Here is a 346,469-nt window from a genome sequence, read left to right as displayed (position 1 = left end):
TCCGTATGCATATCTAAAGGACGTTCTGACTCGTTTGCCGACGCAGCGGGCGAGTGAAATTACGGAATTGCTCCCGTACAAGTGGGCGCCCGTTTAACTACGCAAGGAGTGTTCGCCGGACGCTTACAGTAAACACGCGTTATCGTTAACGACCATCGCGAGCGAGCTCGCTCCTACAAGGTCAATTCGGTTGAGACTCGGCGATCGCTCCGGTGCGGGCGATCAGGGTCAGGATCGACAGTGCGGCGACCACCAACCCCGGTGAAGTTGCCAGTAGCACGCCAGTAGTGCCGGCCCCGGCGGCGAGGATCTGGCCGGCGGCCAGGGGACCTGCCACCGAACCGAGCCGGCCGATGGCCACAGCCGCGCCGACACCGGTGGCACGCACCGAAGTCGGGTAGGAAGGGGGCGCCAGTGCATAAAGTACAAGCTGTGCAGCCATGACGAACAGCCCGACGGCAAACCCGGCGATTGCCATCGGCACGATACCCACTGACAGGCCGACCCCGGCCAGTGCCGCCAACACTCCTGCATACACGAACAGGACTACTTTCAGGCCGTTGCAACGGTCCAGCATCACCCCGCCGAGCAGCGAACCAATGGCGCCGCCCAGGTTGAACAGCATCTGCACCATGCCTGCCTGAGGCTTGGTGAAACCCTGTTCCAGCAACAGCGAGGGCAGCCAGTTGAGCAGCATGTACATCACGGTCAGGGTAAAGAAGTAGCTCAACCACAAGGCCAGCGTGCTACGTGCGCGTCCTTCGCCGAACAGCGCCTGGGCGGTTGACGACCGTGGGCTGGCGGTCGTGACGTGTTGCTGGCGGAACGCAGTGGACTCGGGCAACAGCAGGGCCATCAGTGGCACCACCAGCAAAGGCGTCAGGCCTCCGATGATAAAGGTGGTTTGCCAGTGCTCACTGGAAAACATCGCCACTATTGCCGCCAGCGCGCCACCCAGGGGCACGCCACAGTACATGATGCTGATAGCGGTGCCGCGATGGCGCTCGTTCACGGCCTCGGCACACAGGGCAATCAGGTTGGGCAGAGCGGCCCCCAGGCCCAGACCGGTCATGAAGCGCACCAGCAGCAGGCTGGAATAGCTCTCGACATAGGCGGTGCAGAGCGAGAAGACACCGAACAGCAACACGGCGCCGACGAGGATTTTCTTGCGGCCGATACGATCGGCTACCCAGCCGCCAAAAAATGCGCCTGGCAACAGGCCAATGATTCCGGCGCTGAACACCCAGCCCATCATCTTCGGGTCCAGGGCAAAGCTCTGGCGCAATCCTGCGGCAGCGGTGCCGGCAGCCTGCAGATCGAACCCCTCGATCAGCGCAACGATAAAGCACAAAGCGATTGTCAGCGTCGAGCGACGCGATGGACTGTCCATGGGTGAACCTCATTGTTGTTTTTGTTATGCAGTCGAGCCCTCCGTACGTTGGGAGCGCCGTCAATGACCACTGGCAATTAAGATAACAAAGATAACTAAAAAAAGATTGGTGTCTTAAAAGTCGCCTAAGCCACAAATAAATATATAAAAAACAGTTTGTTACGGATGAATTAGAGAGATTCTTGAAAAATAGATAACAATATTAATGTTCGATTATCGGTTATTCCCGATTGACGACGCCGCTTGGCTGTTTCCATTCTCTGATCGTGAAGCCGACGGTCCCGTGCGGGTCCGGCACCAGAAAAACAATAAAAAGTGGACATCGAACATGCCAAAGCGCCCCATGCACACCGCTTCAGTAGCGTCGCTCTCCTGTGTCTGCAGTACCCATCCCGGGTGGGTCGTGGCGCTGCTTGGCGTCAGCGTTCTGCCCTCTCAGTTGCGGGCCGAAGGATTTATCGAGGACAGTCACGCGAACTTGACCCTGCGCAATTACTACCTGGACCGTGAATACCAGGACGGCGGTGCCAAGACGGCCGCGCGGGAATGGGCTCAGGGTTTCATCCTGGGCATGGAGTCGGGGTTTACCGAAGGAGCTGTGGGCTTTGGTCTGGACGTACGGGGGCTGCTGGGGGTCAAGCTTGACTCCGCTCCGGATCGCAGCGGCACTGAACTGCTGCCGGTGTCGGCAAGCGACAAGCGCGCGGCGGATGACTATTCACGGCTCGCCCCGACGGCCAAACTAAGATTTGCCCAATCCACGGTGAAGAGCGGCGATGTCTCGATTTTCCTGCCGTTCGCCTTCGCCAGCCCATCGCGACTGTTGCCACAGACTTTCCGCGGCACGACCCTCAGTTCCAAAGATATCGATGGCCTGACTCTCAACACTGGCTACATCGACCGCATCAACAAGCGCGATTCCACGGACTATCAGGCCATGAGCATCGCCACGCCAAACCGGCGATTCAACGGCGCCGCCACCACCTCGCATCTGGCGTACGCAGGGGGCGATTATCAGGTCAACAAAGAACTCAGTCTGCGCGCCTACCATGCCGAGGTGGCCGACCTGTACCAACAGGACACCCTGGCATTGCTGCACAACCTGCCGCTCGGCGACGGTGTGTTCACCAGCGACTTGCGCAGTTTTTTCAGCCGCGAGGAGGGCCGCGCCAAGGCGGGCAGGGTGGACAATCGCAACCTCTCGGCATTGTTCGGCTACCGTTTCGGCGGGCATCGAGTGAGCCTTGGCTACATGCATTCCAGTGGCGATACGGCGACGCCGTACATTTCTGGCACTGAGTTGATGGGTATGAGCGAACAGACCATGGCTTCGGATTTTCTCAACGCCAGGGAGCGCACCTGGCAAGCGATCTATGACTATGACTTCGTCGCATCCGGGGTGCCCGGTTTGAAGGGAAGGTTGCGTTACGTGCGCGGCGACCATATCGAACTGGCCGCCTTCAACGCCGAGGACCGCAAGGAGCGCGAATTCCAGATGGAACTGGGTTATGTGATTCAGAGCGGCCCGCTGAAAAACCTCGGGCTGTTGGCGCGCAAGGCGATCTATCGCAATGACTTCCCGAGCGGTACGGCGTTTCGTGATGAAAACCAGACCCGGTTCCAGGTGCTTTACACCTTGCCGATCTGGTAGTGCCGGGTTGCTCGATGTTCCTTGCCGGCCACCCTTTGGGGGTGTGCCGGCATTACGCGTTCAGTCCTGGTAAACCTTTCTCAGCAAGCGCAGCAACTCCTCGCGCTCTTCGCCAGTCAGCGATGAGGTGGAGTCGAAATCGCTTTGCGCGGCGATCTGCTTGAGCTCCTTGAGCAACGTTTCGCCAATCTTGCTCAGGAAAATTCCGTAGGAGCGTTTGTCCGGCTTGCAGCGCACCCGCACCGCCAGCGCGCGGCTTTCCAGCTTATTGAGCAGCGGCACCACCTGCGGCGGCTCGATGGCCAGGGCCCGGGCCAGGTCGGCCTGCATCAGCCCCGGATTCTGCTCGATGATCGCCAGGGCCGAAAACTGCGCGGGGCGCAGGTCGTGGGCTGACAGGCGGCCGATCAGGTTCTGGAAAAGTTTGAGCTGGGCGCGCCGCATCGCGTAGCCGATCAGGTCATCCAGTGCCGAATCCAGCGGTGCCTGCATCTCGGCGGTGGCGGACGGGGACTCGTTCTGATCGGCGAGGGGAGAAGGCTTGGCCATTGCGGGTGAATCCTGAACAGGTGGAGGTTAACAAACGTATCCAGTTTGCCGGGGTTGGCCGCTGATGGCTATGCCCGTCGTTCATGGCGATGGGATCGGAGGATATTTCAGGGTGGGTAAAAAATGGTTAATTCGATTAATAGTTAATTGACATAACTAAATACGTCCTTTAATTTCCAGTCATCTTCAAGCCAAGAACAAGAGAGCACCGCCATGAGCAACTACGAAGGTCGCTGGACAACCGTCAAGGTCGAGATCGAAGAAGGCATCGCCTGGGTTATTCTCAATCGCCCGGAAAAACGCAACGCCATGAGCCCGACACTCAATCGGGAAATGATCGATGTACTGGAAACCCTGGAGCAGGATCCGGCGGCCGGTGTGCTGGTGCTGACCGGTGCCGGCGATGCCTGGACCGCGGGCATGGACCTCAAGGAGTATTTCCGCGAAGTGGACGCCGGCCCGGAGATCCTCCAGGAAAAAATCCGCCGCGAAGCGTCGCAATGGCAATGGAAACTGCTGCGCATGTACGCCAAGCCAACCATCGCCATGGTCAACGGCTGGTGTTTCGGTGGCGGCTTCAGCCCGCTGGTGGCTTGTGACCTGGCGATCTGCGCCGACGAAGCGACCTTCGGCCTCTCGGAAATCAATTGGGGCATCCCGCCAGGCAACCTGGTGAGCAAAGCCATGGCCGATACCGTCGGCCATCGTCAGTCGCTGTACTACATCATGACCGGCAAGACCTTCGGAGGGCAGAAGGCCGCCGAGATGGGCCTGGTCAACGAAAGCGTGCCACTGGCGCAACTGCGCGAAGTCACCGTGGATCTGGCGCGCAACCTGCTGGAGAAAAACCCGGTGGTGCTGCGTGCGGCCAAGCATGGCTTCAAGCGCTGCCGCGAGCTGACCTGGGAGCAGAACGAGGACTACCTGTACGCCAAGCTTGACCAGTCGCGCCTGCTCGACACCGAAGGTGGCCGCGAGCAGGGCATGAAGCAATTCCTCGACGACAAGAGCATCAAGCCCGGTCTGCAGACCTACAAACGCTGAGTCTGATCGCCGGGTGCATGTCCGCCCCGGCGCTTCATATCGCTCGAATGCATTCCCGATAAAGACAATAAAGAGGAATCACCATGCTGGACGTGCCCCTGCTGATCGGCGGCCAGTCGCTGCCTGCCCGCGACGGTCGGACCTTCGAACGCCGCAACCCGGTGACCGGTGAAGTGGTATCGCGGGTTGCCGCCGCCACCCTGGAAGATGCCGACGCCGCAGTGGCTGCGGCCCAGGCAGCGTTTCCCGCCTGGGCCGCCCTGGCGCCCAATGAACGTCGCAGCCGTTTGCTCAAGGCCGCCGAACAGTTGCAGGCGCGCAGTGCCGAGTTCATTGCAGCGGCTGGCGAAACCGGGGCCATGGCCAATTGGTACGGATTCAACGTGCGACTGGCGGCCAACATGCTGCGTGAAGCGGCATCGATGACCACCCAGATCAATGGCGAAGTCATCCCCTCGGATGTGCCGGGCAGTTTTGCCATGGCCCTGCGCCAACCCTGCGGTGTGGTGCTGGGGATCGCCCCGTGGAATGCTCCGGTGATTCTCGCCACCCGCGCCATCGCCATGCCGCTGGCGTGCGGCAACACCGTGGTGCTCAAGGCCTCCGAACTGAGCCCGGCGGTGCACCGGCTGATCGGCCAGGTCTTGCAGGATGCCGGCTTGGGGGATGGCGTGGTCAACGTCATCAGCAATGCCCCGGCGGATGCCCCGGCGATTGTCGAGCGGCTGATCGCCAACCCGGCGGTGCGACGGGTCAACTTCACCGGTTCAACCCATGTCGGGCGCATCGTCGGCGAGCTCTCGGCACGCCATCTCAAGCCGGCCTTGCTGGAGCTGGGCGGCAAGGCGCCGTTGCTGGTGCTCGATGATGCCGACCTGGATGCGGCGGTCGAGGCAGCCGCTTTCGGTGCGTACTTCAATCAGGGGCAGATCTGCATGTCCACCGAGCGGCTGATCGTCGATGCCAAGGTCGCCGATGCTTTTGTCACCAGGCTGGCCGCCAAGGTCGAGACCCTGCGCGCCGGTGATCCCGCGCTGGCGGATTCGGTACTCGGTTCGCTGGTGGACGCCAGTGCCGGAACACGCATCAAGGGGTTGATCGACGATGCCCTGGGCAAGGGCGCGCGGCTGGTGGTCGGCGGACAACTGGACGGCAGCATTTTGCAGCCGACCCTGCTCGATGGCGTCAACGAAACCATGCGCCTGTACCGTGAGGAGTCTTTTGGCCCGGTGGCGGTGTTGTTGCGCGGGGAGGGTGACGAAGCGCTGCTGCGTCTGGCCAACGATTCCGAGTTCGGTCTGTCGGCGGCGATTTTCAGTCGCGATACCGGGCGCGCCCTGGCACTGGCCCAACGGGTCGAGTCGGGCATCTGCCATATCAATGGCCCGACCGTGCACGACGAAGCGCAAATGCCCTTCGGCGGGGTCAAGTCCAGCGGCTACGGCAGCTTTGGCGGCAAGGCGTCCATCGAGCATTTTACCCAGTTGCGCTGGGTCACCTTGCAGCATGGGCTGCGGCATTACCCGATCTGAACCGCAGAAATAACAATAAAAAGGCTGCAGCCACCACCATGTCCATTCGAGCGGCCTGGTGGTAGCGTGCCTTGATGGAGTACAAGCACGTGAGTTCCGAATTCAGATCGCAACCCCACACCGAGGCCGGCGCGCCGCGCTACCGTCACCTGTCCGTCGGTCGCGCAGCGGTCGAGGTGACAGAACAGCAGGGCGCACTGCACATGCGCTCCCTGGAACCATTGGCCGAGTATCCGCCGCGACTGCTTGACCGCCTGGTGCATTGGGCCCAAGTGCGTCCCGAGCAGACCTTCATCGCCGCCCGCCAGGCCGACGGTGAGTGGCGCCGGGTCAGTTACGCCCAGATGCTCGACAGTGTCCGGGCCATCGCCCAAAGCCTGTTGAGCTACGGCCTGTCGGCAGACAAACCCCTGGTCCTGCTCTCGGGCAATGACATCGAGCATTTGCAAATCGCTTTCGGCGCCCTGTACGCGGGCATCCCCTACTGCCCGGTGTCGCCGGCCTATTCGCTGCTGTCCCAGGATTTCGCCAAGCTGCGTCACGTCTGCGACCTGCTGCAACCCGGCCTGGTATTTGTCAGTGATGCCTCGGCCTACCAGCGTGCCATCGATGCCGTGCTGCCGGCCCAAACGCCACTGATCACCGTGCGTGGCCAGGTCGCGGGGCGCCACCAGGTCAGCTTTTCCAGCCTGCTTGAGCAGCCGGGCGGGGCCGCCGCCGAAGCCGCGTTTGCCAGCACGGGGCCGGACAGCATCGCCAAGTTCCTGTTCACCTCCGGCTCGACCAAGCTGCCCAAGGCGGTGATCACCACCCAACGCATGCTGTGCGCTAACCAGCAGATGCTGTTGCAGACGTTTCCGGTGTTCGGCGAACAACCGCCGGTGCTGGTGGACTGGCTGCCGTGGAACCACACTTTCGGCGGCAGCCATAACGTCGGCATCGTGCTCTACAACGGTGGCAGCTTTTACCTGGACGACGGCAAACCCACGGCGCAGGGGTTCGCGCAGACCCTGCGCAACCTCAAGGAAGTGTCACCCACCGCCTACCTGACTGTGCCCAAGGGCTGGGAAGAGCTGGCCTCGGCACTGGAGCAGGACGCGGAGCTGCGGGAGGTTTTTTTCAAACGCATCAGTCTGTTCTTCTTTGCCGCTGCCGGTCTGTCGCAAAGTGTCTGGGACCGACTCGACCGGATCAGCGAACAGCACTGCGGCGAGCGTATCCGCATGATGGCCGGGCTCGGCATGACCGAGGCTTCGCCGTCTTGCACCTTCACCACCGGGCCGCTGTCCATGGCCGGTTATGTCGGTTTGCCGGCGCCCGGTTGCGAGGTGCGCCTGGTGCCGGTGGACGGCAAACTGGAAGGGCGTTTCCGTGGACCGCACATCATGCCCGGCTACTGGCGCTCACCGCAGCAGACGCTTGATGCGTTCGACCCTCAGGGCTTCTACTGCTCCGGTGATGCGCTCAAGCTCGCCGACCCGCGCGACCCGCAATTGGGGCTGATGTTCGACGGGCGCATCGCCGAAGATTTCAAGTTGTCATCCGGGGTGTTCGTCAGCGTCGGGCCTTTACGCAGCCGTGCGGTGCTCGAAGGGTCGCCCTATGTCCAGGACCTGGTGGTGACCGCGCCGGATCGTGAATGCCTGGGCGCGCTGGTATTTCCACGGATGATTGAATGTCGGCGGCTGTCAGGGCTGGCGGCCAGTGCCAGCGACACCGAGGTGTTGGCCAGCGCGCCGGTGCGCGAATGGTTCGCCGCCTGGTTGCAGCGACTCAATCGCGACGCCACGGGCAACGCCAGTCGCCTGGAGTGGATCGCCTTGCTCGCTGAGCCGGCGTCCATCGACCGGGGTGAAATCACCGACAAGGGCTCGATCAATCAGCGTGCGGTATTGCAGTGGCGTGCGGAGCAGGTCGAGGCGCTGTATCGCGGGCTCGATCCGGCGATCCTGCGCGCCGATCGACCTGGGCATCAAGGTCGGGCGCAAAGTACTGGCTCGGGCGGGAGTCGATCCGCTGGCGGTTGACAGCGTGCTGACGGGTTCCGGCACTGATTCTGCGTCGACGACGGTGAGTTGAACCGTCGATGTGACAGACTGGTGGAGTTCTTCAGCCGCGGGGCGTGGTTGAGCATTGCCCTGTGGCGATTCTCTGACTGCCTCGCAACTCCACAGCTGTATAAAAGGCTGGCTGCTGGTGGGCGGTCCGACCCAGCGGCTAATGAATTGGCACGTCCCGTCAACGCACAGCTGGTAGTCGCCAGCCTCAGGGGTTCGCCCCAGTTTCAGGGGTTGCAGGGGCGGTAAACGGCGCTGGAAGTGCCAACTGCCGTTTTCCAGTCGGGCATCGTCAGGTATCTCCATTCCCGCACCGTTACCTCGGACCCTGGCTTCTTCCAGAACCAGGCCTTTGCGGGTGACGCGATAGTCTTCTTCCCAGCGAGTCTTTTCGATGCTGTGATTCCACGCCAGCGTGAAATGGGACACCGGCAATTGGGCCCAGACACCGCCGGCCAGGCCCAGGCACAAGCCGATCATGCATTGGCCATCCCTGCGTGCCTGGACCGCCAGACGTGCTGAAGTATCACCAGAATCCCAAGTGCGAAGCCGATTTCATCGGTCAGCGGCAGCGCCACGACCAACAGGCCCCCTGCACCAAGACTCAACAAGCGCTCCCAGACGGCCATTTTCTGTTGCAGATAACCGGTGGACGCCACTCCCCACAGGCCGACCGCCAGAATGGTCTTGATCAGCATGTAGGCAGTCATCCACAAATTGTCACCTTGCAGCATCAGCGCCGGGTTATAGACAGCCATGAACGGAATGACGAAACCGGCCAGCGCAATGCGTACTGCCCACAGGCTGATCTTGAATCCGCTTTCTTTGGCGATCGGGGCTGCGGCAAAGCAGGCGAGGGCGACCGGTGGTGTCAGGTCGGCGAGGATGCCGAAATAGAACACGAACATGTGCGACACGATCAGTGGCACACCCAGTTCCAACAGGGCAGGTGCTGCGATCGAACTGGTGATGATGTAGTTGGGTATGGTCGGAATGCCCATGCCCAGCACCAGGCAGGTGACCATCGTCAGTATCAGTGACAACAGCAGGTTGTCCCGGCCAATGGCCAATATGTAACCGGCAAACGTCGAGGCAACGCCTGTGAGCGTAACCATACCGATGATCACGCCCACCAGCGCACAGGCGATCCCTACCGGAACTGCATGGCGTGCGCCTTCGACCAGTGCGTGCAGGCAGATAATCAGCGTTTCCCGACCGCCCTTGATGAACCAGCACATCAACATCAGCACCGCAATGACCGCAAAAATCACCGCGATTCCGAGTTGAAAAAAGCCTGTGCACAGCACGCCCAGTGCAATCCAGAACGCACAACGCAGGCCGAAGTTTTGCACCCTGAGAATGATCGCCGAGCCGAGAATCACGATGGCGGTCAATGCCAATCCGACCATGCCGGAGAACAGCGGGGTGCGCCCGGAAAACAGCAGGTAAACCAACACCAGCAGGGGAATCAGCAGATACCAGCGTTCCTTTACCGCGCCTGATGCGCTGGGGCACTGGTCCTTGGGCAATCCCTTGAGGTTGGAGCGCTTGGCTTCCAGATGGACCATCCAGAACACTGAGCCGAAATAAAGGATGGCGGGTATCACTGCAGCCTTGGCAATTTCCACGTACGGCACATTGATGGTTTCGGCCATGATGAAGGCTACCGCGCCCATCACCGGCGGCATTATCTGGCTGCCCATGCTGGAGGTGGCTTCCACTCCGCCGGCAAACGCGGGCCGATAGCCAAAGCGCTTCATCAGTGGAATGGTGAATTGGCCCGTTGTCACGACGTTGGCAATCCCCGAGCCGGTAATGGTCCCCATCAACGCCGACGAGGCGACGGCGACCTTGGCCGGCCCCCCGAGCTTGTGGCCGAACAATCCCATGGCGAAGTCGGTAAACAGCTTGATCATGCCGGCTTCTTCCAGGAAAGCGCCGAACAGGACAAACAAAAAGATGTAGGTGGCCGATACATAGGTCGGTGTCCCATACAACCCTTCGGTACCAAAAGACAGTTGATTGATGATCTGGTCGAAACCATAGCCCCGATGAGCCAGTTCACCGGGTAGATACTCACCGAACAAGCCGTAGGCCAGGAACAGGCCACAGACGATCGGCAATGCAATCCCCATCACCCGTCGGGCGGCTTCGAAGACCAGGGCGATCAGCAGGACACCCATCACGGTGTCTGCCGGCGTCAGGTCGCCGGAGCGCTGGATCAGGTCCGCCTCGAACACCCATTGATACAAGGCGGTGACGATGCCTGCCAGGCTGAGCAGCCAGGCCAGCGGTTGCCAGGGACGGGCCTTGCCATGGGCGGGGTAACTGAGAAAGACCACCCAGAGCAGGAAACCGACGTGCACTGCGCGTAGCACCTGGCTTGAGATGGGTGAAAAGGCCGCGGTGACGATCTGAAAAATCGAAAACAGCAACGCTACGTAAAACAGGGCTTTTGGCCAGTCCCGCGGGTTCGCGTAAATGCCGTGATGCTCGTCAATCATTGGTTGCCTGCCTCATGACCGCACTGGATAGGGAGATTCGATGGCGCAGTGGCAACCCGGCCCACTGCGCCTCGCGCGGTTACAGCGCGCCCTTTTCCCTGTAGTAGCGTTCGGCGCCTGGATGCAGCGCGATCGGCAGGTTTTTTGCTGCTGTTTCCAGCTTGATGTCCTTGGCTGCCGAATGTGAGTTACCCAGACGTGTCAGGTTTTCGAACAACAGTCTGGTCATTTCATAGACTACTTCATCGGGCATGTCGGCGCGGGTCACCAGAATGTTGGTGATAGCAACCGTGGGCACGGCTTCGGTTTGTCCGTCATAAGTGTTGGCCGGAATCATGGCGCTCTGATAGGCCGGGTTGCCGATTTTCGCTACCACCTCAGTCGGGATGGCGATGTAGTTCAGTGGCATGACAGAGGACAGGTCGCGAATGGCCGCCATGCCCAACCCGGAAGATTGCAATGTCGCATCCAGTTGTCGGTTCTTGATCAGCTCGACCGACTCGGCAAAGGGCAGGTATTGCACTTTACCCATGTCTTCATAGGTCAGCCCCGCAGCTTTGAAGATCGCTCGCGCGTTCAGTTCGGTACCCGACTTGGGCGCCCCGACCGAGATGGTCTTGCCTTTGAGATCCGCGAGGGTCTTGATCCCCGATTCCTTGCTGGCCACGATCTGAATGTAATTGGGGTAGGCCCCGCCAATGGCACGCAACTTGGTCAGCGGTGTCTTGAAACCAGCGTCTTGCACGCCGTTTTTGGCATCGGCAACCGAGTCACCCAGCGCCAGCGCCAACTCGCCTCGACCGGCTTGCAGCAGGTTCAGGTTCTCCACCGAGGCCTTGGTGGCCTGGACCGAGATCTTCGAGCCGGGAATGCCATCACTGTAGATCTGCGACAAACCGACACCAATCGGGTAGTAAACCCCGCTGGTTCCGCCGGTCAGGATGTTGATGAACACCGGCGCGGCCTGAGCGGGGGTGCTGATGGCCAAGGTGGCGGCGACCAGCAGGGCGAAGCGTCTTGTTACTCGCATGGGGAGCTTCTCCGTCTTGTTATGGCTTTATGCAGAGTTATTCCACTCTAGTCGATTCCGGCGCAGCGGGTGGCGGGCGGCGATATCAGCTCATGCCCAGCCAGGCAGGCAGCACCAGCGAAATCCAGGGCACATAGGTAATCAGCACCAGGAACAGCAGCAAAATCATCAACCAGGGCATCGCCGCTTTGATGGTGGCGGGTAATGACATACCGGTCACTGCCGAGGTGACGAACAGGTTCAGGCCCACCGGCGGCGTGATCAGGCCGATTTCGAGGTTGACCACCATGATGATGCCGAGGTGAATCGGGTCGATGCCCAGTTTCATGGCGATGGGGAAGAGGATCGGCGCCAGGATCAGAATGATGGCCGACGGTTCCATGAACGCGCCGGCAACCAGCAGCACAATGTTGACCACCAGCAGAAAAGTCATGGGTGTCAGGCCTGCGTCAATCACCCAGGCGGTAATCTGCTGCGGGAGCTGTTCGGTGGTCAGCACGTGCGCGAAAAGCATGGCGTTGGCGATGATGAACATCAGCATGATGCTCAGCTTGGCGGACTCCAGCAGGACTTTTGGCGTATCACGAAACGTCAGGTCCTTGTAGACGAACAAGGCGATGAACGCCGAATAAACGGCCGCTACGGCCGCCGCCTCGGTCGGGGTGAACATCCCGGAATAGATGCCGCCCAGGATGATGATCATCAGCAACAGGCCCCATATCGCCTGGCGTGCCGTACCCAGCAGCTCCCGGCATGTCGCGCGCGGCAAGGCGGGCAGGTTTTTCTTGATGGCGACGATATAGATCGCCACCATCAGCGCTGTTCCCAGCAACAGACCTGGCACCACACCGGCCATGAACAGCTTGCCGACGGAGGTTTCGGTGGCGGCGGCATAGACCACCATCACGATCGAAGGCGGGATCAGGATACCCAGCGTCCCGGCGTTGCAGATGATCCCTGCGCCAAAGGCTTGCGGATAACCGGAGCGGACCATGCCGGCAATGGCGATTGAACCGACGGCAGCCACCGTCGCGGGACTGGAGCCGGAGAGGGCGGCGAACAGCATGCAGGCCAACACCGCGGCGATGGCCAGGCCGCCGCGAATATGCCCGACACAGGCATTGGCGAAGTCGATCAACCGGCGAGCAACGCCACCGGTGGTCATGAAGGCGCCGGCGAGCAGGAAAAACGGAATGGCCAGCAGCGTGTAGTGCTCCGAGGTCTCGAACAGCTTGATCGCCAGCGAGCGTACCGAGTCGGGACTGAAGAACATGATGGTCAAGGAACCGGCCAGACCGAGGGAAATGGCGATGGGAACGCCGATGAACATCAGGACGAACAGGGCCGCGAACAAGAAAGCAATGGTCATGACTTGTCATCCTCGTGCTCGGCGAGTTTCAACGCGTCAGCGGCTTCGTCGGCCAGGCCCAGGCCGGTCTGGCGGTTGTGCAGGATGCGCAGGAGAATTTCAGCGAAGCGGATGAAAATCAGGGCAAAACCCAAAGGTACGATCAGCCCGATATGCCATTGCATGATACCGAAATGGCCCAGATCCTCGGCACCGATCCCTGCATTCATCAGGGTCTCGATCCATTCGAAGCTGGCTACGCTGAGCAGTCCTGCATAAGCCAGGCAGCACAGGCAGGCCACAATACCGATGTACTTTTGCACCGATCGGCTGGTCAGCCTGACGAGCGCGTCAACACCGATATGCCCGGCCGTGCGCACGCCATAGGCCAGTCCGAAAAAAATCAGCCAGCCAAACAGGGCCTTGGTCAGGGCTGTGCTCCAGGTCATCGCCTGAGCCATCCCCATGATTTCGTCGCCAATGGCGAACAGCGGGGCGCTTGCACCTGGCCAGCGATCGGCAAGCCAGTAGAAAAGGCTGTAGAAATTGTTGAGGATCACGTAAACGAATGTGACCAGGGTCATGGCGGCTAGAAGGAAGACGATAAAGCCCTCCTCGAAGTGTTCCCAGATTCGCCGAAGCGCTTTCATGGATGGCATCTCACGTCGAGTGACGACTGGCAGGCGCCGCCCCCGGCAGCACCTGCCTCGCGATCATTGAGCCTTGTTGGCGGCTTCGGCTACGGAGATCAGTTCAGGGCCGATTTCGCCTTCGAACATCTTCCATACCGGTTTCATCGCTTCTCGCCATTGCTCGCGTTCTTGCGGTGTCAGGATGATGATTTCAGTCGTTTTGGCTGCAATTATGCGTTGCTTGTCACTCTCATTGAGAAGCTCCGCTTCCTTGTTCACTTGAGCTGTGACTTCCACGACAATCTTGTCCAGTTCGCTGCGAATGTCTGGTGGCAGGCCGTTCCAGAATTTGGTGTTGGTGATCAGCATGTAATCCAGTACACCGTGGTTCGATTCAGTGATGTACTTCTGCACTTCGTGCATTTTCTGGCTGTAGATATTCGAGTATGGGTTCTCCGCACCGTTGACCACTCCGGTCTGCAGCCCCTGATAAACCTCGGCAAAACTCATCTTGCGCGGATTGGCGTGCACAGCCTTGAACTGTTCTTCGAGCACGGCAGACGCCTGCACCCGGAACTTCAGGCCACGGGCATCGGCGGGGACGCGCAGTGGCTTGTTGGCCGACAGTTGCTTCATCCCGTTGTGCCAGTAGGCCAGGCCGGTGATGTTTTTACTTTCCATGGACTTGAGCAGCCCCTGGCCCTGCGGGCTCAACTGGAAGCGGTTGACCGCGGCGATGTCATTGAACAGGAAGGGCAGATCGAACAGCTGGAGGGTCTTTGTGTATTGTTCGAACTTGGCCAGGGACGGCGCAATCATCTGCACATCTCCCAGCAGCAGGGCTTCCATTTCCTTGCCGTCCCCAAATAGCGAGGAGTTGGGATAGACCTCGACCTTGACCTTGCCAGGCAAGCGCTCTTCTACCAGTTTCTTGAACAGCAAGGCGCCTTGGCCCTTGGGCGTCTGTTCCGCGACGACGTGCGAGAACTTGATAATCACCGGATCTGCTGCTATGGCCGCGTTCGTTGTGCTTAACGCAAGAGCGCAGGCGAGCACTGCGTATAGAGATCTGAACATCGGGGGGGCTCCTCTTGTTTTTGTTTTTCACATGGCTCGATGCCTTGAGCGCATTTGTATGTCGGGACAAGAACAAGTCTAGGCAGAAAACCATCCGTTGGAGGGCGATAACCGGGAAGGTAAAAAGCTGCCGGGAGATGGCCAGATTCTCAAACCTGACGTCATTGGCTTTTTTTGCCGCTGACTGGAGGCTTGAATGGATGACTGCTTTTGGCTGCGGATCCAGCCAATCATTGCCCTTCGACACAGGCCTTGAGTTCGTGACTGTCCTTTTCAAAATCCCGTTGAGAGCGTTTGTTTAAAGGCGTTTAAGGTTACTTCATGCAAGCTACAAGACCTTGCGCCGTTGCCTACGGTTACGCCAGAATCCGCCGGCTTGTGCGCCCTGGAGGCCATCGGTAACTTGATTCGTGTCACTGCCCATCAGTGATCGGGTTTAGTCGCCCGGTGGTTTCACGAAGCGTATTTGTATCCAGACAGTCAGGTCATTTCATGCCTGCACTTCATGGTAGCTGTGCGCAGGGCGCCTTCGGGCGCGCCGGTTTCGTGTCTCCCCGGTCGACTAACCTGCGTACAGCTGCCACCCACCTTGTTTAGTCGCAAGTCGGTGATGGCTCCATTTTTTGGAGACAGAAATATGTTCAAGGTAACGCCAAACCCGCCGGACGCCGATCCGGTCTCCCCACATGAGCCCGACTCAACCTGCCTCAACGAAGCCGCCCTCGATTATCACATCCCCTCGATTGCCGATATCAAAGCCACACCGCGCACACCCAGCAGTTTGTTCACCGTGGACCCGCAGGCGAGTCCCGAAACCTTGATGGTTTATCTGGTCGAGACCCTCGCGTCGGTCGATGTGATGGTCCATCAGTTGGTGGATCGCCTGGACGGTGGGTCGCGCAATGCGTTGCTGGGCATTTCCAACAGCGTGATGCTGGCGGAGATCACGGCGAACCGGGTGCTGGATCAAATCGACCCGCCTGGGTGAGGGTAAAAAAGATCAAAAGATCGCAGCCTGCGGCAGTTCCTACGGGGATCGCGTAATGCGTAGGAGCTGCCGCAGGCTGCGATCTTCCGGGGTTTCACTGCCGTTCTGGAAGTAGACCCGCCAGTAGGGCGGGCCCGATAGAGCATCAAAGCTTCGGCAATTGCCCGATGCGGCCCATCATCTCGGTCACGATCTGCAGGTCCAGCAGGAACTGCTCGGCGGTCTTGAACTCGTTGTCGTTGTGGCCGGTGTATTTGACGTCCGGCATGGCCAGGCCGAATTGCACGCCGTTGGGCAGTTCATGCACCGACGTGGCACCGGCGGAGGTGCCGAACTTGTGTTCCATGCCGAGGTTGTCGCTGGCCACCGCGAGCAGGGCCTTGACCCATTCACCCTCGGGGTTGCGGTACATCGGTTCGGCAATCGACAGGTCGAAGGTTGGTGTGATGCCGGTTTTCCTGCTCCAGGCGTCCAGCTTTGCGGCGATTTCGGCCTTGAGCACTTCCGGGGATTTTCCCTTCGGCACGCGCAGGTTGACCGCAAGCTTGAAGGCTTTGTCATCCATCCCGACATAGGTCGGGGAAGTGGTCAGCGGGCCCATGAACTCGTCGGCAAAACCGACCCCCAACTTGCCACCCAGGTAATCCAGCCCCCAGTTGTCGGCGGCGTAGCGGGCGGCGTCCGTGATCTGGTTGTGCTTGAGCGCGACCTTGCCGTCGAGGCTATTGATGAAGTCGAGCATCCTCGCCACCGGGTAGCCGCCATCCAGCGCCAGATTGTAGTTGGGGGTCGGGTTGCGTTCGAAGTAGTAGGGGATGGCGTCACCCGAGGTATCTTCGGTGACTACCATCACGAACGTGTGAAACGGGAGTCCCTGAAGTAGGATCTGTCGCACAGAAACGCAAAAGCGGCGCAGAAACGAAAAACCGCTCTATCAATGTTTACATTCCGACATCACCACGTGGCAGGTATTCGGCGTGCCGCCGGATCGGCCCGCATAGCGGATGCAATTATCCAGGGATTTCTGGCGAGCCATGTCCAGGGTCTCCGCCCAGGCGAGGCCGCCTTCGCCGACAGTGGGGAGGGCTTTTGCATAGTAGGTTGAACCCGTGTTTGGGGCGGAATAGCGAGCCGTGGCGGTTTTGCCTGAGCATCCCGCTGTCAGTGCCAGGTCGATGGCGAGCAGGGAAAGCAGGATCCATGGCGAGCATTGGCGCACAGTTTTTCCCGTCATCCCGGTTCCCCTGTAGCAAGAGGCGTATTCGAGATCGTACCTGGCCACATCAGGGCCGGGGCACACTCTTTCTTTGAGCCTATCCTTGCGGCACCGATCCTGCCGCACCTTTCGTCTACTTCCCAATGATCAGCTGAGTCCGTGCGCCAGGCGTGAGGGCCGCCTGGCCTGAACGGGAGAACCCATCCGGATTGGCACAGGCCGCCATCACGCTCCCGATGGTCAATCAAACGGCTGACGCTAGCGCTTGATCTGAGAAATCTTCGTTCCCTCGATGCTGACCCCTGCCATCAGCCCTTGCTGGTCGAAGATGAACGCGTAAGCGTCGTCTTTGAGCGTCGAGCTGGACAGGTTCTTCGCAACCCCTGCATTCACTAAAACAACCGTTGGTCCTACACCGATTTCCCAGCCCTTGGTGTCGGCCAGATATTTCACGGCTTTATCGGTCATCAGGAAAACCACATAGCCATACGACTGGGCACCGGCCTGCAGCCCCCATGAACCGCTGACAGAGTTGTAGTAACTCTCTACTTTCGAGCCTTTCATCAGTACGCCTTCGCCATAGCTGCCGCCGAACACAAGACCGGCCTTGATGATGTTCGGGAAAACCAGCGCCGCTTTGGCTTTTTGCGAGATGGTTTCGGAAAAAGGATTGGTCTTGTAGAGCGTTTGCAACGCTTGTCGAGAGTCGGCATTCAGATCCTCGGCGGTGGCTGCTGCGGCATTGTTCAGGAGTCCGGCCGATGCCAATGTTGCAATCGCGAGGAAGAACGAGAGGAAGAACCGCATTGATCGAGTCATTTGCGTACTCCGCTGAGGGAGCATGGGATGAGAGCAGCAAACGCCTGCGTCAGGCAGGAACCGAATCCGCTGAGGTTATCCGGCGCACCCTGAAGTGTGTCAATTGCAGGCAACGCTCGTGTATGAAGTTGGTTTGCGACCTTGGTCTGCGGCCACTGAACATTTGCGCTGCCATCATCTGTTGTGACCACCGCGTAATGGCCGGGTTCGCTGTCAGTTCTGCTTCTGGCCGCCAGTTTCATCTTGTGAAGGATTGAAATCGGTTTCTCACATGCTCAATGCAGGCAGCAAAAGGCCCGCGCAATCACGGGCCTTCTGTTTGGGGTCAAATCCTTTTGTGCTTTCAATCTGCGCCCCATCTTGTGAGCGTTTCGTGAAAAACATGTCGTAGCAATGAAAAAAGCCCGGCGTCGGCCGGGCTCTCTGTAGATGGGCCAAATCCTTTTGGCTGATCCCATTGTGTCTGGTGGATGTGACGATGACATGACAGGGCTGACAGGAAAAGCAGATCGCTGCCGGAAACAGGCTTGAGTTCTAACGTGCTGTGGAATCGAACTGTCATCGCCTCTCGTGCACGCTGGATCTTGCCTCAGGTCATAGTCGAATATAGCCCGCCAGCGTACCGGAATTAACCGCCTTGTATGTCAGTGCGCCAAGTATAATGAAAAATCTTGCATTGTCTTTGCCGTTTCCGCAGAGTCGAGGTAATCATGAAGGATAATGAGCACATAACATGGATAGTCAATTCAAATACTCTGATCTCGTCCCGGCCGACGAGAGTCATTCAAGCGTCTGTTTACAATCCGAACTTGAAAACCTGTTGGGGAACCTTCAGGGATTAAGCTATGCCTACTTTGCTGTTCCTCGAAATCGTGAAGCGGCCCCCCTTATTGTTTCAAATTATCCATCGCCCTGGCTGAAAGCCTATAAGGGAGCCAACTATCATTTGATCGATCCGATCATTCATCACGGTCTTAAAAGTTGCGCGCCATTTTCCTGGAGTGATGCGCTCCAGACCGTTTCCTGTGACAAGAGTCGGGAGTTGTTTCGACGTTCCAGCCAATACCGGATCTGCTCCGGCGCCACCTTTATCCTGCATGACCCCTGTGGAGTGTTCAGTTCGTTGAGTCTTTGCAACGGCGGGCAGCAAGCCGACTTCGATCGCCGCATGGCCGACCAGCAGGGGCAGATACAGATGGCACTGATCCGCTTTCATAGCCGACTGTTGAGCCTGCGGACGGTGGATGAACTGTTTTCCCAACTTCAGAGTGGGCCGCTTTCGGGCAAGGAGATGAGGGTGCTCAAGTGGGTGATGATGGGCAAGTCCTACCGGGAAATCGCGCTGATCTGCGCGATTTCCGAGCGTACGGTCAAATTTCACATGTCCAACATTTCCGGAAAACTGCAGGTCTGCAATGCCAAGCAGGCGGTTTATGAGGCTCGGCGCCAAGGCATCCTCTGATTCAGACGCTGATCCGCTTGGGCTAACCGAGCGGTGTGTCGCGGATGTGCAGACGATGCGGCCACTGGCTTGCCTGCGTGGATGACAAGGGTTGCTTGCGCGCAATACTGGACATCAGCCGCTGACGATTGCACTCGGTTACCGGCATGTTCAGCAGCAGCACCTTTTCCCCCGGAGAGGCTTCGCCGGTATCCAGCACTTCGTAGTGCCAGCCGGCGTTGCGTACGACCCGTCCCATGGCATTGCTGACCACGGTGATGATCGATTCCAGGCCACTGCCTGCGGCATAGTTGTGCATGCAAAAAAGCAGCATTTCGGTCAGCGGTACCTGGGTCAGGCCGTGTTGGCGTGATCGGATCTTGTCGACGAAGAAGCGACTGGACTCGGCCATCAGCGCGTGCTTGGGCGGCTCGCAGCGGAAAAAATCACGGAACGGCCCTTCGACCATATAGGGATCCAGAGTGCTGATCAGGCGCAGGCCGGCCAAGGGGACACCCTCCCAGGTACCGATCAGGTAGGTCGTCCGCTCGCTGTCGTATTCATCGAACTCGATGCCGTTGTTTATATTGACCTTCCAACTTAAACGATCAGCGAATACTTCCTTGCGCAGGCGATACAAGTCGGCGACCCAGGCGTGGGGCGTTGCACTATAGTCAAGCGCGTGAAACTCGATAGCTTTCATGTTATTAACGTTCTTCCATGGGAACTGGTACTTAAGTACTAAGTGGTGCGGCTTGTGCAGGTCGCGGGGAATGAACTTTCAGGTACGAAAAATCAATCGTGCGACCATTGTTAGTTTATCAATGTCCGCCCAGCGGCAACCTGTACTTAGGTGCAGTTGCAGGTTGCATGATTTGATTTTCATCGCGCTATCTGTACCTAGTTACAGTTGTTCTCTCTGGGTAACTACGGCAACTTATGCCGGGCAGTGGTTAAGCCCCCTATATCGCCGAACATGCCAATGACAGTCTGAGCGTCTGGATCAGGCTTGCTCACGCTGTGCGGCATTCCAGTCAAGACATCGAAACAGGGAAGATCATGGAAAAGTCCGCTTCTTCAGAGCCGCGCCGGGTCGTTGTAACCGGTTATGGCGCCATCTGCTCGCTCGGCGAGAATGCCGACGCCATCTGGGACGCAATGATGGATTACCAGGTCGGTTACCGTCAGCACAGGTTCGACGATCCGAGCATCCATGCGCGTTACTTTGGCTTTATCGATGACTTCGGTCGTGAAGCGATGCGTCCGTTTTCGAAGAAAATCTCCAAGATGTTGCCGTTGTTCGCCAAATACAGCCTGGTGGCCACCCACGAGGCGATCCGCATGGCGTTCGGTGATACACCCCTGGATGAGATCGTCTCGCCTTTTGATCGCGGCGTGATCCTGGGCACCGGTTGGGGTGGGCTCGACACCGCCAACTGCAATAACAACGAATACCGTAAGCACGGCATCTCCACTTCCTTCGCCACCGTCATGTCGATGTGCAATGCCGCGACCGCCGGTATCACCATGAACTGGAACATGCGTGGTATCCAGAACAGCCCGGTTGCAGCCTGCGCCACGGGCACCATCGCCATTGGTGAGGCTTACGAAGCGATTCGCAGCGGCCGCGCCAAGGTGATGATCGCTGGTGGCAGTGAGTCCTTGAAAGAGCAGTTCAACGTCTGGTCGGTGGATGTCATCCAGGCCCTGAGCAAAGAGCAGGAAAACACGCGCCTGGCCTGCTGCCCGTTCAGCAAGGGACGCAGCGGCTTCGTGCTCTCCGAGGGCGCGGCCGTGCTATGCCTGGAGGACTATGAGTCGGCCCGGGCACGGGGCGTGAAGATTCTCGGCGAGATCACCGGCTACGCTAACTATTCGGACGCCTACGACATGACAGCCCCGGCCGAAGACATGCAGGCCCGGGTACGGGTGATCAATGACGTCTGCAAGCAGGCAGGCGTGCAGGCATCGCAGATCGACTACGTCAACCTGCACGGCACCTCGACACCGCTCAACGATGTCAACGAAACCCGCTCGATCAAGCTGGCCCTGGGGGACGCCGCCTACGGCATTCCGATGTCCAGCACCAAGTCCTACACCGGCCACCTGATCGGTGCCGCCGGTTCCATGGAGGCGGTCTTCTGCCTCAAGGCCATGGCCCGCGGCACCATCCCGGCGACGATCCACATGGATGAGGCCGATCCTGACTGCGACCTCAACTACGTGCCCAACGAGCATCTGCATGGGCAGACCCTGAATAACGTGCTGAACCTGAGCTTCGGCTTCGGTGGTGCCAACGCCGGCATCATGCTGCGCAAGGTGGTCTGATCATGCAGATGCAGTTTGGAGCCGAGCAGATCGAGGCCTGGGCCGGCCTCTCCGGTGATCGCAACCCGATCCACTTCGACCGTGAGGCGGCGCGCCGCATGGACGCAGCCGATGTGGTGGTGCATGGCATGCTCGCGCTACTGCCGGTCAAGCATCGCATGGGGCGCGTCAATCAGGTGCTGCCCCAGGACTGGATGCAGTTCAAGGCGCTGCTCAAGGCTCCGGTGCTGCGCGACAGCCCGGTAGCCCTGTCGACCCGCGAGCGCAGCGACAGCACGGGGTTCAAGCTGCACTCGAGCGGCGGCGACAGTGAACACATGATCGGCCATGTACGTATCGTCGAAGCGCCGGTCTGGTCATCCACAACCCCGGGCTTCCTGCTGGCACGCGAGGAGGTCGCGGCCTGGCTCGCACAGTTTCGTGATGACCTGGGCCGGGGGGTCGATGATTGGGTCGCGCTCGATGCACTGATCTTTTCCCACTTCATTCGTAACCATCTGGGAGTGATCTTCGATTGCCTGTCCCCGCAGTTCCGTCAACGACAGCGGCCGGACCGGCTTGAGGATCTGTCTCATCACCTGGTGGTGCAGACCAGCCACCAGATCACCTTCTGCACGTCGCTGCGTTCGCTGGGCAAGTTGCAGACCGATATTCGCTGTGAGATCGACAACATCCACCTGATTGAAAGCCCTGGCAAGGCCGTGGGCACCCTCGATCTTGGGGTGCATGTCAGCGATCGCCACGTAATGACCATCACTCTCGGGCTGATGGCAAAGACACTTTCAACCCACCAAGGAGCTGTGCAATGACCACTGTAGAGAAAGTATTTGCTGTTGTTCGCGACCTCATTCTGGAACTCAAGGATGTCGACGAAAACGATGTGACCCTCGATACCAACATCGAATCGATGGCGTTCGATAGCCTGGACTTCGTCGAGATGCAGCTAGTGGTGCAGAAGAAGATCGGCGTGGCGCTGGATCCCGATTCGTTCGCCAGCCGCAAGATTTCCACGCTGCGCCAGCTGTGCGAGTTCGTGGTCGAGTTCAAGGAATCGGCCGCCGTCCCTGCCTGACTGGCAGGTCTACCGTTACGGATAGGAGCAAGGGAATGTCCGCGCAGACCAATAGTGTATTCACCATTTCAGAAGCAAGGGAATCGAAGGTCCGCAAGCTGAGCGAGGTCTCGCACCTCAAGACCATGGACCACGCGACCGTATTGCCCTGGGACCAGGAGGTTGATCGCAGCCTGTACCCGAAGGACCCCGATCATCTGTGGATCAACGGCACTCGTTTCTGTGAAGGCCTGAGCGAGGCACAGAAGCTGGAACTGGCCTGGCTGGAAACCGGCCGTGACATCTCCATGTTCATCTGGCTGGAGCAGACTATTCCGCCGCTGTACATGGGTTATGTCACCCAATTCCACGATCGCATCTCCCAGGACCTGCAGGAGTACCTGATGATCTTCTCCAAGGAGGAGATCGTTCACACCCTGACCTTCAAGCGCTTCATGGGCAAGGCCGGCCTGCAATTGTGGAACCCGCCGGTGGGTCTCTACGAATTGCTGACCCAGACACTGCCGAAAATGGAGCCCGCGGTGGGCGTGCTGTTCACTCTGCTGATCGAGTGGGTCGCGGAAATGGGTGCGATGCACACGTCCCAGGGCCCGGGCATCGAACCTATGACCCGTACCATGTTCCGTGAGCATCATCATGACGAGGCCCGGCACATCGCCTTCGGTCGCTGGATCAGCGAGTCGTTCTTTGAAACGGCCAGCCCGGAGTCCATCGCCCAGGTGAAGGCCATGAGCCGCAGAATCATTCCGGCGTTGATCGACATGTTCACCTATAACCCGGAAATCGCCCGGCACACCTCGTTTGAGTTTCCGATCGCGGTGGATGACAAGGCGAAGATCGAGGAGGTCTGGCGCTCGGCCCACAATGCCCGGCTCAATGCCATGCGCTTTGCCGAGATCTACGCCTGGGTCGACAAGTTGGGGCTGCGCCAATGAGCCAGCCGTCCTGGGACGCGATCTTCGTCGGTGCCGGGATCACCAGCCTGGCCTGTGCGGCCATGCTGGTCAAACGTGACCCCGGGGTGCGCTTGCTGGTAGTCGACAAGCATATTGTTGTCGGCGGGTATGCCTCCACGTTCAGTCGGCCGAAACAGGACGCGGTGTTCGACTGCAGTCTGCATAAGCTCAGTGGCATGGCCGAGGGCGGCAACCTGATCCGTATCCTGCGTAATCTGGAGCTGGAAGAAACACTGGAGCTGGTCTATCCCCAGGACTACTTCTGCGCCTACCAGGACGGCATGGCGCTGCCGCTGGCCAATGACGCGGACGGTGTGCAACAGCTGTTGGTCGAGCGTTTTCCCCATCAGGCCGAGGCCATCGCGACCTTCTTCGAGCACGTTCGAACTTACGGGCGCAACGGCTACTACCAGTTCCAGATGCTGGACGGCACCTTTGAGCCGGACATGGCCCAGTTGCGTTTCGCGCATCGCAACCTGAAGCACAAGACCGTGCGTCAGGCGCTGCACGAGCTGTTCGACGATCCGTACCTGATCGAGATCCTGGCGGCACCGGGAATCTACGTCGGTGGCTACTCGGAAGACCTGGGCTACCTGTACTACCTGCATGTGGTGTACGCCACGCTCAACCGTGGCAACGCCTATGTCATGGGCTCCTCCCAGCACCTGTCCAATCTGCTGGCGCAGCGGATTGAACAGGCCGGTGGGCAGATCCTGCTCAGCACAGCTGTCGATAGGGTGCTCACCGATGGGCAAGGCAATGCCACGGGCGTCAGCACCAATCGTGGCGTATTCCATTCTTCGCGGGTGTACATCAACGCTTCACCGCACTACGCGGTGCAGTCGCTGTTCGCGGCGGATGTGGAGCTGGCGGCCACTCGGGAGAAGCTCACCGCGCTGAAACCGGCACGCTCGACCACCACGGTGTACCTGGTGACGGACCTGCCACCGGCGCAACTTGGCCTGCTGCATAGCGAATCGATGCTGTTCGCCGGTGATCCGGCGGCAGGCGCCGAGCTGCGCATGGCCGCCGAACGCAGCGGTTATGAGGCGGCGCTCAGTGAGCGGGCATTCTGGGAGATGTCGCCGATCGAGGTCACCAACTATCACGCTCTGGACCCGGCTGCGGGCCTGGTGGTGTGTATCAACGTGCTCGACTCGATCGCCCATTGGCCGCAGCGCCGCACAGCGCAATACCGCGCCAAGAAACAACGGGCCAGCGACACCCTGGTGGAGCGTCTGTTGAGCCAGGTGCCGGGGCTGCGCGGACATGTGCTGCATACCGAGGTTGCCACGCCCCACACCTATGTGCGCTTCACCAACAACACCGACGGTTCAGGTTATGGGGCGATGGTGGGTACCGATCTCAGCGGCCATGTATTCCATCACGGCTTCCCGGTGCAGGGCGTGCAGTTCCTCAGCGCCTGGGTGGCGGGTCCCAGTTACGAAGCGGCATTCGGTTATGCCGAGATGAAGGCCAGACAATGGAAGCGAGCATGAGCAAAAACGAGCAATCGACCGGTTGGCTGGGTGTCGCCATTTCCAGGTTGTTCATCCGGACAATGTTCCGCCAGGTACAAGGCTGGACGCGCGACGTGCCAAGTCGTGCGGCAGGCTTTGTCGAAGTCGCACGCGACGGCAGCCGGCTCGAGGGGGCGTCCCTGCGCACCACCGCCATGCACCCTCGGGGCGTGGTGCTCTTGTGCCATCCGTTCCTCAAGTACGGCATGCATTACTTTTTCGAGAACAAACTGGATCAGGCGTTTCTCGACCAGGGTTATCACGTGGTCGCCTTCAACTTCAAAGGCTTCGGCCGCAGCACCATCGGCGGCCACGCGTTTGCCGACGATGTGCTGGCGATTGCCCGGCGAGTGATCCGGGACAACCCCGGCCTGCCCATCCACCTGGTGGGCTGTTCGTTTGGCGGCTATCACCTGTCCCATGCCCTGGCGCGCGATACCACGCCCTTTACCTCGGCGGTGCTGGACAGTGTGCCGGTTTCGGTGCGCAGCTACTTCACCCGCGGACCGCTGCGACTCGCTATGCGCTGGATCAGCGGCAGCCGTCTGGCGGTCCCCACGGGGACCTGTGCCATTGATCACTCGTTGCAGGGCGTGCGCGATCTACCGATCGCCTATTTCTACGGGCTCAACGACCGGTTTATCCCGGCTGCCAGCGTGGCGGGGCTCAGCCTGGATTGCGAGGCGCTACATATGGTCGGTTTCGAGGGCTGTCGTCACTTGGAAATCCACAAGAAGCATCGGGACCGCTACTTCGAGGAAATCTTCGATTTCTTCAATCGTGCAGAAGCTCAAACACCCGTCGTGCCCGCGTAACAACGGCAAGGACCATCAGGCTAAAGGATGTAGATCATGGATGTTCAGCAGTCTTCAAACGGCAAATGGGTGCTGGTCAGTGGCGGCAGTCGTGGCATTGGACGCGCACTGGTCTCGGCCCTGGCACGGGAAGGGTATCAGGTCGCTTTCACCTACCAGTCCTCGGCCGACGCGGCTTTGCAACTGGAGCGGGAAGTGGCGGCCAGCGGTGGCTTGGCCCTTGGGCATGCCTGTGACGGGCGGAGCCACGGTTCGGTCGAGGCGGTGTGTGCACAGTTGGTGGAGACCCTCGGCGAGCCCTACGGCTTGATCAACAACATGGGGGTGACCGGCGATCAGCTGTTGCTGAAGTTCGATATCGAGCGTTACCGCGATGTGGTCGCGACCAACCTCGATTCGGCGGTGTATTTCAGTAAATGCCTGGCGCCGGCGATGGCCGCCGAGCGTCGCGGCAAGATCTTGCACATGTCCTCCGTCAGTGGGTTCAAGGGTAACAAGGGACAGTTGAGTTATTCAGCGACCAAGGCGGCGATGATCGGCATTACCAAGACCATGGCCCTGGAATTGGCGCGGTTCAAGATCAACGTCAACGCCATCGCCCCAGGTTTCATTGCCACGGAGATGGTCGAGCAGATCGCCGATCCGGTGCGCAAGTCGATCACCGACACCATCCCCCTCAAGCGCTTCGGTGAAGTGCGTGAAGTGGCGGCCTTGGCCAGCTTTCTGCTGTCGACCCAGGCCGACTACATCACCGGTCAGACATTCGTAATCGACGGCGGCCTGACGGTCTGATTCAGCTGTCCGGATCTGGCCGCAGAGCCTGGAGATGTAATGAGTCAAGAATACGATACCGTTTTCGTCGGCGCGGGCCTTGGCGCGCTGGCGAGTGCCAGCCTTATGGCGCAGCGCGGCCAGAAGGTACTGGTGGTGGAAAAGCACAATGTACCCGGTGGTTATGCCAGCAATTTTCGGCGCAAGGATTTCAACTTCGATGTTTCGCTGCATTCGTTCGACGGCGTGGTACGTGGCGCCGAGTCGTTCAATGTCATCGAGGCCTGTGGCGTGGCGGACAAAGTCGAGTTTCTTCATCACCCGACCCTGTATCGCTATCGCTCTCATGACATCGACATAACGGTTGGACACCGAGACCTGGAAGGTTACAAACGCGAGTTGTTCCGTTTCTTTCCCGAGGAAGTCGACAACATCAATCGCCTGTTTGCCGAGTCTCGGCGCAACTACAAGGACCTGTGCGGCTTTCTGTATTCGCGCAAACCTTTCTGGATGAGGTTGGTGGCCACGCCCATGATCTATCCGCGGGTGCTCAAGTATGGCCATGAAACGGTGGATCACTACTTCTCGCGTTTCACCTCCAACGAACGCTTGAAGGAAGTGCTGTCGGCGCAATGGAGCTACTACGGTCTACCGGCCAAGGACCTGGCGTTCGGGTACTTTTCCTATCCCTTTATCGACTATCTGGAGAACGGCGGCTATTCGATCAAGGGCGGCTCCCAGGCATTGTCCAATGCCCTGGTCGAAGTGATCGAGCAACATGGCGGCCGGGTCGAACTGGAGTCAGCGGTCAACCGGATCGTGATTGAACGCGGGCGAATCGGCGGCGTGGTAACGCGCAAGTCGGGCAGGGTCAAGGCGCGCAATGTCGTGGCCAATATTTCGCCCCATGCGGTCGTGGCACTGGCTGGCGAGCAGCACTTCGACGCCAGGTACCGTTCGCGACTGCGTCGGCTCAAGTTGTCGGTGTCCGGGTTTCAAGTCTACCTGGGGCTCGATTGCCCGCTGAGCGAGTTGGGAGTGGGCCCCGAGGAGTACATCCACTTCTTCGCCCCGCAGAAAACCCAGCGCGAACAGTTCGAGCATATCCAGGCCGGGGAGCTGCATGGCGACAACACCAGCTGGTCGATCAACTACTTCTCCAACGTCGATGCTTCGATGGTACCGGCCGGAAAGTCCAGCCTGGGCCTGTTCACGCTGACGGGCGCCAGCGAGTGGCACTCGCTGGGCAAGCTCGACTACAGGCGCAAGAAGCTTGAACTCACCGAGCTGCTGATCGCCAACGCCGAACGAGTCATTCCAGGCCTGAGTCGGCACATAGAGGTCTGCGAGAGCGGCTCGCCACGCACCATGACCAAGTTCACCCATAACCCGGAGGGCGCGATCTACGGCTTCGAGCAGAACACCCGACAATCCGGCCTGTTCAACCGTTTTCCGCAGAAATACCCGGTCAAGGGGCTGTACCAGGTCGGGGCCTGGACATTCCCGGGCGCAGGTTTCATCGGAACGATGTTGTCGGCGCGTTTGTTGGTCGACCGCTACTTCTGAGTGGCGACTTCCCCGTCAAACCAGATTTTTACGAGACGCACCATGACCTACGTAGTGACTGACAACTGCATTCAATGCCGCCACACCAGCTGCGTCGATATCTGCCCCACGGATGCTTTCCACCTGGGGCCCAACTTTATCGCCATCAACCCTCAGGAGTGCGTCGACTGTGGCCTGTGTCTGCCCGAGTGTCCGGAGGAGGCGATTCAGCCGGAGAACCAGCTCGATGACAGCAACCGGCATTTCATCGAACTCAACGCCGAGCTGGTCAAGCACTGGCCGGTGATCCTGCAGCGGATTGCGCCATTGGCGAACCATGAACACTGGAGCCGCAAGCCGAACAAGCTGCCCCACCTGATACGTGAGGCCGAGGCGGTCGATCCGACCCGCGACCACCACCTGGCCCATGCCTGATGCGCGACTGGAACCTTATCCATGCAAAGTTTTGATCGATTCAAGACCCTCGAAAGCGACACCTTTGACGTGATCGTGGTTGGCGCCGGCATCGGTGGCCTGACGGCTGCCGCGACCCTGGCCAATCGCGGCAAGCAGGTACTGGTGCTCGACATGCACTATGAAATGGGCGGCTGTGCCACGGTGTTCCACCGCAAGGGCAAGGACTATGAGTTCGACGTCGGCCTGCACTACATCGGTGACTGTGGCAAGCACGGTCTGATTCCGCGGATATTGCGGGGTGCAGGTATCAATGATGGTGAAATCAAATTCATCGAGCAGGACCCGGAGGGGTTCGAAACCCTGTGTTTTCCCGACTTCCAGTTCGCGGTTCCCCGTGGCTATGAACGCTTTCGCGAGAAGCTGCTGGAGGCGTTTCCCAAGGAGCGAGCGGGAATCAACCGCTACTTCAAGATGCTGCAGCAGGTCTGGGATTTCATGGGCATCCACTCGCGGCCGCTGACCGCGCTGTGGGTGCTGCCACGCTCCTGGATGCTGATGCGGCATGCCAAATCGACGGTGGCGCAGTTCCTCGACACCTGTACGCAGAATCAACGCCTTCGGGCCATCCTGACCGGGCAGCTGGGGGTCTATCACCAGCCGCCGAGCCGCGCGACCATGGCTGGCCATGCCGCGGTGGTCAACCACTTCCTGCAGGGTTCCTATTACCCCTCGGGTGGCGGCCAGATGTTCTCCGACAAGTTAGGCGAGGTGGTCGAGCGCAAGGGCGGCAAGATCCTCCTGCGATCCAGGGTCGAACGTATCCTGATCGAGAACGGTCGTGCCGTGGGCGTCGAGTTCAGCAACAAGCACTTGGGCAAGCGGGTGGTCAAGGCGGACGCGGTGATCTGCAACGCCGATATCAAGCAGGCCCTGCTTGGCCTGATTGGCCGTGAACACCTCAAACCACAGACCGTGCGTCGTGCCGAACAGTTCGAGATGTCACCGGCCATGGGCGTGGTCTATCTCGGCATCGACATGGACCTCAAGGCCATGGGCCTGAAGAACACCAACTACCGCATCTACCCTGGCTGCGATTATGAGAAGGCCTACCGCGAGGTGTTCGCTGGAGAGTTTCCCGAGGAGCCCCATCTGTTCATCGGTAACGCAACGATGAAAGACCCGGATAACCCGGCCATCGCCCCGCCAGGCATCTATAACCTGCAGCTTATGTCGGCGGTGCCTTCCACCCCGCAAAGCTGGGGCGTGACCCAGGCCGAACTGACGGATGGCAGCTACCGGACCAACCCTGTGTACCTGGCGAAGAAAGAGTGGTACGCCCGTCAGCTGATTGCCCTGGCTGAACGGGTGATTCCGGGAATGTCGGGCCACATCGTGTACCAGGAAGTCTCGACCCCATTTTCAGTGACGCGCTTTATCGGCTCCGAAGGGGGCACGTCCTACGGTCTGGCCTTTACCCCGAAGTACTTCCTGCACAACAGGCCAGGGGCCAAGACTGAAATCCGCAACCTGTACCTGTGCGGCGCATCGACCCGTACCGGGCATGGTATTTTTGGCGCCATGACTGGCGGGGTGGAAGCGGCCGCTGCGGTCTGCGGTCGTCACGTGCGCTACCAGGTGATGGACGTCGGCACCCGCGCCGAAGCGGCAACCAGCTGAGTACGCGGTCAAGGCGGGCCCTGCCGACGCGCCACGACGTCTATGGGGCTCACCGTGGCGCATTTGCATCAAGGAGCGATGGAATGGCAAACGAATACAACGTGGCGCTGATGATCGGTGCCGGGCTCAGTCTGCTGGCGGCCCTGATGCATGTCGGGGTGATCATGGGAGGGCCTTCCTGGTATCGCTTGTTTGGCGCTGGCGACCGCTTTGTGCGTGCGGCCCAGGCCGGTCGCCGGTTTCCCGCGGTGGTCACGACGGGGATTGCCCTGGTGCTCGCCGCATGGGCGGCGTATGCACTGTCCGGTGCCGGGGTGATCGATCCCTTGCCCCTGTTGCGCCCGGCATTGTGCGCGATCACCCTGGTCTACCTGCTGCGCGGCCTGTTGGGACCGTTCATGCTGGCAGGCACCGGGCGTAGTATTCGCTTCATCGTGATCAGCTCGGCGGTTTGCCTGGTCTATGGGCTGGTGCATCTGTTCGGCCTGGTGCAAGTATGGGATTCCCTTGCCTGAGCTATGCTTCTGTGGTCAGTCAGTGCCTGGAGTGATCACATGAACTCTCAGGGCATCGCGCTCAGTGAAGACGAACAAATTGAACTGAGTCGACGCATAAGGTCGGCCACGATCAGTCAGCGCGACGGTCGTCGGGCGTGGGTGATTCTACTGGCGGCTCAAGGCCGTTCGCGCAACGAGATTGCCCGGTTGACCGGTCTCTGCGTTGTGTCAGTCACGCGCTGGTGCAAGCGTTTTCGATGCGTGGCTGCACCACGCACTTGAGCGCCTGCCGACGGCTTCTTCGGTTGAGGATTACGAAGCTTTACTGCCCTGGAACTGCTAGCCGGTATCGCGTAGTCAAACGCGCCATCCATCTTGATGGCTGGCGGGGTTTACAGTGAGCTTAAAGAGTACGAACGGAGCGACGATCATGGAATACGACGACAAACTGATTGAAGAAGCCGTGCTGGCCCTGTTGGCAACCTTCAGTTTCGATAACGGCAATACTTGGAAAGGATTCGACTTCGAGACCATGAACCGATTGCATGAACAGGGTTTCATCAGTAATCCGGTGAACAAGAACAAATCGATTTGGTTAACGGCTGAAGGGCAGGAGCGAGGTCGGCAGATAGCCGACCGGTTGTTTGGGGTAAGAACTCAAGTGGAGCATGTATCTTGACCAGTAGGCACCATCGATAGACGGTACGTTCATGAATTCGCTGAACATTGTCATGTTGGCGAGATATTGAGTGAATGTAGCCGAAAAGAGTAATGGAAGAACATGACGCCAATTGCCGCGAGGAACCGAAGTAAATCGATTTCGTTTAGGCGGTTTTTAGTCATGGTGACAGCCAATTGGATGACCCTGATGCGTGATGAATATTTTGTTGTCAGGCGCGCATCCTACCGCCAGACCCAATGAAAGCGACGCCAAGTCTGCCTCTGCCGTAGACCGGTCATCGAGCGGTCACTTTTCCCGGAGAGAAACGATGGCCGAGACCGAGAAAGACTGCAACATCCCCGAATGCATTCTGTAGAGCGAGGCCTGCGGCGAACCCCGGGTCGACCGTCTGTGATGGGTACCAGGGGGGGGCGGCAACTGATAAGCCATTTCAATAGGGCTAAGGAAAAGTTCAAATTGCACAGCGGGGAAGGGGGTAGGTCGGAGTTGGCATCGAGAATCCTTCGTAGAGATCTACGATAGGGGCTGCTTCCTCCACCATCGTCACATGGTCGTCACGTGAGCCGAAATTCCTGCGATATTCCCTGAAAGCGCCAAAATCCGGCCTCGATTGGCATATTTACCAGGACAACAATCCGGTGCTCGCCAAACTCCCTGCCAACTCGTCATCACTTGCCATATGCAGCCGCGAAGAGCCGCAGCCCGTGCAGCCTCGACCAGCGTCTGTTCGACATGCTGGCAGCCAGGATCCTGTAAGCATGTGCCGTGCTCGACATCCATGTTTACGCAAGGTCGTAAGAATGGCCTTGTCTGGATTACTTGATTGACGTCAACCGCATGTGTCGACCTGCTCTGTATTCTGCGCTGAAACCGACTGTTGGTAGCCCAGCCCCGACAACTGATTGCCAGCGGTGCTCACCCTGAAGGCGATGTATTTGCGGTAGCGCGGATCGCTGGCATTCAGGCGGCAAAACACACGAGCGAGTTGATGCCCATGCTCTATCCGCTGTTTCTGACGTTGCATCTGTTTGCCGCGCTGATTTTCATCGGCACGGTGTTCTTCGAAGTCCTGTTCCTTGAAAGTATCCGCAAACAGCTGCCCGTCAAAGTCATGTTGCTGGTCGAGCAGGCTATCGGTCGACGCGCCCGCACCCTGATTCCATGGGTCTTGCTGGTGTTGTTCGGTGCCGGGTCGGGGATGGTCTGGCTGCGCTATTTACCGACCCTTGCCACACCAATGGCCTCATCGTTTGGCACATTGCTGATGGTGAAGATCGTAGTGGCCGTCAGCGTACTGCTGCATTTCCTGGTCGCCATGTTTTTGTTCAAAAGTGGCCGGATGAATGCTCGATACCTGCATTTCATCCATGGCAGCCTGTTCTGGCACATGGTTGTCATCGTGTTGTTGGCCAAGTGGATGTTCTACCTGACGTGGTGACTGGGCTTGCCTTAATGCCAGTCAGTTAAGACACGGAACCCTGTAGGAGCGAGCTTGCTCGCGAAAGCGGTATATCACGCGACATCAATGTTGACTGTGCTGCCGTCTTCGCGAGCAAGCTCGCTCCTACAAGGTTGCGCTTTGCGCGACTAGTACTTGGCTCGCGCTTGATGCAAATCAAGGAGCATTGATCGCCAGACTCCGACACTGGCGGTCCGCAGCCAGTCTCGGAGACTCGTTATGCTCAATTTATTTCACAGCCCCGGTGAGCCGAACGTCCGGTGCGATCAAGGCGTGCTCGACCCCAATTGCCATGTCGACACTGAAAAATTTCATGGCGGCATCGGCTCTCTGGATTTGCTTCGCGCATTGCGCGTCAGCCGTCAGAAGTGCCGTCCGCTATCGCTGAATGTGCAACTGCCTTCCAACCTCAAACCTGCCTTGTGGTCCCCTGCTCAGACTTCATGCGAGCACAGTGTTGTCGAACACTATCTTGAGCGCCTGCAACATGAGATCGACCTTGTCGGTTGTCATCTGGGAACCGGGCAGCGGATCGAGCAGTTCCATCTGGGGGGTGGAACACCCGCCATCGCCCACTTGAAGCGGCTGATGAATCACCTTCGTGGCCGATTCAACTTTCTTGGACATGAATGCGGTGACTACAGCATAGAAGTGGACCTTCACCATACGGATTGGTCGACCATGGGCATGCTGCGGGACCTGGAGTTCAATCATGTCAGCATCGGCGTTCCGGACATCGGTGCCGACAGTGCGATATCGGTGGCCTGCTACCAGAATCCGGCACCGATCCATTCGCTTATCGATGCCGCTCGTACCTTCGGTTATCGATCCGTCAATGTCGATCTGGGTTATGGCCATGCCTGGCAGACGCCAGAAAGTTTTGCGTTGAAACTGGCAACCATCATCGAACTGGAGCCGGATCGGCTGCTGGTATTTGATTATGCCCGGCCACCTCAACGCTATCGACCAAAGGCTGCGGACAACATCGGGGCGTTTTGCAGCGAGGAAAATAAAAGCGCCATGCGCCGGATCTGCTTTGAACAGTTGATCGGCGCCGGTTATCACTACATTGGCCTGGGGCAGTTTGTCCGGCCCGATGACGATTTGGCGATTGCTCAGGAGCGCGGCCGATTGTGTCGCAATTGTGAGGGGTTTACCCGTCACGGGCATTGCGACCATATCGGGTTCGGTTTGGGCGCTATCAGTCAGATCGACGGTTTGTATGCGCAAAACACCGACGAGCTGGAACGGTACCAGCAGCAACTGGACATGGGCCAATTGCCGACGAGTCGTGGCTGGCGCCGTGAGGCAGGGAACCAGGTCAGGCACAGGGTCATGGAACGCCTGGCGTGTGATCTGGAACTGGATATCCAGGCAATCGAGACGCGTCATGGACTCATTTTTCGCCAGTACTTTTTCACCGCCTGGCCTGTGCTGGAACAATTGAGCCGTGACGGATTGATTGAACTGTCTGACCGTTTCCTCAGTATTCTTCCGGCCGGTCGGCCGCACGTGGATGCCGTCTGCAAGCTGTTTGAAAAGGATTTTGGCATTGCAGGGCATGAACCCCATCGCGAATGGATCGATCATGACAACTTCATTTGATTTCAATCGCGCCCTGGTCGAAAAGTATGACCTCCCAGGGCCGCGCTATACCTCTTACCCGACCGCACCGCAGTTTCATCAGGCGTTCGCCGTCGATGACTATCAGCGTGCGGCCTCGGACAGCAACCAGGCGACAACGCCGAAATCGCTGTCGGTGTACATCCACATCCCGTTCTGCAAGAGCCTTTGTTACTACTGTGCCTGCAATAAAATCATTACGCAGAAAACCCATCGGGCCGTCGAATACCTGACGTACCTCAAGCGCGAAATCGTGATGCAGGCCGCGTTATTCGACAGCACGCGCAAACTCACGCAACTGCACCTGGGAGGTGGCACGCCGACCTATTTGACTGGCGAGCAACTGGCTGACCTGATGGACTGCCTGCACCAGGCGTTCGACATGGACGACAGCGATGATCATGAGTTTTCCATCGAGGTCGATCCGCGCACCATCAACACCGAGCAGATCCAGTCGCTGCGCCAACTGGGGTTCAATCGTCTGAGCTTCGGCGTGCAGGACTTCGATCCTGACGTGCAAGCCGCGGTCAATCGGCAACAAAGCGAAGAGCAGATCCATGCGCTGGTCGCGGCGGCGCGCGAGGCGCATTTCAAGTCGATCAGCGTCGATCTGATTTACGGCCTGCCACTGCAAACCGTGAACAGTTTCGACGTCACCCTCGGCAAGATCATCGCCCTGCGCCCGGACCGGATTGCCGCTTACAGCTACGCCCATTTACCCGAGCTGGTGCGCGCGCAACGGCTGATTCGTCCGGCGGACATGCCGCCACCGGAGCGCAAGCTGGAGTTGCTTGAATTGACCATCCGCCGGCTGACCGAGGCCGGTTATGTTTATATCGGCATGGATCACTTCGCCTTGCCGGACGACGAACTGGCGCTGGCCCGCACCCAGGGCACTCTGCAACGCAATTTCCAGGGCTACTCGACCCATGCCGATTGCGACTTGATCGGCCTGGGAGTGTCTTCGATCGGCAAGGTCGGCGACAGCTACAGCCAAAGCGTCAAGGAGCTTTCGCAGTACTACGCCCGTATCGATCAAGGGTTGCTGCCGGTGCATCGTGGTTATCGCTTGAGCGCCGATGATTTGCTGCGCCGCGAAGTGATCAGCGACCTGATGTGCCACGGCAGGATCGATTTCGCCAAGTTCGAAGCAGGTCATGGCATTTGCTTCACCGAGTATTTTGCCGATGCGCTGGCGCAACTGGACGAGCAGGTGCGTGACGGCCTCCTGCAGATTCACAGCGACGAGTTGGTGCTGTTGCCGCAAGGACATTTGATGATGCGCAGTGCCGCGATGGCTTTTGACGCTTACCTGGGCGAACAGCAAAAAGGCCGGTTTTCCCGCACCGTTTGAGGCTTCGGGCGCTCTGGCGCAAGGAATGTTATCGAGTTGATTTCAATCAAGGGCAGGGCGCGCAACGCTCCTTAACATGGCCGCAAGCCCCTTTGAAATCAGCGACTTCATGACAATCCATCAACCTTCGACACACGGCAACCTGCGCATCTGGGGCGTTGGGCTGGTGGTGATGGTCTTGCTGATGATCGCAGCGTTCGCGACGGTGCAGGCCAGGTCATACGGCGACATCGAGCAGCAGCGCATCGAGAAGGTCTTCCCGCAAACCGATTCGGTCTCCGCAGCCGAAGGCAAGTTCAAGGTACGCACGCTGTCCGCGGCCGGCAAGGTCATCGGTTATGTGTTCCAGAGCCTGGATGTGGTGGACATTCCGGCCTACTCGGGCAAACCCGTCAACACCCAGGTGATTCTCGACACTGCCGGGGTGATTCAGGACGCCTATGTGCTGGAGCACCACGAACCGATTCTGCTGATCGGCATCCCCGAAGAAAAACTCTACGGTTTCAGCGCCCGATACAAAGGGATCAAGGTCAGCCAACGGGTGGTCGTCGGCCATTCCAGCGACCCGAGCGCGGTCACCGTGGATGCCATCGCCGGCGCAACCGTCACCGCCATGGTGGTCAATGAGGTCATCATGCGTGCCGCCCATGAAGTGGCCGTATCGCTGAAACTGATCGAGGACAGGGGTGGGGTGGTGAACAGGCCCGCCATCGTGCGCCAGGACTTTTTCGAGCCCGCCACCTGGGAGCAACTGATGGGCAACGGCGCCATTCGCCGGTTGAACCTGACTCGTGGGCAGGTTGATGCAGCCTTCAAGGGCACCGAAGCCGAAGGCGTCGACAACGCCGGCCCGGATCAAGTCGATGACACCTTTATCGAGCTGTACACCGCTGACTTGAACCCTCCGACCATTGGCCGCGCGCTGCTGGGCGACAATCAATATCGCTTCCTCATGCAGGAACTCAAACCCGGCGAGCAGGCCATCGTGGTGCTGGGTCGTGGGCTGTTTTCCTATAAAGGCTCGGGTTATGTGCGCGGCGGGATTTTCGATCGGGTGCAATTGCGCCAGTTCGGCAACGTCATCAGCTTTCGCGACATGGACCATCAGCGGCTCTCCGACGTGTTTGCCAAGGGCATGCCCGAGTTCACTGAAATGTCGGTGTTCATTGTGCGCAAGCCGGCGGGGTTCGACCCGGGATCGCCCTGGAACCTGGAGCTCCTGGTGCGGCGTCAGACGGGACCGGTCAGCGGCACCTTCAGCAGTTTCGAACTGCCTTATCAACTGCCCGAGGCCTACCTTGAGCGACCCGCGCCCAGTGCCGAAGAACAAGCGGCCATCGAGGAAGCCAGCCGGCCGATGTGGCTGACCATCTGGTACCAGAAACACTTCCAGATCGCCGTCCTCGCGAGTGCGTTGTTGCTGCTGACGGCCATCCTGTTCCTGCAAGACAAACTCGCCCGCCGGCCACGCTTTCTGCACTGGCTGCGTCGTGGTTACCTGCTCTTTACCGTGGTCTTTCTGGGCTGGTATGCCTTGGGGCAATTGTCGGTGGTCAATGTCCTGACCTTTGTGCATGCGCTGTTCGAGCACTTTCGCTGGGAGCTGTTTCTCACCGATCCGCTGATCTTCATGCTCTGGGTTTTCACCGCCGCGAGCATCCTGCTGTGGGGCCGTGGCGTGTTCTGCGGCTGGCTGTGCCCGTTTGGCGCCTTGCAAGAGTTGATCAACGAAGCCGCGCGCAAATTGAAAATTCCCCAGTACGAATTGCCGTTCGCGGTGCATGAGCGGCTGTGGGCGATCAAATACATCATTTTGCTGCTGCTTTTCGGCATCTCCCTGGAATCGATGTCCACCGCCGAGCTGTTCGCCGAGGTGGAACCCTTCAAAACCGCCATCACCCTCAAGTTCGACCGCCAGTGGTGGTTCGTGCTCTACGCGGTAGCGCTGCTGGTCATCAATATTTTCACGCGCAAAGTCTATTGCCGCTACATCTGCCCCTTGGGCGCGGCACTGGCAATCCCGACCAAATTGCGCCTGTTCGACTGGCTCAAACGCCGCAAGGAATGCGGCAGCCCCTGCCGGTTGTGCGCCAAGGAATGCGAGATCCAGGCTATTCATCCAGATGGCCGGATCAATGCCAACGAGTGTCACTACTGCCTCGATTGCCAGATGACCTACCACAACGAAGACAAATGCCCGCCGCTGATCAACAAGCGCAAGAAGCGCGGCAAATCGGCACCCGTGGCGGTGCAACTGATACCTGTCGTGCAAGTGCCGGCGGCTGAATGAAGCTCGCGAGCGCATGTGCGCAGTGACCGTTTTATCCCTTCAAGGAGTACGCGACATGACTGACACAGAATCCACTAAACCGGTGCCGGAAGAAGAACGGACGGGGCTCAGCCGTCGCGGTTTTCTGGGCAGCAGCGCCGTCACCGGTGCGGTGCTGGCGGGTGCCACGACGTTGGGCGGCACAGTGTTCAGCCGCGAGTCCTGGGCGGCAGCGGTCAAGGATGCGCAGGCGAAAATCCACGTCGGCCCCGGTGAGCTGGACGAATACTACGGCTTCTGGAGCGGTGGCCATCAGGGCGAAGTGCGGGTGCTGGGTGTGCCGTCGATGCGCGAGTTGATGCGTATTCCGGTGTTCAACGTCGACTCGGCCACCGGTTGGGGCCTGACCAACGAAAGCAAGCGGATCCTGGGCGACAGTGCAAAGTTTCAGAATGGCGATTGCCATCACCCGCATATCTCCATGACCGATGGCAAGTACGACGGCAAGTACCTGTTCATCAACGACAAGGCCAACTCTCGGGTCGCGCGCATCCGCCTGGACATCATGAAGTGCGACAAGATACTCACGGTGCCGAACGTGCAGGCCATTCACGGCCTGCGTCTGCAAAAAGTGCCTTACACCAGGTACGTGTTCGCCAATGCCGAATTCGTCATCCCGCACCCCAATGACGGTCGCACGTTCGATCTGCAAGACAAGAACAGCTTCACAATGTTCAACGCCATCGATGCCGAAAAAATGGAGATGGCCTTCCAGGTGATTGTCGACGGCAACCTGGACAACTCCGACGCCGATTACACCGGCAAGTACGCCGCGTCCACCTGCTACAACTCGGAGAAGGCTTACGACCTTGGCGGCATGATGCGCAACGAGCGCGACTGGGTCGTGGTGTTCAACATCCCGCGCATCGAGGCCGCGATCAAGGCCGGCAGGTTCATCACCCTGGAAGACTCGAAAGTGCCGGTGGTCGACGGTCGTAGAACCGATGGCAAGGACTCCGAATTCACTCGCTATATCCCGGTGCCGAAGAACCCCCATGGCCTCAACACCTCATCCGATGGCAAGTACTTCATTGCCAACGGCAAGCTGTCGCCAACGGTATCGATGATTGCCATCGACCGGCTGGACGACTTGTTCGCCGATAAATTCAAGGACCCGCGCGAGGTCATCGTCGCCGAGCCGGAACTGGGCCTGGGGCCTTTGCACACCACCTTCGACGGTCGCGGAAATGCCTACACCACGCTGTTCATCGACAGTCAGGTGGTGAAGTGGAACATGGAGGAAGCGATACGTGCCTACAAGGGCGAGAAGGTCAATTACATCAAGCAGAAGCTCGACGTGCAGTACCAGCCTGGCCATAACCACGCCTCGCTGACCGAAACCAGTGAAGCGGATGGCAAGTGGCTGGTGGTGTTGTGCAAATTCTCCAAGGACCGCTTCCTGCCGACCGGGCCGCTGCACCCGGAAAATGACCAGTTGATCGATATTTCCGGCGAAGAGATGAAGCTGGTGCATGACGGCCCTGCCTTTGCCGAACCTCACGATTGCATCCTCGCGCGCCGGGACCAGATCAAGACCCAGAAGATCTGGAACCGCAACGACCCGTTCTTTGCCGCCACCGTGGAGCAGGCCAAGAAAGACGGGATCAACCTGGAGACCGACAACAAGGTCATCCGCGACGGCAATCATGTGCGGGTCTACATGACCTCCATGGCGCCGGCCTATGGTTTGACCGAGTTCACCGTCAAGCAGGGCAACGAGGTCACCGTGACCATCACCAACATCGACCAGATTGAAGACGTGACCCACGGTTTTGTCATGACCAATCATGGCGCCAGTATGGAAATCAGCCCACAACAAACCTCGTCCATCACCTTTACCGCCGACAAGGCCGGCCTGCATTGGTACTACTGCAGCTGGTTCTGCCATGCGCTGCACATGGAAATGGTCGGCCGCATGAAGGTCGAGCGGGCCTGACAGTTGGCATTCGACAGGAGCGGACCGATGACCGATATCAAGCGCTATCCGATCAAGGTAATCGCGTTTGCGCTCCTGCTGATGTCCGGCAGTGCGCTGGCGGTGCAACCCATCACCGCGTTGCCGTTGCGGGTTGACGCTGAACAACGCTGGCACCTGCCGGCGGGCGAGTACCGTGGCTCGTTCAGCGTCGATCGACCGATGCAGATTGTCTGCGAGCCCGGCGCGGTGTTTCAGGCGCAAGGGCAGGGCAACGGCGTGATTGTCAGCGCCCCCGATGTCCGGATCGAGGGCTGTACCTTTCTGGATTGGGGGCACGACCTCACGGCCATGAATGCGGCGGTGTTCCTCCAGCCACAGGCCCGTGGCGCGGTGATCAAAGGCAATCGCCTGCAGGGCCAGGGTTTCGGTATCTGGGTCGACGGTACGCAGGATGCGAGCCTGATCGACAACCACATCCAGGGGGATCCGGCGCTGCGCTCCCAGGATCGTGGCAACGGTATTCATCTGTATGCGGTGCAGGGTGCCCGGGTCATCGGCAATCAGGTGCGCGACACCCGCGATGGCATCTACATCGACACTTCCAACGGCAACTTGCTGCAGGGCAACACCCTGGAAGACCTGCGTTACGGCGTGCATTACATGTTCGCCAACGACAACCGGCTGATCGGCAACACCACCCGCCGCACCCGCACCGGCTACGCCTTGATGCAAAGCCGCAAGCTCACGGTGATCGGCAACCGCTCCGAACAGGATCAGAACTACGGCATCCTGATGAACTACATCACGTATTCAACCTTGCGCGACAACTTCGTCACGGACGTGCGCGACGGCTCGACCGGCGACAGCATGATCAGCGGCGCCGAGGGCAAGGCGTTGTTCATCTACAACTCGCTGTTCAACAGCATCGAACACAACCACTTCGAGCACAGCGCCGTGGGCATTCACCTCACCGCCGGCTCCGAAGACAACCGCATCGCCGACAACGCCTTTGTCGGCAACCAACGGCAGGTCAAGTACGTCGCCACCCGCTTGCAGGAATGGTCAGCGGATGGCCGGGGCAATTACTGGAGCGATTACCTGGGCTGGGATCGCAACAACGATGGCCTGGGCGATATCGCCTACGAACCCAACGACAACGTCGACCGCTTGCTGTGGCTGTACCCGCAAGTGCGGCTGTTGATGAACAGCCCCGGGATCGAATTGCTGCGCTGGGTGCAACGGGCCTTTGCGGTGATGAAATCGCCGGGTGTCCTGGACAGCCATCCGCTGATGAATCCCACCACACGACCCCTGACCCAGGAGCCCACCGCATGAACGTCATCGACATGGAAGGCGTCAGCCAACGCTATGGGCACACCACCGTGTTGCATCAATTGAACCTGAGCCTGGGCGAAGGTGAAGTGCTGGGCTTGTTCGGGCACAACGGCGCGGGCAAGACTACCAGCATGAAACTGGTGCTCGGTCTGCTCCAGGCCAGTGAAGGGCTGGTCAAGGTGTTCGGCCGATTGCCCAGTGATCCGCAGGTTCGGCGTCTGCTCGGCTATTTGCCGGAGAACGTGACCTTCTATCCGCAGATGAGCGGCCTGGAGACCTTGCGTCATTTCGCCCGACTCAAAGGTGCAGCGCCCGCGCAGGTGGACCTGCTGCTGGAGGAAGTCGGCCTGGCGAACGCGGCGCATCGACGGGTCAAGACCTATTCCAAAGGCATGCGCCAGCGCCTGGGACTGGCGCAAGCCTTGCTCGGCGAGCCGCGTTTGTTACTGCTCGACGAGCCGACCGTCGGCCTCGACCCCATCGCCACTCAAGACCTCTATCGGTTACTCGACCGGCTGCGCAGCCAGGGCACCAGCATCATTCTCTGTTCCCACGTATTGCCGGGGGTCGAGGCGCATATCAACCGTGCTGCGATTCTGACCCAGGGGCGCCTGCTGGCCCTCGGCAGTCTGCGCAGATTGCGCGAGGACGCCGGGTTGCCGACGCTGATTCGCGCCAACGGCCTCAAGCACGCCGGGTCTTTGCGGCAATCCTGGAGCAACGCCGGGCACGTCACCCAGCACTGGGGCGTGGAGGGCGTTGAAGTGGCTGCGCTCAATGGCAACAAATTGGACCTGTTGCGCCAATTGCTCAATGAACACCAGCCGGCCGACGTGGAAATCGACCCACCGTCCCTGGAGGACATCTACCGCTATTACATGGGCCGGGCCGGTGCTACCCCCAGTGGAGAGACCGTATGAGCCCGATCTGGCACATGGCCCGCAAGGAATTCAATGACGGTTTGCGCAACCGCTGGTTGTTGGCGATCAGCCTGTTGTTCGCGGTGTTGGCGACCGGCATCGCCTGGTTGGGTGCGGCGGCTTCCGGGCAATTGGGCTTCACCTCGGTGCCCGCCACCATCGCCAGCCTGGCCAGCCTGGCGACGTTCCTGATGCCGTTGATTGCTTTGCTGCTGGCCTATGACGCCATCGTCGGCGAAGACGAAAGCGGCACGTTGTTGCTGTTGCTGACCTATCCGCTGGGGCGCGGGCACATCCTGCTCGGCAAGTTCGTCGGCCATGGATTGATCCTGGCGCTGGCGACCCTCATCGGTTTCGGCTGCGCGATGCTCGCCATTGCGGTGCTGGTGGAGGACGTCGAACTGAACCTGCTGCTCTGGGCTTTTGGACGATTCATGCTGTCGTCGACGTTACTGGGCTGGGGCTTTCTTGGGCTGGCCTATGTGCTGAGCAGTGTGTCTGCCGAGAAATCCACCGCTGCCGGGCTGGCGCTGGGTGTGTGGTTCTTCTTCGTGCTGGTGTTCGACCTGGCGCTGCTGGCACTGCTGGTGCTGAGCGAAGGGCAGTTCAACCCGAAGGTGCTGCCCTGGTTACTGCTGCTCAATCCCGCCGACATTTATCGCCTGATCAATCTCTGCGGTTTCGAACCCGGCGCCGGTAGCACTGGCGTGCTGACCCTGGGCAGCGATTTGCCTGTGCCGGGCTCGGTGCTCTGGTGGTGCCTGTTGCTGTGGGTGGCGGTGCCTTTGGGCTTGGCCTGGTTGCTGTTCCGTCGACGGGCGACATGAATTCATACCTTGGTTTTTGGAGCATCTGACGATGAGTAATCTGTATTCGACGACGGCACGCGCCGTGGCGGGCCTGATGGTCTGCCTGCTGCTGGCGGCCTGTGACAAACCGGTGCAAGCCACCTATAGCGACGCTCCCAGTGCTTTTCATCCCAGTGATGAATGCCATGTTTGCGGCATGATCATCGACGGCTTCCCCGGGCCCAAGGGTGAAGTGGTCGAGCGCAGCGGCATCAGGAAATTCTGCTCCACGGCGGAGATGATCGGTTGGTGGCTGCAACCGGAAAATCATCATGGCGAGGCCCGGTTGTATGTCCACGACATGGGCCGCAGTCCGTGGAACGTCCCCAATGATGCCCATCTGATCGATGCCAAGGATGCGTTTTACGTGGTCGGCATCCAACTCAAGGGAGCAATGGGTGTGGTATTGGCGTCTTTCTCCAGCCAGCAGGCTGCGGAAAAACTGGCCGCTGACCAGGGTGGTCGTGTGCTGCGGTTCAGCGAGATCGATCAGGCGGTGCTTCAGCAGCAGCCAGCGATGTCGCACTTGACTCATTGATCGGAGAGCCATCGAGAAAAGTGATCGCCGTCAAGTCGGTATTTTTGCGTCTGTTCAAAGATAGGGGCTCACAACGTCCCCAGTGCTTGGCATTAACGATGCCCAGGAGAACATGATGCAAACCGAGTTTCAGGATCGTCTGGCGGTGATCACCGGTGCCAGCTCCGGGATTGGCCTGGCGTTGTGCGCCGCGCTGTTGCCGCGTGGGGTCAAGGTACTGGCGATGTCACGCACCGTCGGTGAATTGCCGGCCTTGCAACAGATCTACGGTGAACGGCTGCAATGGTGCAGCGGGGACGTCACGCGCGAGGAAGACTTGCAGGGGCTGGCCCGGCGGGCGGCGGCACTGGGGCGGGTGGATTATCTGGTGCCCAACGTGGGTATCGCCGAAATGGCCGACAGCCTGGACATGCCGGCCTTCCAGCGCCAATGGGCGGTCAACGGTGCCGGGGCGTTGAACACCCTGGCGGCGTTGCGCGGTGAGTTGGCGAACCCGGCTTCGGTGGTGTTTGTCGGTAGTTTTCTGACCGGTTCGAGCTTTCCCGGTCTGGCTGCCTGCATCGCCAGCAAGGCCGCGCTGGCGGCTCAGGCGCGCACATTGGCGGTGGAGTTTGCGCGTTTTGACGTGCGCATCAACCTTGTTTCGCCGGGGCCGACCGCGACCTCGATGTGGGACCACCTGGGGTTGAGCGATGGGGAGCTCGATGACGTCGCCGACACCCTCGGCAAGCGTCTGCTGCCCGGTCATTTTCTCGATGCGTCGGCGGTGGCCAATGTGATTGTTTTTCAACTGTCCCAAGGCGCCCGGGGTGTCTATGGGCAGGATTGGAAGGTTGATAACGGGTACACGTTGGGCTGAAGAAGTGAACACAAACCCCTGTGGCGAGGGAGCTTGCTCCCGCTCGGCTGCGAAGCAGTCGTAAAATCAGCACATGCGTTTAATCTGAATGTACGCAGTGACTGCTTTTAGGGCCGCTTCGCGCCCCAGCGGGAGCAAGCTCCCTCGCCACAAGTGCGATGTGTATTTCGATATTTGGGCACAAAACCTAGTGCGAAGTGCCCTCCACAAACTCAATCTTGTTGCCCACGTTGTACTTGCCCGACGGCTTGTTCATCGGAATACGCTTGATCTCCTCGAGCGTATTGCTGTCATACACAATCAACGCGCCATCAGTGGCCCAGACGCTCAGCAACAAGTAGCGACCATCGCGAGTGAACTCGACATGGGCGGCCGTCTTGCCAGGCATCGGTCGCAAGGTGTGGGCGATTTCCAGAGTCTGTTTGTCAATCAAGTGGATCGCGTCGTTATCCGGTCCGAAGAACACATCGGTCCAGGCATACCGCGAAGTCACATGACTGCGCATAAAGAAGCCCGGCCCCAGGGTCGGAATTTCCTTGATCAGTTTCCAGGTCTTGAAGTCGATGACCGAGATCAGTCCCTTGCTGATGTTCGGCGTGGCGAACACCCATTCACCGTTACGTTTCCAGTAGGTCCCGGACCCAAGGTGCGGCATGCCCGGCAGCGGTATGTCGGTGACCACCTTGCCACTGTCGAGGTCGATCACCTGGCCGCCCCTGGCCTTGCGCGACGTGGCCAGCAGTTGCTTGTAGTCCGGTGAAAAGGAAAAGTCGTCCAGCCTATCCTCGGCCTGGATCCGTCGTGGTTCGAAGTCCGGTGTGCCGGCGCTCGACAACTCCCAGACTTCCTTCACGTCCTTGAGCGCCACGATGAAACTGTCCCGTGGCGGGGCGGTGTAGACCGCGCTGACCCGTGACGCGGTGCCGTCCTGGCCGATTGCCGGGATGGTTTTGACCAGCGACAGATCTCGGGCATCGAGTATTACCAGATTGCCCGGCAGATAGTTGCCCACCAGCACCCAGCGGCCATCTTTGCTCACCGCCAGGTTGCGGGTATTGAGCCCGGCGCGGACCTCGGCGATCAGCTTCAGGTTGTGCAAGTCGTACAGGCTGATCCAGCCATCGCGAGAGGCCACATAGACGAAGCGTCCATCAGGCGAGAACTTCGGTCCGCCATGCACCGCAAAGTGCGAAGCAAACCGCGCCAGCACTTCGAAACGATCGCCGTCGAGGATGTCGATGTGATGGTCGCCGGCTTCCACCACCACAAACAGGTTCAGCGGATCGGCGCCATGCTGGGGCGTGTCGGGCAGTTTGCTGATATCGGCGAGAATGGAATGACTGCCGCGAATGTCGTCGTTACTCCAGGTGGGTGGGGTGGCGGGTGATTGCTGGAGGTAGTCCACCAGCGCATCGATCTGCGTGGCGTTGAACACGTTGGCATACCCGATCATCTGGCTCGCGGGGCGACCGTTGTGAATGACGCTGCGGATTTCGTCGGGTCTGATCCGGCTCAGGCTCTCCGGCAGCAAGGCCGGCCCCGTACCGCCGAAACGGTTGACGCCATGGCAGCGCTGACAATGTTGTTGGTAGAGGTCGGCAGCCGCCTCGGAGGATGGAAGCGTTGCGCCGGCATGGGCCGCACCGACCCATAATAATGGGGCAAGCAGCATGCGCCTCATATCGCCACCTTATCGTGGCGTTGCAACACGGGAGCGGGGTAGAAGCGCGCCGGGTATTTGTGCTGTTGGGTCGCGAACAGATCGACCACTTTGCCGATCACTGTCAGCGTCGGAATGCCCGGTGGGCACGCCAGCGCCAGCGCCGGCAGCTGGTGCAGCCTGCCTCGCGCGACGTGCTGGTCGGGACGCGTGCCATTGCTGATCAGCGCCGCCGGTGTGTCGGCGGCCATTCCGGCTTCGATCAAGCGCTGGGCGATCATTCCGAGGTTCGATAACCCCATGTAAAACACCAGGGTCTGGCTGCTGTCGGCGAGGCTGCTCCAGGGCAATTGCAACTCGCCATCGCGCTGCAAATGCCCGGTAATGAAGCGGCAGGAGTTGACCAGATCCCGGTGGGTCAGCGGAATGCCCGCGTAAGCACTGCACCCCGAAGCGGCGGTAATGCCCGGAACTACCTGGCAGTCAATGTTGCGTTGCAGCAGATACTCCAGCTCCTCGGCGCCACGGCCGAAGATGAACGGGTCACCCCCCTTGAGCCGGACCACGCGTTGCCCCAGATCGGCGAGGTCGGCGAGCAGTTCGTTGATCTGTTCCTGGGGCAGGCTATGGCAGCCGCTGGCCTTGCCGACGTAATGCCGGGCGCAGGTGAGGGGGATCAACGTCAGCAGCTCGGGGCTGATCAGGCGGTCATAAACCACGGCGTCGGCCTGCATCAACAGGCTCCAGGCACGCAGGGTCAGCAGGCGTGGATCACCGGGGCCGGCGCCGACCAGGGCCACCTCGCCCGGTCTGAACGGGGACGCAAGTGCGGCCGGTAAAACAATCGATGGGTGCATGGGACATCCTTGGTTCTTCATCAGGTGGGCCGGCCCCATCCTTTGCCAGATGGCTCGCCAGGCGGGTGTTTCAGTGCATGACGCAAGGGATGGTCATTAATGGCGGCATACCGATTTCTTCATCGCTGAGGTGACAACCGGGGTCCTGGCCCCAGAGGTCTCCCTCGGCCCAGGCGCGGGTGCGGGTATTGCCGTTGCAGATGTTCAACCAGCGGCATTGGCCACAACGGCCACCGACGGCGCGCGGATGCACACGTAGCTGCTGCAGCAAGGCGTCCGGCTGGTCCAGCCAGAGCGTGCGAAACGGCGTTTGCCGGACATTGCCCACCGAGTGCTGCCACCAATAGGTGTCGGGGTGCACTTCGCCGGTGTTGTCGATGTTGGCGATGCCACTGCCCGAGGCGTTGCCGCCCCAAGCGCGGAGCATATGTTCCAGGCGCGGGTAATGTTCGGGGAGATGCAGGTTCACCCATTGCAGCAAGAGAATCGCGTCGGCATCGTTGTTGCCGCTGACAAAATCGCTGTCGCGGCCCTGCTGGATATCTTCCCAGGCCTGTTCGAAGATCAGCGTCATTGCCTCGCGGCTCATGTGCTGCCGGGCATCGAGCTTGCGGCTGCGTTTGCCGCGCCCGCTGTAGTTGAGGTGTGACAGATAAAACTTCTGCACGTCGTACTCGCGCATCAGCGCCAGTAATTGGGGCAGTTGTTGATGGTTCTCTTGGGTCAGGGTAGTGCGCAGGCCGACGCGAATACCCTGTTCGCGACAGAGGCGGATCGCCCGCATGGAACTGGCGAAACTGCCCTTGAGTTGGCGGAAGGCATCGTGGGTAGCTTGCAGACCATCGATGCTGATCCCGACATAGTCGAAATTCGCTGCGCGGATTTGTGTGATGTTCTGCTCTGTGATCAGCGTGCCATTGGTGGACAACGCGACAAAGAAACCCTTGGTGCGGGCGTAGGCGCTGAGCTCAAACAGATCGTCACGCAGCAGCGGTTCACCGCCGGAAAGAATCAATACCTTCACGCCGGCATCCTGCAGATCGTCTATCACAGTCAGTGCGGCGCGCGTATCCAGTTCATCGCGAAAGACACTGTCGGCGGACGTGGCGTAGCAGTGTTTGCAGGTCAGGTTGCAGCGCCTGAGCAGATTCCAGATCACCACCGGCGGCCGGTTGCTGCCCGGTGGGCTGGTTCTGGGGGCAGGTGCCTGGCCGGTCAGGGCACGCAGGTATTGGCTGATCCTCAACATGCAAATCTCCTTGAGCAAACGCGTGTTCAGCGTGGCATTGGCGGCAGCCGCAAACCGGTTTTCTTCAGGATGCGGCTGCTCACCAGCATCTCGTCGGCGGCGCAGGCGTCGCCCAGCAGGTAGCGCAGGTGTTCGCGGTAGCTGTCGATTTCCTCGCGGCTGCGGCCATGGACCATGGCGAACAGGTTGTAGCGCCACGCGGTTCGCCGTGGGCGTCGATAACAGTGGCTGACGAAGGGCTGCGCACCGATCAGCGTGCCAAGGCGCGGCATGTCGGTATCGCGCACATCCCAGACCGTCATGCCGTTGTAGCGATAGCCCAGGCGATAGTGGTTGGGGACGGCGGCGATTCGCCGGATCGCGCCCTCGGCCTGCAAGCGCTTGAGCAAGTCCAGGGTGGATTCGATGCTCAGCTTGAGCTGTTCGGCGAGCCAGGCCCACGGGTCGTCCAGCAATGGCAGGCCGGCCTGGGTCAGTTCGATCAGACGGTGCGCCAGGGTGTCTTCAGACCGGGAAGTACAGACCGACATGGTAAGTCTCCTCTTTGGGCAAGTTAAGCAGCGGCAGGCCGGTCAGGGTTTCGATGTGCTGCAGGGTTTCAGCGATACCTTGTTCGGTCGTGCAACCGAGCACGAACCACATGTTCCAGGTGTGTTCGCGACGGTAGTTGTGCGCCACTTCAGGCAGGGCGTGCAGTTGCTCGGCAACCGCTTCGAACCGTTCTTCCGGCACCGCCAGCGCCGCCAGGGTGAAGGCGCCGCCCAGGCGTTCGATGTCGAACATCGGGCCGAAGCGCGTGAGCATGCCGTCTTCCAGTAGTTGATGAAGACGATCGAGCAATTCGGCGCTGCTGCTGTCCAGTTCGGCGGCCAGTGCCTGCCACGGGTAGCGCACCAGCGGCAGGCCCAGTTGCAGACGGTTGATCAGTCGACGGTCGAGGTCATCCATGGGTGGGGGCTCCTGTTGGCGAGGGGGCGAAGCGTGCGCCGCATTGTTTGAACGCGTGAGTGCTGAACAGCAGTTGGTGGGGCAGGTCGCTCAGCAGGTGTTCTTCCAGCAACGCCTGGATCTGCGCCTCGACCTGCGCCCGTTGGCGCCCGTGAACCATGCAGAACAGGTTGTAGCGCCACAGCGGCAAACGCCGCGGCCGTTGATAACAGAGGTTGATGCCGTGCGCTCGCCCCAGGCGCTGGCCGACTTCGTCGATCAGCGCGTCCGGAACATCCAGCACCAGCATGGCGTTGGCGGTAAAACCCAGCGCGCGGTGGTTGAGCACCAGGCCGACCCGGCGAAACAGCCCTTGCTCGTGCCATAGGCGCATTTGCGCGAGCACCTGGTTTTCATCGGCGTCTATCCGTTCGGCGAGGGCCTGATAGGGACGCGATACCCGCGGCAACCCGGCTTCCAGATGCCGACGCAACGCCAGTGCCTGTCTGGGACTCAACCCCGGCTTCATGAGCTTCCTCCCAGGGCAAAACCGAGGTCGATGCGGTAAGCGGTCAACATCGGCAGATCCAGCGGCATGAGGCCGGTGTCTTTCTCGAGTTGTTCAAGAACGCGTTCGATGTGTTGGCGATCAGGACCGGTCAGCACAAACCACAGGTTGTAGAAGTGCTCCCGCGCGTAGTTATGGTTGACCTCGGGATACTGGCTGACGTGCTCGGCGACCTGTTGCAAGCGTTCGGCGGGCACGGCGAGGGCGGCGAGGGTGCTGGCCCCGGCGCGACTGTGTTCGAACACCGGGCCGATCCGGGAAAGGGTGCCGGCCTGATCCATTTCTTCCAGGCAGGCCATCACCTGGGCCTCGCGGCAACCGAGAATCCGCGCCATTTCCTTGTAAGGTTCCGCGCACAGCGGCATCCCGTGCTGGAAGCGGTCGATCAATTGGCGGCTGAGCAGGTCGAGGTTCATTTCAATAGCCCATTTTTTGCGCGCGACTGCTGAAGAAGATGCCGCTCGGCGCGGTGGCGGGAAGGGTGCTCAACTGCTTCAGGCTGTACGGGTCCCAGACTTGAACCTGATCGCCATCGCGTAACGACAGCCACAACTGGTCGCCACGGGCGGTGAATTCCATGTGCAGCACCGCCGGCCCTGGTCGCAGATCGGCGACCACGGCGTGGGTTTCAGTGTCGATGACCTGTACCCGATCGTTGTCCGGGTAGGCGAAATTGACCCACAGCTGCCGACCGTCCGGCCGCGACGTGACGAACACCGGTTGGCCTGCCACCGGGATGGCAGCGGTCTGCTGCCACGTGCGCGAATCCATCACCAGCACCTGGTGACGGCCGACAGCGGGCACGAAGGCCTGATTGTCGGCAACGGCCCAGCCCTCCAGATGCGGCATCTTGTAGACGGGCAGTTTCGCCTGGCCGCGTCCGTAGTCACCGAGCACTCGCTGCACCCCGCGCTCTGGATGCCAGAGGTCGAGTTGCGCCATGCCGTCTTCGCCGAACAGTCCCGCCATGTAATAGCGACCATCCGGGGTCACCAACGCGTCGTAGGGTTGCTGGCCGATGTCGGTGAATCGGCTGATCCGAGGCGTGTTGCCTTGACTGAAATCGGCGGTCCAGATCTCGCCGGTATCGAACAGGCTGAACACAAAACGCTGCCCGGGCGCATCGACCAGGCCGACCACCCGTGAGCGCCTGGTGCGATCGGCCAGGGGCGTGGCCGGAATATCGGCCAACAGTTGCAGGTTTTCGGCATCGAACACCTTGACCCCGCCGGGCACGTAATTGGATACGGCGATGAGTTTGCCGTCCTGACTGATCGCGCCGCCGATGCTGTTGCCGCCCTGTATCACCCGTTGATCGATGCGTTGGGTCAGCAGGTCGATCTTGCTCAGCCCGCCGTCGCGGCCGAACACATAGGCATAGCGCTGGTCGCGGGAAAACACCACCGAGGCATGGGACAGATCGCCCAGACCCTCGAGTCGGGCCAGTGCCGTGCGGGTGTTGCTTTCAATGATTTGCACGCTGCCGGTGGCGCGCTCCACCACCACGCCCAGATCGCCGGTACCACGCAAGGGGGACTGCGCGCAGGCGGATAACAACAGCCCGGTCGCTGCTAAAAGCAGGGTTGAACGGATCATGGCGCGGGATATCCCTGGAGAAGAAGATCGACCAGCCAACGGATGTCGTCCGGGGTGAGTAACGGAGCCCAGCCGGGCATCGCGGTGCCGGGCCGGCCTTGGCTGACGGTGGCTATCAGGCTGTCCCTGGACTTGCCCGCCAGCGTTGCGCGGGTCAGGTCGGGACCCAGCCCGCCGGTCATGTGCAGTCCATGGCAGGCGCCGCAGTCCTGGGCCAGCAAATGTTCGAGTTGTGCCTGACGCTTGGCGTCCGGCGCGGCAACCGCAGTTGCGCAAATGAGGAGGAGGGCCGCCAGAATCGCAGCGTGTCGATAAACCTTCATGACGCCCTCCAGTTGGCTATTTGAGACTCAGGACCCAGGTTGCAAGTGTCTTCGCTTCTTCATCCGTCACCGGGTTGGCGGGCATTGGCATCGGGCCCCAATTGCCTTGCGTACCGTTCTTGATGTGGCTGGCCAGGGTGTCCACGGCCCCGGCCACGCCAGCGTTCTTGGCCGCGACATCCTTGAGCGCCGGGCCGACCAACTTGGTGTCGATGGAATGGCAGGCGGCGCAGGGTTTGCTCTTGAACAGTTCCTGGCCGTCTTGGGCAATGGCCGGCTGCACACTCAGCGCAGCGGTCAGGGCGAACAGTGAAAACAGAGTATTTTTCATGGTTGTTCCTTACATTGATGGAGCTCAATAAATGTCGTGTTGGGTGTTGTAGACGTTGAATTTTCCGGTGGGGGTGATCAGTCGTTTGTCCTTGATAACCGATTTGAGCTTCAGCGTTTTATCGTCGATCACCACCAGTGCCGACTCCTCTGACTGACCGCTCCACACGGAAAACCAGACCTCATCGCCGGCCTTGTTGTATTCCGGCTGCACCACCCGCAGCGCGCCTTGCTTGATGCCGGCGTACTCGGCGATGGGCAGCACGGTGTAGCCGGCATCGAGTTTGTCGATGTTGAACACCGCCACCGACTGGCTCAGCCTGGCGTCCGGGTTGAGGGTGGTGTCGACATACAGATGACGGGAGTCAGGGTGGGTTTTGATGAACAGCGATCCGCCGCCCTGGCCCTTGAGCGAGGCGACCTGTTTCCAGGCGAACTGCGGGTGATTGACCGGGTCGGTACCGATCAAGGAGATGCCGTCATCGCCCAGGTGGCTGGTGGCCCAGACGGGGCCGTAGGTCGGGTGGTTGAAATTGGCGCCGCGCCCCGGGTGAGGGGTTTTGCCGACCTCCACCAAAGCCGCCAACTTGCGATCTTTGGAGTCGATCACCGCGACTTTGTTGGAGTTGTTGGCGGCGGTCATGAAGTAGCGGTGTGTGCTGTCCCAACCGCCGTCATGCAGGAAGGGCGCGGCATCGATGTAGGTGATGGTGAGGTTTTTGATGTCCTGGTAATTGACCAGCATGACCTTGCCGGTTTCCTTGACGTTGACGATGAACTCCGGCCATTCGTGGGAGGCGATGATCGCCGCGACTCGGGGTTCGGGGTGGTATTCCTGTTTGTCGACAGTCATGCCGCGGGTCGAGACGATTTGTTTTGGCTCCAGGGTTTCGCCATCCATGATGGTGAATTGCGGCGGCCAATAGGAGCCGGCGACGGTGTATTTGTCTTCGTAGCCTTTGAACTTGGAAGTCTCCACCGAGCGTGCCTCGATGCCCACTTTGACTTCGGCGACCTTGGTCGGCTCCACCGGCCACAGGTCGATCATGTCGATCCGCGCGTCTCGACCAATCACCAAGAGGTAGCGACCGGAGGCAGAAATGCGTGAGATGTGCACCGCATAACCGGTCTCGATCAGCTTGACGATTTTCTTGCTGTCACCGTCGATCAAGGCAATCTTGCCGTCATCGCGCAACGTCACCGAAAACAGGTTCGGCAGGTTGAGTTTGCTCAGTTGCTTCTTCGGACGATCCTCAGGCTTGACCAGTACTTTCCAGGTTTTCAGCGTCTCGGCCATGCCCCATTCCGGTGGCGTCGGCGGCGTGTGCTGCACGAACTTGGCCATTGACGTGATCTGATCCTTGGTCAGCGCATTCGACGTTCCCCAGTTCGGCATGCCCGCCGGTGAGCCGTAGGTAATCAACGCTTCCAGAAACGGTTGCCCGCGGGACTGGGTGATGTCCGGTGTCAGTGGTTTGCCGGTGGCGCCTTTGCGCAGGACGCCGTGACAGCCGGCGCAACGCTGAAAGTAAATCTCCTTGGACGAGTCGAACTCGGCCTGACTCATGTCGGGCGCTCCGGCGGACTTGACCATGAGCGGGCTGGCCGCAGCGGCAGCGGGCTCGTCGGCGTTGGCCGCGTGAGTCACCGCAAGGGCCAGCGCCGAACACAATGTGGCGACAGTCAGAGCAAACGTTTTTCTATTGCTGATCAGCATTCCATTTCTCCTCAGGCAAGACCTTTGCGATGTGCTGAAACGGCAGCGCAGAACGCAGGTTCTTAGTGCCGTGCAAGGCTATGCCCGAGCAGGCCAATGCTCGCTTGACCGCGATCAAGTTTGCCGGCCATGTCACTTGCCAGGTTGTCGCAGGGGCCCGTAGCGTGTGGCTTGAATCCGCTTTTGGAACAGACAGCCCATGGACCGAATCCAGTCTTGCGAACCCTTCTATCAACCGCTCAACAATGAGCAGGCGCTGTTCGAGCAGGCCTGGCGACACGGCATGCCGGTGCTGATCAAAGGTCCGACGGGGTGCGGCAAGACCCGTTTCGTCCAGCACATGGCCCATCGGTTGAAACTGCCGCTGTACACCGTGGCTTGCCATGATGACTTGAGCGCCGCCGACCTGATCGGCCGTCATTTGATCGGTGCCCAAGGCACCTGGTGGCAGGACGGGCCACTGACCCGCGCGGTGCGTGAAGGCGGCATTTGTTATCTGGACGAAGTGGTCGAGGCGCGCCAGGACACGGTGGTGGTATTGCATCCGCTGGCTGATGATCGTCGTGAGTTGTTCCTGGAGCGCACCGGCGAAGTGCTGCAGGCACCGTCGTCATTCATGCTGGTGGTGTCGTACAACCCCGGCTACCAGAACCTGCTCAAAGGCATGAAACCCAGCACCCGACAACGCTTCGTGGCGATGCGATTCGGCTATCCGCCGGTGGTCGAGGAAGAGCGTATTGTCGCCCGGGAAGCACAGGTGGACAGCGCGCTGGCGGCGCAAGTGGTCAGGCTGGGGCAGGCGCTACGAAGGCTGGATCAACATGACCTGGAGGAAGTCGCCTCGACGCGGCTGCTGATTTTTACCGCGCGAATGATCCGCGCCGGCATGAGCCCGCGCGAGGCGTGCATGGCCTGCCTGGCCGAGCCGCTGAGCGATGATCCATTGACGGTAGCGGCGCTGATGGGCGTGGTTGATGTCCACTTCGGCTGAGGCCAGACGCGTTGCGCCGGGTCACTTGCCGGGCGATCTGGCGATGTGGTTTTTCATTCTGGCCGAGCTGTCGGTGTTCGCCGTCCTGATTCTGGCGTTCGCCGTGACCCAGGCACTCAAACCGCAGTTGTTCGCTGAAAGCCGTCAGTTGCTCAACACCTCAACCGGCCTGGCGATGACCCTGAGCCTGCTCACCGCCGGGCTGTTCGCCGCGCTGGCTCAGGAGCAAGTCAGGCGTTCCCGGTCTCGCCATGGCGCCGTGCTTCTGCTGGCTGCGTTGCTTGCCGGCAGCGTCTACGTGGTGTTGAAGATCACGGAATACCGGCACTTGTTGGCCTCGGGGCTGGGCATGGAGCACAACACGTTTTTCACCCTCTACTGGATCCTCACCGGTTTTCATTTTCTTCATGTACTGCTCGGCATGGTCATCCTCGGATGGCTGGCCGAGCGCTGCCGTCGTGGCTTACACAACGCGGTCAACCGCAGCGGGCTTGAATCGGGTGTGCTGTATTGGCACATGGTCGATCTGATCTGGGTCGTGCTGTTTCCGCTGGTGTACGTGCTGAATTGACGGAGGTTCTCATGTCGGTTTCCAGGTTTTTGCTGATCTGCTGGACAGCGTTGGCCACATTGAGCGTGTGCACGGTGGTGCTGGCACAGACGGGCGCTACCTGGCTGCTGTCTGTGGCCATATTGCTGGTGGCGGTCGGCAAGGCCTGGGTGATTGCCGATGGCTTTATGGAGATGCGTCACGCCCCGCGATTGTGGCGCCGGTTGATGGTGGGCTGGGCAGTGGTGTTGGCAGTCGTTGTAGGGCTGACGCTGGTATCGATCGGCTAGCCAACCTGTGGCGAGGGAGCTTGCTCCCGCTCGGTTGCGAAGCAGCCGTAAAACCTGTGCCTGCTTTCTATCTGAATATTCGCGGTGACTGTTTTAGGGCCGCTGCGCGCCCCAGCGGGAGCAAGCTCCCTCGCCACAGGTTGGTGCCTGGCGTCCTGGTGCCTATACCCGACCCAAACCATCTGCCTTTCTTGATCGCCATCAAGCAGCTTTCAGACCTTGGCTTTCTATCATGGGCACGCCAAGCAAAGAGGAAGCGACCATGTCAGAGACCTTCACCAAAGGCATGGCCAGGAATATCTACTTCGGGGGAAGCATCTTCTTCTTCCTGATATTCCTGGCCTTGACCTATCACACCGAACAGACCTTTCCAGTGCGCAGCAACGAAGCGCAGTTAACCGAATCAGTGATTCGCGGCAAGACCGTCTGGGAGCAAAACAACTGCATCGGCTGCCACACGTTGCTGGGCGAGGGCGCCTACTTTGCGCCTGAGCTGGGCAACGTGTTCCAGCGGCGCGGCGGGGAGGCGGGCTTCAAACCCTTTCTGCATGCCTGGATGAAAATGCAGCCGCTGGGCGTACCGGGCCGACGAGCGATGCCGCAGTTCAAGTTGAGCGAGCAGGAGGTGGATGACATCGCCGAGTTCCTCAAATGGAGTTCGAACATCAACACCAATGGCTGGCCGCCAAACAAGGAGGGCTAAGCGATGAGCATCGCTAATCCGCATCTGAAATTCGCCTCGCAAGCCGTGGCCAAACCGTACTTCGTGTTTGCCCTGATGCTATTTCTCGGTCAGGTGCTGTTCGGTTTGATCATGGGTGTGCAATACGTGATCGGAGACTTTCTGTTCCCGATCATTCCCTTCAACGTGGCGCGGATGGTACACACCAATCTGCTGATCGTCTGGCTGCTGTTCGGCTTCATGGGCGCCGCCTATTACCTGATTCCGGAAGAGGCCGACCGCGAACTGCACAGCCCGAAGCTGGCGATCATTCTGTTCTGGGTATTCGCCGCCGCTGGCGTGCTGACGATTCTCGGCTATCTGCTGGTGCCTTATGCGGGCCTGGCCAGACTGACCCACAACGAACTGCTGCCGACCATGGGCCGGGAGTTCCTGGAGCAGCCGACCATCACCAAGATGGGCATTGTGGTGGTGTGCCTGGGCTTCCTCTACAACATCGGCATGACCCTGCTCAAAGGTCGCAAGACCACCGTCAGCATGGTGATGATGACCGGGCTGATCGGCCTTGCGGTGTTCTTCCTGTTCTCCTTCTACAACCCCGGCAACCTGGCCCGCGACAAGTTCTACTGGTGGTGGGTGGTGCATCTTTGGGTGGAAGGCGTTTGGGAGCTGATCATGGGTTCGATGCTCGCCTTCGTGCTGATCAAAATCACCGGTGTCGACCGCGAAGTCGTGGAGAAATGGTTGTACGTGATCATCGCCATGGCGCTGATTACCGGGATCATCGGCACCGGTCACCACTTCTTCTGGATCGGTGCGCCCGAGGTCTGGCTGTGGGTGGGCTCGATCTTCTCGGCCATGGAGCCGCTACCGTTCCTGGCCATGGTGATCTTCGCCTTCAGCATGGTGAAGAACCGTCGCAGGAAGCACCCGAACCGCGCCGCCACACTGTGGGCCAAGGGCACTACGGTCACCGCGTTTTTCGGTGCGGGTGTCTGGGGCTTCCTGCATACCCTGGCGCCAGTCAACTTCTACACCCATGGTTCGCAACTGACGGCAGCGCACGGTCACCTGGCCTTCTATGGTGCTTACGCGATGATCGTGATGACCTTGATCAGCTACGCCATGCCGCGTTTGCGCGGATTGGGTGAAGCGGCTGACGAGCGTTCGCAGTCCCTCGAAATCTGGGGCTTCTGGTTGATGACCCTGTCGATGGTGATGATCACGCTGTTCCTCACCGCTGCCGGTGTCGTCCAGGTTTACCTGCAACGCTGGCAGGCCGACGGGATCGCCTTGCCATTCATGGCCACGGTCGAACATCTGCAGGTGCTGTTCTGGGCGCGTCTGGGCGCCGGTCTTGGGTTCTTCGCAGGCTTGCTCTGCTACCTGCTCAGTTTCAAGCAGCGTGGCCGCGCTGCGTTGCGCGCCCCGGCTGCGGTTGTACCTTCATGAACGGGTGCAATGGCTAGAAAAGGTCGGCCCGGCTGATACAGCGGGCCGTTTTTTTGGTTTCCAGCAAGGGCAAGCATCATGGCATTTACCGTCGAACTGGAAGAGTGGGTAGGCAGTGTCTGGCATCGTTTCATCACCCGGCGTGCCAGCCCGGACTTCCCCGAAGCACGGGTTGAACTGGCCAGCCAGCAACGCCCGCTGGCGCTGTTGTTCCGCGCCATGGGCGGTGCCAATGGCGTCGGTGTGGAAGCGGCCAGCGATCGCGATCTGCTGCTGCGCCGCAACCTGTTGCAGCAAATCGCCGGCACCTGCAAACAAGTACCGTTGGCGTGGTGCGACGCGAGTAATCTGCGGCTGCCATCGAGCCTGGCGGTGTTTCCTGAAGTGGCACTCAATGAGGAGCTCTATCGCTGGCTCGCGTTGCTGGCGGCACAGGCCGGGCAGATGCGCCACTGGGGCCGGGACAATCAACGCTGGACGCAGCAGTTGCTGCGACGCTATCCCGCGCTGCGTGTTCGTTACCAACGACTGGTCGAGGCCCATCTGCAATTGCGCCCCGATCCGGCCTCGTTGAATGCCAGCGAAGCGGCACTGGAACGGGCGTTACGCCAGGCGTTGCGCGAGCCCGGCAGTGTCGAGCATTTTCCCCGTAGCGAACGGGCCGCGTGGCCGCTGCCGCTGTGGTTGTACCCTCCGCAAAACCTCGCCAGCCCGCAGGCTGCGGATCTGGGCGATGAGTCCGAAGAGTCGTTGAGCACGCCGCCTGGCGAACAGAAAAGCGGGCGTAAACGCGCGACGCGGATCGATGAAAGTACCCGTGAAGGCGGGCTGCTGGTGGTGCGTCTGGAAAACCTGTTCAGCTGGACCGAGCACGTCGACCTGGATCGCTGGTCGGACGACAGCGAAGACCCGGACGCCGCCCGAGTCGCCGACGACCTGGATGAGTTGACGCTGTCGCGTACCCGTCTGCGCAAGGGCGGCGGTCTCAAGCTGCATCTGGATTTGCCACCGGCCGATGTCGACGATATTCCCCTCGGCGAGGGCATCAAGTTGCCAGAGTGGGACTATCGCAAACAACAAATGCAGGACAGCTTCGTCAACCTGCAAATGCTGGTGCCCCGCGACTGTGAGGCGCAGCCGCTGCCATTGCGGTTGAAGGCCTCGGCGCACCGCTTGCGGCGCCAGTTCGAGCATCTGCGCAATGATCGACAATGGTTACGCCAACAACCTCAGGGATCAGAGCTGGACATGCAGGCCTGGCTGGATTTTCACGTTGAGCGCGAGCATGGCCAGTGCGTCGAACGCGGTCTGTTCATGGAGCTGCGCCAGACTCGTCGCGACCTGGCGTGCCTGTTGCTGGCCGACGTGTCGATGTCCACCGATGCCCATCTCAACGATGAGCATCGTGTCATCGACGTCATCCGCGACAGCCTGCTGCTGTTCGGCGAAACCCTGTCGGTGCTGGGCGATGATTTCGCCCTGTACGGGTTTTCCTCGTTGCGTCGTCAGCAGGTGCGCATGCAGGAACTCAAGGCGTTCACCCAGCGTTATGACGACACCACCCGAGGTCGTATTCAAGGCCTCAAGCCGGGGTATTACACACGCATGGGCGCCGCCATTCGCCAGGCCACGCAACTATTGGGCACGAGCAAGCGGCGCAGCAAACTGTTGCTGCTGCTCACGGATGGCAAACCCAATGATCTGGACCTGTATGAGGGGCGCTATGGTGTTGAAGATACTCGCGAGGCGGTGCTGGAGGCACGGCGTCAGGGGCTGACGCCGTTCTGTATCACCATCGATCGCGAGGCCGGTGATTACCTGCCGTACATGTTCGGCGCCAATGGCTACACCTTGATCCGCCAGCCCGAACAACTCCCCCTGCGCTTACCGCAGTTGTACCGCCAGCTGACCCAACCTTGAGCCCCGGGTTGATCAACGCAGCATCAGCTGATGCTGCGCGGCAGCCAGAAAAACATCACCACGCAAAAGACCGTCAGGCCAACGCAGAACCACATGAATCGACGCTGCCGACGTTCTCCGGCGCGTTCAGCCAGTGCCGGCAGGGGCATGCCGCATTGGTGGCACTCGGTTGCTTGTGAAGGGGTGGCATGTTGACAATACAGGCAGACGGGCATGCTACTCACTCGAACTGTTCCAGGCGCAAGCGATCAAGAATGGCGATCTGACGGCCGTCCTGGGTAATGATGTTTTCATCGATCAAGCGGCGGATGATCCGCGAAAAGGTTTCCGGCTGGATCGACAGATGTCCGGCAATCAGCTGCTTGGCCATCGGCAGTTCGAATTGGCTGCCAACGTTTTGCTGGCGCACCAGTTGCGTCAGCAGATAACGCACGACCCGGTGGGTGGCGTTTTTCAGCGACAGGGTTTCGATTTCGTTGACCCGTTGATGCAAGCGAACACAGAGCTTGCCCAGCAGCGCAAAAGTCAGCCGGCTGTTGCTCTGCAGCAGGTGCATGTAGGTGCTGTTGGATATCCGGTAGAGCTGGGTGGGGCAGATGGCTTCGGCCGAGGCCACATAGTTTGGGGTGTCCATCAGCATCATCGCCTCGGCGAAGGTTTGCCGATCGCTGATGACCTCGAACACTTTCTCCTGCCCATCGGGTGTCAGCCGGAAGATTTTCACTGCACCGGCAATGATGAAATAGAACGAATCGGCCGGCTCACCCTGACGGAACAACGGCTCGCCTTTGTCGATGCTCAGCAAGTGACTGGTACTCATCAGTTCATCCAGCTGTTCTTCGTTCAACGGCTCGAACAAGTGATGACTGCGCAGAATCTGGTGATGGACGCGATGAAGCACCATGAGAATTCATCCTGAAGATTGAGAAGGAGGACCCGGTCAGACGAGACCCAGGGAGACGCCGCTGGCCATGGCCAGGATTGAGCTCAACACAACAAACCAGGCCAGTGGCTGGATGACTTTTTTCATGACGGCTCCGGGTAATCGAGAGGGATCCAGGGTTTCTAAAAGGCTGCCCATGCAGAGCAAGACGCGGGCCAGGCTTGGAGGGCCTTGTTTATTGGGGGTGTCAGCGATCAGGGTAAAAAATACCGTTATGCGTAGGGTTTAAATGACCATTAAAGGGTCATTTGTACCCTGATCGGGAGTACCTTGTGGCGAGGGAGCTTGCTCCCGCTGGAGTGCGAAGCACTCCCAATACCGGCCATTGAAATTCTTCAGATACAACGCATCAGCAGGTTTACGGCTGCTGCGCACCCGAGCGGGAGCAAGCTCCCTCGCCACAAAGGGCGCGCGCTCGGCATCCGGGGCACGTCCCTTGCACACTTGATCTGCGACAAAGGCAATGGATCGGTAATACCCGATGATTGCCCCAGGATTTACCTCGGCGCCTGCGGGTTGGCGCAAGGTCGGCAACAAGTTAGAGGAGTGGTTTCATGCAAGTACTTGACCGCCGTAAAGCGATGGCAATCGCGCCGCTGTTACGTCTGGCCTTTCGGCCGTTTTTCCTCGCCGGCTGTCTCTTGGCAGTACTGGCCATTCCGCTGTGGCTGGCGGCTTTTGCTGGTTCGATTTCCAACTGGCAGCCGGCGGGCGGTTGGCTGGGCTGGCATCGGCATGAATTGCTGTTCGGGTTCGGCTTGGCGATTATCGCAGGCTTTCTGCTGACTGCCGTGCAGACCTGGACCGGTCGCCCTGGCCTCAGCGGCAAACCGTTGGCCGCGCTGGCGCTGCTGTGGTTATTGGCGCGAACGGCCTGGCTGGCCAATGTGCCGTGGCCGTTGCTCGCGGCGCTGGAACTGGCGTTCCCGTTGGCGGTGGCGGTGCTCATGGGCTTCACCCTGTGGAAGGTGCGGCAGAAACGTAACTACCCGATTGTGCTGGTTTTGCTGTTGTTGGCCTTGGCTGACGGGTTGTCTCTGTACGGCCTGGTGGAAGGGCATGAAGGCTGGCAGCGCCGCGGCGTGCTGACTGGCATCTGGCTGGTGGCGGCGATGATGGGGTTGATCGGCGGGCGGGTGATTCCATTCTTCACCCAGCGCGGTCTTGGTCGGGTGGAAGGCGTTGCCGCCTGGCCTTGGCTGGATCGACTGCTGTTGGTGGGCTCGCCGCTGGTGGCGTTGTTATATGCCGCAGGACCTGCGCTCAACCCCAATGTCTGGGTGGGCCTGCTGTTCGCAGTGCTGGCAGCGGGACATCTGGTGCGCCTGGTGCGCTGGCATGACCGGGCACTCTGGCACGTGCCGCTGCTGTGGTCGCTGCACCTGGCTTATGGCTGGTTGGCGGTGGCGTGCCTCGGGATGGCGCTATGGCATTTCGGTGTGCCGGTCAACCCGAGTCTGGCGGTGCATTGCCTGACCATAGGAGCCATGGCCGGCCTGGTGCTGGCGATGATCGCGCGGGTCAGCCTCGGCCACACCGGTCGCCCCCTGGAACCGCCATCGGGCATGACCCTGGCGTTTATCTTGCTCAACCTGGCGTGCCTGAGCCGGGTCGTGTTGATCGAGTTCTTTCCCTTGCCGGCATTGTGGCTTGCCGGTCTGTGCTGGGCGCTGGCGTTTGCGCTGTATGCCTGGCGTTATGGGCCGATGCTGCTGCGGGCCCGGGTCGACGGTCATCCGGGATGAGCATGCGAACTGACAGAGGCTGGCGCTGATGTATCCCTTTTTACTGGTCACGCATTTGCTGGCAGCGATTGCCTTCATCGGCACACTGTTTTTCGAGGTGGTCATCTGGCATCGTGCGCGCCAGCCGTTGACGGATATTGCGCAAGCGACGGCGGATCAGGCGATTGCCCTGCGTTCGCGTAAAGTCCTGCACGGCGTGGTGTTGCTGTTGTATGGCGCTGGCATCGGTTTGGCGTGGCAGTACCGGGGCGCATTGAGTCAGCCACTGGCCAGCAGCTTTGGTACCTTGCTGAGCCTGAAGATCATCCTGGCCATGAGCATCATCGGTCATTACTTGCTGCTGGCCTATTGGCTGATCCACGGGCGACTGACTGCAACGCGTGCAAGCTGGATTCGCCGCAGCATCCTCGGGCACATGGTGTTGATCGTGATCCTGGCCAAGGCGATGTTCTATTGGCACGGTTGATCGCAAGACGCCCCTTAGAAACAAAACCCGCGTCAACCGGTGGGCTGGCGCGGGTTGGGTGTGACAGGCAATCGATCAGTGACGAGGGTTAAGGGCGTTGATGAACAGCACGTTGTTTTCCAGGTGGATGTGTTGCATCAAGTCATCCTTGAACTCCAGCAGCCCGCGGTAGAGGGCACGCCAGGTGTTACAGGCATCGGCGGGCGCAATGATGTGATTGGTCAGGGCGAGCATCTTCTCCAGCGCTTCACCATGTTGATCATGTTCGAAGCGCAGTACCTGAATCGGCGGAGCAGCCTGAGGACCGATGCCTTGTTGCAGCATCGGGAACAGCACCTGTTCTTCCTTGAGCATGTGGCCTTCAAGTTCCTGCTGCATGTCGGTCAGAAGATCGGCCAGGCCGTTGGGGCAACTGCTGCGTGCGCCATGGACCTGTTCGACGCGGCGGGCCAGTCGGATCAGTTCCGGCAGTTGCTCGCGGTGGCGGGCGTGGTAGCGTGCCAGGAGATGGGCGATCAGCAGTTCCGACGGTTCGTTGCGCCAGTCGTGCTGGGTTTCGCCGGCGTCTTGCAGAATCTGCAGGGCATCGGCAATGAGGACCGGATCGAGTTTTTTGCCAAGGGCCGCTTCACGCAGGCTTGTATGCCCGCCGCAACAGAAGTCCAGTTTGAAGGTGTGAAAGATCCGGGTGGCACCGGGAATGTCGCAGGCCAGTTGGCCGAGGCTTTGTTCCAATAGGGTCTGGCTCATCAGGGTTCCTTGTTTGGGTTTCAACGGTTTCCCTGATCCATTGCATTCGGTATGCCATATTTAAGCGATTGAAAAGCATCGATTATTTTTTAGTTGTGGTGATAGTCACCCTGACGCTTCAGGGTGAATTCAACCATAGAGGGTGATTACTACCATGCTGCGAGAAAGCCTGGCAGCCGACCTGATTGTCGAGTTGCCCAATGCCGTACGGTTGCAACGACTGGTCCAGACCCTGCGCGAATACTTCAACAGTGGCGCCGTGGGCTTGCTGCGTCTGGATGACGACAGCCTCAGGCCCGTTGCGACGGTGGGGCTGGTTCATGAAGCGTTGGGGCGCCGGTTCGTCATTGCCCAGCATCCTCGGCTGGCGGCGATCATGGCATCGCGCGAGCCGACCTGGTTCGAACCCGACAGCCGCCTGCCGGACCCCTACGACGGCTTGCTCGACAACCACATCGGCGAACCGCTGCCGGTACACGACTGCATGGGTGTGAGCCTCTATGTCGAAGGGCGGATCTGGGGGGCGATCACCCTCGATGCGCTGCACGCCGGGACCTTTGACAACCGGGCGCGGGAAGAACTCAAACGCTGCACTTTGCAGATCGAAGCCGCCGTGCGGGTCACCCGCCTGGAGCAGGAAAACCGCAGCTTGCGCCTGTCCCGCAGCGATCCCCAGGACTTGCGCATGCCCGTCGAGGAGGGCGAGATCCTCGGGCAGAGTGAGGTGTTGCATCAATTGCTCAATGAGCTGGATGTACTGGCCGATTCCGATCTGCCGGTATTGCTGCTGGGCGAGACCGGCGTCGGCAAAGAGCTGTTCGCCCGGCGCTTGCATCGTCTTTCAAGGCGCCACCACAAACCGTTGATACACGTTAACTGCGCCGCCTTGCCGGAATCCCTGGCAGAGAGTGAGCTGTTCGGGCATGTCAAAGGCGCCTTTTCCGGCGCCACCAGTGACCGTGCCGGACGTTTCGATGCCGCCAACGGTGGCACGCTGTTTCTCGATGAAGTCGGGGAGCTGCCCTTGAGCGTGCAAGCGAAATTGCTGCGCACCCTGCAGAACGGCGAGATCCAGCGCCTGGGCGCCGACAAGCCGCTGCACGTGGATGTGCGCATCATCGCCGCCACCAACCGACACCTGCCGGACAGCATCCGCGACGGCTTGTTTCGGGCCGATCTGTATCACCGCCTCTCGGTATACCCGGTGCCGATTCCGCCCCTGCGCGAGCGCGGTCACGATGTGTTGCTGCTGGCCGGGCATTTCCTTGAACTCAATCGGGCGCGGCTCGGCCTGCGCGGCTTGCGCTTGTCACCGGCGGCCGAACGCGCGCTGCTGCTTTATACCTGGCCGGGCAATGTGCGCGAACTGGAACACGTGATCAGTCGGGCCGCGTTGAAGCAGCTCAGTCGTGGGACGAGTCGTGCGTTGATCATGACGCTTGCGCCTGAGATTCTCGATCTCGACAGCGCGATGGCGGCCCCGGGGTCGGTGGTCGAGCCATCCCCGGACATTACGGCTGATCTGCCGTTCCAGCCTTTGGGCGAAGCCGTCGACGATTACCAGCGCAAGAAAATCCTCGAGGCCCTGAGCCTGTCCGGGGAAAACTGGGCCAGCGCCGCACGAATCCTGGAAGTCGACCCCAGCAACCTGCACAAACTGGCACGGCGACTGCGTCTGAAGTAGGCGACTGTGTTGATGGTGGTCAAGGTGGCTTTGCGCAGTGCCTCGCACACTGCATAAAACCTTCCGGAGATCACCGTCATGCCGCTTTCCCTGGCCCAAATGCGCCGCAACTACACCCTCAATGGTTTGCAAGATGAGGCAGCACTGGACGATCCGCTGGCGATGTTCCGGCAGTGGCTGCAACAGGCCCGCGAAACCGAGTGCGCACCTGTCGAGGCCAATAGCACGGTGCTGGCGACGGTCGACCCTGAGGGGCGGCCACACTGTCGGGTTCTGCTGCTCAAGGGGTTGAGCGATGAAGGTTTTACTTTTTTCGGCAATTACCAGAGCGACAAGGGGCAGCAATTGGCCGCCAATCCCTTTGCTGCCATGACGTTTTTCTGGCCGGGGCTGGAACGTCAGGTGCGTATCGAAGGCAAAGTGTCCAGACTCGACCCAGCGTTGTCGGATGCGTACTTCGATTCTCGCTCCATGGCCAGTCGCCTGGGTGCCTGGGCTTCACCGCAAAGCCGCCCGCTGGCCAGTCGTGCAGCGCTGGAATCCATCCTGGCTGAAACCATCAAACGCTTCGTTGGCCAAACCATGACGCGTCCCGAGCATTGGGGCGGCTACTGCTTGTGCCCTGAACGTCTGGAGTTCTGGCAGGGGCGGGCTGATCGCTTGCATGATCGACTCGATTACCGGTTGTGCGATGGATTGTGGAAGCGAAGCCGGTTGGCGCCTTGAACACTTTTCAACGGCTCACGAAATGATGCGCCGAGCACAAAACCTGTGGCGAGGGAGCTTGCTCCCGTTCGGCTGCGAAGCAGTCGTAAAACGGCGGATGCGGTCTACCTGAAGAGTTGCGGGGGCAGGTTTTGGGGCCGCTCCGCAGCCCAGCGGGAGCAAGCTCCCTCGCCACAGGTCTGTGTGCTACTTGTCATCACCGCCGGCTGGTATTCCCCTATGTCCCCGTCGAGGTACCTCCTTGGAGGAATAGGCTCGCTCCTCATTCCGGTTCAGGCTTCGGGCCATACCCTCATCTACGGGAAGACCTGGATATGGCCCATCTGGCGCAACGCACGTTTGAACCCCTGAACATTGCCGTGCTGACCATCAGCGATACGCGCACCTTTGATACCGACACTTCGGGACAGACCCTGACGGATTTGCTGCAAGCGGCCGGGCATGTATTGATCGATCGCGATCTGGTCAAGGACGATATTTATCAGATCCGCGCCACCGTTTCCCGGTGGATCGCCGACCCCAAGGTGCAAGTGGTATTGATGACCGGCGGCACCGGTTTCACCGCTCGTGACAACACACCGCAAGCGGTCTTGCCACTGCTGGACAAACATGTGGAAGGCTTCGGTGAACTGTTCCGCCAGGTGTCGCTGGAGGAGATCGGCATGTCCAGCCTGCAGTCCCGGGCACTGGCCGGCATGAGTAACGGCGTGCTGGTGTGCTGCGTTCCAGGCTCGCCGGGTGCCTGCCGCACCGCCTGGAACAAGATCCTGCTCGAACAATTGGACAGTCGCACCGGCCCGTGCAATTTCGCCCCGCATTTGAAACCGCAAGCCCAGCGGGTCATCGACGCCTGCGAGACACGCTCGTGACCGGCCGGGTATGCGACATCGGCCACCTGATGCCGGTGGACGAGGCCATCAGCCGTCTGCTGGCCCAGGCACCGCCGCCACCACAGGCGCAAATGGTCCGTCTGGACCAGGCCATGGGACGGGTGCTGGCGGCGGACATTCATTCCCCGGTAAACCTGCCGGCCTGGGACAACAGTGCCATGGACGGTTATGCCCTCAGGGCGGCTGACTTGCCCCAGGCGGGTGGCTGTTTGTCGATTGGCGGGCGCATTGCGGCGGGGGATCAAGCATGTTCGCCCTTGCTCGCGCAGAGCGCGGTGCAGATATTTACCGGCGCGCCATTGCCACTGGGTGCCGATACCGTCGTGCCGCAAGAGCGCTGTCGGGTCGAGGGCGAGCGCGTCTGGTTCCCGTCAGTGTCCGTTGGTGATCATGTGCGTAAGGAGGGTGAGGAAGTTCGCCGCGGGCATCTGTTGCTCAAGGCCGGTAAACGCCTGCGCGCACAAGAGTTGGGGTTGCTGGCCGGCGCCGGGATCGCGCGGGTCGAGGTCTATCGGCCGTTGCAGGTGTGCCTGCTCAGCAGCGGTAATGAACTGCGTGAGCCGGGCGATCCCTTGGCGCCGGGGCAGATTTACAACAGCAACCGGTATTGCCTCGCTGCATTGTTGCGCGGCTGGGGCGTCGAGGTGCATGACTATGGCGTCATGGCCGATGAGCTGGTGGCCAGCCGGCATGCCTTGAGCCTGGCGTCGTCGGAGTGCGACCTGCTATTGAGCTCCGGTGGCGTGTCGGTGGGCGAGGAAGATCACCTCAAACAGGCGATCGAGGAACTGGGCAATGTCGATTTCTGGCGACTGGCCATCCAGCCAGGCAAGCCACTGGCCTTTGGTGAAGTGGCCGGCAAACCCTGGATCGGCATGCCGGGAAATCCGTCGGCAGCGCTGATTACCGCGTTGGTGGTGGTGCGTCCGTTCCTGCTCAGGGCCCAAGGCGTGACTGACGTGCTGTCGGTGCCATTGGCCGTGCCCGCCGGGTTCGACTGGTTGCAGCGTAACAAGCGTCGGCAGTACCTGCGGGCCAGATTGACGCCCGGCGGCGACGGCCAGTTGAGCGTGGAACTGCACCCCCAGCAAAGCTCGGCGATGTTGACCGCCGCGTGCTGGGCCGATGGGTTGGTGGTGATCGAGTGCGAGCAGCAAGTGCTCAAGCACGACAACGTGATGTTCCTGTCCTTCGCCGACCTGATGCAGTGATGGCAATTGATTGCCGTCAAGGCCGTGCCTGCCGGTTTGACTAGACTGGCAGCGCCTTTTTCGAACGGTGCGCCACAGACACCGGGCGATGCCCCGGACGCGTAATTTCATGAGGACTACCCATGCAACTGGTCTGCCCGGCAGGGAACCTGCCTGCGCTTAAAGCGGCGGTGCGCCAAGGCGCCGATGCCGTGTATGTCGGTTTTCGCGATGACACCAACGCCCGGCACTTCGCGGGGCTGAACATGGACGACAAACAGTTCGACGCCGCCGTTGCCCACATTCGCCAGCACCAACGCAAACTCTACGTCGCGGTCAACACGTACCCACAACCCAAGGGATGGGAGCGCTGGCAACGGGCGGTGGATCGTGCCGCCGATTTCGGCGTCGATGCGCTGATCGCCGCCGACCCCGGGGTGCTCAACTATGCCAGTCAACGTCACCCGCAACTGGCCTTGCACCTGTCGGTCCAGGGCTCGGCGACCCATGCCGCCGCGCTGGAATTTTATGCGCAGCGCTATGGCATTCGACGTGCGGTGCTGCCGAGGGTGTTGTCGTTGGCGCAGGTACGTCAGGTCGCCGCCAGCAGCCCGGTGCCCATCGAAGTCTTTGGCTTCGGCAGCTTGTGCATCATGGCTGAAGGGCGCTGCCATCTGTCTTCCTACATTACCGGCGAGTCGCCGAACCTGTGCGGTGTCTGTTCGCCGGCCAAAGCGGTGCGCTGGAGCGAGGACGCCGAAGGCTTGAGCGCGCGCCTGAGCGAAGTGCTGATCGATCGCTACACCCCTGACGAGCCAGCCGGTTACCCGACCTTGTGCAAAGGCCGCTTCCTGGTCGGCGGCAAGCGCTTTCATGCGCTGGAAGAACCCACCAGTCTCGACACCCTGGACTTGCTGCCGGAACTGACGGCCATCGGCGTCGAAGCGGTGAAAATCGAGGGCCGCCAACGCAGCCCGGCCTATGTCGAGCAAGTCACCCGTGTCTGGCGCGCGGCGCTGGACGCCCATCGTGGCGCGCCGGGCAGTTTTCGGGTCAAGGAGCAATGGCGTCAGGTGCTGGCCGGTTTGTCCGAAGGCAGCCAGACCACCCTGGGCGCTTATCATCGATCATGGCAATGAGGGATTCGACATGAAGCTCAGCCTGGGACCGGTCCTGTTTTATTGGGACAAAGAGCAACTCAGAAACTTTTACGCCGAGATGTCGGCGTTGCCCCTGGATGTGATTTATCTGGGGGAAACCGTATGCTCCAAGCGCCGGGCTTTTTCACTGGATCAATGGCTGGGACTGGGGCGCGAGTTACAGGAGTGCAGCCAGGCGCAGTTGGTGCTTTCCAGCCTGACGCTGATCGAGGCGGCGTCTGAGCTCTCCAGCCTGCGCCGACTGTGCGACAACGGCCAATTGCTGGTGGAAGCCAACGACATGGGCGCGGTGCAATTGCTGGCCGAACGCAAGTTGCCGTTCGTGGGTGGCCCGGCTCTCAATCTGTACAACGGCCACTCATTGGCACAATTACTCGACAGCGGCATGACTCGCTGGGTGCCGCCCGTGGAGTGTTCGGCGGCGCTGATTGGTGACGTGATCGGGCAGGTGCGCGAACTGGGCCGTGCAGTGCCGGAAGTTGAAATCTTTGCCTATGGGCATTTGCCGTTGGCGTATTCCGCCCGCTGCTTCACGGCCCGTGCGGAAAACCGGCCCAAGGACGACTGCCAGTTTTGTTGCATCAACTACCCCGACGGCCTGGCGCTGACCAGTCAGGAAGGGCAGGTGCTATTCACCATCAACGGTATTCAAACGATGTCGGCCGAGGTGACCAATCTGCTGGCCGATTATTCCGGGCTGGTGGCCTGCGGTGCCGATCTGTTGCGCTTGAGTCCTCGTGCCCAGGGCATGGCCGAAGTGGTCGAGGCGTATCAACGGGTTCGTCTGGGCGAGGCACCGCCGCTGTTCGTCGAAGGGTGCAATGGTTATTGGCATGGCCAGGCCGGCATGCTGCGTGTCGAGGAGGTCGGCCTGTGTTGAATCGTAAAAAGTGGCTGTTGAAAGGTGCTGACCGGTTGTTGCCGTTGGTGCGCCGGGTGCCATTTGCCGTACAGCGCCTGGCGTTGCAACAGGCGCTGAATCGGTGCCTCGCCGGGCCATTGCGCGAGGGCGAGTTCGAAGTGCTGCGCGGGCGTTGGCTGTGCTTGCGGATTCCGGATCTGGGGTTGTCCTGGTATTTGACCCTCAGCCGTGAAGGGTTGCGGATTGCCCGGTACGCCACGGCGCATGTGACGATCAGTGGCAACTGGCGGGAGTTTTTACTGCTGGCGAGCCGTCAGGAGGATCCGGATACGCTGTTTTTTCGCAGGCGTTTGGTGATCGAGGGTGATACCGAACTGGGGCTGGCGCTGAAGAATCTGATCGACAGTCTTGACCCTGATGTTCTGCCTGTGTGGTTGTGGCGCAATCTGGAGCGGGCGGGGAAGGGGTTGGCGGCGGGGTAATCCGCCATCGCGGGCAAGCCCTAATGCCAGTCAGTTAAGCGAAGCCCCCTCGCCACAGGTTCTGCACTTGGCATGTCCTTTTCTTAACTGACTGGCATTAGGGCAAGCCCGCCCCCACAGGGTTTTTGTTGTTCTTCAGGCCATCGTTTCCCGGCGGTTTTGATGCTGACGAGCATCACTGGCAATCAACTGGCTGATCCCTTCAAACAACTCATCACTCTGCGCCTGCGTGCAATCCTCACCATAGCGTTTACGCAGCCCGTACTGACTCAGAATCAGATGCACATCAGCCCGCAGCCCATGCTGCTTGAGGCAGTTTTCGACGCATTGCAGCGGGCAGCCGTCCAGCGCGAAGATCCGGCGCCCCGAGCGCGCTTTGTTGACGAGCGCTGCCACATGCCCGCCGACACCGACGATGCAGGACATTTCCGCGAGGCCGCTGCGGTCCAGGCGCACGGCCAGGGTGTTGGCCAGTTGGGCGACGTTGGAGCAGCCTGAGCAGGAGTAAACCAAAGGCAGGGTTGAACGGGGCATTTGCACTCTCCGTGGATGGACTCTGTCAGTGTGCAAGAGGTGTGGCGTGGCGCCTTGATGACGGTCAATTCTGACTATTGGAAAGCAGCCAGTTCCTCTTCGGCGAGGATGCTGATGTGGCGTCGTTGCACGGCAATCAGGCCGCTTTCCACCAGGCGATGCAGTATCCGCGAGAAGGTTTCCGGCTGCATTCCCAGCTTTGACGCCACCAGCCGTTTGGACACCTGCAAGACAATCTGGCCGGTCACCGGGTGGCGTTCCTGGAACAGGAAATTGATCACCCGACGGCTCGCACTGGCCATGGTCAAGGTGTCGATGTCGCGCAGACGCAGGTGCAGGTGAACGCTCATGCTCGCCAGGATGGCCAGGCAGACTTTTGGCTGGTCCTCCAGGGCATCGCGGTAATGGTTGCCATCGACGCTCACCAGCACGCTGTCCTTCAGCGCGGTGGCGCTCACCGGATACAGACGAGCCTGGCTGAACAGCAAGGCTTCGGCAAATGTCTGGCCCGGCTGAATGATCTCCACCAGGTTCTCCTGGCCTTCGCCTGTGAGCCGGTACAACTTGACCTGGCCGCTGATCAACAGGAAAAAGCGCCTGGCCGGATCCCCTTGATGCATCAGGGTGCTGTGACAACTCAGGCGCTTGAGCATGGCCAGGCCGCAGACTTGTTCGAAGACTTTCTCCGGCAGTTGGCTGAACAGATGATGACGGCGCAACGTTAAAACGATGGAAGGGTGAGTCAGCATGGCGTACCTCCGCTGACCGTCATAGTAGAGAGCACAGGCTCGATGACCTATGCCTCTACAGGACTACCTCCAAAGAGGAAGGCTCGTCAGCCCGCGCCGCGCAGATGTTCCATGGCCCATACCGCCGCCTCGACCCGCGAACGCAAGCCGAGCTTGTGCAGCAGATTCTTGACGTGAACCTTGACCGTCCCTTCGGTGATGCCCAGCTTATGCCCGATGACCTTGTTGCTGAAGCCGCCGGCGATGGTTTTCAGCACCTGACGCTCACGCTCGGTCAGTTCCACCACGGCCTGACGCGCAGGAGCGCGCAGCGCTTGCGCCATGACCTGGGTCAGTCCCGGGCTGATCACCAGCGCGCCGTTCAGCGCATCCCGGATGTACTGAATCAACAGTTCGGGCTCCATGTCCTTGAGCAGATAGCCGTCGGCATCCAGGCGCAGTGCATCGCGAATATCGTCTTCGGCGTCCGATACCGTAAACAGCAGCACTTTGCCGGTGTAGTGCATGGCCCGCAGTCGGCGCAGGGTTTCGATGCCATTCATTTGCGGCATGTTGTTATCGAGCAGGACCAGATCCGGTTGAAGCGGCTCAATGAGACTGAGTGCTTCGTGACCCTGGCTGGCTTCGCCGACGATCAGGAAATCATCTTCGAGTTCGAGCATCTGGCGAATGCCGTGACGCATCATCGGGTGATCGTCTACCAGCAGGATTTTGTGTTGTGGGAACGGGGTCATGGGGTGCTACCTTCTGTTTGCCGCCCGAGAAACTCCGGGTGGAATTCCAGTTGGACACGGGTGCCTTGGGGCTCCCTGGACAATATCCGCAGTTGGCCGCGCAAGCCGCGAGCCCGCTCATCCATGATGTTCAGGCCGTGGTGTTCGCGTTGATCGACGTTGCCACTGAACCCACACCCGTCGTCTTCGACCGACAACCTGACGGTCTCGCCGTCCTGGCGCAGTTGTAGCCAGGCGTTTTGCGCATGGGCGTGGCGCAGGCAGTTGGAGAGCGCTTCGCGGGTGATCTGCAAAATGTGGATCTGTTCGCTGGCCGATAGCTCAAAGGCCAGCGCGTCGATGTGCAGGTGCACCTGAAACTCGCCGCGACGGGAGAACTCCTCGGCGGTATCCTTGAGCTCCTGTACCAGTCCCGCGTCGTGAATCTGCAAGCGAAAAGTGGTCAGCAACTCGCGTAACTGGCGGTAGGCATTGTTCAGTCCCTCGCGCAATTCGGCGGTTACGGTTTCCAGGGTCTGGGCCGGTTCGCCCCGGCGCATCAGGGTCTGCATGCGGCTGACTTGCAGTTTCATGTAGGACAGGGCCTGGGCCAGCGAATCATGCAGCTCGCGGGCGATGATCGTGCGTTCTTCGAGCAGTAGCAGGCGATGGTCCTGTTCCCGTTGACGCTTGAGCGAGAGCGAGGTGCCGATCAGGTTGGCCAGGGCCTGGATCAGCCGGGTTTCCCAGGCTTGCATGAGGTGCCCGTCGACAAAGTGCGCCTTGAGCTCACCCAGTTCACTGCCCTGGTTGCTGATGCTGAAGATTTGCGGGTTGGTTTTAGGGTGCCGCTGGCAAGTGGCGCAGTCGCTACTGGCGCAGACTTCCCGGATGTTCGCGCCATGCAGGGCGAGCAACTGTTGGGCTGGCGCCTGCAGCTGTCCCTGCAGACACAGCGACAGACGCAAGCCGGGCAGGCGTTGCTGGAAGCGACGGATCAGTTCATCCAGCCCTTCGGCATTGGCCAGGCGTGTGGCCAGGCTTCGGCTGCTTTGATAGAGCAATTCCAGGGCCGCGTTGGCTTGCTGCAAGTTCAGGGTTTTTTGCCGGACCTGACTTTCCAGGGTGCGATGCGATTCTTCGATCGTCTCGGCCATGGCGTTGAAACTTGTGGCCAACTGGCCCAGTTCGTCCTCGGACTGATGGTTGACGCGCACCTTGAAGTCGCCACGACGAAAGCGCTGGGTTGCATCCACCAACTCTTTCAATGGGGTGATAACGCCGCACTGCAGTTCGTATAGCCCAAGCAGCAGGACAATCATGGTGGTGAACAGGGCCAGGCCCTGGATCGCCTGTTGCCAGCCTTGCTTTTGTTCGCTTTGGCGCTGCAACAGATCGACGAACTGGTTCAGTTGCTCAACGAAGGACTGGGCCTGGGCCTCAAAGGCCGCCGCGTCGCCGCGCTCCAGTGCCGGACGCAAATCCTCATTCCAGTGTTGCTGGATTTGCCCATAACTGAGTTGCAATGCGGTGGTCGGGCCATCTTCCAGCACGGCTTTGAGTGACTGGCTGGTGAGACGGGTTTGCAGACTGTCGGTGATGGCGGCGATTTCTTCGTCGGCGGCGCCAGCGGCGAGTTTCCAGCTCAGGTGATAGGTCTCCATGCGCACCGAGCCTGCGGTGTTGATGGCGGCGGCATCGCCCTGGCTGAACCAGGCGATCAGCCCGGCGCTCAACGAACTGGCGAGCGCCAGCACGGCGATCAGGATTACCGCCAGCCCGGCGCGAGCGGGCAGGGAGCTGCGCAACCAGCGCATCATTGGCTCAGGTCCGCGCAAAAGGTAAGAAAACAGAGCATGCAAAGTTCCAGCGTGGGGTTTTGTCGCCGATCCAGGACGGCTACCTCCAAAGAGTTATCGACCGTTCCGTGTCAGAAAAAACGTTGGTTAGACCCCTTAACAAGCTGATAAATAAAGGGTTTTAAGGTTTTATTGGGCTACCTCCTAAGAGGTAGGCAGTGCAAGCATAGGCTTGGGTCCCCTAGGCGTTCGTTGACCTGGGTCAAGTTTTTGCGGGGTTGGCCTCTCTAGTCTGCCGGCATGGCTGACTGACTGGAGAGCATTTGTGAACCTACCGCGTGTACGACAAGGCTTGGTGCTGGGCATGAGCACGCTGGCCTTCACTGTGTGCTTCATGGTCTGGATGATGTTCGCCGTGCTCGGAGTGCCGATCAAGGAACTGCTCCAGCTCAACGAAACCCAATTCGGCCTGCTGGCCGCGACCCCGGTACTGACTGGCTCGTTGGTGCGTTTGCCGCTGGGTTTGCTGACCGACCGTTTTGGCGGGCGCAGTGTGTTCTTCCTGCTGATGCTGGCCTGCGTCGCACCGCTGTATCTGATCAGCCATGCCACCGCCTACTGGCAGTTCCTGGTGCTGGGTTTGTTCGTCGGCCTGGCCGGCGGCTCGTTTTCCGTGGGAATTGCCTACGTCGCCAAATGGTTCGACAAGGAGAACCAAGGCTTCGCCATGGGCATTTTCGGTGCCGGTAACGCCGGGGCCGCGGTGACCAAGTTCCTCGCGCCAGCACTGATTGCGGCCGGCAGTTGGCAACTGGTGCCGAAAGTCTTCAGCGCGATCCTCTTTATCACCGCGCTTTCATTCTGGTTACTCAGTGCCGAAAACAAGGACCACCGCAGTGCCTCGGGTGCCAGTTTGCGTGAGCAACTGCGCTCGCTGAAAGACCCTGCGGTGTGGCGCTACTGCCAGTACTACTCGATCGTCTTCGGCGGCTACGTCGCCCTGGCACTGTGGATGACCAAGTACTACGTGCAGGAATACGGTTTCAGCCTGCAAAGCGCGGCGCTGCTGGCGGCCTGTTTTTCCCTGCCCGGTGGCGTGCTGCGCGCCGTCGGTGGCTGGATGTCGGATCGCTGGGGCGCGCAAAGCGTGACCTGGTGGGTGTTGTGGGTCAGCTGGATCTGCCTGTTCCTGCTCTCGTATCCCCAGACCCAACTGCAAGTGCAGACCATCAATGGCCCGCTGGATTTCCATATTGGCCTGAGCCCCACGCTGTTCACCGTACTGCTGTTCGTCATGGGCGTCGCCTTCGCGTTCGGCAAGGCTTCGGTCTTCAAATACATCGCCAATGACTACCCGAAAAACATGGGCGCGGTGTCCGGCATCGTCGGCCTGGCGGGTGGCCTGGGCGGTTTTGTGCTGCCGATCCTGTTCGGCGCCCTGGTGGATCTCACCGGCGTGCGCTCTTCCTGCTTCATGTTGATGTACGGCGTGGTCTGGGTCTCCCTCACCTGGATGTACTTCAGCGAAATACGCAAAAGCCCGGTGCTGGGTAAAGCGCCGCTGCTGACTCCGTCCCCGATTTCCAGCATTGCCCAAGGAGAAGAACATGTCCGTTCTGCAAACGCCTGACAAAGGCCCGGTCATTCATGACTGGCGCCCCGAGGACCCCGCGTTCTGGGGAAGCAGCGGCAAACAGACCGCCACTCGCAACTTGTGGATTTCCATTCCTGCGCTGTTGTTGGCCTTTGCGGTGTGGATGGTCTGGAGCACGGTAATTGTGCGATTGAATGCCATCGGCTTCAGCTTCACCACCGACCAACTGTTCTGGCTGGCGGCGTTGCCGGGGCTGTCCGGTGCGACCTTGCGGGTCTTCTATTCCTTTATGGTGCCGATCTTCGGCGGCCGGCGCTGGACCGCCCTGAGCACCGCGTCGCTGCTGTTGCCATCGATCTGGATGGGCTTCGCCGTGCAGGATCCGAGCACCTCGTACAGCGTTTTCGTGTTGATTGCCTTGCTATGCGGTTTCGGTGGCGGCAACTTCGCCTCGAGCATGTCCAACATCAGCTTCTTTTATCCCAAGTCCCAGCAGGGCACGGCCCTTGGCCTCAACGCCGGGCTGGGTAACCTGGGCGTCTCGGTGATGCAGTTCTGTGTGCCGCTGGTGATTACCTTCAGTGTGTTCGGCTTCATGGGCGGCTCGCCGCAAGCGTTGCCGGACGGTGGTCAGTTATGGCTGCAGAACGCCGGGTTCATCTGGGTGCCGTTTATTGTCCTGGTGACGGTACTGGCCTGGTTCTGCATGAATGACCTGTCCAGTGCCCGGGCCTCTTTCAGCGAACAGGCCGTCATCTTCAAACGCAAGCACAACTGGCTGATGTGCTGGTTGTACCTGGCGACCTTCGGTTCATTCATCGGTTTTTCCGCGGCGTTTCCGCTGCTGATCAAAACCTCCTTTCCTGACGTCATCGCCTTGAAGTTCGCCTTCCTCGGCCCGCTGGTGGGTGCGCTGGTACGGCCATTGGGCGGCTGGTTGGCGGACAAGCTCGGTGGCGCGAAAGTGACCCTGTGGAACTTCGTGCTAATGATCGCGATGGTCTTCGGCGTGATGCACTTTTTGCCGCAGAACGGTACCGGCGGCAACTTCTACGGCTTCCTCGGCCTGTTCATGCTGCTGTTCATTACCACTGGCGTGGGCAACGGCTCCACCTTCCGGATGATCCCGGTGATCTTCCGCACGCAGCACGAAAAAGCCTCGGCCGGGAAATCGCCAGCCGTACGCGAACAGGCACTCAAGGATGCCGGCAAGGAATCGGCCGCGGTCTTGGGCTTCAGTTCGGCGATGGGCGCCTTCGGTGCGTTCTTCATTCCCAAATCATTTGGCTCTTCGATGGCCCTGACCGGCGGCCCGGAGATGGCCTTCTACATGTTCGTCGGCTTTTACCTGAGCTGCATCGTGGTGACCTGGTGGTGGTACGCGCGCAAAGGCGCTGCAACTCCCTGCTAAGCCGACCCGAATCCAACCATTGCGTGGGCGGGGCACAGAACCCCGCAGCAAAGCCTGAGAGGACTACACCGTGAGTCATTTACTGGATCAATTGCGGTTTTTCAACCGTAAGCAAAACGAGTTTTCCGATGGACATGGAGAGACCCGCAAAGAGTCTCGCGACTGGGAGAACGTCTACCGTTCGCGCTGGCAGTACGACAAGATCGTGCGCTCCACCCACGGGGTGAACTGTACCGGCTCGTGCTCGTGGAAAATCTACGTCAAAAACGGCCTGATCACCTGGGAAACCCAGCAGACCGATTACCCGCGCACCCGCAATGATCTGCCCAACCACGAACCGCGCGGTTGCCCGCGTGGCGCCAGTTACAGCTGGTACATCTACAGCGCCAACCGGCTCAAGTACCCGAAAATCCGCAAGCCATTGCTCAAGCTCTGGCGTGAGGCACGGCAGACCCTGGCACCGGTGCAAGCCTGGGCGAGTATCGTCGAGGACAAGGTCAAGGCCGATTCTTATAAAAGCAAGCGCGGCATGGGTGGTTTCATTCGCTCCAGCTGGGAGGAAGTCAACGAGATCATTGCCGCGTCCAACGTCTACACCATCAAGCAATACGGCCCGGACCGGATCGTCGGTTTCTCGCCGATTCCGGCCATGTCGATGGTCAGCTACGCCGCAGGTGCGCGTTACCTGTCGCTGATCGGTGGCGCGTGCCTGAGTTTCTACGACTGGTACTGCGACCTGCCACCGGCCTCGCCGATGGTCTGGGGCGAGCAGACTGACGTGCCGGAATCGGCCGACTGGTACAACTCCAACTACATCATTGCCTGGGGTTCCAACGTCCCGCAGACCCGCACCCCCGACGCGCACTTCTTTACCGAAGTCCGCTACAAGGGCACCAAAACGGTGGCGATCACCCCGGACTACTCGGAAGTCGCCAAGCTCACCGACCTGTGGCTGAACCCCAAGCAGGGCACCGACGCGGCACTGGCCCAGGCGTTCAATCATGTGATCTTCAAAGAATTCCACCTGGACAAACCAAGCGCTTATTTCACTGACTACGCCAAGCGCTACACCGATTTGCCGGTGCTGGTGCTGCTCAAGCAAATGGTCGATATGGCGCCAGGCGCCGGTTACCAGCCCGATCGCTTCCTGCGCGCCAGCGACCTGACCGACAACCTCGGCCAGGAAAACAACCCGGAATGGAAAACCATCGCCCTGGACGTCAGCGGTGAACTGGTTTCTCCTCAGGGCTCCATCGGCTATCGCTGGGGCGAGAAGGGCAAGTGGAACATCCTGCCTCGTGAAGGTGGCGAAGGCCGTGAGATCGATCTGAAGCTGAGCCTGATCGGCGATGACGTCGCCGAAGTGGCGTTCCCGTATTTCGCCGGCGAGTCCCACGAGCACTTTCAGCACGTCGCTGGCGATGCCGTGCAATACCGCCGCGTGCCGGTGCACAACGTAGTGCTGGCAGACGGCAGCGTGGCCAAGGTCGCCACCGTGTTCGACCTGTCGGCTGCCAACCTGGCGATCGATCGTGGCCTGGGTGGCGCTAACGTTGCCAGGGATTACAACGACGCCTCGGTGCCGGGCACTCCAGCCTGGCAGGAGCAGATCACCGGCGTCAGCCGTGAGAAAGCGATCCAGATCGCCCGTGAGTTCGCTGACAACGCCGACAAGACCCGTGGTCGCTCGATGATCATCGTCGGTGCGGCGATGAACCACTGGTACCACATGGACATGAACTACCGCGGGCTGATCAACATGCTCATGCTCTGCGGGTGTGTCGGCCAGACCGGTGGCGGTTGGGCGCACTATGTCGGTCAGGAAAAACTGCGTCCGCAATGCGGCTGGCTACCCCTGGCATTCGGCCTGGACTGGAACCGTCCGCCACGGCAGATGAACGGCACCAGCTTCTTCTACGCCCACAGTTCGCAATGGCGCCACGAGAAGATGAGCATGCACGACGTGCTCTCGCCTTTGGCCGATAAATCACAATTTCCCGAGCATGCCCTGGACTACAACATCCGCGCCGAACGCGCCGGTTGGTTGCCCAGCGCACCGCAACTCAACACTAACCCTTTGCACATTTGCCGTGATGCGGCTGCGGCCGGCATGGACCCCAAAGACTACGTGGTCAAGTCGCTGCAGGATGGTTCGCTGCGTTTTTCCTGTGAACAGCCGGACAGCCCGGTGAACTTCCCGCGCAACATGTTCATCTGGCGTTCCAACCTGCTGGGCTCCTCGGGCAAGGGCCACGAGTACATGCTCAAGTACCTGCTCGGCACCAGGAACGGGGTGATGAACGAGGACATCGGCCAGGTCGGCGATTGCAAACCCGAAGAAGCCGAATGGGTGGACGAGGGCGCTATCGGCAAGCTCGATCTGGTCACCACGCTGGACTTCCGCATGTCGTCGACCTGCGTCTATTCCGACATCGTCTTGCCGACCGCCACCTGGTACGAAAAAGACGACATGAACACCTCGGACATGCACCCGTTCATTCACCCGTTGTCGGCCGCCATCGACCCGGCGTGGGAATCGCGTTCCGACTGGGAAATCTACAAAGGCATCGCCAAGGCGTTTTCCAGCATGGCCGAAGGGCATCTGGGCGTTGAGAAGGACCTGGTGACCATCCCGCTGATGCACGACAGCGTCGGCGAACTGGCCCAACCGTTTGGCGGCACCGACTGGAAAAGTGCCGGCGTGGCCCCGGAGCCAGGCAAGAACGCGCCGAACCTGCATGTGGTGGAGCGTGATTACCCGAACATTTACAAGCAGTTCTCGTCCCTCGGGCCATTGCTGGAAAAACACGGCAACGGTGGCAAGGGCATTAACTGGAACACCGAAACCGAAGTGAAATTCCTCGGTGAACTCAATCACAAAGAAGGCAATGCCGGTATCAGCCAGGGTCGGCCGAAAATCGACACGGCGATCGATGCCGCTGAAGTGATTCTGTCCCTGGCGCCGGAAACCAATGGCCATGTTGCGGTCAAGGCCTGGGCTGCGTTGTCGGAATTTACCGGCATCGATCACAGCCATCTGGCGGTATCCAAGGAGCACGAGGCGATTCGGTTCCGCGACATTCAGGCGCAGCCGCGCAAGATCATTTCCAGCCCTACCTGGTCGGGTCTCGAAGACGATCACGTCAGTTACAACGCCGGCTACACCAACGTTCACGAAGCCATCCCATGGCGCACCATCACCGGTCGCCAGCAGTTCTACCAGGATCACCCGTGGATGCAGGCGTTCGGCGAGCAACTGATGAGTTATCGCCCGCCGGTCAACACCCGCACCATCGAAGGGGTGAAAGGCAAGCGCAGCAACGGCGAGACCGAAATCGTCCTGAACTGGATCACTCCGCACCAGAAATGGGGCATCCACAGCACTTACAGCGACAACCTGTTGATGCTGACCCTCAGCCGCGGCGGGCCGATTGTCTGGCTCTCGGAGAACGACGCGAAACGCGCCGGCATCGAGGACAACGACTGGATCGAATGCTTCAACGCCAACGGCGCGCTGACCGCCCGGGCGGTGGTCAGCCAGCGGGTCAAGGACGGCATGGTGATCATGTACCACGCCCAGGAACGGATCGTGAACGTGCCTGGTTCGGAAACCACCAAGACCCGTGGCGGTCACCACAACTCGGTCACCCGCGTGGTGCTCAAGCCGACCCACATGATCGGTGGCTATGCCCAGCAAGCCTACGGTTTCAACTATTACGGCACGGTCGGTTGCAACCGCGATGAATTCGTCGTGGTACGCAAGATGGCCAAAGTCGACTGGCTCGATGGCTCAAGCGGCGATGACCTGCCGCGTCCTCTGCCGACCGATATCGAGGAGAACTGAGATGAAGATTCGCTCACAAATCGGCATGGTGCTGAACCTGGACAAGTGCATCGGTTGCCACACCTGTTCGATCACCTGCAAAAACGTCTGGACCAGCCGTGAAGGCATGGAATACGCCTGGTTCAACAACGTCGAATCGAAACCCGGCATCGGCTACCCGAAAGAATGGGAAAACCAGGACAAGTGGAAGGGCGGCTGGATCCGCAATGCCAACGGCACGATCAACCCGCGCATCGGCGGTAAATTCCGCGTGTTGGCGAATATTTTCGCCAACCCGGACCTGCCGAGCCTCGACGACTACTACGAACCGTTCGACTTCGATTACCAGCACCTGCACACCGCGCCGCTGGGCGAGCACCAGCCAACGGCACGTCCGCGTTCGCTGATCTCCGGCAAGCGTATGGAGAAAATCGAGTGGGGCCCGAACTGGGAAGAGATCCTCGGCACCGAGTTCGCCAAGCGTCGCAAGGACAAGAACTTCGACAAGATTCAGGCGGACATTTACGGCGAGTACGAAAACACTTTCATGATGTATTTGCCGCGCCTGTGCGAGCACTGCCTGAACCCGGCGTGCGCAGCGTCGTGCCCGAGCGGGGCGATTTACAAGCGTGAAGAAGACGGGATTGTCCTGATCGACCAGGAAAAGTGCCGTGGCTGGCGGATGTGCATCAGCGGCTGCCCGTACAAGAAAATCTATTTCAACTGGAAGAGCGGCAAGTCCGAGAAGTGCATCTTCTGCTACCCGCGTATCGAAGCCGGGATGCCGACTGTTTGCGCCGAAACCTGTGTCGGACGTATCCGTTACCTCGGTGTGCTGCTGTATGACGCCGACCGCATCAGCGAAGTGGCGAGCACCGCCAATGAGCAGGATCTGTACGAGAAACAACTGGAGATCTTCCTCGATCCGAACGACCCGGCAGTGATTCGCCAGGCCCTGGCCGATGGTGTGCCGCAGTCGGTGATCGATTCCGCCCAGCGTTCGCCGGTCTACAAAATGGCCGTGGACTGGAAACTCGCACTGCCGCTGCACCCGGAATACCGTACCTTGCCAATGGTCTGGTACGTGCCGCCGCTGTCGCCGATCCAGAACGCCGCCGCTGCCGGAACCGTGGGTATGAACGGCGTGATTCCGGATGTCGACAGCCTGCGTATTCCACTCAAGTACCTGGCCAACCTGCTGACGGCGGGCGATGAAAAACCGGTCAAGCGTGCGCTTAAACGCTTGCTGGCGATGCGCGCCTACAAACGTTCCGAGCAAGTCGATGGCGTTCAGGACCTGCAAGTGCTCAAGGATGTCGGCTTGAGCGTGGCGCAGGTCGAGGAGATGTATCGCTACCTGGCGATTGCCAACTATGAAGACCGCTTTGTGGTACCGAGCGCCCACCGTGAAGACGCCATGAGCGACGCCTTTGCCGAGCGCTCCGGTTGCGGCTTCAGTTTCGGCAGCGGCTGCAGCGGCAGTTCCGACACCAACATGTTCGGTGCGAAGAAAGCCAACCGCCGCGACGTCCTGAAAACCGTGCAGTTGTGGGAGGAATGAGCATGCAGATTCTCAAAGTGATTTCGCTGCTGCTCGATTACCCGACCGAGACGCTGATTGGCGGTCGCGACGAACTGGAGCGGGCGATCATCCAGTCACGGGAAATCAGCCCTAAACAGCGCGGCGCGTTGTTCGAATTGCTCGAGCTGATCTGTGCCAATGACCTGATGGATGGGCAGGAGCACTACGGTGCGCTGTTCGGTCGAGGTCGTTCGCTGTCGCTGCTGTTGTTCGAACATGTGCACGGCGAATCCCGTGACCGTGGCCAGGCGATGGTCGACATGATGGCGCAATACGAAGCCGCCGGTTTTGCCATCGGTGTCAAGGAGCTGCCGGACTATATCCCGCTGTACCTGGAGTTCCTGTCCACCCGCGAAGACCTCGAGGCCCGCGAGGGCCTGGCGGACATTTCGCATTTGCTGGCGTTGCTCGCGGCGCGTCTGGAGGAGCGCGAAAGTGCTTATGCCAGCTGCTTCCGGGCGCTGCTGCAAATCGCCGGGGCCGAGCCCCATCAGGCAGTGGCCGACCTGCGGGCGCAGGTGGCGGCGGAACCGCGCGACGACTCCCTCGAAGCCCTCGACAAAATCTGGGAAGAGGAGGCCGTGGACTTTCTCCAGGCCGAACAGCAGGACCGTTGCAGTGGACTGCCAAGCGCACCGGGCAAGGCTCGGGAGGAAAGCGCGGTGCCGTTGCACTGGGTGGATTTTCAGCATGAAGGGTTGGCGACCGTGCCGGCCAAGGAGGTAGGCAATGTCTAAATGGAACCTGTTGTTGTTCGGGATCTATCCCTACGTCGCTTTGGCGATTTGCCTGATTGGCAGTTGGGCCCGTTTCGATCTGTCGCAGTACACCTGGAAGGCTGGGTCCAGCCAGATGCTCAACCAGCGCGGCATGCGCATGGCGAGCAACCTCTTCCACATCGGTGTGCTGTTTGTGCTGGCCGGGCATTTCGTTGGCCTGCTGACGCCAGCATCGGTTTATCACCATGTGATCAGCACCGAGAACAAGCAGTTGCTGGCGATGGTCTCCGGCGGGTTCTTCGGCCTGCTGTGCCTGATCGGCTTGCTGATGCTGGTCAATCGGCGGCTCACCGATCCTCGGGTACGTGCCGCCTCCAGCCCTTCGGACATCCTGATTCTGCTGGTGCTCCTGGCGCAATTGTTGCTCGGTCTGCTGACGATCGCCGCGTCCACCGCGCATATGGATGGCTCGGTAATGGTCATGCTCGCCAACTGGGCGCAGAACACCGTGCTGTTGCGGCCGATGGAGGCGGCGGCGTCCATCGCGCCGGTCGGGCTGACCTATAAACTGCACGTGTTTCTCGGCTTGACCCTGTTCGTGCTGTTTCCCTTCACCCGACTCGTCCACATGATCAGTGCACCGGTCTGGTACCTGGGTCGTCGTTATCAAATCGTTCGGCAGAAAGTCTGAGGAGAACATCATGTCAGGTGGATGTGGATGTGGCGGCGGTAGTGGCGGCAGCGGTGGCTGCGGCTCTTCCAGAAATGCAGAGTCCTCGGGGCCGGATGTTGTCGACATCGCGCCGTTTGAAGCACTGCCGGTTGAGCCCGCGGCGGCCGAAGACGCCCCGGCGCAGTTGATCGCCAGCAGCGAACAGGAGTGGCCGATCATCAGCGTCAACGAGGTGTCGATCACCCCGGAAGCCATGGCCCGGGAGCTGCAATATCACCCGGCCGAAAGCCGTGAAGAGGCGGTCTATCTGGCCGCCAGGGCGCTGGTGATCCGCGAGTTGTTGCAGCAGCGCATTGCCGAACTCGGCTTGTCGCTGGAGATCGGCGCCGGTGAGAACGAAGAAGAAGCGGCTACGCGTTTGTTGCTCGAGCGGGAGGTGCATGTGCCGCAGTGCGACGAAGAAACCAGTCTGCGCTACTACGAAAACAATCGCGGGCGTTTTCACAGCGCGCCATTGCTGGCGGTGCGACATATCCTTCTCGAATGCGCGCCGGACGACGCCGAGGCCCGCGCCCTTGCGCATGTCCAGGCTGAAATCCTGCTGCAACGGCTGGAGAATTCCCCAGGCAGTTTCGCCGAGCTGGCGGTGAAATACTCGGCCTGCCCGTCGAAAGCGCAAGGGGGGGCTCTGGGGCAGATCAGCAAGGGCCAGACCGTGCCGGAACTGGAACGTCAGCTGTTCACCCTGGCGCCGGGTCTGGCCAGCAAACCTCTGGAAAGTCGTTATGGCTGGCATGTGGTCAGTGTCGATCAGCGGATCGAAGGCATGCCGTTGCCCTATGAAGTGGTGTCGACGGCGATTCGCACGCAGTTGCAGCAAGGCGTCTGGCAAAAAGCCCTGGTGCAGTATCTGCAAACCCTGATCGGAGCGGCGGATATTCGCGGCATCCACTTGCAGGGCGCCGATTCACCGCTGGTGCAGTGAGCATCGCGACAAACCGGGAGATGTGATGAACGCTGTCATGCAGGATGGTTTTGGACGGCAGATCGATTATCTGCGGATGTCGGTGACGGACCGTTGTGATTTTCGCTGTGTGTATTGCATGGCGAAAAACATGACCTTCCTGCCGCGTCAGCAGGTGCTCACGCTGGAGGAGTTGCAGCGTCTGGCGACGCTGTTCGTCGGGTTGGGCGTGCGTAAGATCCGCCTCACCGGCGGCGAACCACTGATTCGTCCAGGCATTGTCGAACTGTGCCGCAGCATCGCCGCGCTGCCCGGTTTGCGCGAACTGGTGATGACCAGCAACGGCTCGCAATTGAGCCGTCTGGCCCGGCCATTGGCGCAGGCGGGGGTCAAACGGATGAACATCAGCCTCGATAGCCTGGACGGGCAGAAGTTTCGCGCGATCACCCGCATCGGCGATCTCGATCAGGTGCTTAACGGCATTGAAGCTGCGCGGGACGCGGGGTTCGAGCGGATCAAACTCAACTGCGTGGTAATGAAAGGGCGCAACTTTGATGAAGTGCCAGCGTTGGTGCAATACGCCATCGACCGGCGCATCGATATCAGTTTCATCGAAGAAATGCCCTTGGGCGAGGTCGGTCGTTCCCGGGGTGAATCGTTTTGTTCCAGTGATGAGGTACGCACGCTGATCGCCAGCCAGTATCGGTTATTCGACAGCACTGAAAACAGTGGCGGACCGGCGCGCTACGTGCGCCTGGAACGCCATCCCGATACCCGGATCGGTTTCATTTCACCCAACAGTCACAACTTCTGTGGCAGCTGTAATCGGGTACGGATGACCGTTGAAGGGAAGCTGTTGCTTTGTCTGGGGCAGGAGGACGCGCTGGATTTAAGAGGATTGTTGCGGCGATATCCGTTGGATGATCAACCCGTGATCAATGCCGTGCAGAAGGCGTTGCGCGGCAAGCCGTTGCGCCATGACTTCAGTCCGGAAGGGGAGGTGCAGATTGTGCGGTTCATGAACATGAGTGGCGGTTGAGCTGATCGGTACGGTTTGTAAGAACACGCTGGATCCTCACTTGCCACAGGATCCAAGCCGTCATCGGACGATTTTTTCACCGCCAAATCTTGATATCGATCAATTGCAGATCAGCCCTTTGTCCGTAGCCTTCACTGCATGTTGTGTTTATTTAAGTTTAAACATCTATATGTTGTATCTGGAGGCCGAATGCAGAGCACGCTGATCTCAGTAGGATGTAACCGCTTGCACAAACGCGATGGCAGTCTGGTCGCCTTTGATGCGGACAAGATCCGTCAGGCGTTGATCGCCGCCGGCAAGGCAACCGGGGAGTACACCGAGTTTGAGGTTGAAGGCTTGCTTGAGGCGGTACTCGCCCGACTGGAAGGTCTGCCAAGGCTGCACGTCGAGCAGATCCAGGATCGGGTCGAACGGGTATTGATGGATGCCGGTTACTTCTTCGCCATGCGCGCCTACATCGTCTACCGCGAACAGCACGGGCGTTTGCGCCGCGATCGCCGGACCCTGGTCGAGGTGGCGACATCGATGAACGAGTACCTGGACCGTGAGGACTGGCGGGTCCAGGCCAACGCGAATCAGGGCTACTCCCTGGGCGGGCTGGTGTTGAACGTGTCGGGCAAGGTCACCGCCAACTACTGGCTGGACGAGGTGTACAGCGAGGCCATCGGCCAGGCCCACCGCGAAGCGGATTTGCATGTGCACGACCTTGACATGCTCGCCGGCTACTGTGCCGGTTGGTCGCTGCGCACCCTGTTGCACGAGGGGCTCAACGGTGTGCCGGGGCGTATCGAAGCCGGTCCGCCAAAGCACTTGAGCAGTGCCCTGGGGCAAATGGTGAATTTCCTCGGCACCCTGCAAAACGAATGGGCCGGCGCTCAGGCGTTCAGCTCGTTCGACACCTACCTGGCGCCCTATGTGCGCAAGGACCAGCTGAGTTACCAAGAGGTGCGTCAGGCGATCCAGGAGTTCATCTACAACCTCAATGTGCCATCGCGTTGGGGCACTCAGACGCCATTCACCAACCTGACCTTCGACTGGGTTTGCCCGCAGGATTTGCGTGAACAGATACCCGTCATCGACGGGGAGGAAATGTCGTTTTCCTATGGCGACCTGCAAGTCGAAATGGACCTGCTCAACCGCGCCTACATCGAGGTGATGCAGGCTGGCGACGCGAAAGGGCGGGTGTTCACCTTTCCAATCCCGACCTACAACATCACCCATGATTTTCCGTGGGACAGTGAAAACGCCGACCGTCTGTTCGAGATGACGGCGCGTTACGGTTTGCCGTACTTCCAGAACTTCCTCAATTCGGACATGCAGCCCAATCAGGTGCGTTCGATGTGCTGCCGGTTGCAGCTCGATGTCCGCGAGTTGCTCAAGCGTGGCGGCGGTTTGTTCGGTTCGGCGGAGCAGACCGGATCACTCGGTGTGGTGACGATCAACTGCGCACGTCTGGGGTATGTGTTCAAGGGCAACACCAGTGGTTTGTTGCAGCGCCTGGACACGCTGATGGAGCTGGCGATGGAGAGTCTGGAGGTCAAGCGCAAAGTCATTGCGCACCACATGGATGCCGGTTTGTACCCTTACACCAAGCGTTACCTGGGCACCTTGCGCAACCATTTCTCCACCATCGGTCTGAACGGCGTGCATGAAATGCTGCGCAATTTCACCGGTGACGAAGAGGGCATGCACACCGAACATGGCCGGCAGTTTGCCCTGAATCTGCTGGACCATGTGCGCGCCACGTTGCTGCGCTTTCAGGACGAAACCGGTCATCTCTACAACCTGGAAGCAACACCGGCGGAGGGCACCACCTACCGCTTCGCCAAGGAAGACCTCAAGCGCTATCCGGACATTCTCCAGGCGGGCAGTACGCAGGCGCCGTATTACACCAACTCTTCGCAACTGCCCGTAGGCTACACCGAAGACCCCTTCGAGGCCCTGGAACTTCAAGACGAGCTGCAATGCAAATACACCGGCGGCACGGTCTTGCACCTGTACATGGCCGAGCGGATTTCCTCGAGCCAGGCCTGCAAGCAACTGGTGCGCAAGGCCCTTGGCCGTTTCCGCCTGCCGTACCTGACCGTGACCCCGACTTTCTCCATCTGCCCGGTGCACGGCTACCTCGATGGCGAGCATGAGTTCTGCCCCAAATGCGACGAGGCTCTGTTGCTGCAAGAACAGAAAGCCGGCGTTGTTCATTGATTTCGATCCACTCAACTGCAAGGAGCTTCACCATGACTGCATCGCAACCACTGCCTCAGGCTCAACGTCAACGCTGCGAAGTCTGGACCCGCGTGATGGGCTATCACCGTCCTGTGTCAGCCTTCAATCCGGGCAAACAGTCGGAGCACCGCGAGCGGGTGCACTTCACTGAAAGCGCGGCACTGGCCGGGCGTCAATGAGTCGAATACTTCGGGTCGGGGGCATGGTGCCCCTGACCACTATCGACTATCCGGGACAGCTCGCCTGCGTGCTGTTTTGCCAGGGGTGCGCCTGGCGTTGTCGTTACTGTCATAACCCGCAGCTGATTCCCCCTCGAGGCAGTGAGGAAGTGGATTGGCGGCGGGTGTTGGCGTTTCTGCAACGTCGTCAGGACCTGCTCGATGCGGTGGTGTTCAGCGGCGGTGAACCCACTTTGCAGGACGGCTTGCCCGGCGCCATGGATGAAGTGCGGGACATGGGATTTCGCATCGGCTTGCACAGCGCCGGGATCAAACCTGCTGCCTTCGCAAAGGCACTGTCTGGTGCGGATTGGGTCGGTTTCGACGTCAAGGCGTTGCCCGAGGATTGCCAGGCCATCACCCGGGTCGAGGGCAGTGGAACGGCTAACTGGCGCAGCCTCGAGCATCTGCTGGCCAGTGGTGTGGACTACGAATGTCGCACCACCGTGCATTGGCATCTGTTCAAGCCGGCGCGTCTGTTGACGCAGGCAAAACGCTTGAATGCACTCGGCGTCAAACGCTTTGCCGTGCAACTGGTTCGCACCGAGCGGATGTTCGATCCGCTGTTGCCGAGCGTTTCGGCGCAAGCCTTGCTGCCAGAGTTGTGGGAGGCCATGCGCGAGTTGTTCCCAGTCTTCGTGTTAAGAAATGGAACCCTGTAGGAGCGAGCTTCAGTGAACGCCAATCCCACGGCCGGCCACAATCCCTTGTAGGAGCGGGCTTGCCCGCGAAGAGGCCGGCACATCCAACAGAAATATTGGCTGACCCGCCGCCATCGCAAGCTCGCTCCTACAGGGGGTTCAAGCCCAGCCCCAGAACTGCAACCACCAGCCAAACCCGATCAGGCCGTTGGCGAGGAACAGGCAAACGCCACCCGACACACACCGCGCCAGGGAAATACCTTCGCGTCTCAGCCGCTTCCAACCCAGTAGCAGGCTCCACCCCATGGCGGCCAGTAACAGGCAGGCCCTGGCGGGCTGTACCCACTCCAGCAGCAGACCTTCATAACGCAGTAATTTGACGGTGGTGGCCGACAGCCCGAGAAACAGTCCGGCACCCCCCAGAGGCGTGAGTGTCAGCGCCAGAGGCCAATACAGTGCGTGATCTCGCGCCAGTCGGGCCGTCAGTCGCAGGAGCAGTATCAATGCTGTGCCGAGCACGATCGAACTCAAACTCAAGTAAGCGACGATGCTGAAACCGTCGAGCCAACTGAAGCTGTCGTTGAGTTGCGGGTAATGGGTCAGCAACCACCAGGGGGCGTTGTCCCGTAAGGCCCAGAGCTGATTGTGTTCCACCAGCCACTGGGCCAGGTTTTGTTTGAGGGTGATAAACCATGGGCTGACTGTCCACTGAAACGCGCCCATGGCCAAGCCGATCACACCGAACAGCAGCAAGCGTGTATCCCAAGGGGACAGCGTCTGCGCGGTTGCGTGAAGAATCTCCTGATTGCTGGAGCGGGCAATCAGTTGAACTGCACCGCGTTGCCCGCTGCAGCGTCCGCAGGCGTGGCAATCACTGGCGCCTTGCAGGCGGCGGATATCGAGCAGGGGGGCGCAGTTGGGTGGCGGCAGGCGTGGCGCGGGATTCTCTATCCAGCGTTGTTCATCGACGTGAAAGTGCACAGGGGCCAACCGGGCAAGCAGGGCGAAAACGCCGCTGACCGGGCACAGGTAACGGCACCAGACCCGCTTGCCCCGGGCGAACAACAACCCGACGATGACCGCTGCGACGGTCGAGCCACCCAGAATCAACAGTGCGGCCTGGGCATAGTCATAGACGCTGATCAACTGGCCGTAGAGGGTCGTCAGGCAGAACGCCAGTGTGGGCCAGCCGCCCCAGCGTAACCAGCGCGGCACACCCAGGCCTTTACCGTAATGGCTGGCCCATTCGCTGAGCGAACCTTCCGGGCACAGAACGCCACACCAGAGTCGGCCGAAGCACACCATCGACAGCAACACGAACGGCCACCAGATTCCCCAGAATAGAAACTGCGCGAGCAAGGTCAGGTTGTCGAGTATCCGTGCCTGGCTGTCCGGCAACGGCAGCAGCGCCGGAGTCACCAACAGCACTGTGTAAAACAGTACGACAGCCCACTGCACCGTACGGATGACGGGCGCATGGCGACGCATCCCGTCACCCAGGCGCTGGAGCCATCGATTGTGCCGGCTCAGTTCAGGCATGGGACTTTTTCCGGTGCGCGTTGGCGTAGCCAGGCGCTGGCGACCAGCCAGTAACCGACCCATACCAGTAAAGTCATGCCGCTGGGCGTTGCGCGATAACCGACCAAGCCGGCTAAAAAACCACCCAATCCATGGCTGTCGCTCAGCAACAGGCTGCTGTTCCAAAGCGATTCGCCTGCGAGGCTGTAAATCACCTCCGGCAAATCCAGGGCGAGCAGTTGGCCGCCGATTCGTTCGGTGCCGCTGACCAGCAACCCCGCGCCGAGCATGAGCAAGATGACTTCGCTGATGGCAAAGAATCGTTGCCATGAAATGAAGCGGCGACTGCTGTGCAGCAGCGTCACGGTCAGCGCGGACAACACCAGCCCCGACACGCCGCCGACGGCAAACAAACCAAGCTGCGGACCTCGCAACCGGGCGCCGGCGCCATAGAGAAATACCACCGTTTCGCTGCCTTCGCGGCTGATCGCGAGCATGGCCAGCAGTAGTAGACCTGCGCCTCCTTGGCGGGCCAGGTGGCTATCGGCGTGCCGTCGCAAATCGTGGTTGAGGGTGCGCCCGTGGCGGTGCATCCAGCCGACCATCTGCACCATCAACAGGCTGGCAAACAGTGCGAGTGCAGCCTGGAACCATTCACTGGCCGACCCGCTCATGGCCTCACCGGCAAACAGGATCAACACCGCCAGCAAGCCCGAGAGCAGCAACCCCAGCACCACCCCCGTCCAGAGGTATTTGACCAGACGATTGCCTTGGCTTTGCTGGCTGGCCCAGGCCTGGAGAATACCGATCACCAGCAACGCCTCGACGCTTTCGCGCCAGACGATGAACATTGATTGATTCATGGAAGCTCCGTGCGCTAACAGGTTATTTCGCGAGGATGCCGCCCTCGGGCAATTGCGGGTTGAACTCGTCGAAAAATGGATAGTGACCGGGCTTGAGCGGATGAATGACGACGAAGGTCGTCACGCCCGGCGACAGTACTTTTTCAACCCGCAATGGCGTGCTCTCGAACTCGGCCGGCCCCTGACCGCTATTTTTCAGGACGATCTTGAAGCGCTGTCCGGCGGGAACCTCGAGCAAGGCAGGGGCGAAGTGACCATCGCGCAGGGTCAGTTCGTAGCTCGGCAACTCGGCATGGGCCGTCAACGGCGCCGCTGCTGCGGCCACGATCAGCCAGGCAAGATGCAGACGCTTCATTCAATAGCCGCCTTTTTTACCGATGCCGGCGTAGATGAACTCGTAGTGCAGTTCGCAGCGTTCGAACCAGGGCGCTACACCGGTTTCCTTATCGGTATGACGCCCGAGGGAGCCGTGACCGGTGGGTGGCAGCACGGTGAAAGTCAACCGATATTGGCCCGGCCCCAGCAGCTTCACATTGTCGCCATAGTGCGGGCCGTCATTGGCGACCATGGCATGGAAGTCACCCTTGATTTCGTCCGGGTTACCCACTCTGCTCAAGTTGAACGAGACATTGAGGTAAGGCACGAAACTGCCTTCCTGAAAGCCCTGTCGATTGTCCGCGGTGGCCCGAATGTCGGCTTCCAGGTGAACATCGGAATCGACAGTAGCCCGCATCATGCCGGCCGGGGCCATCTCGATCGGTTGCAGATACACCGCCCCGACTTCCAGCCCCTGACACAGCTGTGGTTCCCCGATCGGGTATTCCTTTGCGTGAGCCAGCGGTACGAGCAAGAGCAGGGCGAGTGAGAGGTGGGTACGCATAATGTCTTCCTGAGCACTGAGGAGTAGGAACCCGAGTCTAGGAAGCTTTGCTGCGAACAATAATGATTGTTGTCAAGTTTTGAGCAATTAAACCGATGGCTCGGGCTTGATATCCATCAAGGAGGGTTTTGCACAAAGGTTGTAGGTTGCAAGAGCGCCTCTCAATGATCGGAGATCGAAATGGCCAAGAATTTCCCCGTCAACCCCAAGCACCCCGAGCGCATCTGTTGGGGATGCGACCGGTATTGTCCGGCCAAGTCCCTGGCATGCGGCAATGGCTCGGAGCGTACGATGCATCCGGCCGAGATGTTCGGAGAAGATTGGCATTCGCCTGGCGACTGGGGCATCGAGCCCTTCATCGCCACAGACAGGGCAGCGGACGATGGTAGTGAATAACCCTGCGTCGCTGCCTGAGAAGTACAGGGACAAGGGACCATTCGAAAAACTGGCCGCTGGTCGAAAAGCAAGACTTCATCCAGGGTGTGGGCTGAAGTGTCGGCCGGCAGGTTTTTCCAAACCCCGGAAACGACAAAGCCCTGAATAATCAGGGCTTTGTCGTATAAAGATGGCGGAGGCGATGGGATTCGAACTCATGGACCTGTTACAGTCGACGGTTTTCAAGACCGTTGCCTTAAACCACTCGGCCACACCTCCGTTTGCGTTGCGGGCGCCATAATACCTGAATGAAACACACTGTCAAACTCTCTGCGTAGCTTGTTACAGAGCGTCTGTTATGATCTTTGCGACTGAACGTTTCAAACCAACAGGAGTGTCGCCATGCGCGAACAGGATTACGCAGTTAATAACAGCGTGCAGGCTGAGCAGCTAGAGGTTAGCCGCGTCCTGCGCAACACATACGGCTTGCTCGCCCTGACCCTGGCATTCAGCGGTGTGACGGCCTACGTTGCCCAGCAGATGCGTGTTGGCTACCCGAACATTTTCGTGGTGCTGATCGGCTTCTACGGTCTTTTCTTCCTCACCAACAAACTCCGTGATTCGGCCTGGGGCCTGGTGTCGGCATTTGCCCTGACCGGTTTCATGGGTTTCCTGCTGGGCCCGATCCTCAACCGTTACCTGGGTATGCAGGGCGGCGCTGAAGTGGTCAGCTCGGCGTTCGCGATGACGGCGCTGGTGTTTGGCGGTCTGTCGGCGTATGTGCTGATCACCCGCAAGGACATGAGCTTCCTCGGCGGCTTCATCACGGCAGGCTTCTTCGTGCTGCTGGGTGCGACGCTGGCGGGCATGTTCTTCCAGATCAGCGGCCTGCAACTGGCGATCAGCGCAGGTTTCGTGCTGTTCTCCTCGGTCTGCATTCTGTTCCAGACCAGCGCCATCATTCATGGCGGCGAGCGTAACTACATCATGGCCACCATCAGCCTGTATGTATCGATCTACAACCTGTTCATCAGCCTGTTGCAGCTGTTCGGCATCATGGGCCGCGATGATTGATCGTCGGCATTAAATGAAAAACCCGCTTCGGCGGGTTTTTTATGATCTGGAATTCAGGGTCACTCCACAATGACGATGCTGCCGTCGGCTTGCTGGCGGTAGATGGTGTAGGGCAGCAACAAGGTGTCGAGCGCGCCGGAGATGACCACGTCGATCAGCACAATGGCGGGGGCACTATCATGCACCTGCGCATCGCGGCCTTTTTCCAGGGGGGCATTCAGCGTGCAGAAGTCGTAGGTCACGCCGCTGTAGATTCGCGGTACCGCGCCGCAATAACTCTTGTGGTCCCTGAGGCTTTTTGCAGCCACTTCGTCACCGCGCACAACCGTTTGAATCGTGCCGCAACCCGCCAGCAGCATCGCCACGAGTAGCATCGCCTGAATTTTCATACCGTCAATCCTTCGCCGGAAACCGCCAATCTACTTAAGTCTGAAGCAGATATCACTCACGCCATGGGTGGCAACCGGCGCTTGACCGGGGTTTTCTTGACGATCGCCGTATTGGTTTCAGCGTGGGTGTTGAGGCGGTCGAGCAGGGTGTCCAGTTGTTCCATCGAGCGCACATGCAGGCGCGCGATGAAGCAGTCGTCGCCGGTGACCTTGTCGCACTCGGTGAATTCGGGAATGGCCATGATTTGCCGTTCCACTTCCTGCAATTGACCCGGCAACGGGCGAATTCGCACGATGGCCTGGAGCTGATAGCCAAAGCATTTCGGGTCGATTTCAACGGTGTAGCCCTTGAGCACGCCACGCTCTTCCAGGCGGCGCAGACGCTCGGCGACGCTGGGGGAGGACAGGCCGCTGATTTGCGCCAGGGCCTTGAGCGAGCGTCGCGAGTCTTCCATCAGCGCCGTGATCAGCACCTGGTCGATGTCATCGGTCATGGCGAAATCCTCTGTTAGGCATTTTTTCGAAATGGCCTTTATAAAAAAGGCAGATCTCGAGTTTAGCCTGCTTTTTGCTCTGGAGTAGCCCCTGGGTGCATTGGCATACTTTGGCCACAAACACAGGAGTCTGATGATGGACAAATCCCTACGCCGCGGTTCGTTCGAAATGACGGCCGCCATGCTGATCTCCGGCACCATCGGCTGGTTCGTGCTGGTGTCCGGGCAACCGGTGCTGGATGTGGTGTTCTGGCGCTGCCTGTTCGGTGCCGGCACCTTGCTGTTGATTTGTGCGGCCTTCGGCTTTCTGCGCCCCGGCATTCTGACCCGCACGACCTTCCTGCTGGCGGTGCTCAGCGGTGTGGCGATTGTCGGCAACTGGGTGCTGTTGTTCGCGTCCTATTCCCGGGCGTCGATTGCCATCGGCACTGCCGTCTATAACGTCCAGCCGTTCATGCTGGTCGGGCTGGCGGCGTTGTTCCTCAACGAAAAGATCACCGCGCAGAAGCTGGCCTGGCTGGGCGTGTCGTTTCTCGGGATGCTGGCGATTGTCAGCGCCCATGGCAGCCAGGGCGAGAGCGGCAGCGATTACTTGTTGGGCATTGCCCTGGCCTTGGGTGCGGCGTTTCTCTATGCGATTGCCGCGTTGATCATCAAGCGTCTGACCGGTACCCCGCCGCATTTGATCGCGCTGATCCAGGTCAGCACGGGCGTGTTGTTGCTCGCGCCATTCGCGCATTTTTCCGCACTGCCCCAGGCACCGAGCGCGTGGGCCAGCCTGGTGACGCTGGGCATGCTGCACACCGGTGTGATGTACGTGTTGCTGTACGGTGCGATTCAAAAGCTGCCGACTGCGCTGACGGGGGCGCTGTCCTTCATTTACCCGATCGCGGCGATTTTCGTCGACTGGTTTGCCTTTGGCCATCGCCTGGAGCCGCTGCAATGGATCGGCGTCGCGGCGATTCTGCTGGCCGCTGCCGGCATGCAACAAGGCTGGTCGCTGAAGTTTCGGCGCATGGTGACGCCGTAACCCGCTGGCCAGGCGTCAGATGTTCCAGCGCGGCGCATTACCGGCCAGTCGCTGGCGCATCTGGCCGATGTTGGCGGCCAGTTGTTGAGTCAGCAGGCGATAACCGTCCAGTGTGTTGTAGACCGGCGCATCGAGGCTGACCAGCGGTACATCCACAGGGCGACTGAGCCGCTGGACCGCACCGGATTTCAACGCCCGGGCCATGCCGATCAATTGCACGCGAATCTGTCGATGCTCGGCTTTCAATGCCGTTTGCATCAGCGACATCGCCTCGAGGTCATTGGCATCCGGGCGGGTGTTGCCGAGGATTTCCAGGGTACTGACGCACATGCGCAGATTGCGCTGGATGGCATCCAGCTCGGTCATGGAAATCTTCACCTCCTTGGACACCGATGGCATCAACGAGCGAAGTTGCACCATCACCGCGTTCAGGCGGGTCATGAGCTTGAGGTGTTCGTCGGCAGTGATGGCCTGGCCGTCAATGATGCGCCCGTAGATTTTCGCGCAATCACGCAGCGCATCGGCCAGGTTGTAGCGCCAGGAATACACCGCGTACAGCGGCAGGGCGAAGGAAAACGCCAGGGCCAGGGCAATGCCGATCAGGATATCCACCCCGCGCCACAAGCCATCGGTGACCGGGTTGTCGCCGTGCCCGGCGACGATGAACACGGTGATCGCCGACAGCAGCGCGGTGTAACCACCCTTGCCGATGGCGTGATACGAGAAAAAACCGCAGACCACCGACATCGCGAAATAGGTCAGCCACAGCATCCCGAGCCAGGCCTGTTGTGCCACCAACGCCAGGCCGACACCGGCGCCAATCAAGGTGCCAATGGCACGCTCGGCGGCTTTTTTGCCGATGTTGCCGTGATGCTGCAAGCCGCCGATCACCACCAGCATCGTCACCGACGCCCATTCACCGTGGGGCAGATGGATACCGGTGGTCAGCAGGATGGTCGCCAGCAACCCGAGCGACACCCGCACCGCGTGGATCACCCGGGCATGGCGGTAGCGCCGGTACGGGTCCAGCAACGGACGCAGCAGTCGGCGCAGCAGCGGTGGCAGTCGATGGGTTCTGGATGTATTCAGGCCGGCTCTCCTCAGAAGATGTAGTCGGTGGTCAGGAAGCTCGAACTGCGGCCGCTGATGATCTCGCTGATCAGGTCCTTGTTGGTCTCCTGGAATTTGGTGGCCACCAGGGTACGGATCGAAAACACCCGCAGTGCGTCATGGACTGACAAGGTGCCTTCGGCGGAGTTCTTGCGACCATTGAAGGGGTAGGTATCCGGGCCGCGCTGGCATTGGGCGTTGAGGTTGATGCGCCCGACCTGATTGGCGAAGGTGTCCACCAGCCGGCCGACCGCCACCGGGTTGGTGCCGAAGATGCTCAACTGTTGGCCGAAGTCCGACTCCAGCACGTAGTCGATCACGGTATCCAGATGACGGTACGGCACGATGGGGATGACCGGGCCGAACTGCTCTTCCTGATAAACGCGCATCTGCGGCGTGACCGGGTACAACACCGCCGGGTAGAAGAACGACGCACGAGCCTCACCACCGTTGGGGTTGACCACTTTGGCGCCTTTGCTTTCGGCGTCAGCTACTAGAGAATGCAGATAGTCGACCTTGCCCGATTCCGGCAGGGGTGTCAGGGATACGCCACTTTCCCAGGGCATGCCGGGTTTGAGGTTGGCGAGCCTGGCATTGAATTTGTCGATGAAGGACTCGACCACGTCTTCGTGGACAAACAGGATCTTCAGCGCGGTGCAGCGTTGGCCATTGAATGACAGCGAGCCGGTCACCGCTTCACTGACCGCGTTGTCCAGATCCACTTCCGGCAGGACGATGCCTGGGTTTTTCGCATCCAGGCCCAGCGCCGCGCGCAAACGGTGGGGTCTCGGATGGAGTTTTTTCAGGTCGCTGGCGGCTTTGTTGGTGCCAATGAAGGCAAAGATGTCGATCTTGCCGCTGGCCATCAACGCACTGACCGTCTCGCGGCCGCTGCCGTAGATGACGTTGATCACCCCGGCCGGAAAGCTGTCGCGGAAGGCTTCCAGTAGCGGGCGAATCAGCAGCACGCCGAGCTTGGCCGGCTTGAACACCACGGTATTGCCCATGATCAGCGCCGGGATCAGCGTGGTGAAGGTTTCGTTCAACGGGTAGTTGTAAGGCCCCATGCACAGGGCCACGCCCATCGGCACGCGACGGATCTGGCCGAGGGTGTCCTGTTCCAGTTCGAAACGGCTGGAGCGGCGGTCGAGTTCCTTCAGCGCGTTGATGGTGTCGACGATGTAGTCGCAGGTGCGGTCGAACTCCTTTTCCGAATCCTTGAGGTTCTTGCCGATTTCCCACATCAGCAGCTTGACCACGGCGTCGCGCTGCTCGCGCATGCGCCCCAGGAAGGTTTCGACGTGCTGGATGCGTTCGGCCACGCGCATGGTCGGCCACAATCCCTGGCCCCGGTCATAAGCACGGACGGCAGCGTCGAGGGCGGTCAATGCGGTCTCGGCATCGAGCAGCGGCGTGCTGCCGAGGATCACTTGTTCGTCGCCATTGGCGCCGGTCAGGTACACCGGGCTGCGGACCTGGGCCAGTGGCCCGTTCCAGGTTCTCAGTACGCCATCAACCAGGTACTCACGCTGCTCGGACTGGCCGTCAAGGCGGTACTTTTCCGGGATGTCGGCGGGGCTCGGGAACAGGTTCTGGAGAATATTGGCTGTGGTCATGTCGCTACCCCTCTGGATTGGATAATGCACTGATGAATCGTTTTAGCAGACCTCAGCAACCCTTGTCATGACTCATTTCAGCGTTTGCCGCACAGCGTGAAGGATCGCGGATTCATCGACCCCAGCAGTCATGGTCTCGGAAGTGCTGCTTGTTGGCCCCCGATGCCCTCAACCCGATCAACTGAAAAGCCTAGCCTTTGTTTGGCCTTGGTGGGGTGCGTCTTTGCGGCGTTGCTGGCCTCTGACGGCACACAAATCCTCGTACTGCGGTTAAACTCCATGCTCTTTTTCAAGGAGTTCATATGAGCTATTACCAGCCGGGCATTCTCGCCGCCCCCGTTCCGCCTCAAGCCCGCCATATGTTCTTCGTCCTCGAATCCATCGAGGCATTGCCGGTCGCGCTCGACAACTTGATGCAACTGGTGGACGGGAAATCGGCTGTCGTCGGCTTCGGTGAATCGCTGGTCAATGCGCTGCACGCTCAGATCGATGGCCTGCGAACCTTTCCGGCGTTGACCGGTGTGGGCGTCGACAATCCGTCGACCCAGCACGCGCTCTGGTGCTGGCTGCACGGTGAAGACCGTGGTGAGCTGCTCAATCGCAGTAACGCCATCGAAGCGGCAGTGGCCCCGGCGTTGCGTCTGGTGCAGATGAACGAAACCTTCCGCCACATGACCGGTCATGACCTGACCGGCTACGAAGATGGCACCGAGAATCCCCAAGACGAAGCCGCTGTCGCCGCCGCCCTGGTGGGTGAAGGTGCCGAGGGGCTGGTCGGTGGCAGCTTTGCCGCGATCCAGCAGTGGCAGCATGACTTGAAAGGTTTCCATGGGCTGTCGGCGGATGAAAAGGACAACATCATAGGTCGGCGTTTGAGCGATAACGAAGAGATCGACGACGCGCCGGTTTGCGCCCACGTCAAACGCACCGCCCAGGAAAGCTTTGCGCCTGAAGCCTTCGTGGTGCGCCGTTCGATGCCGTGGATCGAAGGCGACCGTGCCGGGCTGATGTTCCTGGCCTTCGGTTTTTCCCTCGACGCCTTCGAAGCCCAACTGCGCCGCATGAGTGGCCTGGAAGACGGCATCACCGACGGTTTGTACCGCATCAGCCGTCCGGTCACCGGTGGCTACTACTGGTGCCCGCCGCTCAAGGACGGTCGACTGGACTTGCGCGCTTTGCGCATTGGCTGATCCCTCAGACCACAGCCCCTGTGGGAGCAAGCTCGCTCCCACAGGGGCTGTGGTGAATCTAACCTTATGCGCATTCGGTATTTCTCAAGCGTGTCATAGCCTCTCTAAGATCACGTCATAACTCGTTATAACAAGTGATCTGCCATGACCGATAACGTTCTATCCCTGAGCAGCGTTCCGTTGCACACTCAGCTGCGAGACGTGCTGCGTACCCGCATCCTCGACGGTAAATATCCGCAAGACAGCCAGATGCCTTCCGAAAGCGAGCTTGGCGCGTTGTTCAAGGTCAGCCGCATCACCGTGCGCCAGGCCTTGGGTGACCTGCAGAAGGAAGGGCTGATCTTCAAGATTCACGGCAAAGGCACCTTCGTCGCCAAACCGAAAACCTTCCAGAACGTCAGCACCCTGCAAGGCCTGGCCGAGTCCATGACCGGTCGCGGCTATGAGGTGATCAACCGCCTGCGCAGCTTCAAGTTCATTGCCGCCAACAAGCTCGTCGCCGAGCGTCTGCAGGTGGCCGAAGGCGAGGTCGTGGCGCAGATCAAACGGGTGCGCCTGATCAATCGAGAGCCGATTTCCCTGGAAATCACTTACCTGCCCAAGGCCATTGGCGAGCGCCTGGAAAAAGCCGACCTGGTCACCCGCGACATTTTCCAGATTCTGGAAAACGACTGCGGTCTGACCCTGGGGCACGCCGACCTGGCCATCGATGCAGTACTGGCCAACAGCGACCTGACCCGGGCGCTGAACGTCGAACCCGGCTCGCCGATCATGCACATCGAACGCTTGACCCACGATGCCGAAGGTTGGCCGCTGGACTTCGAACACCTTTACTACCGTGGCGATGCCTTCCAGTACCGCCTGCGGATCGACCGGCAAAAAGGGGAGCAGGCATGACGCGCAGTACGTTGGAGCAGGAATACGACATCGTCGTGATCGGCGGCGGCACTGCCGGCCCCATGGCGGCGATCAAGGCCAAGGAACGCAACCGCGACCTGCGGGTGTTGTTGATCGACAAGGCCAACGTCAAGCGCAGCGGCGCGATCAGCATGGGCATGGACGGCCTGAACAACGCGATCATTCCCGGCCACTCGACGCCGGAGCAATACACCAAGGAAATCACCATCGCCAACGACGGCATCGTCAATCAGGCTGCGGTGTACGCCTATGCCACCCACAGCTTCGAAACCATCGAGCAACTGGACCGCTGGGGTGTGAAATTCGAGAAGGACGAAACCGGCGACTATGCAGTGAAAAAGGTTCACCACATGGGCGCCTACGTGTTGCCGATGCCGGAAGGGCACGACATCAAGAAAGTCCTGTATCGGCAGTTGAAGCGCGCGCGGGTGAGCATCACCAATCGCCTGGTCTGCACCCGATTGCTGACGGACGAAGAGGGCGCAGTCAACGGCGTGATGGGCTTCGACTGCCGCACCGCGGACTTCCATGTGATCAAGGCCAAGGCGGTGATCCTCGCCTGCGGTGCCGCTGGACGCTTGGGGTTGCCATCCTCGGGCTACCTGATGGGCACCTACGAGAATCCGACCAATGCCGGCGACGGCTTCTCGATGGCCTACCACGCCGGAGCCGAGCTGGCGAACCTGGAATGCTTCCAGATCAACCCGCTGATCAAGGATTACAACGGTCCGGCCTGCGCCTACGTCACTGGTCCCTTGGGCGGCTACACCGCCAACAACAAGGGTGAGCGCTTCATCGAGTGCGACTACTGGAGCGGGCAGATGATGTGGGAATTCCACCAGGAGCTGGAAAGCGGCAATGGCCCGGTGTTCCTCAAACTCGATCACCTGGCCGAGGAAACCATCCAGAACATCGAGCAGATCCTGCACAGCAACGAGCGTCCGAGTCGCGGCCAGTTCCATGCCAATCGCGGCACTGACTACCGCACGCAGATGGTCGAGATGCACATCTCCGAAATCGGTTTTTGCAGCGGGCATTCGGCATCGGGGGTGTGGGTCAACGAGAAGGCCGAGACCTCGGTCAAGGGCTTGTACTCGGCCGGTGACATGGCCGCCGTGCCGCACAACTACATGCTCGGCGCGTTCACCTACGGCTGGTTCGCCGGCCACAACGCAGCGGATTTTGTCGCCGGGCGTGAGTTCTCTGCGCTGGATGCTGCGCAGATCGAAACCGAAAAACAACGGGTCTACGCGCCGCTGGACCGCGAACACGGCCTGCCACCGGCCCAGGTCGAGTACAAGCTGCGGCGCTTCGTCAACGACTACCTGCAACCGCCGAAAGGGACCAGGAAGATGCAAATCGGCCTGCAACGCTTCAGCGACATCCAGCGCGATCTCGACCAGATCAAGGCCCACAACGCCCACGAGCTGATGCGCGCCATGGAAGTCAGCATGATCCGCGACTGCGCCGAAATGGCCGCCCGCGCTTCATTGTTCCGCGCCGAAAGCCGCTGGGGGCTTTACCACTATCGCGTCGATCACCCGCAACGCAACGACCGCGACTGGTTCTGTCATTGCCACCTGAAGAAAGACCCAAACGGTTTGATGAGCAGTTTCAAGAAAGCCGTCGAGCCTTACATCATCGCGCTGGATGCCGACGAGATGCAGGCCTACGACCGGTTGCGGGTCGGTGCCGACGCGGCTTGATGCGACTACAAAAGAGAGACCGAACATGGCTTACCAACCCCAGGAAATCTTCTTTCGCTCCAACGCACCAGTCACGGTCGATGAAGACAAATGCATCGCCCACAAAGGCTGCACAGTGTGCGTCGACGTCTGCCCGATGGACCTGCTGGCGATCAACCCGGCCACGCAAAAGGCCTACATGGCCTTCGATGAGTGCTGGTACTGCATGCCCTGTGAAAAGGACTGCCCGACGGGCGCTGTGAAAGTCGAGATTCCGTACTTATTGCGGTAACCGCTTTTGTAGGCGCTGGCTTGCCAGCGAAGACAATTTCAAATTCAACCTTGTTGTACCTGACACACCGCTTTCGCCGGCAAGCCGGCTCCTACAGTGGTTTGTTCAGGGCTTTAAATCCAGAAAACACCCAGAAACCTAATGTAGGAGCTGGCTTGCCAGCGAAGACGCCAGAACAGACAACCCAAAACGCCATCCGGCCACCACCGGACGCCTGATTCACAACACCCCTCGTTTCCCACCACGCCCTGATCGTGGCGGAGACGAACATCCTATAAATGATTCGAGGGGAAACACTCATGATGTTGCGTGCAGCTTTGGCCGGTCTGGTACTGGCTTCATTCACCCTGTCGGCCTCGGCCGAAACCATCCGCATTGCCATCGGCACCCAGGACACCACCATCAACTGCGCCGCCGGCGGATTGTTGATTCGCGAACTCGGGTTGCTGGACAAATACCTGCCCCACGATGGCCCCTACAAAGATGCCCAATACGAGGTGCAGTGGAAAAACTTCACCAGCGGCGCGCCCCTGACCAATGAGATGGTGGCCGGCAAACTCGACTTCGGCGCCATGGCCGATTTCCCCGGCGCGTTCAACGGCGTGGCGTTCGAAACGGCAGGCAAGCACAGCCTGTTCATCAGCGTGCTGTCGGGCAGCATCAAGGGCAGCGGCAACGGCATCGTGGTGCCAAGCGCATCGGGCGTGCAGTCGCTGGCAGAGCTCAAGGGCAAGACCATCTCCGTACCGTTCGCTTCCACCGCCCATGGCATGCTGCTGCGCGCCGTGGCGGCCCAGGGCTGGGACCCGCTCAAGGATGTGAACATCATCGCCCAGCCGCCGGAAGTCGCCGGCTCCGCGTTGCAGGCCGGCAAGATTGATGCTCACGCCGACTTCGTGCCCTTCGCCGAACTGTTCCCCAGCCGGGGTTTCGCCCGCAAGATTTATGACGGCGCCCAGGCCAGTGCGCCGACCTTCCACGGCACGCTGGTCGATCAGGCCTACGCGAAAAAGTACCCGGAAATCGTCGTCGCTTACCTGCGGGCGAGTATCGAAGCCAACCAGCTGTTGGCGGCTGAGCCGGAGAAATACAGCGAGTTGATCGCCAAGGTCACCGGGGTCGATGCCGAGGTCAATTACCTGTTCCATGGCCCTCTCGGTGTGCAGACCCGCGACCTGAGCTGGAAGCCGGAATACCGTCAGGCCGTGGGCACCGCCATCGATACCCTCAAGTTGTTGAAGAAGGCCGATCGCGGTCTGGATCTCAACACCTTCATCGACGACCAATACATCCGCGCCGCCTTCAAGGCCTCGAACCTGGACTACAGCGCGCAGCTTGCGAATTACCGGCAGGCGCCGCTCAAGGCCGTCGATGCCGCCAGCGGCCAAACCATCAGCGACTTCAGCCACGTGGCGGAAATCTGGGTGCGTGGCGAGCCGAAAATCCGCCAGTACGCCTCGGCGCAAGCGGCGTTTGCCGCGCTGGCAGCCCTGAAGCAGGAAGGCAAGAACATCCGCGCGGTGTACGCCCAGGCCAGCGACAGCGGGATCAAGCTGCTGGCGGACCAGGCGTGGTTTGCCACCGATGGGAAAGGGCAGCTGAGTGCGTTCCTGCTCAAAGGCCAGGCCCAGCAGTTCGCCACGGCCCAGGGCGGCAAAGTCTTTGACTTTACCGATGCCACGGCCCAGGCCGTGGCCGTTCGCTAATCCCCAGAACACCACAATCCCCTGTGGGAGCGGGCTTGCCCGCGATGAGGCCAGACCAGTCGACATCGATGTCGTTTGACCCACCGCCATCGCGAGCAAGCTCGCTCCCACAGGATTCACGGGTTGAGAGGAATAATTGTGTACCGATCCTATTCACGCTGGATTCCAAGAGCCGCCTCCTTGCTGCTCTGTCTCATATTCTGGCAACTCGCCGCCAGCCACCACTGGAACCTTGGCCTCGTGACCTTCGCCAACGTCCCGACCCCCGTGGCGGTCATTGAAGCGGCCCACGGCCTCGGCGACTCCGGCAAACTCGGTCAACACCTGGGCAGCAGTCTCGGCCGGGTGTTCGCCGGCTACCTCGCGGCACTGTTCATCGGTGTGGCCCTGGGCCTGGCCATCGGTCGCTCGAAATGGGCCGAAGATCTGTTGCTGCCACCCCTGGAAGTGCTGCGTCCGATCCCGGCGGTGGCGTGGATTCCCCTGGCGATCCTGATGTTTCCCTCCTCGGAGCTGTCGATGGTGTTCATCACCTTCACCGGCGCCCTGTTCCCGATCCTGCTCAACACCGTGCACGGCGTCGAAGGCGTCGACCCACGGCTGATCGCCTCGGCGAAAAGCCTCGGGGCAGGGCGCCGGGCCATCCTGCTGGAGGTGATTCTTCCGGGCGCCGCGCCGAGCATCATCACCGGCCTGGCCATCGGCATGGGCACCTCGTGGTTCTGCCTGGTGACGGCGGAGATGATCTCCGGCCAATTCGGCATCGGCTATTACACCTGGGAGTCCTACACCATCCAGAACTACGCCGACATCGTGGTCGGCATGTTGCTGATCGGCGTGCTCGGCATGGGCAGCAGTCTGTTGATCAAGCGTCTGGGCGGGCTGTTCACACCCTGGCATCGACCGCGAGGAAAAGCCTGATGAGCGTTTTTCAACACATGGAAGGGCGTATCGATATTTACGGGCTGTCGATCAGCCTGGGCGAGGGCGACACTGCCTTCGAAGCGGTGCAGGGTCTCGACTGCCAGATCGAGCCGGGGCAGTTCGTGTGCATTCTCGGGCCGTCCGGTTGCGGCAAATCGACCTTGCTCGGCGCCCTGGCCGGTCACCTGCAACCGCGCACCGGCACGCTGAATGTCGATGGCGCGGCAGTGTCGAGCCCATCGCCCCAGCGCGGCATGGTGTTCCAGCAGCACACACTGTTTCCGTGGCGCACGGTGCGTGACAACGTGGCGTTCGGCTTGAAAATGCGGGGCGTCGGCAGGGCTGAACGGCACAAAGCAGCGGATGAAATCCTCGCCCTGGTGGGCCTCGAAGGTTTTGCCGGGCGCTGGCCCGACCAGCTCTCCGGCGGCATGCAGCAACGGGTGGAAATTGCCCGGGTGCTGATCAACCGTCCGCGCCTGCTGCTGATGGACGAACCCTTCGGTGCCCTCGATGCCCTGACCCGATTGAACATGCAGGAACTGCTGCTGGACATCTGGACGCGCATCCGCACCACCGTGGTGTTTGTCACCCATGACATCGACGAAGCGCTGTTCCTCGCCGATCGCTTGCTGGTCATGAGCTCGCGCCCCGGGCGGATCATCGAAGACCTGCGCCTGGATTTCCCTCGGCCGCGCAGCACCGATCTGGTGACCCGCCCTGAATTCTCACACCTCAAGCGTCATTGCCTCGAACTCCTGCGGCACGAAGACGGTCGGCAACTGCCGCGCCTGAACCCGCTCGGACTTCCTCCTGAAAACAAACTGCCGCGGTTTGCCCTATGACCTCACTATTCGATGTAACCGATAACGACGACATTCTGGCCCTGCAACCGCGCCTGACCGATGACGACCCCGGCGTGCGCCGGATCGCACTGATCGAACTGGCCGATCTCGAGGAGCCGGACGGCCTTCAGTGGTTGATCAATCGACTGGGCGAAGACCCGATTGCAGAGGTTCGCGCCGAAGCCGCGCGGTTGCTGGAAGCCTGGGAGGACGCGCCCGTGGTCGAAGCGCTGTGCCAGGCGCTGACCGATCCATCCCCGGCGGTGCAGGCGGCCGCTGCGCAAAGCCTCAGCCTGCTCAAGAGTGAAGCGGCGGGCCAGGTCATTCTGCCGTGGACCGGGCACGCCGACAGCGGTGTACGCGTCGCCGCGTTCAGGGCGTTGCGCGAGTTGCGTTGCCCCGATGCCGCCGAAGCGGCTGCCCGGGCACTGATTGATGAAAGCGCCAGCGTGCGCCGCGAGGCGGTGGGCGTGCTCGGCTGGCTCAAGCAACTCGATGCCTTGCCGGCACTGGCACGGCTGGCCAGCGCTGACCCGGACACTGAAGTTCGGCGTGCCGCCACCGGGGCGCTGGGCCTGGCGTCCGACGCACAGGTGCTGCCGGCCCTGCGCCAGGCCTTGCGGGACGCTGCCTGGCAAGTCCGCGAAGAAGCCGCCACCACCCTGGGCAAGGTCGGCCACCCCGACGCCGGCCCGGCCCTGATCGACGCCCTGGACGACGATTACTGGCAGGTGCGCCTGCGCGCCACCCGCAGCCTCGGGCGCTTGCGTTTTGCACCTGCGCTCCAAGCGCTGATCGACACCCTCGGCCACCGCATCAGCAACCTGCGCAAGGAAGCCGCGTTGGCCCTGGGCGAATTGAACGACCCAGGGGCCATTGCGGCATTGCAGGCCGCGCAGGACGACGGCGACCCTGAAGTGCGCAAGGCCGTGCGCATTGCCTTGAGCCAACTGCAATGAACCCGGTGGCGATTGGCAATTCCCGCAGCAAACAGCAGTTGCGCCTGAACTGGCCGGATGGTCGCGAGCAACTGCTGGATCATGCCGAATTGCGCCGGCAGTGTCCGTGCTCGCAGTGCCGGGCGTTTCGGTTGCGGGGGATGGCGCCGATGGTGGATGTGCGGGTTCAGGTGATCGAATTGCACTCGCAGGGATATGGCCTGCAACTGGTCTTCAGCGATGGGCATGAGCGGGGGATTTATCCGTGGGCGTATCTTGCCGGGCTTATCGACTGAATCGAATTCCATTCCTCATCGGGAGCTGTCGCGGTCTGCGGCAACTCCCCGTGTGCGCTTCCAGTTGATCATGTTGCGAATACAGGTTCAGTAGCAGCTCGGATAAACGCATCGTCCACAGTATTTACGCCATACCGACGCATGAACTCACTACCATTGGCAAAGCGATTGAAGCGTTGCTGGCTAATCATGTAAAAATAATCACAGTGGTTAATTACCTCATCAACATTGTGCGAGGAAACCAGAATAGCGGTGCCCTCCCTGGCTGCGCCGTGAAGGCATTGCCAAATATAGCTACGAAACTCTGGATCTACACCAGCAGTAGGCTCGTCAAGAATCACGAAGTCTGCAGAAATTGAAAGAAGAGACAGAGTAAAGAACCAGCGTGTCTCTCCGTAGCTGCATAGCGATGATTTTTTGTTCCATATGTCTTGGTATCGGTCAACTATCGAAGGACTCCACGCACTTAGTTTTTTCAGGGTTTTATCTTGTGTCATGGGCTCGCTTGATGACAGCGCAGTCACCATTTTAAAAATGTCACGCATGCGCAACGGTGGGGGAGTGGAGATGATTTGTGAAAGGTATAAAAAGTGATTGAAGTCGTTTTTTATGAACCCGGATTTTGCTTTTTTCAGGTCACAGACGATATCGAAAAAAGTTGTTTTTCCAGATCCATTGGGCCCCAGAATTCCGACAATGTCGCCTTGAGCAATCTCAAGAGATGCCTGGGTCAAGAGGGGCTTGTCTGTATAGGAGAAGTCAATGCTTTGCGCCGTGAATTTTTTCATCAGTATCGGCTCCATACGGGATTGATCCTTAGGTGCTTGAACGTTCTGTGCAGTACTGAAATAAATAGAATAGTGATTGCTGTCGTGATGAGTTTGTTGGATTCAAGGCCTTGCTCCATTATCTGGCTTGCAAGTGTCAGTGGGTTTGCGAGGTTCAAAGCGTCGGTGATGGGGTTTGATCTGCTGGCACTCATTGCTCCGAGGATCAACATGCAGAACGAAAAAATGGAAAGCAGAGTGTTCGAGTTCTGAAAATTGATCGGTAATAATGAAAAAACAGCTCCGATCGTGCAAAACATCATAAAGCAGATGTAAAAGCGTAGTGCGATATTCAGTAGTTCATTGATGGCATAGTTTCCAAATGGGAATCTGGTCGTTAAGTAAAAGGTTGCACAGTAAGATATCGATATTAACGAGTAGGCAATGAGATGTGATAAAAGAAAAATCAGTTTCGATTCCTTGGAGTAAATAAAGGATCGAGTGAATCCGCTTTCCCTTCTTCCGATTATGTAAAAGGCGAATCCGAATAATGCGACACTTGAAGAGATGTAGGCATAAAACCATGCCGAAATCGTAATGTAGTTGCTCGAAAAATAGTTTGGGTCTTGTCTGGTTGTTGCAAAAAAATAGAACATCGCACAAGGCGATATCATGATCCAGAATAAGGCGATGGGTTCTTTTAATTGTTCTTTTATGAATATTGATGTCAGGGAGAAAATTCTGGGTAGGATATTTTTACTCATCGAGTTGAACCTTTTAAGGTTTGTTGTTTTTATTTTGCTTTTATTTGCGGGAAGTGCCGCTTGGCATGAAGTGGTGCTGCAAGGATTAGTTGATTTTACAGTGGGATGCAAGCGAGAGAATTCTGTGTTGTAGGATGATTCCTGCATGTTTTTAAGATGCGTCCTGCATGATGTTAGGAACCTTAGTGGCTTGGTCTTGTTTTGGTGTGGATGGTTTTTAGCGCGGAACTGTGAAATTCCTTTTTGAAACTGTGTTTTAGTCTTCGGCAAGCAGAAATGATTTTCCTATGTTGAGTAGAATATTTCTGTAAGAGTAAATGTGCGTTTTGTACTTTTTTATGGATTTTTATTTTCTTGAAAGACTGATTTTTCTAGAAAGCCGACGAACGGTAGGGCATGTTTTTTGATCGTCCGTTCTGTTCGAGTAAGGAGCACTGGATGTTACGTTTGAACCTGCCTCCTGTAGCTGCCGCAGGCTGCGATCTTTTTGCTCTGGTCTCAAGAGATCGTAGCCTCGTTTCACTCGACAGCTCCTACAAGCCCTTGCCAGGAAAAAACCAAAAGAGTACAAATGTACTCCATGACGACTCTGACTCCCCGCCGTACCGCCATCCTGACCTTTATCCGCGATCGCATCGCCGAGCATGGCCAGCCTCCGAGCCTCGCTGAAATCAGCGAGGCGTTCGGTTTTGCCTCCCGCAGCGTGGCGCGCAAGCATGTGCTGGCGCTGAGCGAAGCCGGGTTTATCGAGGTCAACCCAAATCAGGCCCGGGGCATTCGCCTGCTCGGGCAGCCGCCGCGTCCCGAGTTGCTGGATATCCCGGTGCTCGGCCGGGTGGCGGCCGGTGCGCCGATCGGGGCCGATGCGGAGGTCCATAGCCGTCTGCTGCTCGATCCGTCGATGTTCTCGCGGGTGCCGGACTACATGTTGCGGGTGCGGGGTGACTCGATGATCGGGGACGGCATTCTCGACGGCGATCTGGTGGGCGTGCACCGCAGCCCCGAGGCCGTTAATGGCCAGATCGTCGTGGCGCGGCTCGACGGTGAAGTCACCATCAAGCGCTTCGAGCGGGTCGGCGATGTGGTTCGCCTGCTGCCACGCAACCCGGCCTACCAGCCGATCATTGTCGAGGCTGACCGGGACCTGGCCATTGAAGGCGTGTTCTGTGGCCTGGTGAGGCAAGGCTGATGGGTGCCGTCGTTGCGCTGGACACGTTGTTCAATGGCGGCCAGGTCTGGAAGGGCCGGCCTGCGCCACCGGCTGCCAGCCCGCAACCCACCGGGCATGCCGCGCTGGACGCCGCATTGCCCAGTGGTGGCTGGCCGGAGGCGGCGCTGACGGAAATCCTGTTGGCCGGGCAGGGCGTGGGCGAGTTGCAACTGGTGTGGCCGACGCTGGCACGGCTGTCGGCGGCGGGAGAGCGCATCGTGCTGGTGGCGCCGCCTTATGTGCCGTATCCCCTGGCGTGGCAGGGCGCCGGAGTGGATCTGCGTCAGTTGTCGATCATCCAGGCCAGTGAGCGCGATGCGCTGTGGGCGGCGGAACAATGCCTGCGTTCGGGCAGTTGCGGCGCGGTGCTGTGCTGGCCGCACAAAGCCGATGACCGCGCCTTGCGCCGCTTGCAGGTGGCGGCGGAAACCGGCCAGACCCTGGCCTTCGCCTATCGCCCCCTCGGTGAAGCGATCAACCCTTCGCCGGCGGCCCTGCGCATTGCCATCGATGCCCGGCCGGCACAACTGCGCGTGCTCAAGTGCCGCGGCGGCCTGGCCCGTTCGGCGCCGATTGCCTTCGCCGTGGGGCATTGAGGTTGCCATGCGCTGGGTCTGCATTGTTTTCCCGCAATTGGCGCTGGACGCGGTACTGCGCCAGCGCGCCGATCCCGATGAACCCCTGGCGTTGCTGACCGGCCCGGCCCAGCGCCGGGTGCTGCAGGCCGTCAACGACGCGGCGCGGGCGCTGGGTTTGCGTCCCGGCCAGTCCATGAGCGCGGCCCAGGCCTTGAGCAAAGGCTTTGTCACGGCCGAATACGACGCCGCTGAAATCGAACACTGGCAGCAATTTCTCGCCGCCTGGGCCTATCGCTTCAGTTCCCAGGTCAGCGTGCATTACCCCCGGGCCGTGGTGTTCGAGATCGAATCCAGCCTCGGCCTGTTCGGCGCCTGGCCACAATTCGAAGCGCTTTTGCGCCGTGAGCTCGGGGAGCTGGGGTTTCGGCACCGCATCGTGGCCGCGCCCAACCCGGTGGCGGCGCGGGTGCTGGCCAACGCCTATGACGGTCTGGTGGTCCCGAACGATCAAGCCTTGCAGCATCACCTGGGGCAAATGCCCGTCGACCGGATCGGCCTCGAAGCACCGGTCGCCACGGCCTTGTCGCGCATGGGCCTGCGCACCTTGAGCCAGGTGCAGGCGTTGCCCAGGCATAGCCTGGCCCGGCGCTTTGAAGCCCAGGTGCTCAAACATCTGGATACCTTGTTCGGCCAGCGGCGGCTGGCGCTGGCGTTTTACCTGCCGCCGGACCGCTTCGATGTGCGTATCGAACTCAACTTCGATGTGCAGTCCCATCAAGCCTTGCTGTTCCCGTTACGTCGGTTGACCGGCGACCTGTCGGCGTTCCTCTGCGGTCGCGACAGCGGCGTACAACGTTTCGACCTGCATCTGGAGCACGCCGGGTTACCGGACACCGTCATCAAGGTCGGCCTGCTCAGCGCCGAGCGGGATGCGGCGATGCTCTTCGAACTGGCCCGGGGGCGGCTGGAGCAGATCCAGGTCGAGGCACCGGTACGCGGTTTTCGCCTGCGTGCCGAAGACCTGCCGAGCTTTGTGCCCCAGCATCAGGAACTGTTCGACGACCGTCCGCAGCAGTCCTTGCCCTGGGAGCAACTGCGCGAACGCCTGCGTGCGCGGCTGGGGGATGACGCGGTGCATGGCCTGCGCTTCCAGGCCGATCACCGCCCCGAGTGCACGTGGCAGGCCAGTGCCGACAGCCAGCCTTGCGCGGTGCCGGCCGCCGTGAAACGGCCGGGTTGGCTGTTGACTGAGCCGCTGGCCGTGCATCAGGGCTCGGCGCGCATCCTCATGGGGCCGGAGCGTATCGAGTCCGGCTGGTGGGACGGCGGCGACGTGCGCCGCGACTATTACCTGATCGAAACCCGTGCCGGCCAACAGGGCTGGGCCTTCCGGGCGGTCGGTGAGGACGGCCCGTTGTGGTTGCAGGGCTGGTTCGCATGAGCATCGACTATGCCGAATTGCACTGCCTGTCGAACTTCAGTTTCCAGCGCGGTGCCTCCAGTGCCCTCGAACTGTTCCAGTGCGCGAAAAAGCAGGGTTATCAAGCCCTGGCGATCACCGACGAATGCACCCTGGCGGGCATCGTTCGCGCCTGGCAAGCGGCGAAGTCCGTGGAGTTGCCGCTGATCATCGGCAGTGAAATACGCATCGAGAACGGTCCGAAACTGGTGCTGCTGGTGGAGAACCTCGAGGGCTATCAGACGCTGTGTCGATTGATCACCCGCGCCCGGCGCCGCACGCACAAAGGCCAGTATCAGGTGCTGCGCGAAGACTTCAGCGAACCCTTGCCGGGGCTGTTGGCGTTGTGGGTGCCGGACGCTGTCGATGCCTTTGCACAGGGTCACTGGCTCAAGCAGGTCTTCGCCGAGCGCCTGTGGCTGGCCGTGCAGTTGCATCGCGGTCAGGACGATGCCCGGCGCCTGGACGGTCTGCTGACCCTGGCCAGGGCGTTGCGTATTCCTGCGGCCGCTTGCGGCGACGTGCACATGCACGTGCGCGGCCGGCGCGCCCTGCAGGACACCATGACCGCGATCCGTTATCACCTGCCCGTGGCCGATGCCGGGTTGCGCCTGCACCCCAACGGCGAACGCCATCTGCGCAGCCTCGACGTGCTGCAGGCGCTTTATCCGCCCGGCTTGCTGGCCGAAACGCTGAACATCGCCCGGCGCTGCATCTTTGATCTTGGTCAGTTGCGTTACCAGTACCCCCGCGAACTGGTGCCGCAAGGGCACTCGGCCACCTCGTGGCTGCGTCATTTGACCGAGGAGGGCATCCAGTGGCGCTGGCCAAAAGGGCCGAAAAGCGAAGTGCTGGGGCAGATCGACAAGGAGCTGCAACTGATCGCGGAGCTGGGCTATGAAAGCTATTTCCTGACGGTCCACGACATTGTCCGCTTTGCCCGCACCCAGCACATTCTGTGTCAGGGGCGCGGCTCGGCCGCCAACTCGGCGGTGTGTTTTGCCCTGGGCATTACCGAAATCGACCCGGATCGCACCACGCTGTTGTTCGAGCGCTTTCTCTCCAAAGAGCGCAACGAGCCGCCGGACATCGACGTCGATTTCGAGCATGAACGCCGCGAGGAAGTCTTGCAGTACGTGTTCCAGCGTTATGGCCGTGCCCGGGCCGCGTTGACGGCGGTGGTCAGCACTTACCACGCCGCCGGTGCGGTACGGGATGTGGCCAAGGCACTGGGCTTGCCGCCGGACCAGATCAATGCCCTGGCCGATTGCTGCGGTCACTGGAGCGATGAAACGCCCCCCGTTGAACGCCTGCGTGAAGGCGGTTTCGACCCTGAAAGCCCGGTGTTGCGTCGGGTGCTCAGCCTGACAGGGCAACTGATCGGCTTCCCCCGGCATTTGTCCCAGCACCCCGGCGGTTTCGTGATTTCCGAGCAGCCGCTGGACACTCTGGTGCCGGTGGAAAACGCCGCCATGGCCGAGCGCACCATCATCCAGTGGGACAAGGATGACCTCGATGCGGTCGGTTTGCTCAAGGTCGATATCCTGGCGCTGGGCATGCTCAGCGCGATTCGCCGATGTTTCGATCTGCTGCGCCGGCACCGGGGTCTGGACCTGAGCCTGGCGAGCATCCCGTCCGAAGATGCGGCCACCTACGAAATGATCGGTCGGGCCGACACCATCGGCGTGTTCCAGATCGAGTCCCGGGCGCAGATGTCGATGCTGCCCAGGCTCAGGCCGAAGACGTTTTACGATCTGGTGATCGAGGTCGCCATCGTTCGGCCGGGGCCGATCCAGGGCGGCATGGTGCATCCGTACCTGCGGCGACGGAACAAGGAAGAACCGGAGGCCTATCCGTCGCCGGAACTGGAAGTGGTGCTCAAGCGCACCCTCGGCGTGCCGCTGTTTCAGGAACAGGTGATGCAGATCGCCATCGTCGCCGCCGACTACAGCCCCGGCGAGGCCGACCAGCTACGCCGCTCCATGGCCGCCTGGAAACGCCACGGCGGGCTCGAGCCGCACAAGGAACGGCTGGCCGTCGGGATGAAAAAAAATGGCTACACCACCGAGTTTGCCGCGCAGATTTTCGAGCAGATCAAGGGTTTTGGCAGCTACGGTTTTCCCGAATCCCACGCGGCCAGTTTTGCCTTGCTGACCTACGCCAGTTGCTGGTTGAAATGCCACGAGCCAGCGGCCTTCGCCTGTGCGCTGATCAACAGCTGGCCCATGGGGTTCTACAGCCCGGACCAGATTCTGCAGGATGTCCGGCGTCATCATTTGCAGGTTCGCCCGGTGGACGTGCGCGCCAGTGACTGGGATTGCAGCCTGGAACCGATCAGCGATGCGCAACCGGCGATTCGCCTGGGCCTGCGCATGATCAAGGGCTTTCGTGAGGACGATGCCCGACGCATCGAGGCGGCCCGCTCCAAAGGCGCGTTTGTCGATATCGCGGACCTCGGCGAACGGGCGCGACTCGATGCCCGCGCCCAGGAGCAACTGGCCGATGCCGGTGCGTTGCGTGGTCTGGCTGGCGACCGGCATCGGGCACGCTGGGAAGTGGCCGGCGTACAAAAGCAGTTGGGTTTGTTCGCCGGCCTGCCGAGCCAGGAGGAGGACGTGGTGGCGTTGCCCAAGCCCACCGTGGGCGAGGACCTGCAAGCCGATTACGCCAGTGTCGGCACCACCCTCGGGCCGCATCCGCTGGCCCTGTTACGCGCTGAATTGAAGGCGCGGCGCTGCCGCAGTTCGAAGGAGTTGCTGGACGTCGAGCACGGTCGGCCAGTCAGCGTTGCCGGGCTGGTCACCGGTCGACAGCGCCCGGCCACCGCCAGCGGCGTGACGTTCGTCACCCTTGAGGACGAGTTCGGCAACGTCAACGTGGTGGTGTGGCGCGACCTGGCCGAGCGACAGCGCCAGGTGTTGGTCGGCTCGCAGCTGCTCAAGGTCGATGGACGCTGGGAAAAGGAGGGCCAGGTGCGGCATCTGATTGCCGGACGTTTGAGTGATTTGAGTGCGTTGCTCGATGGCATCACTGTGCGCAGCCGGGATTTTCACTGAAACACGCATTTCCCTGTAGGAGGCGGTGCATACTATGAAAGCCCAGAGGTTATTTGAATCAGCTATACCTCTATGAAACGAATAGCCTCCAGAATGCTCGAAACAGACGGGTGCAATTTACCGGGATAGAGCCAGCCGATGCAGTTTCTAGCGGATAGCCACGGGTGTGCCGGATGGAACGGTGAAATGGCCGGGCGCATTCGTGCGTTCGACTGGAGCCAGACCGAACTTGGCCCACTCGACTCATGGTCCAGGAGCCTGAGCAGTGCGGTGCAGTTGATGCTTGCCTCGCCGCTGCCGATGGTGATGCTCTGGGGGCAGTCCGGGTACATGATTTACAACGACGCCTACTCGAAATTCGCCGGTGGGCGTCATCCCTATCTGCTGGGTTCCACGGTGGAGCTGGGCTGGCCCGAAGTCGCCGATTTCAATCGCCACGTACTGGATACCTGCCTGGCGGGCGGCACCTTGTCCTATCGCAACAAAGAAATGGTGCTGCTGCGTGACGGGGTTCCGGAAGATGTCTGGATGGACCTCTACTACAGCCCGGTGGCTGACGATGACGGACGTCCGGCCGGGGTCATGTCCATGGTGGTGGAAACCACGGAGCGGGTGATATCCGAGCGCCGGCGACAAGTGGCTGAAGACGCTTATCGTGCGGATAACGAGCGGGTGCGCCTGGCATTGAATGCCGGCGCCTTGCTCGGTTCCTTTGTCTGGGACATCAAGACCGACGTGTTGTCGGGTGATGAGCGATTCGCTCGCACGCTCTCTTATCCAGCCGGGCATGACCTGAGCCACCTGTCACAGGAAATCGCCAAAGAACGGATCCATCCGGACGACCGCAGCTGGGTCCGGGAACGGCTCACACTGTCGGTCGAGACGGGCGAACCCTACAACGTCGAGTACCGGATCCAGCGCCCCGACGGCAGTTACTTCTGGGTGCTCGCCAGCGGTTGTTGCGAATTCGATGAGCACGGCGAGGCGTTTCGTTTCCCCGGTGTGCTGATCGATATTCACGAACGCAAGATCGCCGAAGAGTCCCTGCTCAAGTTCACCCGCAACCTGGAACAGCGGGTGGCTGATGAGGTCGAGGCGCGTCTGGTGGCGGAAGAACAATTGCGCCAGTCACAGAAACTCGAAGCCATCGGCGGCCTCACTGGAGGTGTGGCCCATGACTTCAACAACCTGTTGCAAGTGATCGCCGGCAACCTGCACCTGCTCGCGCGGCATGAGCCGGGTAACGCCAATGTGCAGCGCCGGGTCGCGGCGTCGATTGCCGCCGTCGAGCGCGGTGCCAAGCTGTCCTCGCAATTGCTCGCATTCGCCCGTCGCCAACCGTTGTCGCCTGCGGTCTTCACACTGCGGCAGATTTTCGATGGCCTGGCAGAGTTGTTGCTGCGCGCCTTGGGTGAAACCCTTCAGGTGCACATGACGGCCCCCGAAGATTCGTGGAATGTGTTTGTCGATCGCAATCAACTGGAAAACGCCATTCTCAATCTGGCGATCAATGCCCGTGATGCCCTTCAAGGCGAGGGCAGGATTGATATTTGCGCGGAAAACATCGTCCTTGATCGCGAATTTTGCACGGGAAAAGGCATTGCCGCCGGGGACTATGTGCGGGTGTCCGTAGCGGATACCGGCGTCGGCATGCCGCCGCAGGTGCTGGCCCAGGTGTTCGAGCCGTTCTTCACCACCAAGGCCGACGGTCAGGGCACCGGATTGGGCTTGAGCATGGTGTTTGGTTTCGTCAAACAGAGTGGCGGGCATATCGAAATCGCCAGCAGCCCGGGGCAAGGGACTCGGGTGCAGTTGTACTTCCCGCGCACCTTGCGCGCGCCACCCAGTGAAACGCCGGGCCCTGATGTGCCGCAACGGGGCGGGCACGAACGCATCCTGGTGGTCGAAGACAATGAGTCTGTGCGGGGGGCGGTGGTGGAGTTGTTGCGCGAAGAGGGCTATCAGATCCTCACGGCCACCAATGGTGACGTCGCCATGCAAATGTTGCTGGAAGGGTTGGCGGTGGACCTGATATTCACCGACGTGGTCATGCCCGGCCTGATCAAGAGCGCGGACCTGGCGGCCTGGGCGAAAGTGCAGGAACCACCGGTGGCCGTGCTGTTCACCTCGGGGCATACCCGCGACATCATCTCGCGCAATCACCAGCTCAGCCCCGACACCCACCTGCTGAGCAAACCCTACAATCCCGAAGCACTCAGGCAGATGGTGCGCACGGTGCTCAACGGCTGAAACCGGTGAAGGCACGGGCGCAGGCAAAGGGTTTATCGCGTTTGCGACACGACGACGAACGGACACCGCTGGTCTGACAGGTGGTCGACAGAACGGGCTAACCGAGGCCATTCTGATAGTTGTGAACGCAATTGATCGCGTTTCGCTGCCGATCAACAAACGGAGGTGTTCCATGCCGGTGCCCCATGACCTTTATCAGGATCTGAAACGCTCAAAGGAAGAAATCCAGCAGAAACGCACCAAGGATCCGTTACTGGATTCACTGCTTAACAAGTATTCCCAGGCGGATGCCGAAGTGGTGAAAGCAGAGGAGGCCAAGTCCAGCGATGACACGGTAAGGAAGCTCAAGGAGGTGCGTTTGAAGGTCAAGGACAAGATCGTCAAGCAACTTGGCTCGTCGTCCTGAGCCACCAGCCTGCCACCAATGACCGGTGGCCGAACGGTTGGAACGGCAACCAGAACCGGCACCTCGAATGCTCAGAGACCGACGTTACGGCTCTCAACGAGGTGCCTCATGACCCAGCCCAAATACCCTGTGAACTGAACTCCGCTCCCTGTAGGAGCGAGCTCGCGATGGACGTCAACGATAACGCTGGTTGGCAGGTACCCCGCGGGGTTCTCGGGTTTATCGCGAGCAAGCACGCTCCTACAAGGGGGCTTGAGTGAAATCAGATGCGGGGACTGTTCATTGCAATGCCTTGCTTAACGGCAGCCGCACCATGTTCTGCGCTTTCAGCGAACCGAAATACAACCAGTCCCCATACTCGCGTACGGTGGTGATGGGGGAGTAATTGTTTTTGCTGCCGTCCTGCAGGTTGGCAATCACCTTGCCATCAAGGTCCAGGCCCAGGGCAAACCCGCGTTTTTCCACGGGCCTGGGCAATACGGTCATGGCTCGCACGATCATCTTGCGCACGAACGGATGGGCCGCCGTGCCATCGAGCAACGCGTTTCGGGGGGCATACAGCGCCACCCAGAACCGGTCGTGGCCATTGAACGACAGGTTGTCCGGCAGCCCCGGCAGGTTGTCGATGAACAGGTCATGGGTGCCGGCCTTGGGGCCGCTGAGCCAGTAACGGCTGATGCGGTAGGCGCCGGTTTCATTGACCAGTACATAAGCATCGTCCGGCCCCAGGGTCACGCCGTTGGCAAACTCCAGCTTATCCAGCACAACCGACGTTTTGCCGGTCTGGAAGTCGTAACGCAGCAGGCGACCGTCACCACTATGTTCGATGACGGCCTCACCGTCGTGGCCATAGCCAAAGCGGCTTGAAGCATCGCTGAAGTAGGCGTAGTGACCGGGTTTGTCGATGGTCACATCGTCGGTAAAGCCGAAGGGAACGCCGTCGGCCTCTGTGCTCAAGGCCACCAGGCGCCCCTGGGCGTCGAGGGACAACAAGCCTTTGACGGCATCGGCGATCACCAGCAGCCCATTGGGATGACGGGCCAGACCCAATGGCCGGCCTCCGGTATCGGCCAGGACTTTGGTGGTCTTGCCATCCAGGCTCGTGAGGATCAGGCGACCGTCGTGCAGACCGGTGATGAGTGTGTCGCTTTCCAGCAACAGGGCTTCCGGCCCGTCGATGTCGACGGCACCGACGGGTTCCACCCCCTTGAGCCGATGATTGTCCGCGTAGATTCCGCTGGAGAGGGATGGCGCAAGTTGTGGCGCCCAGGCCACCGGCCGCACCTTGGTCGGCATCAGCAGCAGGAAGGCGCCGATGACGACGATGATCAGCAACAGGCATTTGAAGGCTCTGCTCATGCGCTGAGCCCTGTCGCCGTCAGGTGTTTGTGCGCCATGTCGCGCAATGCCAGCAGCGACGCCGCCGATTCCCGATCGATGCGCCGCTTGAGCAGCAACCGGTTGGCAATCCGCATCGTCAGGCCGCTGAATTGATATTCCAGGGTCCGGACAAAACGTGTGTCGTTGCCCTCGGCATCGCATTCATAGGTCACCACCAGCGACAGGCCATGATCCCCCTGTGCGCATGCACTCCAGCGCCGTCCGGGCAGGTACTCCGCTACCTCCCAGCGCAAGTGCCCGTCGCGGCCGCCGGCGCGGATGTCCTCTTCGAAACGTGCTCCGGCATGCAACGGGCCTTTCGGCCCATCGATATGCAGCGACGACGGATGCCATTGCGGCCAGAAGGACACGGTGCAGGCATAGGCCAGTACATTGATCGGGTTTGCGGCGATGACAATCTGATGCTGCATGCGGGTCATGGGCGTTCTCGTCAGGTTCAACGGCGCAGGTTCCGGCTCCCAATAGAGGGTGCCGAACAGATAGTCCATCAGCGGGAAAACGATGTTGAAATTACGCTCCTGCATCAGTTCGCGGCGGTGATGCAGCTCGTGCAGCCGGCGCATCTGGCGGATCCACGGCAGTCGTGTGAGCGGGTTGCGCAACGGCAGGTGCTCGCAGGCATGAAACACTTCATAAGCCAGGTAACCGAGGACAAGAAGGCCGCCAACCAATCCGGCGACGTTGGTATTGATGTGCTTGAGCAGCCACCAGAGGGGCAGGGCGACGGCGAGGGTGTGCAGCACGATCAGCCACGCCGGAAACAGGATTACCCGCCAGTCGCGGGCGCTGTCGTAGGTCATGTGACCGGGGGTGAAAAAGCTGTGGTGGTCGACTGCGTGACGGGCATAAAACAGCCGGGCGAAGGTCTTTTTATGATGGCCCAAGTGGCGATGCACCACGTACACACCGAGGTTGAACAACAGCAGCGTGACGGGCACCACCAGCCATTCCGCCGGCCGCACTTGATGCACGGTGCTCCAGAAAGCGCTGATCGCCAACGCCCCGAACAACAGGACAAAAGCGCCGTGCAGCCAGGGATTGTAGAGCGGATGAATGTCGGCGCGGTAACGGCTGCGGAATCCTTCGGTGGTCTGCCTCACTGCAATCACCTGTCGTTATTGCCAGATCTTTTCAGATTAGCCGGTCCCGGTGATTTGACGGGCCGAACCTTGAGGCCACAACGGCCATGATCCGGTGCAAACCGGTCTCAGGTCAGCGGGTCCCAGCGTTGCGACCAGTCTTCGTCGGAATCGATAACCTCGCGCAGCAGGTCGAAGGCGCGTTGCAGTGTCGGTGAGTCACGATCGCGCGAATAGACCAGATAGGTCGGGTAGTTGAACTCCGGCGCCTTGGGCACCCGTTCCAGGGCACCGCTATCCAGATAACTTTGCACGACACGGGTGCGGAAGTAGCCGCTGCCGCCGTTTTCGAGTAGGTACTGCAGGCCCAGAGGGCCAAGATTGAAACTCAGCGCAGCCTTGGCTTTTTCCGGCAGGGCGGCGTCGTGCTGGCGCCGGAAATCAATGCCCCAATCGATGTACACATAAGGATCAGGCTTGCCGGCCAGGCGCACGAGAATCAGTTTTTCTTCGAGAATCTGCTCAACCTGCAAACGCGGCCAATACTCGGGCTGATACACCAGCGCGGCATCCAGAACGCCCAGCTCCAGTTGACGCAGCAGGTTTTCGCCGTCGCGGATTTCCATACGCAAGGCGTGGCTGGGGATGTTCTTGCGGATTTCGCCGGCCCAACCGAGCATCAGCGGGTTACACAGACTCACCTCGCCACCGATGTGCAGCACATCGCGATAACCCTCGGGCAATGGCAGATCACGCCGCGCGGCTTCCCAGGTTTGCACCAGTTGATTGGCATACACCACGAAGGCTTCACCGTTGGGTGTCAGGCGGGCTCCAGCGCGGTTGCGCACGAACAGGGTACTGCCCAGTTGGCTTTCGAGTTTTTGTACCCGCGCGGTGATCGCGGTCTGGGTGACATGGAGTTTTTCCGCGGCGGCAGCCAGGCTGCCATGGCGGACGATTTCGAGGAAGGTGCGGGCGAGGTCGATGTCCATGGGGCGGCCGGTGTGGGGAGTGCGGACATTGTAAGAGCACCACCGAACCTGTGGCGAGGGGGCTTGTCGGGTCGCCCCCTCGCCACAGGGCAGGCCAAAACGACGAATCCCGCCACCAAGGGCGGGATTCGTTTGCAGCCTGGCACGCTCCCGAAGCTCGGGAGCCAGGTGCTTACGCCGGGAACAGCTCGGACAGTTTCATCGCCAGCATCATGTCGCCTTCAGCGCGCAGTTTGCCGCCCATGAACGCCTGCATGCCGTCAGTCGAACCGTCGACGATGCCTTCCAGGGTTTCGCCGTCCATCACCAGGGTCACCTGGGCGTCCGGGTTCTCGCCTTCCTGCAGCTCGCAAGTGCTGTCCTTGACGATCAGCGAGAAGTTCTTGGTGTCGTCGATGCGGAAACCGAAGACCAGGTCCAGACCGGCAGCAGCCGCTGGGTTGAACTTGGCTTTCATTGCTTGTACGGCGTCTGCTACGGAGGTCATGGTTCGATCCTTTCTTGGGTAATAAGAGCTGGGTGATTACAGCCAGGGTCACAGTAGTCCGGACTCAGCGAAACGTGATGAGTTCCGGGACCTTCAACAGTTGCAGGTGCGCATGAGCGTTGAAGGAAGCCAGAGCCACCTCGCGACCACGAAACTTAAGCTGGTTGAGCGAGGTGTTGACGATTTGCCAGTTCAATTCAAAGGCCTGCCGGGCAGGCATTTGCGTAATCAGGTGGAGCAGGGCGGTGATGGTGCCGCCGGACGTGAACACGGCGATTTTCTGGGTGTTGTCGGCCTGGTCGAGGATGCGGTGCAAGCCGGCCTGGACCCGCTCGACAAAGCCCAGCCAGCTTTCCAGACCCGGTGTATCGTAGGTGCCGGCCAGCCAGCGTTCGATGATCAGGGCGAAGATACGCTGGAACTCACCACGGTTTTGCGCGGCGTTGCGCAGGATGTTCAGGGCTTCGGGTTCGTCCGGCAGCATGGCCGGCAACAGCGCGCGGATCACCGCATCGGCGTCGAACTCGTTGAAAGCACAGTCGGTTTCCAGGAGTGGCACCGGCAGGCCTACCGCGGCGAATTGTTCCAGCGCGCTGTTGGCCGTGTGCTGCTGGCGGCGCAGGTCGCCCGCCAGGCAACGGTCGAAGCTGATGCCGAGTTCGGCCAGGTGCCGGCCAAGGATTTCAGCCTGTCGAATGCCGGTCGGCGACAGGACGTCGTAGTCGTGCGCACCAAAAGAGGCCTGGCCATGTCGAATCAAATAGATGCTGCCCACGTCCGCGTCATCCCGGTGCGTTGAAGGTTTGGCGAGGTTATGAGGATGGCGGTGTACTGTCAATGAAAAAACATACGCTTGTTTGAAATGACCGTTACAGGCCTGCTGCCAGAGGTTTCACGGCTGGTCGCAAGGTCGGCGCATGGGTATGCTGGAGGTATCCCGCGCGCGTTCGAGTCGCGCATTGTTTGAGGAGTCCCCGTGGAGTTTTTTTCCGAGTACGCCATTTTCCTGGCCAAGACCGTGACCCTGGTGATCGCCATTCTGGTGGTCCTGGCCAGTTTTGCGGCCTTGCGCAGCAAAGGGCGGCGCAAATCGTCCGGCCAGTTGCAGGTCAGCAAACTCAATGATTTCTACAAAGAGCTGCGCGAGCGCCTGGAGCAAACCTTGCTCGACAAGGACCAGCTCAAGGCCCTGCGCAAGACCCAGGCTAAAACCGACAAGAAACAGAAGAAAAAAATCGAGGCCAAACCCCGGGTGTTCGTGCTGGATTTCAACGGCGATATCAAGGCTTCGGCCACCGAAAGCCTGCGCCACGAAATCACCGCCTTGCTGACCCTCGCCACACCGAAGGACGAAGTGGTGCTGCGCCTGGAAAGCGGCGGCGGCATGGTTCACAGCTACGGCCTGGCTTCTTCGCAACTGGCGCGCATCCGCGAAGCCGGCGTGCCCTTGACCGTGTGCATCGACAAGGTCGCGGCCAGTGGCGGCTACATGATGGCGTGCATCGGTCAGAAGATCATCAGCGCACCCTTCGCGATCCTCGGCTCGATTGGCGTGGTGGCACAGTTGCCCAACGTCAATCGCCTACTGAAAAAGCACGACATCGATTTCGAAGTGCTGACCGCCGGTGAATACAAGCGCACCCTGACCGTGTTTGGCGAAAACACCGAGAAGGGGCGCGAGAAGTTCCAGCAGGATCTGGACATCACCCATCAACTGTTCAAGAACTTCGTGTCGCGCTATCGCCCGCAGCTGGCAATCGATGAAGTGGCCACCGGCGAAATCTGGCTCGGCGTCGCAGCGCTGGAAAAGCACCTGGTCGACGAACTCAAGACCAGCGATGAATACCTCGCCGAGCGCGCCAGGCAGTCCGAGCTCTATCACTTGCATTACACCGAACGCAAAAGCCTGCCAGAGCGCATTGGCATGGCCGCCAGCGGCTCGGTCGATCGCGTGCTGCTGAGCTGGTGGAGCCGCTTGACCGAGCAACGCTTCTGGTAAGCCTTTAGCGGGCGTCTGCAAAAAAATCAAACCGCGGATTTTCCGCGGTTTTTTTTTCGCCCGGAATTTCCGGTTTGTCATTTTCCCGTGGCCGCCGCGAAATGTCCTAACCGATCAGCAGACCGTTCCGACTTACGCTTGCGTCGCCGCTGGTTATTCTGGTGATTCCCAATAGCTTGCAATGGAATGCACATGAATGATCACGCCCATGGCGATGCCCCAACACCCAATGTCCTGATGCGCAACGAACTGAAGGCCGCGGTGGAGACCGCACTACCGCAAACTCCCGCTCAGTTTGGCGAGCGCTTGATCAAGGAAAAGTGGGGAGCCGATATTGATCCGCAGACAGCCCTGCTGGTGACACTCGACTATAACTATCATGGGCATCCTCCAGAGAACGGTATCCATCAGGGGCGGGTGGGGAGTTCCCGCACCCTGATCCAGGCCCTGCTTGGCAATTATCAGACGGTGGGCGACGGGCGCTTCGGCGAAACGGTGTTTGGTCTGTACACACCGCCCGACATCGGGCCGTCGGTGCGCATTGTCGAGAAGGTCGATGAGTTTGCTTATGTGGGCAGCGGCAACCACGACACCTATGAAGGCATTTACCGCGCAACGGTTCCGCAATCCTATGGCCCGCCCACGCAAATCAATCTACGGCCTGCCGATTTCAAGCAGTGGGTGTGGGGGTTGTCTCTTTCTGATCGATACCAGGCTTATCTCGATCAGGCCTGGCCGTCGGACGCGGTCATCACTGCTCCCGGTCCTTATGCCCTGAGGACATCGGTCAAGAGCGCTTTCGTGATGGCGGCCCGACTGCAATATCAAGAACGGTGCCTGTCGCGAAAAGGACTGGAGCTTGCCATGCAAGCCGCCGGGTTGCCCGCCGCGCAGACCTGGGAAGCGCTGACGATCCAGCAATTGCAAGCGCCGACAAAAATGCCCCCGGGTGTCGAGGCGAGCCGGTTGAAACTGTACCGTTATACAGCGACGGATATCTGGTGCTTTCAAGAGCGATCAGGCTCCAGGGTGTTGCTGTACATCCCTGGCAATTCTTCGCCATTACACGAATTCACCGACAGTCGGCAGTTGCGCCAATGGATCGTGACTCAGGGCGGGAGCGTCGATACGAAACATGCATTGGCGGCTCACTTCACCGAAGAGGATCGCGAGGACGGCACCTTTCATGCGGGTGTACTGACCGCGCTGGACGGCATGGCGATTTATCCAAAAGTGCATAGGCTGACGAAAAATGCCGGGTTCTTCAACGATGATGGTTATTGGGATCCGGACGACTACATCGAGTTTGATCGTTCACCCGGCGCAACCGACCCTTTTGCGCAGTTGGTGAGTTCCATGAAGCAGGCTGCCCGGGAGAGCATCAAGACCATCCGCGACGATGCTCAGGTCAACCGTGACAATCTGAGTGCCTTCGTCGAGCCGATCGTGCAATGGATCAACCGGTTCGGGCCACTGGCGTTGTTTGTGCCTGGAGGTGAGGGGTTATTGGTGCTGGCCGGGCTTATTGATGCCGGTTACGGTCTGGATGAGGCCGTCGAAGGACAAACAGCCCGTGAGCGTTCCGAAGGCGTGACGCGAACGGTGTTCGGCTTGCTCAATGCATTGCCGCTGGTCGGGGCTGGCGCCTCATTAGAACGCGAAGGCGCCGATGTCGCCGTGCTGACCAGGACCGGGCACGAGACTGGCGAGCCCGATGTGCAACCCGGCGGCAGACCGGCTGGTGATCCGTCCGTTCATATCGCTCCCCCGGAACCGATCGCGCCGATACCGAGCCGTCTGAGCCTGCTGCGAGGGATAGGCGCCCCGGTGGACGCTTTCAGCGATGAGGTCCTGATGCAGATTGGCAAGGTCTGCGACGTCGATGACGACATGCTGCGGATGATCCAGGCCGGTCGTCGACCTACTCCCGTGCTGGCCGACACCATCAGTCGGTTCAGGATCGATCAGGAAGTCGTGGACGTCATCGATAAAACCCAGGCTGGCGCGGCACCTGCAGTCGAAGGCAGTGATTTGCACGAGGCGTTGCAGGCCAGGCGAGTGGAGTTGTTCAACAATCGTTATCAGGCACTTCAGGATTCGGAGCATCAATGGGTCCGATTGTTTCAACAGCAATATCCCGGCTTGCCGAAAAGTGCGGTAGAGCAGATGCTCGATCGCTATGGAGTAGAACTGACGGCGACGCCGGATGAGATCCAGGCCAGGGAACTATTCAGGCAGTTGGATAGCAAAGCTCGCCAGTACCAGCGGCATGTGCGCCTCACTCGTGCTTACGAAGGCCTTTATCTGCGGTCGGTGGCTCATTCCGATTCGGACACGCTGGCTTTGCACTCACTGAGGAACCTGCCCGGATGGCCGAAAAACCTGCGAGTCGAGGTGCTCGACGGCTCGCCGCAAGGCCGGCTGCTGGATCGTTGCGGTTCCCTCGATGCCGCTAATTGTCGACGCTTGATCAAAGTCGGCAATCATTATCAATACTTCGACGTACCCACTCAAAGCATCGTGCACACAGATTTTTACGGGGCTGTCATCGGTGCATTGTCTAGGGACGAGCGTGCAGCGCTGCAATTGCAGTCGCTGAACCCGGCCAACGAACTGAAGCTCAATCTCCGTGACCGTGTGCTATCACGCCCCGAGTTCGGCCTGGGCCTGGGCAGAATGGACGGGGGGCTACCCTTCGAAATGCAAGGCTTGAGGGGCGGCGGCTTCCCAACGACTCCGCAGGCCGCAGTGCTGACCCACGAAATGCTGAGGCTGCAAGTCAGGGACCTCTATCCCGAATTCGGCAACGCGCAGGCCGATGAATGGCTGCAACAGGCCGGAGAAAGCGTTCAGTCGCAGCTCGATGGATTGAGACAACAATTTGAGCAATTGAGTACGGATTTGACGGGTTGGATCGACCAGGCCCTGCAGGATCTCGATGACATGGACATCGACTTTCTGGACGCTGACGACGAGGACGCCGCGGGCATGAGTCATGCGCAAATCGCGGCGCATAACGTAGCGCTGCTGCAGCACACGCTGGAGTACGAGCGCGAGACCCGGATGGAGCTGGCCGACGAGTTGGTGTCAATCTGGCGAAAGCGCCCGCCGCAGGCCAATCGTCTTTATTCCGGGGAGACGCTAACGGGATACAAACTGGATCTGGACTTCGAGGACTTTCACCGCTTGCCGGTCATGAGCATCAGGTTCAACGAGGTGATCGAATTGTCGATGCGCGGATTCCATCTGATTGAACGTGAGAGCTTGAACAGCTTCCTTGCGTCTTTCCCCAATCTGCGCGTCTTGAATCTGGAAAAAGTCGATCTGCGGCTGCCTGATGCAGCAGGGGGGCTGGAGGGTGGTGTTCTGCCTCCGGCGATTGCGCGAATGCACCATCTCACGACGTTGAATCTGAAAGCCACGTTTCTGCAATTCAGGGAGAACACAGCGTCGCAACTGTGTGACTTGATCAACTTGCAATCACTGGATCTAAGTGAAAACCCCTTGGGTGTTTCGCCAATGTTGCTAGGGATGAACGAACTGCGCCAGGTGAACTTGAGGCGCACAGGGATCGCCACATGTCCGATCGGAATTCGGGACGAGCCCTACCTGATGCTGCTGGACCTGAGCGATAACCGAATCACCCGGGTTCCGCCAGCGGTGCTGAGCCAGGCCGTTGCACGGGACCGGGTGAGGCTCTGGGGCAACCCGCTGACGGACGAGGACACGTTGCGGCGCTTGATCGATCATCGGCAACGCACCGGGATCAACCTGTGGTTGAGTGCGCCAAGAGCCGACTATGGCAATCCGGTTGCGTGGTTGCGCGAGGGTGACGAAGCACTGCGGCAAGCCAGGCGAACGATCTGGCAGCAATTGGCGGCCAAACCGTCAGGCGGTCGTTTCCTGAGTGTCATCGACGGGCTCAGCCTGACGGCGGACTTTCAGGTCGATTATCTGGAATTGCAAGCGAGGGTCTGGCGACTGTTGAGCGAGGCGCAGGCGTCGGACGAATTGTGGCGTTGGCTGAACCGGTTTGTCGAAGGCGCAGCGATCGATGCTGAAAATCCGCTGGGAATTTTCACCTCGCTGGAAGATCGGGCCAGGCTTTACCGCGATTGGGTAGCGATGGGGCGGCCGTTTCCGGTGATCACCGAACAGGCCTAGAGGATGGCCTTGAACCCCGTGAAGGGTTCAAGGCCTGGACATCAACGGCGACGGAACAGCGGCAGCGGTTCGTCGGTGGCGGCCTGGTAGGTCACCGAGAAGTCCTTGAGACCTTCAAGGGCTTCATACGGGTCTTTATCGGCGCGGATCGCGAACGCATCGAAACCACAGCGGTGCATGTAGAACAACTGATCGCGCAGCACATCACCAATTGCCCGTAGTTCGCCTTTGAAACCATAACGGTCACGCAGCAGGCGAGCGTTGGAGTAGCTGCGGCCATCGGTGAAGGCCGGGAAGTTCAGGGCGATCACCTGGAACTGCGCAACGTCGTCACCGATTTCTTCGGCTTCTTCATCGGCATCCAGCCACACGCCCAGGCCGCCGTCACGGGCTTTGAGCATACGGCTGTGTTCGCGCCACAGCTGCAACGGCACGATGAGGTCGTCACAGTTACTGATCTCGTCGATGTTGAAATCCTTGGGCAGCAGGTGCCAGGTCTCGTCGACGACCTCGTTGTTCTTAATGATTCGCTGCATAGACACGCTCCTTGAAGAGGTCGATACCAATACGCTGATAGGTGTCGATGAAGCGTTCGTCTTCGGTACGTTGTTCGATGTACACGTCGATCAGCTTTTCGATCACGTCAGGCATGGCTTCCTGGGCAAAGGACGGGCCGAGGATCTTGCCCAGGCTGGCGTCACGGCTGGCGCTGCCGCCGAGGGAAACCTGATAGAACTCTTCGCCTTTCTTGTCCACCCCCAGGATGCCGATGTGGCCGACGTGGTGGTGACCACAGGCGTTCATGCAGCCGGAGATGTTCAGGTCCAGTTCGCCGATGTCGAACAGGTAGTCCAGGTCGTCGAAACGGCGCTGGATCGATTCGGCGATCGGGATCGACTTGGCGTTGGCCAGGGAGCAGAAATCGCCGCCCGGGCAGCAGATGATGTCGGTCAGCAAACCGATGTTCGGCGTGGCGAAACCTTGCTCGCGCAACTCGCCCCACAGGGTGAACAACTGGCTCTGCTCGACATCGGCCAAAATGATGTTCTGTTCGTGGGAGGTGCGCAGTTGACCGAAGCTGTAACGGTCGGCCAGGTCGGCCACGGCGTCGAGCTGTTTGTCGGTGATGTCGCCCGGTGCAACGCCGGTAGGCTTCAGGGACAAGGTCACGGCCACGTAGCCCGGCTTCTTGTGGGCCAGGGTGTTGCGCACGCGCCAGCGGGCGAAGCCCGGGTGCTGCTGGTCGAGCTCGGCCAGGGCGCCGGTCTGGTTGTCCAGTGCCTTGTAGTGCGGGTCGACGAAGTGTTTTGCGACGCGCTGGACTTCGGCTTCGGTCAACGTGGTCTGGCCACCGCGCAGGTGCTCCATTTCCGCATCGACTTTCTGTGCGAAGACTTCAGGCGTCAGCGCTTTCACCAGAATCTTGATCCGCGCCTTGTACTTGTTGTCGCGACGGCCATAGCGGTTGTAGACCCGCAGGATGGCGTCGAGGTAGCTCAACAGGTCTTGCCACGGCAGGAATTCATTGATGAACGCACCCACCACCGGCGTACGGCCCAGGCCACCGCCGACCAGCACGCGGAAACCCAGTTCGCCAGCGGCGTTGTGCACCGGCTCAAGGCCGATGTCATGGACTTCGATGGCGGCACGGTCGGAAGTCGAACCGTTGACGGCAATCTTGAATTTGCGCGGCAGGTAGGCGAATTCCGGGTGGAACGTGGTCCACTGGCGCACGATCTCGCACCATGGGCGCGGGTCGATCAGTTCGTCGGCGGCGACACCGGCGAACTGGTCGGTGGTGACGTTGCGCAGGCAGTTGCCGCTGGTCTGGATCGCGTGCATCTGCACAGTGGCCAGTTCAGCGAGAATGTCCGGAATGTCTTCCACGGCCGGCCAGTTGAACTGCACGTTCTGCCGGGTACTGATGTGGGCGTAGCCCTTGTCGTAGTCGCGGGCAATTTTGGCCATCATTCGCACTTGGCGCGAAGTCAGTTGGCCGTAAGGCACGGCGACTCGCAACATCGGTGCGAAGCGCTGGATATAGAGGCCATTTTGCAGGCGCAGGGGGCGGAATTCTTCTTCGCTCAGCTCGCCTGCCAGATAGCGTCGGGTCTGATCACGGAACTGCTTGACGCGGTCCTCGATGATCCGCTGATCGTATTCGTCGTATACGTACATATAAGTCCTGTTCTCAGGCTTGGGCCGGTCGGAAACAGCGGCGTTTTTTGGCTTGCTGGCGTCCGATGAAACCTCGGCAATTCTGCGCGCACGGCCGCGCACTCCATTAGGAGCCGGGGCAAGATAACAGTTTGCAGTTATGCGTAAAAGTGATGTTTGAGCATATGTAAAGAACCAAATCGCCTAATGAGAATCGTTGTTGCAAAGGCCCTGTTTGTGGTGCGGGCAATCGTCGTCTTTACTCTGCTCGAGTCTTTATGCAATCACCGATAAAACCGACAAGAGGCGATGCAATGAGCAACCCGACCAAAGCACGGAAAAGCGACAGCACCGTTGATGCCTGGGCCATTTTGTTCCTGATCATTCTGGTCGTGGGGACGGCGGTTTTCTGGGTCAGCCATCAGTAAACGACCCCGTCCGGGCCCGGTTCCGACGATTGTCTGACAAAAACCGGAAAAATCGCCGTTTTACGAAGGTTCGCTGCCTATAATGCGCGGCGAATTTTCGGGGGCTCGGACGATCAATGTTGAAGTTCTTCTGTGGCGCAGTGCTGGCGCTGGGTATGGTCTGGGGACCGTGTGTCCAGGCGGCGTCCGTATTGTTCCTCAATCCAGGGACCACCCAGGAGACATTCTGGGTCAGTTACTCGCAATTCATGCAGGCCGCGGCCAAGGACCTGGGCATGGATTTGCACATCCAGTATTCCGAGCGAAACGCTGAAACCACACTCAAGCAGGCCCGCGAAGCCCTGCAAGGGCCCAATCGACCGGACTATCTGGTGTTCGTCAACGAACTGTACGTTGCGCCTGAAATCCTGCGTCTGGCTCAAGGCAGCGGTGTGAAGCTGTTTATGGTCAACAACGGCCTGACCGCAGACCAGATGCGCCTGCTCGGCACTCAGCCGGACAAGTATTCCGACTGGTTGGGCAGCCTGGTGCCCAACAATGAGGAGGGCGGCTACTTGATGCTCAAGCAGCTGATTCGCCTGCATCGCCCGGTCGCGCCCGGCCAGGTCATCGATCTGGTGGCCTTTTCCGGCCTGAAGATCACGCCAGCCGCGCAACAGCGTGAGAAGGGCATGATGCGAGCATTGGCCGAACACCCTGAAGTGCGGTTGCGCCAGTTGGTCTATGGCAGCTGGACCCGCGAGCGCGCCTATGAACAGGCCAGGTTATTGTTCAAGCGTTATCCGCAAACGTCGCTGGTCTGGTCGGCCAACGATGAAATGGCCTTTGGCGCCATGCAGGCTTATGCCGAAACCGGAGGCCAGCCCGGCAAGGACGTGCTGTTCAGCGCCATCAACAATTCACCGGCCGCGTTACAGGCGCTGTTGGACGGGCGGTTGAGTGTGCTGTTGGGCGGGCACTTCACTCTGGGCGGTTGGGCACTGGTGCAGTTGCATGACTACGACCAGGGGGTGGATGTCAGCCAGTACGGTGGGCGCGACCGGCAGATTCCGTTGTTGCAACTGATCGACCACGCACAAGCCAAGCGACTGCTGGCGTTGACCACCACTCAGGATTACGGTGTGGATTTCCAGAAACTCTCGGCCAAGGGGCGGCCGACGTCCTGGCGCTACCCGTTCAGCCTGCAAGCCCTGATGCACTGAGTCGGTTCAGATACCCGCCAGGTGCAACACCAGTTTGACGATGCCAAACAGTGTCAGCGCGAACACTGCCGTGAACAGAATCCCCAGAATCACGAAATGACTCGGCTTACCGTGAGTGAAGTCGCGCGCCCGGTTCTTGCCGCTCTGTACCCCGAACGCGGCAGCCAGCACACTGTGCAGCATCTGCCAGAAGGTCGGCGGTTTGTTGTTGTCGGCTGGATCGTCCATAAATCCCTCGTCACGCATGTGTGAGACGTAAGCATAGACAATACACCCGAAACCTGTGGGAGCGTGGCTTGCCCGCGATGAACGATGACGCGTTTTCCCTGTGAGACCGCGGCGCGTCCATCGCGGGCAAGCCACGCTCCCACAGGGGATGAGGGTTAGTTGTCGTAACCCAGGTTCGGCGCCAGCCAACGCTCGGTCACGCTCAACTCCTGACCTTTACGCGAGGTGTAGCTCTGCACCTGATCCTTGTCGATCTTGCCCACGGCGAAATACTGCGCCTGCGGGTGGGCGAAGTACCAGCCGCTGACCGCTGCCGCCGGGAACATCGCGTAGTGCTCGGTGAGGAATACGCCGCTGCGGCCTGCGCGCATTTCCTGGGCCTCTGGATCGAGCAGGGCGAACAGTTGGGCCTTTTCAGTGTGATCCGGGCAGGCCGGGTAGCCCGGAGCCGGGCGGATGCCGGTGTATTGCTCCTTGATCAGCGCCTCGTTGTCCAGCGTCTCATCCTTGGCGTAACCCCAGTAGTTTTTACGCACCTGCTGGTGCAGCCACTCGGCACAGGCCTCGGCCAGACGATCGGCCAGGGCCTTGACCATGATCGAGTTGTAATCGTCGCCAGCGTCCTGGTAGGCCTTGGCGACCTCTTCGGCACCGATCCCCGCGGTGGTAATGAAGCCACCCACGTAGTCGGTCACTTCACTGTCTTTGGGCGCAACGAAGTCGGCCAGGGAGAAGTTCGGCTTGCCGTCGGTCTTGATGATCTGTTGACGCAAGTGGTGCAACTTGGCCATTGGCTTGCCGTCATCGTCATAGAGCTCGATGTCGTCGTCATGCACCTGGTTGGCCGGCCAGAAGCCAAACACTGCGCGGGCGCTGATCAGTTTCTCGTCGATCAGTTTGCTGAGCATTTCCCGGGCATCTTTGTACAGTGAGGTGGCGGCTTCACCGACCACTTCGTCCTGGAGGATGCGCGGGAACTTGCCGGCCAGGTCCCAGGATATGAAAAACGGCGTCCAGTCGATGTATTCGGCCAGAACGTTGAGGTCGATGTTGTCCAGCACCCGCGTTCCGGTGAAAGTCGGTTTGACCGGCGTGTAGCTCGCCCAGTCGAATTGCGGCTTCTTGGCGATGGCCGCGCCGTAGCTCAGGCGTTCGGTGCGGGCGCTGCGGTTGGCGGTACGCTCGCGAACCTCGATGTAGTCCTGGCGGGTTTTCTCGACGAAACCGGCCTTGAGTTCCTTGGACAGCAACTGGGTCGCCACGCCCACGGCGCGGGAGGCGTCGGTGACGTAGATCACCGCGTCGTTGCTGTACTTGGGCTCGATCTTCACCGCCGTGTGCGCCTTGGAGGTAGTCGCGCCACCGATCATCAACGGCAGATGGAAGTCCTGACGCTGCATTTCGCGGGCGACGTGAACCATTTCATCCAGCGACGGGGTGATCAGGCCGGACAGGCCGATGATGTCGCACTTCTGTTCCTTGGCCACTTGCAGGATTTTCTCCGCCGGCACCATCACGCCGAGGTCGACGATGTCATAGCCGTTGCAGCCCAGCACCACGCCAACGATGTTCTTGCCGATGTCGTGCACGTCGCCTTTGACGGTCGCCATCAGGATCTTGCCCTTGGCTTCGGGTTTGTCGCCTTTTTCCAGTTCGATGAACGGGATCAGATGCGCTACGGCCTGCTTCATCACCCGAGCGGATTTGACCACCTGCGGCAGGAACATTTTACCTGCGCCGAACAGGTCGCCGACGATGTTCATGCCGGCCATCAGCGGGCCCTCGATCACTTCGATCGGGCGGGCGAAGGACAGGCGCGACTCTTCGGTGTCTTCGACGATGTGGGTGGTGATGCCCTTGACCAGTGCGTGCTCCAGACGTTTGTTGACGTCCCAGTTGCGCCACTCTTCGGTCTCGGCTTCCTTGACGCTGCCGTCGCCCTTGTACTTGTCGGCGATGGCGAGGAGGGCGTCGGTGCCTTCCGGGGTGCGGTTGAGGATCACGTCTTCGACGGCGTCGCGCAGCTCCACCGGGATCTGGTCGTAGATCTCCAGTTGTCCGGCGTTGACGATACCCATGGTCAGGCCATTACGGATCGCATACAGCAGGAACACCGAGTGGATCGCCTCACGCACCGGGTTGTTGCCGCGGAACGAGAACGACACGTTGGACACGCCACCGGAGGTCAGCGCATACGGCAGTTCGTCACGGATGTAGGCACAGGCATTGATGAAATCGACGGCGTAGTTGTTGTGTTCTTCGATACCGGTGGCTACCGCGAAGATGTTCGGGTCGAAGATGATGTCTTCCGGCGGGAAGTCCACTTCGTTGACCAGAATGTCGTAGGAGCGTTTGCAGATTTCTTTCTTGCGCGCTTCGGTGTCGGCCTGGCCGGCTTCGTCGAAGGCCATCACCACCACCGCGGCACCGTAGCGCTTGCACAGTCTGGCGTGGTGAATGAACTGCTCGACGCCTTCCTTCATGCTGATCGAGTTGACGATGCCCTTGCCCTGGATGCACTTGAGGCCGGCTTCGATCACTTCCCACTTGGAGGAGTCGATCATGATCGGGACGCGGGAGATGTCCGGTTCGCCGGCAATCAGATTGAGGAAGGTCACCATGGCCTTCTTCGAATCGAGCATCCCTTCGTCCATGTTGATGTCGATCACCTGGGCGCCGGCTTCGACCTGTTGCAGGGCGACTTCCAGAGCTTCGGTGTAGTTGTCTTCACGGATCAGGCGCGCGAACTTGGCGGAACCGGTGATATTGGTGCGCTCGCCGACGTTGACGAACAGCGAGCTGCGATCGATGGTGAACGGCTCGAGGCCCGAGAGGCGGCACGCCTTGGGAATGTCTGGAATCTCGCGCGGCGCATAACCGGCCACAGCCTTGGCGATGGCTTCGATGTGGCCCGGGGTGGTGCCGCAGCAACCGCCGACGATGTTGAGGAAGCCGCTTTGGGCGAATTCTTCGATGACCTTGGCGGTTTCCGATGGCAGTTCGTCGTACTCGCCGAATTCGTTCGGCAGGCCGGCGTTCGGGTGCGCGGAAACGTGGGTGCCTGCCTTGTTCGACAGCTCCTCGAGGTACGGGCGCAATTCGCGGGCGCCGAGGGCGCAGTTCAGGCCAACGGAAATCGGCCTGGCGTGGGCCACGGAGTTCCAGAAGGCTTCGGTGGTCTGGCCGGACAGGGTGCGACCCGAGGCGTCGGTGATGGTGCCGGAAATCATGATCGGCAGCTCGACGCCCAGTTCTTCGAACACGCCTTGCACGGCGAAGATCGCGGCCTTGGCGTTCAGGGTGTCGAAAATGGTTTCGATCAGGATCAGGTCGGCGCCGCCTTCGATCAGGCCCTTGGTGGATTCGGTGTAGTTCTCCACCAGCTCATCGAAGGTCACATTGCGGTAGCCGGGGTTGTTCACGTCCGGGGACAACGAGCAGGTGCGACTTGTAGGGCCGAGCACGCCGGCGACGAAGCGCGGCTTGTCCGGCGTTTCCAGGGTCTTGGCGTCGGCGACCTTGCGCGCCAGGCGTGCGCCTTCTACGTTTAACTCGTACGCCAGGCCTTGCATGCCATAGTCAGCCAGGGAGATCTGGGTGGCGTTGAAGGTATTGGTTTCCAGAATGTCGGCGCCGGCGTCCAGGTAGGCTTTTTCAATGCCGCCAATCACGTCCGGGCGAGTCAGTACCAGCAGATCGTTGTTACCTTTGACATCGCTTGGCCAGTCAGCGAAGCGTTTGCCACGGTAATCCTGCTCTTCGAGCTTGTAGCTCTGGATCATCGTGCCCATACCGCCATCGAGAATCAGGATGCGCTCTTTGAGGGCGTGCTTGAGAGCTTGAAGGCGAACGCTGCGATCGGACATTTGGACTACTCGGTAAGACCATGACGAAGGGCCGGGATGATAGCAAACCTGTGCGCTTTTGGAGCATGACTCGATTTTGCATGAATATCGTTCATGTTGGTAAGGATGACAGAGACCGGTAGAATCGCGGCGTTTTTTTCAGGATTCAGGACCAGGGACATGTCGTATCGCTTCGTCATCGGTACATTGCTGTTGTTTTCAAGCTGGAGCGCTGTGGCGCAAAGTCCGGCGATTTCCCCTGCCATTTCCTACAGCCGTGATATTCAACCGATCTTCACTGAAAAGTGCGTGGCCTGCCATGCCTGCAACGACGCCGCCTGTCAGCTCAACCTGGGCAGCGGCGAGGGCGCGGCACGGGGCGCGACGAAAGTCCCGGTCTACGACGGGGAGCGCCGCCAGGCCGTTGCGCCGACCCGACTGTTTTATGACGCCTCCGGCAAACAGGCCTGGCAGCAAAAGGGCTTCTATTCGGTGCTCGATGCCCGGGGCAGCCAGGCCGCACTGATGGCGCGGATGCTGGAACTGGGCCACAAAACCCCATTGCAGCCCAACGCCAGGCTGCCGGAAGACATCGTCCTGGGCCTGAACCGGGAAAACATGTGTGCCATGCCCGGCGAGTTCGACGGCTACTCCGCCAAGCATCCGAAGGAGGGTATGCCGCTGGCAGTGACCGGCCTGACCGACCAGCAGTACCAGACGCTACAACGCTGGCTGGTGGCAGGCGCGCCGATCGATCAGCAGGCGCTGGCGCCCAGCGCCAAGGAAGCCTTGGAGGTGGTGCAATGGGAAAACCTGCTCAACTCCCCGGGCGCCCGGGAAAGCCTGGTGGGGCGCTGGCTGTACGAGCACTGGTTCCTCGCCCATCTCTACTTCAAGGATGGCGAGCCCGGGCATTTCTTCCAGTGGGTGCGTTCGCGCACCCCGACCGGCCAGCCGATCGACCTGATCAACACCCGTCGCCCGAACGATGATCCGGGCACGCAGTTTTACTATCGCTTGTGGCCGGTGCAGGGCGTGATCGTGCACAAGACCCACATCACCTATCCGTTGAGTGCGCCGAAGCTGGCGCGGGTCAAGAGCCTGTTCTACAGCGGCAACTGGCAGGTCGATGCATTGCCGGGCTACGGGCCGCAGAGCCGGGCCAACCCGTTTGCCACCTTCGAAGCGATCCCGGCCCAGGCGCGCTATCAGTTCATGCTCGATAACGCCGAGTACTTTGTACGCACGTTTATCCGCGGCCCGGTGTGCCGCGGGCAGATCGCCACCGACGTGATCCGCGATAATTTCTGGGCACTGTTCCAGGCGCCCGAGCACGATCTCTATGTCACCGATCCGAACTATCGCGGGCAGGCCACGCCGTTGCTGGCGATGCCGGGGCAGAACGACGACGTCGGAAGTGTCCTCAGCCTGTGGCATGACTATCGCGACAAACGTAATGAATACGAAGCCTTGCGCCGGGACAGCTACGCTGACCTGCCTGCGCCAAGCTGGTCGACCCTGTGGGCGGGCAATGACAATGCGTTGCTGAGCATTTTCCGCCATTTCGACAGTGCTTCGGTGACCAAAGGCCTGATCGGCGATGTGCCGCAAACGATGTGGCTGTTCGACTATCCGCTGCTGGAGCGCACCTATTATCAACTGGCAGTGAACTTCGATGTATTCGGCAACGTATCCCACCAGGCCCAGACGCGGCTGTATTTCGACCTGATCCGCAACGGTGCCGAGCAGAATTTCCTGCGCCTGATGCCTGCCGATTCCCGGGAAGGCTACCTCGACGACTGGTATCAGAACAGTGGCAAATTCAAGATGTGGCTGGACTATGAGTCCATCGACGATGACAAACCGACTGCGCTGAGTCTTGATTCGCAGGATCCCAAGCGGGACTTCGCCCGGCAATTGCTGGCCCGCTACGGCGACCTCAATGCCCGCCCCGACCCGATCAACCGCTGCGACGGCGCCTACTGCTCGCGGCCGAACATCGATCCGGACCTGCAAAGTGCCGAACAGACGCTAAGCCGCCTGACTTCGCGTCCGGCGGCCGGGTTGAAAGTGATTGATCAACTGCCGGAAGCGACCCTGCTGCGCATCGAAACCGGCAGCGGCAAGCGTGAGGTCTACAGCCTGCTGCGCAACCGTGCCCACAGCAACGTAGCGTTCCTGCTCGGTGAGTCGCTGCGCTATCAGCCGGGGCTCGACACCCTGACGATTTTCCCGGGTGTGCTCAGCAGCTATCCAAACTTCATGTTCAACATCCCGGCCGGGCAAGTGCCGGCGTTCGTGGATGCGATGGAAAGCGCCAAGGATACCGACAGCTTCGAGAAAATCGTCGAACGTTGGGGAATACGCCGCAGTCATCCGCAATTCTGGGCTTATTTCCATGACCTGAGCCGCTACATCCACGAAACCGATCCGGTGGAAGAAGGCGTGCTGGACATGAACCGCTACGAGAACCTGTGACCATACCACCCTGTAGGAGCTGGCTTGCCAGCAAGAGGCCACGACATTCAACACAAATGTCGACTGATCTGGCGCCTTCGCTGGCAAGCCAGCTCCTACAGGGCATCGAAGAATCTTTCCTGACAAAAATACTAGGACTTTGTCCGGCGCGTTGATTGGCGTAAACTGCGCTCAAGCCTGCGAGGAGTTTCCATGACCGCTATTACCATCACTGACGCCGCCCACGATTATCTGGCTGATCTGCTGTCCAAGCAGAACACCCCGGGCATCGGCATTCGCATCTTCATCACCCAGCCTGGCACCCAGTACGCCGAAACCTGCATTGCCTACTGCAAGCCGGGCGAAGAAAAACCCGAAGACACCGCGCTGGGGCTCAAAAGCTTCACCGCGTACATCGACCACTTCAGCGAAGCTTTCCTGGACGACGCGGTTGTCGACTACGCCACCGACCGCATGGGCGGTCAGCTGACCATCAAGGCACCAAACGCCAAAGTACCGATGGTCAACGCCGACAGTCCAGTCAACGAGCGCATCAACTATTACCTGCAAACCGAGATCAACCCGGGGCTGGCCAGCCACGGCGGTCAGGTCAGCCTGATCGACGTGGTCGAAGATGGCATCGCCGTCCTGCAGTTCGGCGGTGGTTGCCAGGGCTGCGGCCAGGCTGATGTGACGCTGAAGGAAGGCATCGAACGCACCTTGCTCGAGCGCATTCCCGAGCTCAAGGGCGTTCGCGACGTGACCGACCACACGCAGAAAGAAAACGCCTACTACTAAGGCGTTCGCTGCGAAACGAAAAAACGGCGCTGTGGCGAGGGAGCTTGCTCCCGCTTGATGGCATAGCCATCACAAAATCAGTCAATGCATTTTCCCGTGATGAATGCGTTGGCTGATATTGGGACCGCTTCGCGGTCCAGCGGGAGCAAGCTCCCTCGCCACAGTTGCTTCAGGGCCTGTAGAGATGCGCATGCCCAGCGCGATACAACGATGACTCACTGAAGTGGTCACTGCCCAGCACCCGACCCACCAGAATCAACGCCGTACGGCGAAAGCCCTTGGCTTCAACCTTCCCGGCAATATCCTCGAGCGTGCCCACCACCCAGTCCTGATCCGGCCAGCTCGCGCGGTGCACCACCGCAATCGGGCAATCGGCGCCGTAATGGGGCAGCAGTTCCTCAACGATCTTCGCCAGGTGATTGACCCCTAAATGAATCGCCATGGTCGCGCCGTGTTGCGCCAGGCTGGAAAATTCCTCTCCCGGCGGCATGGCGGTTTTGTCGGCGTAGCGAGTCAGGATCACGCTCTGCGAAATGTCCGGCAGGGTCAGCTCCGCGCCCAAGAGCGCCGCGCAAGCGGCTGTGGCGGTCACGCCTGGGACGATTTCGAACGCAATGTCCAGTTCACGCAGATAGCGAATCTGCTCGCCAATTGCACCATAAAGACTCGGATCGCCGGAGTGCACTCGGGCAACATCCTGACCGTTGGCGTGGGCGGTCCTGATCAGGTCGATGATCTGTTCCAGGTGCAGTTCGGCGCTATTGACCACCTGTTCGGCACAGTGACCCTCCAGTACGGCAGCAGGCACCAGGGAGCCGGCATAAATGATCACCGGGCAGCTGCGAATCAGCCGCTGGCCCTTGACGGTAATCAGTTCGGGGTCGCCGGGACCTGCGCCAATGAAGTAGACGGTCATGGTCGGTTCCTGTAGGGAAATAGAGGCTGAACAGGGCTTCAGATGAAGAATGTTCATGATTAAAGGCGGGGATTATCGGTTTTTTACGCAGCGCCAGCCAATGCCAGGGTCGCCTGCGCGTATTTTTGCCGCGGAATCAACAGTTTTGCCGGGGCCTGGGCCAGTTGTTCCGCCAGGGCCAGGGCGGCGCTTTCCGCCACGCCGTAGCAGCCGGTGCGTTCAAACGCTATTTGCGATTGATGGCTGAGTTGCGGTTCATAAGCGGCCAGTTGTTCACTGCTGAAATACATCAATTCCAGGCCAAGCTGCTGAGCCAGTTCGATCAGCGCAGGTTCGTCACGCTTGGAGTCGATGCTGGCCAGGGCCTTGATTTCATGACGAGCAATCTGGTGCGCCTCCAGTGCCTGGTCGAGCAGCGCCAGCAACGTGCTGACGGGGCAGCCCCGTTGGCAGCCCAGGCCGACCGCCAGGGTCGGCGCTGTGCTGACGTCAGTCATGCGTGGTATTGGCCATCGCTTTTGCGACGGAACAACCAGGCGCTGATCAGGCCCAGGGCCAGCCAGAACACCACGTTGGTCAGCTGCGAAGCGATTTTGAATTGGGTTTCCAGCACCTCTGGAGCGAGCATCGAATGCACTTGCGGTTGCGGTGCGCCAATCACATGGGGAACGGCAAGGATTGCCACGCCGAGGACTTTCATCAGCCAGTGACGGCTGAATACGATCAGGGCGATACCGACGGCAGTGGAGGCGGCCGTGCCGATCCACCACAGTTGCCGTTGTGCCAGATCGGCGGCGGCAGTGCCGGGCAATTCCGGTGGCAGGCCGAGCGTCGGCGCGAGCACGAACGTCGCATAACCGGCCAGGCCCCAGAGCAGGCCCTGGGAGGTTTTGGTCGGCGCACGCAAGGTATACAGGCCGGCCAGCATCAGGGCGAAACCGACCGCTACCACCAGATTGCCGCCGGTGGTCGACAGCACGCGTTGCCAGCCGTCTTCCGGCTCCCAGGCTTCGCCATCGTGAGTGTGGGCGGCCATCGCACCGTCGGCGTGCTCATGCATTTCAACCGCGGCCGGTTCGGCTTTTTCGTAGGTCTCGGCCTGCAATATCAGCGGAGCGACCCAGAAGCTTTGCAGCAGGGTCAGCAGCAGGGCGGCCAGCAGCCCGGTGAAACCTGCGGTTTGCGCAATACGCTTGATCATGTCGACAGCTCTCAATGGCACGGGAACGCGGAGCTGTGACGGGTATCGTGGGCCGCGTTGTGCACCGCTTCGATGTGCGAGAAACCGGCGAAATACACAAGGCTCGCACCCAGGATCGACGCGAAGACGGCGGCGGTCAGACGTTGGGTCAGGGTTGTGGTGGTGCTCGCGGATGTGTGTTCGGCGCTGCTGATGATCGACATGGCGTATCCCTCTGGTCTGTCAGCGGGGAATAAGAGCGCATGCAAACCTCCGCAGGACCAGGCGCGCAGAGGTTCAAACAGCGCCCGCCCACCGCGGGTTTGTTGGTTCGGTGACCGTATTGGTCACTTTGTGTTGCGGGCCGGTCTCCGGGCTCACGAGGGGCGCAGGCGTTCGCCTGATCCTGCAAGCGCCACCTTCCCATGCCGTAGTGGCACAGTGGATCTGACGCTTCGCTCGCTTACCGTTGCGGGGGCAGCACCGGACTGACATGGCTTTAGAGTAAAGCACATGATTCACCGGTTTCCCGTTTCACCCTGTGAAGGGCACCCGTAACAAGGTGCGTAGGAGAGCATGGGCAGGGGTTGGGCGTCAATTGGCAAGGGTTCTCAACTCGGAACCGCGTCGCCTGAATCGCGAGCAAGCTCGCTCCCACATTGGAGCGCGATCCCCTGTGGGAGCGAGCTTGCTCGCGATGAGGCCAGTGAGGGCACCACAAGATATTGACCCACCCCAATACCATGCGTAGCCTTGCGCTTTCGAGGTTCTTCGGCGTTTGTCGAAGCTAAGAAGGGAACGCGGTCGATGCCGCGGCTGCCCCCGCAACTGTGAACGGTGATGTTCGTTGCCACGCCACTGCTGACTCAATCCATGAGGCCGGCGGGAAGGCGCAGCGAATGCCAGGCTCAAGGCCGGCGCACCGTCAGCCAGGAGACCTGCCTCGTTACAGATTCTCACCTTCAACCGGGCGGGGTGATCCGGTGGCGAACTCTTCAGGCACGCGCGCGCGTGTTGCCGGTTGTCGTCCCGTATGCCCGCCACCTAAGCCATAGGGCATCCGATGAAAACACTGGCCAAACTACCCGTCACCATCGTCACCGGCTTTCTCGGCTCGGGTAAAACCACGCTGCTGCGCCACATGCTCGACAACGCCCAGGGTCGCCGCATCGCGGTGATCGTCAACGAATTTGGCGAGTTGGGTATCGACGGCGAAATCCTCAAGCAGTGCTCAATCGGTTGCACCGAAGAAGAAGCCAACGGCCGTGTCTATGAACTGGCCAACGGCTGCCTGTGCTGCACCGTCCAGGAAGAATTCTTTCCGGTGATGCGCGAACTGGTGGCCCGTCGCGGCGATCTGGACCACATTCTCATCGAAACCTCCGGCCTGGCCCTGCCCAAGCCGCTGGTGCAAGCCTTCCAGTGGCCGGAAATCCGCAGCGCCTGCACGGTGGATGCGGTAATCACCGTGGTCGACAGCCCGGCCGTCGCCGCCGGCACCTTCGCGGCCTTCCCGGATCAGGTCGACGCACAGCGCAAACTCGACCCGAATCTGGACCACGAATCGCCGCTGCACGAGCTGTTCGCCGACCAACTGGCCAGCGCCGACCTGGTGATCCTCAACAAAACCGACCTGATCAACCCGGCCGACCTGGCCCGTGTGCGCCTGGAAGTCTCCGAAGAGTTGCCGCCAGCGGTGAAAGTCGTCGAAGCCAGTAGCGGTCGCCTGCCGCTGGACGTGCTGATCGGCCTGGGTGCCGGCTCCGAAGAACACATCGACAGCCGGCATAGTCACCATGACCATCATCATGATGGCGACGACGATCACGATGACCACGATCACGACGCCTTCGATTCGATCTCCATCCAACTGCCGCAAGCCGACGAAAGCCTGCTGATGGACGCGCTGACCCAACTGGTGGTCCAGCACGGCATCTTGCGAGTCAAGGGTTTCGCGGCAGTCCCGAACAAGCCGATGCGCCTGCTGATCCAGGGCGTGGGCACGCGTTTCGACAAACACTTCGACCGCCAGTGGGGCGCCGAAGAAGCGCGCATCACCCGCCTGGTGCTGATCGGCCAGGAACTGGATGCCACGGTTCTCGAAGCGCAACTGCGCGCCGCGCTCAGCGTGTAAGCCATGCACCTGCTCAGGACCCAGCCCGGCGGTTTCGTGTCGGATGACAACATTGCCGACCTTGGACAAACCCCCGCCGAACTGGTGGTCCTGTGCAGCGGCGATTCCAGCCTGGCGCTGCTCGCCGAAGCGGCGCAGCAATTGCCCGACGATTACCCGAGCGTGCGCCTGGCCAACCCGATGCAGGTGCAGAACCATGCCTCGGTCGATTTGTACGTCGATGAAGTGCTGCGTCACGCCAAGGTGATCCTGATTTCGCTGCACGGTGGCATCGCCTATTGGCGTTACGGCATCGAACGCCTGGTCGAACTGTCCCAGCGCGGCGTGCAGGTGATTCTGGTGCCGGGCGATGATCGTCCGGACCCGGAGCTCAGTGACCTGAGCACCGTCGGCGCCGAGGATCGTGACCGGCTCTGGCAGTTTCTGCGTCAGGGTGGCATGGGTAACGCCCTGGACTTCTTCCGCTGCCTGGCCAACCGTTGGCTGGCCCGTGATTACACCTGGGGCGAGCCGCAAACCCTGCCGCGCACGGCGATTTACCATCCGCACCGACACTGCGCCGCACTGAGCGACTGGCAGGCCGACTGGCACGCGGGTCAACCGGTGGCGGCGGTGCTGTTTTACCGCTCGCATTTGCAGGCGGCGAACACCGCTTTCATTGATGTTTTTTGCCAGCGTTTACAGGCGGCGGGGTTGAATCCATTGCCGATTGCGCTGGCCAGCCTGAAAGAGCCAGCTTGCCTTTCCAGGGTCGAAGACTGGCTGGACGAGGCCAGCGTCTCGGTGATCCTGAACACCACCGGCTTCGCTCAGTCCAGCCCCGAAGCGCCGCACCTGCGCCCGTTTCGCCGCAACATTCCTGTGATCCAGGCGATTTGCGCCCAGGACAACGAACCGGGTTGGCGCGCCAGCGAACAGGGGCTTGGCCCTCGCGACCTGGCGATGCACATTGCCTTGCCGGAACTGGACGGGCGCATCATCAGCCGCCCGATCAGCTTCAAGGACCTGGCGTGGCGCAGTGAGCGCAGTCAGTCGGATGTGGTCTGCTACCGGGCCCAACCTGAGCGCATGGATTTCGTTGCCGAACTGGCGCGGCGCTGGGTCGATCTGGCGCGGGTGCCCAATGCACAGAAGCGCATTGCCTTGATTCTCGCCAATTATCCGACTCGCGACGGTCGCATCGGTAATGGCGTCGGCCTCGACACCCCGGCCGCCGCACTGAATATCCTGCGGGCGCTGCATGCCGAAGGTTATCCGCTGCCGGCCGGGTTGCCGGACAGTGGCACCGCGCTGATCCAGCAGCTGCTCGGCGGCGTCAGCAATGATCTGGACACGATCGACCAGCGTCCGTGCCAGCAAAGTCTGGCAATGGATGAGTATTTGAAGATGTTCGACGCGTTGCCCGAAGCGAACCGCGCAGCGGTGCTCGAACGTTGGGGCGCACCGGAAAACGATCCCATGTGCCGCAACGCACGGATGATGATCGCCGGCTTGCGATTTGGCCTGACCTTCGTCGGCATTCAGCCGGCGCGGGGTTATCAGGTCGACCCGAGCGCGGTGTATCACGACCCGGACCTGGTGCCGCCCCACGGTTACCTGGCATTTTACTTCTGGCTGCGCAACACCTACGGCGCCCACGGCGTGATCCACGTCGGCAAGCACGGCAACCTCGAATGGCTGCCGGGCAAAGGCGTGGGGCTCTCGGAAAATTGCTGGCCGGATGCACTGCTCGGGCCGCTGCCGAACATCTATCCATTCATCGTCAACGACCCGGGCGAGGGCGCCCAGGCCAAGCGGCGCACCCAGGCGGTGATCATCGATCACTTGATGCCCCCGCTGACCCGCGCCGAAACCTACGGCCCACTGCGCAACCTCGAACTGTTGGCCGACGAATATTACGACGCGCAATTGCTCGATCCACGCCGCGCCCGGGAGTTGCAGCGCGACATCCTGCAACTGGTGCGCGACTCGCACATCGACCGCGAACTGCAACTGGACGAGCAGCTCGACAGCGATGCCGATGCGGCGATCTGGTTGCCGCGACTCGACACCTATCTGTGCGACTTGAAAGAGTCGCAGATCCGCGATGGCCTGCATGTGTTCGGCGAATCGCCCACCGGGCGTTTGCGTATCGATACCTTGCTGGCGTTGTTGCGCATTCCACGGGGCGATGGCCGTGGTGCGCAGTCGAGTCTGCTGCGGGCGTTGGCCAAGGCCTTTGCGTTGGGCTTCGATCCGCTCGATTGTGCGCTGGCCGAACCGTGGACAGGGCCGCGCCCCGAGGCTCTTGAGAACATCAGCGACGAGACCTGGCGCTCGGCGGGCGATACCCGCGAACGCCTGGAGTTGTTCGCCGCGCAGTTGATTTCGGACGCGTTGAACAGCCCCCGTGGGAGCGAGCTTGCTCGCGATGGTGTGTCAGCCACATTGATGTCAACTGATACACCATCGCGAGCAAGCTCGCTCCTACAAGGGGTGGGCTGGTCTGAAGTGCAAGCCATCATCGACAACCTGCGCGAGGTGGTTGCCCCGCGCCTGGACGCCTGCGGCCCCGCAGAAATGCGCGGCTTGCTCGATGCCCTGAGCGGTCGCTTCGTCCCGGCCGGCCCGAGTGGCGCGCCGAGTCGTGGGCGTCTGGACGTGCTGCCCACCGGGCGCAACTTTTATTCGGTGGACGTGCGCAACCTGCCGACCACCACGGCGTGGCGCATCGGGTTCCAGTCGGCCAACCTGATTCTCGAACGGCACCTGCAAGACCACGGCGATCATTTGCGCCAGCTCGGTCTGTCGGTGTGGGGCACCGCGACCATGCGTACCGGCGGCGATGACATCGCCCAGGCGATGGCGCTGATGGGTGTGCGTCCGGTCTGGGCCACAGGCAGCCAGCGGGTCGATGACTTCGAGATTCTGCCGCTGAGTTTGCTTGACCGTCCGCGGGTGGATGTGACCTTGCGTGTGTCGGGGTTCTTCCGCGATGCCTTTGCCAATCTGATTCGCTTGTTCGACGCGGCGGTGCAAGCGGTGGCCGACCTCGATGAGCCGGACGACCTCAATCCACTGGCGGCCAAGGTGCGCGCCGAGCGTGCAGCCTTGCTGCAGACGGGGCTCGATGAAGACGCGGCGCGACGTCAGGCCGGCTGGCGGATTTTCGGGGCCAAACCCGGTGCCTACGGCGCAGGGGTGCAGGGCGCCATCGACGGTCGGCTGTGGCAAACCCGCGAGGACCTGGCCGAGGTTTACCTCAACTGGGGCGGCTACGCTTACGGCGGATCTGATGAGGGTACCGCCGCCCGTGAACAGTTCAGTCAGCGCCTGAGCCAGGTACAGGCAGTGCTGCAAAACCAGGATAACCGCGAGCACGATCTGCTCGACTCCAACGATTACTACCAGTTCCAGGGCGGTATGCTCGCAGCGGTGGAAAGCCTGAAAGGCGAGGCGGCGGCCAGTTATCATGGCGACCACAGTCAGCCGGACTTGCCGAAGATTCGCACCTTGAAGGAAGAGCTGAACCGGGTGATCCGTTCCCGGGCCGCCAATCCGAAGTGGCTTGAAGGCGTCAAGCGTCATGGCTACAAAGGCGCGTTCGAAATGGCCGCGACGGTTGATAACCTGTTCGCCTTCGATTCCACCACGCAGCTGATCGACGATCACCAGTATGCATTGCTGGCCGATGCCTATTTGCTCGACCCGGACACCCGGGATTTTGTTCGCGAACACAATCCCCATGCCTTGCGCGACATGACCGAGCGCATGCTCGAGGCGCAACAGCGGGGGATGTGGAAGGAGCCAGGCGAGTACCGTGAGGCACTGGAAAACTTGTTGCTGGATATAGAAGAAGACAACTGACACAGAAGCCCGGGGCCAACGCTAACCTGTGGCGAGGGAGCTTGCTCCCGCTGGGTCGCGAAGCGGCCCTCGCATTCCCGGGGAAATCGAGTTGCCTGGTTTTGCGGCCGCTCCGCAGCCGAGCGGGAGCAAGCTCCCTCGCCACAGGGACCAAGTTTGTCCTTTGAATTGTTGATCGACACAACCGACCATGATGAGACGCCTGACATGACCGACACCCCCCATTTCCCGCTCTCCGCCGTGGTCGGCGCCGACGATTTGAAGCTGGCCCTTTACCTGACCGCCATCGACCCGAAAATCGGCGGCGTGCTGATCGAAGGTCCGCGGGGCATGGCCAAGTCGACCCTGGCCCGCGGTCTGGCGGACCTGCTGGCCAGCGGTCAGTTCGTCACCTTGCCGCTGGGCGCCACCGAGGAACGCCTGGTAGGCACCCTTGATCTGGATGCCGCGTTGGGCGAAGGGCGCGCACAGTTTTCCCCCGGCGTACTGGCCAAGGCCGATGGTGGCGTGCTCTACGTCGACGAGGTCAATCTGTTGCCCGATCACCTCGTTGATCTGTTGCTCGATGTGGCTGCCAGCGGCACCAATCTGGTCGAGCGTGATGGCATTTCCCATCAGCACTCGGCGAAATTCGTGCTGATTGGCACCATGAACCCGGAAGAGGGTGAACTGCGCCCGCAACTGCTGGACCGTTTCGGCTTGAACGTCGCCCTCGCAGGCCACACCGCGCCTGTCGAGCGCGGCCAGATCATCCGTCGTCGCCTGGATTTCGACAGCGATCCGCAAGGTTTCTGCGCCGAATGGGAGTCGGCGCAGGCGTCTCTGCGCGAACGTTGCCAGAACGCACGCAATGCACTGGCAAGCATTCCCCTCGACGACCAGGCGCTGGCACAGATTACCGAGCGTTGCTTCGCTGCCGGGGTCGATGGCTTGCGCGCCGATCTGGTCTGGCTGCGGGCCGCCCGGGCGCACGCCGCCTGGCGGGGAGCGAAGGCCATTGCCGAGGAAGATATCGACGCCGTCGCCGAGTTCGCCTTGCGCCATCGTCGTCGCGAACATTCGCCACCGATGTCGCACCAATCACCCGCAGCACAGCCGCCCTCCAGTCAGAACCCCGACCCGAGCGAAGGTCAGGGCCAGTGGGGCGAAATGCCCGCTCAAGCGCTGCCGGTCGGCGCACGACGTGAAGTGCCGAGCTGGCCAAAAAAGCCCTAGGCATTCGCCCTCGCTCAGACGCGGGGGCGAATGCCAGACCCCGTGCCGGGCGGCTGGACCACGGCAAACAGGGCAAGCGCCATGCAGCACGCAGCGGCTCGGTCAACTGGCCCGGCACCTTGCTTAATGGTCGGCCCCGTCAGCGTGCTGATCTGTTGTATCAACTGCGCACCCGTTCGCCCCATGAACTGTGGCTGGTGATTGTCGATGCGTCGGCTTCGACCCGCCGTCATCAGGCATTGAGTGATGCCAAAGGCTTGCTGGCGCAGTTGTTCGATGATGCCTATCGCCAACGTGCGCGCCTGGCGTTGCTGACTGCCAGCGGCTCGGTGCCGAAGTGGCAGGTGCAAGGGTTGAAGGCTTCCAACGGTTTGCGCCATTGGCTCGATGGGCTCGGCGCAGGCGGCGGAACGCCATTGCTGGCGGCGCTGGGTGAGGCAGGGCACTGGTTGATGGCGCGGCAAAAACGCTTTCCGGCGGAACAGCAACGGCTATTGTTGGTGACCGATGGACGGCTGAAGGACTGGTCCATGCTGCCGGCAATCGAATGCCCGGGGCTGGTGATCGACATCGAGCGCGGGCCGATTCGCCTCGGACGGGCTAAAGTGCTGGCGGATCAACTGCAAACGCATTATCAGCATATCGATGATTTGTAGCCGAAAAGATCTTCACAGGAGTGACCCATGCGCGTTCTAGCCCGCAATGATCAGGACGATTTTCGCGTCAAGGCTTACGCCGGCACCAATGGCGTACTGTTGGCCATGGACCTGGCCGAATCCCGTCGCATTGGCCTGTTGGGTTTTGCCATTGAAAAACAGCAGGGCAGCAAGCCCTGGATGTTTCTGTTCAATAGCCTGACATTCCCGGACAAGGACCATACCTTCCCCCAGTTCCACGCTACGCCCAGCGATATCGCGCCGTTACAGAAATTCCGCTGGGCCGATTACGCGGCCAATCCGGGGATGACGATTCATTATCGGGTCTACCCGGTCTACGGCAGCCACAATGCGCCACAACCGGGTGAGTTTCTGGAGGTGACGGTCACCTGCGACGATGGTCATCCCGGCAACCAAAGTGTCAACTTCAACCGCGCAGTAGCCGCCAGTCAGGCGTTCGAGCGCAAGTTTCCCGATCTCGATGCGCTCATTGGCAAAAAGAACAAGCTGCCCATCGAAGCCTGGCCCGATGCCCCGCGTAGATGGTTGGAGAACGGTTTGCTCGGGCGCTTGTTGGGGTTTATCGAGCGAGCTGTCGATGGCCAGTGGGCCCTGGATATCGCCATCTATGAGTACCAGTTACAGGTGATTGTCGACGCAGTGGAGGCTGCGCTGGAACGCGGCGTGAAAGTTCGCGTCCTTTATCACGCGCAACCGGGCCAAGACACTACCACCTTGAACGAGCTCAGCCTGAAAAATATCCCCCAGGCGAACAAATGCGGGCGGGTTACCCACAATATCTTTCACAACAAGTTCATGGTCTTGAGTCGGCTCGACGCAGCGGGGCGGCATCAGCCCGAAGCGGTACTCTGCGGCAGTACCAACTTCACCCCCAACGGCGTCTACCGTCAGGCCAACGTGGTGCATGTGCTGGACGATACGCGGCTCGGTACCCGTTATCTGCAAACCTTCGAGCAGGTCTGGAGCACGCCGGCAGATGTCGGCGCCACGCGGAAATGGATCACGCAGCACAACCCGATGGATCCGACGCAGGCGCTTTTCGCCGGGTTCTCGCCGCGCTCGGGCGGGGGGGACCTGGATGAGTTCGTCTCGATCATCAATGCCGCGAAAAAGGATGTGCTGTTCGTCACTGCGTTCACCTTGCCCGACGCCATCCTCAACGCCTTGCTCGGCTTGCCCCATGACGACATCCTGCGCTATGGCCTGCAAAACACCGCCAGCGAAATCACCGGGTTTCACGCCGACCGCACCGCTGAATTCACCACCGTTGCCCTGCTCGACAAAGGGCTGGAAGGCTGGCTCCAGGAAAGCAGGGAGGGGCAGAAGGGCAATATCCTGGTGCACACCAAAGCCATCGTCACTGACTTCACCAGTGATACGCCGACGATCATAAGCGGTAGCCACAACCTCAGCGCCGCAGCCAGCAACGGCAATGACGAAAACTATCTGATCATTCGCGGCGATACCGATCTGGCAGACCGTTATGGCCTGGAGTTGCTGCGGTTCTACGAGCATTACCGCTTTCGCTATTTCGCGAAAAAACTGGCGCTCAAGCAGGTCCAGCCGTTGGCGACGGATAACAGCTGGACTGATCAGTATTACCGCGCGGGGGATCTACGGATGTTGTCGCGATTGCGGTTTACCGGCCAATAGCGATCCATCAGTCCGCGTTCATGGCTCGGCTATCCAGTTGTCTTTTTTTCAGAGACTTCGCTTTTTCATTCTTGTTTTTTATTGGCAAGAACTGTTTGTGACACGGGTTAGGCAAACGACTCGTTGTTTTGGTTCTCCGCATAAGCACGGGGTTCATCCCCAGGTTGTAACAGAGCGACGGACAATTGATATGCAATGGTTCTGTCTGGTTTCCAATTAATAAAGCCCCCCAGCCCCATTGACGGCGGGTGAAGCGTTGCGCCCCCAAAAGTGTCTCCGGGGTGAAGCGAGAATATCGTGGTGGTAGACGTTTTTATCGGGAAGAAAATGGCGCCAGGGTAAGTGCCGCACATTGAAAATCCAGGGAGGTCTTCGCTGCACTTCACAGAGGGTTCTTGTCCAACGACCAGTTTGGTGGGGGGCGAACTGACACCGTTCACGAAAACCGAGAATGAAATCCCCTTGCCAGGCAGGTTCTGCAGGTTTAGCGGGGTCATCGTGAAGTCACCATTGGCGAGGGTGGTGACCTGTTTAAGGATGGTTCCATCACTGGTTAATGCAGTCACCATGAACGGCCCCAAAGTTCCTGTACCGACGATAGTCCCCGTAATCGATGTCGCGTTTTTTGACAGCGGTGTCGTGACGCAAACTTCCGGACCGTTTTGGCCGATCAATTGTTTGTTGACCAGATCTTTGCACTCTTCGAGCACAGAGGTCACAGATGTGTCCTGTTGAACGTTACAGCCTGTTAAACCAACTCCCAGTACTGCACAGAAAAATAATCCCTTTGGCGTCTTCATCTCAAATTCCCTTGATTGGCGCTGTGTATGAATCAGATGAGACTCCAGTATTTCTACATGCCTTGCGGGGGTCTACTGTCAAAGTTGACAGTAGTGACAGCAGGCTTGGACGCAGATGGACCAGTGACATGTTGTGGTCATGTGCGCACTGAATGAGCGTTATCAATCCAGCCTGTAGCCATCGGTAGCACTTGCTTGACGGGATGATGAGTAACGCCCTTTGCCGGTTTTAGCGCATGCCGTTGATTCAATTCGAGTTTCAAACCGACCAGGTTTTCTGCCTCGGTGTGTGGCACACTTTCTGCTGTCTATTCCGTTGTTACATACCAAGTTCCGGTATAGCGGAATAAACATCACCCAGGAGTGCTTGCCATGCATCGCCGACCTTCCTTGTTCACAGCATGTGTTTTTCTGTTAGCAGCCTCTGCTGCTGCCATGGGCGTGGCCCAGGCGGCGGACAGCAAGCTCGACAGCGTTCTGGCCCGCGGCAAACTGATTGTAGGCACTGGCAGCACTAACGCGCCGTGGCACTTCCAGGGCGCCGACGGCAAGTTGCAAGGCTTTGATATCGATATCGCGCGCATGGTGGCCAAGGGGTTGTTCAACGACCCGAGCAAGGTCGAGTTCGTGGTGCAGTCGTCCGACGCGCGAATCCCCAACCTGCTGACCGACAAGGTCGACATGAGCTGCCAGTTCATCACCGTGACGGCCAGCCGTGCCCAGCAAGTGGCGTTCACCCTGCCGTATTACCGAGAAGGTGTCGGCCTGCTGCTGCCGGCGAACAGCAAGTACAAGGAAATCGATGACATGAAAGCCGCCGGTGACAGTCTCACCGTGGCGGTGCTGCAAAACGTCTACGCCGAAGAACTGGTGCACCAGGCGCTGCCCAAGGCCAAGGTCGATCAGTACGACAGCGTGGACCTGATGTACCAGGCCGTGAACTCCGGCCGCGCCGACGCGGCGGCCACCGATCAGTCTTCGGTGAAATACCTGATGGTGCAGAACCCCGGCCGATATCGCAGCCCGGCCTATGCCTGGAGCCCGCAGACCTATGCGTGCGCGGTCAAGCGCGGCGATCAGGACTGGCTGAACTTCGTCAACACCACCCTGCATGAAGCCATGACCGGCGTTGAGTTCCCGACTTACGCGGCATCGTTCAAACAGTGGTTCGGTGTGGATCTGCCAACGCCGGCGATTGGCTTTCCAGTCGAATTCAAATGACTCCGTGAGAGCGGGGCGATTTGAGTCACCCCGCTCAAGGTACTGCTGACCATGAACTATCAGTTGAACTTTGCCGCCGTCTGGCGCGATTTCGACACCTTGCTGGCGGGGCTCGGCATGGGCCTTGAACTGGCACTGGTGTCGATCGCCATCGGCTGCGTGATCGGCCTGATGATGGCGTTTGCCTTGCTGTCGAAGTACCGCGCATTGCGGGTGCTGGCGTCGGTGTATGTCACGGTGATTCGTAACACGCCGATCCTGGTGTTGATTCTGTCGATCTACTTTGCGTTGCCGAGCCTGGGGATCCGGCTGGACAAGATTCCCTCGTTCATCATCACCCTGTCGCTGTACGCCGGGGCCTACCTGACCGAAGTGTTCCGCGGCGGTTTGCTGAGCATTCCCAAGGGCCTGCGCGAAGCCGGGCTGGCCATCGGCCTGGGCGAGTGGCAGGTCAAGGCCTACGTCACTGTGCCGGTAATGCTGCGCAATGTGTTGCCGGCCCTGTCGAACAACTTCATTTCGCTGTTCAAGGACACCTCGCTGGCGGCCGCGATTGCCGTACCGGAGCTGACCTATTACGCGCGCAAGATCAATGTCGAGAGCTACCGGGTGATTGAAACCTGGCTGGTGACCACGGCGCTATATGTGGCGGCCTGTTACCTCATTGCCATGATGCTGCGTTACCTCGAACAGCGTCTGGCGATTCGCCGATAGGAGGCTCCATGTACGAATCCCCCAGTTGGTTGCATGAGTTGTGGGTGGCGCGGGAAGTGCTGTGGCAAGGCTTTCTGACCAGCGTCCAGGTGTCGGTGCTGGCGATTTCGCTCGGCACGCTGGTCGGCGTCGTCGCCGGGCTGGTGCTGACCTACGGAAAATTCTGGATGCGCGCACCGTTTCGTTTTTATGTCGATGTGATTCGCGGCACGCCCGTGTTCGTGCTGGTGCTGGCGTGCTTTTACATGGCGCCGGCGCTGGGCTGGCAGATCAGCGCGTTCCAGGCCGGTGCGCTGGGGCTGACGCTGTTCTGCGGCTCCCACGTCGCCGAGATCGTACGCGGTGCCTTGCAGGCCTTGCCGCTTGGGCAGATGGAGGCTAGCAAGGCCATCGGCCTGACGTTCTACCAGGCCCTCGGTTACGTGCTGTTGCCCCAGGCGCTGCGGCAAATCCTGCCGACCTGGGTCAACTCATCCACCGAGATCGTCAAGGCTTCGACCCTGTTGTCGGTGATCGGCGTCGCCGAATTGCTGCTCAGCACCCAGCAGATCATCGCCCGGACCTTCATGACCCTGGAGTTTTATCTGTTCGCCGGATTCCTGTTCTTCGTCATCAACTACGGCATCGAGTTACTCGGCCGGCACATTGAAAAGCGGGTGGCTTTGCCATGACTCAGACTCAATCCAATGCACAAAACGGCCAACCGCTGCTGGACATTCGCGGCCTGCACAAGCGTTACGACCAGCTCGAGGTGCTCAAGGGCGTCGATCTGACGATGCAGCGCGGCAACGTAGTGACGTTGATCGGTTCCAGCGGCTCGGGCAAGACCACGCTGCTGCGCTGCGTGAACATGCTCGAAGAGTTCCAGGGCGGGCAGATCCTGCTCGACGGCGAGTCCATCGGTTATGACGAGGTCAACGGCAAACGCATCCGCCATCCGGAAAAAGTCATTGCCCGTCATCGTGCCATGACCGGCATGGCGTTCCAGCAGTTCAACCTGTTCCCGCACCTGACTGCATTGCAGAACGTCACCCTGGGTCTGCTCAAGGTCAAGAAACTGCACAAGGACGAGGCCGTGGCCCTGGCCGAGAAATGGCTCGAGCGCGTCGGCCTGCTGGAGCGTCGCGATCACTTTCCCGGTCAGTTGTCTGGCGGGCAGCAGCAGCGCGTGGCGATCGCCCGCGCCATCGCCATGAACCCGAGCCTGATGCTGTTCGACGAAGTGACCTCAGCCCTGGACCCGGAACTGGTGGGCGAAGTGCTGAGCGTGATCAAGGGCCTGGCCGAAGACGGAATGACCATGCTGCTGGTGACCCACGAAATGCGCTTTGCTTTCGAGGTTTCGGACAAGATCGTTTTCATGAATCAGGGGCGTATCGAAGAGCAGGGGCCGCCCAAGGACCTGTTCGAGCGCCCGCAATCGCCACGACTGGCGGAATTTCTCAAAAACACTCGCTTTTAACGTCATTTTCAAAGCAGGAGACACGCCCATGAGCATTACTCGTTACGGCACCGGCAGCACCGCCGGCGGCGGTCAGCCCCGTCCTTTTGCCCGTGCTGTCGAAGCCGATGGCTGGCTGCACGTGTCTGGCCAGGTGCCGGCGCTGGATGGCGAGATCATTGTCGGAGGCATCGTCGAGCAGACTCATCAGACCATGAAGAACCTGATCGCCATCCTTGAAGAGGCCGGTTATGGCCTCGAAGACGTGGTGCGCACTGGCGTGTGGCTGGAAGACCCGCGGGATTTCTGGAGCTTCAACAAGGTGTTCTCCGAATACTTCAAACCCGAACACGCCCCGGCGCGGGCCTGCGTGCAGGCGAGCATGATGGTCGACTGCAAGGTCGAGATCGACTGCATTGCGTACAAGAAAAAGGCTTGATCGGCGGTTGCTCTTGTAGGAGCTGCCGAAGGCTGCGATCTTCTGGCGTTTTTTGATGGGTGCTGCCAAGGCAAGATCAAAAGATCGCAGCCTGCGGCAGCTCCTACGGGCGACTTTGAATGGGAACCACTGAAATGACCGAAGACATCATCAAGCGCCGGGCTCGCGGTCTGGACCGGGCGTTCGATATCCTCGATTTCCTCAAGGAGATCGGCCAGCCTCTGCGCCCGAACGACATTGCCAACGGCATCGGCAGCCCCAAATCCACGGTCTACGAACTGGTGGCTTCGCTGCTGGAACGACGGATCCTGGAGCCGGTGGGCAAGGATGGTCATGTCTACCTCGGTCGTCAGTTGTACTTTCTCGGCCAGGCCCATTTGCGCCATTTCGACCTGGCCCGTGAAGCCGATCACGCCTTGCAGGAAATCGTCAGCCAGACCCGTGAAACGGCGCAGATGTGTCTGCTCAACGGGCGCAAATACACCGTTGCGCTGATGAAGGAGGGGGAACGGCATTTCCGCATTTCCTCGGACATCGGCGAAAACGCACCCATTCCCTGGACCGCCTCCGGGCGTTTGTTGCTGGCGCACCTGAGCGACCAGGAAATCGTCGACCTGATCGACCACGACGACTTCATTCTGCCCGACGGCGAGCGCTTGCCGCTGGAACAGTTTCTCAAGGAAATCCGTCAGGCCGGGATCGATGGATTTTTTTCTTTCGATAGCGTCGCCGACACCTTTACCCATTGCTTCGCCGCCCCGGTCAAAGACCCAGGCGGCGTGGCCATCGCGACTCTGTGTATCGTCGCTCCACGAGCCGATGCCAGGAAAAACTACAATGACTACCGCCGGGTGCTGATCGACAGCGCCAACAGCCTGGCCCGTCGCATCAACGAATAACAGCGGCTGCCCGCGGCCGCTTGAACGAGGAGTTCGACCATGTCTTCTGCCCCCCATACTGCCAACGTGGACAAAGGCGCTGCCCCGATCGGTGCCAGCCTGGTGCGTGACGTCAGCCTGCCCGCGCTGGTGCTGCACCGCGAGGCGCTGGAGCACAACATTCGCTGGATGCAGGACTTCGTCAGCAACAGCGGCGCGCAACTGGCACCCCACGGCAAAACCAGCATGACCCCGGCGCTGTTCCGTCGCCAACTGGACGCCGGTGCCTGGGGCATCACCCTGGCCAGCGCCACGCAAACCCGTGCCGCTTACGCCCATGGTGTGCGCCGGGTGCTGATGGCCAACCAGTTGGTCGGCACGCCGAACATGGCGCTGATCGCGGACCTGTTGGCCGACCCGACGTTCGATTTCTATTGCATGGTCGATCACCCGGACAACGTTGCCGACCTCGGCGCCTATTTCGCCTCCCGTGGCGTGCGCCTGAACGTGATGATCGAGTACGGCGTGGTCGGCGGTCGTTGCGGTTGCCGCAGCGAACAGCAAGTGCTCGATCTGGCCAAGGCCATCGCCGCGCAACCGGCCCTGGCCCTGACCGGGATCGAAGGCTACGAAGGTGTGATCCATGGCGATCACGCCGTGACCGGTATCCGCGATTTCGCCGCGTCACTGGTGCGCCTGGCGGTGCAGTTGCAGGACAGCGGCGCCTTCGCCATTGCCAAGCCGATCATCACCGCGTCGGGCTCGGCCTGGTATGACCTGATTGCCGAATCCTTCGAAGCGCAGAACGCCGGTGGACGTTTCCTCAGCGTACTGCGTCCAGGCAGTTACGTGGCTCATGACCATGGCATCTACAAGCAAGCGCAGTGCTGCGTTCTCGACCGTCGCAGCGATCTGCACGAAGGCCTGCGTCCGGCGCTGGAAGTGTGGGCGCATGTGCAGTCGTTGCCGGAGCCAGGGTTTGCGGTGATTGCCCTGGGCAAGCGCGACGTGGCCTACGACGCCGGCTTGCCGGTGCCGTTGTTGCGGTACAAGGCGGGTGTGGTGCCGGCCCAAGGCGATGATGTGAGTGCGTGCAAGGTGACCGCGGTGATGGATCAGCACGCGTTCATGACCGTGGCGCCAGGGGTTGAACTGCGGGTGGGCGACATCATTTCGTTCGGCACTTCGCATCCGTGCCTGACGTTCGACAAATGGCGAGTCGGCTGTCTGGTGGACGAACAACTGAACGTCATCGAGACCATGGAAACCTGTTTCTAAAGGATTGAGACCGAGTTGCGGCCATCGCGAGCAAGCTCGCTCCCACAGGGGAACGCATTCCAATGTGGGAGCGAGCTTGCTCGCGATGAGGCCCAACCAGACAATACCGAAACACCAGAGCCCCCACAATAATGAACACCATCAACACCCTGGGCCCCAACCCTCCACGCATCGCCCTGATCGGCGAATGCATGATCGAGTTGCAGCATCGCGCCGACGGCAGCCTGCAACAGAGTTTCGGTGGCGACACCCTGAACACGGCGGTGTACCTGTCCCGGGAACTGGGCGAGAACGGCACCGTGGATTACGTCACGGCCTTGGGCGATGACAGTTTCAGCGACGCGATGTGCCGGAGTTGGGCGGCGGAAAATATCGGGCTCGGCATGGTTCAGCGCCTGCCCGGACGTCTGCCGGGTTTGTATTGTATCCAGACCGACGCGGCCGGCGAGCGGCGCTTTCTGTACTGGCGCAATGAAGCGGCGGTACGCGATTGCTTCACCACCCCGGCCGCCGCACCGATCCTCGCGGCGCTGCCGGATTACGACGTGCTGTACTTCAGTGGCATCACCCTGGCGGTCATCGGCGTGCAAGGCCGGGAAAAGTTGCTGGACACCCTGATCGAAGCCCGCCAGCGCGATGCGCGGATTGTGTTCGACAACAACTACCGGCCACGGCTGTGGGCGTCGGTCGAGGACGCCCGGGCGGCGTATCGCCGTGTGCTGGCGCAGGTCGATCTGGCGTTGCTGACAGTGGATGACGAGCAGGCGTTGTTTGGTTATGCCGATTGTGACGCGGTGTTTGCCGCGTATGAGCAGATGGGTACGCCGGAAGTGGTGCTCAAGCGCGGCGCCCAAGCGTGCCTGATTCGTTGTGATGGCGAGTCGTTCGAGGTGCCGGCGCTGAAAGTCGAGCGGGTGGTGGACACCACGGCGGCGGGGGATTCGTTCAGTGCTGCGTATCTGGCCTCGCGGCTCAAGGGCGGCAGCCCGGTGGATGCCGCCGAGGCCGGGCATCGGTTGGCGAGCCGGGTGATTCAGGTACCGGGGGCGTTGATCCCAAGGTAAACGGTGAATGGCCGGTGGCTGCGCCATCGGATCGTGAGCAGGCTCGCCACACGGGTTCATCGGACTGATGGCTTTTTGCTTATTTTGTGGGTGCGTTCTCATTTGGAATCAGTACAATCGCCGCATTTGCCCCCCGGCCAGAATCGATACCATAGACGGGGGCATGCGCGAGAAGTCCCCATGCTCATCGGTAGCTATTCCCCCACCCTGGTCATCATTTCACTCTGTGTAGCGATTCTCGCCTCATACACCGCACTTGACCTGACCGGACGCATTGCCACCGCCAAAGGCCGCGCCGTGCATTTGTGGACCGCGGGCGGGGCCATTGCCATGGGCATCGGCATCTGGTCGATGCACTTTATCGGCATGCTCGCGTTCAAGTTGCCGGTCGACCTGGGCTACGACGGCACGATCACCCTGTTGTCGCTGCTGATTGGCGTGCTCTCCAGCGGTTTTGCGCTGTGGCTGGTCAGCCAACCGCAATTGCCGGCCTGGCAGTTGGCCTTTGGCGCGTTGGTCATGGGTGCCGGCATTAGCGCTATGCACTACACCGGCATGGCCGCCATGCGCATGCAACCGGGCATCGACTACGATCCGACGCTGTTCGGCGCTTCGCTTCTGATCGCGGTCGGTGCATCGGGCGCGGCACTGTGGATTGCTTTCCGCCTGCGCCGGCACACGCCTTATGTCCGTCTGATCCGTGGTGGTGCCGCGGTGATCATGGGCATTGCCATCGTCGGCATGCACTACACCGGCATGGCCGCCGCACGCTTTGCCGATGGCAGTTTTTGCGGGGCGGCGGTCAATGGTCTGAGCGACAAGGGCCTGGACAATCTGGTGCTGGTCACCACGCTGGCGGTGCTGAGCATCGCTTTGCTGACCTCGATCCTCGATGCGCGCCTGGAGGCCCGCACCGCGAGCCTGGCCGAGTCGCTGACCGAGGCTAACCGTGAACTGACCCAACTGGCTCTGCACGACACCCTCACCGGGTTGCCGAACCGGATGTTGCTTGCCGATCGTATCGATCAGGCCATGTCGCGGGTCCGGGAAGAGGGTGGCTGCTTTGCCCTGATGTTCATCGATCTGGACGGCTTCAAACCGGTCAACGATGCCTTTGGTCACCATATGGGTGATCTGCTGTTGCGCGAAGTGGCCGTGCGCCTGCGCGAAGACTTGCGTAGCCACGATACCCTGGCGCGGATCGGCGGCGATGAGTTTGTGTTGCTGGTGCAATTGAGCGAGCAGATCGACGCCTTGAACCTCGCGGCCCGCCAGGTCGGGCTGATCGCGCGGGCGTTCCGGGTTGCCGAACATGATTTGCACATTTCCGCCAGCGTCGGCATCGCGCTCTACCCGGGTAACGGGCAGTCCGCCCACGAATTGCTGATGAACGCCGACGCGGCGATGTATCACGCCAAGGGCGCGGGTAAAAACGGCTACAGTTTTTTCGATGCCTCGATGAACAGTAATGCCCGCAAACAGCTGCAATTGCTGCAGGACTTGCGCAATGCCGTGGAACAGCAGGAATTCAGCCTGTATTACCAACCCAAGTTCGACGCCGCCAATGGTCGCCCGGTGGGCGCCGAGGCCTTGTTGCGCTGGGAGCACCCGACGCAAGGGATACTGTTGCCGGATACATTCATCGAGCTGGCAGAAAAAACCGGGCTGATCATTCCGATCGGCGAATGGGTGCTCAACGAAGCCTGTCGCCAGATGCGCGAGTGGTACGTGTCGGGCTATACCGATTGGCGCATTGCGGTGAACCTTTCGGCCATCCAGTTCTGTCATCCCGGGCTGGTCCAGAGCGTCGCCAGAGCGCTGGCGACACACCATCTGCCGGCCAACAGCCTGACCCTGGAAATCACCGAAACCACCGCCATGAGCGATGCCGATGCGAGCATGACGGTGCTTCAGGAACTGTCGGAAATGGGCGTCGACCTGTCCATCGACGATTTTGGTACTGGCTATTCGAGCTTGATGTACCTCAAGCGCCTGCCGGCCAACGAACTGAAGATCGACCGCGGTTTTGTCCGCGACCTGGAGCACGACAGCGATGACGCCGCCATCGTTTCAGCCATCGTCGCCCTCGGTCAGGCGCTGGGGCTGCGCATTGTCGCCGAAGGTGTGGAGACGGGTGTGCAGCAGGACTTCCTGACTCAACTGGGCTGCGATTCGTTGCAGGGGTACCTGCTGGGGCATCCGCTGCCGGCCGCAGGTTTCATGGTGGAAATCCATCGTGGGGAGCAATTGGTCGAGCAGTTGAAAGCCAGTGCCGAGCGCGAAATGTCGATGACATGACAGCTGACGTGAAGCCATGCAAAAAACGTCAATGGCGGTTATTCTTGCCCCCGACCGCTTAAGCTTCGATTTGGGGGAAAGCTCGCATGGACAAAGTCATCATCATTACCGGCGGTAGCCGCGGCATTGGTGCTGCCACCGCTCTGTTGGCCGCCGCGCAGGGCTATCGGATTTGCATCAACTACCAGGCCGACGAACAGGCTGCACTCGGCGTGCTCGAGCAAGTCCGCGCCCTGGGTGCGCATGCCATTGCGGTGCGGGCCGACGTCAGCATCGAAGACGAAGTCATCGCGCTGTTCAATCGGGTAGACAGCGAACTGGGCCGGGTCACCGCGCTGGTGAACAACGCCGGCACCGTCGGGCAAAAGTCCCGCGTCGACGAGATGTCCGAGTTCCGCATTCTCAAAATCATGAAAACCAACGTCCTGGCGCCGATCCTCTGCGCCAAGCACGCGATCCTGCGCATGTCGCCCAAACACGGCGGGCAGGGCGGCAGCATCGTCAACGTGTCTTCGGTGGCCTCGCGTTTGGGCTCGCCCAACGAGTACGTCGACTACGCCGCCTCCAAAGGTGCGCTGGACACCTTCACCATCGGCCTGTCCAAGGAAGTGGCGGGCGAGGGGATTCGGGTCAACGCCGTTCGCCCGGGCTACATCTACACCGATTTCCATGCCTTGAGCGGCGATCCGGACCGGGTCAGCAAACTCGAATCGGGGATTCCGATGGCCCGGGGTGGGCGTCCGGATGAAGTGGCGGAGGCGATTGTCTGGTTGCTGTCGGACAAGGCTTCCTATGCGACGGGGACTTTCGTTGATCTTGGTGGTGGGCGTTAATTGCTGAAACAGGCGTTGTCTGCGCCGGCCTCATCGCGAGCAAGCTCGCTCCCACAGTAGATCTCCATTGCTCACACATTTTGTGTGTACTGAGGAACCTGTGGGAGCGAGCTTGCTCGCGATAGCCATTTATAAAACCACATGGCGCTGTCAGAACGACCGCACAATCCGCCCCAACGTCTCCATCGCCTTCTCCGCAGCCTCGTCCCACGGGCTGCCATAATTCAACCGAATACAATTCCTGAACCGCTGCGCCGGCGAAAAGATCGGCCCCGGTGCAATGCTGATGCCTTGGGCCAGCGCCATCTGAAACAACTTCAGCGAATCCATCTGTTCCGGCAATTCCAGCCACAAAAAGTACCCGCCCGCCGGTTGGCTGACCCGAGTCTGCGCCGGGAAATAGCGGGCGATGGCGGCGAGCATGGCGCTTTGCTGGTCTTCCAGCGCGTGGCGCAATTTACGCAGGTGCCGGTCGTAGCCGCCGTGTTGCAGGTAATCGGCGATGGCGGCCTGGGCTGGCATCGATGCGCACAGTGAGGTCATGAGTTTCAGTCGTTCGATTTTCTGCGCATAGCGCCCGGCGGCGACCCAGCCGATGCGATAGCCGGGGGCCAGGCTTTTGGCGAACGAGCCGCAGTGCATCACCAGGCCTTCGGTATCAAAGGCCTTGGCCGGTTTCGGTGCTTGCTGGCCGTAATACAGTTCGGCGTAGACATCGTCTTCGATCAGCGGCACCTGGTGGCGGCGCAGCAATTCCACAAGCTGCTGTTTCTTTGCCTCGGGCACGGTTGCGCCCATGGGGTTCTGGAAGCTGGTCATACACCAGCAGGCCTTGATCGGATGGCGCTCCAGGGTTTGCTCGAGCACACCGAGGTCGATGCCGTCGCGCGGGTGCACGGGAATTTCCACGGCCTTGAGCTTCAGGCGTTCGAGCACTTGCAGGCAGGCATAGAACGCCGGGGCTTCGATGGCCACCAGGTCGCCAGGCTCCGTCACCGCTTGCAGGCACAGGTTGAGGGCTTCCAGCGCGCCGTTGGTGATCAGCAGTTCTTCCATGGGCAGCATCAGCCCGCCGACCATGTAGCGCAAGGCGATTTGCCGGCGCAGCTGCGGGTTGCCCGGCGACATGTCGGTGACCACCATGCGCGGGTCCATCTCGCGGCTGGCGCTGGCCAGGGAGCGGGACAAGCGTTGCAGGGGAAACAGCGTGGGGCTGGGGAACGCCGAGCCGAAGGGCACGGTGTTCGGGTCCTTGATCGAGTCGAGCACAGAGAACACCAGTTCGCTGACGTCGACCTCGGTGGACTCGTTGACCTGGCTGCTGATCACCGGTTCGCAAAACGGCCGGGGTGCATGGGCGTTGACGAAATAGCCGGAGCGCGGACGGGCGCGGATCAGGCCGCGGCGTTCCAGCAGGTAATAGGCCTGGAACACCGTGGACGGGCTGACGCCGTAGGTCTGGCTCGCGTAGCGCACCGAGGGTACACGCTGGCCCGGGCCGAGGACGCCGGAGCGGATCAGTTCTGCGATGTCGTCGGCGAATTTTTCGTAGCGTTTCATCGGTATCCCGTCATGGAACTCATTCAATCAGTTTTTGTGGCGAGGGGGCTTGCCCCCGTTGGGCTGCGTAGCAGCCCTGTTTGAGTTCCTGCAAATGAATCTGGCTCACTGGTTTGGCGACTGCTGCGCAGTCGAACGGGGTGGTGCGGCATTCCGACAAGCCCCCTCGCCACAGGGGACCGCATTTCACAAGCACCGCAGTGTAAAGGTTCAGCGATTCATCGGTGCAACAAACCGGCTCTTCGCCACGCTGTAGACGTCGGGCTCATCGTTGTCGACCACCATGAAGCCGATGCCCTGTGAGCTGCTGGCCGCACGCTCGGTAAACATCACCACCGACACCGGCACATCGACAATCTCGCCCGGCGCCAGGCTCAATCCGGTCTTGCCCCGCAACTCGAAACCATCGGCATCGACCAGGCGCAATTGGTAGTCCTGATGCTGCTGGGTCTTGTTGATCACCTTCAGACTGTAGATGTTTTCGATCTGTCCCTGGCTGTTCTCACGGAACAGGCCACGGTCCTTGCTGACGTCGAGCGACACCATCGGCCGTTCCACCAGCGCCACCACCAGGGCGGCGATCATCACCAGCAGCACAGCGGTGTAGCCGATCAGGCGCGGACGCAGCAGGTGGGTCTTGCCACCCTGCAACTGGTGCTCGGACGTATAGCTGATCAATCCTGGGGCGTAGCCCATCTTGTCCATGATCGAATCACAGGCGTCGATGCACGCGGCGCACCCGATGCATTCCATCTGCAAGCCATCGCGAATGTCGATACCGGTCGGGCAGACCTGTACGCAAAGCTGGCAATCGATGCAATCGCCCAGGCCGACTTCGGCGGGATTGACCTCCCGTTTGCGCGGGCCACGGTTTTCGCCCCGGGCCACGTCGTAGGAAATGGTCAGGGTGTCCTTGTCGAACATCACGCTCTGGAACCGCGCGTAGGGGCACATGTGCATGCACACCGCTTCACGCAGCCAACCGGCATTGATGTAGGTGGCGCCGGTAAAAAACAGCACCCAGAACAGGCTGACACCGCTGATTTGCAAGGTCAGCAGCTCTTCGGCCAGTGGCCGGATCGGCGTGAAGTAGCCAACGAAGGTCAGGCCGGTCAGCAGGCTGATGGCCAGCCACAAGGTGTGCTTGGCCGCGCGCCGCATCAGTTTGTTCAGGCCCCACGGCGCAGCTTGCAACTTGATCCGCTGGTTGCGCTCGCCCTCGGTAATCTTTTCGCACCACATGAAGATCCACGTCCACGAACTTTGCGGACAGGTGTAGCCGCACCAGACCCGTCCCGCGAATACGGTGATCGCAAACAGGCCGAAGGCGGCGATGATCAAAAGCGCCGACAGCAGGATGAAATCCTGCGGCCAGAAAGTCGCGCCGAAGATATGGAATTTGCTTTCGGAAAGATCCCAGAGCACCGCCTGGCGGCCGCTCCAGTTCAACCACACGGTACCGAAAAACAGCAAAAACAGAAAACCTGCGCCACTGATGCGCAGGTTGCGGAACAGCCCGGTAAAGCTGCGGGTATGGATGTGGTTGTCGCTGGATCTGGCCTTCATCTTCGGACGCGAAGGCTCGAAGGTTTCTACGGTTCGGACGGGGATTCTCTCGCTCATGGTCTTTCGCTCATCAGCCTCCATCAGGCATGAGCACTATGAGCGGCGATCTGTTTGCATAACAGACTCAGGTATTGCATAAAAAAGCGAATCAGATGGTGTCGGGCGCACGGCCTGCGACAACTTGAAGCACCTGCCGCAGAACGGAGCAAACGCCTGTCCACAACAGCTGAGGTGGATGTCGATCAACGTCAGTCAAATCACCGAATCACTGTCGGCAGCTCCTACGTGTAAGGGATTCACGATCACCGGCGAAATCGTCGTTGGCGGTGGGATCGTGCCAGGAATGGATTGTTCATTGTTCAAGCCTGCAGTGGCACATGGCGTGAGTCGTGCTTAAGTAGGTGGACTGGTGGGTTGACCACTGCCCGAAAGACTTGATTGCGCAAATTGCTGATGAAACTTTCCCGGCGACTGTCGCTCGGAACCTAAGTGAGTGCATCCCGGGGCGGACAGTCCAGCGGGATGGTGACCAGACACACGCGCGTCCATGGGGCGTCAGGAGAGAGGCTCGATGACGGCTGAAAAACCGACTGAGTTGAGCTACAACCCGCACATGCCGCTGTCGCAGGCGTTGTTGCAGCCGCGTATCGTCATGGAAAACATCATGCCAACCCTTGAAGGCGGGCAGTTTGCGGTCAAGGCCGTGGTGGGGCAGGACGTGGTGGTGACCGCCAAGGTGTTTGCCGACGGGCATGACAAACTGGCGGTTCGCGTACGCTGGCGGGCCGAGGACGAGGACGTCTGGCAAAGCGCGGCCATGCACGATCTGGGCAACGACGCTTGGCAAGGGCAGTTCCGTGTCGACAGCCAGAGCCGTTATCTGTTCTGTATCGAAGCCTGGATCGATCAGTTCGCCAGTTTTTGCTACGAACTGGAAAAGAAACATGCGGCGGCGGTGCCCGTCAGCCTGGAGCTGCAGGAAGGGCGGATTCAAGTGCAACAAGCCGCCGAACGCAGCGAAGGACCACTCAGCGAGCAACTGGCGGCCTTGCACCATGAACTCTCAGGACTGCTCGAAGCCGAGCAGGTTGCGCTGTTTTTGCACCCGCGTAGTGCCGACCTCATGGCTCGCGCCAATCATCGTGCTTTCCTGAGCCTGAGTCCGGAGTACCCGGTGGATGTGGAGCGCGAACTGGCGCAGTTCGCCAGTTGGTATGAATTGTTCCCGCGCTCGATCACCGACAATCCGGCGCGCCATGGCACCTTCAATGACGTGCATTCACGGCTGGCGATGATTCAGGACATGGGCTTCGACGTGCTGTATTTCCCGCCGATCCACCCGATCGGGCGCAGCTACCGCAAAGGCCCGAACAACTCGCTGACGGCGGGCCCCGATGATCCGGGCAGCCCTTATGCAATCGGCAGCGAAGAGGGCGGGCACGAGGCGATTCACAAGCAGTTGGGCACCCGTGAAGATTTCCGGCGACTGGTGGCGGCCGCCGCGGCCCACGGCCTGGAAATCGCCCTCGACTTCGCCATCCAGTGTTCCCAGGACCACCCTTGGCTCAAGCAACACCCCGGCTGGTTCAACTGGCGGCCGGACGGCACGATCAAATACGCCGAGAACCCGCCGAAGAAATACCAGGACATCGTCAACGTCGACTTCTATGCCCCAGAGGCGATTCCGAGCCTGTGGGTGGAGCTGCGCGACATCGTGGTGGGCTGGGTCGAGGAGGGCGTGAAGATCTTCCGCGTCGATAACCCGCACACCAAGCCTCTGCCGTTCTGGCAGTGGCTGATCGCCGATGTACGGGCGTTGTACCCCGAGGTGATCTTCCTCGCCGAAGCCTTTACCACTCCGGCAATGATGGCGCGTCTGGGCAAGGTCGGGTATTCCCAGAGCTATACCTATTTCACCTGGCGCAACACCAAGGCCGAACTGGCGAGCTACTTCACTGAACTCAACGAATCGCCGTGGCGCGAATGCTACCGGCCGAACTTTTTCGTCAATACACCGGACATCAACCCGGCGTTCCTCCATGATTCAGGGCGCCCCGGGTTCCTCATCCGCGCCGTGCTGGCGACCATGGGCTCAGGCTTGTGGGGCATGTATTCGGGTTTCGAATTGTGCGAGTCGGCGCCGGTGCCGGGCAAGGAGGAGTACCTCGACTCCGAGAAGTACGAGATCCGCCCCAGGGACTTCAACGCGCCGGGCAACATCATTGCCGAGATCGCCCAGCTCAACCGCATCCGCAGGCAGAACCCGGCGCTGCACACGCATCTGGGCCTGAAGGTCTACAACGCCTGGAACGACAATATCCTGTACTTCGGCAAACGCAGCGTTGACGGCAGCAATTTCATTCTGGTGGCGGTCAACCTCGATCCGCACAACGTGCAGGAAGCGAGCTTCGAGCTGCCGTTGTGGGAAATGGGCCTGCCTGATGATGCCAGCACCCAGGGCGAAGACCTGATGAGTGGTCATCGCTGGACCTGGCACGGCAAGCAGCAGTTCATGCGGATCGATCCAGCGTACCAGCCGTTCGGGATTTGGAGGATTACCGCCTCTTGAGAACACCACAATTTCTGTGGCGAGGGAGCTTGCTCCCGCTCGGCTGCGAAGCAGTCGTAATCCCTTTGAACACGGTGCACCTGTCAAATGGCATAGGGTTGCTCCGCAACCCAGCGGGAGCAAGCTCCCTCGCCACAGAAGTCTCAGCCTGTGGCCAAGTCGAATTCACCAGGAGTTTCACATGGCGAAGAAACCCACGGCAGCCACGTTCATCAAGGACCCGCTCTGGTACAAGGACGCGGTGATCTATCAAGTTCATGTCAAATCGTATTTCGACTCCAACAACGACGGGATTGGCGATTTTCCCGGCCTGATCGCCAAGCTCGACTACATCGCCGACCTTGGGGTCAACACCATCTGGCTGTTGCCGTTCTACCCCTCGCCACGGCGCGATGACGGTTACGACATCGCCGAGTACCGTGGCGTGCACAGTGACTACGGCACCATGGCCGATGCCAGGCGGTTCATTGCCGAGGCACACAAACGCGGCCTGCGAGTGATCACCGAACTGGTCATCAACCACACCTCCGACCAACACCCATGGTTCCAGCGCGCACGCAAGGCCAAAAAGGGTTCAGCCGCCCGGGACTTCTACGTGTGGTCCGATGACGATCAGAAATACGACGGCACCCGCATCATTTTCCTCGACACCGAAAAGTCCAACTGGACCTGGGACCCGGTCGCCGGCCAATACTTCTGGCACCGTTTCTACTCCCACCAGCCGGACCTGAACTTCGATAACCCGCAAGTCATGAAAGCCGTGCTGTCGGTCATGCGTTACTGGCTCGACATGGGCATCGACGGCTTGCGCCTGGACGCCATTCCCTACCTGATCGAACGCGATGGCACCAACAACGAGAACCTGCCGGAAACCCACGACGTCCTGAAAAAGATCCGCGCCGAAATCGACGCCAACTACCCTGACCGCATGCTGCTGGCCGAGGCCAATCAATGGCCGGAAGATACCCGGTTGTATTTCGGCGACACCGATAAAAAAGGCCTGAACGGCGACGAATGCCACATGGCCTTTCACTTCCCGTTGATGCCGCGCATGTACATGGCGCTGGCCCAGGAAGATCGCTTCCCGATCACCGACATTCTGCGCCAGACCCCGGATATTCCCGCCAACTGCCAATGGGCAATCTTCCTGCGCAACCACGATGAGCTGACCCTGGAGATGGTCACCGACAAGGAGCGCGACTATCTGTGGAATTACTACGCTTCTGACCGCCGCGCACGGATCAATCTGGGGATTCGCCGCCGTCTGGCGCCTTTGGTGGAGCGCGACCGCCGTCGGGTCGAGTTGCTCAACAGCCTGCTACTGTCGATGCCCGGCACGCCGACGCTGTACTACGGCGATGAAATCGGCATGGGCGACAACATCTACCTCGGTGATCGCGATGGCGTGCGCACACCGATGCAATGGTCCATCGACCGCAACGGCGGTTTCTCCCGCGCCGACCCGGCCAGCCTGGTGCTGCCGCCGATCATGGACCCGCTATATGGCTACCTGTCGGTCAACGTCGAAACCCAGGCCGGCGATCCGCATTCGCTGTTGAACTGGAACCGGCGCATGCTTGCCGTGCGTAAGCAATCCAAGGCCTTCGGGCGCGGTACGTTGAAGATGCTGTCGCCCACCAACCGACGGATTCTGGCCTACACCCGTGAATACACCGGGGTGGATGGCAAGCACGAAGTCATTCTGTGCGTGGCCAATGTGTCGCGCAGTGCCCAGGCCGCCGAGCTGGATTTGTCGGCCTACGTCGGCATGGTGCCGGTGGAAATGCTCGGGGGTAACGCGTTCCCGCCCATCGGCCAGCTGAATTTCCTTCTGACGCTGGCACCCTACGGCTTTTACTGGTTTGGCCTCGCCGCGGAAAACCAGATGCCGAGCTGGCACGTGGAACCTGCACAAAGCCTGCCGGACTTCACCACGCTGGTGCTGAAAAAACGCATGGAAGAGCTGCTCGAAGCGCCGTCACGCACCACGCTTGTGCAAAGCATTCTGCCGAACTGGTTGCAGAACCGCCGCTGGTTCGCCGGCAAGGACGCCGCCATTGAACAGGTCGATCTGGCCTATGGCGTGCGTTTCGGCGATCCGCAGCATCCGGTGCTGCTCAGTGAGATCAATGTCACCAGCGCTGGCCAGGTCAGTCGCTACCAGTTGCCGTTCGGCTTTATTTCCGAGGATCAGGTCGGTACTCCGTTGCCCCAGCAGTTGGCGTTGTCGCGGGTTCGGCGTGGACGTCAGGTCGGCCTGATCACCGATGCCTTCAGCCTGGACACCTTTGTGCATGCCGTATTACAGGGCATTCAGGCCAGCATCGTGTTGGCATCCAGTGATGGCGACATTCGCTTCGAGTCCACCGCGGAGCTTGAAAAGCTCGGCCTCAATGCCGAATCTCCGGTGCGCTACCTGTCGGCCGAGCAGTCCAACAGCTCGGTGGTGATCGGCAACAGCCTGGTGCTGAAGCTGATCCGCAAGGTTGCCTCTGGCGTGCATCCGGAACTGGAGATGAGCGCGTATCTGACCAACGCCGGCTTCAGCAATATTTCGCCATTGCTGGGGGCCGTAATACGTCGGAATGCGGCGGGTGAAGACAACCTGCTGATGATCGCCCAAGGCTATCTGAGCAATCAGGGCGACGCCTGGGAGTGGACGCAGAACAACCTCGAACGAGCGTTGCGCGATGAGCTGGCCGACGCCGTGTCCGAACAGGAGCAACACTACAACGCGCTCGGCGAACTGAAAGATTTTGCCGCTATGCTGGGTCGGCGCCTGGGGGAAATGCATCAGGTGCTGGCGGCGCCGAATAGCAACCCGGACTTCCTGCCGCAGGTCACCACGCAGAAAGAGGCCCAGGCCACGGCCAGGGATGTCGCGGCGCAAATCGAGCACGCGCTTAACTTGCTCAAGCAGCATGGAAATCAATTGAACCCGGCGGACCAGACTCTGGTCGGCCATTTACTGGACAACAAAAAAGCCATCCTCAGCCATGTGCAGGAGTTGGGTAAAAAGACCGCAGGCGGCCTGCGCATTCGTGTGCACGGCGATCTGCATCTGGGGCAGGTGCTGGTGATCAAGGGCGATGCCTACCTGATCGACTTTGAAGGAGAACCGGCGCGACCATTGCATGAACGACGGGGCAAACACAGCCCGTACAAGGATGTCAGCGGTGTGCTGCGTTCCTTCGACTATGCGGCGGCGATGGCGATCAACGTGCAGAGCGTCAACAACACCCCGACAGCCGCTGCCGCGCGCTTGCGGGTCACCGATCGCTACTTGAGCGAAGCGCGGCAAGCATTTGTCGACGCTTATCGGCTGGCGGCAGCTAGTCTTGCCCATGCATGGCAAGATCCGGAAGGCGAGGATGCCGCACTGGCGTTGTACGGTCTGGAGAAGGCGGCGTACGAGGTGGCCTATGAGGCGGAAAACCGCCCCGCCTGGTTGCCCGTGCCGTTGCACGGTTTATATGGATTATTGAGTGGGCTTAAACCCTTTTCCGATCTTGGTGGAGAGTAGTCATGAGTGTCTCGAACAAGGAACAGGGTCATCACAAAGAAGCGCTGCTGCCCAGCGCGCGGGATATCGATGCATTGGTGCGTGCCGAGCATATCGACCCTTTTGCGATTCTCGGCCCTCACGCCGATGGCGTCGGCGGGCAGTTCATTCGCGCATATCTGCCGGGCGCCCTGAGTGTGGAAGTGCTGGCCAGGGACTCGGGCGAAGGGCTTGGGAATCTTGAAGCCACAGCGACACCGGGGTTGTTTGTCGGACATTTCCAGCGTGCGCAAGCGTATCTGCTGCGCACCCGTTGGGCCGGCGGCGAGCAAACGGCCGAAGATCCTTACAGCTTCGGCCCGTTGCTGGGCGAAATGGACTTGTATCTGTTCGCCGAAGGCAATCACCGCGACCTCAGCGCGTGCCTGGGTGCGCAACTCACGACCGTGGACGGCGTCGACGGCGTACGGTTCGCCGTATGGGCGCCGAATGCCCGGCGGGTGTCGGTGGTCGGTGATTTCAACGTCTGGGACGGGCGCCGGCATCCGATGCGCCTGCGCCATCCCACCGGTGTCTGGGAGTTGTTCATCCCGCGCCTGCAAGCCGGGGACGCCTACAAATACGAGGTTCTCGGCGCCCACGGCATTCTGCCGTTGAAGGCTGATCCCGTGGCACTGGCCACCAGTCTGCCGCCAGACACTGCCTCGAAAGTCGCTTCCCCCTTGAGCGTCGACTGGCAGGATCAGGACTGGATGCTGGCCCGGGGCGACCGCCACCGGGTGACTGCGCCCTTGTCGATCTACGAATTGCACGCCGGCTCATGGCAATGCGAGTTGGACGACCTGGGCGAAGTGGCCCGCCAGTACACCTGGCCGGAACTGACCGAGCGGCTGATTCCCTATGTCAAAGACCTGGGTTTTACCCACATCGAACTGATGCCGATCATGGAACACCCGTTCGGCGGTTCGTGGGGCTATCAGTTGCTGTCGCAATTCGCGCCGAGTGCCCGGTATGGCACGCCGGACGAGTTCGCCGCATTCGTCAACGCCTGCCATGTGGCCGGGCTCGGGGTGATCCTCGATTGGGTGCCGGCGCATTTCCCCACCGATATCCACGGCCTGGCCCAGTTCGATGGCACGGCACTGTACGAGTACGGCAACCCGCAGGAAGGTTTCCACCAGGACTGGGACACGCTGATCTACAACCTGGGGCGCACCGAAGTGCATGGCTATATGCTGGCGTCGGCGCTGCACTGGCTCAAGCATTTCCATGTCGACGGCCTGCGGGTCGACGCGGTGGCCTCGATGCTGTACCGCGACTACTCGCGCAAGGCCGGCGAATGGGTGCCGAACCGCCATGGCGGGCGGGAGAACCTCGAAGCCATCGACTTCCTGCGCCACCTCAATGACGTAGTGGCTCTGGAAGCGCCTGGTGCACTGGTGATCGCCGAAGAGTCCACTGCCTGGCCGGGCGTCAGCCAGGGCACGCAACAGGGCGGCCTGGGCTTCGCCTACAAATGGAACATGGGCTGGATGCATGATTCGCTGCACTACATTCAGCAAGACCCGGTCTATCGCGCCCATCACCATAACGAGCTGAGTTTCGGCCTGGTGTATGCCTGGTCCGAGCGCTTCATTCTGCCGATCTCCCACGACGAAGTGGTGCACGGCAAGCACTCGCTGATCGACAAGATGCCCGGCGACCGCTGGCAGAAATTCGCCAACCTGCGGGCCTACCTGAGCTTCATGTGGGCGCATCCGGGCAAGAAACTGCTGTTCATGGGCTGCGAGTTCGGCCAATGGCGCGAGTGGAACCACGACCAGCAACTGGACTGGTACCTGTTGCAATACCCCGAGCACAAGGGCGTGCAGAAACTGGTGTCTGACCTCAATCGCTTGTACCGCGAAGAGCCGGCGCTGCACGAGCAGGACGATGTGCCCCAGGGGTTCCAATGGCTGATCGGCGATGACGCGATCAACAGCGTTTATGCGTGGCTGCGCTGGAGCAAGGACGGCCGGCCTGTGCTGGTGGTGGCCAACTTTACGCCGGTGCCGCGCGAGGCTTATCGCGTCGGGGTGCCGTTTGCCGGGCAGTGGAGTGAGGTACTCAACAGCGATTCGTCGATCTATGCCGGCTCCAACTACGGCAATAGTGGTGGGGCGGCGGCCGAGGAATACTCGAGCCATGGGCAGGCATTGTCGTTGGTGTTGAATTTGCCGCCGTTGGCGGTGTTGATGTTAACGCCGCAGGGCTGATCCGAAGGCGGCCGGTGCAGTGAACGCCTACATTTGACGCCTGGCAATGAAGGGCGGTGGTTCAGAGATGCACTTCCACCGCCAACGGCAAATGGTCGGACAGGTGCGTCCACGGCTTGTGCCCGAGTATTTGCGGCTCGTGGCTGCTGGCGTTGCGCAGGTAGACGCGGTCCAGGCGCAACAATGGGAACCGCGCGGGGTAGGTTTTGGCCGGGCGGCCATGGTGGCGTTCGAAGGCTTCGTGCAGATAAACGCGACGGGCCAAGGCGGCATTACCCAGCAGCTTCCAGTCGTTGAAGTCACCGGCGATGATAACCGGTGCCTGGTCAGGCAGGGCCTCAAGGAGTTGGCAGAGCAACTGCAACTGCAGCTGACGATGACTTTCCAGCAGGCTGAGGTGCACGCAAATGGCATGCACTTCGTTATGCCCCGGCACGTCCAGCACGCAGTGCAGCAAGCCGCGACGTTCCGGGCCAGTAATGGAAACATCCAGGTTTCGGTACTCGCGGATCGGGTATTTCGACAGCAGGGCGTTGCCATGATGACCGTCGGGATAGACCGCATTGCGTCCATAGGCGAAGTCGCCCCACATGCTGTCGGCGAGAAATTCATACTGCGAGGTTTGTGGCCAATCGTTGTAGCGCGAAGAGTGGCGATCGTGCTCGCCGACGACTTCTTGCAAAAACACCAGGTCTGCTGACGTACTGCGCACCGCTTCACGCAATTCCGGGAGGATGAAGCGCCGGTTGAGTGCAGTAAACCCTTTATGGGTGTTGACCGTCAGCACGCGAAGCCGATGAATCGCCGGGGGGGTGTTCAATGGCGTTGATTGGGCTACCTGCCGTTTTGAATGACTGGCCACATCCACTCCTCTGATTCAGGGCTGCCTATGTATGCGACTGATGCGTCGGCAGGCAGTTCAGTCTGAAGGGTTGCGCTTTCAAACCAACACGATTTCATAAGGCAGGCGGATACGCTCGAGCAGCGCCCGCGGCAGCAATGGCGCGAGGCCGATGGCCGGTTCGCCGTCGAGTTGGCTCGCGTAAGCGTGGATGGCGTGGCTCTTGCGGGCGACGGTCCAGGTATCGAGGCGCACCTTGCGTGCACGATGCCAGGGAATCAGCTCCCGGTCCCGTGCCGGCCAGTGCCAGGCCCAGAGCGGTACGTCGTTGTAGGATGCCCCCGCGTTGGCCGCGGCCCTGGCGCTGGCCCGGCCGACCGTGTCGTGGTCGACGTTGCCGTCCTGGCGCCAGGTGCTGAATACCACATCACCGGGACGCAGGTAGCGCGTGATGAATCGGGCGATCTGTTCTTCGTATTCCACCAGGGCGTTGTCGGTAAACCCGCCACGAATCCACTTCAGGCTGTGCATCGGCAAACCGAGTCGGCGGATGGCTTCCACGCTTTCCTGGGGACGAAATACGCTGAGGCGTTTTTCCGACCACTGCCGAGAGCCTGGATGGCTGGCACTGCCGTCGGTGATCGAGATCAATTGCAGCGGGTGGCCCAGGTTGCTGAGCAATTGCAGCAGGCCGCCGCAGGTCACGACTTCATCGCCGGGGTGCGGGGCAATGATCACCGCGCGTGCGCCGCTGGGTACCAGGGATTGGGTGCTGATGACCGGGATGCTGTCCAGTTGCGGGGCACTGTTCCAGATGTGTGATGGCAGGCTGGTTTCGCTGACGGAAACGGATTTCATGGGGATTACGTCCTTGTTCTGCTGCGCCTTCAGTCGTGCGCGAGTCAAGCCCGGCCGACCCGTGAGGGCTGGTGGATAGCGTGGTGCGACAATCCCGACCCTGGATGACCGCGAATCGAGTATTGCTCATGTAACGCTATTCGTCGCATCGCGAACGCAACCAATATGATTTTTCCGCTCTACGGCAGTGGCGCCGTGACTTTTCAACCTCCTCGTTACTCTTCTTCCTCATGCTGCAACTCGAACAGCAGCAACGAGCGGCCGGTGACCGAATACTCGTGGCCAAACTCGAAGCGCTCCTGACCGCGGATCGACGGCTGGTTGGTGTCGATCATGCATGTCCAGAAACCACCGTCAGGCACTTGCGGCAGGCGGAAATTGACGATGTCGTGATGGGCGTTGACCACCAGCATCAACGTAGCGTCGGCGCCTTTGCGGCGAATGCCGGTTTCCTGGGCGCGGCCATCGAGCAGCATGCCCAGGCAACGATTGTGCGCATCGTGCCAATGCCTGGTGTTCATTTCCGTGCCGTCCGGCGCCAGCCAGGTCACGTCCTTGACGCCGATGTCCTCGTTGTAATTACCCACCAGGAAACGCCCGCGCCGCAGGATCGGGTAGGTCAGGCGCAACTTGATCAGGCGTTTGACGAACTTGAACAGGGCCTTGCCGTCTTCGCTGAGGTCCCAGTTGACCCAGCCGATCTCGCTGTCCTGGCAGTACGCATTGTTGTTGCCATTCTGGGTGCGGGCGAATTCGTCGCCGGCCACCAGCATCGGCGTGCCCTGGGCCAGCAGCAGGGTGGCGAAGAAATTGCGCATCTGCCGATGGCGCAAGGCATTGATGTCGGGATCGTCGGTGGGGCCTTCGACGCCGTGGTTCCACGACAGGTTGTTGTTGGTGCCATCCTGATTGTCTTCGTCGTTGGCCTCGTTGTGCTTGTCGTTGTACGACACCAGGTCGTTGAGGGTGAAGCCGTCATGGGCTGTGACGAAGTTCACCGATGAATAGGGGCGGCGGCCGCGCTGATTGAACATATCGCCCGAAGCGGTCAGGCGGCTGGCGAAATCCGCCAGTTGCCCATCGTCGCCTTTCCAGAAGGCGCGTACGGTGTCGCGGAATTTGTCGTTCCACTCGACCCAGCCCGGCGGGAAATTGCCGACCTGATAACCACCGGGGCCGCAGTCCCAGGGTTCGGCGATCAGTTTGACCTGGCGCAGCACCGGGTCCTGGCGGCAGGCCACGAGGAAACTGTGGCGTTCGTCGAAACCGTCGTGGTAACGCCCCAGAATGGTCGCCAGGTCGAAGCGGAAACCGTCCACGTGCATTTCCGAGGCCCAGTAGCGCAAGGAGTCGGTGACCATTTGCAGTACGCACGGGTGGCTCAGGTCCAGGGTGTTGCCGGTGCCGGAATCGTTGATATAGAAGCGTTTGTCGTCGGCCTTGAGGCGGTAGTAGGACGCGTTGTCGATACCGCGCATGGACAGGGTCGGGCCTTGCTCGTTGCCCTCGGCGGTGTGGTTGTAGACCACGTCGAGGATCACCTCCAGATTGGCTTCGTGCAGGTGCGCGACCATTTCCTTGAATTCGGCGATCTTGCCACTGGCCAGGTAGCGCGGGTCGGGGGCGAAGAACGCAATGCTGTTGTAGCCCCAGTAATTGGTCATGCCCTTGTGCAGCAAGTGCTGGTCGTTGACGAACGCATGGATCGGCAGCAGTTCCACGGACGACACGCCGAGCTTGCGGATGTGCTCAACCACGTCATCGATCATCAACCCGGCGAAGGTGCCGCGCAGATTTTCGGGGACGCCAGGGTGACGCATGCTGAAGCCACGCACATGGGCTTCATAGATGATTGTCTTGTCCCACGGCACACTGACGCGGTGGTCGTGGCCCCAGGTGTGCGCCGGGTCGATGACCTTGCATTTGGGCACGAAGGGCGCGCTGTCCCGTTCATCGAAGCTGAGGTCGGCGTCGGGGTGGCCGATGGTGTAGCCGAACAGCGCTTCGGACCATTTCAACTTGCCGACCAGTTGTTTGGCGTAGGGGTCGATCAGCAGCTTGTTGGCGTTGAAGCGATGGCCGTTGGCCGGATCGTAAGGGCCGTAGACACGATAGCCGTAGATCAGCCCCGGATGGGCGTCGGGCAAGTAGCCGTGGTAGATCTCGTCGGTGTATTCGGGCAGTTCGATGCGTTCGAGTTCCACCTCGCCGGTGTCGTCGAACAGGCACAGTTCAACTTTGGTGGCGTGGGCGGAAAACAGCGCGAAGTTGACGCCCAGTCCGTCCCAGGTAGCACCCAGCGGGAAGGGCAGGCCTTCGCGGATTCGCGTGGCTTCGGCACGCGGGGGGGGCGCTGTGGCTTTCTTTGGGCTGGTCATAAGTGCTCCTGCAAAGGCTTGTCAGTACTGCAACCTGTGGGAGCGAGCTTGCTCGCGATGACGGTTCAACATTCAAGACCTATGTTGGCTGACACTCCGCTATCGCGAGCAAGCTCGCTCCCACTAGTGCTTTTTCGGGTGAACGCGCCCGCGGTGGCGAGCAGGTGTGCCACGCAGACAGTCAGGGCAAACGCTGTGTGGATCAAACCGCTGGCGGTTTTCGCGCCGCCCGGGGCTTTTTCTCGGCGGTCTTTTCTCCCGGCGGGATTACTTTCGAGGCCGCTGCAGGCTTGGCTTTGGTTTTAGGCGCAGCGACCTTGCTCTCACCAGCCTTGCCATTGGCCGTTTTGCTGACCGGGGTTTTAATCGCCGCTGCCTTGGCTGGTTTTTTCGGTGCCAGGGCTTCAGCGTCTGCCAGTTTGCGCGCCATCTCCCAGTGGCGGGCTTCCTGGCCCTCGGGTTTTCCTTCGGATTCCCAGATCTGATAGGCGAATTCGCGGATGCGTTTATCGTCGGTACTCATCGCAATGCTCCTGAACTGAACTCAAGTGTGGGTAGTTTGAATAAAGAGATTGACCGGGAAATCCCCCAGCGCGGCGCTGACGAGCAGCTCCCTGTGTTGTGTGACTGCGACGCCGGAAAAAAGTCCCTTCAGATTTTCGTCAGGGATGGTGAACGGCAATTTGACCCGGGTATCGCCCCACAGCAGCGCGCGGACCTGTGGCACGGCACCGTTTTCCAGCAGCCCGGCACAACGTATCGGCACAATCACGATGGCGCGTTTTCCCTCCCGTTCACGGACAAAAGCCAGCACTCGATGGGCCTCGCTGCCCACCACTTCCAGAGCCTGGTAAGTCCCACGCCGAAACAGTTCGGCATGCTCGGCACGCAAACCCAGAGTGCGGGCAATCAAGGCCTGCTTGATGCGCCCGTCACGCCAGTTCAGCAGCAAGTCTGGAAGGTCCAGCGCTTGCTGCAGTGCCTGCTGGCGGCTGGCGTAATCCACCGGGCGACGGTTGTCCGGATCGACCAGGCTGAAGTCCCAGAAGTCGTTGCCCTGATACAGATCCGGCACGCCGGGTACGGTCATGCGCAGCAAGGTTTGCGCCAAACCGTTGAGCGCACCGGGGACGGCAATCGAACGGGCAGCCTTGGCCAGCGCCGTACGCAACAGCTCACCTTCGGGGCTGAACAACAGGCGCTGGATGAAGTCCTCGCACACCTGCTCACAAGTGTCATTGGGCGCGCTCCAGCTGCTTAGCAATTTGGCTTCGCGCAGGGCCTTGCGTTGCCATTGCCTGAGGCGTTTTGCGTAGTCTTCGAGGGCGAGCGGATCATCGAAACGCAATTGCAGAGGCCAACTGCCGAGCATCGTCTGGTACAGAATCAACTCATCGCCCGCCGACGGCACTTGATCGTCACTGCGCAGTGGCCGGGCGAGGGTGCGCCACAGACCGATCTGGTCGGCGTACCAGTCGCTGCGCTCGCTCAATACCGCCAGCCGCGCCCGTGAGTCTTCCCCGCGCTTGTGGTCGTGGGTGGCGCTGGCCAGCAGATTGTCCGGGAAGGTCTCGAGGCGCTCGATGCAGGCTTGATGAAAGTCGGCAACCGGCGCACTGAACCGCTGGGTGTTGAACCCCACATCGTTGCGCGAGAGCAGGACCGCCGACCGATAGAACGCGGTGTCCTCGACCGCTTTCGCCGCGGCCGGCGAAGTCAGTTGCTGGAAGCGTACGCAGGCGTGCTTGAGGCGTTTGCGCTGGCGACCGGCCGGGCGCTGCCGCCAGGGTTCACCGCCGAGCCAGCCGGCCAGGCAGTCGAGCACCGGCCAGTCTGCCTCGCCCAGGGTTTGCCGGGCGCCGGCCATGGCCTGCTGGAAAAACACCTCGTCCTGGGCGGACCGGCCGAGGGGGCTGATGTAGATGCGGTACACCGGGAAATGCACGATCAACGCCTGCAAGGCCCGGCGAATGGCGCCGAGGGTCAGGTCGCGGGTCATGAGATTGTCCCGGGCCACTTGCAGCAAGGCCTGGGCGACGCTTTCGAAATCCCCGGCCAGGGAGCCGTTGAGGATTTGCTTGCGGGCCAGTTGGGCTTCCTGGGAGAAGTCAGCGGGCCGCTCGCTGTGACGCTTCCAGCGCTCGGTCAGCGCCTGCGCACCCCTGGGGTCGGTTTGCAGCAGTGACAACTGGTTCATGAATTCGTAGCCAGTGGTGCCATCCACCGACCAGTCACCAGGCAGGCTTTCGCCTTCGCCGAGGATCTTTTCGACGTAGATGGGCAGGTGGCGTCCCGCGGACAGGCTGTCGACCCGCCGGCGCAGTTTTCGGCAGTAGCCCCGCGGGTCGGCAAGGCCGTCGATATGGTCGATGCGCAACCCGTCGATCAGCCCTTCGGCCACCAGTTGGAAGATCTTCGTGTGGGTGGCTTCGAACACGGTGGGACGCTCGACGCGCAGCCCGGCGAGTTCATTGATATCAAAGAAGCGCCGCCAGTTGATGTCATCGGCGGCGGTGCGCCAACTGGCCAGGCGATAGCTCTGGCGTTCCAGCAGATTGTGCAGGCGCTGGAAGCCTTCGTCGGTTACCGAATCGTAGTTTTTCAGGTGCCGGTCAATGGCTTGGGCAATGGCCGGATCGCAGACCAGGTCGCGCAGTTCTGCCTTGAGCGGTAGCGCCAGGCTGTGGGCATTGGTCTGGTAGCTCAGGGTGCTGAAGCGATCGGCCAGGGATTTGAGTTGTTCGGCCTGTTGCGTATCGAGCGGCGCATCGACCTTGAGCAGTTCGCCGTAATCCCGGGGGCAAATGGGAAAACGGTGTTCGTAGTACTCGACGTGAAAGCTTGCGTGCCAGGCATCGAAGCGCAGGGGCAGGGTGCCGTCCTGCAATGCGACGCCATAGTCGCTGCCCAGAAACGGCAGGAGCAACTGGCCCTCCATCAACGGGTCGGGCGAGTGCCACTGGATGTCGAAAAACTCGCCGTAGGGGCTCAGGCGCCCCCACTCCAGCAAATCCAGCCACCAGGGATTATCACTGCCGCCGACCGCCATGTGGTTGGAGACGATATCGAGGATCAACCCCATGTCGTGCCCGTGCAGGGCATCGACCAGGCTGCGCAGCGCCGCCTCACCGCCCAGCTCCGGATTGACCCTTGTCGGGTCCACCACGTCATAGCCGTGCATTGACCCGGCGCGGGCGCGCAACAGCGGGGAGGCGTAGACATGGCTGATGCCGAGACGGGCGAAATACGGCACCAGTGGCACCGCATCTTCCAGCGTGAAGCCTTTATGAAATTGCAGGCGCAACGTGGCGCGCAATGGTCGGCTCGGCACTTGAGTCATCGATCACGCTCGGCCGCCTGCAGTCGCGCACAGGCGAGCAGCTCCAGACGCCGCGCGGCATCCGCTCCATCGAGCAGGGCCTCGCTGTATCCGGGCAAGCGCCGCGACCAGTTCGGATGAGTATCGATGGTGCCCGGCAGATTGGCCTGTTGTTCCACGCCAAGGGCATCTTCCAGTGGCAGCAACACCAACGGCGAGCGGGTATGGCCGAGGAAGCGCACGCTGGCATCGAGCACCTGGTCGGTTTCGTGGGACTCTTCGCGAAAGTTCTGCGGGTCCTGGCTCAACGCCCGGCGCAGTCCCTCACGCTCGCGCTCGCGGTGCTGGCGCCATTCGATTTCAGTGCTGGCATCGATCATGCCGAGCCGGGCGTTCCAGTCGATATCGCGGCCATGCCACCAGCCGTTGAGGGTGGGCAGGTCATGGGTGCTGGTGGTCGCCAGGGCGTTGTCCGGCCAGTCGAGGATCGGCTTGAAGTGCGTATTGTCCTGTTCGAACAGCAACACCCGCATACCGAGTATCGAACGGGCGATGAGTTTCTCCCGCAGGCCATCCTGCACGGTGCCGAGGTCTTCACCGAGGACGATGGCCTGGTGACGATGGGATTCCAGGCTCAGCAAACGCAGCAGATCGTCCACCGGGTAATACAGGTAGGCGCCGTCAGCCGGCGACGAGCCGTTGGGGATCACCCACAAGCGCTGCAGCCCCATGACGTGATCGATGCGCAAGCCCCCGCAATGGGCGAAATTGGCCCGCAGCATTTCGATGAAGGCCCGGAAACCATTGCGTACCAGGCCTTCGGGGGAAAACGCGGAAATCCCCCAGCCCTGGCCACTGCGGTTGAGAATGTCCGGCGGCGCCCCGACGGTGAGGGCGGCGAGCAGTTCGTCCTGACGGCTCCAGGCCTGGCTGCCGCCGCCATCGGCACCGACGGCCAGATCGGCAATCAGGCCGATACTCATGCCGCTGGCGCGGGCGGCGGTTTGCGCGCGCTCCAGGCAACGGGTGATCAGCCACTGGCAGAAGGCGAAGAAGCCGATGCGCCCGGCATTTTCTTCGGCGAATGCCGCCAGTTCGGCGCTACGCGGGTTGCGCCAGGGCTCGGGCCACTGCCGCCAGTCGAGGTGCTCACCGCGGGCTGCGCGCACCTGCTGGATGGCTTCGAAGCGACAGTGGTTTTCCAGTGCTTCGCCAGCCGCGTGACGAAAACTGTTGAAGTCTTCGTGCAACGGGTGTTCACCCTGGACGAAGCCTTCATACAGGGCCTGCAACAATCGATACTTGGCTTCGGCGGCGGCCGGCCAGTCAATCAGCGGACGTTCTTCCAGCGCTTTGAGCTCAATGGCCAGGCCGGTTGCATCAATGGCGGTACGCAGGGCGCGTTCGCCGAGAATGGTGCCGGGGGCGCAGTAAAGGCTGTTGAGAAACAAACGGCTGGACGGCGAATACGGGCTATAGCGTTGGGTGTCACTGGAAAACATCGCATGCAACGGGCTGATCGCCAGCGCCTCGGCGCCACGCTCACCGGCCACCCGGGCGAGGTCTTCCAGCGCCTGGGTGTCACCAAACCCGCCATCGCCGGGGCGGCGCAATCCGTACAACTGCACGCTCAGGCCCCAGGCACGCGGGATGGGGTTATCCACGGCATCGGCCACGCTGTAGCAACGGGCCGGGGCCACTGCCAGAGTGAACGTTTGTCCGTCGATGCCGACCTGTTGATAGCCGACCGGCACCAACCCCGGCAGCACTGCGTTGGCGTCCAGTTTCAGGTTGAGCCGCGAACCGTCTTCAAGGTGGATTTCGCAAGGGGTTTCCGGCTCGAAATAACGCGCCAGGTCCAGGCCCGCCCCCACATCGGCGGTGATCAATGGCGGCAGTTGATGGGTCTGTTGCGCCGCTTGCAATTCCAGCAGGCTGGCGTCGATTTCCTGGGCACTGCCGGCCGGATGGCCAAGGCCGCTCAGCACGTTGCGCAACACTGAAGGCGCGACTTTTTGCGGTCGACCGTTGGCGTCGAGCCAGTCGACCGCGAGGCCGGCACGGCTGGCCAGGATTTCCAGTTGCGCATCACTCATGGACGCTCTCCATACGGGGTAAGCAAAGGGGCTGCGGCAGCGAGGCTGACGAGCGCGCAATACGGGGCAAGAGTGCCCAGGTCCAGAAGGCCGGCGCTCTCTGGCGGGTATTGGAACAACCATGTGGCACCGGTCTGTGAAGTGTGGCCTACGGGCCTGTCGCTGAGATTCAGATCAATACGCAGTTGGCTGCCATCGCCCAATCGCCAGGCTGCACTGACCGCGCCTTCGCCCAACACCTCGGTGCCCAGTGCCTGGGTGCCCGGCAAGTGCGGGACGATGAGCCGGTGCCGGATCTGCAACAGTCGGCTGTACAGGTCGTGCATCTCGCTGTGGCCGATCGAGGGCAGGACAGGGCGGGACGCTGCAAATGTCTGCGGATCGTTCGGGTCCGGAATGTGTTCGCGCTGACGCGGGTCCGCAAACGCGCTGAACGCCGCGAACTCGTTGCGCCGGCCATCGCGTACCCGTTTTGCCAATTCACCGTGATGGCTGGTGAAAAACAGGAAGGGTTGTTCGACGGCAAACTCGTCTCCCATGAACAGCAATGGAATCATCGGCGACAGCAGCAGCAACACCGTGGCGGCCCGCAGCGCTTGCGGGTGGGCGAGCTGATGCAGGCGCTCGCCGAAGGCCCGATTGCCAATCTGGTCATGGTTCTGCAAAAACAGGATGAATGCGCCGGGGGGCAAATGCCCGCTGGGTTCACCGCGCGCCACACCATGGCGGTTGAGATGGCCCTGGAACACGAAACCCTGGCTCAGGCAGCGCGCCAGTTGTTCGGTGGGGTTTTGCGCGTAGTCGGCGTAATAGGCGTCGGTTTCGCCGGTCAGCAATACATGCAGGGCGTTGTGGCCGTCATCGTTCCATTGCGCGTCGTAACCCTGTTCGAGCAGGCTGGCCTGGTTGTGTTCGTTCTCGACCATCAGCCACACATGCCGCGCCGGTCCCGTCTGCTCGCGCACCCGTCGCGCCAGCTCCTGAAGAAAATCCGGGTCTTCGATGGCGTGTACCGCGTCCAGGCGTAATCCGTCGAATCGGTATTCCAGCAGCCACATCAAGGCGTTTTCGATGAAGAAGTCCCGTACTTCGCGACGGCGCAAGTCGATGGCCGCGCCCCACGGTGTGTGTCGGTCTTCGCGAAAGAAACCACTGGCATAACGATGCAGGTAATTGCCGTCCGGGCCGAAGTGGTTGTAGACCACGTCGAGAATCACCGACAGACCGTGGCCGTGGGCGGTGTCGATCAAGTGCTTGAGCTGCTCGGGTGAGCCGTATGACGCCTGGGGCGCGTAGGGCAGGACGCCGTCATAGCCCCAATTGCGCTCACCGGGAAACTGCGCGATGGGCATCAGTTCGATTGCGGTGACACCCAGTTCGACCAGGCGTGCCAGATGCTGCTCGACGGCAGTGAAGCCGCCGAGCGCACCGACGTGCAACTCATAAATCACCGCTTCGTTCCACGGTCGTCCCAGCCAGGTACTGTGTTGCCACGCATAGGCCAACGGATCGACCACCACGCTGGGCTGGTCAATGCCGCCGGCCTGAGCGCGGGAGGCGGGGTCGGGCACTTGCAGTTCACCGTCGATGCTGTAGCGGTAACGCGTACCTGCCGGGCATCGGGTGTTGCTCACGAACCAGCCGTCGGCCTGGGGCAGCAACGGCAAGGACAGTCCATTTTCCAGTTCGACACTGACGTAAAACGCATCTGGCGCCCACAACGCGAATCGCGTGTGCTCTGCGTCCAGCATGATTGCGCCGTGCGGCCAGGTCTCAAGGGTCCGTAACGGCATCTTGAAAGCCTCTTACTGTTTGTTCGATTTCCCCAATGCTTTCGCCACAAGCTGTTCATAGAGTTCGGCGTAGGGTTCGACCGCCTTGCACCAGTTGAACGGCGCGGCCATGGCGCGGCAACGCATGGCGTGCAGCAGGTCGGGGAAGGCGAATACCTTGAATGCGCGACTCAGGGCTTGCTGATAGCTCTGCACCGTGGATTCATCGAACAGGAAACCGGTCACGCCGTCCTCGATGGTGTCGGCCAGGCCACCGGTATTGCGTGCCACCGGCAACGAGCCGAAGCGCTGGGCGTACATCTGGCTCAGGCCGCACGGCTCATAACGCGACGGCATCAGCAGGAAGTCGCTGCCGGCGAACATGCGCCGGGCGTCGGTTTCGTTGAAGCCGATGCGCACGCCGATCTGCCCGGGGAAACGCAAGGCCAGTTCGCGCATCGACTGTTCTTCCTCCGGCTCGCCACGGCCGATGATCGCGATCTGGCCACCGGATTTGACAATGTATTCAGAGACCGCCTCGGTGAGGTCCAGGCCTTTCTGATAAACCAGCCGCGAAACCACTGCAAACAGTGGGCCTTCGGATTTTTCCAGGCCGAACAGCTCGCGGACATGAGCGGCGTTCACGGCCTTGCCCTCCCAGTCGCCGATGCTGAACGGGCAGAACAGGTGCGGATCGGTCGCCGCGTCCCAGCTTTCATCGATGCCGTTGGGAATCCCGCTGAGCAGGCCTTGCTGGGTCTTGGCGGCGAGAAAGCCGTCGAGACCGCAGCCGAAATCCGGGGTGGTGATTTCCTGGGCGTAGGTCGCGCTGACTGTGGTGATGTGGCTCGAATAGGCCATGCCGGCCTTGAGGAACGACATCTTGCCGTAGAACTCCATGCCTTCCTGTTGCAGCGCGTGATGGGGGATGCCCAATTCGGGGCACGAACCCAGGCTGGTCACGCCCTGGTACGCCAGGTTGTGGATGGTGAACAGGGTGGGGGTGCGCTGTCCACGCCAGTGCATATAAGCGGGGGCCAGGCCGGCCGGCCAGTCATGGGCGTGCACCAGGTCCGGGCACCAGTGGATTTGCGCGAGGTTGGCGGCAATATCGGCCGCCGCCAGGCCCAGGCGGGCGAAACGGATATGGTTGTCCGGCCAGTCGCGGCCGTTGTTGGCGCCGTAGGGTGAACCTTCGCGCTCGTAGAGTTCGGGGCAGATCAGTACGTAAATGACCAAACCGTCGGGCATGTCCATGCGCCCGATCTTGCACGGTGGCAACGCGGCATGACCGCCAAGCTCACCGATGATATGAATGGGGTTCTCGCTGTGCAGCACTTGGGGGTAACCGGGGATCAACACCCGAACATCGTGCAGATGGGCCATCGCCCGTGGCAGCGCTGCGGAAACGTCGCCCAGGCCACCGGTTTTCACCAGGTCGGCGATTTCCGAGGTGACGAACAAGACTTTTTTACGGTTCGGGTTCCGGTTGGCTACCGGGGTCAGCGTCCTGCTGCCAGGAACGCTGACGGGTTGGGTGTTTGCGGCAGTTGCGGCGCTCGACTCAGCGACCTGATGAGCACGCTCTCCCTGTATTTCCAATGCCGTACTGGTCATATGAATCTCCCGTGTTGTTGATCTAATTCTTAGGTCTGGCAAACGGTGTTCCATGGCCAATTTCCGTGGCCGGGCGCAAACGCGCTACGCATCAGTGAGCAAGCGCTGCCCAATGCGCTGAAGCAGAATGGGTGAATGAGCCACTGCAAAGATTGCACCAGTCGCAACGCACCGTCTTTTCAGAGGACCGATCGGGATTGGAAAAAGTTTCGACTATTTTTCCACTTTGTGACCGGCCGGTTTTGCCCCGAGAAAATGAGTCTAGGCCAGAACTTAGAGCGATAAAGCTCAGATGGCAAAATTGTTCGACAATCGGTTTGTAGCGGTACGGACGTGCCTGAACGAGGTGCAAATGCCCCGACGAAGTGCATGTTTTTTTGCGTTTTGGCCTCAAAAAGTCACCGGGCAGTCACATAAATGTGCGCCACGTTCTGGTGGTGGCGCACCATTAAGGTGCAGCTTGGCGAGTCCCGCATTTGGCCGAACCGCTGCCTTACTGCCCACCTTGATGCCTTGTTATAGTTCGGGTCTCATTTTTGCCCGCAAAAGGATCACTGGCATGTCTCGGTACAGCGCGTTCAACGTCGAACTGGTCGATAAAATCGCCCATGTGCAGATCAACCGCCCGGAGAAGATCAACTCGATGAACGCTGCGTTCTGGAGCGAGATCGTCGAGATCTTCCAGTGGATCGATGACACCGATGAAGTGCGCGTGGTGGTCCTCAGCGGTGCAGGCAAACATTTCTCCTCGGGTATCGACCTGATGATGCTGGCCGGCGTGGCCAATGAACTGGGCAAGGACGTCGGACGCAACGCACGCCTGCTGCGGCGCAAGATCCTCACCCTGCAGGCGTCGTTCAATGCCGTCGATAACTGCCGCAAACCGGTGCTTGCAGCGATTCATGGCTACTGTCTGGGTGGCGCCATCGACTTGATCGCCGCGTGTGACATGCGTTATGCCGCCGAAGACGCACAGTTTTCGATCAAGGAAATCGACATCGGCATGGCCGCCGACGTCGGCACGTTGCAACGCTTGCCGCGGATCATCGGTGACGGCATGCTGCGTGAACTGGCTTACACTGGTCGCACGTTTGGTGCCGACGAAGCGCGGAGCATGGGCCTGGTCAATCGCGTCTACAACGACAACGCCAGCCTGCTCGACGGCGTCATGGGCATTGCCCGCGAAATCGCCGGCAAGTCGCCGATCGCCGTCACCGGCACCAAAGAGATGATCAGCTACATGCGTGACCATCGCATCGATGACGGCCTCGAATACATCGCCACCTGGAACGCCGCCATGCTGCAATCCACCGATCTGCGCGTGGCCATGGCCGCCCATATGAGCAAACAGAAACCCGAATTTCTGGATTGATTAACATGATTCCTCGCTGGACCACTGCAGTACTGGACACCGATCAACCCGGCGGCTGGGCCGTCGCGCGCAGCCCCGAGGGCTTTCTGTTCGATGACAATGGCGCGCTGTTTGCGCGCGAATGGCTCAAGCGCCAGGATCTGCCGATTCTCGCCGAGCATGGCATCGGTCATCTCGATGGCGAGCCGGTCTATCTGCTGGAACTGCGCAGTCACAGCGAGGTGCCGGGTTGCAACTGGAAAGGCCTGCGGGCGTTCATGCTGGAGGGTGATCACACGCTCTACAAGGTGCTTGGTTACGCCGCTCAGATCGGCACCTGGGCCCGTGAACATCGCTTTTGCGGCAACTGCGGCCAGGCCATGACCCAGGTGCCGCGCGAACGGGCAATGTATTGCCAGCCGTGCGATCTGCGCAGCTATCCACGGATTTCGCCGAGCATGATCGTGCTGGTGACCCGCGGCGACGAGATTCTGCTGGGGCGTTCGCCGCGCTTTGTGCCGGGGGTCTACAGCACCCTGGCCGGTTTTGCCGAGCCGGGCGAGTCGGCCGAAGACTGCCTGATTCGCGAGGTTCGCGAAGAGGTGAGCATCGAGGTCAGGAACATCCAGTACATGGGCAGCCAGTGCTGGCCGTTCCCGCACTCTATGATGCTCGGCTTTCATGCCGAATACGCCAGTGGCGAGATCGTCTGTCAGGAAGACGAGATCGAGGACGCCCAGTGGTTCAACGTGCACGAGCTGCCGCCGTTGCCGGCGTCACGCTCGATTGCCCGTTACCTGATCGACCTCTATGTGGCGCGGCGTTCAGGCCACGCTGAACCAGTGCTGCCAGGCTAGACGCACGGTCAGGCCCAGCACCACGGTGATGAACACCGGGCGAATGAATTTCGCACCGCCGCTGATGGCGGTGCGGGCACCGAAGAACGCGCCGACCATCAACGACGAGCCCATGCACAGGCCGATGATCCAGTCCACCTGACCGGAAAAGATGAAGATCGACAGCGCTGCCGCGTTGCTGACGAAGTTCATGCTGCGCGCCACACCGCTGGCTTTCACCAGGTCGATGGGGTAGAGCAGCAGGCTGCTCACGGTCCAGAACGCGCCCGTGCCGGGACCGGCCACGCCGTCATAGAAGCCGAGGCTGAAGCCTTGGGTCGACTGCCACGTTTTCTTGATCGGTGCATCGCTGTCCGTTGGCGCTTTCGGCGTGCCGCCAAACAAAAGATAAACACCACAGGCGAAGACGATCACCGGCAGCATTTTGTTCAGCCACTCCGCCGGCAGATAATGCGCGACCACGGCACCGGTCAGCGCACCGACCAGGGTGCCGACGATGGCGTGCATCCATTGCGCGGGATGGAACAGCTTGCGGCGGTAGAAGGTGAAACTGGCAATCGCCGAACCGAAGGTCGAGCTGAGCTTGTTGGTGCCCAGCACCAGATGCGGCGGCAGGCCGGCCGTGAGCAGGGCGGGGGTGGTCAACAGCCCGCCGCCACCGGCAATGGCATCGATGAAACCGGCAACAAAAGCGACAAGGGCCAGAATGGCCAGGGTGGAGAGGTCAACGCTGAGTTCGAAAGGCATGGGATCGGCTTATTCGGCAGGTGCAGGAAGAGTCTGCGGAGAAGGGGCGACATCTTACCCACCCGAACAACACAAAACCAATGCAGGAACTGGCTTGCCAGCGAAAGCGGAGTGTCAGCCATCATTGATGCCAGACCTGACGACGCCTTCGCTGGCAAGCCAGCTCCTACAGGGGTTGGTACTGTTTACAGGCCAAGATCCGACAGGCCCGGATGATCGTCAGGACGACGCCCCAGCGGCCAGTGAAACTTGCGCTCGCTTTCCTTGATCGGCAAGTCGTTGATGCAAGCGAAGCGGCGGGCCATCAGGCCGTCCTCGTTGAACTCCCAGTTTTCGTTGCCGTAGGAGCGGAACCAGTTGCCCGAGTCGTCGTGCCATTCATAGGCGTAACGCACCGCAATGCGGTTGCCGGTAAAGGCCCAGAGTTCCTTGATCAGCCGATAATCCAGTTCCTTGGCCCATTTGCGGGTCAGGAAAGCTTTGGCTTCTTCGCGGTTGTGGGCGAACTCGGCGCGATTGCGCCATTGAGTGTCCAGGGTGTAGGCCAGGGACACGCGCTCGGGGTCGCGGGAGTTCCAGCCGTCTTCAGCCAGGCGAATTTTTTCAATGGCCGATTCACGGGTGAAAGGGGGTAATGGCGGACGAACTTCGGCATTAGACATTTCAAGTCTCCGTATCAAGTTAAAGTTCAAACATCGGGTCGAGCTTGGTCAAGTTGCTACAGGTCCAACAACTTTCGCGCTATGCATTGCGCATTATCGGCGGCACTGTGATCACCCATTACAAGCGCCACGGTGATGGCACCATCGATCAGGATCAGCATCTGTCTGGCCAGCATCTGCGGATCCTCGGCGCCATATTCGGTACACAACTCGCACACGTAGTCGAGCAGCTTCTGTTTATGCTTTTTGGCGACCAGTCGCACCGGGTCTTGCGGGTCGCCGGTTTCACCGCTGGTGTTGATGAAAGCGCAGCCGCGGAAACCTTCGGAGGCGAACCACGACTTGAGTACGGTAAACAGGTTGAGCAGTCGTTCGGCCGGGGTTTGTGCCTGGCCGACTTCGCCTCTGTACCAGCGCATCCAGCGCTGGTCGCGGCGTTGCAGGGCGGCCACAACCAGATCGTCCTTGTTGGCGAAGTAGCGGTAAATGCTCTTTCTGGAGACGCCGGCGGTTTTCACCAGAAGATCCATGCCCGTGGCGGCAATGCCACTTTTGTAGATCAGCTTTTCGGTGACATCCAGAATGATATTTCGTGTGTCATTGTCAGTGATTTCGTTCATGTGGCCAACAGTAGAACGATCGTTCTCCATGGTCAATCGATATTTTTATAGTGCCTGATAAATGGTCTTCGCTGGCAAGCCGGCTCCTACAGAGGAACGCGGGCAATCTGTAGGAGCTGGCTTGCCAGCGATGGCGTCATTACAGACAGTAACAAGACCCGAACCTTTGCATGGTGTAAGCTCTGGGGCTCTTCGGATTCGACCCATTTGCGAGCCCTATGCCGTTGCTTTTCAAACGTTCCCTGCTGCCCAAACTGCGCAGTTTTCCGCTGACGGCCGATGCCGTCGGCATCCTCTCTGGCGCTGCCGAATTCCGTCGTTGCCTGCTGGAGAAAATTGCCAGCGCGACCCGGCGCATTTACATCGTTGCGCTGTACCTGCAACAGGATGAAGCCGGCCAGGAAATTCTCGATGCCTTGCACGCGGCCAAGCTGGCGCGTCCGGAACTGGACGTGGTGGTGGTCGTCGACTGGCTGCGCGCGCAGCGCGGCCTGATCGGTGCCGGCAAGCAACCGGGCAACTGCGCCTGGTATCAGGAAATGACCCGCACCCATGCCAGCGAAGTGCCGATCTACGGTGTCCCGGTGCAAACCCGCGAACTGTTCGGTGTGTTGCACCTCAAAGGCTTCGTGATCGATGACTGCGTGATCTACAGCGGTGCGAGCCTGAACAACGTCTATCTGCACAAGTTCGACAAGTACCGCTACGACCGCTATCACCTGCTGCACAATCGTGATCTGGCCGATTCGATGCAGCACCTGGTGCAGCACGGCCTGGTGGCTTCCAAGGCGGTGCACCGCCTCGACCTGCCGAACCTGCCGACCACCCGCAGCCTGCGTCATGACATCGGCGACCTGCGCAGCCGCCTCAAACATGCGGCTTACGACACTTCGCGGGGCACCACCGACAGGAGCGGTTTGTCGGTCAGCCCCTTGCTCGGCGTCGGCAAGAACAATCCGCTGAACCGGGTGATCTGCGAACTGATCGGCAGCGCCCAGCAGCAACTGATCATTTGCACACCGTACTTCAACCTGCCGCTGGTGATCATCCGCGAGGTCAACCGTGCGCTGGCCCGTGGGGTGAAGATCGACATTGTGGTTGGCGACAAGACGGCCAACGACTTCTACATTCCGCCGAGCGAACCGTTCCGGGTCATTTCGGCGCTGCCATACCTGTACGAAATCAGCTTGCGCCGGTTTGCCAAGCGCCATCAGCGCAACATCGACAGCGGCCAGTTGAACCTGCACCTGTGGCGTGACGGCGACAACACCTATCACCTCAAGGGCATGTGGATCGACCGGCGCTATACCTTGCTGACCGGCAACAACCTCAACCCGCGGGCGTTTCGACTCGATCTGGAAAATGCCTTGTTGATCGATGACCCCCACGGTGAACTGCTGGAGCCGCGTCGCGATGAGCTGACAGAGATCTTCCGGCACACATCGCGTATCGAGCATTTCCAGAACCTGGAAACCCTCGCCGAGTACCCGGCGGGCGTGGCCAAGTTCCTCAAGCGCGTGAGTCGTGTGCGGATCGAGCGCTTGCTTTATCGCATCTTGTGAATCTGCGCGGGCTTCAGAAAAACAATCGTCGGATCGCCGCCCGGAGCAAGCTCGCTCCCACAAAATCAGCGTCGAAACACAGTGCTGTGATCGACGCCAAACCCTTGTAGGAGCTGGCTTGCCAGCGAAGTGGCCGGCACATTCAACAGCGATGTCGCCTGCACAGCCGCCTTCGCTGGCAAGCCAGCTCCTACAAGGGACACTCGCCGGGCGGGTGGTTTCGGCTAATATGCCCCCCACTCGAACAAGAACAGGGCTTGCCGCGATCCATGTCGGAAAAAGACACCATCTCCATTCAACTGGTGCGTGAAGCACTGTTGCAAAGCTGCGCGCCGGGAATCGCCACGGACGAGGTGTTGATCAAGGTTGGCATCGACCCGCTGCTGTTGGGCAACACCAGCGCCCGCGTTCCGGCCACGGCTTATGCGCGCCTGTGGCGGCTGCTGGCACGGCGCGGGGACGATGAGTTTTTTGGCATGGACCCACGCAAACTTAAATCCGGCAGCTTTGCGTTCCTGTGTCGCAGCGCCATGCTCCAGCCTAACGTCGCGGCGGGATTGTCCAGCGGCCTGGCGTTTCTGTCGTTGATGCTTGAAGGCTTGCCGGCACAGCTGGTGCGCCAGCAGAGCCTGGCGGAAATCGTCCTGCTGGAGGACGACAAGGAGCCGCGTCGGGCCTTCACCTATTTCACCTACTGGATGATCGTGCATGGCGTGGCCTGCTGGCTGGCAGGGCGGCGGATCCCAATCCTGGCCGTCGAACTGCGCTGTGCGAAACCGGATTTCTGCGATGACTATCAGGTGATGTTTTCCGAGAACCTGCGTTTCGACCGCCCGCGCACGCGGATGATTTTCTCCGCCGATTGCCTGGATTTGCCGATCAAGCGCAGCCCCGAAGAACTCAAGCGTTTCCTGGCCCATGCGCCGGCGAACATTCTGGTCAAGTACCGCGATCCGCAGAGCCTGGCCAGTCGCATCAAACACGATCTACGCCATCTGCCGGCCGAACACTGGCCGGAAACCGAAGTCCTGGCGCAACGCCTGTGCATGTCGGCATCAACCCTGCGCCGCCGACTGGCCGAAGAAGGGCAAACCTATCAAGGCCTCAAGGACGGCGTGCGCAAGGAACTGGCGATTGTCTGGCTGGCCGAACCCGCGATCAGCTTCAGTGAGATCGCCACACGGCTGGGGTTCGCGGATGTCAGTTCGTTCTACAAGGCGTTTCGCAAGTGGTCGGGGTCCAATCCTGGGCATTACCGTAGCCTGATTCTCAATGACGCCGAGTGAATTCAGCGGCGCGACGGTCATTTCTTCGCAGGCTAACGGCTGCCAGTAGTCGATCCCGGTAGTTTGAGTGTGCCACTGTCCACGAAACGCATTGTGTTGAACACCCCACCCGAGAGCTTGCCGTGCAGGATGTAGGGCATGTTGTTAAGCGACTTCATCCGGCTGATGCCATAGGTCTGGCGGATCACCGAAAGTGCCGAAACGCTGACCGGCACGCTCACGACGGTGTCGGAAAAACGCCCGATCGAGCCACTCTCATCGGTGACGCCAGAGGCGAAGGGTTGGCCGTTGATGTCCAGGTCCAGCGCAACGCCGCTGTAGAAGAGGGTGGTGTCATTGGGGTTCTGCACGCGGATTTTCACGGTAAAGCGCACTTCCATGCCCTCGCCTTGCAGGGGCTCGATGCCCACGACGTTGACTTTCAACGGGTCTCGATTGGGCAGTGAGGAACAGGCGCTCAGGCAGAGCAAAAGGGACATCAGGACCGCGTGGACGCTGCGCATGGACGTGCTCTCATCTGAAAAAGGGCTAGCGGTTTGACTGTCCGATCACCGCAGCCTTTGCCAGTTCATCCCAAGCGGTCACATCGGGGGCTGCATCACCTGAAGCACTGAGGTCTGCGGATCGAGTTCGTCTTCTTCCGGTTCGATGAATTCTTCGGGCAGGAAGATATTAAGAACGATAGCGCACAGCGCGCCGACGGTGATGGGCGATTCGAAAATGTTGTGCAGGGTCTTGGGCAGCTCACGCAAGACTTCCGGCACCGCGACCACTCCCGGGGCCATGCCAAGGGAAGTTTCCACGATCAGCATGTTGCGCGGATGCAGGCCGGCCTCGGCGAGAATCCTGATTGCGGCCAGGGCACAAGAATCTCCAAACCAGTGGTTTACAGTCGTGGAGCGAACACCTCGGCCACGCTGCGGCGTTTGGCGTGCAGCTCACTGGCCTGGATCAACTGTTCGAGGTCTTCGGGCGTGACGTCATAGAACGCTTCCATGTCGGCCAGCGCCAGTTTCAGGTCTTCGGCGGTGATGGCCTGACTGTCGACTGGCGGGTGATCGGCAGGAATCACGGCTACCGGTTCGCTGGTCCCCTTGGGGTAACGTATGCGGGTCAGGTTGTTGTAGGCCAGGGCGCAGAGCAGCATCGTCGACGCGCTGAGCATCACCGGTCCAATGGCTAGCCAGTCCATGGCAATGGTCGCCGGATCGGCCAGCACCAGGATCAGGGCCAATCCACCGGCCGGTGGATGCAGGCAGCGCAGCCAGCACATCAGGACCAACGCCATGCCCGCGGCCAGGCAAGCGCTACCCAGGGTTCGGCCCAGGACATGGGCCACCAGCAAGGCAGTCACTGCGGCGCACAGGTAACCGCCGAGAATCGACCAGGGTTGGGCGAGCGCGCCCGAAGACACGGCAAACAACAGCACCGCCGAGGCCCCCAGCGCGCCGATCAGGTGCTGGGCCACCTCAATGCCGAACACCTGGCTACAGAGCCACACGCTCATCAGTGTGCCCAAGGCCATGCCGATGGCGGCGCGGCTCCATTCGGTGGGGCGGGTGTTGATGGCGGCAGGAAACCAGCGAGCAAGCATTTTGAGAAAAACTCCGGCAGAAAAAATTGAGGCAAAAAAAAGGGCTTGGCTGGGGAATCCAGAAAGCCCTTGAAGTTGTTCCAACTGTTGGGGAAGGAACGTGCACAGTTTGCCGGTCAATCAGGGCACTGACAAATTCATATTAATGAACTTTCAGTGCATTAATTTTGCTGCAAAGGCACTCTGCGCCCGCTCATGAAACACAGTAGTCCGCCCAATCCAGCGAGCGCACTCAAGGCATAAAACATCGTTGGTGCGGGCGTGTGCATTAGCAGAAAGCCGCTGATCACCGGGCTCAGGGCGCCACCGAGCGCCGCCAGGTTTTGCGCGCCGTAGTAACTGCCGCGCAGTTCTTCCGGGGCCAGGGTGTCGACGAACAGGAACTCGGCCGGGTAAATGATCATTTCTCCGAGGGTGAAAATGAACATCGCCACGCACCAGCTCACCAGGCTATCGGCCAGGCTGAAACCGATCAGGCCGAGGATGAACAGGCCTGTGCCGGCCACAATCCACTGCCGCAGTTGCTCGCGCTTGAGAAAGCGGCCGATCTGATATTGCAGGAGGATCACGCTGAGGGCATTGCAGGCCAGCAGGGCGGCCATGACGTCCATGGTATTTTTCGAATCGCTGGTCACCAGCAGGTACTGCGACAGGTAAAACGTGAAGCGCCCGTGCACCACGGTGCTGAGCAGGCAACCGGCGGTGAACATGATCAGCGTGCGGTCGTTTTTCAGGGTGATCAGGGTTTTGAGGAAACTCTGTGCCTGACCGGTGACAGACGAACGTGCAGGGTCCTTCGCGATCCCGGTCATCAGGAAAATACTGAAAAAGGCGATGGCCGCTGCGATCAGGAACGGCGCACGGGTAAACAGGCCGGCGATCACCACGCCGAGCATCGGGCCGACAGCGTAGCCAATGTTGGTCAGGGTATAGCTCAAGGAAAACGCCTTGGCGCGCTGATCCACGGGCAGATTTTCACTGAGGATCGCTTTCGAACCAATCAGGAACAGCGCCGACGCGGTTTCGGTGACGACCAGGGTCATCGTGGTCAGGTAGAGGTTTTCGGCGAACGTCAGCAGTACCAGACCGATGGCACTGGAAAGCATGGCGAGGATCAGCAGCCGGCGTTTTTCGAAGCGATCGATGATGTAGCCGCCGTAGAGGGAGAGCAGAGTGGCGACGAACACCGCAATGCCGAGCAGCAAACCAACATCCTGTTGGTTGAGGCCAAGTTTGTCGCTGACGAACAGTGTGAGCAGCGGGCTGGTGATGGCGCGGCTGACGACGATGGTCAAAGAGCAGATCAGCAGGCGGCGGATGAGGGGGGAGTAGGTGGTCACGGCGTGAATGTCCTTATTCAATCGGGCCGGCATCAGCCCGGTCGCGGAGGCTACTCTAGCAGTCGGACACTCGGTTGCTGCTACGGGATTTACTGGAGGTGCAGCAGCACGAAATCATTTTTGTCGAACCGTCCGCTCAGTACTGGCGGCAATGCACCAACAGCCGTGCCTTGCAATGTCCTGTACAGGTTCAGGTCCATCATCAGCCACGCCGGGCCCTTGAGGGTTTCAAGTTCCGGTGATGAGTCGGTGAAAACCGGGTGCAGGTCCTGTGGGATGTTGACCATGAATTTGATGGCCTTGGCGTCTTTGCCCATCCCGTGCATCACCAGCGGTGCCGGGTCTTCTTGCACGCGTTCATAAACCTCGCGGCTGAAGGTCCGGGTGTCGTAAAGCTGGCGTTGAACAGGCTCGAATTGCAGGATGTAGAACGACCAAAGTGCCAGGACCGCACAAATAGCCAGTGCCTGTGCTCGCCAGCGGGACTGCCTGAGCGCTGCCAGGGCGATCACTTGCAGCACACCGAGAAGGATGAACAGGGAAGAGAGGTGAGCCACGTCCCCGGGGAATTTTCGCCGTGCCACCAGCAATGCCACGATCAGCAGGCTCGGGATCAGCAGCCACAGCCCCTGCATCACCCCCCGCAACCAGGCAAACAGTCGGCCTTGCGTGGCGTAAAACGGATACGCCGCGACGATTGCCGCCATGGGCAGCATCGGCAGCAGGTAGCGGGCCTTTTTCGCCTGCGGGACGGAAAGGCCGATCATCACGATCAGCCCGGCCGCTACGCAGTACTGCATCAGGCGCAGTGCCGGCCCTGCTTGCTTTGGACCTGTCAGCGCAACGGCCCCAAGCGCCAGCACTGCCAATGGCCAGGCCAGTGCGTAGTTACCCATCGAGCTGGTGAAGTAGTACAACACACCGTTGCTGCCTTCACTGCCGTCCATGCGTCCCATGAACTGCATGCGAATCACGTCCTGCAAGAAGGCCCGGCCGCCGCTGACGTCCGCCAGCCACAACAACAGCCCGATGCACACCGCCAGCAGCGCCGCTGCCAGCAAACCGAAGACCAGCAACTGTCGCCATTGGCGATTGACCACGAAATAACTGCAAAGCATCCCCGTAGGAATCACGAGGCCGATTGGCCCGCGAATCCAGAAGCCCAGCATCAGCAAGGCAAAGATCAGAACCCGGCGGCGCGGCGCGGCGAAGTGATCGGCGGCGTAGCCCAGGTAGAAGACGCTGAACGCAACAGCCGCGAGCATCAGATCGAGGGAAACCGCGCGGGTTTCAGTAATGAAGGTGTTGGTCAACAGCATCAGGGCGATGCTCAGCAGCGCCCAACGCGTGGAATAGGGTGCCAGCAGGCGGTACATCAAGGTGACGATGACCGCTGCGGCGATGGCGCTCGGCAGCCATGCGGTCAGGCTGGTGACCTGGCCGAACGGCAGTGAAAGCAGCCAGATGAATAGCGTCGGAAGTCCCGAATAGTCTGCGTAGGGCTGGCCATAGGTCGTCGGAAAAAACGACGGCCCATTGCGCAGCATCTCCTGGGCGAACAGCACGAAGCGTGAATCGAAACCGATGGCCGCCTGCTGATACATCCCGGCGCAGAACAACAACAGCGCCAACAGACCCAGCGCGAGGGACTGTTGGCGGATGTGAGGGATCATGAGGTTCAGGCAACCACGGATTCGGTTGACCATTGCCGGTAAGGCATCGGCAATTTGCGCGATTCGCCACGGCCGATCGGGAAGTAGGTGAAACCGATGCGTGCCAGACGGTCTGCGTCGTACAGGTTGCGACCGTCGAAGATCACCGGTGCGTTGAGCCGCTGCTGGATCAGCTCGAAGTCCGGCGCCTTGAACTGTTGCCATTCGGTGCAGATGATCAGTGCATCGGCACCGGACAGGACCGACTCTGGCGTACCCATGAGCATCAGTTTCGATTCATCGGGATACAGCTTCTGGGTTTCCTGCATGGCTTCCGGATCGAACGCACGGACATTCGCCCCGGCGGCCCATAGCGACTCCAGCAACACCTTGCTCGGTGCATCGCGCATGTCGTCGGTGTTTGGCTTGAACGCCAGCCCCCATAAAGCAAAGGTCCTGCCACGCAAGTCGCCCTTGTAGAACGCGTTGATGCGTTCGAACAGCTTGTGTTTCTGCCGCTCGTTGATGGCTTCCACCGCTTGCAACAGGTCGCTGGAGCAATGGGCCTCTTCGGCGCTGTGGATCAGGGCACGCATGTCCTTGGGGAAACATGAGCCACCGTAGCCGCAACCGGGGTAGATGAAGTGGTAGCCGATGCGCGAGTCGGCGCCGATGCCCAGGCGTACCGATTCGATGTCCGCACCCAGGTGTTCGGCCAGCTCGGCGATCTGGTTGATGAAGCTGATCTTGGTCGCCAGCATGCAGTTGGCTGCGTATTTGGTCAGCTCGGCGCTGCGCAGGTCCATGAACATGATGCGTTCATGATTGCGGTTGAAGGGCGAGTACAGGTCACGCATCACTTCGCGTACCTCGTCACGCTCACAACCGACGATGATACGGTCCGGGCGGCGGCAGTCGGCCACGGCTGAACCTTCTTTCAAAAACTCCGGGTTGGAGACGATATCGAACTGTAAAACGCGCCCGGCGCTAAGCAGGCATTTGTCGATATGTGCACGCAAGGCGTCGCCGGTGCCGACCGGAACGGTGGACTTCTCCACCAGGATCGCCGGTTGCTCGCGATGCCGTGCTACCGCTTCGCCCACCGACATCACGTAGCGCAAGTCCGCCGAGCCATCGTCCCGGGACGGTGTGCCGACCGCAATGAACAGCACCTCGCCGTGCTGTACTGCGAATTTTTCGTCGCTGGTGAACTGCAGCCGTTTGGCGTCAAGGCTTTCGCGAACCAGGCTGGCCAGCCCGGGTTCGAAAATGCTCACATGGCCCTGTTTGAGCAGTTCGACCTTTTTCTCGTCAACGTCCATGCAGACCACGTCGTGGCCGACTTCCGCCAGAACCGCTGCCTGCACCAGGCCGACATAACCGCTACCAAATACACTGATTTTCATGGAGCACTCCTTAATTCGGGCGCGCGAGCAGGTCGAGAATTGATGGTAATGACGCCGAGGATGACCAATGCCACGCCAAGGCTTTTTGTAAGGCTGAATGTTTCGTTGAACAGCGGCAGGCTGGCGGCCAGCAGGTACACCAGTGCGTAACTGATGCTCAGCAACGAGTAGGCACGACCCAGGGGCAGGTCCCGCAGGGCGGCGAGCCAGCAGAGCATCGACAAGGCATAGGCGAAGATGGCCACGAGCACCACGGCCACGGCTGTCAGGTCGATGTGAGCGCTGAGCCATTGTTCGGGTTGTGGCAGGTGACTCATGCTCCAGCGCATGCCCAATTGGGCAGCGCTGACCAGCAACACGCTGCCCAGTGCGAAAGTTATACCGCGACTCAGGTTCATGTGTGTTGCCCCAGCAGAGCCACGCCGCCGATCACCAGCGCCACACCCAGCCAGTGGCGGCGGTCGATGGTTTCGTGGAACACGAAACGCGCGACCAGGGTGATCAGCACGAAGTTCAGGCTCAGCATCGGGTAGGCAATCCCGACTTCCAGGCGTTGCAGCACCAGCAACCACACCAGCAGGCCCAATCCCAAAGAGGCCAGGGCCAGCCAAAGCCAGGGCGAACGCAGTTTGTCCACCCACCCGGAAGGTTGGCCGCGCCAGCTTTCTACCGCATATTTCTGGGCGATCTGGCCCAGGCAGGTCAGCAGACAGGCCACTAACAGCAATAGCAGGCTCATGGCGCCGCCTGAGGGATAATCAGAATCACCAGGTTGCCTTGTTCATACCGCTTGCCCTCTTTGGGCAATTGTTCGAGTTCGCGTAGCTCTTCCTCACCCTTGACCCGCATGACCACACCGACCGAACCTAGCTGGCGAGCGTCGTGCATCCACTGTTGCACCTGGTCGGGGTCGACGCGCTGCTTAAGCGAGTCAGGATAGGCAAGGCCATATTTCAATTCGCCTATCGTGTTGAAAAAAGCTACTTCCGGGCGTTTCGCCCGCCAGGACAACGCTGACGCGGCACCCAGGTCGTTGCTCAACAATTTGGCACTCTGGCCAAGTTCCTGGGCGTGATCGAGGATGAACTGGTCAGGGGTTTTATTGGCGACTACTGAGTTGGGCAGTCCGGCAGGCAATAAGCCGGTGAGCAACAGGCTGCCAAAAGCCGGGGCTGCCCAGCACTGCAACGGGCGAAAGGCCTGCAGCAGGTTGGCCATGATCCAGCCGATCAAACCGATGAACACCAACACCAGGTTGTGCAGTTCGTGATCGTAAATCGGCTTTTTCAGTTGTAGATAAACCAGGGCCAGCAGGGTGACCACACCCACCACCAGGTTCAGCAGGCCGTTGATGCCCAGCGCGCGACCTCGCTCCAGCCTCAATCGGTCAGCCAGTGCATGGCCGAGCAACAATGCCAGAGGCAACAGGCACGGCAGGATGTAGGCTGGCAGTTTGCCTTTGCTCAGACTGAAGAAGAACAACGGCATCCATAACCACAGCAGCAGGAACCCGATATTGGACTGGCGTCGGGTCTGCCAGGCTTGCTTGAGCGCTGGCGGCAGCAAGGCAACCCACGGCATGCTGAAAGCCACCAGCAACGGCAGGTAATACCACCATGGCGCGTCATGTTGGGCATCGTCCCCGGCAAAACGGCGGATGTGTTCGTGCCAGAAGAAAAACCGCCAGTAGTCAGGCTCCTGGGCGTGCACTGCCAGCGCCCATGGCAGGCTGACGGCGATGGCGACCACGACCGCCAGCGGACCGTAGACCAGCAGTTCACGCCAGCGTTTTTGCCAGATCATCCAGGGCAGGGCGATCAACACCGGTAACAACCAGGCCAGGAAGCCCTTGGTCATGAAGCCCATGCCACAGGCCAGGCCCAGCACCGCCCACGCGATCAGGCGGTGCCCGCGGCTCGTGCTGTCGAGCGCGAACCATAGCGCCACCAGGCTCAGGTTGACCCAGAAGGTGAATTGCGGATCGAGGTTGGCATACCCCGCCGAAGCGGCAATGACCGTGAAACTCATGTACAGCAGCGCGCAGGCGAAACTCTTGCGCGGTTCGTTCCACATCCGGCGGGCAACCAGGTAGCACAGCAGCACGCTCAAACCGGTGCACAGTGCCGAAGCGAAACGCACTCCGAAAAGGTTTTGGCCGAACAGCGCCTGACCAATGGCAATCATCCAGTAGCCAGCCGCGGGTTTTTCGAAATAACGCACGTCCATGAAATGCGGCGATACCCAGTTACCGCTCAGGAGCATGCCCTGGCTGATCTGGGCGTAGCGGGTTTCGTCAGGAATCCATAAGCCATGACTGCCCAGTGGCAACAGGTATGCCAGCGCCACCATGGCCAGCAATAATGGCAATGCCCAGCGTTTGCTCATGCGCCTTGCACCCCCAGCCAGCCTTCACGACCTTCGAGCGCACCGCGTACCACGCGGCCGATCGGCAAACTGTCAGGGGCCTGGGGCAACAAGTCGCCCAAGGGTTGAAAACGGATGTCTCGCTGACGTGCATCGCTCAGCAGTTGACGGAAATCGTTGGCCATCAGAATCCCTTCTACCTCGGCATGGATCGTGTACACATTGAGTTTTTCCGGCGTGAACCGGTCCAGGATGAACCTGTTGAAATCCTTGGCGGCGACGCTCGGCCCGACCACTTCGTCGAAGGTCGGCAGGTCCACCGGGATTTGCGGTGCACCCAGGCGACCATCGGCCAATCGCGGCTGGAACAGGCTCAGGCCGCGACAATCGCTGTTATAGCGAAAGCCGAAGCTCTGCTTGGCTTCGATCACACGCTCGTCGGCACGCCAGCCGGCAGAGGCCGAGCAGGTGATCTTTTCCCCGAGAATGTCGCCGAGGGTATCCACCCCACGGCGTATCTGTTCGACCAGTTGCGCGTCGCTCCAGCGCCCGGCGTTGGCTTGCCAGCCGTGGTGATCCCAGGCATGCAGGCCAACCTCGTGCCCGGCATCCCGGGCCTGGCGCATCAAGTGCCCCAGGTCGCGGCCGATCGGTTTTCCAGGCCATGCGGTGCCGGCCAGCAGAATGTCCCAGCCATACAGGCCGGCTGCGTTGGAACGGAGCATTTTCCAGAAAAACTGTGGACGGATGAGACGCCACAAGTGGCGCCCCATGTTGTCCGGCCCGACACTGAAGAAGAACGTCGCCTTGACCTGCGCTTCATCAAGGATTTCCAGCAACCGGGGTACTCCTTCACGAGTGCCCCGGTAGGTGTCGACATCGATCCGCAGTCCCGCCTGCATCAGCGCTTGTCCGCGATTTCGAGCATGGCCTCGCGCAGGAAGAAGTCCAGGGTGTTGCCAATGGTTTCACTCATCTCCACGGTTGGCGTCCAGTCCAGCAGGCGCTTGGCGTTGGCGATGCTCGGCTTGCGGTGCGACACGTCCTGATAACCGGTGCCGTAGAACGCCTTGCTCTCGATGTCGCGGAAACCGGCGAACGGAGGGAAGTTGGCGCGCAGCGGGTGCGCTTCGAACTGACGCAGCAGCTCTTCGCCCAACTGACGGATACTGGCCTCGTTTTCCGGGTTGCCGATGTTGATGATCTGGCCATTGCAGACGTCGTTGTCGTTATCGATGATCCGCGCCAGGGCTTCCACACCGTCGGCGATGTCGGTGAAGCAGCGTTTTTGCTCGCCACCGTCGAACAGGCGAATCGGCGTACCTTCCACCAGGTTCAGGATCAACTGGGTAATGGCGCGGGAGCTGCCGATACGGGCCGAATCCAGACGGTCCAGGCGTGGACCCATCCAGTTGAACGGACGGAACAGGGTGAAATTCAGGCCCTTCTGGCCATAAGCCCAGATTACGCGGTCCAGCAGTTGCTTGGAGACCGAGTAGATCCAGCGCTGTTTGTTGATCGGACCGACCACCAGGTTGGAGTTGTCTTCGTCGAAGTTGTTGTCCTGGCACATGCCATAGACTTCCGAGGTCGACGGGAAGATCACGCGCTTGTTGTACTTGACGCAGTAGCGAACCAGCTTCAGGTTTTCTTCGAAGTCCAATTCGAACACGCGCAACGGATTACGGGTGTATTCGATTGGCGTGGCGATGGCCACCAGCGGCAGTACCACGTCGCACTTCTTGATGTGGTACTCGATCCACTCGGAGTGGATGCTGATGTCGCCTTCGACGAAGTGGAAGTTCGGGTGGCTGCGCAGGCGCTCGATGGCGTCCGAACCGATGTCCAGGCCGTAGACCTCGTAGCGGTCGTCACGCAACAGGCGCTCGGACAAGTGGTTGCCGATGAAGCCGTTGACGCCGAGGATCAACACGCGGGTGCGACGTGGGGCACGGCCGGATTCGGCACCGCGCAGCACGGAACCGTCCACCAGGCCCAGTTCGTTGGCCAGTTGCGGACCGCTCAGGTACAGACCGTTGTCGTTGCGCTGGCCGGCGTTGATAATCAGCGAGTCTTGACCGCAGGCGATGCGCAGCGGGTCGACGCTGATGACGCGGCCTGGCGCCAGGCCTTCGTTGCCCTTGGCGACTTCGGCGCTCCAGACAATCAGCTTGTGCTCGCCTACCGCGCAGAAGGCGCCCGGGTATGGCTGGGTCACGGCGCGGACGAGGTTGAACAGTTCTTCGGCCGGCCTGGCCCAGACCAGTTTGCCGTCAGCCGGAGTGCGACGGCCGAACACCGTCGCCCTGGATTCGTCTTGTGGTGTTTCGCTGACTTTGCCTTGCAGCAGCGCCGGCAGGGTGTCGCGCAACAGTTCAGCGGCGGCGGTGCGCAACTTGCCATGCAGGCTCAGCGCAGTGTCGCTGCGCTCGATCGCGACTTTTCGCTGGGCGACGATGGCGCCCGCATCGGCACGCTTGACCATGCGGTGCAGGGTCACGCCGGTTTCCGTTTCGCCGTTGACCAGCACCCAGTTGGCCGGTGCACGGCCGCGGTAGCGTGGCAGCAGGGAACCGTGCAGGTTGAACGCGCCTTTGCGCGCCGTCGCCAGCAGGGCTTCGCTCAGCAGGTTGCGGTAGTAGAAGGAGAAAATGTAGTCGGGATCGAGCTTGGCGATACGCTCGATCCACAACGGATGGTTGGCGTCTTCCGGTGCATGCACGGCAATGCCGTGGCGGGCGCACAGCTGTGCGACGGAACCGTAGAACGAATTCTCCTTCGGATCGTCGGCGTGAGTGAACACCGCAGCGATCTCAAACCCGGAGCAGAGCAGGGATTCGATGCCGGCGCAGCCAATATCGTGATAGGCGAAGACAACAGCTTTTGCACTCATGAAGAAACCTGATCTGAAGAAGTGGAAGTAAGGCCGTCGACGGTAACAACGGAAGCGGGGGATTCGGGCTGGCTACGCAGCACCTTTTCAATGAAGAAGCGCGGACGTGCGCGCACGTCGCTGTACATGCGGCCCAGGTATTCACCCAACAGGCCCATGCCGATGAACTGACCACCGGTGAAGACGAACAGCACGGCGAACAGTACGAAGGTACCGCCACCGGCCCAGCCGGCACCGAACACCAGGCGCAACAGGATCAGCGCGATGGCGAACAGCACGCCCAGGGCCGCCATGCCGACGCCGACGATGCTCAGCAGTCGCAGCGGCGTGGTGGTCATGCAGGTGACCAGGTCGAACATCAGGTTGATCAGGCGCATGGGGCTGTACTTGGAATCACCATGTTCACGCTCGGCGTGGGTCACGGGGATTTCCGTGGTGTGGCGGGCAAAGCTGTTGGCCAGGATCGGAATGAAGGTGCTGCGCTCACGGCAGGCGAGCATGGCGTCGACGATGGTGCGTCGGTAGGCGCGCAGCATGCAGCCGTAGTCGCTCATGGCTACGCCGGTGGAACGCTTCACGGCCAGGTTGATCAGCTTCGATGGCCAGCGGCGCAAGGCCGAGTCCTGACGGTTGTTGCGCACCGTCGCGACGACGTCATAGCCAAGTTCGGCCTGGGCTACCAGCCGCGGAATTTCTTCGGGCGGGTTTTGCAGGTCTGCATCGAGGGTGATGACGACATCGCCCTTGCACTGTTCGAAACCGGCCATGATCGCCGCGTGCTGGCCGTAGTTGCGGTTGAGGATCACCGCCACCACCGGGCTGCCTTCGCGGGAGGCGGCGTCTTCCAGGATCTGCGCGGAGTCGTCGCGGCTGCCGTCGTCGACCAGCACGATTTCATAGGCCTGGTGCAACTGCTGGCAGGCCGCTTCGGTACGCCGGAGCAACTCAGGCAGGCTTTCCTGTTCGTTGTAGACCGGAATGACGATCGAAACGAAGTTGATTGGGTAAGGTCTCAAAGGCTTCTGTCCATGCAGTTTTCAATGGCACCGACGACGCGCTCGACATCATCGGTGGTCATGTCGGGGAACAACGGGATCGAACACAGCCGCGCCGAATTCCATTCGGTGTTGGGCAGGTACAAATCAGGGTAACGCTGGCGGTAGTAGGTGTGCAGGTGTGTGGCGATGAAATGAATGCCGGTGCCGATATTCTGTTCCTGGAGCGCCTTCATGAACGCTTCGCGATCCAGCCCGCACCGCTGGGCATCGATGCGCAGGATGAACAGGTGCCAGGCGTGCTTTTGCGAGTAAGCGGGGACAGCCAGCGGTTGCACCGGCAAGCCTTCCAGACGCTGCAAGTAGGTCTGGGCCAGTTGGGTGCGCTTGGCGTTGATCTCGTCCAGGCGTTCCAGTTGCACCAGTGCGATGGCCGCGTTGATGTCGGCCAGGTTGTACTTGAAGCCGGGTTCGATCACTTGGGCCTGGGGTTTACGGCCGTGGGTCAGGCGGTCGTAGGCATCGACCCCCAGTCCGTGAAACTTGAGCATGCGTACCCGCGAGGCCAGGGCTTCATCGTCGCTGACGAACATGGCGCCTTCGGCGCAGGTCATGTTCTTGATCGCGTGGAACGAAAAGATCGCCGTGCCCTTGGAGCCGACGTGGCGACCTTTATAGAAAGTGCCTGCCGCGTGGGCGGCGTCTTCGATCACGGCGATGCCGTGTTTGTCGGCCAGGGCGTAGAGCGGATCGAGGTCGAATGCCGCGCCGGCGTAATGCACCGGGACAATGGCTTTGGTGCGCGAAGTGATCGCAGCTTCGATAGCGGCCACGTCGGTCATCAGCGTGTCGCGGTCGATGTCGACGAACACCGGCGTGGCACCCAGCAGGGTGATCATGTTGGCAGTGGAAACCCAGGTCTGCGAAGGTGTAATGACTTCATCGCCGGGACCGACACCCAATGCCAGCAGGGTGATATGCATCCCGCCGGTGGCCGAGGAAAGTGCCACGGCATGCCGGCAACCGACGTAGTTGGCGAAGTGTTCTTCCAGTGCCTGATTCTTCGGTCCGGTAGTGATCCACCCGGAGCGCAATACTTGCTCTACGGCCGCGATTTCTTCGTCGCCGATGCCGGGACGGGAGAAAGGGAGAAACGCCTGACTCATGGGCACCTCAGGGGCTGAAAGCGTAAATAGCCTTTGAGGCTAAAATGGATCCAAAAATCAGCATAGACGCTAAATCAGAATCTGCATCAAATCAACCAGTTACCGGCTGGAGGTAAAAAATTGCATCAGTTGACTTTTTCCGCGATGGCCGGCAGGTTGGACGTCCATCTGGGCTGCGCCGACTATATAGAAGGTTATGCCCGATTTTGTGAAAGGAACATGAAAAAACGGTTGGGGAATCGTTTATCTGAAAGCTATTAAGCCGCTGTTCAGACTTCCCCCATGTATGGCGGTTCTTGGGAAAAGTCCTACAGCTCTAATGTCTTTTACATCATCGTTATTTCACTTCTTAGTTGCTTCATTGAACTGTTTTCATTCAAGGCCGTTTCGTTTGATTGACTTACCTGTAACTGATTCACGCACGCCCCTCACCAATCCGCTGACCCTGTATCTGGCGCGACTGGCACCGTCAAGCCAGCTGACCATGCGTTATGTGCTGCAGGATGCCGCCGACCGCCTGGGCTTCGAAGATCACGATATCGAAGAGATACCCTGGCACAACCTGCAGCCCGAAGACGTGATCGCGCTGGTAGCCACTTTGCGTTCGGATGGCTATGCGCCGAACACCTCCTCGCTGTATGTCAACGCGGTGCGTGGGGTGATGAACGAAGCGTGGCGCATGAGCCTGATCTCTCAGGAACATCTGTTGAAGATGCGTACGGTGAAGGGCATGGCCGGTACACGGCTGTCCCAGGGGCGCAACCTCAGGCGCACGCTGATTCAGGAATTGATGGCGGTCTGCGCCGCCGACCCGCGTCCGCAAGGCCTGCGGGATGCCGCGATCATCGGGATTCTGTACGGTTCTGGAATGCGCAAATCCGAATCGGTGAACCTGGAACTGGACCAGGTCGATTTCACCGAGCGCAGTCTGCGGGTGACGGCCAAGGGCAACAAGCAATTGATCAAGTACGCCCCGGCCTGGGCCTTTGCCAAGCTTGAAGCCTGGCTCGAACTGCGCCGTTCATTGCTCAAGGAAGGAGAGGCGGACGACCCGTTTCTGTTCAACCGCATCCGCCGGGGCAGCCATATCACCCGTGAGCGCATTACCAAACATGCGATCTATTACATCGCCCGGCAGCGGGGCGCGCAGGTCGGGGTGAAAATCATGCCCCACGATTTCCGGCGTTCATTCATAACCCGGGTGATCGAAGAGCATGACTTGTCGATTGCGCAGAAACTGGCACATCACAGCAACATCCAGACCACGGCCAACTACGATGTGCGCGATGACAACGAGCGGCGTCGGGCGGTGGATCGATTCGATCTGTGAACGATCACGCCTCGCTCAGCACATGGGCATGGCCGATGGTCGAGACCTGAACCGAGCTGCCGGCGGGTGGTGCATACATGCCTGAACTGCGCACCAGCAGTGATCGGCCCGGTTGCTCGCGGCCGGTCAATGGCTGGAGTTCCACCGTCAGCGTGCAGGTGTTGCCGCTGAAGTCCCGATCGGTGACCACGGCCCGGCAACCGCTGTCTTGCGGGTCACTGGGCAGAATGCTGGCAACTTGCAGCTGTTCGGGGCGCAGCATGATCTGCGCCGAGTGGTTGTTGCGGTGGTTGTTGACCGGGATCCGCCCCAGGTCGCAATGGGCCCAACCGGCCTCGATGCGCGCGGGCATGACCACGGCATCCCCCAGAAACAGTGCGGTCTGTTCGTCTTCGGGGTAGCGGTAGAGGTCCAGCGGGTGCCCTGACTGGACCAGTCGGCCATGGCGCATCACTGCCAACTGGTCGGCGAACGACAGGGCTTCACTCTGGTCATGGGTGACCAGAATGGTGGTGACGCCCGCGTCTTCCAGCAGCCTCGCAACCATCTTGCGCATCGCCGCGCGCAATCCGGTATCGAGCGCCGAGAACGGCTCGTCCAGCAGCATCAGCCGTGGCTGTTGCGCCAGGGCTCGGGCCAGGGCCACGCGCTGTTGCTGGCCACCGGACAACTCGTGAGGCCAGCGCTCGGCCATCTTCGCGTCCAGCGCCACGCTGTCCATCAGTTCGGCGATTCGCTGTTGTTTTGCAGTGCCCTTGGTCGCCAGGCCGAAGCCGATGTTCGCAGACACGGTCATGTGTGGAAAGAGTGCGCCATCCTGTGGCACATAGCCGATCAGACGTTGATGGGCCGGCACTTCGTGGGTGCCGTCGACGAGGGTCTGACCGTTGAACGATAGACGCCCGGCGTCGGGGAATTCGAAGCCGGCAATCATCCGCAGTAACGTGGTTTTACCGGAGCCGGAAGGGCCGACGATCACCGTGCGACTGCCGCTGGGTACCGACAGGCTAACGTTGTCCAGGGCGCAATGGGCGCCATAGGACTTGTAGAGGGCATTCAATTCAAGAGTGTTCATCGGCCAGCCGTTTTTTTCGATTGGTGATAAAGAAGTCCGGTCAATGGAAGCGACAGCACAACCATCAATAAGGCGTAAGGCGCTGCGGCCGCGTAATCGATTTCGCTGGTCATGGCCCAGAATCCGGTCGCCAGGGTGCGGGTGCCATTCGGGGCCAGCAGCAGGGTGGCGGTCAATTCATTGGTAATCGCCAGGAACACCAGCGCCGCGCCGGCGGCAGCCCCCGGCGCGGCCAGGCGCAAGGTGATCAGCCACAGTGCCCGGGCCGGCGAGCGGCCCAGGCTGCGGGCAATGTTTTCCAGCTCCACCGGGGCCTGGGCAATGCCTGCGCGCAGGCTCACCAGGGCGCGGGGCAAGAACATCAGCAGGTACGCCAGCAGCACGGTGAAGGTGGTCTGGTAAATCGGCCGGGCAAAATGGATCGTGATGGTCACCAGTGCCAGCGCCACGATAATTCCCGGCAGGGAACTGGTGATGTAGTTGCAGCTTTCCAGCACTCGTTGCAGTCGGCCGGGGTAGCGGATCGACAGCCAGGCGATCGGGATCGCCGCGCAAGTGGTCAGCGCCGCGCCAGCGACGCCGAGCAGCAGGGTTTGCTCCAGGGCGGGCAGCAATTCAGCCATGTCCCAGACTTCCACGCCCCCGGCGATCAGCCATTTACCCAAGGTGATCAAGGGCACGCCCAGGGCCAGGGCGCAGGTCACGATTTGCAGCGTCAGGGAAAGCAGGGTGGATGCCGGTTTCAGGCACACGACCCGTTGCTCCCGGGCGCTTCCCGAACCGACACGAGCGTAACGCGCCGAACCCCGGGCAGCGGATTCGGCCGTCAACATCGCCAGGCAACACAATGCCAGCACGCTGGCCAGCATGTGCGCCGCTGCACCGTTGAACGTCGATTTGAACTGATCGAAGATCGCGGTGGTAAAGGTGTCGAAGCGGATCATCGCGTACAGGCCGTATTCGGCCAGAAGGTGCAGGCCGACCAGCAAGGCGCCACCGCAGATTGCCAGACGCAATTGCGGCAACACCACGCGGAAAAATACTTTCCAGGGTTTGAGCCCCATGGATTCGGCGACGTCTTCTATGGCCGGGTCGAGTCGGCGCAAGGTGGCCGCCACCGGCAAATACAGGAACGGGAAATAGGCGATGACCGAGACCAGGACACCGGCAAACAAGCCGTGAATCGGTGGCACCAGGCTGACCCAGGCGTAGCTGTGAACGAACGCGGGCACCGCCAGCGGAGCGGTGGCCAACAGCGACCACCAGCGTCGTCCGGGCAAATTCGTACGTTCCGTGAGCCACGCCAGTGTCACTCCCAGCGCCACGCACAACGGAATCGTCAGCAGCACCAGCAACACGGTATTGACCAGCAGTTCGCCAACCCGGGGGCGGAACACCAGGGTCACGACGGTTGACCAGCCTGTCTGCAGGGACACGCCAATAACGTAAGCGATCGGAAGCAGTGCCAGTAATGAAACCAGCACCGACAGACCGATCACCCATACACCGCCACGTCCCGCGAAGACTCCGCGGGATCGTCGGCGCAATTGTGCGGGTGTCGCCTCAACGACCCCCGCAGGCAGGGTTTCAGGTATCAATTAGAGCAGTCCGGCCTGTGTCATCAGCTCCACGGCTTTTTTGCTGTCGAGTTTAGAAGCATCGACAGTCGGCGCGTCGAGTTGCTGCAGAGGCACCAGTTTAGGGTTGGATTCAGCGTTCTTGCCCACGGCGTACTCGAACGACTTGCCGTTTTTCAGGACGGCCTGGCCATCCTTGCCGGTAATGAATTTGAGAAACGCCTGGGCTTGTTCTTTGTGTTGGCTGGAAGCGAGGACGCCGCCGCCGGAGATGCTAACAAAAGCGCCCGGATCTTTGTGCTTGAAATAGTGCAGGGCGGTGTTTTTGCTGTTTTCGCCGGTCTTGGATTGATCCACCAGACTGTAATAGTGGTAGATCACGCCGCTGTCGATCTGCCCGGCATTCACTGCCTTGAGTACCGAGCTGTTGCCGCGGTAGTTGGCGTAGTTGGTTTTCATCCCCTTTAGCCAATCCAGCGTGGCGGCTTCACCCTTTTGTTCCAGGATGGCAGCGACGATGGCCTGGAAGTCAGCACCGCCTGGCGAGGCGGCCCAGCGTCCTTTCCAGCTCGGATCGGCCAGGTCCATGATCGATTTCGGCAGGTCGGTTTCCGGCAGTTTGCTCGGGTTATAGACGAACACCGTGGAGCGCGCGGCGATCCCTACCCATTTGCCGTGGGCCGGGCGGTAGGCGGAATCAACCTGCTCCAGCGTGGCTTTATCGACAGGCGCAAACAGACCGGCGTTGTCGACCAGCACCATGGCCGGGGAGTTTTCGGTCAGGAATACGTCCGCCGGAGAAGCCGCGCCTTCCTGCACGATCTGGTTGCCCATCTCGGTGTCATCGCCGTTACGCAGGGTGACGGGAATACCGGTTTCCTGGGTAAAGCCCTCGACCCAGGCCTTGGTCAGGCCTTCGTGTTGCGCGTTGTACACCACGATACCCACGGAGTCGGCGGCATAGACCTGGCCGGCGCTCAGCAAAGCGGTGGCCAGCAGGGCCTTTTTCAAGAACGAAGGGATGTTGGGAATCATTCTGCGGGCTGCTCCTGGTGCATTTTTTTGAAAGTCATACGCATTTAAGCGCTTGTAAACCAATGCGAATCATTTGCATGACTTGAATTGCAGGGAATGTAGAGATCCAAATGAGAAAATAACGTAAAAATAACCGTAAATACATGTAATTTTCATTCAGATTAGCAGCGCTGCGCCCATTGTGGTTCGACTTGTCGCTTAAACGAGGCAAAAACGAAAAAACCGAGAGGCCGCTTTGGCCACCCGGTTTGTTTGCGTCTACTTGTCAGGGCTGGATTTGCGGGAAGATCAGGACCTGCAGATTGCCGCGCCGATAACGCTGGCCGTCGGTGGGCAGTGCCTCGACCTCCTGAATCTCATCGACGCTGTTGACTCTCATCACCACCCCGACCGAGCCCTTTCTACGCGCCTCGGTCATCCAGTGTCCGACCTCCTGCAGGGACACTTTGCGCGAGGCGGCGGCGGGATCCTGCAGGCCGTATTTCATTTCACCCACGACATTGTAGAGCGCTACTTGCGGTCGTCTGGTCAGCCACGACAAGGCCGAGGCCGCACCCAGGTCGTTGCTCAGCAGCGAGGTGGTCTGGTTCAAACTGTCCAGGTGCTCGGCGATAAACCGGTCGGGCATCTTGCTGTCGACGATCTGGCCCGGCATGGCGGCGGGCAGCAATGCCACCAGCAGCCAGCTGCCGAGGGCCGGCATCGCCCATAACGTCAATGGCCGCAGGATTTGCAGGGCGTTAACGATGATCCAGCCCAGCAGCACGATAAACGCCAGGGACAGGCTGAACATCTCGGTGTTCTCGAAAATCTCCTTGCTCAGTTGCAGGTACAGCAAAGCAATCAGGGCCGTCGTGGCAATGACGACGTTGAGCCATCCATTGACGCGAATCGTCCGTACCCGTTTTTGCTCCAGCAGGCCCGTCAACGCATGCCCCATCAGCAGCGCCAGCGGCAACAGGCACGGCATGATGTAGGTCGGCAGCTTGCCGCTGCTCATGCTGAAAATCGCCAATGGCAACAACAACCAGAGCAGGAGAAAACCGCCGACAGGCTTACGCTTGTCATTCCAGGCCTGGATGAGCGTTGTCGGCAACAACACAGCCCAGGGCAGGGCGGAAACGACCAGCATCGGCAGGTAGAACCACCACGCGCGGGCGTGTTGCGCATTGTCGGCGGCGAAGCGGCGTACGTGCTCGTTCCAGAAGAAGAAATTCCAGAAGTCCGGTTCCTGATGATGGATGGCCAATGCCCAGGGCAAGCAGACTGCCGCGGCGACCACAACAGCCAGTGGCCCGTAACGCAACAGTTCGCCCAGGCGACGTTGCCAGAGCATGTAGGGCAGGGTGATCACCGCTGGCAGCAGCCAGGCCAGAAAGCCCTTGGTCATGAAGCCCATGCCGCAGGCGATGCCCAGCAGCGCCCAGAATCCCATGCGGGCGCGAGTGCTGCGACTGTCGATGGCAAACCACAGGGAAACCAGGCTCAGGTTGACCCACAGGGTGAACTGCGGATCGAGGTTGGCGTACCCGGCCTGACCGGCAATCAGCCCGAAGCTCATGTAGAGCAGCGCGCAGGCGAAGCTTTTGCGTGGATCGCCCCAGAACCGGCGGGCAATCAGGTAGATCAGCCACACGCTCAGCCCGGTACTCAACGCTGAGGCGATGCGCACCCCGAACAGGTTGTCACCGAACACCGCCTGGCCGATGGCAATCATCCAGTACCCGGCAATCGGTTTTTCGAAATAGCGCAGGCCCATCAAATGCGGCGAGATCCAGTTCCCGTCCTGCAGCATTTCCTGGCTGATCTGGGCGTAACGGGTTTCGTCGGGAATCCACAGGCTGTGGCTCATCAGCGGCAGCAAGTAGAACACGATGAACGCCGATAACAACGCCAATAGCATCCAGCGCTCGCTACGCTCGATGGTCGGCGCGGGTGGGGCGTGCAGGCGCAAAGAATGGCCAGCAAGATCTGGCAGTGGCTGATTTGACGTCATGTCTTGACCCTGGCACTGAGACTGGTGAGAGAGAAAACCGGAATGATATTGAACGGCAAGAAGTTCAATCACACTTCTCGCCGTTCTGTTCAGGTTCCATTCAGTCCGGCTTGAAGCAACTCATTGCCAAAGCTCTCGGTCCGTAATGATTTCAGTTCTTTTCTTCTAACAGAGTGTTCCAGTCTTCAGCATTCACAATGCCGAGCACTTTCAATTGCCCATGACCATCGATGTGGACAAACAGCGCGCTGGCGTACTCGGCGTCCTTCGCCGAATGCTTGAAGCCGGTCTGCTTTTCAAAATCAGCGATGCAACCGCTGTGGGTCATCAGCACCAGGTTACGGTGCGCCACCTTGTGCGCCACGACATCGTTACGCAGGGTTGTGCCGCAGGTTGCCAGCCACTCCTGGGTTCGTGGGTCGCTGTTGAACATGTAATGCGCGGTCTGCACGGTGCGTGTCACCGGGCTGGTGAGGATGTCGGCTTGCGTCAAACCCAGGCGTGCAAGGCCTTGCCCGACACCGGCGGCCGCTTCACTGCCGACGCGGGTAATGCCGTCAGTCGGGCCCAGGCAGGGATTGCTGGAACGGTCGCACCGCTCGGCATGACGAAGCAGCACCGCGATCTCGCCGGCACTCCATAGTTGCAGCAATTGGGCCCGGGCTTGCGCGCCCTCATGGGCCAGGTTGGCCGGTGATTTCGGCCACAGGACAAAGCAGGTGGCTAGCACGGCGAGGGTCAGCGCCCCCATGGTCACGACCTTTTTAGACAGGCACGAAGACGGTTTACGCGAGACAGAGTTGCCCAAGTTTTTTTCACCCATTGAAGCGCCACGGAAGTGCTGTTGAACAAAACCTGAAACAGCACCTGAGTTCAGCGAATTATTTGCGGCCCACGTTAAATGTGCACAGGTGTCGGAACGGTGAACGGAATGTGAAAAAAATGCAGCGGGAATTCCGACGAGCAATCAGGTAGTGACTGGGAATGGTTATCTGTTGCTCTAATGTGGGGGTGACAGCGGGAAACAGAAGGGACATGAGGAATCGGATTAACGACGAACTTGCCGCCGTTAATCCGCACGGAGCAAACCCGTTCAGGGCGAAGGGCAGTTCACCTGTGGTCTGACGGCAGCCTGGCTGATTAGCGCGGCCAGGCGTTTGACGTTGTTTTGCTGGGCAAGCACCAGGTCATCGATGTTCGCGCCTGACGGCGTTTGCAGGGTGCTGCGGCAAGTAACCCGTGCCGTGTCACCGGTGCCTGTACCGCGCAGGCGCCATTCCACGTCCATCAACGCGTATTGACCGGGAACCGAGTCAAAACGCTGCACATCGACCCGCACTGAATATTTGCCCTTTGCGGGACTGTTACTCAATTGATCCGCCAGCGCACTGCGCAATTCGTCCACGAGCGTCGCGCCCCACCATTGGTATTCCAGGATTGCCAGGCCACTGTTGCCCTCGCGAATGACGATCTGCGCTCGATCGACCTGGGGCGGCACGCTGATCGTCTCGATCTGAATCGCCCCGACGCTGGTCCTTGAGTAATCGCCCGCCTGGGCCGGGGTCAGGGTGTGGAATTGAATCGGGTCGCTGCGGCAAGCGGCGAGCAGCAACATCGCGGTGACCAGTGTGAGCTTCAGCGGAAAAGCCATGGGTGTTGCTCCTGTGTTCAATTGCGCGGTGGCCCTTGCAGATCCACGGGGGCGGCATTGTTCGGACGGCCGCGAAGCAGCGAATCCGGATGCCGCCCCAGGTAATCCGAAAGGTCACGCAAGGATCTTGACGTGCGCGCCAGTTCATCCAGCGTCTGCCCCAGTTTTTCCCGTTGCGGCGAGTCCTCGGCCAAGGTCGAACCGGCGGATTGCAAGGTCGAATTGGCCGTTATCAGGGTCTTGCTGACGTCCGCCAGGGTGGTCTGCACGCCCGGCAGGATCTTGCCGTTGAATTGCATCATGCCTTTGCGCAGTTCGACGAGATTGCCGTCGAGATTGCCGGCAATACGCTCGATCGGCAGTTTGTTGATCTTGTCGACCATGGATTCGAGTTTTTCCTGCAATTGCTCGAGGCTGCCGGGAAGGGTCGGAATCATGACCGGGCGGGCCGCTGTATCGAAGGCGACTTTGTCAGCCTTGGGGTAGAAGTCCAGGGAGATGTACAACTGGCCTGTCAGGAAGTTGCCAGTGCGGGCCTGGGCACGCAGGCCGTTTTCGATAAAGGTGCCAATCAGACGCACACTCCCGGCTTCGTCATTGGGATCATGATTGAGCGCCTTGAGCATTTTGAGGTGGGCCTGGCCCAGGCGTTGCGGGTAAATCACGATGCCGACATTGACCGGAAAGGAGCGTGTTTTCTCGTCGTAATCCAGATTGACCGCCACCACCTTGCCGATGTCCACGCCGAGGAATTCCACCGGTGCATCGACTTTGAGCCCTCGCATTGCCTGATCGAAACGCATGGCCAGGTACTGCGGTTTGCCGTTTGGCGGGGCGAGGGCGGTTTGCTGGTCTTCGAACAGTTCGTAGGCGTACTCGGCAGCCGCAGGCTTATCGTCAGGGCTGTAGTCGGGCGCGCGGAAGGCAATGCCGCCCACCAGCAAGGAAGACAACGATTCGGTCTTGACCGCAAAACCGTTGGCGCCGACGTTCACGTCAATGCCGCTGGCGTTCCAGAAACGGGTGTTTTCAGTGACGTACTTGTCATTGGGGGCATGAATGAACAGCTCGATGTTCACGCCCTTGCCATCCGGGTCCAGCGCGTAGGCCACCACCTGACCCACCGGGATCTTGCGGTAGTAGACCGGAGAGCCGATATCCAGCGACCCCAGGTCTTGGGTGAACAGGGTGAAACGCTTGCCCGGCTCGCCGTAGGTGATGGGCGGCGGGTTCTCCAGCCCCATGAAGTGTTTTGCCCGGCCGTTGGCCTGGCCGATATCGGCACCGATGTAATCGCCCGACAGCAGCGTATCGATGCCGGACACACCGCCAGCGCCAATGCGCGGCCGCACGACCCAGAACTGCGAGTCTTCGCGGGTAAAGCTTTCGGCCTGCTTTTCCAGTTTGATGGTGGCGTTGACGCTCTTCTGGTCAGCGCTCAATTCCACATCCGAGACATGGCCAATCACGACATTGCGGTATTTGACCTCGGTTTTATTGGCGGTCAGGCCGTCCCCGGTCTTGAACGTGACAACGATGGTCGGGCCTTGCTGCAAAATGCTGTGAACCACCAGCGAAATACCCACCAGCACCGCGACGATCGGTACGATCCAGACCAGCGAAACGCTGAAACGGCTGGTCTTGATCGGTGCCGGCCCGGGGGCTTGCGGCCCGTCAGTGGCTTGTGACTTCATCCGTGACCTCCTCATTGTGTGGGTTTTCCCGTTCTTTATCCCAGATCATGCGTGGATCGAAACTCATGGCCGACAGCATGGTGAACACCACCACCAGACCAAAAAACAGAATGCCCGGGCGTGGTTCGATGTCGGCCAGGGCCTGGAATTTCACCAGCGAGGCCACCAGGGCGACCACGATCACATCAAGCATCGACCAGTAACCGATGACCTCGACGAAGCGGTACAGCGTCGACCGCTCTTTACGTGCCCACTCGCTATCGCGTTGCACGGTGACCAGCAACAGCGTGATGGCGACGAACTTGATGCCCGGCACCGCGATACTGGCAATGAAAATGATCAGGGCGATGTCCCAGGCTCCAGCTTCCCAGAACTCCAGCACGCCGCTCATGATCGTGCTGTCGGCGCCATGGCCGACCATTTTGGTGTTCATTACCGGCAGCAGATTGGCGGGGATGTAAAACACCAGGGCGGCGATCATGTAGGCCCAGGTCCGGGTCAAGGCATTGGTCTTGCGTCGATGCAAAGGCGCGCCGCAGCGTTCGCATTCGTGAGGTTCGCCCGTCATGTCGCAGGCGAGTCCGCAGGTGTGACACAGGCACAGGTTGAGTTCGTCGGCGTACGGAGGCGTGTTCATACGATGTCCCATAGTTCGCGGATATCGCGCCCGGCGATGCGGATCATCATCAGGCTCAGCGCCGCCAGGGCGAACAGCCCTATGCCGGGCAACACATCGAGCAGACCGGCGAGCTTGATCACCGCGACCATGGCGCCCAGCAGGCAGACTTCGAGCATGCTCCAGGGCCTCAGGGTTTCCAGCCAGCGCATGCAGAATTTGAATCCGGGCGAGCGTTGCCGGGCGAGGGCGAAGCCCAGCACCCAGATCAGCAGCAACAGCTGGAAAACCGGCGCGAGGACCATGGCGATTGCCGCCACCATGGCGATGAACGTGATAGGCCCCAGGCTCAGGGCCAGCACTGAGTCCCAGAGCGTTGCACTGTTCTTCACGCCTTTGAGGCTGATGCTCATCACCGGATAGAAATTGGCGAATATCCAGAGCATCAACGCCGTGAAGGTCAAGGCAAGACGCTGCTCCACCGTGAGACCGTTATAGCGCTGAAGTACGCCGCCACAGCGCGTACACAGGGTTTTCTGATGCTTGGCGAGCGTGACTTTCTGGTAAACGCTGTCGCAGTGCTCGCAGATGATCAGTTGATCAGTAGATGCCATGGGGCAAGCTCGACAGAAGGCAGGAAGTTCAGAGCACCCCCTCAATATAGAAGTGACTTGCGATTGAGCAAATCGAAAGTCGCAACCTTAACACTATCCGCCGCCTGGGGATGACTCGGCCCAAGGTATTTCATGGGGAGACAAGCGACGAACGATTTTTGATTCTTTTGCCGGCAATGCGCGTTTTGATAATAACCGTACTAGGCTGGATCGGGTGCCTTGAGTAGCAACAGGCTTTTCATTTTTTTGGCAGTTGAACGCTTGGAACTAATCAGAGGGCATGGTTTTGGGGTAACTCACCAGGGTCCGGCCACGGATTGCTTGAAAACAAGTAGCCGGCCACAAGGATCCGTCCCGATAATGGAAGGTCGCCATGAAAAGACTCTCGCATCGCTCAAGGTTCTACATTGCAGGTTCATTACTGATAGCGCTTAACGGTATGGCCCAGGCAGCACAAACAGAAAAACCCAACATCCTGTTCATCGTGTCCGACGACACCGGTTACGGTGATCTGGGGCCCTATGGCGGCGGTGTCGGCCGCGGCATGCCGACCCCCAGCATCGATGAACTGGCCGCTGAAGGCACAACCTTTTATTCGTTCTACGCGCAACCGAGCTGCACGCCAGGGCGAGCCGCCATGCAGACCGGGCGCATTCCCAATCGCAGCGGCATGACCACCGTGGCCTTCCAGGGCCAGGGCGGCGGTTTGCCAGCCGCTGAGTGGACGCTGGCCTCGGTGCTCAAGACGGGTGGCTACGAGACCTACTTCACGGGCAAGTGGCACCTGGGTGAAGCCGACTACGCGTTGCCCAATGCCCAGGGCTATGACGTGATGAAATACGTCGGCCTTTATCACCTCAATGCCTACACCTACGCCGATCCGACATGGTTCCCCGACATGGACCCGGAAACCCGGGCGATGTTTGCCAAAGTGACCAAAGGTGCACTCTCGGGCAAGGCCGGAGAAAAGGCCGTCGAAGAGTTCAAGATCAATGGCCAGTATGTTGATACTCCAGTGATCGATGGCAAACCCGGTGTAGTCGGAATTCCCTACTTCGACGGTTATGTGGAAAAGGCCGCGCTGGAATTCCTCGATACCGCCGCCAAATCCGACAAGCCGTTCTTCATCAACGTCAACTTCATGAAAGTGCACCAGCCGAACCTGCCGGCACCGGAGTTCGTTCACAAGTCGATTTCCAAGTCCAAGTACGCCGACTCGGTGGTCGAGCTGGATACGCGCATCGGCCACATCATGGACAAACTCAAGGCATTGGGCCTGGATAAGAACACGCTGGTGGTTTACACCACCGACAACGGCGCCTGGCAGGACGTTTACCCGGATGCCGGCTATACGCCTTTCCGTGGCACCAAGGGCACCGTGCGCGAGGGCGGCAACCGGGTTCCTGCGATCATGACCTGGCCCGGAAAAATCAAGCCGAACGCCAAGAACCACGACATTCTCGGCGGCCTCGATTTGATGGCGACCTTCGCCTCGGTGGCCGGCATCAAGTTGCCGGAAAAGGACCGCGAAGGTCAGCCGATCTATTTCGACAGCTACGACATGACCCCGGTGATCACCGGCACTGGCCCCGACCCACGTAAAGAGTGGTTCTACTTCACCGAAAACGAGTTGTCACCGGGGGCGGCCCGCGTAGGCAATTACAAGGCTGTGTTCAACCTGCGTGGCGACAATGGTGCGCTGACCGGCGGCCTCGCCGTGGACACCAACCTGGGCTGGAAAGGGGAGTCGAAGTACGTGGCGGTCGTACCGCAAGTCTTTGACTTGCTGCAAGATCCACAGGAGCGCTACGACATCTTCATGAGTAACGTCACCGAGCGCACCTGGACCATGGTGCCGATCAGTCAGGCGATCAACAAGCTGATGCAGACCTACATCAAATACCCGCCACGCAAGCTGCAAAGCATGGGCTACGACGGGCCGATCGAGTTGTCCAAGTACCAGAAATTCCAGTCGATACGGGAAGAATTGCAGAAGGAGGGCGTCGCTATCCCGATGCCAAACTAGCCCTGCAACGGCACAATGCCGTTCAGTCAAGGAAATTGTAGGAGCGAGCTCGCTCGCGATGGTCGTTAACGATAACGCGTATTTACTGGCTAAACGCGGCGTTCTTGAGTCCATCGCGAGCAAGCTCGCTCCTACAGAGGGCCGCATTGCCTGCAGCAGCGGTCAGTGCTTTACCCGGTCAACCCAGCACTTCCCGCAACCGATACCAGAACATGCCAAGGGCCAGCAACGGTGAACGCAGGGCGCGTCCGCCGGGGAAGGTCATGTGCGGCACGGCGCTGAACACGTCGAAGCCTTTGCTGTGGCCGGCATGGATCGCTTCGCCCAACAATTTTGCGCACCAGTGGGTCACGTTCAGGCCATGGCCGGAGTAGCCCTGGGCGTAAAACACGTTCGGGTGCTGGCTCAAGCGCCCGACCTGGGGGAAGCGGTTGGCCGAGATGCCGATCTTGCCGCCCCACTGAAAGTCGATGCGCGCCTTGGCCAGTTGCGGGAACACCTTGAGCATCTGCGGGCGCATGTAGGCGCTGATGTCCGAAGGATCACGCCCGGAATAATGGCACGCCCCTCCGAACAGCAAACGCCGGTCAGCAGAGAGCCGGTAGTAATCCAGCCCGACTTTCTGATCGCACAACGCGAGGTTGTGCGGGATCAGTTTCGCCGCGGCCTCTTCCGACAACGGTTCGGTGGCGATGATGTAGCTGCCCGCCGGGAGCACCTTGCCGCTGAGCTTCGGTTCGAGCTCTTCGAGATGCGCGTTACAAGCCAGCACCAACGTGCCGGCGCGCACTGTGCCAGCGGCGCAACGGACCTGTACCGTGCTGCCATGGATCAATTCCAGCACCGGGCTCTGCTCGAAGATCTGCACGCCAAGGGACTCGGCAACCTTCGCTTCACCGAGCGCCAGGTTCAGCGGATGCAAATGTCCCGAGCCCATATCGACCAGGCCCCCGGCATACACGCCGGAGTTCACCACCTGTTCACGGATATGCTCGGGCGCGACCAGTCGGGTTTCAAAGGCGTAGCCGGACTCGATCAGCTCTGCCTGCTCGGCCTTGAGCGCCTTGAACTGGGCCGGGGTATTGGCCAGTTCGCAAAAGCCCCAGCGCAGGTCGCAATCGATGTTGTGTTGGCGGATGCGATTGGCCACGACCTGCACCGATTCGGTCCCGGCGTGTTCCAGGTATTGCACGCCATCGGCGCCGATGTGCCTGGCGAAACCGCTGACGTCATGACCGATGCCTCGAATCAACTGGCCGCCGTTGCGCCCGCTGGCGCCCCAGCCAATCCGTCGGGCCTCCAGCAGGACCACCGAGAGCCCGCGCTGGGCCAGTTCGATGGCGGTGTTGATGCCGGTGAAACCCGCGCCGACCACGCAGACGTCGGCCTCAAGGTCCGAGGTCAGCGCGGGGCGCTGCCGCATGCCCCTGGCGGAAGCCGCGTACCAGGAGAGGGTGTGTTCCTTGGTGTACTGATTCATTTGTTGGACTTCACTTTGCTCCACGAGCGGGTCATCAGGCGCATGATCGACTGCGGCGGCGTGGTGGAGATGTAGAGTTTGTCGAGGACTTCCTGGGACGGATAAACCTCGGGATTGCTGACCAGTTCAGGGTCCATGTACTGCTTGGCGGCCGGGTTCGGGTTGGCATAACCGACCGACCCGCTGACCTTGGCAATCACTTGCGGGTCCAGCAGGTAGTTGATGAAGGCGTGGGCTTCTTTCGGATTGCTGGCGTCGGCGGGGGTGGCCAGCAAGTCGAACCACAGGTTGGCGCCTTCCTTGGGAATGGCGTAGGCGATGTTCACGCCGTTCTTGGCTTCCCTGGCGCGGTTGGCGGCCTGGAACACGTCGCCCGAGTAACCGAAGGCCACGCAGATATCGCCGTTGGCCAGGTCCGAGACGTACTTGGAGGAGTGGAAGTAGGTGATGTAAGGGCGGATCTGCAGCAGCTTGGCTTCGGCCTTTTTGAAGTCTTCGGGGTTTTCGCTGCGCGGGTCCATGCCCATGTAGTTGAGCATCGCGGGGAACACTTCGTCTGCCGAGTCCATCATCGACACGCCGCAGGCGCTGAGCTTCTTGATGTTTTCAGGTTCGAACAGCACGGCCCAGGAGTCGATCTTGTCGATGCCCAGCACAGCCTTGACCTTGTCGACGTTATAGCCGATGCCGTTGGTGCCCCACAGATATGGCACCGAATGTTCGTTGCCCGGATCGTTTTTCTCCAGCAGCGCCAGCAGTTTCGGGTCGAGATTCTTGAAGTTCGGCAGTTGCTCGCGATCGAGCTTGAGGAACGCGCCGGCTTTTACCTGGCGGGCGAGAAAGTGGTTGGACGGCACCACCACGTCATACCCGGTACGACCGGCAAGCAGCTTGCCTTCCAGGGTTTCGTTGGAATCGAATACGTCGTAGATCACCTTGATCCCGGTTTTCGCCTGGAAGTCGACGAGGGTGGTTTCGCCGATGTAGTCGGTCCAGTTGTAGACACTGACCTGGGGCTGAGCCTGGGCAACGGCGCTGCACAGAACCGCCAGCGCGGCCGGGACCATGGATTTCAATAGACGCATATCGACACCTCTTGGAGTTATTGGATTTTTCAGGTGATTCTTTGGTGGTCTATCGGCCCTCATCGCGAGCAAGCTCGCTCCCACATTTGAAATGCGTTGCCCTGTGGGAGCGAGCTTGCTCGCGATGAGGCCGTTACAGACAGCGAAGATCTCAGACGCTGAGCATCAGGAACTCACGCTCCCACGAACTGATCACCCGTTTGAAGTTCTCGTGCTCGGCGCGTTTGACCGCGACATAGCCGCGCACGAACTTGCTGCCCAGGTAGCGGTCGATGGTGTCGCATTCTTCCATCTGGGTCAGGGCGTCCTCGATGGTGATCGGCAGGCGCAGGTTGCGACGCTCATAGGCGCGGCCCTCTACCGCGGCACTCGGTTCGATGCGCTCGACCATGCCCAGGTAACCGCACAGCAGGCTGGCGGCGATGGCCAGGTAAGGGTTGGCGTCAGCGCCCGGCAGACGGTTCTCGACACGCATCGCGTCGGGGCTCGAGGTCGGCACGCGCAGGCCGACGGTGCGGTTTTCTTCGCCCCATTCGACGTTGACCGGTGCAGAGGTGTCCGGCAGGAAGCGGCGGAACGAGTTGACGTTCGGCGCGAACATCGGCAGCACTTTCGGGATGTACTTCTGCAGGCCGCCAATGTGGTGCAGGAACAGCTCGCTCATATTGCCATCGGCATCGGCAAAGATCGGCTGGCCGGTGGCAATGTCCACCACGCTCTGGTGAAGGTGCATGGCGCTGCCCGGCTCGTCGCCGACCGGCTTGGCCATGAAGGTTGCCGCCACGTTGTGCTTGAGCGCCGCCTCACGCATGGTGCGCTTGAACACGGTGATCTGGTCGGCCAGGTCCAGTGCGTTGCCATGACGGAAGTTGATTTCCATCTGTGCCGGACCGTCTTCGTGGATCAGCGTATCGAGGTCCAGACCTTGCAGCTCGCACCAGTCGTAGACGTCTTCGAACAGCGGGTCGAATTCGTTGGCCGCATCGATGGAGAACGACTGGCGCCCGCTTTCGGCCCGGCCAGAACGGCCCATCGGCGCCTTGAGCGGCAAGTCCGGGTCTTCACAGCGCTGGGTCAGGTAGAACTCCATTTCCGGTGCCACAATCGGCCGCCAGCCCTTGTCGGTGTACAACTGCAGGACTTTTTTCAACACGTTGCGCGGCGACAGTTCGATCGGGTTGCCGAACTTGTCGAAGGTGTCGTGGATCACGATGGCGGTCGGCTCGATGGCCCACGGCACCACATAAACGGCGTCCGCATCCGGCTTGCAGACCATGTCGATGTCGGCCGGGTCGAGCAGGTCGTAGTAGATGTCGTCGTCGACAAAGTCCCCGGTTACCGTTTGCAACAGCACACTTTCCGGCAGGCGCATGCCTCGCTCATGCAGGAACTTGTTGGTGGGTGCGATTTTGCCGCGTGCAATGCCGGTCAGGTCGCTGACGACGCACTCGACTTCGGTAATCTTGTGATCTTTCAGCCAAGTGAACAGCTGATCGAAAGGGACATTCATAAAGACCTCGTTATTGGTTTTATTAACGCCAGGAGAGGCCGGTTTCATCCGCCGGACACTTCCCCTGTAGCGCGTTGACGTCTATCTTGGGCGAGCCTTGCGGTTCCATCTATCCACTTTAAGCAGCACAAAGCGCACCAAAAGAGTGCGTAAGGTCGCCCCATGACAGGTTCCAGTTCCTTCCAGGTCCAAGCTTTCAACACCGCCGATGTCGCCGAGCAAATCCGCGCCACGCCGGGTTGGGTGCAGCAATACCAGCAGATGTCGCCGGGGCATTTCGCGGGTCTGGTGCGCTATCTGGATCTGCAGGGCGTGGAGATTTACGAAGAGTCGATGAACACCCGGGTCGAGCAGAACTTCAGCGCGCCCCAGGGTTCGTTGTCGTTCTGTTTCGATCGCGGCGACAATGCGCTGTACGTGCTCAATGGCGAAAGCCGCAACATCTGGATCACCCCGGAGAACTACCAGGAAATCGCCGTGGTGTTCGGCCCGGAGTTCGTAAAGCGTCATAGTCTGGATGTCGCCCGGCTCGAAGGGCTGTTCATGGCGCCGCTCAATTCCCGGCAGAGCGCGCTGTTCTGCCGCTGGCTCAGCGGGACCTTGACGCGGCTGTCGCAGACTTTCGATCCACCGAGCCGCGAAGCGCTGACCCAGCAACTGCTGGAAGACTGCCTGTTCATTCTCGACAACGCCTGTGTCGGCCTCGACCAAGGGGCCTTGCAGCGTCGGGCCGGGGAGCGGTCGATTATGAAGCGGGTAGGGGAATGGGCGGCGGACACCCCGGAAGAACACCTCAACCTGCTGGAGTTGTCCCAGGTCGCGGGGGTTTCGCTGCGCCAGTTGCAGCATGCGTTCAAGACCTACACCGGCATGTCGCCGACCCAATGGCTGCGCCTGCGTCGCCTGAACAGCGCCCGGCGTGAACTGCTCAGTTGCACGCCGGCACAGACCACCGTGGCCGAGGTGGCGATGCACTGGTCGTTCTGGCACCTGGGGCGGTTTTCCAGCAGCTACCGTGCGCTGTTCCAGGAGCTGCCGAGCGACACGCTCAAGCGTGCGAGTGTCGCGCAGCCAACCGGACGCGGCCGGCGTTAAAACGTCGGCGGCGTAATCACCCAGATCACCACCGCATCCACCTCACCGGGGTTGCCATAGCGATGCGGCTCCTGGCTGGAAAAGCTGAAGCTGTCGCCTTCATTGAGCTGGAAATGGCGCTCGCCGACCCACAGCTCAAAACTGCCGGACAGCAGGTAACCGGCTTCTTCACCATCGTGGCTGTAGCTTTGCTGGCTGTAGGTACCGGGCGGGAAACGCGAGTGGAGCATTTCCAGCTGGCGGTTGGCTTGCGGGGTCAGCAACTGGTCGACGATGCCGTCTTCGTAATGCACGTTCAGGCGGCTGTTCTTGCGCACCACCACACCATCGTCTTCGGGCGCGGTGACCGCTTCACTGGCGAAGAACCACTGGATGGTGACACCGAGGCTGCGGGCAATGTTGAACAGCGCCGGGATCGACGGGTAGGCCAGGTTGCGCTCCAGCTGGCTGATGTAGCCGGCGGTGAGTTCGCTCTGTTGCGCCAGTTCCGCCAGGGTCATGCCCCGGCGCTTGCGCAGGCCGCGAATGCGCGTGCCGAGGAAATGCGGTTCGGCGCTGCCTGATGCGGGCTGGGTCTTGCTGTTGTTGCTCATGAAAGGTTCCGAACCGGGAAGGGAAGCGACCTACGGCCCCCTGTAGGAGCTGGCTTGCCAGCGATGGAAGCAAAGACGCCGCGTTTATCCAGTGAGCACGCGTTATCGTTGACGACCATCGCAGGCAAGCCAGCTCCTACAAAGTGCTGTGGCGAAAGCCCCGGAGTATAAACAGCCTTAAAGCTCCCACGCGACTTTCAGGCCTTCATAAATCGCTTCTTCGGCGGTGCGCGGCGCCAGGCAGTCGCCGATCCGGCGTAACTCCACCAGCCCTTGCAGTTCAGCACCCAGGGTATCCACCGGTTGATGGCCCTGGCACAGCACCAGCGTGTCGATGTTTTCCATCAGCATCGGCTCACCGCTGGCGGTGTGCTGCAGGTACACCGTGTTGTCATCGCAGCCATACAGCCGCGCGTACGGCGTGATCGGCACGCCCAGCTTATGCAGCTCGCCGGCCAGTTGATCGCGCACGTACAGCGGCAGGTTTTCCCCGCAATGGGTGCCGTTGACCGCCAGTTGCACCTGGTGCCCGGCGCGCACCAGACGTTCGGCGATGCCAGGACCGATCCAGTCGCAACGCCAGTCGACCACCACCACCGAACGGCCGATCCGTACTTCATCGCGCAGCACTTGCCAGGCGTCCACCACCTGCAATTCACCACCGCGCTCGAAGGGCGGCCAATACGGCTCGGCACCGGTAGCGACGATCACCACATCCGGTTTTTCCTGCTCCACCAGTGCCCGGTCGACTCGTGTATTGCGCACCACACGCACGCCGGCCAGCTCCATTTCCCGTTGCAGGTTGGTGCTCGCTCCACCGAACTCGCTGCGCCGAGGCAACAATTGTGCGAGCAACACCTGGCCGCCGAGTTGCGAGCTGGCTTCGTACAGGGTCACTTCATGCCCACGTTGCGCAGCCACGGCGGCAGCCTTCATCCCGGCCGGACCACCGCCGGCAATCATGATGCGTTTGCGATGGATCGTCGGTTTACGTTCACCAAAAATCAATTCGCGCCCGGTTTCCGGGTGCTGGATGCAGGAAATCGGCAAGCCCTTGTGGAAGTGACCGATGCAGGCCTGGTTGCAGGCAATGCACGCCCGCACGTCTTCGACGCGGCCGGTGTCGGTCTTGTTGGGCATTTGTGGATCGCAGATCAGCGCCCGGGTCATGCCACAGACATCGGCCTGGCCGCGAGCCAGAATAAGCTCGGCTTCCTGGGGCTGGTTGATGCGTCCGGTGACGAAAAGCGGAATGTTCAGACTGGCCTTGAACGTCCCGGCTTCTTTAGCCAGGTACGCCGCTTCGATCGCCATGGGCGGCACGATATGCACCGCGCCGCCCAGGGACGCCGAGGTGCCGGCGACGATGTGCACATAATCGAGCTGCGTTTGCAGCGACTGCACGGCAGCCAGGGATTCGTCTTCGGTCAGGCCCTCCGGGTCGCGCTCGTCGGCAGAGATGCGCAGGCCGACGATGAACTGCTCGTCGGTCGCCGCGCGCACAGCGTTGATGATTTCGCGCAGAAAACGCAAACGCTGTTCCAGCTCGCCGTTGTAGCCATCGGTACGCCGGTTGACCCGCGGATTGATGAACTGCGCCGGCAGGTAACCGTGGCTGGCCACGACCTCGACGCCATCGATCCCGGCCTGATGCAGGCGGCGGGCGGCAGCGGCGTAACCGGCGACGATTTCGTCGATCATGGCCTGGTCCAGCGCGCGGGGCATCACCCGGAAGCGTTCGTTGGGCACCGACGAGGCGGAGTAGGCCACCGCCAGCAGGCCATCGCTGGACTCCATGATTTCCCGCCCCGGATGGAATACCTGGGACAACACCAGGGTGCCGTGGGCATGGCAGGTTTGCGCCAGTTGGCGGTAGCCCTCGATGCATGCATCGTCGGTGGCCATCAGCACGTGGGAGGTGTAGCGCGCACTGTCATGCACCCCGGCCACTTGCAGCACGATCAGCCCGGCACCGCCTTCGGCACGCGCCCGGTGATAGGCGATCAATTGCTCATTGACCAGGTTGTCGGTGGGCATCGAGGTGTCGTGACCGCTGGACATGATGCGGTTTTTCAGGCGCTTGCCACGGATCTCCAGGGGTTCGAACAGGTGCGCAAAGGCGGATGTCGAGGTCGGCATGGTGCGGGTACTCCAGGCAGGCGGAAGCCGAAAGACCGGGTTTTCGGCGCTGTTATTATTTTTCTATAAATATTTACCTTGAGTAAAAAATCAACTTATATTTTTACTTGGCCATGGATTGCTGGCCGTTGGTGAGACCGTGAGCCAGGCGTTCCTGCGCATGTACTACCTGGAAAAAGCCTGTGAAATTCAGTTGGCCGCGCAAGCCGCCGGGGAAGTCGTGCTGCCGTCGCACGAGGTCTGCGCGCACACCGAACGGCAGTTCAATGATCCGGGGCGAGCGTTGGAGGAGGGGGAGCTCAGTGATCCGGATGCCATGCAACTGGCCTGGGCGGCGTTGTTGCGAATGCTGGATCGAGTGGCGCCGGGGTATCGGGACTGATCTGAGACCTCGGCTGTCTGGGCTGACGTCATCGCGAGCAAGCTCGCTCCCACAGTGGTTTGTGGGTGTACGCAAAACCCGCGAGCAACTGAGATCCTGTGGGAGCGTGGCTTGCCCGCGATGGGAGCGCCACGGTCCATCTGGCTTACACTCGACTGGAGACTTGGCCCGCTCTTGCTGTACAGTCGTTCAGCCCGCCGCTTACCCGCGCGGGCCTCAACGATTGAACCAAGGAGCGTGTCGCCGATGAATCAGGAAGCCCGTTTTTCCCGCATGGAACCGGAGTTGCGCAAAGCCAACCTGATCGAGGCGACGCTGGTGTGCCTCAAGCGTCATGGTTTCCAGGGCGCGTCGATCCGCAAGATTTGCGCCGAGGCCGGTGTCTCGGTGGGGCTGATCAGTCATCACTATTCCGGCAAGGACGAACTGGTGGCCGAAGCCTACCTGGCGATCACCGGGCGGGTCATGACCCTGCTGCGCGACGCCATGGAGCAAGCCGCGCCGAATGCCCGGGAGCGCTTGTCGGCGTTTTTCCGCGGGTCGTTTTCCGCCGAGCTGCTCGATCCGCAACTGATCGATGCCTGGCTGGCGTTCTGGGGCGCGGTGAAAACCGCCGAGGCCATCAACCAGGTCCACGATCATTCCTATGGCGAGTATCGTGGCATCCTGCGCAAAGTGTTGGCGGAACTGGCCCGGGAGGAGGGCTGGGAAAACTTCGACGCCGACCTCGCGGCTATCAGCCTCAGTGCCTTGCTCGACGGCTTGTGGCTGGAGTTCGGGCTGAACTCGGGTACCTTCACGCCGCAGCAGGGCATCCAGATTTGCGAGGCCTGGGTCGACGGGTTACAGGCCGGCGGACGCCAGCGTTTTTGCATACAGACGAACGACTGTTGATCAGTCGTTCAGTACTGGATACTCTCTGGCGCCGATGCAGAAATACACTCCAATAAGAAACTGGCCCCCAGGGCCTATGCCGGACACCAAGCGATGACTCCTCGGGTATTGATCGTCGATGACGATCCGCTGATTCGCGATCTGTTGCACGCCTACCTGTCCCAGGAAGGCTACGACGTTCATTGCGCCGCCACGGCGGAACTGGCGGAAACCTTCCTGGCCAGCCAGAGCGTCGACCTGGTGATGCTCGACATCCGCCTGCCGGGCAAGGACGGCTTGACCTTGACCCGCGAGCTGCGGGTGCGTTCAGAGGTCGGGATCATCCTGATCACCGGGCGCAACGACGAAATCGATCGCATCGTCGGCCTCGAATGCGGCGCCGATGACTACGTGATCAAACCCCTCAATCCAAGGGAGCTGGTGTCCCGGGCGAAAAACCTGATTCGCCGGGTCCGGCATGCGCAAACTCCGGCACCTGCCGTCGCGGTGGCCAAGCCGGTCAAGCAGTTCGCCGATTGGTCACTGGACACCGACCGCCGTCGCCTGATCGATGCGTCCGGCAGCGAAACCCTGCTGACCCACGGCGAATACCAGTTGCTCAGCGTGTTCCTGCGCAACAGCGGCCACACCCTCAGCCGCGACCAGTTGATGGACCAGATCCGCAACCGCGAATGGGTGCCCAACGACCGCTCCATCGACGTGCTGGTCGGGCGCTTGCGCCGCAAGTTGCACGACGACCCGGCCGAACCGCAGTTGATCATCACCATCCATGGCGCCGGTTACCTGTTCACCGCTGGCGTGGCGGCCTGAAGCTGATGGCGCGATGGCTTTGCCTGCTGGCGATGCTGGTGGCCTGCCATGCCGTCGCGGCGGACAAGGTTCGCTATTGCGATTACCCGGTTTACCCGCCGATCTCCTGGAGTGACGGCAAGCAGGTGCGCGGCCTGGCGCCGAACGTGGTGAAAAACCTGTTTGGCCAGTTGGGTTACGAGGTCGAGATGGTCGTGCTGGGCAACTGGAAACGCTGTCTGCTGGACGCCGCCGAAGGCCGGGTCGATGTGGTGCTGGCCTACAGCACTGCGCAACGGGAGCAAAGCATGCTGTTCTCGACGGTGCCGGTATTGCGTGAAGAAGTGGCGTTGTTCATCAACCGCCAACACCCGGTGACATTCGAACGACTGGAAGACCTGGCTCGTTACCGTGGCGGCCTGTTGTTCGGCGAGAGCTACGGTGTGGCGTTCGATCGCATGGTTGCGCACAACAACAATATCGAATGGGTTTCCGACAGCCGCCAGAACTTCGGCAAGCTGATTCGCGGGCGCATCGATTTCATCACCCAGGAGCGACGCACCGGCCAGCTGTACGTGGAGAACCTGCCCGGCGGCCAGGACATCGTCGCTTTGCCCAAGGCCTTGAGTGTGGATTATCTGCGGGTTGCCGTGTCACGGCGCTCGCCCTTGGCCGAGCGCATGCCCGAGATCAACGCGCAATTGCAGCGCATGGTCGATGCCGGTGACATCGAGCGCTGGCTCAACGAAAGCGAAGTGACCTACCGCGACATGATCAACCTGCCGGCGGATGCGCAATGATTCGCGCCCGTCCCGGTGGATTGTTACGGCGCCTGTTGCTGTTCATTCTATTGTTCAGCCTGTGCTTCACCGTGTTGGCCAGCAGCGTGCAACTGTACATCGAGTATCGGCGGGAAATGCGCGATATCGATTCGCGCATGGAGCTGATCCGCGCCGGCTACCTGGCCAGCCTGGAACGCAGCCTCTGGGATTTGAACCAGGAACAGTTGAACGTGCAGTTGCGCGGGCTGGTGGACTTCTCCGACGTCGCGCGGGTGCACTTGACCAGCGCCGATTTCGACCTGGTACAAGGCAATCCGACCCCGGCGGGACCACTGCGTATCGAGCGCTTTGCCCTGGACTATCAACCGCCGTCCGGCCCGTTGCGCAACCTTGGCGAACTTGAAGTCAGTACCGATCTGGGGGCGGTGTACCAACGACTCTACGCCACCGGTTTGACCAGCCTGTTGTGGATGGCGGTGTTCCTCTGCGGTCTGGCCGTTGCCTTGTCGGGCCTGTTTTATCGACTGGTGAGCCGGCACCTGAAAGTCATGGCCGAGTTCGCCCGGCGCATCGCCGTCGGTGAATGGCAGGAACCCCTGCACTTGGACAAGCGCCGCGGCAGCGACGAAATCGACACCGTGGCCCATGCGCTGGACGACATGCGCCGGGCGATCCTGCGGGACATCGAGCGCCGTGAAACCGATCGCCTGGCCTTGCAGGACAACCGCGATGAATTGCTGAAAATGGTCGAGCGTCGTACCGCCAGCCTGATGCGCGCCAAAGACGAGGCGGAAGCGGCCAACCTGGCCAAGTCGCGGTTTCTGGCGACCATGAGCCACGAACTGCGCACGCCCCTCAATGGCATCCTCGGCATGGCCGAATTGCTGCGTGGCGCGCGTCTGGATGCCCAGGATGGCAAGCGTCTGGATGCGTTGCACAAGGCCGGCGAAGGCTTGCTGACGATCCTCAACGAAGTGCTGTATTTCGCCAAACTGGAGGAGGGCGTCAGCCATCCCGAGCCGGTGGATTTCTCGCTGCGCCAGTTGCTCGATGAGGTACTGACACTGCTGGAACCGCGAGCGCTGAACAACGATACGATCCTCAGTTGCCGCATCGATCAGCGCATTGCCGAGCATCACCACGGCGCCGAGCAGTTCCTGCGCCAGGTGCTGAGCAACCTGCTGGCCAACGCAATCAAGTTCACCGAAGGCGGCGAAGTCAGCGTCGAGGTGGCGCTTCTCGGCGAAACCGGCGAACAGACCGGGAAGCGCCTGCGGGTCAGTGTCACGGACGACGGCATTGGCATTGCCCCTTTGATGCAGGCGAAGATTTTCGAGCGTTTCACCCAGGCCAGCGAGGAAGTCGCGCAACGTTTTGGTGGCACCGGGTTGGGGTTGGCGATCTGCAAGCATCTGGTGGAGCAGATGGGCGGCTGTATCGGCGTGGACAGTGAAGAGGGACGCGGCAGTCGTTTCTGGTTCGAGCTGTCCTTGCAGCCGGCCAGCGGCGTGGCAGAGGCCCCGCGGGTTCGCGCGGCGGGGCCGGCACTGAACATCCTGGTGGTCGAAGACGTGGCGCTCAACCGCGAAGTGGTCAAGGGCTTGCTGCAACGGGACGGCCACCGGGTATGGCTGGCCGAAGAGGCAGAGCAGGCGCTGCAATATTGCGCGGCGCAGGTGTTCGACCTGATGCTGCTGGACGTGCATCTGCCGGGCATCAGCGGAGTCGAGTTATGCCGGCAGATCCGCAACAGCGATGGGCCGAATCGCCACACCCGCATCTTCGCCCTGACCGCCAGCGTGCAGCCGGCGCTGGTGCGCGGGTATCTGGAGGCCGGCATGGACGGTGTCCTGGCCAAGCCCTTGAAGCTTGCAAACCTGCGCCAGGTGCTGGAAGGGCATGCGCCTGTGGCCGAGTCGCCGCCGAGCGATGAGGCAATGGACTGGCCGCTGTTGCAGACCCATCGCAGCCTGCTCGGCGAGCAAAAGGTCCAGGGCCTGCTGTCGGTGCTGCGTGACTCGATCCTGCAACACCGCGATGCGCTGCATGAAGCCATGGCCGACGACGACTGCACAGAGGTCGCGCAACTGGCTCACCGCCTGGCCGGTAGTTGTGACTCACTGGGTTTTCGTGCGTTGGCCGCCACGTTAAGGACGCTGGAGACCTTGGCGCTGGCAAACGATGAATCGGCGATTCAGCGCCAGAGCCCCGCACTCGATGAGCAATTGCAGCGCTCGCTCGATACCCTCACAGGCTTGTTGCAGAGCTGACGTACAAGTTTGTTACGACTTTGTACAACTTCGATCTTTACGGTCAACGCGAACTTACATGGCTTTCCAATAATCGACGCAACCGCCACAGCGCGGTCTTCGAAGCTTATTGGAGACAATAATAATGAATTGCCGTAAAGCTGATCCCTCCCTGCGCCGTGACGTCCTGTCGCGCGCTGCTCACCTCAACGATTGCTGAGGTGCCGACATGAACGAAAACACTGACCGTAAAGGCATACAGCTGACCCGCGCCCTGAAGAGCCGGCACATATTCATGCTGTCCCTGGGCGGCGTCATCGGCACCGGGCTGTTCATGGGCTCCGGTGTGACCATCAATCAGGGCGGCCCGGTGGGGGCGATCCTGGCTTACCTGGTCGCGGGTTTCCTGATGTACCTGGTGATGGTCTGCCTGGGTGAACTGTCGGTGCAGATGCCGGTGTCCGGTTCGTTCCAGACCCACGCCACCAAGTACATCGGCCCGGCCACCGGGTTCATGATCGGCTGGGTGTACTGGATGAGCTGGGCCACCACCGTGGGCCTGGAGTTCACCGCCGCCGGCATGCTGATGACCCGCTGGTTCCCGGCGGTGCCGATCTGGTACTGGTCGGCGCTGTTCGTGGTGGTGCTGTTCGGCATCAATGCCATGGCCACCCGGGCTTTCGGTGAGGCGGAATACTGGTTCTCGGGGATCAAGGTCGCGGCGATTCTCGGTTTCATCGTGGTTGGCGTGCTGGTGATCTTCGGCGTGATGCCCCTGAGCAGCGGCGCACCGGCACCGATGGCGACCAACCTGATTGGCGATTCGTTGTTCCCCAACGGCCTGTCGGCGGTGTTCGCGGTGATGATGACCGTGGTCTACGCGTTCCAGGGTTGCGAGATCATGGGCGTGGCCGCCGGTGAAACCGATCAGCCGGAAAAAAGCATTCCCCGGGCCGTGCGCAACGTGGTGTTCCGCGTGCTGATCTTCTACGTGCTGGCGATCATCGTGCTGTCGGCCATCGTGCCGTGGCAGCAGGCGGGCCTGATGGAAAGCCCGTTCGTGCAGGTGTTCGACATGGTCGGCATTCCCTACGCCGCCGACCTGATGAACTTCGTGATCCTCACCGCGATCCTGTCGGTGGGCAACTCCGGCCTGTATGCCTCGACGCGCATCCTGTGGGCGATGTCGAAAACCGGCATGGCGCCGAAAAGCCTGTCGCCATTGAGCAAGCGTGGCGTGCCGCTGCGCGCCTTGAGCATCACCCTGTGCTTCGCGCTGGTGTCGCTGATGACCAGCTTCGTCGCCGCCGACACCTTGTTCATGGTGCTGATGGCGGTGAGCGGCATGTCCGGCACCGTGACCTGGATCGTCATCGCGCTGGCGCAGTACAAGTTCCGCAAGGCGTACTTGCGTGACGGCGGCAAACTCAGCGACCTGAAATACCGCGCACCATGGTTCCCGGTATTGCCGCTGATGTGCATCACGTTGTGCTGCTCGCTGTTCGTATTCCTGGCCCTGGATGAAACCCAGCGTTCGTCGCTGTATTGGGGCTTTGGCTTCATTGCGCTGTGCTATGGCGCCTACTTCCTGATCCATCGCAAGCGTCAGGGCGCGTTGGCGCCGAGCTTGCCGACTGTGTAATTCCTTCTATCCAGCACATTCCCTTGTAGGAGCTGGCTTGCCAGCGAAGAGGCCGGCAGTTCCAGCATTGATGTCGGCTGGCCTACCGCCTTCGCCGGCAAGCCGGCTCCTACAGGGACGTGCCTGTGGGAGCGAGCTTGCTCGCGAAGGCGGCATCAGGTCCAACATCACTGTTGACTGATCCACCGCTATCGCGAGCAAGCTCGCTCCCACAGTTTTTTTGTGGCGTACAAAGTTCTTGCTTGCACTGAAGATCCCCGTAGGAGCTGGCTTGCCAGCGAAGGCGGCCTTGAGTCATGCGCCAACATTGGAAATGCCTTCGCCGGCAAGCCGGCTCCCACAGGTTGCGTGTTGCCGTTTGTTCGAAGTTGTAACAGCCATCCGTGCAGCGAACCGGATTCGGCAAATAAACTCAATTAAAACAAATAGATAAATAATTTTTCAGGCTGTTACACGCTGATTTTCTACCAATTGCCGCCTTACTGAACACTCGTTTAGTATGGCCTCAAGTCGCATCACCTCAGACTCATCACAATAATTCGAGGATTCCCATGACCACTCAATCGTCGCTGCTCAGTCAGGTCGAAGCAGGCGTTGCCTGGATCACCCTCAATCGCACGGCCCAGCGCAATGCGCTGGACATCCCGACGCTGAAAAACCTGCATGGCTTGCTCGACGCTTTCAACGCCGATCCAGCGGTGCGCGTGGTGGTATTGACCGGCAATGGCCGCAGCTTCTGCGCCGGCGCCGACCTCGATGAATGGGCCGACGCCGAAGCCCGTGGCGCGCTGGAAACCTACGGCTGGACAGAAACCGCCCACGCCTTGATGACCCGCCTGCACAACCTGGAAAAACCCACCATCGCCGCCATCAACGGCACCGCCGTCGGCGCCGGGATGGACCTGACCCTGTGCTGCGACCTGCGCATCGCCGGGCAATCGGCACGCTTCAAGGCCGGCTACACCAGCATGGCGTACTCGCCGGACGCCGGCGCCAGCTGGCACCTGCCACGCTTGATCGGCAGCGAACAGGCCAAGCGCCTGTTGTTCCTCGATGAACTGTGGAGTGCCGACCGCGCCCTCGACGCCGGTCTGGTCGGCGAAGTCTGCGCCGACGATCAATTGCTGACCGTTACCAGTGAACTCGCCGCACGCCTGGCCACCGGCCCGACCTTCGCTTTCGCCCAGACCAAAAAACTCATGCGTGAAGGCGCCGAACGCAGCCTGGCCGAGCAACTGCAAGCCGAGCTCGCCGCCGGCCTGTTGTGCGGTCGCAGCGAAGACGGCAACGAAGCCCTGCGCGCCGCCATGGAAAAACGCCCGGCAACTTTTATCGGCCGCTAATCCGCTTGCACACCCATCTGTAGGAGCTGGCTTGCCAGCGAAGCTCTTGGCATATCCCCCCATTTCGCCGTTAACGAACAACAGGTAGCACCATGAATTTCCAACTGACCCAAGAACAAGAAATGTTGGTGGACTCGGTACGCAGCTTCGTCGAGAAGGAACTGCTGCCCTATGAAGAACAGGTCGACCGCGCCGACGAAGTCTCCCCGGAACTGGCGGCGCAGATTCGCGGCAAGGCGATCGCCGCCGGTTTCTACGCCTTCAACATGCCTGAAGAAGTAGGCGGCGGTGGCCTGGACTATCTGTCCCAGGCGTTGATCGAACGTGAGCTGTCCAAGGTCTCCTGGGCGCTGCACGTGTTTGTCGCGCGGCCGTCGAAAATCCTCATGGCCTGCACCGGCGATCAGGTCAACGACTACCTGTTGCCGAGCATCCAGGGCGAGAAGATCGACTGCTTTGCCCTGACCGAGCCGGGTGCCGGTTCCGACGCCAACGCGATCAAGACCCGCGCCGTGCGTGAAGGCGACGACTTCATTCTCAACGGCAGCAAGCACTTCATCAGCCACGCCGGGCATGCCGATTTCGCCATCGTCTTCGCCGTGACCGACACCTACGAACACAACGGCAAAAAGCGCAACGCCGTGACCTCGTTCCTGGTCGACCGCAACACCCCGGGCATGACCATCCGCCGTGGGCCCAAGTGCGTGAGCAACCGTGGTTACCACACCTTCGAAATGTTCTTCGACGACTGCCGGGTGCCGGCCAGCAAAGTGCTGGGCGAAGTCGGCAAGGGTTGGGAGGTGGCCAACGCCTGGCTGACCGCCGGGCGGGTGATGGTCGCGGCCAACTGCGTCGGTCAGGCCCAGCGCGCACTGGATGTGTCCCTGCAATGGGCGGCGGATCGCAAGCAATTCGGCCAACCGATCGGTACCTACCAGGGCGTGTCGTTCAAGCTCGCGGATATGGCCACGCAAATCCGCGCCGCCGAACTGCTGACCCTGCACACTGCCTGGAAAATGGACCAGGGCACCATGACCGATGGCGAGGCCGGCATGGCCAAGCTGTTCGCCAGTGAAGTGCTGGGACGCGCCGCCGATGAAGCGGTGCAGATTTTCGGCGGCATGGGCCTGATGGACGAAGGTCCGGTGGAGCGCATCTGGCGTAACGCGCGGATCGAACGAATCTGGGAAGGCACCTCGGAAATCCAGCGCCACATCATTTCCCGCGAGCTGCTGCGGCCGCTGCTGCGCTGATCGGCCCGGAGAATTCCCATGTCCCAAACCATTCGTGACAACCTCAAACGCATGCTCGCGCCGCAACACGTGGCGTTCGTTGGCGGCCGCAGCATGGCCCGCGCCCTCAAGCGCTGTGCCGAGGGCGGCTACCAAGGGCAAATGTGGCTGGTCAACCCGCAACACGACAGCCTCGAAGGTGTGCCGTGCGTACGCAACATCGCCGACCTGCCATGCGGGCCCGATGCGGTATTCATCGCCACCAACCGCGAACTGACCCTGACCTGCGTGGCCGAACTGGCGGCCATCGGCGCGGGCGGCGCAATCTGCTACGCCTCCGGCTTCGCCGAAACCGGCGCCGAAGGCCAGGCCCTGCAACAGCAACTGCTCAAGGCCGCCGGCGACATGGCCTTGCTCGGCCCCAACTGCTACGGCCTGCTCGACTACCTGCACAGCTGTGCGCTGTGGCCGGTGGCCCATGGCGGCAAAGCGGTGGAGAAGGGCGTGGCAGTGTTGACCCAGAGCGGCAACTTCGCCTACAACCTGTCCATGAGCGACCGCTCGCTACCGGTGGCCTACATGGCCTCGGTGGGCAATCAGGCGCAACTGGGCGTGGCTGAACTGATGGACGTGTTGCTCGACGAGCCGCGCGTCACCGCCATCGGCCTGCATCTGGAAGGCCTGAAGAACGTGCCGGGTTTTGCCCGCGCCGCGCACAAGGCACTGGAGAAGGGCGTTCCGATCATTGCCCTGAAAACCGGTGTGTCGCAGATCGGTGCCGAATTGGCCTTGAGTCACACCAGTTCGCTGTCCGGTTCCGATGCGCTGTACGACGCGTTGTTCGACCGTCTCGGGGTGATCCGCGTCAGCGGCCCGGTGAGTTTTGTCGAAACCTTGAAAGCCGCAGCCTGCGGCAACCTGCCGGCAGGCAACAGCCTGATCGCGCTGGCCTGTTCCGGCGGCGACGCCGGGCTGATTGCCGACTACGCCGAACGCAACGACCTGGGCCTGCCGAAACTCGATCAAGGGCAGGTCGGCGAACTCGCGCAAGTGCTGCCGACCTATGCCAACCTGGTCAATCCGCTGGACTTCACCACGGCAATCTGGGGCGACGGCGAAGCCTTGAACCACATGCTCGACAGCGCCCTGCGCACCGAAGCCGACGCGGCGATGCTGGTGCTCGATTACCCGTCGGAGTTCACCGGCGAGCGCAAGGAATGCGACCTGCTGCTGGAGTTGTACTGCGCGGCACTGCAACGTCACGGCAAGACCGGCTTCGTCACCTCGGCCTTCCCTGAACTGCTGCCGGCCCATGCCCGTGAGCGTCTGCATACGCAAGGTGTGGCGGCGTTGCAAGGCGTTGAAGACGGCTTGGCCGCGTGGGGTCGCATCGCGAGGTATCAGCGTAATCGTCAGGCGTTACTGGCCTTGGGCGAATCGGCGTTGGTGCCGCTGTGCTCGCAAGCGCTGCACGGCGAAGGGCAGTTGCTCAACGAATGGGATTCCAAACAGGCGTTGAAAGCCTTTGGCCTGCCAACGCCCAACGGCGTATTGAGCACCCCGGACAAGGCCCTGAAGGACGCCGAAACCTTGGGCTATCCGCTGGTACTCAAAGCGGTCAGCGCGCAACTGCCACACAAGACCGAGGCGGGTGCCGTGGCGCTGAACCTCAAGGACGGCGCGGCATTGAGTGCTGCACTGGAGCAGATGCGCAGCAGCATTGCCGCTTACGCCCCGGGCGTACCCTTCGATCAGCTGTTGCTGGAACCCATGGCCAGGCCGCCCCTGGTTGAGCTGATCGTCGGCATCAAGCGCGAAAACGATTTCGGCCTCGCGCTGGTGATCGGTGCCGGCGGCATTCTGGTGGAGTTGCTCAAGGACAGTCGCAGCCTGTTGCTGCCGACCAACGACGGCGCGATCCGCAATGCCTTGCTCAGCCTGCGCAGCGCACCGTTGCTGCAAGGTTTCCGTGGCCGCGAGCCTGCTGACCTGGACGCCTTGGTGACGGCGATCCGCGCCGTCGCCGACTATTCCTGCGAAAACGCCGCACACCTGCTGGAACTCGATGTGAACCCATTGTTGGTCGGTGCCCAGGGCACGACAGCGGTCGATGCGTTGATTCGCCTCGGCCACAAGTGAGGACATGAACATGCAAAGCAAAACCTTGACCGGTGGCCAGGCCCTGGTGCGTCTGTTGGCTAACTACGGCGTCGATACCGTATTCGGCATCCCCGGCGTACACACCCTGGAGCTGTATCGCGGCTTGCCCGGCAGCGGCATCCGCCACGTGCTGACCCGCCATGAGCAGGGCGCCAGTTTCATGGCCGACGGCTATGCCCGGGTCAGCGGCAAACCCGGCGTGTGCTTCGTCATCACCGGCCCCGGCGTGACCAACGCCGCCACCGGTATCGGCCAGGCCTACGCCGACTCGATTCCGATGCTGGTGATTTCCAGCGTCAACCACAGCGCCAGCCTGGGCAAGGGCTGGGGCAGCCTGCACGAGTGCCAGGATCAACGGGCGATGACCGCGCCGATCACCGCGTTCTCGGCCGTGGCACTGACCGCCGAAGACCTGCCGGAACTGATTGCCCGTGCCTATGCGGTGTTCGACAGCGAGCGCCCGCGCCCGGTGCACATCTCGGTGCCGCTGGACGTGCTGTCGGCGCCGATTGCCCGTGACTGGAGCAATGAGGTGGTGCGTCGCCCGGGTCGCGGCCCGGCATCCGCCAGCGCAATCGATCAAGCCGTGGCCAAACTCAAGGCTGCCAAGCGACCGATGATCATTGCCGGTGGCGGTGCGTTGAACGCCACTTCGCAGCTACAGGAAATCAGCACCCGGTTCGCTGCGCCGCTGTTCACCAGCGTCGCTGGCAAAGGCCTGCTGCCACCGGATGCGCCGCTCAATGCCGGTTCGTCCCTGTGTGTGGAACCGGGTTGGAACCTGATCGCCGAGGCCGATGTGGTGCTGGCGGTCGGCACCGAAATGGCCGACACCGACTACTGGCGTGAACGCCTGCCGCTCAATGGCGAACTACTGCGCGTCGACATCGACCCGCGCAAGTTCAACGACTTTTATCCGTGCGCGGTGGCGTTGCACGGCGATGCACAACAAACCCTCAGTGGTGTGCTTGAGCGTCTGCCATCCGACGTACGCGACGCCGGCGCAGCCACTGCCTCGGTCGCCGCACTGCGTAAGGCGGTCAAGGCCGGCCATGGCCCGCTGCAGTCGATCCATCAATCTATTCTCGACCGTATCGCCGCGGAGCTGCCGGACAACGCCTTCATCAGCACCGACATGACCCAACTGGCCTACACCGGCAACTACGCCTTCGACAGCCTGGCCATCCGCAGCTGGTTGCATCCCACCGGCTACGGCACCTTGGGATACGGACTGCCGGCCGGCATCGGCGCCAAGTTCGGCGCGCCGCAGCGGCCGGGGCTGGTGCTGGTAGGTGATGGTGGTTTCCTCTACACCGCCCAGGAACTGGCCACGGCTGTTGAAGAACTGGACAGCCCGCTGGTGGTGCTGCTGTGGAACAACGACGCCCTGGGGCAGATCCGCGACGACATGCTCGGGCTGGACATCGAGCCCATCGGCGTATTGCCACGCAACCCGGATTTCGCCGCCCTCGCGCGTGCGTTCGGCTGCACCGTGACCCAGCCGCAAAGCCTGGCCGAGTTACAGACCGACCTGCGCCAAGGCTTCAAGCGCAACGGCGTGACTCTGATCGAACTCAAGCACGCCTGTGCGCAGTGATTTGCATTTTAAGGGGATGAAGCCATGCGCTTTTCCGATCTGACTCAACGCATCGCCGGCGACGGCGCCGCCGCGTGGGATATTCATTACCGTGCCCTGGCACTGCGCGAGCAGGGCGAAGACATTCTGCTGTTGTCCGTGGGCGATCCGGATTTCGATACGCCACAGCCCATCGTGCAGGGCGCCATCGACAGCCTGCTGAGCGGCAACACTCACTACGCCGAGGTGCGCGGCAAGCGTGCCCTGCGTGAAGCCATTGCCAAGCGTCATCATCAACGCAGCGGCCAAACCGTTTCGGCGGATCAGGTCACCGTGCTGGCCGGGGCGCAATGTGCGCTGTTCAGCGTGGCCCAATGCGTGCTGAACCCCGGTGACGAAGTGATCGTTGCCGAACCGATGTACGTCACCTACGAAGCCGTGTTCGGTGCTTGCGGCGCCGTGGTGGTGCCGGTGCCGGTGCGCTCGGAAAACGGCTTCCGCGTGCTGCCCGAAGACGTCGCCGCGCGCATCACTCCACGTACCCGGGCGCTGGCACTGAACAGCCCGCACAACCCGTCCGGCGCCAGCCTGCCGCGCAGCACCTGGGCCGCCTTGGCTGAGTTGTGCATCGCCCACGACCTGTGGCTGATTTCCGACGAGGTCTACAGCGAACTGCTGTTCGAAGGCGAGCACATCAGCCCGGCGAGCCTGCCGGGCATGGCCGAGCGCACCGCGACCCTCAACAGCCTGTCGAAATCCCACGCCATGACCGGCTGGCGCGTCGGCTGGGTGGTGGCGCCGCCATCCCTGGCCGCGCACCTGGAAAACCTCGCATTGTGCATGCTCTACGGCTCGCCGGATTTCATTCAGGACGCCGCCGTCATTGCCCTGGAAAGCAACCTGCCGGAACTCGAAGCCATGCGCGAAGCCTATCGCCAGCGGCGCGACCTGGTGTGCGACAGCCTGGCCAATTGCCCCGGCGTGCGGCCGTTGAAACCCGATGGCGGGATGTTCGTGATGCTCGATATCCGCCAGACCGGGCTCAGCGCCCAGGCGTTTGCCGACCGTCTGCTGGATCGCCACGGTGTGTCGGTATTGGCGGGCGAGGCCTTTGGTCCGAGCGCGGCGGGGCACATTCGCCTCGGTCTGGTGGTCGGCGCCGAACCGCTGCGCGATGCCTGCCAGCGCATTGCCCGTTGTGCTCAAGAACTGATGGAGGCTCGGCTACATGCTTAACCACAAGGCGTTGTTTATTGATGGTCGCTGGCAGAAACCTTCGGGGCAGGGCATCGCCGAGGTGATCAACCCGGCCACCGAACAAGTGTGCGGCAGCGTGCCGCTGGGTGATGAACTCGATGTCGAAAACGCCGTGGCGGCTGCACGCCGGGCGTTCGCTTCATGGTCGCGCACGCCGTCCAGCGTGCGCGCCGGTTACATCCGTGCCCTGGCCGAGCAACTGCGCAATCGTGCCGATGAGATGGCTTCGGTCATCACCACTGAACTGGGCATGCCGGTGCAATGGTGCCGCTCGGTGCAGGTCGATGGGCCGATCGCTGGCCTTGAGCAGTACATCGAACTGGCTCATCTCATGGACGAGGTGCGCGAAGTCGGCAACTCGCTGGTGATCCGCGAGGCGGTGGGTGTCTGCGCGTTCATCAACCCGTGGAACTACCCACTGCACCAGTTGATCGGCAAACTCGCCCCGGCCCTGGCCGCCGGTTGCACGGTAGTGGTCAAGCCGAGCCAGGAAACCCCGCTGCATGCCTTCCTGCTGGCGCAGATGATCGAGGACATCGGCCTGCCGGCCGGGGTGTTCAACCTGGTCAGCGGCCCGGGCTCGAAAGTAGGCGAAGCGCTGGCCAAGCACCAGGACGTGGACATGGTGTCGTTCACCGGTTCCACCGGCGCCGGGGTGCGGGTCGCGCAAGCGGCGGCGCCTTCGGTCAAGCGCGTGTGCCTGGAGCTGGGCGGCAAGTCTCCGCTGCTGATCGCCGAGGATGCCGATCTGGCAGCGGCGGTGCGCTACGGCGTGCAGGACGTGATGATCAATTCCGGGCAGACCTGCACCGCGTTGACCCGCATGCTGCTGCCGGCCAGCCGCTACGCCGAGGCCGTCGAACTGGCGCTGGCCGAAACCCTGAGCCTGCCCATGGGCGATCCCCTCGACCCGCATAGCTTCCTCGGCCCGATGTGTTCGGCCGGGCAAAAACGCACCGTGCTCGACTACATCAAGGTTGGCCAACAGGAAGGCGCACGCCTGCTGTGCGGCGGAGACACGCCATCGGCTTTCGAACGCGGCTTCTATGTCAGCCCGACGTTGTTCGCCGATGTCGACAATCGCATGCGCATCGCCCAGGAAGAAATCTTCGGCCCTGTGCTGTGCCTGATTCCCTACACCGATGAGGCGCAAGCGATCCAGATCGCCAACGACTCGCCATTCGGCCTGTCCAGCGGCGTCTGGGCCGGCAGTGCCGAGCGCGCCTTGCATTTGGGTCGCCAACTGCGTGCAGGCCAGTGCTTCCTCAATGGCGCGGCGTTCAATTATCAGGCGCCGTTCGGTGGCTACAAACAGTCGGGCAACGGTCGCGAATGGGGTGAGGAGGGGTTGAACGAATTCGTCGAAGTGAAGGCGATCCAGGTGTGACGGTTGGCGACTCGAACTGCTCATCACCCACTGCTCCACACCTTCAATCGATACGCTGGAAAAAGTCTGAGGAATCGCCATGAAAGTACTGATCGTCCACGCCCACCCGGAGCCGCAATCCTTCACCGCCGCCCTGCGGGACCAGGCTGTCGCCACCCTCGAAGCCCAGGGCCACGAAGTGCAGGTCAGCGACCTGTACAAAATGAACTGGAACCCGGTGGCCAGCGACGCGGATTTCTCGAGTCGGGAAAACCCCGAGTACCTGGTCTATGCCCTGGAGCAACGTCTGGGCGTGAAAAGCCAGTCGCTGGCGGCGGACATCCAGGCTGAGCTGGACAAACTGCTGTGGGCCGACCTGCTGATCCTCAACTTCCCGATCTTCTGGTTCTCCGCCCCGGCGATGCTCAAGGGCTGGATCGACCGGGTGCTGGTGTCAGGCATCTGCTACGGCGGCAAGCGCTTCTACGATCAGGGTGGCCTGGCTGGCAAAAAAGCGCTGGTGACCGTGACCCTGGGCGGGCGCGAACACATGTTCGGCGAAGGCGCGATCCACGGCCCGCTGGAGGACATGTTGCGGCCGATTTTGCGTGGCACGCTGGCTTATGTTGGTTTTGATGTGCTGGAGCCGTTCGTGGCCTGGCATGTGCCGTACATCAGTGAGGAGGCACGCCAGCAATTTCTGGTCGATTACGGCCAGCGTTTGCAGCACTTGAGCGACGACCAGCCACTGGTATTTCCGAAGCTGTCGCAGTTCGATGACAAGCTCTATCCGCTGGCCTGATCAACACCCCGAACCCTGTAGGAGCTGGCTTGCCAGCGAAGGCGGTGCATCAGGCAACATTGATGCTGACTGACTCACCGCTTTCGCTGGCAAGCCAGCTCCTACAGGGGATTGTATGGGCTGTCTGAGGGTTGTTTAACGGCTGTCAGCGTTACTTCCTGCAAGCTACAGCGGCTTGCGTCATTGCCTACAGCTACGCCAGAATCCGCCGGCTTGTGCGTCTTGGAGCCGGGTTCTATCGTTTGCCGGTCGCTGCAAAGCAGCAGCGATCGGGTTTGGTAGCCCGTCTTCGTTCTAGGCGCATTGCGTCACCTTAATGCAGTCATTTTTTGGCTGTGTCTTATATGGTGGCCATGCGCGGGGCTCCCTTGCGGGCGCCGGGTTCTAGTGCGACCGGTCTACCAACCCGCGTGTGGCCGCCACCTTCGTTTGGTAGCGAGGGTGATGGTTCCTTATAATTCGCGCTAGAGGTCCATTCCATGTTCAAAGTCACACCCAACCCGTCGGACACCGATCCCACTTCCCCGTACGAAAGCCTCGACTCCCAAAAACTCCACGAAGCCGCCGAACGCGCCCTCGATCATCACCTCAACCCCGGCCCCGGCATCATGGCCACGCCGCGTAAACCCGCTTCCATGTTCATCGTCAATCCCGAACTCAATGTCGAAACCTTACTGGTACATGCCTGTGAATCGCTGGCGTCGGCCAATGTCATGGCCACCGATCTGGTGGATCATCTGCAAGGCACCAGCCGCAATGCGCTGCTGGGCATTGCACAAGTGATCATGCTCGGCGAGCTGGCGGTGAACCGGGCGCTGGATCAACTCGATCCGCCTGAATAACCACAAATCTTCAGATCACCGATAAACATGTAGGAGCTGGCTTGCCAGCGAAAGCGGTGTGTCAGGCAACTTGTTTGTCGGCTGAATAACCGCATTCGCTGGCAAGCCAGCTCCTACAGGTGATTGGGGTCATTTCCCAGATCAACGACGCCTGCATTGTTCTGAATACGCAAACACTGATGTCGCCGAGAATGGAATTGTTGGTGCAGTGGTGGACTTGTAGCCTCCATTACGCCGAACACCACGATCCGCCAACGGTCGGGTGGAGCTCAAGCCAGGGCTCATCAAGACGTCATGCCTTGCTTTCGGCCTCATGCCCCTTCGGGGGATTGGCGCCTGATAAAAATAAGGAAGGCAGGTATGAGTATTCGTGCGTGGGTTTGCGCAGCAACCCTGGTCGCGCCCGTTCTGGGTGCCGACGTTTTGTTTCCCTCTATGGCTCTGGCAGCAGACGATCCGATGGGGTCGCTGGTGCGCAGTGTGTTCGGCGACAGCCTTGAGCGCGAACATGGGATCAAGGTCTACGGCTGGGCGCAGGCCGGTGTGATCTATAACAACAACGGCACGGATGACGTCAGCAAGCAAAGCTTTTTCAATACCGACGAAGGTGTGAACCTCAACCAGTTCGCCCTGGCCGTGGAAAAGAAACCCAAGAGCAATGTGATCGGCCGCGTGGGACCGTTTCCCGGCGCGATGCCACAGGAAGCGGACTGGGGGTTCAACGTCACGGCGCTGTACGGCAAGGACGCACGCTTCTTCAAGACTTACGGCTGGGACGAAGACCTGAGCGTCAACCGCGACAACAAGCCTGAAGATCCGGCGTTCACGGTCGCCCAGGCCTACGTCAACTTCTACTTCCCCGTGCTCGGCGGCTCGGAGTTGATGATCGGGATTTTCCACACGCCGCTGGAAAACGAAATCGGCTTCGCCTTGCCATCCCCGGCACCGACCGACTTCTACTCGCACACCTATTCATTCATGCACGGCCCGGCCAAACATGCCGGTGCGCTGTACTCGTTCAAACTGCCTTCGGCACCTGGCGAAAGCATGCTCGGCTTCGAGTTGGGCGTGGTCCAGGGCTGGAACAACCTGCAAGATCCCAATCACTCGCCGGACGTGATCGCCAACGTGCGCTGGCGCTCGGCCGACTTCGGCACCTGGATCGACTGGGAAAACATCTACGGCAATGGCGCTGGCGACAGTTTCGCCGAATGCAGTTGCGGGTCGCCGCTGCCGGCGGGCACCAAGGATGACGACTACAAGCGCCTGGCGTCTTACCTGACCCTTTCGCAAGTCATCGATCCGAACAACCGCGTGGCGCTTGAACTGAATTACGGCAAGCAAGAGCAGGGCGCTTTCGCCGGGTTTGCCAACAAAAACGACGCCACCTGGTATGGCACGGACGTGAACTGGTACCACAAGCTCAGCGAAAACCTGATGTGGAACAGTCGCGCCGAGTGGTTCTACACCGACGCCCCGGTCCACGTGATGATGGCCAATATCGACCCGCACACCGGCATTCCCGATCCGACCTGGGGCAGTTTCTACGGCGTGACCACCAACCTTGCCTGGACGCCGACACCTAACGTGCGCTTGCGTCCGGAACTGCGCTACGACATCCATTCGGGCCCCGGCCGTGATGCCTATGCCGACGGCGAAAAGGATTCGCAAGTGGTTGCGTCATTCGACGTCAGTTTCTTCTTCTAGACGGATTTCTCTGGTTTACCCCTGACCCTGCGTGATGGCCCGGCCACACGTGGCGACCCTGTTCGTCCAGGCTTTTGGAGTATTTACATGACAGACAACAATGATAAGAACCTGTTTGGCCGCGACTTCTCCCGCCGTGATTTCCTGCGCAGTACCGGCGTTGCGGCCGGTGGCGTGGCACTGGTGAGCCTGCCGTTCAACTTTGCCATCGGCAGCGAGCGGGTGATCAAGCTCGGTTATGTCAGCCCGCAGACCGGACCGTTGGCGCCCTTTGCGGCTGCCGACAACTACATCATCGAGTCGCTCAGGCAAGTCTTGAAGAACTCGATCACCGTGGCCGGCAAGGCCTATCGCCTGGAGGTCATCGTCAAGGACAGCCAGTCCAACCCCAATCGCGCGGCGGAAGTGGCGAGCGAATTGATTCTCTCGGACCAGGTCGATCTGATGCTGGTGTCGTCGACCCCGGAAACCACCAACCCGGTGTCCGACCAATGCGAAATCAACGAAATTCCGTGCATCTCCACGGTGGCGCCGTGGCAGCCGTGGTTCTTTACCCGTGGCGGCAAGCCAGAGCAGGGCTTTGAGTGGACCTACCACTTTTTCTGGGGCCTGGAAGATGTGATCGGTACTTACAGCGCCATGTGGGGGGCGATGCCGTCCAACAAAGTCGTCGGCGGCCTGTTCCCCAATGACGGCGACGGCAATGCGTGGGGCGACCAGAAGCTCGGATTCCCGCCGGTGCTGGCGCAAAAGGGCTTTCAACTGATCGACCCTGGCCGCTTTCAGAGCCTGACCGACGATTTTTCCGCGCAGATTGCCGCGTTCAAAAAGGCCGACGTCGAGATCGTGACCGGCGTGGTCATCCCGCCGGACCTGAGCACATTCTGGACCCAGGCCCGGCAACAAGGCTTCAATCCGAAAGCCGTGTCGGTGGGCAAGGCCTTGTTGTTCCCGACGGCAGTCGAGGCATTGGGCAAGGCCGGCAACAACCTGTCGACCGAAATCTGGTGGAGCCCGACGCATCCGTTCAGCTCGTCATTGACCGGCGCCAGCGCCGGGCAACTGGCCCAGGGCTTTACCCAGGCGACCGGCAAGCAGTGGACGCAACCGTTGGGGTTCGTGCATGCCCTGTTCGAACTGGCGGTGGACATCCTCAAGCGCACCGAAGAAATCGGCAACGCCCAAGCCGTCCGCGATGCTTTGCTCAAGACCAATCTCAACACCGTGGTCGGCCCGATCAACTGGAATGGCGGACCGGTGAAGAACGTCGCCAAGACGCCTCTGGTCAGCGGCCAGTGGCGTCTGGGCAAGGACAACAAATACGACCTGATCGTGACCAGCAATGCCACCGCTCCAGCGATTCCGTTGGGCGGCGAAATGCAGGCCATTACGTATTGATCGCGCAACAGGACACGGGTGCACCATGCAACAACCACTTCTGCAAATGAGCGATGTGCACAAAAGCTACGGCCAGGTGAAGGTCACGGATGCCATCGACCTGACCCTGCAACCCGGTGAAGCACTGGGCATCATTGGCCCCAACGGCGCGGGTAAAAGCACGCTGTTCAACCTGATCGCCGGTGGGGTCGCGGCGGACAAAGGCACGATTCATTTCGAGGGCCGCAACGTCACCCGCGAACCGGTGTTCAAGCGCTGTCAGCAAGGCATTGGCCGCTCCCACCAGATCCCGCACCCGTTCGTGAAAATGACCGTGTTCGAGAACCTGTTGGTGGGCGCGACCTTTGGTGCGCGATTGCGTGATAAGGAAGCCAGCCAGTGGTGTGCGCAAACACTGGAACTCACCGGCCTGATGCGCAAGGCCAACGTGCTGGCCGGCTCACTGACCTTGCTCGACCGCAAGCGCCTGGAAATGGCCCGGGCCTTGTCGACCCAACCGCGCCTGTTGTTGCTCGACGAAATTGCCGGCGGCCTGACCGAACCGGAATGCCTGGCACTGGTGGAAACCATTCAGGGCATCCACAAGTCCGGCGTCGCCATCATCTGGATCGAGCACATCGTGCATGCCTTGCTGGCGGTGGTCAGTCGCCTGACGGTGATCAACTTCGGCGCCAAACTGGCTGAAGGCGAGCCGCGCAGTGTCATGGCCGACCCTCGGGTCCAGGACATCTACATGGGCATCGGGAGCTGACGCATGCTGACCATTGAAAAACTCTGTGCCGGTTACGGCGACTTTCAAGCGCTGTTCGACATCAGCCTGACCCTTGAGGCCGATGAAACCGTGGCGATCATCGGTTCCAATGGCGCGGGCAAATCGACATTCCTGCGCTCACTCGCCGGGCTGATCAAAAATCAGCCGGGCGCCATCCACTTCAAGGGCCAGGCCATCGGTGATCTGGCGGCCAATCAGGTGTTGGAGCGGGGCATCGCGCTGGTGCCGGAGGGCCGCAAGCTGTTTCCCTCGCTGACGGTCGAAGAAAACCTGTTGATCGGTGCCTACAGCAAACGCCCCGGTCCTTGGACCCTGGCGCGGATCTATCAGTTGTTCCCGGTACTGGAAAAACTGCGCAAGCGTCCCGGCACCGCGCTGTCCGGCGGCCAACAGCAAATGGTTGCGATTGGCCGAGGGCTGATGGCCAACCCGCATTTGCTGTTGTGCGATGAAATCAGCCTGGGCCTGGCACCGACGACGATCAAGGACATCTACGCGGCGCTGCCCTCGATCAAGGCCGACGGCACCACGGTGATTCTCGTCGAGCAAGACATCAATCAGGCACTGAGTGTGTGTGACCGCTTCTATTGCTTCCAGGAAGGGCGCGTGTCCCTGACCGGTCGGCCTGGGGATGCGGACAAAGCACAAATCAAAGCCGCGTATTTCGGGATCTAGCGATGGAATGGCTCAATACTTTGCTTCAAGGCGTTTTACTCGGCGGCCTGTACGCGATGTTCGCGGTGGGCTTGTCGTTGATGTTCGGCATCATGCGCCTGGTCAATATCGCCCATGGCGACTTCATCGTCCTGGCGTCGTACCTGGCGCTGCTGGTGGTCAATCATCTGGGGTTCAGCCCGCTTGCGAGCTTGCTGATCGTGGTGCCGCTGATGTTCTGTTTCGGCTACCTGTTGCAACGGCTGTTGCTCAACCGGACGCTGGGCCAGGACATTCTGCCGCCGCTGCTGGTGACCTTCGGCCTGTCGATCATCGTGCAGAACGTGCTGCTGGAATTCTTCAGTGCCGACAGCCAAAAACTGGCTCAAGGCGACCTGGAGGTGGCCAGCGTCGGCATTGGCAGCCTGAGCGTCGGCGTGATGCCGCTGATCGTGTTCGCCAGTGCGCTGCTGATCATCGGTGGCCTGCAATTGCTGTTCTACAAGACTTCATTGGGCCGGGCGTTTCGCGCCACCTCCGATGACCAGCACACCGCGCGGCTGATGGGCGTCAACAACGCGCACATTTTCGGCCTGGCCATGGCGCTGGCGATGGCCGTGGTGTCGATTGCCGGGGTGTTCCTGGCGATTCGCACCAGCTTCGACCCCACCGTGGGGCCGGCGCGGCTGTTGTACGGTTTCGAAGCGGTGATCATCGGTGGTTTGGGCAGCCTGTGGGGCACGTTGGCCGGCGGGGTGATTCTCGGCGTTGCGCAATCCCTGGGGGCAAAGATCGATCCCGGCTGGCAAATCCTCGCCGGTCATCTTGTGTTCCTGCTGATCCTGGCCGTGCGCCCGCGTGGCCTGTTTCCCCGGAGTGTCGACTGATGAATGCCTTGAACAACCCCGCGCTCAGGTTTCGCGTACAACGCACGACCACCAGCAGCACCATCGGCCTGTCGTTGCTGGGCCTGTGTGTTTTGATCTTGCTCAGTGCACCCTTGTGGGCCGACCGGGCGAGCCTGCGCCTGGTGGTGGAGTTCGCCTATTACCTGGCGTTGGCACAAATGTGGAACTTGCTGGCCGGCTACGCTGGCATGGTCTCGGTAGGGCAGCAGGCCTTTGTCGGTCTGGGCGGCTATTTGCTGTTTATGCTGGCGAGCCAATTCGGTGTGCCGCCCTTGATCGCGGTGCTGCTTGCCGGCGTGTTGGTGGCGTTGCTGGCGATTCCCACGGCGCTGATCGTGTTTCGTCTGCGTGGCGCCTACTTCGCCATCGGTACCTGGGTGGTGGCGGAGGTCTTTCGCTTGGGCCTGGCGCAGATGAGCAGCCTGGGTGGCGGTTCCGGGCAAAGCCTGCCGGCGGCGATTGTGCGGCAGATCGGCAACGACCGGGACGGGCGCGAAACGCTGATCTATTTCACCGCACTGGCCATCGCCATTGCCGCCGTGGCCGTCGTGTTTTTTCTGCTGCGCTCGCGTCAGGGCCTGGCACTGGCATCGATTCGCGATTCTGAACCCGCGTCCGGCAGTCTCGGGGTGGATACGTTCCGTACCAAACTGATGGTCTACGTACTGGCCGCCGGTTGCACGGGTGTGGTCGGGGCGCTGATCTTCCTGCAAAAGCTGCGTATTTCACCGGACGCTGCGTTCAATCTGCAGGACTGGACCGCCGTGGTGATCTTTATCGTGATCATCGGCGGCATCGGCACCCTGGAAGGGCCATTGATCGGCACGCTGATTTACTTTGTGCTGCGCGGTTGCCTGGCGCAGTACGGTGCGGTGTACATGATCATCCTCGGCGTGGTCGCGGTGGTGATGATGCTCAAGGCCCCGCAAGGGGTATGGGGACTGGTCAGCGAACGCCTGGGCTGGCAGGTTTTCCCCATGCAGCGACGCTTGTCCGCTCAGCCCCGGCCATGACGCGCAGAACGGATCTGGAGTGCGGGGTGCCGACAGGCTAACCTCGCTGTTCCTATAAGAACCAAAGCCTCCAGAGAACCTGCCCATGGATCGTTTACTCAGTGTCGAAGCCTTTGTGCGGGTGGCCGAAACCGGCAACTTCGCCAAGGCGGCCCAGCAACTGGGCGTGACCCGCTCGGTGATCACCCACCGCATCCAGCAACTGGAACAGTTCATCAATGCGCCGCTGTTTCATCGCAGCACCCGCCATGTACGGCTCTCCGAAGTAGGCGAGACGTACTACAAGGAATGTGCGGACATGGTCGCGGGTTTCAATTCGCTGACCGAACACATGCGCGAGCTGCGGGCCAAACCCACCGGAAAGCTGCGGGTGCAGATGCTGCCGGGTTTTGCCATCGGTCACTTCGGCCGCATGCTGGCCCAGTTCACCCGACTGTATCCGGACATCGAAGTGGACGTCATCGTCAACGACCGGGTGGTCGACCCCATCGAGGAAGGTTTCGATGTGGCGTTCCAGATGTTCCCGCCGATGGCCGAAACCCTGATCGAGCGCAAGCTGTTCAGCGTGCGCCGATTGTTCTGCATGTCGCCCGATTACGCCGACAGGTTTGGCGTGCCTACCCATCCCCAGGAACTGTTGCAACACAAGATCGCCTTGTACGAAGGCTATCCGTCGCGCAACCGCTGGATCTTCACCCGCGACGACGAGCAAGTGGAGCTGAGCCTGCCTGGCCAGGTGCGCTCGAACTCGGTGCATTTGCTGCGCGATTACGCACAGACCGGTGTGTGCATTGTCTGCCTGCCGACCCTGGTGGCCAGCGATGACTTGCTCAGTGGCCGGTTGATTCCGGTGCTGGCGGAGTATGCGCTGTCCTCGTTCAACTTTTCGGCGGTGTATCCCGCCACCCAGCGCCGGGCCTTGAAAGTGCGTACGTTGATCGACTTTCTGGTGGACAACTTCGCCGATGAGCCATGCTGGGACAAGCCCCTGCTGGAGCGTGGCTGGGTCCGCTGAAAGCGTAGGTCGCTGGCTGAACACCAAACCTGTGGGAGCGAGCTTGCTCGCGATGGGGTCTGCTATTTGAAATCAGTGTTGACTGACCCACCGCTATCGCGAGCAAGCTCGCTCCCACAGGGTTTTAAGTGGTCCAGTGTTTGCGTTTCGCAAACACTGTTGTCGCCGGACCTCTAATTGTTCGCAGAGCGGGTGCGACGTACTGTTGGCTCACTGTTACTACAACAACAAAACGGTGAAAACCATGAGTAGCGCGGCAATCGAAACAGTCTTCGGCTCGCTGGACAACTACAGCAAAGGCTCGGTGGAAATCATCAGCGGCCAGGCCAGTCACTATGCCTTTTCCAACATTTTCGAAGTGGCGGAAAAATTCCTTCCGTATGAAAAAGTCGTGGTCGGCTTCAACCTCGGCTACGTGATTGAAACCCTGCGCGCCGAAGGCCAGTCGCCCTGGTATACCGCAGCGCATGACGAGTTCGCCATCGTCATGGACGGTGAAGTGCGCGTGGACTTCCTCAAGCTCGATGCGCCGTTGAAAGCCGGCGAGGGCACGCACCTGGCCGGTGAAGTGCCGGCGGGCAAACCGATGGGCTACGTGTTGCTCAAGCGCGGTCATCAGTGCCTGTTGCCGGTCGGCACGGCTTATCGCTTCGAGGCCAGCCGGCCGGGCGTGATTCTGCAGCAGACCATCAAAGGCCCGTTGTCGGTCGAGAAATGGGCAGACATCTGCTTCAAGTGATCTGCCGTATCTGACCGCCCAATCCAAAAGAACAAGAGGAATCCCGCCATGGCCATGCTTGAAACCGCTGCCGACACCGCGCATTTTGCCGACGATGAAGTCCAGGCCAGCGCCCCCCACGCCGTCACGGGCTACTGCTCGTTCAAACTCGGCGCCTTCGAACTGTCGCGTGACGAGTATTTCGCCCGCATCACCTGGCCGGCCAAGGGCCAGACCCGCTCGCACCTGATTCCGGTCGACGCCTTCCTGCGCGCCATGATGCGCGACGTAGCCTGGGGCTTTTTCTACGGCTGGGTCAACTTTGACCAGGTCATCGGCACCCGCAACTACTATGGCAAGGTCGACCTGTACGCCGGCACCTTCAACGGCACGCTCAAGGCAGCCGGGGTCAATTACACCGAAAACTTCGAAACGCCGCTGATCATGGCCACCTTCAAGGCCATCCTGCGGGACTGGACCAACGCCACCTTCGACCCCTTTGCCGCTCCGGAAGAAACCGGTAGCGCATTCGGTCGCAAGAACGGCAACAACATCGAAGCCATCGAGCGCTCCCGCATCGCCACCAAACGCATGCCGGGGCTGAAGGATGACTCGCCGCTGCGCGACGATCTGCCGGTCAACCGCCAGTTCATCGATGTGCCGCAGGACGAACCGCAAGTCCACGCCGCCGAGGGCTTCGAAGGCGAGCTGCATGCCTTCAACCTGTTCAAGTACCTGTCGCGCTCCGACGTGACCTGGAACCCGTCGGTGACCTCGGTGTGCAAGGCCAGCCTGTTCTGCCCGACCACCGAGGAGTTCATCCTGCCGGTGTTCCACGGCAACGACCGCATCGAATGGTTCTTGCAGATGTCCGACGAAATCATCTGGGACGTCGGCGACAAGGACGATGGTAATCCCCGTGCGCGCATCACCATGCGTGCCGGCGACATCTGCGCCATGCCCGCCGACATCCGTCACCAGGGTTACTCGACCAAGCGCTCGATGCTGATGGTCTGGGAAAACGCCACGCCGAACCTGCCGCAACGCTACGAAAGCGGCGAGCTCAAGCCGTATCCGATCGAGTTCTAGGACTTCGTGTCCGGCCCGGCCTCACGCCGGGCAAAGCGCTCAACAATCACTTGGTCAAACACTGCGTCAGTCGCGCGGTGCGAGGAAACCATTATGCAAAATCAGCTTTATATCGATGGCCGTTTCGTGGATGCAGTCGCCGGCGGCACCATTGACGTGGTATCGCCCCACGACGGTTCGTTGATCACCCGCATCGCCGCCGCCGAAGCAGCTGACATCGACCTGGCCGTTGCCGCGGCCAAACGTGCGTTCCCGGCCTGGTCGGCCTTGGGCGCCGCCGAACGCGGACGCCTGTTGCTCAAACTGGCAGACAGGATCGAGGAGTGCGGCGAAGAACTGGCGCAGCTCGAATCCCTCAATACCGGGCACCCGATCCGTGATTCCCGTGGCCTCGACGTGCCGCGCACGGCGGCGTGCTTCCGTTATTTCGGCGGCATGGCCGACAAGATCGAAGGCTCGGTGATTCCGGTCGAAGCCGGGTTCCTCAACTACGTGCAACGTAAGCCGATTGGTGTGGTGGGGCAGATCGTGCCGTGGAACTTCCCGCTGATGTTCACCAGCTGGAAAATGGGCCCCGCGCTGGCGGCGGGCAACACCATCGTGATCAAGCCTTCGGAAATCACTCCGTTGTCGACCTTGCGCATCGTCGAGCTGATGACCGAAGTCGGCTTCCCCAAGGGTGTGGTCAACGTGGTGCCGGGCTATGGCCATACCGCCGGGCAAGCGCTGGCCGAACACCTCGACGTGGGCAAGATTGCCTTTACCGGTTCGACCGCCACCGGACGCCGGATTGTCGAAGCGTCCAAGAGCAACCTCAAGCGCATCCAGTTGGAATTGGGCGGCAAGGGCGCGAACATCGTGTTCGAGGACGCCAACCTGGACGCAGCGGTCAACGGCGCGGCCTGGGCGATCTTTCACAACCAGGGTCAGGCCTGCATCGCCGGTTCGCGGCTGATTCTGCACAAAGACATCGCCGATCAATTCCTTGAGCGCTTCATTGCCCTGGCCAAGTCCATTCGCCTGGGCGATCCATTGGACCCGGACACCGAAATGGGCCCGCTGACGTCGGCGCTGCACCGCGACCGGGTGATGGCGTACATCGATATCGCCATCGAGCAGGGTGGCAAGGTTCTCGCCGGCGGCAAGGCACCGGACGACAGAGCCTTGGCCAATGGTTTTTATATCGAGCCGACGGTGGTCGAAGCCAGGCCCGGTGACCGCGTTTGCCAGGAGGAAGTCTTCGGCCCGTTCGTCACCGTGGTGCGCTTTGGCACCGACGAAGAAGCCCTGGCCATCGCCAACGACTGCGAATACGGACTGGGCAGCGGCCTGTGGACGCAGAACCTGAGCCGCGCGCACAAAATGGCCGACGCGATTCACGCCGGCATGTGCTGGATCAACTGCTACAAACGGGTCAACCCGGGCAGTCCGTTTGGCGGTGTCGGTCAGTCCGGTTATGGCCGGGAAATGGGCTTCGAAGCGATCCACGACTACACCGAAGCCCGTTCGGTCTGGGTCAACGTCGACGCCAACATCCCTGCGTACTACAAACGTTGAGGCCTGCCATGAATCCATTCGTTTACCAAAGCCTGCCGACCCGTGTGGTGTTCGGCTGGGGCAAGCTCTCGGCGCTGGCAGAAGAAATCGAGCGACTGGGCGCCCGGCGCGCACTGATCCTCACCACACCGGAACAGCATGGGCTCGGCGAACAGGTCGCGGCACTGCTCGGTGATCGTGCAGCCGGCGTCTATCCAAAGGCCGTGATGCACGTTCCGCTGGAGGTGGCGCAAGCGGCGCGCATTGAGGCGGCGCGGCTGGACGCCGATTGCTGCGTGGCCATTGGCGGCGGCTCGACCATCGGCCTGGGCAAGGCGATCGCGATGGATTCCGGTCTGCCGATCGTGGCGGTGCCGACCACCTACGCCGGCTCAGAGATGACGCCGATTTACGGGCTGACCGAAAATCGTTTGAAGAAAACCGGACGGGATATTCGGGTTTTGCCCAAGACCGTGATCTACGACCCGCAATTGACCCTGACCCTGCCATCGCAGATATCCGCCTGCTCGGGCATGAACGCCATGGCCCATGCCGTCGAGGCGCTGTACGCCCAGGACGCCAACCCGATCATCGGCTTCATGGCCGAAGAGTCGATTCGCTCCCTGGCGCAGGCCTTGCCGGGTGTGGTCAACAACCCCGACGACCCCGGGGCGCGCAGCCAGGCGTTGTATGGCGCGTGGCTGGCGGGCATTTGCCTGGGCTCGGTCGGCATGGCCTTGCACCACAAGCTCTGCCACACCCTGGGCGGCACCTTCAATTTGCCCCATGCCCAGGCGCACGCCATCGTCTTGCCCCACGCGGCGCATTACAACCGCGAAGCGGCGGCGGGGCCATTGCAGCGGGCTGCACGGGCATTGGGCGGGAGCGAGGCGAACGAGGTCGGCGCCTTGCTGTACGCACTGAACCAGAAGCTGGGCATTCCACTGGCCCTGGCAGACATCGGCTTGCCGGCAAACGGCCCGGCCGAAGCCGCACAAATCGCCTGCGCCAGCCCTTACTACAACCCGCGGCCGTTCGAACAAGCGCCGATCGAGGCGTTGTTGAACCGGGCCCTGAAAGGTCAGGCCCCGGCCTGATCTGCCAGCCACTCTTATCCTCGTCGGAATAACAACAATGACCGATCAAGACAAAGCCATGGAGACACTGATCTCCCAACAGGCAGTGAACAGCTTCAACGACGCGCCCAACGCGCGTTACAAACAGATCATGCAAAGCCTGGTGCGCCACCTGCATGGGTTTGTCAGTGAAGTCGAATTGACCGAACGGGAATGGTACGAAGGCATTGGTTTCCTGACCGACACCGGCCACAAGTGCGATGGCCTGGTGCGCCAGGAATTCATCCTGCTGTCGGACACCCTGGGCATTTCGATGCTGGTCGATGCAATCAACCATCGGCACAGCGCGACGGCTACCGAGACCACGGTGTTCGGGCCGTTCTACATCGATGGCATGCCGGATCGCGAATTCGGCGAAAACATGGCCTTCACCGCCGGCGAAACGGCGCTGGTGCGCGGGCGCGTGGTCGATACTCACGGCAATGCACTGGCCGGTGCAGTGCTGGACGTCTGGCAAACGGCTGAAAACGGCATGTACTCTGGCCAGGACACCGAACAACCGTTCGGTAACTTGCGCGGACGCTATCGCACCGACGCCGATGGCTGCTTCGCGATTCGCACCATTGTCCCGGTGGCTTACCCGATACCGACCGATGGCCCGGTGGGGCGCATGCTCGACGCTGCCAACCGCCATGCGTGGCGGCCCGCGCACCTGCATTTCATGATTGATGCTCCGGGCTATCGCAAACTGGTGACGCACCTGTTCAATCACGATGATCCGTACCTGGCGTCCGACGCCGTGTTTGGGGTGAAACAGTCGTTGCAGGTGATTTATGAAGACCTGAGCACCCACGACGATGTGTCCGCCAGGCTAGGTATGGAAGTGCCGTTCAAGCGTGCGTGTTATGAATTTGTCATGGAATCCGCGTGAATCATGGGCCAGTTCTTTGCGGTATTTGCCACGGATCATTCGGACAGTCAGGCGCTGCGCCAGCGTCTGCGGCCCAGTCACCAGGCGCATTTGCGTGCCACTGGGGACCATCGGGTCGTCGTGCGCCTGGGCGGTCCGATTCTTGACGATGCCGGCGCGTCGATGACTGGCACGTTGCTGGTCATCGAGGCGGGCAGCCTGCCGGAGGTGCAAGCGTTCATGCAGGACGATCCCTACGTGCAGGCGGGCCTGTTCGCCAGCATTCAGATTCGCCCCTGGCACTGGAGCCTGGGCAACCCGGAACTGCGCGGTTTTCCATGACCACCATTACCTTGTGCCAACTCGACGATATTGCCGACGGTGGGGCATTGGGACTGCCGCAGCACCAGCAATTGCATCCCGCCGGGCTGGTGGCGGTGCGTCAGGGCGAACAGGTGTGGGTGTACGTCAATCGCTGCCCGCATTTCTCGGTACCGCTGGACTTCAATCCGCAGCAGTTCTGCACGTATCGCGGCAAGATCCTGATGTGCGCCCATCACAGCGCGATGTTTCGTTACGACGACGGGCACTGCATCGACGGCCCGTGTAAAGGCGCGCAACTGGAGGCCGTGCCGGTGCGTTGGATCGACGACCGACTGGTGATGGAGATCGAGCCCACCGCCGGTCAGCAACCGGGCGGCTGATGGAGGCTGATCTAAACTCCTGTTGGGGGTGAACCACGTTCATCCGGAGATCATCATGAAAAAATTGTCACCCATCAGTCTGTGTCTCGCCCTGTCGGTTTTGAGTGCCCCGGGATGGGCCCAATCGGTGGTGCCGATGAAAGGGCAGAGTTCGCAACAAACCCAGGCCGACATCAACGAATGCAACAGCATCGCCAACAATCAGGCTGCATCGACGTCTTCGACGCCATCCGGCGGGCGGCTCAAAGGGGCGGCCGCGGGGGCTGCTGCCGGCGCCGTGGCGTCTGGTGTGCGCAGTAATCAGCACGATGCGTTTGATGATCGTGTCGACAGTGACGTGAAACAGAACGTCCGCCAGGACCGCGCCAAGGAAACCGCCGCGGCCGGTATGGTGGTCGGTGGTTCGCGTCAGCGTCAGGAGCGCCGGGAGCAGTCGAAAACCACCCAGGCGAACACCACGACGGCTTACACCAGCTGTCTGCAGGGCAAGGGGTATCAGGTCAATCCTTGAGTCAGGTACGCAACACACTGTAGGAGCGAGCTTGCTCGCGATGGCGGCGGCACATTCAACGTCCCGGTGCCTGACCCACCGCTATCGCGAGCAAGCTCGCTCCCACAGGGATTTTCAGTGTTTCGTGAATGCGATCCAGAGCACAGCTTTCGGGGCTTGAGCTCGCTGTTTCAAAGAGACAGACGGGTAAGGAAACGGCCTGTAGCTCCAATCTGACAACCGTTCATCGGTGAACTACGCTGCGATACGTACCCTCGATCTGAATTTCGTGACGTAAGGATCCGACACATGCGGAGCAGGCTGCTCGCTGTAATGTTTACTGTTTTCGGGATGTTTTGGTCGGTACAGTCGTGGGCCGAAGACGCACCGAAAGTGGTCGATGCTCCCCTAGAATTGAAAGTGGCCAACCGCAGCATCATGGCGTTTCAGGCAACCACCCTCGGTGAAGCCCCGGCCTCGCGGGTCAAACGGGCGAAAGCGGTGATCGGCGAGGCGCTGGATGATGCCGACGATCTCAATGTCGCCATCGACCCGATCATGGAAAGCTACATGGTGCTGCTGGGTAGCCGGCGCGCCTTTATCGTTTCGCCCAAGGATATCGACGGGACCGAATACGACTCGGTACAGCAGGCCGCCGAAGCCGCGGCTGCCAGGCTGCGTCAGGTCATCGCCGAAACCCGGGAAGCCCGCAACCTGCAATTGATTCTGCGCTCCGCACTCGCCGCGTTGATCGCCACCGGCGTTTACATCGGTTTGCTGTTCGGTATGTTGTTTGTGCGGCGCAAAGTGCTGAAGAAACTGCCCGAACTGATGCATCGGCACACCCAGGCCCTGAAGGTCGGACGGGTTCCGCTGGTCGACGCCAATTTCCTGTATCCGCTGGCCAGTCGCCTGTTGGAGCTGGTGCGCTGGATCGTCGTGATGCTGTTTACCTACGAATGGCTGGGCTTTGTCCTGTCACGCTTTCCCTATACCCGTCCCTGGGGCGAAAGCCTCAATAACTATCTGCTGGAGCTCGGCGGTTATCTGCTGCAAGGGATTGTCGGCGCCATACCCGGGCTGGGCGTGGCGCTGGCGATCTTCTTTATCGCCCGCGGCGCAACCGCCTTCATGCGGCGGATACTGCGGCGCATGGCTGTACCGGGAACCCTGAGCTGGCTGAACCATGAAACCCTGCAACCCACCCAACGCCTGACGTCCCTGGCGATCTGGCTGTTTGCCCTGGCCATGGCCTATCCGTACTTGCCGGGTGCGGGCACCGATGCTTTCAAAGGCTTGTCGGTGTTGATCGGCCTGATGATTTCCCTGGGCGCCACCAGCGTGGTGGGCCAGGCAGCGGCGGGGTTGATCCTGACCTACACACGAACCCTGCGTCCCGGCGAATTCGTGCGCATTGGCGACTACGAAGGCACGGTGACCGAACTGGGCATGTTTACCACCAGCATTCGCACCGGTCTGGGTGAGGTGCTGACCCTGCCCAACTCGATGATCACCGGCACCGTCACCAAGAACTATTCGCGAGTGGTACAAGGGCCCGGCTACGTGGTCGACACCGTCGTGACCATCGGCTACGACACGCCGTGGCGGCAGGTGGAGGCGATGCTGCTGGAGGCCGCAAAACGCACGCCAGGGGTACTCGAAGTGCCGCCGGCCCAGGTATTCCAGACGGCATTGTCGGACTTCTACCCGGAATACCGGCTAGTGGCCCAGGCCATCCCCAGCCAGCCTCGGCCGCGGGCCGTGCTGCTGAGCATGCTGCACGCCAATATCCAGGATGTGTTCAACGAGTACGGCGTGCAGATCATGTCGCCGCACTACCTGAGCGATCCGCAACAGGAGAAATGGGTGCCCAGGGACAAGTGGTACCCGGCCCCCGCGCAGGAATCGAAGGAGTCCTGATTTCGTCTGAAAGGGAGTTCGCAACATGATCGAGCTTGGGCTGCATGCAATGCGCGATGACCATCTATCGTGCTTGATCACCCTGGGTTATCAGATGTGATTTAAACTGGTTCATATTGAAGCAATCTGAATAACGTTAACCGGTATCCGCTGCATCTCGCGGCACTGGAGCAAATGTCATGGCTACTACCGTCAAAACCCGCTCAGTGACGGCACACGTCCCGGTAGACCTGGCCGAACGGGTTGATGAACTCGCAGAGCGTCTGGATCGTTCTCGAAACTGGATCGTCAAGCAGGCACTTTCGGCGTGGCTGGATCAGGAAGAAGAGCGTAGTCGCCTGACCCGTGAAGCCTTGGCCGATGTGGATGCCGGTCGTGTTATCGACCATCAGGCTGTCCAGGCATGGGCCGAAAGTCTCGGCACAGAATCTCCGTTACCGGTACCGCGCTGATGGAGTTGGAGTGGACTGGCAAGGCGCTTTCTTATGTAGCCCGTTTGTACGAGTTTCTAGCCACCGTCAATCAATCTGCGGCTGTCCATACGGTTCAACAGCTGATTGCTGCTCCAGGCACTTTGCTGGCCAACCCGCGCATTGGAGAGCGTCTGGAGGACTTCGATCCGCGGGATATGCGTCGAATTCTGATCGGCCACTATGAACTTCGATATGAAATTCAGCATTCAACGATCTATCTGCTGCGCTTGTGGCATACACGCGAGCATCGATAGCGTCTGCAAGCAGGATGTCGGGTTGCAAAACGTCATCGCGGGAGCAGGCGGGGCGGGGAGCGCGTGTTGCGCAAAGGGCGTTGAGCGACCGGCAAGGCCGCTCAGTTGTAGCGGTGTTAAAACAGCATATAGGCGGATGCGGTCGTCTGGTTCAGGTCGATCTCGCCGACCTCCAGCACTTCATATTCAGCGCGCAGCCCGATGTTGCGAAAGACATCGACTTCCAGGCCGACACCGTAGGTCAGATCGACCCCGGTATCATCGTCGGTGGCATTGCCGTCGGCGTCCCAGGCGTGAGCACCGACACTGCCGAATACCCGCATCCGATCGCCCAGGGGAAAGCCGACATGGGCGGCAGCCTGGGCCGATTTGCCTTCGAAATCGATATTCTTGTCCTTGAATTGCCCGAGATCGACGTAGGCCCCCTCGAAGGCCAGGTAACTATTGACGCGATACCCGGCATAAACCTTGTAGCTGGTGTCGTCGTCGTCCAGTCTGGATTCGTCGGTCTGAACGCTGCTTACGCCAGCGCCAAGATATAAACCTTTGTCATCGGCGAGCGCTTGAAAAGACAGCAGCGATAGCAGTGAAGCGAAGCCAAGGTTTCGAAGTCGCATGTGTGGTGGAGTCCTTGTACAGGTTTGTCTGGTGTTAGGGTTCGGTGAGCATTTGGAGGGCCATGCAGGGTTAATAGAAGTCATTGATTGATATTTTTGCGTCGTGGGGCGGGATGTTTGCCGGGCATTGAAAGTAGCGTCTTGCCAGCGCTTGAACAGGCAGCGCTTTGCAGAACAACCAGCCTTGCGCCAATACAATCCCCTCCGAAACCAGATGCGGCAGTTGCTCCGGAGTCTCGACACCTTCGGCCACGACCTTGAGTCTTAGCGACTTGGCCAGCCGGGCAATGTGTCGCCACAAGGCATCCTCGGCCGCGATCTTGTCGTCTGCGATGAATGAGCGATCTATTTTCAGAATGTCGAAAGGCAGCGTATCCAGAAGCGAGAGGTTTAAATAGCCGATACCGAAGCCGTCCACGGCAACGCGATGTCCACACGCACGAAGCCGTTGCAATTGCCGGGCGGCAGGCTTGTGATCGAGCAGGGTCCTTTCGGTGATTTCAAAGGCCATGGCGGACACAGGCATGTTGTAGGTTGCCAGCACGCTGGCCACATAGTCCGGGAAGCTCGGGTCCTGAATATCCTGGGCGCAAAGATTGACCGTAATGTAGAAGTCCTTGCACGCCCAAAGGTAGGTGCTGTAATCCTGCGCCACTTGTCGAATCACCGAACGCGTCAGTTCGCGGATCAAGCCAGACTTCTCCGCCACCGCAATGAACACATTCGCAGGTACATGGGTGCCGTTGTCGCTCCAGTGGGACAGTGCTTCGGCACCCACCAGATAGCCCGTCGTCAAATTGACGATAGGCTGGTAGTGAACACCCAGCGTGTTGGCTTTCATGGCATTGCGCAGCCGTACGGCAGTAGAGCTGTAATGCCGTCGGGTATACTTTGCGAGCAAGAGCAGCGCTGCGAACACGCACGCAAGGCCGATGAATAATTTGAATTTGAGACTTGTCAGGTAACTCAACGGCAAAGAAATGACCGAGATCAGTTCATTTCGGTTGCCCGCGAAGGCGATCAGGACCTTGTCTGCCGAGGTAACCAGTTCTTCAAGGTGGTACGGCTTGCCCATCGTCAAGGGCATGGGGCCCGTAGAGGCAATGGGTACTGCGCCGCCGGGGCCGATGAGGTCCAGTTGCAGGTCCTTGGGAAACTTCAAGTTGTCGAGCAGGAGCTTCTTGTTTGCCCAGACGAAGGTCGACTGTTCCGACACAATGATAAAGTCGGTGTCCGCAGAAACTGCGTGACCGGAATCGACCCAGTAACTTCGTTTTCCAACGGAGAACTTGCGCTTCTCGTTGCCGGTCAGTATCGACTGGAGTTCTTGTCCGTAGGAGGAACAGATCTTGCCATTAGGCAACTGAATTGCCGCTTGATCGACAAATCGCAGGTTCTTGACCAGGTCAGCCAGTTGCGAGTACTGCTCGACCGAGCATTCCTGACCCGAACGATCAAGATCGCCGAGGGATTCCAGTACTTTGTCGATCTGCGCATTAGGTTCGACTTGAGCAGCGCGCAGATCGGCATAAATGTTATTCAACTTCCGCGCGATGAATGGCTCAGCCAGCCCTCCAGCACAGAACCATGCAACCCAGCACGTCGCAGCAATCAGGCATACAGTGACTGCGTGCCTTCCTGGTAACGCTTTATATGCGGCAATCATCGAAAAACCCCGAGGTATCAATATTTCACTGTGCACCCTGTAGTCGCGGATTGAAGGTCTTCAGTACCAATCAATTACCCCGGCCAATAAGATGCCGCTTGCATAGGCGGTAATGCACAGAATGATTTTCTGCTTGAGCGGCAGTGTGTTTATTCGATGATGCATGCTTATTTCCTTGAATGGGCAAATAGGCAATGGTGGGGGGCTATGCTTAATCCAGGGAAATCATTAATCATCATTTGCAGGGCTTGGCTGAGTTGCGCCTGGCCGTTTCTGACGGTGTCTCCCCATAAGCAATCTGATACGCCTTGGAAAACCGGCCCAGATGGTGAAAGTTCCAGAACATTGCGGTTTCTGTCACGGTGGGCCAGGTTTTATTGATCAGGTCGCGGCGGGCACTAGCGAGCCTCAGGTTTCTGATGTAGGCGATTGGCGACATCCCGAACGTTTCAATAAAACCAAAATGCAGGGTGCGAGTGGTGGTATCAAGTTGCCTTACCAGCGATTTTATAGAGAGCGTTTTTTTTGTGTTTTCATGAATGTACTGTATGGCTTCTATCGCCACCTTTCTTCTGGTCGGGACTTTGCGGCTGAGACCGCCAGCGGGTGTCAACGACTGCAATAGAGAAACAAGCACTGCATTTTCAATCGCTGAACCCTCTGCTGCGCTGCGTTGTGCCGAGGCCGCGTCGTTGATGTCGACACAGCAAGCGCTGATGGCTTGAATGGCCGATTGTATGAATTGGAAGTTTTCAACCTGGAAACTGTGTTGTGTCCTGTTTGCAAGTACATCTATGACAGCGTGATGTTGGCGGCACCGGTCATAGTTTTCCAGTGTTGTGGTGATGCTGAAAAGTGTTTCATTCGGCTCGCAAGTGTAATGCACCGATTCATCGCTGTGCAGTACGATGATTTCGTCAGGCCGTAGTTTTTGATTGTTGACGACGGGGCGACCAATCGGCGGCTGCGAGATGGCGAATGTCACGAATCCGGCAGGGACAGAACTGACCAGGGTGACGGATGAGTCGAACTCAAGACGACTGCACTGCAGTTCCGGGCTGTGAAAGAGCTTATGTTGCCGAATCCGCGCCTCTTGCTCGCTCGGAATAAGCCTCATTTCCCATTTGCCTATTGTCCTGTTCAGTTGGCTCGGCAAGGCAGAAGATAAATGAAAGATCTCGTCGGGCGGTGCGATACTCATGAAATTGAAGGCTCATCTGTTAAATGATTAGGTCTGGCCTGACGGGCAGTCATGGAGAAGGTACGCGATTGGGCACCCTGTCGGTCGGTGAGGTCGACCCCCATTGCCATTGGCTTTGAACGGGTTTCAGAGTCCCCGGATCAGTTCGAGCTCCGCCGAAAATGCATACTTGCTGTCCAATGGTGAATCGTCCATGTGTTGAACGTTGCGCGGGTCAATTTTCGAACTGAAGATTTGCGACTGGGGTTTCATCGGGTCAATGGCTGCAGCTGTAAAGGAGTAAAAGTCGTCAATACGATAACCGGTTTTTACTTGATAGCTGGTTTTCACTGAACAGGGGACCTTCTTGTTGGTTTCGACACTGGTCAATTTGGCACTGTAGACGCTCTTGTCGTCGGCCATGGCCTTGAGAGAAAGCAATAAACCAAACGATACGGTGACGAAGTTTTTCAGTAGCATCGAGGCGATTTCCTTATGAACGGTTTATTCAGGCAGAGCAGAATGCCAGTTGCATCTCTGCCGCGATCTGGCCTGAAAATAATCTCACCTCGATGGTGCCTGCCAAAGTCAATAACTCATATTTATGAGGTCGTCAGAAGAGGCCAGTCACCACTTGCCCCTGCGAACACAACGCTCCTCAAAGTAGTATGAGCGAGTTGGCGTAGCTCATGCCGATATCACTTTGTGGCGGGGCAGGGAGCGCAGAATCACTGTTGTGCTCGTCCGCATGATACTCATTCTCACTGTGAATTTTCAGATGCGACAGTTTTTGGCGATCATCCGGACTTGTTTCAATTTCATAATATTCAATGGTCGTGCTTTCGACGGAGCGTTCGTCGTGCGCCAACGAATAAAGTGGCATGGCAGACAGAAAAAAAACCGCCAGGAATCCGAAAGTCATCGATTGATGGGGGCGCAGCAAATGCATGGCTTTCACTTGATTCTCCTGTATAGGGCATTGTCCCGGGCGAGAATCAAGCAGGCTCGATTCCAAGGATTATCGGCGAGGGATTTTTGTCAGGAGAGGCGTCTGATTCAAATCAATAAGTATTATTTTTGTCTAAAAACTCTTTGATGTGAACCGGTGCCAGGTGGGCGTCGAGTCGCTGCGGGAGCCCGATCAATGGTTCATGCAGCGCAAACGGCCGAGTTCATGAATGTAAAAACACACGGCGTTTTTATCCTGGGTCGGGATCAATTCGTAGTTTAGAATGGCGCCTTCCTGCAAGACGTATTGACGCCTGAAGAACAGGTCAGGGGTCTTTTCAATGGCAAAAAGTTCATTGTCCTGGCTGAGTTTGATGTTCCTGACTTTGATCTCGACGTGTGCGTTGCCCTCTCCGATTATGTTCGCTGAAATGGTTGCGTTGCGAATTTTTCCATTCAGGCTTTCCAGCGTGGTCCCCGTGAGTCGGCCATGTCCGATAGTGAGATACTCTTCGGTATTGAGTTGATCAAGATCTTCCAGCCATTGTCGGGATTTTGTCTGGTAACTGGTATTTTCCATGTAGTGCGAAGGGGAGTAAACAAGAGAAAAAATGCACAGTGCATTGATCAAGCCTATAAGAGGCCAGTGAACGGCTTGGGAAATTGCGAACTTCATAAGGTGACTTCCAGACATTGACGAATCATCAAGGCGAGGTCTCTTTCGCTGCTGTTCAATTGCAGATTTGCAGTGCTTTGATCCTGGCGGATGCACGAAATGGAATAATTGGCTTTATACAGGTTGATCCAGACCTGGCCCTTCAGGTTTGGCGGTAGCTGTTCAGTTTGTTTGACCGACAGATCCATCAGCGCTTGAGCCTCGGCAAGGTCGCTGCCCACGGCGTGTATGACCAGCCCATTCTTGTCGATGCTGGAAATTTCAATTTTTGGTGCGTCGAAGTCAAATTGAAAAACAGTAAAGGCTGCGACTGCCAGCGTAACGATATAAGCGATCAGCTGGGCTTTTGTAATGCGTGTGGATCCATTGGTATCACCCGGGAGCAGTTCATCACCACCAGCTGGCGGTCGTTGTCCGGGTAGGGAGGCGGGTGGCTGCGTTGTTTGCTCTCGGGGTACGGCTACATCCGCTTCTGCATCGATTACGCATTGCCGGTTGAAGCAATATCCTCGTCGAGGAACAGTCATCAGGATCTCGTGATCCCGACTGTCATTGAGAATATTGCGTAACGAGAAAACCGTCTGGTTCAAACTGCCGGAGGCAACCACGCGGTCATTCCAAGTGTAGTCGATGATTTCATCGCGGCTTTTAGTGACACCTGGCTCCATGAGCAGCAGGTCCAACAGGCGCGACTCAGCTCTACCTAGCGTGGAATTTTGTACCTCTCCATGGGGTGTTGTAATGGAAAGCATGGCGCTGTCCGGGTCGAATACCGCCACGGCGCCATTTTTCAACTTGAAGGTGTAGCTCATATAAATCTTCCGTTCAGGCGGTGCTGGCCTGAGTATAGGGGCCGGATTTGGCTCGGTACATTCTGGTCCGGGAAGTGAACGAAGATGAGGGCCAGGCGGAAGGTGCACTGTGTGTCGCATTTACAATGCCGGACTGGCTCGTTTCAGAGGCGTGCCGTGCGGAAAACAGCCTGGCCTGTCAGCGATATCAGTTCAATCATACAAGGGAAAAGCATTGCTGGATGACCCACGATTTTTGATTTGGACACCGTGAATAATGCTTGGAAAGGGTTATCGGCGCTATCCGAAAACTGCAAGCTCGGGCAGGTGAGTTTACACGCAGCCATGCTGGAATGAACTAACTTCGCTCTTGCGACAGATTTCAATTGCAACCTGAAGTGTCAAGATACAAATCAATGATCGTGTTTTTGTGCGCTTGTCTCATTGAAGACTATTTTTGATTCTGATTAGCTTTGAATCAGTGGCGTTACCGCTTTAAATGGATCTCGAGGAGCGTTGATACACATCGCGTTCATGGTTTGTTTGTCGCGATGTAAACGATCCTCACCTCTCGTTCTACGGCTTTGCCCCGAGTCCTTCCATGAAGGGCCCGGGGCTTTTTTTTGGTTCTTCACGCAATCCCGGGAATTGTGGGAGCGAGCTTGCTCGCGATGGCGGAGTGTCAGGCGGCAGAGATGTTGGCGGTGATGGCCCCATCGCGAGCGAGCTCGCTCCCACAGTGGATTTGCGATGCGCATGTCATTTACGTACACCCGCGATTAATTGTGGGAGCGTGCTCGCGATGGCGGAGTGTCAGGCGGCAGAGATGTTGGCGGTGATGGCCCCATCGCGAGCAAGCTCGCTCCCACAGTGGATTTGCGGTGAGCCCGTCATTTGCGTACACCCGCGATTAATCGTGGGAGCGAGCTTGCTCGCGATGGCGGAGTGTCAGGCGGCAGAGACGTTGGCGGTGATGGCCCCATCGCGAGCAAGCTCGCTCCCACAGTGGATTTGCGATGCGCATGTCATTTACGTACACCCGTGATTAATTGTGGGAGCGAGCTTGCTCGCGATGGCGGAGTGTCAGGCGGCAGAGATGTTGGCTGTGATGGCCCCATCGCGAGCAAGCTCGCTCCCACAGTGGAATTGCGGTGAGCCCGTTATTTGCGTACACCCGCGATTAACTGTAGGAGCCAGCTTGCTGGCGATGGACTCAAGTACGCCGCGTTTATCCGATTTACACGCGTTATCGTTAACGACCATCGCTGGCAAGCCAGTTCCTACAAGGGAGCGTGTCCCACGCTTTTTTTTGAGCGGACGAAGGCGGTCGGAAGCCAGGACGCGAGCAAAACGACAGTGACACCTGCACAAATACTTCAGGCCACTGTCGCCGTCGATCAAGGCAAGACGTCGTAGCCACGTTGTTGCAGGCAGCTGCTGTAGACGGAGTTGTTGGCGGTGATGCTTTGTTCGCTCTGATTCATATTCTGTCGGCGCTCCTGACGTTGCCTGGAGCCCCCCACGACGGCGCCGGCAGCCGCGGCACTGTGCGCGCGGTTCTGGCGATAGTCTTGCTTGGTATCGTTGTCGATCTGGTCATAGAGGTTTTCATGTTGGCGACCGCGAATTTCTGCCGCGGTCGCACCGGCAACCGCGGCGGTTGCGGCGCCTTTCACCCGGCCACCGGATGGCACGGTGCTTTGTACCGGATGTTGCGCGTTGGCCTGGGACTGGCAGGCACTGGTGTCCTGCTGGATGGTCTGGGAGGTCTGATCTTTGAGGGGAATCACGGTTGCAGCCAAGGCGCTGGTGCTCAGCAACATCGTAACGAGCGCTACGTTATGGGCCAGTATTTTCATCATTGAGTCTCACGTCAGGCGTCGGTACGGTTAACGGTTTGTCAGAGGGAAAACACGGCAAGGTATCACATTGAAACCCCATGCAGATCTGCTTGCGATGGGGTTTGCCTGAGCGTCAACGCTTGAGGAGGAGGGCCTGCATATCGTCGGTCATGCCTTTGAGCGCAATCTTGAAGTCGTTGGCAACAATCGGCTGTTCCGCATTCTTGATGGTCTCGCCAAATACCTTGCGAACGATCTTCGCGACTGGCATACCGGTTTTGGCGTCGATCAGGTTGGCTTCGATGTACATCTCGGCAGTCTGATCCCGATGCCCGGTGGCGGCTTGCGTCGCCCCGACAATGGCCCCGATTGGAACGGCCTCGTACCAGTGCATGCCTTCATTATTGGCGCTGACGTGAGTGATCGCCGCTTGCAGGATCAGCGCCCGCGAATCGGTCGGTACCAGCTGCGCATAGGGGACGATTGTGTAGCGTTGGGCAAAGGCGGTCTTGACGCTGTTGCTGGCCATCAATTGCAGGTCTTGCAGCGTCTTCAGGCTGACGCGCGCAGTCGGCTGCGGCGCTGGATACAGCTCCATCTGCCTGAACACCACAGTGGAGTACGCGCGAGGATCGAACCCCGGCGATACCCAGCGCAATACCTTCTGCTCACTCGGCGTAGTTTGCTCCTCCAGGCCCTGATAATTGCCCAGGAAGCCCGAGTATTGCTCTTGCTGCGCCACTTTCGAGACACAGCCGACCTGAAATACACAACTCAAAGCTATACCCGCAATCCATTTATTCGACATGCCCATGTATTTGGTTCTCAAGTGATGAAAGTTGTCATTCGGGTCCCAGCCTGGCGCCAGCCATTTGGCCGGGCGCCTTGTATTCAGGCACTGGAACGCGCCGGTCGGTTACGCAAAGCAGGTGCTTGCGCGCCGGTCAATGCGGGCCGAATGCTGCCTGTAGCAGCGCAATAATCCGAATCAATAACCCTTAAAAACTGTTAAACCCACGGCCAGGAAAGATTGCACATCGACCACAGTTGCCTACGCTAACCCTTTGTAATCCGGCTTCGGCGTCTACAGGTGATTGAGAATGGATGTGAAAGAACGATGGATGGGTAGTGCATCGACACTCGTCGTTGCGTTGGGCTTCATCCCGGTGGCTCAGGCCGACGATTCGGCGGAGTTGGCAAAGAAAGCCCTCAACCCGGTCGCGGCGATGTACAGCCTGCCGGTGCAGTACAACTGGGATCAGAAGATGGGGCCGACCGGGGAGGGCATGCACAGCGTCACCAATATCCAGCCCGTGCTGCCGTTTGCCTTGAACGAAGACTGGAACCTGATCTCTCGCACCATTTTGCCGGTCATCGACCAGCACGGCCTGGCCCCCAATGGCGCGGCGGACAAATCCGGCACCGGCGATATCACGCAGAGTTTTTTCTTCTCGCCGACCAGGCCCACGGACAGTGGCTGGATTCTCGGCGTCGGTCCTGCAATGTTGATACCGACCGGCAGTGACGAACTGCTCAGCAGCGAGCAATGGGGCCTCGGCCCGACGGCGGTGGCGTTGAAACAGTCCAATGGCTGGACCCGAGGCATTCTGGCCAACCATATCTGGGGCCTGGACGACAGCCCGCCGGACGACAAGGAAAAGGTCAACCAGACCTTCCTGCAACCGTTCCTCTCGTACACTACTCATACGTACACGACCTACGGGGTGAACACCGAGTCGACCTACAATTGGCAATCGCGTGAATGGTCGGTGCCGGTCAACCTGACGGTCACCCAACTATTGAGAATCGGCGGCCAACCGCTGACGGTGCAGGCCGGCCCGCGCTACTGGATCGATAGCCCGGAAGACGGCCCGCAGGGCTGGGGCTTTCGCGCCGCCGTGACGCTCCTGTTTCCACGCTGATACGCCGTTTCGGACGGTCTGGAGGAGGCGCCCCATGGACCGATTCACCGGCGGTTGTCTGTGCGGCAAGGTGCGCCTTGTCGCAGCGGGGCACCCGTTCCGGGCGCGAGGCCTGGTTGCCGCCGTTTGCGCTCACACGTCACTACGAACGCGCTCGGGATGCCACGGGGCGTTTTGAGGACCGGCGGCGATAAACTTTGGCGTCTCCATAATTGCCAGGCCCCGCATCGATTTGCGCAATAACCCGTGGTATCAGAAGTATTATTGCTGCAATCTATGCACTAATGATCTGCATTCAACCCGTCTTGTTCATTCCAGGGTCAGTTCTCACACTAGAGGCACTTATATGAAGGCAGCTTCTGACTGAAGGGGAAATGACCATGGTATCTGCGATCCGGTTTAACCAGCCCGGCAATCCTGAAGTACTGAACCTGGAAACACTGAGCGAACAAGCGCCAGGGCCAGGCGAGGTCTGGCTCGAGCAAGAGGCTATTGGTGTCAACTTCCTTGACGTCAGCCAACGAAAGGGCGCGGTGCCCGTTGCGTTGCCATCCGGACTTGGGCTGGAAGGCGCTGGGCGTGTCGCCGTTGTGGGGGCCGGTGTCAGCAATGTGCAAGTTGGAGATCGCGTCGCCTATGCCACCGGCCCCTTGGGTTCCTATGCGTCGGCCCGGCTTTATCCGGCAGAGCGGCTGGTTAAAATTCCAGATTCGTTGTCATTTGACGATGCCGCAGCTGTCATGTTCAAGGGCATCACTGCGCAGTACCTTTTGAAAACCACTTATCCTGTGGGCCCCGGCACAACCATTCTCCTTTACGGTGTGGCTGGAGGGCTGGGGGAAATCATGGTGCCGTGGGCAAAACACTTGGGGGCCACCGTGATCGGCGTGGTATCAAAGCAGGCCAGTGTCGAAAAAGCGCTGGCGTCGGGATGCGATGACGTCCTGGTGTTCGATGCTGACAGCCTGGCATCGAATGTCGCTCGTATCACCAACGGGAAAAAGGTCGACGTCGTCTATGACCCGATAGGGCGTGTTTCTTTCCAGGCCTCCCTGGACAGCTTGCGACCACGGGGTGTGATGGTGTCGTTCGGCGCTTCATCCGGTGCGCCGTCAGCCGTGGAACTGTCGACACTCAACGCCAAAGGTTCGCTGTTCCTGACACGTCCTTCGTTGGCAGCCCATACGGCGAGTGCCTCTGAGTACCAGGAACGAGCGCAGGATGTGTTGGCCGCCATCGGTGCGGGTATCATCAAACCCAGGATCCGGGCTAGCCATTCACTGGCTGACGCAGCATTGGCGCATGCCGGCCTGGAGTCGGGGCGTACATCGGGGGCGATCATTCTAAAACCATGAATCCTGATGTTCTGAACAATCAGCACAGTGACGAAATCGCTGCGTTTCTGGCCGTGGCCTCGCAAGGCTCATTTGTCGGCGCCGGCCGGCTATTGCAGCGACACCCAACCGTCGTCTCGAAGCGGCTCGCGGCCATGGAAAAGCGCCTTGGCGTTCGGCTCGTGGAGCGTTCGACCCGGCAGGTGCGAATTACCGAAGTCGGTGCCAAGCTGGAGCAGCGTCTTCGCTCAGCCATCGAATTGATGAATGAGGCGCAGCAGCAAGCGGCCGAAGGTGCCAGCGAAACTCGGGGTACGTTGCGACTTGCATTGCCCGCAGCCATGGGAAGGCGTTGGCTTGGCCCGATGCTGCCGGAGTTTCTCAAGGCTTATCCGCATGTCTCGATCCTTGCAGACTATAGCGAGCGTCTGGTCGACATCATTGATGAAGGTTTTGACGCTGCCATCCGAATCGGAGAGTTGGAAGACAACCGGTTGATCGCCAGAAAGCTGAGCGATCATCGCCGGATACTGTGTGCCTCGCCTGCTTACATCAGAGAGCACGGCATGCCCGAAACGCCACAGGATCTGGTCAGGCACAATTGCCTTCGCTTCAGCGGTCTTGCGTCTTTTCCTCAGTGGAGACTCCATCGCGGCGATGAGCTGCAGACGGTTTCTCCGAAAGGCAACCTGACGGCCAATGACAGTGAATCATTACTGGCAGCGGCCCGCGCGGGTGCGGGAATACTGGGCGCCGGTGACTGGTTGATGAGTCGTGATATCGTTGCCGGGCGGCTGTTGCATGTCCTGCCTGACTGGCAACTGGATGCCGCTGGTGGGGTCTACCTGGTCAGGCCATCGGCCAAATTTCCCAGTGCCGTGGTCGCCGCCTTCAAACAATGGATCGAGTCAAAGTTCATCCCCGCGCCCCCATGGGCCATTTGATCGACGCTGTCACTGAGCATGGGGGCATATCCTGATTGGCAAGCTAACGCTCAAAAAAGCACGAACTCGATCGTCTGGCGATACAGTTCAGTTTTTCTTCTTGATTAGTTTATTCATGTAGTACTTAAGGCTGAAACGATCTTTTGGCCTTGGTTTGTAGTGGGTTTTGTTTCTTTGTGCAGGATCGATCACCATGGTTCCTGCGGTGTAGTAATAAAGTGCTATAGACCTGCGGGTGATGTGCTCTGGCGTCGTTAAAGGCTCCGGGTGCCCATGATTACTGTCTTTGTCCGTATTGAAAATGACACAACGATTGTAAATCGGCAGGATTTTTTTAAGGCAGGTCTTCATGTCGACATCCCAAAGTTCCAGGTTGCCGCCGTATTCCTCTCGCCAGTCTTCAGTCAGATAAATGATGATATTCAGTCGGCGCTCGACATTGAGCTTTTTATTGAGCCTGAAGTCGGAGTGCACCCCCAGGAAACCACCGCTTTTGGTTTCATGCAGGCCGCCACCGACAAAGTAGGGGTCGGGTATCAAACCTTCGATGCCTGTGAGCTTTTCAAGAAACTGCAACATGGGCGCCGAGTTGAAAATGTTGAAAACAGCTTTCAAATGGGGGGCGCATTCGTTGGGACTGATTTGACGTTTTCGTTGACCTTTATAGCCTCGCTCGTAGAGCATTTCGTTGTTGGTTGGCTCGGTCGGGAAGTGCGAGCAGATACTTGCAATCAGGTCTTCGTGCAAGAAGTTGTCGATGACGATGTGCGGAAATGGCGTAGCCTGAGCATAGCGACTGGTCAATGACTCACCAAAGGCGCTGGCGGCGTTTTGGTCGAAATCAAGCTCCGGGGACAGGGTGATAGGTAGTGCTTGAGTGATGGGGGCCATTACCGCTCCAATAACTTGATATAAAGACTTATAGGTGACGTCAAACAGCGTTGAGCGCACGGCTCATTGCGTCTGTTCGCAGCTTAATTTTTTTTGTCGTCCTTGTTCAGACGCTTAAGGATGTTGTTGTACATTTTGGTTCGTCTATGAGTCTTGTCATAGCCGCCAGCCGCCGCGACAGTGCCGGCCTGAATGTGATCCAGGTAACTGAATATTTTACGCGGCGATAACATTTCAACGACATAGCCAAGCTCGGTCATGCGGTCCTGGAGAGTATAGCCAGGTACACGGTCATCCATCGAAAAATGCAAGTCGTGCTGTTTAATGAGTTTGCAGTTCCACAATGTGCAGAAACTTTTCAAGTAGACTTCTTTGTACGGTTTCGGCTCTCTGGAGCGCAATCCCATCGAGATTTTCAGACGTCGGAAATGATGTTTGAATAGCCGCGAGCTAAAGCGCCAAAAAGTTCTGGTGGTGCCGCGATTTAATTGCTCAACACAACCGACGGCCACGACCTTTGGGTTTTTCAGGCATTTATTCAGCATCATCGGAAAAACATTTTTATCGAAAACAAATGTATCAGTGTGCATCAAGAATAAATAATCAGTGTCAATCCGCTCCAGAACCAGGTCCAGTGCCTTGCCATGCGCGATGTGGCCCGGCTCTGGTTCAGTAACAGAACGCTCGATTAAATTGATCCAGTCAAGCGTTCGTAGATACTCAGTGCTTTCATCGGCAGAATAGTTGTCAACCACCCAAATCGGGACGCCTTTGCTGCCCAGATGTTGGTGCAACAAGTCCAGGCATATCTTGGTTATTTCCGGTGTTTTGTAATTCACTATGACGATACTGAAAGCTTTAGAGCTTTCGGGCGGAGAATCAGGGTTGCTCATTGTTCAGTGCTCAATGGTATTGTATTTAGTTGTAGAAATAGTTGAATCTGCATGCAGATTCTGCTTGGTTTTCTACGCAAAATTGTCGTGGCTATAGAGCACATTTTGTTAGATCGCTTTGTTATGCATAACAACCATAGCTTACTCAGACCTGATGGCGCGCAGTAGAACGGACTTCATCGTATAAGGATCTGCTCTATAGGTAAATATCCGTGACTTGATTCGTTGAATCAGGAGGCTGCTCAGGCGAGCGTCTTGGGGCGGTGTGAACTGAGCTCATTGATCACTCCAGTTCGTCATCCAGCACACGCCACCGCTACTTTTTAGCAGCGAGAAATGATTCGGAGCTACCCCATACCAGCGCTTGAGTGCCTGGGAAAAGCTCGACAGGTCACTCAAACCCAGTCGCTCGGCAACCTCGGTGAGGCTCAAGCGTTCGTCATTGAGCATCTCGGTGGCGCTGCGGCTGCGGGCCTTGGCCAGCAAGGCCCGGAAGGTGCTGCCTTCATCGTGCGGGCACTAGCGACGATAGTAGCGGCGATCGTCCTCGTAGCGGTACCGCATGGCCCGATCCTGGTGGTATTCCCAATCACGATGGCGCAGGGCTTCTCGACGGGCTTGTTCTCTACGCCACTGTTCTCTACGCCAGTCGTCCCGGCGCCAATCGTCTCTACGATCGTGCCAACGGCCGTCATGCCAGTATCGGTCGTCATGGGCAAGCAATGGCCCTGGCTGCTTGCCGGCCATGCTGGCCAGGGTCGGCCAAGGGTTGCCGGCAGCCTGGACCGGAACCTGAACGGCTGCGACTTCAGTTGCAAAAACAGAGCTTGAGGTCTTCATCTGTGTTGCTGATGCCGAGCCCATTGCCGCGAACGCGAACAGGCCGAAGAGCACCATCCGTGGGTCATGGAATTTCATGAGCGAAGAAAACCTCTGGTTGACATTTGGGGGTATGGCCATCTGGCTGCGGGAGGCCTGCGAGCTCGCGCTTACCGAGCGGATGTGCCTACCCACATAGACCGATAAATAAGGAAAAGTTCTAGGGGGAGCGTTCTCAATTAGTTTTCACGCGGGGAAAACTAATTGAGAACGCCCGCTAGGGAACCGCTGCTTAAATAGTCGACGGCCTCAGTGTTCGGCCCCTTTGAGGTTTGCCATCTTTATGTCCGCTCCTGGCCGGTTTCTACCCATCACCAAGTGCAGCAACCGCCCCATTGCAGGCGACCGCAGCCAATACAGTTACCGTCAGTTTGCCAGCGCCGCGAGTCGCATCGTGCAAGATCTACCCGGTTGCCTGCACTTGAGCATCACGCTGCGTCAATGCCTGTTGCAACCGCCAAACCACCGCTACACCAGGACAATACGTTTCAGCTTGGCGTTCAGTGCGGCGAACGCCGCTTCGGTACTGGCCTTGTGGTTGGTGATGAGCACGTCGATGCGTTCTGGCGGGCAGAAAGCGACGCGGCTCTCCACGCCAATCTTGCTGTAATCGGCGAGGATGACTACGCCTTCGGCATTGTCGGCCATGGCGCGCGCTACTTCGGCTTCGCGGTGGTCGTAGTTGCTGGCACCGCGCTGGGCGTCGATGCCGACCGGCGACAACAGCGCCAGGTCGGCCCGATAGCGGGCAATTTCCGCCACCGTGGTGCTGCCGACCGTTGCCGGCGCACGATCGTCGAGTGAACCGCCCAATACGAGCACCTCGTTGTGCCGACCGCCCGACGCGGCGGGGTTGCGCAGTTGCAGTGCCACGTTGAACGAGTTGGTGATCACGGTCAGTCCTCCCAGCTTGGCCAACTCCTCGGCAAGGATGGCGGTGGTAGTGCCCGCGTCGATGAACACTGTCTGCCCATGTGACAGCAGACTGACCGCGGCGCGCGCGAGGTCACGCTTGAACTTGACGTTGCTTTGCGCCCGCTCGGCGATGGGCGCTTCGTCCTCAACGCGGATGGCGCCGCCGTGTATCCGCTTCAACTCTCCCTGTTCTTCCAGAGCGACCAGGTCGCGCCGCACAGTCTCGCGAGAAACATTCAGCTCCGTGACGATGCGGTCGGTGGTGACGCGCTGCAAGGTCGATAGCAGTGCGCGGATCCGCTGGTAACGCTCTTCTTGCCACATACCGGGTGTCCCTGCTGTTCGAGTCGCTGTCCGAGCACGCATTGTGGAGGGGCGTCAGTCGCTGTCAAGTTTGGTGCGGCCCCAGGATCATTGAGCTGACCCGGTCTGTGCGTCAGATTTGTGTATTATTGAGGCAATATTGTTTTTTTGTGTATTTGAAGCTAGCCTCGTGGCCGGACGGGCTCTTCCCCTCGTTCGTATATCGAAACACGCTTTCGCCATCGCCTCGGTTGTAACCTCTCGTCTAGAAGTAGGAGCTATGCCATGCAGCGTCGCCAGTTTCTGAACACCCTCGCCACCGTTTCCGTCGTCTCTCCGCTGTTGTTGTCATCGCGTATAACGCAAGCCGCCACGCCTGCGGCCACACCGAGTGCGCTGGACCCAGCGCGCTGGTCGCCGCTTAACCAAAAGCGTCTGCAAGCGGTGATCGATAAGCACGGCGTCAAAAGCCCGTCCTACCGTCCTGACCAGCGCCCTTACGCGGTGTTCGATTGGGACAACACCTGCATCATGAACGACTGTGAAGAAGCGCTGCTGGTCTACCAGATCAATCATTTGCAGTACAGGCTGACGCCTGATGAGTTCGCTGCCGTGGTGCGTCAGGACGTGCCGAACGGCGCGTTCATGAAGGACTACGCCACGGTGGACGGCAAGCCAGTCAAGATGGAAGACATCGCCAGCGATGTGGAAGCGGATTACCGCTGGTTGCACGCCAACTACAAGGGGCTCGCTGGCGACAAGAGCCTGGAAGAGATCCAGGCCAGCGAGCAGTACAAGGATTTTCTCGCCAAGCTCTACTTCATGTACGACGCGATCTGCGACAGTTATCCGGTGGAGATCGGCTACAAGTGGATTCTGTATTTCTACAAGAACATGACCACGGCCGAGTTGCAGGCGATGGCCGAGGCTTCCAACAACTACGCCATCGGCGATGCGCTGCGCAAGGTCAAGTACGAGAGTTCGCGCACATTACCGGGCAGGGCCGGGGTGGTGGCCGATACCCACTTCCATGGCATTCGTATCCATGAGGAGATTCGTGGCCTGATGCACACGCTGCGCGCCAACGGCATCGACGTCTATATCAGCACCGCCTCGATCGACGATGTGGTACGGGTGTTCGCGGGCAACCCTCATTACGGATACGGCGTGCCGCCTGAGAACGTGATCGGCCTGCGCATGGCGATGGAAGACGGCAAGTACACCACTCGCTATCAGCCAGACTGGCACTTCAATTACGGTCCGGGCAAGACCGTCGGCATCAAGAACGTGCTGGTTAAACAGAAGGGCTATGGCCCGGTGTTGGTGGCTGGCGACAGCGATGGCGATGCCTGGATGCTGCGCGACTTCAACGATACGGCGGTGGGGGTGATCGTCAACCGCATGAAGAAGGGCGAGATCGGCGCCGACAGCCTGCAGGCCGCTACCCAACTGGGCAAGCCGGACGCCCGCTTCGTCCTGCAGGGGCGCGACGAGCACACCGGCCTGATGATTCCAGACGAGAAATCGCTCAAGTACGGTAAAGACGAGCTTAAGCTGCTGGCTTGATGGCACTGGCTCGCGGATGGCCGGCGGCCATCCGCGAGCCGCTGCAAACGACACGTCGCGGATGTTCAGCCAGACGAAGTCAAACCAGTCCCTTTCTCACGAAATGCCCGCTCTGCAATTCACAGCTTGTAGCCAATCTGCCGCAACAGGTTCTTGCGCCACTGGATGTCTTCGTCGCCTTCAATGTCTTGGGCACAGAAGCCATCCACTACCCCGAGGATTGCTCGCCCTTGTTGCGTCTCAGCGAGAATCACTTCGACTGGATTGGCGGTTGCACAAAAAATACGGCATACCTCTGGAACCATTTTGATGGTGTTCAACACGTTCAGCGGATAGAAGCCGTCGCCCAGGAAGATGATGAAGCTATGGCCTGCGGCGATGGCTTGCGCATTCTTCTGTGCAAGTTCAATCATTGCGGCGTCAGTGCCAGACCATCGCACCAGGCACTTGCCAGAGGCTTCGCAAAAGGCCACGCCAAACTGGATACCTGGCACGGCATTGACCAGTGCTTCGTGGATGTCTTCGACGGACTTGATGAAGTGCGTCTGACCCAGAATGAAATTCGTCACATCCGGTTTGTCGATTTTCAACGTGATGAGTTGCATCTCAAACGCCTCCTTTCACGATGTTGCTACCAGAGTCTGCCAATAAACCAAGCATAGCTACTCATGGGTTATCGCTGCGCCCACTGAAGGAACCCGAGGAGACCCTGACTGGGCCACGCTGGCCCTCAGCGCACTGGCTACCTGGGCCTGGATCTTGTAAGCAGGCGTTTCGACGGCTGAGTAATCACGGGTATAGCGAGTGGCGAACTCGCTGACGCCCCATTGCTGGTACTGCTGCACGTGCTTGAGTTCGTGCGCCCACAGCGCGACATTGTTCAGTGCATCATCGGGATTGCGAAAGACGATGATGTCGACAAGGGTGACTGCATTGACATCGGGATTCTGCAGCATGGCATTTGCGGCGTTCAGTTCCGTATCGTCGCCAACCTTGTAGCGAGCCGAGTCGAGCACTCCAATGTCATAGTAGGGTTCGAGCTGGGCCCGGATATTCAGCGGGACTGGCCGGATATCACCCCTTGCCAGGGTATTGCGCGATTGCACGATCCAGCCCTGTAAACCGACGGCCGCCATCCGGTTCATGTTATCGAAGAGCTCCCCAACGTCCCCTTTGGCGCCTGGAGCACAAAAACAAGCGCCCACGCAGACCTGGTACTGACCTTGCGGGCAGGCGAAAGCAGAGAACGAAGTACCAACGCAGAAGAGCGGTATCGCCAAGCGAACAAGTTGACGCATAAAGGCAGGTGACAATTGGTTCTCCCAGAGGCAATGGCGGTCGGCAGGCGATCATTCGGGCAGCTTGCGCAGGTGTTGGACCGCTTTGGGTACCGTTCGATTCCCTGGTGTCCAAATATTATTCGGGCCATTGCCCCTATCGTTCTGGAGCGTGCATGAAAGTTGGAGTGATTTCCGATACCCACGGCTTGCTCCGCCCCGAAGCGCTCGCCGCCCTGGCGGGGTGCGAGCGGATCATTCATGCCGGCGACATCGGTAGCCCGGAAATTCTTGAGCGACTGGCGGCTATCGCTGCGCTGCATGTCGTGCGCGGGAACAATGATCAAAACCAGGCATGGGCAGGACATCTCCCTGATTTTCTGCGATTGGACCTCAACGGTTGGCAGGCGCTGTTGGTGCATGACATTGCCGATGTTCCGGTCGATCTGGACCCAGGCATAAAGCTGGTGATCACCGGCCACTCCCACAAGCCACGCATGGAATGGCGTGGGGAGCGATTGTTTGTCAATCCTGGCAGCGCGGGGCGACGACGCTTCAAGCTGCCTGTCACGCTGGCCCTGCTCGAGGTAACGGCGACTTCGATTGAGCCTCGGTTGCTTGACCTGTTGGAGCAGCCTCCCGGATGGATTGAACCCTTGACGATTTGAAACGGCAGTATCAAGCAAATACAAATGAGAATATGGATTAAGCGCTGGTGATACGTCATCAGAGTTGTTTCAGCAAGCCCAGTAGCAGCTCATTGACCTCTGTCGCGCGCTCTCGCTGTATCCAGTGGCCGACACCTTCGAGGATATGACACCCGCGCAGGCCCGGCAGTGTCTGCGCGAAGGCTTCGATCTGCCGCGCAGAGCCCGGAAACTTCAGCACGCCGTCGCGGCTCCCGGCTATGAACATCGATGGCTGGCGGATAATGCAACCGCGCCAGGGCGCCAGCAGTGCCCATGAGCGCGTAATGTTGCGGTACCAGTTCAAGCCGCCGCGAAATCCGCTGCGGGTGAATTCGCCGGAGTAGTAGGCAATATCCGCAAGGCTTAGCCAGGCGGGCAGGGTTTCGGGCTCGCTCATCCCTCCCAGGAAGCCCTGGCCCGGCTGCAGCCGGCCGAACACCGGCCCGTCGGGCCCGTCACCCGAGCCACTGAAGTAGATGCGCCGGATCGACGACTCGACATCGCTTTCCAGCTCGGCCTCGGCCACACCCGGCGTCTGGAAGTACTGGATATAAAAGTCACTGATACCCCGCGCGGCAAGCGCGCCCAAGGGCTCCAAACGACCCGGTGGCGAGAAGGGAACGCTCATGCCGACCACTGCGCGGAACAGATCGGGTCGCATCATGGCTGCGCTCCATGCCACCAGCGCGCCCCAGTCATGACCGACGATCACGGCTTGTTGTTCGCCGAGTGCGTTGACCAACTCCACCATATCGCCTACCAGGTGGAGCGTGGTGTAGGCGTCGGGTTCGGCCGGCGCATCGGTGCCGCCATAACCACGCATGTCGGGTGCGACCGCCCTATAGCCGGCGCTCGCCAACGCCGCAAGCTGGTTGCGCCACGAGTACCACAGCTCCGGGAATCCGTGGCATAGCAAGACCAACGGGCCGCAACCCTGGGTGGCGACCCGCATGCGGATGCCATTGATGTCGAGCATTTCCAGGTGTGGCTCGTTCATGTGCGCTTCCTGCCATTCAAGCGATGGACTCCAGCAACCGCGGCAGATTCGCCTGAGCCTTCTGCCTGCTGACAGAAAGCCGATACAGTTGTGCCATTTTCTCGGTGTCGGTTTCTTGCAGGCCCCTGAGCACCGCAGTCAGAAAGAACAAGCGTGACTGCCTGATCCAGCGCGACAGGCCTTCATGCTCTCCCCAGCGTAGTTGGTTACCCAGGTAGACCGCCCACATTCTGATCCAGTCCGTGGGCACGTGAGGCGGGGGGACCATCGTGCAAAGCGCGTTCATTTGTGTTTGATCGGTCAGGTGGCTTTCCACATAAGCGATCAGGGCCGCGCTGAACACGGGTTGGCAACTGCTGACCATCAACAGGTTGATCCTGGCGCCGTCGAACACCTTCATTTCAGGCAGTGACGGGATGGCACTGGCGCTGCAATCAATGTGCAGAGTACCTGGGCTGGTGGCGATGCTGCCCCGGTCAAGCACGATGCGCGTTGGCTCGATAACCCGCACCCTGCCCAGGCGCACGATGTTGCCGATGCGTCGAAGCTCGCGTAATTCCGCCTGAGTGACGGTGGCGCAGCGGTAGGCAGTGGGGTCGACGGACTTGTCCAGGCGCAGGAGTTGGCCCGCGGCCTCAAGCCTTTCGAACAGGTCCGGGATCGAGTCTGCGGCTGCGATGGCCTCGAATTGTGCCATGAGGCCGCCGATGGTTCGTTCGAAGCTGTCAGGGCCCGGTTGCAGGTTGGCCCGGTCGATCAACCACGGATCGTTCGGCATGATCCAGCAGATTTTTGCGGGCGCAACACCGTTTTGCAGACACCACAGGCAAGCGTCGATCCCGGTCTTGCCCGATCCCACCACTACGTAGCCAGAGGGCGGGTGGCGGATCTTCGGCAGGTCGTTCAGTGGCACGCATTGCACGCCGGGTTCCACCCTGTACCTGGGCGGGTGGGTCGAGGGAACTGCCGTCTGGGCATGGGTGGCATCTACCACCTTTTTGTGCACCCGGACCTGATGGTTGACGCCGCTGACCAGCGAGGTAAACCGGTGGTCGTCAATGCGGTCGCCGGTGTAGTTGCACATGGGGAAGTAACGGACTTGACCTGACGGCAGAAACTGCTGATTCATCACCTGGTCGAAATAGCTCACCACCTCGGCGCCGGAGGCTAGCTCATACAGGCCTTCGTTGAGTTCGGCCTGGTCTTTCGTTGCGCTGCCCAGTTCTCGTGAGTTGACGCCATAGAAGGCCGAGGGCTGGTGCAATCGCACGAACGGGTAGGCATCATTCCAGTGCCCGCCAGGTCGGTCGTGTCGATCCACCATTATGATGCGTGCATTCGTTTCCTTGAGTAGCGTATCGACGAAAGCCATGGCCGTCGCGCCAGCACCGATGATCAGGTAGTCGGTTTCGATCAGTTTTGCGTCCATATGCTTTCGCCTTTCTGAAGGTTCCCCCCTCAACGTCAGAAGATTAGCTACCTGAACCGGGCTCGATAGAACGAATGCTCCTCACACAAATAACTGATGGAATTAATGGTTGCTGTCTGAGTCGCGACTCTCCAGTCGATGCAATACCTGACGCTCTGGCGCATGCACGTGGCGGCGCCACACTCGCGCATTCAAACGCCAGTTCGGCACCTCCCAAGGCACCTGACCGTTACTCAATAAGCTGATCGATCAACACCGCGTTGGTATAGACCAAGCTGCCGTCGCTCGCACGGTGCCCGACCAGATGAAACTGACCGCGTTCGTCGTGCAGATAGACACGCATTTTACAGTCGGACAAGGGGGCGTATCCCTCGGGCATGATCAACTCCATCGAGTCCATATCGACATCGACCATGGCTTCAGGCTCGTGGGTCTTCTGCAGGTGCTCTTCGGCGTCCTCCAGACGGATATGGAGAGGGCCGTCGACGTAAAAATGGATCTCACCGATCGGGATGGACTTCTGGTCGGGGTTGGGCTTGCACCAGCCTTCGATCGTCAAGGCACTCATGACGAAACCTCCCATGTGGATTGCTGAACGGCGTAGCTATCGTCCCTGCTCAATGCCATCACTTATGTTTGATGACTGCACAAGGGCAGGGTTCATCCTTTGGGGCCGCCTCCGGTCGCACTCTGCCGTCCGTCATCAGAAATTAAGTATAGCCGCCGGCAAACGGAACTCCCTTGCCGGCCTCACGGTACAAGCCGATGGTTCTATACTTCTCACTGACTTTACCGCCCGGATGGGTGGTACTTGTCTGCCCTGCCTGGACGTAAGTGGCGATGCTGTTGCATAACCAATGAACAACAGGAATAGGATGAAGAGGACATGGCAATAGCAATTGTCTTGATACTCATCGTTATTGCATCAGTGCTATTCAACATACTGGCGCCCTGGCAGGCGACACCGGCAGCTTCCAACTGGGGCTCCATAGATACCACCCTGTTCATTACCCTGGTCATCAGCGGAATATTTTTCATTGCCATCACGGTATTCATGGCGATAGCGGTGATGCGCTTTCGTCACAAGAAGGGGTCTCGGGCGGCCTATCAGCCAGAAAATAAAAAACTGGAATTATGGTTGATTATCGTTACCTCACTAGGGATCGCCGGGATGTTGGCGCCTGGTCTGGTTGTTTATAACGATTTCATCCGGGTGCCGAAAAATGCTTACGAACTTGAAGTGGTCGCCCAGCAGTGGCAGTGGGCCTTTCGTTTTCCCGGTCAGGACGGGAAGTTGGGCAAGTCGGATATCAGGTTTGTTGATTCCGCCAATCCCCTCGGCCTTGATCCCAAGGATCCTGCAGGGCAGGACGATGTGCTGGTAATGAATAATGAAGTTCGCCTGCCGCTCGATCGGCCGGTGAAAGTCTTGCTGCGCGCTAAAGATGTCCTGCACGATTTCTATGTACCGCAAATTCGCAGCAAGATGGACATGGTGCCAGGGATGGTGTCGTACTTTTGGTTTACGCCGACTAAAACCGGAAAATACGAAGTCCTGTGCGCTGAGTTTTGTGGTGTAGGTCATTACAACATGCGCGGCCATATGATCGTGGAAGAGCAGGGCGTCTTCGATCAATGGCTAAAAGGCCAACCGACTTTTGCGCAGACATTGACGACAGCGGCCCGGCCCAGTCGGGACAGCCTGCTGGAAAAAGGCCGGCAGTTGGTCGAACAACTCGGCTGCAAGGCCTGTCATAGCCAGGATGGCAGTGCCAGTCTCGGCCCGGGATGGAAGGGGTTGTACGGGCGCGCTGAACAGCTTGCCGATGGCACCCGTGTGCAAGTCGACGAGGCCTACCTGAAAGAGTCGATTCTCGATCCGAAGGCCCGCCTGGTACAGGGCTACCCGCCGGTGATGGTGGCCTATACTCTCAAAGATGATGAACTGGGTGCTGTCATCGCCCTGATCAAATCACTGGGTGCTGCGGGGCAAGCCAATGAACCTTCGACTGGCGAAGCGTCCAGTCCGGGTGAAGACCTGGTGGCGCAGGGGCAGAGACTGGCCGGATCGCTGGGTTGTCTGGCCTGTCACAGTGTCGATGGCAACAAGGGCGTCGGTCCCAGCTGGCAGGGCCTGTATGGCAAGACGGAAACCCTTGCCGACGATACGAGCGTGAAGGTTGATGAGGCCTATCTCAAAGATTCGGTTCTTCATCCCAATGCCAAAATCGTCAAGGGCTATGCCGCCGTCATGCCGAGCTTGGCGCCGAGTGACAAGGAGCTGGATGCGCTGATCGCTTTTATCAAATCCAAAGCGAATACTGACGCTGATGCGAGCAAGGCAGAACCAGGGAAGTAGCCGTAAAGCAGCCAGAAATACACTGAAACTTCGACAGGAGGATGACGTGATGGCCTATGCGGAGCAAGCCGAGACACAAGCGTTGCACGAACCCAAGAGTTTCCTGACCAGATACATCTGGAGTCAGGACCACAAGGTCATAGCCATTCAATATTCCTTGACGGCTCTGTTCGTGGGGCTGATCGCGTTGGTGTTGTCCGGTTTGATGCGCCTGCAGATAGGTTTCCCCGGCAGTTTGGCGTTCATGGACGCCAGTACTTATTATCAGGCGATGACCATGCACGGCATGATCATGGTCATTTACTTGCTGACGGCCTTGTTTCTGGGTGGCTTCGGCAACTATCTGATCCCACTGATGGTGGGCGCCCGTGACATGGTCTTTCCTTATGTCAACATGCTGAGTTACTGGACCTACCTGCTGGCGGTACTGGTGTTGCTCGCCGGTTTCTTTGTGCCTGGCGGCCCCACGGGGTCGGGCTGGACGCTCTATCCGCCACAGTCCATTACTCAGGGCACACCGGGAGTGGAGTGGGGCATCGTACTGATGCTCGTCTCACTGGCGATTTTTATTGTCGCAACCACCATGGGCGGGTTGAACTACGTCACCACGGTGTTGCAGGCGCGCACGCACGGCATGACATTGTTTCGCATGCCGCTCTCGGTATGGGGCATCTTCATGGCCTCGATCATGGCCTTGCTGGCCTTTCCGGCGTTATTTGTCAGCGCGATCATGATGCTGTTCGACAAGCTATTGGGCACCAGCTTCTTTATGCCGGCGATGGTCTCGCTGGGGCAGCCGCTCGGTCACCAGGGTGGCAGCCCGATATTGTTCCAGCACCTGTTCTGGTTCTTCGGCCACCCGGAGGTCTACATCGTCGCGCTCCCTGCATTTGGCCTGGTCTCCGACTTGATCAGCACCCATGCGCGTAAAAATATCTTCGGTTACCGAATGATGGTGTGGGCCATTATCGCGATTGGCGTACTCAGTTTTGTGGTCTGGGCGCACCATATGTATGTCAGCGGAATGAACCCGTACTTTGGCTTTTTTTTCGCCGTCACCACTTTGGTCATCGCGGTGCCGACCGCGCTGAAAGTCTATAACTGGATATTGACCCTGTGGCGCGGCGACATCCATCTGACCGTGCCGATGCTGTTTGCCCTGGCCTTTATCGTCACCTTCCTGGTCGGCGGTCTGACCGGGTTGTTTCTGGGCAATGTGATCGTGGATATACCGCTCTCGGACACTTATTTCGTCGTGGCCCACTTTCATATGGTCATGGGGGTCGCACCGGTACTGGTGGTGTTCGGCGGCATTTATCACTGGTTCCCGAAAGTGACCGGGCGCATGTTGAACGACACCCTGGGCAAGCTGCATTTCTGGATTACCTTTCTGGGCACCTACGCCATCTTCTTCCCCATGCACTACCTGGGGTTCCAGGGCATGCCACGCCGCTACTATGCCTATGAAAACTACGCGTTCATCCCGCAATCCGCGCAAGAGTTGAATGCCTTCATTACGGTAGTCGCATTGACTGTCGGGGTTTCCCAATTGCTGTTCCTGTTCAACCTGGCCTGGAGTGCATTCAAGGGCAAGCCGGCAGGCAGCAATCCCTGGGGCGCGGCGAGCCTGGAATGGCAAACGCCGGACACTCCGCCGAAACACGGTAACTGGGGAGAGAAGTTGCCGGTCGTGCATCGCTGGGCCTATGACTACAGTGTGCCGGGGATAGAACAGGATTTCGTTCCGCAAACGGTCTCCGTCGATGAACTGGAGCACATGCGACAACTCAGTGCCGGAACTAAGGCGGACATCAAGACATGAACAGGCTGCTATTGAAAAACGCCGGCAGCGCTGACCCCGGCGGCAGTTGGAGTCGCGACCCTGGGGGGATTCAGGCTGCCGGGGGGGCTGATCCAAGCCAAACCGCAAGAGTCGGCCTGCGCCTGTTTCTGGTGGTGGTGAGCTCGTTATTCTTCCTCTTTCTGATCGCCTTTATTGCTCGCTCACAATTGGCCGACTGGGAACCCCTGACAGAGCCTTTGGCGCCGTTGGCCAATCTGCGGCCGCTCTGGCTGAACTCGGCTTTTCTGGTACTCAGTTGCATTGCACTGCAGTGGTCGCGCATGGCCGCCCGACAGGCTCGGCTGGGCGCAACCATGATCGGTTTTGCATTGGGGGGCGTTTTTGCTATTGCCTTTCTGGCGGGGCAACTCTGGGTCTGGCAGCAGTTTGTCGCCTGGGGCTACTTTGTGGCCAGCAATCCGGCCAACAGTTTCTTCTACCTGTTGACCGGGCTGCATGGGCTCCACCTGCTGGGCGGGGTGATCGCCTGGTGCTGGATCGTCGCTAAATTCCTGCGTCATGTGCCACTGGCGCAACTGGGCGCCAGCGTAGAACTCTGTGCCATCTATTGGCATTACTTGTTGGGTCTCTGGTTCGTACTATTCGCGCTGCTGGCCAGCACGCCACAAACCTATGAAGCCATCGCCAGATTCTGCGGCCTGAGGTGAAAAGCCATGGCATTGCACCCACAAACCCAAGCCCAAACCGAGAGCCGTTCATCCAATCCACCAGCTCCGCCGCCTGCACCGGGATGGCAGGGCATCGCCAGCGACTGGTCCTCGGATAAAGAGGCCTTCAAGCAGGTCCACTGGGGCAAGGCGATGATGTGGATATTCCTGCTCAGCGACACTTTTATATTCACCTGTTTTCTGACCGGCTACATGTCGGTACGCATGGCCATCACTACCGCCTGGCCGAACCCCAGTGAAGTGTTCGCATTGACGATCGGCGGAAGAGAGATCCCGCTTATTCTGATCGCCATCATGACCTTTGTGCTGATCAGTAGCAGCGGCACCATGGCCATGGCCGTCAATTTCGCCTATCGCCGTGATCGAGCGAAAACCACGGCCCTGATGCTGGCGACCGCTGCCTTGGGGGTGACCTTCGTCAGCATGCAGGCCTTTGAATGGAGCAAGCTCATCGCAGAAGGGGTGCGTCCCTGGGGGAACCCCATGGGAGCGGCGCAATTTGGTGCCAGCTTTTTCATGATTACCGGTTTTCACGGACTGCATGTGTCAATCGGCGCCATCTACCTCTGCATTGTGGCGCTGAAAGTATTGCGGGGAGATTATGAGCGCTCCGGAAACTATCAGAACGTCGAGATAGCCGGGCTTTACTGGCACTTCGTGGATTTGGTGTGGGTGTTTATTTTTGCATTCTTCTATTTATGGTAGAGGAGCACGGGTGATGGCACAGGCTCAGAGTCAGCAACATCCAATCAGTTTGTACCTTAAAATCTGGGGGCTGTTATTCGTCCTCAGCACGATGTCGTACCTGGTCGACTATTTCCACTTCCATGGCTACCTTCGGTGGTTCCTGATTATCACCTTCATGTTGTTGAAGGCAGGTTTAATTGTCTCCATCTTCATGCATATGGCCTGGGAGCGGTTGGCCCTGGTTTATGCCATATTGGTGCCGCCTTTGTGTTTACTGGTGCTCGTCGGACTGATGGCCACCGAGGCAGACTATGTTTTCCTCAGCCGGGTCAGCTTCTTCGGCCAATAAGCCGCTTTCGGATGGCCATCAGTTTCCAGACGCTAACCCGATATCACTCGCTTGAACTGATGCCATTTGTGCTGCCAGGCCACTGTCCAGTGGGGGGCTGCCGCTCCCGTGCCGGCGATCTTCAGATTTGGATGATGATCGATTACCTGGTCCAGGATCGGTTCCTGATCCGGCTCAACATCCACGAAGAAAATATGTTTGCCCTCTTTTACCACCTGCTGGAAATTGCGGAAGTGAGTGTTCGGCACCTGGAACCCAAAAAAACCGCCTTCCCAGATACAGAAGCCCAAAATGACAATGGCAAGGAAGACAAAAGGCGTCCAGCCTGCGGCGGTTTCGGTCCAGCCCATCCAATAGGCGCCACCCAGGACCAGTGCTGCGAGGGGCAGACCGACTACAGCACCAACCTCACCGGAGTGAACAGCATCTTGTTCCATTAACGAGTTGACCTCGTGGAGGTGATGTTCTTCGACATCAGCAACTTTTTCACTAAGTACATGAATCTGTTCGGAGTTGATGCCGCTGGCTTCCAACTCATTTTCAACTGTTTCGAGATCGTTGAGATTGTCACTGATGTAATAGTGCCGATTCATGCCACACCTCCAAACCCAAGTTTGCCGTAGACCTCCTCTGTCCGGCAGCCGTTAATAACCGAGATTTGCAGTCAGTAGCTGTGCCGTGGGGAACGTTGCACACTTCTTGCAAACTGAAAAAAAGTATAGCACTCGCCAGCACGCCCCCTAGTTGATCTGCACCAGGACCGGACCTTCCGTTACGATCGGCGGATTCGCGCGGATACTCGAGGTGTTTTTCTGAATCCAGTCACGCGCTACTTTCAGGCTCGCATCGCAGCCGGCCTTGTCTATGCAAACAGTGATCGCTGTACCACCGTCGCCCGTATTGAGCAATGTGTAGCTGACGAGGCCAGGCACTGTCCGCAAGGTCGCTTCGATGTCGTCTTTACGCTCTTCCAGACGTTCGAAAAGCTGCTTCGCTCCCGTACCCAGGTAGGTTCTTATCACCGCGTACATAGTCGTCTCCTTTGGGAGTACCGTCTTGATGCCCATCCAGATCCGTTGATGGCCGCCATCACACAAGTTTCAGCTCGCCCTGATTCATTAAGCTTAGTCAAACGCCGGCGACAACCGAAGTGCAACGACCATCGGCCTATCGCAAACATCCAAACCCGGCGCTAACTGAAACTTGAACCTTGACGCAACTGCGCCGGGCTCACGCCAAGGCGTTGCTTGAAGGTGGTCGCCATGTGTGCCTGGGAGTTGAAACCGCAGGCGTAGGCGATCTCCGTCAGCGTGGCGGTCGAATCGCGCATCAAGGCTCGGGCCCTGGCGAGGCGTCGGTCGATCAGGTAAGCGTGCGGGCTTTTGCCTGTGGCGTTTTTGAAGGCCCGCATGAAATAGCCTTCGGACAATCCAAGCAGGCCCGCCATCGCCGGTACGCTCAACGGGCCATCGAGGCCAGCATCAATGAACTCATCGAGCAAGCGCATCCGGTAACCGGTAATCGAGCCATGGGCCGGTGATGGCAGCGCTTCGCCATTCGTCGCCCGTGCAGACAATGCCAGTGCCCAGGCCTCCCAATCGTCCTCCACGGAGGCGTGCAACAGCGCGGCGCGCATTCGCCACGCGAGGGCAGTGGCCTGCCGGTCGATGCGATTGTTGAAGGCACGATCGCCCACCAACGCAATACCGTCGGTGCGCATCACCCGCAGGTATTCACCGCCCGTGGCTGATTCGGACAGCACGTCACACCCGGCGGGAACGAACGCCAGGCCGTTGGGCACGGCATCGAAAGGGCGTATTCGGTCACTGCCGATAGCGTGCAGGCCTCGCTGGCTGTCGAAGGCAAAGCCGATTCCCGCCTGGGTCGCCACATAACGGGTCGCGTAGGCGCGGCCGGGGAGCAATTCGATCACCCAGGGGCCGGCCTCAATACGGCGGACCGGTTCGGACAGGAGCGTTGGCGGCAGGCGATTTCGATGGCTCATGAACGCCATAGTAATGAAGAGGGGGGACAAAAGTCAGGTCGGTTTTTTGAAAGCCGGCGTACTGCGCCCGTGTCCAGACTGGGCAAAATCTCAGGGGGATAAATCATGCACAGACTCACTCGCGACGATATCGAACAGGCTGCACGCAACGTTTACCAGGTCATGCCGGCCACCGCCCAATACCCTTGGCCGTTGCTAGCCCGGCGGTTGGGGTGCACGGTGTGGGTCAAGCACGAAAATCACACGCCTACCGGGGCTTTCAAAGTGCGCGGCGGTATTACCTTCATGCATTGGCTCAAGCGCGAACACCCAGACGCGAAGGGCATTGTCAGCGCTACCCGCGGCAACCATGGCCAGAGCCTGGCGCTGGCCGCTGGCGCATTGGGTTTGCGGGCGTTGATCGTGGTGCCGCAAGGTAACTCGGTAGAAAAGAACAACGCCATGCGCGGCTTTGGCGCTGAAGTGGTCGAGTATGGGCGCGATTTCGATGAGGCCCGTGAAGAGGCTGCACGCCTTGCACGTGTGCATGACCTGTTCCTGGTTCCGCCGTTTCATACCGAGCTGGTCAAAGGTGTCGCCACTTATGCGCTGGAGCTGTTCAACGCAGCGCCGGACCTGGATACCGTTTATGTACCGATTGGCTGTGGCTCGGGGATTTGCGGGGTAATCGCCGCCCGCGATGCGCTGGGCCTGAACACCCGGGTGGTGGGCGTGGTTTCCACCGAGGCGGCGGCCGCACAGTTGTCGTTTGACACCGGAGTCCTGTGCGAAACTGCTTCGGCAACTACCTTTGCCGACGGTCTGGCCGTACGCAAGCCGGTGCCTGAGGCCTTTGCCGTCTACGCGCAAGGTGCTGCGCGGATCGTAGCGGTCAGTGATGCGCAGATTGCCGAGGCCATGCGCGTGTATTACACCGATACCCATAACCTGGCTGAGGGGGCCGGTGCGGCGGCACTGGCAGCGCTCATTTCCGAGCGTGAAGCCATGTCGGGAAGCCGGGTGGGGGTGATTCTGTCCGGTGGCAACGTCGACAGATCGGTGTATGCGCAAGTGATTGCGTGAAGGGGCAGTGACCCTGCTCACATAAACCTGGCCACATAAATTTGAAATGCACGGCGTTGCTCGACACAATCGCGCCCCGATCCGGCCAAAGGCGCCGGACGCTCGTGGTGAAAAGGGGCCGCAAGTGAACGAACAGACATTGTCCATGCGCCTGGAGCGCGTGGCGGCGCATGTGCCAGCCGGCGCGTGCCTGGCCGATATCGGCTCGGATCACGGCTACCTGCCGGTGGCGCTGATGCGCCGTGGCGCCATCGCGGCGGCGGTGGCCGGCGAGGTGGCGTTGACGCCGTTCCACGCGGCCAACCGCACCGTGCGCGAGAACGGCCTGGACTCGCAGATCACCGTGCGCCTGGCCAACGGCCTGGCGGCAATCGAGCCGGGAGACGGGATCACGGCAATCAGCCTCTGCGGCATGGGCGGCGAAACGATTCGCGACATCCTCGACAGCGGCAAGGCGTACCTGAACGGTCGGGAGCGCCTGATCCTGCAACCCAACGGCGGCGAACAGCCACTGCGCCAATGGCTGATGGACAATGGCTACCGCATCCTCTGCGAGGAAGTGCTGCGGGAAAACCGTTTCGACTACGAAATCATCGTCGCCGAGCGCACCGGGCCGGTGATGTACACCGCCCAGCAGCTGTACTTCGGCCCATTGCAGATGCAGGCCCGCAGTCCGGCGTTCCTGCTCAAGTGGCAGCGCAAGTTGCGCCAGAAACAGAAGACCCTGACCCACTTGGCCCGGGTGCAACAGGCTGTGCCCGAGGAAAAGGTGCAGGACTTCGCGCGCCAGGCCCGGTGGATCGCTCAGTTACTGGCTTGAGCAAGCGTGGGTCAGGCGATGGGCATACAGCGCGATGGCGGTTTTTTCCGGAATAGCATTGGAAATGATTCAGTCCCTTGGCTACGCCGGTTTCAGCCAGGGAGACAGGTACTCCCTGGTGCTGGATTTGGTACCGTTTGTCGAGCATTTTGCTCAAAAAATGAACGATTTTGATAGGCTTCGCTCTGATGTTCCAGCAGGCGAGCCCCGTTGAGCGGTCGCGCTGCGCTCACTAATAAAAAGGACGTATACCTCATCTGCATTGAATGGAATGCACATGGGGATTTTTTTTACCTGAGACCTGGAGTGATAGTATGCCGTCATCACTGACTCGCTGGGCGAGTCGCTCCCTCTTGTAATACCTGATTATTAAGTTGCTTCAATCATTGCGAACTTGATCTTGCAGGTGCGAATAAATAATTCGCACGCCTGGGGCATGGTCAATTTGCACTGCTGCTCTAAGTGGAGATGTCATCTTGGATATTAATACAATGATCGGCCTGATCGGCCAGAAAGAATCCATGGAGTTTTTGCGTTTAGGTGTTGTTTACGTTCACCTGTTGGCTTGCTGCGTAGCGATTGGCCTGGTGTTTGCCAGCGATGCGGCAATGGTCAAGGATTTATGGAACGGTCGTCTATCGTCGGGGCACGATAATGAACATATGGCCAGTCTTCAGACGTCTGTTGCCAATGCGTTGATATTCTTGTGGATCACTGGAGCCGCGGTAATAGGCATTGATTATCTGGACAAAGGCATGAACTATTTTGCCAATCCAAAACTTCAAGCCAAAGTCATCATTGTATTGTTGTTGACGTTCAACGGCATGTTGCTGCACCGCTTTGTATTGCCGGCAATGCTGAAGGCCGGGTCGCTGCTTGATCTCAAGGTCAGTGTGCGAATGTTTGCCCTGTTCTCTGGCGCACTGTCGGGTGTGTCCTGGCTGTATGCCGCCATGCTCGGTGTCGGTCGACCACTGGCCTGGAAATATTCGCTCACCGAGTTGCTGATGGCCTATCCGGTGTTGATCGTGCTCGGCTTTGCGATGATGGTGGCGCTGACTCAGTGGGCGCGTAAGCGCAACGAGGCAATGCCGGTTCAGGAGACTTGGCTGTTTGCGGGTATTCCTGCACTGCGCTGAGCTGACGAAAATCCAGGCAAAGACGGGTAAAACCGTTTGACCCTTTGAAGCATCAGACCCAGATCGCAGCCTTCGGCAGCTCCTACAGATGATCGACGTAGGAGCTGCCGAAGGCTGCGATCTTTTGATTTTGATCTTCAGTTGATCCGCGCCGCGTTAAAGCCTGCAAGTAAGCTTTTTCGTCATAGACGATTCTGATCCACTTGAAAGCGAGTGACCTCAGGGCCGTTTTGCTAGATACCTGCTTCAGCGCCAAGGCCAGGCCGGGGTCCATGGCCGACTATAATTTAGTGTGGGGGGACCGTCGGAGGTGGCGCTATGCGTATCTTCAAGCAACTCCTGCTCCTGGTCGCGGGGCTTCTGGCGAGCAGCCTCTCCCTGGAGGCAATCAGCGGTGGCGGCCTCGGTCAAAATCCTCACCCGGCCGTTCTGGTCAGTGGGCAGCCACAGCAATGCGGGCAATTCCACCACTTCCACAGTGGCTCGTTTCATATGGGAAACCGGCATTTCGTACCGATGCACAACCGGCACTTCATACCGATCCACCGGATAAACCGCTTCGAGGTGATCAGAGGCTCTGGGTTCAGCGATCAGCGCTTCGGTTCCAGGCACGTTCACTTTGTGCGCCAGTTCGATCCGCGGACGGGGCAGTTTGTGATTAGGGAATTTGTCTGGTGACGCATGCCGCTCCAGAGAACAGAAGCTGCCAACGAACTGGTTGTCTTCCTCCCATCGAGTGAGTGGCCCCCGATTTCGGCGTGACCTGCCCCACAAACGGGGCGCCATTCCCCAGCAGTATTCGCGTCTCTTCTAACACGATATTTCAACCTCTGGCCAATGTTTGCGGGGCTCGCACCTGTTTTACACAACGCTGGCAAAGTAATTGCTGAGTGAGAGCTTGTCCCGTTCCTGAAAAGTGCAGCGTCGGGAACCTGTGGAGCTGTCAGTACCCCATTGAGTGATAGCGTGTAACCATCGGGTTGCATCTCGAGATACCCCTGGCTACTCAATAGAAGTGCTGCTGTCCTCCTCTGCAACCGTCCAGGGGAAATGCTTATGAGCCACTCCAGATATACGCGTGTGCAGGTAGCGCTGCGCGGGTTGTGTTTTCTGGCTTGCCTGCTGACGGTAACGCTGATGGCGGCTGACGAACCTCAGAGTAATGACAATCAAAACAATGATAAGTGGCTGGAGCCGGCACGCTCCAGGATAATGCACGTGACTGGCGCGATGCCGTTCTTTCCGCATCGGGCCAATACCACCGGCAACCTGTTGTTGAATATAAAAGACTTCGACAATGCCCAGGTCTGTGGTGCTTGCCATACAGAGATTTACAAACAGTGGCGCTCATCGATGATGTCCCAGGCCTGGGATGAACCCATCTATCGGGCCTTGCTCAAGCGTGCGAGTTCGGCCACCGAGGGGAAGGTCGATAACTTCTGCACCGGTTGCCACACCCCGATCGGTCTCACGACCGGGCAAATCAATTCGCAGGTCAACCGCTCTTCAATTGAAGACAGTGCGAAGAATCATCCGATGCCCGGGGTCGATTGCGAGACCTGCCACAACATCAGTGCCCGCACGGGCCTCGATAACGGCGCCTATGTCCTGAGCCCTCGGGCGCATGGCAAACCCACCAAGTTCGGCCCACGTAAAGACGCCGTTTCGCCTTATCACGACACCGTGTATTCGGCTCTGCACACGCGCTCGGACTTTTGCGCCACCTGCCACAACGTCACGCACCCGTTCAGCAGCGTGGCGGTCGAGCGTACCTATGACGAATGGCAGGAGAGCGCCTACAGCCTCAACGGCGTAACCTGCCAGAGCTGCCATATGCCGGGTTTTGCGGGCAAGGCCGCGATCATGGGGCCAGACCGCGAGGAGGTCGCCTCGCATTGGTTCAGCGGAGCCAACGCGATGATGCTCAAGCATCTCGGTCAGGAAGTGGGCGCGCAACGCGCGCGCGACATGCTTGCGCGAGCGGGGGAAATAACCTTCCAGCAACTGCCGGCGGCCATCATTCCAGGGCAATACAACTCGGTGGCCGTCAAAGTTTCCAACGTCGGCGCCGGGCACAAGCTGCCGACCGGTTTTCCGGAGGGACGGGAGATGTGGATCGATTTCCGGGTGCAGGATGCCAGTGGTCGCGAGCTCTATCGACTGGGTGCGATCAAGGACGGCAAGACCGAGGACAACACGCGAAACTTCAAAGTGCACATCGGCGACGAGGACGGCAATCCGTTGGACGTCGAGGTCTGGAATGCCACGCAGATTCTCTCGGACAACCGCATTCTGCCCAAGGGCTACGATATCGGGGAGTTCTCCTTCCTGGTGCCGGCCGACGCCGTCGGGCCACTGACCCTGACGGCCGCACTGAACTATTGGCCGTTCTCCCAGAAGCTGGCCGACTACCTGCTGGGCAAGGACCAGGTGCAGGTGGAAATAACCCAGATGGCCAAAGTCACGCAGAGCGTACCCTTGTCACCGATCACTGTGTCCCGACCCTAGGGGCGTTGACGCGCTTTCAGGCTTGCTCCCGGAACACCCGCGCCATGACGGTGGACGAGTTGTTGTGACTGGCGTTGGTCGGGGTTCCGGCCTGCGCTGCGCAGGCAAGTCACGTACCGATACGCAAGACGACAATCGTTATGTCACCTTCAGACTTCGTTAAGAAATGCCTTTGATACTTCTCCCCAATTGATCCGGGGGAGATGATTTTCAATGTCCGATTTCAACTGGAACGTTCAGTTGCCGCTGCAATTTGGCCTGGCCGAAGCACAGCAGATGTATCTCGTCAGGGCCTTGCCGGACGCTGCGCAACGGTGTGTCTTCGAAGACTTTATCCAGCAACGTTTTCGTAGCGCCCACGGTGCCGATATTCGCCATTTCATGCCGGAACTGTTTGGCATGAGCGATGCGTCCGGCGCGCTCTGTGCGGTGGTCGGGGTGCGTCTGGCGAGCGCCGGGCCACTGTTTCTGGAAGGTTACCTGGACGAGGCGGTCGATCCGCTGATCAGTGCCGCTGCCGACCGGACCGTAGGCCGGTCGGCCATTGTCGAGGTAGGCAACCTGGCTGCCAGCGACACCGGCAGCGCACGAATGAGCATCATTGCGATGACTTACCTGCTGGCTATGGGGGGGCTGGAATGGGTCGCCTTTACCGGGAACCTGGGGCTGGTCAATAGTTTTCATCGCCTTGGCTTGAAGCCCGTGACCCTGTGTGCTGCCGACCCGGCGCGTCTGGGCGAAGACCGCCACGCCTGGGGCAGTTACTACGAAAGCAAGCCGTGGGTTCATGTTGGCAATATCCGCTCGGGGTTCATTCATTTGCGCAACATAGGCCTGTTCAGTCGCCTGGGCTTGCCGACCTCGATTGAAGGGGCTTGCCATGTCGCCTGAAATGGAGCGTTTCAAACAGACCCTGCGTCATCATGCTGAGCAAAAAAACAACGCCATTGCCTTGTGGGGCGATCATCTGAAGCTGGACTACGCCACGCTGTATGCCGAGATCATTTATCGCCAGCAGCGCCTGCGCGATGAACGGGTCAGGGTGGTCGCACTGGCGCTGGACAATGGTGTCGAAGCCATGCTTTGGGACCTGGCCGCGTTGTTCGAGGGGTTGACCTGCGTGGCCTTGCCGCCTTTTTTCAGTCCGGCGCAACGCAAACATTGCCTGGAGCAGAGCCAGGCCGAACACGTCATTAGCGAGCCGCAACTGCACGACGAGCTGCAAGCGGCCGGGTATCGGCAGTACGGCGAGTTCTGGCACCGCACCTTCAGTAGCCCGAACCGGATGCCTGACGGCACCGCCAGGTTGACCTTCACCTCGGGCACTACAGGCACGCCCAAGGGCGTGTGCTTGAGTGCCGACAGCATTCTGCGGGTCGCTCGCGAGCTGCACCTGGCCAGCCAGCCCACCGATCCGCAACATCACCTGGCGCTGCTGCCGCTGGCCATTTTGCTGGAGAACATCGGTTGTTACGCCGCACTGTATGCTGGCGCTACCTTGAGCCTGCCCAGCCAGAAAACCCTGGGGATCGAAGGCGCCAGCGGTGTGGATGTGCCGCAATTGTTGGGTTGTCTGGCCGGCCGTTCGCCCCAGAGCCTGATTCTGGTGCCGCAGTTGTTGCTGATGCTGGTCAGTGCTGCGGAGCAGAAGGCTTTCGACCCACAGTACCTGCGTTTTGCCGCCGTGGGCGGTGCCCGGGTTTGCCAAGATCTACTGCATCGGGCAGAGCGCGTGGGTGTACCGGTTTACGAGGGTTACGGACTGTCGGAATGCGCATCGGTGGTGTGCCTCAATCGCCCGCGAGCGTGGCGCCCCGGCAGTGTCGGACAGCCGCTGCCCCATGTGCAGATTCGCCTGGCGGACGACGGCGAAGTGCTGATCAAGGGCTCAACCTTGCTGGGCTATCTGGGAGAGGCGCCGCACACCGCCCAATGGTGGCCCAGCGGCGATCTCGGCGAGTTCGACGCCGAGGGTTTTCTCTACCTCAAGGGGCGCAAGAAACATCAATTCGTCACCAGTTACGGACGCAACGTAAACCCCGAGTGGGTGGAAGCCGAATTGACCCAGCGCGGGCCTGTCGCCCAGGCCTTCGTCTATGGCGAGGCCATGCCTCACAACCATGCGCTGCTTTGGCCCCACCGTCCGGACTGCACCGACGAACAACTGGCCGCCGCCGTGGCCCAGGCCAACGAGGCACTGCCCGAGTACGCCCGGGTCCACCGCTGGAGCCGGCTCGACCAACCCTTCACCGCCACCAACGGCTTGCTCACCGCCAATGGCCGGCCCCGCCGTGACGCCATCGTCGAACGCTACCGGGGGTCGTTGAGAGAATCCGAATTTTCCGAGGAATCCGCACCATGAGCTTTTTTGACACGCTGCACCAAGCCACTGAGCAAGAACGCATCGAGTTGTTCGACCTGCCGATCATCCGCGATGCGCTGCAGGGCGACGTCAGCCTGGAAAGTTACCGGGCCTTTCTGGCACAGGCCTATTACCACGTACGCCATACCGTGCCGTTGATGATGGCCTGTGGTGCGCGCCTGCCATTACGTCTGGAATGGCTGCGCGAAGCGGTATGTGAATACATCGAGGACGAATACGGTCACGAACAATGGGTGCTCAATGACATTGAAGCCAGCGGCGGTGACAGGGACGCTGTACGTGACGGGTGTCCGTCATTGCCGATCGAATTGATGGTCAGCTTCCTCTACGACCTGATCGCCAGGGACAATCCGGTGGGACTGTTCGGCATGGTCAACGTACTCGAAGGCACGAGCATCGCTTTGGCCACCCAAGCCGCCGACAGCATTCGCCAGCGCCTGGACTTGCCACAAAGCGCCTTCAGCTACCTCAGTTCCCACGGCTCGCTGGATGTCCAGCATATGCAGACCTATCGCCGACTGATGAACAGACTGGATGATCCGCACGACCAGGCCGCCGTCATTCATGCCGCCAAAGTGGTGTACCGGCTCTACACCGATATGTTTCGTGGCTTGCCGCGTAACGGGGAGAACCTGCATGCGCCTGTCTGAAGCTCGCGTGGTGTTGACCGGTGCCAGCGGCGGCATCGGCCTGGCCATCGCCACCGCACTGTGCGCCAGTGGTGCCCGGGTGCTGGCGGTGGCTCGACATCGGGAACCGTTGGCGCCGCTGCTGGAGCTTTATCCTCGTAACCTGTGCTGGGTCCGTGCAGACCTGACGTTACTCTGCGACCGCCGCCAGGTGCTGGAGCAGGCCCGGAGCTCCGGTGGCATCAACCTGCTGATCAATGCCGCCGGGGTCAACCATTTCGCCATGCTCGAACAGCTCGACGACAGCGAGATCAATTCGATGCTTGCGGTGAACATCGGCGCGCCGATGTGCCTGACAAAACTGATGTTGCCACTGCTCAAGCAGGCCGACAGTGCCATGGTGGTGAACGTCGGTTCGACCTATGGCTCCATTGGCTACCCCGGCTACGCCAGTTACTGTGCCACCAAGTTTGCCCTGCGCGGGTTCTCCGAAGCCCTGCGCCGGGAGTTGGCGGACACCCGGGTCAGCGTGCTTTACGTTGCCCCGCGAGCGACCCGTACCAGCATGAACAGCCCGGCGGCCCAGGCGCTGAACGATGCGCTCAAGGCCAATGTCGACGACCCGCAAACCGTGGCGGCCGCGGTGATTCACGCCATTGCCGGTGACCGTCGCGACTTGTACCTGGGCTGGCCAGAGCGTTTTTTTGTACGCCTGAACAGCTTCCTGCCCCATCTGGTGGACCGTGGTTTGCGCAAACAATTGCCTCTGATCCGCCGCCTGAGCCAGAAACCCGACCAGGAGAATCCCGAACCATGAACAAGATCATCGCCTGCCTGCTGCTTGGCACATTGAGCCAGAGTGTCTGGGCGCTGGACACTGCCGATCAGCAGCGGCTCGACGGTATCCAGCAAAGCTGGGCGCACATTCAGTACGAGTTGCCCGAGGGACAACGAACCGCGGCTTTTGAAAAACTGGCCGCCCAGGCTTCGAGCTTCAAACGGGAACGCCAAACAGTGGCTGAGGCCTGGATCTGGTCTGGCATCGTCACCAGTAGCTGGGCGGGCGCCCAGGGAGGGCTGGGTGCGCTGAGCAAGGTCAAGGATGCCAAGGCCGACCTGGAAAAAGCCCTGGCCCTGGACCCCAAGGCCCTGCAAGGCTCAGCCTATACCAGCCTGGGGGCACTCTATGACCGCGTACCGGGCTGGCCCATCGGCTTCGGCGATTCGGACAGGGCCGAGCAGTTGCTCAAGCTGGCATTGCAAATGAACCCCAACGGTATCGACAGCCTGTACTTCTGGGGCGATCACCTTTACCGTCAGAAGCGATATGTCGAAGCCAGGGCGGCGCTGCAAAAAGCCTTGCTGGCTGCGCCGCGACCTGGCCGCGAGAGCGCTGACACCGGGCGCCGCAAGGAGATCGAAGCGCTGTTGGTGGACGTGAACAAAAAACTCGGCTGACAGGGTAATGCCGAAAAATGCAGGAGCAAGCTCGCTCCTACAGAGGACGAGGATCACATTCGCTTAATTGAACAGCATTACGGCTGACAGGAGACCCTGTGCGCTTATTACTCATAGAGGATGACGTGGCGCTCGGCGAGGGCATTCATCAGGCCCTCAGCCGTGAAGGTTATACCGTCGACTGGTTGCAGGACGGCAACAGCGCCTTGCATTCGTTGCTTAGTGAAATCTTTGATCTGGCGGTGCTCGACCTTGGCCTGCCACGCATGGACGGCCTTGAAGTGCTCAGACGCTTGCGTGACAGCAGTTCCAATCTGCCGGTGTTGATCCTGACCGCGCGCGATGCTACCGAAGACCGCATCGCCGGTCTGGATGCCGGAGCCGATGACTACCTGATCAAGCCTTTCGACCTGGCAGAACTGAAGGCGCGCATACGTGCACTGCTTCGGCGCAGCGCCGGGCGTGGACAATCGCTGATCGAGCACGCCGGTATCAGCCTGAACCCCGGCACCCAGCAAGTCAGCTACAAAGGCGAGCCGGTGGCCCTGACGCCCAAGGAATATCAGTTGCTCCACGAACTGCTCTCGCCACCTGGCCGGGTAATGACTCGCGATCACCTGATGCAGTTGCTGTACGGCTGGAACGAGGAAGCCGAAAGCAACACCCTGGAGGTGCACATCCATCACCTGCGCAAGAAATTTTCCACCGATCTGATCCGCACCGTCCGTGGTATCGGCTACCTGGTGGAGGAGCGCCGATGACCTCGATCCGGCGTCGCACCCTGACCCTGATCATCGGCCTGATGCTCGCTGGCGTGGCCGTCATCAGTGTGTTGAATCTGCACGACAGCAACCACGAAATCGCCGAAGTCTATGATGCCCAACTGGCCCAGAATGCTCGCCTGCTGCAAGGCGTCATGCGTATGCCCATGGTAAGCAAGGACCATGGGGATCTGTACAAGGCGTTTAACCAGGCCCTGAACGAGGCGACGCCCAGGGCCGACGGGCATTCGTATGAAACGAAGATTGCGTTTCAGGTGTGGAACGCCAGGAACGAAGTGCTGGTACATACGGCCAGTTCTCCGTCCTTCAGTACACCTGCGGTCACACCAGGCTTCAGCGATGTCGTCGATATGAACAACCGGCATTGGCGTGCCTTCCTGCTGGAAGACAAGCAGAACAACCTGCGCATCTGGGTCGGCGAACGGGACGATGTGCGAATGGACTTGGTGGACCGGATCGTACGCCACACGCTGTGGCCCAATATTCTGGGGAGTTTGCTGCTGGCCGCGATGATCTGGCTGGCCATCGGCTGGGGGTTGAAACCGCTGGTCAACATGGCTGCAACGCTGCGGGCCCGGCATCCCGGCTCACTCGAACCCTTGCAATTGACGCCGCTACCCACCGAGCTTGAGCCCATGCAGGCAGCCCTCAATCGCATGCTCGCGCAAATTCAGGAAGTCATGGGGCGCGAGCGACGCTTTATCGCGGATGCCGCCCACGAAATGCGTACACCACTGGCCGTGCTCAGGATTCACGCGCAAAACCTGATGGAGGCGGGGAGTGAAGAGGATCGTCGCGCATCGCTCGAGTTCTTGATTGCCGGCGTGGACCGTACCAGCCGACTGGTTAACCAATTGCTGACGATGGCTCGTATCGAGCCTGCAGCAGGGACTGAACCGCCTGCACCTATTGATCTGGCCAGCACCGTTCGCGACAGTCTGGTTCAGTTAACGCCCTGGTTGCTGAGCAAGGGGCTTGAACTGGTTTTTGATGTCAGCGACGACATCAGTCTCGCCAGAGTCGACCCGGCCGCGATTGATATTGCCTTGAATAACCTGGTGACCAATGCGGCGAATTTTTCCCCCAGGCATGGAGTCATCACTGTACGGCTGGTCGAAAAGGAGAATAGCTACGAACTGTCTGTCGAGGATGAAGGGCCTGGCATCGATGAGCAGGATCGCGATCGGCTTTTCGAGCGTTTTTACAGCAGTGGAAATGATCAGGGTGCAGGGTTGGGGCTGACCATCGTCAAGGCCATAGCGGATCGCTTTGGTGGGCAGATCAAACTGGAGAACCGTATCCCTGGTGGTTTACGCGCTACGTTAGAAGTTTGTCGCTTTTGACGTTGTTCCTGATTTTGTCTGGTGCGGAGTATAGGAGAGCGACTGTTGGTCGGATGATAGAAGGATCCGGACTTTACGAGTCTTTCTGTTTTTTTATTTTGTTTTATTGCCTTATAAAACAATAGATTAGGTAACAATATTGTATAAATCTTCAAGAGTGTTTGTTCCTTGACGATCCGGTTTTGTCCGACCTAAGTCTTATTTCCGAACGCCAGGAGCCCGGGGCATGCGACTGGCGACCGGCGGCGTCGCCGGTTCCCTGCTATTAATCAATGAGTGTATGAGTGCTGATCGTTTCGGGAGCGTGTCATGAATCCAACCATTCGCATCTGCATCGCCGACGATCATCCGATGTTGCGTGAGGGTGTGGCCAATACGTTGAGAAAACGGGCGGATTTTCAGGTCGTGGATCAGGGCGCCAATGCGCAGGATGCCATGGACATTGCCCGGCGGGTGCGTCCGGATGTGATGCTGATGGACGTCAATATGCCAGGCGATGTGTTCGCCGCAGTGCGGTTCATTTCCACTCAGCTGACGAATGTAAAGGTGCTGATGCTGACGGTTTCGGAAGCCGAAGATGACGCCTTTCTGGCACTGGAGGCCGGCGCGCGCGGGTATGTGTTGAAAGGTGTCAGCGGACCGGAACTGGTCCTGGCAATCAGGTCGGTTGCCAGGGGGGAGACGTATATCACCCCCGAGTTCGCCAACAAACTGCTGAGTAACGACAAGAAGCCCGAAGCACAAATTCAAACGATTGATCTGACCCATCGCGAGGAGGAGGTCATTCGTGAAGTTTCAAAGGGGCTGACCAATAGGGAGGTTGCGACAAAGCTGATGATCAGCGAAAAAACCGTCAAGCACCACATGGGCTGCGTGATGCAGAAACTGCACGCCCGAAATCGTGTCGAAGCGGTCACGGCGCTACGGCATTACAGGGAGCGCGAAGCTGTCGGGCGACTTCACAACGGCGCAGCAAAAATACCAATGGATGCCGGAACACCCCCTAGAGTTTGAACTGTGCATTGACCGACGTACCCGAGGCACTGGAGTCGATGCTGAACAACCCGCCCAGAGATTCAATGCGATAACGCAAACCGGTGAGCCCCAATCGGGTTCTGCCGGATGCCCCTTGCTGCATGGCGCCTGCCGCCATGCCTGGACCACTGTCCCTGACGCTGATGTTCAATAATTCATCAATGTATTGCGCCTGGATGACCTGACCCTCGCCGTTGGCATGCAGGTAAGCGTTGTTGAGGGCTTCTTGCACAAAACGGTACAAACAGAGTTTGAGCGGCAGTGGCGCGGCCTCCGGTAGCAGTCCCAGGGCTAATGTGACCTTGGTGCCAGTGCGTTGCTCGTGACGTTGCGCCACCAGTTGCAACTCTTGCGCCAGGCTCAACTCATTGATTTCCGGAAGTGCCAGACCTCGCGATAAATCGCGGACCTCGCGCAATGCGTCGGTGGCGGCGCCACGAATGGTTTCCAGCGACTCCTGATCGACAGCGGAGCAGTTTTCGGCCAGGTCGTCGAGCCGGATCAGAATCAAGGTCAATAACTGCGCCGGCCCATCGTGCAAGTCGGCACCAATGCGCCTCAAGGTGAGTTCGTTGACATGGGAAAATTCCTGGGTAGCCGTCGCCATCTTGCTCTGGAGTTCGGCATTGCTGATGTGCAGACGGGTTTGCTCCTGCAGCCTTAAGCGCAGTGCCACTTGCTGGCGCTGGATGATCTTGTCACCGCGTCGCACGATGAAAAAAAGCAGCGTCAGCATTGCCAGGGTCGCGGCGCCAACGACCACCCATACCTGCTCTCGGACGCGATTGATCTCGCGCTTGAGACTACCGGCCTTTTCATAAAATTCGCCCACCGCGATGACTTTCCTGGTGGTTGAATCCCGCAGGGGTGCGTAGATCTCATAGAGCGGCACGTTGAGGTTGCGTTCGAACTCGTTCTCATCCTCGTTCAGCCCTTCAAGGTCGGTGACTACTTTGCCCTTGAGTGCCTCGGTGATCTCATCCAGTGGGAATGTGTGGTTGGTGATGGATTTATTCGTGCTGTAGACCACCGTGCCATCTGCCCGCCAGATCTTGATCGAGACGATATGATGTTTAAGCGAACGACTTTCCGTGAGGTGGTCCAGAGACTGGACACTTGCTGGCGAGAGTTTGTTGTCCCGACTCATCTCCTGCACATAGGGCTCCAGAAACGTATCCATGTACTGAGCGCCTGCTTCGGCTGCGCTATGTACCGCGGCACTTTCTATGCGTGCGCTCACCAGTTTGCCGACGAAGAACATGGTCAGTCCCAGGATCACCGCAGCGGCAATGACAAACTGGGTCGAGCGACTCAGATTGCGCGTCTTGACCCTGATCCATGTGCGCCAGATTCCATTGCGAGCCGCATCGCCAACAGGGGCAGGCTCGACCAGCGCCTCAGTCTCCTGTGCGGTAAAGGTCGCGTTTTCCGACTCGGCTTTTGCATTTTTTGCCATCGACCTGGTTCCCTGATCATCGTGATAAGTCGGTTGGAAACCCTGCAACTCAACGGATATCTGGAGATTGGCTGTGGGCGCCACGCCCATGATTGACAGTAGTTCACTGTATAGCGAACCGACAGCTTCGGATGCTCAACAAGCGCACCGTCAGTGCTGCAAGATGGCGGCGCTCGTGCGGTGCTGACCGAGAGGTTTCGGTTAGCGCCGCACGGCGATGTGTTGCGAGGTGTACGCCCGACCTATGTTCAGGCTTGTGCTGCGCTGGCCTTGCCAGTGATCGGGGCGTTTTTCCGGACCGCTTGATACAGCAGGCTGGAGACCATGAACCCGACGATGGCCAATACGCTCATCAACGAGAACACGTAGGTGTAGCCCTGCTGACCCGGGAAGTGGTCAAGGATTGCGCCATAGATGACGTAGGCGAACATGCCTGGCGCATAGCCGATCAGGCAACCAATGCCAAAGGCTGAACCGGTGATGTGCTGGGGGATACCGACTTCGCCCATGGGTGCCCAGAACACGCCGCGCATGGAAAACACAATCAGCGCGAAGGAGAGGGTGGCCGCCATGCCGGCGTAGATGTAATCCGGGCTTTTCGGGATGAGCATGATGACGCCCATCAGCGGCAACAACGCCAGGAATGCCCATTTCAGATAGCGGCTGGAGCTCTTGAACTGCTTGTCGGCAATGAAGCCACCGGCGGGGCCGCCGAGGATCTTGAGGAAGTACTGGTTGATGATGCCATAGGCGCCGACCAGGGCGACGGGCAGTTCGTACATGTCCTTGAGGTAGGGAATGAAATAGGTCAGGCCGCAGTACACGATGTAGACCATGAACACGTTGAGGCTGACCAGCCAGATGCCCGGCACCTTGATGGCCTCGAGCAGGTTCGATAATCCGTTCTTCGGCTTGGCGGTCGACTGGGTATTGCCGCTCTTGAGCAGCAGCCAGGTCAGGGTCCCGGCAAGAATGTCGATGACCGAGTAGAAGAGGATCGCCGACTTCAGACCGTTTTCACCGGAGCCCATGGCGACGAACACGCCCAGCGCAGAGAAGGCGACCAGGGTATCGATGACGCCACGTCCGCCTTCAAGAAGGCCGAACAGGCGCCCCTGTTCTTTATCGTCACCCAGGTTGCGGATGGCTTTGAGCAGCGAGGGCCAGAAGATGCAGTCGGCACACACCGCCAGCAGGCAGAACACAATCAGCAGATTGCTGAAGGGCGGAAAGGTCGCCAGGTAGAGGCCGAGGCTGCCGGTACCGATAAGGCCGAGGGGGATCAGCTTACGCGTATCGTACCGATCGGCGAGCATGCCGCCGACCACGAACAGCGCGGTGGCGATGATGGCGTTGGCGCTCAGCAGCACACCGATTTCAGTGTGGGACAGCCCCATGAACTCTTGCATGGGAATGTAGAAGGCGTCTTTGAGATTCGCCAGTTTGTAGATGGTGCCGCCACCGAGGATGAGAATCAGGAATCTGAGCCATTTGGCCTTGTCATGGGATGTCATTATTGTTCTCCAGGCTTGATTGGGTAGGCAGTGCCGGTCGGCACGTCAGGTTCAGGCGTCAGCGCAATGGGCCAGGGTCAACTCGGCCAGGGTGCGGAACTCGGCCAGCAGACCTCGTACATAGGCCACCTGGTTGTTGGCCCAACGGTGTTCACCGGCCAGCATTTGCTCCAGGGAGAAGCCTTCCGGCAGCGCTGTTTCACTCATTTCCCGGTACGCAATGAACGGGTCGGCGGCTTCGTCCATCTGGCGGAACGCCGGGGCAACGTAGTGGTTTTCCTGCTCGAGAATGAAAGCGATCACTTGCGGAGCTGATTCGCCGAGCATCAGCAGCTCGAACACCATACGTGCGTTGGGCAGGTCGTCTTCGTCACAGCCCTGCAGCACGCCGTAATGGCCGAAGGCGTTTTGCTCGGGGACGATGCGCACCCCCTTGAGGTGGGTCTGGCGTATGTGCGGCGCCAGGTTACGCAGCGCAGCAAGGGGCTGCTCGCAGGCATTGATCATGTTGCCGAAGTCGAACAGGGCGTGCAGGCGAGGGTGATTCAGGCGGCTCAGCAGTTGCGCGATCTCGCCGCTCTTGAGTTCTTCATGCTGTTCGAAGTCGAAGAACAGGTCGTGCTCGTCTGCCTGCTGCGCGAGGTAGTGCAGGTCTGACTCGATCAGGTCCATGACCCGCGACAGCACTCCTTCGTAGCGGGAGTAGACACGGATATTGCGGGTGCCCAGCGCCTTGGCAATGGCGATCACTTGATCGACATCTGTTTTCAAGGTGCTGCTGATTTCCAGATGCACGTCCAGCCCGAGTGCATTGGCCTTGGCAGCGAACGCCTGAAGCTGCGCGGCGGTCATTTGACTCAGGCTGTTTTCCTCACCGTCGAGCAAGTGCAGGCTCAGACCTTGCAGCTCGTGGCGATAGGCGAAGTCCAGCAGGTCGCCAGGGGTGACACGGCCATGGGTCAGGTTGGTCAGCAAAGGGTAGGCATGGGCAAACAGGCGCAGTTGCCCCAGTCGATCGAGCAACTGGCGGGCCAGTGCCTCAGTCAGTACGGGGGGAGCCCCGGCCTCGACAGCCTTGTGGCTGAGCAAGGCGTTGAATCGTTCCTGGATCTTATTGTTCATTCGAGTCGTTCCTGGTTCAGACGCCGGGTCTACCGGCGCAGCCTTTATCGCGCCAGTCAGGAACTCTCGATAGATCCATTATCAGTTAAATCATAAGACCACTTGCCTTGGGTCAAGTGGTCTGCTGCAGATAGCCCATGTTGCTCAAGGCCTGGGCAAGCGCTTCGACCCGCGCTTGGGCCTGGTCCTCAGGGGTGCTGGCAAAGCCGATCAACAGGGCCGGCGGCAGGACATGCTCGAGGCAGTAGTCACTCAGGGGATAGGTATGAATGCCATGCTGGCCGAGTTCCCTGGCGATGGCGTCGTCGTCAAGATGCGCGGGTAACCAGGCGATCAGGTGCATGCCGGCTTCAACAGGCGTGATCCTGAAGAAAGTGCCCAGCCGTTGCTGCAGTTGTTCGACCAGTGCTTGCTGGCGAGCCTGGTACAGCACACGCATTCGACGAATATGACCGAGGAAGTGGCCTTCGCGCATGAAGTCCGCCGTGACGGCCTGCAGCAGCGTGGGCGGGCTGCGATCCATGACCGCCCGCAGGGTGCAGAAGGGTTCGATCAGGGCGTTCGGCAGTATCACGTAACCCAGTCGTAGCGAGGGGAAGAGCACTTTGCTGAACGTTCCGGCGTAGATGACCCGGGCCCATTGGTCCATGGCATAGAGTGCCGGCAGGGGGCGTCCGTTGTAGCGAAACTCACTGTCGCAGTCGTCCTCGATAATCCAGCTTTGATTGCGCGCAGCCCAGTCGATGAGCTCCTGGCGCCGCGCATAACTCATGGTGATGCCCAAGGGATGCTGACGAGACGGCGTGGTAAATACCAGGCGGGCGTCAGGACACAACGCCACACCTTGCCGCACATCGATCCCCTGTTCATCGATACGCAACGGGACCACCAGCCCCCCCTGGGCCTGGAGCGCAATGCGCGCCGCGATATGCCCCGGATCCTCCATCCAGAAGCTGTCCTGCGGATTGAGCAACAGCATGCCCAGCAGGTTGAAGGCTTGCTGGGCACCGGAAACGATGACCACCTGCTCGGCAGTGCAGTCGATGCCTCGGGCATCGAAGACGTATTCGGCAATCGCCTCGCGCAGGGCCAGTAAACCTTGCAGCTCGCCATAACCGAGCATGGCCTTGGTCGGCTTGTGCAGGTGGCGGTTCATCAGCCGTTTCCAGACTGATTGCGGGAACGCATCGTAAGCGCTGTGACTGGGCAGGAACGAAGTCGGGGTCCCGGTCGCCCAGTCCGCATAGGACACGCCGCGAAAATGATCGCTGCGCAACGACAGCATGGACTGGCTCAGGTCGGACAGGCGAGGTGGCTGGGGCTTGTGCTCAGCGTCATCGCGGCTTTCCCATTCATGTCCCACATAGGTCCCGGCCCCGGTGCGCGACGTCAGAAAACCTTCGGCAATCAGTTGATCGAACGCATTGAGAATGCTGATTCGCGACAGCTGCAGTTCTTTGCTCAGGGTTCGGGTGGACGGCAGACGCACGCCGCCCTGAATCCTGCCACCGAGAATCTGTTTGCGAATCTGCAAGTAGAGTTGGCGGTACAAGGGGATGGAGCTGGCACGGTCCAGCTCGATACCCGACAACAGCAAACCTGCGGAGGATTTCATTTTCTGTTCGTCTGGATGGAGTGAGTCTGGCCTGAATTGCCGTCAGGCACCCGGGTGCGAAAGGGTATCGAGCGGTACTGGATAAGTCATCCGGTCCGCGGCTTCGATGAGCACTGGCCAATAGAATCCAACCGCCGCCCGGCACTAACGTATCTTGTCATGGTCCATAACCCCCGCACGACCCCCAAACGGTCGAACTGCCCGGAACCGACCGGCCCCATCGGTAACTTGATCAAGGACAGTGAAAGCATGCTCGCCGCCACATAATCAGCAATGCCCTCCACCCGGTTCCGTGAATCGGGACCCGCCGCACGTTTATCCCTCAATTCCTTTCGAAGATTTAACCCATGTACCTACGCAAAATTGCAGTTGGGCTGTCGGCCCTTGTTTTGCTCTCGACCGGGGCACAAGCCCGCAGTCTGCTGGACCTCCTCAAGCCACCTACCGCGCAACATGAACAAACGTCCCGCTCGGGCTCGATCAGCCAGAGCGCGGCCCTGGACCTCTACTCAAGCAAACAGAAACAGGCATCGTTTGACGGCTGCGCTGATCTGTTCCCGGCAGCGAAACCGATCAACACGGCCACTGTGCCGGCAGCCATGAAACCCCTGGCGCTGTGTTCCGACAACTTCGCGGTGCTGTACTCGCAAACCAGCAAGACCCCGCTGGTTGTGGTCGAACGCCTGAATGCGGCCCAGTTGCAGGATGCCAAAGGGGAGGAGCGCACCAACCAGTTCTACCCGGACCCACGCATCCCCAAGAGTGGGCGCGCCGAGTTGAGCGACTACCGCAGCCAGCACCCGGCCGTGGACCGTGGTCACCAATCCCCGGCCGCCGATGCACCGAACCCCAATGCAATGGCCCAATCCTTTGCGCTGTCGAACATGGTGCCGCAAGACCCGACCAACAACCGCAAGATCTGGAGCAAGGTCGAGTCTGATGTCCGCAAGTTTGCCAAGCGCGCCGATGGCAACGTGTTTGTCTTTACCGGCCCGCTGTTTGACCCTGGCCACTCGACCATTGGCGACAACCAGGTCTGGGTGCCGACCCGACTGTTCAAGCTGGTGTACGACGCATCGTCCAAACGTGCCTGGGCGTACGTGCTGCCTAACGCAGAAACCCGAATAGAGAAGCCGATGGACTATGAGACGTTCGTGGAGAGCACCGGGCTCAAATTGCTCGGGAACCTGCCCGTCTCAGGTTCCGTAGGGCGCACCTGATCAACGCTACCGTGAAAAACTGTTCAGGGTGTATGCGTTGCCTTAGTGGCATCGTTGGCAACGGGCGGTCAGCGGACGTGTTGCTACTGTAGGAGCGAGCTTGCTCGCGATGGACTCAAGAGCGCCGTGTTTATCCAGTGAGCACGCGTTATCGTTGACGACCTTCGCGAGCAAGCTCGCTCCTACACAGCATTAATCCGCGAAGACCATGACTAAGTAGCCGAGGACCGTCAGCAGGATTCCCGACAGGGCAAAGGCTACCGGGAAACCGACCCACGGCACGTTGCTGCCGATCTCCGTCGCGCCCTCCAGGCAAGGCCAACAACACCTTTGCGCTTGAACAGCACCGGGCTCAGGACAGGCTCGTTTCGTGTTTCAGGCGGATGCACTCACTCCTACAGCTTTTTCCTGCGTCGCAACCTCATGCAGGGAAATTCTCGAAGTCTCCGGCAATGCCAGCCCGCCCGCCAGCGCGAGCAATGCCACCGCAATCAGATAGAACGCGGGCGACAGGTTGCTGCCGGTGGTGCTGATCAGCCACGTCGCCACCAGCGGAGCGGTGCCGCCGAAAAGGGTGTACGCCATGTTGTAGGTGATCGCCGAGGCGGTGTATCGGGTACGGGTGGGGAAGGTTTCCGAGAGCAAGGCCGCCGTCACCACGCCACACAACACCGCGCCAATCGCCAGGAGCATGACGCCGGCGATGGACGCTGCGAACGAGCCGGAGCTGGCCATCAGGAACGATGGATACACGCTCACGATCAACAGCGCGCAGGCTGTCATCACCGTCATTCGACGTCCGACCCGGTCCGAGTACAGCCCGGCCAGCGGGCAGATCGCCGCCGCGAACAGCAATGCGATCAGCGACACCAGCAACGCTGTGGCGCGACTCAGGCCACCGGCGACTTGCAAGTAAGTCGCGAAATAGGTGGTGAACATATAAAACGACAGTGCCGTGAGTGACACAAAAGCACCCAGGCAGCCGATAGCCGCACCATGGTTGCGCAAGGTTTCCTTGAGGGGGGAGTGTGCGACTGCATGTTCCTGGGTCACCGCCTGGAATGCCGGCGTCTCATCGAGTTTCCAGCGCAAGTAAAGACCCACCAGGCCCAGGGGCGCGGCAATCAGGAACGGCAGGCGCCAGCCCCAACTGCCCATGGCTTCGGCCGACAATGACGCCTCGAGTGCGTAGGCCACCACGGCTGCCGCGGCGAAGGCGGAAAATGTCGACACCGGAATGAAGCTGCCGTACCAGGCACGTTTATCACGCGGTGCATGCTCCATCAGGTAGGCACAGGCACCGGCATATTCACCCCCGGCGGAAAATCCCTGGGCGCAACGGATCAGCGACAGAAGAATCGGCGCCATGACCCCGATCGCTGCATAAGTGGGCAGCAGACCGATCAAGGTCGTTGCCCCGGCCATCAGCAGAATGGTCATCGCCAGGGTTCGCTTGCGGCCGATCCTGTCGCCCAGCATGCCGAAGAAAATCCCGCCAAGGGGCCGAAACGCAAAGGCCACGGCAAATACCGCAAAGGTCTTGAGCAGCGCGGCACTGGCATCGCCGCTGGGGAAAAACTGCTGGGCGATGGTCGTGGCCAGAAAGCCGTAGACGGCGAAGTCGAACCACTCGACGAAATTGCCGATGCCAGCAGCCACAATCACTCTTCTCAGCGTTTTCGGGCTGACTTGTTCCATAGTTGCGCTCGTCATGCTTGACCTCGGCCGTTCGTCAGTAAGCTATCGATTATCGGGGCAGGCACTGAGGCGGCTCACTTCAAAAGTGTCATCCACATAGCCAGTACCGACTTCGTGCCGTTGAATGAGGCATGATTCGCGCCAGATTGGTCGAGGGGAGAAAAGGGCAGTGTATTTCGCGTATTTGTAAAGTGTTGGCGGTATTGTCGGTCGCGAGGACTTGATCGATTTGGAAGGGATGAAGATGACATTGACTGTCGCAAACCTGGTCAGGATCGCAATGACCAATTCAGTAAACGCGGAACGGTTTGGCGGGGATTATCCTAAGCTTCAGTCGGCCAGAGACGGGATCGATCGCTACCTGATTGCCGGTACTTGCATGGGGCTGGATATTGAAACGGGCGAGGTCTATGCCCCCAACGGCCGGCCGACACTGAGCACGGATTGCTTAGAATCAATCCAAAACCCCCAGGCCAGACTTGTACGACCAGAAGGCGAACAGTTATCAGGCTCGCTGGCCTTGGCTCAGGATCGTAGAGACACAAAGTTGAATTGAAGCGAGGGGCGTTTACCGATGAAGCGATTTATCGGAGATGAAAGCCGACTGCCGCGTGCCACGACGGCCTGTAAACGAAGCAACCCTTGGTGAAGGGCTGTCTGGACTGTGGGTTCAACACAACTGATTTTGTGTAAGCGGGATTTCGGTCAAACCGGTGCCAGCAGCACCTTGGGTGCTGCATTCAAGGCTTGAGGCCGCACAACGGATCAGCTGTTGGTGCGGTCGGCTGAACGTCCTTGTTCAATCTGGATTCACCAGCCAGCCAGGGCGGCGTTGCCTGGTGTCCAGGTGCCTTGCTCCAGGCGCTTTTCGGCGTCTTTGTTTTTGGCCCAGACGGTGAGCAGTACCATCATCCCGAAACCGCCGACGATGAGTACCGGATAGGCTGCCAGCAACTCCACCAGGGAGTACTTCCAGGCCAGCGGACGACCCACACCCAGCATGGCGGCATAGAACCAGGACACGCCAGAGAACGCCCCCGAGAACAGCGCCAGCATGCGCAGGCTGAAAGAGAGTTTCAGTAACGAACCGGCTTTTTTCAGCGCCGGCAATACACCGCGATGCAACACGAAGCCGTTAACGGTCAACAGCACAACGATGCCGATCTTGGCTTGCAATTTTGGATTGAGGAAATACTCCATTCCCTTGCCGGCATAGTCGATCCCGATAACAGCAATGCCCGTAATCCAGAGCGCTACAAGTGCAAGCGATACGGTTTTTTGCAGGCTGTCCATGTGCGCGTCGTCATGGTGACCCGACACATCTCCCTTCAGGAGTTGCTTGACCATTGCAATGTCACTGGTCAACACCAGCCCGATTGCCACGCAGCAGGCGATAAGATGGAAATATACAACGCCCAGGCGCAAATATTCCCCGACTGGTGAAGTAAGAATACTGAGTTCCATGACTACCTCTTTGTTCAAACAGTGAATCAACCTGACTTTCAGTACGGCTTTATTGGAGTTTGCCGTTGCTGACTGAAGTTATGATCCAGCAGTTTTAATTTAATTATCTTGCGGCATCACACTGTCAAGATAAAAGCGAGTTTGGCGAATGAACTTTCAGTCATTCGATTATTCCATTTTCAGGTAATAAAAAACCTCATCCGCACTTGGCGCATATGAGGTTTAACTTCCGCTTCTGGGGTCAGGTGAGGATCAGAGCCCGTAACACCTGGTGCGTATTCTGAACGAAAAAACCGCATCAGTTCATTTTTTGATCAATTTTGCTGACCAACGGCAGTGTCCCTGCGTGGTTGCATATTGCCGTCATTTGTCGTGCAGCCCGCGCCATTACTGGGTTTGCGACGAATCGGAAGGCAGACGAGAGCCTCTGCGTTTTTTTCGTCTTTTATTCCAGATTCCATGGAGGAAATCGGAGAGTTTGAGTGAATCAGCCATAAAAAAGCCTTTGGCCGGGTTAACGAACCAGGTCAAGGCACTGCCATTTTTCCCTCGAAAAAAGCCAATTCGTGGCATCGCCACAGGGGAATGTTCAGCAAAAAAGTTGCCTCTGCATTGGCTGACGACATAAACAACGGTTTATAGACGACGCTAGACTTGGCCTCCATTGCCGCTGTTATTTACGGGTTTATGTTGACCTCGACCTGTGGTCCAACGCCATCTCCGGTACGGAAGGTCGGTAACGCAACCGAGTTCACGAATTTCACGCCGTCCCAGCTGGGCAAGGGGGCGGGCATCAGCTGGAGCTGGCCCGGGTGCTCGGAGTCCCAGCGCAGCAGCATCGCCGTGTCCTCATGCTGGGTGTTGTGGCAGTGCTCCATGTAGGTACCGGCAAACTCACGGATGCGTATGGCCATTTCGACATTGTCCAGACTCTCGGAACTGTCGCCTACACGGTAGATATCCTTGCGCGCCCATTTTTCCCATTCGGGTGGTGGTTTGCCACCTCGAGTGAGAATGACCCCTTCCTCGAAGTGCACATGCACCGGGTGACTCCAGCCATTGCCGCCGTTCTTGATATTCCAGACTTCCAGCGTGCCTTCGCCCTTGAACCCCGCCGGTGTCGGGCCAGTGGTCAGTTGTGGCGCGGCGGAAATCCGGCGCGGGTCCATGTTGAAGCCTTCGCCACCATCGGTCTTGATCGTCCAGGGCGTAACATCCGTGCCGTTGGAGCGGCCAAAGATAAAGGTACGGTGCCGCGCCTGGGCAAGCCGGGCGATATCGGCAGGGTCATCACGGTGCAAGGGCAGGGGGATCATGACCTTGCCTTCGGGCTTGCCAGGCTTGGCGGGCTCGAAATCGAGCGGATTCATGCTGACATCCTGGCCGGTGTAAGGCTGGACGTTCAGTTGCAGGAACAGGCCCACGCCCGGGTCTCCGTTGACCCACTGCGGCCCGTGGCTGGTTTGCCTGACCACGGGCAAATACTGTTCGGAGAGGATATCGGCTAACGGAACGTCACGATTCGGACGCTTGCCGTTTTGATGCTCCTCGATGTTGACGAAGAAAACCTTATCGCCGGGGCTGATGCCGTTTTTCGCGAAGTCGACGATGATGTCATAGCGTTCGGCAATGCCCTGCATCGGCAGAATGCCGTTGTGGTCCTGAGTGTCGCCGTCGCCATCGAGGTCCAGGCTGCCATCGAACGGTACCGCGTGCTCCATGATATTGCCGTCGTTGGCAATCAGGTGGAACGGCACCCGGTTATAGGAAACTCCGGAGCCGTTCGGGCCAGGGAACTCGCCAGCATTACCACTGACCTGGCGCACCATCGCCAGCTTGAAGTGGCGAGAAACCGATCCGTTGAGAATGCGGAAACGGTAGCGGCGGGCACGCACGTCCAGGGTGGGCTTGTACACCCAGTTGGTCAGCACCTGGTCACCGAGAAAACCGTCGGTGTTGAAGGGGTTGTACCACAACTGGCCGGTTTGGTCCCAGGCCTTGTCGGCGATCATCAGGTTGACATCATAGTCACGGTTACCCCAGCCCAGCGCCGAACCGCTGGGCAAGCGCAGGTTGACCCCGTCGTCGACCGTCTCGTTGCCTCGGTCCACGGCGCTGTAGTAGTTCATCATCGCGGCATTGCCCTTGTAGACGTTCTGCGCGGTGAAATCGAGCATGTGGTCATGGAACCAGTGGGTGCTCATGGTTTCACGCCAGTCGCCACGGATCCTGATGGTGCCGTTGTTACAGGTCTTGAGGCCCGGAGCGGCATCGTTGACGAACAGGGTTTCACCGGGGTCGCACGGGAATGCCGCCCGTGGGTCCTCGGCCGTGGTGTTGATGGTGTCGTAACCGGCCAACTGGATCGGCCAGCGATAGTCGTAGTACTGGCCCGGGAAGAAGAACGCGTTGGTAAAGCCGTCGCTTTCCCCAGGGGTGTGGCCGTTGTGTTCATGGGTGGTGAGGGTATGCAGGCCAAAGCCCCGGTTGGCCGACGGGTCAATGGGCAAGGCATCGTAATGACGCATCAGCATCGCCTGACCATAGCGCACCAGGAGCAGTTTGGGCGGAAAGGTGCCGTCGAATGCCCACAACGCATTGTGGTCCTGGACAGGGAAGTTGGGGTGAAACTGCACTTGAATGCCCTTGGTGGTGCCCTCGTTGGCCAGGTTGCCGTTGGTGTTGTGATAGAGCCCGCCTGGGGCAAATTCCCCCACGGTGTAGTTATGCCGTTGCATGCGATCACGAAAGCCGCTGTTGACGTGCGCGCCGGCTTGCACCGTCTTGAAGGCGTCGCGCGGGAAAAACTCATTGAAACGCTGGTGCGACCAGCCTTTGCCCGGTGGCCGGCCTTCGGCGGGCGAATCGACCCGGCGATTGAGGAACAGTTCGATCTGCGCCTTCCAGGGGTTGCGGTCCAGCACATTGGAGAACTCGGTCGGGAAGGGCGTCAAAGCCGGCTGCCTGAGAAAGGCATCCAGCGCATCCGGGGACGGACCGCTTCGCGCCACGTTCAACGGATCTTGCGCCGGTGCGGGGCCCAGCGTCGGAACCGGAAACGGCACGGGGGACGGCGGGTCGGTCGCATCCAGTTTGTTCGAGCCGAACTCCTCGAACAGTTCAAGCCGCTGGGTGAACGGTTGAGCCCCGAACAGCGGGCTGGCATTACCGTTGGTGGGGATATTGAAGCTGGGTTGCAGATTGGGTGGCAGCACATTGTCGACCGTGGGGGTCTGGCGGTTACCGACCACGCCATTGGGCAGGTCGAAGGCCCCGACGTTTGCCGGAGGCAGCTTGAGCAAGTCCCGCAATGCAGCATTGGGGTCGGCGGGCGGGTTGGTGAACGCCGATGGGTCGGTAGGCGGCGGTGGATCGGTGTTGTCGAGGGGGACTGCCTGGACGTGGGATAAGCCCAGCCCGAGGATGATCGCGGCAGCAGAGATACTTGGCGCCAGCCTGGTTTTGGACAATGGACTAGTTTTCAGCCTTGCGGCATCCAGTTTCATCGCAAACACCTCTGACGGTTCCTCGGAGCGCACGGCAATACTTGGGCAACGCGCCACTGCTCCTGGCCCGGTTAGCGAAATGTTTGATTTCGAACCGGGATAAGGATGACGCAACTTTCCTGCCAAAAGTGAAAGAGGGTGACTAGTGGCTCAACGCCGCGTTTCCCTTTGTCTGCTGGCTTCAGGCAGGCGTATGAGCAACTGGGCAGCCAGGATGAATATCCCCGAAGACGGGGAATATGCCCCAATAACGGGGGCAATTGTGCGGGGCGTCCGGGCTGAGAGAAATGACCACGTCAGTCCAGTGGCAGCGATATCGTTAATCTCGTTCCTTTGTCCGGTGCGCTGTCGATCGTGAATTCGCCGCCGAGCATGCTGATGCGCTCCTTCATCCCCACCAACCCGAACGAGTTCGATTTTTTGCGATCGGTCATGCCTACGCCATTGTCTTTGATCAGCAGGTAAAGCCGGCGACCCTCCCTGTAGAGTTCGATATGCACCTGTGTCGCTTGCGCGTGCCGGGCAATATTGGATAGCGATTCCTGCACGATGCGGAACAGAGTCGTGGCGGATTTTTCGTTCAGATCGCAACGCAAATCCTCGTCTTTCACGGACATCGTGCAATCGATCGCGCTGCGCTGCCGGAACTCTTCAAGTTGCCACTCGATCGCTGCCTGCAATCCCAGGTCGAGTACGGGCGGCCGAAGATCATTGATGATGCTGCGGACACTGCGGATGGCTGTATCGAGGTGATTCAGGGCATCGCTGACCTTTTCGTTGAGCTTGGGGTGCAGGGTACTGGTGCGTGCCTGCAACATGGAGACATCGATTCGCAACGCCAGCAGGCTCTGCCCCAGCTCGTCATGGATGTCGCGTGCGATGCGCTTTCGCTCTTCTTCCTTGATGCGCTCCTGATAGGCGGCCAGTTCGCGCAGTTGCAGCTTCGATTGCAGCAATTCTTCGGCCTGCATCGTCAGTTTGCGCTGCAGGTAGAACAGGTCGACAAACACCCGGATCTTGGCGCGAAGAACCTCGACCACAATCGGCGAGAAGATGTAGTCCACTGCGCCGGACGTATAACCGCGGAAACGCTCGGAATCCGTATCGGCCTCCGCTGTGACGAAGATAATGGGCGTGTGGGCCGATTTCGGGCGGCCGTGAATGAGTGCCGCGGTTTCAAAACCGTCCATCACGGGCATTTTCACGTCGAGCAGAATGACCGCGAAGTCGCGCTGCAATAGCAGGCGCAGCGCCTCGCGCCCGGAGGTCGCCGTGGCAACATCGAGGCCCATGTCGGCGATCACCGCGGCGAGCGCCGTAAGCTTGCCGGGATTGTCATCCACCAGCAACACGGGGGCTGGTACGCCATCAGGCGGGAGCGGTTGCCGCACCTGAGCTGTCTCATTGAATGCCGGGGGTTCCTGCATATTCATGCCACTTCTTTATGCCACGTCGGTTTGCGCTGGCCGCAATGAGCGCGGTACAGCGTCATCGATAGAGCCATTTGCGCATCAGTGACAGCAGCTGGTCGGTATCCACCGGCTTGCTGACATAGTCCGATGCTCCTGCCTCGAGGCACTTTTCACGGTCACCCATCATCGCCTTTGCCGTCAGCGCAATAATGGGCAGGGTTTCAAATCTCTTGAATGTACGGATCTGGCGCATGGTTTCAAAGCCATCCATCTCGGGCATCATGATGTCCATCAGCACGATGTCGGTATCGGGCTGCTGCTGCAGCAGTTCTATGGCGGTTCGGCCGTTTTCGGCCGTGGCCACCTGCATTTTGTTGCACTCGAGCACGCTGGTCAGGGCAAAGATATTGCGCACGTCATCGTCGACCACCAGGGCCTTTTTGCCCTCGAGACTGTCTGAACCCTCATAGAGTTTTTCCAGCATCCTGCGCTGGGTCGGCGACAGACGGGCTACGACGCGGTGAAGAAACAGCGCGGTTTCGTCGAGTATGCGCTCGGGCGATTGAACTGCCTTGATGACGCCTTTGCCGAGCAGTGTCCTGAAACGCTCGCGTTCCGGCTTGGTCAGCGTCTGCGCACCATAGACGACGATCGGTAGTTCACGCATGGCGTGGTCTTCCTGCAACGCCTCGAGAAACCCGATGCCGGATGCGTCGGGCAATTTGAGATTGATTGCCATGCAGTCGTAGCGTTTCGTTGCCAGTTTCTTCAAGGCTTGCGCGCCGCTGCCGGTCGTTGCGATCTTCACGTCGCTATTGCCGAGTAGATCGAGGATACGGGCGCGGCTCCCTTCATCGCCGTCGATGAGCAGCAGATTCCTGGTCTTGCGCCGGGCGAATGCCACGATGCCCACCAGCGCATTTTGAATCTCTTCGGCTGTGACCGGTTTGAGCAGATAGTCGAAAGCGCCATAACGCAGCCCGCGTGTGTGCTCGTCAGCGATCGAGACGATCTGGACCGGGATATGACGCGTGGCGAAATTGCGCTTCAACTGCTCGAGCAGCGACCAGCCATCGATGTCCGTCAGGCCCGGGTCTAGCGTGATCGCGACGGGTTTGAAGCGTTCGACAAGCTCCAGTGCATCCACGCCACGGGTCGTGACGATTGCCCTGAACCCCTCGTGGTGTGCGGCCTCGAGCAGAATGCTGGCGAATCGGGCGTCGCCCTCGAGCATCAGCAGCACCTGGTCCCCGGGTTGGACAGACTCGCGGTCGTCCAGTATCTGTACGGACGGGGCTGACATGAGGTCGCGCCTGACTTGGCCTGGCACTGTCTCTGTCGCTGATTCGTCCGGCATCTGACGCTGGGCATCCGGTGTACGCAAGGGCACGTACAGCGCGAAAGTACTGCCCTTGCCGATCTCACCGGGGATCAGCCGCAGCTCACCGCCCAGCCGGTGTGCGAGCTCGCGGCTGATCGACAGGCCCAGGCCGGTGCCGCCGTATTTTCGTGAGGTGCCGGTATCTGCCTGCTGGAACGCTTCGAAGATGAGCTTCTGCTTGTCGGCAGATACGCCAATGCCGGTGTCGGTGACCACGAAGGCAACCACCGCATCGGCGTTATTGAGTTCGCTGTGATCCGCGCTCCACCCGGACACCGCGGGTTCGATGCTGATCCTGACGCTGCCTTGCTCAGTGAACTTGAAAGCGTTGGAGAGCAGGTTCTTGACCACCTGCAGCAGGCGCTTTTCATCGGTCCAGATGCTGGGGGGCAGGGTGGGGGCCAGTTCAATCGTGAAGCCCAGGCCTCGGCTTTCAGCGACGGGCCGGAAGGTGCGTTCGATCTGGTCGTGCAGATCGGCGAATAGCGCTTCATTCAGATCCAGTGTGACCGTACCCGACTCGATCTTGGACAGATAGAGAATCTCGTCGATCAGTTCCAGCAGGTCTTTGCCCGCGCTACGGATGGTCTTGGCATATTCGACCTGCCTGGGCGTGAGATTGTGCTCCGCGTTGTCGCTGAGCTGCCGGGCCAGGATCAGCAAGCTGTTCAATGGTGTTCTGAGCTCATGGGACATACTGGAGAGGAATTCGGACTTGTACTTGGAGGTCAGCATCAGTTGCTCTGCCTTCTCCTCCAGCGACAGCTTGGTGATTTCGACTTCGCGGTTCTTGCGCTCCACTTCGGCTTTCTGCTCCTCGAGCAGTCCGGCCTTGTCCTCCAGCTCCTCGTTGGTCTGTCGCAATTCTTCTTGTTGCCTTTGTAGCTCCTGCGCCAGCGATTGCGACTGCTTGAGCAGTTCTTCGGTACGCATATTGGCTTCGATCGTGTTGAGCACGATACCAATCGATTCGGCAAGCTGATCGAGGAAGGTTTGATGAATGATGCTGTAGCGCGTGAACGAAGACATTTCGACGACGGCCTTGACCTTGTTCTCGAACAGGATCGGCAACACGATGATATTGAGCGGGGCGGCCGCACCCAGTCCCGATGAAATCGCGACGTAATTGGCGGGTACATCGGTCAGCAGGATGCGCCGTTTCTCGTAGGCGCATTGGCCGACCAGGCCCTCGCCCAACTGCCACTCATCGTTCACATTGATGTTGCCCTTGTACGCATAAGCGGACATCAGTTTGAGTTTCGCAGGATCGGGCGGGCTCTCGTTCATCATGTAGAACACACCGTGCTGGGCGTTGATCAGCGGAGCCAGTTCAGACAGCACCATCTTGGAGACTGCCGCCAGATCGCGCTGGCCCTGCAGCAGACGGTTAAACTTCGCAAGATTGCTCTTGAGCCAATCCTGTTCCGCATTTTGCCGCGTGGTTTCCCGCAGATTGCGGATCATCTCGTTGACGTTGTCCTTCAATTGCGCCACTTCACCCTTTGCTTCCACCTCCACGTAACGCGTCAGATCGCCCTTGGTCACGGCAGTCGCCACATCGGCAATTGCGCGCACCTGATTGGTCAGGTTGGCCGCCAGACCGTTCACGTTGTCGGTCAGATCGCGCCAGGTGCCGGCAGCACCCGGCACGTTGGCCTGGCCGCCCAGCTTGCCCTCGACGCCCACTTCACGCGCCACTGAGGTCACCTGATCGGAGAACAGCGCCAGCGTATCGGTCATACCGTTGATGGTGTCGGCCAGTTCGGCGATCTCACCCTTGGCTTGCAGTGTCAGTTTCTTCTTCATGTCGCCATTGGCTACCGCGGTCACCACTTTCGCGATGCCTCGCACCTGGCTGGTCAGGTTGGCCGCCATGAAGTTCACGTTTTCGGTCAAATCCTTCCAGGTGCCGGACACGCCTTGCACCTGGGCCTGTCCCCCGAGCTTTCCCTCGGTGCCGACTTCGCGCGCCACCCGCGTCACTTCGGCGGCAAAGCTGTTGAGCTGGTCCACCATGGTGTTGATGGTGTTCTTCAGCTCCATGATTTCACCCTTGGCTTGCACGGTAATCTTGCGCCCCAGGTCACCTTTGGCCACCGCTGTCGTCACGTCGGCGATGTTGCGCACCTGATCGGTCAGGTTGGCCGCCATGCTGTTGACCGAGTCGGTCAAATCTTTCCAGGTCCCACCGACGCCCGTCACCTTGGCCTGACCACTGAGTTTGCCGTCAGTTCCCACTTCCCGTGCCATGCGCGTCAATTCGTCGGCAAAGGTCGAGAGCTGGTCCACCATTGTGTTGATGGTTTCCTTGAGCTGGAGAATTTCGCCTTTCGCTTCGGCCGTGATCTTGCGCGACAGGTCGCCGTTGGCCACCGCCGTCGTCACGTCGGCGATGTTGCGTACCTGGGTGGTCAGGTTGGCCGCCATGCCGTTGACCGAGTTGGTCAAGTCCTTCCAGGTACCGGACACGCCGGTCACTTTGGCCTGTCCGCCCAGCTTGCCTTCGGTACCGACTTCCAGCGCCACGCGGGTCACCTCCGAGGCGAAGCTGGAGAGCTGGTCGACCATCGTGTTGATGGTGTTTTTCAGTTCGAGAATCTCGCCCTTGGCTTCAACGGTAATTTTCTTGCCGAGGTCGCCGCGCGCCACCGCGGTCGTCACCTGTGCGATGTTGCGCACCTGGGTGGTCAGGTTGGCCGCCATGCCGTTGACCGATTCAGTCAGGTCGCGCCAGGTGCCTGATACGCCACGCACTTCGGCCTGTCCGCCCAACTTGCCTTCGGTGCCGACTTCCAGCGCCACGCGGGTCACCTCCGAGGCGAAGCTGGAGAGCTGGTCGACCATCGTGTTGATAGTGTTTTTCAGTTCGAGAATCTCGCCCTTGGCTTCGACGGTAATCGTCTTGCCCAGATCGCCTTTGGCCACAGCGGTCGTCACGTAAGCGATGTTGCGCATCTGGGTGGTCAGGTTGGCGGCCATGTCGTTGACGGAGTCGGTCAGATCTTTCCAGGTGCCGGATACCCCTTTGACTTTGGCCTGCCCACCGAGAATCCCTTCAGTGCCGACTTCACGCGCCACGCGGGTCACCTCGGAAGCGAAGGAGCCCAGTCGAGTCACCATGGTGTTCACAATCCCGGCGGATTTAAGGAACTGGCCCCGCAGTTTCAGGCCGTTGAGTACCGGTGGTACCTGCTGGCTAAGATTACCCTCGGCAACCGAATCGATAACGCGAATCATCTCGTTCATCGGGCTGATGAGGTCGCTGGTGAGCGCATTGCTCGAGTTGACGATCTTTTGCCAAGAACCTTTCATCATCGGCAATTGAATACGCTCGTCGACCTTGCCCTCCTTGCCGATCAGTCGCGCCACGCGTTCGAATTCGGTGGCTGTATCGGCTGCCATGTCGATGATCTCGTTGAGCGTGTCGGCGATCTTGCCCGGCATGCCGGTCCAGTCATTCGGCATACGCGTGGTGAAGTCACCATTGCGCAACGCCTTCAGCGCTGTCAGCAACGTCTTCATGTCGAATGCTTCGATGGGTGTCGTTACTGTGGCCATGTCTATGTCCAGTCAAAATGGATGCCACGCGCAAGGCGTCATGCAGGAGCCGGCATTGCAGTATTGACCATGCTGAAAACTGAGCGTTGGCTTACGAAATATTAGCAAGGTTGGCGCAATGCCCCGGATCCTGGGGAAATTGGCCGGGAACAGGCCATTGCAACCATCTGCACCCGCATTCCTGAAAAGTGAGCGCCAACGGCTGAGGTAAAAGTGCAAGTGCGCTACCGGCCTGCTAACGTCAGACGCTGCAGCAGATTCCATGGCTTGCCGGCCACTGGCCGCAGGATTAGTGTGGAATGCATAAGCGCGCCACTGTGCCGGCGGGTTCAACATCATCTGTACATCGAGACACGATACGGCCAGGGCCATGCGGGTGCGAATGGGAAATACAGATGATTGACCAAAAAATCAGAGTCTTGCTGGTGGATGATCACAGCATCGTGCGTAGCGGCGTGCGACGCATGCTGGAGACTGCCGGCGAGATCGACGTAACGGGTGAAGCAGAGACGGCAAAAGACGCCATGCTCCTGGTCCGGGGGCAGGATTTCGACGTGGCGCTGGTCGATATTCAGCTGCCCGACAAGTCCGGCCTCCAGCTCCTCAAGCTCATGCGTGCGCAGAAACCCAAGCTCGCCGTTCTGATGTTGAGCATGCACTCGGTCGAGGCCTATGCGTTACGCGCAATCAAGCAAGGCGCTGCGGGATACCTCACCAAGGATATTTCCGCAGCCACCCTGGTGGCGGCGGTCCGCAAGGTAGCCTCAGGCGGCAAGCACGTCAGTCCTGAGCTGGCAGAAAAGCTGGTCAACGCTATCGGCAAAGGCGACGCGGCGCCCCACGAAGCACTATCCGACCGGGAGCTTGAAGTGCTGAAACTCCTTGCTTCAGGCGAGAGAATTGTCCGCATCGCACAGATATTGCACTTGAGCCCGAGTACCGTCACGACGTACCGGGCACGCATCCTGGAAAAAACCGGGATGGACAGCAACGCGAAACTGGCCCGCTATGCACTCGAAAACGACCTGTTGACTTAGAACGCCCCGTCACTCGATCCAGCCTGCTTGTAGTGATTCCACTACAAGCTCTTGGCCGATATCTCCACAAAGAAGTCCTGCTAACGTCGATAGTCGGTTTCGATCTACTTGAGCATATTACCCCCTGCGCAAGATTTAGTCCGCTGATTGGAGTTGTCTTCGTCAGCGTCTTGTACAGCCATGCCAAAAAAGAGAGGTGAAATCATGCAGGTCACCAGCACAGAACCATTGACTGCACTGATGCCAGCCAGAGATTCAGGCCCTTTGCGCCTGTTTGTCGTTGAGGATTCGAACGCCGTGCCAGCACTGTGCCGCACGGTGTCGCCAGGGATCGTCGGCTTGTCACTTGCCGGGGTGTTCCACCGCGCAACGGCCGCCATCGTCGCCATCCGGCGTGAACCGCCCGATGTCGTCTTGCTGGACGTCAACCTCGGCGACGGTCAGGGCATGGAAGTATTGCGTGTAGTCGCAGCCGAGTATCCGTTGACAAAAGTCATCGTGGTCAGCAATTGCGCTGAACCGACACATTGGAAGTACTTCACAAAAGCGGGTGCCTACGCGTTCTACGACAAGAACCATGAGCTGGCCATCATGCGCCGCATGTTGGAGCGTTTGGCCAAGTCCCTGTTACCGGAAGATTTTTTCTGCTGGCAATCATCATCGAATGGGAGCAGTACCCCATGGATCCAATCAGCAAAGAATACGACTTTCTAGCCGTGCTGCGGCACGTCATGTCCCACGGCGTGATCACCTTGCTTGCAATGGCCATGGCGTTTGCCACGCCGGATGCCGCGCGGTACATCCTCTATGTATGGTGGCCACGCGTGGAGTTGAACGCGAATCTGCTGCTTGCGACAGAAATCGTGCTGGCCTCAACCTTGATGGTTCTGTTCTATCTGTGCAAACGCGCGTGGGACAACCGCCATCGCCTGACGAGCGCGAAGATGGCTTCCCTGGTCTTCACGAGGCATCCGCGCAAGGGATGGCTTTCGACCCTTCAGGAACGCAACCTGGTCCGCTCTTTACCGGCGGCGCGTGACGCCTCGATCCTTTCGCTCACGGGGTACGAAACCCTGGTTGCCCCCAATAGCCTGTTGAAGGAGGTCTTCACGACGGCGTATGAAATCCGCGTCATGTTGCTCAATCCGCTCGGCATGGCGGCACGCAAGCGAGTCGACTCACTTGCGCAAAACATTACGACCTTGACCTTCCAGGAAGAACTTGCCGCCAGCATTGCGTTCCTCAACGAGTGCCGCAGAAGCGGCAAGAAAGTTTCGTTGAAATTCTACGACCACGACCCGTTCTGGAAGGTTGTCGTTCTCGATGACCTTGCCTGGGTCCAGCATTGCCATAGCGGGCGTGAAATGAAGGACCAGCCTGAGTATGTGTTCGGGCTGCAATACGCTGAGCCGGACCAGGGACTGTTTGTGCCGTTTTATACCTACTTTCTCCACAAGTGGAATGAGGCAGGCCACTGGGAGTATGACTTCGACACCGGCGAAGTGGTCCAGCGGGATGCGACCACTGGCAACGAGACCGGGCGTGCTCCACTCGGACTCCCCGACTACGGTTCTGCATCGCCGCCCCTGACGGCTGCTCGAACGTTCTCGCCAGCTTCAGAAAATGCACAAGTCAGAAAAGACTCTGGAAACAACGATCTTCGTAAATTGAGCGCGGAGTGCGCGCTGCGTTCATGTTGAATTAATGTTCTACAGGTTGAATCAATGTTCTAACGGGAGGAAATCATGCTGACAGGTTATTGGTTGTGCGCGTTGCTGTGGGGTTGGGTGCTGCTGGAGGAGATCCAACGCATACCCCCTCAGGAATGGAAAGACGAGGGGCTGAAAAAGGTTCTGTTGCTGCGCCGGACCAGAACCCGGACCGGATACTTTTTTGCGTTGATCGCAGGCGCCTTGTGCCTTTATAGCGAAATCCTGAGGACGCCGGCCGATCAGAACATTTTCAGTCCGGAGCTCATGTTTGCCCTGTGTGGAGTTCTTTGGGGTGCCTATCTTTCGGTCGTCTACATAAAGGGCAAGCGCTAGATGCCTGTCTCCATGACGACTGCGGGTAACTGATCTTTCACTATCGTCGGTCGGCAGGGATATCCCGCCGGTCAGGCGCTGAAACGGACTCAGGCCCTCAGCCTCGGCCCAGCCGAAATCCCAAGCCCTGGTTTTTTCGAACCGGGGCTTTGTGATTTATCGGTCGGATCACCGCCCTAGCGAATACCGGTACCTGCCATGGACTCTGGCACCCACTGCGCCGTCGATAACGGCTCGATATAGCGGATGCCGCCATGAGGGCCCACCACGCCATTGATGTTATAGGTGCCTTTTGACAGGTCGTACGTCATGAAAGGGGTGGCGTCCGGGACCTGTTGGTCATAGCTCTGGCTGAAGAAAGCGAAGGAGCCACGGTATAGCTGGCCACTGGTGTCGTACTGATCGGAGGCCACAGCGGCCCAAGTGTCTTCATCCAGGTAAAAGCGACGCTTCTGGTAGATGTGGTTTGCACCGGGCTTGAGGTTGCCCTCCACGACGTAGACCCGGTGTTTTTCCCAGCGTACGAAGTCCGGCGCGATGAAGTCTGGCGTGGTCAGCGATTTGGCATCGCGAGCGTAGGTCAGTTTGTAGGTGTTGTAGGGCACGATCATTTCCCGCTTGCCGACCAGCGTCCAGTCGTACAGCTCCAGTGCCCGGGCGGTACCGGGGTTGGGGGTGTCGTAGGCCAGAATCGAAATCTGTTTGACGCGGCGCTGGGCAGGCATGTACTGCCAGGCCCGGCCAGGAAACTGCGTCGGGTTGGTGGCGTTCTTGAGCATGATCGACTCGCCGGCCCGGCGCGCGGGGCCGGTATAGGACAGTTTCAACTGATAGTAGATGTCGGAACTGTTGAACGGCTTGGACATGTTCTCGTAAATCGGGAAGGAGACGAATGCCTCGCCGGTGACCGCCAGGCTCGGTACGCCCGCCGTGTCGACGCTCCAGGAGTCGTACTTGGAATGGATGTTGACACCCTGGTAGCGCAGCAGGAAGTTCCACATCGCTTCGGCGCCTGATTGCGGGATCGGGAACGGCACGCCGGGCATCACATTGTCGATGGCGATCCCGCCGTTGAGGGACCTGGCGGCAGTGGCATTGCGGCGGCTATTGTCCAGTACCGCCTGCGGGAGCGATGCAGTGCGGTGGGTCGGATACACATCGATGCGAAAGCCGGGGTAACGCCTGGCCAACGCTACGGTGGTGGCGGTCAGCATGCCTTTGTACGACTCGACGTTCTTGCCGTTGATCACCAGCAGTGGTTTTTCGTGGGCAAAGGGGTCCGGGCGCATGCTGTCGCCAGTCTTGAAGCTTGCGGGGGCAGTGGTCAGGCCACCGTTGTAGGGCGGGATGGAGCCATCGGCATTACCGGCCTTTTCGGCACCCACCCACGTCAGGCTGGTGCCCAGCCGGGCGGCTTCCTGGCTCGATACATAGGCTTGGGCATCGATGGCCAGCGCCATGAGGGGTACGGCAGCCAGAAGGCACTTCACGAATTTCATATTGTTATTCTCCTGCCTGGCGTGCCAGGCAACTCGTGACTCAGGCAGAGCAGACGCTTGCGTCCGCTGGATCACCAGAGGCTTTTTCAGTGCTGCCATTAAATAGCCCCCGAATCAGGGGCGCTTTTCATTTGACGACAGTCCCTTGGCTATTCATGACAGGCTCTGGCTGTCTCGACGGGGATTCGATGGGAGAGTGACCATCACTTGTTTGCATTTCCCAGAGGAATCATTGAGTTACCGAATGGTCATAGTTGTAACCATTCCATAACTCCGACGTTTAGGACGTTCATATGAATCGCGCAGCAATCTTGATCGTGGCCATTTCCAGCGCCGTCTTGTTGGGAGGCTGCGGCCCGCATTGGGATGACGGAGAAAGGTACGGTCGATATCACGATCATGATCATCGACGTGGCTACGACCAAAGAGGGGACGATGATCGAGGTTATTACCGTGACTATGATCGTCGTGACTACGATCACCGTCGCTACCGCGATCGCGATGACAACGATGACTGATACGTTCAACGTCATTGAAACGCAGGGGGCAGGTTGATCCGCATCCGGACCGGTCTTTCTATTGGTGCAAATTGGGCCGGGGTATCGCCTAATGCCAGTCAGTTAAGCACCGGACACTGTGGGACCAAGCTCGCTCCCACAAGGTTTGCGGTGTTCAAACACTTAACTGACTGGCATTAGGGGCATCGCCTTGCTCTCTCGGTAGCACGCCGCCCAGTCCGAGGGTGTCTGGCCAAACCGGTTGCGGAACCAGCGTGAAAAGTCACCGGCAGAGGAAAAGCCCAGGAGTTCGGCCACCTCATACAATCGCCGTTTGCTGTTGGCCAGATACTCCTCGGCGAGTTCAGCGCGTACGGCATTGATGATCGTTGTGACACTCTCTCCCTCAGTTGCCAGGTGGCGGTTAAGGGTACGTCGATGCATGCCAAGATGCTGGGCAACCGCATCGACAGAACACAGTCCGCTGGGCAGCAGCATCTTGACGATCTGACGTACCCGCTGCGTCGGCTCGTCGCGCAGGTTAGCCAACTGCATGTCCAGCGATCGCTTCACTTCGCGATGCAGCGCGGGGTCGGCCGCAGCAATGGGCATGTCCAGATCGCACCCGCGGCAAACGATGGCATTGAACTCCTGTGAAAACTCGATGGCTGTTCCCAGCACTCGGTGGTGCACTTCAAGGCTGGCCGGGCGCTCGTGAGTAAAACTGACCCTGACCGGGCGGAACGTATTGCGCGTCAGCATGCTCAACGTCCGCAGTCCAATGCCCGTCGACTGTTCGATGGCCTGGCGCCAGACACCGTGATGGCCCTGCATATTCACACCCACATGCAGCAGTACCAGATCGCCTGCATCTTCAAGCCGCAACTCCACCCCAGCGTTATGCAGCCGCATATAGCGCACGCACGATTGCAAGACGGCACGAAGTGTCGGTTCTTCGCGGATGAGCAGCGCCAGCATGCCGAAGTTGGACAGGTGTCGCGTTTGCGCGAGCAACAAGCCGAACGCCTCCTGGCCGGACAGGCGGGCTGACTCCTCCAGCAGCCAACCCACCGAATCGATACTGATCATGATATTCGGATCGTCGAGGACACTGGTGGGCAGCCTGGCCAGCCGCAGCATACGTAAAGGATCCAGTCCCACTGACCGGGCAACCTGTTCATAGCCAGTAAGGCTGGCGCTTCGCGTCAGGGTATACATGTATCCCTCGTGTCCCAATTTCACAAGATTGTGTCCTGAGGAGCTTAGTGCAGGGCACCCTGTCACGGCTACCTTCAAGCCTGCAACTACAAAAGATGGAGGTAGATAATGGACACGCGCACTGCAATACGCATCGATCAGCCGCCCGCCGCAATGGGGCAAGTGGATGCCGACGACCCCGCTGCATTCAACCACTGCTTTGCCGAAGTCAACGGCATTCGCATGCACTACATCGACGAGGGGCAGGGCCCGCTCGTCATTCTGCTGCATGGTTTCCCCTACCTTTGGTACATGTGGCGGCGCCAGATCGTGGCGTTGGCCGAAGCTGGCTATAGGGTCGTCGTTCCGGATCAGCGGGGGTTTGGCCAAACGGATCGGCCTGGTTGCGTTGAAGCCTACGACATGAGTCAGTCAGTCGGTGACATGGTGGGCTTGATGGCGACTTTGGGCGAAACGTCCGCTGTGATCATCGGCCACGACCTGGGCGCCTGGGTGGCCCAAGCGGCGGCCATGCTGCGCCCGGATCTGTTTCGCGGCCTGGTGATGCTCAATACGCCGGTGCCACCGCGTGGCAAGATCAAGCCGACTGTAGCTTTACAGGCAATGGCGAAGGGCAGGGTCTATCACCATCTGTACTTCCAGCAGCTCGACAAGCCGGATCGCGAGTTGGCCTGCGATACGAGAAAAACATTGCGAAGCGTTTTCTACTCGATCTCCGGCAGCGCTGTCGGGGCCGAACGCTGGCGTCTGTTCGTCGAGCCAGGTGAACCCATTCTCAACGCCTTCACTGAGCCCAAGGGGGAGTTTGCGTCATGGCTGAGCGCGCGATCGCTCGATTACTACGTCGCTGAATACACGCGCACAGGGTTTACCGGTGCCCTGAACCACTACCGCTGTCGCGATCGCAACTGGGAAATCACCGCGTTTCTTGACGGTGCGGTGGTGCGTCAGCCGAGCCTGTTCATTGGAGGCGCGGCCGATCCATCACTCGAACCAGTCGAAATCCGTCGTCTCTACGAGAATCTCGACACCTATCTGCCCGGACTGCAGAAGAAGGTACTGCTACCCGGTGTGGGCCATAGCGCGGCGGAAGAAAGTGCCGATCATGTCAACGAATTGCTTCTTGAGTTTATCGAGCAGCTGGAACGCTAGGAGCGAACGTTTTGCACTGTGCATGGCCACGATCACTCGCGGCCATGCATGGGCCTTGGGGACATTTGAACGACATCAGTTGAATGCCGTCAGGTCTCTCGGTGCGAGGTCATGCTGTTCGCAATAAGCCAGATAGCGATGCAATCCTGATTTCCAGTTTTCGAGCGCGACAATGTTGTCGTTGCCGTCCAGGAACGCAAGATCGCCATTGACCTGAACCAGGGTGAGCACATAGCCGTCTGTACCTCCCGTGCTGACAACTTCAGGCGTGTGAGTCGATCCAGCCGTCTCATAGACGATGCTGCCAGGGCCGGCGATCCAGTCATGTTCCTTGTATTTCCACTGGCCTTCGATCGTGTAGACCATCACCGTCCCCGTGTGATGGTGCTTGGGCAGCTGCATGTCGATCGGCGACTTCATCATGACAATCCATTCGCCACGGATCGGGTCGAGCTTGAAGTACTTGAGCAGGACGTTTTCGGCATAAGGGGTAAACGGAATCCAGGGCAGGGATTCGCCATCGATGACGGCGGTATCGACGTGTTCGTAGAGCATGTCTGTCTCCATTGATGTGGTTCAGATCGGGTATTGGTCGGCAGCCAGGGCCACCCGACGATCTCTGATGGTCGGGTGGCCCGGTTTTCGATGGGGAACGGTTCGAATCAGGTCAGCGGGGTGCCCGCCAGGGTAGCGCGCAGCATCTTCCGTGGCGCATTGCCGTAGTCAGCCACCGCGTAGTGCTGGACTTGCAGGTTGTCCCACATGGCTACCGTGTTGGTCCGCCACTTCAGGCGTACCTGATATTCCGGGATCGCCGCCTGAGAGGTCAGGTAGTTCATCAGGTGATGAGCCTCAGGCATGAAGTCCTGACCGTAGCGGATGTCCTCGAAGTTGAAGAAGTTCGCGAAATGGGTGGTGAACGCGGAGTTGACGAACAGCACCTTTTCACCTGTTTCAGGATGGATAAGCACCACCGGGTGTTCAGCGGCGGGGGTCTTCAGGGCCATGGCGTGACGTTCTGCGCGGGGCAGCTGGGCACCAAAGGAGTGCTCGGCACTGTGTTTTGCAAACAGGCCTTCGATCCGTTGCTTGACGGTGTCGGGCAGGTTTTCGTAAGCCAACACCATGTTGGAGAACAGAGTGTCACCGCCGGATTCAGGCCCTTGCTCGCAGCGCAATATCGCTCCACGAGGGGGGGCCTGCTTGAAGGTGACATCGGTGTGCCAGAGGTTTTCCCGGCTGGCCTTTTCGACAAAGCTCTTGGGCTTGCCCGGGTCAAGGTTGCGGTACAGCATCAGCAGCTTGTCCGCCTCCGGATGGCTCGGCGCCAGGGGATGACCTTCAAGTGCGCCGAATTGCGCGGCGAAGTGCTGTTGTTCCAGGGGGGTGATGTCCTGGTCGCGAAAGAACAGCACTTTGTGCTTCAACCATAGCGCCCGGATTTGTGCGATCAGGTCGGTGTCTCGGGCCGCATCGGCCAGGTTGACGTTGCTGAGTTCGGCACCGATGGCGGGAGAGCAAAGCTCTACCTTGATCGAATGCTGGCGCACCGACGACCGGATGATGGCCGGTGCCGAGGGAGACGCTGGTGAAGGAGTGTCCTGGATTTCGGCGATTTTTGTCATTGTTGTGTCCAATCCGTGCTTGTATGGCGGTGCGCAATATGTGCATCCGCTATAGGGAACTGTTCCCAGCCTGTCAGGCAGAGGTGCCGTTCCTATAGTAGGTATCCCGGGTGCGAGGCTATTGGCTTGGCAGGACAGTTTCTTCGCATATTGGGACGCAATGGCCGAAGGCATATCTCGAAGGCGAATTGTGGCCAGCGCCTCCCGGTCACACAGAGTCCAGTGAGTTGCATCGTCCGGTTGAAACCACAACACGCGCCCCTGGCACCAAAGCGCATAAAATCATTGAAAAAAACCGCTATAAGCTTTAAACGGAAAGCTCTACGGCATATTGCTGGCAATCAGTAAGTGAGTGTCGACAGTTTTGGGCTCAGGGAGCGCTGATGAGTTTTCGTACATTGACCGGCTCCCCATGGCAATCGAGTACGTGCGAAGTTGCCGCACTTGAACCCATAGAGAACCCGGGCACCGTCGGCGACGACACGATCGGACAATTGCTGGACTTAGCGCGCAACGGGGGCCATACCGGCGCCTGGGCGTTTTACCGCGCCGGTGAACAGATGCATCGGGTTGGCCAGGGCGACCCACGGGTACAGTGGCCTTCAAGCGTTGCGTATGACGAGTTTGAAGCCTTTTGCCGGGCCCGCAACGTGCACCGCTGGCCGACGGGCAGAGGCGAAGGTGTGCTGGGTTGGCTACTCGCGCCAGTCGAGGATGCTGCGCAACCGGCGCTCGCCGAACTTGCCCAGCGCCTGGGCATTGAACTGCAGACCAATACCCTGGCCCGTGCGCAGATCACGCAGCGTGTGCTGTATGAAATCACCTATCTGGCCAGTTCGACCCGTGACCGGTCAGTGTTTCTGGTAGGGGTTCACCGTCTTTTGGCCAGCCTGATCGACGCCGAGAATTTCTATCTCGCGCTGTATAACCCGCACACGGGCAAGATCGACTACCCGTATTACGTCGACATCATCGACGCTGATGCCCTGGAGGCCGAGAACTACGAATACCTTGACCCGTCGCACCTGTCGTTGACCGGTCAGGTGCTGACCTCTGGCCAGCCGTTGCTGATCGACTCTGCCGGCATTCTCGCGGCTCAGGCCGAAAACCGTTTTTATTGCGTGGGTGATCGTCCCGAATTCTGGATGGGCGCACCGTTGAAAAACGCCTCGGATGACGTGTTCGGCATGCTGGCAATGCAGGTCTACGACGTTTCTCGCATCTACAGCGCCGAAGACCGCGCGCTGTTTCTGGTGGTCGCCCGTCACGTGGCCATGGCGCTGGACCGGATTCTGCACCGGGAGGACCTGGAAGAAACGGTGATACGTCGCACCCTGGAGCTTTCGGCACTCAACGACGCCTTGAGGCAGGAAGTGGCAGACCGGGAGCGCGCCGAACATCTGCAGAGCGCGCTGTTCCAGATTGCCGAACTGTCGAGCCGGCCTGGCGACATGGCCGAGTTGTTCCAGAGCTTGCATGGCATCGTCGGCGAGCTGCTGTTCGCGCAGAACTTCTACATTGCCCTGTTCGACGACGCGATCGGTGAAGTGACGTTTCCTTATTATGTGGATGAACGGCAGACGACCCGCCCGGCGGCACGGCGAGGGCGCCGGGGCTTGACCGAATACGTGATCCGTCAGCGTCGACCCTGCCTGATTGACGCCGGCGAGGCTGAACGACTGTCCGCGCACGGTGAAATCGAAATTGCCCATGAGTCTGTGCGCTCCTACTCCTGGCTGGGCATTCCATTGTTCGAAGACGACGTGGTGCGAGGCGTGCTGGCGGTGCAAAGCTATACCTCGCAGGTGAGCTATACCCAGCGAGACCAAGAGCTGCTGACGTTCGTGTCGCGACACATCGACACCGCGTTGTCGCGACGCACGGCCGCCGAAGCGATCCATGCCGCCAACCTCCAGCTGGAAGCCCGGGTGCAGAGCCGCACCCGCGAGCTCGACCACGCCAATGCCAAGTTGCAGCACGAAAACTCTCACGATGCGCTGACCGGACTACCGAATCGCACCTATCTGCAACAGCGCCTCAATCTGGCCTGGTCGAGGTTCGGCAACGAAGGCGGGCACTTGTCGGTGATGTTCATCGATCTCGACCGCTTCAAGATGGTCAACGACAGCCTCGGCCACCATTTTGGCGACCTGCTGCTGATGCAGGCGGCCCATCGTTTGCGCGGTTGCCTGCGCGATACCGACATGCTGGCGCGCCTGGGGGGCGACGAGTTTTCGGTGCTGGCTCCCGAGGCCCCGCTGGAGGTGATGATCGAGATTGCCGAGCGGATCCTGGTAGCGTTCGACCTGCCGTTTTTCATCAACGGCCATGAGGTTTTCTCGTCCTGCAGCATCGGTATCGTCAGCGCCGACAACCAGTTCCATCACGAGCCCGCCGACTTGCTGCGCGATGCCGATGCGGCGATGTATCGGGTCAAGAGTGCCGGGCGCGACAGCTACGCGGTATTCAACCAGCAAGTGCGCCGTGAAGTCTCGGACCAGGTCGAGCGAGAAGGGGCCTTGCGCAACGCGCTCAAACGCAACGACGAACTGCTGCCGTATTTCCAGCCGATCGTCAGCGTCGAAACCGGCGAACTGGTGGCCCTTGAAGCGTTGATCCGCTGGCATCAGCCGGGCGGCCGGGTGATTGCGCCAGGTGAGTTCCTGCCGGATGTCGAGGGTTTGCGCCTGATCGGTCGACTGGACCTGTACATGTTGACCAGCATTGCAGCGATCCTCGCACAGCCCGGGCACGCCGATTGGCCGCCGGTGCACGTCAACTGCTCCAGCTACAGCATGACGCGTCCGGAGTTCGCCGGTGAGGTGTTGACACTGTTGGCGCAGCACCGGGTCTCGCCGTCACGAATTTGCCTGGAGCTGACCGAAGGGGCGCTGGTCGCCGAGCCGGCGATTGCCCGACAGACCATGCAGCAACTGGCGGACAACGGCATGTCGGTGGTGCTCGATGACTTCGGTGCAGGGTTTTCATCCCTGAGCTATGTGCATCAATACCGTTTCAGCGGATTGAAAATCGATAAGTCGTTCATCCTCGAGCTGACCACCAGTTCCCGCAGTCGCGCGATTGTCCGGGCGATTGTGCGGATGGCCGAATCGCTGGACCTGAGTGTGGTGGCCGAAGGCGTCGAGGATGAAGCGACGCTGGACCTGCTGCGCGAAATGGGGGCGGGGCAGGCCCAGGGTTATCTTTTTGCCAGGCCGATGGGTTTGAAGGCGCTGTTGGCCAGTTCACTGCTCGGTCGCCAGGGGGTTACCACTGTGTGCAACCCGGCAGCGGAATTTTGAACTCCCGATGCGAGGGCTGACTCCTACTTCACAAGGTACTGCACATGACCATGTTGTAGCGATGACCCACCAGCAGCTGCATAGCCGCGAGCCCGGCACCCTATTCGAAACCCATGTTCCAGCACGCCTGGACCGCTTGCCGTGGGGCCGCTTTCATTCCCTGCTGGTGGTCGCGCTGGGCGTCACCTGGTTGCTCGACGGCCTGGAAGTGACCCTGGCCGGCTCGGTGTCCGGCGCGCTGAAAAACAGCCCCGACCTGCGCATGAGCAACTTCGATATTGGCTTGGCCGGCGGTATATACATCGCTGGCGCAGTGCTCGGTGCCTTGGTGTTCGGATGGCTGACCGATCGCCTGGGGCGGCGCAAGCTGTTCTTCGTTACGTTATGGCTGTATGTAGGCGCCACGGCGGCTACGGCGTTCTCCTTCAACCTGGAAAGCTTCCTGCTGTTGCGCTTCCTCACGGGCATGGGCATCGGCGGCGAATACACGGCGATCAATTCGACCATCCAGGAATTCACCCCGGCACGCTATCGCGGCTGGGTCGACCTGACCATCAACGGTACATTCTGGTTAGGCGCAGCGCTTGGCGCCGGCGGGGCGATCGTGTTGCTGGATCCGCAAGTGGTCGGCGGCGATCTGGGCTGGCGCCTGTGCTTCGGTATTGGTGCAGTGCTGGGCCTGGTGATCCTGGTGATGCGTCTGTGGCTGCCGGAAAGCCCGCGCTGGCTGCTGATCCACGGTCGGCGCGATGAGGCGCGAAGCATCGTCGAAGGCATCGAAGCGCGTCTGCGCGAACAAGGCCATGAACTGCCGGCCGTGACGGGCAAACCACTGCGCCTGCACGCGCGGGACCATACGCTGCTGGGGGAGGTCTTCCATACCCTGTTCGTCAGATTCCGCCGCCGCGCGCTGGTGGGGCTGACCCTGCTGACCGCGCAGGCGTTCTTTTACAATGCGATCTTCTTTACCTATGCGCTGGTGCTCACCGATTTTTACCAGGTGCCCGTCGAGCATGTCGGTTGGTATGTATTGCCCTTGGCACTGGGCAATTTCTGCGGGCCGCTGCTGTTGGGGCGCCTGTTCGACGTGATCGGCCGACGCGTGATGATCAGCTTCACCTACGCGATGTCGGGAGTGTTGCTGGCGCTCAATGGCTATGCCTTCCAGCAGGGTTGGCTGGATGTCACCCAGCAAGCCGCGGCGTGGATGGTGATCTTTTTTTTCGCATCCGCTGCGGCCAGCTCGGCTTACCTGACCGTAGCGGAAACCTTCCCACTGGAGATCCGCGCCTTGGCCATCGCCGTGTTTTACGCCTTTGGCACTGGCCTGGGCGGCATCATCGGGCCGACGTTGTTTGGCCAACTGATCCAGACCCAGCAGCGCAGCAGCCTGTTGATCGGCTATCTGACAGGCGCTGCACTGATGTGTGTGGCGGCGGCGGTGCAAGCGGTTTGGGGAGCCGCGGCCGAACGTCTGGCGTTGGAGCAGGTGGCCAGGCCTTTGTCGCAGGCCGAGGATTGAGGGGGCTACCAGCCAGCGAGCAAAGGTGTCGGGCCTTTCGTGAAGGTGAATACCTTCGGTTTACACCGGCCATCATCAACGTATCACTCGGGCCCTCTGCTTTCTCGATGCCAGAGTGTCGGAAAAAGCTCGTGTTCCATAGGTACACCTGATGCCAGAGCATCTTTAAGCCCAGGAAAGTCGGGAGAGGTGGCCCAAGGTCTCGGCGCATGCCGCACGTCATCGCCCATGACCCTCACTGAAAACGCGCGTCGACGGTTATGCCCGCCCACGCCAGCCGAGGCATGCAGGGTCAACATGTTGAAACACACCATGTCCCCCGGCGACAACGTCCATCCGAGAATGGGAAAGTCCTCGCGATGGCTTTCAATATCCGGTAGCTCGCCCAGTGTTCCCTCGGCAAACCATTTGGCCTGGCTGTCCATGAAGGACCGAGGCATCAACCAGGGGCCTTTGTGTGAGCCGGCGATGAATTCGAGGGTCGACTCCCTGGGCACGGGGTCAACTGGAATCCAGAAACTCACGGTGTCGGAACCCGTGATGTTGTAGTAGGGCTGGTCCTGGTGCCAAGGCGTGCGTTGGCGCGTATTGGGCTCTTTGACCAGCAGGTGATCATGGTGCAGGCGCACCTGTTGGCTGTTCAGCAGGGCGGCCGCGATGGGGGCGAGGGCGGAGCTGAAGATGAAGTCGCGATAGTGTGCGTTCTCTTGCCAGTTACAAAAGTCCTCGAAGAACCATCCCGGGTCCGTAGGGCTGCTCGCCACTTTGGCGCGAGGGCTGGGTTGGGCAAGGTTGCGCTCGATGCCTAGCGTCAGTTCGCTGATTTGCTGCGCGGTAAACGCATTACGGATGCACACTGCACCATCAGTTTGAAAGGCACGTACAGTCTCGTCGCTGACGGGGATGGCAAAACGAGATTCACCGCGTTGTGTCATTTCGTTCATGGGGATTGCCTCATTCGCCGTAAATATCGAAGTTGAAGTACTGCTTCGCGATCTGGTCGTATTGGCCGGATTGGCGAATGCTGGCAATGGCCGTGTTCAACTGCTCTCTGAGATCAGGCTCGTTTTTTCGGACACCGATAGCGACGCCATCGCCAATGATACTTTTGTCGGTGATGGGCTCGCCGGCGAAGGCAAAGCCCTGGCCCTGAGGCTTTTGCAACAATCCGATGTCGGCTTGTACCGAGGCCTGGAACGATGCATCCAGGCGTCCGTTGATGAGGTCTGAAAACACCTGGTCCTGGGTTTGGTAGGAAAGGATATTGACGCCCTGGCGGCCCCATTGCGACTTGGCATAACTTTCGTGCAGCGAACCTTGCACCACCCCAACCGTCTTGCCCTTCAATGATTCTGCCGTCGGCAGCAATCCGGAGTCTGCTCTGGCAACGAGAGAAGACGGCGCGGTGTAGATCTTGTGGCTGAAATCGACCTGCTGGCGACGTGGCTCGGTGGCGCTGAATGCAGACAGGATGGCGTCGAATTTTTTCGCCTTTAACGCCGGGATCATGCTGTCGAAGGGCTGCTCGACCCAAATACACTTGACCCGCAACTCGGCACAAAGGGCATTGCCCAGATCGATATCAAAACCACTTAATGAACCATCTGGCTGCTTTTGTTCAAAAGGCGGATAGCTAGGGTCGACGCCGAACTTGATCACCGGTTCCGCCTGCGACAGCGGGGTGATGAGCAGCCCGAACAGCAGGGTGATGGATTGAAGTTTGCGTAGTTGCATGATGACCTCGTTTTTTATTGGTTTTCTGGTTTTGGCAGGTCTTTGCTCAAGCGTTGAGTGGCAAGAAGGCCTCAGTCAACTTGACCCAATAGCCAGCGCCCCGAATCAGGATGTCGTCATTGAAGTCGTAGCGAGGGTCGTGAGCCATGCAGCTCTTTTCACCGTCGCCATTGCCGATGATCAGATAACTGCCAGGGCATTGCTGCAGGAAGTAGGCGAAATCCTCGCTGCCATTGAAGGGCACGATGTCGTTCAGCACCTCGTCCTCACCGAGCCAGTCGATGGCCACCTGACTGGCAAACCGGGTCATTTCTTCGTCATTCACCAGCAAAGGGTAATCGGCACTGTAGTCGATGTCGGCGGTCGCGCCGAATGCCTGCGCCTGGGCATGAATGAGGTGTTTTATCTGACTCTCCAGGCGGTCCCGGACGGCGTTGTTCAGTGAGCGGACGGAAATCAGCATGTGCGCGCTGTCCGGGATCACGTTGGACGCCTTGCCTGCGTGAATGGCCCCGACGGTGATAACGCTCATTTCCTGAGGTGAAATGTTGCGCGAGACGATGGTCTGCAAGGCCATGATGATGCTTGCGCAGACCACCACAGGGTCGACGCTCAGATGCGGCATCGCGCCATGACCGCCTTTTCCGTGAATCGTGACATTGACCTGGTCGGCGGAGGCCATGAAGGGGCCGGCCCGAAACCCGAGTTTTCCGACAGGGTAGCCAGGCATGTTGTGTGCAGCGAACACTGCATCACAGGGGAACTGTTGCAGCACGCCTTCCTGAATCATTCGTCGGGCGCCGGCCAGACCTTCTTCGGCCGGCTGGAAAATCAGGCGGACGGTGCCATTGAACGGATGGCCATGGGCGAGGGCGTAGGCGGCAGCGAGGAGCATGACCGTATGCCCGTCATGGCCACACGCATGCATCTTGCCCGGTATCCGGCTTGCATAGGGCAACCCGGTTTTTTCCAGAATAGGCAGTGCGTCCATGTCAGCCCGTATGCCGATCACACGCGAACCGGTGCCTTTTTTCAGCGTGGCGATGACCGCGGTTTCGGCGAAGCCGCGCGTCACGTCATAACCCCATTCGATCAATCGTTCGGCTACCAGCTCACTCGTCTCGACCTCCTGATAACCGAGTTCAGGGTTGGCATGGATCTGCTGGCGCAGTTCGCGCATTTCCTGCTCTATCTCTTTTAACAGCGTGATGGACTGTGTCATTGGCAGTGATTTTCCTTGGTGACCAGGAGGAGAAACCAATCTGTCGCAAGGGCCACAATCGACGATGGCTTACGGCATCATGCGTTTCATCAAAGTGCCAGGGCTTTTTCTGTTACGGTCTTTTGCTGAGGTTCGAAGCCCGGGTGGTGTTGGTCCCAGAGTAGTGGGCCAAGGCAGCAACTGACAGGCAATCGAAAGTGAACAAGGCAACCCAGGGTTAACACCGGCGGACACTATGAAGTTCTATCAACTCAATGCACTCGTGGCGGTGGCCGACGCGGGCAGCATCCGCGGCGCTGCAAAAAGACTCGATACTTCGCCGGCAGCGGTCACCAAGGCTATCCAGAAACTGGAGGCAGACACCGCCACACAATTGCTGATCCGTAATACCTCAGGGATTGTGTTTACCGAGCTCGGTAAAAAGTTGTTGATTCAGGCACGTCTGCTGGTGGCACAGATGGTCAGTGCCCGTCAGGTGTTGGGGGAATGCCAGGGGGAACTGGAGGGGCGCTTGTCGGTCGCCGTGACACCCTGGTTGGCGATGACGCTCATGCCAAAATCCGTCGTGCGTTTTCGCCAGCTGTTTCCAAAGGTACAACTTGAATTGCATGAGGGGCTTTCATCGGTCGCGTGTCCGCTGCTGCGGGATGCGAGCGTCGATCTGTTTATCGGACGGCTCGATACCCGGTTTTCCAGCACCGACCTGACCTGTCAGCCGCTGTTCACGGCCGATTGTGCGGTGGTCGCGCGTCAGCAACACCCGTTGTCGAACAGCAGGACCATGGAGGACCTGGCGTCGGCTGACTGGATACTGGCCTCGCAACAAGATGGAACGATTTCGACGCAGGGGCATGTGCATTTCGCCCATTCGCTCTCGATCATCCTGAGCTTACTGCGTGAAACCGACATGTTAAGCATCTTTCCCTGGCCGCTGGTGGAGATATGCGCTCAGCGCGAAGGCTTGTGCACCTTGCCTCTGCGCGAGCCGGTCGGCAGTGCCTCGGTGGGCGCCATCAGCCGAAGCGGACAGCCCCTGCGTCCGGCGGCCGAGCGGTTTCTGGAGTGTCTGATCGAAACCATTCACCTGGAGATGGGGCATGCGCAATCGCCTTATCGGCGCATGTTGCAGACCGTCGATTTGTTGGTCTGAGAGCGGTTATTGAAACTGAGTGGAGCGTCACTGGTTTCATGCTCATACGTCACTGCCCGCTCCTGGCTGATCTCAGTCTACCGCGACCGGCAGAAGGCGACCCATTGCGGACTCTGACTAACGTTGTGATTGAGGGGCTGGCCGGAGGCTGACGAAGACGGCTTTTGGACAGTCCCACTCTCCGGCCTATAGCGGGCTACAGGGCGAGTTGGTCGAGTTCGAATCCCTACCCACAGAGTGGGGCCTCGCAACGGTACTTCCAACGGCAACATTGAACTGTGGATTCAACCGGTGGACGCAACAGATTGGCTAAAACGTTCAGCAGACATTTCGTAGTTTAGTGTTTTCCGAGCGGTGCTCACGTTCAAAAAATTGAGTCAGTTGGAACACTGCATTTTTCTCACAGCACACCGCCTCCGCCTCCGCACGTATTGGAAACGCCAGACCAAGTCGGCACATTTCCTTGTTGTCAAAAATATCGAAGCCGCAAGGAGCCATGGTGGAGTAGAAGCGGCAACCTATCCGGACTGATCCCGTCTCAGTCGGTATCGCCGGAACGACAACAAACCTCGACGCCATTTCATCACCTTGATTTCACAGTCTTTTGTCATCTCATGTCATATGACCACTAGATCAACCATTCGATTAATGGGAGTCAACAAGCGGTATCAGGTAGCACATGAAGGATGTCTGCCGGCTATCTACTGTGACATTAATTGCGGACTGCTATTGGCCGATTTCTGTCTGTCGTGACCTTCAGCTATGGGTCGGATAGCGACCACCAGCCATAGTGACGGTCGATGCTAGACCGTCACTATCCGACCCAATATAGACAGGCCGTCCCACCAAAGTAAGGTTGCAGCATGAGGCCTAACCCTTCGTTCAAGCGGACCGGAATCAACCGAACTGAATCTTGCATCCATTGATACGGGCGCGGCGGTCACTGGTGAGGGGATAACCCATGAGCAACCCCAACCCGAAACGCCAAGGGCCTGCGATCATGCAGGCCCAGTCAGGTTGGGTACGCCGCGATGGGTAACCGCTGTGTTAACCCAACAGCGGCATTCTGCTTGGAGCCAGTATCTACGCAGCCTGTAGGCATTCAATGCGCGACCTGTCAAGCGGCACTCGCCTCATTGGCAGGATTCAAATAGCAGGCCATCTCCCGTTCGACAACGTCGATCTCATTTAGCCCCCAATTTGTCAGGGGCGCGGAAGGTTTGCCGGTCGAGGCAAAACTCGCCGCCAGCAGACGGGTCATCAGCGTCTTTGCCAAGTCCAGTTGCTTCTGAAGCTCCTGAGTCGCGCGATCAGCCTTATCCAGGCGCTGTTGCAGGGCATCGCCCCCGGCAGTGATCTGTCCGATACTGGCCGCCGTTTCATGGGGGTCGACCATCACTGCCGTTTTTTCTTCCAAAGATTTATCACTCATCAATGTGCTCGTTCGCTCAGGTTCAAGGTCAGGCGCGCGCAGGCCTTGCTTCACTGAGATCGGCACGAGAGTTTATTCCTACAGTTTTCTATAGCACTGATGCGCAAGGCGCCGACCAACGGCAGCGTAACCCATCAGCGAACCCAGCCTAGTTGTGGGTAATTGCACGGACTTGCCCACCCATTTGCATTCGACCTGACCAATCATTTGCATCGGATTTGACCATCACGCTGCGTGGCCATGACCGGCAGAGAACGACCCTAAGCAGCCTCTGACCATCGGCTGCTATCGGTCGATTGAATTGGCTAATCGGTTCCGCTTTGCACATCACCGCAAACCCGGAGCCGTTGGCAAAACACGCTCTCCAGCGCGAAGCGGTGATCCCTTCGTTCATCCATGATTTAACGGTATGTTGAAGTCCTCAACTCAAGGACGACCCATGGCCATCCACGCACCCACCCCCACGCAAAAACACTTGGCAGTGTTAATCGATGCCGACAATGCCCCCGCAGCAATTGTCGAAGGTTTATTCGAAGAAATCGCCAAGTACGGTGTCGCCAACGTCAAGCGGATCTATGGCGACTGGACTGGCCCTCAGTTGGGTGGATGGAAAAAGGTGCTACTCGACCATTCGATTCAGCCTATCCAGCAGTTCGCGTACACCAAAGGTAAGAACGCAACAGACAGTGCCTTGATCATCGACGCAATGGACCTTCTGTACACCCGACGCTTCGACGGTTTCTGCCTGGTTTCGAGCGACAGTGACTTCACCCGCCTCGCTTCGCGGTTACGAGAAGAAGGTTTGACGGTCTACGGGTTTGGTGAAGAAAAAACCCCGAGACCGTTCGTGTCGGCCTGCGACAAGTTCATCTATACAGAATTGCTGCGCGGTGAAGTGCTTGTTGTTGCAAGCAATGGACATGATCGACCCGAACCCGAGCCACCCGCCGAAATCGAGGTCGTCAAAGTCGCCAGTACGCCCGAGGTAAAAAAGCTACCCAAGGCACCAGTAAGTTTCATCGCAAAGATCTTGGATGACATTGCCGACGAGGACGGCTGGGCTCACTTGGGTGCACTGGGCACCAACATCAGCAAATTGAGGCCTGAGTTCGACCCTCGTACCCATGGTTATAAAAAGCTCAGTGAGTTGATCAAGGGGTATCCGGATACGTTTGAACTGCAAACTAGAGGAACATCGGGAGTGGGCGGTTCAATACTCTATGCCCGGCACCGACAGCCGAGCTCATAGCCCCCATCACCAACGACCGCTCTTGGCCGACGTCTGCCTGTCACGACCAGCTGAAAGCGACTCAACGCGGACAGATCGGCTTGACTCGGGCCGATCTGTCCATGGCGGCTAGAAACACCAGTCCTCATCGCGTACGACACGGCAGAACGGTCCCGCGAGGGTCGCATTGTGATGAGCGACAATCTCTTCGGCCTTCAGCGCAGAGGTGTCCGTGCAGGTATGGCCATCGGCGATCAGCACTGCATCGAATCCATGGTCACGTGCGGCGCGGCAGGTGCTGTCGACACAGTATTGGGTCTTCATTCCGGCAATGACCACACCCTGAGTTCCACAAGCCCGTAGCTGATCGGCCAGGGCTGTCTTGGTGAAGGCGTTGGGACGACTTTTCTCGAAAATCACTTCGTCGCCGTGCAGCGCCAGTTCCTGCACCAGTTGTGTCAACGGGCTTCCAGGCTCGATTGGTGAACCAGGTGGACCAATGTGGCGGGCGAGAAAAATGGGTGCGCCTGCACTCCGGGCTTTACTCAACAGATTATTCAGTGTGTCTAGCAACGCTTCGCCAGCCCATGGCTTATCCGGGCCATGAAACAATCCAACCTGCATATCGAGAATCAACAGTGCATACATAGTGCTTTTCCCTGCGTTTTGGCCAGCGACACAAGGGCAAAAGAAAAGGTTCTTCACGGAATCCCGGGAAACACAGAAACAAGAACGCCGATTTGGTTGATGATGTTCGTGCGAGCAAACACATCTAACAAACCGGCGTTCTTATGCGCGATATTAATACTTTCCTTCCTTTT

298 protein-coding genes, 1 tRNA gene, 9 pseudogenes and 2 riboswitches are annotated in these 346,469 nt (G+C 59.9%); of the genes and pseudogenes, 174 read left to right on the top strand and 134 right to left on the bottom strand.

From position 1 onward, the window contains the following. Positions 1 to 97 (top strand): transposase domain-containing protein (locus tag KGA81_RS07160; RefSeq protein ID WP_223545205.1); only part of this gene is annotated, 97 nt, incomplete at its 5' end. 84 nt (positions 98 to 181) lie between these two features. Here the strand turns inward: KGA81_RS07160 and mhpT are convergent. Then, positions 182 to 1,390, bottom strand: coding sequence for a 3-(3-hydroxy-phenyl)propionate transporter MhpT (gene mhpT, locus KGA81_RS07155; protein WP_223545188.1), 1,209 nt, complete (start codon positions 1,388 to 1,390; stop codon positions 182 to 184). 343 nt (positions 1,391 to 1,733) lie between these two features. On the opposite strand from mhpT, the gene KGA81_RS07150 reads away from it, so the two are divergent. After that, positions 1,734 to 3,041, top strand: coding sequence for an OprD family porin (locus KGA81_RS07150; RefSeq protein WP_223545204.1), 1,308 nt, complete (start codon positions 1,734 to 1,736; stop codon positions 3,039 to 3,041). A gap of 60 nt (positions 3,042 to 3,101) precedes the next feature. On the opposite strand, the gene KGA81_RS07145 is transcribed toward KGA81_RS07150, so the two are convergent. Next, positions 3,102 to 3,590, bottom strand: a complete 489-nt coding sequence (locus KGA81_RS07145) for a MarR family winged helix-turn-helix transcriptional regulator (protein WP_223545187.1) — start codon at positions 3,588 to 3,590, stop codon at positions 3,102 to 3,104. Positions 3,591 to 3,803: 213 nt separating this feature from the next. On the opposite strand from KGA81_RS07145, the gene KGA81_RS07140 reads away from it, so the two are divergent. The 3 genes from KGA81_RS07140 (at position 3,804) to KGA81_RS07130 (ending at position 8,193) form a co-directional block, all read left to right on the top strand. After that, positions 3,804 to 4,634, top strand: a complete 831-nt coding sequence (locus tag KGA81_RS07140; RefSeq protein ID WP_115947808.1) for a p-hydroxycinnamoyl CoA hydratase/lyase — start codon at positions 3,804 to 3,806, stop codon at positions 4,632 to 4,634. An 83-nt stretch (positions 4,635 to 4,717) separates the two neighbouring features. Next, positions 4,718 to 6,166: an aldehyde dehydrogenase gene (locus tag KGA81_RS07135; protein WP_223545186.1), complete on the top strand. Its 1,449-nt coding sequence runs from the start codon at positions 4,718 to 4,720 to the stop codon at positions 6,164 to 6,166. Between the two features lie 89 nt (positions 6,167 to 6,255). Further along, positions 6,256 to 8,193, top strand: coding sequence for a feruloyl-CoA synthase (locus KGA81_RS07130; RefSeq protein ID WP_223545185.1), 1,938 nt, complete (start codon positions 6,256 to 6,258; stop codon positions 8,191 to 8,193). A gap of 132 nt (positions 8,194 to 8,325) precedes the next feature. On the opposite strand, the pseudogene KGA81_RS07125 reads toward KGA81_RS07130, so the two are convergent. The 6 genes and pseudogenes from KGA81_RS07125 to KGA81_RS07100 form a co-directional block, all read right to left on the bottom strand. Beyond that, positions 8,326 to 8,703: pseudogene (locus KGA81_RS07125) on the bottom strand (DUF1850 domain-containing protein); the annotation flags it as partial. Further along, on the bottom strand, positions 8,700 to 10,727 hold the full coding sequence (locus KGA81_RS07120; RefSeq protein ID WP_223545184.1) for a TRAP transporter permease: 2,028 nt from the start codon (positions 10,725 to 10,727) through the stop codon (positions 8,700 to 8,702). The pseudogene KGA81_RS07125 and the gene KGA81_RS07120, both read right to left, overlap by 4 nt. Positions 10,728 to 10,806: 79 nt before the next feature. Beyond that, positions 10,807 to 11,757, bottom strand: coding sequence for a TAXI family TRAP transporter solute-binding subunit (locus KGA81_RS07115; protein WP_223545183.1), 951 nt, complete (start codon positions 11,755 to 11,757; stop codon positions 10,807 to 10,809). 85 nt (positions 11,758 to 11,842) lie between these two features. Next, positions 11,843 to 13,126, bottom strand: coding sequence for a C4-dicarboxylate TRAP transporter large permease protein DctM (gene dctM / locus KGA81_RS07110; RefSeq protein WP_223545182.1), 1,284 nt, complete (start codon positions 13,124 to 13,126; stop codon positions 11,843 to 11,845). Then, positions 13,123 to 13,755, bottom strand: coding sequence for a TRAP transporter small permease (locus KGA81_RS07105; protein ID WP_115947814.1), 633 nt, complete (start codon positions 13,753 to 13,755; stop codon positions 13,123 to 13,125). The genes dctM and KGA81_RS07105 overlap by 4 nt, the downstream gene beginning before the upstream one ends. Before the next feature lie 63 nt (positions 13,756 to 13,818). Continuing rightward, positions 13,819 to 14,814: a TRAP transporter substrate-binding protein gene (locus tag KGA81_RS07100; protein WP_223545181.1), complete on the bottom strand. Its 996-nt coding sequence runs from the start codon at positions 14,812 to 14,814 to the stop codon at positions 13,819 to 13,821. A 637-nt stretch (positions 14,815 to 15,451) separates the two neighbouring features. Here KGA81_RS07100 and KGA81_RS07095 point away from each other — a divergent pair. Beyond that, positions 15,452 to 15,802, top strand: coding sequence for a DUF6124 family protein (locus KGA81_RS07095; RefSeq protein WP_223545180.1), 351 nt, complete (start codon positions 15,452 to 15,454; stop codon positions 15,800 to 15,802). Between the two features lie 145 nt (positions 15,803 to 15,947). On the opposite strand, the pseudogene KGA81_RS07090 reads toward KGA81_RS07095, so the two are convergent. The 3 genes and pseudogenes from KGA81_RS07090 to KGA81_RS07080 all read right to left on the bottom strand — a co-directional run. Beyond that, a pseudogene (locus KGA81_RS07090) lies at positions 15,948 to 16,643 on the bottom strand (hypothetical protein); the annotation flags it as partial. 93 nt (positions 16,644 to 16,736) lie between these two features. Continuing rightward, a complete protein-coding gene (locus KGA81_RS07085) occupies positions 16,737 to 17,036 on the bottom strand; it encodes a hypothetical protein (RefSeq protein ID WP_223545179.1) in 300 nt (99 codons plus the stop codon). A 240-nt stretch (positions 17,037 to 17,276) separates the two neighbouring features. Then, positions 17,277 to 17,837 carry a YSC84-related protein gene (locus KGA81_RS07080; protein WP_223545178.1) on the bottom strand — a complete coding sequence of 187 codons (561 nt, stop codon included), beginning with the start codon at positions 17,835 to 17,837 and terminating at the stop codon, positions 17,277 to 17,279. Between the two features lie 733 nt (positions 17,838 to 18,570). On the opposite strand from KGA81_RS07080, the gene KGA81_RS07075 reads away from it, so the two are divergent. Next, a complete protein-coding gene (locus KGA81_RS07075) occupies positions 18,571 to 19,299 on the top strand; it encodes a helix-turn-helix transcriptional regulator (RefSeq protein WP_223545177.1) in 729 nt (242 codons plus the stop codon). A gap of 22 nt (positions 19,300 to 19,321) precedes the next feature. Here KGA81_RS07075 and KGA81_RS07070 read toward each other — a convergent pair whose 3' ends face one another. Next, on the bottom strand, positions 19,322 to 19,981 hold the full coding sequence (locus KGA81_RS07070; RefSeq protein ID WP_223545176.1) for an acyl-homoserine-lactone synthase: 660 nt from the start codon (positions 19,979 to 19,981) through the stop codon (positions 19,322 to 19,324). Between the two features lie 356 nt (positions 19,982 to 20,337). On the opposite strand from KGA81_RS07070, the gene KGA81_RS07065 reads away from it, so the two are divergent. From KGA81_RS07065 to KGA81_RS06950, 24 genes and pseudogenes are all read left to right on the top strand, one after another. Beyond that, on the top strand, positions 20,338 to 21,606 hold the full coding sequence (locus tag KGA81_RS07065) for a beta-ketoacyl-[acyl-carrier-protein] synthase family protein (RefSeq protein ID WP_223545175.1): 1,269 nt from the start codon (positions 20,338 to 20,340) through the stop codon (positions 21,604 to 21,606). 2 nt (positions 21,607 to 21,608) lie between these two features. Beyond that, positions 21,609 to 22,415, top strand: a complete 807-nt coding sequence (locus KGA81_RS07060; RefSeq protein ID WP_223545174.1) for a MaoC family dehydratase — start codon at positions 21,609 to 21,611, stop codon at positions 22,413 to 22,415. Beyond that, the gene (locus tag KGA81_RS07055; protein WP_108217404.1) at positions 22,412 to 22,678 is read left to right on the top strand and encodes an acyl carrier protein; all 267 of its coding nucleotides are present in this window, start codon (positions 22,412 to 22,414) and stop codon (positions 22,676 to 22,678) included. The genes KGA81_RS07060 and KGA81_RS07055 overlap by 4 nt, the downstream gene beginning before the upstream one ends. 35 nt (positions 22,679 to 22,713) lie before the next feature. Then, complete coding sequence (locus KGA81_RS07050) at positions 22,714 to 23,613, top strand: diiron oxygenase (RefSeq protein WP_223545173.1); 900 nt, start codon at positions 22,714 to 22,716, stop codon at positions 23,611 to 23,613. Beyond that, positions 23,610 to 25,133: a phytoene desaturase family protein gene (locus tag KGA81_RS07045; RefSeq protein WP_223545172.1), complete on the top strand. Its 1,524-nt coding sequence runs from the start codon at positions 23,610 to 23,612 to the stop codon at positions 25,131 to 25,133. Before KGA81_RS07050 ends, KGA81_RS07045 begins: the two co-directional genes overlap by 4 nt. Continuing rightward, complete coding sequence (locus KGA81_RS07040; RefSeq protein ID WP_223545171.1) at positions 25,130 to 25,969, top strand: alpha/beta hydrolase; 840 nt, start codon at positions 25,130 to 25,132, stop codon at positions 25,967 to 25,969. The genes KGA81_RS07045 and KGA81_RS07040 overlap by 4 nt, the downstream gene beginning before the upstream one ends. Positions 25,970 to 26,005: 36 nt before the next feature. Next, complete coding sequence (locus KGA81_RS07035) at positions 26,006 to 26,761, top strand: SDR family NAD(P)-dependent oxidoreductase (RefSeq protein WP_223545170.1); 756 nt, start codon at positions 26,006 to 26,008, stop codon at positions 26,759 to 26,761. Between the two features lie 39 nt (positions 26,762 to 26,800). Next, positions 26,801 to 28,306 carry a phytoene desaturase family protein gene (locus KGA81_RS07030; RefSeq protein ID WP_223545169.1) on the top strand — a complete coding sequence of 502 codons (1,506 nt, stop codon included), beginning with the start codon at positions 26,801 to 26,803 and terminating at the stop codon, positions 28,304 to 28,306. Positions 28,307 to 28,348: 42 nt separating this feature from the next. After that, positions 28,349 to 28,720 (top strand): ferredoxin FdxA, encoded by a 372-nt coding sequence (gene fdxA / locus KGA81_RS07025; protein WP_223545168.1) that lies wholly within the window; start codon positions 28,349 to 28,351, stop codon positions 28,718 to 28,720. Positions 28,721 to 28,741: 21 nt separating this feature from the next. Further along, a complete protein-coding gene (locus KGA81_RS07020; RefSeq protein ID WP_223545167.1) occupies positions 28,742 to 30,379 on the top strand; it encodes a phytoene desaturase family protein in 1,638 nt (545 codons plus the stop codon). Positions 30,380 to 30,462: 83 nt separating this feature from the next. Beyond that, positions 30,463 to 30,894, top strand: coding sequence for a hypothetical protein (locus KGA81_RS07015; protein ID WP_223545166.1), 432 nt, complete (start codon positions 30,463 to 30,465; stop codon positions 30,892 to 30,894). A gap of 39 nt (positions 30,895 to 30,933) precedes the next feature. Next, positions 30,934 to 31,134 (top strand): annotated as a pseudogene (locus KGA81_RS07010) (helix-turn-helix domain-containing protein); the annotation flags it as partial. Positions 31,135 to 31,138: 4 nt separating this feature from the next. Then, positions 31,139 to 31,219, top strand: a pseudogene (locus KGA81_RS07005) (transposase domain-containing protein); the annotation flags it as partial. Positions 31,220 to 31,306: 87 nt separating this feature from the next. Further along, the gene (locus tag KGA81_RS07000) at positions 31,307 to 31,555 is read left to right on the top strand and encodes a DUF6429 family protein (RefSeq protein WP_223545165.1); all 249 of its coding nucleotides are present in this window, start codon (positions 31,307 to 31,309) and stop codon (positions 31,553 to 31,555) included. Positions 31,556 to 32,435: 880 nt separating this feature from the next. Beyond that, the gene (locus KGA81_RS06995) at positions 32,436 to 32,996 is read left to right on the top strand and encodes a cyclic pyranopterin monophosphate synthase MoaC (RefSeq protein ID WP_223545164.1); all 561 of its coding nucleotides are present in this window, start codon (positions 32,436 to 32,438) and stop codon (positions 32,994 to 32,996) included. Between the two features lie 240 nt (positions 32,997 to 33,236). Further along, positions 33,237 to 34,622, top strand: coding sequence for a coproporphyrinogen III oxidase (locus KGA81_RS06990; RefSeq protein ID WP_223545163.1), 1,386 nt, complete (start codon positions 33,237 to 33,239; stop codon positions 34,620 to 34,622). Next, a complete protein-coding gene (gene hemN, locus KGA81_RS06985; protein ID WP_223545162.1) occupies positions 34,606 to 35,994 on the top strand; it encodes an oxygen-independent coproporphyrinogen III oxidase in 1,389 nt (462 codons plus the stop codon). Before KGA81_RS06990 ends, hemN begins: the two co-directional genes overlap by 17 nt. A gap of 76 nt (positions 35,995 to 36,070) precedes the next feature. Beyond that, positions 36,071 to 38,284 carry a transcriptional regulator NosR gene (nosR, locus tag KGA81_RS06980; RefSeq protein WP_223545161.1) on the top strand — a complete coding sequence of 738 codons (2,214 nt, stop codon included), beginning with the start codon at positions 36,071 to 36,073 and terminating at the stop codon, positions 38,282 to 38,284. A 55-nt stretch (positions 38,285 to 38,339) separates the two neighbouring features. Beyond that, positions 38,340 to 40,259 (top strand): TAT-dependent nitrous-oxide reductase, encoded by a 1,920-nt coding sequence (gene nosZ, locus KGA81_RS06975; protein ID WP_223545160.1) that lies wholly within the window; start codon positions 38,340 to 38,342, stop codon positions 40,257 to 40,259. Between the two features lie 27 nt (positions 40,260 to 40,286). Next, positions 40,287 to 41,576 carry a nitrous oxide reductase family maturation protein NosD gene (locus KGA81_RS06970; protein WP_223545159.1) on the top strand — a complete coding sequence of 430 codons (1,290 nt, stop codon included), beginning with the start codon at positions 40,287 to 40,289 and terminating at the stop codon, positions 41,574 to 41,576. Further along, positions 41,573 to 42,496: an ABC transporter ATP-binding protein gene (locus KGA81_RS06965; RefSeq protein ID WP_223545158.1), complete on the top strand. Its 924-nt coding sequence runs from the start codon at positions 41,573 to 41,575 to the stop codon at positions 42,494 to 42,496. The genes KGA81_RS06970 and KGA81_RS06965 overlap by 4 nt, the downstream gene beginning before the upstream one ends. Continuing rightward, entirely contained in the window at positions 42,493 to 43,323 is an 831-nt protein-coding gene (locus KGA81_RS06960; protein WP_223545157.1) for an ABC transporter permease, read from the top strand. The genes KGA81_RS06965 and KGA81_RS06960 overlap by 4 nt, the downstream gene beginning before the upstream one ends. 31 nt (positions 43,324 to 43,354) lie before the next feature. Then, positions 43,355 to 43,882 carry a nitrous oxide reductase accessory protein NosL gene (locus KGA81_RS06955; protein ID WP_223545156.1) on the top strand — a complete coding sequence of 176 codons (528 nt, stop codon included), beginning with the start codon at positions 43,355 to 43,357 and terminating at the stop codon, positions 43,880 to 43,882. A 115-nt stretch (positions 43,883 to 43,997) separates the two neighbouring features. Beyond that, the gene (locus KGA81_RS06950; protein ID WP_223545155.1) at positions 43,998 to 44,741 is read left to right on the top strand and encodes an SDR family NAD(P)-dependent oxidoreductase; all 744 of its coding nucleotides are present in this window, start codon (positions 43,998 to 44,000) and stop codon (positions 44,739 to 44,741) included. Between the two features lie 187 nt (positions 44,742 to 44,928). Here the strand turns inward: KGA81_RS06950 and KGA81_RS06945 are convergent, their stop codons facing one another. The 11 genes from KGA81_RS06945 to KGA81_RS06895 form a co-directional block, all read right to left on the bottom strand. Beyond that, a complete protein-coding gene (locus KGA81_RS06945) occupies positions 44,929 to 46,422 on the bottom strand; it encodes a cytochrome D1 domain-containing protein (protein ID WP_223545154.1) in 1,494 nt (497 codons plus the stop codon). Next, positions 46,419 to 47,258 carry a uroporphyrinogen-III C-methyltransferase gene (cobA, locus tag KGA81_RS06940; protein ID WP_223545153.1) on the bottom strand — a complete coding sequence of 280 codons (840 nt, stop codon included), beginning with the start codon at positions 47,256 to 47,258 and terminating at the stop codon, positions 46,419 to 46,421. The genes KGA81_RS06945 and cobA overlap by 4 nt, the downstream gene beginning before the upstream one ends. A gap of 70 nt (positions 47,259 to 47,328) precedes the next feature. Then, positions 47,329 to 48,507, bottom strand: a complete 1,179-nt coding sequence (nirJ, locus tag KGA81_RS06935) for a heme d1 biosynthesis radical SAM protein NirJ (protein WP_223545152.1) — start codon at positions 48,505 to 48,507, stop codon at positions 47,329 to 47,331. 26 nt (positions 48,508 to 48,533) lie between these two features. Beyond that, entirely contained in the window at positions 48,534 to 49,037 is a 504-nt protein-coding gene (locus KGA81_RS06930) for an Lrp/AsnC family transcriptional regulator (RefSeq protein ID WP_223545151.1), read from the bottom strand. Beyond that, complete coding sequence (locus KGA81_RS06925; protein WP_223545150.1) at positions 49,012 to 49,455, bottom strand: Lrp/AsnC family transcriptional regulator; 444 nt, start codon at positions 49,453 to 49,455, stop codon at positions 49,012 to 49,014. The genes KGA81_RS06930 and KGA81_RS06925 overlap by 26 nt, the downstream gene beginning before the upstream one ends. Further along, positions 49,448 to 49,963 carry an Lrp/AsnC family transcriptional regulator gene (locus KGA81_RS06920; RefSeq protein ID WP_223545149.1) on the bottom strand — a complete coding sequence of 172 codons (516 nt, stop codon included), beginning with the start codon at positions 49,961 to 49,963 and terminating at the stop codon, positions 49,448 to 49,450. Before KGA81_RS06920 ends, KGA81_RS06925 begins: the two co-directional genes overlap by 8 nt. Beyond that, positions 49,960 to 50,418: an Lrp/AsnC family transcriptional regulator gene (locus tag KGA81_RS06915; RefSeq protein WP_223545148.1), complete on the bottom strand. Its 459-nt coding sequence runs from the start codon at positions 50,416 to 50,418 to the stop codon at positions 49,960 to 49,962. The genes KGA81_RS06920 and KGA81_RS06915 overlap by 4 nt, the downstream gene beginning before the upstream one ends. 1 nt (position 50,419) lies before the next feature. Further along, positions 50,420 to 51,598 carry a cytochrome D1 domain-containing protein gene (locus KGA81_RS06910; RefSeq protein WP_223545147.1) on the bottom strand — a complete coding sequence of 393 codons (1,179 nt, stop codon included), beginning with the start codon at positions 51,596 to 51,598 and terminating at the stop codon, positions 50,420 to 50,422. Continuing rightward, the gene (locus KGA81_RS06905; RefSeq protein WP_223545146.1) at positions 51,595 to 51,921 is read right to left on the bottom strand and encodes a c-type cytochrome; all 327 of its coding nucleotides are present in this window, start codon (positions 51,919 to 51,921) and stop codon (positions 51,595 to 51,597) included. The genes KGA81_RS06910 and KGA81_RS06905 overlap by 4 nt, the downstream gene beginning before the upstream one ends. A gap of 16 nt (positions 51,922 to 51,937) precedes the next feature. Continuing rightward, entirely contained in the window at positions 51,938 to 52,252 is a 315-nt protein-coding gene (locus tag KGA81_RS06900) for a c-type cytochrome (protein WP_223545145.1), read from the bottom strand. Between the two features lie 24 nt (positions 52,253 to 52,276). Then, complete coding sequence (locus tag KGA81_RS06895; RefSeq protein WP_411736541.1) at positions 52,277 to 53,968, bottom strand: cytochrome D1 domain-containing protein; 1,692 nt, start codon at positions 53,966 to 53,968, stop codon at positions 52,277 to 52,279. Between the two features lie 208 nt (positions 53,969 to 54,176). On the opposite strand from KGA81_RS06895, the gene KGA81_RS06890 reads away from it, so the two are divergent. The 6 genes from KGA81_RS06890 to KGA81_RS06865 all read left to right on the top strand — a co-directional run bounded on the left by KGA81_RS06890 (position 54,177) and on the right by KGA81_RS06865 (position 59,853). After that, on the top strand, positions 54,177 to 54,959 hold the full coding sequence (locus KGA81_RS06890; RefSeq protein WP_411736543.1) for a CbbQ/NirQ/NorQ/GpvN family protein: 783 nt from the start codon (positions 54,177 to 54,179) through the stop codon (positions 54,957 to 54,959). Continuing rightward, positions 54,943 to 55,530 (top strand): cytochrome c oxidase subunit 3 family protein, encoded by a 588-nt coding sequence (locus KGA81_RS06885; RefSeq protein ID WP_223545143.1) that lies wholly within the window; start codon positions 54,943 to 54,945, stop codon positions 55,528 to 55,530. Before KGA81_RS06890 ends, KGA81_RS06885 begins: the two co-directional genes overlap by 17 nt. Positions 55,531 to 55,541: 11 nt before the next feature. Next, a complete protein-coding gene (locus KGA81_RS06880) occupies positions 55,542 to 55,799 on the top strand; it encodes a cytochrome C oxidase subunit IV family protein (protein ID WP_223545142.1) in 258 nt (85 codons plus the stop codon). A 262-nt stretch (positions 55,800 to 56,061) separates the two neighbouring features. Next, positions 56,062 to 56,502, top strand: coding sequence for a c-type cytochrome (locus KGA81_RS06875; protein WP_030130714.1), 441 nt, complete (start codon positions 56,062 to 56,064; stop codon positions 56,500 to 56,502). Between the two features lie 3 nt (positions 56,503 to 56,505). Further along, positions 56,506 to 57,933, top strand: coding sequence for a cbb3-type cytochrome c oxidase subunit I (locus KGA81_RS06870; protein WP_223545141.1), 1,428 nt, complete (start codon positions 56,506 to 56,508; stop codon positions 57,931 to 57,933). A gap of 78 nt (positions 57,934 to 58,011) precedes the next feature. Continuing rightward, complete coding sequence (locus tag KGA81_RS06865; protein ID WP_223545140.1) at positions 58,012 to 59,853, top strand: nitric oxide reductase activation protein NorD; 1,842 nt, start codon at positions 58,012 to 58,014, stop codon at positions 59,851 to 59,853. Between the two features lie 23 nt (positions 59,854 to 59,876). On the opposite strand, the gene KGA81_RS06860 is transcribed toward KGA81_RS06865, so the two are convergent. Next, entirely contained in the window at positions 59,877 to 60,068 is a 192-nt protein-coding gene (locus tag KGA81_RS06860; RefSeq protein ID WP_263293260.1) for a protein DnrP, read from the bottom strand. 5 nt (positions 60,069 to 60,073) lie between these two features. Further along, positions 60,074 to 60,757, bottom strand: a complete 684-nt coding sequence (locus KGA81_RS06855; protein WP_223545138.1) for a Crp/Fnr family transcriptional regulator — start codon at positions 60,755 to 60,757, stop codon at positions 60,074 to 60,076. A 593-nt stretch (positions 60,758 to 61,350) separates the two neighbouring features. On the opposite strand from KGA81_RS06855, the gene KGA81_RS06850 reads away from it, so the two are divergent. Further along, complete coding sequence (locus KGA81_RS06850; RefSeq protein WP_223545137.1) at positions 61,351 to 62,541, top strand: NnrS family protein; 1,191 nt, start codon at positions 61,351 to 61,353, stop codon at positions 62,539 to 62,541. 28 nt (positions 62,542 to 62,569) lie between these two features. Next, on the top strand, positions 62,570 to 63,007 hold the full coding sequence (locus tag KGA81_RS06845; protein WP_223545136.1) for a CopD family copper resistance protein: 438 nt from the start codon (positions 62,570 to 62,572) through the stop codon (positions 63,005 to 63,007). 75 nt (positions 63,008 to 63,082) lie between these two features. Here KGA81_RS06845 and ytfE read toward each other — a convergent pair whose 3' ends face one another. After that, entirely contained in the window at positions 63,083 to 63,757 is a 675-nt protein-coding gene (gene ytfE / locus KGA81_RS06840; protein WP_223545135.1) for an iron-sulfur cluster repair protein YtfE, read from the bottom strand. A 154-nt stretch (positions 63,758 to 63,911) separates the two neighbouring features. On the opposite strand from ytfE, the gene norR reads away from it, so the two are divergent. The 7 genes from norR to KGA81_RS06805 all read left to right on the top strand — a co-directional run bounded on the left by norR (position 63,912) and on the right by KGA81_RS06805 (position 70,751). Then, on the top strand, positions 63,912 to 65,441 hold the full coding sequence (gene norR, locus KGA81_RS06835; protein ID WP_223545134.1) for a nitric oxide reductase transcriptional regulator NorR: 1,530 nt from the start codon (positions 63,912 to 63,914) through the stop codon (positions 65,439 to 65,441). A gap of 78 nt (positions 65,442 to 65,519) precedes the next feature. Further along, the gene (gene pdxH, locus KGA81_RS06830; protein WP_223545133.1) at positions 65,520 to 66,167 is read left to right on the top strand and encodes a pyridoxamine 5'-phosphate oxidase; all 648 of its coding nucleotides are present in this window, start codon (positions 65,520 to 65,522) and stop codon (positions 66,165 to 66,167) included. Positions 66,168 to 66,481: 314 nt separating this feature from the next. Continuing rightward, positions 66,482 to 67,036, top strand: a complete 555-nt coding sequence (gene moaB / locus KGA81_RS06825; protein WP_223545132.1) for a molybdenum cofactor biosynthesis protein B — start codon at positions 66,482 to 66,484, stop codon at positions 67,034 to 67,036. Continuing rightward, positions 67,033 to 68,268, top strand: a complete 1,236-nt coding sequence (glp, locus tag KGA81_RS06820; protein ID WP_223545131.1) for a gephyrin-like molybdotransferase Glp — start codon at positions 67,033 to 67,035, stop codon at positions 68,266 to 68,268. Before moaB ends, glp begins: the two co-directional genes overlap by 4 nt. A gap of 122 nt (positions 68,269 to 68,390) precedes the next feature. Beyond that, complete coding sequence (locus tag KGA81_RS06815) at positions 68,391 to 69,386, top strand: peptidase U32 family protein (RefSeq protein WP_223545130.1); 996 nt, start codon at positions 68,391 to 68,393, stop codon at positions 69,384 to 69,386. Positions 69,387 to 69,396: 10 nt separating this feature from the next. After that, positions 69,397 to 70,287: a U32 family peptidase gene (locus tag KGA81_RS06810; protein WP_223545129.1), complete on the top strand. Its 891-nt coding sequence runs from the start codon at positions 69,397 to 69,399 to the stop codon at positions 70,285 to 70,287. After that, on the top strand, positions 70,281 to 70,751 hold the full coding sequence (locus KGA81_RS06805; protein WP_223545128.1) for an SCP2 domain-containing protein: 471 nt from the start codon (positions 70,281 to 70,283) through the stop codon (positions 70,749 to 70,751). The genes KGA81_RS06810 and KGA81_RS06805 overlap by 7 nt, the downstream gene beginning before the upstream one ends. A gap of 135 nt (positions 70,752 to 70,886) precedes the next feature. Here the strand turns inward: KGA81_RS06805 and KGA81_RS06800 are convergent, their stop codons facing one another. From KGA81_RS06800 to KGA81_RS06785, 4 genes are all read right to left on the bottom strand, one after another. Continuing rightward, positions 70,887 to 71,285 carry a putative zinc-binding protein gene (locus KGA81_RS06800; protein ID WP_223545127.1) on the bottom strand — a complete coding sequence of 133 codons (399 nt, stop codon included), beginning with the start codon at positions 71,283 to 71,285 and terminating at the stop codon, positions 70,887 to 70,889. Positions 71,286 to 71,359: 74 nt separating this feature from the next. Continuing rightward, the gene (locus KGA81_RS06795) at positions 71,360 to 72,034 is read right to left on the bottom strand and encodes a Crp/Fnr family transcriptional regulator (RefSeq protein ID WP_223545126.1); all 675 of its coding nucleotides are present in this window, start codon (positions 72,032 to 72,034) and stop codon (positions 71,360 to 71,362) included. An 86-nt stretch (positions 72,035 to 72,120) separates the two neighbouring features. After that, positions 72,121 to 72,768, bottom strand: a complete 648-nt coding sequence (gene narL / locus KGA81_RS06790) for a two-component system response regulator NarL (protein WP_223545125.1) — start codon at positions 72,766 to 72,768, stop codon at positions 72,121 to 72,123. Then, the gene (locus KGA81_RS06785; RefSeq protein WP_223545124.1) at positions 72,765 to 74,567 is read right to left on the bottom strand and encodes a HAMP domain-containing protein; all 1,803 of its coding nucleotides are present in this window, start codon (positions 74,565 to 74,567) and stop codon (positions 72,765 to 72,767) included. Before KGA81_RS06785 ends, narL begins: the two co-directional genes overlap by 4 nt. Positions 74,568 to 74,871: 304 nt before the next feature. Between KGA81_RS06785 and KGA81_RS06780 the strand changes: the two genes are divergently transcribed. The 11 genes from KGA81_RS06780 (at position 74,872) to KGA81_RS06735 (ending at position 89,457) form a co-directional block, all read left to right on the top strand. Further along, entirely contained in the window at positions 74,872 to 76,176 is a 1,305-nt protein-coding gene (locus KGA81_RS06780; protein WP_223545123.1) for an MFS transporter, read from the top strand. Next, positions 76,154 to 77,551, top strand: a complete 1,398-nt coding sequence (locus KGA81_RS06775) for a NarK family nitrate/nitrite MFS transporter (protein ID WP_223545122.1) — start codon at positions 76,154 to 76,156, stop codon at positions 77,549 to 77,551. The genes KGA81_RS06780 and KGA81_RS06775 overlap by 23 nt, the downstream gene beginning before the upstream one ends. 70 nt (positions 77,552 to 77,621) lie before the next feature. Continuing rightward, on the top strand, positions 77,622 to 81,395 hold the full coding sequence (locus KGA81_RS06770) for a nitrate reductase subunit alpha (RefSeq protein WP_223545121.1): 3,774 nt from the start codon (positions 77,622 to 77,624) through the stop codon (positions 81,393 to 81,395). Position 81,396: 1 nt separating this feature from the next. Next, the gene (gene narH / locus KGA81_RS06765; protein WP_223545120.1) at positions 81,397 to 82,935 is read left to right on the top strand and encodes a nitrate reductase subunit beta; all 1,539 of its coding nucleotides are present in this window, start codon (positions 81,397 to 81,399) and stop codon (positions 82,933 to 82,935) included. Positions 82,936 to 82,937: 2 nt separating this feature from the next. Then, positions 82,938 to 83,693: a nitrate reductase molybdenum cofactor assembly chaperone gene (gene narJ, locus KGA81_RS06760; protein WP_223545119.1), complete on the top strand. Its 756-nt coding sequence runs from the start codon at positions 82,938 to 82,940 to the stop codon at positions 83,691 to 83,693. Beyond that, entirely contained in the window at positions 83,686 to 84,366 is a 681-nt protein-coding gene (gene narI / locus KGA81_RS06755) for a respiratory nitrate reductase subunit gamma (protein WP_223545118.1), read from the top strand. The genes narJ and narI overlap by 8 nt, the downstream gene beginning before the upstream one ends. Before the next feature lie 10 nt (positions 84,367 to 84,376). Continuing rightward, positions 84,377 to 85,333 (top strand): peptidylprolyl isomerase, encoded by a 957-nt coding sequence (locus KGA81_RS06750; protein WP_223545117.1) that lies wholly within the window; start codon positions 84,377 to 84,379, stop codon positions 85,331 to 85,333. 25 nt (positions 85,334 to 85,358) lie between these two features. Then, a complete protein-coding gene (gene moaA, locus KGA81_RS06745; RefSeq protein ID WP_223545116.1) occupies positions 85,359 to 86,351 on the top strand; it encodes a GTP 3',8-cyclase MoaA in 993 nt (330 codons plus the stop codon). 189 nt (positions 86,352 to 86,540) lie between these two features. Next, positions 86,541 to 88,556 (top strand): ribonucleoside triphosphate reductase, encoded by a 2,016-nt coding sequence (locus KGA81_RS06740; protein WP_263293253.1) that lies wholly within the window; start codon positions 86,541 to 86,543, stop codon positions 88,554 to 88,556. A 32-nt stretch (positions 88,557 to 88,588) separates the two neighbouring features. After that, complete coding sequence (gene nrdD, locus KGA81_RS29975; protein WP_128871527.1) at positions 88,589 to 88,756, top strand: anaerobic ribonucleoside-triphosphate reductase; 168 nt, start codon at positions 88,589 to 88,591, stop codon at positions 88,754 to 88,756. Next, on the top strand, positions 88,753 to 89,457 hold the full coding sequence (locus tag KGA81_RS06735; RefSeq protein ID WP_223545115.1) for an anaerobic ribonucleoside-triphosphate reductase activating protein: 705 nt from the start codon (positions 88,753 to 88,755) through the stop codon (positions 89,455 to 89,457). Before nrdD ends, KGA81_RS06735 begins: the two co-directional genes overlap by 4 nt. 138 nt (positions 89,458 to 89,595) lie before the next feature. Here KGA81_RS06735 and KGA81_RS06730 read toward each other — a convergent pair whose 3' ends face one another. From KGA81_RS06730 to KGA81_RS06715, 4 genes are read right to left on the bottom strand one after another with little or no spacing between them, the layout of a single operon-like run. Continuing rightward, positions 89,596 to 90,975, bottom strand: coding sequence for a 4Fe-4S binding protein (locus KGA81_RS06730; RefSeq protein ID WP_223545114.1), 1,380 nt, complete (start codon positions 90,973 to 90,975; stop codon positions 89,596 to 89,598). Next, positions 90,963 to 91,817, bottom strand: a complete 855-nt coding sequence (locus tag KGA81_RS06725) for an FTR1 family protein (RefSeq protein WP_223545113.1) — start codon at positions 91,815 to 91,817, stop codon at positions 90,963 to 90,965. Before KGA81_RS06725 ends, KGA81_RS06730 begins: the two co-directional genes overlap by 13 nt. Before the next feature lie 22 nt (positions 91,818 to 91,839). After that, positions 91,840 to 92,172, bottom strand: a complete 333-nt coding sequence (locus KGA81_RS06720; RefSeq protein WP_223545112.1) for a cupredoxin domain-containing protein — start codon at positions 92,170 to 92,172, stop codon at positions 91,840 to 91,842. Continuing rightward, positions 92,173 to 92,697, bottom strand: coding sequence for an iron transporter (locus KGA81_RS06715; protein ID WP_223545111.1), 525 nt, complete (start codon positions 92,695 to 92,697; stop codon positions 92,173 to 92,175). Positions 92,698 to 92,877: 180 nt separating this feature from the next. On the opposite strand from KGA81_RS06715, the gene KGA81_RS06710 reads away from it, so the two are divergent. Then, complete coding sequence (locus tag KGA81_RS06710) at positions 92,878 to 93,093, top strand: DUF3079 domain-containing protein (protein WP_223545110.1); 216 nt, start codon at positions 92,878 to 92,880, stop codon at positions 93,091 to 93,093. A 170-nt stretch (positions 93,094 to 93,263) separates the two neighbouring features. On the opposite strand, the gene KGA81_RS06705 is transcribed toward KGA81_RS06710, so the two are convergent. Continuing rightward, positions 93,264 to 93,351: transfer RNA gene (locus tag KGA81_RS06705), tRNA-Ser, on the bottom strand. A gap of 123 nt (positions 93,352 to 93,474) precedes the next feature. Between KGA81_RS06705 and KGA81_RS06700 the strand changes: the two genes are divergently transcribed. Further along, complete coding sequence (locus KGA81_RS06700; protein ID WP_085717671.1) at positions 93,475 to 94,146, top strand: Bax inhibitor-1/YccA family protein; 672 nt, start codon at positions 93,475 to 93,477, stop codon at positions 94,144 to 94,146. A gap of 59 nt (positions 94,147 to 94,205) precedes the next feature. Here KGA81_RS06700 and KGA81_RS06695 read toward each other — a convergent pair whose 3' ends face one another. After that, positions 94,206 to 94,535, bottom strand: a complete 330-nt coding sequence (locus tag KGA81_RS06695) for a YceK/YidQ family lipoprotein (RefSeq protein WP_223545109.1) — start codon at positions 94,533 to 94,535, stop codon at positions 94,206 to 94,208. Positions 94,536 to 94,591: 56 nt separating this feature from the next. Then, on the bottom strand, positions 94,592 to 95,029 hold the full coding sequence (locus tag KGA81_RS06690; RefSeq protein WP_007987480.1) for an Lrp/AsnC family transcriptional regulator: 438 nt from the start codon (positions 95,027 to 95,029) through the stop codon (positions 94,592 to 94,594). 136 nt (positions 95,030 to 95,165) lie between these two features. Between KGA81_RS06690 and KGA81_RS06685 the strand changes: the two genes are divergently transcribed. After that, complete coding sequence (locus KGA81_RS06685) at positions 95,166 to 96,059, top strand: DMT family transporter (RefSeq protein ID WP_223545108.1); 894 nt, start codon at positions 95,166 to 95,168, stop codon at positions 96,057 to 96,059. A 15-nt stretch (positions 96,060 to 96,074) separates the two neighbouring features. Here the strand turns inward: KGA81_RS06685 and KGA81_RS06680 are convergent, their stop codons facing one another. Together KGA81_RS06680 and KGA81_RS06675 are read right to left on the bottom strand one after the other, a co-directional pair. Further along, a complete protein-coding gene (locus KGA81_RS06680; RefSeq protein ID WP_223545202.1) occupies positions 96,075 to 97,112 on the bottom strand; it encodes an FUSC family protein in 1,038 nt (345 codons plus the stop codon). A gap of 47 nt (positions 97,113 to 97,159) precedes the next feature. Continuing rightward, the gene (locus tag KGA81_RS06675) at positions 97,160 to 98,785 is read right to left on the bottom strand and encodes an NADP-dependent glyceraldehyde-3-phosphate dehydrogenase (RefSeq protein WP_223545107.1); all 1,626 of its coding nucleotides are present in this window, start codon (positions 98,783 to 98,785) and stop codon (positions 97,160 to 97,162) included. 302 nt (positions 98,786 to 99,087) lie between these two features. Between KGA81_RS06675 and KGA81_RS06670 the strand changes: the two genes are divergently transcribed. From KGA81_RS06670 to KGA81_RS06630, 9 genes are all read left to right on the top strand, one after another. Continuing rightward, the gene (locus KGA81_RS06670) at positions 99,088 to 99,975 is read left to right on the top strand and encodes a Dyp-type peroxidase (RefSeq protein WP_223545106.1); all 888 of its coding nucleotides are present in this window, start codon (positions 99,088 to 99,090) and stop codon (positions 99,973 to 99,975) included. A gap of 144 nt (positions 99,976 to 100,119) precedes the next feature. Continuing rightward, positions 100,120 to 100,872, top strand: a complete 753-nt coding sequence (locus KGA81_RS06665) for a GntR family transcriptional regulator (RefSeq protein ID WP_223545105.1) — start codon at positions 100,120 to 100,122, stop codon at positions 100,870 to 100,872. Beyond that, entirely contained in the window at positions 100,869 to 102,599 is a 1,731-nt protein-coding gene (locus KGA81_RS06660) for a fumarate reductase/succinate dehydrogenase flavoprotein subunit (RefSeq protein ID WP_223545104.1), read from the top strand. Before KGA81_RS06665 ends, KGA81_RS06660 begins: the two co-directional genes overlap by 4 nt. Positions 102,600 to 102,624: 25 nt before the next feature. After that, positions 102,625 to 102,870 carry a ferredoxin family protein gene (locus tag KGA81_RS06655; RefSeq protein ID WP_003180418.1) on the top strand — a complete coding sequence of 82 codons (246 nt, stop codon included), beginning with the start codon at positions 102,625 to 102,627 and terminating at the stop codon, positions 102,868 to 102,870. 299 nt (positions 102,871 to 103,169) lie between these two features. After that, entirely contained in the window at positions 103,170 to 104,576 is a 1,407-nt protein-coding gene (locus tag KGA81_RS06650; RefSeq protein WP_223545103.1) for an ABC transporter substrate-binding protein, read from the top strand. A gap of 138 nt (positions 104,577 to 104,714) precedes the next feature. After that, the gene (locus KGA81_RS06645; RefSeq protein ID WP_223545102.1) at positions 104,715 to 105,497 is read left to right on the top strand and encodes an ABC transporter permease; all 783 of its coding nucleotides are present in this window, start codon (positions 104,715 to 104,717) and stop codon (positions 105,495 to 105,497) included. Then, a complete protein-coding gene (locus KGA81_RS06640) occupies positions 105,497 to 106,345 on the top strand; it encodes an ABC transporter ATP-binding protein (protein ID WP_223545101.1) in 849 nt (282 codons plus the stop codon). The genes KGA81_RS06645 and KGA81_RS06640 overlap by 1 nt, the downstream gene beginning before the upstream one ends. Further along, entirely contained in the window at positions 106,342 to 107,304 is a 963-nt protein-coding gene (locus KGA81_RS06635) for a HEAT repeat domain-containing protein (protein ID WP_223545100.1), read from the top strand. Before KGA81_RS06640 ends, KGA81_RS06635 begins: the two co-directional genes overlap by 4 nt. Then, positions 107,301 to 107,579, top strand: coding sequence for a DUF971 domain-containing protein (locus KGA81_RS06630; RefSeq protein ID WP_223545099.1), 279 nt, complete (start codon positions 107,301 to 107,303; stop codon positions 107,577 to 107,579). Before KGA81_RS06635 ends, KGA81_RS06630 begins: the two co-directional genes overlap by 4 nt. 68 nt (positions 107,580 to 107,647) lie before the next feature. On the opposite strand, the gene KGA81_RS06625 is transcribed toward KGA81_RS06630, so the two are convergent. Continuing rightward, a complete protein-coding gene (locus KGA81_RS06625; RefSeq protein ID WP_223545098.1) occupies positions 107,648 to 108,367 on the bottom strand; it encodes an ATP-binding cassette domain-containing protein in 720 nt (239 codons plus the stop codon). 651 nt (positions 108,368 to 109,018) lie between these two features. On the opposite strand from KGA81_RS06625, the gene KGA81_RS06620 reads away from it, so the two are divergent. The 7 genes from KGA81_RS06620 to KGA81_RS06590 all read left to right on the top strand — a co-directional run bounded on the left by KGA81_RS06620 (position 109,019) and on the right by KGA81_RS06590 (position 118,069). After that, positions 109,019 to 109,243, top strand: coding sequence for a hypothetical protein (locus KGA81_RS06620; RefSeq protein WP_223545097.1), 225 nt, complete (start codon positions 109,019 to 109,021; stop codon positions 109,241 to 109,243). A 438-nt stretch (positions 109,244 to 109,681) separates the two neighbouring features. Further along, positions 109,682 to 110,299, top strand: a complete 618-nt coding sequence (gene lexA, locus KGA81_RS06615) for a transcriptional repressor LexA (RefSeq protein ID WP_223545096.1) — start codon at positions 109,682 to 109,684, stop codon at positions 110,297 to 110,299. Then, positions 110,299 to 110,916 (top strand): translesion DNA synthesis-associated protein ImuA, encoded by a 618-nt coding sequence (gene imuA / locus KGA81_RS06610; protein WP_223545095.1) that lies wholly within the window; start codon positions 110,299 to 110,301, stop codon positions 110,914 to 110,916. The genes lexA and imuA overlap by 1 nt, the downstream gene beginning before the upstream one ends. A gap of 7 nt (positions 110,917 to 110,923) precedes the next feature. Further along, complete coding sequence (locus KGA81_RS06605; RefSeq protein WP_223545094.1) at positions 110,924 to 112,339, top strand: Y-family DNA polymerase; 1,416 nt, start codon at positions 110,924 to 110,926, stop codon at positions 112,337 to 112,339. Continuing rightward, entirely contained in the window at positions 112,315 to 115,413 is a 3,099-nt protein-coding gene (locus tag KGA81_RS06600; RefSeq protein WP_223545093.1) for an error-prone DNA polymerase, read from the top strand. The genes KGA81_RS06605 and KGA81_RS06600 overlap by 25 nt, the downstream gene beginning before the upstream one ends. A 138-nt stretch (positions 115,414 to 115,551) precedes the next feature. Beyond that, positions 115,552 to 117,663, top strand: coding sequence for a PAS domain-containing sensor histidine kinase (locus KGA81_RS06595; protein ID WP_223545092.1), 2,112 nt, complete (start codon positions 115,552 to 115,554; stop codon positions 117,661 to 117,663). 172 nt (positions 117,664 to 117,835) lie between these two features. Further along, positions 117,836 to 118,069 carry a DUF465 domain-containing protein gene (locus KGA81_RS06590; protein WP_223545091.1) on the top strand — a complete coding sequence of 78 codons (234 nt, stop codon included), beginning with the start codon at positions 117,836 to 117,838 and terminating at the stop codon, positions 118,067 to 118,069. A 279-nt stretch (positions 118,070 to 118,348) separates the two neighbouring features. Here KGA81_RS06590 and KGA81_RS06585 read toward each other — a convergent pair whose 3' ends face one another. The 5 genes from KGA81_RS06585 to KGA81_RS06565 form a co-directional block, all read right to left on the bottom strand. Continuing rightward, on the bottom strand, positions 118,349 to 119,428 hold the full coding sequence (locus KGA81_RS06585) for an SMP-30/gluconolactonase/LRE family protein (protein WP_223545090.1): 1,080 nt from the start codon (positions 119,426 to 119,428) through the stop codon (positions 118,349 to 118,351). Beyond that, on the bottom strand, positions 119,425 to 120,570 hold the full coding sequence (locus KGA81_RS06580; protein ID WP_223545089.1) for a sterol desaturase/SRPBCC family protein: 1,146 nt from the start codon (positions 120,568 to 120,570) through the stop codon (positions 119,425 to 119,427). Before KGA81_RS06580 ends, KGA81_RS06585 begins: the two co-directional genes overlap by 4 nt. A 107-nt stretch (positions 120,571 to 120,677) precedes the next feature. Next, positions 120,678 to 121,541 carry a LysR family transcriptional regulator gene (locus KGA81_RS06575; protein WP_223545088.1) on the bottom strand — a complete coding sequence of 288 codons (864 nt, stop codon included), beginning with the start codon at positions 121,539 to 121,541 and terminating at the stop codon, positions 120,678 to 120,680. A gap of 172 nt (positions 121,542 to 121,713) precedes the next feature. Further along, positions 121,714 to 122,028: an SCP2 sterol-binding domain-containing protein gene (locus KGA81_RS06570; protein WP_223545087.1), complete on the bottom strand. Its 315-nt coding sequence runs from the start codon at positions 122,026 to 122,028 to the stop codon at positions 121,714 to 121,716. A 64-nt stretch (positions 122,029 to 122,092) separates the two neighbouring features. Continuing rightward, positions 122,093 to 122,803, bottom strand: a complete 711-nt coding sequence (locus KGA81_RS06565; protein ID WP_223545086.1) for a histidine phosphatase family protein — start codon at positions 122,801 to 122,803, stop codon at positions 122,093 to 122,095. Positions 122,804 to 123,004: 201 nt separating this feature from the next. On the opposite strand from KGA81_RS06565, the gene sohB reads away from it, so the two are divergent. Continuing rightward, positions 123,005 to 124,027 (top strand): protease SohB, encoded by a 1,023-nt coding sequence (gene sohB / locus KGA81_RS06560; protein ID WP_223545085.1) that lies wholly within the window; start codon positions 123,005 to 123,007, stop codon positions 124,025 to 124,027. Between the two features lie 192 nt (positions 124,028 to 124,219). Continuing rightward, positions 124,220 to 128,191 (top strand): dermonecrotic toxin domain-containing protein, encoded by a 3,972-nt coding sequence (locus tag KGA81_RS06555; protein WP_223545084.1) that lies wholly within the window; start codon positions 124,220 to 124,222, stop codon positions 128,189 to 128,191. Positions 128,192 to 128,232: 41 nt separating this feature from the next. Here the strand turns inward: KGA81_RS06555 and KGA81_RS06550 are convergent, their stop codons facing one another. Together KGA81_RS06550 and KGA81_RS06545 are read right to left on the bottom strand one after the other, a co-directional pair. After that, the gene (locus KGA81_RS06550; protein ID WP_223545083.1) at positions 128,233 to 128,727 is read right to left on the bottom strand and encodes a DUF934 domain-containing protein; all 495 of its coding nucleotides are present in this window, start codon (positions 128,725 to 128,727) and stop codon (positions 128,233 to 128,235) included. Further along, positions 128,711 to 130,369 carry a nitrite/sulfite reductase gene (locus KGA81_RS06545; RefSeq protein WP_223545082.1) on the bottom strand — a complete coding sequence of 553 codons (1,659 nt, stop codon included), beginning with the start codon at positions 130,367 to 130,369 and terminating at the stop codon, positions 128,711 to 128,713. Before KGA81_RS06545 ends, KGA81_RS06550 begins: the two co-directional genes overlap by 17 nt. A 523-nt stretch (positions 130,370 to 130,892) precedes the next feature. Between KGA81_RS06545 and KGA81_RS06540 the strand changes: the two genes are divergently transcribed. Next, positions 130,893 to 131,978 (top strand): ABC transporter substrate-binding protein, encoded by a 1,086-nt coding sequence (locus KGA81_RS06540; protein ID WP_223545081.1) that lies wholly within the window; start codon positions 130,893 to 130,895, stop codon positions 131,976 to 131,978. 6 nt (positions 131,979 to 131,984) lie between these two features. Here the strand turns inward: KGA81_RS06540 and KGA81_RS06535 are convergent, their stop codons facing one another. Both KGA81_RS06535 and metH read right to left on the bottom strand, forming a co-directional pair. Further along, the gene (locus KGA81_RS06535; protein WP_223545080.1) at positions 131,985 to 132,206 is read right to left on the bottom strand and encodes a DUF2970 domain-containing protein; all 222 of its coding nucleotides are present in this window, start codon (positions 132,204 to 132,206) and stop codon (positions 131,985 to 131,987) included. Between the two features lie 155 nt (positions 132,207 to 132,361). After that, positions 132,362 to 136,072: a methionine synthase gene (gene metH, locus KGA81_RS06530; protein WP_223545079.1), complete on the bottom strand. Its 3,711-nt coding sequence runs from the start codon at positions 136,070 to 136,072 to the stop codon at positions 132,362 to 132,364. 159 nt (positions 136,073 to 136,231) lie between these two features. Between metH and KGA81_RS06525 the strand changes: the two genes are divergently transcribed. Next, positions 136,232 to 138,529 (top strand): fatty acid cis/trans isomerase, encoded by a 2,298-nt coding sequence (locus KGA81_RS06525; protein ID WP_223545078.1) that lies wholly within the window; start codon positions 136,232 to 136,234, stop codon positions 138,527 to 138,529. A gap of 192 nt (positions 138,530 to 138,721) precedes the next feature. Then, a complete protein-coding gene (gene nfuA / locus KGA81_RS06520) occupies positions 138,722 to 139,306 on the top strand; it encodes a Fe-S biogenesis protein NfuA (protein WP_223545077.1) in 585 nt (194 codons plus the stop codon). Between the two features lie 169 nt (positions 139,307 to 139,475). Here nfuA and cobM read toward each other — a convergent pair whose 3' ends face one another. The 4 genes from cobM to KGA81_RS06500 form a co-directional block, all read right to left on the bottom strand. Then, positions 139,476 to 140,222 (bottom strand): precorrin-4 C(11)-methyltransferase, encoded by a 747-nt coding sequence (gene cobM / locus KGA81_RS06515; protein WP_223545076.1) that lies wholly within the window; start codon positions 140,220 to 140,222, stop codon positions 139,476 to 139,478. An 83-nt stretch (positions 140,223 to 140,305) separates the two neighbouring features. Further along, positions 140,306 to 140,719: a cobalamin biosynthesis protein gene (locus KGA81_RS06510; RefSeq protein ID WP_223545075.1), complete on the bottom strand. Its 414-nt coding sequence runs from the start codon at positions 140,717 to 140,719 to the stop codon at positions 140,306 to 140,308. Continuing rightward, a complete protein-coding gene (locus tag KGA81_RS06505) occupies positions 140,716 to 141,423 on the bottom strand; it encodes a CbtA family protein (protein ID WP_223545074.1) in 708 nt (235 codons plus the stop codon). Before KGA81_RS06505 ends, KGA81_RS06510 begins: the two co-directional genes overlap by 4 nt. Before the next feature lie 11 nt (positions 141,424 to 141,434). Further along, entirely contained in the window at positions 141,435 to 141,626 is a 192-nt protein-coding gene (locus KGA81_RS06500) for a CbtB domain-containing protein (RefSeq protein WP_223545073.1), read from the bottom strand. A gap of 120 nt (positions 141,627 to 141,746) precedes the next feature. Next, a riboswitch (cobalamin riboswitch) is annotated at positions 141,747 to 141,973 on the bottom strand. A 176-nt stretch (positions 141,974 to 142,149) separates the two neighbouring features. Beyond that, positions 142,150 to 142,363: riboswitch (cobalamin riboswitch) on the top strand. Positions 142,364 to 142,465: 102 nt separating this feature from the next. Between KGA81_RS06500 and cobW the strand changes: the two genes are divergently transcribed. The 5 genes from cobW (at position 142,466) to KGA81_RS06475 (ending at position 150,927) form a co-directional block, all read left to right on the top strand. Continuing rightward, a complete protein-coding gene (gene cobW, locus KGA81_RS06495) occupies positions 142,466 to 143,536 on the top strand; it encodes a cobalamin biosynthesis protein CobW (RefSeq protein WP_317850775.1) in 1,071 nt (356 codons plus the stop codon). A 3-nt stretch (positions 143,537 to 143,539) separates the two neighbouring features. Beyond that, on the top strand, positions 143,540 to 147,382 hold the full coding sequence (gene cobN / locus KGA81_RS06490) for a cobaltochelatase subunit CobN (RefSeq protein ID WP_223545072.1): 3,843 nt from the start codon (positions 143,540 to 143,542) through the stop codon (positions 147,380 to 147,382). Positions 147,383 to 147,589: 207 nt separating this feature from the next. Then, on the top strand, positions 147,590 to 148,597 hold the full coding sequence (locus KGA81_RS06485; RefSeq protein WP_223545071.1) for an ATP-binding protein: 1,008 nt from the start codon (positions 147,590 to 147,592) through the stop codon (positions 148,595 to 148,597). A 53-nt stretch (positions 148,598 to 148,650) separates the two neighbouring features. Then, entirely contained in the window at positions 148,651 to 149,253 is a 603-nt protein-coding gene (locus KGA81_RS06480; protein WP_223545201.1) for a vWA domain-containing protein, read from the top strand. A 27-nt stretch (positions 149,254 to 149,280) separates the two neighbouring features. Next, positions 149,281 to 150,927 carry a phospholipase D-like domain-containing protein gene (locus KGA81_RS06475; RefSeq protein WP_223545070.1) on the top strand — a complete coding sequence of 549 codons (1,647 nt, stop codon included), beginning with the start codon at positions 149,281 to 149,283 and terminating at the stop codon, positions 150,925 to 150,927. 107 nt (positions 150,928 to 151,034) lie between these two features. Here the strand turns inward: KGA81_RS06475 and KGA81_RS06470 are convergent, their stop codons facing one another. After that, the gene (locus KGA81_RS06470) at positions 151,035 to 151,727 is read right to left on the bottom strand and encodes a hypothetical protein (RefSeq protein WP_223545069.1); all 693 of its coding nucleotides are present in this window, start codon (positions 151,725 to 151,727) and stop codon (positions 151,035 to 151,037) included. A 372-nt stretch (positions 151,728 to 152,099) separates the two neighbouring features. On the opposite strand from KGA81_RS06470, the gene KGA81_RS06465 reads away from it, so the two are divergent. The 10 genes from KGA81_RS06465 to KGA81_RS06420 all read left to right on the top strand — a co-directional run bounded on the left by KGA81_RS06465 (position 152,100) and on the right by KGA81_RS06420 (position 161,893). Continuing rightward, positions 152,100 to 152,948, top strand: a complete 849-nt coding sequence (locus KGA81_RS06465; protein ID WP_223545068.1) for a transporter substrate-binding domain-containing protein — start codon at positions 152,100 to 152,102, stop codon at positions 152,946 to 152,948. A 51-nt stretch (positions 152,949 to 152,999) separates the two neighbouring features. Beyond that, complete coding sequence (locus tag KGA81_RS06460) at positions 153,000 to 153,662, top strand: amino acid ABC transporter permease (protein ID WP_223545067.1); 663 nt, start codon at positions 153,000 to 153,002, stop codon at positions 153,660 to 153,662. 8 nt (positions 153,663 to 153,670) lie between these two features. Further along, positions 153,671 to 154,333, top strand: coding sequence for an amino acid ABC transporter permease (locus KGA81_RS06455; RefSeq protein WP_223545066.1), 663 nt, complete (start codon positions 153,671 to 153,673; stop codon positions 154,331 to 154,333). Beyond that, positions 154,330 to 155,124, top strand: coding sequence for an amino acid ABC transporter ATP-binding protein (locus KGA81_RS06450; RefSeq protein ID WP_223545065.1), 795 nt, complete (start codon positions 154,330 to 154,332; stop codon positions 155,122 to 155,124). The genes KGA81_RS06455 and KGA81_RS06450 overlap by 4 nt, the downstream gene beginning before the upstream one ends. A 28-nt stretch (positions 155,125 to 155,152) precedes the next feature. Beyond that, positions 155,153 to 155,542, top strand: a complete 390-nt coding sequence (locus KGA81_RS06445; RefSeq protein ID WP_223545064.1) for a RidA family protein — start codon at positions 155,153 to 155,155, stop codon at positions 155,540 to 155,542. Between the two features lie 134 nt (positions 155,543 to 155,676). Next, positions 155,677 to 156,441, top strand: a complete 765-nt coding sequence (locus tag KGA81_RS06440; protein ID WP_223545200.1) for an IclR family transcriptional regulator — start codon at positions 155,677 to 155,679, stop codon at positions 156,439 to 156,441. Between the two features lie 39 nt (positions 156,442 to 156,480). Continuing rightward, positions 156,481 to 157,698, top strand: a complete 1,218-nt coding sequence (locus KGA81_RS06435; protein WP_223545063.1) for an amino acid deaminase — start codon at positions 156,481 to 156,483, stop codon at positions 157,696 to 157,698. 131 nt (positions 157,699 to 157,829) lie between these two features. Further along, positions 157,830 to 158,762, top strand: coding sequence for a sugar kinase (locus tag KGA81_RS06430; protein ID WP_223545062.1), 933 nt, complete (start codon positions 157,830 to 157,832; stop codon positions 158,760 to 158,762). 180 nt (positions 158,763 to 158,942) lie between these two features. Next, a complete protein-coding gene (locus tag KGA81_RS06425) occupies positions 158,943 to 161,060 on the top strand; it encodes a putative bifunctional diguanylate cyclase/phosphodiesterase (RefSeq protein WP_223545061.1) in 2,118 nt (705 codons plus the stop codon). An 86-nt stretch (positions 161,061 to 161,146) separates the two neighbouring features. Continuing rightward, positions 161,147 to 161,893, top strand: coding sequence for an SDR family oxidoreductase (locus KGA81_RS06420; protein ID WP_223545060.1), 747 nt, complete (start codon positions 161,147 to 161,149; stop codon positions 161,891 to 161,893). Between the two features lie 150 nt (positions 161,894 to 162,043). Here KGA81_RS06420 and mapR read toward each other — a convergent pair whose 3' ends face one another. Together mapR and ccoG are read right to left on the bottom strand one after the other, a co-directional pair. Beyond that, the gene (mapR, locus tag KGA81_RS06415; protein ID WP_223545059.1) at positions 162,044 to 163,453 is read right to left on the bottom strand and encodes a GntR family transcriptional regulator MpaR; all 1,410 of its coding nucleotides are present in this window, start codon (positions 163,451 to 163,453) and stop codon (positions 162,044 to 162,046) included. 210 nt (positions 163,454 to 163,663) lie between these two features. Then, complete coding sequence (ccoG, locus tag KGA81_RS06410; RefSeq protein ID WP_223545058.1) at positions 163,664 to 165,076, bottom strand: cytochrome c oxidase accessory protein CcoG; 1,413 nt, start codon at positions 165,074 to 165,076, stop codon at positions 163,664 to 163,666. A 514-nt stretch (positions 165,077 to 165,590) separates the two neighbouring features. Here ccoG and KGA81_RS06405 point away from each other — a divergent pair. The 3 genes from KGA81_RS06405 (at position 165,591) to glgB (ending at position 173,345) form a co-directional block, all read left to right on the top strand. Next, on the top strand, positions 165,591 to 167,588 hold the full coding sequence (locus tag KGA81_RS06405) for an alpha-1,4-glucan--maltose-1-phosphate maltosyltransferase (protein ID WP_223545057.1): 1,998 nt from the start codon (positions 165,591 to 165,593) through the stop codon (positions 167,586 to 167,588). A 181-nt stretch (positions 167,589 to 167,769) separates the two neighbouring features. Continuing rightward, complete coding sequence (gene treS / locus KGA81_RS06400; RefSeq protein WP_223545056.1) at positions 167,770 to 171,111, top strand: maltose alpha-D-glucosyltransferase; 3,342 nt, start codon at positions 167,770 to 167,772, stop codon at positions 171,109 to 171,111. A gap of 2 nt (positions 171,112 to 171,113) precedes the next feature. Beyond that, positions 171,114 to 173,345, top strand: a complete 2,232-nt coding sequence (gene glgB, locus KGA81_RS06395; RefSeq protein WP_223545055.1) for a 1,4-alpha-glucan branching protein GlgB — start codon at positions 171,114 to 171,116, stop codon at positions 173,343 to 173,345. 61 nt (positions 173,346 to 173,406) lie between these two features. Here the strand turns inward: glgB and KGA81_RS06390 are convergent, their stop codons facing one another. The 8 genes from KGA81_RS06390 to glgA form a co-directional block, all read right to left on the bottom strand. Further along, entirely contained in the window at positions 173,407 to 174,207 is an 801-nt protein-coding gene (locus tag KGA81_RS06390; RefSeq protein ID WP_223545054.1) for an endonuclease/exonuclease/phosphatase family protein, read from the bottom strand. A 78-nt stretch (positions 174,208 to 174,285) separates the two neighbouring features. Continuing rightward, positions 174,286 to 175,044 carry a PIG-L deacetylase family protein gene (locus tag KGA81_RS06385; protein ID WP_223545053.1) on the bottom strand — a complete coding sequence of 253 codons (759 nt, stop codon included), beginning with the start codon at positions 175,042 to 175,044 and terminating at the stop codon, positions 174,286 to 174,288. A gap of 215 nt (positions 175,045 to 175,259) precedes the next feature. Continuing rightward, positions 175,260 to 177,422, bottom strand: a complete 2,163-nt coding sequence (glgX, locus tag KGA81_RS06380) for a glycogen debranching protein GlgX (RefSeq protein ID WP_223545052.1) — start codon at positions 177,420 to 177,422, stop codon at positions 175,260 to 175,262. 202 nt (positions 177,423 to 177,624) lie between these two features. After that, positions 177,625 to 177,945 (bottom strand): DUF2934 domain-containing protein, encoded by a 321-nt coding sequence (locus KGA81_RS06375; protein ID WP_223545051.1) that lies wholly within the window; start codon positions 177,943 to 177,945, stop codon positions 177,625 to 177,627. Positions 177,946 to 177,966: 21 nt separating this feature from the next. After that, positions 177,967 to 180,762: a malto-oligosyltrehalose synthase gene (locus KGA81_RS06370; protein ID WP_223545050.1), complete on the bottom strand. Its 2,796-nt coding sequence runs from the start codon at positions 180,760 to 180,762 to the stop codon at positions 177,967 to 177,969. Beyond that, the gene (malQ, locus tag KGA81_RS06365; RefSeq protein WP_223545049.1) at positions 180,759 to 182,837 is read right to left on the bottom strand and encodes a 4-alpha-glucanotransferase; all 2,079 of its coding nucleotides are present in this window, start codon (positions 182,835 to 182,837) and stop codon (positions 180,759 to 180,761) included. Before malQ ends, KGA81_RS06370 begins: the two co-directional genes overlap by 4 nt. Beyond that, entirely contained in the window at positions 182,834 to 184,630 is a 1,797-nt protein-coding gene (treZ, locus tag KGA81_RS06360) for a malto-oligosyltrehalose trehalohydrolase (RefSeq protein ID WP_223545048.1), read from the bottom strand. The genes malQ and treZ overlap by 4 nt, the downstream gene beginning before the upstream one ends. Positions 184,631 to 184,642: 12 nt before the next feature. Next, positions 184,643 to 186,226 carry a glycogen synthase GlgA gene (gene glgA, locus KGA81_RS06355; RefSeq protein WP_223545047.1) on the bottom strand — a complete coding sequence of 528 codons (1,584 nt, stop codon included), beginning with the start codon at positions 186,224 to 186,226 and terminating at the stop codon, positions 184,643 to 184,645. Between the two features lie 559 nt (positions 186,227 to 186,785). Here glgA and KGA81_RS06350 point away from each other — a divergent pair. Together KGA81_RS06350 and nudC are read left to right on the top strand one after the other, a co-directional pair. Then, entirely contained in the window at positions 186,786 to 187,598 is an 813-nt protein-coding gene (locus tag KGA81_RS06350) for a crotonase/enoyl-CoA hydratase family protein (RefSeq protein WP_223545046.1), read from the top strand. A gap of 5 nt (positions 187,599 to 187,603) precedes the next feature. Next, the gene (gene nudC, locus KGA81_RS06345; protein ID WP_223545045.1) at positions 187,604 to 188,434 is read left to right on the top strand and encodes an NAD(+) diphosphatase; all 831 of its coding nucleotides are present in this window, start codon (positions 187,604 to 187,606) and stop codon (positions 188,432 to 188,434) included. On the opposite strand, the gene KGA81_RS06340 is transcribed toward nudC, so the two are convergent. The 3 genes from KGA81_RS06340 to KGA81_RS06330 form a co-directional block, all read right to left on the bottom strand. Continuing rightward, positions 188,402 to 189,181 carry a TSUP family transporter gene (locus KGA81_RS06340; RefSeq protein ID WP_223545044.1) on the bottom strand — a complete coding sequence of 260 codons (780 nt, stop codon included), beginning with the start codon at positions 189,179 to 189,181 and terminating at the stop codon, positions 188,402 to 188,404. The genes nudC and KGA81_RS06340 overlap by 33 nt on opposite strands. 185 nt (positions 189,182 to 189,366) lie before the next feature. Continuing rightward, entirely contained in the window at positions 189,367 to 189,843 is a 477-nt protein-coding gene (locus KGA81_RS06335) for a DUF1348 family protein (protein WP_223545043.1), read from the bottom strand. Positions 189,844 to 189,899: 56 nt separating this feature from the next. After that, a complete protein-coding gene (locus KGA81_RS06330) occupies positions 189,900 to 190,463 on the bottom strand; it encodes a TetR/AcrR family transcriptional regulator (RefSeq protein ID WP_223545042.1) in 564 nt (187 codons plus the stop codon). A gap of 218 nt (positions 190,464 to 190,681) precedes the next feature. On the opposite strand from KGA81_RS06330, the gene pssA reads away from it, so the two are divergent. Beyond that, the gene (gene pssA, locus KGA81_RS06325) at positions 190,682 to 192,025 is read left to right on the top strand and encodes a CDP-diacylglycerol--serine O-phosphatidyltransferase (protein WP_223545041.1); all 1,344 of its coding nucleotides are present in this window, start codon (positions 190,682 to 190,684) and stop codon (positions 192,023 to 192,025) included. A 269-nt stretch (positions 192,026 to 192,294) separates the two neighbouring features. Next, positions 192,295 to 193,311 carry an AraC family transcriptional regulator gene (locus tag KGA81_RS06320; protein WP_223545199.1) on the top strand — a complete coding sequence of 339 codons (1,017 nt, stop codon included), beginning with the start codon at positions 192,295 to 192,297 and terminating at the stop codon, positions 193,309 to 193,311. A gap of 32 nt (positions 193,312 to 193,343) precedes the next feature. Here KGA81_RS06320 and KGA81_RS06315 read toward each other — a convergent pair whose 3' ends face one another. From KGA81_RS06315 to arnB, 13 genes and pseudogenes are all read right to left on the bottom strand, one after another. Next, positions 193,344 to 193,814, bottom strand: a complete 471-nt coding sequence (locus tag KGA81_RS06315) for an LEA type 2 family protein (protein WP_223545040.1) — start codon at positions 193,812 to 193,814, stop codon at positions 193,344 to 193,346. A 25-nt stretch (positions 193,815 to 193,839) separates the two neighbouring features. Continuing rightward, positions 193,840 to 194,174, bottom strand: a pseudogene (locus tag KGA81_RS06310) (xanthine permease XanP); the annotation flags it as partial. Positions 194,175 to 194,197: 23 nt separating this feature from the next. After that, positions 194,198 to 194,905 (bottom strand): HPP family protein, encoded by a 708-nt coding sequence (locus tag KGA81_RS06305; RefSeq protein WP_223545039.1) that lies wholly within the window; start codon positions 194,903 to 194,905, stop codon positions 194,198 to 194,200. Between the two features lie 161 nt (positions 194,906 to 195,066). Next, the gene (locus KGA81_RS06300) at positions 195,067 to 196,245 is read right to left on the bottom strand and encodes an MFS transporter (protein WP_223545198.1); all 1,179 of its coding nucleotides are present in this window, start codon (positions 196,243 to 196,245) and stop codon (positions 195,067 to 195,069) included. A gap of 89 nt (positions 196,246 to 196,334) precedes the next feature. Then, positions 196,335 to 197,918, bottom strand: coding sequence for an ArnT family glycosyltransferase (locus tag KGA81_RS06295; protein ID WP_223545038.1), 1,584 nt, complete (start codon positions 197,916 to 197,918; stop codon positions 196,335 to 196,337). A 5-nt stretch (positions 197,919 to 197,923) separates the two neighbouring features. Next, complete coding sequence (locus KGA81_RS06290) at positions 197,924 to 199,303, bottom strand: UDP-glucose dehydrogenase family protein (RefSeq protein WP_223545037.1); 1,380 nt, start codon at positions 199,301 to 199,303, stop codon at positions 197,924 to 197,926. Next, on the bottom strand, positions 199,300 to 199,701 hold the full coding sequence (gene arnF / locus KGA81_RS06285) for a 4-amino-4-deoxy-L-arabinose-phosphoundecaprenol flippase subunit ArnF (protein WP_223545036.1): 402 nt from the start codon (positions 199,699 to 199,701) through the stop codon (positions 199,300 to 199,302). The genes KGA81_RS06290 and arnF overlap by 4 nt, the downstream gene beginning before the upstream one ends. After that, positions 199,698 to 200,042, bottom strand: a complete 345-nt coding sequence (arnE, locus tag KGA81_RS06280) for a 4-amino-4-deoxy-L-arabinose-phosphoundecaprenol flippase subunit ArnE (protein WP_223545035.1) — start codon at positions 200,040 to 200,042, stop codon at positions 199,698 to 199,700. The genes arnF and arnE overlap by 4 nt, the downstream gene beginning before the upstream one ends. Further along, entirely contained in the window at positions 200,039 to 201,688 is a 1,650-nt protein-coding gene (arnT, locus tag KGA81_RS06275) for a lipid IV(A) 4-amino-4-deoxy-L-arabinosyltransferase (protein ID WP_223545034.1), read from the bottom strand. The genes arnE and arnT (KGA81_RS06275) overlap by 4 nt, the downstream gene beginning before the upstream one ends. Continuing rightward, positions 201,685 to 202,569 carry a 4-deoxy-4-formamido-L-arabinose-phosphoundecaprenol deformylase gene (gene arnD, locus KGA81_RS06270; RefSeq protein WP_223545033.1) on the bottom strand — a complete coding sequence of 295 codons (885 nt, stop codon included), beginning with the start codon at positions 202,567 to 202,569 and terminating at the stop codon, positions 201,685 to 201,687. Before arnD ends, arnT (KGA81_RS06275) begins: the two co-directional genes overlap by 4 nt. After that, positions 202,569 to 204,560 carry a bifunctional UDP-4-amino-4-deoxy-L-arabinose formyltransferase/UDP-glucuronic acid oxidase ArnA gene (gene arnA / locus KGA81_RS06265; RefSeq protein ID WP_223545032.1) on the bottom strand — a complete coding sequence of 664 codons (1,992 nt, stop codon included), beginning with the start codon at positions 204,558 to 204,560 and terminating at the stop codon, positions 202,569 to 202,571. The genes arnD and arnA overlap by 1 nt, the downstream gene beginning before the upstream one ends. Next, entirely contained in the window at positions 204,557 to 205,576 is a 1,020-nt protein-coding gene (gene arnC / locus KGA81_RS06260) for an undecaprenyl-phosphate 4-deoxy-4-formamido-L-arabinose transferase (protein WP_223545031.1), read from the bottom strand. Before arnC ends, arnA begins: the two co-directional genes overlap by 4 nt. Continuing rightward, a complete protein-coding gene (gene arnB / locus KGA81_RS06255; RefSeq protein WP_223545030.1) occupies positions 205,573 to 206,721 on the bottom strand; it encodes a UDP-4-amino-4-deoxy-L-arabinose aminotransferase in 1,149 nt (382 codons plus the stop codon). The genes arnC and arnB overlap by 4 nt, the downstream gene beginning before the upstream one ends. A gap of 391 nt (positions 206,722 to 207,112) precedes the next feature. Here arnB and xerC point away from each other — a divergent pair, with 391 nt between their 5' ends. After that, entirely contained in the window at positions 207,113 to 208,051 is a 939-nt protein-coding gene (gene xerC, locus KGA81_RS06250) for a tyrosine recombinase XerC (RefSeq protein WP_223545029.1), read from the top strand. Positions 208,052 to 208,055: 4 nt separating this feature from the next. Here xerC and KGA81_RS06245 read toward each other — a convergent pair whose 3' ends face one another. The 9 genes from KGA81_RS06245 to KGA81_RS06205 form a co-directional block, all read right to left on the bottom strand. Next, on the bottom strand, positions 208,056 to 209,126 hold the full coding sequence (locus tag KGA81_RS06245; protein ID WP_223545028.1) for an ABC transporter ATP-binding protein: 1,071 nt from the start codon (positions 209,124 to 209,126) through the stop codon (positions 208,056 to 208,058). Continuing rightward, positions 209,123 to 210,673, bottom strand: a complete 1,551-nt coding sequence (locus KGA81_RS06240) for an ABC transporter permease (protein ID WP_263293249.1) — start codon at positions 210,671 to 210,673, stop codon at positions 209,123 to 209,125. Before KGA81_RS06240 ends, KGA81_RS06245 begins: the two co-directional genes overlap by 4 nt. Before the next feature lie 51 nt (positions 210,674 to 210,724). Continuing rightward, on the bottom strand, positions 210,725 to 211,738 hold the full coding sequence (locus tag KGA81_RS06235; protein WP_223545027.1) for an iron ABC transporter substrate-binding protein: 1,014 nt from the start codon (positions 211,736 to 211,738) through the stop codon (positions 210,725 to 210,727). Between the two features lie 265 nt (positions 211,739 to 212,003). Beyond that, positions 212,004 to 213,734, bottom strand: a complete 1,731-nt coding sequence (arnT, locus tag KGA81_RS06230) for a lipid IV(A) 4-amino-4-deoxy-L-arabinosyltransferase (RefSeq protein WP_223545026.1) — start codon at positions 213,732 to 213,734, stop codon at positions 212,004 to 212,006. Positions 213,735 to 213,885: 151 nt separating this feature from the next. Further along, on the bottom strand, positions 213,886 to 214,557 hold the full coding sequence (locus KGA81_RS06225; RefSeq protein ID WP_411736540.1) for a histidine phosphatase family protein: 672 nt from the start codon (positions 214,555 to 214,557) through the stop codon (positions 213,886 to 213,888). A gap of 270 nt (positions 214,558 to 214,827) precedes the next feature. Continuing rightward, positions 214,828 to 215,385, bottom strand: coding sequence for a membrane integrity-associated transporter subunit PqiC (locus tag KGA81_RS06220; RefSeq protein WP_223545025.1), 558 nt, complete (start codon positions 215,383 to 215,385; stop codon positions 214,828 to 214,830). A gap of 17 nt (positions 215,386 to 215,402) precedes the next feature. Then, positions 215,403 to 217,079: an intermembrane transport protein PqiB gene (locus KGA81_RS06215; protein ID WP_223545024.1), complete on the bottom strand. Its 1,677-nt coding sequence runs from the start codon at positions 217,077 to 217,079 to the stop codon at positions 215,403 to 215,405. After that, complete coding sequence (locus tag KGA81_RS06210) at positions 217,060 to 217,716, bottom strand: paraquat-inducible protein A (RefSeq protein WP_223545023.1); 657 nt, start codon at positions 217,714 to 217,716, stop codon at positions 217,060 to 217,062. The genes KGA81_RS06215 and KGA81_RS06210 overlap by 20 nt, the downstream gene beginning before the upstream one ends. Then, entirely contained in the window at positions 217,713 to 218,309 is a 597-nt protein-coding gene (locus tag KGA81_RS06205; protein WP_223545022.1) for a paraquat-inducible protein A, read from the bottom strand. The genes KGA81_RS06210 and KGA81_RS06205 overlap by 4 nt, the downstream gene beginning before the upstream one ends. A 373-nt stretch (positions 218,310 to 218,682) precedes the next feature. On the opposite strand from KGA81_RS06205, the gene KGA81_RS06200 reads away from it, so the two are divergent. Beyond that, the gene (locus KGA81_RS06200; RefSeq protein ID WP_223545021.1) at positions 218,683 to 220,335 is read left to right on the top strand and encodes an arylsulfatase; all 1,653 of its coding nucleotides are present in this window, start codon (positions 218,683 to 218,685) and stop codon (positions 220,333 to 220,335) included. Between the two features lie 178 nt (positions 220,336 to 220,513). Here KGA81_RS06200 and KGA81_RS06195 read toward each other — a convergent pair whose 3' ends face one another. The 3 genes from KGA81_RS06195 to KGA81_RS06185 all read right to left on the bottom strand — a co-directional run bounded on the left by KGA81_RS06195 (position 220,514) and on the right by KGA81_RS06185 (position 224,410). Continuing rightward, positions 220,514 to 221,815, bottom strand: coding sequence for an NAD(P)/FAD-dependent oxidoreductase (locus KGA81_RS06195; protein ID WP_223545020.1), 1,302 nt, complete (start codon positions 221,813 to 221,815; stop codon positions 220,514 to 220,516). After that, positions 221,812 to 222,900: a polyamine ABC transporter substrate-binding protein gene (locus KGA81_RS06190; RefSeq protein WP_223545019.1), complete on the bottom strand. Its 1,089-nt coding sequence runs from the start codon at positions 222,898 to 222,900 to the stop codon at positions 221,812 to 221,814. Before KGA81_RS06190 ends, KGA81_RS06195 begins: the two co-directional genes overlap by 4 nt. A 151-nt stretch (positions 222,901 to 223,051) precedes the next feature. Further along, the gene (locus KGA81_RS06185) at positions 223,052 to 224,410 is read right to left on the bottom strand and encodes a glutamine synthetase family protein (protein ID WP_223545018.1); all 1,359 of its coding nucleotides are present in this window, start codon (positions 224,408 to 224,410) and stop codon (positions 223,052 to 223,054) included. A gap of 162 nt (positions 224,411 to 224,572) precedes the next feature. Between KGA81_RS06185 and KGA81_RS06180 the strand changes: the two genes are divergently transcribed. Further along, on the top strand, positions 224,573 to 225,505 hold the full coding sequence (locus tag KGA81_RS06180) for a helix-turn-helix domain-containing protein (protein WP_223545017.1): 933 nt from the start codon (positions 224,573 to 224,575) through the stop codon (positions 225,503 to 225,505). On the opposite strand, the gene KGA81_RS06175 is transcribed toward KGA81_RS06180, so the two are convergent. Next, positions 225,502 to 226,098: a cupin domain-containing protein gene (locus KGA81_RS06175; RefSeq protein WP_223545016.1), complete on the bottom strand. Its 597-nt coding sequence runs from the start codon at positions 226,096 to 226,098 to the stop codon at positions 225,502 to 225,504. The two genes, KGA81_RS06180 and KGA81_RS06175, sit on opposite strands and share 4 nt — an antisense overlap. A 177-nt stretch (positions 226,099 to 226,275) precedes the next feature. Further along, positions 226,276 to 228,237: an FAD-dependent oxidoreductase gene (locus KGA81_RS06170; RefSeq protein ID WP_223545015.1), complete on the bottom strand. Its 1,962-nt coding sequence runs from the start codon at positions 228,235 to 228,237 to the stop codon at positions 226,276 to 226,278. 103 nt (positions 228,238 to 228,340) lie between these two features. On the opposite strand from KGA81_RS06170, the pseudogene KGA81_RS06165 reads away from it, so the two are divergent. The 32 genes and pseudogenes from KGA81_RS06165 to KGA81_RS06010 form a co-directional block, all read left to right on the top strand. Beyond that, positions 228,341 to 228,619: pseudogene (locus KGA81_RS06165) on the top strand (class II aldolase/adducin family protein); the annotation flags it as partial. A gap of 246 nt (positions 228,620 to 228,865) precedes the next feature. Continuing rightward, positions 228,866 to 229,513, top strand: coding sequence for a TetR family transcriptional regulator C-terminal domain-containing protein (locus KGA81_RS06160; protein ID WP_223545014.1), 648 nt, complete (start codon positions 228,866 to 228,868; stop codon positions 229,511 to 229,513). Between the two features lie 93 nt (positions 229,514 to 229,606). Beyond that, entirely contained in the window at positions 229,607 to 230,323 is a 717-nt protein-coding gene (locus KGA81_RS06155; protein WP_223545013.1) for a response regulator, read from the top strand. Between the two features lie 5 nt (positions 230,324 to 230,328). Further along, entirely contained in the window at positions 230,329 to 231,102 is a 774-nt protein-coding gene (locus KGA81_RS06150; protein ID WP_223545012.1) for a substrate-binding periplasmic protein, read from the top strand. Beyond that, positions 231,099 to 233,354: an ATP-binding protein gene (locus tag KGA81_RS06145; RefSeq protein ID WP_223545011.1), complete on the top strand. Its 2,256-nt coding sequence runs from the start codon at positions 231,099 to 231,101 to the stop codon at positions 233,352 to 233,354. The genes KGA81_RS06150 and KGA81_RS06145 overlap by 4 nt, the downstream gene beginning before the upstream one ends. Before the next feature lie 208 nt (positions 233,355 to 233,562). Continuing rightward, positions 233,563 to 234,975, top strand: coding sequence for an amino acid permease (locus KGA81_RS06140; protein ID WP_223545010.1), 1,413 nt, complete (start codon positions 233,563 to 233,565; stop codon positions 234,973 to 234,975). 551 nt (positions 234,976 to 235,526) lie between these two features. Next, positions 235,527 to 236,318: an enoyl-CoA hydratase/isomerase family protein gene (locus tag KGA81_RS06135; protein WP_223545009.1), complete on the top strand. Its 792-nt coding sequence runs from the start codon at positions 235,527 to 235,529 to the stop codon at positions 236,316 to 236,318. Positions 236,319 to 236,410: 92 nt separating this feature from the next. Beyond that, positions 236,411 to 237,571 (top strand): acyl-CoA dehydrogenase family protein, encoded by a 1,161-nt coding sequence (locus KGA81_RS06130; protein WP_223545008.1) that lies wholly within the window; start codon positions 236,411 to 236,413, stop codon positions 237,569 to 237,571. Between the two features lie 18 nt (positions 237,572 to 237,589). After that, a complete protein-coding gene (locus tag KGA81_RS06125; RefSeq protein WP_223545007.1) occupies positions 237,590 to 239,689 on the top strand; it encodes an acetate--CoA ligase family protein in 2,100 nt (699 codons plus the stop codon). A 10-nt stretch (positions 239,690 to 239,699) separates the two neighbouring features. Beyond that, a complete protein-coding gene (locus KGA81_RS06120; RefSeq protein ID WP_223545006.1) occupies positions 239,700 to 241,307 on the top strand; it encodes a 5-guanidino-2-oxopentanoate decarboxylase in 1,608 nt (535 codons plus the stop codon). Positions 241,308 to 241,331: 24 nt separating this feature from the next. Beyond that, positions 241,332 to 242,522: a pyridoxal phosphate-dependent aminotransferase gene (locus tag KGA81_RS06115; RefSeq protein WP_223545005.1), complete on the top strand. Its 1,191-nt coding sequence runs from the start codon at positions 241,332 to 241,334 to the stop codon at positions 242,520 to 242,522. Beyond that, a complete protein-coding gene (locus tag KGA81_RS06110; protein WP_223545004.1) occupies positions 242,515 to 243,930 on the top strand; it encodes an aldehyde dehydrogenase family protein in 1,416 nt (471 codons plus the stop codon). The genes KGA81_RS06115 and KGA81_RS06110 overlap by 8 nt, the downstream gene beginning before the upstream one ends. A gap of 79 nt (positions 243,931 to 244,009) precedes the next feature. Next, complete coding sequence (locus KGA81_RS06105; protein WP_223545003.1) at positions 244,010 to 244,711, top strand: NAD(P)H-dependent oxidoreductase; 702 nt, start codon at positions 244,010 to 244,012, stop codon at positions 244,709 to 244,711. Positions 244,712 to 245,190: 479 nt separating this feature from the next. Next, positions 245,191 to 245,553, top strand: a complete 363-nt coding sequence (locus tag KGA81_RS06100) for a DUF6124 family protein (protein WP_223545002.1) — start codon at positions 245,191 to 245,193, stop codon at positions 245,551 to 245,553. Between the two features lie 360 nt (positions 245,554 to 245,913). Beyond that, a complete protein-coding gene (locus KGA81_RS06095) occupies positions 245,914 to 247,260 on the top strand; it encodes an outer membrane beta-barrel protein (protein ID WP_223545001.1) in 1,347 nt (448 codons plus the stop codon). A gap of 87 nt (positions 247,261 to 247,347) precedes the next feature. Then, positions 247,348 to 248,658: an ABC transporter substrate-binding protein gene (locus KGA81_RS06090; RefSeq protein WP_223545000.1), complete on the top strand. Its 1,311-nt coding sequence runs from the start codon at positions 247,348 to 247,350 to the stop codon at positions 248,656 to 248,658. Between the two features lie 25 nt (positions 248,659 to 248,683). Beyond that, positions 248,684 to 249,409 (top strand): ABC transporter ATP-binding protein, encoded by a 726-nt coding sequence (locus tag KGA81_RS06085; protein WP_223544999.1) that lies wholly within the window; start codon positions 248,684 to 248,686, stop codon positions 249,407 to 249,409. A gap of 3 nt (positions 249,410 to 249,412) precedes the next feature. After that, positions 249,413 to 250,105 carry an ABC transporter ATP-binding protein gene (locus KGA81_RS06080; protein ID WP_223544998.1) on the top strand — a complete coding sequence of 231 codons (693 nt, stop codon included), beginning with the start codon at positions 249,413 to 249,415 and terminating at the stop codon, positions 250,103 to 250,105. 2 nt (positions 250,106 to 250,107) lie between these two features. After that, positions 250,108 to 250,971, top strand: coding sequence for a branched-chain amino acid ABC transporter permease (locus tag KGA81_RS06075; RefSeq protein ID WP_223544997.1), 864 nt, complete (start codon positions 250,108 to 250,110; stop codon positions 250,969 to 250,971). After that, complete coding sequence (locus KGA81_RS06070) at positions 250,971 to 252,005, top strand: branched-chain amino acid ABC transporter permease (RefSeq protein ID WP_223544996.1); 1,035 nt, start codon at positions 250,971 to 250,973, stop codon at positions 252,003 to 252,005. Before KGA81_RS06075 ends, KGA81_RS06070 begins: the two co-directional genes overlap by 1 nt. Before the next feature lie 85 nt (positions 252,006 to 252,090). Beyond that, positions 252,091 to 253,020: a LysR family transcriptional regulator gene (locus tag KGA81_RS06065; RefSeq protein WP_223544995.1), complete on the top strand. Its 930-nt coding sequence runs from the start codon at positions 252,091 to 252,093 to the stop codon at positions 253,018 to 253,020. Between the two features lie 244 nt (positions 253,021 to 253,264). Further along, positions 253,265 to 253,759, top strand: coding sequence for a hydroxyquinol 1,2-dioxygenase (locus tag KGA81_RS06060; protein ID WP_223544994.1), 495 nt, complete (start codon positions 253,265 to 253,267; stop codon positions 253,757 to 253,759). A 48-nt stretch (positions 253,760 to 253,807) separates the two neighbouring features. Further along, positions 253,808 to 254,827: a hydroxyquinol 1,2-dioxygenase gene (locus KGA81_RS06055; protein ID WP_223544993.1), complete on the top strand. Its 1,020-nt coding sequence runs from the start codon at positions 253,808 to 253,810 to the stop codon at positions 254,825 to 254,827. A 93-nt stretch (positions 254,828 to 254,920) separates the two neighbouring features. After that, on the top strand, positions 254,921 to 256,384 hold the full coding sequence (locus KGA81_RS06050; RefSeq protein ID WP_223544992.1) for an aldehyde dehydrogenase family protein: 1,464 nt from the start codon (positions 254,921 to 254,923) through the stop codon (positions 256,382 to 256,384). Between the two features lie 8 nt (positions 256,385 to 256,392). Then, the gene (locus tag KGA81_RS06045; RefSeq protein ID WP_223544991.1) at positions 256,393 to 257,460 is read left to right on the top strand and encodes a maleylacetate reductase; all 1,068 of its coding nucleotides are present in this window, start codon (positions 256,393 to 256,395) and stop codon (positions 257,458 to 257,460) included. A 37-nt stretch (positions 257,461 to 257,497) separates the two neighbouring features. Next, complete coding sequence (locus tag KGA81_RS06040) at positions 257,498 to 258,370, top strand: dioxygenase (RefSeq protein WP_223544990.1); 873 nt, start codon at positions 257,498 to 257,500, stop codon at positions 258,368 to 258,370. A 3-nt stretch (positions 258,371 to 258,373) separates the two neighbouring features. Then, positions 258,374 to 258,691 (top strand): YciI family protein, encoded by a 318-nt coding sequence (locus KGA81_RS06035; protein ID WP_223544989.1) that lies wholly within the window; start codon positions 258,374 to 258,376, stop codon positions 258,689 to 258,691. After that, positions 258,688 to 259,053: a Rieske (2Fe-2S) protein gene (locus KGA81_RS06030; RefSeq protein WP_223544988.1), complete on the top strand. Its 366-nt coding sequence runs from the start codon at positions 258,688 to 258,690 to the stop codon at positions 259,051 to 259,053. The genes KGA81_RS06035 and KGA81_RS06030 overlap by 4 nt, the downstream gene beginning before the upstream one ends. 55 nt (positions 259,054 to 259,108) lie before the next feature. Further along, a complete protein-coding gene (locus KGA81_RS06025) occupies positions 259,109 to 259,564 on the top strand; it encodes a YMGG-like glycine zipper-containing protein (RefSeq protein WP_223544987.1) in 456 nt (151 codons plus the stop codon). A gap of 288 nt (positions 259,565 to 259,852) precedes the next feature. Then, positions 259,853 to 261,463, top strand: a complete 1,611-nt coding sequence (locus tag KGA81_RS06020; RefSeq protein WP_223544986.1) for a mechanosensitive ion channel family protein — start codon at positions 259,853 to 259,855, stop codon at positions 261,461 to 261,463. 179 nt (positions 261,464 to 261,642) lie between these two features. Next, positions 261,643 to 261,915 (top strand): CopG family ribbon-helix-helix protein, encoded by a 273-nt coding sequence (locus tag KGA81_RS06015; protein WP_223544985.1) that lies wholly within the window; start codon positions 261,643 to 261,645, stop codon positions 261,913 to 261,915. After that, positions 261,915 to 262,190, top strand: coding sequence for a type II toxin-antitoxin system RelE/ParE family toxin (locus KGA81_RS06010; protein ID WP_223544984.1), 276 nt, complete (start codon positions 261,915 to 261,917; stop codon positions 262,188 to 262,190). Before KGA81_RS06015 ends, KGA81_RS06010 begins: the two co-directional genes overlap by 1 nt. Positions 262,191 to 262,306: 116 nt before the next feature. Here the strand turns inward: KGA81_RS06010 and KGA81_RS06005 are convergent, their stop codons facing one another. The 9 genes from KGA81_RS06005 to KGA81_RS05965 all read right to left on the bottom strand — a co-directional run bounded on the left by KGA81_RS06005 (position 262,307) and on the right by KGA81_RS05965 (position 270,723). After that, complete coding sequence (locus KGA81_RS06005) at positions 262,307 to 262,807, bottom strand: outer membrane beta-barrel protein (protein WP_223544983.1); 501 nt, start codon at positions 262,805 to 262,807, stop codon at positions 262,307 to 262,309. A gap of 70 nt (positions 262,808 to 262,877) precedes the next feature. Continuing rightward, positions 262,878 to 264,473, bottom strand: a complete 1,596-nt coding sequence (locus KGA81_RS06000) for an EAL domain-containing protein (protein WP_223544982.1) — start codon at positions 264,471 to 264,473, stop codon at positions 262,878 to 262,880. Between the two features lie 235 nt (positions 264,474 to 264,708). Then, the gene (locus tag KGA81_RS05995) at positions 264,709 to 265,674 is read right to left on the bottom strand and encodes a helix-turn-helix domain-containing protein (RefSeq protein ID WP_223544981.1); all 966 of its coding nucleotides are present in this window, start codon (positions 265,672 to 265,674) and stop codon (positions 264,709 to 264,711) included. Between the two features lie 126 nt (positions 265,675 to 265,800). Continuing rightward, positions 265,801 to 266,133 (bottom strand): hypothetical protein, encoded by a 333-nt coding sequence (locus KGA81_RS05990; RefSeq protein WP_223544980.1) that lies wholly within the window; start codon positions 266,131 to 266,133, stop codon positions 265,801 to 265,803. Between the two features lie 178 nt (positions 266,134 to 266,311). Beyond that, entirely contained in the window at positions 266,312 to 266,602 is a 291-nt protein-coding gene (locus KGA81_RS05985; protein WP_223545195.1) for a hypothetical protein, read from the bottom strand. Positions 266,603 to 266,794: 192 nt separating this feature from the next. Beyond that, positions 266,795 to 267,277: a hypothetical protein gene (locus tag KGA81_RS05980; protein ID WP_223544979.1), complete on the bottom strand. Its 483-nt coding sequence runs from the start codon at positions 267,275 to 267,277 to the stop codon at positions 266,795 to 266,797. Then, positions 267,274 to 268,089, bottom strand: a complete 816-nt coding sequence (locus KGA81_RS05975) for a transcriptional regulator (protein ID WP_223544978.1) — start codon at positions 268,087 to 268,089, stop codon at positions 267,274 to 267,276. The genes KGA81_RS05980 and KGA81_RS05975 overlap by 4 nt, the downstream gene beginning before the upstream one ends. Before the next feature lie 1,376 nt (positions 268,090 to 269,465). Beyond that, complete coding sequence (locus KGA81_RS05970; protein WP_411736539.1) at positions 269,466 to 269,930, bottom strand: hypothetical protein; 465 nt, start codon at positions 269,928 to 269,930, stop codon at positions 269,466 to 269,468. Positions 269,931 to 270,042: 112 nt separating this feature from the next. After that, positions 270,043 to 270,723: a DUF3313 domain-containing protein gene (locus KGA81_RS05965; RefSeq protein ID WP_223544977.1), complete on the bottom strand. Its 681-nt coding sequence runs from the start codon at positions 270,721 to 270,723 to the stop codon at positions 270,043 to 270,045. Between the two features lie 307 nt (positions 270,724 to 271,030). Here KGA81_RS05965 and KGA81_RS05960 point away from each other — a divergent pair, with 307 nt between their 5' ends. The 4 genes and pseudogenes from KGA81_RS05960 (at position 271,031) to KGA81_RS05945 (ending at position 274,109) form a co-directional block, all read left to right on the top strand. Next, positions 271,031 to 271,831 (top strand): transporter, encoded by an 801-nt coding sequence (locus KGA81_RS05960; protein ID WP_411736542.1) that lies wholly within the window; start codon positions 271,031 to 271,033, stop codon positions 271,829 to 271,831. A 34-nt stretch (positions 271,832 to 271,865) separates the two neighbouring features. Then, positions 271,866 to 271,934: pseudogene (locus KGA81_RS05955) on the top strand (GFA family protein); the annotation flags it as partial. Positions 271,935 to 272,211: 277 nt separating this feature from the next. Beyond that, positions 272,212 to 273,186, top strand: a complete 975-nt coding sequence (locus KGA81_RS05950; RefSeq protein ID WP_223545193.1) for a quinone oxidoreductase family protein — start codon at positions 272,212 to 272,214, stop codon at positions 273,184 to 273,186. Then, positions 273,183 to 274,109, top strand: a complete 927-nt coding sequence (locus tag KGA81_RS05945) for a LysR family transcriptional regulator (protein WP_223544975.1) — start codon at positions 273,183 to 273,185, stop codon at positions 274,107 to 274,109. Before KGA81_RS05950 ends, KGA81_RS05945 begins: the two co-directional genes overlap by 4 nt. An 87-nt stretch (positions 274,110 to 274,196) precedes the next feature. Here the strand turns inward: KGA81_RS05945 and KGA81_RS05940 are convergent, their stop codons facing one another. The 5 genes and pseudogenes from KGA81_RS05940 to KGA81_RS05920 form a co-directional block, all read right to left on the bottom strand. Next, positions 274,197 to 275,000, bottom strand: coding sequence for a 2OG-Fe(II) oxygenase (locus KGA81_RS05940; RefSeq protein ID WP_223544974.1), 804 nt, complete (start codon positions 274,998 to 275,000; stop codon positions 274,197 to 274,199). 83 nt (positions 275,001 to 275,083) lie between these two features. After that, complete coding sequence (locus KGA81_RS05935; protein WP_223544973.1) at positions 275,084 to 275,893, bottom strand: glycosyltransferase; 810 nt, start codon at positions 275,891 to 275,893, stop codon at positions 275,084 to 275,086. 276 nt (positions 275,894 to 276,169) lie between these two features. Beyond that, positions 276,170 to 276,385: pseudogene (locus KGA81_RS05930) on the bottom strand (helix-turn-helix domain-containing protein); the annotation flags it as partial. 27 nt (positions 276,386 to 276,412) lie between these two features. Further along, the gene (locus KGA81_RS05925) at positions 276,413 to 276,811 is read right to left on the bottom strand and encodes a hypothetical protein (RefSeq protein ID WP_223544971.1); all 399 of its coding nucleotides are present in this window, start codon (positions 276,809 to 276,811) and stop codon (positions 276,413 to 276,415) included. A 429-nt stretch (positions 276,812 to 277,240) separates the two neighbouring features. Further along, entirely contained in the window at positions 277,241 to 278,011 is a 771-nt protein-coding gene (locus tag KGA81_RS05920; protein ID WP_223544970.1) for a DeoR/GlpR family DNA-binding transcription regulator, read from the bottom strand. Between the two features lie 264 nt (positions 278,012 to 278,275). Between KGA81_RS05920 and KGA81_RS05915 the strand changes: the two genes are divergently transcribed. Further along, positions 278,276 to 279,556, top strand: coding sequence for a haloacid dehalogenase-like hydrolase (locus tag KGA81_RS05915; protein WP_223544969.1), 1,281 nt, complete (start codon positions 278,276 to 278,278; stop codon positions 279,554 to 279,556). Positions 279,557 to 279,675: 119 nt separating this feature from the next. Here the strand turns inward: KGA81_RS05915 and KGA81_RS05910 are convergent, their stop codons facing one another. Together KGA81_RS05910 and KGA81_RS05905 are read right to left on the bottom strand one after the other, a co-directional pair. Then, a complete protein-coding gene (locus tag KGA81_RS05910) occupies positions 279,676 to 280,161 on the bottom strand; it encodes an adenosine-specific kinase (RefSeq protein WP_223544968.1) in 486 nt (161 codons plus the stop codon). A gap of 57 nt (positions 280,162 to 280,218) precedes the next feature. Next, a complete protein-coding gene (locus KGA81_RS05905; protein WP_317850774.1) occupies positions 280,219 to 280,701 on the bottom strand; it encodes a DUF4157 domain-containing protein in 483 nt (160 codons plus the stop codon). 308 nt (positions 280,702 to 281,009) lie between these two features. On the opposite strand from KGA81_RS05905, the gene KGA81_RS05900 reads away from it, so the two are divergent. Beyond that, positions 281,010 to 281,501, top strand: coding sequence for a metallophosphoesterase family protein (locus tag KGA81_RS05900; protein WP_223544967.1), 492 nt, complete (start codon positions 281,010 to 281,012; stop codon positions 281,499 to 281,501). Positions 281,502 to 281,559: 58 nt separating this feature from the next. Here the strand turns inward: KGA81_RS05900 and KGA81_RS05895 are convergent, their stop codons facing one another. From KGA81_RS05895 to KGA81_RS05885, 3 genes are all read right to left on the bottom strand, one after another. After that, positions 281,560 to 282,519: an alpha/beta fold hydrolase gene (locus KGA81_RS05895; protein ID WP_223544966.1), complete on the bottom strand. Its 960-nt coding sequence runs from the start codon at positions 282,517 to 282,519 to the stop codon at positions 281,560 to 281,562. Positions 282,520 to 282,535: 16 nt separating this feature from the next. After that, positions 282,536 to 283,948, bottom strand: a complete 1,413-nt coding sequence (locus tag KGA81_RS05890) for an NAD(P)-binding protein (RefSeq protein WP_223544965.1) — start codon at positions 283,946 to 283,948, stop codon at positions 282,536 to 282,538. A 229-nt stretch (positions 283,949 to 284,177) separates the two neighbouring features. Then, entirely contained in the window at positions 284,178 to 284,516 is a 339-nt protein-coding gene (locus KGA81_RS05885) for a hypothetical protein (RefSeq protein ID WP_223544964.1), read from the bottom strand. 318 nt (positions 284,517 to 284,834) lie between these two features. Between KGA81_RS05885 and KGA81_RS05880 the strand changes: the two genes are divergently transcribed. The 5 genes from KGA81_RS05880 to KGA81_RS05860 are packed head-to-tail and all read left to right on the top strand — an operon-like array spanning position 284,835 to position 289,875. Continuing rightward, a complete protein-coding gene (locus KGA81_RS05880; protein ID WP_223544963.1) occupies positions 284,835 to 286,307 on the top strand; it encodes a cytochrome c oxidase subunit II in 1,473 nt (490 codons plus the stop codon). 49 nt (positions 286,308 to 286,356) lie between these two features. Next, positions 286,357 to 288,129, top strand: coding sequence for a cytochrome c oxidase subunit I (gene ctaD, locus KGA81_RS05875; RefSeq protein ID WP_223545191.1), 1,773 nt, complete (start codon positions 286,357 to 286,359; stop codon positions 288,127 to 288,129). Further along, a complete protein-coding gene (locus KGA81_RS05870) occupies positions 288,126 to 288,818 on the top strand; it encodes a cytochrome c oxidase subunit 3 (RefSeq protein WP_223544962.1) in 693 nt (230 codons plus the stop codon). Before ctaD ends, KGA81_RS05870 begins: the two co-directional genes overlap by 4 nt. Before the next feature lie 6 nt (positions 288,819 to 288,824). Beyond that, positions 288,825 to 289,544, top strand: coding sequence for a heme-copper oxidase subunit III family protein (locus KGA81_RS05865; RefSeq protein ID WP_223544961.1), 720 nt, complete (start codon positions 288,825 to 288,827; stop codon positions 289,542 to 289,544). A 13-nt stretch (positions 289,545 to 289,557) separates the two neighbouring features. Further along, positions 289,558 to 289,875, top strand: coding sequence for a cytochrome C oxidase subunit IV family protein (locus KGA81_RS05860; RefSeq protein ID WP_223544960.1), 318 nt, complete (start codon positions 289,558 to 289,560; stop codon positions 289,873 to 289,875). A 32-nt stretch (positions 289,876 to 289,907) separates the two neighbouring features. On the opposite strand, the gene KGA81_RS05855 is transcribed toward KGA81_RS05860, so the two are convergent. From KGA81_RS05855 to KGA81_RS05845, 3 genes are all read right to left on the bottom strand, one after another. Then, positions 289,908 to 290,468, bottom strand: coding sequence for a magnesium transporter (locus tag KGA81_RS05855; protein ID WP_223544959.1), 561 nt, complete (start codon positions 290,466 to 290,468; stop codon positions 289,908 to 289,910). A gap of 147 nt (positions 290,469 to 290,615) precedes the next feature. Continuing rightward, positions 290,616 to 290,906: a hypothetical protein gene (locus KGA81_RS05850; RefSeq protein ID WP_223544958.1), complete on the bottom strand. Its 291-nt coding sequence runs from the start codon at positions 290,904 to 290,906 to the stop codon at positions 290,616 to 290,618. 161 nt (positions 290,907 to 291,067) lie between these two features. Then, the gene (locus tag KGA81_RS05845; RefSeq protein ID WP_223544957.1) at positions 291,068 to 291,880 is read right to left on the bottom strand and encodes a helix-turn-helix transcriptional regulator; all 813 of its coding nucleotides are present in this window, start codon (positions 291,878 to 291,880) and stop codon (positions 291,068 to 291,070) included. A gap of 105 nt (positions 291,881 to 291,985) precedes the next feature. Between KGA81_RS05845 and KGA81_RS05840 the strand changes: the two genes are divergently transcribed. From KGA81_RS05840 to KGA81_RS05780, 13 genes are all read left to right on the top strand, one after another. Beyond that, positions 291,986 to 292,942 carry a threonine dehydratase gene (locus KGA81_RS05840; protein ID WP_223544956.1) on the top strand — a complete coding sequence of 319 codons (957 nt, stop codon included), beginning with the start codon at positions 291,986 to 291,988 and terminating at the stop codon, positions 292,940 to 292,942. A 124-nt stretch (positions 292,943 to 293,066) separates the two neighbouring features. Further along, on the top strand, positions 293,067 to 293,762 hold the full coding sequence (locus KGA81_RS05835; RefSeq protein ID WP_317850773.1) for a tRNA (adenine(22)-N(1))-methyltransferase: 696 nt from the start codon (positions 293,067 to 293,069) through the stop codon (positions 293,760 to 293,762). Positions 293,763 to 294,253: 491 nt separating this feature from the next. After that, the gene (locus KGA81_RS05830; protein WP_223545190.1) at positions 294,254 to 294,901 is read left to right on the top strand and encodes a hypothetical protein; all 648 of its coding nucleotides are present in this window, start codon (positions 294,254 to 294,256) and stop codon (positions 294,899 to 294,901) included. A gap of 318 nt (positions 294,902 to 295,219) precedes the next feature. Next, positions 295,220 to 295,579, top strand: a complete 360-nt coding sequence (locus KGA81_RS05825) for a hypothetical protein (protein WP_223544954.1) — start codon at positions 295,220 to 295,222, stop codon at positions 295,577 to 295,579. A 378-nt stretch (positions 295,580 to 295,957) separates the two neighbouring features. Beyond that, entirely contained in the window at positions 295,958 to 297,409 is a 1,452-nt protein-coding gene (locus KGA81_RS05820; RefSeq protein ID WP_223544953.1) for a multiheme c-type cytochrome, read from the top strand. 213 nt (positions 297,410 to 297,622) lie between these two features. Then, positions 297,623 to 298,300, top strand: a complete 678-nt coding sequence (locus KGA81_RS05815) for a thermostable hemolysin (RefSeq protein ID WP_223544952.1) — start codon at positions 297,623 to 297,625, stop codon at positions 298,298 to 298,300. Next, positions 298,290 to 299,771: an AMP-binding protein gene (locus KGA81_RS05810; protein WP_223544951.1), complete on the top strand. Its 1,482-nt coding sequence runs from the start codon at positions 298,290 to 298,292 to the stop codon at positions 299,769 to 299,771. The genes KGA81_RS05815 and KGA81_RS05810 overlap by 11 nt, the downstream gene beginning before the upstream one ends. After that, positions 299,768 to 300,442: a TenA family transcriptional regulator gene (locus KGA81_RS05805; protein ID WP_223544950.1), complete on the top strand. Its 675-nt coding sequence runs from the start codon at positions 299,768 to 299,770 to the stop codon at positions 300,440 to 300,442. Before KGA81_RS05810 ends, KGA81_RS05805 begins: the two co-directional genes overlap by 4 nt. Further along, positions 300,429 to 301,238 carry an SDR family oxidoreductase gene (locus KGA81_RS05800; protein WP_223544949.1) on the top strand — a complete coding sequence of 270 codons (810 nt, stop codon included), beginning with the start codon at positions 300,429 to 300,431 and terminating at the stop codon, positions 301,236 to 301,238. The genes KGA81_RS05805 and KGA81_RS05800 overlap by 14 nt, the downstream gene beginning before the upstream one ends. After that, positions 301,235 to 301,879: a tetratricopeptide repeat protein gene (locus tag KGA81_RS05795; protein ID WP_223544948.1), complete on the top strand. Its 645-nt coding sequence runs from the start codon at positions 301,235 to 301,237 to the stop codon at positions 301,877 to 301,879. The genes KGA81_RS05800 and KGA81_RS05795 overlap by 4 nt, the downstream gene beginning before the upstream one ends. Positions 301,880 to 301,977: 98 nt before the next feature. Then, complete coding sequence (locus KGA81_RS05790; RefSeq protein WP_223544947.1) at positions 301,978 to 302,640, top strand: response regulator; 663 nt, start codon at positions 301,978 to 301,980, stop codon at positions 302,638 to 302,640. Next, entirely contained in the window at positions 302,637 to 304,004 is a 1,368-nt protein-coding gene (locus tag KGA81_RS05785) for a sensor histidine kinase (protein ID WP_223544946.1), read from the top strand. The genes KGA81_RS05790 and KGA81_RS05785 overlap by 4 nt, the downstream gene beginning before the upstream one ends. 309 nt (positions 304,005 to 304,313) lie before the next feature. Next, a complete protein-coding gene (locus KGA81_RS05780; RefSeq protein WP_223544945.1) occupies positions 304,314 to 305,018 on the top strand; it encodes a response regulator in 705 nt (234 codons plus the stop codon). Here KGA81_RS05780 and KGA81_RS05775 read toward each other — a convergent pair. The 4 genes from KGA81_RS05775 to KGA81_RS05760 all read right to left on the bottom strand — a co-directional run bounded on the left by KGA81_RS05775 (position 305,008) and on the right by KGA81_RS05760 (position 310,746). Further along, the gene (locus KGA81_RS05775; protein ID WP_223544944.1) at positions 305,008 to 306,495 is read right to left on the bottom strand and encodes a sensor histidine kinase; all 1,488 of its coding nucleotides are present in this window, start codon (positions 306,493 to 306,495) and stop codon (positions 305,008 to 305,010) included. The genes KGA81_RS05780 and KGA81_RS05775 overlap by 11 nt on opposite strands. Positions 306,496 to 306,743: 248 nt before the next feature. Continuing rightward, on the bottom strand, positions 306,744 to 308,009 hold the full coding sequence (locus tag KGA81_RS05770; protein ID WP_223544943.1) for an MFS transporter: 1,266 nt from the start codon (positions 308,007 to 308,009) through the stop codon (positions 306,744 to 306,746). A gap of 51 nt (positions 308,010 to 308,060) precedes the next feature. Further along, the gene (locus KGA81_RS05765) at positions 308,061 to 309,131 is read right to left on the bottom strand and encodes a sugar phosphate isomerase/epimerase family protein (RefSeq protein ID WP_223544942.1); all 1,071 of its coding nucleotides are present in this window, start codon (positions 309,129 to 309,131) and stop codon (positions 308,061 to 308,063) included. Between the two features lie 112 nt (positions 309,132 to 309,243). Continuing rightward, positions 309,244 to 310,746: a PLP-dependent aminotransferase family protein gene (locus KGA81_RS05760; RefSeq protein WP_223544941.1), complete on the bottom strand. Its 1,503-nt coding sequence runs from the start codon at positions 310,744 to 310,746 to the stop codon at positions 309,244 to 309,246. A gap of 347 nt (positions 310,747 to 311,093) precedes the next feature. Here KGA81_RS05760 and KGA81_RS05755 point away from each other — a divergent pair, with 347 nt between their 5' ends. After that, a complete protein-coding gene (locus KGA81_RS05755) occupies positions 311,094 to 311,966 on the top strand; it encodes a DNA/RNA non-specific endonuclease (RefSeq protein ID WP_223544940.1) in 873 nt (290 codons plus the stop codon). Positions 311,967 to 312,341: 375 nt separating this feature from the next. Here the strand turns inward: KGA81_RS05755 and KGA81_RS05750 are convergent, their stop codons facing one another. After that, a complete protein-coding gene (locus KGA81_RS05750) occupies positions 312,342 to 313,679 on the bottom strand; it encodes an MFS transporter (protein WP_223544939.1) in 1,338 nt (445 codons plus the stop codon). Between the two features lie 286 nt (positions 313,680 to 313,965). Here KGA81_RS05750 and KGA81_RS05745 point away from each other — a divergent pair. Further along, positions 313,966 to 314,215, top strand: a pseudogene (locus KGA81_RS05745) (nucleotidyltransferase family protein); the annotation flags it as partial. Between the two features lie 259 nt (positions 314,216 to 314,474). Here KGA81_RS05745 and KGA81_RS05740 read toward each other — a convergent pair. The 4 genes from KGA81_RS05740 to KGA81_RS05725 form a co-directional block, all read right to left on the bottom strand. Next, positions 314,475 to 315,128 carry a hypothetical protein gene (locus KGA81_RS05740; RefSeq protein ID WP_223544938.1) on the bottom strand — a complete coding sequence of 218 codons (654 nt, stop codon included), beginning with the start codon at positions 315,126 to 315,128 and terminating at the stop codon, positions 314,475 to 314,477. Positions 315,129 to 315,805: 677 nt separating this feature from the next. Then, on the bottom strand, positions 315,806 to 318,634 hold the full coding sequence (locus KGA81_RS05735) for a multicopper oxidase domain-containing protein (RefSeq protein WP_223544937.1): 2,829 nt from the start codon (positions 318,632 to 318,634) through the stop codon (positions 315,806 to 315,808). A 296-nt stretch (positions 318,635 to 318,930) separates the two neighbouring features. Next, positions 318,931 to 320,067: a response regulator gene (locus KGA81_RS05730; protein ID WP_223544936.1), complete on the bottom strand. Its 1,137-nt coding sequence runs from the start codon at positions 320,065 to 320,067 to the stop codon at positions 318,931 to 318,933. A gap of 55 nt (positions 320,068 to 320,122) precedes the next feature. After that, on the bottom strand, positions 320,123 to 324,985 hold the full coding sequence (locus tag KGA81_RS05725) for a HAMP domain-containing protein (protein ID WP_223544935.1): 4,863 nt from the start codon (positions 324,983 to 324,985) through the stop codon (positions 320,123 to 320,125). 395 nt (positions 324,986 to 325,380) lie between these two features. Between KGA81_RS05725 and KGA81_RS05720 the strand changes: the two genes are divergently transcribed. The 4 genes from KGA81_RS05720 to KGA81_RS05705 all read left to right on the top strand — a co-directional run bounded on the left by KGA81_RS05720 (position 325,381) and on the right by KGA81_RS05705 (position 328,067). After that, the gene (locus tag KGA81_RS05720) at positions 325,381 to 326,022 is read left to right on the top strand and encodes a response regulator transcription factor (protein ID WP_223544934.1); all 642 of its coding nucleotides are present in this window, start codon (positions 325,381 to 325,383) and stop codon (positions 326,020 to 326,022) included. Between the two features lie 204 nt (positions 326,023 to 326,226). Next, on the top strand, positions 326,227 to 326,736 hold the full coding sequence (locus tag KGA81_RS05715) for a response regulator (RefSeq protein ID WP_223544933.1): 510 nt from the start codon (positions 326,227 to 326,229) through the stop codon (positions 326,734 to 326,736). Next, positions 326,703 to 327,722: a hypothetical protein gene (locus tag KGA81_RS05710; protein WP_223544932.1), complete on the top strand. Its 1,020-nt coding sequence runs from the start codon at positions 326,703 to 326,705 to the stop codon at positions 327,720 to 327,722. The genes KGA81_RS05715 and KGA81_RS05710 overlap by 34 nt, the downstream gene beginning before the upstream one ends. 45 nt (positions 327,723 to 327,767) lie before the next feature. Next, complete coding sequence (locus KGA81_RS05705) at positions 327,768 to 328,067, top strand: hypothetical protein (RefSeq protein WP_223544931.1); 300 nt, start codon at positions 327,768 to 327,770, stop codon at positions 328,065 to 328,067. Between the two features lie 176 nt (positions 328,068 to 328,243). On the opposite strand, the gene KGA81_RS05700 is transcribed toward KGA81_RS05705, so the two are convergent. Then, on the bottom strand, positions 328,244 to 329,566 hold the full coding sequence (locus tag KGA81_RS05700) for a DUF1329 domain-containing protein (RefSeq protein ID WP_223544930.1): 1,323 nt from the start codon (positions 329,564 to 329,566) through the stop codon (positions 328,244 to 328,246). Between the two features lie 293 nt (positions 329,567 to 329,859). Here KGA81_RS05700 and KGA81_RS05695 point away from each other — a divergent pair, with 293 nt between their 5' ends. After that, on the top strand, positions 329,860 to 330,084 hold the full coding sequence (locus KGA81_RS05695; RefSeq protein WP_223544929.1) for a hypothetical protein: 225 nt from the start codon (positions 329,860 to 329,862) through the stop codon (positions 330,082 to 330,084). Between the two features lie 162 nt (positions 330,085 to 330,246). Here the strand turns inward: KGA81_RS05695 and KGA81_RS05690 are convergent, their stop codons facing one another. Continuing rightward, positions 330,247 to 331,281, bottom strand: coding sequence for an AraC family transcriptional regulator (locus KGA81_RS05690; RefSeq protein ID WP_223544928.1), 1,035 nt, complete (start codon positions 331,279 to 331,281; stop codon positions 330,247 to 330,249). Between the two features lie 108 nt (positions 331,282 to 331,389). Here KGA81_RS05690 and KGA81_RS05685 point away from each other — a divergent pair, with 108 nt between their 5' ends. Further along, positions 331,390 to 332,433, top strand: a complete 1,044-nt coding sequence (locus KGA81_RS05685; RefSeq protein ID WP_223544927.1) for an alpha/beta fold hydrolase — start codon at positions 331,390 to 331,392, stop codon at positions 332,431 to 332,433. Positions 332,434 to 332,508: 75 nt separating this feature from the next. Here the strand turns inward: KGA81_RS05685 and KGA81_RS05680 are convergent, their stop codons facing one another. Then, positions 332,509 to 332,988 carry a 2,4'-dihydroxyacetophenone dioxygenase family protein gene (locus KGA81_RS05680; protein WP_223544926.1) on the bottom strand — a complete coding sequence of 160 codons (480 nt, stop codon included), beginning with the start codon at positions 332,986 to 332,988 and terminating at the stop codon, positions 332,509 to 332,511. Between the two features lie 107 nt (positions 332,989 to 333,095). Next, positions 333,096 to 333,968, bottom strand: coding sequence for a TauD/TfdA dioxygenase family protein (locus tag KGA81_RS05675; protein WP_223545189.1), 873 nt, complete (start codon positions 333,966 to 333,968; stop codon positions 333,096 to 333,098). 473 nt (positions 333,969 to 334,441) lie between these two features. On the opposite strand from KGA81_RS05675, the gene KGA81_RS05670 reads away from it, so the two are divergent. Together KGA81_RS05670 and KGA81_RS05665 are read left to right on the top strand one after the other, a co-directional pair. Further along, positions 334,442 to 337,360, top strand: a complete 2,919-nt coding sequence (locus KGA81_RS05670) for an EAL domain-containing protein (protein WP_223544925.1) — start codon at positions 334,442 to 334,444, stop codon at positions 337,358 to 337,360. A gap of 61 nt (positions 337,361 to 337,421) precedes the next feature. Further along, positions 337,422 to 338,882 (top strand): MFS transporter, encoded by a 1,461-nt coding sequence (locus tag KGA81_RS05665; protein ID WP_223544924.1) that lies wholly within the window; start codon positions 337,422 to 337,424, stop codon positions 338,880 to 338,882. 83 nt (positions 338,883 to 338,965) lie between these two features. Here KGA81_RS05665 and KGA81_RS05660 read toward each other — a convergent pair whose 3' ends face one another. Genes KGA81_RS05660 through KGA81_RS05650 form a run of 3 tightly spaced genes read right to left on the bottom strand, consistent with a single transcriptional unit; the run spans position 338,966 to position 341,838 of the window. Then, positions 338,966 to 339,826, bottom strand: a complete 861-nt coding sequence (locus tag KGA81_RS05660) for a phytanoyl-CoA dioxygenase family protein (protein WP_223544923.1) — start codon at positions 339,824 to 339,826, stop codon at positions 338,966 to 338,968. A 10-nt stretch (positions 339,827 to 339,836) separates the two neighbouring features. Further along, positions 339,837 to 340,616, bottom strand: coding sequence for an ABC transporter substrate-binding protein (locus tag KGA81_RS05655; protein WP_223544922.1), 780 nt, complete (start codon positions 340,614 to 340,616; stop codon positions 339,837 to 339,839). A gap of 46 nt (positions 340,617 to 340,662) precedes the next feature. Further along, positions 340,663 to 341,838 carry a M20 aminoacylase family protein gene (locus KGA81_RS05650; protein ID WP_223544921.1) on the bottom strand — a complete coding sequence of 392 codons (1,176 nt, stop codon included), beginning with the start codon at positions 341,836 to 341,838 and terminating at the stop codon, positions 340,663 to 340,665. Between the two features lie 235 nt (positions 341,839 to 342,073). Between KGA81_RS05650 and KGA81_RS05645 the strand changes: the two genes are divergently transcribed. Then, a complete protein-coding gene (locus KGA81_RS05645; protein ID WP_223544920.1) occupies positions 342,074 to 342,988 on the top strand; it encodes a LysR family transcriptional regulator in 915 nt (304 codons plus the stop codon). Positions 342,989 to 344,105: 1,117 nt separating this feature from the next. Here KGA81_RS05645 and KGA81_RS05640 read toward each other — a convergent pair. Then, positions 344,106 to 344,420: a hypothetical protein gene (locus KGA81_RS05640; RefSeq protein WP_223544919.1), complete on the bottom strand. Its 315-nt coding sequence runs from the start codon at positions 344,418 to 344,420 to the stop codon at positions 344,106 to 344,108. Between the two features lie 439 nt (positions 344,421 to 344,859). On the opposite strand from KGA81_RS05640, the gene KGA81_RS05635 reads away from it, so the two are divergent. Then, on the top strand, positions 344,860 to 345,669 hold the full coding sequence (locus KGA81_RS05635) for an NYN domain-containing protein (protein WP_159259626.1): 810 nt from the start codon (positions 344,860 to 344,862) through the stop codon (positions 345,667 to 345,669). Between the two features lie 108 nt (positions 345,670 to 345,777). Here KGA81_RS05635 and KGA81_RS05630 read toward each other — a convergent pair whose 3' ends face one another. Beyond that, positions 345,778 to 346,296 (bottom strand): cysteine hydrolase family protein, encoded by a 519-nt coding sequence (locus KGA81_RS05630; RefSeq protein ID WP_223544918.1) that lies wholly within the window; start codon positions 346,294 to 346,296, stop codon positions 345,778 to 345,780. Between the last annotated feature and the right edge of the window lie 173 nt (positions 346,297 to 346,469).

This window comes from Pseudomonas sp. A-B-19, from assembly GCF_019947515.1.
Taxonomy (GTDB): domain Bacteria; phylum Pseudomonadota; class Gammaproteobacteria; order Pseudomonadales; family Pseudomonadaceae; genus Aquipseudomonas.
This window is presented reverse-complemented; position numbering and strand designations above follow the sequence as displayed.

Coding starts and splice junctions, on each gene's coding strand:
- KGA81_RS06210 (WP_223545023.1), bottom strand. CDS start 217,716: ATGAACACGCCTCCGTACGCCGACGAACTCAACCTGTGCCTGTGTCAC.
- metH (WP_223545079.1), bottom strand. CDS start 136,072: ATGTCCGATCGCAGCGTTCGCCTTCAAGCTCTCAAGCACGCCCTCAAA.
- KGA81_RS05965 (WP_223544977.1), bottom strand. CDS start 270,723: ATGGGCATGTCGAATAAATGGATTGCGGGTATAGCTTTGAGTTGTGTA.
- KGA81_RS06855 (WP_223545138.1), bottom strand. CDS start 60,757: ATGGTGCTTCATCGCGTCCATCACCAGATTCTGCGCAGTCATCACTTG.
- KGA81_RS05735 (WP_223544937.1), bottom strand. CDS start 318,634: ATGAAACTGGATGCCGCAAGGCTGAAAACTAGTCCATTGTCCAAAACC.
- dctM (WP_223545182.1), bottom strand. CDS start 13,126: ATGACCATTGCTTTCTTGTTCGCGGCCCTGTTCGTCCTGATGTTCATC.
- KGA81_RS06570 (WP_223545087.1), bottom strand. CDS start 122,028: ATGACCTCCGTAGCAGACGCCGTACAAGCAATGAAAGCCAAGTTCAAC.
- KGA81_RS06190 (WP_223545019.1), bottom strand. CDS start 222,900: ATGCGTCTATTGAAATCCATGGTCCCGGCCGCGCTGGCGGTTCTGTGC.
- KGA81_RS05925 (WP_223544971.1), bottom strand. CDS start 276,811: ATGAAATTCCATGACCCACGGATGGTGCTCTTCGGCCTGTTCGCGTTC.
- KGA81_RS06205 (WP_223545022.1), bottom strand. CDS start 218,309: ATGGCATCTACTGATCAACTGATCATCTGCGAGCACTGCGACAGCGTT.
- KGA81_RS06475 (WP_223545070.1), top strand. CDS start 149,281: ATGCGCGTTCTAGCCCGCAATGATCAGGACGATTTTCGCGTCAAGGCT.
- KGA81_RS06220 (WP_223545025.1), bottom strand. CDS start 215,385: ATGGCTTTTCCGCTGAAGCTCACACTGGTCACCGCGATGTTGCTGCTC.
- KGA81_RS07075 (WP_223545177.1), top strand. CDS start 18,571: ATGGATAGTCAATTCAAATACTCTGATCTCGTCCCGGCCGACGAGAGT.
- narH (WP_223545120.1), top strand. CDS start 81,397: ATGAAGATTCGCTCACAAATCGGCATGGTGCTGAACCTGGACAAGTGC.
- KGA81_RS06005 (WP_223544983.1), bottom strand. CDS start 262,807: ATGCGACTTCGAAACCTTGGCTTCGCTTCACTGCTATCGCTGCTGTCT.
- KGA81_RS05680 (WP_223544926.1), bottom strand. CDS start 332,988: ATGCTCTACGAACACGTCGATACCGCCGTCATCGATGGCGAATCCCTG.
- cobA (WP_223545153.1), bottom strand. CDS start 47,258: ATGCACCCATCGATTGTTTTACCGGCCGCACTTGCGTCCCCGTTCAGA.
- KGA81_RS07115 (WP_223545183.1), bottom strand. CDS start 11,757: ATGCGAGTAACAAGACGCTTCGCCCTGCTGGTCGCCGCCACCTTGGCC.
- KGA81_RS06955 (WP_223545156.1), top strand. CDS start 43,355: ATGAGTAATCTGTATTCGACGACGGCACGCGCCGTGGCGGGCCTGATG.
- KGA81_RS06535 (WP_223545080.1), bottom strand. CDS start 132,206: ATGGACGATCCAGCCGACAACAACAAACCGCCGACCTTCTGGCAGATG.
- pssA (WP_223545041.1), top strand. CDS start 190,682: ATGCCGTTGCTTTTCAAACGTTCCCTGCTGCCCAAACTGCGCAGTTTT.
- KGA81_RS06370 (WP_223545050.1), bottom strand. CDS start 180,762: ATGACTCAAGTGCCGAGCCGACCATTGCGCGCCACGTTGCGCCTGCAA.
- KGA81_RS05975 (WP_223544978.1), bottom strand. CDS start 268,089: ATGAGCTACACCTTCAAGTTGAAAAATGGCGCCGTGGCGGTATTCGAC.
- KGA81_RS07065 (WP_223545175.1), top strand. CDS start 20,338: ATGGAAAAGTCCGCTTCTTCAGAGCCGCGCCGGGTCGTTGTAACCGGT.
- KGA81_RS06225 (WP_411736540.1), bottom strand. CDS start 214,557: ATGGGTGAAAAAAACTTGGGCAACTCTGTCTCGCGTAAACCGTCTTCG.
- norR (WP_223545134.1), top strand. CDS start 63,912: ATGCTGCGAGAAAGCCTGGCAGCCGACCTGATTGTCGAGTTGCCCAAT.
- KGA81_RS06545 (WP_223545082.1), bottom strand. CDS start 130,369: ATGTACGTATACGACGAATACGATCAGCGGATCATCGAGGACCGCGTC.
- nfuA (WP_223545077.1), top strand. CDS start 138,722: ATGACCGCTATTACCATCACTGACGCCGCCCACGATTATCTGGCTGAT.
- KGA81_RS05760 (WP_223544941.1), bottom strand. CDS start 310,746: ATGAAATCCTCCGCAGGTTTGCTGTTGTCGGGTATCGAGCTGGACCGT.
- KGA81_RS06140 (WP_223545010.1), top strand. CDS start 233,563: ATGAACGAAAACACTGACCGTAAAGGCATACAGCTGACCCGCGCCCTG.
- KGA81_RS06635 (WP_223545100.1), top strand. CDS start 106,342: ATGACCTCACTATTCGATGTAACCGATAACGACGACATTCTGGCCCTG.
- KGA81_RS06925 (WP_223545150.1), bottom strand. CDS start 49,455: ATGGATGACCTCGACCGTCGACTGATCAACCGTCTGCAACTGGGCCTG.
- KGA81_RS05985 (WP_223545195.1), bottom strand. CDS start 266,602: ATGCATTTGCTGCGCCCCCATCAATCGATGACTTTCGGATTCCTGGCG.
- KGA81_RS05920 (WP_223544970.1), bottom strand. CDS start 278,011: ATGTGGCAAGAAGAGCGTTACCAGCGGATCCGCGCACTGCTATCGACC.
- KGA81_RS06575 (WP_223545088.1), bottom strand. CDS start 121,541: ATGGACATCGACCTCGCCCGCACCTTCCTCGAAATCGTCCGCCATGGC.
- KGA81_RS05995 (WP_223544981.1), bottom strand. CDS start 265,674: ATGAGTATCGCACCGCCCGACGAGATCTTTCATTTATCTTCTGCCTTG.
- KGA81_RS06640 (WP_223545101.1), top strand. CDS start 105,497: ATGAGCGTTTTTCAACACATGGAAGGGCGTATCGATATTTACGGGCTG.
- KGA81_RS06875 (WP_030130714.1), top strand. CDS start 56,062: ATGTCAGAGACCTTCACCAAAGGCATGGCCAGGAATATCTACTTCGGG.
- KGA81_RS07020 (WP_223545167.1), top strand. CDS start 28,742: ATGCAAAGTTTTGATCGATTCAAGACCCTCGAAAGCGACACCTTTGAC.
- KGA81_RS06695 (WP_223545109.1), bottom strand. CDS start 94,535: ATGAAAATTCAGGCGATGCTACTCGTGGCGATGCTGCTGGCGGGTTGC.
- KGA81_RS06650 (WP_223545103.1), top strand. CDS start 103,170: ATGATGTTGCGTGCAGCTTTGGCCGGTCTGGTACTGGCTTCATTCACC.
- KGA81_RS06945 (WP_223545154.1), bottom strand. CDS start 46,422: ATGAGGCGCATGCTGCTTGCCCCATTATTATGGGTCGGTGCGGCCCAT.
- KGA81_RS05630 (WP_223544918.1), bottom strand. CDS start 346,296: ATGTATGCACTGTTGATTCTCGATATGCAGGTTGGATTGTTTCATGGC.
- KGA81_RS07145 (WP_223545187.1), bottom strand. CDS start 3,590: ATGGCCAAGCCTTCTCCCCTCGCCGATCAGAACGAGTCCCCGTCCGCC.
- KGA81_RS05990 (WP_223544980.1), bottom strand. CDS start 266,133: ATGCTACTGAAAAACTTCGTCACCGTATCGTTTGGTTTATTGCTTTCT.
- KGA81_RS06195 (WP_223545020.1), bottom strand. CDS start 221,815: ATGAATCAGTACACCAAGGAACACACCCTCTCCTGGTACGCGGCTTCC.
- KGA81_RS06445 (WP_223545064.1), top strand. CDS start 155,153: ATGAGCATTACTCGTTACGGCACCGGCAGCACCGCCGGCGGCGGTCAG.
- KGA81_RS06455 (WP_223545066.1), top strand. CDS start 153,671: ATGTACGAATCCCCCAGTTGGTTGCATGAGTTGTGGGTGGCGCGGGAA.
- KGA81_RS06330 (WP_223545042.1), bottom strand. CDS start 190,463: ATGAACGAAATCACTGACAATGACACACGAAATATCATTCTGGATGTC.
- KGA81_RS06870 (WP_223545141.1), top strand. CDS start 56,506: ATGAGCATCGCTAATCCGCATCTGAAATTCGCCTCGCAAGCCGTGGCC.
- glgB (WP_223545055.1), top strand. CDS start 171,114: ATGAGTGTCTCGAACAAGGAACAGGGTCATCACAAAGAAGCGCTGCTG.
- KGA81_RS06785 (WP_223545124.1), bottom strand. CDS start 74,567: ATGATGCGCTGGTTGCGCAGCTCCCTGCCCGCTCGCGCCGGGCTGGCG.
- nudC (WP_223545045.1), top strand. CDS start 187,604: ATGATTCCTCGCTGGACCACTGCAGTACTGGACACCGATCAACCCGGC.
- KGA81_RS05780 (WP_223544945.1), top strand. CDS start 304,314: ATGAATCCAACCATTCGCATCTGCATCGCCGACGATCATCCGATGTTG.
- pdxH (WP_223545133.1), top strand. CDS start 65,520: ATGCCGCTTTCCCTGGCCCAAATGCGCCGCAACTACACCCTCAATGGT.
- KGA81_RS06510 (WP_223545075.1), bottom strand. CDS start 140,719: ATGACTGACGTCAGCACAGCGCCGACCCTGGCGGTCGGCCTGGGCTGC.
- fdxA (WP_223545168.1), top strand. CDS start 28,349: ATGACCTACGTAGTGACTGACAACTGCATTCAATGCCGCCACACCAGC.
- KGA81_RS05970 (WP_411736539.1), bottom strand. CDS start 269,930: ATGATGAAAATACTGGCCCATAACGTAGCGCTCGTTACGATGTTGCTG.
- KGA81_RS06720 (WP_223545112.1), bottom strand. CDS start 92,172: ATGAAGCGTCTGCATCTTGCCTGGCTGATCGTGGCCGCAGCAGCGGCG.
- KGA81_RS05825 (WP_223544954.1), top strand. CDS start 295,220: ATGCGTATCTTCAAGCAACTCCTGCTCCTGGTCGCGGGGCTTCTGGCG.
- KGA81_RS06625 (WP_223545098.1), bottom strand. CDS start 108,367: ATGAAAAAATTCACGGCGCAAAGCATTGACTTCTCCTATACAGACAAG.
- nrdD (WP_128871527.1), top strand. CDS start 88,589: ATGACTGCATCGCAACCACTGCCTCAGGCTCAACGTCAACGCTGCGAA.
- KGA81_RS06660 (WP_223545104.1), top strand. CDS start 100,869: ATGACGCGCAGTACGTTGGAGCAGGAATACGACATCGTCGTGATCGGC.
- ctaD (WP_223545191.1), top strand. CDS start 286,357: ATGGCCTATGCGGAGCAAGCCGAGACACAAGCGTTGCACGAACCCAAG.
- KGA81_RS06160 (WP_223545014.1), top strand. CDS start 228,866: ATGAATCAGGAAGCCCGTTTTTCCCGCATGGAACCGGAGTTGCGCAAA.
- KGA81_RS06850 (WP_223545137.1), top strand. CDS start 61,351: ATGCAAGTACTTGACCGCCGTAAAGCGATGGCAATCGCGCCGCTGTTA.
- KGA81_RS05900 (WP_223544967.1), top strand. CDS start 281,010: ATGAAAGTTGGAGTGATTTCCGATACCCACGGCTTGCTCCGCCCCGAA.
- KGA81_RS05910 (WP_223544968.1), bottom strand. CDS start 280,161: ATGCAACTCATCACGTTGAAAATCGACAAACCGGATGTGACGAATTTC.
- KGA81_RS05860 (WP_223544960.1), top strand. CDS start 289,558: ATGGCACAGGCTCAGAGTCAGCAACATCCAATCAGTTTGTACCTTAAA.
- hemN (WP_223545162.1), top strand. CDS start 34,606: ATGACAACTTCATTTGATTTCAATCGCGCCCTGGTCGAAAAGTATGAC.
- KGA81_RS06375 (WP_223545051.1), bottom strand. CDS start 177,945: ATGAGTACCGACGATAAACGCATCCGCGAATTCGCCTATCAGATCTGG.
- KGA81_RS06010 (WP_223544984.1), top strand. CDS start 261,915: ATGGAGTTGGAGTGGACTGGCAAGGCGCTTTCTTATGTAGCCCGTTTG.
- KGA81_RS07050 (WP_223545173.1), top strand. CDS start 22,714: ATGTCCGCGCAGACCAATAGTGTATTCACCATTTCAGAAGCAAGGGAA.
- KGA81_RS06245 (WP_223545028.1), bottom strand. CDS start 209,126: ATGAACACTCTTGAATTGAATGCCCTCTACAAGTCCTATGGCGCCCAT.
- KGA81_RS06920 (WP_223545149.1), bottom strand. CDS start 49,963: ATGAAGCCGGGGTTGAGTCCCAGACAGGCACTGGCGTTGCGTCGGCAT.
- KGA81_RS06710 (WP_223545110.1), top strand. CDS start 92,878: ATGGCCAAGAATTTCCCCGTCAACCCCAAGCACCCCGAGCGCATCTGT.
- KGA81_RS05940 (WP_223544974.1), bottom strand. CDS start 275,000: ATGGCCCCCATCACTCAAGCACTACCTATCACCCTGTCCCCGGAGCTT.
- KGA81_RS05810 (WP_223544951.1), top strand. CDS start 298,290: ATGTCGCCTGAAATGGAGCGTTTCAAACAGACCCTGCGTCATCATGCT.
- KGA81_RS06690 (WP_007987480.1), bottom strand. CDS start 95,029: ATGACCGATGACATCGACCAGGTGCTGATCACGGCGCTGATGGAAGAC.
- mhpT (WP_223545188.1), bottom strand. CDS start 1,390: ATGGACAGTCCATCGCGTCGCTCGACGCTGACAATCGCTTTGTGCTTT.
- KGA81_RS07015 (WP_223545166.1), top strand. CDS start 30,463: ATGGCAAACGAATACAACGTGGCGCTGATGATCGGTGCCGGGCTCAGT.
- KGA81_RS06045 (WP_223544991.1), top strand. CDS start 256,393: ATGAATCCATTCGTTTACCAAAGCCTGCCGACCCGTGTGGTGTTCGGC.
- KGA81_RS06150 (WP_223545012.1), top strand. CDS start 230,329: ATGGCGCGATGGCTTTGCCTGCTGGCGATGCTGGTGGCCTGCCATGCC.
- KGA81_RS06050 (WP_223544992.1), top strand. CDS start 254,921: ATGCAAAATCAGCTTTATATCGATGGCCGTTTCGTGGATGCAGTCGCC.
- arnT (WP_223545026.1), bottom strand. CDS start 213,734: ATGACGTCAAATCAGCCACTGCCAGATCTTGCTGGCCATTCTTTGCGC.
- KGA81_RS06315 (WP_223545040.1), bottom strand. CDS start 193,814: ATGCGCAGCGTCCACGCGGTCCTGATGTCCCTTTTGCTCTGCCTGAGC.
- KGA81_RS06290 (WP_223545037.1), bottom strand. CDS start 199,303: ATGAAAATCAGTGTATTTGGTAGCGGTTATGTCGGCCTGGTGCAGGCA.
- KGA81_RS05750 (WP_223544939.1), bottom strand. CDS start 313,679: ATGACGAGCGCAACTATGGAACAAGTCAGCCCGAAAACGCTGAGAAGA.
- KGA81_RS07085 (WP_223545179.1), bottom strand. CDS start 17,036: ATGACGGGAAAAACTGTGCGCCAATGCTCGCCATGGATCCTGCTTTCC.
- KGA81_RS05880 (WP_223544963.1), top strand. CDS start 284,835: ATGGCAATAGCAATTGTCTTGATACTCATCGTTATTGCATCAGTGCTA.
- KGA81_RS06585 (WP_223545090.1), bottom strand. CDS start 119,428: ATGAGCAGAGCCTTCAAATGCCTGTTGCTGATCATCGTCGTCATCGGC.
- KGA81_RS06450 (WP_223545065.1), top strand. CDS start 154,330: ATGACTCAGACTCAATCCAATGCACAAAACGGCCAACCGCTGCTGGAC.
- KGA81_RS06970 (WP_223545159.1), top strand. CDS start 40,287: ATGACCGATATCAAGCGCTATCCGATCAAGGTAATCGCGTTTGCGCTC.
- KGA81_RS06915 (WP_223545148.1), bottom strand. CDS start 50,418: ATGAACCTCGACCTGCTCAGCCGCCAATTGATCGACCGCTTCCAGCAC.
- KGA81_RS06555 (WP_223545084.1), top strand. CDS start 124,220: ATGAATGATCACGCCCATGGCGATGCCCCAACACCCAATGTCCTGATG.
- KGA81_RS05775 (WP_223544944.1), bottom strand. CDS start 306,495: ATGGCAAAAAATGCAAAAGCCGAGTCGGAAAACGCGACCTTTACCGCA.
- KGA81_RS06070 (WP_223544996.1), top strand. CDS start 250,971: ATGAATGCCTTGAACAACCCCGCGCTCAGGTTTCGCGTACAACGCACG.
- mapR (WP_223545059.1), bottom strand. CDS start 163,453: ATGAAACGCTACGAAAAATTCGCCGACGACATCGCAGAACTGATCCGC.
- KGA81_RS05740 (WP_223544938.1), bottom strand. CDS start 315,128: ATGGAACTCAGTATTCTTACTTCACCAGTCGGGGAATATTTGCGCCTG.
- KGA81_RS06775 (WP_223545122.1), top strand. CDS start 76,154: ATGTCCGTTCTGCAAACGCCTGACAAAGGCCCGGTCATTCATGACTGG.
- KGA81_RS06115 (WP_223545005.1), top strand. CDS start 241,332: ATGCGCTTTTCCGATCTGACTCAACGCATCGCCGGCGACGGCGCCGCC.
- KGA81_RS06620 (WP_223545097.1), top strand. CDS start 109,019: ATGATCCAGAATAAGGCGATGGGTTCTTTTAATTGTTCTTTTATGAAT.
- treZ (WP_223545048.1), bottom strand. CDS start 184,630: ATGCCGTTACGGACCCTTGAGACCTGGCCGCACGGCGCAATCATGCTG.
- KGA81_RS07120 (WP_223545184.1), bottom strand. CDS start 10,727: ATGATTGACGAGCATCACGGCATTTACGCGAACCCGCGGGACTGGCCA.
- KGA81_RS07150 (WP_223545204.1), top strand. CDS start 1,734: ATGCACACCGCTTCAGTAGCGTCGCTCTCCTGTGTCTGCAGTACCCAT.
- KGA81_RS05915 (WP_223544969.1), top strand. CDS start 278,276: ATGCAGCGTCGCCAGTTTCTGAACACCCTCGCCACCGTTTCCGTCGTC.
- KGA81_RS06110 (WP_223545004.1), top strand. CDS start 242,515: ATGCTTAACCACAAGGCGTTGTTTATTGATGGTCGCTGGCAGAAACCT.
- KGA81_RS05715 (WP_223544933.1), top strand. CDS start 326,227: ATGCAGGTCACCAGCACAGAACCATTGACTGCACTGATGCCAGCCAGA.
- KGA81_RS06350 (WP_223545046.1), top strand. CDS start 186,786: ATGTCTCGGTACAGCGCGTTCAACGTCGAACTGGTCGATAAAATCGCC.
- KGA81_RS05635 (WP_159259626.1), top strand. CDS start 344,860: ATGGCCATCCACGCACCCACCCCCACGCAAAAACACTTGGCAGTGTTA.
- KGA81_RS05705 (WP_223544931.1), top strand. CDS start 327,768: ATGCTGACAGGTTATTGGTTGTGCGCGTTGCTGTGGGGTTGGGTGCTG.
- ytfE (WP_223545135.1), bottom strand. CDS start 63,757: ATGAGCCAGACCCTATTGGAACAAAGCCTCGGCCAACTGGCCTGCGAC.
- imuA (WP_223545095.1), top strand. CDS start 110,299: ATGGGTGCCGTCGTTGCGCTGGACACGTTGTTCAATGGCGGCCAGGTC.
- KGA81_RS05650 (WP_223544921.1), bottom strand. CDS start 341,838: ATGACACAGTCCATCACGCTGTTAAAAGAGATAGAGCAGGAAATGCGC.
- KGA81_RS06075 (WP_223544997.1), top strand. CDS start 250,108: ATGGAATGGCTCAATACTTTGCTTCAAGGCGTTTTACTCGGCGGCCTG.
- KGA81_RS07035 (WP_223545170.1), top strand. CDS start 26,006: ATGGATGTTCAGCAGTCTTCAAACGGCAAATGGGTGCTGGTCAGTGGC.
- KGA81_RS05670 (WP_223544925.1), top strand. CDS start 334,442: ATGAGTTTTCGTACATTGACCGGCTCCCCATGGCAATCGAGTACGTGC.
- KGA81_RS06430 (WP_223545062.1), top strand. CDS start 157,830: ATGAACACCATCAACACCCTGGGCCCCAACCCTCCACGCATCGCCCTG.
- KGA81_RS05720 (WP_223544934.1), top strand. CDS start 325,381: ATGATTGACCAAAAAATCAGAGTCTTGCTGGTGGATGATCACAGCATC.
- KGA81_RS05885 (WP_223544964.1), bottom strand. CDS start 284,516: ATGAGTGCCTTGACGATCGAAGGCTGGTGCAAGCCCAACCCCGACCAG.
- KGA81_RS06815 (WP_223545130.1), top strand. CDS start 68,391: ATGCAACTGGTCTGCCCGGCAGGGAACCTGCCTGCGCTTAAAGCGGCG.
- KGA81_RS05890 (WP_223544965.1), bottom strand. CDS start 283,948: ATGGACGCAAAACTGATCGAAACCGACTACCTGATCATCGGTGCTGGC.
- KGA81_RS06200 (WP_223545021.1), top strand. CDS start 218,683: ATGAAAAGACTCTCGCATCGCTCAAGGTTCTACATTGCAGGTTCATTA.
- KGA81_RS06235 (WP_223545027.1), bottom strand. CDS start 211,738: ATGATTCCCAACATCCCTTCGTTCTTGAAAAAGGCCCTGCTGGCCACC.
- KGA81_RS05700 (WP_223544930.1), bottom strand. CDS start 329,566: ATGAAATTCGTGAAGTGCCTTCTGGCTGCCGTACCCCTCATGGCGCTG.
- KGA81_RS05765 (WP_223544942.1), bottom strand. CDS start 309,131: ATGAACAATAAGATCCAGGAACGATTCAACGCCTTGCTCAGCCACAAG.
- KGA81_RS06730 (WP_223545114.1), bottom strand. CDS start 90,975: ATGCCTGAACTGAGCCGGCACAATCGATGGCTCCAGCGCCTGGGTGAC.
- KGA81_RS05845 (WP_223544957.1), bottom strand. CDS start 291,880: ATGAGCCATCGAAATCGCCTGCCGCCAACGCTCCTGTCCGAACCGGTC.
- KGA81_RS06055 (WP_223544993.1), top strand. CDS start 253,808: ATGGCCATGCTTGAAACCGCTGCCGACACCGCGCATTTTGCCGACGAT.
- KGA81_RS06460 (WP_223545067.1), top strand. CDS start 153,000: ATGAACTATCAGTTGAACTTTGCCGCCGTCTGGCGCGATTTCGACACC.
- glgA (WP_223545047.1), bottom strand. CDS start 186,226: ATGACCAGTACGGCATTGGAAATACAGGGAGAGCGTGCTCATCAGGTC.
- KGA81_RS05865 (WP_223544961.1), top strand. CDS start 288,825: ATGGCATTGCACCCACAAACCCAAGCCCAAACCGAGAGCCGTTCATCC.
- KGA81_RS06145 (WP_223545011.1), top strand. CDS start 231,099: ATGATTCGCGCCCGTCCCGGTGGATTGTTACGGCGCCTGTTGCTGTTC.
- KGA81_RS05935 (WP_223544973.1), bottom strand. CDS start 275,893: ATGAGCAACCCTGATTCTCCGCCCGAAAGCTCTAAAGCTTTCAGTATC.
- KGA81_RS06295 (WP_223545038.1), bottom strand. CDS start 197,918: ATGATCCCTCACATCCGCCAACAGTCCCTCGCGCTGGGTCTGTTGGCG.
- cobN (WP_223545072.1), top strand. CDS start 143,540: ATGCACCTGCTCAGGACCCAGCCCGGCGGTTTCGTGTCGGATGACAAC.
- KGA81_RS06470 (WP_223545069.1), bottom strand. CDS start 151,727: ATGAAGACGCCAAAGGGATTATTTTTCTGTGCAGTACTGGGAGTTGGT.
- KGA81_RS07095 (WP_223545180.1), top strand. CDS start 15,452: ATGTTCAAGGTAACGCCAAACCCGCCGGACGCCGATCCGGTCTCCCCA.
- KGA81_RS06505 (WP_223545074.1), bottom strand. CDS start 141,423: ATGATCAAGCGTATTGCGCAAACCGCAGGTTTCACCGGGCTGCTGGCC.
- KGA81_RS06125 (WP_223545007.1), top strand. CDS start 237,590: ATGTCCCAAACCATTCGTGACAACCTCAAACGCATGCTCGCGCCGCAA.
- KGA81_RS06040 (WP_223544990.1), top strand. CDS start 257,498: ATGACCGATCAAGACAAAGCCATGGAGACACTGATCTCCCAACAGGCA.
- KGA81_RS06385 (WP_223545053.1), bottom strand. CDS start 175,044: ATGAAATCCGTTTCCGTCAGCGAAACCAGCCTGCCATCACACATCTGG.
- KGA81_RS07030 (WP_223545169.1), top strand. CDS start 26,801: ATGAGTCAAGAATACGATACCGTTTTCGTCGGCGCGGGCCTTGGCGCG.
- KGA81_RS06085 (WP_223544999.1), top strand. CDS start 248,684: ATGCAACAACCACTTCTGCAAATGAGCGATGTGCACAAAAGCTACGGC.
- KGA81_RS06025 (WP_223544987.1), top strand. CDS start 259,109: ATGAAAAAATTGTCACCCATCAGTCTGTGTCTCGCCCTGTCGGTTTTG.
- KGA81_RS06860 (WP_263293260.1), bottom strand. CDS start 60,068: ATGCCCGTCTGCCTGTATTGTCAACATGCCACCCCTTCACAAGCAACC.
- KGA81_RS06685 (WP_223545108.1), top strand. CDS start 95,166: ATGGACAAATCCCTACGCCGCGGTTCGTTCGAAATGACGGCCGCCATG.
- KGA81_RS06215 (WP_223545024.1), bottom strand. CDS start 217,079: ATGAAGTCACAAGCCACTGACGGGCCGCAAGCCCCCGGGCCGGCACCG.
- KGA81_RS06420 (WP_223545060.1), top strand. CDS start 161,147: ATGGACAAAGTCATCATCATTACCGGCGGTAGCCGCGGCATTGGTGCT.
- KGA81_RS06960 (WP_223545157.1), top strand. CDS start 42,493: ATGAGCCCGATCTGGCACATGGCCCGCAAGGAATTCAATGACGGTTTG.
- KGA81_RS06525 (WP_223545078.1), top strand. CDS start 136,232: ATGTCGTATCGCTTCGTCATCGGTACATTGCTGTTGTTTTCAAGCTGG.
- KGA81_RS07070 (WP_223545176.1), bottom strand. CDS start 19,981: ATGAAAGCTATCGAGTTTCACGCGCTTGACTATAGTGCAACGCCCCAC.
- KGA81_RS06440 (WP_223545200.1), top strand. CDS start 155,677: ATGACCGAAGACATCATCAAGCGCCGGGCTCGCGGTCTGGACCGGGCG.
- KGA81_RS06880 (WP_223545142.1), top strand. CDS start 55,542: ATGTCGGTTTCCAGGTTTTTGCTGATCTGCTGGACAGCGTTGGCCACA.
- lexA (WP_223545096.1), top strand. CDS start 109,682: ATGTACTCCATGACGACTCTGACTCCCCGCCGTACCGCCATCCTGACC.
- KGA81_RS06795 (WP_223545126.1), bottom strand. CDS start 72,034: ATGCTGACTCACCCTTCCATCGTTTTAACGTTGCGCCGTCATCATCTG.
- KGA81_RS06630 (WP_223545099.1), top strand. CDS start 107,301: ATGAACCCGGTGGCGATTGGCAATTCCCGCAGCAAACAGCAGTTGCGC.
- KGA81_RS07045 (WP_223545172.1), top strand. CDS start 23,610: ATGAGCCAGCCGTCCTGGGACGCGATCTTCGTCGGTGCCGGGATCACC.
- KGA81_RS06170 (WP_223545015.1), bottom strand. CDS start 228,237: ATGCCGACCTCGACATCCGCCTTTGCGCACCTGTTCGAACCCCTGGAG.
- KGA81_RS07135 (WP_223545186.1), top strand. CDS start 4,718: ATGCTGGACGTGCCCCTGCTGATCGGCGGCCAGTCGCTGCCTGCCCGC.
- KGA81_RS06950 (WP_223545155.1), top strand. CDS start 43,998: ATGCAAACCGAGTTTCAGGATCGTCTGGCGGTGATCACCGGTGCCAGC.
- KGA81_RS05725 (WP_223544935.1), bottom strand. CDS start 324,985: ATGGCCACAGTAACGACACCCATCGAAGCATTCGACATGAAGACGTTG.
- KGA81_RS05785 (WP_223544946.1), top strand. CDS start 302,637: ATGACCTCGATCCGGCGTCGCACCCTGACCCTGATCATCGGCCTGATG.
- KGA81_RS06100 (WP_223545002.1), top strand. CDS start 245,191: ATGTTCAAAGTCACACCCAACCCGTCGGACACCGATCCCACTTCCCCG.
- KGA81_RS06030 (WP_223544988.1), top strand. CDS start 258,688: ATGACCACCATTACCTTGTGCCAACTCGACGATATTGCCGACGGTGGG.
- KGA81_RS06185 (WP_223545018.1), bottom strand. CDS start 224,410: ATGAATGTCCCTTTCGATCAGCTGTTCACTTGGCTGAAAGATCACAAG.
- KGA81_RS06900 (WP_223545145.1), bottom strand. CDS start 52,252: ATGAAAAATACTCTGTTTTCACTGTTCGCCCTGACCGCTGCGCTGAGT.
- cobM (WP_223545076.1), bottom strand. CDS start 140,222: ATGACCGTCTACTTCATTGGCGCAGGTCCCGGCGACCCCGAACTGATT.
- KGA81_RS06605 (WP_223545094.1), top strand. CDS start 110,924: ATGCGCTGGGTCTGCATTGTTTTCCCGCAATTGGCGCTGGACGCGGTA.
- KGA81_RS06735 (WP_223545115.1), top strand. CDS start 88,753: ATGAGTCGAATACTTCGGGTCGGGGGCATGGTGCCCCTGACCACTATC.
- KGA81_RS06120 (WP_223545006.1), top strand. CDS start 239,700: ATGCAAAGCAAAACCTTGACCGGTGGCCAGGCCCTGGTGCGTCTGTTG.
- KGA81_RS06155 (WP_223545013.1), top strand. CDS start 229,607: ATGACTCCTCGGGTATTGATCGTCGATGACGATCCGCTGATTCGCGAT.
- KGA81_RS06665 (WP_223545105.1), top strand. CDS start 100,120: ATGACCGATAACGTTCTATCCCTGAGCAGCGTTCCGTTGCACACTCAG.
- KGA81_RS05690 (WP_223544928.1), bottom strand. CDS start 331,281: ATGTATACCCTGACGCGAAGCGCCAGCCTTACTGGCTATGAACAGGTT.
- KGA81_RS07040 (WP_223545171.1), top strand. CDS start 25,130: ATGAGCAAAAACGAGCAATCGACCGGTTGGCTGGGTGTCGCCATTTCC.
- KGA81_RS05815 (WP_223544952.1), top strand. CDS start 297,623: ATGTCCGATTTCAACTGGAACGTTCAGTTGCCGCTGCAATTTGGCCTG.
- KGA81_RS05895 (WP_223544966.1), bottom strand. CDS start 282,519: ATGAACGAGCCACACCTGGAAATGCTCGACATCAATGGCATCCGCATG.
- KGA81_RS06800 (WP_223545127.1), bottom strand. CDS start 71,285: ATGCCCCGTTCAACCCTGCCTTTGGTTTACTCCTGCTCAGGCTGCTCC.
- arnT (WP_223545034.1), bottom strand. CDS start 201,688: ATGAGCAAACGCTGGGCATTGCCATTATTGCTGGCCATGGTGGCGCTG.
- KGA81_RS05945 (WP_223544975.1), top strand. CDS start 273,183: ATGAATCCTGATGTTCTGAACAATCAGCACAGTGACGAAATCGCTGCG.
- KGA81_RS05960 (WP_411736542.1), top strand. CDS start 271,031: ATGGGTAGTGCATCGACACTCGTCGTTGCGTTGGGCTTCATCCCGGTG.
- KGA81_RS06335 (WP_223545043.1), bottom strand. CDS start 189,843: ATGTCTAATGCCGAAGTTCGTCCGCCATTACCCCCTTTCACCCGTGAA.
- KGA81_RS06905 (WP_223545146.1), bottom strand. CDS start 51,921: ATGAAGGTTTATCGACACGCTGCGATTCTGGCGGCCCTCCTCCTCATT.
- KGA81_RS05805 (WP_223544950.1), top strand. CDS start 299,768: ATGAGCTTTTTTGACACGCTGCACCAAGCCACTGAGCAAGAACGCATC.
- KGA81_RS06670 (WP_223545106.1), top strand. CDS start 99,088: ATGAGCTATTACCAGCCGGGCATTCTCGCCGCCCCCGTTCCGCCTCAA.
- KGA81_RS06465 (WP_223545068.1), top strand. CDS start 152,100: ATGCATCGCCGACCTTCCTTGTTCACAGCATGTGTTTTTCTGTTAGCA.
- KGA81_RS05695 (WP_223544929.1), top strand. CDS start 329,860: ATGAATCGCGCAGCAATCTTGATCGTGGCCATTTCCAGCGCCGTCTTG.
- KGA81_RS06540 (WP_223545081.1), top strand. CDS start 130,893: ATGTTGAAGTTCTTCTGTGGCGCAGTGCTGGCGCTGGGTATGGTCTGG.
- KGA81_RS07080 (WP_223545178.1), bottom strand. CDS start 17,837: ATGACTCGATCAATGCGGTTCTTCCTCTCGTTCTTCCTCGCGATTGCA.
- KGA81_RS05685 (WP_223544927.1), top strand. CDS start 331,390: ATGGACACGCGCACTGCAATACGCATCGATCAGCCGCCCGCCGCAATG.
- nosZ (WP_223545160.1), top strand. CDS start 38,340: ATGACTGACACAGAATCCACTAAACCGGTGCCGGAAGAAGAACGGACG.
- KGA81_RS06885 (WP_223545143.1), top strand. CDS start 54,943: ATGTCCACTTCGGCTGAGGCCAGACGCGTTGCGCCGGGTCACTTGCCG.
- KGA81_RS06655 (WP_003180418.1), top strand. CDS start 102,625: ATGGCTTACCAACCCCAGGAAATCTTCTTTCGCTCCAACGCACCAGTC.
- KGA81_RS06700 (WP_085717671.1), top strand. CDS start 93,475: ATGCGCGAACAGGATTACGCAGTTAATAACAGCGTGCAGGCTGAGCAG.
- KGA81_RS06080 (WP_223544998.1), top strand. CDS start 249,413: ATGCTGACCATTGAAAAACTCTGTGCCGGTTACGGCGACTTTCAAGCG.
- KGA81_RS05755 (WP_223544940.1), top strand. CDS start 311,094: ATGTACCTACGCAAAATTGCAGTTGGGCTGTCGGCCCTTGTTTTGCTC.
- KGA81_RS06130 (WP_223545008.1), top strand. CDS start 236,411: ATGAATTTCCAACTGACCCAAGAACAAGAAATGTTGGTGGACTCGGTA.
- KGA81_RS06990 (WP_223545163.1), top strand. CDS start 33,237: ATGCTCAATTTATTTCACAGCCCCGGTGAGCCGAACGTCCGGTGCGAT.
- KGA81_RS05640 (WP_223544919.1), bottom strand. CDS start 344,420: ATGAGTGATAAATCTTTGGAAGAAAAAACGGCAGTGATGGTCGACCCC.
- arnE (WP_223545035.1), bottom strand. CDS start 200,042: ATGAGCCTGCTATTGCTGTTAGTGGCCTGTCTGCTGACCTGCCTGGGC.
- KGA81_RS05840 (WP_223544956.1), top strand. CDS start 291,986: ATGCACAGACTCACTCGCGACGATATCGAACAGGCTGCACGCAACGTT.
- KGA81_RS05665 (WP_223544924.1), top strand. CDS start 337,422: ATGACCCACCAGCAGCTGCATAGCCGCGAGCCCGGCACCCTATTCGAA.
- KGA81_RS06090 (WP_223545000.1), top strand. CDS start 247,348: ATGACAGACAACAATGATAAGAACCTGTTTGGCCGCGACTTCTCCCGC.
- KGA81_RS06485 (WP_223545071.1), top strand. CDS start 147,590: ATGACCGACACCCCCCATTTCCCGCTCTCCGCCGTGGTCGGCGCCGAC.
- KGA81_RS06105 (WP_223545003.1), top strand. CDS start 244,010: ATGAAAGTACTGATCGTCCACGCCCACCCGGAGCCGCAATCCTTCACC.
- KGA81_RS05820 (WP_223544953.1), top strand. CDS start 295,958: ATGAGCCACTCCAGATATACGCGTGTGCAGGTAGCGCTGCGCGGGTTG.
- moaA (WP_223545116.1), top strand. CDS start 85,359: ATGAACGCTGTCATGCAGGATGGTTTTGGACGGCAGATCGATTATCTG.
- nosR (WP_223545161.1), top strand. CDS start 36,071: ATGGCCGCAAGCCCCTTTGAAATCAGCGACTTCATGACAATCCATCAA.
- KGA81_RS06060 (WP_223544994.1), top strand. CDS start 253,265: ATGAGTAGCGCGGCAATCGAAACAGTCTTCGGCTCGCTGGACAACTAC.
- arnF (WP_223545036.1), bottom strand. CDS start 199,701: ATGAACCTGAGTCGCGGTATAACTTTCGCACTGGGCAGCGTGTTGCTG.
- KGA81_RS06590 (WP_223545091.1), top strand. CDS start 117,836: ATGCCGGTGCCCCATGACCTTTATCAGGATCTGAAACGCTCAAAGGAA.
- KGA81_RS06910 (WP_223545147.1), bottom strand. CDS start 51,598: ATGATCCGTTCAACCCTGCTTTTAGCAGCGACCGGGCTGTTGTTATCC.
- KGA81_RS06895 (WP_411736541.1), bottom strand. CDS start 53,968: ATGCTGATCAGCAATAGAAAAACGTTTGCTCTGACTGTCGCCACATTG.
- KGA81_RS06035 (WP_223544989.1), top strand. CDS start 258,374: ATGGGCCAGTTCTTTGCGGTATTTGCCACGGATCATTCGGACAGTCAG.
- KGA81_RS05980 (WP_223544979.1), bottom strand. CDS start 267,277: ATGAAGTTCGCAATTTCCCAAGCCGTTCACTGGCCTCTTATAGGCTTG.
- narI (WP_223545118.1), top strand. CDS start 83,686: ATGTCTAAATGGAACCTGTTGTTGTTCGGGATCTATCCCTACGTCGCT.
- KGA81_RS06750 (WP_223545117.1), top strand. CDS start 84,377: ATGTCAGGTGGATGTGGATGTGGCGGCGGTAGTGGCGGCAGCGGTGGC.
- KGA81_RS06320 (WP_223545199.1), top strand. CDS start 192,295: ATGTCGGAAAAAGACACCATCTCCATTCAACTGGTGCGTGAAGCACTG.
- KGA81_RS06965 (WP_223545158.1), top strand. CDS start 41,573: ATGAACGTCATCGACATGGAAGGCGTCAGCCAACGCTATGGGCACACC.
- KGA81_RS05950 (WP_223545193.1), top strand. CDS start 272,212: ATGGTATCTGCGATCCGGTTTAACCAGCCCGGCAATCCTGAAGTACTG.
- KGA81_RS07140 (WP_115947808.1), top strand. CDS start 3,804: ATGAGCAACTACGAAGGTCGCTGGACAACCGTCAAGGTCGAGATCGAA.
- KGA81_RS06725 (WP_223545113.1), bottom strand. CDS start 91,817: ATGAATCAATCAATGTTCATCGTCTGGCGCGAAAGCGTCGAGGCGTTG.
- ccoG (WP_223545058.1), bottom strand. CDS start 165,076: ATGAGCGAGAGAATCCCCGTCCGAACCGTAGAAACCTTCGAGCCTTCG.
- glgX (WP_223545052.1), bottom strand. CDS start 177,422: ATGACCAGCCCAAAGAAAGCCACAGCGCCCCCCCCGCGTGCCGAAGCC.
- KGA81_RS06305 (WP_223545039.1), bottom strand. CDS start 194,905: ATGCTTGCTCGCTGGTTTCCTGCCGCCATCAACACCCGCCCCACCGAA.
- KGA81_RS05645 (WP_223544920.1), top strand. CDS start 342,074: ATGAAGTTCTATCAACTCAATGCACTCGTGGCGGTGGCCGACGCGGGC.
- KGA81_RS07100 (WP_223545181.1), bottom strand. CDS start 14,814: ATGTTCAGATCTCTATACGCAGTGCTCGCCTGCGCTCTTGCGTTAAGC.
- arnD (WP_223545033.1), bottom strand. CDS start 202,569: ATGCAGGCGGGACTGCGGATCGATGTCGACACCTACCGGGGCACTCGT.
- KGA81_RS05795 (WP_223544948.1), top strand. CDS start 301,235: ATGAACAAGATCATCGCCTGCCTGCTGCTTGGCACATTGAGCCAGAGT.
- KGA81_RS05655 (WP_223544922.1), bottom strand. CDS start 340,616: ATGCAACTACGCAAACTTCAATCCATCACCCTGCTGTTCGGGCTGCTC.
- KGA81_RS07105 (WP_115947814.1), bottom strand. CDS start 13,755: ATGAAAGCGCTTCGGCGAATCTGGGAACACTTCGAGGAGGGCTTTATC.
- KGA81_RS06595 (WP_223545092.1), top strand. CDS start 115,552: ATGCAGTTTCTAGCGGATAGCCACGGGTGTGCCGGATGGAACGGTGAA.
- narJ (WP_223545119.1), top strand. CDS start 82,938: ATGCAGATTCTCAAAGTGATTTCGCTGCTGCTCGATTACCCGACCGAG.
- moaB (WP_223545132.1), top strand. CDS start 66,482: ATGGCCCATCTGGCGCAACGCACGTTTGAACCCCTGAACATTGCCGTG.
- KGA81_RS06865 (WP_223545140.1), top strand. CDS start 58,012: ATGGCATTTACCGTCGAACTGGAAGAGTGGGTAGGCAGTGTCTGGCAT.
- KGA81_RS05870 (WP_223544962.1), top strand. CDS start 288,126: ATGAACAGGCTGCTATTGAAAAACGCCGGCAGCGCTGACCCCGGCGGC.
- narL (WP_223545125.1), bottom strand. CDS start 72,768: ATGACCCCGTTCCCACAACACAAAATCCTGCTGGTAGACGATCACCCG.
- KGA81_RS06675 (WP_223545107.1), bottom strand. CDS start 98,785: ATGACCACAGCCAATATTCTCCAGAACCTGTTCCCGAGCCCCGCCGAC.
- KGA81_RS06435 (WP_223545063.1), top strand. CDS start 156,481: ATGTCTTCTGCCCCCCATACTGCCAACGTGGACAAAGGCGCTGCCCCG.
- KGA81_RS06175 (WP_223545016.1), bottom strand. CDS start 226,098: ATGAGCAACAACAGCAAGACCCAGCCCGCATCAGGCAGCGCCGAACCG.
- malQ (WP_223545049.1), bottom strand. CDS start 182,837: ATGAGTGATGCGCAACTGGAAATCCTGGCCAGCCGTGCCGGCCTCGCG.
- KGA81_RS07060 (WP_223545174.1), top strand. CDS start 21,609: ATGCAGATGCAGTTTGGAGCCGAGCAGATCGAGGCCTGGGCCGGCCTC.
- KGA81_RS06020 (WP_223544986.1), top strand. CDS start 259,853: ATGCGGAGCAGGCTGCTCGCTGTAATGTTTACTGTTTTCGGGATGTTT.
- KGA81_RS06135 (WP_223545009.1), top strand. CDS start 235,527: ATGACCACTCAATCGTCGCTGCTCAGTCAGGTCGAAGCAGGCGTTGCC.
- KGA81_RS06500 (WP_223545073.1), bottom strand. CDS start 141,626: ATGTCGATCATCAGCAGCGCCGAACACACATCCGCGAGCACCACCACA.
- KGA81_RS05770 (WP_223544943.1), bottom strand. CDS start 308,009: ATGACATCCCATGACAAGGCCAAATGGCTCAGATTCCTGATTCTCATC.
- KGA81_RS07000 (WP_223545165.1), top strand. CDS start 31,307: ATGGAATACGACGACAAACTGATTGAAGAAGCCGTGCTGGCCCTGTTG.
- KGA81_RS05830 (WP_223545190.1), top strand. CDS start 294,254: ATGATCGGCCTGATCGGCCAGAAAGAATCCATGGAGTTTTTGCGTTTA.
- KGA81_RS05710 (WP_223544932.1), top strand. CDS start 326,703: ATGGATCCAATCAGCAAAGAATACGACTTTCTAGCCGTGCTGCGGCAC.
- KGA81_RS06425 (WP_223545061.1), top strand. CDS start 158,943: ATGCTCATCGGTAGCTATTCCCCCACCCTGGTCATCATTTCACTCTGT.
- KGA81_RS06000 (WP_223544982.1), bottom strand. CDS start 264,473: ATGATTGCCGCATATAAAGCGTTACCAGGAAGGCACGCAGTCACTGTA.
- KGA81_RS06715 (WP_223545111.1), bottom strand. CDS start 92,697: ATGCGTACCCACCTCTCACTCGCCCTGCTCTTGCTCGTACCGCTGGCT.
- cobW (WP_317850775.1), top strand. CDS start 142,466: ATGAAAACACTGGCCAAACTACCCGTCACCATCGTCACCGGCTTTCTC.
- KGA81_RS05850 (WP_223544958.1), bottom strand. CDS start 290,906: ATGTACGCGGTGATAAGAACCTACCTGGGTACGGGAGCGAAGCAGCTT.
- KGA81_RS05730 (WP_223544936.1), bottom strand. CDS start 320,067: ATGAATATGCAGGAACCCCCGGCATTCAATGAGACAGCTCAGGTGCGG.
- arnB (WP_223545030.1), bottom strand. CDS start 206,721: ATGAGTCAGGCGTTTCTCCCTTTCTCCCGTCCCGGCATCGGCGACGAA.
- arnA (WP_223545032.1), bottom strand. CDS start 204,560: ATGAGTGCAAAAGCTGTTGTCTTCGCCTATCACGATATTGGCTGCGCC.
- KGA81_RS05855 (WP_223544959.1), bottom strand. CDS start 290,468: ATGAATCGGCACTATTACATCAGTGACAATCTCAACGATCTCGAAACA.
- KGA81_RS05905 (WP_317850774.1), bottom strand. CDS start 280,701: ATGAACCGGATGGCGGCCGTCGGTTTACAGGGCTGGATCGTGCAATCG.
- KGA81_RS06095 (WP_223545001.1), top strand. CDS start 245,914: ATGAGTATTCGTGCGTGGGTTTGCGCAGCAACCCTGGTCGCGCCCGTT.
- KGA81_RS06065 (WP_223544995.1), top strand. CDS start 252,091: ATGGATCGTTTACTCAGTGTCGAAGCCTTTGTGCGGGTGGCCGAAACC.
- KGA81_RS06180 (WP_223545017.1), top strand. CDS start 224,573: ATGACAGGTTCCAGTTCCTTCCAGGTCCAAGCTTTCAACACCGCCGAT.
- KGA81_RS05660 (WP_223544923.1), bottom strand. CDS start 339,826: ATGAACGAAATGACACAACGCGGTGAATCTCGTTTTGCCATCCCCGTC.
- KGA81_RS06845 (WP_223545136.1), top strand. CDS start 62,570: ATGTATCCCTTTTTACTGGTCACGCATTTGCTGGCAGCGATTGCCTTC.
- KGA81_RS06550 (WP_223545083.1), bottom strand. CDS start 128,727: ATGCAGCGAATCATTAAGAACAACGAGGTCGTCGACGAGACCTGGCAC.
- KGA81_RS06740 (WP_263293253.1), top strand. CDS start 86,541: ATGCAGAGCACGCTGATCTCAGTAGGATGTAACCGCTTGCACAAACGC.
- KGA81_RS07055 (WP_108217404.1), top strand. CDS start 22,412: ATGACCACTGTAGAGAAAGTATTTGCTGTTGTTCGCGACCTCATTCTG.
- KGA81_RS06405 (WP_223545057.1), top strand. CDS start 165,591: ATGACGGCTGAAAAACCGACTGAGTTGAGCTACAACCCGCACATGCCG.
- KGA81_RS05800 (WP_223544949.1), top strand. CDS start 300,429: ATGCGCCTGTCTGAAGCTCGCGTGGTGTTGACCGGTGCCAGCGGCGGC.
- treS (WP_223545056.1), top strand. CDS start 167,770: ATGGCGAAGAAACCCACGGCAGCCACGTTCATCAAGGACCCGCTCTGG.
- nirJ (WP_223545152.1), bottom strand. CDS start 48,507: ATGTTGAGGATCAGCCAATACCTGCGTGCCCTGACCGGCCAGGCACCT.
- KGA81_RS06340 (WP_223545044.1), bottom strand. CDS start 189,181: ATGCCTTTCGAACTCAGCGTTGACCTCTCCACCCTGGCCATTCTGGCC.
- KGA81_RS06930 (WP_223545151.1), bottom strand. CDS start 49,037: ATGTCGGTCTGTACTTCCCGGTCTGAAGACACCCTGGCGCACCGTCTG.
- KGA81_RS06810 (WP_223545129.1), top strand. CDS start 69,397: ATGAAGCTCAGCCTGGGACCGGTCCTGTTTTATTGGGACAAAGAGCAA.
- KGA81_RS06015 (WP_223544985.1), top strand. CDS start 261,643: ATGGCTACTACCGTCAAAACCCGCTCAGTGACGGCACACGTCCCGGTA.